This window comes from Paenibacillus sp. NPDC056579, from assembly GCF_042793215.1.
Lineage (GTDB): Bacteria > Bacillota > Bacilli > Paenibacillales > NBRC-103111 > Paenibacillus_S.
Genome location: NZ_JBHTVD010000001.1, coordinates 402,696 through 864,068, shown reverse-complemented (window position 1 = coordinate 864,068; position 461,373 = coordinate 402,696). Strand labels below are relative to the sequence as shown.

The 461,373-nt window shown below is 50.7% G+C and carries 380 protein-coding genes, 2 pseudogenes, 1 riboswitch and 1 other annotated feature (2 of these 384 running past the window's edge); of the genes and pseudogenes, 64 read left to right on the top strand and 318 right to left on the bottom strand.

Going from position 1 to position 461,373, the window contains the following annotated elements; translation table 11 throughout:
- Together ACFQ88_RS03905 and ACFQ88_RS03900 are read left to right on the top strand one after the other, a co-directional pair.
- Nucleotides 1-196: the 3' portion of a MerR family transcriptional regulator gene (locus ACFQ88_RS03905; RefSeq protein WP_379452068.1), read on the top strand. It extends 188 nt beyond the left edge of the window; only the last 196 of its 384 coding nucleotides appear in the window; its start codon lies off the left edge, out of view; the stop codon is at nt 194-196.
- Nucleotides 197-214: 18 nt separating this feature from the next.
- Nucleotides 215-976 (top strand): SDR family oxidoreductase, encoded by a 762-nt coding sequence (locus ACFQ88_RS03900; RefSeq protein ID WP_379452066.1) that lies wholly within the window; start codon nt 215-217, stop codon nt 974-976.
- A 100-nt stretch (nt 977-1,076) separates the two neighbouring features.
- Here ACFQ88_RS03900 and ACFQ88_RS03895 read toward each other — a convergent pair whose 3' ends face one another.
- Nucleotides 1,077-1,586 carry a DUF1572 family protein gene (locus ACFQ88_RS03895; RefSeq protein WP_379452064.1) on the bottom strand — a complete coding sequence of 170 codons (510 nt, stop codon included), beginning with the start codon at nt 1,584-1,586 and terminating at the stop codon, nt 1,077-1,079.
- A gap of 19 nt (nt 1,587-1,605) precedes the next feature.
- On the bottom strand, nt 1,606-2,145 hold the full coding sequence (locus ACFQ88_RS03890; RefSeq protein WP_379452062.1) for an RNA polymerase subunit sigma: 540 nt from the start codon (nt 2,143-2,145) through the stop codon (nt 1,606-1,608).
- Nucleotides 2,146-2,525: 380 nt separating this feature from the next.
- On the opposite strand from ACFQ88_RS03890, the gene ACFQ88_RS03885 reads away from it, so the two are divergent.
- Nucleotides 2,526-3,608 carry a Gfo/Idh/MocA family protein gene (locus tag ACFQ88_RS03885; RefSeq protein ID WP_379452060.1) on the top strand — a complete coding sequence of 361 codons (1,083 nt, stop codon included), beginning with the start codon at nt 2,526-2,528 and terminating at the stop codon, nt 3,606-3,608.
- Nucleotides 3,609-3,777: 169 nt separating this feature from the next.
- Here ACFQ88_RS03885 and ACFQ88_RS03880 read toward each other — a convergent pair whose 3' ends face one another.
- The 41 genes and pseudogenes from ACFQ88_RS03880 to ACFQ88_RS03680 form a co-directional block, all read right to left on the bottom strand.
- Nucleotides 3,778-4,062 (bottom strand): ankyrin repeat domain-containing protein, encoded by a 285-nt coding sequence (locus ACFQ88_RS03880; RefSeq protein WP_379452058.1) that lies wholly within the window; start codon nt 4,060-4,062, stop codon nt 3,778-3,780.
- A 21-nt stretch (nt 4,063-4,083) separates the two neighbouring features.
- The gene (locus tag ACFQ88_RS03875) at nt 4,084-4,338 is read right to left on the bottom strand and encodes a hypothetical protein (protein ID WP_379452056.1); all 255 of its coding nucleotides are present in this window, start codon (nt 4,336-4,338) and stop codon (nt 4,084-4,086) included.
- A gap of 65 nt (nt 4,339-4,403) precedes the next feature.
- A complete protein-coding gene (locus ACFQ88_RS03870; RefSeq protein ID WP_379452054.1) occupies nt 4,404-5,324 on the bottom strand; it encodes a phosphotransferase enzyme family protein in 921 nt (306 codons plus the stop codon).
- Nucleotides 5,325-5,811: 487 nt separating this feature from the next.
- Complete coding sequence (locus ACFQ88_RS03865) at nt 5,812-7,602, bottom strand: ABC transporter ATP-binding protein (protein WP_379452052.1); 1,791 nt, start codon at nt 7,600-7,602, stop codon at nt 5,812-5,814.
- 12 nt (nt 7,603-7,614) lie between these two features.
- Nucleotides 7,615-8,322 carry a helix-turn-helix transcriptional regulator gene (locus tag ACFQ88_RS03860; protein ID WP_379452050.1) on the bottom strand — a complete coding sequence of 236 codons (708 nt, stop codon included), beginning with the start codon at nt 8,320-8,322 and terminating at the stop codon, nt 7,615-7,617.
- A gap of 198 nt (nt 8,323-8,520) precedes the next feature.
- The gene (locus ACFQ88_RS03855; protein ID WP_379452048.1) at nt 8,521-9,600 is read right to left on the bottom strand and encodes an amidohydrolase family protein; all 1,080 of its coding nucleotides are present in this window, start codon (nt 9,598-9,600) and stop codon (nt 8,521-8,523) included.
- Nucleotides 9,581-9,979, bottom strand: a complete 399-nt coding sequence (locus ACFQ88_RS03850) for a Rieske (2Fe-2S) protein (RefSeq protein ID WP_239635109.1) — start codon at nt 9,977-9,979, stop codon at nt 9,581-9,583. The genes ACFQ88_RS03855 and ACFQ88_RS03850 overlap by 20 nt, the downstream gene beginning before the upstream one ends.
- 39 nt (nt 9,980-10,018) lie before the next feature.
- Nucleotides 10,019-10,762 (bottom strand): LamG domain-containing protein, encoded by a 744-nt coding sequence (locus ACFQ88_RS03845; RefSeq protein WP_379452046.1) that lies wholly within the window; start codon nt 10,760-10,762, stop codon nt 10,019-10,021.
- Between the two features lie 109 nt (nt 10,763-10,871).
- Nucleotides 10,872-12,362 (bottom strand): extracellular solute-binding protein, encoded by a 1,491-nt coding sequence (locus tag ACFQ88_RS03840; RefSeq protein ID WP_379452044.1) that lies wholly within the window; start codon nt 12,360-12,362, stop codon nt 10,872-10,874.
- 81 nt (nt 12,363-12,443) lie between these two features.
- Nucleotides 12,444-13,310 carry a carbohydrate ABC transporter permease gene (locus ACFQ88_RS03835; protein ID WP_379452042.1) on the bottom strand — a complete coding sequence of 289 codons (867 nt, stop codon included), beginning with the start codon at nt 13,308-13,310 and terminating at the stop codon, nt 12,444-12,446.
- A gap of 29 nt (nt 13,311-13,339) precedes the next feature.
- The gene (locus ACFQ88_RS03830; RefSeq protein WP_239635105.1) at nt 13,340-14,287 is read right to left on the bottom strand and encodes an ABC transporter permease; all 948 of its coding nucleotides are present in this window, start codon (nt 14,285-14,287) and stop codon (nt 13,340-13,342) included.
- 161 nt (nt 14,288-14,448) lie between these two features.
- The gene (locus tag ACFQ88_RS03825; protein ID WP_379452039.1) at nt 14,449-16,047 is read right to left on the bottom strand and encodes a response regulator; all 1,599 of its coding nucleotides are present in this window, start codon (nt 16,045-16,047) and stop codon (nt 14,449-14,451) included.
- Nucleotides 16,044-17,774: a sensor histidine kinase gene (locus ACFQ88_RS03820; protein ID WP_379452037.1), complete on the bottom strand. Its 1,731-nt coding sequence runs from the start codon at nt 17,772-17,774 to the stop codon at nt 16,044-16,046. The genes ACFQ88_RS03825 and ACFQ88_RS03820 overlap by 4 nt, the downstream gene beginning before the upstream one ends.
- A gap of 267 nt (nt 17,775-18,041) precedes the next feature.
- Nucleotides 18,042-18,893 (bottom strand): amidohydrolase family protein, encoded by an 852-nt coding sequence (locus tag ACFQ88_RS03815; RefSeq protein WP_379452035.1) that lies wholly within the window; start codon nt 18,891-18,893, stop codon nt 18,042-18,044.
- A 17-nt stretch (nt 18,894-18,910) separates the two neighbouring features.
- Nucleotides 18,911-19,813, bottom strand: a complete 903-nt coding sequence (locus ACFQ88_RS03810) for an aldo/keto reductase (protein ID WP_379452033.1) — start codon at nt 19,811-19,813, stop codon at nt 18,911-18,913.
- Between the two features lie 19 nt (nt 19,814-19,832).
- Nucleotides 19,833-22,025 carry a hypothetical protein gene (locus ACFQ88_RS03805; RefSeq protein ID WP_379452031.1) on the bottom strand — a complete coding sequence of 731 codons (2,193 nt, stop codon included), beginning with the start codon at nt 22,023-22,025 and terminating at the stop codon, nt 19,833-19,835.
- A 59-nt stretch (nt 22,026-22,084) separates the two neighbouring features.
- On the bottom strand, nt 22,085-24,076 hold the full coding sequence (locus tag ACFQ88_RS03800; RefSeq protein WP_379452029.1) for a DUF8034 domain-containing protein: 1,992 nt from the start codon (nt 24,074-24,076) through the stop codon (nt 22,085-22,087).
- The gene (locus ACFQ88_RS03795; RefSeq protein WP_379452027.1) at nt 24,073-25,959 is read right to left on the bottom strand and encodes a heparinase II/III domain-containing protein; all 1,887 of its coding nucleotides are present in this window, start codon (nt 25,957-25,959) and stop codon (nt 24,073-24,075) included. The genes ACFQ88_RS03800 and ACFQ88_RS03795 overlap by 4 nt, the downstream gene beginning before the upstream one ends.
- Before the next feature lie 69 nt (nt 25,960-26,028).
- Nucleotides 26,029-27,537, bottom strand: coding sequence for an ABC transporter substrate-binding protein (locus tag ACFQ88_RS03790; protein WP_239635097.1), 1,509 nt, complete (start codon nt 27,535-27,537; stop codon nt 26,029-26,031).
- Between the two features lie 48 nt (nt 27,538-27,585).
- On the bottom strand, nt 27,586-28,485 hold the full coding sequence (locus ACFQ88_RS03785) for a carbohydrate ABC transporter permease (protein WP_239635096.1): 900 nt from the start codon (nt 28,483-28,485) through the stop codon (nt 27,586-27,588).
- 15 nt (nt 28,486-28,500) lie between these two features.
- Nucleotides 28,501-29,502, bottom strand: a complete 1,002-nt coding sequence (locus ACFQ88_RS03780) for an ABC transporter permease (RefSeq protein ID WP_345774064.1) — start codon at nt 29,500-29,502, stop codon at nt 28,501-28,503.
- A 284-nt stretch (nt 29,503-29,786) separates the two neighbouring features.
- On the bottom strand, nt 29,787-32,123 hold the full coding sequence (locus ACFQ88_RS03775; protein ID WP_379452024.1) for a helix-turn-helix domain-containing protein: 2,337 nt from the start codon (nt 32,121-32,123) through the stop codon (nt 29,787-29,789).
- A 243-nt stretch (nt 32,124-32,366) separates the two neighbouring features.
- Nucleotides 32,367-33,668: an MFS transporter gene (locus ACFQ88_RS03770; RefSeq protein ID WP_379452016.1), complete on the bottom strand. Its 1,302-nt coding sequence runs from the start codon at nt 33,666-33,668 to the stop codon at nt 32,367-32,369.
- 111 nt (nt 33,669-33,779) lie between these two features.
- Entirely contained in the window at nt 33,780-34,934 is a 1,155-nt protein-coding gene (locus tag ACFQ88_RS03765; RefSeq protein ID WP_379452014.1) for a cysteine desulfurase family protein, read from the bottom strand.
- Nucleotides 34,904-35,569, bottom strand: a complete 666-nt coding sequence (locus tag ACFQ88_RS03760) for a metalloregulator ArsR/SmtB family transcription factor (RefSeq protein WP_379452012.1) — start codon at nt 35,567-35,569, stop codon at nt 34,904-34,906. Before ACFQ88_RS03760 ends, ACFQ88_RS03765 begins: the two co-directional genes overlap by 31 nt.
- A gap of 106 nt (nt 35,570-35,675) precedes the next feature.
- Nucleotides 35,676-36,347: an SGNH/GDSL hydrolase family protein gene (locus ACFQ88_RS03755; RefSeq protein WP_239635091.1), complete on the bottom strand. Its 672-nt coding sequence runs from the start codon at nt 36,345-36,347 to the stop codon at nt 35,676-35,678.
- Nucleotides 36,348-36,588: 241 nt separating this feature from the next.
- Nucleotides 36,589-37,044 (bottom strand): GNAT family N-acetyltransferase, encoded by a 456-nt coding sequence (locus ACFQ88_RS03750; protein ID WP_379452009.1) that lies wholly within the window; start codon nt 37,042-37,044, stop codon nt 36,589-36,591.
- A gap of 237 nt (nt 37,045-37,281) precedes the next feature.
- A complete protein-coding gene (locus tag ACFQ88_RS03745) occupies nt 37,282-38,484 on the bottom strand; it encodes a DUF6807 domain-containing protein (RefSeq protein WP_379452007.1) in 1,203 nt (400 codons plus the stop codon).
- Between the two features lie 157 nt (nt 38,485-38,641).
- Entirely contained in the window at nt 38,642-39,118 is a 477-nt protein-coding gene (locus ACFQ88_RS03740) for a VanZ family protein (RefSeq protein WP_379452005.1), read from the bottom strand.
- Nucleotides 39,119-39,129: 11 nt separating this feature from the next.
- On the bottom strand, nt 39,130-39,588 hold the full coding sequence (locus ACFQ88_RS03735; RefSeq protein WP_379452003.1) for a GNAT family N-acetyltransferase: 459 nt from the start codon (nt 39,586-39,588) through the stop codon (nt 39,130-39,132).
- 2 nt (nt 39,589-39,590) lie between these two features.
- Nucleotides 39,591-40,085: an NUDIX domain-containing protein gene (locus ACFQ88_RS03730; RefSeq protein ID WP_379452001.1), complete on the bottom strand. Its 495-nt coding sequence runs from the start codon at nt 40,083-40,085 to the stop codon at nt 39,591-39,593.
- 28 nt (nt 40,086-40,113) lie between these two features.
- On the bottom strand, nt 40,114-40,518 hold the full coding sequence (locus ACFQ88_RS03725) for a GNAT family N-acetyltransferase (protein ID WP_379451999.1): 405 nt from the start codon (nt 40,516-40,518) through the stop codon (nt 40,114-40,116).
- A 362-nt stretch (nt 40,519-40,880) separates the two neighbouring features.
- A complete protein-coding gene (locus ACFQ88_RS03720) occupies nt 40,881-41,360 on the bottom strand; it encodes a GNAT family N-acetyltransferase (protein ID WP_379453563.1) in 480 nt (159 codons plus the stop codon).
- Between the two features lie 13 nt (nt 41,361-41,373).
- The gene (locus ACFQ88_RS03715; RefSeq protein ID WP_379451997.1) at nt 41,374-42,075 is read right to left on the bottom strand and encodes a 3'-5' exonuclease; all 702 of its coding nucleotides are present in this window, start codon (nt 42,073-42,075) and stop codon (nt 41,374-41,376) included.
- A 12-nt stretch (nt 42,076-42,087) separates the two neighbouring features.
- A complete protein-coding gene (locus tag ACFQ88_RS03710) occupies nt 42,088-42,537 on the bottom strand; it encodes a GNAT family N-acetyltransferase (RefSeq protein ID WP_379451995.1) in 450 nt (149 codons plus the stop codon).
- A 47-nt stretch (nt 42,538-42,584) separates the two neighbouring features.
- Nucleotides 42,585-42,914 (bottom strand): low molecular weight protein tyrosine phosphatase family protein, encoded by a 330-nt coding sequence (locus ACFQ88_RS03705; protein ID WP_239635408.1) that lies wholly within the window; start codon nt 42,912-42,914, stop codon nt 42,585-42,587.
- A gap of 176 nt (nt 42,915-43,090) precedes the next feature.
- A complete protein-coding gene (locus ACFQ88_RS03700) occupies nt 43,091-43,336 on the bottom strand; it encodes a DUF3977 family protein (RefSeq protein ID WP_379451993.1) in 246 nt (81 codons plus the stop codon).
- A 93-nt stretch (nt 43,337-43,429) separates the two neighbouring features.
- Nucleotides 43,430-45,220 (bottom strand): annotated as a pseudogene (gene atzF, locus ACFQ88_RS03695) (allophanate hydrolase).
- On the bottom strand, nt 45,217-48,864 hold the full coding sequence (gene uca, locus ACFQ88_RS03690; protein WP_379451991.1) for an urea carboxylase: 3,648 nt from the start codon (nt 48,862-48,864) through the stop codon (nt 45,217-45,219). Before uca ends, atzF begins: the two are co-directional and overlap by 4 nt.
- Before the next feature lie 26 nt (nt 48,865-48,890).
- Nucleotides 48,891-49,541: an urea amidolyase associated protein UAAP2 gene (locus tag ACFQ88_RS03685; protein WP_379451989.1), complete on the bottom strand. Its 651-nt coding sequence runs from the start codon at nt 49,539-49,541 to the stop codon at nt 48,891-48,893.
- A gap of 54 nt (nt 49,542-49,595) precedes the next feature.
- On the bottom strand, nt 49,596-50,318 hold the full coding sequence (locus tag ACFQ88_RS03680) for an urea amidolyase associated protein UAAP1 (RefSeq protein ID WP_379451987.1): 723 nt from the start codon (nt 50,316-50,318) through the stop codon (nt 49,596-49,598).
- Nucleotides 50,319-50,421: 103 nt separating this feature from the next.
- Nucleotides 50,422-50,550, bottom strand: a riboswitch (guanidine-I (ykkC/yxkD leader).
- A 325-nt stretch (nt 50,551-50,875) separates the two neighbouring features.
- Between ACFQ88_RS03680 and ACFQ88_RS03675 the strand changes: the two genes are divergently transcribed.
- On the top strand, nt 50,876-51,967 hold the full coding sequence (locus tag ACFQ88_RS03675) for a GerAB/ArcD/ProY family transporter (RefSeq protein WP_379451985.1): 1,092 nt from the start codon (nt 50,876-50,878) through the stop codon (nt 51,965-51,967).
- Between the two features lie 174 nt (nt 51,968-52,141).
- Here the strand turns inward: ACFQ88_RS03675 and ACFQ88_RS03670 are convergent, their stop codons facing one another.
- From ACFQ88_RS03670 to infC, 5 genes are all read right to left on the bottom strand, one after another.
- Nucleotides 52,142-53,335, bottom strand: coding sequence for an MFS transporter (locus tag ACFQ88_RS03670; RefSeq protein ID WP_239635077.1), 1,194 nt, complete (start codon nt 53,333-53,335; stop codon nt 52,142-52,144).
- A gap of 247 nt (nt 53,336-53,582) precedes the next feature.
- The gene (locus ACFQ88_RS03665) at nt 53,583-53,786 is read right to left on the bottom strand and encodes a hypothetical protein (protein WP_239635076.1); all 204 of its coding nucleotides are present in this window, start codon (nt 53,784-53,786) and stop codon (nt 53,583-53,585) included.
- A gap of 227 nt (nt 53,787-54,013) precedes the next feature.
- Entirely contained in the window at nt 54,014-55,258 is a 1,245-nt protein-coding gene (locus ACFQ88_RS03660) for an MFS transporter (RefSeq protein WP_379451982.1), read from the bottom strand.
- A gap of 143 nt (nt 55,259-55,401) precedes the next feature.
- A complete protein-coding gene (locus tag ACFQ88_RS03655) occupies nt 55,402-56,112 on the bottom strand; it encodes a FadR/GntR family transcriptional regulator (RefSeq protein WP_379451980.1) in 711 nt (236 codons plus the stop codon).
- Nucleotides 56,113-56,247: 135 nt separating this feature from the next.
- Nucleotides 56,248-56,724: a translation initiation factor IF-3 gene (infC, locus tag ACFQ88_RS03650; RefSeq protein ID WP_379451978.1), complete on the bottom strand. Its 477-nt coding sequence runs from the start codon at nt 56,722-56,724 to the stop codon at nt 56,248-56,250.
- 64 nt (nt 56,725-56,788) lie between these two features.
- Here infC and ACFQ88_RS03645 point away from each other — a divergent pair, with 64 nt between their 5' ends.
- A complete protein-coding gene (locus tag ACFQ88_RS03645) occupies nt 56,789-57,103 on the top strand; it encodes a hypothetical protein (RefSeq protein ID WP_379451976.1) in 315 nt (104 codons plus the stop codon).
- 75 nt (nt 57,104-57,178) lie between these two features.
- Here ACFQ88_RS03645 and ACFQ88_RS03640 read toward each other — a convergent pair whose 3' ends face one another.
- Both ACFQ88_RS03640 and ACFQ88_RS03635 read right to left on the bottom strand, forming a co-directional pair.
- Nucleotides 57,179-57,451 carry a hypothetical protein gene (locus ACFQ88_RS03640; protein ID WP_379451974.1) on the bottom strand — a complete coding sequence of 91 codons (273 nt, stop codon included), beginning with the start codon at nt 57,449-57,451 and terminating at the stop codon, nt 57,179-57,181.
- Between the two features lie 182 nt (nt 57,452-57,633).
- On the bottom strand, nt 57,634-57,888 hold the full coding sequence (locus ACFQ88_RS03635; protein WP_239635070.1) for a DUF7667 family protein: 255 nt from the start codon (nt 57,886-57,888) through the stop codon (nt 57,634-57,636).
- A gap of 167 nt (nt 57,889-58,055) precedes the next feature.
- Between ACFQ88_RS03635 and ACFQ88_RS03630 the strand changes: the two genes are divergently transcribed.
- Complete coding sequence (locus ACFQ88_RS03630) at nt 58,056-58,745, top strand: YjgB family protein (RefSeq protein ID WP_379451972.1); 690 nt, start codon at nt 58,056-58,058, stop codon at nt 58,743-58,745.
- A 142-nt stretch (nt 58,746-58,887) separates the two neighbouring features.
- On the opposite strand, the gene ACFQ88_RS03625 is transcribed toward ACFQ88_RS03630, so the two are convergent.
- From ACFQ88_RS03625 to ACFQ88_RS03605, 5 genes are all read right to left on the bottom strand, one after another.
- Entirely contained in the window at nt 58,888-59,298 is a 411-nt protein-coding gene (locus ACFQ88_RS03625; protein ID WP_239635068.1) for a c-type cytochrome, read from the bottom strand.
- 243 nt (nt 59,299-59,541) lie between these two features.
- On the bottom strand, nt 59,542-60,009 hold the full coding sequence (locus tag ACFQ88_RS03620; RefSeq protein WP_379451969.1) for an SRPBCC family protein: 468 nt from the start codon (nt 60,007-60,009) through the stop codon (nt 59,542-59,544).
- A gap of 186 nt (nt 60,010-60,195) precedes the next feature.
- Nucleotides 60,196-60,639, bottom strand: a complete 444-nt coding sequence (locus ACFQ88_RS03615; RefSeq protein WP_239635067.1) for a Dps family protein — start codon at nt 60,637-60,639, stop codon at nt 60,196-60,198.
- Nucleotides 60,640-60,836: 197 nt separating this feature from the next.
- Nucleotides 60,837-61,796, bottom strand: coding sequence for a mannonate dehydratase (locus tag ACFQ88_RS03610; RefSeq protein WP_239635066.1), 960 nt, complete (start codon nt 61,794-61,796; stop codon nt 60,837-60,839).
- Nucleotides 61,797-61,910: 114 nt separating this feature from the next.
- Nucleotides 61,911-63,092: an MFS transporter gene (locus tag ACFQ88_RS03605; RefSeq protein WP_379451966.1), complete on the bottom strand. Its 1,182-nt coding sequence runs from the start codon at nt 63,090-63,092 to the stop codon at nt 61,911-61,913.
- Between the two features lie 275 nt (nt 63,093-63,367).
- Here ACFQ88_RS03605 and ACFQ88_RS03600 point away from each other — a divergent pair, with 275 nt between their 5' ends.
- From ACFQ88_RS03600 to ACFQ88_RS03590, 3 genes are read left to right on the top strand one after another with little or no spacing between them, the layout of a single operon-like run.
- The gene (locus ACFQ88_RS03600) at nt 63,368-64,153 is read left to right on the top strand and encodes an SDR family NAD(P)-dependent oxidoreductase (protein ID WP_379451964.1); all 786 of its coding nucleotides are present in this window, start codon (nt 63,368-63,370) and stop codon (nt 64,151-64,153) included.
- Between the two features lie 16 nt (nt 64,154-64,169).
- Nucleotides 64,170-64,928 carry an SDR family NAD(P)-dependent oxidoreductase gene (locus tag ACFQ88_RS03595; RefSeq protein ID WP_239635063.1) on the top strand — a complete coding sequence of 253 codons (759 nt, stop codon included), beginning with the start codon at nt 64,170-64,172 and terminating at the stop codon, nt 64,926-64,928.
- Nucleotides 64,929-64,959: 31 nt separating this feature from the next.
- Nucleotides 64,960-66,345, top strand: a complete 1,386-nt coding sequence (locus tag ACFQ88_RS03590) for a mandelate racemase/muconate lactonizing enzyme family protein (protein ID WP_239635062.1) — start codon at nt 64,960-64,962, stop codon at nt 66,343-66,345.
- Nucleotides 66,346-66,509: 164 nt separating this feature from the next.
- Here ACFQ88_RS03590 and ACFQ88_RS03585 read toward each other — a convergent pair whose 3' ends face one another.
- Genes ACFQ88_RS03585 through ACFQ88_RS03575 form a run of 3 tightly spaced genes read right to left on the bottom strand, consistent with a single transcriptional unit; the run spans nt 66,510 to nt 69,658 of the window.
- Nucleotides 66,510-67,820: an ABC transporter substrate-binding protein gene (locus tag ACFQ88_RS03585; RefSeq protein WP_379451961.1), complete on the bottom strand. Its 1,311-nt coding sequence runs from the start codon at nt 67,818-67,820 to the stop codon at nt 66,510-66,512.
- Nucleotides 67,821-67,853: 33 nt separating this feature from the next.
- A complete protein-coding gene (locus tag ACFQ88_RS03580; protein WP_239635060.1) occupies nt 67,854-68,693 on the bottom strand; it encodes a carbohydrate ABC transporter permease in 840 nt (279 codons plus the stop codon).
- Nucleotides 68,690-69,658 (bottom strand): carbohydrate ABC transporter permease, encoded by a 969-nt coding sequence (locus ACFQ88_RS03575; RefSeq protein WP_239635059.1) that lies wholly within the window; start codon nt 69,656-69,658, stop codon nt 68,690-68,692. Before ACFQ88_RS03575 ends, ACFQ88_RS03580 begins: the two co-directional genes overlap by 4 nt.
- Before the next feature lie 298 nt (nt 69,659-69,956).
- On the opposite strand from ACFQ88_RS03575, the gene ACFQ88_RS03570 reads away from it, so the two are divergent.
- Nucleotides 69,957-70,859 carry an RraA family protein gene (locus tag ACFQ88_RS03570; protein WP_379451958.1) on the top strand — a complete coding sequence of 301 codons (903 nt, stop codon included), beginning with the start codon at nt 69,957-69,959 and terminating at the stop codon, nt 70,857-70,859.
- Nucleotides 70,860-70,995: 136 nt separating this feature from the next.
- On the opposite strand, the gene ACFQ88_RS03565 is transcribed toward ACFQ88_RS03570, so the two are convergent.
- From ACFQ88_RS03565 to ACFQ88_RS03540, 6 genes are all read right to left on the bottom strand, one after another.
- Entirely contained in the window at nt 70,996-72,168 is a 1,173-nt protein-coding gene (locus ACFQ88_RS03565) for a helix-turn-helix domain-containing protein (protein WP_239635057.1), read from the bottom strand.
- Nucleotides 72,169-72,233: 65 nt separating this feature from the next.
- Nucleotides 72,234-72,878: a GntR family transcriptional regulator gene (locus tag ACFQ88_RS03560; RefSeq protein WP_379451955.1), complete on the bottom strand. Its 645-nt coding sequence runs from the start codon at nt 72,876-72,878 to the stop codon at nt 72,234-72,236.
- 272 nt (nt 72,879-73,150) lie between these two features.
- Nucleotides 73,151-73,795 carry a GntR family transcriptional regulator gene (locus ACFQ88_RS03555; protein ID WP_379451953.1) on the bottom strand — a complete coding sequence of 215 codons (645 nt, stop codon included), beginning with the start codon at nt 73,793-73,795 and terminating at the stop codon, nt 73,151-73,153.
- A 154-nt stretch (nt 73,796-73,949) separates the two neighbouring features.
- Nucleotides 73,950-75,374, bottom strand: coding sequence for a glycosyltransferase family 39 protein (locus ACFQ88_RS03550; protein WP_379451951.1), 1,425 nt, complete (start codon nt 75,372-75,374; stop codon nt 73,950-73,952).
- 20 nt (nt 75,375-75,394) lie between these two features.
- Nucleotides 75,395-75,757 carry an EamA family transporter gene (locus ACFQ88_RS03545; protein WP_379451949.1) on the bottom strand — a complete coding sequence of 121 codons (363 nt, stop codon included), beginning with the start codon at nt 75,755-75,757 and terminating at the stop codon, nt 75,395-75,397.
- A complete protein-coding gene (locus ACFQ88_RS03540) occupies nt 75,754-76,527 on the bottom strand; it encodes a glycosyltransferase family 2 protein (RefSeq protein ID WP_379451947.1) in 774 nt (257 codons plus the stop codon). The genes ACFQ88_RS03545 and ACFQ88_RS03540 overlap by 4 nt, the downstream gene beginning before the upstream one ends.
- Before the next feature lie 200 nt (nt 76,528-76,727).
- Here ACFQ88_RS03540 and ACFQ88_RS03535 point away from each other — a divergent pair, with 200 nt between their 5' ends.
- Nucleotides 76,728-76,895 carry a hypothetical protein gene (locus ACFQ88_RS03535; protein ID WP_239635051.1) on the top strand — a complete coding sequence of 56 codons (168 nt, stop codon included), beginning with the start codon at nt 76,728-76,730 and terminating at the stop codon, nt 76,893-76,895.
- A gap of 94 nt (nt 76,896-76,989) precedes the next feature.
- On the opposite strand, the gene ACFQ88_RS03530 is transcribed toward ACFQ88_RS03535, so the two are convergent.
- From ACFQ88_RS03530 to ACFQ88_RS03515, 4 genes are all read right to left on the bottom strand, one after another.
- Nucleotides 76,990-78,723: a hypothetical protein gene (locus ACFQ88_RS03530; RefSeq protein WP_379451945.1), complete on the bottom strand. Its 1,734-nt coding sequence runs from the start codon at nt 78,721-78,723 to the stop codon at nt 76,990-76,992.
- Nucleotides 78,724-78,747: 24 nt separating this feature from the next.
- Nucleotides 78,748-79,995, bottom strand: a complete 1,248-nt coding sequence (locus tag ACFQ88_RS03525) for an efflux RND transporter periplasmic adaptor subunit (RefSeq protein ID WP_379451943.1) — start codon at nt 79,993-79,995, stop codon at nt 78,748-78,750.
- Between the two features lie 29 nt (nt 79,996-80,024).
- Nucleotides 80,025-83,138, bottom strand: coding sequence for an efflux RND transporter permease subunit (locus tag ACFQ88_RS03520; protein WP_379451941.1), 3,114 nt, complete (start codon nt 83,136-83,138; stop codon nt 80,025-80,027).
- A gap of 90 nt (nt 83,139-83,228) precedes the next feature.
- Nucleotides 83,229-83,744, bottom strand: a complete 516-nt coding sequence (locus ACFQ88_RS03515) for a GbsR/MarR family transcriptional regulator (protein WP_239635047.1) — start codon at nt 83,742-83,744, stop codon at nt 83,229-83,231.
- A 249-nt stretch (nt 83,745-83,993) separates the two neighbouring features.
- Between ACFQ88_RS03515 and ACFQ88_RS03510 the strand changes: the two genes are divergently transcribed.
- Nucleotides 83,994-84,890, top strand: a complete 897-nt coding sequence (locus tag ACFQ88_RS03510) for a TetR/AcrR family transcriptional regulator (RefSeq protein WP_239635046.1) — start codon at nt 83,994-83,996, stop codon at nt 84,888-84,890.
- Between the two features lie 349 nt (nt 84,891-85,239).
- Here ACFQ88_RS03510 and ACFQ88_RS03505 read toward each other — a convergent pair whose 3' ends face one another.
- The 10 genes from ACFQ88_RS03505 to ACFQ88_RS03460 form a co-directional block, all read right to left on the bottom strand.
- Nucleotides 85,240-87,522 carry an S-layer homology domain-containing protein gene (locus tag ACFQ88_RS03505; protein WP_379451938.1) on the bottom strand — a complete coding sequence of 761 codons (2,283 nt, stop codon included), beginning with the start codon at nt 87,520-87,522 and terminating at the stop codon, nt 85,240-85,242.
- A 193-nt stretch (nt 87,523-87,715) separates the two neighbouring features.
- The gene (locus tag ACFQ88_RS03500) at nt 87,716-88,933 is read right to left on the bottom strand and encodes a metallophosphoesterase family protein (RefSeq protein ID WP_379451936.1); all 1,218 of its coding nucleotides are present in this window, start codon (nt 88,931-88,933) and stop codon (nt 87,716-87,718) included.
- A gap of 154 nt (nt 88,934-89,087) precedes the next feature.
- Nucleotides 89,088-90,314 (bottom strand): MFS transporter, encoded by a 1,227-nt coding sequence (locus ACFQ88_RS03495; protein WP_239635043.1) that lies wholly within the window; start codon nt 90,312-90,314, stop codon nt 89,088-89,090.
- A gap of 192 nt (nt 90,315-90,506) precedes the next feature.
- Complete coding sequence (locus ACFQ88_RS03490; RefSeq protein WP_239635042.1) at nt 90,507-90,953, bottom strand: DoxX family protein; 447 nt, start codon at nt 90,951-90,953, stop codon at nt 90,507-90,509.
- A 33-nt stretch (nt 90,954-90,986) separates the two neighbouring features.
- Nucleotides 90,987-91,580: a TetR/AcrR family transcriptional regulator gene (locus ACFQ88_RS03485; protein ID WP_379451934.1), complete on the bottom strand. Its 594-nt coding sequence runs from the start codon at nt 91,578-91,580 to the stop codon at nt 90,987-90,989.
- 139 nt (nt 91,581-91,719) lie between these two features.
- On the bottom strand, nt 91,720-92,574 hold the full coding sequence (locus tag ACFQ88_RS03480) for a hypothetical protein (protein WP_379451932.1): 855 nt from the start codon (nt 92,572-92,574) through the stop codon (nt 91,720-91,722).
- A 239-nt stretch (nt 92,575-92,813) separates the two neighbouring features.
- Complete coding sequence (locus ACFQ88_RS03475) at nt 92,814-93,068, bottom strand: HPr family phosphocarrier protein (protein ID WP_379451930.1); 255 nt, start codon at nt 93,066-93,068, stop codon at nt 92,814-92,816.
- Nucleotides 93,069-93,259: 191 nt separating this feature from the next.
- Nucleotides 93,260-94,702: a nicotinate phosphoribosyltransferase gene (locus ACFQ88_RS03470; RefSeq protein ID WP_379451928.1), complete on the bottom strand. Its 1,443-nt coding sequence runs from the start codon at nt 94,700-94,702 to the stop codon at nt 93,260-93,262.
- 70 nt (nt 94,703-94,772) lie between these two features.
- The gene (locus tag ACFQ88_RS03465) at nt 94,773-95,306 is read right to left on the bottom strand and encodes a cysteine hydrolase family protein (protein WP_379451926.1); all 534 of its coding nucleotides are present in this window, start codon (nt 95,304-95,306) and stop codon (nt 94,773-94,775) included.
- A gap of 38 nt (nt 95,307-95,344) precedes the next feature.
- Nucleotides 95,345-96,115 (bottom strand): NUDIX domain-containing protein, encoded by a 771-nt coding sequence (locus ACFQ88_RS03460; RefSeq protein ID WP_239635036.1) that lies wholly within the window; start codon nt 96,113-96,115, stop codon nt 95,345-95,347.
- Nucleotides 96,116-96,284: 169 nt separating this feature from the next.
- Here ACFQ88_RS03460 and ACFQ88_RS03455 point away from each other — a divergent pair, with 169 nt between their 5' ends.
- Nucleotides 96,285-97,151: an AraC family transcriptional regulator gene (locus tag ACFQ88_RS03455; protein ID WP_379451923.1), complete on the top strand. Its 867-nt coding sequence runs from the start codon at nt 96,285-96,287 to the stop codon at nt 97,149-97,151.
- A gap of 137 nt (nt 97,152-97,288) precedes the next feature.
- On the opposite strand, the gene ACFQ88_RS03450 is transcribed toward ACFQ88_RS03455, so the two are convergent.
- The 5 genes from ACFQ88_RS03450 to ACFQ88_RS03430 form a co-directional block, all read right to left on the bottom strand.
- Nucleotides 97,289-98,815: a glycoside hydrolase family 43 protein gene (locus tag ACFQ88_RS03450; protein ID WP_379451921.1), complete on the bottom strand. Its 1,527-nt coding sequence runs from the start codon at nt 98,813-98,815 to the stop codon at nt 97,289-97,291.
- A 14-nt stretch (nt 98,816-98,829) separates the two neighbouring features.
- On the bottom strand, nt 98,830-99,963 hold the full coding sequence (locus ACFQ88_RS03445) for a hypothetical protein (RefSeq protein ID WP_379451919.1): 1,134 nt from the start codon (nt 99,961-99,963) through the stop codon (nt 98,830-98,832).
- 24 nt (nt 99,964-99,987) lie between these two features.
- Nucleotides 99,988-101,550 (bottom strand): glycoside hydrolase family 43 protein, encoded by a 1,563-nt coding sequence (locus ACFQ88_RS03440; RefSeq protein ID WP_379451917.1) that lies wholly within the window; start codon nt 101,548-101,550, stop codon nt 99,988-99,990.
- Nucleotides 101,551-101,980: 430 nt separating this feature from the next.
- Nucleotides 101,981-103,063: a VanZ family protein gene (locus ACFQ88_RS03435; protein WP_379451915.1), complete on the bottom strand. Its 1,083-nt coding sequence runs from the start codon at nt 103,061-103,063 to the stop codon at nt 101,981-101,983.
- Nucleotides 103,064-103,240: 177 nt separating this feature from the next.
- Nucleotides 103,241-104,275: a glycoside hydrolase family protein gene (locus ACFQ88_RS03430; protein WP_379451913.1), complete on the bottom strand. Its 1,035-nt coding sequence runs from the start codon at nt 104,273-104,275 to the stop codon at nt 103,241-103,243.
- Nucleotides 104,276-104,508: 233 nt separating this feature from the next.
- Here ACFQ88_RS03430 and ACFQ88_RS03425 point away from each other — a divergent pair, with 233 nt between their 5' ends.
- Nucleotides 104,509-105,372: a helix-turn-helix transcriptional regulator gene (locus ACFQ88_RS03425; RefSeq protein ID WP_379451911.1), complete on the top strand. Its 864-nt coding sequence runs from the start codon at nt 104,509-104,511 to the stop codon at nt 105,370-105,372.
- 100 nt (nt 105,373-105,472) lie between these two features.
- Here the strand turns inward: ACFQ88_RS03425 and ACFQ88_RS03420 are convergent, their stop codons facing one another.
- The 6 genes from ACFQ88_RS03420 to ACFQ88_RS03395 all read right to left on the bottom strand — a co-directional run bounded on the left by ACFQ88_RS03420 (nt 105,473) and on the right by ACFQ88_RS03395 (nt 111,633).
- Nucleotides 105,473-106,267: an ABC transporter ATP-binding protein gene (locus ACFQ88_RS03420; protein ID WP_379451909.1), complete on the bottom strand. Its 795-nt coding sequence runs from the start codon at nt 106,265-106,267 to the stop codon at nt 105,473-105,475.
- 5 nt (nt 106,268-106,272) lie between these two features.
- Nucleotides 106,273-107,151: an ABC transporter permease gene (locus tag ACFQ88_RS03415; protein ID WP_379451907.1), complete on the bottom strand. Its 879-nt coding sequence runs from the start codon at nt 107,149-107,151 to the stop codon at nt 106,273-106,275.
- 72 nt (nt 107,152-107,223) lie between these two features.
- On the bottom strand, nt 107,224-108,270 hold the full coding sequence (locus tag ACFQ88_RS03410; RefSeq protein WP_239635027.1) for an ABC transporter substrate-binding protein: 1,047 nt from the start codon (nt 108,268-108,270) through the stop codon (nt 107,224-107,226).
- A gap of 190 nt (nt 108,271-108,460) precedes the next feature.
- Nucleotides 108,461-109,156 (bottom strand): hypothetical protein, encoded by a 696-nt coding sequence (locus ACFQ88_RS03405; protein ID WP_379451905.1) that lies wholly within the window; start codon nt 109,154-109,156, stop codon nt 108,461-108,463.
- Nucleotides 109,157-109,190: 34 nt separating this feature from the next.
- A complete protein-coding gene (locus ACFQ88_RS03400) occupies nt 109,191-109,673 on the bottom strand; it encodes a DinB family protein (protein ID WP_379451903.1) in 483 nt (160 codons plus the stop codon).
- Between the two features lie 130 nt (nt 109,674-109,803).
- On the bottom strand, nt 109,804-111,633 hold the full coding sequence (locus tag ACFQ88_RS03395; RefSeq protein WP_379451901.1) for a 2-oxoacid:acceptor oxidoreductase subunit alpha: 1,830 nt from the start codon (nt 111,631-111,633) through the stop codon (nt 109,804-109,806).
- A gap of 253 nt (nt 111,634-111,886) precedes the next feature.
- On the opposite strand from ACFQ88_RS03395, the gene ACFQ88_RS03390 reads away from it, so the two are divergent.
- Nucleotides 111,887-112,990, top strand: coding sequence for a LacI family DNA-binding transcriptional regulator (locus ACFQ88_RS03390; protein ID WP_379451899.1), 1,104 nt, complete (start codon nt 111,887-111,889; stop codon nt 112,988-112,990).
- Between the two features lie 209 nt (nt 112,991-113,199).
- Here the strand turns inward: ACFQ88_RS03390 and aac(2')-IIb are convergent, their stop codons facing one another.
- Both aac(2')-IIb and ACFQ88_RS03380 read right to left on the bottom strand, forming a co-directional pair.
- The gene (gene aac(2')-IIb / locus ACFQ88_RS03385) at nt 113,200-113,922 is read right to left on the bottom strand and encodes a kasugamycin N-acetyltransferase AAC(2')-IIb (protein WP_379451897.1); all 723 of its coding nucleotides are present in this window, start codon (nt 113,920-113,922) and stop codon (nt 113,200-113,202) included.
- Between the two features lie 49 nt (nt 113,923-113,971).
- Nucleotides 113,972-114,922 (bottom strand): helix-turn-helix transcriptional regulator, encoded by a 951-nt coding sequence (locus ACFQ88_RS03380; protein ID WP_379451895.1) that lies wholly within the window; start codon nt 114,920-114,922, stop codon nt 113,972-113,974.
- Between the two features lie 99 nt (nt 114,923-115,021).
- Between ACFQ88_RS03380 and ACFQ88_RS03375 the strand changes: the two genes are divergently transcribed.
- Nucleotides 115,022-116,233 (top strand): MFS transporter, encoded by a 1,212-nt coding sequence (locus tag ACFQ88_RS03375; RefSeq protein WP_379451893.1) that lies wholly within the window; start codon nt 115,022-115,024, stop codon nt 116,231-116,233.
- A gap of 210 nt (nt 116,234-116,443) precedes the next feature.
- Here ACFQ88_RS03375 and ACFQ88_RS03370 read toward each other — a convergent pair whose 3' ends face one another.
- From ACFQ88_RS03370 to ACFQ88_RS03300, 15 genes are all read right to left on the bottom strand, one after another.
- Nucleotides 116,444-117,325, bottom strand: coding sequence for a GNAT family N-acetyltransferase (locus ACFQ88_RS03370; protein WP_379453561.1), 882 nt, complete (start codon nt 117,323-117,325; stop codon nt 116,444-116,446).
- Nucleotides 117,326-117,391: 66 nt separating this feature from the next.
- Nucleotides 117,392-117,721 carry a hypothetical protein gene (locus ACFQ88_RS03365; protein WP_379451891.1) on the bottom strand — a complete coding sequence of 110 codons (330 nt, stop codon included), beginning with the start codon at nt 117,719-117,721 and terminating at the stop codon, nt 117,392-117,394.
- A 32-nt stretch (nt 117,722-117,753) separates the two neighbouring features.
- Nucleotides 117,754-118,089, bottom strand: a complete 336-nt coding sequence (locus ACFQ88_RS03360; RefSeq protein ID WP_379451889.1) for a hypothetical protein — start codon at nt 118,087-118,089, stop codon at nt 117,754-117,756.
- 99 nt (nt 118,090-118,188) lie between these two features.
- A complete protein-coding gene (locus ACFQ88_RS03355) occupies nt 118,189-121,095 on the bottom strand; it encodes an NHLP bacteriocin export ABC transporter permease/ATPase subunit (RefSeq protein ID WP_379451887.1) in 2,907 nt (968 codons plus the stop codon).
- Nucleotides 121,092-123,302: an NHLP family bacteriocin export ABC transporter peptidase/permease/ATPase subunit gene (locus tag ACFQ88_RS03350; RefSeq protein WP_379451885.1), complete on the bottom strand. Its 2,211-nt coding sequence runs from the start codon at nt 123,300-123,302 to the stop codon at nt 121,092-121,094. The genes ACFQ88_RS03355 and ACFQ88_RS03350 overlap by 4 nt, the downstream gene beginning before the upstream one ends.
- Before the next feature lie 22 nt (nt 123,303-123,324).
- Complete coding sequence (locus ACFQ88_RS03345; protein ID WP_379451883.1) at nt 123,325-124,182, bottom strand: HlyD family efflux transporter periplasmic adaptor subunit; 858 nt, start codon at nt 124,180-124,182, stop codon at nt 123,325-123,327.
- Nucleotides 124,179-127,046, bottom strand: a complete 2,868-nt coding sequence (locus ACFQ88_RS03340; RefSeq protein WP_379451881.1) for a cyclic nucleotide-binding domain-containing protein — start codon at nt 127,044-127,046, stop codon at nt 124,179-124,181. The genes ACFQ88_RS03345 and ACFQ88_RS03340 overlap by 4 nt, the downstream gene beginning before the upstream one ends.
- Before the next feature lie 230 nt (nt 127,047-127,276).
- Nucleotides 127,277-129,025 (bottom strand): protein kinase domain-containing protein, encoded by a 1,749-nt coding sequence (locus ACFQ88_RS03335; protein WP_379451821.1) that lies wholly within the window; start codon nt 129,023-129,025, stop codon nt 127,277-127,279.
- Between the two features lie 613 nt (nt 129,026-129,638).
- Complete coding sequence (gene metE / locus ACFQ88_RS03330) at nt 129,639-131,927, bottom strand: 5-methyltetrahydropteroyltriglutamate--homocysteine S-methyltransferase (protein ID WP_379451819.1); 2,289 nt, start codon at nt 131,925-131,927, stop codon at nt 129,639-129,641.
- Between the two features lie 229 nt (nt 131,928-132,156).
- Nucleotides 132,157-133,632 carry a protein adenylyltransferase SelO gene (locus ACFQ88_RS03325; RefSeq protein ID WP_379451817.1) on the bottom strand — a complete coding sequence of 492 codons (1,476 nt, stop codon included), beginning with the start codon at nt 133,630-133,632 and terminating at the stop codon, nt 132,157-132,159.
- Between the two features lie 99 nt (nt 133,633-133,731).
- Nucleotides 133,732-134,064 carry a hypothetical protein gene (locus ACFQ88_RS03320; protein WP_239635010.1) on the bottom strand — a complete coding sequence of 111 codons (333 nt, stop codon included), beginning with the start codon at nt 134,062-134,064 and terminating at the stop codon, nt 133,732-133,734.
- Nucleotides 134,065-134,113: 49 nt separating this feature from the next.
- Complete coding sequence (locus ACFQ88_RS03315; protein WP_275590476.1) at nt 134,114-134,626, bottom strand: nucleoside deaminase; 513 nt, start codon at nt 134,624-134,626, stop codon at nt 134,114-134,116.
- Nucleotides 134,627-134,803: 177 nt separating this feature from the next.
- Complete coding sequence (locus ACFQ88_RS03310; protein ID WP_379451814.1) at nt 134,804-136,039, bottom strand: DegT/DnrJ/EryC1/StrS family aminotransferase; 1,236 nt, start codon at nt 136,037-136,039, stop codon at nt 134,804-134,806.
- 71 nt (nt 136,040-136,110) lie between these two features.
- Nucleotides 136,111-137,304: a DegT/DnrJ/EryC1/StrS family aminotransferase gene (locus ACFQ88_RS03305; protein WP_379451812.1), complete on the bottom strand. Its 1,194-nt coding sequence runs from the start codon at nt 137,302-137,304 to the stop codon at nt 136,111-136,113.
- Nucleotides 137,305-137,309: 5 nt separating this feature from the next.
- A complete protein-coding gene (locus ACFQ88_RS03300; protein ID WP_379451800.1) occupies nt 137,310-139,040 on the bottom strand; it encodes a polysaccharide deacetylase family protein in 1,731 nt (576 codons plus the stop codon).
- A gap of 134 nt (nt 139,041-139,174) precedes the next feature.
- Here ACFQ88_RS03300 and ACFQ88_RS03295 point away from each other — a divergent pair, with 134 nt between their 5' ends.
- The gene (locus ACFQ88_RS03295) at nt 139,175-140,563 is read left to right on the top strand and encodes an extracellular solute-binding protein (protein WP_379451798.1); all 1,389 of its coding nucleotides are present in this window, start codon (nt 139,175-139,177) and stop codon (nt 140,561-140,563) included.
- A gap of 70 nt (nt 140,564-140,633) precedes the next feature.
- On the opposite strand, the gene ACFQ88_RS03290 is transcribed toward ACFQ88_RS03295, so the two are convergent.
- The 12 genes from ACFQ88_RS03290 to ACFQ88_RS03235 all read right to left on the bottom strand — a co-directional run bounded on the left by ACFQ88_RS03290 (nt 140,634) and on the right by ACFQ88_RS03235 (nt 158,377).
- Nucleotides 140,634-141,524, bottom strand: coding sequence for a carbohydrate ABC transporter permease (locus tag ACFQ88_RS03290; RefSeq protein WP_379451795.1), 891 nt, complete (start codon nt 141,522-141,524; stop codon nt 140,634-140,636).
- 17 nt (nt 141,525-141,541) lie between these two features.
- The gene (locus ACFQ88_RS03285) at nt 141,542-142,435 is read right to left on the bottom strand and encodes an ABC transporter permease (protein WP_239635403.1); all 894 of its coding nucleotides are present in this window, start codon (nt 142,433-142,435) and stop codon (nt 141,542-141,544) included.
- An 80-nt stretch (nt 142,436-142,515) separates the two neighbouring features.
- Nucleotides 142,516-144,090: a type 2 periplasmic-binding domain-containing protein gene (locus ACFQ88_RS03280; protein ID WP_379451793.1), complete on the bottom strand. Its 1,575-nt coding sequence runs from the start codon at nt 144,088-144,090 to the stop codon at nt 142,516-142,518.
- 510 nt (nt 144,091-144,600) lie between these two features.
- Entirely contained in the window at nt 144,601-146,385 is a 1,785-nt protein-coding gene (locus ACFQ88_RS03275; RefSeq protein ID WP_379451780.1) for a glycoside hydrolase family 36 protein, read from the bottom strand.
- A 202-nt stretch (nt 146,386-146,587) separates the two neighbouring features.
- Nucleotides 146,588-147,859 carry an FAD-binding protein gene (locus ACFQ88_RS03270; protein ID WP_379451778.1) on the bottom strand — a complete coding sequence of 424 codons (1,272 nt, stop codon included), beginning with the start codon at nt 147,857-147,859 and terminating at the stop codon, nt 146,588-146,590.
- A gap of 772 nt (nt 147,860-148,631) precedes the next feature.
- Nucleotides 148,632-150,170, bottom strand: a complete 1,539-nt coding sequence (gene garD / locus ACFQ88_RS03265; protein ID WP_379451745.1) for a galactarate dehydratase — start codon at nt 150,168-150,170, stop codon at nt 148,632-148,634.
- A gap of 99 nt (nt 150,171-150,269) precedes the next feature.
- Nucleotides 150,270-151,409 (bottom strand): glycoside hydrolase family 88/105 protein, encoded by a 1,140-nt coding sequence (locus ACFQ88_RS03260; RefSeq protein ID WP_379451743.1) that lies wholly within the window; start codon nt 151,407-151,409, stop codon nt 150,270-150,272.
- Nucleotides 151,410-151,457: 48 nt separating this feature from the next.
- Nucleotides 151,458-153,731: a helix-turn-helix domain-containing protein gene (locus ACFQ88_RS03255; RefSeq protein ID WP_379451741.1), complete on the bottom strand. Its 2,274-nt coding sequence runs from the start codon at nt 153,729-153,731 to the stop codon at nt 151,458-151,460.
- A 162-nt stretch (nt 153,732-153,893) separates the two neighbouring features.
- Nucleotides 153,894-155,414, bottom strand: a complete 1,521-nt coding sequence (locus ACFQ88_RS03250) for an extracellular solute-binding protein (RefSeq protein WP_239634998.1) — start codon at nt 155,412-155,414, stop codon at nt 153,894-153,896.
- A 59-nt stretch (nt 155,415-155,473) separates the two neighbouring features.
- A complete protein-coding gene (locus ACFQ88_RS03245) occupies nt 155,474-156,355 on the bottom strand; it encodes a carbohydrate ABC transporter permease (protein WP_379451738.1) in 882 nt (293 codons plus the stop codon).
- 28 nt (nt 156,356-156,383) lie between these two features.
- On the bottom strand, nt 156,384-157,313 hold the full coding sequence (locus ACFQ88_RS03240) for an ABC transporter permease (RefSeq protein ID WP_379453558.1): 930 nt from the start codon (nt 157,311-157,313) through the stop codon (nt 156,384-156,386).
- Between the two features lie 305 nt (nt 157,314-157,618).
- Nucleotides 157,619-158,377: an SDR family oxidoreductase gene (locus ACFQ88_RS03235; protein ID WP_239634995.1), complete on the bottom strand. Its 759-nt coding sequence runs from the start codon at nt 158,375-158,377 to the stop codon at nt 157,619-157,621.
- 228 nt (nt 158,378-158,605) lie between these two features.
- On the opposite strand from ACFQ88_RS03235, the gene ACFQ88_RS03230 reads away from it, so the two are divergent.
- Complete coding sequence (locus tag ACFQ88_RS03230; RefSeq protein WP_379451736.1) at nt 158,606-159,211, top strand: TetR/AcrR family transcriptional regulator; 606 nt, start codon at nt 158,606-158,608, stop codon at nt 159,209-159,211.
- A 56-nt stretch (nt 159,212-159,267) separates the two neighbouring features.
- Here ACFQ88_RS03230 and ACFQ88_RS03225 read toward each other — a convergent pair whose 3' ends face one another.
- The 19 genes from ACFQ88_RS03225 to ACFQ88_RS03135 all read right to left on the bottom strand — a co-directional run bounded on the left by ACFQ88_RS03225 (nt 159,268) and on the right by ACFQ88_RS03135 (nt 190,003).
- Entirely contained in the window at nt 159,268-161,052 is a 1,785-nt protein-coding gene (locus ACFQ88_RS03225; RefSeq protein ID WP_379451734.1) for a glycoside hydrolase family 36 protein, read from the bottom strand.
- 234 nt (nt 161,053-161,286) lie between these two features.
- The gene (locus ACFQ88_RS03220; RefSeq protein WP_379451732.1) at nt 161,287-162,390 is read right to left on the bottom strand and encodes an MBL fold metallo-hydrolase; all 1,104 of its coding nucleotides are present in this window, start codon (nt 162,388-162,390) and stop codon (nt 161,287-161,289) included.
- 92 nt (nt 162,391-162,482) lie between these two features.
- The gene (locus tag ACFQ88_RS03215) at nt 162,483-163,097 is read right to left on the bottom strand and encodes a DUF402 domain-containing protein (RefSeq protein WP_379451730.1); all 615 of its coding nucleotides are present in this window, start codon (nt 163,095-163,097) and stop codon (nt 162,483-162,485) included.
- A 322-nt stretch (nt 163,098-163,419) separates the two neighbouring features.
- Nucleotides 163,420-169,692, bottom strand: a complete 6,273-nt coding sequence (locus tag ACFQ88_RS03210; RefSeq protein WP_379451728.1) for a 5'-nucleotidase C-terminal domain-containing protein — start codon at nt 169,690-169,692, stop codon at nt 163,420-163,422.
- Between the two features lie 268 nt (nt 169,693-169,960).
- The gene (locus tag ACFQ88_RS03205) at nt 169,961-170,122 is read right to left on the bottom strand and encodes a hypothetical protein (RefSeq protein ID WP_239634987.1); all 162 of its coding nucleotides are present in this window, start codon (nt 170,120-170,122) and stop codon (nt 169,961-169,963) included.
- 80 nt (nt 170,123-170,202) lie between these two features.
- Nucleotides 170,203-171,468, bottom strand: coding sequence for a glycoside hydrolase family 28 protein (locus ACFQ88_RS03200; RefSeq protein ID WP_379451726.1), 1,266 nt, complete (start codon nt 171,466-171,468; stop codon nt 170,203-170,205).
- Between the two features lie 117 nt (nt 171,469-171,585).
- Nucleotides 171,586-171,747: a hypothetical protein gene (locus ACFQ88_RS03195; RefSeq protein WP_239634985.1), complete on the bottom strand. Its 162-nt coding sequence runs from the start codon at nt 171,745-171,747 to the stop codon at nt 171,586-171,588.
- A gap of 258 nt (nt 171,748-172,005) precedes the next feature.
- Nucleotides 172,006-172,452: a DUF6843 domain-containing protein gene (locus tag ACFQ88_RS03190; RefSeq protein ID WP_239634984.1), complete on the bottom strand. Its 447-nt coding sequence runs from the start codon at nt 172,450-172,452 to the stop codon at nt 172,006-172,008.
- Nucleotides 172,453-173,082: 630 nt separating this feature from the next.
- Complete coding sequence (locus tag ACFQ88_RS03185; protein WP_379451723.1) at nt 173,083-175,614, bottom strand: glycosyl hydrolase family 95 catalytic domain-containing protein; 2,532 nt, start codon at nt 175,612-175,614, stop codon at nt 173,083-173,085.
- Nucleotides 175,615-175,714: 100 nt separating this feature from the next.
- The gene (locus ACFQ88_RS03180; protein ID WP_379451721.1) at nt 175,715-177,220 is read right to left on the bottom strand and encodes an extracellular solute-binding protein; all 1,506 of its coding nucleotides are present in this window, start codon (nt 177,218-177,220) and stop codon (nt 175,715-175,717) included.
- Nucleotides 177,221-177,277: 57 nt separating this feature from the next.
- On the bottom strand, nt 177,278-178,156 hold the full coding sequence (locus ACFQ88_RS03175; protein WP_239634981.1) for a carbohydrate ABC transporter permease: 879 nt from the start codon (nt 178,154-178,156) through the stop codon (nt 177,278-177,280).
- A 28-nt stretch (nt 178,157-178,184) separates the two neighbouring features.
- Complete coding sequence (locus ACFQ88_RS03170) at nt 178,185-179,156, bottom strand: ABC transporter permease (RefSeq protein ID WP_379451718.1); 972 nt, start codon at nt 179,154-179,156, stop codon at nt 178,185-178,187.
- 155 nt (nt 179,157-179,311) lie between these two features.
- The gene (locus ACFQ88_RS03165; RefSeq protein WP_379451716.1) at nt 179,312-181,570 is read right to left on the bottom strand and encodes a helix-turn-helix transcriptional regulator; all 2,259 of its coding nucleotides are present in this window, start codon (nt 181,568-181,570) and stop codon (nt 179,312-179,314) included.
- A gap of 234 nt (nt 181,571-181,804) precedes the next feature.
- The gene (locus tag ACFQ88_RS03160) at nt 181,805-182,710 is read right to left on the bottom strand and encodes an acetamidase/formamidase family protein (RefSeq protein WP_379451714.1); all 906 of its coding nucleotides are present in this window, start codon (nt 182,708-182,710) and stop codon (nt 181,805-181,807) included.
- Nucleotides 182,711-182,740: 30 nt separating this feature from the next.
- Nucleotides 182,741-184,696, bottom strand: a complete 1,956-nt coding sequence (locus tag ACFQ88_RS03155) for a GTP-binding protein (protein ID WP_379453556.1) — start codon at nt 184,694-184,696, stop codon at nt 182,741-182,743.
- 57 nt (nt 184,697-184,753) lie between these two features.
- Complete coding sequence (locus tag ACFQ88_RS03150) at nt 184,754-185,728, bottom strand: aldo/keto reductase (protein ID WP_239634978.1); 975 nt, start codon at nt 185,726-185,728, stop codon at nt 184,754-184,756.
- 74 nt (nt 185,729-185,802) lie between these two features.
- Nucleotides 185,803-187,197 carry a sulfatase family protein gene (locus ACFQ88_RS03145; RefSeq protein WP_379451712.1) on the bottom strand — a complete coding sequence of 465 codons (1,395 nt, stop codon included), beginning with the start codon at nt 187,195-187,197 and terminating at the stop codon, nt 185,803-185,805.
- A 25-nt stretch (nt 187,198-187,222) separates the two neighbouring features.
- A complete protein-coding gene (locus ACFQ88_RS03140) occupies nt 187,223-188,812 on the bottom strand; it encodes an endo-alpha-N-acetylgalactosaminidase family protein (protein ID WP_379451710.1) in 1,590 nt (529 codons plus the stop codon).
- Nucleotides 188,813-188,848: 36 nt separating this feature from the next.
- Nucleotides 188,849-190,003, bottom strand: coding sequence for an alginate lyase family protein (locus ACFQ88_RS03135; RefSeq protein ID WP_379451708.1), 1,155 nt, complete (start codon nt 190,001-190,003; stop codon nt 188,849-188,851).
- 546 nt (nt 190,004-190,549) lie between these two features.
- Here ACFQ88_RS03135 and ACFQ88_RS03130 point away from each other — a divergent pair.
- Nucleotides 190,550-191,887: an esterase/lipase family protein gene (locus tag ACFQ88_RS03130; protein ID WP_379451706.1), complete on the top strand. Its 1,338-nt coding sequence runs from the start codon at nt 190,550-190,552 to the stop codon at nt 191,885-191,887.
- A gap of 1,051 nt (nt 191,888-192,938) precedes the next feature.
- On the opposite strand, the gene ACFQ88_RS03125 is transcribed toward ACFQ88_RS03130, so the two are convergent.
- Nucleotides 192,939-196,607 (bottom strand): Npt1/Npt2 family nucleotide transporter, encoded by a 3,669-nt coding sequence (locus ACFQ88_RS03125; protein WP_379451704.1) that lies wholly within the window; start codon nt 196,605-196,607, stop codon nt 192,939-192,941.
- Nucleotides 196,608-196,791: 184 nt separating this feature from the next.
- On the opposite strand from ACFQ88_RS03125, the gene ACFQ88_RS03120 reads away from it, so the two are divergent.
- Together ACFQ88_RS03120 and ACFQ88_RS03115 are read left to right on the top strand one after the other, a co-directional pair.
- Complete coding sequence (locus tag ACFQ88_RS03120; RefSeq protein WP_379451702.1) at nt 196,792-197,127, top strand: cyclic-phosphate processing receiver domain-containing protein; 336 nt, start codon at nt 196,792-196,794, stop codon at nt 197,125-197,127.
- Between the two features lie 180 nt (nt 197,128-197,307).
- The gene (locus tag ACFQ88_RS03115; protein ID WP_239634970.1) at nt 197,308-197,661 is read left to right on the top strand and encodes a YmaF family protein; all 354 of its coding nucleotides are present in this window, start codon (nt 197,308-197,310) and stop codon (nt 197,659-197,661) included.
- Between the two features lie 53 nt (nt 197,662-197,714).
- Here the strand turns inward: ACFQ88_RS03115 and ACFQ88_RS03110 are convergent, their stop codons facing one another.
- The 6 genes from ACFQ88_RS03110 to ACFQ88_RS03085 all read right to left on the bottom strand — a co-directional run bounded on the left by ACFQ88_RS03110 (nt 197,715) and on the right by ACFQ88_RS03085 (nt 204,575).
- Nucleotides 197,715-199,451: an ABC transporter ATP-binding protein gene (locus ACFQ88_RS03110; protein ID WP_379451700.1), complete on the bottom strand. Its 1,737-nt coding sequence runs from the start codon at nt 199,449-199,451 to the stop codon at nt 197,715-197,717.
- Between the two features lie 287 nt (nt 199,452-199,738).
- Nucleotides 199,739-200,677 carry an aminoglycoside phosphotransferase family protein gene (locus tag ACFQ88_RS03105; RefSeq protein WP_379451698.1) on the bottom strand — a complete coding sequence of 313 codons (939 nt, stop codon included), beginning with the start codon at nt 200,675-200,677 and terminating at the stop codon, nt 199,739-199,741.
- 10 nt (nt 200,678-200,687) lie between these two features.
- Nucleotides 200,688-201,158 carry a nucleoside deaminase gene (locus ACFQ88_RS03100; protein WP_379451696.1) on the bottom strand — a complete coding sequence of 157 codons (471 nt, stop codon included), beginning with the start codon at nt 201,156-201,158 and terminating at the stop codon, nt 200,688-200,690.
- Between the two features lie 15 nt (nt 201,159-201,173).
- Entirely contained in the window at nt 201,174-201,503 is a 330-nt protein-coding gene (locus tag ACFQ88_RS03095; protein WP_379451694.1) for a hypothetical protein, read from the bottom strand.
- Nucleotides 201,503-203,653, bottom strand: coding sequence for a PrsW family intramembrane metalloprotease (locus tag ACFQ88_RS03090; protein ID WP_379451692.1), 2,151 nt, complete (start codon nt 203,651-203,653; stop codon nt 201,503-201,505). Before ACFQ88_RS03090 ends, ACFQ88_RS03095 begins: the two co-directional genes overlap by 1 nt.
- A 214-nt stretch (nt 203,654-203,867) precedes the next feature.
- Nucleotides 203,868-204,575, bottom strand: a complete 708-nt coding sequence (locus ACFQ88_RS03085) for a class I SAM-dependent methyltransferase (protein ID WP_379451690.1) — start codon at nt 204,573-204,575, stop codon at nt 203,868-203,870.
- Nucleotides 204,576-204,823: 248 nt separating this feature from the next.
- Here ACFQ88_RS03085 and ACFQ88_RS03080 point away from each other — a divergent pair, with 248 nt between their 5' ends.
- Nucleotides 204,824-204,991: a hypothetical protein gene (locus tag ACFQ88_RS03080; protein ID WP_379451688.1), complete on the top strand. Its 168-nt coding sequence runs from the start codon at nt 204,824-204,826 to the stop codon at nt 204,989-204,991.
- A gap of 78 nt (nt 204,992-205,069) precedes the next feature.
- Here the strand turns inward: ACFQ88_RS03080 and cysI are convergent, their stop codons facing one another.
- From cysI to ACFQ88_RS03035, 9 genes are all read right to left on the bottom strand, one after another.
- Nucleotides 205,070-206,794: an assimilatory sulfite reductase (NADPH) hemoprotein subunit gene (gene cysI, locus ACFQ88_RS03075; RefSeq protein ID WP_379451686.1), complete on the bottom strand. Its 1,725-nt coding sequence runs from the start codon at nt 206,792-206,794 to the stop codon at nt 205,070-205,072.
- Between the two features lie 33 nt (nt 206,795-206,827).
- A complete protein-coding gene (locus tag ACFQ88_RS03070; protein WP_379451684.1) occupies nt 206,828-208,654 on the bottom strand; it encodes an assimilatory sulfite reductase (NADPH) flavoprotein subunit in 1,827 nt (608 codons plus the stop codon).
- Between the two features lie 569 nt (nt 208,655-209,223).
- Nucleotides 209,224-210,147: an NAD(P)/FAD-dependent oxidoreductase gene (locus tag ACFQ88_RS03065; RefSeq protein WP_379451682.1), complete on the bottom strand. Its 924-nt coding sequence runs from the start codon at nt 210,145-210,147 to the stop codon at nt 209,224-209,226.
- Nucleotides 210,148-210,410: 263 nt separating this feature from the next.
- A complete protein-coding gene (locus tag ACFQ88_RS03060; protein ID WP_379451680.1) occupies nt 210,411-211,754 on the bottom strand; it encodes an ABC transporter substrate-binding protein in 1,344 nt (447 codons plus the stop codon).
- 259 nt (nt 211,755-212,013) lie between these two features.
- The gene (locus tag ACFQ88_RS03055; RefSeq protein ID WP_239634956.1) at nt 212,014-213,561 is read right to left on the bottom strand and encodes an extracellular solute-binding protein; all 1,548 of its coding nucleotides are present in this window, start codon (nt 213,559-213,561) and stop codon (nt 212,014-212,016) included.
- Nucleotides 213,562-213,600: 39 nt separating this feature from the next.
- Nucleotides 213,601-214,743 (bottom strand): enolase C-terminal domain-like protein, encoded by a 1,143-nt coding sequence (locus tag ACFQ88_RS03050; RefSeq protein WP_379451678.1) that lies wholly within the window; start codon nt 214,741-214,743, stop codon nt 213,601-213,603.
- Between the two features lie 22 nt (nt 214,744-214,765).
- Entirely contained in the window at nt 214,766-215,647 is an 882-nt protein-coding gene (locus tag ACFQ88_RS03045; protein WP_379451676.1) for a carbohydrate ABC transporter permease, read from the bottom strand.
- 34 nt (nt 215,648-215,681) lie between these two features.
- The gene (locus ACFQ88_RS03040; RefSeq protein ID WP_379453554.1) at nt 215,682-216,605 is read right to left on the bottom strand and encodes an ABC transporter permease; all 924 of its coding nucleotides are present in this window, start codon (nt 216,603-216,605) and stop codon (nt 215,682-215,684) included.
- 308 nt (nt 216,606-216,913) lie between these two features.
- The gene (locus ACFQ88_RS03035) at nt 216,914-219,253 is read right to left on the bottom strand and encodes a helix-turn-helix domain-containing protein (protein WP_379451674.1); all 2,340 of its coding nucleotides are present in this window, start codon (nt 219,251-219,253) and stop codon (nt 216,914-216,916) included.
- Nucleotides 219,254-219,537: 284 nt separating this feature from the next.
- On the opposite strand from ACFQ88_RS03035, the gene ACFQ88_RS03030 reads away from it, so the two are divergent.
- Entirely contained in the window at nt 219,538-221,397 is a 1,860-nt protein-coding gene (locus ACFQ88_RS03030; RefSeq protein WP_379451672.1) for a stalk domain-containing protein, read from the top strand.
- Nucleotides 221,398-221,469: 72 nt separating this feature from the next.
- On the opposite strand, the gene ACFQ88_RS03025 is transcribed toward ACFQ88_RS03030, so the two are convergent.
- Together ACFQ88_RS03025 and ACFQ88_RS03020 are read right to left on the bottom strand one after the other, a co-directional pair.
- On the bottom strand, nt 221,470-223,557 hold the full coding sequence (locus tag ACFQ88_RS03025; protein ID WP_379451670.1) for an Ig-like domain-containing protein: 2,088 nt from the start codon (nt 223,555-223,557) through the stop codon (nt 221,470-221,472).
- 358 nt (nt 223,558-223,915) lie between these two features.
- Entirely contained in the window at nt 223,916-225,568 is a 1,653-nt protein-coding gene (locus ACFQ88_RS03020) for an ABC transporter substrate-binding protein (protein ID WP_379451668.1), read from the bottom strand.
- A gap of 162 nt (nt 225,569-225,730) precedes the next feature.
- On the opposite strand from ACFQ88_RS03020, the gene ACFQ88_RS03015 reads away from it, so the two are divergent.
- Entirely contained in the window at nt 225,731-226,594 is an 864-nt protein-coding gene (locus ACFQ88_RS03015; RefSeq protein WP_239634949.1) for a helix-turn-helix domain-containing protein, read from the top strand.
- 11 nt (nt 226,595-226,605) lie between these two features.
- Here ACFQ88_RS03015 and ACFQ88_RS03010 read toward each other — a convergent pair whose 3' ends face one another.
- The 7 genes and pseudogenes from ACFQ88_RS03010 to ACFQ88_RS02980 form a co-directional block, all read right to left on the bottom strand.
- The gene (locus ACFQ88_RS03010) at nt 226,606-227,940 is read right to left on the bottom strand and encodes a sulfatase family protein (RefSeq protein ID WP_379451666.1); all 1,335 of its coding nucleotides are present in this window, start codon (nt 227,938-227,940) and stop codon (nt 226,606-226,608) included.
- A 234-nt stretch (nt 227,941-228,174) separates the two neighbouring features.
- Nucleotides 228,175-228,333: a hypothetical protein gene (locus ACFQ88_RS03005; RefSeq protein WP_379451664.1), complete on the bottom strand. Its 159-nt coding sequence runs from the start codon at nt 228,331-228,333 to the stop codon at nt 228,175-228,177.
- Nucleotides 228,334-228,360: 27 nt separating this feature from the next.
- Nucleotides 228,361-228,595, bottom strand: a pseudogene (locus tag ACFQ88_RS03000) (IS1595 family transposase); the annotation flags it as partial.
- 30 nt (nt 228,596-228,625) lie between these two features.
- A complete protein-coding gene (locus ACFQ88_RS02995) occupies nt 228,626-229,036 on the bottom strand; it encodes a VOC family protein (protein WP_379451662.1) in 411 nt (136 codons plus the stop codon).
- A 212-nt stretch (nt 229,037-229,248) separates the two neighbouring features.
- Nucleotides 229,249-233,967, bottom strand: coding sequence for an S-layer homology domain-containing protein (locus ACFQ88_RS02990; RefSeq protein ID WP_379451660.1), 4,719 nt, complete (start codon nt 233,965-233,967; stop codon nt 229,249-229,251).
- 331 nt (nt 233,968-234,298) lie between these two features.
- Complete coding sequence (locus ACFQ88_RS02985; RefSeq protein WP_239634945.1) at nt 234,299-234,952, bottom strand: HAD family hydrolase; 654 nt, start codon at nt 234,950-234,952, stop codon at nt 234,299-234,301.
- A gap of 30 nt (nt 234,953-234,982) precedes the next feature.
- The gene (locus ACFQ88_RS02980; protein ID WP_239634944.1) at nt 234,983-235,309 is read right to left on the bottom strand and encodes a winged helix-turn-helix transcriptional regulator; all 327 of its coding nucleotides are present in this window, start codon (nt 235,307-235,309) and stop codon (nt 234,983-234,985) included.
- Between the two features lie 308 nt (nt 235,310-235,617).
- Between ACFQ88_RS02980 and ACFQ88_RS02975 the strand changes: the two genes are divergently transcribed.
- Nucleotides 235,618-236,355, top strand: a complete 738-nt coding sequence (locus ACFQ88_RS02975) for a TolB-like translocation protein (RefSeq protein ID WP_379451657.1) — start codon at nt 235,618-235,620, stop codon at nt 236,353-236,355.
- A gap of 80 nt (nt 236,356-236,435) precedes the next feature.
- Here the strand turns inward: ACFQ88_RS02975 and ACFQ88_RS02970 are convergent, their stop codons facing one another.
- The 15 genes from ACFQ88_RS02970 to ACFQ88_RS02900 all read right to left on the bottom strand — a co-directional run bounded on the left by ACFQ88_RS02970 (nt 236,436) and on the right by ACFQ88_RS02900 (nt 249,223).
- Nucleotides 236,436-236,843: an SRPBCC family protein gene (locus tag ACFQ88_RS02970; protein WP_379453552.1), complete on the bottom strand. Its 408-nt coding sequence runs from the start codon at nt 236,841-236,843 to the stop codon at nt 236,436-236,438.
- Nucleotides 236,844-236,902: 59 nt separating this feature from the next.
- Nucleotides 236,903-237,334 carry an SRPBCC family protein gene (locus ACFQ88_RS02965; RefSeq protein ID WP_239634942.1) on the bottom strand — a complete coding sequence of 144 codons (432 nt, stop codon included), beginning with the start codon at nt 237,332-237,334 and terminating at the stop codon, nt 236,903-236,905.
- Nucleotides 237,327-237,839, bottom strand: a complete 513-nt coding sequence (locus ACFQ88_RS02960) for a MerR family transcriptional regulator (protein ID WP_239634941.1) — start codon at nt 237,837-237,839, stop codon at nt 237,327-237,329. Before ACFQ88_RS02960 ends, ACFQ88_RS02965 begins: the two co-directional genes overlap by 8 nt.
- Nucleotides 237,840-237,945: 106 nt before the next feature.
- Nucleotides 237,946-239,628, bottom strand: coding sequence for a glutamine--tRNA ligase/YqeY domain fusion protein (locus ACFQ88_RS02955; protein ID WP_379451655.1), 1,683 nt, complete (start codon nt 239,626-239,628; stop codon nt 237,946-237,948).
- 84 nt (nt 239,629-239,712) lie between these two features.
- Nucleotides 239,713-239,970 (bottom strand) — a binding site (T-box leader).
- A 175-nt stretch (nt 239,971-240,145) separates the two neighbouring features.
- A complete protein-coding gene (locus ACFQ88_RS02950; protein WP_379453547.1) occupies nt 240,146-240,250 on the bottom strand; it encodes an AgrD family cyclic lactone autoinducer peptide in 105 nt (34 codons plus the stop codon).
- Nucleotides 240,240-240,818, bottom strand: coding sequence for an accessory gene regulator B family protein (locus ACFQ88_RS02945; protein ID WP_379451653.1), 579 nt, complete (start codon nt 240,816-240,818; stop codon nt 240,240-240,242). Before ACFQ88_RS02945 ends, ACFQ88_RS02950 begins: the two co-directional genes overlap by 11 nt.
- Complete coding sequence (locus ACFQ88_RS02940) at nt 240,815-241,354, bottom strand: hypothetical protein (RefSeq protein ID WP_239634938.1); 540 nt, start codon at nt 241,352-241,354, stop codon at nt 240,815-240,817. Before ACFQ88_RS02940 ends, ACFQ88_RS02945 begins: the two co-directional genes overlap by 4 nt.
- A gap of 62 nt (nt 241,355-241,416) precedes the next feature.
- Nucleotides 241,417-241,698: a hypothetical protein gene (locus ACFQ88_RS02935; RefSeq protein ID WP_239634937.1), complete on the bottom strand. Its 282-nt coding sequence runs from the start codon at nt 241,696-241,698 to the stop codon at nt 241,417-241,419.
- 240 nt (nt 241,699-241,938) lie between these two features.
- Complete coding sequence (locus ACFQ88_RS02930; protein ID WP_379451651.1) at nt 241,939-242,130, bottom strand: hypothetical protein; 192 nt, start codon at nt 242,128-242,130, stop codon at nt 241,939-241,941.
- Between the two features lie 12 nt (nt 242,131-242,142).
- Nucleotides 242,143-242,946, bottom strand: a complete 804-nt coding sequence (locus ACFQ88_RS02925) for a ferredoxin family protein (RefSeq protein ID WP_379451649.1) — start codon at nt 242,944-242,946, stop codon at nt 242,143-242,145.
- A gap of 20 nt (nt 242,947-242,966) precedes the next feature.
- Nucleotides 242,967-243,947 (bottom strand): ABC transporter substrate-binding protein, encoded by a 981-nt coding sequence (locus ACFQ88_RS02920; protein WP_379451647.1) that lies wholly within the window; start codon nt 243,945-243,947, stop codon nt 242,967-242,969.
- Nucleotides 243,948-244,090: 143 nt separating this feature from the next.
- Entirely contained in the window at nt 244,091-245,692 is a 1,602-nt protein-coding gene (locus ACFQ88_RS02915) for an AraC family transcriptional regulator (protein WP_379451645.1), read from the bottom strand.
- A 294-nt stretch (nt 245,693-245,986) separates the two neighbouring features.
- Nucleotides 245,987-246,886, bottom strand: a complete 900-nt coding sequence (locus ACFQ88_RS02910; RefSeq protein WP_379451643.1) for an SDR family oxidoreductase — start codon at nt 246,884-246,886, stop codon at nt 245,987-245,989.
- A gap of 79 nt (nt 246,887-246,965) precedes the next feature.
- Complete coding sequence (locus ACFQ88_RS02905; protein WP_379451641.1) at nt 246,966-248,546, bottom strand: sensor histidine kinase; 1,581 nt, start codon at nt 248,544-248,546, stop codon at nt 246,966-246,968.
- The gene (locus tag ACFQ88_RS02900; protein ID WP_379451639.1) at nt 248,543-249,223 is read right to left on the bottom strand and encodes a response regulator transcription factor; all 681 of its coding nucleotides are present in this window, start codon (nt 249,221-249,223) and stop codon (nt 248,543-248,545) included. Before ACFQ88_RS02900 ends, ACFQ88_RS02905 begins: the two co-directional genes overlap by 4 nt.
- Nucleotides 249,224-249,358: 135 nt before the next feature.
- On the opposite strand from ACFQ88_RS02900, the gene ACFQ88_RS02895 reads away from it, so the two are divergent.
- The 5 genes from ACFQ88_RS02895 (at nt 249,359) to ACFQ88_RS02875 (ending at nt 256,024) form a co-directional block, all read left to right on the top strand.
- Complete coding sequence (locus tag ACFQ88_RS02895) at nt 249,359-250,267, top strand: carbohydrate ABC transporter permease (protein ID WP_379451637.1); 909 nt, start codon at nt 249,359-249,361, stop codon at nt 250,265-250,267.
- Nucleotides 250,268-250,385: 118 nt separating this feature from the next.
- Nucleotides 250,386-251,243 carry a carbohydrate ABC transporter permease gene (locus ACFQ88_RS02890; protein ID WP_379451635.1) on the top strand — a complete coding sequence of 286 codons (858 nt, stop codon included), beginning with the start codon at nt 250,386-250,388 and terminating at the stop codon, nt 251,241-251,243.
- A gap of 25 nt (nt 251,244-251,268) precedes the next feature.
- Nucleotides 251,269-252,423 (top strand): efflux RND transporter periplasmic adaptor subunit, encoded by a 1,155-nt coding sequence (locus ACFQ88_RS02885; protein WP_379451632.1) that lies wholly within the window; start codon nt 251,269-251,271, stop codon nt 252,421-252,423.
- A gap of 30 nt (nt 252,424-252,453) precedes the next feature.
- Nucleotides 252,454-253,851 carry an ABC transporter substrate-binding protein gene (locus tag ACFQ88_RS02880; protein WP_379451630.1) on the top strand — a complete coding sequence of 466 codons (1,398 nt, stop codon included), beginning with the start codon at nt 252,454-252,456 and terminating at the stop codon, nt 253,849-253,851.
- Nucleotides 253,852-253,897: 46 nt separating this feature from the next.
- Nucleotides 253,898-256,024, top strand: a complete 2,127-nt coding sequence (locus ACFQ88_RS02875) for a hypothetical protein (protein WP_379451628.1) — start codon at nt 253,898-253,900, stop codon at nt 256,022-256,024.
- Between the two features lie 68 nt (nt 256,025-256,092).
- Here the strand turns inward: ACFQ88_RS02875 and ACFQ88_RS02870 are convergent, their stop codons facing one another.
- From ACFQ88_RS02870 to ACFQ88_RS02760, 23 genes are all read right to left on the bottom strand, one after another.
- Nucleotides 256,093-257,151, bottom strand: coding sequence for a hypothetical protein (locus ACFQ88_RS02870; RefSeq protein WP_379451626.1), 1,059 nt, complete (start codon nt 257,149-257,151; stop codon nt 256,093-256,095).
- A gap of 69 nt (nt 257,152-257,220) precedes the next feature.
- A complete protein-coding gene (locus ACFQ88_RS02865) occupies nt 257,221-257,664 on the bottom strand; it encodes a MarR family winged helix-turn-helix transcriptional regulator (RefSeq protein WP_379451624.1) in 444 nt (147 codons plus the stop codon).
- Nucleotides 257,665-257,820: 156 nt separating this feature from the next.
- The gene (locus tag ACFQ88_RS02860; RefSeq protein ID WP_379451622.1) at nt 257,821-259,209 is read right to left on the bottom strand and encodes a sulfatase family protein; all 1,389 of its coding nucleotides are present in this window, start codon (nt 259,207-259,209) and stop codon (nt 257,821-257,823) included.
- Nucleotides 259,206-260,660, bottom strand: a complete 1,455-nt coding sequence (locus ACFQ88_RS02855) for an ABC transporter substrate-binding protein (protein WP_379451620.1) — start codon at nt 260,658-260,660, stop codon at nt 259,206-259,208. The genes ACFQ88_RS02860 and ACFQ88_RS02855 overlap by 4 nt, the downstream gene beginning before the upstream one ends.
- An 82-nt stretch (nt 260,661-260,742) precedes the next feature.
- Entirely contained in the window at nt 260,743-261,558 is an 816-nt protein-coding gene (locus tag ACFQ88_RS02850; protein ID WP_239634923.1) for a carbohydrate ABC transporter permease, read from the bottom strand.
- A gap of 14 nt (nt 261,559-261,572) precedes the next feature.
- Complete coding sequence (locus tag ACFQ88_RS02845) at nt 261,573-262,502, bottom strand: carbohydrate ABC transporter permease (protein WP_239634922.1); 930 nt, start codon at nt 262,500-262,502, stop codon at nt 261,573-261,575.
- A gap of 13 nt (nt 262,503-262,515) precedes the next feature.
- The gene (locus ACFQ88_RS02840) at nt 262,516-263,520 is read right to left on the bottom strand and encodes a Gfo/Idh/MocA family protein (protein WP_379451617.1); all 1,005 of its coding nucleotides are present in this window, start codon (nt 263,518-263,520) and stop codon (nt 262,516-262,518) included.
- 36 nt (nt 263,521-263,556) lie between these two features.
- Entirely contained in the window at nt 263,557-264,945 is a 1,389-nt protein-coding gene (locus ACFQ88_RS02835) for a sulfatase family protein (protein WP_379451615.1), read from the bottom strand.
- 51 nt (nt 264,946-264,996) lie between these two features.
- Nucleotides 264,997-265,803, bottom strand: a complete 807-nt coding sequence (locus ACFQ88_RS02830) for a sugar phosphate isomerase/epimerase family protein (protein WP_379451613.1) — start codon at nt 265,801-265,803, stop codon at nt 264,997-264,999.
- A 49-nt stretch (nt 265,804-265,852) separates the two neighbouring features.
- Nucleotides 265,853-267,001 carry a Gfo/Idh/MocA family protein gene (locus ACFQ88_RS02825; protein WP_239634918.1) on the bottom strand — a complete coding sequence of 383 codons (1,149 nt, stop codon included), beginning with the start codon at nt 266,999-267,001 and terminating at the stop codon, nt 265,853-265,855.
- Between the two features lie 165 nt (nt 267,002-267,166).
- On the bottom strand, nt 267,167-268,597 hold the full coding sequence (locus tag ACFQ88_RS02820) for a sulfatase family protein (RefSeq protein ID WP_379451610.1): 1,431 nt from the start codon (nt 268,595-268,597) through the stop codon (nt 267,167-267,169).
- The gene (gene cysC / locus ACFQ88_RS02815) at nt 268,594-269,235 is read right to left on the bottom strand and encodes an adenylyl-sulfate kinase (protein WP_379451608.1); all 642 of its coding nucleotides are present in this window, start codon (nt 269,233-269,235) and stop codon (nt 268,594-268,596) included. The genes ACFQ88_RS02820 and cysC overlap by 4 nt, the downstream gene beginning before the upstream one ends.
- A 390-nt stretch (nt 269,236-269,625) precedes the next feature.
- Nucleotides 269,626-270,459 (bottom strand): carbohydrate ABC transporter permease, encoded by an 834-nt coding sequence (locus tag ACFQ88_RS02810; protein WP_239634915.1) that lies wholly within the window; start codon nt 270,457-270,459, stop codon nt 269,626-269,628.
- Nucleotides 270,456-271,322: a carbohydrate ABC transporter permease gene (locus tag ACFQ88_RS02805; protein WP_239634914.1), complete on the bottom strand. Its 867-nt coding sequence runs from the start codon at nt 271,320-271,322 to the stop codon at nt 270,456-270,458. Before ACFQ88_RS02805 ends, ACFQ88_RS02810 begins: the two co-directional genes overlap by 4 nt.
- 124 nt (nt 271,323-271,446) lie before the next feature.
- Nucleotides 271,447-272,799, bottom strand: coding sequence for an ABC transporter substrate-binding protein (locus ACFQ88_RS02800; RefSeq protein ID WP_239634913.1), 1,353 nt, complete (start codon nt 272,797-272,799; stop codon nt 271,447-271,449).
- A 143-nt stretch (nt 272,800-272,942) separates the two neighbouring features.
- Nucleotides 272,943-274,496 carry a response regulator transcription factor gene (locus ACFQ88_RS02795; protein ID WP_379451605.1) on the bottom strand — a complete coding sequence of 518 codons (1,554 nt, stop codon included), beginning with the start codon at nt 274,494-274,496 and terminating at the stop codon, nt 272,943-272,945.
- Complete coding sequence (locus ACFQ88_RS02790) at nt 274,493-276,307, bottom strand: sensor histidine kinase (RefSeq protein ID WP_379451603.1); 1,815 nt, start codon at nt 276,305-276,307, stop codon at nt 274,493-274,495. Before ACFQ88_RS02790 ends, ACFQ88_RS02795 begins: the two co-directional genes overlap by 4 nt.
- A 26-nt stretch (nt 276,308-276,333) precedes the next feature.
- A complete protein-coding gene (locus tag ACFQ88_RS02785; RefSeq protein WP_379451601.1) occupies nt 276,334-277,227 on the bottom strand; it encodes a helix-turn-helix domain-containing protein in 894 nt (297 codons plus the stop codon).
- Between the two features lie 435 nt (nt 277,228-277,662).
- Nucleotides 277,663-281,400 carry a rhamnogalacturonan lyase family protein gene (locus ACFQ88_RS02780; RefSeq protein ID WP_379451599.1) on the bottom strand — a complete coding sequence of 1,246 codons (3,738 nt, stop codon included), beginning with the start codon at nt 281,398-281,400 and terminating at the stop codon, nt 277,663-277,665.
- A 763-nt stretch (nt 281,401-282,163) separates the two neighbouring features.
- On the bottom strand, nt 282,164-282,892 hold the full coding sequence (locus tag ACFQ88_RS02775; protein ID WP_379451597.1) for an SDR family oxidoreductase: 729 nt from the start codon (nt 282,890-282,892) through the stop codon (nt 282,164-282,166).
- 97 nt (nt 282,893-282,989) lie between these two features.
- Nucleotides 282,990-284,009: a sugar phosphate isomerase/epimerase family protein gene (locus tag ACFQ88_RS02770; RefSeq protein WP_379451595.1), complete on the bottom strand. Its 1,020-nt coding sequence runs from the start codon at nt 284,007-284,009 to the stop codon at nt 282,990-282,992.
- Between the two features lie 533 nt (nt 284,010-284,542).
- On the bottom strand, nt 284,543-286,810 hold the full coding sequence (locus ACFQ88_RS02765) for a heparinase II/III domain-containing protein (protein WP_379451592.1): 2,268 nt from the start codon (nt 286,808-286,810) through the stop codon (nt 284,543-284,545).
- A gap of 98 nt (nt 286,811-286,908) precedes the next feature.
- Nucleotides 286,909-288,243 carry an ABC transporter substrate-binding protein gene (locus ACFQ88_RS02760; protein ID WP_379451590.1) on the bottom strand — a complete coding sequence of 445 codons (1,335 nt, stop codon included), beginning with the start codon at nt 288,241-288,243 and terminating at the stop codon, nt 286,909-286,911.
- Between the two features lie 388 nt (nt 288,244-288,631).
- On the opposite strand from ACFQ88_RS02760, the gene ACFQ88_RS02755 reads away from it, so the two are divergent.
- Nucleotides 288,632-289,498: a helix-turn-helix transcriptional regulator gene (locus tag ACFQ88_RS02755; RefSeq protein ID WP_239634905.1), complete on the top strand. Its 867-nt coding sequence runs from the start codon at nt 288,632-288,634 to the stop codon at nt 289,496-289,498.
- A 59-nt stretch (nt 289,499-289,557) separates the two neighbouring features.
- Here the strand turns inward: ACFQ88_RS02755 and ACFQ88_RS02750 are convergent, their stop codons facing one another.
- Both ACFQ88_RS02750 and ACFQ88_RS02745 read right to left on the bottom strand, forming a co-directional pair.
- Nucleotides 289,558-290,358, bottom strand: coding sequence for an alpha/beta hydrolase (locus ACFQ88_RS02750; RefSeq protein WP_379451588.1), 801 nt, complete (start codon nt 290,356-290,358; stop codon nt 289,558-289,560).
- A gap of 15 nt (nt 290,359-290,373) precedes the next feature.
- On the bottom strand, nt 290,374-291,153 hold the full coding sequence (locus tag ACFQ88_RS02745; RefSeq protein WP_379451586.1) for an alpha/beta hydrolase: 780 nt from the start codon (nt 291,151-291,153) through the stop codon (nt 290,374-290,376).
- A gap of 218 nt (nt 291,154-291,371) precedes the next feature.
- On the opposite strand from ACFQ88_RS02745, the gene ACFQ88_RS02740 reads away from it, so the two are divergent.
- On the top strand, nt 291,372-292,094 hold the full coding sequence (locus tag ACFQ88_RS02740) for a sulfite exporter TauE/SafE family protein (RefSeq protein WP_379451584.1): 723 nt from the start codon (nt 291,372-291,374) through the stop codon (nt 292,092-292,094).
- 122 nt (nt 292,095-292,216) lie between these two features.
- Here the strand turns inward: ACFQ88_RS02740 and ACFQ88_RS02735 are convergent, their stop codons facing one another.
- From ACFQ88_RS02735 to ACFQ88_RS02695, 9 genes are read right to left on the bottom strand one after another with little or no spacing between them, the layout of a single operon-like run.
- Complete coding sequence (locus ACFQ88_RS02735; protein WP_379451582.1) at nt 292,217-294,205, bottom strand: right-handed parallel beta-helix repeat-containing protein; 1,989 nt, start codon at nt 294,203-294,205, stop codon at nt 292,217-292,219.
- Nucleotides 294,206-294,257: 52 nt separating this feature from the next.
- On the bottom strand, nt 294,258-295,088 hold the full coding sequence (locus ACFQ88_RS02730; RefSeq protein WP_379451580.1) for a carbohydrate ABC transporter permease: 831 nt from the start codon (nt 295,086-295,088) through the stop codon (nt 294,258-294,260).
- On the bottom strand, nt 295,081-295,959 hold the full coding sequence (locus ACFQ88_RS02725) for a carbohydrate ABC transporter permease (RefSeq protein ID WP_239634899.1): 879 nt from the start codon (nt 295,957-295,959) through the stop codon (nt 295,081-295,083). The genes ACFQ88_RS02730 and ACFQ88_RS02725 overlap by 8 nt, the downstream gene beginning before the upstream one ends.
- Before the next feature lie 30 nt (nt 295,960-295,989).
- Nucleotides 295,990-297,303 (bottom strand): ABC transporter substrate-binding protein, encoded by a 1,314-nt coding sequence (locus ACFQ88_RS02720; protein ID WP_379451577.1) that lies wholly within the window; start codon nt 297,301-297,303, stop codon nt 295,990-295,992.
- A gap of 50 nt (nt 297,304-297,353) precedes the next feature.
- Nucleotides 297,354-298,943 (bottom strand): FAD-dependent oxidoreductase, encoded by a 1,590-nt coding sequence (locus ACFQ88_RS02715; protein ID WP_379451575.1) that lies wholly within the window; start codon nt 298,941-298,943, stop codon nt 297,354-297,356.
- A 17-nt stretch (nt 298,944-298,960) separates the two neighbouring features.
- Nucleotides 298,961-300,091, bottom strand: a complete 1,131-nt coding sequence (locus ACFQ88_RS02710) for a hypothetical protein (protein WP_379451573.1) — start codon at nt 300,089-300,091, stop codon at nt 298,961-298,963.
- A complete protein-coding gene (locus ACFQ88_RS02705) occupies nt 300,088-300,882 on the bottom strand; it encodes a creatininase family protein (RefSeq protein ID WP_379451571.1) in 795 nt (264 codons plus the stop codon). The genes ACFQ88_RS02710 and ACFQ88_RS02705 overlap by 4 nt, the downstream gene beginning before the upstream one ends.
- A complete protein-coding gene (locus ACFQ88_RS02700; protein WP_379451569.1) occupies nt 300,879-301,637 on the bottom strand; it encodes an SDR family NAD(P)-dependent oxidoreductase in 759 nt (252 codons plus the stop codon). The genes ACFQ88_RS02705 and ACFQ88_RS02700 overlap by 4 nt, the downstream gene beginning before the upstream one ends.
- 24 nt (nt 301,638-301,661) lie before the next feature.
- Nucleotides 301,662-303,389: an amylo-alpha-1,6-glucosidase gene (locus tag ACFQ88_RS02695; RefSeq protein ID WP_379451567.1), complete on the bottom strand. Its 1,728-nt coding sequence runs from the start codon at nt 303,387-303,389 to the stop codon at nt 301,662-301,664.
- Nucleotides 303,390-303,561: 172 nt separating this feature from the next.
- Between ACFQ88_RS02695 and ACFQ88_RS02690 the strand changes: the two genes are divergently transcribed.
- Nucleotides 303,562-304,434 (top strand): helix-turn-helix domain-containing protein, encoded by an 873-nt coding sequence (locus ACFQ88_RS02690; RefSeq protein WP_239634892.1) that lies wholly within the window; start codon nt 303,562-303,564, stop codon nt 304,432-304,434.
- 50 nt (nt 304,435-304,484) lie between these two features.
- Here the strand turns inward: ACFQ88_RS02690 and ACFQ88_RS02685 are convergent, their stop codons facing one another.
- The 9 genes from ACFQ88_RS02685 to ACFQ88_RS02645 all read right to left on the bottom strand — a co-directional run bounded on the left by ACFQ88_RS02685 (nt 304,485) and on the right by ACFQ88_RS02645 (nt 312,434).
- Nucleotides 304,485-305,285, bottom strand: coding sequence for an IclR family transcriptional regulator (locus ACFQ88_RS02685; protein ID WP_239634891.1), 801 nt, complete (start codon nt 305,283-305,285; stop codon nt 304,485-304,487).
- Nucleotides 305,286-305,299: 14 nt separating this feature from the next.
- Nucleotides 305,300-305,923, bottom strand: coding sequence for a carbohydrate-binding family 9-like protein (locus ACFQ88_RS02680; RefSeq protein WP_239634890.1), 624 nt, complete (start codon nt 305,921-305,923; stop codon nt 305,300-305,302).
- Between the two features lie 25 nt (nt 305,924-305,948).
- A complete protein-coding gene (locus ACFQ88_RS02675) occupies nt 305,949-306,335 on the bottom strand; it encodes a RidA family protein (RefSeq protein ID WP_379451564.1) in 387 nt (128 codons plus the stop codon).
- A 14-nt stretch (nt 306,336-306,349) separates the two neighbouring features.
- Nucleotides 306,350-307,165, bottom strand: a complete 816-nt coding sequence (locus ACFQ88_RS02670) for an SMP-30/gluconolactonase/LRE family protein (RefSeq protein WP_379453545.1) — start codon at nt 307,163-307,165, stop codon at nt 306,350-306,352.
- 68 nt (nt 307,166-307,233) lie between these two features.
- Entirely contained in the window at nt 307,234-308,550 is a 1,317-nt protein-coding gene (locus tag ACFQ88_RS02665; protein WP_379451562.1) for an aspartate aminotransferase family protein, read from the bottom strand.
- Nucleotides 308,547-310,031, bottom strand: a complete 1,485-nt coding sequence (locus tag ACFQ88_RS02660) for a M81 family metallopeptidase (protein ID WP_379451560.1) — start codon at nt 310,029-310,031, stop codon at nt 308,547-308,549. Before ACFQ88_RS02660 ends, ACFQ88_RS02665 begins: the two co-directional genes overlap by 4 nt.
- A gap of 241 nt (nt 310,032-310,272) precedes the next feature.
- Nucleotides 310,273-310,971 (bottom strand): NAD-dependent epimerase/dehydratase family protein, encoded by a 699-nt coding sequence (locus ACFQ88_RS02655; protein WP_379451558.1) that lies wholly within the window; start codon nt 310,969-310,971, stop codon nt 310,273-310,275.
- Between the two features lie 85 nt (nt 310,972-311,056).
- Nucleotides 311,057-311,464, bottom strand: coding sequence for a DoxX family protein (locus tag ACFQ88_RS02650; RefSeq protein ID WP_239634885.1), 408 nt, complete (start codon nt 311,462-311,464; stop codon nt 311,057-311,059).
- 118 nt (nt 311,465-311,582) lie between these two features.
- Nucleotides 311,583-312,434 (bottom strand): LysR family transcriptional regulator, encoded by an 852-nt coding sequence (locus ACFQ88_RS02645; protein ID WP_379451556.1) that lies wholly within the window; start codon nt 312,432-312,434, stop codon nt 311,583-311,585.
- A 138-nt stretch (nt 312,435-312,572) separates the two neighbouring features.
- On the opposite strand from ACFQ88_RS02645, the gene ACFQ88_RS02640 reads away from it, so the two are divergent.
- On the top strand, nt 312,573-313,079 hold the full coding sequence (locus ACFQ88_RS02640) for a GNAT family N-acetyltransferase (protein WP_379451554.1): 507 nt from the start codon (nt 312,573-312,575) through the stop codon (nt 313,077-313,079).
- Between the two features lie 84 nt (nt 313,080-313,163).
- Here ACFQ88_RS02640 and ACFQ88_RS02635 read toward each other — a convergent pair whose 3' ends face one another.
- Nucleotides 313,164-314,903: an ABC transporter ATP-binding protein gene (locus ACFQ88_RS02635; RefSeq protein WP_239634882.1), complete on the bottom strand. Its 1,740-nt coding sequence runs from the start codon at nt 314,901-314,903 to the stop codon at nt 313,164-313,166.
- Between the two features lie 17 nt (nt 314,904-314,920).
- A complete protein-coding gene (locus ACFQ88_RS02630) occupies nt 314,921-316,708 on the bottom strand; it encodes an ABC transporter ATP-binding protein (protein ID WP_239635396.1) in 1,788 nt (595 codons plus the stop codon).
- A gap of 287 nt (nt 316,709-316,995) precedes the next feature.
- Between ACFQ88_RS02630 and ACFQ88_RS02625 the strand changes: the two genes are divergently transcribed.
- The 4 genes from ACFQ88_RS02625 (at nt 316,996) to ACFQ88_RS02610 (ending at nt 320,685) form a co-directional block, all read left to right on the top strand.
- Nucleotides 316,996-317,379, top strand: coding sequence for a YhjD family protein (locus ACFQ88_RS02625; protein WP_239634881.1), 384 nt, complete (start codon nt 316,996-316,998; stop codon nt 317,377-317,379).
- Nucleotides 317,372-317,557 (top strand): hypothetical protein, encoded by a 186-nt coding sequence (locus ACFQ88_RS02620; RefSeq protein WP_239634880.1) that lies wholly within the window; start codon nt 317,372-317,374, stop codon nt 317,555-317,557. The genes ACFQ88_RS02625 and ACFQ88_RS02620 overlap by 8 nt, the downstream gene beginning before the upstream one ends.
- 678 nt (nt 317,558-318,235) lie before the next feature.
- A complete protein-coding gene (locus ACFQ88_RS02615) occupies nt 318,236-319,558 on the top strand; it encodes an ABC transporter substrate-binding protein (RefSeq protein WP_379451550.1) in 1,323 nt (440 codons plus the stop codon).
- 116 nt (nt 319,559-319,674) lie between these two features.
- Nucleotides 319,675-320,685, top strand: a complete 1,011-nt coding sequence (locus tag ACFQ88_RS02610; protein WP_379451548.1) for a LacI family DNA-binding transcriptional regulator — start codon at nt 319,675-319,677, stop codon at nt 320,683-320,685.
- 65 nt (nt 320,686-320,750) lie between these two features.
- Here ACFQ88_RS02610 and modB read toward each other — a convergent pair whose 3' ends face one another.
- Both modB and modA read right to left on the bottom strand, forming a co-directional pair.
- Nucleotides 320,751-321,422: a molybdate ABC transporter permease subunit gene (gene modB / locus ACFQ88_RS02605; RefSeq protein WP_379451546.1), complete on the bottom strand. Its 672-nt coding sequence runs from the start codon at nt 321,420-321,422 to the stop codon at nt 320,751-320,753.
- A complete protein-coding gene (gene modA / locus ACFQ88_RS02600; protein ID WP_379451544.1) occupies nt 321,419-322,270 on the bottom strand; it encodes a molybdate ABC transporter substrate-binding protein in 852 nt (283 codons plus the stop codon). Before modA ends, modB begins: the two co-directional genes overlap by 4 nt.
- A 156-nt stretch (nt 322,271-322,426) precedes the next feature.
- Between modA and ACFQ88_RS02595 the strand changes: the two genes are divergently transcribed.
- The gene (locus ACFQ88_RS02595; RefSeq protein ID WP_379451542.1) at nt 322,427-323,377 is read left to right on the top strand and encodes a substrate-binding domain-containing protein; all 951 of its coding nucleotides are present in this window, start codon (nt 322,427-322,429) and stop codon (nt 323,375-323,377) included.
- 170 nt (nt 323,378-323,547) lie between these two features.
- Here ACFQ88_RS02595 and ACFQ88_RS02590 read toward each other — a convergent pair whose 3' ends face one another.
- Nucleotides 323,548-323,955, bottom strand: coding sequence for a MarR family winged helix-turn-helix transcriptional regulator (locus ACFQ88_RS02590; RefSeq protein WP_239634874.1), 408 nt, complete (start codon nt 323,953-323,955; stop codon nt 323,548-323,550).
- Nucleotides 323,956-324,242: 287 nt separating this feature from the next.
- Between ACFQ88_RS02590 and ACFQ88_RS02585 the strand changes: the two genes are divergently transcribed.
- Nucleotides 324,243-328,436 (top strand): sulfite reductase subunit alpha, encoded by a 4,194-nt coding sequence (locus tag ACFQ88_RS02585; protein WP_379451539.1) that lies wholly within the window; start codon nt 324,243-324,245, stop codon nt 328,434-328,436.
- 87 nt (nt 328,437-328,523) lie between these two features.
- Here ACFQ88_RS02585 and ACFQ88_RS02580 read toward each other — a convergent pair whose 3' ends face one another.
- The 3 genes from ACFQ88_RS02580 to ACFQ88_RS02570 all read right to left on the bottom strand — a co-directional run bounded on the left by ACFQ88_RS02580 (nt 328,524) and on the right by ACFQ88_RS02570 (nt 330,641).
- Nucleotides 328,524-329,237: an MOSC domain-containing protein gene (locus ACFQ88_RS02580; protein ID WP_379451537.1), complete on the bottom strand. Its 714-nt coding sequence runs from the start codon at nt 329,235-329,237 to the stop codon at nt 328,524-328,526.
- Between the two features lie 100 nt (nt 329,238-329,337).
- Nucleotides 329,338-330,135, bottom strand: a complete 798-nt coding sequence (locus tag ACFQ88_RS02575; protein ID WP_239634871.1) for a DUF2935 domain-containing protein — start codon at nt 330,133-330,135, stop codon at nt 329,338-329,340.
- Between the two features lie 80 nt (nt 330,136-330,215).
- Nucleotides 330,216-330,641, bottom strand: coding sequence for an SgcJ/EcaC family oxidoreductase (locus tag ACFQ88_RS02570; protein ID WP_379451535.1), 426 nt, complete (start codon nt 330,639-330,641; stop codon nt 330,216-330,218).
- Nucleotides 330,642-330,858: 217 nt separating this feature from the next.
- On the opposite strand from ACFQ88_RS02570, the gene ACFQ88_RS02565 reads away from it, so the two are divergent.
- The gene (locus ACFQ88_RS02565; RefSeq protein WP_379451534.1) at nt 330,859-331,284 is read left to right on the top strand and encodes a MarR family transcriptional regulator; all 426 of its coding nucleotides are present in this window, start codon (nt 330,859-330,861) and stop codon (nt 331,282-331,284) included.
- A 54-nt stretch (nt 331,285-331,338) separates the two neighbouring features.
- Here the strand turns inward: ACFQ88_RS02565 and ACFQ88_RS02560 are convergent, their stop codons facing one another.
- Together ACFQ88_RS02560 and ACFQ88_RS02555 are read right to left on the bottom strand one after the other, a co-directional pair.
- Nucleotides 331,339-331,899, bottom strand: coding sequence for a 2'-5' RNA ligase family protein (locus ACFQ88_RS02560; protein WP_379451533.1), 561 nt, complete (start codon nt 331,897-331,899; stop codon nt 331,339-331,341).
- Nucleotides 331,900-331,940: 41 nt separating this feature from the next.
- Entirely contained in the window at nt 331,941-332,810 is an 870-nt protein-coding gene (locus ACFQ88_RS02555) for a phosphotransferase (RefSeq protein ID WP_379451532.1), read from the bottom strand.
- Nucleotides 332,811-333,006: 196 nt separating this feature from the next.
- On the opposite strand from ACFQ88_RS02555, the gene ACFQ88_RS02550 reads away from it, so the two are divergent.
- Nucleotides 333,007-333,957, top strand: a complete 951-nt coding sequence (locus ACFQ88_RS02550) for a coiled-coil domain-containing protein (RefSeq protein WP_379451531.1) — start codon at nt 333,007-333,009, stop codon at nt 333,955-333,957.
- A 102-nt stretch (nt 333,958-334,059) separates the two neighbouring features.
- On the opposite strand, the gene ACFQ88_RS02545 is transcribed toward ACFQ88_RS02550, so the two are convergent.
- Together ACFQ88_RS02545 and ACFQ88_RS02540 are read right to left on the bottom strand one after the other, a co-directional pair.
- Entirely contained in the window at nt 334,060-334,410 is a 351-nt protein-coding gene (locus ACFQ88_RS02545) for a VOC family protein (RefSeq protein ID WP_379451530.1), read from the bottom strand.
- A gap of 288 nt (nt 334,411-334,698) precedes the next feature.
- Nucleotides 334,699-335,418 (bottom strand): YebC/PmpR family DNA-binding transcriptional regulator, encoded by a 720-nt coding sequence (locus ACFQ88_RS02540; protein WP_239634864.1) that lies wholly within the window; start codon nt 335,416-335,418, stop codon nt 334,699-334,701.
- A 351-nt stretch (nt 335,419-335,769) separates the two neighbouring features.
- Here ACFQ88_RS02540 and ACFQ88_RS02535 point away from each other — a divergent pair, with 351 nt between their 5' ends.
- A complete protein-coding gene (locus tag ACFQ88_RS02535) occupies nt 335,770-336,525 on the top strand; it encodes an MBL fold metallo-hydrolase (protein WP_379451529.1) in 756 nt (251 codons plus the stop codon).
- Between the two features lie 74 nt (nt 336,526-336,599).
- Here ACFQ88_RS02535 and ACFQ88_RS02530 read toward each other — a convergent pair whose 3' ends face one another.
- The 12 genes from ACFQ88_RS02530 to ACFQ88_RS02475 form a co-directional block, all read right to left on the bottom strand.
- Entirely contained in the window at nt 336,600-337,226 is a 627-nt protein-coding gene (locus tag ACFQ88_RS02530; protein WP_379451528.1) for a LysE family translocator, read from the bottom strand.
- A gap of 153 nt (nt 337,227-337,379) precedes the next feature.
- Entirely contained in the window at nt 337,380-338,813 is a 1,434-nt protein-coding gene (locus tag ACFQ88_RS02525) for a S1C family serine protease (RefSeq protein WP_379451527.1), read from the bottom strand.
- Between the two features lie 222 nt (nt 338,814-339,035).
- Complete coding sequence (locus ACFQ88_RS02520; protein WP_379451526.1) at nt 339,036-339,806, bottom strand: Cof-type HAD-IIB family hydrolase; 771 nt, start codon at nt 339,804-339,806, stop codon at nt 339,036-339,038.
- Nucleotides 339,807-339,866: 60 nt separating this feature from the next.
- Nucleotides 339,867-341,045, bottom strand: a complete 1,179-nt coding sequence (locus ACFQ88_RS02515) for an ROK family transcriptional regulator (protein WP_379451525.1) — start codon at nt 341,043-341,045, stop codon at nt 339,867-339,869.
- Nucleotides 341,023-341,655: a YdcF family protein gene (locus ACFQ88_RS02510; protein WP_239634858.1), complete on the bottom strand. Its 633-nt coding sequence runs from the start codon at nt 341,653-341,655 to the stop codon at nt 341,023-341,025. Before ACFQ88_RS02510 ends, ACFQ88_RS02515 begins: the two co-directional genes overlap by 23 nt.
- Before the next feature lie 120 nt (nt 341,656-341,775).
- Complete coding sequence (locus tag ACFQ88_RS02505; protein WP_379451524.1) at nt 341,776-345,039, bottom strand: phosphodiester glycosidase family protein; 3,264 nt, start codon at nt 345,037-345,039, stop codon at nt 341,776-341,778.
- A gap of 91 nt (nt 345,040-345,130) precedes the next feature.
- Nucleotides 345,131-346,477: an ABC transporter substrate-binding protein gene (locus tag ACFQ88_RS02500; RefSeq protein ID WP_379451523.1), complete on the bottom strand. Its 1,347-nt coding sequence runs from the start codon at nt 346,475-346,477 to the stop codon at nt 345,131-345,133.
- A 51-nt stretch (nt 346,478-346,528) separates the two neighbouring features.
- Nucleotides 346,529-349,015 (bottom strand): phosphodiester glycosidase family protein, encoded by a 2,487-nt coding sequence (locus tag ACFQ88_RS02495; RefSeq protein WP_379451522.1) that lies wholly within the window; start codon nt 349,013-349,015, stop codon nt 346,529-346,531.
- Nucleotides 349,016-349,142: 127 nt separating this feature from the next.
- The gene (locus tag ACFQ88_RS02490; RefSeq protein WP_379451521.1) at nt 349,143-350,243 is read right to left on the bottom strand and encodes an SGNH/GDSL hydrolase family protein; all 1,101 of its coding nucleotides are present in this window, start codon (nt 350,241-350,243) and stop codon (nt 349,143-349,145) included.
- Between the two features lie 272 nt (nt 350,244-350,515).
- Entirely contained in the window at nt 350,516-352,828 is a 2,313-nt protein-coding gene (locus ACFQ88_RS02485; protein WP_379451520.1) for a chondroitinase-B domain-containing protein, read from the bottom strand.
- A 130-nt stretch (nt 352,829-352,958) separates the two neighbouring features.
- Nucleotides 352,959-354,794: a glycoside hydrolase family 97 protein gene (locus ACFQ88_RS02480; protein WP_379451519.1), complete on the bottom strand. Its 1,836-nt coding sequence runs from the start codon at nt 354,792-354,794 to the stop codon at nt 352,959-352,961.
- Between the two features lie 106 nt (nt 354,795-354,900).
- Nucleotides 354,901-356,289 (bottom strand): MATE family efflux transporter, encoded by a 1,389-nt coding sequence (locus ACFQ88_RS02475; protein WP_379451518.1) that lies wholly within the window; start codon nt 356,287-356,289, stop codon nt 354,901-354,903.
- A gap of 219 nt (nt 356,290-356,508) precedes the next feature.
- Here ACFQ88_RS02475 and ACFQ88_RS02470 point away from each other — a divergent pair, with 219 nt between their 5' ends.
- The gene (locus tag ACFQ88_RS02470; RefSeq protein ID WP_379451517.1) at nt 356,509-357,426 is read left to right on the top strand and encodes an aldo/keto reductase; all 918 of its coding nucleotides are present in this window, start codon (nt 356,509-356,511) and stop codon (nt 357,424-357,426) included.
- 324 nt (nt 357,427-357,750) lie between these two features.
- On the opposite strand, the gene ACFQ88_RS02465 is transcribed toward ACFQ88_RS02470, so the two are convergent.
- The 14 genes from ACFQ88_RS02465 to ACFQ88_RS02400 form a co-directional block, all read right to left on the bottom strand.
- Nucleotides 357,751-358,884 carry a glycoside hydrolase family 88 protein gene (locus ACFQ88_RS02465; protein ID WP_379451516.1) on the bottom strand — a complete coding sequence of 378 codons (1,134 nt, stop codon included), beginning with the start codon at nt 358,882-358,884 and terminating at the stop codon, nt 357,751-357,753.
- A 20-nt stretch (nt 358,885-358,904) separates the two neighbouring features.
- Entirely contained in the window at nt 358,905-360,764 is a 1,860-nt protein-coding gene (locus ACFQ88_RS02460; RefSeq protein WP_379451515.1) for a heparinase II/III family protein, read from the bottom strand.
- Between the two features lie 84 nt (nt 360,765-360,848).
- A complete protein-coding gene (locus tag ACFQ88_RS02455) occupies nt 360,849-362,465 on the bottom strand; it encodes a response regulator transcription factor (RefSeq protein WP_379451514.1) in 1,617 nt (538 codons plus the stop codon).
- The gene (locus tag ACFQ88_RS02450; RefSeq protein ID WP_345774062.1) at nt 362,458-364,293 is read right to left on the bottom strand and encodes a sensor histidine kinase; all 1,836 of its coding nucleotides are present in this window, start codon (nt 364,291-364,293) and stop codon (nt 362,458-362,460) included. Before ACFQ88_RS02450 ends, ACFQ88_RS02455 begins: the two co-directional genes overlap by 8 nt.
- 97 nt (nt 364,294-364,390) lie before the next feature.
- Nucleotides 364,391-365,761, bottom strand: coding sequence for an ABC transporter substrate-binding protein (locus ACFQ88_RS02445; RefSeq protein ID WP_239634846.1), 1,371 nt, complete (start codon nt 365,759-365,761; stop codon nt 364,391-364,393).
- A gap of 135 nt (nt 365,762-365,896) precedes the next feature.
- Nucleotides 365,897-366,730 carry a carbohydrate ABC transporter permease gene (locus ACFQ88_RS02440; RefSeq protein WP_379451513.1) on the bottom strand — a complete coding sequence of 278 codons (834 nt, stop codon included), beginning with the start codon at nt 366,728-366,730 and terminating at the stop codon, nt 365,897-365,899.
- 38 nt (nt 366,731-366,768) lie between these two features.
- Entirely contained in the window at nt 366,769-367,668 is a 900-nt protein-coding gene (locus tag ACFQ88_RS02435; RefSeq protein WP_379453542.1) for a carbohydrate ABC transporter permease, read from the bottom strand.
- A gap of 195 nt (nt 367,669-367,863) precedes the next feature.
- Nucleotides 367,864-368,544 (bottom strand): class I SAM-dependent methyltransferase, encoded by a 681-nt coding sequence (locus ACFQ88_RS02430; RefSeq protein ID WP_379451512.1) that lies wholly within the window; start codon nt 368,542-368,544, stop codon nt 367,864-367,866.
- Nucleotides 368,545-368,727: 183 nt separating this feature from the next.
- Complete coding sequence (locus ACFQ88_RS02425) at nt 368,728-370,077, bottom strand: Nramp family divalent metal transporter (RefSeq protein WP_379451511.1); 1,350 nt, start codon at nt 370,075-370,077, stop codon at nt 368,728-368,730.
- A 244-nt stretch (nt 370,078-370,321) separates the two neighbouring features.
- Nucleotides 370,322-370,585 carry a hypothetical protein gene (locus ACFQ88_RS02420; RefSeq protein ID WP_239634842.1) on the bottom strand — a complete coding sequence of 88 codons (264 nt, stop codon included), beginning with the start codon at nt 370,583-370,585 and terminating at the stop codon, nt 370,322-370,324.
- 96 nt (nt 370,586-370,681) lie between these two features.
- On the bottom strand, nt 370,682-371,989 hold the full coding sequence (locus ACFQ88_RS02415) for a DUF4129 domain-containing protein (protein ID WP_379451510.1): 1,308 nt from the start codon (nt 371,987-371,989) through the stop codon (nt 370,682-370,684).
- Entirely contained in the window at nt 371,986-373,098 is a 1,113-nt protein-coding gene (locus ACFQ88_RS02410; protein WP_379451509.1) for a DUF58 domain-containing protein, read from the bottom strand. The genes ACFQ88_RS02415 and ACFQ88_RS02410 overlap by 4 nt, the downstream gene beginning before the upstream one ends.
- On the bottom strand, nt 373,095-374,060 hold the full coding sequence (locus ACFQ88_RS02405) for an AAA family ATPase (RefSeq protein WP_379451508.1): 966 nt from the start codon (nt 374,058-374,060) through the stop codon (nt 373,095-373,097). The genes ACFQ88_RS02410 and ACFQ88_RS02405 overlap by 4 nt, the downstream gene beginning before the upstream one ends.
- 168 nt (nt 374,061-374,228) lie before the next feature.
- Nucleotides 374,229-374,720 (bottom strand): YhcN/YlaJ family sporulation lipoprotein, encoded by a 492-nt coding sequence (locus ACFQ88_RS02400; protein WP_379451507.1) that lies wholly within the window; start codon nt 374,718-374,720, stop codon nt 374,229-374,231.
- 206 nt (nt 374,721-374,926) lie between these two features.
- Between ACFQ88_RS02400 and xerS the strand changes: the two genes are divergently transcribed.
- The gene (gene xerS, locus ACFQ88_RS02395; RefSeq protein WP_379451506.1) at nt 374,927-376,060 is read left to right on the top strand and encodes a tyrosine recombinase XerS; all 1,134 of its coding nucleotides are present in this window, start codon (nt 374,927-374,929) and stop codon (nt 376,058-376,060) included.
- A 117-nt stretch (nt 376,061-376,177) separates the two neighbouring features.
- On the opposite strand, the gene mreB is transcribed toward xerS, so the two are convergent.
- Entirely contained in the window at nt 376,178-377,263 is a 1,086-nt protein-coding gene (gene mreB / locus ACFQ88_RS02390; protein ID WP_379451505.1) for a rod shape-determining protein, read from the bottom strand.
- 340 nt (nt 377,264-377,603) lie between these two features.
- Here mreB and ACFQ88_RS02385 point away from each other — a divergent pair, with 340 nt between their 5' ends.
- Both ACFQ88_RS02385 and ACFQ88_RS02380 read left to right on the top strand, forming a co-directional pair.
- Nucleotides 377,604-377,945 carry a hypothetical protein gene (locus ACFQ88_RS02385; RefSeq protein WP_239634835.1) on the top strand — a complete coding sequence of 114 codons (342 nt, stop codon included), beginning with the start codon at nt 377,604-377,606 and terminating at the stop codon, nt 377,943-377,945.
- On the top strand, nt 377,926-378,399 hold the full coding sequence (locus ACFQ88_RS02380; protein ID WP_239634834.1) for a type II toxin-antitoxin system VapC family toxin: 474 nt from the start codon (nt 377,926-377,928) through the stop codon (nt 378,397-378,399). Before ACFQ88_RS02385 ends, ACFQ88_RS02380 begins: the two co-directional genes overlap by 20 nt.
- A 109-nt stretch (nt 378,400-378,508) precedes the next feature.
- Here the strand turns inward: ACFQ88_RS02380 and ACFQ88_RS02375 are convergent, their stop codons facing one another.
- The 11 genes from ACFQ88_RS02375 to ACFQ88_RS02325 form a co-directional block, all read right to left on the bottom strand.
- Complete coding sequence (locus ACFQ88_RS02375) at nt 378,509-380,578, bottom strand: acyltransferase family protein (RefSeq protein WP_379451504.1); 2,070 nt, start codon at nt 380,576-380,578, stop codon at nt 378,509-378,511.
- 398 nt (nt 380,579-380,976) lie between these two features.
- Nucleotides 380,977-382,644: an ABC transporter substrate-binding protein gene (locus ACFQ88_RS02370; RefSeq protein WP_239635393.1), complete on the bottom strand. Its 1,668-nt coding sequence runs from the start codon at nt 382,642-382,644 to the stop codon at nt 380,977-380,979.
- A 72-nt stretch (nt 382,645-382,716) separates the two neighbouring features.
- The gene (locus ACFQ88_RS02365) at nt 382,717-383,613 is read right to left on the bottom strand and encodes a carbohydrate ABC transporter permease (RefSeq protein WP_379451503.1); all 897 of its coding nucleotides are present in this window, start codon (nt 383,611-383,613) and stop codon (nt 382,717-382,719) included.
- A gap of 24 nt (nt 383,614-383,637) precedes the next feature.
- The gene (locus ACFQ88_RS02360) at nt 383,638-384,558 is read right to left on the bottom strand and encodes an ABC transporter permease (protein ID WP_379453540.1); all 921 of its coding nucleotides are present in this window, start codon (nt 384,556-384,558) and stop codon (nt 383,638-383,640) included.
- A 293-nt stretch (nt 384,559-384,851) separates the two neighbouring features.
- Nucleotides 384,852-387,164 (bottom strand): helix-turn-helix domain-containing protein, encoded by a 2,313-nt coding sequence (locus ACFQ88_RS02355; protein WP_239634831.1) that lies wholly within the window; start codon nt 387,162-387,164, stop codon nt 384,852-384,854.
- A 295-nt stretch (nt 387,165-387,459) separates the two neighbouring features.
- On the bottom strand, nt 387,460-387,771 hold the full coding sequence (locus ACFQ88_RS02350; RefSeq protein WP_379451502.1) for a 2Fe-2S iron-sulfur cluster-binding protein: 312 nt from the start codon (nt 387,769-387,771) through the stop codon (nt 387,460-387,462).
- Nucleotides 387,772-387,789: 18 nt separating this feature from the next.
- Nucleotides 387,790-389,496 carry an FAD-binding protein gene (locus tag ACFQ88_RS02345; protein WP_379451501.1) on the bottom strand — a complete coding sequence of 569 codons (1,707 nt, stop codon included), beginning with the start codon at nt 389,494-389,496 and terminating at the stop codon, nt 387,790-387,792.
- A gap of 19 nt (nt 389,497-389,515) precedes the next feature.
- Nucleotides 389,516-390,295 carry a LamB/YcsF family protein gene (locus ACFQ88_RS02340; RefSeq protein WP_379451500.1) on the bottom strand — a complete coding sequence of 260 codons (780 nt, stop codon included), beginning with the start codon at nt 390,293-390,295 and terminating at the stop codon, nt 389,516-389,518.
- A 13-nt stretch (nt 390,296-390,308) separates the two neighbouring features.
- Entirely contained in the window at nt 390,309-391,313 is a 1,005-nt protein-coding gene (locus ACFQ88_RS02335) for a 5-oxoprolinase subunit C family protein (RefSeq protein WP_379451499.1), read from the bottom strand.
- A 4-nt stretch (nt 391,314-391,317) separates the two neighbouring features.
- Nucleotides 391,318-392,028 (bottom strand): 5-oxoprolinase subunit PxpB, encoded by a 711-nt coding sequence (pxpB, locus tag ACFQ88_RS02330; protein ID WP_239634826.1) that lies wholly within the window; start codon nt 392,026-392,028, stop codon nt 391,318-391,320.
- A gap of 318 nt (nt 392,029-392,346) precedes the next feature.
- Entirely contained in the window at nt 392,347-393,735 is a 1,389-nt protein-coding gene (locus ACFQ88_RS02325; protein WP_379451498.1) for an MFS transporter, read from the bottom strand.
- 235 nt (nt 393,736-393,970) lie between these two features.
- On the opposite strand from ACFQ88_RS02325, the gene ACFQ88_RS02320 reads away from it, so the two are divergent.
- Nucleotides 393,971-394,738: an IclR family transcriptional regulator gene (locus tag ACFQ88_RS02320; RefSeq protein ID WP_379451497.1), complete on the top strand. Its 768-nt coding sequence runs from the start codon at nt 393,971-393,973 to the stop codon at nt 394,736-394,738.
- Between the two features lie 222 nt (nt 394,739-394,960).
- Here the strand turns inward: ACFQ88_RS02320 and ACFQ88_RS02315 are convergent, their stop codons facing one another.
- A complete protein-coding gene (locus ACFQ88_RS02315) occupies nt 394,961-395,533 on the bottom strand; it encodes an FAD-dependent oxidoreductase (RefSeq protein WP_239634823.1) in 573 nt (190 codons plus the stop codon).
- Between the two features lie 177 nt (nt 395,534-395,710).
- Here ACFQ88_RS02315 and ACFQ88_RS02310 point away from each other — a divergent pair, with 177 nt between their 5' ends.
- Entirely contained in the window at nt 395,711-396,196 is a 486-nt protein-coding gene (locus ACFQ88_RS02310) for a hypothetical protein (RefSeq protein WP_239634822.1), read from the top strand.
- Nucleotides 396,197-396,431: 235 nt separating this feature from the next.
- Here the strand turns inward: ACFQ88_RS02310 and ACFQ88_RS02305 are convergent, their stop codons facing one another.
- The 8 genes from ACFQ88_RS02305 to ACFQ88_RS02270 form a co-directional block, all read right to left on the bottom strand.
- The gene (locus ACFQ88_RS02305; protein ID WP_379451496.1) at nt 396,432-397,439 is read right to left on the bottom strand and encodes a zinc-dependent alcohol dehydrogenase family protein; all 1,008 of its coding nucleotides are present in this window, start codon (nt 397,437-397,439) and stop codon (nt 396,432-396,434) included.
- A 140-nt stretch (nt 397,440-397,579) separates the two neighbouring features.
- Nucleotides 397,580-397,849, bottom strand: a complete 270-nt coding sequence (locus ACFQ88_RS02300) for a YciI family protein (protein ID WP_239634820.1) — start codon at nt 397,847-397,849, stop codon at nt 397,580-397,582.
- Between the two features lie 85 nt (nt 397,850-397,934).
- Nucleotides 397,935-398,816, bottom strand: coding sequence for a helix-turn-helix transcriptional regulator (locus tag ACFQ88_RS02295; protein ID WP_379451495.1), 882 nt, complete (start codon nt 398,814-398,816; stop codon nt 397,935-397,937).
- Nucleotides 398,817-399,104: 288 nt separating this feature from the next.
- Nucleotides 399,105-400,322, bottom strand: coding sequence for an MFS transporter (locus tag ACFQ88_RS02290; protein ID WP_239634818.1), 1,218 nt, complete (start codon nt 400,320-400,322; stop codon nt 399,105-399,107).
- Nucleotides 400,323-400,484: 162 nt separating this feature from the next.
- On the bottom strand, nt 400,485-402,335 hold the full coding sequence (locus ACFQ88_RS02285; RefSeq protein ID WP_379451494.1) for a family 8 glycosyl hydrolase: 1,851 nt from the start codon (nt 402,333-402,335) through the stop codon (nt 400,485-400,487).
- Between the two features lie 292 nt (nt 402,336-402,627).
- Nucleotides 402,628-403,821 carry an acyl-CoA dehydrogenase family protein gene (locus ACFQ88_RS02280; RefSeq protein WP_379451493.1) on the bottom strand — a complete coding sequence of 398 codons (1,194 nt, stop codon included), beginning with the start codon at nt 403,819-403,821 and terminating at the stop codon, nt 402,628-402,630.
- A 161-nt stretch (nt 403,822-403,982) separates the two neighbouring features.
- The gene (locus ACFQ88_RS02275; RefSeq protein WP_379451492.1) at nt 403,983-404,753 is read right to left on the bottom strand and encodes a metal-dependent hydrolase; all 771 of its coding nucleotides are present in this window, start codon (nt 404,751-404,753) and stop codon (nt 403,983-403,985) included.
- A gap of 166 nt (nt 404,754-404,919) precedes the next feature.
- Nucleotides 404,920-406,311, bottom strand: a complete 1,392-nt coding sequence (locus tag ACFQ88_RS02270) for an MATE family efflux transporter (protein ID WP_239634814.1) — start codon at nt 406,309-406,311, stop codon at nt 404,920-404,922.
- A gap of 245 nt (nt 406,312-406,556) precedes the next feature.
- Here ACFQ88_RS02270 and uraA point away from each other — a divergent pair, with 245 nt between their 5' ends.
- Nucleotides 406,557-407,828, top strand: a complete 1,272-nt coding sequence (gene uraA / locus ACFQ88_RS02265; protein WP_239634813.1) for a uracil permease — start codon at nt 406,557-406,559, stop codon at nt 407,826-407,828.
- 76 nt (nt 407,829-407,904) lie between these two features.
- Here the strand turns inward: uraA and ACFQ88_RS02260 are convergent, their stop codons facing one another.
- Complete coding sequence (locus tag ACFQ88_RS02260; RefSeq protein WP_379453538.1) at nt 407,905-409,188, bottom strand: MFS transporter; 1,284 nt, start codon at nt 409,186-409,188, stop codon at nt 407,905-407,907.
- Nucleotides 409,189-409,391: 203 nt separating this feature from the next.
- Nucleotides 409,392-410,630 (bottom strand): S-layer homology domain-containing protein, encoded by a 1,239-nt coding sequence (locus ACFQ88_RS02255; protein WP_379451491.1) that lies wholly within the window; start codon nt 410,628-410,630, stop codon nt 409,392-409,394.
- Between the two features lie 391 nt (nt 410,631-411,021).
- Between ACFQ88_RS02255 and ACFQ88_RS02250 the strand changes: the two genes are divergently transcribed.
- Complete coding sequence (locus ACFQ88_RS02250; protein ID WP_379451490.1) at nt 411,022-412,008, top strand: metallophosphoesterase family protein; 987 nt, start codon at nt 411,022-411,024, stop codon at nt 412,006-412,008.
- 7 nt (nt 412,009-412,015) lie between these two features.
- Here ACFQ88_RS02250 and ACFQ88_RS02245 read toward each other — a convergent pair whose 3' ends face one another.
- Together ACFQ88_RS02245 and ACFQ88_RS02240 are read right to left on the bottom strand one after the other, a co-directional pair.
- Nucleotides 412,016-412,408, bottom strand: coding sequence for a hypothetical protein (locus ACFQ88_RS02245; RefSeq protein ID WP_239634810.1), 393 nt, complete (start codon nt 412,406-412,408; stop codon nt 412,016-412,018).
- Nucleotides 412,409-412,611: 203 nt separating this feature from the next.
- The gene (locus ACFQ88_RS02240; RefSeq protein WP_379451489.1) at nt 412,612-413,427 is read right to left on the bottom strand and encodes an SDR family oxidoreductase; all 816 of its coding nucleotides are present in this window, start codon (nt 413,425-413,427) and stop codon (nt 412,612-412,614) included.
- Between the two features lie 152 nt (nt 413,428-413,579).
- Between ACFQ88_RS02240 and udk the strand changes: the two genes are divergently transcribed.
- Nucleotides 413,580-414,221, top strand: coding sequence for a uridine kinase (gene udk, locus ACFQ88_RS02235; RefSeq protein ID WP_379451488.1), 642 nt, complete (start codon nt 413,580-413,582; stop codon nt 414,219-414,221).
- Here udk and ACFQ88_RS02230 read toward each other — a convergent pair.
- The 7 genes from ACFQ88_RS02230 to ACFQ88_RS02200 form a co-directional block, all read right to left on the bottom strand.
- Complete coding sequence (locus ACFQ88_RS02230) at nt 414,157-414,456, bottom strand: hypothetical protein (RefSeq protein ID WP_239634807.1); 300 nt, start codon at nt 414,454-414,456, stop codon at nt 414,157-414,159. The two genes, udk and ACFQ88_RS02230, sit on opposite strands and share 65 nt — an antisense overlap.
- A 308-nt stretch (nt 414,457-414,764) precedes the next feature.
- Nucleotides 414,765-417,071, bottom strand: a complete 2,307-nt coding sequence (locus ACFQ88_RS02225) for a thiamine pyrophosphate-dependent enzyme (RefSeq protein ID WP_379451487.1) — start codon at nt 417,069-417,071, stop codon at nt 414,765-414,767.
- Nucleotides 417,072-417,111: 40 nt separating this feature from the next.
- The gene (locus ACFQ88_RS02220) at nt 417,112-418,119 is read right to left on the bottom strand and encodes a 2-oxoacid:acceptor oxidoreductase family protein (RefSeq protein ID WP_379451486.1); all 1,008 of its coding nucleotides are present in this window, start codon (nt 418,117-418,119) and stop codon (nt 417,112-417,114) included.
- A 104-nt stretch (nt 418,120-418,223) separates the two neighbouring features.
- Complete coding sequence (locus ACFQ88_RS02215; protein ID WP_239634804.1) at nt 418,224-418,781, bottom strand: NUDIX hydrolase; 558 nt, start codon at nt 418,779-418,781, stop codon at nt 418,224-418,226.
- Between the two features lie 199 nt (nt 418,782-418,980).
- Nucleotides 418,981-420,501, bottom strand: a complete 1,521-nt coding sequence (locus ACFQ88_RS02210; protein WP_275590474.1) for a flotillin lipid rafts scaffold protein FloT — start codon at nt 420,499-420,501, stop codon at nt 418,981-418,983.
- 13 nt (nt 420,502-420,514) lie between these two features.
- Entirely contained in the window at nt 420,515-421,048 is a 534-nt protein-coding gene (locus ACFQ88_RS02205; protein ID WP_379451485.1) for an NfeD family protein, read from the bottom strand.
- Between the two features lie 80 nt (nt 421,049-421,128).
- Nucleotides 421,129-422,004 (bottom strand): LysR family transcriptional regulator, encoded by an 876-nt coding sequence (locus ACFQ88_RS02200; protein ID WP_345774060.1) that lies wholly within the window; start codon nt 422,002-422,004, stop codon nt 421,129-421,131.
- Nucleotides 422,005-422,125: 121 nt separating this feature from the next.
- On the opposite strand from ACFQ88_RS02200, the gene ACFQ88_RS02195 reads away from it, so the two are divergent.
- Nucleotides 422,126-422,839, top strand: coding sequence for an ankyrin repeat domain-containing protein (locus tag ACFQ88_RS02195; protein ID WP_379451484.1), 714 nt, complete (start codon nt 422,126-422,128; stop codon nt 422,837-422,839).
- A 36-nt stretch (nt 422,840-422,875) separates the two neighbouring features.
- On the top strand, nt 422,876-423,337 hold the full coding sequence (locus ACFQ88_RS02190; protein WP_379451483.1) for a nucleoside deaminase: 462 nt from the start codon (nt 422,876-422,878) through the stop codon (nt 423,335-423,337).
- Here the strand turns inward: ACFQ88_RS02190 and ACFQ88_RS02185 are convergent.
- Entirely contained in the window at nt 423,334-424,251 is a 918-nt protein-coding gene (locus ACFQ88_RS02185) for a LysR family transcriptional regulator (protein WP_379451482.1), read from the bottom strand. The two genes, ACFQ88_RS02190 and ACFQ88_RS02185, sit on opposite strands and share 4 nt — an antisense overlap.
- A 123-nt stretch (nt 424,252-424,374) precedes the next feature.
- Here ACFQ88_RS02185 and tkt point away from each other — a divergent pair, with 123 nt between their 5' ends.
- A complete protein-coding gene (tkt, locus tag ACFQ88_RS02180) occupies nt 424,375-426,393 on the top strand; it encodes a transketolase (RefSeq protein ID WP_379451481.1) in 2,019 nt (672 codons plus the stop codon).
- Nucleotides 426,394-426,465: 72 nt separating this feature from the next.
- Here the strand turns inward: tkt and ACFQ88_RS02175 are convergent, their stop codons facing one another.
- Complete coding sequence (locus ACFQ88_RS02175) at nt 426,466-427,275, bottom strand: phosphodiester glycosidase family protein (protein ID WP_379451480.1); 810 nt, start codon at nt 427,273-427,275, stop codon at nt 426,466-426,468.
- 84 nt (nt 427,276-427,359) lie between these two features.
- Entirely contained in the window at nt 427,360-427,794 is a 435-nt protein-coding gene (locus ACFQ88_RS02170) for an RbsD/FucU family protein (protein WP_239634796.1), read from the bottom strand.
- Between the two features lie 152 nt (nt 427,795-427,946).
- Here ACFQ88_RS02170 and ACFQ88_RS02165 point away from each other — a divergent pair, with 152 nt between their 5' ends.
- From ACFQ88_RS02165 to ACFQ88_RS02155, 3 genes are all read left to right on the top strand, one after another.
- On the top strand, nt 427,947-429,161 hold the full coding sequence (locus ACFQ88_RS02165) for an NAD(P)/FAD-dependent oxidoreductase (protein WP_379451479.1): 1,215 nt from the start codon (nt 427,947-427,949) through the stop codon (nt 429,159-429,161).
- Nucleotides 429,162-429,257: 96 nt separating this feature from the next.
- Entirely contained in the window at nt 429,258-429,833 is a 576-nt protein-coding gene (locus ACFQ88_RS02160) for a class I SAM-dependent methyltransferase (RefSeq protein WP_379451478.1), read from the top strand.
- 96 nt (nt 429,834-429,929) lie between these two features.
- Nucleotides 429,930-430,904 carry a YpdA family putative bacillithiol disulfide reductase gene (locus tag ACFQ88_RS02155; RefSeq protein ID WP_239634793.1) on the top strand — a complete coding sequence of 325 codons (975 nt, stop codon included), beginning with the start codon at nt 429,930-429,932 and terminating at the stop codon, nt 430,902-430,904.
- 71 nt (nt 430,905-430,975) lie between these two features.
- Here the strand turns inward: ACFQ88_RS02155 and ACFQ88_RS02150 are convergent, their stop codons facing one another.
- The 5 genes from ACFQ88_RS02150 to ACFQ88_RS02130 all read right to left on the bottom strand — a co-directional run bounded on the left by ACFQ88_RS02150 (nt 430,976) and on the right by ACFQ88_RS02130 (nt 437,032).
- Complete coding sequence (locus ACFQ88_RS02150) at nt 430,976-431,704, bottom strand: phosphonate ABC transporter ATP-binding protein (protein WP_239634791.1); 729 nt, start codon at nt 431,702-431,704, stop codon at nt 430,976-430,978.
- 81 nt (nt 431,705-431,785) lie between these two features.
- Entirely contained in the window at nt 431,786-433,585 is a 1,800-nt protein-coding gene (locus ACFQ88_RS02145) for a stalk domain-containing protein (protein ID WP_379451477.1), read from the bottom strand.
- 52 nt (nt 433,586-433,637) lie between these two features.
- A complete protein-coding gene (locus tag ACFQ88_RS02140; RefSeq protein ID WP_379451476.1) occupies nt 433,638-435,419 on the bottom strand; it encodes a stalk domain-containing protein in 1,782 nt (593 codons plus the stop codon).
- Nucleotides 435,420-435,467: 48 nt separating this feature from the next.
- Nucleotides 435,468-436,610, bottom strand: a complete 1,143-nt coding sequence (locus tag ACFQ88_RS02135; protein WP_379451475.1) for a glycerate kinase — start codon at nt 436,608-436,610, stop codon at nt 435,468-435,470.
- 275 nt (nt 436,611-436,885) lie between these two features.
- Nucleotides 436,886-437,032 carry a hypothetical protein gene (locus ACFQ88_RS02130; RefSeq protein ID WP_239634785.1) on the bottom strand — a complete coding sequence of 49 codons (147 nt, stop codon included), beginning with the start codon at nt 437,030-437,032 and terminating at the stop codon, nt 436,886-436,888.
- A 180-nt stretch (nt 437,033-437,212) separates the two neighbouring features.
- Here ACFQ88_RS02130 and ACFQ88_RS02125 point away from each other — a divergent pair, with 180 nt between their 5' ends.
- From ACFQ88_RS02125 to pyrH, 4 genes are all read left to right on the top strand, one after another.
- Nucleotides 437,213-437,437: an aspartyl-phosphate phosphatase Spo0E family protein gene (locus ACFQ88_RS02125; protein ID WP_345774059.1), complete on the top strand. Its 225-nt coding sequence runs from the start codon at nt 437,213-437,215 to the stop codon at nt 437,435-437,437.
- 116 nt (nt 437,438-437,553) lie between these two features.
- Nucleotides 437,554-437,742 carry a hypothetical protein gene (locus ACFQ88_RS02120; RefSeq protein ID WP_239634784.1) on the top strand — a complete coding sequence of 63 codons (189 nt, stop codon included), beginning with the start codon at nt 437,554-437,556 and terminating at the stop codon, nt 437,740-437,742.
- 100 nt (nt 437,743-437,842) lie between these two features.
- Complete coding sequence (locus ACFQ88_RS02115; protein WP_379451474.1) at nt 437,843-439,021, top strand: M20 family metallopeptidase; 1,179 nt, start codon at nt 437,843-437,845, stop codon at nt 439,019-439,021.
- A gap of 237 nt (nt 439,022-439,258) precedes the next feature.
- The gene (gene pyrH, locus ACFQ88_RS02110; RefSeq protein ID WP_239634782.1) at nt 439,259-440,005 is read left to right on the top strand and encodes a UMP kinase; all 747 of its coding nucleotides are present in this window, start codon (nt 439,259-439,261) and stop codon (nt 440,003-440,005) included.
- Nucleotides 440,006-440,303: 298 nt separating this feature from the next.
- Here pyrH and ACFQ88_RS02105 read toward each other — a convergent pair whose 3' ends face one another.
- The 3 genes from ACFQ88_RS02105 to ACFQ88_RS02095 form a co-directional block, all read right to left on the bottom strand.
- Nucleotides 440,304-441,026, bottom strand: a complete 723-nt coding sequence (locus ACFQ88_RS02105; RefSeq protein ID WP_239635388.1) for an amino acid ABC transporter ATP-binding protein — start codon at nt 441,024-441,026, stop codon at nt 440,304-440,306.
- A complete protein-coding gene (locus ACFQ88_RS02100) occupies nt 441,019-441,699 on the bottom strand; it encodes an amino acid ABC transporter permease (RefSeq protein WP_379451473.1) in 681 nt (226 codons plus the stop codon). Before ACFQ88_RS02100 ends, ACFQ88_RS02105 begins: the two co-directional genes overlap by 8 nt.
- Before the next feature lie 94 nt (nt 441,700-441,793).
- The gene (locus ACFQ88_RS02095) at nt 441,794-442,636 is read right to left on the bottom strand and encodes a transporter substrate-binding domain-containing protein (protein WP_239634780.1); all 843 of its coding nucleotides are present in this window, start codon (nt 442,634-442,636) and stop codon (nt 441,794-441,796) included.
- A gap of 162 nt (nt 442,637-442,798) precedes the next feature.
- On the opposite strand from ACFQ88_RS02095, the gene ACFQ88_RS02090 reads away from it, so the two are divergent.
- Nucleotides 442,799-443,695 (top strand): DMT family transporter, encoded by an 897-nt coding sequence (locus ACFQ88_RS02090; protein WP_379451472.1) that lies wholly within the window; start codon nt 442,799-442,801, stop codon nt 443,693-443,695.
- An 82-nt stretch (nt 443,696-443,777) separates the two neighbouring features.
- On the opposite strand, the gene ACFQ88_RS02085 is transcribed toward ACFQ88_RS02090, so the two are convergent.
- From ACFQ88_RS02085 to ACFQ88_RS02010, 16 genes are all read right to left on the bottom strand, one after another.
- Nucleotides 443,778-444,113 (bottom strand): RNA-binding protein, encoded by a 336-nt coding sequence (locus ACFQ88_RS02085; RefSeq protein ID WP_239634778.1) that lies wholly within the window; start codon nt 444,111-444,113, stop codon nt 443,778-443,780.
- A gap of 138 nt (nt 444,114-444,251) precedes the next feature.
- Nucleotides 444,252-444,464 carry a YezD family protein gene (locus ACFQ88_RS02080; protein WP_239634777.1) on the bottom strand — a complete coding sequence of 71 codons (213 nt, stop codon included), beginning with the start codon at nt 444,462-444,464 and terminating at the stop codon, nt 444,252-444,254.
- 66 nt (nt 444,465-444,530) lie between these two features.
- Nucleotides 444,531-445,340, bottom strand: coding sequence for an alpha/beta hydrolase (locus tag ACFQ88_RS02075; protein WP_239634776.1), 810 nt, complete (start codon nt 445,338-445,340; stop codon nt 444,531-444,533).
- A 23-nt stretch (nt 445,341-445,363) separates the two neighbouring features.
- Nucleotides 445,364-446,425 (bottom strand): sulfate/molybdate ABC transporter ATP-binding protein, encoded by a 1,062-nt coding sequence (locus ACFQ88_RS02070; protein WP_239634775.1) that lies wholly within the window; start codon nt 446,423-446,425, stop codon nt 445,364-445,366.
- A gap of 6 nt (nt 446,426-446,431) precedes the next feature.
- Nucleotides 446,432-447,316, bottom strand: coding sequence for a sulfate ABC transporter permease subunit CysW (gene cysW, locus ACFQ88_RS02065; RefSeq protein WP_239634774.1), 885 nt, complete (start codon nt 447,314-447,316; stop codon nt 446,432-446,434).
- Between the two features lie 22 nt (nt 447,317-447,338).
- Entirely contained in the window at nt 447,339-448,175 is an 837-nt protein-coding gene (gene cysT, locus ACFQ88_RS02060; RefSeq protein ID WP_379451471.1) for a sulfate ABC transporter permease subunit CysT, read from the bottom strand.
- A gap of 35 nt (nt 448,176-448,210) precedes the next feature.
- Nucleotides 448,211-449,308: a sulfate ABC transporter substrate-binding protein gene (locus ACFQ88_RS02055; RefSeq protein ID WP_239634772.1), complete on the bottom strand. Its 1,098-nt coding sequence runs from the start codon at nt 449,306-449,308 to the stop codon at nt 448,211-448,213.
- Nucleotides 449,309-449,667: 359 nt separating this feature from the next.
- On the bottom strand, nt 449,668-450,975 hold the full coding sequence (locus ACFQ88_RS02050; protein ID WP_379451470.1) for a 6-phospho-beta-glucosidase: 1,308 nt from the start codon (nt 450,973-450,975) through the stop codon (nt 449,668-449,670).
- Between the two features lie 18 nt (nt 450,976-450,993).
- Complete coding sequence (locus ACFQ88_RS02045; RefSeq protein ID WP_379451469.1) at nt 450,994-451,974, bottom strand: N-acetylglucosamine kinase; 981 nt, start codon at nt 451,972-451,974, stop codon at nt 450,994-450,996.
- Nucleotides 451,975-452,002: 28 nt separating this feature from the next.
- Nucleotides 452,003-452,992: a LacI family DNA-binding transcriptional regulator gene (locus ACFQ88_RS02040; protein ID WP_379451468.1), complete on the bottom strand. Its 990-nt coding sequence runs from the start codon at nt 452,990-452,992 to the stop codon at nt 452,003-452,005.
- 24 nt (nt 452,993-453,016) lie between these two features.
- Entirely contained in the window at nt 453,017-454,369 is a 1,353-nt protein-coding gene (locus tag ACFQ88_RS02035) for an ABC transporter substrate-binding protein (RefSeq protein WP_379451467.1), read from the bottom strand.
- Between the two features lie 48 nt (nt 454,370-454,417).
- Nucleotides 454,418-455,305: a carbohydrate ABC transporter permease gene (locus tag ACFQ88_RS02030; protein WP_379451466.1), complete on the bottom strand. Its 888-nt coding sequence runs from the start codon at nt 455,303-455,305 to the stop codon at nt 454,418-454,420.
- Nucleotides 455,302-456,198: a carbohydrate ABC transporter permease gene (locus ACFQ88_RS02025; RefSeq protein WP_379451465.1), complete on the bottom strand. Its 897-nt coding sequence runs from the start codon at nt 456,196-456,198 to the stop codon at nt 455,302-455,304. Before ACFQ88_RS02025 ends, ACFQ88_RS02030 begins: the two co-directional genes overlap by 4 nt.
- 281 nt (nt 456,199-456,479) lie before the next feature.
- Complete coding sequence (locus ACFQ88_RS02020; protein WP_239634765.1) at nt 456,480-456,941, bottom strand: Fur family transcriptional regulator; 462 nt, start codon at nt 456,939-456,941, stop codon at nt 456,480-456,482.
- Between the two features lie 59 nt (nt 456,942-457,000).
- Nucleotides 457,001-458,059 carry a CobW family GTP-binding protein gene (locus ACFQ88_RS02015; RefSeq protein WP_379451464.1) on the bottom strand — a complete coding sequence of 353 codons (1,059 nt, stop codon included), beginning with the start codon at nt 458,057-458,059 and terminating at the stop codon, nt 457,001-457,003.
- A gap of 187 nt (nt 458,060-458,246) precedes the next feature.
- Nucleotides 458,247-458,597, bottom strand: a complete 351-nt coding sequence (locus ACFQ88_RS02010; RefSeq protein WP_379451463.1) for a GIY-YIG nuclease family protein — start codon at nt 458,595-458,597, stop codon at nt 458,247-458,249.
- Nucleotides 458,598-458,822: 225 nt separating this feature from the next.
- Here ACFQ88_RS02010 and ACFQ88_RS02005 point away from each other — a divergent pair, with 225 nt between their 5' ends.
- Nucleotides 458,823-460,160: an N-acyl-D-glucosamine 2-epimerase gene (locus tag ACFQ88_RS02005; protein WP_379451462.1), complete on the top strand. Its 1,338-nt coding sequence runs from the start codon at nt 458,823-458,825 to the stop codon at nt 460,158-460,160.
- A 297-nt stretch (nt 460,161-460,457) separates the two neighbouring features.
- Here the strand turns inward: ACFQ88_RS02005 and leuA are convergent, their stop codons facing one another.
- Nucleotides 460,458-461,373: the 3' portion of a 2-isopropylmalate synthase gene (gene leuA / locus ACFQ88_RS02000; RefSeq protein ID WP_379451461.1), read on the bottom strand. 764 nt of this gene lie beyond the right edge of the window; the window shows 916 of its 1,680 coding nt (coding positions 765-1,680); its start codon lies off the right edge, out of view — the gene reads right to left on this strand; its stop codon occupies nt 460,458-460,460.

The window sequence follows — 461,373 nt, the reverse complement described above, 5'->3', positions numbered from 1 at the left end:
AAGCGATATTAAGCAATACATGGATTGGATAGTAGAAGGAAATGGCACTATGGAGCTCCGGCTTGCAATGATGAATAAGCACAAGCAGGCGGTATTATATGAAATTTCCTTGATGACAGAATCTTTAAAAGGCATTGACTTCAAAATTGATCGGTATTCAAAGCATATTCAGGAAACAAAACGAATGATAAAATAATGGAAAAGAGGAATGATTATGAATCTTTCGGGAAATACAATTCTTATAACCGGCGGCAGTACTGGTATCGGGTTAGCCTTTGCAGAACGCTTTATCAAAGCTGGGAATAAAGTCATCATTTGCGGAAGACGTGAACAAGTACTTCACAATGCAAAAGAAACATTTCCCGGTCTCATTACTCGTGTGGCAAATTTAGATAATGAATCCGATCGTACAGCATTGTTTGATTGGGTAACGACTACCTATCCGGAAGTGAATGTGCTGGTTAATAATGCAGGGATTCAGCAACGTTTTAATGTATTAACAGCGGATGCAAAGAACAATTGGAGCTACTTCAATAAAGAAATAACAACCAATTTGGAAGCCCCCTTCCAGCTTTCCATGCTGTTCGCTCCATTTTTTGCAGCCAAAGAAGCAGCAGCTATCATTAATGTGACATCCGGGCTAGCTTTTACACCGTTTGCTATTGCTCCAATCTATTCAGCAACCAAAGCAGCGCTGCATTCCTTTACAATAAGTCTAAGACATCAGCTTTCGAATACATCTGTTGAAGTTATTGAAGTTGCTCCTCCGGCAGTGAATACCGATTTGGGTGGAGCCGGATTGCATACGCATGGAGAGCCTTTAGATGCCTTTGCTGATGGCATTTTTAAGGGATTGGAAGAGGGTAAGATGGAAATTGGATATGGTACCTCTGTGAACCGCTTGCGCATGTCGCGCGATGAGGTCGACGAACATGTTGAAACTATGTATAATGCCTTGAAACATATGATTGAGTAAAAAGATTGTACAACTACACTTACGCTAATATGACGCAAATACAAAAGCTAAACTCGCCGCATTGTCGGCGGGTTTTCTTTATTAAAGTGATGCAATCTCGTCAATCGTATTTCCACACTAAGGGGCCCTTCCTCATCTTTGCTATATAGTTTATTTGGCCAACGTGGTAATTGATTTCCCTTACCATCTGTATCATCAAGTTAAGCGCAGTTGTCTGATTATTCACGGCGCTGAAGGTTAGCGGCGGTTTATCAAGAAAAGGCTGCGATAATAGTATTTCAGGACAGGTTTTCAGGTATTCCAAATACGCAATAATAATATCGAAGGCTTCAGTTGCTTTTAGCAAGGCTTGCTCTTTTGAAAGGGTCAGTCCTGACTCGAACTCTTTAGCTCTGTCTCTAGTGTCAGGTATTTCGTAGAGTATGATCTCAATTCTTGCGTGAGCCGTCCCTCTAATATGAGAGATCAGATTTGCAATACTGTTGCTTTCGTTAGTTGGGGACCAACAAATATCTTCTTCCGTTAGCTGTTCAATTGCTTGAAGAAGCCATTTTTTATCAGCCTTAAATTTGCTTAGGATGCTATCGATCACAGGCATTGAGATATCCAACTAAACACACATCCTTTTTTTATTGAATGGGCTGAAATGAAACGTTCCATATCCCATCCTCATCTTTGATCATTTTAAAGCCGGACTTGTTTTCAGGTTTATTCTCAGCATCTTTGATTGACTGATACTCAATGTATCCCTCAAAATCACTTGTTTGTATGAATTTCCCTGTTTCAATATGTTTAAAGATTTTAAGAATTTGGTCCTTTGTTCCTCTATCCGAAGCGGCAAATTGTTCATGCTCTTCTTTTGTCCATTGAACATGTCCCTTTCTATCCGTGTATAGTGCATAAACCACCTCGTTTTTACCATCTAAGCTTGCTTGGACATACAACTTGGCGATACTAATTGGGTCTAGTTCTTTTAAATGCTGTTCATTTAAGTCTTGTTGAAAGTTAATATAAACCTCTTGTTCTCTGGCTGATAATCTAAACTCGTTTGATGATACGGTGTCTTGTGCCGGACTTATTGTTGCGACAGCTTGATCTTTTGCACTGCTAAAGCACCCTGTGAGTACCACAAGAATTGCAGCAATCAATAATCCGATTTTTACTTGCATTGTATTCACCTGCCATTGATATCCGTTTGTTGTCAACCTGAAGGAAGTTGGAGTTTCCAGGCTTATCTCCTCATCATTGCCAAAAAAAGCAAAATACCCGACGGTACTCCGATAGCTAACCCTACTAAAATACTTTTCCTTGTAAAACCATTCAATGATTCATTCGTGCCCGAGTCAACGACGGATCCATCCGGCACCTTCCTCCCCTTTAGATAACTCCCTTCATGGTACCACATTATGGATAAAAAAGTAATTTTTATAAACGCCCGAGATAACTCCATGACTTCAAGCAAAGTTATTATTGTATAGCTGTATTGACAATTTCCGCCGATAGATTATTCTTAGGTCAAATGGAAATAGAAGGGTGTGACTTATCGGCAATGGCACATACAGCAACATTCATCATTATCGGGGGTGCAGGCTTTCGGGCACAGTATTTTTTGCGGATTGCACAGGCACTGCCGGACAGCTTCAGAATCAGCGGATTGGTCATTAGAGACGAGGAGCAGGCCAAAGCTATGGAGCGACAGTGGAACATCCCCAGTTTCAGAACGCTTGAAGATGCCCTTGCCGTGGAGAAGCCCGATTTCGCAGTAATCTCCGTCAGCCGTGGTGCTGCTTCGGGTTATTTGCTAGATCTGGCGGACAGGGGGATACCGGCTTTGGTCGAAACACCGCCTGCTCCAGATTTGGAATCCATGCTGGAGCTGTACGATCAGCTCTCGAAGCGGGAAGCAAGAGTACAGGTCGCAGAGCAATATCAATTTCACCCGCTTCATATGTCACGGCAGGCGGCGATCAAAGCCGGGCTGCTTGGCACGGTGACTCAGGCAACGGTGTCCATATCGCAAACGTATCATGCTGTAAGCCTCATGCGAAAAATGCTCGGCATCGGGTTCGAAGACGCCGTTATCCGCGGGATGCGGTTCGAATCGCCGGTTATTGCCGGACCCGGGCGCGGCGGACCGCCGCAAGAGGAGAAAATCATAACGGAGCCCCGGGATATGGCTTGGCTTGAGTTCGGCAATAAACTTGCAATCTATGATTTCGCAAAGGATCAACATCGTTCGTGGATCCGCTCCAACCATCTCTCCGTTCGCGGCGACAGAGGAGAAATATTCGATCGCCGGTTGAGTGTTCTTGCCGACTACAAGACACCGCTTCATCTGGAGTTCAAACGGATCAACAGTGGCGAGGAAGAAAATCAAGAAGGGCATTATTTGCAAGGCTATATGGCCGGAGAACGCTGGGTTTATAGCAATCCATTCGTCCCTGCAAGGTTATATGACGATGAAATTGCGATCGCGACCTGCTTGCTGAAGATGGCCGAATATGCGTCGGGCGGACCGAGCTTTTACAGTCTGGCGGAAGCTTCGCAGGATCATTATCTTGGTCTTCTGATCGAGCAGGCGATTCGGACCGGAGAACCGGTCAAATCGCAGCGGCAGCCTTGGGCTGAATAAAGACAGGCATATGTCTCCTATTGGGACATATGCCTGTTTTGCTATAACAACAGGAATTTTCACTCCCCAGCTTAAGCTTAGTTACGCAATAAAACTAAAAACGCGGTTAACGCATTTTCAAATTCTCAACTTGTACCCTCCTGTTCACTCAGTAGTAATGATTTACCGTTCACAGCTCGCTTGCAGATTTGGCGCCTTTCCATCGCAACCACTCAACCAGATCAGCACTGGAGCTGCGTTGAGCTGCATCCAACGGGGTCAATCCATCCCAAACCGATATCCAATTCAGTTCAGCTCCTCGGTCTAGAAGGTACTCTGCGGTGTGACGCTGTCCTCCATGACAAGCACACCAAAAGGCTACGGTGATCTTGTCCGGAGGTGAAGGACCGTTTGCTCCCCAAGGGTATTGATCCGAAAGTGCGGCACCGGCGAAGTAGGCCTCGATAGCATCCATCAATCCTAGCGCCGCTGCATGTCATAGCGCGATCTGCGTTCCACGTTCTACCGCCGCACCATTAGGAAAGTGACCGGGCCAATCGGCGACCACATGCAAAAGTGTTCGAGATATTTTGCAGCTGCTGTCCTCGTTGTTACTGTTTCTTTTGACAATTCTTGCTGCAGCCAAACCCGGATTCTCAGCAAGGATTCGTCTCAATGATAGGATATCTCCAGTGTGGATAGCTTTGACAACGCTTTCTGTTAGCAAATCATTTTCGTAAACATAGTTCATAACCAGATCTCCTCTCACCTGATGCCTTTTACCCCGTTAGATAAACGTCTAGCTTAAATTCAAATTTAAGTAAGGCTCGTCGTTAACCAGCGAGAACTCCATATTTTCAGGTGCTCCAATTGTTTTTCCGTTAGTTGACTTTTGTCTAAATAGAGAGAGTGATAAGTGAATGAATACAACTGTCTATATTGAATGAAATAATTTATGTCCCTTGTAAAGCTCGTATCCGGGTTCCACCGAACGTATCCCTTCATAAATTCATCGTAACAATGCCTAGTGAAATGATCTCTTTCTTCCTTTATTACGGTTTGTGCTGTGTGATAAAGTACGATCGCAACATCATAAGCAAACCAGTGATACTCGCTGTCACCGAAATCAATAACACAGAGAGCATTTTCGCTGAGCAGCAAGTTCCCATGATGAAGATCACCATGAATCAGCCCAAAATGATCCGATGAAGCTGGGAGCTGCTTTAGCTCATTCATGTATTTGGACCATTTCTCGACTAGTAGAGGATGAAGTTGCAATGACTCTAACGCAAGTAAAGTCTTATTTTCATTCCAGGTTGGAAACGCATTGTTTGCTTTATAAGCTTTTGAAGCAGCATGAATTTGTCCCATCGCTTCGCCCCATTGTTCGAACAAACGTGCTCCCCAATTCTCTTTATCGGCAGGTCTGACATGCAATCCGTTTATCTTCTCATAACTAACGAAGTAGTAGTCATCGTTAATCTGTTGAATATAATCTTTTCCTAGTTTACGTATCGGTCTAGCAGCATGAATCCCCCTCGAGAAAAGGAAATCAAGCCATTCCATTTCAGCTAATATGCTGGATTCATTAACAACTGACTTTTCCAAAATTTTCACTATAAACTTTTCGCTACGGTCAACTTCAAATACATTGCTGCTGTATCCGCCAATAAGCTCGCAGTCCGATGGATCTAATTCCAACATAGCCAAGACTTCCTTGATTAAATCCTGTCCCATCGTCGCCCTCCTAGCAGTGCACCCATTATCGTTATAACCCGTCCCTTAACACTTTCTCAAACAATGTCCTGTAATGAGTTAATCCGAAATCCCTTTCAAGACCACCTACATTACCCCAAAACTCATCTTCGTCAAAACCTTTAAAATCTTCAATGATGAACAATGCTAGATTGTGAATACATGAGCAATTCGAAATACTTGCTTGAAGTTTTCTACACTGAACTCCCCGCTATTCTTAATATCCACCAACGCTTGATAATTGATCGTCAAGTATGCCTTTTTTTTATTTTCTTCCAAGAGAATCCCTCATTTCAGAAGTTCTTCCATTAAAAATGATTCCGCAAATTTCGTCATAAGGTTTGCAGGCTGCTTCGCCTTGTGTCATGTTACAGAGTTAACATTATCAATTGGGTTGAGTTGGAGCAGCGAGAAGGTTGCTTCCCGTTAGAACGGCTGCCGATTCATCCGGCAATTGCGTTAGAATAGTTTATTCAGCGTTTAACATCGATTGGCTGAATTGGGCCTGGTACAACTTTAAGTACAGCCCTTTTTTATTAAGCAGCTCCTTGTGTGTACCAACTTCAACAACCTTTCCTTTCTCAAGCACTATTATTTTGTCAGCTCTTAATATAGTTGACAAACGATGAGCTACTACTACCGTAGTACATTCTTTCATCAAGTTTTCAAGTGCTGCTTGTACGTGCAACTCTGAGTGGGAATCTAAATGGGACGTAGCTTCGTCCAGCAGGAGAATTTGAGGTTTTTTTAGAATCGCTCTTGCAATAGATAGACGCTGCCGCTCACCTCCTGAGAGCCTAAATCCTCTTTCTCCAACGATTGTATTATAGCCTTGAGGTAGCGATTGGATATAGTCATTGATGTTAGCCTGCTTACATGCTTCTTCAATTTCCTTAACAGTTGCATTTATCTTAGCGAACTCCACATTCTCCCTTATGGAAGCATGAAATAGATACGATTCTTGCGTTACGAATGCAATTTGCTGTCTTAAACTATCGATTGAGACGTCGCAAATGTTGTATCCATCAATCTGGATATACCCAGACGCCGGATCATTCAGGCGAGCTATCATGCCAATTAATGTTGATTTTCCAGCGCCACTAGGACCAACGATAGCAATAAACTGACCCGGATGTACCTCAAATGTTATGTTAGATAGAGAAGGTTGTTCAGGAACATATTGAAAGCTCACGTTGTTAAACTTAATTTTCCCTTTAATAAAAGGTAAGTTAGTTGAGGGTACGACTGTCACGTTCTTTTCCAAGCACAGGTCCTGATATTCAAAAATTCGTTCAAATGTGGCAAGAGAGGTGATCATATCCATTTGCAAATTTAGCAGTTGCTGCGTGGGGTTGTATAATTTGCTCAAATAAATGCTAAAAGCAATGATTGCTCCGATAGACATGGTACCCTGCATCACATTATATCCACCATATACATAGATAAGAATCGTTCCGATAGATGGTAGTGCCCCGTTAAACATACTCACCCATTTTCCGATTAAATTTATTCTTAAGTCATCATTCATTACTTGATCATTAAGGGTAGAGAATTTATCAACATGATAATGCTCTCTAGAATAAATCCGAGTTAACAGCGCACCTGATATTCCTGTTGTTTCTGCTATATGCGATAACATATCCGATCTAGCTTGTTGGCTTTCACTTAGCACTCGCTTACGAAGTTGGGCTGCTTTCCGGGTAGGGAGTATATAAAGAGGCAACGTGAGCAACGCAATAAGAGCTAAATGATGATCCATGACCATTAAAATGACAACCGAGGTAAACCATATTACCGATTGTGTGATAGCGGTTACAACACTTCTAGTGACAACCGTCTGAACCATCTGAATGTCACTCGTCAATCGTTGAATGATTTCACCTGACCTGGATTGAGTGAAGAAAGACATCGGTTGTCTCAATAAATTACTATATATGTTCATCCTTAAATCGCGCATGATCCTTTGTCCGACTATGTTTTCTAAATGATTTTGTACTACGTCCAGTCCCCCTGATAGCAAGGTAACTACTAGCACACCTCCTCCCATCAGTAGCAATAAATTTATGTTTCTATCTGGAATGGCAGTATCAATAATTGATTTCAAAAGAATGGGAGGAATCAAAGACATAATCGAACTGACAAGTGCTACAATGATAATAAATATCGTGAGATGACGGTATGGAATAAATAAAGCAAAGATTCTTCGCACAGAGGCTCGCTTTATTGTTGTAATTAGTAACCATAGCTTTGCTTTCCCCATGACTCGCCACACTTATCGCATCCGTAACAGAGAATCTTTATCTCTTATCTGCAATAACTTCAGAATAGTTATATCAAGATGACCTTCCATTACTGCTGCTTCGATGAGCGTTGAGTATTTGGCTGTATCTAGATAAGGTAAGAGTACCACCATAAGGGAGGCGCTCAATTCACCGCTTATTATTTTTGTAAATAGGATATCTTTTGATTCTGCATCTATAAAGGGTAAGAATTTCTCCAGCATGTTCCCATCAAGATTATCTAAGGAGGCTTTTTTCATTAAGTTGGTTAATTCCTCCTCATTCATATATATCGCTAGCTCGACGACATGTCGGATATCAATCCCATGTTTGGCAAAACCTTCTGATATAATCCCAAGTGTGCTAGCTTTTAATAGAGGAGCTAAGTTTACAACAGATTCTACGGACAGCTCCTTATGTTTTAACATTTCAGCAACTTTATCAGGCGTTCCTTTCAATATTAATGAAATAATTCTGTTTTCATCCCTGTAAGGTTCACCATAGTTTATAATCTGGTCCACCGTGACATTGAATACTTCTGACAGCCTTGGCAATAACGATATATCGGGAAAAGAATCACCGAGTTCCCATTTTGATACCGCTTGCCTTGTGACGTTAAGAATATCCGCTAACTGAGATTGTGTAAGATCATTTTCTTTACGAAGCTTAGAAATATAGGATCCGAATTTTCTTATATCCATCTCTCCACCTCACATGTGATGTATTAATGTAGATATAACTTACCACTAAGTGGATGGAAAAAAAAGCAAATAACAGTTGCACAATACTTGCTAAGACGATAGCGACCGACTAAACCGCAGATCCTAGAGCAACGAAAAAAGGGGTTACATCATATACAACCATGTAACACCCTTGTTTTATAAATTATCGTTCATGCATCACTTCAACTTGAACAGTTGCTTCGCGTTTTCACTAAAAATTTTCCGCTTCTTCTCTAACGGAAGCCGCTGCAAAATTTTCGTCGGATCGTCGAAATCCCAATGCGGATAGTCGCTCGAGAACAGCAGCATATGCTCGGCGTCAAACATTTCGAACATAGCGTCCAGATGCTTCGGATTGTCCGGTTCCTCGATCGGCTGCGTAGTCATAAAGCAGTGATCTCGCACATACTCGCTCGGCATGCGCTTTAGCCACGGTACGGAGGAGCGCAAAGCCTTGTAGTTTTTGTCCAGCCGCCACAGCAGCGATGGCAGCCAGCTGACGCCCCCCTCGCCGAACACCACCTTCAGTCCCGGATACTTCTCGAATACGCCTTCACAAACGAAGCTAACCAGGTGCGCCATATAGGTTTGCGGCAAACAAGTATGCCATTGCAAATAATTGGAGACATAACCGACCGCTGTTGGCGGATTGAAGATACCCGCTCCCTCTGAGCCGGGATGTATGATTAAGGGCAAGCCGTTGCGTTCACAAGCCGCATAGATCGGATGGTAAAAGCGTTGGCCGTAAGGAGAGCGGGAACCTCCAATAACGGCCACGCCGATAATGTCGGGATGAGAGCCGACCCGGTCGATTTCCCATGCCGCTGTCTCGGGATCCTGGGTGCCGATACATAAGAAGCCTTTGAACTTCGGACTGACGGACAACCATTCCGCGATCAGGTAGTCATTGTACGCCCTGCAGATCGCAGCCGTATAATCGGGATCGGCGAATGCGGATACGCCAATGATCGAATCCGAGCACAGCAGCGCGTATTCCATATGAAACGGCTCCACCAGATGCTGAAGCATATACTCCGGATCCGAGCCGACAGGCAGACCACTTGGGGGGTCGGCGTCCTTGCGCTTGTTGCCGATCGGTGACGCATAAGGCAGGCCACCTCCGCTCACACCGAATTTAGCAACATGACTTTTCCATGGCTCCTCCAAATAGGGTACGAGGTCCTTATTCGTGCGAAACTGATTGTGCACGTCGCAATCTATAACGGGAATGATTTCTTTACTCTGAGTATGACTCATGGGGATCCATCCTTTCCATCGAAGAGCTGCCGATGAGAATGCCTATCCGGCCGTCCTCTACGACTACCGTGTAGCGGCGTACGCGCACTTTTTCGCTAAACAATGACTTGCCGGTCTTCAAATCAAACTCCCAGCCGTGCCATGGACAACGCACGATCTCCTGATCGCGGCCGTAAATGAATTCGTACACCTGGGATTCGAGCGTCGTGCCGCACACCGGTCCTTTGCACAGCTCCGCCCCCTGATGCGGGCAATAATTAGGAATGGCGCAATATTCGCCCTTTACATTGTAGATCCCGATCGAACGGCCCTCTACGCTTACGATTTTGTACATGCCCTCCGGTATTTCGTCCACCGAGGCGACGGGATATATCGCCATGCTCGTTCATCTCCTCCTCATAAATCTAGCCGATGAAGCTTAGGTTGCGATTGCGGACAACTCGTCTTCGCCAAGCGCTTCGTTGAACACGGCAAGTCCTCCAAGAACCCCGGCAAAAAAATTGCCCATCTCCCCGGAACGATTCACGCCACCTACGGTAAAATCCGCCCCGTTCTCCCCTCCATCGTATAATCCCTCAAAGTAAGCGAACGGATTAAACGCGAGCCGGGCGTCCAGTTTTCCGTCTACATAGACTTTGGCAAATGCGCCGTCATAGGTGAAGGCTACAAAGCTCCACTTCTCCAAAGGAATCGGCGAAGCGCCAATAGCCGAAGTCATGCACCAAGGATACCCTGGAGTCGGCCCGCCTGTTGCAGACACATGCCCGCACACCTGATCCTTGCTGTCCCAAATTCGCAGGTTCAGAAATAGGCAGTACTGCCGCTTTTTCTCCGTCTCGTTCCACATGCCGGCGACCGCCTGACACTGGCCTTCCGGGGCTGCTTCCCGCTTGATCCAAGCTGCTATCGTCAATTTGGCTCCATGCCCCCGGAAATTCAGAGCAGGACAGTCGGAGCGCGGAATGCGAAGCCACTGCCCTCTTTCGAAGCGAAGCGACTGCGGTCCAAATACGCCTTCCGTGAACCGTTCGACGCGCCCGGCCATTTCCTCCAACTGGTACGGATACGGTCCCTTCGCCAGCAGCGCCTCTTCGCCTTGGAAATCCCAGAAGGATACCAGCGCCGGATGACCGGCAATGACGGAATGATGACAATGACTCATTTCTCTACAACTCTCCTTTTTTCGGACATGAGCTTCCCTTACCAAATAGTGAGCCGCTTCCTTCGCGTAACGCTTCATAGAAAACGGCTCACCGCTCGAAACTTCCGGCTTATTTCTTGGTGTACCAGCCGTTCATGGCGTCAATTGCGGCTTTGCCGCCCTTGGCATTGAATTCCTGAACGAATTTATCGAACTCGTCGAGGCTGCGTTTATTCATAATAAATTTCAGTGCGTTTTCTTCCATAAAATTGCGCAGCTCCGAAAATTTCGTATCGTACGCTTCCACGGACGGCGAGAATACCGTCTCCTCGCGGTTGCGCTTGAAAGGCTCCAACGGCTGATAGTAAGGCAGGAACCCTTTCGCCTCCAGCCGGGCGAAGAAGCTCGGGTCCGAATCGCCCAGGAAGTACAGCGTACGCCATGGAATCTCGTTGCTTTGCTCCGGGGTCTGTATGACCTTACCGTTCTCTACTTTGTAATCTTGTCCTTCGATCCCGTAGGTCAGCAGCTTATCTGCATCGGTTCCGTAAATATAGTTGATATATTCCGCTGCGCCTTGTTTGTTTTTGGCTTGCTTGGGAATAACCCAATAGCTGCCTCCAGCCACTGCTTCCTCAGGCACACCGGACTGGCCGTTTTTACCCGTGACCGGGGCAAGAAAACGAATCGTTCCTCCCGACTTCTTCTCCTTGATCGATCGGTCGATCGCCATCGCATCCGCCCAGTACGATATGGAGAAAGCAGCTGTGCCGTTGATCATCTTCTCCTTCTCGTCTTTATTGATGGAGAACTCCTGATCGATCAAGCCTTCGTCGTACCACTTTTTCATCGTGGCTAGAAACTCTTTGAATTCGGGCTGCACCCAGGAAAATTCCAGCTTGCCATCCTTCACAACCGTGGTGGTGCCAACTCCGAATGCGCCGGCAAAAGGCAGGAACGATTGTAGGAAGGTGCCCGGATTAGAGGCTTTGGCCGTAAGAGGGGCGATGTTCTTCTTTTCCTTGATCGTCTTCATCGCCGCATAAAACTCATCCATAGTTTTGGGTTCCTGAATACCCAGCTCCTGCATCATGTCCGACCGGCTCAAAATTCCGGCACCTACCTTTTGCGCAACCCGGTGAGGAAGCCCGTATATTTTACCTTCATAGCGGGTAGCATCCAACACTTCTTTGGAATTCATCTGCGAGACGTTCGGTATATATTTGGCGATCAATTCGTCCAGCGGTTCGAAGGCTCCTTGCTTGGCCAGCTTGAAATAATCGGACTTGCCGTTAATCCGCATCAGGTCGGGAACGTCGCCGGAAGCCAATACGATAGATACCTTTTGGGACGGATTATCCTTGGGGAGCGATTCGTATTTCACATTCAACCCGGATTTCTCTCTGATCTCTTTGGTCAGCTTATTATCATTCATATTGTCCGAGCCCTTGAATTGCTCCATGGAAGCGTGATAAGACATCATCACCTTCAAATCCTTATTTTTGCTGCCTGTCGCATCGCTGGAAGTACCGCCTGCATCCGGGCTCTGGCTGCAGCCCGCCGTCATCCCCGTCAGTAGTAAAGCCGACAAACCGATGAAAGAAGCCTTTTTCATTAACATGCTTACACTCCCCCATTTTTTGATAGCCTTTTTGTATTCGGCCAAGCATCCTGCGTCAACATATCCCAGTCAGGGTAGTGGCTAGCCCTTGACCGCACCGAGCATAACGCCTTTGACGAAATATTTTTGAATAAACGGGTACACGCACAGAATCGGAATGACCACACACAGAATCGCTGCCGCCCGAATCGTCTCCGGAGTGATGTCACGAAACACGTCGAGAACGGCTGTATCCGCCGTCTTCTCATCCGTAACCAGCTGAAGCAGGAACATCTGAAGCGGCATCCAGCGTCGCTCGGTAATATACATCATCGCCTGAAAAAAGCTGTTCCAGTAGCCGACGGCATAGAACATGGATATAGTCGCGAGCGCAGGCTTGGACAAAGGAATGTAGAGCGACCATAAAATGCGCCAGTTGGAAGCTCCGTCCATGCGCGCCGACTCTTCCAGTGTGTCAGGCAGACTGAGAAAAAAGTTGCGTACCAGTATCAAATTGAACGGAGCAAGCGCCCCAGGCAAAATTAGCGACCAGAGAGTGTTCAACAAACCGACTTCCTTGACAACCAAATAAGTAGGGATTAGACCCCCGCTAAAAAACATCGTGATGACGAACAGCAGCATGAGAACCCTTCCGTAAGGGAGATTGCGCTTGGATAGCGGGTAAGCGGCCAATACCGTTAACGCCATGCTGATCAAAGTGCCGACAACCGTAATGAACACTGAATTTGTAAAGGAATCAAAAAACTGTTTGTTCGTAAGCACATACTGATACGACATCCAAGTAAAACCCTTTGGCCACAGTAAGATTTCCTTCGCTAACACATAAGCCTCGCTGCTTAACGATTTGGCGGCGATATGAATAAACGGCAGTATCATCGAAAGAGAAATCAAGCTTAAAATAATGACGTTCACAACCGAAAATGCATTCTCGCCTCTCGAACGAATCATGGCGGCACCTCCTCCTCGTTTTGTTCCGGCTAATAGATGCCGTCTTCCCCCAATCTCCGTGCGATATAGTTCGCTACAATCAGGAGGATGCAGCCTATCACCGACTTGAACAGGCCTGCGGCTGTAGTTAGCCCGAACTGCATCGTGCCGAGGCCCACCCGGAATACATAAGTGTCAATAATATCGGCGACGGAGTACACTGTCGGGTTGTACATCGCGAGCACTTGCTCAAAGCCGACATCCAGCACATTCCCGAGACGCAGCAGCAGCAGCACGACAATAGTCGATCGAATGCCCGGCAGTGAAATATGCCAGATCTGCCGCATTCTCCCGGCCCCGTCCACCGTAGCCGCCTGAAACAGCTCTTCATTGATGCCCAGCAAGGCCGCCAGATAAATAATCGCGCCCCATCCCGCTTCCTTCCAGATGTCGGTTAGCACCAGAATCCAGCGAAACAGCTTCTCGTCGGTCATGAAAAAGATCGGCTTCACCCCAAAAGACTGTATTACCATATTGACGATTCCACTGTTCGGAGACAACAGATCGACCGTAATCCCCCCAATGACGACCCAAGAAATAAAATGAGGCAAATACGTTATTGTTTGCACCGTACGCTTGAATAGTGCAAATCTCAGCTCATTAAGCAGCAGCGCCATGATAATGGGAGCCGGAAAGCCGATGACGAGCTTCATGAGACTGATGATCAGCGTGTTGCGGACAACCTGGGGAAATTCGCTAAAAGCAAACAGCTCGCGAAAATGCTGCAGGCCGACCCAGGGACTTTTCATCACCCCCTGAATAATGTTGAAATCCTTGAATGCGATCACGACACCGTACATCGGCGCATACTTGAACACAAGCAGGAACAGCAGCGCAGGAATTAGCATTAAGTAGAAATCCCAAAACTTCAACAGCGGACGGCGTCGTTTCGCAGCGGCTTTGGACATGGCGGACGTTGGCGTAGTCGCCGCTCTCATGGCGTTCTCCTCCTTTAATCGCAATAGTGTAACCGCTCACATTTACTGTAGCATCTTTGCCAATTCCGTCGTATACCATTTCTTTGCGTTTACTCGCAACTATTTTGTCATGTTGAACCTATTGTTTCGGGAAAATGGGAAAAAGCCGGAAGCATCTCCGGCTACTTGTTCACATCGCTTGGCTTTATTCCCCAATATCTTTGAAAGTTTTTGGAAAAGTAATTGACATGCTTATACCCGACCTGCTCCGATACATCGTAAACCTTACAGCCTTTGGACAAAAGCTCCTTCGCCCGCTCCATGCGCAGCCGCAGCACGTACTCGGTGAATGACTCTCCGATAGCTTCCTTGAAGGTTCTGCTCAAATACGAATAACTGATGTACGTCTTCTCTGAAATGAGATATAAACTGAGCGCCTCTTCATGGAGATGGGCATGAATAAAACCCACGACTTCATTCATCGCGATTTGCGTGCCGCTCTGCCGCCGTTCGGCAATCGATTGGCTGATACGGGAGGACATTCGATCCAGCCATTCCGCGATCTGTTCTTTCGACAGCAGCTGATGGAACTGTTCGAAGTCTTCGAATTCCTCCTTTAACGTATCGCGCAAAGTCCAACCGTGCTTGTGAACCATTCGGGCCAACAGGCAGACGAACCTCCACAACGCTTCCTTCGAATCGGCCAGTACATGCTCTTCCGAAAATTCCGATTCCATAATGGCTGCGATCGTTTGCCTGCGTTTGGACTCGTCTCCCGTTTCAATGGACAGCTCCAGCTCTTTCTCAAGCTGCTCCATAAGCACCCATGAACGCTGCGCTGCTCCATCATTACGATAAGGGATGGCTATGCCGTTGCCGAATATAAGCCGCTCTTGCAGTGCAAGCCTGCTCTGCTTGTAGGCCTGGCTGAGCAGCAGCGGGGTCCTAACGACAGTCCCTATGCCCGCGCTGGCCGTGAGCTTCAAACAATCGTGCACCGTGCCAAGTACCGTACTTACAAGCGAGTTGACTCGATTGCAGAACGCATCTTCTTGAACATCCGCCGGGGCGGAGCACACCACCGCCGTCATACCGTCATCATCTTGCAGCACCATCCATTCCGTTCCCGGCAAGAGGTCTCTTGCAATGGTAAACAGCTGGAATTGGACCAGCGAACGGTCTCGTGGTTGAAACCGCTCATTGTCCTTCGCTATCGGATCCATATCGAGGATAAGCGGAAGGTAGATTTGCCGCTCCAGCGATAGCGCGAACTCCTGGCTGCTTTTCTCAATCTCCCGTTCGGAATAACGCCCGTTCAACCAATTTTTATAGAAAAGCTCACGCAAATGGGGAAAGTGATCCTTCCATCGCTGCTGCAGCGTTTGAAGGTTATGCTTGTCATGCAGCTCCCTCTCTCGAACGCTCCTTGCCTCAAGGACCGTGCTTACAATCTCCTCATTCTCCGCCGGCTTGAGCAGATATTTGAACACGCCATAAGCTATGCTTTCCCTCGCATATTCGAACTCATCGTATCCGGATAACAGAATTGTTTTCACGAGCGGAAATTCCGCCTTAATCCGTTTGGCTAGCTCCAACCCGCTCATCTCAGGCATATAAATATCGCTCAGAACGAGATCGATCTTATCGTTATGCATAATCATAAGCGCTTCTTGAGCGCTCTCGACTGCAGCCGCCAGTTCAAACTGATAAGCGGCCCAGTCGATCCCTTCTGCAATTCGTTCCCTTACATGAGGCTCATCCTCCACGATTAACAGCTTCATTCCCGATCCTCCTTCCGAATAGGTAATATCAGCTTCACCGTTGTTCCTTGTCCTGCGGCGCTTTCCAGAGTCAGATCCGCTTCATCGCCATAATACAGCTTGATACGGGACTTCACGTTCTGCAAGCCATAATAACGCCGGAACTGACGCGTCTCTGCATGCTGGTACGACTGGCTGTTGATCAAGGATAGCTCATGTCGCAGGTCTGTCAAAACTGGCTCCGGAATCCCCTCTCCCGTATCGCTTACTTCAACGATCAGTCTTTCTCTATCCATCTGCGATCGAATAGTAAGCTCGCTCTCCCCCCTGCTTTTATCCAAGCCATGAATGATTGCGTTTTCAACAATCGGCTGCAAGATCAGCTTCAGCATAGGAATACCCTTCGTTTCCTCAGCCAATTGGATGTGGACCGTAAAGTGGTCCTTTCGCAGCTGCTGCACACGTATATAGTACATCAGATGCTGCACGGTCTCCGACAACGGGAACGACTCTCTGCCTTTTCCAAGACTTACTCTGAAAAAGCGGGCGAGGTTTATGACCATCTCGCTAATTTCCGGCACCTGCTTCTTCAGTGCTACCGAGTAGATCGTATCCAGCGTGTTATACAAAAAGTGCGGATTGATTTGCGATTGCAGCAGAGAAAATTCGGCCTTGGCCAACCGAAGCTCCTTCTCATAATCATCCTCGATCAATTTGCGCTGGGTGGCCGCCATCCGGTTAAATCCATTCATGACGAGCCCGAATTCGTCCTTTCTCAGATGCTCGACCTGAAAAGTCAGATTGCCGCTGCCGAACTGCTTGAATGCGCCGAGAAGCTGGCGCAGCGGCTTCGCGATTCCGCTGTAAACAAGCCATGAGATCCACATCGCCAAGATAATGCTAAATGCAATGATGACAAAAGTGAACTTCTGCAGATTTCGGGACAGATGGTATACCTCCGACATCGGCTGTTCCAGCTCAATGGACCAGTAATCGCTTTCAACTTGAATGTTGAACATCGGCTTGCTGCGGACTTCCTCATTTAAAGGATTCGTTTCCAGCACACGCTCCTTGTTATAAAACAAAGTGATGTTAGTATTCTCCGATGTTTGAAGGTGCTGAATGATCGATCGAAAAGCAAGCTTGTCCACAGCCAAAATCATGACATTAGGCTCCTTATTATGACTTAGAAAATCAAGCTGCCTCACGTAATAAATCAGGTCATTGTTTAGATAGTTGGATCGGAACACTTCCGTATCCGTCGGGACATAAGTAACGAGCCCCCCTCTTGCATCGATGGTTTGTTGAAACCAGAACTCCTCTTTGACCCCGGGCCATTTGACACCGCCCTTCAGAGTCGAGACCCCGTTTCCGCTCTCCCCATGAAGAATGTACGCCTCCTTGACCGCTCCGTTCACATTGGTCAATGCCGACAGCTGCTGTTGTACCGTATGGATGCCATAAAGAAGATCCGGTCTAAGCGGGTCGTCGACGTTGCTCCAGATATCCACGATATTAGGGTTCGATGCGATCAATAGCGTTTGCTGATCCATGCTCTTGGTCATCTGTTCGATATACTCCAGCGTGGTCAATAGCGCTCCCTCGGTCCGGTCGCTAATTTGCTCGTTTAAGATGTTTCGCGAATAATAATTGGCAAATACACTAACCGCCACAAGAGGAATCAAAATCAACAGAAACGTCAAGGTCAGTTTGGTTTGAATGGAGTGAGTGCCGGGAACGCGCTTCATCAGCCGAGCCTCCTCGCGAATTTACTGCTATCTTAGATAACTTGCCTGATAACGTCAATACCCAACTCGCGAGGGAAACAAGTTTTTCTTGGTAATGCGGAAAATCGAGGCTTATTTACACATCATGCTATTAGAAAGCAGTTCTTGGCTTTTGACGTATTGAGCTAGTAACGGACAAAAGGAGCCTACTCGTAGAAGCGGCTCTTTGTCGTTTTATGGATATCTGAGGGCTCCCCCCCCTGTATCCTCGTATACTCCGAATCAGTCTTAACTATTATTTTCCTGGCATTCAGAAACCCCATAAAAGTCACAAGCGCTCCCGAAACGAATCGCATGCAATTCCCGCTCCGTAAGTCCCTCTGGAAGCACCTGTGTCAATAGCCTCACAACGTCCGCGTAGCTCCCTTTTTGCGTAGCCACAGGCCAATCGCTCCCATACATAAGCCTACTCGGCCCATATGCTTCAAGAAGATGTGTAACATAAGGGCGCAGCACTTGCGGTCTATTCCCTGCGGGTGTAATCATCCCGGAGATTTTCACCATAACATTAGGGTAGCGCGCGAGCGCAGACATATGCTGTGCCCACTGCTCGCTCAAATGCTCTTGCCCATACGGCGGGCAGGCCAAATGGTTCACTACTACATGAAGCTCCGGAACAAACCGAAGCAGCGTCAATGCATGTTCCAGCTGATGATCGCGCACAAGCAGATCAACCGTCACTTTGTCCTTGACCCAGCGTTTCAGTCGCAGCAAGGCTTCTCCACCGTAACGAGCGATTCGTTCCAGCTGATCGCCATTCAGCCTGACTCCTTTAAACATTCGGTTCACACGCAGACGCTCATAGTGGAGAATGTATTCCGCCTCCACTAAGTACGGGTCCAGCGATCCGACGACTCCCAGAATCCAAGGATGATCAATAATTAACGATAGCAGAAATTCGGTCTCGGCAATAGTCGGAGCAGCTTGAACGGCAATGCAGCCGCCAACCGATTCTTCTTTTAAAAAAGGCAGCAGGTGCTCGGGGGTGAAATCCTGATACAATATGGGATTATCCGGCTTAATCCAACCGTAATCACCGCGCGCCAGCCGCCAAAAATGAACATGACTGTCGATATACACCGGCGTCCCTTCTTTCTTTAATATAACGGCTTTCCGGCAAACAACTCCAGCACCCGGAGCAGCTCTTCATCCTTCAGCCCGCGGCCGTCACAATAGGCCGCATTTTGAGTTACGATGTCCGGGGATGCGGCTCCGGTTAATGTCACGGCGATGTCCTGACACGTCAAGCTGAACCGCATGGCAGCTTCCACAAGACCGTGCGGCTCCGGCTTCCGTAGAAAGTCCAGCAGCCCCATGCGCCGGTCGGCCTCTGCAAGGAGCTCCGGATTATTTAGTAAGAATGGAGCGGGCGTATCCGCCAGCACCCCCATATTCAACGGGCTGCCATTAATTATGGCTACACCGTATTCTCGTGCAAGCGGAAATACGAGCTCACGCGCCGTATGATCGATCAGCGTATAGCGGCAGTACGTCTGCGCCGTATCCAACAGACCGGTACGTAAATACAAAGCAAGCGTATCTGCATTGCGGCCATTCGCACCGATCGCCCGTACCTTGCCTTCCTGCTTCAACTGCTGAAAAGCAGCGAGCGTTCCTTCGCTTGCTTCCTGAAAGGTCGTCGCTTCCGTCTCATGCAGCTGAATAAGATCGATCCAGTCCGTTTGTAACCGCTGGAGGCTTTGCTCCACCGACTTGATCGTGTTGTCATATGTATACGGTTCGCCCCTCATAACCGCTTTAGTTGCAATGACCGCCTCGGACCGTCTGCCTTTGAGAGCAAGCCCAAGCCGGCGCTCGCTTTCACCGCGTCCGTATAACGGCGCGGTATCGAAAAAGGTCACGCCGGCATCCAGTGCGGCGTGCACCGTATCGACCGCGTCCTTCTCACTCGTCGCCCCGAAATCCCCCCCGAGCGGCGCCCCGCCTAGTCCCATTCGCGAGACGCGGATACCGGTTCGGCCCAATGTCGTATATTCCATCTAGATTGCTCCTCTCAGTTTAAGCTCCCGCTGCAGGCGGCTCCAACCGCAGCAGCAGCTTCACGCTGCTGCCGCCCCGGTGCGTCCATTCAGCCAGACGGTAATGGCCATTGCGATTTGGTGCAAGACCGGGATACAGCTCCAGATCCCAAGGTCGATCACCCCGTTCGACCGCGGTTTCTTGCTGAACCGGTTTTACAGAATACTCACTGCCAAGATATCGAAGCGTAACGCCATCGATCATATTGACTGCGATTTCCGACGTATCCGTGCCGTTCGTTGTCAATAGAGGTACGATCGCAGCGACGGCCGTTACTTCACCGCCTTCCGCGCTTTGTACTTCCCAGTCGATAACAACTCCTGTCTTGCTGATCCGGTAACGCTCGATCAACTTGGCGCAACTCCCACAACCTGGACGCGGCAATATGTCTGCCTGTGCACGGTGCAATACCTCCTGCGCTCCCGCTCCGGGAGGTACTCCATCCGGTGACGGGTCCGCAACCGTTACGGAGCGCGCAGTATAGATGACCTCAAAGCAAAGCTCTCCTTTATCATCAGCTAATCCACCGAACGTAGCTTCGGTCAGAGCTTTACTCTGCCCTGACACCCGGCACTCGTCAAACCGCAGCTCCGCCTCCCAAGCCAACGGCTCTGGATCAAACGGCTGTCCCCGATTGTCCACTGCATGGAAAATCTCGTGCTTACGGCGGCCGAAGTCCGCCAGACGATGCCATGTACCATGCTCATCCCGCCACTGGGGCCCGATTGCCACCGCCTGCCATGGCGGCGGCGTTATGGTTCTAGGGCGCATAAAGGCCAGAGGCACTTCACCTTGGGCTCCGGGGATCCCGGCCGACAAGGCCGTCTCTCCAGGAACGCCCGACCGATGTAGCCGTACAAGGCCAGTCGCATCCTGGCCCATCTGTGCCGCCGTGTCGATGCATAGGTGGTATCCCCCTTGCGCAGGGCTTGCCGTAGCATAGATACGATGAAATGATGGCAAGCTCAGCACATAGCTGCCGAGGTCGCAGGGCGCAGGCCGCTCCAGGATATCATCGTCCGCATGCATGTAGCAGGAAGCAGCAATTTTGCCGGCATACAGTAAATAGTTGGCGTCGAACGCATAGAGCTCGTAGCCTGCGCGGCTTCCCGGCGGAAAGCGGTTCTTCACCGGGCGCACCTCCGTCATGTCCGCCCAACGCCGGAGAGAGTCCATGGCGCGGCGTGCAGCTCGTTTAAACACGCCCGCAAGGTGCAGATCTCCCGCAGCTTTGTAGTGAACGGCTTCGCGTTCGCAAATATGGGCAAACGTCAACTCATTCCATAAGAATTGATTGCTGCGGCCGCCGCAGGATACTTCTCCTGTGACCGACTGGGTAAACAGCATGGTCAGCGCCCCGCGCCGCAGCAGCTTCTCAAGTAATAGCGCCGCCGGTCCTGCATAGCCTTCGTCCAGCAATCCCGCCAAATTGTCGCGCGCCGCCAGATCGTACGCTGCGGGGAGATTCGGATCGCGGTACAGGCCTTCTGGCGTAAACCGGGGCAGCTGTGCAGAAATATATTTATCGATAAAGCCAACTGACTCGGCAAGTCCGTCACGGATTCGCATCTGCTCGCCCAGCATCGCATACGTCGCCCAGTTGCGAACGTGCCTTAGGGGCATATTGCGCTCCACCTGCGTATAGGTATACTCGGGATCGATCGCTGCAAGCCGTTCTCTCCATTCGGCCACGCGCCCGGATGCCTGATTCCGGTCCCCGAGCAGTCGCAGCGCCTGCATCAGCATATGCGTCGTGAAGTCCTCGTGGCTGTCCGGCACGCTGCGGCACTGCAGAGCAAGCGTAGCTCTATCCATCGTCGCAAGCACCTTGTCCTCGATTTCTGCGCATCGTCCGGCTGCGAGGAGCACCGCCCCTGTCAACGCAAAGCTGGAGGTGACGAATTGCCGCTCCTTCCCGTCATACGGGTCGATTACGGCTGCAGATTCATCGATGCAGTCCGCAAATTGGCGCAACCGCGCTTCCGCAAAGTCCAGATATGCCTCCTTGGCGGACCGAGCCGTCTTCTTTACATCCAAAGCTTCGCTTGACTCAGGATCGCCACGCCTCTTGAAATAGTCGGTTACGAAGTTGACTGTCTCACCATCATGCTCCAGCGATTCCACGTATGCCCGCTCCGCTGCGGTCAGACCCTCGTATGCGCACGCTGCCATTTCGCTTACCTCCCTATCGCCTCTGACATTCATTGTTTCATGTCGTTCCGCCTCCGGATTTATCTTGTTCTGCCGTGAAGTACCTGTGCATAATCTGACTCCGACGACCATGGAGTGGCATAGGTTGGCGCATTAACGTAGCGCGACATTACCAGCTTTAACCGGATGCCGCTGCCGGGTGCAAGCTTGATTTCAACCCATTTGCTCCCAATCGGCACCGTTCCCGTTTCTTTCCCCTGCTCGTCATAGCACACCGCATGCTCCAAGCGGTGCTCCCCGAAGCAGCCGGCCTGCACGATAACCCTTCGTTCTGCCGCGAGACCGACATTCACTAGCGTCACCGTAGCGCTGTCCGCCGACAGCTCTTCTACAAGCGCACCAACCTGCTCAGGCAGGCCGGGCCTGCGTCCGTCTGCATCAAAATACCTCAGGCGAGCATGCTGCAAACCTCCATGTGAAATGTGCATCGGGGCGCCTAGTGTCAGCTGCACCAGACTCTCGAAGTAAAGCGGGCAATACTCCTGCCAGAAATGGATGCTCGACAAGTCGTCCGTGTTGTACACACCATAATGCCAGTTACGCGGATTTCCGGCTTCCGACCGCATTTTTTCCAACTGCTGCCGGATCAGGCGGTACCCTGCTTGTGTAATTTGCTCGGGATAATCCGGTGCCAGTCCCTGCATATAGCGGAACCATGGATACGTATTGCCGATAAAATGCTTCGTCTCTTTCCGTGTCACCGGATTTCGTCCGGAGACGGAAGGAACGTCGATTTCGCGGAAGTGAGGGGCAGCCTCAATCCGATTCGCCCGCAGCAGGTCTTCCTCCGACATCGACATCGTCCACAGATGGATGGCGTATTTCGGATCCGGCTGCCGATAATCCGTCCATCCTGCGTCGAAATGACGGTGCGGAACGACCCATACGCCGTTTTCCTGCTTCCCGAGCGACCAATTCAAATCGAGCTGACGGCGTGCTTCCTCGAGGTGGGCCATGTCTCCAGAGAGGAGCACAGCGTTCATCGCCGCATTCGTCAGCGGCTCAATCACCGTCATAAAGCCGTGCGGCCAACGCCAGCCGTAATAGCCGCCCCACCATTTGCCGTCCATACATTCCCCAATTTCCCCTGATAGTCCGATATTATCGGGCATAATGCCGCCATTACGCCTCGCTCGATCTTCCCATGCAGCGTAATAGGTTAACACCCAGTCGCGGAAGCGCTCCTCACCCGAGATCAGATAGGCGTGCGCAACAAGAGAGGTCGCATTAAGATTGAGCGGCACGTCGCCACGCGCCATCCGTTCATTCATCAGCCGGATGACCTCGCGATAGACGTCATCGTCGGACCACCTGCATTTTCCGCTGGCGAAATCAACGCCGGGAATATCCTCGAACGGCGCCAAATAGTCGTCCAGCACCCCCCGGTGCGTACACCAGTCCTCTTCCGTCATCGTAAATCTCGGCCCCTGACTTCCAGTGATGGGGGATCGGATCAGCTTCTTTTCTTTATCGTAATTCAACGCCTCCGGGTCGTCACCGGTATACATCCCGGCAAACCGGATGGAACGCTGCACCTGTTTGGGCAAATGCGGATCGGTCAGTCCAAGGAAATATAAATATAAATAGCCCTCGCCATGATGCATCCAATCGTAGTACCGGTCGAATTCATTATGAATTTGTCCGTACTGCGTCCACTGCCAAGTGATGGCGTCCCACATTTTCAGCGCCAGAGCATGAACTTCCTCACTGCCGCCAAGCGCATAAAGCAGGGCCAAATTCATGAACGCCTCATACGGATCGTCCGAACCGTCCATACCCGGCCAGTTATCCCGCCAAATCAGTGTCCCGTCCGGATGCGTATACCGCTGAACGAATTCGACCGCAGCATCGTTCAACGTATCCAGCAGAAGTCGCTGCATCAGCGCCCATTTAGGCGGATTCCAGCCGCTAGCAGCCTCAATCTTCGGCAGCAGCCTGGTACTATCCGATCCTGCACCATCCCCAGCGTCTACAGCCACCTTGGAGAACGCCCCATCCTTATCTGTCATCATATCCGTTCACCTCTCCCCTTCACTTCAAACTGAACCTCACACACCGTTCGGGCAGACGGCTTGATTACAGCCAATACAAGCCGGTATGCCATACGCTCCTCACCTGCAATGGACCGGTAGTGCTCCTCTGTAAACCGGCAGCGGAACCGTTCCGCATCGTATATCATCCTAACGGGGCCGATCGCTACCCATCCCGGCTCCATCAGCCGTGGAGGCATACTGCACATGAAGACGGATTCAAAGGCTTCTGCTCCGCTTGTAAAGACGCATTCATCTCGCAAGGTAAGCCGATAATCCGTCTCGGACGGCGCTTGCGGCCTCTCCCATACGAATTCACGATGCAGCCGATCAAGCACTGTACTGGCAGGATACGCCCTGGTCAGATCGATCTTGTATACGACTCTTCCATCCGTTTGCTCGTATCCGAGCGGAGAAGCGCGATACTGTTCTCCAGCCAACTGACCCGTACCTGCTATGACAGGTACGGAATGACCGTGCGAGCTGGCTGTTAACTGAGCATAGCGATAGGCCGGTTGAAAATATTGCCTAGTATACTCGCCTGCCCCTAGGTCACACAGAACGCTCTGGCCGTACACATGGATGATAAAATGTCCAAGGTCGTTATGATTATGCGGCTCATCGTTACTCCCGCCCTTGGCTGCAAAGGCGACAAGGCCACCGGTATCCTCCGACTTGCTGATAACCCAGCCATGGCCGGGAAAATAATAGTCTTCGAATGGCAGTACTCCATAGTCTCGGTTGATTTCCGAAGCTTCCGGCTCCATCCACAGCAGCATGCGGCTGGCCATCGTCCAGGAGCGGAATGCGCTCCCGTATACGGGTGCTTGATCCGGCAGTGCTGCCTCCGGAAACCGTCTGTGAAGCCGGTGGTACAGCCCCGGCTGATAATCCATTTCCGCAGGAGCATCGGAGAAATTGATCACCTGGCTGCCGGTCAGCATGCAGCTGCGCGGGAAGCAGGCGATACGGCGCAGCTTTTCTCCAGCCAACAAATCGATCTGACCGGCAGTGCGTTCAGCCATCATCTCCGCAAAATAAACGTAGTAACCGAAACCAAACTGCCAGTAAGCGGCTCCTTCCGGCGTTGCCCCTTGTGCATCGAAGCCCTGCAAGTGCTGCCGCAAAGCATGGATCGCCCGCCATAGCATGCCGGCAAGCCTCTCCGGGTCGCGGACGAGCCACATTGCCGCACAGCCGATGCAAGCTGCACAGACAGCCGGCCAATTGTTCGTCTTCAGCTCCCAATTTTGCGGCGCCGGATCGGCGAAATACACGCTCAGCAGTCGCCGCTCCACTTCCTCACGTACCCGATGGACAATCCATGGCTCCAGCTTCGGCTCCAATAAACCGACGATCTCGGCAAGCGCAAGCCCCGTCTCCCCGGCGAATAAGTCCACCGTCTCTCGCGGAGGTGCAGGCTGATCCCATATGCCGCTCGGATACTCATTATGATACAGCCCGACATGAGCCGGAATGACCCATGTATATTCGTCACAAATGGCCCAGATGATATCCTGGAGCGGAGCGATCCAGCGTTCTGCATCCTCGTCTGCAAGCGCCAGCATGGCTAACACGCAGAGCCGGCGTCGACGGTCGAAATATTTATCATCATACCGGGTTCGGTCGCCGGTTCGATGAAATAGTATAAATTCCGAATACGGCAGCAGCTCCACAGGAACGGCTGTAAACGACTCCCCCGCCTTGCGAATTTCATCCCATACGGCCTCACAACGAGGGTCCCGATTACTGCGAAGCCAATATTCCTTGTTTGCAGCCTCCGGGAACAACGGTTTCTCCTGACCAGCGGGATGTTCCAGCGCATTTTTAAGCTGACGCAACGACAATTGATCGATACCTGTCATGTTCCTCCTCCTGAACAAAGCGGATGCACACAGCGGGCGGCATTTCGCCGCCCGCTATGGCGGTCCGTGTTATTTTTTCGTTTTCTTCCACTCGTCCAATTGCCTTTGCGCCTCAGCAATCACTTTCTCCATGCCGGCTTTTTTCAGCTTATCCTGAAATTCACCGAGCTTCCCTGGATCAACGATACCGGTATTAAGACCCGGCCCGAACTCGTCTACAACCGCATTAATGTTTGCGACCTCGGCAGCTACCGGATCCGCCTTAAACTTAAAGCCCATAATAGGCGACGGCTTGGCGGATTCGTTTTCCTTCTTCGTCTTATCGAAAATATCAAGCGCTTTACCCTCGATGGGAATGCCGTTAAACACATTGCCGAACACCCAATCGGCCGCTACGTAGCCCGCGTCCTTATTGATTTTGATCGTGCCGTCGGCATTTTTCGTATAATGCTTGCCTTCGACGCCGAACGATAACAAGTTGTACAGTTCTTTATCCGTATTGACCAGATTAAGGAACATCATCGCACGCTCCGGATTTTTCGAAGTACGGCTAATCGCCTGCAGCGTTGTAATGATCGTGTTCGTTCCCGTATAGACATCGGTTATCGGAGCGTATACATGATCCAGTCCTCCCGACGATACCTTGGACTCCTGCTCCCCGCCCGGCTTCAGCACGTTATGATAGCTGACCGCCGTTTTACCGACCTTAGTGTAATCGTTGCCATTCTTCAGCGTTGCTGCATCCTGGTTAATGTAGCCTTTGGTATTCCAGGCACGCACGAGATCCAGATATTTCTTGTATTCTGGGATGTCGTACATGTTCAGAATTTTATCCGGGTTGTTCAAATTAATGACGGCAATGCCATTGATCACGCTTTCCAGATTATACATCCGCAGCATGTTGCCGAACTTCCCTTTCCGGTCCATCATAAACGGAATAACATCCTTCTCATTATCCTTCAGTTTAGCGAGCAGCGGCTCGATATCCTCTATCTTCTTCAGCTGCGACGGATCGATATTGTATTTGTCGAGATACCGTTTTTGCAGCACGAAGCCCTCTTTGTTCGTCACGGTCTGATAATTGGGAAGGCCATAGATTTTGCCATCAATTTTCGTCGCTTCCCATACAAAGTCAGGCATGCTCTTCTTAACCGTCGGCGCATATTTGTCGATCAGTTCATCAAGCGCAATGAAGGCACCCTTACTCTGATTTTGCACATAATCGAAGTTCCAGTTGGATGTCCATAAAATATCGAACTCTTCCCCGGACGCGACGCTCGTGTTCATTTTCTGATTGTAGTCGCCGGACGACACGGCATTCAGCTTAACGGTTGCATTAATTTGGGCTTTCGTAATTTTGTTAACCGCTTCCTCCACCGTCTTCAGATCGGCCGGAACCCCGGCGGTCGCAGGGTAATACCAGGACAACTGGACCGGCTTCAGTCCGCCGTCTCCATCCGCCCCCGCTTCTTTCGTTCCTGCACCCCCGGAGCCACTGCTGCACCCGGCTAACAATAAGGATGCGCTGAGACCGGCAAGTAACGTACGAGACCATGTGGTTGACGCAAATCGATTCATAGTAAAGACCCTCCCTTTAAGGATTTAAGTTAAGGCGGCTGCACCGTCTTAGCTCTTAACCGAGCCAACGGTCAGTCCGGCCACGAAAAACCGCTGAAAAAACGGGAATACGAACATCATCGGTCCTGCAGCAAGCACGGCCATCGCCATTCGGGCCGATAGACTAGGAAACTGTGACAGGTCAATTTGTACATTAACCGTATTGATGTTGTTCGTCATAAATTCGATCGTGCTCATAATCCGGTACAGCAGCAGCTGCAGAGGAACCAGATCCTGATCGTTGATGAACAGCAGTCCGAGCCACCAGTCATTCCAATAAGCGAATGCTATGAACAGGCCTACGGTCGCTAATGCAGGAGTAGATAAGGGAAGCACGATGCGAAAGAAAATGCGCCATTCGCTCGCCCCGTCCACTTTGGCCGATTCAAAGATTTCCCCCGGCAGCTTTTCCAGAAAACCCTTCATAATCAGGACATAAAACGGACTGACCAAATACGGCACGATCAGCGCCCAGATCGTATCCTTCAGATGCAAATATTGCGTGACCAATATATAAAATGGCACCAGACCTCCGCTGAACAGCATCGTGAACAGCACGTACATCGTCGTGATCCGCCGATACCGGTAATCTCTTCTCGATATCGAGTAAGCGACCATGGAGGTTATAAGCAGGCTGGCGATCAACCCGACTACCGTGACAAAGATGGTCACACCATACGCCTTCAGCAGCTGTCCGGGGCTTTGTAAGATGAGTTCGTACGCCATTAGGCTGAACTTCTCGGGGAGCAGGCGATACCCGTTCAGTACGAGCGATTTCTCCTCCGATAGCGAAATGGATATGACAAGCACCATCGGAATGACCATCCCGATCGTCAATACGCAAAAGAACAAGTTGATCAGATGCTGAGCAAGCGTTGGTTTGCTATTGGATGCAGCTGAAGCACTCATAGATTGGTTCACCTCCTACCATAGCGAGTTTTCCGAGTTGATTTTTTTTACTACATAATTCGCGGCAAGCACGAGCACAAGTCCGACAACCGATTGATACAGGCCGATAGCGGAAGACATGCCGATGTCACCGACGACACGAAGCGAGCGGTACACGTAGGTGTCAATGACATCCGTCGTCGCGTAAAGAAAGCTTGTGTCATTCGGCACGAAGAAGAACAAGCCGAAATCCGCGCGGAACATTTGCCCGACAGCGACGATAAATAAAATGATGATGAGCGGAGTAAGCAGCGGAATCGTAATGCGGCGGATCATTTGCAGTCGGGTCGCGCCATCGATCCGGGCCGCCTCGTAATAGCTCGAGTCGATGCCGATTATACCTGCATAATAAATGAGCGCAGAGAAGCCTACCGACTTCCATAAATGAACAAGAATAAGAATAAACGGCCAGTACTTTGCTTCTTGGTACCATTTTACCGGTGCCGCACCGAACTGCTGCAGCAGCTGGTTGAGATAACCGCTGCCGTTATCAAGGAATCCGAGTGTGACGTAGCTGACGACAACCCAAGATAAGAAGTAAGGCAGAAACAACGCGGTTTGATGCAGCTTCAACCATTTTTTGCTCAATTCATTCATTAGAATGGCCAGCGTTACTGCAATGACTGTTGTCAGCACAATAAAGCTGATATTGTACAAAATCGTATTGCGTGTAATACGGAAGGCGTTATCCGAAGCGAAAAAAAACGAGAAATTTTTCAGTCCGACCCACTCGCTGCCCCACAGCCCTTTGGCATAATTGAACTTTTTAAATGCGATGATCAGGCCTACCAGCGGCAAGTAAGAAAAAATAAACTTAAATAGGAGCGCAGGAACGGTCAGAATGAACAATTCGCGGTTTTTCTGAAATTGCTTCCATTCCATCCGTAATTTGAAGACAATTCCTTTCGTTGCTGTATCGCCCTTTTTTGTATGACTCTGTTCCGATGTTCCGATGTTGACGCTATTATTTTGATGCATCTTGATATCACCTCGCTTGACATAAGAGTAGGGCTGTTTACGGGTTGATTGTATTATCCCGAACTTCCCCTCCATGGGGTACTGTAACTGTTGAATATTCCTGTTTTTTACAACTGTTTAAATGATACATTCCTGTTATTTTCGCAGATTCCGTATATGAAATCCTGTCAGGACGCCAAAAACCAGAGCTTACGGAAAAATAAAAAGCCTCTTCGTCAACCCTTCTCATCTAGAGAAAAGGGTTCATGAAAAGGCCTGTATCGCTCTTGCGGACGCCGGCAGCATCATTGCAATGGATTTGCTTTTTTCAATCGGTATTCACCAGGCGTAGCGCCCGTCTTTTTCTTGAAATGCTTAAAGAAGTTACTTTCGTTCGTAAAACCAACGTTCTTCATGATCGCCACGATGCTGTCATTACCGGCACTCAGCATATCCTGCGCCTTCGTCAGCCGTACTTCGTTGATGTAATCTGCCACAGACTGCCCTTCGCTGTTACGGTAAAACCGGCCAAGGTAAGCTGCAGACATTCGCAGCGCCGATGCAATATACTGCAAGCTCAGGTTTTCATCTGCGTAATTGTTCTCCACGATCTCCTTCACAGCTTCTATCAGATACTCGTTCTTGCCCTTTGCGGCCGACTGGATCTGTTCGGTAACTTCATGCAGGAGATCGTTCATAAGACGGCGCACGTCCGCCAGCGTCTCCTGCTCCAGCATGCGATGGTTGTAAGCACGCAAATCTACAGCCACGTTCTTCAGCTTGTTGGAGCTAATTTCTCTCACCGTGTGCTGCAAAATAATAAGTAAGTGCAAAATGGCATAGTCAACATTATCCGGGCTCAACTCCGCCATATATTCGAAAATCGCATCCATACGGGTATGTACGACTGTCGACTCTCCCGATCGGATCGCTTCAACCAGCTTCTTTTCCATCTCATAAGGGATTTCATAGGCGTCGCCGCCCTGACGGAAGGCAATATGAGAAGGCGTAATTACGGACATTTTGCCAAACACCATCCGGTAAAGACTGTAAGCCAACGCCTGTTCGTAGCTCTCAGCTGTGTTCCTGATATCGTTGAACGGCTCGCTGAACGCCGCAGTTAGCGACAAGTTGTAGTAGCTATCAACTGTGCTCATCACCAAGTTGGTCAACCGGGATAGCTCCGCATAAGCCGCTTCGGCATCCCCGGGAGGAACCATGAGCAATACAGCGGCATGGTCGCTCTTCATATCTACCGGAACGTTCGGAAAATGCCCGCCATATAGCTCCCCTGCAATATTGGTGACGGCGAAGCGGCACAGCTTCTGTTCTCGTTCGCTGCGCGTCCGCCTAAAGGTCTCATAATCGTCGAGTTTTAACACTGCTACAATGAATTGTCTTCCCTCCGCCGCAGAAGCTGCAGTTGGCAAACACTCTGCGAATTCCTCCTCAGAAACGGCGGCGCTGTCGGTAATGAGGCGGCGCAGCCGATAGCTTTGCCAGATTTCATGATTCCCGGAATGATCAGCCTGCAGCTGATTCATCTTTTCCACAATCCGGTCATACACGGACGACATCATACTCAGCTCATCCTTCGGCGACAGCCCCATCTGCTCCTCATGCAATCCTTGAATTTTGCTCATCAGCCTTCCGAACGGACGATACAGCCGTACTGTCGCAAGAGACGACACCACGAAAGCAAGTATAATAAATATTCCGAGAATAATGACCATCATCGTAAACAGCTTGTTGACCTTGCCAAAAACCTTGTCATGCGGCTGAACGCTTACGACTTTCCAGTTGTTGAATTTGGAAGTCATATAGGTGACGATTTGCTTCTCGCTTCCTTCACCGATCATTAAATATCCCGATGGAGAGGATGCCGACCGGATGGCATTATAAATGCTGTCATCCCAAATTTGTCCGTTCTCGCCAGGACTGTACACCTTACCGGCTGAATCCATAATGAACAGATCGCCAAGCGAATTTTCACCTAGCTCGTTCAGCGTTCGAATATTATCGAATAGCCACTTCGCTTTAATTGACATCATCAGCACGCTGCTGCCTGGAACATAAGCATCCAAATTTTTGTACATAAAATAAGCAAACAGCTCCTGCTTGCCCGCTTCGGAGAAGCTCGGACCGATCGGCAGCAGCGTCAGCTTGGTCAGCGTTGCGGGCTGGACGATGTACGGCTTCAACAGATTGCTTGCGCTGTCAAGTTCTTTACAGGAAACCATAGCACTCAGTGCGGTCGAGTAGTAGCAGCCGTTAAACCCGTTATAGATCCAAATCGACTGGATAAAAGGATTGGAGCTGACGAAGAGATCCAGCTTATTCAGCTTATTGTACAGCTCGAACACCTCAATATCTTGATTGTTCATCAGTACCGTCATATCGCGATCGTTGAAAGCCGTCATCATCAGACTGCGAACCGTTTCATTTAAGTTATCGATGTTGTAGCTGATCTGGTTTAGTACCTTACGGCTAGCATCCTGCTGCATCTCCAGCGCCATGCTTCGGGAGAACACATACAGTACGGATGACAAAATCAACAGAAACATGATCAATACCAAAGTAATCGTTCTCAGGATGCGGATAAAATAAGTGCGGGAGCGAAACGTACCGCTCATTCGGAACATGCGCCTTTCCTCCTCCCCTTAACAGGAAACGCTTTCAAAAATAGTATACAGGAGTGAGCTTCTGCCGTAAACAGCTATGAATCCGTCCCTTTTATCTTACACATCGTGACTATCAAAATGTACAAAGGGATCAGCCCCGCTTGACTGATCCCTTGAATATAAGCTTGTTCGAGATGCTGATCCCTTTATCATGACTAGAAAAAAGGATCCTTCTTTACTACAATATGTAACGGATGTTGTCGCTCACTGTCTCTCTCTTTTGCTCCTGCGCGACCAAACGATGACCGGAATCAGAAGCAAGGAAAGGAAGCCGCCAAGCAGAGAAAGCGTGGAATAGCTAGAGCTGGCAACAACCATACCGGACAACGCACCGCCGGAAGCTCCCGACAAAGCTATTAAAACATCCACTGTTCCTTGTGTTTTAGCCCTAACACTTGGCGGTGTTGAGTCAACTATCGTAGCCGTGCCGCTAATCAAGCCGAAATTCCAGCCAAGTCCTAGAAGCGCAAGCGCAACTACGAGCAGAACCATCGAATCCCCTGGTGCACTGGCAGCCACTAAGCCCGCCAGAAGCAAGGTTACGCCGGATGCGTAAGCCATCACTGTTCGCCCATATTTATCAGCCAGAATACCGGTGATGAGGGAAGGAAGATACATCGCTGCAACATGAATCCCGATGACAATGCCGACATCCCCCAGTCCATGTCCATGATGCCTCATATGAACCGGGGTCATGGTCATTATGGCAACCATGACAATTTGGGTCAGCACCATCACCGTTGCACCTACGATCAAGCCTGATTTATAGCTTGTTGCATGTTCCCCGTTCTTTGCCTCGCTGCGCTTCTCGTTTACGAATTGCGATTCCGCAACGGCCCTTGCCACAATTAAAGGATCGGGTCTAAGCATGAACAGAAGCACCAACCCGGCTAAAATATACGCCACAGCCGCTAGAATAAACGGACCAGCCAGAGCAGGAACGCCCACCGTGATCGCTACCTTTCCCATGGCAGTAACAAGATTAGGACCGGCAACCGCACCAAAAGTTGTGAATACCATGGCTGTACTGATGGCTTTTGCACGCTGTGTAGGCAGTGCTAGATCGGTGCCGGCATAACGCGCCTGCAAATTCGTCGCGGTACCTGCCCCATAAACCAATAAGGACAAGAACAGCAGTGGCAAATGATTCAATACAGCAGCCAAGACAACACCGATGGCCCCTAGTCCGCCTGCCAAAAACCCCGTTGCCAATCCAAACCGTCGTCCATAACGCTGGGAGAGACGGCCGACCAGAAGTGCTGCGCCAGCAGAGCCTAACGTGAACAAGGCGGCAGGAACCCCGGCATAGCTGTCCGTTCCCAGCATGTCTTGCGCAAGTAATGCCCCAACGGTGATCCCTGCGGCCAGCCCTGCACCGCCAAAAATTTGTGATAGGATAACGATGACCATCGTTCTTTTGTACAGCTGCCTCTGTTTCTCGAATGATTCAACATAGGCTTGAATCCCGCCAGGATAACTTTGATTCTTTGCAATGGATTCATCCATCAATCGCACCCCCTCTTATTCTATTAATTAATTGAATAGTTTGATAGAAGTAAAAAAACTCTCCTCGCGTCTAACAAGTGGTCCGCATGGAGATGGGTATCGAAGACTCAATTACGAGGTTGAAGGAATACGCTCTGCGAACAATGCAACGACCGTCTCGATTTCTTCCCTCGTTGTGTATCGGCCTAAGCTAAATCGGATGGCTCCTAAGCCTTCATATTCGCTGATCCCCATCGCACGCAGCACGGGGGAAAGCGATGTGCTCCCCGAATGACAAGCGGATCCGGTCGAAGCAGCAATTTCCGGAAATTGATTCAAAATTTGTTGACCATTCATCCCCAAAAAACTAACGTTTAGCGTATTGGGCAAATTCAGCGTGGGGTCGCCATTGAACTGAACACGATGGCCAAAGACAGCTTGCAGCCCGTCCTTTAATGCTTCCCTTAGTACTCGTACAGCAGGATCATTGGCTTTTTCGGCTGCCAGCTCCGCCGCTTTCCCTAACGCTACGAGATATGGCACATTTTCGGTTCCCGCCCGTCTGCCCGATTCGTGTCCAGCTCCATGTACAAACGGCGAAATCTCCGTGCCGTTACGAACATATAATGCTCCTACACCCTTAGGTGCATAAAGCTTATGGCCAGCGATAGACAACAAGTCTACGCCAAGCGCATCGACATGGACGGGAATTTTGCCAAAGGACTGTGCTGCATCCGTATGTACAAGAATACCGTATCGCTTAGCGATCCTGGCAATTTCCCCGATCGGCTGGATCGTTCCTACCTCGCTATTGGCGTGCATGACGGAAATCAGGATCGTATCGTTACGGATCGCTCGCTCCACAGCTTCAGGCGATACCCGCCCCAATCCGTCAACCGGGACATAGGTAACCTCAGCGCCTAGCGTTTCCAGGAAGCTGCAAGGGTTTAAAATCGCCGGATGCTCAATCGTCGTCGTAATAATATGAGACCCGCGATGTCGTGACGCAAAATAAACTCCTTTTAAAGCATGGTTGTTGGCTTCGGTCCCTCCGCTTGTAAAGATAACCTCCCTAGTGGCAGCTCCAATAGCTGAAGCGATCCGGCTTCTGGCCATTTCAATCGTCTCTTGGAGTGACGCTGCAGCCCAATGCGAAGAGGATGGATTGCCGTAATGCTGCTGCAGAAACGGCAGCATTTCTTGAAACACTTCAGGAGCCACCGGCGTACTGGCGTTATAATCCAAATAAATCGGCTTTAATGATTCTGTGTTTGATATTCCTGCCATTCATTAACCCCTTCTTCCAAGTGGAATGCTGTAAAACCTTCCCGGCGCATTTCCTCCACCGCCTGTGCCGCATACACACAATAAGGTCCGCGGCAATAAGCTGCGATCTGAATACTTTTGGGCAGCTCTCGGAGATAATGATGAAGCTCCTCCAATGGGACGGAAATTGCTCCCGGAATGTGTTTCGCCTCAAATTCTTCAGCCGGGCGTACATCCAGCAAAATAATGCTGCCATCCTCCATTTTGGTTAACACTTCATGAAGAGAAAGTGTCTCCAAATCCTCATACTGGTTCAAAAAACTCGATTTAATGCGGGGTATGTCCGCAAGCTGAGATTCACAAAGTCTCCACATGGAAGTCAAAAATCCATTGATATCTGCGTTAGCAAGAGTGTAAATAACAAAATTGCCCTTTTTGCTAAATTTGACCAAATTGGCATCAAGCAAGATCTGAAGATGTCTGGAAACATTAGCCACCGTCATCTCCGTAGCCTGAGCCAGCTTCTCCACCGATTTTGGCCCTTGTGATAGCAGGTGCATAAGCTCTAACCGTTTATCACTGGACAAGCATTTCCCGATTCGAGCAAATTGCCGATACAAATCATCTTTAAATTCTCGTACTGGGGAATCGTTCATGCCTCTCTTCCTTTCCAATCTATTCAATGCAATAGTTGAATTATATGCAAGAAGGCATTTTATCGTCAAGCTATTTTATCAACTATTCAATTAATTAATTGATTTCTTACAAGGAATTAAGAAAGCTTAACACCTTATTCGCTATAATCTTGTGACCATTCGCATTAGGATGCAGACCATCGGGCATCGCATAACGGTTAAAATTACTATCCCATGCATAGAAATTGCTTTCATTATACAAATCAAGTACTGGGATCGAGTAACGATGCGAAGTTCGCTTAATAGCATCCGCTACCTGTTCCAGCGTAACGCCCGTCGATTTTACGCCCCAATTATTGTCTCGCGGCAGAGGTGTAAACACAGCAATAGTTTTTGTAGGGTACTTCGTGACCAGCTGGCGCAAGGTGTAGTCAACTGCACCGTAGAACGATTCGGTTGGATCGGTGTCCCCCAGATTCCCCAGCGTCATTGGTGTACCGCCATTTTCGTTCCAATCATTCGTTCCAGCGAATATCGTGATTAAATCGGCATCGTTTTCCAATGAGTCAATAACCTGATAAATTCTGCTGCGTACATTGCAATAATATCCCGTTCCGCTAATCGCATGATTATACACTGTCAACCCCGGAATGGAATCCTGGATGTACTCATGATAAAATTTTTCGGTTAGCCCGGTCACTACCGATATGCTGTCACCAAGCACCACCCAGTTTTTATTGCTCCACTTGGATGCAGGAGCTGTATTAATAAACGCTCGTTTGAGTGTTTGCCTTCTCATGCGGATCGTCCCCCTATATATAAATGATTCATTCGATGAATTTAATCCTATCTCCCTATCCTAAACTATCAGTTGAAAATTCGAGAGAGTACAGTTTTAAATATACTTGCCGCACATGACGAAGGTTTGCGTCGTAATCTCTTTCCCAGTCCATGTAACACCCCCTCTGGTAATAATAAATGGTCTAGGAAAATTTTACTAATGCTATTATTTCATAACTGCTTATACAACGATTAAAAAATTACTTGATAGTGTCATGCTCATATAGTTTGGTCGGTCGCCCCCACTCGAACATGTCCAGTCCGATTTCCCTGAATCCGTATTTCTCATAGTAACGAATATGGTCTGTCGCCAAATAAACCTTGTCATAGTTCAATTGCCCGGCTATTTTTCTTGCATGCGCCAGCAAAAATGCGCCTAGCGCCTGCCCTCGCTCATTCTCGTCGATGAACAAGGGTGCTATCCAGGGCGATATATCTTTTCGGGTTACAAATTCCTGTTCAATTAATTGATAAAATCCTATTATTTTCTCGTTTTTTAATAGCAAAAATGTAAATGGAAACACACCTGCAGAGGTTACACTTTCTTCAATGGTTGGGAGCACGACCTTTTTCACTTGCGGCCACTTTTCAATTACAAATTCAGTAAGCTCCCTTTTGCGCTGAGGACACTCAATAATCGATTTAATAACAAACATATCGTCGCCCCAATCTGTAACATTATCAATGCCCTCGTAGAAGGCAGTTCCAGATTATACCTGTACGGGTCTGCAGACAACAGTAAGTTCAGTTATAATCATTTTCACTGAAGTTTGCCGCCTGCTATGAAATGTACTCATACAAAAAAGCACCTCCGATTGTAAGTTGTAATTAACAATCGGGGTGCAGTTAATAGAGATTTCATATTACGGACGGACCACAATAAGATGCTATTGCTACAAAATCAGTTCAGCCGGCAGCTGCCGGATATATTCCTCATAGCGCTCCTTCACTTTGCCGCTAGTAACATCCCCTTGATGCAAATACAAACGATGCTTCATGCGCAGCGTGCTTCCGCCAGGCACATCCTTACCACCGCAAAAATGAAAATTCGCAGGAGTAAAGGGGCCGTAGTCACGGACAAACCATTGGGATGCATACGATTCATTCTCAGGATGGGAGAACATCGCGATCCCCGCATCCGTATCACGATAAATCGTTCCGCTATAATCAACCCACTCGGTTGATGTCCCGAAGATGCCTGCTTCTCCCCTGTTACCGTTCGCGGCGGTCAACATTCCGGTATGATGGCCGTTTATCTGCTCGTTAACACGGACGAAAGGAAACCCGCCCTCTTTCGTATCCCCGAATCGAACATCGCCGTTCACCGCGTGCAGCTCCGTGCAAAGATCCACATACCTTGCCTCACGGGGCATGTTATAAATACGCACACTGCGCGTCTCGGTTAGCAGAGGCTGACTTTGTTCGCCAACCCACTCCACTTGCGAAGTAATTTGTCCGAAGACAGGACCGCCGAACATAGCGAGAAACTTGCGATGAAGCTGCCGCCCTTCCCCGCGAAATTCGTGGTACACCTTGTGACCGTTCACATCGTCGTGTCCCCACCATATACCGTGATGATGCAGATGATCGTCCGGGGCGTCCTGAATCAGCGTTTTCCCATTGGGTCCGATCATGGGGTAATAATACGGCTTTCCTACATAAGGCGAATACAGATATCGGGTGAACAATGCGCCCTGGACACTCACAACTACCCTCGTATTTTCCTCCTGATGATCAAGATACACCCCAGGCATGTGCTTCCAAGGATTGTTGGATCTCTCGATGAGTGCCGCCTCCGGCTTCGGCTTCTTGGCAAAAGAGAAGATCAGCTCCGAATTTTCATTCCCGGCTGGCCATTCCGTCAACAATAGATAGATCGCGCGCTCTTCCCCCATCGCGTCAGGGGAGGCAGATAAGGCTGTGCGGCTTAGCTGGCAGGCAAGCTCCAGACCGGACTCGTGAACAAGTAGAAGCTCCATGTTGCCCGTCCAATCCTCCAGCCGTTGAAATACAGCTTCTTCCAGCTCCAATCTCGATACGGTGGGAAGCGGAGTTTCCGGAGCACAGCTTAGCCTTACTTTGATTCCAATACTCATGAATCTATCCCTTTCTCTATTGATTATTGAGGCTTTCCAAACGATGGAAAACTTGTCACACCCATTGTAATCTTCACCATTTTTTCATACAACTAGCGATCTTGTGGAAAAATCCTCTGATATTGTGATCGTTCCATGGCTTTGCTCTCCAACGCATCTATCGTTGATAACTCCGTCTTTGTGCTCTGTGTAAATGTTTTTTACCTAATATGACCCGGAATCCCATCCAACCAATGAAGCAGCCCATCGTGTTTAGGATAATGTCGGCAATATCAAAAAATCCAACCAAGGTGACCAACTGAAACGTTTCGATTCCGACTATGCTGAGTATACAAATGAACATAGTTCTTGAGAACGAACTGGATTTTTTTGTAACAATCGGAATCAGAAATCCCAGCGGAACGAAGACCACTGTATTTCCTATAATATTCCTATACGCAAAGGGCTCGTTTATATTTTTAAGATAGTAGGCTAGCGCTCTGAATGAAAAATCGTAATTATATATCCCTAATTCTCTGCCTGCTTTTATTCTGGCAATCGTTTCGAGTGCATCGCCAAATTTTATTACTATAAAAAGCAGCAGCATAACTACATAAACAATAAAGATCATCTTCCATAAGTTATTAGGACGCATAACATTTTTCCTCATTTAGCTGAATTTAGTGAACCTGATAACGGCTTCACGAATCGATATCCGGTTATTTGAAAGCCGAGCTTTTTGTAAAATTCATGCGCTTGCATTCGTTCGGGCTTCAGTCCGCTTGTCAAATATAGACTGCTGCATCCTTGCTCCAACGCCCATTTCTCCACATAGGCTATAAGCTGCTTTCCAATTCCTTTTCCTTGATAATCATGTCTTGCGACTAATGCCGAAATCTGCGCTGCCAACCCATCTGCCTCATAGTAATGCACGAGCCGAACGCCGATCATGCCAACGACCTGATCTTCCACACAAGCAACAAAGGAAAAATAATCGGTATTCGACTGAATCGCTTCCATTCTCTGCTTCATTTGATCAATGGAAGAGGGATAGCCCAAGTCGCCCATTAACCCCGTCAATGCTTCAATATCGGTAGAAAAATATTCGCGAACGGATGCTAACACGCTTAATCGCCTCTTTCGACTGTATTCTCAATGGTTTTGTGGTCTTCAACAAAGTCAGCTCCGTTTCGTTTCCGAGCATATTCCAGAATGGCATCGGTCATTTCGGGCATAATCTTAATTGTCTTCAGCCGACTAAGCGGCATCCATTTTACATCGGTTTGATATAGCTCGGGATGCTCGGGCATTCTCGGAATAGAGTCAGGAGTACGTTCACATTCAAATACAACAAATAACGTATGGGAAGACGGGCTGTATCCGTCGGCTCTTTGCTGCGGTTCGCATTCAAATAGAAAAGCGACCTGTCCGACATCAGCCTCGACCGCAGCTTCCTCCAAAAGCTCACGACGAACCGTTTCCTTGATAGTTTCCCCCGGTTCAGCTCCTCCTCCAGGTACAAAATAATAAGTTCCTCTTTGTTCAGACTGGTACTCAATCAGCAAAACCGAATTTTGTTCTAATATAAGAGCAGTAGGTCTTATTCTTATATGAAATGTCATAGTACCTCCCGTACGACAGAAGATTGCTTCAATTTCGCTTTCTTTTGATGACAAATGCTTTATCCGCTCTCTCAAAGCCCAGCTTCTCATAGAATCCTACGGCTTTCGGCGCTGAAGTCAGCACGTATTGGATTTCTTCTTCACCTAACTCCTCCCTAAGGATTGCAACAAGCCGTTTGCCGATTCCTAGCCCTTGAGCCATCCGGTCCACGGCAATGTCGGAAATGTAGCAGCAATATGAATAATCCGTTATCGATCTCAACACTCCTACGAGCCTCTCTCCCTGTCTAGCCGTTATCAACACGTCCGCATGATCCAGCATCCGCTGTATACGTTCCAGATCACCGACCGGTCTTCGGATACCTGAATTCCGGAATAACTCTTCCACCTCTTGTGCTGTACAATTTTCGTTGATTTTATAGATCAGTTCCATACGATACTCCTTCTATCCATTGAACGAAACTATCTTTTTTCGTTACTTTTTCCTGATTATACCATATATTAATCTTTTATTTCCTCTGTCGGTGTTTCACCCTCCTGCCTATGAATAGCGGTCAGTGGTTTTCCCAATGTTAGAGTATAGAGCGGCGACAAAAAAATACCTTAACGCGAGAGAGTATAAACAAGTGATTTGATAGAATCGCATCTTGATTGACAAAAAAAAAGAACTGCCGACGAGGCAATTCTTAAGTATTAAGATTCTGCAGTACTTGGAGATGCCAAAAGCCGGATGATTCAATAAGAGCAGAAAAAAGGACCGCTTCATGATGCTTCCCCCCGTTATGACACCCATAATCAGACTAAAGGCTTCTCCATTTGGATCGATATAATTGACTTTCCGGCATCCGTCGCTGTTATTCTTATATCAACCGGCTTAAAACCATGCTTATGATAAAATGCTAGACCCCGCGAATTCGTATTATGACAGTATAGCGTGAGTTTGTGCATACCATGGAGCTGACTTGCTTTTCTCATCATGGTGTTAAGTAAATACTCCGCCGCTCCTCTGCCTCTATATTCCGGTGCAACAATGACATTCCCAAGCCAGCAAGTCTGATCATTTCTATCATACAGATTGGCATATGCAGCAACGTTCCCCGTGCCTTCCTCGATGACCACTGTGGGCTCAAAGCGGTTAGCAAGTAAACTAATGATTTGATCGGGCGTAAGGGGGAACACGAACTTGGGACCAATATAAAACAACTCCTCAGCCGTTTGCGGAAAGCTGCAGATCGAATGTAAATCTGCATCGGATAAAGCTCTATGCGTGTAAATAAGAATCCTCTCCTCAAGTAGTTGAATCGGTATGGCTGTTGTTTTCGTTCAAATACATCGCGGGTATGATAAATCGCTTAACCCTTAATCCATCTCCGTCTATATGTAACGAAGATATCGATTTTTCCTTATATTCAATCAATATACCTAATAAAATTCTGCCAATAAGTATACAGTCGTCCAGTGCATCATGTCTCTTCAAATCGCTGGTTTGTATATGGTAATAGCGGATCAAAAAGTCGGTCGATATTACGTCCTGTACATCCCGATGCAGGTTGGCAAAAAGCACTTTCGTATCCAAAACGGTATTGATCAACGGGGGAGCACCATACGTTTCACAATATTTCTGAAGCATGGGCACATCATATTCATAACCGGCTTGCGTTACGAGAACGGCGTCCCCAATAAATTCTACAAAACGCTTATACACGTCCGGGAACTTGGGTGCATCGGCCATTTCCTGATTCGAAATGCCTGTCAGTTCTTCAATTGCTGCTGGAATAGGCTTGGACGATTGAACTAAGCTTTCGAACGGTGCAGCTGCATGAATGGTGCCGTTTTCTACTTTCACTGCGCCTATTTGAGTTATCGACTCGGTTGCAAAATCAATCCCGGTGCCTTCCAGATCGAATACGACAAAGGTACTGTTCAATAAATCACGGACTAGGACATCCTGGACAAGGTATTCATCCTTGGATAAAAAGGAAATGTTCATATGATCATCCTTTTACATCATACTCTTGATAAACCCGGTTTTCTTCCCTTTGACAAAACCTGCATTTTCGTAAAACTGATGGATTTCCTCTCTTTGAGATCCTGTAAGCAGCATTAATTTGTAGCAGTTTGCTCCTGAAGCAAGCTCCATCGCTTTTTCAATGACCATTCGGCCAAAGCCTTGCCGTCTATACTCTCCGTGGGTCACTACATTTTCAATAAGAGCGTACGGTCTTGCGTTCCTTGTTAAATTTTTGATGATCACCAGAACACATGTCGCGACAAGGGTTCCCTCGTGCTCCACTACAATTATGTTCATGCCGGGATCATTCATGATTTCTTGCCAATGCTGCAGCAGCTCCTCATCCCTTGTCAGCTCCGGATCGTTAGGCTGCAAATAGTTATAGAGCGTCAATAAGCTCTCCAGCTCGCTTTCTTGAATCAATCTGCTTTTTGTCGTCAACTTCCAATCCCTTCTTCCATCAAAAATGTAACAAGGAGATCTTATATCTACTCCGGTATGTCGATATGCTCGGAAACTCTCGATTTCAAGACTTCTATTAAATCCTCATCCATAAACTGATAATCATCCTGGATATCGAGACAGATCACGTTCTTACCAGCCAATTTGTAGGGGAATTTGTCTTGAAGTCTTCTTATGTGCTTCTTCTCCATTGCAAAAATAAGATCGGCCCAGCCTATATGCCCCTCGGTAACCTTGATTCTTGCACTATCCTCTGTCCCGGCGGACTTGACCTCGTACCCGTTATATCCTTCAAAAATCTTCTCCGCAGTTAAACTCCGCCATTTATTGCGGCTGCAAACAAATAGTAATTTAATAAGTATTCACCTGTTCCATAATTTGTTGTTACGCTTACCATCTCTTATGAACATCCACCCAATAGCGTTACTCCGTATCTCCCCACAGTCCCGCTTCCCTTCACTATACCACTCGAGCAAATTTCTGGAAACAAAAAAAGAGACTCCAAAATGAATTTGGAGCCCTCGCAATGTTCCTATTCCGTGCCCGAAATACCTAATACCACCTTCAGTTTACGACTGGATTTAAGAGTGGTCTTCATTCCTTCTTTGCTATCCCAAATAAGGACGCGTTTGCCCATCCAGATTCTTAAATAGACGGATTCGAACTTATTGGGAAAATCCATCCCTCGCCTCTCGAACTCGGTCCCGTCTTCCCGTTCATACTCGGTTCTCGCGAACCAGCGATTTCCTAATCCGATCTCGATATATTTTTTCACCATGCAGCGAGATGCAGCTCCTTTAATACCTTCGTTCCAATATTATGAAGGCATTGGAGCCCTTTTACCAGCTTTATCAATGAAAAAAGGAGCTTCTCAGGCTTCCGCCTGCCGCCAACCTCCGGAAGCCGTAATATCCTCCGCCCCTTCCGCTGCATAAGCCTCGCATACAAACCCAGGCACCTCCGAGCCGTCGGCAAGCTCGACTTTACCAATACCAAGCGGGGCCGGGATAAACGCTGCAAAACGGCCGAAGGAAGCAAGCGGCATCTCCCATACCTCCAAGCGGATCGAAGAGCCTCCCTCAGGCAGCTTGATTAGCCCTGGCTTGGCCGGTACCGTAGGCAGCTTGACGAACTGATACCGTGGAGCCGTCGACTCCTCGCGAATAAAGGTCGCGCGGCATTCAACCATCTGCTTCTCCAGCGGGAACCCGCGCATATGCAAGCCGCATACGGCTACGAGAGTCGTCGGTTCGCGGTCCGGCGCCGCACTCGCCTGGTTCAGTCCATTCGGTTCAGCATGTCCGATAGGCGTCCCCCTGTTCATAAAACGCTCAGCAGCTCCGCAAACAAGCCCTTCATTCTCCGCTAACGCGAAAAGGGTAATGCCGAACGGCAGCTGCTCCCCTGCATCTTCACCCGGTACGGCAGCTGCGCACAAATCAAGCAAATTGCAATGATTCGTATATCGTCCCATGTCCCTATTCGTTGCGACCGGATCCTGCTCTACTTGCTCTCGGGTCCATGTTCCGCCGGAGGTCGGCAGGACAAGAACAGCATCCTGAAGCAGCTTACGGGCTTCCAGCTTATACGCCTGAAGGTCGTGCATCGCTTGAAAGACCGACGCCGCGTCATATTCCGCCGATGTGGCGGACCGCAGCACACGCTCCGTTACCGGGACCGCTGCGCCGGGGTGAGCATCTAGGAAGCCGCCTAGTGCCGCCCAACGCTCCGCAATCCAAGGTCCTTCATACAAGATGGCCGCCGCCTTGGAGAACAATTCAATCTCAGCATATTCGATCGGGATACCTAGAGATTCCCACTGCGCAACAGAAGCATTCCAGGCATTTCGGTACTCGTCGGCAAAGGGACCGAAGAACGTCAATGCATGTTTCGGCAATATGATTTTGCCCGGAAGCTTCACAGCAGGTCCAGCAACCATTCTCGACCACGGATCGGAAGCCTCCAACCCTCTGGCAACGCTGTCTACGACCAGTGCATCTTCAAGGCTATGGGCAAAAACCGTCACGCAATCGAGACTTGCGCAAGCCGGAACGACACCTTTCGTCGGTCAAGCTCCAAGACTCGGCTTATATCCGACGAGCCGGTTCAGCGCCGCCGGCACCCGGCCGGAGCCGGCCGTATCGGTGCCAAGCGCGAAGGCGGCATGGCCGCGAGCGACAGCGACAGCAGAGCCGGAGCTGGAACCGCCGCTAATAAGCTCGGGGCGCAGCGCGTTGTGCGTCTCCCCATAGGGGCTTCTTGTGCCTACAAGGCCCGTGGCGAACTGGTCCAGATTCGTTTTGCCGACGGGGATCGCTCCGGCTTCGATCAGCCGTGCGACTACCGCTGCATGCTCCTCCGGGATAAAGGAATAATCAGGGCATCCTGCGGTTGTAGGCAATCCAGCCAGATCAATGTTGTCCTTGATTGCAAAAGGGATTCCCCACAATGGCGCTTTGGTCCGATCCATAGCATTCAGCCGGTCCAGATAGGGCCGAATCCACTCCATAGTAGGAGGCGTAATCCATAGGTTCATCTCCACATCTTCATTTGCACGCTGAATAATGTCGGAAATGACGGCTTCGGGTGTCGTCTCGCCATTCAAATACTGCTCTCTAAGTCGGCCTATGGACAAGGCGCCCGGCGCATCTTTCGTCTTCATTTGCTCAACACCTCTTTCTCCAGTGCAATTCCGGCTAGTAATTGACCTGCATGAACCTCGTCGCCAGGTTGGACGAAGACCGACTGAACATATCCGTCGCACGGAGCGAACTGCGGGAACTCCATCTTCATACTTTCCTCGATAATGACCGTCTCCCCCTTCTTGACCAGCTGCCCCGGTGTGACGAGAACCTTCCATACGCTTCCCGGCATGGTACAGCGGACTGCTACCGCACCTTCCGGGAGTTCCTCTTCCTCTGCAGCCTTGTCATGATCCTGTTCCGATACATATTCCGCCAAGCCGAGAGCCTTCCAGCTCTCCCGCTCCGCCTGGAACGAACGCTGCTGCTGCTCGCGGAATCGATCTGCACTTTCCTTGATGGATTCGAGGAATTGCAAATATTCTCCGAGATCGAACGTCGTTTCCGTAATGTCCGCCTCGTACCTTCCGCGTAAGAAATCTTCACGCAGCTTAAGAAGCTCATCGGCTCCTACCGGATAAAACTGGATCTGGTCAAAAAATCTCAGCAGCCAAGGCTTGCCCGGCTGAAAGCTCTCGGTGGAGCGAAGCCGATTCCACATTTGGATCGTTCGTCCGACGAATTGATAGCCGCCGGGACCTTCCATTCCATATACGCACATGTAGGCTCCGCCGATACCGACCGCATTTTCCGGCGTCCATGTACGAGCCGGATTGTATTTGGTCGTTACGAGCCGGTGACGCGGATCAATCGGCGTGGCTACCGGCGCGCCCAAGTACACATCGCCTAAGCCAAGGACGAGATAGCTTGCATCGAATACAATGGATTGCACGTCATCGATACTGTCGAGCCCGTTGATCCGGCGGATGAATTCGAGATTGCTCGGGCACCAAGGCGCGTCAGGCCGGACCGTCTGCTGATATCGCTGAATCGCGAGCTGTGTAGCGGGATCGTCCCAGGATAGCGGCAGTCGGACTATTCGCGATGGGACCCGGATCGATTCCAACGGCGGCAGCTGCCTATCGATCTCCAGCACTTTGCGGCAAGCTTCGGTTACCGTCATTTGCAGCGGATCGATATGAATTTGCAGCGAACGGATACCCGGCGTCAAATCAAGCACCGGTATGTCGCTCTTGGTTTGGATAGCTTCCATTAAGGCGTGTACTTGGAAACGCAGGAGTAAATCCAGCTCCAATCGGCCGTACTCAACCAGCAGATTTTGGTCTCCGGAGCAGCGAATGGTGATCGGGAATCGGCGATGCTCCGCTTCATAAGCTAACAAAGGATAATCCGGTGTTAGCTCCGTGTTAGATTCAAACTCATGTTTCGGCAGCGCCGATAGTTGAAGCTCCGTCCGTTTCCCTTCCCCGACGTCAGCTAAATATGCTTCCTGCACATGCCGCATCGCTTCAGCTTCCTGCAGCGTCACAAGCTGAAAGCGCACCTTGTCGCCCGGATGCAGCTGACCGAGCTTCCACAGCTCGGCAGTCGCTGTCGTGACCGGGCATACGAAGCCCCCGAGACTCGGCCCGTCCGGACCTAACAGGATCGGCATGTCGCCCGTCAAATCCAGCGTACCGATGGCGTAGGCATTGTCATGAATGTTCGATGGATGCAGCCCTGCTTCTCCACCGTCTTCTCTGGTCCACAGAGGTGCCGGACCTATAAGGCGCACTCCCGTACGGGAGCTGTTAAAATGCACTTCCCAGCTCGTTTCCGTGAGCTGGCGCAAATATTCCGGCCGCAAAAACTCCTCCGTGCAATGCGGCCCCGGGATCACGCCTATCGTCCATTCCCTCGATACGGCCGGCCGATCCGCTGCGGTTAACCCGCTGTATACCGGGTTCTTGGCCGCCATCTTGCGAATACCGAGAACATCGCCGGTGCGCAGCGCCCGTCCGCCATGCCCGCCGAAGCCGCCGAGCGTGAACGTCGACGCGCTTCCGAGAATGTGCGGCATATCAAAGCCGCCGGCAACGAGCAAGTACGCGCGCATCCCCTCCTCGGCCTCGCCGAAGCTTAATTGCTGGCCTTTCCCGGCAAAGGCCGGTTTGTACATCGCTACAGGCACATCATCCAGCGTCGCCTGCATGTCTGCTCCAGTAATACAAAACCACGTCTCCTGACGGAACCGGTAAGCTCCTCCGCGAAGCGTCAACTCGAGCCCCGGGGCGGAGTCGTCATTGCCAAGCAGCTTATTGCCGATTCGGAACGCCAGCGGGTCCATCGGTCCGCACGGCGGCACACCGACATCCCAGTGTCCCGTCCTGCCGGGATAGTCCTGTACCGTCGACTGAACTCCTCCGTCAACGACTTCCAGCGCATGCTCCGCCGGTTCAAAGCCGTTCAGCAGCTGCGTATACACATTGCCATCGAGCACATCCTTATCCTGAAGCAGCGCCTGCAAATATTGCAGGTTGGTCGTGATGCCGTACAGACGGGTTTGCTCGAGCGCTGCAGCTAGCTTGCGGATTGCATCCGCGCGGTTTGCGCCATGTACGATAATTTTGGCAAGCATAGGATCGTACAGCGAGGTTACCGTTAGACCGTCGCATACCCACGTCTCGTTGCGGGCATCGTCGCAAAATACGGCGCGGTCCAGCTGACCGGCGCTCGGCCGGAAATTGTGCAAGCAATCCTCCGCATAAATGCGGGCCTGAATGCTGTGCCCCTGAGGCTGCCGAACCAGTGACGCCAAATCGCGCAGATTATCAGCTGCTTCCCGGATCATCCATTCCACCAAATCCACCTTCAGCACTTCTTCCGTTACGCCATGCTCTACCTGGAGTCTTGTATTCACCTCCAGGAAGTAAAATTCGCAGGTTTGCGGATCGTACAAATATTCTACCGTCCCGGCGCTGCGATACCCGACCTCGGCGGCCAACCGTTTGGCGGAATCAAGCATTTCCGCTCGAACATGCGCAGGCAGTAACGGAGCCGGCGTTTCTTCGATAACCTTCTGATTGCGGCGCTGTATCGAGCAATCCCTTTCACCGAGTGCGACAACCTCGCCGAACCGGTTGCCGAATATTTGCACCTCGACATGCCGGGCTCTTGCAATATATTTTTCCAGGAATACGCCGCCGTTTTTGAAATTGGTCTCCGCCAGCCGGCGCACCGAATCAAATGCCTCCCGCAGCGCCGGTTCGTCGGCGCAAACGCGCATACCGATGCCGCCCCCGCCGGCCGTGCTTTTCAGTATGACCGGGTACCCGATCGACGCCGCTTCATTGACCGCTTCATCCAGCTCGGTTATAAGGGCGGTTCCGGGCAGCATCGGAACGCCGGCCTTCTCCGCTATTTCTCGCGCGGAATGCTTGAGCCCGAACATCTCCATCTGCTCCGGAGTCGGACCGATGAATACGATGCCCCTGTCACGGCATGTGCGGGCAAAGGAGGCATTTTCGCTCAGGAAGCCATAGCCGGGATGAATCGCTTCCGCACCTGTTTCAATCGCCTTTTGAAGTATAAGCTCTGCATTCAAATAGCTTTCCTTGACCGGCCCTTCTCCGATCGGCACCACTTCATCCGCATATTCCACATGAAGACTGTCTTGGTCGGCTTGCGTATATACCGCCACGGAGGCAATACCAAGCTTACGCAACGTCCGCTCGACCCGAACGGCTATCGCTCCTCTATTGGCAATGAGCACTTTGTTGAACATGATGACCTCTCCTCTCGGGGCGCTTGTTATTGATCCCAAATCAACAGCCGAATCGGCGTCGGGTTGTAGGCGTTGCAAGGGTTGTTTAGCTGTGGGCAATTGCTGATAAGGACCAGTGTCCGGCATAGCGATTTCAGCTCGACATAAGCACCCGGGGACGATACACCGTCTGCAAATTCAAGTCCGCCTTCCGGAGTTACCGGTACATTCATAAAAAAGTTCACATTCGGTGCGAGGTCTCGCTTCGAATAAGCTCCATCCCGTTTGGACAATTGCAGCATGAACGTATCCCGGCAATTGTGCATATGCAGCTTGTCGGGCGAATAGCGAACCGTATTGCTTTGAGCCGAGCACGAGCCTCCGAGCGTATCGTGACGCCCGCATGTATCGGCCACAATGGTAAGAAGCTCTTTGCCCGACTCCGCGCGCAACACGCTCCCCGCCGTCAAATAAATGTTGCCTTGACCGGCGATGGTCGATACGGCGCTATAGTGATCCTCCGGATGATCCGCATCGTAAAAGAGCGTATCCGCCGCCTGATTCCCTTCCAGATCGACAATCCGCAGCACTTGGCCCGGCAGCAGCTCCCTTGTCCATCCGTCTCCTGCCAGCACCGTTGTATCATAGATGGCCTCCTCCGCCTTGCGGGGACTTTCAACTCGATTAAATACAGCCATTGCAGCTCCTCCTTAACCATATTCGTTTGTGATTCGTCTCGATTTCCGAGTCAGTTACTTTCGCGGATACAGCGTGTAATACTCCCACGTATTCTCAAAGCAACGCCGGTTCTCCGGGCGGTAGTTTAAGCAAAAGTCCGATTCGTCCACAGGTGCCGACGAGCGAATATCAATTTGCACAGGCACGGACGGGTAGGCTGTTCTTGGATCCAACGGATTTGGAGTATTGGACAAAAGGATCAATGTGTCCATTTCGGTGCGCAATGTCACCGTCGATCCCTTGACGGCATGGTCAGTTACAAATCTCATATCTCCATGCTCATCGCAGTAAACCTTCGAGAACAGATTGACGACAGGCACCATGTCGCGCATACGCATTCCATTCCTGAATAACTCCACGGCAAAATTTTCTTGCCCGCTGCGAAGCCACTCATTACGAAGCTCCTGATATGTCGTCTCACCGTATTTGGCATCGGTAACCTGCCTCGTCGTGTAGCCGCTTATCGTATCGTGCCAGCCTAGCGAATCCTCGACGATACTAGCCAGGACACGGCCGTTATCGCTCATCAGCACATTGCCTCTCGTCAAATGGGCCGTATGCTGCGCCTTCAACGTATCCGGCATATTGTACCGTTCCGACGTGTCGTCAGCGTTATACAAGGCGAGCGAGACGTTCGCTCCCTTCTCCAAAGCGGTGAAACGAACCAGCTTGCCGCGACCTGCAACGGCTGACCATTTCCCGCCTGGACGAATGGTTATACTCCATAAGCTATTCATTGATTTACCCCTCCCAATGGTTGTTTTGCGGCTGTTATCCTTAACAGTGCTTAAAAAAGATAAAATAAAAAGGAGATACCAACAGACATTACGTCTGAATGATATCTCCCAGGATTTTAGCCGTCCGTGTCGCTCCCCTTGAATCCTTGTACGTTAGACTCTCAAGAAACGGTTTACCCTCGGACCAGACCTGACATGAATGACTGTCAGCGGAACCCTAGTAAACTAAATATTCAATTTATGTCACTTAATATAACATCTACTTCATTGAAATGCAACTGATTTGTTATGTTTTATAACAAAAAAATATAAATTATCGCCTGAAACGGCTTAACATGCGCTTAAATCCCCTGTTCCGGGCTATTGAAGCGCTCCTTTTCGCATAACGAATCCAAAATGGAATATGGTATCATGGATTAAAGCAGGTAACCTGACATGAGAGTTATAGTTAAAAATGAGGCTTTGGACAGGGTAACAGCGCGTTTACAGCACTTCAATTCAGGTAACACTAGGCAAAGACTGGAAGCGTGTAGAAAACGCCGGGATTGGAGGCTGCAATGATAGAAAAAGGTAAAATCTCCTCATTGCAGATGGGGATGCTAATGTTCCTTATGATCGGAGCGACGTCGACTCTTATCGTCCCTGCGATTACTGCGCAGCAGGCGGAGCGCGATATGTGGATATCGCCTATTTGGGGCTCCATTAGCGGATTTGTTGTTATCTCTGTGTCGTGGATATTGAACCGGTGGTATCCTCAATACACTGTCATTCAATACAGCATATCCATATTGGGACGTTATTTCGGCAGGCTCGGAGGCTTGCTCATCCTTTACTTCCTTATTCACGGAAATGCGCTAATAACTCGGGAGTACGGTGAATTTATCGTCAGCTCTTTCTTATTACGAACTCCCAGCATAATTATTATGACAAGTCTCATTATTGTATGTGCCATAGCGGTTCGATGCGGCCTCGAGGCCATAGCCCGTGCGACACAAATCTTTTTACCTTTTATTTTATTGATCTTTTTGGGCATCATTATCTTGCTGATTCCGGATTTGAAGCCGTACCGGATGTTTCCGATTATGGAGAACGGCATCATGCCTTCGATCATAGGCTCCGTACTGCCGCATACCTGGTTTATGGAGTTCTTTCTTATTTCGTTTCTTTACCCCTATGTATCGGATCGGAGCAAGACGCTGAAATGGGGCTTTCTATCGGTTCTGGGTATGATGGTAATGATGGTCATAACCAATATCTCAAGTCTGTTTCTGTTCGGAAACTTAACCGGCTCCTTTCACTTTCCCGTATTCGAAGCGGCATCCTACATCAGCTTTGCCAATTTCATTGAACATATGGACGCCATAGTGATGGTCATTTGGGTGCTCGGGGGCTTTGTCCAAATCTCCTTATGGTACTATGCGCTGGCACTCGGGACAGCTCAATGGCTGAACCTAAACGACTATCGTCCGCTCGTTTATCCATTAGGGCTTGTTATCATTGTGACCAGTATTTGGGTTACTCCCAACTTAAACGAGCTGATTCATTTTTTCACGATAGACTCTCCTTTTTATTCGTTAGCCATCCTTATTCTTTATCCTGTAGGATTAATGGTTATTTCCATGATCCGCCGGAAAATGAGCAATGCATGAGCTTTTGCTTTTGCTGTGACGACATGTGCTTTATACGACTACTGCTTCTCTGACTGTGATCATGCGGACATGAGATCCTTTATCTGGTTGAAAACGTACATTTTCATTGAAAAACCCCTTGTCGGCGACAAGGGGCTTGGCTGTTGAGAGAAAACGTCATCAGTGGTTACATTTTTACTTGGCCAGCGTAGTCTGCTGTCCGATGGCTCTTCGTTTCGACTCGGAGAAGACTCCGAACACTCGGCAAGCCAAATAAAAAGCGGCAGTGGAAGCGCCGGCTAACACTGCCAGCATAATAAACGAATGGCGGAAACCTAATTGAGCCGCAATAATGCCTCCGAACATGCCTCCAATAATTTTGCCCGCGCTAAGCTGGATCACGGAATTCAGCATTTGACCGGTAGCCTTCAGCTCTTTCACTACATTCCGGTTCACATATTCTGCGAGACACATATAGAACATGATATAGGTGCCTCCGTGCAATACCCAGCTTAAAATATAAGTAAACGGCGTTAGAGCAAAGCCATACAAGCACCAGCGCAAAGTGTGAATCAATCCTGAAAAAAGCAATATGTTCCGGATACCGAAACGGTCATACACCTTTTGAAAGAAAATCATAAAAGGAAACTGCGTGAACGATCCGATCGCAAGACCGATTCCGATCACTTCCAAGCTGATTCCCTGCTCCTTGCTGTAAATCGCCTGAAAAGACCACAAAAATCCCATCGTTGTCGAAAGGATCAGCGTGTAGCCGTATAGGAGGATCAGAGGCTTGCTTTTGAGCATTTCCGTCATCTTGACCTTGTTCTTGCCGCTCTGATGCCCGGCCACCTTCGGAATTCCCAAAGCGATAAGGAAGCAGACGAGCATGATAAAGGATGTAACCATAAAGATCGAATCCAGATGTCTTGCGAACAACCATCCTGCAACAATGGAAATGATGGCGTAGCCTACCGAGCCGAATGTCCGGATGGTGGAGAAACGGACGATTCCTTTCGAGGACAGCTCCAATGTAATCGCGTCGCTGAGCGGATTGATGGCGATCTGGAACAAGCTGAACAAGGCCATCGCAACCAGCAGCGGCCAGAACAGCGTCCCTGCCCACGGTACCAGCCATACCGTTAATCCGGCGAACAGCGTACAGATCGTTAGCACACGGTTTTTCGTCTTAGATCTGTCCCCCGCCAGTCCCCATAAAGGCTGTGCGATCAATCCTACAACAGCACCGATAGACGTAAGGATTCCGATTTCCGTATGACCGATCCCCTGCTCCGTAAAATATACACCGATGTAAGAAGAGAACGATCCGGTGCTCATGTAAATAAAGGCATAGAAGATAGCTAAAATAATGACATTTTTATTTTGCATAAGCTTGGCCCGTCTTTCTTTATGTACTAAGTTTTAGATTACTCTCTACATTATAATCCACCTTGTCCCAAAATGGGGAAAAACCTTTTGCTGGCATGATGCAAATGCCGGAAAGGACTCCCTGCCGTCGGGCAGTATTGCGATTTTACAATAAAAAAACCGCATAAAGCTGCAATGGCGCAGCTCTATACGGAGTAAGCAGAAGGTGTTCTACACATTAGCTTAGTATTACCCGTTGTTCCATGAGTTATACTCTATTGCGTTCGTTGTTGTAATGCTGCCGCTTGTCGTCTTCCGGCTCCCCGATAAAATCTTCCTGGATGCGATCCATCATTTCCGCGACCGCATTGCTGATCATATCCGTCGAAGCACAATCCTCCTGATCAGCCGGAGTCGTTATGCCTCCCGCCGTATTCGTCGTTTCGTTATAGATGTCCTCTGGTTTTGTCACTGTTCGCCCCTCCTTCAATGCATTATTTTCTATATTTTGCCTTGGAGAACGGATCCTTATGCAGCCTTCCGCCTATCCGCCATGAAGCGATCAAAATGCGATCTTCACAGAGCTTCTACGATTTTGTTATCTATTGGAGATGAAACAGTGAATTGTCGGATCCATATTCGCTTGCCGGATCGCGACCTGCGAACGAATTGTTGTCTGGCTCTGAACGATTAACAGGATCAGCTGTTTACAGATGAGCTGTCCATAGCGGGTGTCTTTGTCCCTGTCAGCACTTCATCGGAAGGCAGCAGGATAGCCAACAGCCCGAGCAGCGGCAGGAAGGCGCTGACTCGAATGACTGTCTCCAGGCCGGCCGAATCGGCCAAATAACCGAGCAATGCGGAGCCAATACCTCCGAGACCAAATGCAAGTCCGAAGAACAATCCTGCGATCGTACCGACTTTTCCCGGCAGCAGCTCCTGAGCGTACACTACGATAACAGAGAATCCCGACAGCAGGATGAGGCCTATACAAACGCACAAGACCATGGACCAGAATGGATTGGCAAACGGCAATGCGATGGAGAAAGGCGCCGTTCCCAAGATCGAAAACCAGATCGTATTGCGCCTGCCGAAACGATCGGCAAGTGGACCTCCCATAAAGGTTCCTGCCATACCGGCTATGAGAAGAGCGAACAAATAATATTGAGCGGTTTGAACGGTCATCTGGAATTTATCCATCAAGTAAAACGCATAGTAGCCGGTCATGCTGGCCATATAAACGAATTTGGAGAACAGCATGAAAATCAGTACACCCATCGCCACAGCGACCGCTCCGCGCGACAGCCTGCTCTCGGTTCGGACAGCTCCGGCCGTTTTGTCCCGTTTGGTTGTATGTAGGTGATTCCCATACCAGCGGGAGATGGACATTTGGACGGCAATAGCCGTTATGGCAGCAACCGAAAACCAGAGAATGCTTTTTTGCCCCAACGGTATAAAAATAAGCGCAGCCAGGACAGGAGCAATGGCCTGACCGGTATTGCCGCCTAGCTGAAACAACGATTGCGCGAAGCCTTTACGCGTACCGCCGGCCAAATGAGCTACACGTGACGATTCCGGATGTAGTACGGCCGATCCGATGCCTACCAAAACAACACATAGCAGCAGCAGCCCGTACGAGGATGCGAAAGCAAGTCCGACGATGCCGGCTAATGTAAATCCCATCCCGACGGGTAGCAGATAAGGTTTAGGACGAGAATCCGTATACCATCCAATAGCAGGCTGTATGATGGAGGCGGTCATGTTCAGAGTGAAGCCTATCCAGCCGATCTGAGCGAATGTTAAGTGCAGAGAATCGCGCAATACCGGGAACATGGCCGGAATGACGGATTGTATGGCATCATTCAACAAATGCACGATGCTGATAGCGAATAATACGGAATAAATGGTGGATGCAGGTTGACGCATTACAGCTTGATGGTTCATGATTTCTCCACTCCTATCGATAAAATACAGCATATTGATCCTATCATCTGATGTTTAAATATAAAAAACATAGATACTGTTCCTATCTGTTACAAAATCACAATAATACATCTTATCATCAGACGTTTATTCTTAAAAAAATATTATTTATCTCCCATATGCTGCTGCAGCTCCAGCTTCGTCCCGTCCAAATGCTGAATGCTGTACATTTCCGCTGCATGGGGATCACGGTCTCGTATCGCCTCATATATTTTTTCGTGCTGAAGCGAATATTGATTTTTGGGCTCCGGATCGTTCATCAGGTTTTCCAGCGCTTGCCGTATGACGTCGGTAAACGTCCGATACAAATCCATGAGAACCGCATTTTTCGTTGCAGCCACTACAGCAATGTGATAAGCGATATCCGCGTCCAGATAGTCACTCATCTTGCCGTCTGCAAGCGCGTGCTGTCTGCGATCCAGAAGCTCCCGCATCGTGCGCAAGTCATCATCGTCCCGGCGAAGCGCAGCCAATCGGGCCGCCTCAAGCTCCATCATGCGGCGAACCTCGTATACTTCCAGAATTTCCGCACGGCGCAGCCGATAGTCGAGCGGCTCTTTCATCGTCTTCTGCTCGCAGACGAAGGTGCCGTGTCCTTGCTTTTTCTCAAGCAAGCCTGCATGCACAAGCACGCGCACCGCTTCTCGAATCGTCGAGCGGCCTACTCCGAATTGATTCATAAGCTCCGGCTCCGTCGGAATTTGCATCCCTGGACCAAGCTCTCCGAGCGAAATTTTCTTCTGCAGCTGTTCGACCACATCGTCGACGATTTGCTTGCGTTTCACCGTTTGAAACGACAGCGATCCTTTATTCATCTGATCATCTCCTGTTCATTATCTTAGTACGGATTGCGAATCAGAACAATTGGAACGTATGTTCTATAACGAGTCCATGACATAGTAAAGAAGACTGCAAGAAAGCAGCCCTCCCCGCTGCAAATGTCCAAGAGCTTATAGAGGGTCGATCTGAACAGCCGCTTGCTTCCCGCTAAGCTGGATTTTCGTAAGGGGACGGCCGTCCGGAGCAAGCTCTTTGATCAGTAATTCCAGAAGCTCCTTAGCCCTTGTCCCTTCTTTCCCCTGAATCTTCACCACAAGCAAGACGCTATCTCCCGAGTTGAGAATCCGCTCGGCCTGCTGTTTTTTCGTATCGAGATCGTGGTCCTCTATATGTGGAGTCAGCCTGATTTCCTTTACCCTAGACTCCTTGTTCTCCTTCTTGCGGGCTTGTTGGGCTTCCTGCTTCGCTGCTCCCGCTCCTATCAATTTGCACGGCGGCGGACTGCTCATTAACGAAGTGCAGACCAAATCGACCTTCAGCTTCTTGGCGAGAGCCAGCGCTTCCGATGTAGCGACTACTCCCAAATCTTCCCCATGAATCCCGGTAAGCTGGACTTCGGAGGCTTTAATTTTTTCATTCATGATCATTGTGATTCCACCTGAACTTTCGTTATAATGAAACCTATATTACAGCCCAGAAGGAGATTTATCAATGAACCGTAAAGAGATAGAGGAACAAATCATACAAAACTACCGGCAGGAAGAGCAGATGATGATTCTTGTCTTCGCCCAATGGTGCATTAATAACGATCTGGATCCCGCCGCAATATATTTGCGCGCACACCCGGATCAGGCTGAGAACCCGGCATTGCAGCAAGCCATTGAATTGACGGTTTCGAAGGATGAAGCGGGCGAAATTGCGGACGAAATGATTCTGAATGTATTGTCCTTATTCGGAAATGAGGATTTAGCCTTTGTCGTTACCGAGGAAATTGCGAAAAGAAAGGCAACCGAGCGTAAGTCGTAAAGACTTGCGCTTTTTTTCCGGCTTTCAGTTTAAAGCTTTCTGTTCGCGGCTCAGTCAAAGCCTAACAAAGTTGTATTATTTTCTCAGCTTCATGTACACAAGCTTGCCCATGGTGAACAAAGCCATTCCGGCGATGAACAGCAGCACGAGCTCCCATATACCGTTTAAAGATCCGGTCGTATACCCGAAGGAAACTTGGCTTTGCAGCTGCCCAGCGGTTTCATATTGCTTGACGACATCAGGCACATAAGTCATCGTCAAATACATGCCGATCCCTATCTGAACCGCAAAATACATCACAAGAACGCAGACGCCAAAGACCGCTGCTTGAATAACCGTTCTTTTCACATCAACCCACCTCGTTTACTAGCATCCTTTCATTGGAATCCCACCCCAACGGAGCAAAAATCCCATTCATTGGTAGCATTCGCCAATTACTTGGGAAAGTCCTTTTTTATCACGTTTTTGTCAGCGCAAAAAGGCTGCTTCCGCAGCCCCTTCCTTCCAGATTCGTTTACCGAATCGGCTTTTTATCCATTTTTCAGTTGAGGCGACGAGCCTCCCTGATTCTCCAGCTTTTCGATTTGTGCGCATATTTCGTGCTGCCAATCGGTATCGTTCGTCATGGACGCCGCGAGCGAGAGGTTATACAGCCCGGCTAATTTTCGCGCATAAATGGCATTGTAATGAAGGCATGCCGACAATTCGGATTGCTCGTCTTCCGTCAGCCCTCTTGTTTTCTGTAGCGTCCAAAGCTCAGCCATTCTCCAATGTACGGATAGCAATGTAACATCCTCCTGACTTCACCGGTAATACGTATTATTATGGGCAACGCCCCTTCCGTTTAGACACGCTCGACTGGATCCTCGACAAATTGGCGGCAACCTTTTCTTCAAAAGCTTCGTCTAAAGGTTAAACAGAGATCAACAGATCAAGGAATGGAGTGAACATCATGATGGGCTTCACCAAGAAACATATTGTACTTTCCGCCTTTGCAGCTATACTTGCCTTATCTCTAACTGCATGCAGCGCTTCAGGAGAGAGTGCGGCTCCACCTAAACAGGACGCTACTCCGGCGCCGACACCTACACCGACTCCTACGCCTACGCCCAGCGCTTCGCCCACACCGGTTCCGACACCGCCGCCGACTTCCTCCACAGGGAACAACGGTGCAACTGCTCCGCCGAAAGGCCCATCGCAACAGGATGAGGCGCTCGCTTACGTGAAACAAATCATGGAGCAAGCCAAGAAGGGCAAGGTGCCGGGAAGTGATTTTGCAGCGCATACAAGCCTGATTGACGACGTGGAGAAAAGCTGGGGAAAAGCAGACACCACCGAGTCCGCAGGCAAAGGAATCTACTCAACTTACGATAAACATAAAGCGGCATTCGGCTTCAATAAAGGCAGCAAAATCTTCGATGTGCGGTCCTACGACTCCAAGCTTCACTCGTTATCGCTGTCTGAGATCAAATCGGCTCTGGGCAACCCTTCCGATACGATTCCTAACAAAACCGAAACCATCTATGTTTACAAAGCCGGCGAGCAGTTTGAACTGAAGTTTATCATCCCTGAATCCAGCGGCAAAGTAGACCATATCTCCGTCTTCAGCCCGAAGGATTCCATCAATAACATGGCAGGATAACACCTGTCCCCGCTAAAATAACTCCGCAAAGTGGAGCTTTGGCTTCGAAGTCAATCAGATACTTTGCGGGGAGCTCCGATTATAAATTCTATATACGTAAAAAAAACGACTCCATTTCTGCAATGGGGTCGTCTTCGTATTTCTATTTCTTAGCTTCAAGCCATGCAGCTACAGCTGCGATTTCTTCTTCTTTCAGTTTGCTTTTCATTCCAGGCATACCGCCGCCGCCATCGGCAATCTGTTTGGCGATTTGATCTTTATTCATTCTTGCGCCGATCTTCTGCAGGTTCTTCTTCTCGCTTCCTTTGCCATCCAGCGTATCGCCATGACAGGCGATGCAGTTTTGCTTCACGATAGCCTCGGCATTGATAGCCGTAGCTGCAGGCGTAGGCGTTGGTGTAGCCGATGGAGACGGGGATGGGGACGGAGTAGCGGTTGCAGCAGGAGTAGGATTAGGCTTGCTTGCTTCATTGGATGTTTTGGCTCCGCAGGCCGACAAGATTAGAGCAGTAGACAGAATCGCTGCCACAGCAACAGAACGAACTTTTACCATCAAGGTAACCTCCTAAAGTTAGTGTTTATGTACTTTGAATCATACGAATTTGGATTCTGCTCGCCAATTATCCCCCTCCACTCAACTATGCAATATTGACAAAAATGAGCAAAACGCCCACACTACAGATTGTAGTGTGGGCGTTTTCGGAAGTCAAGAAAAATCTGTCAAATTCGAAGTAATAGCCATCCAGATGTATTCGATATCGATCCTTGTACTCCTGCCAGACGAATCGAATCTTTTTTATCCGCGTGAGTCGACGTGAGCGTCAGGAGCCTTATCCGCAACAAGATTCAAGACGACGTTGTGCTCCAACAGAGCCTTCAGCCCGCATAACACAATCGTGAAGCCTTCCGTTGAATCTGTAGCTTGCTTTAAGACGTCATCCCCGTCATCTTCAAACCCGTTGTTGATGATTGTGACGAACGTTTCGTTCTCCCCTCTCGGAGTAAAGGTCCACTCGACAGTAGTCCCCCAATCGATGACAATTCGCTTATTCTCTTCCACTTCCAAAACATTCACATCGGCAGCAGCACCATACATTTCCCATTCCCACCGGACACGTTTACCCGCTTCCAATCTGCCGCTGCTTTTGGTGAACCAAAACTTGGTCGTAATCGCGGGATCGATAAAAGCCCGAAATACCTCTTCCACCGGTCTTCTAATCAGCATTTCTACCTTAACCATGGGATTTTGATTCAGGATTGACATCATGTATACTCCTTTCATCGTATGAGGCTTTAGACGTTTCTATTATAGAACAATCGTTCGCATAGAGCAAACGACCAAGTCTGCCTCCTCAGCTCTCCCTATACCACAACAAAAACAAACCCTCGGCTTCATAAGCCAAGGGTTCGTATGCGTTATCCTGATGGTCGTAAGCTCTTGTTGTTAAGCTTAGCCCAAGAAAGCCGACAGCATCCACGTATGCTTCTCCAACGACGAGTATATCGCTAGGAACATGTCGCCTGTTGTCTGGTCGCCTTCTTGTTCCGCCAGCTCCATGCCTTCCTTCAGCTCAGCCAGCACCTGCTCGAAATCTTTGACGGTCGCAGAAACCATGGCGTTCGCATCTTCGTTTCCAACCGCTTCCTCGATAGAAGCGATCTGCAGCGCTTGCTTCATCGTCGCAACCGGCAGACCTCTTAGTGTCAACACCCGCTCCGCCAAGTTGTCGATATGAAGGGCGGCTTCATTGTAGAGCTCTTCAAATTTCAGATGCAGCGTGAAAAATTGATTTCCTTTTACATACCAATGATAGTTATGCAATTTGATGTACAGGACAGTCCAGTTCGCGATTTGTTTGTTCAGTGCCGTTACTAATGGTTGAGTTTGAGTCATTGTCATTCACCTCTTATTTTATATTTAAACTAAATCTAAATTTGATAGACAAATCATACCATTCTCCCCTGGCAGCTGCATGAAGATTCGATGAAGATTTCATTAAGATCTGATGAATGGGCATCAAAAAAATCCGCCTCGATTCGCAGTGATAACAGCACTGCAAACCAGGTGGACTTTCCCTTCTTTCGCATTGTTTATCGATAAGCCGCTTCCATCAAACCTTTGATGTACCCTACTCCAAACAGGCGGCCCAGCGTCTCGTATCCAGGATTCTCATTGCTCTCCCCGTCCATCGTCGGCACATGATCCGGACGCGCGGGTCCGTTGAAGCCGCATTCGGCATAAGCAACCATAGCTTCGTACATATCGGTTTTGCCGTCGTCGTGAAACGTCTCTTCGAATAATTCGGCCGTGCCCCGTACATCCCGGAAATGAACGAAGAACAGCTTGTTCTGCTTCGCAAACCGGCGTATCGTTGCTGGGATGTCGTCACCCGCAGCGGCCAGCGTGCCTTGGCATAAGGTGATGCCGCTATACTCGCTTGGCACAAGATCGATGGCACGCTGCAGCGCATCGGCACTGGTAAGTATGCGGGATACGCCGCGGATAGGAGAGATCGGGGGGTCGTCTGGGTGAAGCGCAAGCTTCACCTTCGCTTCCTCCGCTACCGGTACGATGGCTTCCAGGTAATATTGTAAATTTTCCCACAGCTGCTCCTCACTGATCGGCGCATTTTCCGTAAAGGGCGCATCCTTCATCAAGGAGTGATTATAGCTTGATACAAGCGCCCCGCCCCGGGTCAGCTTCGTCGTTGACGTTCGGAACCAGTTGAATTCAGCCATAAAGTCATAGCACCAGACGGGGATGCCGACCTTGCCCATGTTGCGGATCAGCTGCTGGATGACCGCTATTTCTTCGTCGCGGCCCGGCAACCCCAGCTTAATTTTGTTGGCAGGAGGACGCGATTCAATAACTTCCACCTCAATGCCGAAGTTCTCAAATCGCTGCTTCATATGCAGAAGATTCATGAAATCCCACGGCTTATATCCATTTTCTTCCTTAGGAAGACCGGCTACTGCGTAATTAACACCCATTTGCTTCGATAACGTCCACAATCGCGACTTGTGAGTTCCCAGCATTTCCGCCAACTTCATGACGAATCTCCTCCGGTTCTGTTATTTTTTCTTATGTGGTAAAAATAACAAACGGATGAGCCGCTGTACATGTGACATTTTTACGGATATCGTTTGATTTTTTACAATGCTTTCCTATAGTGATTCGTTATCCGCTGGCTTGACCATTGCGCTCTGACCCCGGCGGCTATTGCGTTGACCAAACTTATAGGTTGCTATGATGGCGGCTGCTCCAGCCAGAGCGAGCAAGCTGCCAGCCAAATAAGTTGGCTGAGGTCCAAGCTGAACCATGGCATATCCTCCTGTTGAGCTGCCGATGATTCCCCCAAGACCGCCGAACGTAACGGCAAAGGCCGCTTGACCGGAAGCCCTAAGCTCGGCAGGCACGATACGGGACAAATATTGGATCGAGGATACGAGGAATAACGGGAACGTCAAGCTGTGCAGCAGCTGGGCGGCTATCAGAACCCCAGGGCTCTCCGCAAAGCTGTATATCATCCATCGGAGCGAATACGCGAATGCGGCAATGACTAGAATGCCTAATTCGTTCCATTTTCTCATGATTTTACTTATAAACATAAACACGGGGACCGTACTGAACGTAGCCACAAGCCAAGCCATCCCAAGCTGCGTATCCGTCGCTCCCAAACGGTGAAGATAAATAGCTAGCATACTATCGTTCATCCGGTGAGGGATTCCGACCATTAGCACAAGAAGCAGAAACCATAATAGCTTGGGTTTAACGAACAATTTCCCCAGGTTCGACAAGTTCACCGCGGACGCAGCGGACTTCGAGTTTGGCAGCAAAAGAGTAGCCGCACCCGCTACGCACACGGCCAACGCATAGATACCGCCTAGATGGTGAATCCCGATGCGGTCAATAACGATGCCCAGAAGAAGCGAAGACATTCCCACCCCTACTTCTCCCCACAGCCGTATTTGCCCGAAGCTTTTTTGGTGTTGGCTCGCATAGGCAATACACAGCGTTTCGGCCAGCGGTCCGGTTGCACTGTGAAAACAGGAAAACAGCGCATAAAAAAATAGGATGGCGAAAAACGATGTCGCCGAAAAAAATCCTAAGCTCACCGAGAAAGCGCAGATAAGCAGCACGAGCAGGATCGGCTTGACGGTTTTGTTCTTATCGCTGATAAATCCCCAGGCAGGCTGGGCTATCATGGCCACCAATGAGCCTACGGCCAGAAGATTGCCGATTTGACCGGAATCGAGGCCATTGCTTTGGAGATACGGAGGCAGAAAAAATCCCATTATGCTATAAGTGGAAAACAGAAAATACATAAACAAGCTCATTCGAACCATGATTGTCTCCCTACTCCCTTTTGCTCTATGCCTCTTCAGCACAGACTCTATTTTGGGTCATCCCCCATCTCCTGATTACAAACTACTCGTATCCCGATACCGCGCATAGGCGGCATTTTTATGATTATGTTCGTTTTTTTGGGGAGATAGAGCGGTTGCTAAAAAAATTAAACAAAATCATAAATTTACGGCATCGAATCCGTTCCAGCTTCCTCGGTATGATGAGTGTGTGCCTTAGTTTACGTTCATGACCTATTGCGAAAGGAGGAACTGCATTGAGATTGCAGCAAAAGATCGTTTTCGTTACGGATGCGGACAGCCCGACAGGATCGGCAATGATCCGCCGTTTTGCGGATGAGGGTGCTCATTTTATTTTAAACAGCCTGTCGGATGGCAGTGCCATTGCATCGGAGCTGGCTTACTGTGAATCCGTTCAAGCCAAAGCGATGGTCGTTACGGCTGACCTTTGGCGAGGCTCCGAAGTCGCTTCCGTGTTAGCTGAAGCAGAGCGGAAGATCGGAACCGTAGATGTTCTTATTCATAACAATAACAAGGTCCTGCCAGCCAGTGTCGAAGCATGCGACGAAGACACGTTTACGAATGTCATGAATTATAATGCCAAATCCGCGTTCCTGTGCACTCAAGCCGTCGGAAAGCAAATGTGCGCCAAACAAAGCGGCAAAATCGTGTATATCAGCTCCATTCATGCCGAGAAACCGACCGGCTCCTCCTTTGTGTACAGCGTTTCCCGAAGCTCACTGAAGATGCTGGCCCGGGAAGCGGCGCTCGAGCTCGGCCGTTACAACATCAATGTCAATACGATAGAGGTCGGTCCGATTGCCGGAGATAACGAAACGTTCAAGAGCGGTTTGTCTACCCTGTATGAAGATTATACGTACAAAGTGCCCCGCGCAGAATTAGGAACACCGGATGATATAGCGAACTGTGCGCTCTTCCTGGCAACGGATGAATCCCGCTTCATCAACGGTGCGGATATTCGGTTGGACGGCGGATTCGTGCTGCATTACATGAATCACAAAATGAAGAAGCCGTCAAGCTGACTCTGGAAAAGGGGTGATGACACTGAGTCTTGCAGGAAAAGTAGCGTTGGTTACAGGATCGGGAACCGGAATCGGACAAGGCACAGCGGTAGAGCTGGCCAAACGCGGTGTCAGAGTAGCGATTAACTGCAATTCCAAAGACGGCGATGCCGCTGGCCTGGAGACCATGCAGCGCATCAAGGACGTCGGCGGCGAATCTATCATCGTAAAAGCGGACGTTTCCCAAAAGCATGAAATCGATCGTATGGTCCGGGAAGCGGCAGAACATTTCGGCGGAATCGATATTCTCGTCAATAATGCAGCTCTGCAGCTTAATTATACGCTGTTTCAGCATGATGACGATACGTATGATCAAGAGATGAATATCAATTTGAAGGGCTATTGGCAGTGCATTCAAGCCGTCGTTCCTTACATGAAGGCGAAGCGGTTCGGGAGAATTATCAATATCTGCTCCGTACACGGGAAAAGACCGACCGACTTCGATACCGTCTACTCGATGACCAAGGGAGGCGTCAAAATGCTCGTCAGGGAAAGCGCCATCGAGCTTGCCCAATACGGCATAACCGTCAATTCCATTGAACCGGGTGCAATTCGGGTACGTCCAATCAGCCATTCGGAGGAAGAAGAACGCAAGCGGATAGCTCTTAAGTTCCCATTGGGCAGAACAGGAAGGCCTTATGATATCGGTAATTTGATTTGTTACATCGCCTCGGACGAGGCGGAATTTTTGTCCGGAGCTTCCATCCGTATGGATGGAGCCAGCATGCTGCTATGATGTCAAATTTTACGATACAGGAGGTTCTCTTATGATCAATCAAGAAACCTACGAAAGCACGCTAGCCCATGTCAACACGAATTCCAAGCCTTCGGAGCTTCGCATTACGGATATTCGTTTTGCGGATATTGCCGGAGCTCCCATGCATTGCAGCCTGATCAAGGTATACACCAACCAAGGCTTAGTCGGGTTCGGCGAAGTACGGGACGGAGCGGATAAATTGTACGCCCAGCAGCTCAAGAGCCGCCTTATCGGCGAAAATCCGTGCAATATCGATAAGCTGTTCCGTCGCATCAAGCAGTTCGGCGGCCATGCCCGGCAAGGCGGCGGGGTCAGCGGGATTGAGATCGCGTTGTGGGACCTTGCCGGCAAAGCTTACCACATTCCCATCTACCAGATGCTGGGAGGCAAATTCCGCGATACCATTCGGATGTATTGCGACACGGATGTCGACGGCAAAAATACCGGCCTTGCCATGGGCCAGGCGTTAAAGAAACGGATGGACAAAGGCTTTACCTTCCTAAAAATGGACCTGGGCCTCGGTATCCTTGCCAATGAGCCGGGAACGGTAAGCGCCCCTCTGGGATTTATGGAGGAAATGAGAGCTGTTTCCCGCCAATGGCATAACCGGAAACAAGCCAATTTGTCGGAGCTGGAGCTCCGCCAGCTGCGCAGCCGCTTGTATGACCTGCAAAATATCGCCCATCCGTTTACGGGCATCCACATTACGGAGAAAGGGCTTGACGTGCTTGAGCAGTATGTTGCCGATGTGCGTTCCGTTGTCGGAGACGAAGTGCCGATCGCGATTGACCATTTCGGACACATAGGCGTCGAGGATTGCATTAAGCTCGGCCGGAGAATTGATAAGTACAACCTGGCTTGGATGGAAGACATGATTCCATGGCAGTACACCGAGCAATATGTCCGGCTGGCCAACTCGGTCACTACACCGATATGTACCGGAGAAGACATTTATTTGAAAGAAAACTTCAGACCCCTGATCCAATCGGGCGGCGTATCGGTAATTCATCCCGATGTTCTAACCACCGGCGGCATCCTCGAAACGAAAAAAATTGGGGATCTGGCTCAGGAGCACGGCGTCGCCATGGCGATTCATATGGCCGAGAGCCCGATCGCCTGCCTGGCAGCGGTTCATGCTGCCGCTGCTACGGAGAACTTCCTCGCGTTGGAATTCCACTCCAACGATGTGGATTGGTGGGACGACATTATTATCAGCAAGCTGCCGAAGCCGCTGCTGCAACACGGCTTCATCGCCGTTCCGGATGCGCCTGGACTCGGCATTGAGGAGCTGAACGATGAAGTTATCGCACAGCATCTTCATCCGGATATTCCAGGACATTGGGATGAGACGGAATCGTGGAACCACTATTTTGGTAACGACAGGCTGTGGAGCTAAATGAAGAGATTATCCGAGGATGCCGGGCAATAAATAAAACAGCGGCTATTTGGCCGCTGTTTTTATTGCGTTTTTTTGCTCCGTAAGCAAAAATTAATGACTTATGAAAAAGACGCCGATGAATCGGCGTCCTTTTTACATGTATTTTCTTATCCCGCTACGCTTTACTTCTTACCGCTCACTTTGGCCGCCGTCTCTTTTCCCATCGAATCGATTTTCTTGAAAGCATCCTCCAGCGATTGCTGGCCGTACACAACGGCATCCATCTCCGCCTGGTAAGCCTGAACCCATTCCGACCAGCCCGTGGGAGCAGGATAGAACGGAAGCGCCTTCGGCAGCGATTTGTCCAACAGCTCCTTGGCGAGTACATCCTTCTTCTCCAATGTCGGCTCGAGCTCTTTGTAGATCGATTCGCTTATCGGAATGCCGCGAGTAAGCCCGAGCGTTTTGCCAGCCTCCTTGTCGGTAATGAACCATTTGACGAACTCCTTGGCCGCCTGCTTGTTTTTGGAATTGGCGCTGACACTGAGGAAAATAGTCGACTGCGCCCATCCGCCTCCCGTAGGCCCTATCGGATACGAAGCCACGCCTACTTTTCCGGGCATTAACTGCTCAAGCACGCTGACGGAGCCGACCGTCGCACCTCTCGTCATGACCGTGCCGGAAGCCATCGGATCGGCCTTCGGATCATTTTCTACAAAGGCTTTCGAAACTTCGATTGGCGGTACTATGCCATCCTTGCGTAAATCTTTATACAAGTTCTGATACCGAAACCAGACGTCCTTGTCGAGCTGGAACGTTTTCCCGTCGGTCAGCATCGGTCCTTTGCCTTGGGCAATTTGATAATACTGATAGAAGGTCCAGTCGGATGAGGAATCGGCTATCCCGTATTTATTTTTGGGCAGCTTCGCCCTAGCGTCTTTGGCGAACTTGAAATAGTCGTCCCACGTCCAGTCCTTGGCTGGGAGAGGGATTCCAGCAGCCTCCAGCTCCGCTTTGTTATAGGCAAAGCCTTGACCGTTATGGCTTAACGGGATCCCGTACAGCTTGCCGTTGATTTTTAAATAGTCAACAATTTTCGGATCGACGACCCCTTTCAAGTCAATATCGGACAAGTCCTCCAGCGTCCCTCTGCCCGCATAATCTTGAATGTAAGCTCCGTCCATTTGCAATACGTCCGTCATCGTCTTCGAAGCCGCCAAGGTCGTCAGCTTGCTCCAATACCCTTCCCATGCCAAATATTCCGGCTTAAACTTCACATTGGTATGCTGCTGCGAGTAAATATCGAGCGCCTTCAAGGTAGCCTGGTGTCGCGCGTCGGCACCCCACCACATGATGCTTAAGCTTGTCTGTCCGTTCGGATTGGTATCCGTTGGCTTCGCTCCGCTTCCGTTACACCCTGCCAGGACCAGCAATGCGCTTAGAGATACCATAGACACAGAACCTGCTTTAAAGAGCTTTCTTCGACCGTTCATACCTGTTACTCCCCTTTCAAATGGAAAGTTGATTCAGCCTTTCAGGCCTGTTGTCGCTATCCCTTCCACGAAATGCTTTTGCGCGAGGAAAAATACGATGACGGAAGGAACGATGGACAGCAGCGACATCGCAAGCAGCTGCCCCCACTGAATTTCAAACTGATCGACGAACATCCGGAGCGCCAACCCGACGGTGTATTTATCAATGGAGCTTAAATAGAGCATTTGCCCGAAGAAGTCGTCCCAGCTCCAAATGAACGTGAAGATGGCTACAGTAATCAATGAAGGCTTAAGCAGCGGAAAAATAATCCGGATAAAGATGCCGTATACGGAGGCTCCGTCCATCTTGGCCGCTTCGTCCAGCTCTCTCGGTATTCCCCGGATGAATTGTACCAGCAGGAAGATGAAGAAGGCTCCCCCGCCGAAGAAGTGCGGCAAGATTAAAGGGATATAGCTGTCTACCAAGCCGAATTTGTTATACAGAATGTATTGCGGTACCATCGTCACCTGACCCGGCAGCATCATCGTCATTAGAAGGATTGTGAACAGCAGGGAACGGAATTTGAACTGAAGCCGGGCAAAGCCGTAAGCTACGACGGAGCTGCTCAATACGGCGCCGATTACACTCCAGAACTCCATCATCAGCGTATTGGCAAAAAAATGGGTGAAGGTGTACTCGGACGAAAAGCTCCAGCCCTTGATATAATTGTCCCAGATGGGTGTTTCGGGCCAAATGCTCGGCAGCCTCATTTCCTCGTTTTTCTTCAAGGACGCTCCCACCCACCAGATGACCGGATACATCATGAGGAGCGATATGGCGGACAGCATAACGTGCTTGCTTATAGAAGCTACGCGCAGGCGGGACGTATTCATTTGGCCTTCCCCCCTTCCGATTCGTAGAATACCCAGTACCGGGAAGCAAAGAAATTGATCGCCGTCAGGACGCCGATGATAGCGAGCAGGATCCACGCCAAGGCGGACGCGTAGCCCATCTGGTAATGCTTGAACGCTTTTTCAAATAAGAACAGCGCATACACATAGGTTGAATTGACAGGACCGCCCTTCGTAATGACAAAAGCGGAGGTGAACATTTGGAAGGAGCCTATAATCCCAAGCACAAGATTGAAAAACATTACCGGGGACAGCATCGGCAGCGTGATGCGGAAAAATTGCTTCACCTTGCCTGCTCCGTCGACAGATGCAGATTCGTACAGCTCTTGAGGAATTTGCTTTAACCCTGCCAAGAAAATAACCATAGTGGAGCCGAACTGCCATGCACTCAATAAAATCAGCGTACCTAGCGATGTGTTAGGGTTCGTGATCCACCCTACTCCTTGAATGCCAAACCAGCTCAACACCTGATTGATGTAGCCGTCCAGGCCGAACATGTTTCTCCACAGCACCGATACGGCGATGCTGCCCCCAATTAGCGACGGAAAATAGATCGCAGTCCGGTAAATACTCATTCCCCTGATGCTCTGTTTTAAAACAATCGCGACCATTAGGGAACAGAACAGCTTGATCGGCACCGAGAATAACACGAAGGTGAACGTAACGGCTAACGATTTGCGGAATAGCTGATCCTTCATAAAGATGTTGGCATAATTGTCCGCTCCGATCCAGACAGGCTCATCCAGCAAGGAATATTCCGTAAACGATAAGTAGAGCGATTGGGCAATCGGCCATGCCGTGAGCAGCAGAAAACCAGCTAACCAAGGCGAAATAAACAGATACCCTGCGAGATTGGTTTCGGAAGCGTTCTTGATTCTCTTCGAGGAAAGCTGCTGACTTGTAATCGATGTCTCGTTCTTATTTGCAATAGATATCGGATCCGCCATGAACTGCCAGACCTCCTTTCATTATCTTGCATGAACATGGTGTGTAATCACCTGTGCTTATAAAAGTAACAAAAGCGCTTTCAATTGCACAGGAGAGGAATTTATGAATTTGTTTGATTTTTTTCAGAACCGAGTCGCACATGCCGGAAGCATACTTCCACCTTCTTTCGAGGTGTGAAAATATTACGAATTTGCTGAAAATATCTTAAATTCGTCGCATCGACAAACCGGGCAATGTCCTTAACAATAGACATAGGAAATCAATCCTATACCCATCGGAAAGAGTGAGGTGCTTAGCATGAAATTCGATAATCCGGAAGATATCGTTCAATTAACCCCGTTATGGACAGGGGAGCGATTCCCGAACGGCCGGCCGAAAGTATCGGACGATGTTCTTCGCCGCATGAGAAAAATTACGCTGGAAGAGGCATGGGGCCCTCTGTGGAACCGGGGATATACGAATCAGTTTGAAGGCGATTTCAAAATCATTCATCCTGAGAAAACCATGGTTGGACGCGCGGTTACCGCCGTCATGATGCCCAGACGGCCGGATTTGCACGAGACGCTCCTTACCTATGGTCATGAACAGGAAGGCCGAAAAGGCTTTTTCAATCAATGGGTAATCGATTCGCTCGGTGAAGACGACGTTGTGGTCGTTGATATGTACGACAAAATTTACCAGGGCACCTATGTAGGCGGGAATCTGTCGACGGCGATTTCTACCCGCACGAAACGAGGCGGCGCCGTAATTTGGGGCGGTATACGGGATAATCAGCAGGTTGTGCAGATTGAAAATATCAACGTCTACTTCCGCGGAAGTGATCCTACTGCGATCGGGGATTGCACGATGATCAGCATGAACGCCCCGACACGAATCGGACGTGCCGTGTGCTTGCCGGGAGATATCGTTCTCGGTACTCCTTCCGGCGTCATCTTCATCCCGCCGCATTTGGCGGAGCTTACCGTTGTGCAGGCGGAGAAATCTCAGGTTCGGGATGTGTTCGGCTTCGTTCGTTTGAAGGAAGGAGTTTATACCACCGCGCAGATCGATTCGTCGTGGACGGTAGCTCTGTGGTCGGATTTCCTGAACTGGTTCAACCAATCGGACGATGCAGCGGAGTACCGTCATTTAACGTGGGATAGAGAGCTGGAAGAAGCCCGCAAAATCGATGCGAACGGATCTAACGACGTACGTTTGTAAATGGCCGCAGGGACGCTTTTCATGCCGGGGAACAGCTTGCTCCTCGAATCCTGAAAAGCAGTCCCTTTTTTTCATCATAAAAAGAGGCTTCCATCGACATCTGCATGGCAATGACAGCCTCCTCATTAGTTCAGCATTACTGTGCTGAATCTCTATATTCGCTTGGCGACAGACCAACCTTCTTCTTGAAAATTTGGCTGAAATACCGCGAATCCTTATAGCCTACCTTTTCGGCTACCTCATAATTTTTCAGATGTGTGCATTTAAGCATCTCTTTCGCTTTCGTAATCCGAATTTCCGTCAGCTGATCGATGAACGTCTTCCCTGTGTTCATTTTGAACAGCGAGCTTAAATACGTCGGGGTCATATAGACCTTTTGTGCGACGCTGTACAATGTTGCGTTCTGGCATTCCTGCTCCATATATTGAATCGTCTTTTTAATAATATTGCGGTGGCTTTCCCCTTCGTTCTGCAGCAGAACCTCCCGTAATGCCGAGAGCTGCTCCGTCACATAGGCTTTAATCTGCCGCATCGATTTCATCTGTACAACAGCCGTGCTTTCACACGGTTTGTAAACGTTTACGTTTTCCAAATCGGTAAGGATTCTTTTCTCCAACCCCAATAAAAGTCGGATCGTCAGCTCATAGATTGATTTGCTGTCAACAGGTCCATATTGCAATATATGCGTATAAAACCGTTCGACCGCACACTCGATCTCCCCGCTAGACGGCGCATGCTTCAGAAACTCCAGCAATTCCTTTTCCTTCTCAACAGGATATTTGCCAACCGGCTGGTATCGGATCAGCTCATTATAATAAACCACTTCTCCGTCGCTTTTATAAAACTTGTCCTGCAAAGCCGCCAGAGCTTGGCGGTATGACAAATGCACGTCCGCCAGGTTCGAGCAAGGTCTGCCGACGCCAATATGCACCGGATGGGGCATCACGCCGTTCAGCTTGCTGTTGATGGATTCTATCAGTTCACGCGACACCCATGAAAATAACAATCCGAGCCGTTCCTCGCTATCTGTAAATATAACGATGCTGCCGGCACCATGCTCGTATCGCTGCAAGTAATCGCGAATTTCTTTCAAAGCCTTCCTCTTCTCCCATTCCTCGCCGCTGGACCTGGCAGGCTCGAGCAGCGCAAGAGCAGGGAAATTAAAATAAGGATTCAGCTTCAAGTAGAAGCATATTTCTTTGAAGCGCTGCTTGTAATAATTCTCCCTGGACACCAGGCTGCTTAAAAAACGCTCTCTCATCAACTCTAACATCTCGTCTTCATCGAACAACCGCTCTTTGTTCAGCAAAATCCATTTCCCCTTTTAGGACACCCGTAAGGTGCATCCGAATGGTCCCGCAGTTTCCATGAATCTTATAATAAGCCAGCGTGCGCATGCTTGATATGCTCGAGAAACAATGACTCAGCCGCGTCTATATCTCCGTTTCTTAACGAATCGATCAATGCGTTGTGAGCTTCAACCAGCTTGTCGGAGGAATGGCGCTGATTCGATATGGCCATAAAGCGCATCACCTTGGTGCTCATCCGCTCCCAAGCCTCCAGAATAGCGTGGTTCCCGCATTGCTTGTAAAAAAATCCGTGAAACTCCAGATCGATCTCCACGGTTCCCATGAGATCCTCCGTTTCAATGGCCTCTTTCATTCGTGAGACCACTTCCTCCAAATACTGAAAATTGCTGTCGTCGAGCTTCGGCATCGTTCGTCGGACGGCAAAGCCTTCCAGAATCTCTCGTAAAATATAAATGTCGTTGATTTCGTCTCTTGTAATATTGGAAACCACCGACCCTTTGTTAGCCTTGCCGATAATGAGCCCTTCCTGCTTCAATCTTTCCAGAGCCTCTCTGACAGGAGCTTGACTGATTTGGAACCGGCCGGCAATGTCCGTTACAATTAATCGCTCGCCAGGAGATAACCCCCCTTCCAGAATCTCTCTCTTGAGCCTGGTGTACACTTGAGTGCTTATCGAATGAGAAAGCAAAGGGATTGAATCGCTAGGCAATATCCATCACTTCCTTTTTATCGATTATCGATAATAAGATTTGCAGCCTTCTTAGAATAGATTATCGATAATCGATTATCTATTAATCACATTATAATGCTCCTCCCTTCATTTGGAAATAGCAAAAAACAAGAGAATTTGTCGAAGCTGATATTCGAATACGGCAAATTTGGTGAAATGACTTACTTTTACGGTAACAGTCCCGTCACTTCGTTTCCAAAGGAAAAAGACAAGGCTCATCGCAAATGATCCTTGTCCTGTCCCTAGCCTATTCAGCTCGTGTATTGTTTATAAAAATCCAAGCCGCGAATCAGCTTCTCTTCCGCTTCATCGATGTTCCCCGACTTGATAATGCCCAACAGCTCAGCGTGGGAATCCGGAATACTGTACCCGGAATGATCCTGGTTCGTTACTGAAATAAATCGCATAATTTTCGTCTTGATCCCGTCCCATATTTGCAGGAAGAGCGCGTTACCGCTTCTTTTGTAGAAATGCCCGTGGAATTTCATATCCAGTTCGACCAATAAGTAGGCGTCGTTATTGTCCACTGCGGTTCTCATCTCGATCAAGATTTGCTGCAAATAGTCGATATCGCTCTCATTCAAAGCCAGCATCGTTTGCCGCAAAGCATAGCCTTCGATCAGCTGCCGCAGCTCATAAATATCACGGATTTCGTCCTGGGTTATTTCGGAGACGACCGATCCCTTATTGGCTTTTCCCACGATAAGCCCTTCCTGCTTAAGCCGTTCCAGCGCCTCCCTCACGGGAGCTTGACTTACTTCATATTGCTTGGCAAGCTCTAGGACGATCAACCGGTGTCCGGGAGCGAGACTTCCTTTCAATATTTGCTTTTTCAAGGATAAATACACTTGCTCGCTTAACGAGGTTGCCGAAATGGCATAATTGACCGTATCCATTAAAGAGGCCTGATCCTCCCATCGGATGATGTAGTCCACCGTTCAATCGATGGTGAGTTTATCTTAAAGAGTAAACGGCATGTTCGTCAAGCGGCATAACTTAAAAAGCTGACGCCGTAGTAGAACGGCTTCAGCTGGTAGGCCGGCCAAGCGATTATTTGCTCAGCTTATAGATCGATAGACCGTTTTTGGCCTCCAGTAAAGGATAGTTCGCTAGCAAATATTGATGGAGCGTCCCGTCATCACCATAAATCGTTCCCTGCAGCGGAACAAAGTAGGCTGCGCCATGGTTCACGAAATATTGTAATTCCGCTACCGGATCGCCGGGCATCGTATTGCCCACCCTCCATCCCCTCCGGTGACTGGCATTCAATAATGACGGATCGTCGGTGCCGACAACGATCAAATCGTCAGGTTTCGTCAGCTTTTGTACCACTTCGGCTTGCTGCAGCACCTGATTCAGCTGATAATCAAGAATAGGCGCCACAATCAGGCAGCTGTGATAGGCTAACAGGAGCAACCATGCGACCGACACCAGTCTTCCGAGTATCCATTGGTTTAACATATGGAACAGCTTGGCCCCGAGCAGCGCTACGAGAGGTCCGGTGAAGATTAAGTAGTAGTTGAAGCGGATCGTAGCGACAATCGTTACGAGCTCGATGATCATGGCAATTGCCCATATGCCGATAGGATATTGCCGCTTCCAGTTCAACACGAGCAATCCGCATACGAACATGGCGACTCCATACCAGGTGAAGGTTTCGGGCAGCTGCTCGACAAAAAAACGCTGCGCCGCGTCCGTTGTTATGCTCGTCAGCAAATTCGGCAATATGTGTTTAGACGCAATTCCGCTGACGAACGGAAATTCGGCAATCGTGCTCAACCAGCGAAAATACAGGAACGGCGGCAGCAGAGCTATGACGGCGAACAACCACAGCTCCCACTTGGCGAACATGCGCCAGCGGTAAGCTGTAGCAGCCATCCACAGCATCGGGATGCCCACGAATATGGTAGGGATCTTTTGCGAGATCGCCAGCGCCGTGAACAGTCCCGCCATGATCAGCAGCCATCGCTTGCGGCTATCCCTCCATTCGGAGAACCAATAGAAGGCTCCGAGCATGAAGAAAAGCGCCGCCGACTCCGGCATGATGGCTCTTGAATACAAGATGCTGACCGGCAGCATTCCGTAAATAAGCACCGCTAGCCAGCCTATGGACGGCGAGAAATAGCTCTTCCCAATCCGATACAGAAAATACGCGGAGCCGATAAAAAAGAGGATGGGAACCGCTCTTGCCAATGCATAATGCTGACCGAAAAGCTGATACAGGATCGCGATGATCCATGTCGTGATTTGAAACTCCAGCTGAACATAATTAGGCAGCGGACCGTCATAATTCAACTGCGGGTACAAAATATGGAAGCGATGGCCGATAAAATTCAAGGCGATGGATTCGGTATCCGATTGCCTCCAGGAATCGTATTCGTAAGGCGAGTTCGTTATGTAAGGGATGCGCAGGGCTGCAATGAACATGAATACAAGAAGAGTTACAAGCCATCCGTATCTGGGTTTCCTGTCCAAGCCGCGGCTTCCTCCTGTCACTACTTGTTAATAACCAGAATTCCAATGATAATAATGGCCGTTCCGATGAGCTTGTTCCATGTAAACGTCTCCTGCAGCAAAAAGTACGACAGAAGCACCACGTTCACATAACCTAAGCTCACCATGGGATACGCATAGCTTAGTTCCGTTTGGGTGAGCACTTTAATCCATAATAGAAAGCTTGTTCCGAATAACACCAGACCGACGACAATTTCCGGAGTCTTGAGAAGTCTGAGCATATCTTCAGGGAGAGTTTGTAAGCTTAGACCGACATCCCCCAGCTTGTTCGAGCCGAGCTTCAATACAACCTGTCCCAATGAGCCGAGTACTACGGAAACCACAATCCATACTAACGTTTTCATACCGCGTGCTCTTTGTTCCACTTTTTATCGAACTTCACTTTTTTCAACAGCATGAAGTAGCCAATAATCGTTTTCCAGATTTTCATTTTGCTCTTGCTTTCTTTGAGATGGTATTCCAATATTAAAGGATACTCGCCTGCTTTCACTCCCATTTTGCTAAAACGGGCCATAATTTCCGCCATGCACTCGAACCCCGCACTCGTAATGAAAGGGCCGTCGTAAGAGCTCATCGCTTTGCTCAAAAATCCGACCCGGTAGCACCGGAAGCCGCACGAATAATCATTCACGTTGTCGATAGGGAAAAACAGCTTGAAAAACAGCTTCGCTCCGCGGCTGAACAGCTTGCGGTGCATGGCAAGCCCGAGCTCCTTGCCTCCTGCCGTGAACCTGGAAGCAATGACCATATCGAGCTGTTCATGAACAAGCTTCTTCACCAGATCGGGGATGATCGCAGGGCTGTGCGTATTGTCAGCGTCCAGCGTAATCAGTAAGTCCTCTTTATCATAATGATTCACGACATATCGGAACATCGTGTTCATCGCTTCCCCTAAGCCTCGGTTCGTCGGATGCGTAATCGACTTCAAGTCGACACAACAAGCACCGTATTCTCTGAGAATGGCCAACGTATCATCCGTGCTTCCGTCATTGATGACAAGGATATGCATAGGGTCATCCAGCTTAGATCTAAGCGATTCCAGCTTCAATAGCAAAATGGGCAGCACACTTCCCTCGTTATAGGCGGGGAGTCCAATAATAACATTACGCTCCATCTGGCACCTCTCTTTCAATCCGGATTGGATCCTTGATTATTCCCGATGTTCGCACCCTATCTCCAAGTTTATTCTCATAGTCCGCATTTCATGATTGTCCGGCGACACGTTACGCGGCTGACGGGTCCTGCACCTCCGGCCTGAATCCTTCGTTTCCTTGCGAATGATATAACCATCCCACCAATAATGAGGTCATGTATATGAGGTTTGTAACCAAAACGAGATTGGATTATTTGGAGTCGCTGCTTCAAGCTATCGGGGACGAGAGCAAGCGGAAAGAAGCGCTATATATGCTGGAATCGATAACCAGAGATATTGAGGAAAATTATGCCGAAATAGAAAGGCCCATCCGTTTGTACGAAAAGTAAACGGACGAGCCTATAATTGCATCTGTATGCACAATACAAAAAAGCCGCGGACATCCCCGCGGCCTTTCTGTTTGTATTGCGCTATAAAATTGGATTATTTTGTATATTCGGTTACAAGACGTTTCGCTTCTCCGCCCGCTGTAGTGAAGACTTCAAACACTTTGAGAGTCAACGGCGAATCGAATTGTTGGGACGTGCCTTTGAACGTAAAGTTGTTCTCTCCGGTTACAAGACGGTTAGCTCCAATGAAGGAACCTGTGCTCGTGCCGACCAATCGGCCGGAAGCATCATACAATTCGAATTGCAGCTTGGAGAAGTTTTGATCCACTTGAATGCTCGGTTCTCTCTCAATGTCCATGATGAACTTCCCTTTGTACGAGTACTCCAGAGTTTGGATGCTGAACAAGTAAGAGACATCCCAATGGGAAACATCAAATTTGAACGGATAGACGCTGAACTTCGTATTCTCTTCTTGTTTTTGCACATCTACCCGGTACGATGCGATCGTTTGTTTATAAGGAGCTGCGGTTTTGGCGTCGACGATTTTCAAGCCGAGCCCTTGTCCTGCTTCGGACAACGGGATATTAAAGGAATAATTCACTACAATACCGGAATTCGGCAAGATCGGCGTATTGGTAATCGTTTGGCGTTGACCGCTGTACTCATAACCTTCAGGATTCAGAAGGTCGGCTTGGAACTCAGGAATCGAAATAGGCTTGTCGCTTGAATTGTTAAGTTTGAATTTGGCGGTTACGATTTTGTTGCCTTCCTCTTCGTTATCGTAGGTATGCAATTCCACCAAGGATACTTGCAGGCTTGGATGAATCAAATCGCTGCGCGTATCGAAGGTCATCGCTTCACCCAACGTATACGGTGCAAGAGCTGTTGTGCCGCCGTTGACCGGAAGCAAAATGTTCAATCGGCCCACCTGATATTGAATGACCTCACCTGGAGCTGCTGCGCTAGCGCCCGCTTGAGCGAAGGATTCCTTCGTCAGCAGATTCAGACTCGCAAGCTCCGTATCTTGATCGGTTGGAATCGCAAAGTGAATATATTTCTCTTCCTTGCTATCCAGCACCAATGCTCCCTCTTCTACCCGCTTGCCTGTGAATACTTTCGCTGCCGTCTTCCCGTCGAGCGAGAATTCCGGAATCGTTTCGCGCTTGTCCGTAGGGTTATATGCAAGCAATTGTACGACATACACGGTGCCTTTGTCCGTCGATTGCTTGTCGATATTCACCGGAGTGTACTGGATCGGCGAAGTCAGGGACGGAATTGTGAACGAATCCGACCACTTTTTCACCGAAGCGGCATCCGTAATCGGCATATCGCTTCCCTGCCAGCCAAGACCGGCAACCGGGATATTAAGGATTGGGGTTTCTTTCTTCGGATAGACGTAATAATCCACGTCCGTCCAATTCACTTCCGCCAGCTGCACATCGTCTGTGCGGTCAATCACAGCCATGTAGCTCAGCTCCGAATTGGCCTTCGATTGAACGGCTTTAATATTCGATGCGCTCGGCTGGAGCGTATACTCGGTGCCGTCAGACGTTTTGACGCGAAGCTCGTATTCCGGAACGCGTACGATGCCGGTGCTATTGTTTTTCATCCGAATGACAACCCCAATCCGGGTGCCTTCAGGAACATGCTCGTTCAAAATGCTTTTTACTTCCACGTCCAAATTGTCGGTTAATTTATGCACGGCTATCGCTTCGGAAGCAACCGGTGCGACCGGTGCTGCTTCGTCCGCGAAAGCCGAATACCCTGTACTCATCAACGCTGCGGATACGACCAGGACTGCTGCTGTCTTCTTCATCTTGTTGTTCATTGTTTCTCCTCCTTAGATCAAATATTATTGCGCCGCAAGCTGTACTTTTTCCTTGTCCTTCAATTGATGCTGACCGGAAACGATCAATGGCTCGCCTTCCTTAAGCCCCGATAGAACCTCTTGATGCGTATCGCTCAGACGGCCAAGCTCTACCTTGCGCTTCTCCACCTGATCGCCTGCCATCACGAATACGAAGGTTTCCCCGCCTTCTCTGACTACACTCAAGGTAGGAATAGCAACTACCACTTGATCCTGATCCTCGGTCAGAAGCACCTGCGCCTTCATTCCCGGTCTAAGCTTGCCGTCCGCGTTAGGAGCTTCCAGCTCCAGGGAATACGACTTCGATTGAGCACTCATAACATCGGCCAAGTAATTCACTTTGCCCTTAAGCTTCTCTGTAGAGCCCGGAATGTAGAACGTGAGCTCCTGCTTGCCGCGAACCAGCGCTGCGGAGCTTTCCGTCAGCTCGGCTTTGACCTTGATCGGATCAAGCTGCTGAATTTGTGCAGCCTTGAAGCCGGCTTGAATTGTCATACCCGCCTCGACCGGCAAATCCGTCAAGATGCCGTTCGCCGTAGCCTTCACTTCCATGTTCTCCAGCGTACGGTCCGCTTCACGTACCGACAAGTTAGCCGATTGGAGTCCTTGCTCCAGCTGTGCGAGGGAATTGGTCGAATCCAGCGTCTTCAGCTTATTGCGGTTGCTATCCAAATCCATACGCAAATTGTTCACTTGCGTTTCCATTTGCTCCAGCTGAATTTTGGTCACAAGGCCTAAATCATAGTCGTTGCGCATTTTGTTGTAGTTCTTCTCCGTATCCTTCAACGACGATTCGAGCTTGGCTATGCCGACCTGCAAATCCTGCTTCGAGTTGGCCAAATCTTCACGGGCTTTCACCAGCTGCGCTTGCGTACCGGAAATCGTGATTTGGGCTCTCTCCTTGTTAAGGAGCACATCCGTCGGATCCAGACGCAAGATCACATCGCCTTTAACGACCGCATCTCCGCGCTTTTTCAATATCTCCTGAATATCGCCTGATGCTTTGGATACGACGTCGATTTGCAAGGACGAGACGACATCGGCTACTTGCTCGAGAGGCTCGGCGATTTTTCTTTTCTCTATCTTCTCTACTTTAACCGTCTTGATTTGCGGTTCGGCCGCGGTCGGAGCCGCAGGCTGCGGAGAGCACCCTGTGAACAGGGCTGCACTAAGCAGCAGCACTCCCATTGTTTTTGAATGCTTTTGGATTGAGCTTTTAAATGTCAGGTTCATTGGACGATTCTCCTTTTCCCTTGTCTTTCTTATTGCTGAAGCGTTGCAGCATTGTTTTTATTTACTTTCTTCTTTTTCGAGAACATCCGGCCGATTCTTTCCTTCATGCCTTCAATAATTTCATAAACTACAGGCACGACAACCAAGGTAAGAACGGTCGATGTGGTCAAGCCGCCGATAACAACTACGGCCAGCCCCTTGGAAATAAGCGATCCATCGGATAACCCAAGTCCCAATGGGAGCAAGGAGAACACCGTCGCTCCGGCTGTCATAATGATCGGGCGCAAACGGGTCATCCCTGCCTTGACGAGCGATTCCCTTACGGAAACCCCTTCTTCCCGAAGCTGCTGCACACGGTCGATTAACACGATGGCGTTGGTTACAACGACACCGATCAGCATCAGAAATCCGATCAAGGAAGTAATGTTAATCGATTCTCCCGCTATGAAGAGGCCTAGGAAACCGCCGATGGCCGCAAGCGGAAGGGAGAACAGAATAACGAATGGAGCACTGGCATTGCCGAACGCAATAACCATGACCAAATATACCAGACATATGGCGGCTACCATCGCTACAGCCATCTGCCCGAAGCTTTCCTGAATATCGTCGCTGACCCCTTGAGCCGCGGTTCTGACTCCGCTCGGGAGGTCGACTTCACCCAGTGCTGCTGTAACTCTGGCGCTCACGCCGCCTTTATCCTTGCTGTTAATTTTGGCGGTAATTTTAACGAATTGCTCCTGCATTTCGCGGGCGATGGACGCCGGTGCGTCAACCTGACGAATTTTTGCCACTTCATTCAAGTTCACTGTAGATCCGGTCGGCGTTTTAATTTGGAACAATCCGATTTTATCCACCGAGTTCTTGTAATCGTCAGCCAGCATGAGCTGCGTCTTGAATGTAACGTTGTCGAACTTCAGATCGCCGAAGTCCTCCTTGCCGAGCCAGACGCGAACCGTATCGAGGATTTGTGCGGAAGACAAGCCGTATAAGCGCGCTTTGTTCTGGTCGACCGTCACTTCAACCTGCATCTTCTTCTCGTTCAAGTTGTCCTCGATTTCCTCAAGCTCAGGGAACTCCTTCATCTTGGCTTTGATCAGCTCCGCACTGGCCATTAACTGATTGAGGTCATCCCCCTTCAGCAGGTAGGAAAAGTCCTCGCCCGTGCCTCCCATGGATGCTGTCAGCAAAGTTCCTTCTACTTCAGAACCTTTCGGAACCAAGTACAAAATTTTGTCCGTAAAGTCTTTCGCCGCTTGCTTGGCATCGGTATTTTGTGAGACGGCACCCATAATCATGGCTTTATAAGCTACGCGCTCACCGCTTGTATCCATTTGATCGTAACCGACCATCGTCTCATAGTAATCAAAGGTAGGCTGGCCGGCAGAATCTTTCGACTCTTTCAGCATAGCTTCAATTTCTTTCATCTTCAAATCCAACGATTCAAACGATGTTTCCCGAGGAAGCTTCACCGTAAACTGTACTTGCTTATCCGTCGCGCTCTCAGGCATGAAGGCCGCCGGCAGAAAAGGAACCGTACCTGCCAAAGAAACTACGAAAACCAGGAAGGAAATAAGCACTGTTTTCTTTGGATTATCAAGAGACCAGTTCAATACCGATCTATATTTCATTGCAAATTTGCCGACATGATCTTCGTCATGGTATTTGATTTTGTCGCTTTTCAATACCATAAGCTTAGCAAGCATCGGAATAACCGTCAACGCAACGACCAGGGAAGTCATCAACGCTACAACCAGGGTAATGGCAAACGGTCTGAAGATATCGCCCAAAATGCCGCCTACAAACGCGATAGGCAAAAATACGCCTGCTGTAGTAATCGTAGACGAGGTGATAGCCGAAGCCACTCTCGCCGTTGCCATCTTGATAACCGATTCATTGCGCTCTTGGGCGCGCTGCAGCTCGCTGTAAATATTCTCGATAACAACGATACTGTCGTCCACGACGCGTCCGACCGCTATCGTGAGTCCGCCGAGGGTCATAATGTTCAAGGTGATGTCCAACGGCGCCATAATGGCCAACGTTGTTAAAATAGATAATGGGATGGAGACCAAAACGATAATCGTCATACGAACATTTCTTAAAAAGAGCAAAATCATGATGGATGCAAGGATGGCACCGGAGATCCCTTCCTTCAACATCCCGTGGATCGATTTCTCAACATCGTTAGCGGAGTTGTAGACCGTCGTGAACTTGAGGTTCGGGAATTCCTGCTCCCACCCGGCCATCAACCGCTTCACTTCATTAGCGAATTCTACCGTATTGGCATCTTTACTTTTGTAAAGCGTAAGACCGATCGCCGGATTGCCGTTCAACCGGGTCACAAATTTGGAATCGGAGATCGCTTCGATTTTGGAAAGCTGCTTCAGAAGCACCGTCTCACCTTGCGGAGTCGAAAGCCTCATATTCTCAAGATTGTAGATCGTATTCAAATCGCTCTGGATTCGAACCATCTGCGTATTCCCGTTGAAATCCGCCATCCCTGCAGGACTGGTCAACAGTGCCGCCTGGATGCTCTGGGAAACTTGCGATGGCGTCAAGCCGTAATTGGTAATTGCATTAATGTCCAGCTTCAGCTTCAGCGTAGCTTCCTGCTGACCTACGGAATCGACATGGTCGATCCCTTTCATTGCGCTTAACGTCGGTTCAATGACGTCTTTATAAATGCGGTTCAGTTCTTCCTGGTTCATTCCGTTGTCGCCGTTAAGTGCAGCGAAAAAGACCGGGAATTCATTGCTGCCGAACTTCGAAACTTTAGGCTTCGATGCCCCTTTCGGCAGGATGACGTCCTGAATGGCGGCCTCTATATCTTTCTTGGCGTCATCCGGACTTCTTCCGTTAACGAGCTCGACGGTTATTGCCGAAAATCCGTCATTGGAGGTGGAATTGATTTTCTTCAATCCTTCTATACCGACGATCCGCTTCTCCAGCTTCTTCGTCACGTCCTCCATTACGTCTTTCGGCGGCGCAGAATAGACCGTGCTTACAAACACGACCGGCAGCGAAATGTCCGGCATGCTCTCCTGCTTCAGCGTCGAGGATGCGTAGGTTCCCGCCAGGAACAACAGGACGCTGATGATAATAATCGCAGCTGCGTTTTTCAGGGAAAAATGGGTTAACTTGTTCATCTCTCTACTCCTCCACTTTCTTTAATCACTTCGTCCTTCCCATCCTCATGATGCATTAATCACTCCCTTACGAAGTTTACAAATAACCCTTTATCGCAGGCGCATTCTTGCTTCTTGCCAATCTTGATGCAGCTGTCGAAGACTCGCCATCATCAATTGCTGTATTTCAGAAATTTCCTTGCATCTTTGTCTGAACTGCTTCAGAGAATCCCTCTCGACCGCGGTCATATCCGTCAACGAGCCTGAAGCCTCGAGAGCCGTCTGAACCACTTCGTGAGACTGCTTCAATTTATCTTGAAATGACCGGATCCAGGCCATGTTGTAGCCGTCGGATAGCGTATAGTAGTTTTTCCTGTCGCTGCTAGTAGGACGCTTGCTGCACAGATCGTTCCGCTCCATCGCGCGGATATGTACACTGATCGCCGCCTTCGTGACCCCCAGCCTTTCAGCCATTTCCTGAATGCTTAGCGGTTCCGTAGCGAACAGCAGCAGCGTGAAAATTTTCCCGACCAGAGGGCTATAGCCCTCGTGCTCCAAATTAAGCGACATGTGATTGCTGACAAGCTGCATGATGTCAGAGTAGGTTTGCGGAGGCAAATGATTCATAGCAATCTCCTTATGTACTACGTTGTTAACGTTACGAATGTTGCTAACGATCTTGATAAATTTGGATTGACCCTTACAAACTGACCAGTCATTCCACTTAGTAAATATATCGAATAAAACCGTGAATTACAAGTAAATTTTTTAATATAAAACGGTGCAAAATCATATTATGACCAGTCAGTCATATCTTGACTAAACATACCTTCGCGTATACAATCTGTGTATGACTATGAATCGGGAAGTGAGCCAATGAAAGATAAAAAATTGCAAATTGTGCAGGCGGCTATCAAGCTGTTCGCAGAACGAGACTACCATACGACCTCGATTCAGGATATAGTCAGTCTTGCCGGCGTAGCGAAAGGCTCCTTCTACTTGCACTTTCATTCCAAAGAAGAGCTGTTAATCTCGATCTACAACTATTATTTCGACTTGATCCGGGCCGGTTTTGACCAAGCGTTGTCGGATACCGCTGCCACCCCGCGCAAACGGTTGCACAAGGCCATCCTCCTGCAATTCGACTTCGTCGTTGGAAACAAGGAATTTTTATCCATGCAGCAGGTGAATGGTGCGGCGTTCATTCAGAATGCAGCCGTGAAGGAGCTTCTCCTCGATCTAGGGGCCCAGGTTCTGGAGTGGATCCAGAAACGGGTCGTCGAAGTGTACGGACCTGAAATTGAGCCTTACTCCTGCGACTGTGCGATCATGCTGCACAGCTTAATGAAGGAATACATGTTTTACTATTTCGGCTATAACGTTCCTATGGATATCCCTCAGCTAACGGAATTTATCTTGGATCGTTTGGACGATCTAGTCCAGGGTATCCTCTCCAAACGCCCTGCCCCTATCATGCCGGATATCGATGCGCTTAAGCTTCACTGCCATTGCATCAAAGAGCCGGACTGGCAAGCCTGCGCTGAGCAGCTTACCCAATGGATCCGCGGACATATCCAGGACAAGAGCGCTGCCGAAACGATGCTCCAATCGCTCAAAGCGCTCGTGGAGGAATGGAAGAAAGATAAGCCGAACGAGGTTATCGTTCAAGGCATGAACAGCTACCTGCTTACCTTGGGAAAAGGGCATAAGCAGCTTCGCGAGCAGCTTGAGAAGCTGTTCGCTTTGAAGGCGGTCGCAGCCAAAGCCGATTAGACTGATTTGAAATGGTTCTTGCAAAGATGACTTCATGTCATCTTTTTTATTTGTCCAGGCTTCTTGAAATTCATTTCTCCGCTAAACCTGCCGGCCTTGCCGGGGAAGAGCTAACTCATTCATTTGTTTACGAAGGAAGTGCCGCATCCGTTCCATAAAATACGATCCTCTGGCCGATGCACAAATATTGGTAAAATCCATGGCTCCTTAAGGAATGCTCCTTTGAATGATACCACTATGAATCCTGTATTCATGGGATTATTCCGTTTAAATTGTTTTTTCCCAAAAAAATAAGGCAGGCTCCTGTCTTTCCGACATGAACCTTGCCCGCATATGGAAATGCTTATGATTATTTTTTGTTCCTAATGTCCATCATCTTGACGATCCATACCGCCGCCTCAGCGCGAATGGAAAGCTGTTGCGGGGCAAAAGCTCCGGTGCTTCTTCCTCCCACAACGATAATTCCGTTCTTCTCGGCAGCGGATACCGCGTCCCTTGCCCACTCGGGAATATCGGCATCATCCGAGTAATCTGTGCTCGGATCTGCAGGCAGCGGCATTCCTGAAGCTTTAAATACCATTGTAGCCATTTCGGCGTGAGTGATATTCGCATCAGGACGGAACGTGCCGTCCGAGTAGCCGTTCACAATGCCAAGCTGAACCGCTTGGGAAATCGATCGCTCGGCCCATGGCTGGATGCTATCGTTATCCTGGAATACCAGCTCCGAGCCTTGCACCCCGGGCTTTAACGCATTCATTAGCATAACCACGAATTCAGCTCGGGTCACATTTCCGTCCGGACGGAAAGTAAAGTCGGGGTAGCCGTTCACGATTTGGAGCTCGAAAGCTCTTGCTATTTCCCCTTTCGCCCAATGTCCCTCGATATCGGTAAATTCTTCCGTTTCAGGTTTTTCCGTATCCGGCTGTACCGTGACCTTGCTTGAAGCGGTGAACCCTCCATCTTCCGCTGCAGCGGTAACCATGGCGGTACCCGGAGTCATCCCTGTGACCTGGCCTGACTCATTGACCCGGGCAATACCGGGATCGCTGCTGCGCCAAGCTACCTTCTGGTTGGATGCATTCACCGGAAGCACAGTTGCCGTAAGCTTGCCGACTCCGCCCTCTTTTACAGTCAGTTCGGCACGATCTATCTTAATGCTCTCTACCTCGACCGTGTCAGGAGTAGTTGATACCGTGACCTCGCATGACACAGACAGCCCGCTGTCATCCGATATGGCCGTGATAATCGCCGTTCCGGCGGAAATGGCGGTCACCTTGCCTTCACTGTCCACGGAAGCAACTCCGCTCTTGCTGCTGCTCCACGTTACTTTTCGGTTAGGCGCATTTTCAGGAGACAACGAAACCGACAAGGCATCACTTTTTCCGACCTGTAACGTCAGCTTGGGTACATTCAGAGCGATGTCACTGACTTTTACCCGCAAGGCGTATAAAGTTAATTGCGTTTTCTTCATTCCGATTGCATAGACGCTTCCATCCTCACTGACGGCCGGGACGTTAATTCCATCCGGTGTGTTGAGAACGTATCTCCACTGCAGACTGCCGTCATCCGGATTTAATGCTTGAACCATGCCGTCGGCTGTAAGGAAATGGAGCGTGCCGTTCGTGCCCTTGACGACCTGTGTTATTGCTTTGCCAAAGCCCGTTTTCCATTTCAATGTGCCATTGGAATGAAGTGCATATACGGTCGAATCCGCTGCTCCGAAATAGACCGTTGTTCCGTCATTTCCAATCACGGGTGAGGTAGGGATTCCTTTCAAGCCGTATTCCCATTGCTTCGAGCCATTGGAGTTTAGCGCATACAGCTTGCCGTCCCCCGCCCCGATATAGATCGTGCCGTCCGTACCGATAACCGGTACCGTGTTAACCATTCCCCCGGCTTTAAAGGTCCATTTGATGCTGCCATTCGGTTTGATGGCATAGAATGTCTCGCTTTCATTACCCGCATAGATCGTTCCGTCTTGACCTATCGACATGTAGGCTGTGGTGGTATGTCCTACTTTCGAAAACCATTTCTTGGTACCGTCTGCAGGATCCAGCGCATACAGCATACCATCGTTTGCAGCTGCATACACGGTTCCGTCCGTCCCGAATACGGGCTTGGAACTAACTGGTCCCAAGGATACCGACCATTTTGGCGTACCGTCCGGAAGTATGGCGATGAAATCCCCCTCATTGTATTTGGAGCTGCCCGCTCCGATGTATATCGTGCCGTCAGGCCCAACGGTCGGCGGACTTAGTAAAGGACTGGGGGGAGAGTAGTCCCATTTCTTCTTCCCATCTTGTGTACTGGCAGAAAGAACGCCTTGGAACCCTACATAAATAAAATAATTTAACCCCAAATAAACCGTACCGTCCGATCCCACGGCTGGAGCTCCTAAGGGACTGATCAGCTCTGGGTAAGGTGCGCTCCAAACCAGACTGACATTTCCTTTATTTGTAATAGAATTTATCAGCAGATCGGTTCGAATACGCGGAAAATAGTTCATATCAGGAATCGTGAGCTGCGGAGCAGCACCGGCCGAGTTGAATGCAGGAATGATAGAAAGCCCGACGATACACGAAATCATCGCAGCTCCTACCTGCTTTATCAGAGTACTCCGATTGGTTAGCATAACGGATCTCCTCTCTTACACTTCCCCTTACATAGGTACAATAAAAATACCTTCACCATATCACAGGTAAAGGTATTTCTATTGCTTCTGTTTGCTAACGTATGCAGTGAATCGTCATTCCATGCCAGGGAAGTTTGATTTTCAGAAGCTTCACGAATAGGAGTCGGACTGCCGCCCCATCTGGCTGCTGAATTTACTTCACGATCTTTTCCTGCTTCTTGTTTGCCGGAATCGGCTCAGGGGCCGTGCTTTGATCGTTAGCGGTAAGATCAATGCCGAAATCTTTGGCAAACACCATATGCGTATCGACTAGGACATTGTCCGTATTCTCATCAAGCTGGAATACCCTGGCACCGCGAAGCCGGTTGCGGTCAGCGCCTGGCAACCCATACGTGCCAAATCCTGCGCTTCCTGCATAACCAAGCAGCACGCCGTAGTAGTTGCCATGGTATGTATTGACATGATCATGCCCGCAGAAGACGCCTTTGACGTCGCCTCGCGCCAAAATGGCCGAGAACATGCCGCTGTTAATCGGACCGGGACACTCGTCTTCGTTCCGTTCGCCCACAATCTGGTGTTTGGCTACCGCTCTTGCGTGGTCTGCCTCGGACCTGCCGTCTACGCTAGCATACCACATAAAACGGTGCTCCCATAGAGGAATATGGATGAACATTAGCGAAGGCACTTTGCTGCCGTTCTTCTCCTCCAGCTTTTTGGACGTTTCATAATACCACTTCACTTGATCTAATCGGATCCAGTCCCAAGTCGGATACCCCTCGAAATTTTGATTGGCAATCGTCTCCGGCGCATACCTTCCGCTGTCCAGCAGCCATACATTGAAGGCCGGCTTCGAGCCTTTGGAAGAACGGATCAGCAAGTTGCTGTTCCCTGTCCCGGTAATACCCCGTTCCCCAGGTTCGTTCACGTTATGCTTGTACGCCATATAAAATTTCAGCATTTCTTCTTCGTCGAGGCCACCCTTAGGAGTTGAATCTTCGTCATGATTTCCGAACGTTACGGCCCATTGGATTCCACGCTGCTCCATAGGCTGGACGACATTGTTCATCGCTTGCTTCATTTCTTCAGCGGTATCGCAGCCTCCGGTGATATTATCCCCGTTCAGCACTACCAAATCCGGCTTTTCCGAATCAAGAACCTTCTCCATCAGCTCCACCGTGCGACGATCGATATTTTCGTCATCCTGAGTGTCGTTGAATTGGACGATCTTGAACTTTCCTTCTTGGTTGAATTGCAGCTTCGTATTATCGTTGGGTGCGGCATGCGCCTCTCCACCGCCCAACCATTCGACCGGCATCACCGCAGAGCCAAGTGTTAGAGCGATCGCCCCCGCTCCGCCGATCTTTATAAATTCCCTCCTGCTCACACTCTTATTTACTTCATCGTGACTCATAGTACATAATTACCTCCACTCATGTAATTATTGGGAAAAGCCCCTCCCCTCTTCAATGTAACGAAACAATGTAAAGTGAATGTAACCCCGGTCTAAAGGTTATGTAAATCAACATGAAAAAAACATAAGGAATAGGCTCCTTATGTTTTTCCTTTTAAACTGTATATCCACGAACTTCTTCATCCTTGGGCAGCATTATGGCCAAGATGCCAAGCAAAGGCAAATACGCACACATTTTCATAATGAAGGCAATACTCGTTGCGTCGGCAATCCACCCCAGCACGGCAGAACCGAGTCCCCCTAAGCCGAAGGCAAGACCGAAGAACAGGCCGGATACGAGACCGACTTTGCCTGGTAACAGCTCTTGCGCGTACACGACAATAATCGAGAACGCCGACGATAGGACGAAACCGGCGCATACGCACATGACTCCGGACCAGAACAGATTGGAGTATGGGAGCAAAATCGAGAAGGGCGCCGTTCCAAGGATGGACAGCCAGATGATGTTTCTTCTGCCGTACCTGTCGGCCAATGGCCCTCCGAAGAACGTCCCTGCCGCTGATGCTACGAGAAAGGCGAATAAAAACAGCTGAGCGTGCTCCACGGTAATTCCATAATCATTGATCAAGTAGAATGAATAAAAGCTCGTGATACTCGATATATAGACATGCTTCGAAAAGACGAGAAATACTAGAATGACAATGGCCGCTATAACTTGATTCCGGGACAAGCCTTTAACGCCCGCTTCCAATCCGGCTGTATTTCGGGCTTTACGAGGTTGAACCGGCTGACGGCTGTACCAATTCGCTACATAATATTGAATAACGATAGCCGCTACGGCTGCAAAGGTAAACCAGATGACCCCGAATTGCCCTAACGGAACGAAGATGACCGCCGTCATAATGGGACCTAGCGAGCTGCCGATGTTGCCTCCAACCTGGAATATCGACTGTGCCAGCCCCCGCTTTCCTCCTGCTGCCAAGTAAGCGACACGGGACGATTCCGGATGGAAGACGGCCGAACCTACGCCCATCGCGATTACGGACAATAAAATGACGATAAAATTCGGTGCGACCGCTAAGGTGACGATACCTACTAAAGTGAAGCAGACCCCTATCGGCAGTATGTAAGGCCTTGGCTTTACATCCGCATACATCCCGATAACAGGCTGCAGGAACGATGCGGTAATGTTCATGGCGAACGCAATGAGACCGATCTGGGTATAGGTTAGGTGCAAGGAGTCCTTCAAGATCGGAAACAACGCCGATATCGTCGACTGCATCGAATCGTTCAATAAATGTACGATGCTGATTGCGAATAAAATCGGAAAAACGGTTGATGGTATGGGTGCTGTCGTGACAGCTGTTTTCGCCACGTTCATCCTTCCTCTCTCTGTAAATGATTCTTCTGGAAGGTAAGTTACCTATCCGAAATTAGTGTATTCAGCGATTATAGCACGGCTTGAGAGCAAGTCAACACCATTTCTTATATATTTTTGTAAAGAAAATGGAAAGCGATTGCCCCTATTGGTGCAAAAAAAATCCCGCCATCGGCGGGTGGGTTTCAAAGGATACTACACAATAACGTTGCCTGCAATCCAGATTGCGCTTATGAAGACGACTTGCAAAAAGGTCCGAAAACCAAGCGGCGTAGCCGGTCTGCCGCCGAGCGGAAGCTTCTGCTTCGCCGCCCTGATGTTCGCCGGAAACATGGCTAACAGCATAATGATCAGCAAGACCGATGCAGCCTGCGATGCAGCCGGAATGACGATGGCGGCGGCTCCCGCGATCTCCAGTATTCCGGTCACGGTTACGATCCAATCCGGACGAGGAAGACTCGCCGGAACCATGCGGATCAAATCGGGACGAAGCCTCCCCCAGTGAGCGGATGCCGTTATCAGGAGCATGCACCCAACAGCGGCCCGCAAACAATGGATCCAGCTGTCGAAATAATCGAGCCCCGCCAACCCGGCAACCCGAAACAAAAGAAACGTTCCTACCAGCACAACGAAAGGCGCCATCTCTCTCCATCCTCCTCTATCGATTTAGAAATACTAGCTTCTTGGTTGAAGCAGACGAGTGATCAATTCCGTAAAATCCTCGGCTCGAAATGCGGCCGAGTCCGTTTGAATGAATCCCCTGACCCTCAGGCCCATCGAGATAAGGACGAACAAATCGGCTGTTTTGCCGGCATCGACTGTCTGCGGGATAACTCCGTGCTTCTGCCCTTCTTCAATCCACTGCCTGGAAACCTGCAGAACATGCTCGTAAAACTTGGTAATTTCCTTAACGGCAGACTCATCGCTCTTCCCAAGCAAATACATAAACACTTGATTCGTAACATTTTGCGAATCCTCTAATGCGGGCAAATTTTGGCTGATCCCGCTCATCGGTCCGGCAAACTCCTGGTTTGCATCGGCCACTCCTTGGTAAAACCGGCTGTTGGTTTCCTCCAGACTTTGCTGCAATACCATTGCCAGCAGCTCTTCCTTGCTTTTCACATAATGAAATATCGCTCCTTTGGACAATCCCGAACGTTCCATAATATCGCTGAACGTCGTTTTCTCACATCCTTTCTCCCGAATCAGCTCGATGGTTGTATTCAATAGAAGCTGCTGCGTCTGTTGACGTTTCAATTCACGTTTCATAGGGTAGCTCCTCCAATGGTTCGAATGAGTTCATTTGTCAAAGTTGGACTTTTTTCTCATTATAACAAACCGACTATCGGTTTGTAAATGGGCAAACAAAAAAACATAGGAGCCCTATGCCTGTCTGTCTAATGATCTGTTATTTTAAATGCGCTGCCAGGAAATCGACCATAACAGGCCTCAAATCGAACGCCGATGATGCCTTCGTCCCCGCTTTCTCCACGTCGTCAACAGATACATATTGCTGCACTTCGGCGATGTGCTGCAGCTGGTCGGCAAAGGATGCCGATAAGGTGATCGAATTCGTCTCGTTGGCTTGACCATGAACAATGAACATCGCAGGGATCCCAGCCGCAATGGATTCAAGTGCATGATTCTCAACTGACTGCTCCCCTTTCTCTCCGCTGTACGGGTAAGGAACCCCCGTGAAGCCCTCCCCCCACGAGAGCAAGTCGGGAATACCGTACAAATTCATGATGCACCGAACACCGAAGCCATGTTCAACAGAAGCGTCGGCTGCATCGTCAGGATGCCCGTCATAATTGGCGGTCAGCGCGGATAGCAAAGCAACATGACCTTCCGTCGAGCCGGCAATGACGCCGATTTTGCCCGGGTTGATGCCATATTCAGGAGCATGCTTTCGAGCGTATTGGACGGCCGCCTTCAGATCAAATAAATTCGTCGGCCAGCCGGGAATCGTAAGCTCTTCATTCCATACTTCGCCGCTGTAGTGAACTGCGGCGATATCTGCAACCATGACAATGTAACCGTGTGCAAGCAGCTTGTTGGCGATGCGGGCTTCCCGGTCCCACCCTCGTCTTCCCGCAGCCCAGCCTTCACCCGGGACTACGATAACGCAGGGCAATAGAGATTGATCCGCACAAGCCGGCATATAAACGTCCATCTGCTCTTTTCTGTCCGTACCAAGGTAAGGAACGCCTCTTGCAACCGTAAAGCGAACGCAATCAAAGCACTCGGTCACCATGCAGCTCATCGGCATTTCTCCTTTGCGTATCCACATTTTTAACTAATTGTAGTCATTTGTAGCGACAATGGAATTGAGAAACTTAAGGTCGACTTGTGTTTTTTTTAGGTTAACAAGCAATAAAACCTGAAAAAACAACAGAACCCCCAGCAATGCATGGGATGATCCGATTAAACAAAAAAGACCGCACCATCTGATCCCGGCGGTCCCGCACTTGTAAACTCTATTCTCTCTTAAAGCGCGAAGCGTCAATGCTTTTCCAGCAAGCTGCTCATCGCTTCAATAGCTTCTTCTTCATCGCTGCCTTTCGTTTGAATCGTAATGATCGTACCTTGACGAATCGGAAGAAGCATCATACCGAGAATGCTCTTGGCATCCAGCTGTATGTTTTCTTTCTCAAACTTAATTCTGATATCCGAGCTGAAATGGCTGGCCTTTTGGACGATTAACTGCAAATATTCCGGCTGAAAATCGGTAGCAATAGTAATTTCGTGCACCCTCATCATGATTCCTCCGATCCTCACTTATAATCGAATCCATCTGCTCCCCGCACGACGAATTTGATGTCATTATACTATAAAACTAGCGTATTAGTAAGCGTTATCAACACATTTATTTTTTATTTCTATCAAACAGAAAAAAGCCCGAAATACCAGGTGCTTGGCGGCTTCCTGGTACTTCGGCCCGCTGTGGGTCATAGGGTATGCTCGTGGATAAGATCCATCTTCAGCTGATAAGCTCTGGGGCTTAAGTTCACCGGGAAGATGGCGGGATTCAGCTTGCGCAAATATTCCGGCCAAAACTGAATTAGCTGCTTTTTATGGTGCGCCCGAATCTGCTCCAGCTCCGGCAGCTCGTATACTTGCACTCCGTTCTCGAAGATGGGAGTCAAGAGACGCTGCACCTCATAATTCTCGACATACTTGTAAATGTAAGGATGCACTTTATCGAACAGCTTCAGCTTCTCGCCACGCTGAACATCCGTCTCGTCAAACAACGCCACATAGTCGGCGATAGCCTTGCCGGTATCCCGGTTAATAATCCGGTACACTTCTTTTTTACCGGGAGTCGATACTTTCTCCGGATTGCCCGAAATTTTGATGACAGGCTCGAGCTCCCCATCCTTTTCACGGGCTACCAGCTTATACACGCCACCCAGCGCCGGCTGGTCCGCAGCGGTAATGAGCTGTGTGCCGACGCCCCAGCTGTCGATCTTCGCGCCCTGCGCCTTCAGGTTGAACATAATGTTCTCATCCAGATCGTTCGACGCTACGATGGCCACATAAGGCAAACCCGCGTCGTCCAGCATCGTTCTCGCCGTCTTGGACAAATACGCCAAATCGCCGCTGTCGAGGCGGATCGCCGCCATTTTCTTGCCTTGTCGCTCCAGCTCCTTGGCAACCTTGATGGCATGAGGCACGCCGCTGCGCAGCGTGTCATAAGTATCGACGAGCAGCGTCACCTGATCGGGCAGCGCCGCCGCATACCGCTCGAACGCTTCCTCCTCCGAATCGTTCGCCTGCACCCAAGCGTGAGCATGCGTTCCTTTGCTCGGAATGCCGAACAGCATCCCCGCTCTCATGTTCGAGGTGGCGTCGAACCCGGCGATATAAGCCGCTCTGGCTCCCCAGATGGCAGCATCCGCCTCCTGGGCTCTTCTCGTGCCGAACTCCATCAACACGTCATCCGGCGCCACCTGGCGAATTCTCGAGGCTTTGGTAGCGATCAATGTCTGGAAATTCATAAAATTGAGCAGCGCCGTCTCCAACAGCTGCGCTTCAAAAATCGTCGATTCAACACGGATCAACGGTTCATCGGGAAACACGATCGTCCCCTCTTCCACACTGTACAGCGTACCGCTGAAACGGAACTTCGCAAGCAGCTCCAGGAACGCCGGGTCATAATGCTCCTCCTGTTCCCGCAAATATGCCAGAACTTCCTCGTCAAACCGGATGCTTTTAATATAATCCACGATGCGCTGCAAGCCGGCGAACACCGCATAGCCGTTGCCGAACGGAAGCTTGCGGAAAAAGATCTCGAATACCGCCTTACGGTCAAGTGTTCCGTGAACCCAATGCGCATACATCATGTTGATCTGATATTTATCCGTATGAAGCGTCAAATTATCGTACGTCATGCTGATCCTCTCCATCTGCCAATTCCTTATTATTGTACATTGTTGCCTTGATCCGGCACATCTAAAACCATTACCGCAATACTGCGCCGAGCGTATGCTCAAAATGATTCAAAGCCCACGTATGTCCGGCTTCACTGAAGCTAGCGACCGCATCTTGATGGACGACGATCGAAAACCCTTTATTATAGGCATCCACCGCCGTATGCAGCACGCAAATGTCGGTGCAAACGCCGACCAGATGGATCTCGTCAATGCGCCGCGCGCGAAGCTGCTGCTCCAGATCGGTCCCGCAAAACGCGCTGTACCTCGTTTTATCCATCCAATAGATCTTGTTCTTGTTCGCTTCATACACGCCTTTGAGCTTGCCGTACAGCTCTCTTCCTTCCGTTCCCCTGATATTGTGCGGCGGAAACAACCGCTGTTCGGGATGATACGGATCCGATTCGTCGTGCAAATCGACGGCCATTACGACATAATCCCCGTCTCGGACGAAGCTGTCGGTCAATTCGGCTATCCGGTCCTCGATATCGATGGCAGGCTGGCCGCAAGGCAGCTTGCCGGTAACAAAATCTACCGTATAATCAATCACAACAAGAGCTTTCATATCGAACCATCCTCTTTTCAATGGGAATAGGGATCAACTCAGCTGTAAATGGACAGCTTCGGTACGTAATCGGTAAAGCAGTACAGCTGTGCGGCGCGCTGCGAATATTTATTCGACATCAAAGGCTTGCCGTCAGCGTCCTTGACTTCCTCGATAATTCCTTTCCTGCTTTGGGTCGATGTGATTTTGCGAATGAAGTTTTTCTCCTCGAAATCGGGAACTACCGTCTGAATGACCTGATACAGCTCGCTCATCGTGAACCGCTTCGGCAGAAATTCCTTGGCTATCGTTGTAGTCAGCATCTTCTCCCGGACTTTCATCAGCGCGTCCTGCAGGATGATCCGATGATCGAACGCCAGCTCCATTTCGAGCGCCTCCTGGACGGAAAATAGCCTGACATCCGCGGCATCGTCGCTCGCATGGCGTTTCTCCAAATACGTTTCGTTCACGAGCGCGAAAAATGCGTGAGAAATGATCCAGCCGCGGGGATCGCGACCCGGTGTGCTGTACACATTAAGGTATTCGATATGGACATCGTCCACGCCGGTTTCCTCGGACAGCTCGCGTCTCGCGCTTTCATAGATCGTTTCCGTCTCCTGGGAGAAGCCTCCCGGAAGTGCCCATTGTCCTGCGAACGGCCATTGCTTGCGTTGGATTAACAGGACTTGCAGTTCACGCACGGGCAGCGATTTCTTAATGCCTTGCTTCGTTTGAGCCGTAATGGTAAAAATGACGATATCCGCAGGCGCGCCATCGGGCGTTCGGTATTTACGCGGGTTGTAGCTGGATTCGTTCTCTTGGGAAGACATGGGGTTCACCTGCCGAGCTATCAATATTGTCGTTTTGATATTATCATTATGACATGTTAATTTTGTTTGTCAAGCATCTTTTTCCTCATCCGGGCAAGAAAATTCCCTGAACCTATAAAATCGTTATGTGGTAATATGAAATAAGCTCATGCTTGAGGAGGAAGCTCGATTGTCAGATATTTTCGGCCCTAAATATTTCATCGAGAATGACTCTTTCTCGATCCAATACATGTATCGCAAAGGCTTCTCGACGATGTCGACACCGCATTTTCATCCGTTTTACGAGATTTATTATTTGCTCCAGGGAGAGCGCACGTACTTCATTAACGGTAATATTTTTACCGCGCGCCGAGGCGATATGATTCTTGTAAACCCTTACGACGTTCACCGGACGACAAGCACCGACGTGCAGGAGTTCGAGCGGATTTTGGTCAACTTCTCCGAGACGTTCGCACCGATTGAAGGCTCTCCCGGCGGCTCGCCCTTTCTGCCGTTTGTTCAAGGCTCCCGCCTGCTCCGCTTTTCCATCAAGGACCAGACGATCATTGAGCAAATGATGCGGGACATGCTGGCCGAGTGCGAGCAGCAGCAGGAAGGCTACGTAGATTACGTCAAGTCGGTAATGCGGCAGCTTCTGATCAAAATATACCGGGAGAGCACAAGCAGCCGGCAGGAGCCGCTGCAATACGCCCATCCGATGCATCAGAAAATTTCCGAAATTGCCACCTATTTGAACGGACACTTTCACGAGAACGTAACGCTGGAGCAGATTGCCAAGCAATTTTACATAAGCACCTCGTACTTGAGCAGAGTGTTCAAGAAAGTAACGGGGTTTCATTTCCGCGAATATTTGCAGTTGATCCGTGTGAAGGACGCCCAGCGCCTGCTCAGGGAGACGAACGAGAAGGTGCTGATTATCGCCGAGAAAACAGGGTTCGAGCACGTTGCGCATTTCAACACGACGTTCAAGAAAGTGACCGGCATGACCCCGCTTCGATACCGCAAGCAAAATAAACAGCCGGGCAGTAGTTTGTAAAAGCAGCCCGTGACAGGGATTATGGCCGATAAGAAACATTCTCGGCAGGCTTCATGGTTTTCCCGGTCTCATCATCCCATAGAAAAAAGCCGAGCCCTGGCGTCGATCGCCTGGTTCGGCTTATGGTGTATTGCGGATCAGCACTCATAGTGAAACCAATCGAAATCGGCAGCAGCCCTGCTCCCCGTCCCGGAGCTGGTCGCATAGATGCCAACCATCGTACCGGTGAACGCCTTTTTCTCCTGCGTCCCCTCATCGCTCAAGAACTGAGCGTCCTCTATCGTCCCCACGTACTCCCATACCCGATTATCGCGGCTGTAATAGAAGCTTCGGTTCTCACGGTTTACCAGCACCTTGAAGTACAGCTCCTTGCCGGACCCTACAGGAACGACCTTCTCCTGCAAACACCTGCTTATGGATGCTCTTCTTTCGACCAGCCGGATCTTCAAGCCGTCATCGTACAGCAGACACAGCTTCACAAAGCACCGGGTATCGTAGTAGCACACAAGACCGGCCTGTTCGCCGTTCCTTTCCGGTTGAAACTCCATTTTCAAGCTAGCCATGTACCGGTGATGCCGTTCTCGCCGGACAATAACATTGCGCGAATCTATCGAATCGATATCTGCATCTCCCGTCCATAGCCGCAAATGGCCCGGCCTCTCGGTTAGCGACCATAAGCTGTCGTCAGGATTTCTGGCAAACTGCCAATGAAGCGGCAGCCGTTCGCCATTGAAGTCATCGGTGTCGATAGAAGGAAACAGCGTTTCCTCCAGCTCTGGCGCCTGTTGAACCATACTCGGCCCCTTGCCGTCATTCACCCGAAACCAGCCGTCTTCAGTCCACTGAACCGGATCAAGGCACGTTTCCCTTCCGAGCACGCAATAACTCCCGCCGATCGGCCGTCCAGCCAAGTAAACGATCCACCAATCCCCATGCTGCGTTTGCACCGGCTTGCCGTGACCGGCCCTCTGTATCGCCGCTGTCGGGTCGGATTGCGTCAGCACAGGATTGCCGGGGCAAGCTTCATAGGGACCGGTAAGCGACTTGGAACGTGCCACGGAAACACAATGACCGTACTCGGTGCCGCCTTCGGCCAGAATGATGTAGTAATAGCCGTCCTTCTTCAACAGATGAGGCCCCTCCGGCGACGCTTTGCCGGTACCCGGCCATAGAAGCAGCGGATCACCGACGGCAGCGGTCAAGTCCTCGTTCAGTCGCTGCAGCCTTGCCCCGCCCCCGCCGAACACCATATAGGCTGTTCCGTCATTATCGACGAAAAGGGAAGGATCCAGCCCCTCCTCATTGATGACCACCGGCTTAGAGTAGGGCCCCTCCGGTCTTTTGGAGGTCATCATAATATTTTGACGTCCCGATCCATGCAGGCGAAGCGTGGCGAATATATAAAACGCGCCGTTATGGTAAGAAATATCCGGAGCCCATATTCCGTAGGAATCCGGCAAGTCCGTAAGCTTAATATAACTGGAATCATTAATCGCATGGCCGATTATTTCCCAGTTCACGAGATCCCGCGAATGCGAGATGATGATGGCCGGAAAAAATTGAAACGTCGAATTCACCATGTAATAGTCATCATTGACTCTCACTATGGATGGATCGGGATGAAATCCGGGCCGGATCGGATTGGAGTACGTTCTGTTGGTCATAGGCCTTCCTCTCCTCACTTTATCCGCTGTTGAATTTGATTCAGAAAAGTCCCTGTATACGCAGTTAACGGCCGATGCTCCAGACCCGCCAGCTTGTAGCTGTATTCACGAATCAACAGCGATTGCGTCCCGGCGTTCATATCCCCCTCAACCTTACCTAGACCGATGGGAACCGGGACCGGCATGTAAGAGTAGACGGTTCCCTCTTTCACCTGTGCCACATTAGGAGCCGGCGGCGACTGGTGAATTTCTCTTGAAAATCCTCCGTCCGCACGCAGAAGCTTCCGCATATTGCTGACCGTTATGCTCAATATTTCGGCCAAATCCTGTGGTGAAATGTGCAGCTCATGACGGAAGGTACCGAGCAGATCGATCGGGTTGCGAATCCAGCACATATCGCTTGCTTCGTCCTCCCTCAAGGTTTGCTTAATCGTTTCATAGATACGATCCACATGCGGAACCGGCACGCCGAACGTAGAGTAAAAAGCATTCAGCTTAAACGTACCGGAAATGCGGATGTACCGGTTGCCTTCGCCCCATAGTCCGGTCTGCGGATCCTGGATCGAAGCAAAATAACGGGCACCGGCTTCGACGAACGCCTGCCGCTCCTTCTCTTCGAATTTGGCGATATGATGGTTTGGAGTTCCCATAAAGTCGCAGCCCCGCCAGCTGTTGCTCAGATCCACCGCTTTCAGCCATTCCACGTACGATTCCGGCGACCTCAAATAGTCCGGACGCAAATGATTGTTGTGAGGCAGGGCGTATAGCGGCTGCGAATCCAGCTTGCGAAGCGAGCCGGTGCTGTAGCCGAGAGCTCTCATCACCATGACTTCGTCCTTACGCATATTTTCGTTTTCATCATAAAAATAACCGGACGCCGGATCCTGCTTGTTTTGGAAAAAGAGTGCCAGCTTGCTCTTGACCGCAGGAGGAAGCTGCTCCAGCAAGCCCGATCGCTGCAGAATGGTTAATGCCTGTGCGGTCGATTCGATATCGGGGATAAAGTTCTCCATATCGAAGGAGCTTCTCGCGTAGTAGAATCCCCCGGAGACCGGGTCGTACTGACCCGCCAGCCAACCGTAAAATCCCGAAAACAATTCGTCCATTTCAGCTAATTGCTGTTCGATTTCCTGTTGTATCGCCGTCATATCCATTCACCCCTCAAATTAGTTTCAAAGCGGGACATATTCGAACCAGTCAAAATCCGCCGCATGGCTGCTGTGCTCCCCTTGGCTGCTGGCATACATCCCCATATAAGCACCGATAAAGCCACCCGCAACATCCGAGCTCAGAAGCGTTCCGTCCGCACTCTCCACCAATGGCAGCCACTGCTCCTGTTCCATAGCATAATAGAAGCTGTAGGCTTGTCCGATAGCCTCCACCTTGAAATACAATTTCGATGCCGTCATCGGCAGCGAGGCCAGCACGGCTTCTTCTCCTGCTTTTCGCTGAATGAGGCTGAGCTTCGATCCTTCCTCGCTCCAGCCATACTCCATCCGGTATTGATAATCGGGATTTTGCAGAAGAACCAATCCTGCAGTTTCACCTTTGCTGCTCGGGGTAAATTCCATTACCGTTCTGGCGGCAAAATCCATATGCTGCTGACGGCGTCCTACGAAGCTCGGATTCACACTGTCCGTTATTCGCTCCGGCTTCAGCTTCAGCCTCAAGTGGCCCGGGCGCTCGGACAAGGACCAGAACTCGCCTCTCGGAGTGCGGATGAAGTTCCACTGCATTCCGAGCTCCGCCGAGTCGAAATGATCGCAGGCCGGAGCCGATGCCCACCGCTTCTCCGGAAGCTCGGGACGGCGCATTTCCAGCTCCACGATTCCTTTACCGGGATTGACGACGGGCCAGCCTTTTTCCCATTCGAACGGCACCAGGAACGTCTCCCTGCCCAAATTGCGATAGTCCCCTCCATATGGTCGCGAAGCAAGGCATACCATCCACCACTCCCCGTTCGGAGTATCGACGATATCGGCATGACCGACATTGACGACCGGATAGCTTCTTCCCAAATGGCGATGGGTAAGAATCGGATTCATTTTGCAATTTTCATACGGGCCGGTGATCGTCTCGCTTCGGGCTATCGTCACCGAATGGGTGAAGCCAGTGCCGCCCTCGGCAATGATCAAGTAATACATGCCGTTGATTTTATATAAATGCGGGCCTTCCTGCGCATGAATTTGCTTCAATGCGCCGTCCCACAGACTGAATTTATCTCCAACCAGTTTGCCGTTCTCAACATCCAGCTCTTGCAGCCAAATTTCCATATGCTTCGGATACTGCTGGCCTGCCGGGGGCTGCCGATTGGCCATGACATAGGCTTTGCCGTCGTCATCGAAAAACAAGGAAGGATCGATCCCCGGTGCATCCGGAAGCCAGACCGGATCAGACCACGGTCCTGCAGGATCCTTGGCGGTAACATAAAAATTTCTCCGCGCGCCGGTAGCGCTTACGACGAACGTCGTAATCATGTAAAACGTTCCACGGTGATGCCGGATCGTGGCGGCGTATATTCCTTTGGACGTCGGCGTGCCGTCGAGATCAAGCTGCGAGGGACGATCCAGCACATGCCCGAGCTGCCGCCAGTTCACTAAATCTTTGCTGTGGAAAATAGGGACGCCCGGGAAATATTCAAAAGAGGAGGTAACTAAGTAGTAGTCCTCCTCTACTCGGCAAATGGATGGATCCGGATAAAATCCGGGCAATATCGGATTACGGAACGTGTTCATCTGAAGCTGTCTCCTTTATAGCGCAAATAATCATCAGCATGCTTGTCAAGCTGACATGCTCCCATTGTAGTTCAAGCAAATTCAAGATTCTATACGGATCAATGCTTTCTGCGCCTTATTATTTCATTTTCTTGTCATAGCTTCTACCGGTCTCGCGTGAACAAAAAAAGCATCCGGAGAAATTCCGAATGCTTGAGCGTGTCGTGAAAGCCACGAGACACGAATTTGTTTGTATACGCCAGTGGGGTATGCCCCTCCAGCCGCTATTGAAACCTGTGATTTTGAATAGAATTAGCGGTATTCTCACAGGTTTCAAAGGCGGACGTAAACTCTTCCGAGGCATACTCCCGCCTTGCTAATAAACAAATTTCGAAGATTAGGCTTTCTCGACACCCGGAAGCATCCGGAGAGAATCCGAACGCTTCTTACGTCACGATACAATATGCCGCGTGCCGCTTTTCGTTTCGTAGAACAGCCCCTTTTCCCGGTTATACAGCCGGTATGCCAGATGCCCTGCGAATAGGATGTCCACAGCCAACAAAGGGACTAAGATCATCCAGCCCAGGATGACGGAGTGAAACTGCACAGCCGCATACAATCCCAGCGCATGAATTCCGCCCAGCAGGAAATACAGCAGCCCGTAGCGGACGATCAATTCGGTTAACCGGATCCGGTCTCCCCGTCCCGCCAGCCGGATTCGCACGATATACTTGCCCAGCGTAATCCCGTTCGTCATATAAGGCAAAATAATAAAATAGGCAACCACCAGCGCGGCAAAGTAAATCGGATTCCCGAAAAAGTACAGGAAGACAGCGAATGGAATCAATGTGACCCAATCGATCTGAAAAGCGATAAACCGGCGCACATAGCCTACCCGGATCAATGACAAATCGACTTTATCGTCCAACTGATCCATACTCGGCAATACCTTGGAGAACAGCTTCATAAGCGCATACCCAAGCATACCCCCGATCGTATTCAGCATCAGATCGTCGATATCGAACAAACGGTACGGGCAGTCGTAAAATCCATAAAGCCCCGTATACTGCGTCCACTCGAAAAACAGCGATAATCCGAACGCAGCCGCGGTTGTCCACAGGAAGGAAAAGCGGAAATAATACCTGAGGAACATTCCGAGCGGGACAAGCAGCAAGACGTTAAACAATACCTGCAGCACAGCCCTTTCCTTGAACAGGACGGCATAAGTGGATGGAATATGGATATCTAGCGCCGTTTCTCTCCAAAAATCTTGGACGAATTGAAACGGAATCCACTGCGTAAACGTATTCCCGGATGCCGTGCACGTATGAGTAGTATCGGGAAGCGGCAAAATAACGAGATAATATGCGGTAATCAAATAAAGCAGCGCGGAATATACGACAAAGCCCCGAAACTTGTTCACATAACCGTACATCCGGTACTGGATAATAAGGAACGGAAGCGTAAACAGCAGTGCGGCAATAGGAAACGTCAGAAGCGCATAGCGGATGGGAAATAAGTAGGATTCAATCATTGGAAGCACCTGTCATCGATAGATTCGCTCAGTTGTAAGCTTCCCTAAGTTTACTCCGATCATCCTGACGATTGAACCGTCCCTAGGCTGGCCCTCTCCCCGACCTAAGTCTTGCAGATCATTAGGACTATAATGCAATAAATAAAAAAGCGGCCGACAAAGTCAGCCGCTTGCAGGTTATTCGCCAATCGGAATACACATATTCCATGTTTGCGTAGCTTTTTGAAAGCCTCCGGGACCGTTCGCTACCGCACAGAACAAGTGCGTCGGCTTCCCGTCCTGGAACAGCAGAAACGGTCGCTCGAGACTCCCCATAGTCTGAACCGTGCCGTCTTCCCATGTAATGGTCCTGGAATAAGCCTTCGGCGCTTCACTGAACGCCCACTCCTTACCGTCTCTGGAGAAGGCGTGAACTCCGCCGTGCTTCTCCCCGCCGATGTTGCCGTCCATATCTTTGGCTATCAATTCATAGCCTTCGTCCGTTTTCCAAATGAACGGATCTTCGATATGAAATTGCTCCGGCGAGAACAACGGATCATCCGAGCTGCGTACATAAGGACCTGTAAAATGTTCTGCATGAGCCACGCCGATAGTCATTTTGCCATGTACATTGCCTTCGTATCTTCTTGCTTTGTACACTAGCAGTGCAGAGCCGTCCGGACTAACGCACGGAGCCGGATTCGAAGTCAGGAAGCTGTCGAATTTGCCCGGGCGCGTTGGCAGCAGCGGCGAATCCGAACGTTCCCAAGGCCCGAATACGCTCTTCGACGTTGCAAGCCCGACACGCTTGTTCGCACGGCCAACGATACATCTCGGATCGTCGAGACCGACCTGTTCTCCTTCAGCAGGCTCAGGAAGCGGATGCGTCGAGCCCATGTAATATAACAAATAGGTGTCTCCGCATTTCGTAATATGCGGGTTATGCGTGCTGCGTCCGTCCCAGAACTGCGCTCCTCTGGCAGGAAGTACAACCTCTTGGAACTCGTATGGTCCTTCCGGCGTATCCGATACCGCACGCACTACTTCCGAAGCCATAATCCAGCCCGGATGCATGGGCAGCGATTGGCGCCAGCGGGAAGCGAACATATGAAAGCGGCCGTCCTCTCCTTTGACTACGGACCCGCACCACACCCAGTATCCTTCCATACGAAAACCGCCGTTCAATGGCGCCGGTTTCAGCTTTCGATGCAAATTCAAACCTGCAAGAGACATCCCTATTCTCTCCTTCTCTTCTATTATCGATGATTAAAAATAGCTATGAGACTTGTACTCTCCCCATTAAATCATATGCCTAAAGGCAGTACTAGAGAGAATTCCGATAGTTTTAAGCACAATATCAGTATTTTATTATGGCTGCAATCCTTGATTTTTCAGGATTCCCAAAGGTACAATAAGCAGGAATACGTAAAATTATACGCTTTCAAAATATCTCAGCGAGGACCGCTATGGACTGTTTAGAACTGCAAATACCGCCGCTGCCGCAATTTATGACGATCGGCCTGACCAAGCCGCCAACAGGCACCCACCATTACGAACGAAGCTTCTCATTATACGATCTGCTGATTGTAAAACAAGGCGCCTATTATATGACCGAGCAGGAGAAGGAGTATGAGCTGAAAGCAAACGATATTCTCGTGCTCGAGCCCCATCGCCGCCACTGGGGACATCAAGGAAGCAAAGAAGGTACCGAGCTGTATTACGTGCATTTCAAGCACTCCCTCCCGCTTCGTACCGTAACTGCGGACGAAATCCAATGGACGGCGGTATCGCCTTCACCGACTTACAGAGATTTAGAGCCCAGCAAACAAACCATGTACATTCCAAAGTCCGGTGCGATCGAGACGTCGGAGGTGTTCCCTTTGCTCGATCAGATGCTTCAGCTGAACAACCGCTTTTCCGTCGAAAATCAGCTGTCGCTGCAGACGCTTCTGTGCCAGTTTTTTGCACTTCTCCAGAAGCAGCTGCGGGCTCGCGTGTTTTCACCGGGCCAGAAGCTGAGCGAGCAAATCATCAACTATTTGTATGCGACCTCAGACCGGCCGTTTCGGCTTGATGACTTATCCAGACGATTTAATTTCCATATCGATTACTTGTCCAAATGCTTGAAGAAGCATACCGGAATGACGCCGCTGCAGTATGCCAACCGGATCAAGATGGAACAGGCCAAAGAGCTGCTGCACCACTCCGACCTGCCGTTAAAAGAAATCGTCACCAGGGTTGGCTTTACCGATTACAACTATTTCTTGCGCGTGTTTCGTCAGCATACCGGAATATCGCCTGCCAAATACCGTTCTGGCTATTTGCGTTAGCATTCATTGATGCATCAAGCGGCGTCGTCTCAGGTCCAAACAAAAAACGCATGTCCTGTCCATCAGGATCATGCGCTTTTCATTATGACTAACGTGCGTGTTAACCCAATACAACCCGGTCGTCCACGAATTTCTCGCCGCGGATTCGTTCGAATTCCCGCAGCAGCCGTTCGACCGTTAACGTCTTCTTCTCTACTTCCGGCACATCGAGAATAATTCTCCCTTTGTCCATCATGATCAGCCGGTTGCCGAGGCGAATGGCTTGCTCCATATTATGTGTAACCATCAGCGTGGTTAAATTCATTTCTTGAACGATTTGCTGTGTCAATCGGGTGATCAGCTCCGCACGGGACGGGTCCAGCGCAGCGGTATGCTCGTCCAGCAGCAGGATGCGCGGCTCCGTGAACGTAGCCATAAGGAGGCTTAACGCCTGCCGCTCCCCGCCAGACAGCAAGCCGACCTTCGCGTTCATGCGGCTCTCCAGATTCAAGCCAAGACGGCTCAGCTGCTCGGCGAACAGCGCCCGCTTCTTGGAGTTCACACCGAAGCCCAAGCCGCGGGTTTTGTTGCGGGCATAAGCTATCGCCATATTTTCCTGAATGGTCATCGTCGGCGCCGTACCGGCCATAGGATCCTGGAACACGCGGCCGATCCACTGGCTCCGCTTGTGCTCCGGAACGAATTGCACCTCTTTGCCTTCGATATGCACCGTTCCCGCGTCGGGAATCATGACACCGGAAATGATATTCATCAATGTCGATTTCCCGGCTCCGTTACTTCCGATCACGGTGACGAAGTCGCCTTCCTTCAGTTGCAGGTTAATGCCGGACAACGCCACTTTTTCATCCGGGGTTCCCGGGTTAAACAGCTTTGCTACCTTTTGCAGCTGCAGCATGATCGTTACTCTCCTCCCAGTTGGCTGGCTCGTTTCCGAATCAATGCCTTTTGCTTGAATTTCTTACGGATCATCGGTAATGCCAACGCGACAATAACGATTAATGCCGTCATAAGCTTCATATCAGTCGCCTCCAGGCCAACACGCAGCGCCAGCGCAACGATCAACCGGTACAGGATCGCGCCGAGAACGACCGAGAAGGTGGCCCAGATCACGGTACGGGCTCCGAACAACGCTTCGCCGATAATAACGGAAGCAAGCCCGATAACGATCATCCCTACGCCCATCGTAATTTCGGCAAACGCCGAATATTGAGCGACGAGTGCTCCGGACAGTGCAACCAGACCGTTCGATAAGCTGACGCCGGTAATGATCGTATTGTCCGTGTTGACGCCGAAGCTGCGAATCATCCGCTGGTTGTCACCCGTGGCGCGAAGCGACAAGCCCATATCCGTGTGCAGGAACCAATCGAGAAGCAGCTTCACGATAATGATGACGAACGGCATGACATAGAGTACATTAATATCCGTCATCAGCGTCGTTTCGCCGAGCAGCGGGATGTTGGATTTACCCATGATACGGAGGTTAATCGAATACAAGGCGATCATCATCAATATCCCTGCGAGCAGCGAGTTGATTTTGGCCTTCGTATGCAGCAATCCTGTGCAAGCTCCTGCAATAATTCCGCCTACAAAAGCGAACAAGGTTGCAAGCAGCGGCGACGAACCGCCTGCGATCAGGACGGATGCGATGGCTCCGCCCGTCGTGAAGCTTCCGTCAACCGTCAAATCGGGGAAGTCCAATATCCGGAATGTAATGTACACACCGAGCGCCATAATGGCGTAAATTAAACCGAGTTCCACGGAACTCCAAAAAGCGTCCATGTATGCAGCCTCCAAAAAAGAATGAAGAGCGACCTTCCCAATTAAGCGAAGGTCACTCCAAATTTCCTAATATTATTTCGCAGCAGCGTTCAACAAGTTGTTTTTGTCTTGCATTTTGCTCTTCATGGAGTCTGTAATTTCGACCCCTTGCTGCTTAGCTGAATTTTGGTTGATGATCAGGTCCAGCTTATCAGGGAATGTAACCTTCATGTCGGCTGGCTTCGCACCGTTTTTCAAAATCTCAACAGCCATTTTGCCGGCTTGATAGCCGTGATCGTAATATTTGAAGCCGTAAGTCGCGATAGCGCCTTTTTCTACAGTGTCGCGGTCTGCGGAGAAGAAAGGAATCTTCTTATCATTGGCAACTTTAATGATAGATTCTACTGCGCTGATTACCGTGTTGTCCAAAGTTGTATAGAATGCGTCCACGCGTCCAACCAGAGACTCGGCAGCCTGCTTCACTTCGGAGCTGTTGGCAACCGCTGCCTTCACCACTTTAATATTGTGCTTGGCCAGTGCCGCTTCAGCTGTTTTCAGCATGACAACCGCGTTAGGCTCGCCTTCGTTAATAACAACCCCGACGTTCTTCACCTTCGGAAAATCGGAAGCGATAAAGTCCATCAGCTTGGTGATCGATTCAGGGTTCGTATCGGCAGCACCGGAAACGTTGCCGCCCGGCTTGTCCAACGATTTAACCAGCTTCGCGCCGACAGGATCCGTAATAGCCGCGAACAATACCGGCGTATCCTTCACATTTTGCACTACCGCTTGAGCGGACGGAGTTGCAATCGCCAGCACCAAATCCTTCTTATCCGATGCAAATTTTTGAGCAATGGTTAAATTTGTCGTAGAGTCGCCTTGCGCATTTTGATAATCGACCTGCAAATTATCTTTATCTACGAAGCCCCCATCTTTCAATGCCGCAAGAAATCCTTCCCGCGTTGCGTTCAAAGACGGGTGCTCCACGATTTGGGAAATTCCGATCTTAACGACTTTCTTATCCGGTGTACCGGCAGCACCACCGCTATTGGATGCGGTTCCAGTACCTTTCGATCCACAGCCGGCCGCGAAAATCAAAGGTACGGCAACGAGCAGCGATAAAATTTTTGCTGATTTCATAAATTGACCCCTCCTGTGTATAGTGAAAAAGCTTTAAAGCGCTAATGCTATATTATTACGGTTGGCCGACCCCGTCAATGATAAAGCACCTTTTTACATTTATTTACTTTTGATCAAATCGCAGCACATATGAAATACCGTCTTTTCCTATTATTTGCATAATGAATCCATTTCATTTCTTTTTACCCATTCATCCTGGATCGGATTCCTTCTCTTCCTTATATTTCTTCAAATGAGGCAGCCTGAAGGTTCCTTGCTGGTTATCAACGGCGAGCTTGACATCATTCGGCCAAAATGTCCCCAGAATCGCAGGATCTACGCTGCCCGCAAAATACAAGGACTGCACTACTTTACCGTTGTTCACAAATAAAATGGTGTAGTCCGTCTCGTTGCTGTTCAAAAAAGAGCTTCGCGTCCAAGTATAGCCCAGCTTGCCATTAACCTCGGATGGAGATACGTAGGGGCCGAAAACAATCAACCGATCCCAGTCAAAAGGCGCTACAGAAGCCATGGAGATCGGAGCTCCGTCGGTTCCGCCGCGCAATGCCTCCTTGAACCGTTTCGCAAGCTCCGCCTGCCGGAGTGGGTTCACTGCTTGACTTTCATTCGCGGTCAGCTTGCTCACACTATATAGAACGGGAGTCAAAAAAAGCAGCAGACTGAGTCCTATGAAAGCACTTTTCATCCGTACGCTTCGAAAGCAGGAGCTGACGATGACCATCCCCCCCACCGCCAGCCCGAAAGGCAGAAGAATACCGGTAACACTAATCATACTGAACGAAGAATCGAATTCGTCGATAATCAGATTCAACATTTTATATCCATATAAATAGATTGCGGCTAATACGGCATAGATCAAGCTTGCGATGATTCGCTTTATTGTCATTTCCGTTCCTCTAAGCTTTGTAGGTATTGGCGTGCTAGTTACTGCGCAAATCGTTCAGGTAAAACGCGTAATCGCTTGAGACGCTTTTATGTCCTAGCTGTCTAAGCATCGTAGCTATGTTGCCGCGGTGGTAGGTTCCATGATTGACTACCGTCAGTACAATTTCCTGTATCGTATTGCTCATCTCTCTGCCCTTGCGGCTGCTAAATTGAATCGGCTGTGCCGGATCCGATGAATCCAGCACTATTTCGCGCGTGGTTTGATGCAGTGAAGCATACAGCACCTTCCATTCGTAAATCGACATATTGCCATCCAAGCTGGAATACGGAAATTTCGCACTTAGAACCGACCGCCAAAAATGCTCTCCGTTATAGACGTGCAGCAGTACGTCTCCGATACTCCGAAACCCTTCCGCAAATTCCGCACTCAATACGGCTTCAGGCAGCTTCTCCAAATGCTCGAGCAAGGTCTTATACGACCATATATGGAACTCATAAAACTCTACCGCAGCATTCATATGGATTCCCTTCCTTCCTATGTAGGAGATATCGATTATAAGAAAAGAGAGAGAACGGGTCTCTCTCTTGCTGTTACGTATATTTTACATGAATTGCATACATATGGAAACTACAACATCTCGGTCGCTTTCATCGTTTATGCCTCCCCTGCTTCCTTCGGTCGTTGAGCTCATCCCGTCTACCTTCGTTATAGATGCCGATACAGGCTGCTGTCAGTTCCGCCGGCATAAATACCGTTCCATCATATTTTACTATGGAATGGAGCCTGTCGTCGCTTCCGATTCCTATTCCGTAGTGAAGACGGATCAGCGAAGCTAATTGTCCCGTTGCATTATGCTCCACTACGAGTACCCGGGATGCTTGCGAGATGGAAGCAGCTAAAGCGTCCACCGGAAAAGGATGCAGCTGACGAACGACGATACGCTTCGTCTTTATGCCTAATGCCTCCATCCGGCCTCTCGCCTCGTCCATAACCCCTCTCGTCGAGCCCATGCCGATAAGGAGCAGATCCGGATTCTCGTAACCTCCATCCGAATCAATTGGATGCGTTATAGTAAAATCCTTCAGCTTCCGCATCCGCTTATCCATCATTCGCTTGCGGTTATCCGCACTTTCCGATGCTCTCCCGAACGGATCGTGTTCGACCCCGGTCACATGATGAATACCTGATTTGGTGCCTGGCAGTATCCGGGAGGAGATGCCGTCAGCGGTAAGCTCATACCTGCGAAACGATTCACCTGAGTTCGCTTCCGCATCCGCTGCTCCTAGGGGCCGCCTGTCCCCATCGGAAAGCAATTTTCCCCGGTCTATGGATATGCGGCTGAAATCCAATCTGTCTGCACATTGCTTACCCATCGCCAGCTGCAGATCCGTCAATACGATAACCGGACATTGGTACCGTTCGGCGAGGTTGAACGCTTCCACCGTATCGTAAAAGCACTCCTCGACGGTGCTTGGCGCAAGTACTATCAGCGGAATTTCCCCATGAGTCCCGTGAATCGCCGCCATAACGTCGGATTGCTCTTGCTTCGTCGGAAGCCCGGTGCTCGGACCTCCGCGCTGCGTGTCGAAAATGACTACTGGCGTTTCCGTCATGCCCGACAGACCGATTCCTTCCAGCATCAAAGAGAGGCCCGGTCCCGCCGAAGCGGTAAATGCTCGCACGCCGCCGTAATTCGCCCCTATCGCCATCGTAATAGCGGCAATTTCATCCTCCGTTTGAATCACGGTTCCGCCGAACCTTGGCACCTGCTTGATCATATACTCCATAATTTCCGTTGCCGGCGTTATGGGATAAGCCGCCATGAACCGGCAGCCTGCTGCGATCGCTCCAAGTCCGACGGCTTCATTTCCGATCATAAAAAGCTTCGGTTTACCGTCAGCGGGAGCCAGCTGCAGCTCGGGAAGCGAGCCTCCGGCCAGCCTCAATGCATAGTCGGCCCCAGCTTGTGCGGCCTGCTTGTTTTTGAGCACTACCGCTTCCCCTTTGTGAGCAAACTGCCGTTCGATAGCCTCGAAAAAAAGCTCCATCGGCAATCCTAGGAGCGCCCATGAGGCTCCCGATGCAGCCATGTTTTTGAACAATGCCGATCCGGCCTGTACCGCGATAGCGGTCATTGGAATGGGGAGCAGTCGTGCCGAGATGCCGTCGGGAAGCACAGGACCCCACTTCTCGTCCGCAATGACAATGCCCCCGGCATGGAGCTCCTGCGCATTCCGGTCAATCGTTTCCTGGTCAAGAGCGACCAGAATGTCCAGATCATCCGCTGTGGACCGCAGCGGCTTGGTGCTGATGCGGATTTTGTTATTCGCATGGCCCCCAAGTATACGAGATGAGACATGCCTATAGCTGTACAAGTAATATCCGAGCCGTGACAATGCCCGCGAAAAAACTTTATCCGTGCTCTCCATCCCTTCCCCTTGCTGGCCTCCCACTTTCCATGACAGCTGCTCTCTCATCCCATCGTCTCCCCTTTTCATTCAAGCCTCGTTTCATTTCCATTTTATGGAGAGAGATCTCAGCTGAACAGAACCGCTTTTCGATCAAACTAATCTCTTATCGGCATGTAATCAATAAAAATCATTCTATTATCAGCATCGTTGTGACCGTTTTATTTTCACTAACAAAACAACTGACACAGATGATACAATATATGTACATTCAATTAGATACAATAGTGCTACATCCTTCCATAGAAAGGTTGAAACAAACATGACATACGCCTATGAAAGAATTAAAGCGGATATTCGAAGCCGCGTGTTGAGCGGTACTTGGGGGCACGGCGTGAAGCTTCCATCCAGCCGTGACTTTGCCGCATATTATAGCTCCAGTGTCAATACCGTCGAAAAAGCCATCAAGGAACTGGTGGAAGAAGGCTTGCTGTCTCGCGACAGCCGCAGAGGTACTTATGCAGGGGAATTCATTGCCGCCGGCATGTCCAATCCCGAACGATCGGGGCTTATTGCCGCTACTGTAGTCGGTATTGAGAATCCCGTTTGGGCAAGCGCCCTAAGAGGAATGGACGACGAAGTGCATCAATACGGCTGCAGCCTGTTGTCGTCGAGCGATGATGGAAGCTTCGAGAAGCTGGAAACGACGATCAAGGGGCTTATCGCCAAACGGGTGGACGGTCTGATCATGTGCCCTATTTTGGAAAGCGGCCAGCAGCATGCCAACGCCCGGCTGCTCCGGCTTTTATCCGACAACGGCATCCATACCGTGCTCCTGGACCGATACGCTTACGATATGGACGCGCCCTATGTAACCAGCGATAACCAGATCGGCGCCTATAAGCTGACACGTCTTCTGTTGGACCACGGACACCGCAGCATCATGTTCGTCCGCAACTCCCATTTGCCCACGCTGAACGAGAGGTGGCTTGGATTCAAGCAAGCGCATATCGATACAGGTCTCGAAGCCCCTTCCGAGTTGGACGTGTTCATTCCGATGCAAATCGAAGATTTTAAACAAGGCTTCGAAGCACACCGCCCTTTTTTCGAACAAAAACTGAAACAGCTGCAATGCTCCGCTGTGTTTTGCGCCAATGATCAGACAGCCGAGGCGGTCATGATCTGTCTGGAAAAGCTCGGCTACCGTATCCCGCAGCATATATCTCTCGTTAGTTATGATACAGCCAGCTTAAACTACCGGCTTCGCTGCGATGTAACCGGCATCAATCAGCCTTTCTACGAGATGGGCCGAACAGCCGCCAAACAATTGATGGGGATGATTCGCGGCGGTCAGCATCATGGAGTCATAGGCCATCTGTGCCAGTCCACTTTACATATGGGGACTTCGATAAAACAATACAGTTGAATTACTAATTCTAGTAAAACTCCCTCTAATAATACAATAATCAAAATAATCATCATCACATGTGTTTTTCTTTATTTTTGCATCAACACAGATAATACAATACCCCACTATTTTCCATAAAAAAATACCCCCAAAAAGAGGGAGTGACAGAGAGATCGCGATCCAGAAAAAGGGGAAGGGTTCCATCAACATCCTTTTCGTCTGCAAGGTTAATAAATGGTAAAATTGCTTCCATAGAAGGATAACGCTAATTTACCGGCCACGCTTCGGGATGCATGATTATCCCAAGAAGTGCTGTATAACGGGAGGCAGCCCGCTTGCCGTACTGCCATTGCCCATCCGGCGACAACTTCTTGGGCATATCCGTTACCGCGAAACCGCTCCACGGTCTCCAGCCCTGCTTCGTGTGCCTCGGATGTGATACGGACGCTGCGGCATACCGAAACGACCGCTCCATCGAGAACAAGCGCCACACAAGGCTGCACGTAGTCGATCTCCTCTTCAAGCCATTGCAAATCGCCGAGCACATAATCCGCAATAGTCTCCCGGTTGAGACCTACCACCTGCATTGTCGGCGCAGCATAGGCAGGAATTAGAAAGCACGGTCCCATGGTGAATCGCTCCCCTTGAAGCAGGTTCATATAGTCCTCTAAATGCTTTGGTTTAGCCTCGATATCCGCCGCTATCCGTTCGTCAGAGCATAAACCTTCCAGCTGCTCGACGAGCTGCTCCGGAACATCGTGCCGAAATCGGCATAAAGCCGTCCCTTCTGTCGTCCGCCCCAAGAAAAAGCGAGGAGCCTCGGCCTCTCCGGGCCATGGCTCGTTAATCGCGCGAAGCCTCATGCTTTGGTCGTGCGTGAACAGCGCGTTCACATGAAGCTCCATCAGCTGCCGGACTGTTGGGATAAGCTCTTTCTTATTCGTATTCATGCTTTTATTCCTCCAATGTTAAAGTAACGGTTCATGTACTTATCTTAGCTTATTCGTATTTGGACATGATTTCCTTGAACAGCGTTTTCATGAATCCGATCAGCTCCGGGGGGCGCTCTACTGTCGCCTCAACACCCAAACCTATGAAGAACCGGGCGTAAAAGGCAAGATCATTCCGAGGAATGGGGCCCTCCAGCCAGCCGGTTCCGTCCTCCCGGATATGCAGCAGAGCTCCGAGCCATAATGCCGCCTCGCACATTTGAACGCCATGACGGCTCAGTTCTACGTAAAGCTCGGACGCCGACTCCTTCTCCGTCTGGAAGAACGACTCCCGGTTCCCCAGATGTACGTCCCGCAAATCCAACGGCTTCATACCTGACGTATCATAGGCCACCGAATGCATGCGGTCGCAGCGAAAAATACGAAATCCTCGGCGGAGAAAGCAGTACGCCGGGCAAAACCACAAGCCGTTATTGGCGTAAATTCCGATCGGCTGGATGCTCCGGCACGCCTCCTCCCCTTGCGACCCGTATTCGATGCGCAGCACCTTCTGTTGAACGGCCGCCTCAAGAAGAATGGACAGATAGGGAGATTCCTGCTGTCGGGTCGGCGTTACAAAATCCACGCGGTTTTTCATCTGATCAATACGATCTCTTACATCCCCGGACATATGCAAATAAAACTTATCTAATGCAGATGCGGATTCGGATTCAAAAGGCAGCGACGAATAATGCCGCAGTGCATAGACGGCAAAAAACATCGCAGCCGCCTCTTCTTCGGAAAAGGCGATAGGCGGCAGTATTCGTTCCTTCAATACCTGGTAGCCGCCATGAGGACCTACCTCCGAATATAGCGGGACGCCCAGCTCGCTTAATTCCTGCAGGTCTCTAAGCATCGTTCTTGTAGATACGCCAAACTCCTGCGCAAGCTCCTTCACCGTAAATTTCCGTTTCCGGTTTACCGTCATCATCAGTTCCAGCAGACGCTTTGATTTGGACATGCCTAAGACTCCATTATTTTTATATTCATGACAACTGTTGTCACTATTATCTACTACAATGAGGTCAAGATCAAATTTTAAAAGAAAATGGTGAATACAATGAACAAATGGATCGTTTTGTTTTTTCTGATTATGTTCGTAATCGGTACGGACACGTTTCTGATTTCCCCGCTGATCCCGACATTGCAGCAAAGCTTCGCCGTCCCTACCGAGATGGCGGGATGGATGATGGGAGCCTACACCTTGGGCTCGGCTGTGTTCGCGTTGATCGCCGGCCCCTTATCCGATGGACTGGATCGTAAAAAGGTACTGCTCTACGGACTGACCTGCTTCGCCGTTTCCACCTTCTTGTGCGGCTTCGCCGTCGATTTCTGGACGATGTGCCTCTTCCGGTTTTTGGCGGGGGTCAGCGCTGCTTTTACCGCACCGCAAGTATGGGCCGCCATTCCGACGCTGTTCCCTCCGGCCAAAATCAGCAAAGCGCTGGGCGTAGCCTACGCAGGGCTCGCCATCTCTCAAGCGCTCGGCGTGCCGATCGGAAGCTTGCTTGCTGCAGGCAGCTGGTCCCTTCCCTTCTGGACCATCGGCATCTTTTCGCTGCTGCTGGCGGGTACCGTCTTGCTCATTGTGCCCAGCATGAAACCGCAAAAGCTGCAGCAGCCGCAGCAGGAGCGGCAAGGGGCTAAGCCTTCCATATTCAAAAGGTACGCCCCTCTGATGGCAAGCGGCAAAGCTAGAGGCACCTTCCTCGCTTACTTTTTTGTACATTTAGGGAGCAGCGCGGCGTTCGCTTTTCTTGGAAAATGGATGTCGGACCGTTTCACGCTTTCGATCGATGAGACCGGCTATGTGATCATTTTCCTGGGGCTTGGTAATTTTCTCGGAAGTCTGCTCAGTCCGTATGTGATAAAAGCGCTAAACCAGATTCGGACGATGACGGCGGGGATGCTCCTAATCATTGCGGCTTATATTGCCCTTCCTTATGCATCATCGGTATTTTTAGTCAAGGGCGTTTACTTTCTCATTTTCACCATTCTCGGCATCTTGTTCCCGCTAATGGTCGGTCTCTTGAATAGCTTAAACCCAACCATTCGGGGCACGATCTCAAGTCTGGCTACATCTACCATGAACGCGGCGACGACGTGCGGGGCTTGGGCGGCAGGCATGCTGTATGCGGCTTTCTCCGGCTATTCTGCCGTGGGGATTTTTACGGGAGTCTGCCTGGCATGCTCGCTGCTTGTATTTATCACCAGCGGGGCGCTATCTCCCTCTTCGAACCAAGCTGAGTCCAAAACCGAACCTGCCGCTTAAAGTCATGTTTCGGATTAGGCATGGAGTCCAGCCAATGTAGAATTGAAGCATTTTGTTTCTTTCGTCATAATCCAGTTAATGTGAGGATTGCTTTTTGCTTCAAAATGAAAAAAACGCGCCCCGGCGCGTTTTTTTAGTTAGCGGTGAATTCACATGAAATTCAGCATAAGTACGGCTGAGCAAGAGCTCTCTTCTGCTTAACAGCCCCAGCTATAGGTCAAGAACCGCCCGCTTGTATTCTGTGACGACAGGCTGCATCGGCATAAGGAGTCTGTCCGCCACCTTCCGCATTCGCTCGTTTCTCGACAAGATCTGGATAACGAGATAAGTAGCATCGGATCTGCTCACCCTCTGTGCGGTTTGCGCTGCTAAGGCCAGACCTAACCCTTGATCGCGATAAGACTCGCGAATATATAAGGCCCGGTACAGCAGCGTATCCTTCAGCTCCCTGTCGACGATCGACCATCCGACGATTTCATCGTCTATCTTCAGCACCAGACTGCAGCTGCAATCGATGGTGCTTTCAGCGTGAAGCGGTGCGAAGTAAGCATCGAAGTCCTTTTCCTGAAGTGAATTCATGGCCATCAATTCGTCCCGCTGCAGCTCATTCCACGGAATGACCCGGCAGCGTGCAGGCAGCTTGAATCTTTGAATCCATCGGCTGTCTCGGCCAACAGAGATGTCGCATCGGTAGTAGCGGCTGTATACTTCGGGCAGCTGCCAATCGGATTTGGCCAGCACCCTCTCCAGCGCCTTGTAATTGTTTAACGCATAATACTCGATGCACGCCTGCTTCCAACGATTTCGCTCAATAGACGCCCTGAGCTCCTTCATCAGAGCTGCACCGATGCCGAGATTGCGGAAACTCCCGCCCACGAAGATGGACAGCACTCTAGCGAGCTCGTCTTTAGTAGGCGGATGAACGAGGAGAAGACCGACAGGCTGGCCCATAAAGCTGGCCCCAAGCGCTATTTTCCGCTCGCCCGAGTCACTTCCAGCTTCCGGCTTGACCAACCAATCCTTGTAGGAGCGATACGTAAATTGCCGATAGGCTTCAGCAGTTTCAGGCGATAAAGCAATAATTTCAAGCACTGTCAAGCGCCCCCTCTCCTCAAAAAAAAAGAAGCCGAAACGATCATCTCGGCTCCGCCTTCAGCATTATCTTTTCTTTGTTTTCTCAGGGTATGGAGGACCATAAAGGATAAACGCAGAGAAAGAAGTACCTCCTGCGACTTGCTCCAATTCCGATTCATCGAGCTCACGCTCTGCGTCGGATGAAGGTGCGTTGATCAGCGTCTTGGCTTGGAGTTCGCCATTCTCACCCTCAGAAATCTCGATTTCAACGCCTTCCGGCAATTCCAAGCCCGTCAACTCCTGTACCGCCCGCTTCGGATCGGCCAGAGCCAAAGCCCGAAATTGAGCATCCTCCGATGCGCGCTGCTTAAAAACCTCAAATTGCTCGTTAGCTTTCTCCAATGTCCAGCTCATTCGTTATCCCTCCATAAATGGGTGTAAATGATTTATCTTCTTTTCGGCGGAAACCCTGTCTTGACTGTCGAGTCGTACTGAATGAAGCTGGCAAAGGTTGTACCGCCTGCAACTTGCTCCAGCTCCGCTTCATCCAACTCTCGCTCTGCGCTGGAAGCCGGGTCGGTGAGCAGCGCCTTCGCCTGAAGCTCTCCGTTCGCGTCTTCCGTAATGACGATTTCGATCCCCTCCGGCAATTCGAGCCCGCCCAGCTCCTCGATCGCTTTCTTAGGATCGGCCAACGCCAACGCCCGGAATGTAGCGTCTGCCACAGCACGCTGCTTGAAAAGCTCAAATTGCTCAGTTGCTTTTTCAAAAGTCCAACTCATTAAGTCCTGCCTCCTTCATCTCATTCAACGGCTATGACCTCATTATAGGGGGAATTTCGACAAAAATCCGTACCCCATTCGGGGTATCTTTTGACGTCATTAGACAACTTGACGTGCAGCGAGCCGAGCGAACAGCCCCTCCTGCTGAAGCAGCTCCTCGTAGCTGCCCTGCTGGACGATCTTCCCTTTATCCATCACAATGATCCGATCGGCGTGGATGATGGTGCTGAGCCTGTGGGCGATGACAATTCTCGTGCTGCTCATTCCTCGCAGCATCGCAGTTATCTTTTCTTGCGATTTCTGGTCTAACGCGCTCGTCGCTTCATCCAGAAGCACGATCCTCGGCTTATGGACAATGGAGCGGGCGATCAGAATCCGCTGTCGCTGCCCACCGGACAAGCTTCCCCCGCCCTCTGAGAGCACGGTGTGCATCCCCATCGGAAGCCGTCCGATCTCCTCGTCCATCCCCACCAGCTGCGCTGCATTCCAGGCGTCGTCGACCGTATATTCGCTGCTTTGGCCGATAATGTTTTGGGCGATATCGCCGGCCCATAGACGGCCGTTCTGCAGCACCACGCCGCATTGTCTGCGCACGGAACGAAGCTCCAGCCCGCTCAAATCTTTGCCGTCGAAATATACCGCTCCCTGCTCGGGCTTTTCAAAGCCGATGATGAGTCGCAGCAAAGTGGATTTGCCGCTGCCGGAAGCGCCGACTACAGCCACATATTCACCCGGACGAATCCTTAAAGACACATGATCGAGTATCGCCGGTCCATTCCTATCATAGCGGAACGTGACCTCGCTCAGCTCAATCGCCCCTTTCAAATCGCCGGGATCATCCCGTCTCGCTTCCGTCTCCGGCAGTTCTTTCATCAAGGGCTTGATCCGTTCATAAAGCGGCTTCAGCTCAAACAGCGGAATGGATGATGCGCAAAAAGCGATGACCGAGCCGATCAACGTTGCATATGCAGCGTGAAAAGCGGCGAACGTTCCCGGATTCATCCGGATATCTGAAGCCGATATAATCCAGAACAACAGCAGACTGGATACAAGCGGATATGCGCTGTTGAGGACTGCCAGCCGGTTCCCGGTTTCCCGAAGCCGGTATACATGCGCTCGCTGTGTGCTGAACGCGCTGCTCCAGCGGTTGAAGGCGCGCTGTTCCGCCGCAGCCACACGCAGCTTGGGAATATTGGCAAGAAGCTGCACAAGCATTCCCCCGACCCGGCCTTCCTGCTCCGCCTTTCGTCTCGTATGCTCTGCCAGCTGGATGCTTAGTACCGCGAAGATAGCCGCATAGACAGCGGTCAGTACAATCGCAAGCCATGCCAGCCGGGGCTCATACCAGAACAGCAAGCCGAACTGCAGCACGGAAAAAAGGGCAACCGACATTCCGGAAACGAGCCAGCCGGAAATAAGCTGAAATATGGCGCTAACGCCTCCGATACGGCTGGCTAAATCCCCTGCATTATACTGGCGGAAGAAGCCTACAGGCATGTTCAGCAGCCTGTCCCAGGTCGCGCTGTGAAGCGAAGCCCCCCACGTCCCAAGCAGTCTCAGCCATGCCATCGACTGGGTGACCCGGAAGCCGAAGGAGGCGAACGCGATGCTCATGAGAAGCGCCATGACCTGAAACAGCTGGCCGGGCTCTGCCGCAGGAATGATTTTATCAATGATAATACCGGTTGCGGCCGGCAGGCACATCCCGAGCAAACCTACGGCAAGACCGGATGCAAGCCCCCATACCATCTCCTTCTTCGCGCGCGGGGTAAGAAGAAACCGGGCTATATCCTTGGGCAGCAGGGAGCGGTAAGGCAGCGGGCGGTACACCTCGTAGGCGAACGGTCGCAATTGGGCTGCGAGACGGTCCGTTACCATGACTGCCTTCTCCCCGGCAACGCTATGGAGCTCGTATGCATTTTCTCCTGCCGGAAGCAGCGCTGCAGGCCGCCCGTCCAAGTGAAAGCCGAGCAGCGGCCCGTTATCTTCGCGCCACCAGTCCGAACGGAGCGCAACCTTTCGGCAGCGGATGCCGGCCTCGCGGAACAGCTCCTCCGCCTTGCGGCCCGGCTCCCAGCGCTTCGGCGTTATCAGCTCGATGCCGATGTATTCGCATACCGAACGAGCGCAAAAGAGCAGCGGATCGCGATGATCCGCATGGTGCTCCAGCGCTTGGATGCCCCTCTTGTCGGCAACCGCGGAGAATCGGCTGACCGCTTCCTCCATGCTGAGCCTGTCTTGCTCCAGCCGCTTCGCCATTCTGGCCTGCTCTTCCCGCTTTGCACGATACTGCCGATGAAGTTGCTTGTTGGCAAGAAGCCGGTGGAACAGGTTCAGCGAGTCAATCAATTGACCCTGCTGCAATAAAGTCAGCGTGTCCGCCGTCAGTAGACGGCTTCCTTTGGGAGCAGCCGCCCATACGGAACGCGTCAGCGGGACGTAGACACCGGGCGGCACCGCCGGCAAGTCTATATCCTGCCATAAACCGAGCGCTCCTCCATCGGTTCGGACCCAAACCAGCCCGGCTTCCGAGGTGAACACCGCCGATTCCCAGACGACGATCTCCGTTCCAGGCTCGACTTGCTGGGCTAACAGAGGAGGCATATCGGCAACCGCAGCCGAGGTTACATTCACCAGCCACTCACCTATCAGCTCCGCCGCACCCCTTAGCCCCTTAACCTTGTCAGCAACCGCACCGTCCCCGGCGAATGGTTCGAATAGGCTTGTGCTGCTGGCAAGCACCGTATCCGGCATCACCTCGGCAATCCAACCGAAATCGCCCGCGTCCGTTTGCGGCAGATCGAACCAGATTTGTCCAGGTCCTACCGTAAGAACATACGATTTCGTACCCGCTATGGCGCCTTGGGCAAGGTTCACGGTATACAGCTCGACCGAGCCCTGTTCAACATAGTGCATCGTAAGCGACAAGTTCTGTTGCAGAATCATGGAGGTTTTGGTCCTGTAATGCCGTCGTCCTTCCGCATCCATTGTCCAACCTGGTCTCATGAAGCCTCACTCCTCTCCGATGCGTTGAACAGCTCACGGTAATATCCGTTGCCTTGGATCAGTTCCTCGTGCGTCCCTGTTTGGACGACCTTTCCTTGATCCAGCACCACAATGCGGTCGCAGTCGCGGATCGCACTGAGCCGGTGGGCAATGATAATGCAGGTACAGCCTCTCCTGCGAATATTGGCATAGATGGCCGCCTCTACCTCGGGATCCAGGGCACTGGTCGCTTCATCCAATATGAGGATGGACGGCTGTTGAGCGAGCGCTCTGGCAATTTCCAGACGCTGCGCCTGGCCGCCGCTGAAATTCCGGCCGCCCTCCTCCACCGGATGGTCGTATCCGCCGGATCTGGCGGCGATGATCTCATGTATGCAGCTGTCCTTGGCCGCTTGAACGACATCAGCATCCGTAATTGTCTGGTCCCACAGCGTAAGGTTGTCACGAACCGTTCCTTCGAACAGCCGAATATCTTGATCGACGAGTGATACGGAGTTGACCAGAACATGGCGCGGAAGCTCGGATCGCAAACAGCCGTCGAATTCCACGACACCGCTCCACGGCTCGTACAACCCCGATATGAGCTTCGACAGCGTGGATTTGCCGCTGCCCGATCCTCCGACTATAGCAATCGTTGTACCGGGAGAAACCTCCATAGCAACTTGCTCGATAAGCGGAGGATCAAGAGGACTATAGCCAAACGTCACATCCCGAATAGCCAGAGCCCCGGACAGCTTCGGCGGCAAATCCTCACGAATAATCCCCTTCGTAACGCCGGATTCGGTGGTGTGTACAGCATCGGCAGGATGCTTCAGCACATCGTCAAGCCGGGATAAGTGTCCGCGCATCTCTTGCAGCTCTCCGCCCATTGCAACCAAACTGTTCACCGGCGTGAGGAACCCGGCGGTAAAGCCGAGAAAGGCGAGCAGCATCCCGACAGTGAACGAGCCGTTCAAGACAAGTAAGCCGCCAATAACGAGAATAACAATATGATTCAGATGCTCCAGCAGCACCGGAATGGCCGATAAATACTGGTTGGATACGCCCAGCGTCTGCTCCGCTCGCGTCAGATTCGCCTGATATCCCGCCCAGCGCGCGAAAAAATCCGACTCCCTGCCGCTCGCCTTCAGCGATTCCATATTGATAAGTCCGGCGATGGAAGCACCCCATAGCTTTCCCTGATCCAGCTGCAGCTTCTGGTTGCGGTCCGTCTGCTTGCGCGATACGTACAGCAAATAAGCTACGTTTAGTCCGGCGACCAGCAAGGCGGCCATGGCGAGACGATAATCGTAGAGGAGCATAAAGGTCAAATAAAAGCCCGCAAGCAGCATGTCGATAACGGTGCCGGCTAGCTTCTCCGTAACAAATTGCGCGATGCGGTCATTCGCTTGCGCCCTGCCGGCAATTTCTCCTACAAACCGCTGGGCAAAAAAACCGACAGGCAGCCGGAGAATGTGCCAGACGAAAGTACCCGACATGCTGAGGGAAAATTTCGTCTCCAGCCTGAGCAGTGTATATTGCCTAAGCGAGGTCAGTACCAATCGGAAGATGACGGTAACGAGCATGCCCACAAGAAGAGCGCCCATCCATTCCATCCGGCCGGCCAGCATCATCCGGTCAACGAAAAGCTTCAGGAATAGCGGAACAAGCACCCCCGTGCCGGCCAAGGCGATACCTGCAGCAATCAAATAGACCATTTCCCAATGATACCCTTGCAGCCGCTGCAGCAGCGACGAGATGACCGAGAATCTGCGCCCTTCCCGGACGAAGCTCTCACCCGGCGTCATCGTCAGTACGACTCCCGTATAGGAGCTCTCGAATTCCTCATAGCTTACCGTATACGGACCGTGTGCAGGGTCGTTCAAGAATACTTTGCTGCCGGAAAAGCCCTCCACCACGAGAAAATGGTTGAAGTTCCAATGTACTATAAACGGAGGCTTTAGCAGCTTGAGGCTTTCGGGCTCCTTCTTATAGCCTTTGGCTTCCATTCCGTACTTGCGGGCGGCTTTTAATACATTGCTTGCTTTGCTCCCGTCTCTTGATACCCCGCAGTCATACCGGAGCGTCTCAATAGGAACATGGCGCCCGTAGTAAGCAAGTACAATCGCGAGCGATACCGCTCCACACTCGACCGCTTCCATCTGTAAAACCGTTGGCGTGGAAGCGCGGGTTCCTCCGCGCAGCTTGGATAATAACGATGCCTTCATTGGACTACACCTCATTGCGCGATCAGAAAATCCATTCGATCGGATGCGTTTTCCCTACTAAAAATTGAACGGAGCACAGCATTCCCGTCTTCACGGTCAGCCCCGGCTCTGCACGCTGTGCAGTCCAGCGGAGTCCGGTCGGATGAGACGGATCCTTTTGCAAAAGGACCCTGACCTCGACCATTGGACCGGACTGCATGGATGCTGCCGCCAGCTCGCGGTTTCCGGTAGTGCGTTCCATATCGTCCAGTCCCGCAGGCACCTGCGATACGGACGCAACTTCGCCGATAGCGGCTCCATTCGCATTCGCGTAATCTCCGTTCGGCCATACCCTGGCCGGTATGCCGGGCTTCAAGCTCTTGCTTTGATCCACAGGAACGTAGACGATAGCCTCGTGCTTGTCTTCCGGACCCTCCGCTTCCATGGTGAACAGAGGCTGCCCGGCTTGAATCCATTGACCTGGCTGTACGTGAACTTTGAGTATTTGACCGCTCTGCATGCTCACCACTCTGGATTTCAGGAGCATTTGCTGTGCCCGGTCCGGAGAAGCATCGGCATCCTGCCACGACGGATCGAAGATTCTCGCGACCGTATCCCCACGACGTACGGTATCGCCGGGTTTCAGCGCAATATCCGTGACTTGACCCGAAGCGGTATGAACGATAGTCGTAAATCCTTCCTGCAGCTGGAACACCCCGTTTCCGTTCAGCTTCACCGTGATTGTCCCCGTCACCGCCCATATGAAAAATGCAACAAGCAATCCTAACAATGATAATAAGGCGATCCAATGTCTGGGACGGGCGATGGTCATTAGCACATCCAATTTCTCCGGCGAAGACATTTTCTCCAGGGACGATTGACGGAAAATATTCGGATTCATTGCTTCGCCCCCTCCATTCGTCCCGTTTTCGGCGTTAATGGAACTATGTACACTTGTTTTCCGGCTTCCGTCTCGTTCAAGCCTATAAACTGATAGCTTCGGACGGCTCCGTCCCAAGAGCCGAGCTCTTTGAGGGCATCCAGTATCGGCTCGGGCTCCATCGCTGCAGCCTTTTGGGCTGTTAAAGCTATCAGACGGACGGCGTCATAAGCGGCGGCGGACAGACGGTTCGGCGCAGCCCCGTAAGCATTGCGATACCGTTCTATGAATGCCGCAGCCGGTGCTCTATTCGTAGTGGTGTCAAAGTCGGTAAATCCGTACATTTCTCCTTTATACGATGCTGCAGAATCGGTCTCCGGAGTGGATGGACCTGCAATCATCGGATACTCCGCCCCTGCTGCTTCCAACGCAGCTCCGATTTCCGATGCAGCCTCCCCGATGCTGTCATAGACGACTACAGCTTCCGTCCCCAGCAGCTTCCATCTGCTGCTTGCGGCAATGAGGCCCGATCGCGCGGGAACGCGAGTCATCCGGTCCACGATGATGCTCCCCTTAAGCTCGGCTGCTTTCTCCAGAGCTGCTGCGAACTGCTTACCCGGATTGCTGTCCTCATAGTAAATGACAGCCTTGGTGTAGCCTTGCCGATGAAGCAGCTCCGCCACCTCTTTGGCATACACTTCCGGTGCCGTTCCCAACGCAACCGATCGATTGCCGGACACCTCAGCTCCGTCCAACAGGAAGGTCGGCAATGCTTGGCTGAACGAAGCTTCCGGCTGTGATAAGGCAATGCCGATAACGGGGGCTGTTTGCCTTTCCGCCGGCCCGGCTTTTCCGTCGCCCTGGTATTCCGGCTTCAGTATTACCGATGAAGCAGAATCCGTGCTCCGCTGGAGCTGGATATCCTTCAAAGCGAGTTCAACGCCTCGTTGGATAGAGGCTGCTGCCGCTGTATCTCTTGGAAGCGCCACTGTAAAAGGCACTTCAAGTACGGCGCCGATGTCCGAGCTCATCGCCGGAACGGAGGATGCTGTCGGCCTATCTGCCCCTACCGCCATCCATTGCCAGAGTGGTACAGCGAGCAGAATGGCCAGGCAAGCGGGAATCGTTCTATGCAGCAACGTCTGGTTCCAAGACTCTTTATTGAACAACCGGTCCACCGGCAACTGCGATGCCAGTACAGCCACGACGGCCGCTTGAATAGGACTCGCTCCCGCCTCCATGGCACCTGTTCCGATACTGACCATTCCTGCGAATATTGCCGCCATCGGAGGGATGTACCGTTTTAGCAGCATGACTATGGCAAACAGCAGCAATAGCGAACCTGCAGCCGACAGATGAAGCTGCCGGGTCACCCAATCGGCGGTCAGTTGCAGCAAACCGGCTCTCTCATACATTCCGGCCATCGCTGCCAGCAGGGCAAAAACGACAAACGGCTCGTATCTCACCTCTCCGGCAGTCGTCTTGTTCAGCAGCCCGCAAGCGGTCAGCGCTAACAGCATGAACAAGCTAACCAATACGAGGCTTACGCCGAGCCAAGGCGCTATCCCCATCGCGAAGCTGCCGCCGAGCATAATGATCAGTGCCGCGGTTTCCTTGGCCGACCTTCTGCCCATAACTAACAGCTGAGCTTCCAAGATAGAAGGATCCGTTACTAAAAGCTCACTATCCCTCTGTCGAAGCGATAGCACGATATTGTATAGGAGCATGACTGCGGCCAGAGGAAGCGCGGCCAGCAGCCATTGCGCCAATCCGCCTACAGCCCCTGGAATGATCGCCAAGGCAAACCAGCATAAACTGGAGGATTGAATGAAAATAATCGATAAAGCGTCCGAACGGCACCTTGGATGTGATTGCAGCTGAAGCAATGCGAACGCATCGCTGCGCAGCTTGGAAGACGGCAGCAGCACTGCCGATAAAGCGGACATGACTCCGATTATCCATCCGGCCCGGAATCCTTTGCCCTGGATGCGCAGACAAATCCCAAGCAGCAGACGCTGCACGACACCGGTTCGATAGACGGCATGCGCGGACAGCGTAAGAGCCAATGCAGTGATGAGCGTAGAGGCTAACGATGGTGCCATACCCGCAGCGAAATTCACACCTGGCAATGAGATAGCGGCTGCAGCCATAAGTACCGCCACGATCGGAAGCGATGCCGCTTGTAAAGCCGTTAGCGCCAATCCGGTAAGCCCGATAGCAGCGAGAGCACAGATCGTATTCGATATGCCCCCCGCCAGCATTGCATAATACAGCAGCAGCCCGGAACCTAGAGAAGCTGCCAAGCCCAGTGCCCGGGACAGCGGCGAACGCAATCGCTCCGCATCAGCATAGACCTCTTCCCGATGCTCGCTTTGCTTTACTTCGTTGAATGCTGCAGCTGCAGACGTTTGCGTTCCTTCGGGCTTCGCAGATGCCGACGGCGCCTTATCGTCCTGTTTGTTATCCGAGCTCGCCTGACGATTTACTCGTGCGAGCCGTTTGGCCAGAATACCGGCAAATTGAACGGCAAGCGCGTTATGCTCGTACAAGATCCGATCGAAGGATTCCTTGATCAGCTTGAGCACTACCAGGTCGGTTTCCGCCATGGCCGAAGCCGAGCGCGGATCTCCCGTCAGCAGCGCCATCTCCCCGAAATATTCCTTTTCACCCAAAATGGCCAGAGTCGTTTCTTTGGCTCCGGAACCTAGATAAATTCTCGCTTGGCCTTGCATAATGATATACAGGGAATCCCCGAACTCGCCTTCCTCGAACAGCAAATCCCCTTTGCAGTAGCTAAGCTGGGTAAATTCCTGCAGCAGAGCGACCTTATGTACTCTGTCCAAACCTTCAAATAGCGGAATCTCCAGAAATGTCAGCTTATTCAAAGAAACGATGTCTCCTTCCAAGAACCTCATCCGCTTGATGCCGGGCAAATGAAAAAGCCGAATCGTGTCAAGCGCACTTTCCGGCTCTTTCGTTATCCTATCTCGTCCTTGCTTATGCTTCTAATTATAAGCTTGCAGCATGTCATGTACATACCCCATTTGGGGTATATAGGAGAGCTTCAGCATCGTGTTGACGGATGGTACTCTTGGCTGCGCTCGAATTGCTCGAGCTATCGGGTTCCGCTTTTTGCAGCGCTATCGCTATGGTTCAACAAGTTCAGCTTGACCGCCATAGCAACGGCTTTTACCCTGTTATTAACCCCCAGCTTATCGAAGACGTTCCGGACATGGACTTTGACCGTGCCCGGCGACATGATCAAGCGGTCTGCAATTTCTTTGTTCGACAGGCCTATGGACAAGCATTGTAAAACGTCGATTTCCCGGTTGGTCAACGAAGGTCTGCTCTCTGGCGCGGCGTCAGCCTTCTTACCGGAAGGTTCAAAGTATCCTGTCAATGTATGTACATAGCCCAACTGCGATGCCAGCATTTGCAGCAGCGATAACCGGTCTGTTGAGAAAACGCCGCTTGTGTAATGATTTTCCAAATACAGCACGCCCTGCAGGTCCCCTTGGATCGAAACGGGCAGGCCCAAAACCGATTTAGGGCGATGCATCTTCAAGTAGGCGTCATTTGCGTAAGAGAGATCATCTTTGGCATCGTTCAATATGACAGGCCCCCGATTTATCGCCACATTGCGTACGACAGCCGGACTTAAATCGCCGCATTCGTCCAGCGGGATCGAGCCTGTCCAAAGTGATGAGCTTTTGTCCAGATCGGACATCAGCACCGTATGCCACTCATCTCCTGCGCATTTGACCAAAGCGCCCTTGTGAGCACCTGACACTTTCATGATAATGAGCATAATTCGCGACATCAGCTTGAACGAATCTTTCTCTTCCGCAAATGCCTGCGACGCTCTAATGAGTGCTTCCATTTCCAAAACCTGCGCATAGCTCCCTGTCGATTCCCCTACACCTTCATCCATGCCCTGCGATCCCAGCGACATCCCATCGTTGGCAGACAAAGAAGTGAGCTTGTTAGACAGCGAAGGATGTTCACCTTGTCCCAGCTCGAAAGGATCGATTCGTCCCTTCTGCTTGTACTGTGTCAGGCACTCCTCCAAATCCTTCCTTAGCCCAGCGGCGCTCCGATACCGGCTAACTACCGATTTTTCCAGCAGCTTAAAGATAATTTGTTGAATTATTAGGGGAATTGTGCTTGAAATGCTATCGAACGGCATGGGAGCTCTGGCTACATGGGCGTGCGCCCACTCCAACGGATCCTTCGCTGCGAAAGGAAGCTTGCCGGCAAGCACCTCGTACAGCGTTATGCCCAGGGAATATAGGTCCGTTCCAGGCTCGATCGATCCGTCCAGCTGCCCGCTTCTTTCCGGTGCCATATAAGGCGGACTCCCCTCAATGAGCGGAATGCTCTTCGTCTGACGCTTTTCTTCTATTATATATATGGAATGGCCGAATCCTGTGAGGCAAACCTGCAATGTCGAGGGTACAATGACGATCGTTTCCGGCCGTATGTTCATATGGATGATGTTTTCTTTATGCAGCTTTTCTAATACATGGGTGATGTCTATAGCAATTTGAAGGAAGTCAGGCACATTAAGCGGTTTGGACAGAGCCAAATGCTTCAGAGTCAATCCGTAAAGCCATTCACTGGCCATAATTAATCGGTTGCCGTCCCTAATGAGTGCTAGAGGCTTTAAAATACCGGGAAAATCGAGACTGCCCGCCACTTCATATTCATTGATAACCTTGGCATTTTCTACAATGGCTCTCGGACCTTCTTTCACCATCTTCAAAAGTACGTCACGGCGGTCTTCCATTGACAATGCATGGCATACGGTAATGGCGGGATCTTCATATATGATCTGCTGGATGTCGTAACCGGCGGCTTTGAGCATAACAAACTCCTTTTCGCGAAGGGAAAAATAATAGATAGGTATTTCGATTTATTTTACCATAAAACAAGCTTTGAATTGTCCGTTTTACGAGAATAACTTATATCTATTGACTCAATAAATGCAGCTGGAGCCTGAACAAAAAAATGACTGAGACCTCCGGCTTACTTCATATCAGTTCAATAGGAGCGGCGTTCGTAGTGTTCATTGATTTCCGGACTCGCGGGACAAAAAAAATCCGCGATCTACTACGCGGATTTTCACACCTCATTTATTTCTTTTTGGCCTTATCGTCGAATATTTGATGGATTTTCTCTCGGCCGTACGCAAAAAGCATATCGGTGAACGCTTCGTTTACAAGATTGATCGCATCTTGGCGGAGACCGCTGTTTAATCCCGGAGGATCAAGAGGTGACAGCGACAGCTGACTTAGTCAGATCAAGCTGCTGTGGAAGGAGCTGAATCCCCCGGTAATTGACTCCATCTACGGTTCTGGTCATGACTTTGGCCTGCTCGTACAGGGTACCCCAAGATTTGTAAAATATTCACTTTTTATCGTTTTCTGTCGATGAACGAAAAAAGCCGGCGTAAAAGCGCCGGCTCATGTTGCTTTATCTTAAACGGCTGCGGTATGCTTCTCGCGGGCATTCTTGGTCGCTTCAACCATGTTGCGCAAGGAAGCAATCGTTTCTTCGAGTCCGCGGGTTTTCAGACCGCAGTCCGGATTGATCCAGAACAGCTTGGGATCCAGCACACGCAAGGCTCGCTCGATCATACCTGTCATTTCCTCCACGCTCGGAACACGCGGACTGTGAATATCGTACACGCCGAGACCGATACCCAGCCTATACGTGTTGGCTTCGAAGCTATGAATCAGCTCGCCGTGGCTTCGGGAGGTCTCGATGGAAATGACATCGGCATCCATCGCTTCGATCGAATCAATCATATCGTGAAATTCGCAATAGCACATATGCGTATGAATCTGTGTCGTCTCCTGCACTGTGCACGTAGCAACACGGAAGGCTTTGACGGCCCAAGCAAGATAACCGTCTTGTTCCTCTTCTTTCAGCGGAAGCCCTTCGCGAACCGCCGGCTCGTCGACCTGTATCATGCCGATGCCCGCTTTCTCCAGCGCCTCTACTTCTTGTCTCAGAGCGTAAGCTAACTGGTAGGCGATTTGCTCGCGCGGAATATCCTCACGGACGAATGACCAGTTCATGATCGTAATCGGTCCCGTCAGCATTCCTTTCACAGGACGGTTAGTCTTGGACTGCGCATACTTGGTTTCTTCAACCGTCAAGTCCCCGGTGAATGCCACATCGCCAAAAATAACCGGAGGCTTCACGCAGCGGGAGCCATACGACTGCACCCATCCGTTTTGTGTAAATGCAAAGCCCGCGAGCTTCTCGCCGAAAAATTCAACCATGTCCGTCCGCTCAAATTCCCCGTGCACGAGTACATCCAGACCGATCTCTTCCTGATGCCGGATCCAAATATCGATCTGCTCATGAATGAATTCGCTGTACTGCTCGTTGCTCCATTCACCCTTGCGCCATAATTGGCGGGCTTTACGTACTTCCGCCGATTGCGGGAAGCTTCCGATGGTCGTAGTCGGAAACAGCGGCAGCTGCCATTTCGCTTGTTGTGCGGCATAACGCTCGGCGAAAGGACGGGAGCGATTCGGTTGCTGAACGCTAATAGAAGCTACGGCTTCCTGTACTTCTCTCCTGTTGCGCTCCTCCGATTGCCGGAGAGCTTGCACCGCATGTTCGCTTCTCTCCAGCTCCGTTTCAACCTCCGCACTGCCCGATGCCATTGCTTTTGTTAACAGAACGATCTCGTCAAGCTTTTCCTCTGCAAAGGCAAGTGCATTCTTCAAAACGGACGAGAGCTTGGTCTCACGTTCAGTCGTTACCGGAACATGAAGCAAGCTGCACGACGATTGCACGATAAGGCGGTCTGTCGAGACAATCTCGGCCAGCTCGTCCAAGAGCGGGAGCTTTTCGCGCAGCGACGCCTTCCAAATGCCGCGTCCGTCAATAACACCCGCTCCTAATATTTTATCAGCCGGAAACCCTTGTGCTTGTAACGATTTCAGATTACCGGACAGTCCATGGACGAAATCAAGACCGATGCCTTGAACCGGAAGCGAAACGATGTCGCTGTACCGCTCAACCGATTCGAAATAGGTTTGCAGCATAATGTTCAGATTAGGCACAGCCGATGCAAACTTACTGTAAATCGTATTCAAGCGCTGTATGTCATCGTCGCTTAATTTGGTTACAATAATCGGTTCGTCAATCTGAACCCATTGCACACCTTCTGCAGCAAGCTCCTGAAGAACTTGAACATATAAGGGAAGCAGGCGGTCGAGCCAGGCATCGGTTTCCGATTTGTCGTATCCCTTGGACAGCTTCAGGAAGGTCAAAGGTCCGACAATGACCGGCTTTCCTTCTATACCGAGGTGTTGCTTGGCTTCCCGGTAGGCAGTAAGCGGCTTGTTCTCGGTAAGCACCGGCGCAGTTCCGCCCAATTCAGGCACGATATAATGATAATTGGTGTTGAACCATTTGGTCATTTCACTCGCCGCAGCATCCTTCGTTCCCCGTGCCATGCCGTAGTAGACAGACAAAGGAACGGCGCCGCCTTCGTAAGCAAACCGTTGCGGAATGATGCCGAACATAGCGGCTGTATCCAAGATATGATCATAGTAACTAAAATCATTGACCGGGATAAGATCGATCCCCTTCTCCTTCTGCTTGCGCAAATGATTCAAACGGATTTGCTGCAATTGACTATGAAGCGCCTCTTCATCAAGCTTTCCTGACCAGAACGCTTCAATAGCTTTCTTCCATTCCCGGTCGGCCCCGATCCGCGGATATCCCAATACACTGCTTTTCACCATCATGCATAGCTCCTCTACAATTTGTTACCCAAAATGTAGCACAGCTCGGTGAATGCAGTGTAATTCCTTTACAATATATCTAGTCATAGCCTGCGGCTATAAAGACTCGAAGATGCCCATGCGGAAGCCTTCTTTCTGGTATATTTTGGAGTCTGATGCTTCAAAATCATCTATCTGGAGGAAAAAAAAGAGCAACCAAAGTCGCTCTTTTAATACCCATATAGCTGCATCAGGTTCCGCAGTAAGTCCGGTAACGCCGTGACGACGGGTCTGGCAGCGAGCAGTATTCGGCTTGTTTGCCGGAGTGCTCATAGGGGCTCGATAGCGCATCAAGAAGTCTCTCCATCACGCTGTAATCTCCCTCATCCACCGCGGCGTCCAGCGCCTCTTCCACCCGGTGATTCCGTGGAATGACTGCAGGATTACTGCTTTTCAACAGCTGATGTGAAGCAGCTTCGGACTCCTGCTGCCTGCCCCGTCTCGCCTGCCACTTCTTATGCCACTCGATAAATTCCGGACTGCCGGACATCCCTGTCTCCTCAAGCTTATCGAACGTTAACGCCCGGAATGTATTGGTATAGTCGGCACGATGCTTCTGCATCATATTCAGCAGATCTTCAATCAAGGCTTCATCATCCGGCTCCTCGTTTAAGAGCCCCAGCTTCGCCCTCATTCCGGAGAGCCAATGACGCTGAAACAGCTCTGCAAAATGTGAAAGCTCCGCCTCGGCAAGCTGAATAGCCTGATCCTCGTCGGAATGCAGCAGCGGCAGCAGGGCTTCCGCCAATCTGGCAAGATTCCACGCAGCAATGCTAGGCTGATTGCCAAAGGCATAACGACCCTGAGAGTCAATGGAGCTGAATACCGTAGCCGGGTCATAAGCATCTATAAAGGCACATGGTCCATAGTCGATAGTTTCACCGCTAAGAGCCATGTTGTCCGTGTTCATGACCCCGTGAACAAAGCCTACAAGCTGCCACTTGGCAATGAGCTCGGCCTGACGCTTAGACACTTCACGGAGCAGGGCAAGATAGCGGTTTTCTCCTGTATCGGCATCCGGGAAATGCCTTTGCAACGTGTAATCCGCCAATGCCCGAAGCTCTTCGCCATTACCGGCACTGGCGGCAAACTGAAAGGTCCCGACACGGATATGACTGGCAGCCACCCGGGTCAGAATTGCGCCTTGCAGCTCGGTCTCACGGAATACAGGCTCTCCTGTCGTTACAACGGCCAGACTGCGAGTAGTTGGAATCCCGAGTGCATGCATGGCTTCGCTGATGATGTATTCACGAAGCATCGGTCCGAGTGCCGCCCGGCCATCGCCCCGTCGGGAATAGGGGGTTGGTCCCGAGCCCTTAAGCTGAATATCCACCCTGTCTCCTGAAGGGGTGATATGCTCGCCCAGTAACAAAGCGCGGCCGTCCCCGAGCATGGTGAAATAGCCGTATTGATGTCCTGCATAGGCTTGAGCGAGTGGCGATGCGCCTTCGGGAACCCTGTTGCCCGCAAGTACGGCGACGCCCTCTTTGCTTTGCAATGCTTGCGCATCCAATCCGAGGGTTGCCGCCAATGCTTCATTAAACCGGCTCAGCTTCGGCAATCTTACCGGAGTCGGATCGAGACGGGTGAACAGCGCTTCCGGCAGACGAGCATAGCTGTTGTCGAAATTCCATCCTGCCTCTATGATTTCATGATGTTCCGTCATGGTAACTCCTTTCTGGCCAAACAAAAAATAGTCACGTTATTGTTTACTTCTTCCAATGTATTATACACTTTCGAAATGCTTTTGGCTCTGATTATGTAGTCAACGATCTATTTCCAGCAGCTTACTTTTGGACCAGGGGAAAAAGCTTAAAAGCTTATCCTCGTCTCTATCCAATTGCTCATGATACATATGCATATGTGGATCAGGAAGAATTATCGGATGATCTTGCTCTTCAAATCCTAATCCTCTCAGGATTTCCTTATAGCTCTCCACATCACCGTAAGCCAATATGATATTTTCTTCATCAAATACAAAATACGTCAGCAACTCGTCCGAAGAACGAATAACGATTCGATGCCGGCTATCGTATTCAAGGAAGGTATGGAACTTTTCCATAAAATCGTGAACTTGCTTCCATTTAAGCTTCTCCATTTTGTATCTGGCCTCATCATTATTGCATCTGGATGCTCTGATTGACCTCTCAATTACTGCTGTTTTGCCAATGGGAATTGGAATATCCGCGTTGACCGTACCAATCAGACAGCATCTCCCTTTGGCGAAGCTCCAAATCCCTGTAAGGCGCGGCTTCATATGAGATTTTATCGAAACGTTCTTGAAAGTGGGGACCTGCCTTAAACTTCCTCATCGCTCCCATTTCCGGATCGTTCGCCGCCCAGACCACCCTGGCTATACTAAAAGATAGCAAAATCGTGCAAGTACACATCGGACATGGCTCGCATGTAGTGTATAATGTGAAGCCCTTCTTCAGAAACTTCAAATTGTCTATATCCAGCATGGCGGGTCCGGCGTTTCTTATGGCATCAACCTCGGCATGCGCTGTAGTATCTGATTCTGAAAACACCCGATTCCGTCCTCGGCTAACAATAATCCCATCAGAATCAACGATTACAGCTCCGATAGGGTAGGTTCCTTCCACTTTTGATTTTTCAGCTTCCATAAAGGCCTCGAGCAAGTACTTTCTATCATCCCTCATTCATCGCCCTCCTCCTTTTGCACAAATCTATTTGCATATTACTTCCACAAACGTGGAAAAAATCCCTTGTTACTTCTTCCTGAAGCTAAGCGGACTCTCGACGCAATCACTCAGAGAACATAAAAAAAGCAGCTGACGACGAATCGCCACTGCTAATTTAATTCTGAAACCACCCAATTATTTCGCATAGAAAGCGGCGACCTTGCGAATCCCTTCGATCATATCGCCGATATCCGTCTCAGTATAAAATTGATTGATAGGCAGCCGTACCGCCGTCGCCAAAATCTCTTCGGCATTGGGGCACAAGCCCCGGTCATACGTAATGCCGGTTAGCGAGAATGGAAAATGGGAGTTCGGATACGCCGTCCGATTCTGAAAAAGCGGCTGCATATAGACGACATCCGGAATATACCCTTCCATGTTAGGAATCCCTTCCGCCTCTAGAGATTTACAAAATTCCGTTCGTGTGCAGGACAGCTCGTCGAGCTTAAGTCGAAGCATATAAAACCAATACGTGCATTCGTTGCCCGGCTCTACATAATGAGCCTGAATACCCGGCAGCGTACGGATGCCGGCAGTTAGCCGATCGCCGTGGCGGCGCCGCGTCTCGCAAATGCCGCCGAGTTTTTTCAGCTGAGCTACGCCTACCGCTCCTTGAAGCTCGGTCATCCGGTAGTTCGGCGCAACGTAATGCAGATCGCGCTGCACGGTATTGCCGAATCGCTGGTAGTTTTTATCCGCGAACGCATGTGCAGCATGATAATTCGCCTCCTCGCCGGAATTGACGGTTACGATGCCGCCGTCTCCGGTGGAAATATGCTTGAAATCGTTAGTGCTGAAGCAGCCGTAATCACCGATGGTGCCGACGAAGCGCCCTTTGTACCGGGTCAAGTAGCTCTGCGCACAATCTTCGATCACTTTAAGCCGATGCTTGCGGGCGATCTCCATAATCGGATCCATGTCTGCGGGATTGCCGGCCAAATGGACAACGACGATCGCTTTCGTCCGTTCCGTAATCCGTTCTTCTATAGAACGCGGGTCCATGTTGTACGTTTGCGGATCAAGGTCGGCGAACACAGGAATAGCATTTTGATACAAAATGCCGATGACCGTCCCCTGATCCGTAATTGGGCTCGTTATGACCTCGTCTCCTACCGAGATGCCTGCAGTTCCAAGCGCTATGTGGATCGCAGCCGTTCCTGAAGATGCCGCCACACTGAAGGGCACTCCGTACATGTCATTAAAATCGCTAAGGAACTGCTTGACCTTGCCGCCAAAATGATAAAACAGCGTGTTCTGGTCCAGGGCTTCCGCCAGCTCCGCCGCTTCCTCCGGACCGAATCGTTTGCCCGTTCCAAACGGTGTCGATTTGACTTTGCTGCCGCCATGAATGGCCAACTGTTCGGTTTGCATCCTCGTTACACTCCTTCTGAAGATATGGTTGAACCGGGTGCCTATCCAGTTCTCAGCCCAGTTTGTTTGCCTCAGCTAAGGTTAGCCATTACCTTATTCACAGCCATTGCGATATCCCGCATGTCGTCCTCCTCGGCGAGGAGCACGTTCTGATGAAGCCATAGCACCTCATTGGCGCATGCTTGCTCGCACACTGGGCATTCGTAGCTGGGCTCGGCCCCTGTCAGCTTGCGAATCTCACTTAGCACGGCCGCATTGCGATGCAGCGGAACGTATCCGGCGGCTACCGGTATGCCTTCCGCCTGCAAGCGGCGGATGATCTCCTCTTTGCCGACGGAGCTCGCCACATCCGTTGTCACACGGAACATGAACAAGTGGCGCGCATGTACGGTTACCCTAGGATCGCGCCTCATCGTTGCAATCCCATCGATCTGGCCCAGAAGGTTTTCCAGCAATAGGCCGTTGCGCTCCCTAAGCTGAATCTGCTCCTGAAGCCTGGTCATTTGCCCCAGCAGTACAGCTGCCTGGAACTCGGTCATGCGGAAATTCCAGCCGATATGCTCATGCTGATACCAGGCTCCTGCCCTCACGCGGCCTACATTGGTTATGGACCAGGCCATGTCGGCAACGTCCCGGTCATTCGTCACAATCATGCCGCCCTCGCCGCTGTTTATATTTTTGCTGGACTGGAAGCTGAACGTTCCTGCCGTTCCGAGCGCACCGACGCCGACTCCGTTCCATTTCGCCCCCACCGCCTGGGCCGAATCTTCAATTACAGCCAAGCCGTGCTTGGCTGCAATGGTGTTGATCCGGTCCATATCCGCCGGGCATCCGGCGATATGAACCGCCATAATCGCCTTCGTGCGCGACGTGATCGCCGCTTCGATCCGCTCCGGATTCAGAAGCAGCGTATCCGCTTCCACATCCACGAACACGGGAATCGCACCGAACAGCAGCACGCTCGTTGCGGACGCAATGAACGTATACGGCGGCAGGATGACCTCATCCCCGGGCTGCACTCCGGCCGCCTTCAACGCCAACGTGATCGCGATGGTCCCGTTGGCCGTCGTAATAGCGTACTGTGCGTCCTGCAGCTTGGCGAACTCCGTTTCCAGAGCCTCGAGCTTAATGCGCCCGGTTCCTCCCCACTTTCCGGAGTGAAGCACCTCCAGAAGAAGACGTTCCTCGGCTTCCCCATAGATCGGCCAGCTCGGGAATGGCTTTGTCCGTACCGGCGTTCCTCCGAGAACCGCTAATTTTTTCATGACCATCACCTCACGTTATTGGTTGTCTCTTGAACGACATACTTACGGCAAGTTACTCCGTACTGCACTTCCAACGCTTCCGAATGGTTCGACTCCCTCACTGCATCCACCGGAATCCAGACAACGGTTCCTGCCTGAGCATTTTCGACGATCGGTCCGCCCTGGTCGTCCAGCCCTTTGATTACAGCCTGCCTTCGTTTCCGTGTCCATTCATTAATCTCCGCGCAGGTCCAGAATTCGAACTGCCGGCTGCGCGCTTCGCGGACCAGCTTGCGGAAGGCATCCCGTACCGCTTCCCGGTTATGGATATGAATCTGGTGGAATAGAAAATGCGCTACCCCCTCCACCTTCATTACACCTTCGAGAAAAGGAACGATAACCGAGCTGTCCGACCATGCCGCCAAATCCATATCCTGCGTCAGAAATCCGACTTCCAGCACGTCATATAGCCGATTGCGTTCATCAGCCCAGGCCATCGGATAGTAAGGATGACACGTTCCGAACAGAAATCCGACATTGCCCCGCTTGCTAGGACCGCGCGTCTGATCGACCGCGATCTGATTTTTTTCACACCAGAGGAATAGCTCTCCCCAGCCCTCAAATCGGGTGTAGTGGTTCTTGTTGGACGTGACGGAGGTCAAATTAGCCGCCCGTTTCAACCATTCCAATTGCCGGTCGAATTCGTCACCGTCCCAACGGCCCCCCTGTTCATCAAGCGCATTATAATGAAACGCAAGCTCATGGCCTGCCGCTTTTACCTGATCGTAAATGTGCGGGCTGTATCCAGGCTCGATCATGCACCACGTAGAACGGATACCCGTTTCCTGCAGGAGCTTGAGCGTGGACAGTGCGTGCTCATCCTGGTTGACGTCGCTGTCATGAGAAATAAGCGCCACCTGCTTCGTTCCTTCAGGCCATAAGCCGACGAAAGGCAGGACAACTCCGCACTCCTGTGCGATGGAAATCAAATGGCTGATCAATACGCTCCGCCACAAATCCGCTTGAGGCTCAGCAAAGTACAGAGCACCGGTGTCCGTCGCTTTCCGGTCGAACTCCCAATCCAGAGCTATCGCGTCGTCTGCTTTCAAAATCCCTTCATTGAGAACCGCAGAGCCGTCAGGTGCCGGAACCCCGTCTTCCAGAACCGGATCCATCCCCTGCTGCATGCGAACGATCGTCTGAGGAATATCTACAGCCCAACGCTCCAGATACCCGTTACCTACCTGTATGCTTTGCAGCATAGTGCCGCCAGAAGGACCCCCGGGAGTCAAGATCGTCATGTTTCCTTTTTCCGTGAGGCTTCCATTCGGTTTTTCTACAGATGAGCTTAACGACCAAGGGGATGCCTCAACAAAACGCAGCCTATAGATACCCGGAACCGGTAGCTCCCCTTCTCTCCAATGTGCATAACCGTACCGGATCGTAGACTGCCGGACGAAACCGAGCCGCTCGGCCCACACATGACCTCTCCCGTAGGATACGAGCCGTCCCCCGCGCTCCATGTACTCCCACAAACCATTTTGCTGCTCCTTGGTATGATCACCGAGTACATCAATAACCATGTCATATCGGGAAGTCTGTATGTCTCTGGCATTGGATACCCGTTCCACACGGATTCCTGCATGAGCCAAAATCTCCTCCAAATACAAGGAATAGATGTTATACCCATAACGCCAGCGTTTTTCTGCGGCTTGCAGATCAAGCAGCAGGCCGATGCGCGCGACTCTCAAATTCATCATTCCTTTCTGCAATTATCCCATGATTTGAATACGTGTATGGTACTTGCACTGTAAAAGAAAACCAGCTATGCTTAACCGTAACTGACTGCTATAAGGGAAATTATGATCTTATACGAAACGGATGCGAACCAATGAAAAGAGAAAATGAATTCCGCTATATGAAGCTTGCGAACATGCTGCGCGAACAAATTTTGTCCGGCTACATCCGGCCCGGCCAATACCTGCTGTCCGAGAACGAGCTGACCCGCCATTACGGTCTCAGCCGCTCGTCGGTTCGTAAAGCATTGGACCAGCTGTTGGATGAAGGCCTTATTGAGAAGCGCGTCGGCCAAGGGACCATCGTGCCCCATCAGCTCTCCATTCCAAAAGGCGGAACCGATACGCTGCGCATTCTCGCCTTTACTCCGTCTTATTTCGCCGATTACGCCCTGCCGACGATTCAAAAGCAGTTCCAAGCCAAGTTTCCTCACGTCGAGGTCAAAATTCTCAATCTCCCCGGCCCATCGTTTCGCGATCTCTTTGAAACGAGCCGGGAGCTCGGCTTTCAGCCGGATCTTCTGTTCGTGCCGGATAAGCACGGCTATGAGCTGATTCAGGAGCTGACAGGCTCCTTCCTGCCGTTGGAGCCTTTGGTATCGGACGCGCTTGCGGCTGTATATCCGAAGCTGCTGCGGTCATTCAGCATTCAGAATACGGTGTTGGCCGCTCCGCTTACGTTCTCGCCGGTGTATTTGACATACAATCCGCGAATGTTCGAAAGGTTCGGTGCAGATCAGCCTCATGCCGCATGGACGAAGGATGAATTCATTACGGCAGCCAAGCGGCTTACCCGAGATACCGACGGCGACGGCATTAACGATACCAGCGGGTTCTCCATTCCGACTGCGTTGAGCCGATGGCCGGCTGTCGCCCTGCGCAACGGAGTGCATTTCCGGGCAGAGCAGCTTCAGACCGACACGTTGTTGAACACCTTGAACTTCCTGCACGATATTTTGTTTCGATACCGGGTCGCCACCTTAGCCAGCCGCAGCGCGTTGAACTCCGAGGCGTTTCATTTGGAACGGACCGGCATGGTGCTTACGACAACTTTGGAAATGACGTACTGGGAACGTACCGGTCTGCCGTTCGAGCCCAAGATCGCCCCAATGCCATTCGGAACGGGCACTTCCACCATGCTGATAGCGAATGCGCTCGTGATCCCCGATACGTGCCAAGATCCTGAGCTTGCCGCCCAGTTTATCCGTGTCGCGCTGGATGCCGAGACTCAGTCCGCTTTTTGCCGCAACAGCTCCTTCCTTTCCGTTCTTCCCTCCGTGAATGAAGCCCTCCGATCTCATGAGGATCTTCAAGCTCTCGGAGTGACCGGAGAAGGGATGGACAGCAGCTATTTCACCCACGAGCTGGTGGACGACCTCGAGCTGCTGTACGAAATCGAGCGGGAAATGGATATGTTCTGGTGCGGGCTGGAGTCGGCCGCCTCATTCGCGCAAAAAATTTGCAGCAAAATAACCAATCATTGAGAAGCCCTGTAGAAGCTCTCACGGGCTTCTTTTTTTCGTAACCCGGCTGGTAAAGCTACCTTATTGCCGCTCACCCCTTGATGGCCCCTATCAGCATCCCTTTGATAAAGTATTTTTGCACGAAAGGATAGATCAAGAGAACAGGGAGTATCGCTACGGTGACCGTAGCCATCTTGATCGTCTCGGGCGGAAGCGTCTGCATCACGATAGGGTTCATCACCTGAAGCTCTTGGGAGATCGCAGGCGATTGGATCATATTCCTCAATACGACCTGGATCGGATACAGTGTCCTGTCCGACAAGTACATGATCCCGCTGAAATAAGCGTTCCAATGCGTTACACCATAAAACAGCCCCAATGTCGCGATAATAGGCATTGACAAGGGAAGAATGATCCGCAGCAGCGTCTGAAGCTCCCCGCAGCCGTCGACACAGGCCGCCTCCTCTACCTCTTGGGGCAAGTTTTCAAAGTACGTTTTCATAATCAGCAGGTTGAACGTGGAGACAAGCCCCGGAATAACTAATGACCAGATCGTGTCGAGCAGCCCCATCGATTTAACGACGATGTAAAGCGGGATCAAGCCTCCCGAAAACAGCATGGTGAAGACGATAAGCATCAAGATGACGGATCTTCCCGGGATATACTTCTTGGACAGCGGATAGGCCAGCAGCATGGTCACCGCCAAATTCAGGAAGGTTCCGAGCAAAGTAATAATAACGGTAATCTTTAGCGCCTGCGGCACGACCGGACTGGAGAAAATAACCTTGTACGCCTCCATCGTGAACGTCTCCGGCCACAGCACGAAGCCTCCGTTGCGGACAACCTCCGCCATGGGAGTCAGAGACATGATAAACACGTAGTAGATCGGGAACAGGGTCAGCAGCCCGAAGAAAGCCAGAAGGCAATAAATGGCGATGTCCGCTATACGATCGGACGGCGTTTTACTCACCTGGATAGACATAAGCTTTCTCCTCCCTTCTACCAGATTCCGGATCCGCCCAACCGTTTGGCCAGCTTATTTGCGCCTATGACCAAGATGAGTCCGACGAGTGATTTAAAAATGCCGGTAGCCGCCGCCACACTGAATTCCAGCTGCTCCAGCCCCCGCCGGAACACCCAAGTATCAATAATGTCGCCCGTCTCGTATACCCGCGAATTCAGGAAAATATAGATTTGGTCAAAGCCCGCATCCATGATGTGACCGATCCGAAGAATCAAGAGCAGGATGAATACATCCCGGATTCCCGGCAGCGTCACGTGCCACAGCTGCTTCCACCGTCCCGCACCGTCGACGACGGCCGCTTCGTACAGCTCCTGATTAATCGTAGCAAGGGCGGCCAAGTAGATGATGGCTCCGTATCCCGTATTTTTCCAAATGTCGGTCAGCACGATGATGGAACGGAAATAGTCGTTATTGGCGAGAAAGTTCACGCTCTCTCCGCCGGCTTCCCTGATGAAATAGTTGACGATCCCGGACTCCGGGGCAAGAAAAGCGAACACCAGGCCATAGACGATAATCCATGATAGAAAATAAGGTCCGTAAGTAACCGTCTGGATCACTCTCTTAAACCAGCGAACACGAATTTCGTTAAGCAGCAGAGCAAAAATCAAATCCGGCAGCATGTTGAACACAATTCTATAAAAGGAAATGAGGAGCGTGTTGCGGATCAGCTTCGGAAACTCCGGCGAAGAGAACACCTCCCGGAAATTGCTCAGACCAACCCATTCGCTGCCGAAGATGCCTTGGGATAAGTTATAATCCTGGAAGGCGATCAACAGACCGCCCATCGGAACATAATGAAAGATGAGATAGTACAGCAGCCCGGGTACCATCATCAGATAGAACCAGCGGTATTTCCAGCTTTTTAACATCCATGTCACATTTCATCGGCTCCTTGATTCGACTTGATCCGGCTGACCTGCCATGGGGTCCGGACTGAGGTCGGTGCGGTTTACTTGATGACGCCGGCCGCTCTCATCTGGTCTTCGTAGGTTTTCAGCATATCCCCGCCTCGATACTTCGTCATTAATTCTTCACGGTATTTCGGCCAGTTGGAGGCATCCTGCTCATCAAACAAAATTTTCACGTGATATTCGCGCATTTTGGTGCGGAAATCGGCAAGATTGAACCCTTGAGGCGGTGCAACGTTCGTTCCGATGGAAGGCAGCAGCTTGTATCCCTTGATCGTTTTCAAAATTGCCCGGTCGTTATCCGTCATCCGCGGATCGATGACCTCGAGGCCCAGCACCTCGGGCTCCGCCGCTACGAGAGAGCCGTATATTGCAAGAAAATTCCCTTGCGTTACGATTTCCTTATCGATCGCTTCCGGCTTTAGCGTTACTTGCTTGCCGTTCTTGGTGTAATGCTTGCCCTCCACTCCATAATGCGTAAGCAGGAAGCCTTCTTCACCGCAAAGCCAATCTACGATATCGACGATCCGTTTGATCTTCTCGGGACTTTTCTCCGCCGTAGCTTTCGAGAATAGGAAGGCATCATTCGGAAGGTTCTCCGTCCATACTCCGGCCGAGGCATAGGGATGAAACGGCACCCAGCGGGCGTTCGGGAACAGCGCCTTGGTCTTGTTCTGCAGCGAAGTCGGATTGCTGTCAAAAGCGACCGCACGCTCACCTGAAGCAATGACCCCTACTTTGCCCTGAGCCGCTTTGTCCAGATAAGCAGTTCCTTTGGATAGGAACCAGTCCGGATCGACGATCCCTTCCTTGATCATCGCTTTAATATCGTTAAGCACGCCCTCCATCCGCAGGTCGGTAGAAACGTCGGTCAGCTTATTGTTCTCCACCATGAAGGCGCCGACCAGCCCGTGCTTCAAATATTGCGGGAAGTCGGTCGAAACGGTATTACCGTTCCCTACGGTCGAGAAGCCGAACGTATCCTTTTTCGAGTTTCCATCGGGATCGTTGTTGGTAAAAGCCCTCATCGCATTCATCATTTCATCGTAATTCGCCGGTACTTTGAGGTTCAGCTTATCGAGCCAGTCTTTGCGGATATAGTAGGAACGGTACACGTTGCGGGCAAACGGGATCGGGGCGCGCTTGAAGGTGTTTTCGACAGCATAGCGCTTAAGCTCCACCTCACTAACCCACTTGAAATAGTTCGGCATGGTCTGGGGATTGATAAAAGGGGTCATGTCTGCGACGACATTATCAAGAATGTATTTCTGCGAATCGGTTCCGGTGCTGATGAACAAATCGGGGACATCACCGGATGCGACAAGCAGGTTCGTTTTGTTGGTCCGATCGGCTCCGATCGGCATGAACTGCACGTTCAAGCTCACATTGAACTTCTGTTCGATCGCTTTCTTGACGAAGTCTTTATCTCCCTGCGGCAGATTGGCGTCGTTAGCCCCGCCCGCAACGGCAAGGAACAGCTTGAGATCCAGCTTATCCTTGTATTTGCTCGGAGTATCGGCGCCAGTCGAAACGGAAGAGGGCTCGGGCGACTGGGTACATCCGCTAATGGCAGCGGATGTCATCAAAGCGGCAAGAACCAATGGACGGTACTTCATAGTTTGCCTCCCTTATCTTTTGGATGGTAACCAATTCAAACGGGAAGTAGGATCCTGTACCGTGATGCGAGGGTGTACGGAGATGGCAGGCTTAGGATCTGCACCAAGGTTGTAAAGTGGATGGACAAATCAAGCATAGTTGTACGATACCTGTATGGTTATTATTATCGTAATGAAAACGTTTTCCTTTGTCAAGTGTTTCTTCGATGCGCGTTTCCCTCAATGCTGCCTCCTCTCTTTGCAGTTGTATCGTACTTGTATCTTGCTTGTAGTGTACCTTCTCCTTGGGCAGGTCGTCAAGAGGTAACCTTACATGAAGTTAAACTTTTGCATCCTTATGTTATATTAATTGACATAAATCTGCCTAATGCTAAAGAAAAAAGCCGCGATTCACGCGGCTTCGCAGCTTCTTTCGGTAATATGTCCGGCACACACTTAATCCATTAGAAGACTCAACGTTCCCCAGCGCAGTAAGGCTCGGTCCGGCCGATTTCTGTCTGTGAGAAATAGCTAGACGTTATAGTACAGCACCTTCGCGCAATGGCCTTCCAGGCTCGGAATTTGCACCTTACTCGAAAACTCCCCGAGCTCCTCGTCCGTCCAGAAATCGTAGAGACGGTGACTTCCCGAAATCGCAAATTCGAAATCCTTTGGCTCCTCGTCAAAGTTGAAAACGCAGACGACCTGCTTATCTCCCAGGTCAATCCTCCCGATCGTATAGCCGGTGTCGTCGAAGGACGCCGCCTTCCCAGTCGGAGGCAGCAGCTTTTTCAAGACGTTGATGTTCTTCTCCGACATCTTGGGGATCAAATCGCCGCTGATGATCATGCCGCCGGAAGCCAGAATGACCGCTTTATGAAATTCAAACTCCTGGTCGGTGATGAGTGACGGCTTGTCAACCAGCTCGCCGCTGATGTTTCTCGTCTTGAAGGTCACTCTCTCAAGCACGATCACGTCCGGGTCATTGTACCATAACGTATCGTTCTGCCAGTTGCGCGGGAACTGCTCCCTTGCGTTACCGCCAACATGCTTCCAATCGCGGGCGATATCGTTAGTAATCCGGTTGCCGTGGACGAGTCCAAGCAATGGCCAGAACGGCGCGTTGCAGCCAAGCAAGAAGCTGTCATGCCCCACCTCATCGGCGATAGCTTGGATTCCGCGGCGGAACGCTTCGATGCGGGTAGCGTTCTTATCGTAACGGATTCCCGGCAGCGCTCCGTATTGCAGGAAGTCCATTTTGAAGTAGCGCCAGCCCCATTCGTCATGCATCGTTCGGACAGCATTACGCAAGTAGTTCAACGCTTCCGGATGTGTCGTATCCAGCATGTACCACTGCCTGTCCGGCGTTCTTTTCTTCTGGCCGATTCCGTTAAACGGCTTCCCCTCTTCATCCTGGATTAGCCAGTCCGGATGCTCTTCCAGCAGCTTGGCGAACGGGTCAACGATAAATGGAGAAATATAACCGGCCGCTTCCATCCCGTTAGCTCGTATACCGTCGCTGATTGTTTTGACATCGGCCCCGAGACCCGGTCTTGGTACCAAGAAGTCGCCGTCTGCCGCAGCATAGCCTCCGTCAATTTGAATCCGCTTCAGCTCCGGAATCCGCTCTTTCATGGCGCGGGCATTTTCATAAAAGCCTTCGGCCGTCATCGGCCGCAGACAATAATAGGAGCACCAGCCCGTCGGAATTTCCGGATACAGCTTGCGCGGATGATTGCGGTTCAGGTGTTCTGCCAGCTCCGTAAGAAGCTGATTATGATCAGAACCAGCGGAGAAAATGAATTGCTCCAATTCCCACGAAGCGCCGGACTCCAGTGTCAAATCCTCTGTGTCCATAATCACTTCCAGATAAGAGCCCCGGAAACGAAGCTCGCCGGAGAACCTATGGCAGGACGTAAAGCCCAGTAATTGGTGACCTTGATTCTCTGGCGACAGCAGCAGAAGGTTGTACACGGACCAGACGTTCTCGTGAAACTTTGTTCTGGGTAGCCTGAAGAAGTCCCAGTCGGTTCCATAAGCACCGATATGATATGGTGATGACAGTGTCCCGCCATACTGCGTCAGCATTTGATAGCCCTCTCCGTAGAATGGAGTGTCCGGAGAATACGGCGTTTCCCCGGAAAACAGCACGACCTCTTTGATTTTAAGCGGCCGGCCGGAGCGGTTGGTTACTCTTGTTTGCAGTACGTTGCCAGTCCATGTTTTCTCAATCGCTGCGTCATGCTCGGAAGCCGTCGTACAATCGGCAAGTCTAACGGCTTGATCGAGTTTTTTTAGTTCGTCTAATGTCAGCATTTGATTTGTATCCTCCCCGGTATTTAGAATGTAACCATTCCGCTATCTTTGATAGCGATTTCAATACGATCGGGAACAATGCTGTCCATTGTCCCCCGTTTACCTCATTGCATCGTCCTGCCTGACCCTAATGATATCGATAAACGGGGGCTTAGAAAATAATGATAATTAATGACTTTTTGTCCTATACTCAGGTTTTTCCTTATCTATCCAACAAATAGGTGTTCAAGAATGCATTGCGGAATTTTCCGTTCGGGTCGTACTGAAGAAGCAGCTGTTGAAACTCGGGGAGCTTCTCATAAAGCGACCGCAAGCGGGCAGGCGTCATGGCAAACAATTTACTCCAGTGAGGGCGGGCTTGGAAAGGCGCCAGCTGCTCTTCAATAAGTGGCAGCAAGCGCTGCACGTCTTCCCCATGCTGTTTCCATGTAAAATGGAAAGCGACCGAATCCTGCTTATAACAAGGACTCATCCAATGCTGATCTCCGGCTATCGTACGTACCTCGGATACATAAAGAAGCGGTGCAATCTGCTCCTTCAACCTGCTAATGGCCCCCAAGGCAGCATAAGCATCTTGACGCGATACGAAATATTCGCTTTGCAGCTCCTCACCGGCGCTTGGGGTGAAATCCATGCGAAAATGAGCCATCCGCTCGTACCATGGCCCCGGTATGCCCATTTGCTCGCTGCAATTTTCCGCTGTATAGCCCGGCACCGGATGGAGATTCACCGCAGCGCGTTTGGCGCCGAAAAACTCCGGTTCCGCCTGATCGGAATCACGATCTGTTACTACACTCTTCCTCCACAATTGGTTGAACGTATCTGTCTTCCAATCCGTAAACAAACTGACGCTGTAGGCACTGCCAAAAATATCGTCAAAATGATCTTCAAGCTGTGCCAGAGGCAAGCCCTCGTATACCGTCTGACTCATTTGAAAGGCCGGTATCACATTCAGTGTCAGCTTCGTAACGACGCCTAATCCGCCAAGCCCAACGACCGCTCCGTAGAAGACGTCTCCCTGCCGCTCGCGCGACAATTCAACCACGTCTCCATTCGCCTTGACGATCTCCATGGAATGGACCGCCGTTGACAGGCTCCCGTTCTTGTCCCCGGAACCGTGGGTGGCCGATGCGCATGCGCCTGCAATCGTAATGTGTGGCAGTGACGCCAAATTGTGCAGCGCATAGCCATTATCATGCAGATAATGGCACAGCTCTCCATACCGGATCCCCGCTTCCACTGTAACTCTATTGTGAGCTCGATCTAAGGCAATCACTCGATTCATCTTTTGAAGAGAGATATGGCTTCCGTCCGTATCGGCGATTCCATTGAATGAGTGACGAGTGCCCAACGTCTTCACGCGGCTGCTTCGGGCAACCTCTTCTTGTACCTGCTCCACACTCTCGGGAACGAGAAGCTCCGAGGCGCTGTAGCTGTAGTTGCCTGCCCAGTTTTTCATAGTTTCCAAGTCCATCGTCACGCTCCTTCAAGTTTCGCAAAAAAATCCTCCTATAGACTATTCGTGAAAATGCTCCGCTATCCTCCCGGTCTATGAATAAAGTGAGCAGAGTATGGAAACTTCATAGAATGTAAAAAAAGAAAAAACCTCTATCGAGGTTCATGTTGTCAAGAAACCCCGGGTAACCCAAATCTTAAGGGCTAGTTGGGGTATCTCTGCTTACAATTCTTGTTTTCCTGCGGAAACTCTACAGCGACCGAATTTGTTGCCGAAAAATTACCGCAATAAAGCGATAATATCTAAAGCTTCCCGGGAACAACAGCGGCCTCTGGAAGAGCACATGGGTACCCATCCTGTTTTTTCAGTTCCCAGAGTTTCCTAATAAGGGCAGCCTCTTTTGTATAGTAGAGTTGAATTGCTTGCGGAACGTAGTTCCGTTATTTTACCAAAAATGGAACTATTCTGAGAGTATCGGACAGCAGATCCTTTATTGCGCCAAAATACACTGTTTTCGCCTGAAAAATGAGCAAATAACGGATTCTGTGTCCGATCGTACTGCAAAAGCAGCCTATTTCCAAAGAATAGCGGATTCTCTGTCCGATAGACCTTCTCCAAGTCCATGGCAGCTTATACATAACTCCTCCCGCCATCAGCCATCCTCTATCGAGAACCTTCCTCAGAGGAATGGCCTTAAACTTTTTACTTTGGCAGAACTCACTTTATAAGCAAGGAGGCTTTTATCGCCGAATACAGATTTCTCAAGCTTTTCCACCCTAAAGCTCTCAACTTATGTTACCGGAGCCGGGTTAAACAGGCATAAGTCGTTGTGTAAGCCCCAACGGTCCGCCCACGTCTGTTTTTTCCCGCTTGCTACATCCAGAATCATGCGGAAAATGTCCCAGCCGACCTCCTCGATCGTCGCCTCCCCTGTAGCGATAGTTCCCGCGTTGATGTCGATCAAATCGTGCCACTGCTCCATCAAAGCGCTCCGCGTGGACACTTTGATGACCGGCACCACCGCTAGCCCGTAAGGAGTTCCGCGGCCGGTTGTAAACACCTGCATATTCACTCCCGCAGCCAGCTGGAGGGTACCGCACACAAAATCGCTGGCAGGCGTCGCTGCAAAGAGCAGTCCTTTTTGCGTAGCTTTTTCGCCCGGCGACAAGACGCCGGAGATAGGACTCGAGCCGGACTTTACGATGGAGCCGAGAGATTTTTCCACGATGTTTGCCAGTCCGCCCTTTTTATTGCCGGGCGTTGGATTGGCGCTGCGGTCCGCTTGCCCCTGCTGCAGGTAGCGGTCGTACCAAGCCATCTCGCGAATCAGCGCTTGGCCCACGGACTCATCTACGGCCCGCGGCGTCAACAGGTGGACGGCATCCCGCACCTCCGTTACTTCCGAGAACATGACCGTTGCGCCGGCCCGCACGAGCAAATCTGCTGCGTATCCGACAGCCGGATTCGCGGTAACTCCCGAGAAAGCGTCGCTCCCGCCGCATTGCAGCCCGACCACCAGGGCGGAGGCAGGACAGGTGACGCGCTTCCTGAGGTTTAATGCGGCAAGCCGCTCTTCCGCTTGATTCAGGATCGACTCGATCATGCTGCTGAAGCCGTAATGATCCTGCAGCGTGACGAGCTTGGACGTATCCCCGTCCGGAATGAGCCGGTCCGGGACAAGCTTCTCGCAGCCGAGCCCGACGACCAATATTTCCCCGCCGAAATTCGGATTGACGGCAATATTTTGAATCGTGCGAATCGGGATGACGGCATCCGGAGCTTGAATGGCAACGCCGCACCCGTAGTTATGGGTTAACGCGACAACGTCTTCAACATTAGGGTATTTCGGCAGCAGCTTCTCCTTAATCAGCTTGACCGCATGCTCAAGAACACCGACGACGCATTGCACGCTGGTCGTGATGCCGAGAATGTTTTTCGTGCCGACACTGCCGTCTTTGTTCAGATAGCCTTCGAAAGTATACCCGTCCAGCGGCGGCAGCGGTTCCGGTACCCGATTGGCGACCTGCAGCTCCTCCAGCCTTGGAGGCGTAGGAAGACGGACCAAGGACTCCTCGATCCAGCTTCCCTTGGAAATTGGACTCATCGCATACCCAATAACCTCACCGTAACGAACAATCGGCTCCTCTTGCTGCAAATCCGTTAAGGCAACCTTATGGCCTTGCGGGATATACTCCTTCAGCTCAAGACCGCATTCAAAAACGGATCCTTTCGGCAGTCCTCCTGCATTGACAACGATGACGACATTATCTTGTTCGCTTATTTTAATATAAAGCGGTTTCTCATTATGGTTTTGCGCCTGAATCGACATCACAAGCTCCTCCATCCATGAATGCTATAGCATTTTATTTTCCGCTGAATCGAATCCCCTATGAATGAATAACATTTCCTCACTAGCAAACATGACACTCTATTGTCCTCCGGACAACGATTCTACGGCATTGCCCTTCCGCGAAAGCAGGTTCATTTCATTATGGCACATTAATAAAGGCGCCACGCCATGCCCGTTATTATCCACTACTTGCTCCTGATAAATATAATATTCCAGGCTGCCGTCCCTCATTTGCCCGTTTTCCGGCTTCTTGCCGAGACCTGCGCTTCGGCAAATGCCTCCCAGCAGCACCATGCCCTCTTCTTCCCTTAGATAGGTCGATATCGTTCCTTCGTAGGCTCGTCGTCCATAGACGAGATACTCCTGCGGCAAATAACCCAAACGAACTCCCTTCATCATCGCGTAAGCCATCATCAATGTGCCGCTCGATTCCAAATAATTGTCCGGATGCTCCGTCCGATCGACAACTTGAAACCACATCCCCCCTGGCTGCTGGTAAGGAAGCATATTCTCGACCAGCTCCTCTAAGATTCGCTTCATCGGCTGCGTATCCGCCGGTTCTCCTTCCAGCAGCTCCAGCACGTCCACAAGCGCCATGGCGAACCATCCTACGGCTCGTCCCCATACATTGGGTGAATGGCCGGTTACTTTGTCGCACCAGAACATCTGCCGGCTTTCGTCATACGCATGGTGATACAACCGCTTTTGCTCGTTATAGATAAACCGGCGGGCGTTGGCGAATTGCTGCAACGAATCGGAGTATGTTTTGTGCTCCGCAAAGGTCTTCAAGTAATTGACGTAAAACGGCTGCCCCATATACAGTCCGTCCAGCCAAACCTGGTACGGATAATTTTGCTTGTGCCAGAAGGAGCCGCTCTGCGTTCTGGGATAAGTATCCAGCTGGCAATAGAGCAAATCCAGCATCTGCTTATACTTGGGATCTCTTTCACGCTCATACAATGGAAACAGCAGCGTAGCCATCCGGATTTGATCTATATTGTAGGTGTCGGGCTTTATATCACTTATTTTCCCATCCGAGTTGTACAGTCCGTCGATAAACGTCTTTACGAATCTATAATCGTCTTCCTCTCCGAAATGCTCGTAGCTGTCCATGTAAGCCTTCAATATACAGCCCTCGATATAATGCCACCGGTGCGAATACCATGTTGATTCCGACCTGTATTGCTTTTTCAATTTGCCTACTAATTCATATGGCACCAGGAAACACCTCCCACTATGAACTCATGCCGCGATTCACGGGATTTCTCAATTCATTTTCGAATGAAGCTCGCGGTATTGACCCGGCGTCATGCCGGCCGCCTTGCGGAACGTTCGGATAAAGCCGGTCGAGCTGTTGTAGTTGAGCCGTTCGGCGATTTCGGTAATTTTCATTTGGCTGTCCTTCAGCCAGAGCTTCGCCATGCTCATCCGGTGATTGGTCAAATAGTCGATAAACGTGACGCCGATCTCCTTCTTGAACACCCGGCTTAAATAAACCGGATGAAACTTCAGCTGCTGCGCACAGGACTCCAAGGTAATGTCCCGGTCGTACTGTTCATGTATCATCTCGACCATTTGATGGGCGATATTGATATATTGCGTATCGATGCGTCCTTGCAAAAAAGCGATCGTCGGCGGCAGCAGCACGGTTTTGAACCAGGAATTAATTTCCTCCACGGTATGCAGCTTCATAAACCGGTTGACGACCGACATCGAACCGATCAAGCCGTCGAGCGTTCCCCCTTGCTGATGGACAAGCCGGTATATTTTCGTAATCAGCTGAATCATCTGCATTTGAAAATCGTTAAACATGACTCCCTTCTCCAAAAGGGAAGACACGTAGTTGTTATAATAATCATATACCGCTGCCGAATCGCCGCTCTTGAGCGCATTGATCATATAGTCCTCCATATGATCCCATGATGCGGAGGGCTGAGCCGTACCGGGGTTCGATTCGATATCCCCATAGCTCAGCACAAGCTCATGGCCGAGGCTGATGCGGCGTTTCAATGCTTCCAGCGCTTCCGAATAGGCATCCATCGCATCCGTATAACGGTGGAACGGGCGGCTGATCCCGATGCTCACCTTGAGCTGCAGCAGCTCGTGAAGCTTATGCTTGATCCGCTCCGCCATCTCGTAAAAATAAGCGCTCATCTCCGCAGGTTCATCCGCATCCGCCGTCAGCAGAGATACCTGCGACTGGTCGAGCAGTAACGTGCCAATGATGCACCCGTCGGGAAGCAGCTCTGCGACGATGTTGTTGATGGCGAACAGCAGCAGCTCCTTATCGCTTTCCGAGTAGCGGGTCCCCTCCAGCGAATCGATCTGCAAAGCAAGCACTCCCAGAGATTTGCCCCGCTCGGCAAAGCCATACGTTTCCATTTTGAATCTAAATTCACTCTCGCTAACCTGCCCCATAAAGAGCTTAAGCAGCAAATGCTCCTTTACCTGCACTCTCTGAGCTATCAGCTGCTGCTGCATCTGCTTGCGCGTGCTGAACAAGGCTTGAAAGCGATCCTCGATGAAGGCGAACTCATCCTTCTTCTTCAGGCTTGGCGTCTCGCCCCCGAACTGCTCCATAATGCTGAACAGCCGGCGTATCGGCTTATACATCCTTCGTGTACCGTAGAAAGCGGTACCGGCAATAATAACGATGATAATAAGGCACACATTGGCCGTAATGATGGCAATTTTTTTCGATTCCTTCGTGATTTCACCGATCGATACGACCGAAACAAAGGACCAGCCGTAGTTGGCGGATACAAGATAATTGACAGCCTTTTGCTCTTCCTCAAAATAGCCCTCAGCGTTATCCCCCTTAGGCATATGCTGCAAAATGCGTTCGTGCTGCCGCCCTGTTCCGGGACTTGTCAGGAACGGCTCCCCGTCACGGTTTAGTACGAAGAGGCTTCCCCATTGATTGTTCGGCGCCAAATCGCTTTCCAGCGCATTATGCGACATATCGATGATAAGCAGCGCTTTGGGAATAGTTGTCGAAGCAACCATCGGCAGCTTGACGACAAGCCTGATCATGCCGCGGCTCGCCGTTGGTTCCGTTGTATCGTCAGGCCGGCTGTCCGAGCCTTCGGCCAGCCAAAATAAATTTTTCGATTGACGTGCATAATCTTTAAGCGCATTCTGATCGGTGAAGTCCTCCATAGAAGTGAAGCCCAGATTGCTGATCATCCATCCATGCTCCATATTGATGAGATGCGCATCCGCCACCCCCCAGATGGAATGAAGGTTGTACAAGCCTTTGGACAGATTGGCGATCGTTTGAAAATCGTCATTGGTCAGGGCATCGTCCAAGTAATCGCTTACAAGCGAGGAGTTGACGTACTGTACGGCTCCCATCTCGACGTTCTTCAGCGCCTGCTCCATGCGCATCTGATTTTGCAGCAAAATTTGCCCATTTCCTTCGTTCACCTTTTTCTCGATATCCTTGGAGGCGATATAGTAGGAGATGACCCCGATGGATGCAACCGGCAGCGCGCCGAGCAGCAGGGTGAACAAAGACAAGCGAACTAAATATTTCGGCACCGGAAACCTCTCCTCTCTGTACATGCAAGGCTTCGACGATAACCATTATACCAGAAAACTTTCTATGTCATCGTAAGGAAAAGCCGCCGGGTATACACCTCAGCAGCCTGATCCCCTCTGCGCGCGACCTCGACGCTCGTCTCCAAGTCTTGCAGGAAAGCGTTATTTCTTCTGCTTCGCGTGCTCTGCCGTAAGCTCTTCAATCACCTTGTCGCCGCCGGCCTTCTTCCACTTATCCACTTCCGCCTGCCAGCCGGCATCGTCGATTTTGCCCATGATATACTTCGTTTGAGCGTCGCGGATTAATGTGTCAAGCTCTCCGCCTTTTTCTGAGTAGGTTTTGGAGGTAAGCGTTAACGCGATATTCGGCACGGTGTTTTTCAAATTGTCGGCAACGACCTTCCAGCCCTTATCCTGCAGCTCGTTTAGTTTAAGCGGAAGCCCGGTTCCTGTTACCTCAAAGGAAGGCAAGCTGTCGCGATAAGGCTTCACTTCGAGGTTAAACAAGGACAAGTCCTTGAACTGGGCTTTGCCGTCGTCCGTTTTCGTAAAATGCTTCCCTTCCACGCCTCTCGTTAGCAGCGTCGACATTTCGGGCTCCAGCAGCTTATCGAAGAAAGCAAGGAGCTGCTTTAATTCCGCTTCGTTCTTGACGCTCGATTTCGGGAAAACGAAGAAGCCGTTATTGCCGGGCTCAGCCGGCACGCGATTGCCCGAAGCCCCCATATACTGCACAACGTCGACTACCGCATTCGGCGCGGACTTGGATACGTTCTCGAACGAAGTGGCGGCTGCGGAAGCAACGGTATTGATCCGGATGCCCACCTTCCCCGCATTCCACTTATTGTCGGCGTCCGCCGCCTGAACAACCGAGAAATCCTGATTGATCAGCTTCTCCTGATACAGCCTCCTAAGCAGCTTCATGCTATCGAAATAAGGCTTGGACATAAACTCGGGAATAAGCTTTCCATTCTCGATTCCCCACTTATTCGGCGCTCCCTGCGACACGGCAAGCCGTGTCAAGAAGGAGCTGCTGGCCGCCGCATCATTGTAGGATTTCTCCAAAAACATGCCGTAGGTATCGGCCTGGCCGTTTTTATCCGGGTCCTTTTCTGCGACCGCTTTCAAAACGTTGTACCAATCGTCGAGCGTTACCGGCGGTTTGAGTCCCAGCTCATCGAACCAGTCTTTCCGGTAAACGATGCCGGCACGGCCGATATCCCGATACAGCGGCAGTCCGTACAGCTTGCCGTCTACCTTGATATTATCATAGTGAAGAGCGTTGACCGCGGATAAATTTTTGTAATCCTTCAATAACGGTCCGATCTCCCAGAACAATCCGGATTGAATCGCGTTAAGCGTAGTGGCATTATAGGTCAGCTTGAATGCTTTGGGCATTTCGCTGGAAGCGATCATGATGTTCTTCTTATCCTCAAAAGCGGCCGCCGGAATCCATTGAATATCGATTTGGGCATTCGTATATTTCTCGATCGCAAGCTCAATCTCATTGTCCTTCTTGGGCGCTTCGCCGATCTGCGGCGTAGCAATGGTCACCTTGAGCGGCGTCGAATCCGCTTTGCCGGCTTCTCCCTGCTGTGGCGCTTTGTCCTCGGCGCAGCCCGCCAGCGCGCCTGCCGTCATTGCGAGTGAACAAGCCATAGCGATAAAGCGTCTCTTTGTCATCTTATACCCCTCCTGGATAGCTTGTCATAATCATTATATAAAAAGATGGACATGTTAGCTCATCCTTTTACCGAACCTAACAGTACGCCTTTGGCGAAATGCTTTTGCAAAAACGGGTACACCATCACAATCGGGATCGTCGCGACTACAATAGATGCCATGCGAATCGTTTGCGGCAAGTAATCCGTCGGATCCTGTTGTGTCGTCGTATCGCCGATTTGATCCTGGGACAGAAGGACGATTTGCCTGAGCACGACCTGTACAGGAAATTTCTCGGCGTCGTTAATGTACATGACCGCGTTGAAAAAGGTGTTCCAATGGCTTACGGCGTAAAAAAGTCCGAATGTCGCCATCGCCGGCATCGAGAGAGGCAGGATAATGCGGAACAAAATCCCCAGATCGTTGCAGCCGTCGATTTTCGCGGAATCCTCCAAGCCGTCTGGAATTTGCTGAAAGAAATTTTTCAGGACGATCAGGTTAAAAGCACTGATTGCCGTCGGAATCATTAACGACCAGTACGTGTTGATCAGGCCGAACGCTTTGACGACGAAATAAGTCGGAATCAGGCCGCCGCTGAACAGCATCGTTATCAAAATCATCAGCATGAGGGTACGGCGTCCGCGTAAATTCGTTCGCGCTAACGGATAAGCCGTGAATGAAGTCATGATCAGGTTAATGAACGTGCCGAGCGCAGTAACGTAGATCGAGATGAGTATGCTCCGCAGCATCGTATCGGTAGAAAAAATATACTTGTATGCACCCAACGTAAACTGTGACGGGAACAAGAGCAGTCCGCCTTTCACCACCTCCTCGGGTGTGGCGAAGGAGACCATGACGATGTAAATAAATGGAATGATTGTGATCACTGAGATGAGCGTCAGCAGCGAATAATTGATGGTATGGAACAGCCGGTTGCCCCAGCTGCGGTCTTCCTGTGGCATAACGTCCCGCCTCCCGTGGTTAATTTGGTTAATATACGCCTTCTTCACCGAATTTTTTGGCCAGCCAGTTGGCCCCGAGTACAAGCACCAGTCCTACCAGCGACTTAAACATGCCTACCGCAGCGCTGTAGCTGTACTGTGCTTGCGTCAAGCCCTTCAGGTAGACATAGGTGTCGAACACTTCCCCTACCTCGCGGTTCATCGAGTTCAGCATGAGGAATATATGCTCGAAGCCCGTGTCGAGGAAGCTTCCGAGGCGCAAAATAAACAAGATGACAATGGTGCTTCTTATAGCCGGAAGAGTAATATGCCACAGCTGGCGCCATCTTCCCGCACCGTCCATCCGTGACGCTTCATAGAGCTGAAGATCCACTCCGGAAAGCGCTGCCAAAAATATGATCGTTCCCCAGCCGGCTTCTTTCCAGATCGATTGGCTTATGATCATCGTCCGGAACCAATCCTCGCTCAGCAGGAACGGAATTTTTTCCATGCCCAGCCTCGCGATCATTTCGTTCACAATCCCGCCTTCGGTTGTAAACAAAATATAAAAGATCCCTACCGCCACCACCCAGGAAACGAAATGGGGCAAGTACAGCAGCGTTTGGGCAAACCGTTTGAACGCTTCCTTACGTACTTCATTGAGCATTAATGCAAGCACGATCGGAAGCGGAAAGAAAAAGACTAAATTGTAAACCGCAAGAATGATCGTGTTCCGAAACAGCATCCAAAATTGCGGCTCGGAGAAAAAACGCTCGAAATGCTTCAATCCTACCCAAGGACTCCCGGCAAAGCCCAAATGCGGCTTGTAATCCTGGAAAGCCATTACCAGTCCCCACATAGGGACATACTTAAAAATGATAAAATAGAGGATTCCCGGAAATAAGATGAGATACAACCATCGGTCTCTGATCAGATCCCGGAAAACCAAGGATCGTTTCAAGCTGAATCTATCCGTCATGTGCAGCCGGGCCTCATATTGCTCCTTCATCCGCTTTCCTCCTGACAAAGTGGTTTTGCTTGTGCTTGTGCGGCCTTCACACTCACATCTTAGTTGCCGCCGTTGCGACAAGCAATAGTATCGATCAAACCATTTGTTTGCAGGTGAAAAGCCTGCAACGGCGCGGGATTTCAAGCGCAGCCACGCTGGAATTATCATCTTTTGCAGCTGCATCGTACTGATACAACTTGGGTGATCTCAGACATTGTGCACGCAAAAAAACGCCAGTCCCATTAGACTGACGTTTCATTCTATCTGTATTTATTTTAATAAGCTGTCCAGCCTGCATCGGCCGTTACTACGGTTCCGTTAACAAAGCTTGCCTCGTCCGAAGCTAAGAACAGCGCAACCTTGGCAATTTCCTCCGGATCCCCGGCACGAGGATTCAATTGCATCCCCGCCATCGCTCTTTCCATTCCAAAAGAATTGGGCGCATTAATCGACGTGCTAATATTCGTATTGACGCCTCCCGGCGCGATGGCATTACAGCGGATACCCAGGTTTGCATATTGGAATCCGACGTTTTTGGTAAAACCAACTACCGCATGCTTAGAAGCCGTATACGCAGCGCCTGCACGCGAACCGTTCAATCCTCCCGCGGAAGCGATGTTTACGATTACGCCGCTTTTCTTATCGATGAAAATCGGCAGCACTTTCCGTGTCGTTCTCATAGGACCGGTAGTATTAATGGCAATGACTCTATCCCACAGCTCGTCCGTCAAATCTGCCGCAGGAACAAAGTTGTCCATAATTCCGGCGTTATTGACCAATATATCTACGGTTCCGAAAGCTTCGACCGTCTTATCGATTAATTGCTGGACATCTTCTTCTTTAGCTACGTTCGCCGCAACCGCGATGGCTTTACCGCCATTAGCTTCAATGCCGGATACGACCGGTTGTGCGGTCTCCATCCGCAAATCCGAAACCACCACATGGGCTCCCTCTGCTGCAAAAAGCTCTGCAATAGCTTTCCCCATACCTGAAGCAGCACCCGTAATGACAGCAACTTTTCCTGATAGTCTCATGCGAAGTTCCTCCATTTTTTCTTATTATGGGATACCATTCTGGATTGCATACAACAAAATTAGTTTATAAAATTCAACAAATGTTGAATAAAGAACATCTGTTACATCAAGTATAATAAAAGAAGCAGCGGAGTTTCAATCAGCAAAAAATTGTCCATTGTATGTTACCGTACAAAACGACGCCGTTTGTTCGATAATCTTTTAAACTTGTTAAAGGAATGAATGATAATGTCTGAAAAAAACAATAAACTCGACCGACGTATTATGCGAAGCAGAAAAGCTCTGAGAGAAGCCATGCTGACACTGATGTCGCAAAAGCCTCTAGCCGCCATTTCCATTACGGAAATTGTCGAGCTCGCGGATTACAATCGCGGTACGTTTTATTCCAACTATGACAATAAAGAAGCGCTGCTGGACGACATTTTTGCGGAGCTGATCGACCAGCTTCTTCAGTCGTTCCGCGCTCCATATCAGCAGGTCGAGATGTTCAGCATTCAAGATCTGCCTGCCAGCTCCGTCATGATCTTTGAGCACTTTTACCAGCATGCTTCCGTCTATACCGTATTGGCCAAAAGCGAGGTGCTTCCCCAGCTGAGAGAAAAGATGTTTATTGCATTGAAGCACATAACGCAAGAAGAGCTCATCTACCCGGAGCATGAGATTGACCGGGAGCTTCATGCCATCTATTCGATCCATGCCCTGCTCGGGCTAGTCTTTTACTGGGTTGAAAGCGGCTTTCAGCACTCCACGTCCTATATGCAGGAGCAGCTGGTCAAAATCATCAATTGGCGTCCGACCGTTGCAAAAACGGTGATGAAAGGCTCCGACGGCTGATGCGCTGTAACCGGTGCTGTAAATAAAAAAAGCCACGCAATGTGGCTTTTCTCCCTCTAAACAAAATAGTACAGCACCTTCGCGCAATGGCCGTCAAGGCTCGGCACATGGACCTTATCTGTCACCTCTCCGAGCTCCTCGTCCGTCCAGAAATCGTAAAGACGGTAGCTTCCCGGAATCGCAAATTCGAAATCCTTCGGCTCCTCGTCAAAGTTGAATACGCAGACGACCTGCTTATCTCCCAGATCAATCCTCCCGATCGTATAGCCGGTGTCGTCGAAGGACGCCGCTTTCCCGGTCGGAGGCAGCAGCTTTTTCAAGACGTTGATGTTCTTCTCCGACATCTTTGGGATCAAGTCGCCGCTGATGATCATGCCGCCGGAAGCCAGAATGACCGCTTTATGGAATTCAAACTCCTGGTCGGTAATGATAGACGGCTTGTCAACCAGCTCGCCGCTGATATTCCGGGTTTTGAAGGTCACTCTCTCAAGCACGACAACATCAGGATCGTTGTACCATAACGTATCGTTCTGCCAGTTGCGCGGGAACTGCTCCCTTGCGTTACCACCGACGTGTTTCCAGTCCCGTGCGATATCGTTCGTAATCCGATTGCCGTGGACAAGTCCAAGCAAAGGCCAGAACGGCGCGTTGCAGCCAAGCAAGAAGCTGTCATGCCCGACCTCATCGGCGATAGCTTGGATTCCGCGGCGGAACGCTTCGATACGAGTAGCGTTCTTATCGTAACGGATTCCCGGCAGCGCTCCGTATTGCAGGAAGTCCATTTTAAAGTAGCGCCAGCCCCATTCGTCATGCATCGTTCGGACCACGGTCCGCAAATAATTCACCGCTCCCGGATGCGTCGTATCGAGCATATACCACTGCTTGTCCGGAGTTTTCTTTTTCTGGCCGATCCCGTTATACGGATTTCCCTCTTCATCCATCACCAGCCACTCCGGATGCTCCTTCCGCAGGTTCGATTCAGGCTGAACGATAAAGGGAGACAAATAACCGGCAGCTTCCATCCCGTTCGCACGAATGCCGTCGCTGATCGTTTTCACATCCGCTCCGAGACCCGGTCTCGGGATTAAGAAGTCTCCGTTATAGGCCGCATAGCCGCCGTCGATCTGAATCCGCTTCAGCTCGGGAATCCGCTCTTTCATTGCACGGGCATTTTCATAAAAGCCTTCCGCCGTCATCGGCCGCAGACAATAATAGGAGCACCAGCCCGTCGGAATTTCCGGATACAGCTTCCGTGGATGGTTACGGTTCAAGTGGCCCGCCAGCTCCAGAAGCAGCTCGTTATGATCCGGGCCGGAGGAGAACATGAATGATTCCAAATCCCACGATGCACCGGGCTCCAGCGTCAAATCCTCGGTGTCCATGATAACTTCGATGTAAGAGCCGCGGAAGCGAATTTCACCGGAAAACCGGTGGCAGGAAGTAAATGCCAGCAGCTGGTGACCCTGATTTTCAGGCGACAGCAAGAGAAGGTTGTACACGGACCAGACGTTCTCGTGAAACTTTGTTCTCGGCAGCCGGAAGAAATCCCAATCCGTCCCGTAGGCACCGATATGATATGGCTCAGAGAGCGTCCCGCTATACTGCGTCAGCATTTGATAGCCTTCTCCGTAGAATGGAGTGTCCGGAGAATACGAGGTTTCCCCGGAGAACAGCACGACCTCTTTGATTCTGAGCGGCCGTCCGGAGCGGTTGGTTACCGTCGATTTTACCACATTGTCGTCCCATGCTTTCTCAACGAACACCTCTTGCTCAGAGGCGGTCGTACAATCGGCAAGTCTCACTGCATGATCGAGTTTCTTTAGTGCGTCCAATGTCAGCATACAAGTCCTCCTATACTATAGCGGCTATATGTAGCTGACCGAATTATAGCATTCACCCCCAAAATATACAGGTGCTGAGATCTATAAAATATGGCATCATGTCTTCTCTTTTTAAGCCGCTGTTCAAAAAAACAAAAACCTGTCTCAAAAAAAAGCGCAGGTTTTTGCGATTCATATGGAATATTGCGATTTTCAAGCGATAATCCTGTTTTTCACCATGCGTTATCCGCATCACTAAACATGGTGTCTCCACCACGCCGCAGCAGGAATTTCAGACGTTCCAAGCATGACCGCTTGTCCGATGCGCGGAGTTGCTACAACCACATTATGCTGTTCGGCTGCACGAAGCACTCGTTCTACAGGATCGGTCCAGTCGTGAAGGGCTAGCGTGAACGCTCCCCAATGAATAGGAATCATCACCTTTCCGCCAATTTCCCTATGCGCTTGAACCGTCTCCTCCGGCATCATATGAATCAATGGCCATCGCTTATCATACTGCCCGCACTCCATCAGCGTCACATCGAACGGTCCGTACTTGTTCCCGATTTGCTTGAAATGGTCACCATAACCGCTGTCTCCGCTAAAATACAGTTTCGTACCGCCGCTGTCGATAACCCAAGAACACCATAGTGTCTGATATCGATCGGTCATACTGCGTCCGGAGAAATGCCGTGCCGGTGTACAAGCCAGCTTCAAGCCCTCGAAGTCAAATTCATCCCACCAATCGGCAGAAGTAATGCGCTCCCTGTCTACTCCCCACCGCTCGAGATGTGCTTCAACACCCAGCGGGACAAAAAACCTGCGTACTTTATTCTTCAGCTTCTTGATGGTCCCATAGTCCAGATGATCATAATGATCATGCGACAAGATTACCGCGTCGATGGGCGGCAAATCGTCGATGCTTATCGGAAGCTCCCCGCCATACCGCTTGCCTCCGAGCATGGGAACAGGTGACGGAGACGGGCCCAGCATCGGGTCCAGCAGCAGGTTCAAGCCATTCACTTGGAGGAATAACGCCGAATGTCCGAACCATACGAGCCGCGCTTGACTGCTGGATTCCAGAAGCTGCTGAGGCTCCCAACGGTCCATTGGTATTCCATTCAACGGTTTCCGGTTCGAGCCGCCCTTGATCATTTCAGTCATGATCTTCGACATCTCTTTGAAGCTCATCTCCATCGGAGTGGGCAGCGGATAGATGAACTTGCCTCCCACATAATTGTCGGATCCGTCAATCGCACTCCGAGCGTCCCCTTTTGCCTGTGCACCTAACGGAGGATAATACTTCAGAACGAGGATTACCAATACAACGACTGCTGCTAGTAGAAATAAATAGCCCATGATGATTTCAAATCCTCATTTCTTGTAGGTAGTAAATGATTGCTCTGTCTTATTCTATCACAAAAAATGAAGAGGATCGTAATTTGACCTCCTTACAAGGTTTGGTGCAATTGGTCCCAGCCCGCAGGAATACTAGGAATCTTCCAATCTGCTGTAGGCCGCCAGTTCTCCCAAGCATCAAAAAAAGCTGCCGGCCCCTCTTTCACCCATTGGAGGGCCCGAACTCCTTCAGAACGAATGGCCTGTGCTTTATCTGGAGAAATGATTCCGGCAGCAACCGAGTTATTAAAATCGGCTTCATCCTTCCACTTCCACTCCGATCGTTCCTTATCCAGGGTGATGTCCAGCAAATAGTCCGTCGTATCGAATCCAACCTTGGTTCTGCACAAGGGCTCTTGAAGATTAATGTACCAGCTGAAATGGGCGGCGCTATCCCTAAAAGCATAAATGGCATAAGCAGCGTTCGCAGGGATCAGCATCAGCACTTCTGAATTCCCCCATGTGCCATCCCGAAGCTCCGGTAATGGCTCCGACGATACTTTGAGAGGATTTCTGGTTGATTTGATAGGATAGTCTATTCCCCAATAAAGCGCAATTAACTCAGGTGTATCCTCTACGACCGTAGTAGTAGTCACTCGATAAATTTGGTCCTTCCATACACGCCGCAGTATAGTGTGATCGCCAGGATGAAAACGAGATTGCTCCATGGTTATCCCTCCCATCTTGATACGACCATCATATCGAACAATGATTTCACTTAATAGTCTATTTTTGTTATTTATGGTGTCTATTTGTTATATTCATCCTTACAATGAGAAAAACGTCTATCGACGTCCTTTCACAGAGGAGCGACCGCGTTAAGAGGTTGTTTTTATCGCCAAATAGAATTTTTACATCCGATGATCTCGGAATCTTATTAATTCTATTGTGGTAAAAAAAGGCCGCCGGCCAGGAACCGCTCCCTGGAAGGTTCATATTGAAACCTTTCAACCTAAGAGAGCATTCCCTGTTACCGGCAGCCTTCAACCATTACTTATTAATAAACTCCACATACTGCAGCAATCGCTTCAGCATTACAGCTGCTTCCGCTCTTGTAGCAAATGACGCAGGCTCGAACTTGTTCATCGAGTTGCCCTCGATGATGCCCACAGCCGCGTTTCTTGCGACAGCGTCCATCGCCCAATCGCTGATCTGACTGCTGTCAGCGAATTTGGCGGCCGCATTCAGCTTCTCGATGCCCCCGCCTTTGCCTGCTGCCGTCATCGCTCTGCTAATCATCAGAGCCATTTGCTCGCGTGTAATTTTGGCATTCGGACGGAAGGTGCCGTCCTCAAAGCCCGCCATCAAGCCCGCTTTTACGGCTGCGCCCAAGACGCCGGCGAACCAATCTGTGCCGTCCGAATCACGTACGGCCGCTGCGGCCGAACGGTCTTCCTTCAAGCCGAGTGCGCGCACGAGAAGCGCTGCAAATTCCGCACGGGTAATATCGCTGTCCGGAGCAAACTTCGTTTCGGACTGCCCGTTCACCACCAGCTTGGAGGCCAGCAGCTCAACATCCTTTTGGGACCAGTGGCCCTTCAAGTCTGCGAACGTTTTTTCAAGCTTTACAACCGTATAAATACTGTTCGAGCTGCGCTTAATTGCAGCGATCGTCTTTCCGTCAGCTTGTTCAAACAAAGCAGGAACGAAGGTCAGTAAGCCGGTCGCCGGGTCGTATACGACAGCTGTTGCTTGGCCGCCTGCCGAATCATGGACTGTCACGGTCCTGGTTACGTAAGTTGTCCCAAAGTTATTCACTTCGATCGTTTTTCCGTTCGCTTCCGCAGTAATCTTGAAGCTGACGGCATCCGCCAGCAGCGTCAGACCGGACTTCGAAGCGGCTTCCTTGACTTTTTGCGCTTCTGCTTCCGCCAATTTCTCAATCGTAACGCTGATGGTAACATCGGCGGCTCCGACTCCAAGCTCAGCAGCCAACGCTTCGGCTTGAATTACGCGAATCGGCAATTCGTAAGAGTTCTCATTCGTCTTGATTTCGATAACCATATCGTGGGATGCTGCCACTCCCTCGATGATGGCATTGGCAGGGAAGTCGACCTGTGCCCCGTCTTTAACGTCAGGAAGGGAAATGACCAGCTTCTTGCCCGTTTGACTGCCGGCGGCTTCTTTAAGTGCCTGAACCAAAGACTCCGCTTTGATAGCCAGCTTAGTGATGACTCTTCCATCTTCCGTAGTTTCGGTTTTCAGGTCGGCAGGGTCTATGGTAAAGCCAGCTGGATTCTCCGGAAGCGGCGGTGTAACTACTGCCCCCGAGCTGCCCCCCCTGTCGTTGCGATATTCAACAACAACCGGCTCCGCGACTTCTTTAATACGTCCTTCCTCTACATAGTTCAACGGCGTTGTAAAGCTGCGTACAAAGTTCACGGTTGTTTCAAGATCCTCCGGACCCGTAACCGGATTTTTGCCGCGCTTGCCGATTTCAATGTTTTTCGAGTTCGTCGACGTCTGCATGTAATTGTTGACTACAACCGTATACGTCTTCGCTTTGTCGACTTTCGATCCGTCCGGCAGCAGCATATCTACCACCTTACGGTTGTTGCTAGCATCTCTGTACCAAGTGTACTTGAATCCGGATACATGGAAATCAGGTCCGTAGTTCGAGCCCGAGCCCAGTTGAGCGTTAAGGATCGCCTCCAAGTCGGCGCCTGTTACTTCCACTTTCACAAGCACGTTGTTAAACGGCTGGATGCTGAACAGCTCGCCCCAAGTGATCTCGCCGGCATCCAGAATCTCACGGACACCGCCTCCGTTCATAAAGGCAAAATCCGCATTCATCTCGGCCTTCATTCCATCCGCGATCATGTTGCCGAGAGCTTTGTCTCCATTGACCCCAATGCCCATGCCCGGGTAGTCTTTACTCATCGCAACCTGGGAATTTCCTATAACACGATTCAAGAATGGAGCGGCAAGCGTATTGTACTTCTCGATGATGCCATTTACAGTCGGATCTGCAATTAACTGTAAATTATTTACAATTTCAACTTTCTTCGATACGATATCCCCGGTTGTACGGTTGATCTCCATATCAACATCAGCGAACGCTTTGCTGTACTCCCAAGCCTGAACGATCAGCTTACCGTCAACTTCGCCATTGACGCGCAGGTGATTGTGACCTGCGAAGATAACGTCCACTTCGTCGTCAACCGCCTTGGCCAGCTCAGCTGCATCTCCCGTTGCACTGTCACCGGCATCCACGGCAGGAACGTGAGCCAGCACGATAATCGACTTCACGCCTTGCTGCTTCAGTTCTGCAACTGCATCGTTAACCGCGTCAGCCGCATTCGTAAACTCGATATCCTGAATGCCGGCAGGAATAACGATAGAAGGTGTTTCTTCCGTAATAACGCCGACAAAACCGACTTTTACTCCTTCGACTTCTTTAATAATGTAAGGCGGCAGCACATGCTGTCCGTTGCTTTTGTAAACCACGTTAGCCACTGTCAGGGGGAAGTTTTGCCCGTCGTACCCCGCCGTTCCTTTCGGGTGGGTTCCACCGTTTAGGAGTCGGAGCATTTCCTGGGTACCCTCGTCGAACTCGTGGTTACCAGGTACGCCAACGTCGAAGCCCATCGCTTCCATAATTTCTACGGTCGGCTCGTCTTGGAACAAGGCAGAGATCGGCGGGCTTCCTCCAACCATATCACCGCCATGAATGATGAATGTGTTCGGATTGGCAGCTTCACGCTGCTTCATGGCTCCCGCCATGTAATCCATACCGCCTACGAAGGTGGTTGCCGATATGATGCCGTCTCCATCCAAATCATCGTTCAGCGATTTCTCCGAATACTTGTCGTTAATTTTGCCGTGCAAGTCGTTAACGCTGAGCAATTGCAATTTGATGTTTTCTGTAGGCTCCGGCTTGCTTGCAAGATGTACCTGGAGAAGCAGCGGATCGTGGTCGCTTACTCGTCCCTGAGCCGTATCGAAATCCGCGTTCATATGAACGATATCGAGCTTGGCATGATCTGCGAGCCTTTTATTCACAAGGATGTGGTCAAGCGTTTGCGAGTTGCCCTGGTATACGTAAGAGTATCTTTCATTTACAGGCAAGCTGTCTACCATGTTGGTCAATTCGCTGCCTTTTACTATCTCAAGTGTCTTAGAGAACTGGAAGTCGTTTAAGTCGCCAAGCATGACCACGTTAGCATGAGGGTTTTGCTGCATGACGCTTTTCACAAAGCCGTTCACCACGGTTGCAATCTGGTGACGCTGCACCTCGCTGCCCAGCGTGGCGGGCATTGGCTGTACGGCTCCATAAGGAGCCAGGTCTCCACCCTTGGAGTTAAAATGGTTGTTAATGACAACGACACGTTCGCCTTGGAAATCGAACTCAGCAGCCAACGGCTTGCGGGAGCTCACGAACGCCGAGTTGGTCGGATCGATGCGGCCTGGATTGTAGGACAGTCCGTCCGCTCCATAGCTGACAGCCGTTGTCGCATCGCCTTTCCCGCTTGCTTTCGGTACAAGCGAGACGCGGGCCGGGTTGTACAAATACCCTACGCGAATATTGCCTCCCGGAGAGCCTCCGTCTTTATTGTTTTCCGGAGCGATATCCGTGAATGAATAAGCAGGTCCGCCTTTGGCAGCGATAGCCTGAATCAACGCTTCGTACGATTCCTTCGCATCGGTAACGCCATTGTTGCCGCTGCTGCTGTTCGTTTCTTCATCGCCGTTGTTATCTTGAACTTCAATCAGACCGATAATATCCGGTGTTTTCAGCTTCGAGACGATGGCTTCTGCAATGTTGTTTTTCTTGGCTGTTTGAGCCGGGTTATTCCAAAAATTCTCGATGTTAAAGCCGGCGATCGTCAGCTCGTTCTCTTTAAAATCGATAGAAGACGTTTCTTGAGCAATACTGCTCTTAGTAATCTCAGGCAGGGTTCCGGTCGGCAGCACTTTATAGTTGCTGAAATCATAGCCGAGTACCCCAATAACATTTCCGTTAAATTTGTCTCCGGTTTTTACCGTCAATTTCTTCTTGATCAAGATGCGCTCCGGATTCAAATCTTGTCCTGTCAAAATGACACCGCCGTTAGGAGTCGTTTCACTTGTTGGCTCCCCGACCACTACAGGAATTTCGTAGTCATACGGTCCGACCACAGTCGGTTGATTCAATTGGACTCGCATCGACTCCAAGCTCTCATAGAAATCAAGAGCGTCTTCCGCCGGATCAAACAGCTGCATGCCATCGTTGTCAATAATGCTCAACGGCTGAATCCGGTCCACACCGATTACAATCGGCGCCGGAACGGTTTGTGTACCGATTTTCGTCACCGTTGCATTCGTGAGCGCCGTTGTCGTCAAATCCTTTGCATCGGCATAACCGTCTTCCTTGATTTCGGAAACCATGCCGTCCACCGATACATCATCGCCTGCAGCGACGCTCGTAGAAGAAATAACTACAATAGCTTCGGAGGTACTGGCGTCTTGATCTTGATCGGACTCCGTCGCTTGCATATAGAACCGTTTCGTGCCGTTCACGGATTCCGTATGAGTTACAACACCGCGAACGCCCGTTACCAAGTGGCCTTTCCATGGAGATTGATGGGCGGTACCTTGGATCTCATTGATTTGTTTGCCGTTGTACGTTTTTTGTATAACGTAATCAAACGTCTGTACAGGGCTCACTTCCGAGCCGTTAACAACGATCGCTTTCACCGTGGTATCCGCATTGATGAGAATAGGTGCACTTTGCTGGAACTCGGTACTGGAAGCGGTCGGCGTCGTACCGTCGATCGTGTAATAGACTTTCGCCCCCGTGGTAGGGGTAGACAAATATACGGCAGTTCCCGCCGCTACAATACCCGGCTGTACGCTTGGTGTGACTGAGAAGCTGGACTCGACGATATCTGAGTACGAGCGGGTAACCAGCTTGAAGCTGTTGAAGGAGTAGGTTAATACTCCGACGATTTGATCATAGTGCTTGCCGGGTTCAACCCAATCGGACTTGATCATTAAGGAGCCGAAAGCATCATCCACTACATATTCGCTAAAACCGGCGCTTGTGCCCAACGTAATGTTTTGAACTTTTACAAGCTTTCCTTCATTTGCCTCGGCGAAGCCTCTGGAGTCGATCGTGAGCGGAGCAGGCGCACCGGCATTCATTTGCACCACTTGCACACCGCTGTCGGCAGCTTCCACTTGGGCAAGACCGAAGTAATCCGCCAGACTGCCGGATACGCTGATTTTGTCGCCGATGTTCGCTGAAGTGTTAGTGACGCGGACGACAATTCCGGCACCGGAATCCTGGACATACAGATTGTATTTGCCGCCGCTCAGCTCTTTATACGTGACGATCCCATCAAATAATGCGTTAGAGCCGACAGTCATCGAACGAACGGCAGCAATATCCGTTTTGGCTGCAATCGTATAAGCAAATTCGCTGATCGCACTGATCAAAGAATTTTTCTGCGCATATGCTTTAATGGTTGTACTCGCCGTAATGGGGATTGGCGTCGAATATTTAACATTTTGGATAAGCGCGTAACCGTTCCCGTCATAGACGCTATAATAAACGCTGGCGCCAACGGTTGCCGTCTGAAGTGAGACCTCCGTGCCCACCGGAACCGCTCCTGCCGCAGGGTTCGCCGTTACGCCGGCTACCGCTGGAGCTGTAAATCCATCCATAGTATGAGTGCCAAGATTACTGAAGGTATCTATCGGGAACGCGACCCATTCCAAAGAAGGATTAAAACTATCTTCAGGTTGGTTATCTCCGGTAACGACAGAGCTTTTCCGAACCAATGTCTTATCTACAGTCTCAACCCCTGAATCCGCCCACTTGGTCCCAGGGTCAAAGCCTAATTGGCCAATGGTATCAATAACGACGCCGTTCTTCTTGAGAAGGAGTGTGTCGTCGCCGTTGAAATTTGTTACACTGCTCTCTGCATTCTTCTTGGCTTTCAGCGCTGCGCCTGAGGAGCTGTTAACTATGACGAATACATCTCCACTGGCTATCGCCGTTCCGGCAGTAAAGTTAAGCGTGTTGGTCGCCGTTGAGGCCCCGTTGGAATACAGCTCAACCGTATAATTGGATAAGTCAATCTCATGATCGGTACCGTTAAAAATTTCAACCGCCTTATTGTTGCTAGAGCCCTCGACATATTCCGTGAAGAACAAATCGCTTGCATTCGCCGCATGAGCCGTCGGACCCGGAATTAGCGGAAGCATTCCGCCAAACGCCAGCGCAGAAGCAAAACAGACATTAGTCAACCGCTTCAGTTTGTTCCATTTCCCTGATAGCACTTTGGAAATCCTCCCCACGTTTTTTCTGCTGCCGTATGTACGGTTAAAGCCCTCTAATCCCCCTTATAGTAAAAGTAACGGACAGCCTCTTAAAGACTAGCATCTAAATGTAAACTGGTATGTAAGATAGATATAAAAGTATTGTAAATTTGTGTTTAACAGGAATATATTGGGAATGAAATAATGAACCCTCCTTGAGGAGCGCGAAAAAAGGAGCCAAGCGGCTTGCGCCTGCTTAGCTCCTTTACAATCCTCATAGATTTATTCATCAGGCATGGTACTTACCTGCCGGTGCATCCAGTACCCACTCCAGCATTTCAATTTTACCCCTGATTTCTTTTATTTCCTGTTCATCGCGGGTGGAATCCAATCTTTGCGCCATTTGCTCCAGTTGTATTATCATTCGTTTAATTTGATCGACTGATCTCATGCTACAATCCCCCACAGCGTTCTTTAGATCCGATTGTAACATATTCCTTCATGGTGCTGCGAATCAAGCGGATTCAGCAGCTATTGCTGCATTCCCGTGACATCTACGAGGACCATCTCAGGCCGAAGATCCGGCTGCATGGTCTTAAGCGTTACCTGCTTAAGAGTAATACCCTTTACATGCCGCAAAAACATCCCGTACGCCGGAGCAGTACCGAACATGTAATATTCCGGATAAGCCGTCTCCAGCTCCGGAATGGCGTGATAATCGATCTCCTCCGTCGTCCCTCCGGGAAAGGTAATGTCGACATTGTCGAAGACGATGTTCTCTACCGGGTGGCCCGGGATACCGGATATGCACACGGCGCTTTTTCGATCAGGCAGCTCCTTTACGTTGGCTTTGATGTTCCGGAATACGATATTGCGCAGAACCCCCGCCGATTTACTCTGCTGACCTTCCATATAGGTTCTCAGTCGGCTCCCGAGACGAAGAAAGATAGGTCCGCTCACCTGCTCCATGGTTATATCGCTCAGCTCGACATGCTCCAGAGGGGCGCCATCCACGGTCAACAGCTTGATACCGCATCCGTTAGTATCATAAATGTAGCAGTCAGCAACGGTAACATGGCGGAATCCGCCCAACGACTCCGTTCCGAACTTGATGCCTGCCCAGTTGCTTCTGAGCTTACAATGGCGAATTGCAATATATTCACAGGAAGCCACTGTTGTGCTTTTGAGCACAATCGCATCGTCCCCGGTATCGATGTCACAATCGTGAATACGGACATGGGAGCAGCTGTCGATGTCGATGCCGTCATTATTGGAATTGACCCGGCTGCGGATAGTTACACCTGTAATGTCCACCTCGCTGCATTCGTGATAATGAGAAACCCATGCAGCGGAATCTTTTAATGTGACACCTTGCATTTCGATCCCATGACAGCGGACAAATCGAACAAGAAAAGGCCTCACTCCCGTGTAGCCGCGATCCTTGCGGAAGTACTCTCCTTGCCCGTCTATAGTCCCTTCCCCCGTAATGGAAATCCGTTCCGCTTCCTCTGCATAAATCAGGCTGATCCCTCTCTTTTGTCCTACACCGTCAATAAAGCAGCCGATATCGTCACGATAATCGGCAATATCGATGCTTCCAACCAGCACAGCACCCGCATCCAGATGAAGCCGTATCCCGCTTCGCAATACAATCGTTCCGATCCGATAAATTCCCGCAGGAACAAGAACGACCCCTCCGGACCGTCCAGCTTCATCAATAGCCGCCTGAATCGCGAGCGTATCGTTCGTTTGCCCGTCTGCTGCCGCACCAAAGCTTGTTACGTTAAACGTGTTCAACTTGAATGACCCCCCGCTCTTAGAAACTTGTAATTGCCCGAATTATATCATTCCTGCACGTAATATATAGGTGTTAATATCGATTGTTTATGGCATCATGTCTTAACTTTTTCCCGTCTATTCTTTTTGGATATTCGAAATCTTCCATTCCTTATTTTTCATATCCAATGTGACAATGATATCTTCGTTCTGATCACGATTGCCGTTATCCAAAGAATGAAACCCGTCATTATATTGAAAGCTTACCTTCACTACCGCATGATTCCGATTCACTTGCATCGACTTGACTTCTCTATTAATTAATGTGCCAATGTAGAGATTTTCCTCCGAAAACACTTTAAAAGCAGGGGAATTGGTTTCAGCCAATCTTAATAATGGCAGCTTACTCTCTGTTTGCATTGCCGTGAACAACGAATCGATAACCTTCGTAATATCCGTATCCTCACTTTGTCTGGAACACCCGGAAGCCGCTAGTATAAGGATAAGAAGAAACAGGAGATGCTTACCTTTCATAGTTCGTGTTAGATTCAATCCTGCCTACTCTCCCCATGCACGAAAATGTTCCCCGCACTTCGTGCGCGTTATTTTCAAGTAATTATACCTAATGGTCACTCCCCCTGATTCCGTAGCACCATTTCCCCCAACATAAACACAGCTTGTATCGATGGCCGTTCTCCTCCCGTCGGCGGTAACATAGTAATACTGATCGGTAACCGTTCCATATTCCATATCCGGCTTGGAGGTGTCATAGGTTCCATCGCTGCGAATAGGAATGACATCATATTTTCCTTCTTTGGCAAGCAAAGGAGCTCCCTGCACATTGTAGGTCACCTGGATCTTTCCCTCGAATCCCTCGGGAATCAAATAAATATCATTAGTGGCCGACGTATTGACGGACATGATCCCAACAACGATCAGACCAACTGTAATGATTACGAAAACCGCAAGGAAGCTCCATAGGAGTAGCTTTAGATATTTTGACAAAATAGGTATCACCTTTTCAAATCATTTTTATCGTAAATATTGAGTTTAGTAGAGTATCAATCAATATCGATATCACTTAGCGGGATTACAACCCACTTGAATAGCACCACTGTAAAAGCAATCATAATAAAGAACCAAATCATGTGGATTTTGTTTAACCAGCCTGCTTCCATGTAGTGCTTGAATGAACGATAGAGAACAATATAAACCGGCAGAATGGAAGCCGTTAGTGCTAAGAAATAAATCGGTCCGTTATACCAATACTGTGTCAGATATTCGTAACCGAACCCTATTAATGCAACCCATACGGTAACTAAGGACATCCAAAACAATGTATATTTCATCAAGGATGACTTGGTAGGAACAGATAAATTCCAACCGCACTCTTTACAATGCCCTACTTCTATACAGCTTCTGCATAAGTATCGGCGACAATTAGGACATCGACGTACGGAGTCCGTTTGTTTATGTGTAGAGCAAATCATGAGACCTCCCGACTTTTTTGCAAATTTCTGTCATTTCATTAGACGCATGGCGCCAGCCAGATGTTCCGTTATCCAAAACAAAAAGCCGCTAATTTCAGCGGCATTAGTCAAATTATCTTGTTATCACCTGATATTATTGCATTCCCTATTGTGTTCTCGTAATCGTATAGACGGTACCCGGACTAGTTTCAAAAGCAAGCATAGAGCCTTGAAGCGTGATTGCCTCCCGCTCCTCTTGCACTACGGAGATTCCCGTATCGCCCCATGGATTACGGAATCTGCAAGTGCCGCCAAGCGTGGACACGATGCGGATCGAATCGATCACCCCTTGACGAATCGCCGATGTCACCCTGAAGCCGCCCTGGCACCAGAGAGAGAATTCCGCGTCCCAATCCTTCGGACACGCAGGGAACACGTTGATGACGGACTCTTTGCCCGGACCGCCAGGCTGGCTCTGACAGACGGCATACTGCAATCCGCTCGCTACGTTGCCCAACCGCTGCGCGCTGATCGCATTGACTCCTTCCCGGACGGTCAACCGGTTATCGTAAAACTTGATTCGCCCGGTGTCCTGATAATAGCAATATTCCCGGTCTGCGTTAATGCACTCCAGCTGCGCCAGCACCGCTTGCTTAAAGCCTTCGGCATGGCCCATGCCCGCCAGCATGGACGCAACGGACGACATCTCCGTCGCCGCCCTGCCCCAATCTCCTCCCAGCTGGGTTTCCTGAAAAGCAAGGGTTGCGGCCCCGGTCTCAAACCAGTCCGGTTGATCATAGGCCGTCTCCAAGGAACACAGATGAAAATACCGCATCGGCTCCGTCGCAAAATCTCTTCTCTCGTCCAGCACCTTGCCGATAGCTCCTACCCAAATCGCAGGCTCGTTCTCCCCAGTCTTGAATACGGCTTCGGGATGATCGCTTTTGGGAATGGGAGCCAAATTGCGGTAAAACTCCTCCCATACCGGGATCATATCGGCGTCCACGCCAAGAAGGTCCGCCGCCTTGAGCAGCACGGGCATAATCCCGTACAGCGAAGACATCACCTGGATCGTATCTTTGCCGCCGATATATTTTTCCCCGCTGATGGTGTTGTACATATGGTATTTGCCGTCGTCTTCCTTCCGCATAGACGGATAATTGCGCAAAAACTCCGCCGCCCCTTTGATCATCGGATAAGCCCGGTCTCTCAGCCATTCCACGTCCCGGGTGAATTCATAATAATTCCAATAATGATAAGCGATGCCCGCAATATTGCCGAACATATGGGATGTAGAACCAAAGGGCCCCCAGCTCTTGTCCGTGTACACCAGCTCACCGTCGATCCACTGCTCATGCCCCTTCCAATTCCAGCGGCTTTCGTGCGGGTGCTTCTTGTGGGCGTATCGTTTGAACTTCTCCGAGCGTTCCTCCCAAGGCTTTTGCAGCAGGTACAGCTCTCTCATCTCCGCTGCGATATCCTCCGGCAGCTCGTCTACTCCGTTAAACCATACCGTCTCCGGGATGTAGATCCCCTTACTCCCCCACTGCTGCTCCGCCGCTCGGGCACAGGAATCGTACATCCCCGAGTACATGCTGAAATAAGGCTGCATGAGCTCATAATGACCCGTCGCGAGAATCGCGTTGTAGTACAGCCTCAGGTTGCTCCACCACTGCATAGCGCCCCAATGGCGGAGATCGCCGCGCGGACTTAGCAGCATGCCGCCGAAATTCGGCGCATAGTTTCCTCTGCGGGAGTTCGACGCCATCAGATACACATAATAGGTATAATGCTTTTCCACCAATTCGGCGCTGCCGTCTTCGCTGCTTAACCGGATGTAAGACTTGGTCCAGAATTCGTTCCACCAGGATCTGTGCTCCTGCAGCATCTGCTCGTAGCCTGCAGCACGTGCGGCTTCCAGCTGTTTCACCGCTGCAGCCGTAATGTCCTCGTTCCTATCAAAAGTCGCTGCGCTGGCGACCAGAATCTCAAAGCCGCCCGATGCCGGACTGACGCACAAGCGCATTTCCGTTTCATTCGGCTGTCCCAGCACCCTGCTTGCCCGGAAATCGCATACAGGCTCGCGGCCGCCTGCCTCGTCATTCATCCGGATGACGCCATCCCGGTCGGAGATGCCCACCGCAACAACGGATGAGCAGTAATAATCGCCTTCTGTGAATTCCTGCTTCAGCAGCATCATGCCGTTCCTCATGCTAAGTGTGGAAACGGCCAAATGGCTCTTCGTCTGAACTTCCGCCGGGCGAAGCATTTTCAGCTTAATGTTAATTCCTTGCGGCTTGTCTCTCTCATCCGCCACCTTAATGGCGAACACATCGCTGTGATCGTACGCAAAAGCCTCCAGCCTCACACCGTTTCCCTGAATCGTGGCAAGTGCATCATATAAGCTCAAATGCTGGCGGATCGTACCGTCCTGGAACACGTCCTCGCCATAATCGACGAAATCGATATCCACAAAGCCGCATGCATAGCCGTAATCCATGTGTCTTTGATTGAAGCTGTTCGTGGAGCGGTCGTTAGCATATACGTCCACCCGATTGACCTGAAATTTGACGGCGGAAGGCGATGTCCACAGCAGACTTCCCATAACGCCATTGCCGATGGGCAGTCCGCCCTCGCTTCGTTTGACATTGTGGCTGTAATGCAAATCTCCGTGCGATACAAGCTCTTTGTAGTCCATCCTGAATCACGCTCCCATATATATTATCCATCGCTTTCCATAAGAGCGGACCAGAACCTTCGTCCTGATCCGCCCCTACTTCTATGCTGCATGTAGAAGATTATTTTTTATTTTTGCTATACAGCTCGGTATATTCCTTAATGACATCATTGCCGCCAAGCTGCTTCCAACGGTCGATCTCCTTGTTGTAGCCGGATTCATCGATCACACCCATGATGAATTTGATTTTGGCGTCATCGATTATTTTTTTGTTGGTCGACAGCTTTTTCTTGCCGTCATCGCTCAAGATGAGTCCGAAGGTGGCGTCCGCAACCCCATACTGCTTGATTTCCTTCAATGCGGACTCGGCTTCCTTCGCGAGCGTCGTGCCGTTGTTTATGAGATCCAGACGCATAGCCAAATGGACTACGGGCACCACTTCTTTGTTGTATTTCGTGTCGTCCAAAATTTTGGTCACGCCGTTCTCTTCTTTGTAATGAACTCCATCGACGCCGAGCATGACGGTTTTGATTAATTTGTCGTCCGCCATTTTGTCAAAGAAGCTGAGAATCTTCCTCAGGTCGGCTTCGGTTTTCACGCTGGATTTCGGGAACATATACATGCCGTTGTAGCCGCTGCTAGTATGGACGCGCTTCTGTCCGGTCGTCGAGACCAATGCCGGGATGATGTGGACATCGGCTCCAGGCAGCGTTTTGCCCAGATAGGAGAAGGAGTCGCCACGGTAATTCTCGGCAATATTGCCCCGAATGCCGATTTTCCCCTTGCTCCAGTCGTCCGACACATTCGCGCTAGGCACTGTGGCGAAATCCTGATTCAATATTTTCTCGTCGTACAGCTTTTTCATAAATTTCAAATAATCCATATATTCTTTGGTCATGAAATCGGGAACCATCTGGTTGTTCGCATAGCCCCAGCCGTTCGGAGCGCCGAACAGAAGCGGGAACGTGTACGTGCCAAGATCCTTGTTCTCGGTAATGCCCCACGTGTTTTGCTTCCCGTCCTTATCCGGATCGTTATACGTAAACGCCTTAAGCACCTGATAGTATTCGTCCACAGTTTTTGGCGGCTCCTTGATGCCCACATTATCGAGCCAGTCCTTACGGAAATACAGCACAATTCTTTCCGGGTACCGTCCGCGGTAGAGCCCGTATATTTTCCCGTTGATCCGGGTATTGTTCAGCGTATTCTTATCCAGCTTGCTCAGATTGGGATAGTCTTTCAGGAAAGGCTCCACGTCCCAGAAAAATCCGTTTTGTGCGGCGCTGACAATAACCGTATCCTGCGGATTGACAACAAGCATCGCTTGAGGCAAATCTCCCGAGGCCATCGTCACGTTTAATTTATCCGTGTAGTTGGAATTCAGCACCCACGTAATGTCCAATTTGGTGTTGGTTACCTGCTCGATATGCTTGACCACGGGATTATCCGCCGTCGGCGGCTCCGCACTCTCGTACTGGCTCATCATTTTAATGGTCTTCGGGCCAGAATCCGACGGGTTCGTAGCTGTTGGCGTCGGCGAATTGCTGCTGCAAGCCGTCAAGGCTGAGATGAAAACCGTGAACAATGCTAGCGATGCTGCCGACTTGTTCAACCTGCCTCTTTTCATAAAATCAACCCTCCATTTTATTTGTACTGTATGATGAGCTCTCTAATGAGCTGACACCTATTCTTTAACCGACCCGAGCAGCACGCCTTTGGCAAAATGCTTTTGCAGGAAAGGATACACAATCAGAATCGGAAGCGTAGACACGACGATCACACTCATCTGAATCGTCTTGCCCGGAGGAATCGCGCCTTCGAAGGAATTGGCCGAATCGCCGATCCCCGTTTGCGACAAAATGACGATGGTGCGCAGCCACACCTGAATCGGAAATTTGGCGGAGTCGTTAATATACAGCAGTGCATTGAAGAACGTATTCCAATGGCCGACCGCATAAAAGAGCGTCAGCGTAGCCAGAGCGGGCATCGATAACGGAATGACGATACGAAACAGCGTTTGCAGGTCGTTGCAGCCGTCGATCCGGGCCGAATCCTCCAGCTCATCCGGCAGCTGCATGAAAAAGTTTTTCAATATAATCAAGTAAAATGCGCTGATCGCACTTGGAAATAACAGTGCGCCATACGAATTCAAGAGCCCGAGACTCTTGATCACCAGGTAGGTCGGAATCATCCCGCCGCTGAACAGCATGGAGAAGATGACCATCAGCATAACCGGACGTCGGAAGCGAAGGCGCTTCGCAGCCAGCGGGAAAGCCATCAAGGAAGTGAGCACGATATTGAGGGCCGTACCTGCGATCGTAATAAAGATCGTCACTAGCAGCGAGCGCGGGATGATGTTCGTGCTGAATATATAGCGATACGCTTCTAGCGAGAATTGCTCCGGAATGAGAATGAAGTTTTTTTGCAGCGCCTCCGCCGGCGACGCGAACGAACCGGTCACGTTAAGCAGGAACGGAATAACCGTAACGAAAGCCATAAGGAACAATAGGACATAATTGAGGACGTCGAATAACAGTCCGCCCCAGGAACGTTGAGCATGCATTGCCTTCTCTCCTTTCCCCTGTTTCCGGTTAGTAAATCCCTTCCTCGCCGAACCTCTTCGCCAACCGGTTCGTAATTAATACGAGCAGCAGCCCGACGACCGATTTGAACATGCCTACCGCCGCACTGAAGCTGAACTGGCCGCCTTGAATCCCAACGGTGTATACATACGTGTCGAATACTTCGCCGACCTCGCGGTTCAGCGCATTCAGCATAAGGAAGATTTGCTCGAACCCGGTATCCAGGAACGATCCCAAACGCAAAATCAGCAGGATGACGATAGTGCTTCGAATCGAAGGCAGCGTAATATGATACAGCTGCTGCAGACGGTTCGCCCCGTCCATCCTGGCCGCCTCGTACAATTGCGGATTGACGCCGGCCAGCGCCGCCATAAAGATGATCGTTCCCCAGCCGGTTTCCTTCCAGATCACTTCCAATGTCACCATCGTCCGGAACCAGGCCGCACTGTCAAGAAAATGGATTTTGTCAAAGCCGAACGTTTGAATCAGCTCATTTACAATGCCGTCTTTGATCGTGAAGAAAATATAAAAGAAAGAGACGACGATAACCCACGATAAAAAGTGCGGAACGTAGATGAGCGAAACGACGATTTTTTTAAACCACTCGTGTCTTAGTTCGTTAAGCATAAGCGCCACGATGATCGGCAGCGGGAAAAAGAAGAATATGTTGTACACGGCCAAAACAACCGTATTGCGAAGCAGCATCCAGAAATCTGGGCCAGTAAATAAATACTTGAAGTGGTAAAAGCCGACCCACTCGCTTTTCATAATCCCGAGGAACGGCATATAATTTTGAAACGCAATGACTAGCCCCCACATAGGTAAATAGCGGAAAACAAGAAAATACAGCACGCCCGGAAGCAGCATAAGGTAAAGCCAGCGGTCTCTGATCAGCTCTTTTACGAATCGGTCCATTTTCCCGTTGGTCCTTACACTCGCTGAAACAGGCTTATCCCGGGCCTCATTTGCAAGCGTATTCATTTTCATATCCCCCTTCTGTCCGGTCTCCTTCCGTAACATACCAAGACCGATCCCCGATAGTAAATAATCCGTTCCGCACTACTCTAAAGATCACCATTTTCGGCTGAACTATCGATAATCCTTAGTGCAGTCGTGCAGGGATTATCGGCTCTCCATCAGCGTTTGGCCGCAAGTTCCCTATACTGCTTGGGCGTCATCCCTTCCAGCTTACGAAAGGAACGAATAAAATTTTGCGAGTTGCTGAACCGGAGCTTCTCCGCGATATCCTGCACAAGGTCATCGGTTTCGACGAGGAGCTTCTTGGAAATGGTCAGTCGGTGGTGGGATAAATAATCGCTGAAGCTGCTGCCCGTCTCCCTCTTGAACATTTGGCCCAAATAGTTCGGGTTGTAATGCAGGCGGGATGCGCAGCCTTCCAGCGTCAGATCCGAATCGTACTCGTCGTGGATCATTTGAATGAGCATTTTCGTAATATTTCTTTGCTGTGTCTCGCTGCGCGTCATCATTTCTTCGATGATCGGCTCTACAATCTGACGGTATAACCACTCTTCCGTCTCTTGAGCGGACGTCTGCAGCAATTGATCCAGCTGGTTAAAGATCGGCTTGTCTTTCAGCAGCTTGAGGAACCTTTCCTCGGAGTGATGGGAAATTTTGATCAAATCGATAATCAGCAGAAAAGTAAACATCGTGCCATTCCGGTAATCGTGCTGGCCCGAGAAAATTTCCATGATAAAAGCATGGAGGCATTGCCTGGACTGGTTCAAGTCGCCGAATTTGGCGGCTTCGGTTAATTCCTTCACGAGGTGCGTCGGGTATTTCGCCTTCGCCGTTTCGGCCGCATCGGCTTCAGCAGCGAAGAGTATCGCCTCCCGCCCATAGGTTATCCGCGACTTGAGCGCATCCGCCGCTTCATGGAATGCATCCCCGGCCTGTACCGATTTGGTGAAGGGCAGACTGATGCCGATGCTGATTTGCAGACGCAAATATTGCTTGATCGCCTGTTGAATGGAGCGCGACAGCAAGTACATGTCTTCGCGCAGCGCCTCTTCGCTGCGATGGTTCACTCCTATCAGAATGACGGCCATATTATGAATAATGACAGGGTCCAGCACCAAGTCTTCGTCGGCGACCTCTGCCCCCATGTTTTTCACGGCAAACAGCAGCAGGTCTTTATCGGCCTCTTTATACACCGTTCCTTCCAGCGTATCGATTTGGATGACCAGGACGCCGAACTGGCTCCATGGAGCGGGATGGCCCCATTTCTTATCGATCTCGTGCTGCTTGACCTCCCCTTGGAACAGCTTGAAGGCAAAAAAATCGTTCAGCTGCTGCGACTGAATGCTGAGCTGCCCTTGCAGCTTGCGGCTATCTTGAAAAAACAGCTGCAGCCTGCTGTTCATGAAGTCCAGCTCATTGCTTTGCTGCACCGTTTTCTCGTTGGAATGCAAGGCCACAAGCTGATACAGCCGCTTAATCGGCGAATACAGTCTTTTCGATCCGAATAATGAAAACACAAAAAACACGCTAATCACAAGAAACCCGGTAACAAAAATAAACAAACCGATAAACCGGGAATCTCGCCTTGCCTCCAAAGTGGATACGATGGATACATAGGTCCACTTGTATTTGGCGGATTGCATGTAAATGATCGAATAATCGGTTTTCCCCAGCTTGGTGAGGAACGTGCCCTTCGGGGATTGCTGTATTCTTGAATGAATCTGGTCAATCAACGCGTCGACATCCGCTTGTACCAGCTTATACTGAGTCAAGCCGCGGATCATCTGGCCGTTCGCGTCGATCAGCGTCATTTCCCCCAATTCCTTACTGGCCATCAGCTCTTGATTGATATCGTGGCTCGACACCTTCGTTCGAATCATGCCTGTGAATTGCTGAAATGTCGGAAAAGGAACCTTCAATATGTATTGAAAATAATCGGCATTCAGCTTCGTCCATGTCGAGCCGGTGACGGATTGCCTCAGCCCCTCTATTTCTTCACCGTTATACGCCTCGGTCAGCGCGACAACCCCGCCGTTGCGAAGCACCCAGCCCTTGTCCAAATTAATGACTTCGATGTTATTAATAATGGAATCGTGCAGGTATAGGGAGCTGATCTCGAGCACCATGCTCCTGACCTTCAAATAATTGTCGTAGCTAATTCCGGTTAAATCGTCCTCCAAAATAGCGGTGAAGCTCGGCGATAAAGATAATTGAACGATAGCCGCTTCAATGGACTGCAGTGAATTTTCCAATTGGAGCTGCGTTTGGGTCAACAGCTGTGTGTTAACGGTTTGGATCTTCTCGTTCAGCGCTCCGGATGTTTTCCAATAAGCGATATACCCGAGGAAGGATACGGAAATGATGACCAATGCAATGTTGAAGGCCAATAATTTTACGAAGTAGCTCTTCTTCGTCATGATCATTCTCCTGTCTGGTGAAAATGATGAATCCGGAACCGCATTGTAAGCGCATCCAATTATAGATTCGGGAAAAGTTAGGCTGCCTAACTATTAAGGCAAACCGGTTCTGGGAATAGCCGTCATCGACAATGGTGTATCTTAACCCAATCAATGACGGCAACCAGACTGCCCCAGCTCCAATGTCCGAAGCATCCTGCTTCTGGATACGGCCTTGGAGCTACAGCCCCGGAACTACAGCATAGACAAGACTGCTTTCGGCATTTTACAGACGACACTGTATGCCGGATTGAACACATTGGCCACTTCATACTCGACCGCTTGGCCCAAGAGAAGACTCGCTTCCGTATCGCTTAAGCCATAATTGTCGCGAAGCAGCGAGAGCATCTCTGTCGTCGCATGCTGAAGCGCCTGGTCCAACGGCCGGGCATTGCCGATGCAAAACCAGTGCGTACCCGACTCCCCTCTAGGCCATCGGATGGTTTTCCCTTTATGCAGCTTGACGGAAAAACGGACATCCAAGCTGATTTCCACTCCGGTTCCCGCGATTTCCCCATCCCCTTGAAGGGCATGACCATCGCCCAGGTGGAAAAGCGCTCCCTCCGCAAATACCGGAAAATAGGCGGAAACACCGGCTGTAAATCCTTTATAATCCATATTTCCGCCATGCTCGCCGCTAGTCGCCGTAGAAATGGCCTGGCCTCTCGAAGGGGCAACCCCGAAGCAACCGAGAAATGGACGCAAAGGCAATTTCAAGTTCGCTAATCCGGGGCTCGGCTGCTCCAAAGCGGCGACACCTTGACCGACGTCCACGGCCCACCGCACGATTTCCGACGGCGGCAGCGCCGTGCCGGGGTCAACGACATGGGGAGCCAATACATTGGAGGTCCAGCCCCACTCCCGGTTAGGCGTCATCGACTCGAGCCGAACCTCCAGCGTATCTCCGGGCATCGCACCTTCCACATAAAAGGGACCGGTCATCGGATTCCCCCGTAGCGCGGCACTTTCCCCTCTTTGATCCCAGCCTCTGGCATCGACGGTAGTCGTAATCACCGTATCTCCATCGCTAATATGGAGTACGGGCTGATGCCCGCCTATCGTATTGAAGTAACCATTTGGATTAAATTGATGTACAGCCATGGGTTCCTCCTGCCTTTCTGCCCTCAAGGTTTATAATAGATGCATCTTCGCCTCCGCCTCATCCCATGCTACCGTATAGCCATGTCCCTTGGCGCAAAAAATCGACGAGGAGGTGTACAGCGGGTCCGCATCCTTCCTGTAGCCCTTCCGCTCAATCACTTCTTGTTCGTTGTGACAGAGATCGTAGCCGCCGAAGACGAGCTGGATGCTGCCTCTGCCGTGCGTGAAGGAAGCAAGCTCCGTGCTGTAATTCATAAAAGTAGCTACCGGAACTTGCCCCGTTATGACCGCATGGGTGTCTGTCGTTTGAGGCGGCTCGAAGCGTCCGCTAGCTTTTTGAATGTCGGATAACACCCTGCCCATATCGTCTAGCTCCACTTTGATTTTAAAGTGATAGTAAGGCTCGAGAAGCACGTTGCGCGCTTTCTCCAATCCTTGTCTTAACGCGCGGAAGGTGGCTTCGCGAAAATCTCCGCCGTGCGTATGCTCATTATGCGCTGCGCCCGTCAGCAACGTCACCTTGATATCGGTAACCGGCATCCCCGTCAAGATCCCGTGGTGATCCCGCTCAAAGAGGTGTGTACGGATCAGATTCTGATGGCCAATGGTTAAATCGTTGGCATGGCAGGCATTCATAAACTCCATCCCGCTGCCGCGCTCTCCCGGCTCCAGCCGCAGGTGCACCTCCGCATAATGCTTCAGCGGCTCGAAGTGCCCGTAGCCGTTCACGGCAGATTGAATCGTCTCTTTATATAATATTTCCGGATTGCCGAAAGAGACGTCCAGCCGGAACCGATCTCTAACAATCTGCTCCAGCACTTCAAGCTGAATAACGCCCATCACGTGGATATGAATTTCCTGCAGGCTTTCCTCCCAGACGACGTTCAGCGACGGGTCCTCGGCATCCAAAATCCGAAACGCCTTCAGCACCTCCTTAACGTTCAGCTGGTTATCGAAGATAACCTTGGACTTCAACGTCGGCACCATCTCATAGACCAACCGGTCTGAAAACAAGCCTAGCCCTTGCCCCGCTTCAGCCGCAGTGAGTCCCGTTACCGCGAACAGGTCGCCCGCAGTCACTTGTTCGACCGGCTGCGACTTGTTGCCGTTAACTATGAGAAGCCGGGTAACCTTCTCGCATAGCTGAACTTCATTGGCCGGATAGCACAATTCATCACGGACCTTAAGCGTCCCGCTTAACGCCTTAATGAAGGTCATTCGCACCCCGTTGCTGTCATGTCGAATTTTATAAATGCGCCCGCCGAACGGTGCCTGTTCGTCATAGTCCACTGTCGTTGCTGTATGCAGCTGGTCCAGAAATTCGCTAACCCCGACATCCTGCAACGCGGAGCCGCTTGCACACGGAAAGAGCCGGCGGCTTCGAATCATAGCCTGTAGCGAGCTCAGCCAATATGCATGATCTCTCGTCCCCGCAATGAATTGATCCAGCAAATGCTCGTCCCGCTCCGCCATGCTTTCCATCAAAGCTTCCCCGACGACTCCATCTTTCAGGCTCCCGGTTAACGGGCATACATCCGCCGTCAAATGAAGGCGAATGTCCTCGATGACCCGGTCTGCGTCCGCCCCGGTCCGGTCCGTTTTATTGATGAAAAAGAATGTCGGTACGTTATGCTTATGAAGGAGCTGCCATACTGTTTCCGTATGTCCCTGGATTCCCTCCACTGCGCTAATGATGAGAATGGCATAGTCCATCACCCGGACGGCCCGTTCCATCTCCGGAGAGAAGTCGACGTGTCCGGGCGTATCGATCAAATAATAGGTCGTGCCCTTATACGACATGACGGCTTGATCTGCGAAGATGGTAATACCTCTTGCCTTTTCTATTGTATGGGCGTCGAGGTAAGCATCCTTGTGATCGACTCTGCCTCTCTCCCGAATACTATTTGTATAATACAGCAGCTGTTCGGCGAACGTGGTTTTACCTGCATCCACATGGGCGAACATGCCTATCGTAATTTTGCTCATCATGTCACCTGTATTCCCAAATGGCAAGGGCACCCGCGGGTGCCCTTGCGCTCAGTCTTATTTTCTGCGGGGTCCGCTTCCAAACGGCGGAGAATAAATAAATTCCTCACTCGCTTCATCGAGCGCGTTCAGAACATCTCCGCTAAGCTCCAGGCTCGCCGCCTTCAGATTCTCGTCGATCTGCGATTCACGGGTCGCTCCGGCGATGACCGTGCTTACCGCAGGTTGATGCATCAGCCAAGCGAGCGAAAGCGCCGTAGCCGATGTTCCGATCTCGGCCGCGATGTTGGCTACACGCTCGCCCAATGCCATTCTGGCGGTGTCCATCCGCGACGCGAAGTTAGGGTTCTTGTCCAATTGGGACCCGCTTGGTACGGCTCCGCCCGAATATTTGCCCGTCAGAATTCCTCCGGCCAGAGGGAAGTAAGGAATGACTCCTATGCCTTGATCTTTGCAGAAGGGAATCAGCTCCCGCTCCACTCCGCGGTCCGCCAACGAATAGCCCGGTTGAACGGATACATATTTGATCAATCGTTGATTTTCGCTAACGGCCAGAGACTTCATCATTTGCCAGGCCGAATAATTCGAAGCGCCGACATATCTCACTTTACCGGAAGTGACCAGGTCGTCCAACGCACGGAGCGTCTCGTCCAGCGGCGTCTTCGGATCGAAGGCGTGGATTTGATACAAGTCGATGTAATCGGTCCGCAGACGGCGCAAGCTTCCTTCGAGCTCCTGCATAAGATGCTGACGCGAGGAGCCTCTGGAGTTCGGACCGTCTCCGCGCTTCATGCCTGCTTTGGTTGCGAGGATCACCTCATGCCGCCGACCCTCGAACGCTTCTCCGATGATCTCCTCCGACTTCGTACCTGTATAAATATTGGCGGTGTCAATGAACGTAATGCCGTTGTCTGCAGCATGGTGAAGTACACGTATCGATGTATCCTTGTCCGCCCGTCCGCCGAATGCATTCGTACCCAAACCAAGCACCGAAACTTCCAACCCGCTTGTCCCCAAATTCCGATATCGCATACATGACTCCTCCAATACGGTAATTTTACCTATAGTATAACATGGAATTGCGCGGTTCCGTCACTCTTTAACGGCTACATCTCTATTTCCTCAGGCAGCACTTTCCTCTGCCCCGATGGCTTGGAAAGCATCGGAACGATCACCGGCGCCTCTTCGCCCGCTTCGATCATCCGCTGGATCAGGCGCTCCCGCAGTCTTGCACGCACTGCCTCGTGGGACTGGAATTCGACCAGATTGGTCAATTCATAAGGATCCGCTTCCAGGTCGTACAGAAATTGTTCTACGTACTCGGAGGAACCCGAGTCTTTAATCGGGTGGCGCTCTGGGGCATGCACCCCGTATTTCCAGCGCTGTGTCCGGAGCGCTCTGGCGACCTGCGATTCGCTGATCTGTACGAATACATCCTGAGGCCACGGGGATTGGGAATCAGCATCCCCCTTCCGGCGGTTCACCTGCTGCAGCAGCGAACGCCCCTGCATCTGCTCCGGTACGTCAATGCCGGCGGCATCCAGCAGCGTCGGCGGCAGATCGATCAGGCTGACCAGCTCGCGTACGCGGCCTCTTCCGTCAAAGCCAGGGCCGGAGAAGACCAATGGCACCCGGATCGAGCTTTCGTGACAGGAGCGTTTATACTCATTGTTGCGAGTTTTGAAATGGCAGCCATGATCCGAGGTAAACGCAATAACGGTATTGTCCAGCAAATCGAGACTCTTGAGCGCGTCTATCAATCGGCCAAGCGCTTCATCCAACCGCTTCACCATGCCATAGTAGCCGTCCAGGTGCTGATGCGCTGTACCTCCGAGCGCCGCCAAATCGGGCGGTACGTACTGTCCGCCGGCATACTTGCCCTTATAAACGTCCGGAGAAGGGTAATCGTCGCGATGATTTTGATGGTGCGGCTCCAGGTAAGAGAGGAACAGATAGAACGGCTTCTCTTCCGGACGCCCTTCCGCGATATAGCGGATCGCCGCATCTGTCAGCGCATCGACCCGATAGCCGGGAAGCTTAACAGGCTCGTTATCCGCGTTATACAGCAGCGTGCGATAAGCATCGGACGTATGCTCCAGGGAATCGGCGGCCAGCCAGTAGCGGTATCCTCCCCTTCGCTCCTCAGGCACCGGCTCCGTACGCGTGTTGGCCAAATGCCACTTCCCGATATAGGCGGTATCGTAGCCCGCATCATGAAAGGAATGCGCGATAGTTCTTGACCCTTCCGGCAGCGGAATGCCGTTGGTGAAGCAGCCTGAAGCCGTTGCGTACACCCCCGTCTGCAGACAGGAACGGGCGGGGCCGCAAACCGGTTGGCAGGTAAAAGCGAGCGGTACCTGCATCCCGTTCCATGCCATACGATCCAAGTTCGGCGTTAGACCTAGCGGGTTGCCATTGTAGCCTGTCGTATCCCAGCGCTGCTGGTCGGTAAAGAACATAATCACATTAGGTCGCGATTCCGGTTTCTGCACATTGCCCATAGGTCGTCTCCGTTTCTCATTTTTATCATTGTAACGCTGTCCCCGACGGTACGATGGATACAGCCTGTCCTTTGCCAAGCGTTAGAGTAAGCCCGCTTTGACCGACAGCTTGCCCCTTCACCATAGGTGTCAAGCCGTACAATTCAATTGAATAAATATCCACCTGTTCCACCTGCTTCCAGTCTCCAGGCATCGTCCACTCCCGGCTCTCATACCCGTTCCTGCTAAAAGCAAGGATCTCTTTATGCTTCTTCTCGTTCCATAGAGCGGGAACGAATAGATCATGCCCGTCTCTCAGAATGACATCTCCTTGGCGGATTAAGGCAATGTCGTTGTCAATCGAGCTTGTGACGCCTTCCGAGAATGTGACTACTCCGTCAATATCAGACAGCCGCTCAAGCCGGTTCAAGTAATACCAGACCAGCGTCTTACGGCAAAATTCATCCACAAACCCTTCCAGCCGTTCCGGGTCCGTCTTCATCGTCTTCTGTCCCAGCATCGATACTCCGAATCGCGGATCGCCGCCTTCGCCGCCAATGCACAGTGCGGCCGGGACCTTCATCGGATCGAGCTGGCCGAAATGCCACGCCATCGGTTGGAGCCCGAGAAGCGGATCCACTCGATATTTCTTGTCGAATTCCGAGGTGACGTCAACTCCTTGCTCCCGCCAATAACGGAAAATCTTCTTCTGCGTCTCCGTCTCCTCTTCAACGCTGATGTTATGATAAGGACTGATCGTCTCATGCTCCAGACGGGGAATATATTGATGGAACGCATCGATATGGATCGTCCCCGCCTTTTTCAAAGGCAGCATCTGTAGGAGCTGATCGATGCGGATTTGCATGAAGCCCGCATTCCATTCCCGCGTGAAGCTGATAGGATAGCCCCATAAGTATGATTTCAAGCTGCCATCCGCATTGCGTGCAATCAGGTCCTGTTCGATATAAGTGTCCCACATGGGACTGCTCTTATTAATATCGAGCATATTGATATGCAGGCTGACGGTCGTGTTATAGGCAAACGCCTCGTTCATCAGCCATTTGAGACTTTCCAGTGCAGAAGCATCCTGCGGACGCTTCAGCTTCGGATTAACGATATCCCACGCAGGATATCCGGTATCGTGGCCGCCGTACTGCCAGCCGGACAGGTAGACGATTTTGGGAATGCCGCGCGTCAGCGTATCCGTTTTTTTAATCAATTCGAGACTTTGCTCGAACGTACTGAAGACGGTGCCGTCGTTCGAGCAAACGCTGATCTTCATCGTCAGAGTCTGGTGATAGGCATGGTTGAACGGCCGCTCCGGCTCGGGAATGACCATGAAGCGGACGCTGTCCGTCCATGTGTCCCCACTTGGAGCTGTGACAGTTACCGTGACAGTGGCGTTACCGCCCGTACGAGTGCCGGCCCGGACATAGGCGCCTACACCCATTTTAGTCACCGTTGACAGCACTTCTGTATCGCTGCATGAATAGGCCGTCTTATATCCCAGGAAGTTCGCTTCCTTTCCGTCGCTCATTGTCCCGCTCAAAAAGATCCATGCCGGCTCATCCAAACGAAGTGCAGACTTAGTCGCCGTTAACCGGATGGACTGCAATTGCGCCTTGCTGTCTTCCATATTCATTGACTCCTTATATGTCTATATTTGCAGTAATCATCCAAAAGCAGGATACAGCAATTGAATTCGGCTCTGAGCCGTGTTGATGCTGGGTAAACGATCGATGATTCGCTCATACTCTTGTTCATCATAAGCTAAGGCACCTCGCCTTAACAGCTTCATGACCGTATTCATATCCATCGGCTGGATTTGCGGATATGGAAATGCTCCGGGCTCGGTATAGAAAGGCGCTATATAGTCCAAGGCTGCGCGGATTCCCCGGCCGTCGGCCGTCTTGTAATTGTATAAATCTATGCCGAAGGATGCAGCGATAGCTGCCAGATCAAGCCATCCGTCCAGGTTCATGGTCGAATACCCGAGCGCCTTCGTTCGTGCGAGCTCCAGAGGCTGACGTCCATCCGGTTCGATCTGCGATGCAACTCGCAAGATAGCGCTTTCGGTTATTACCCGCTTCGCTATGTCCTTCTCGCCTGTGAACAAGCTGAACACCGCAACCTGTACATCGTAATGCGTGCCGTGATTATTGGCTTGGCTAGCTTCGTCCTGCCCATGATCGCTTTGAAGCAGCCAGTCAAGGTATTGCGTGAACCATGCGATCAGTGTCGACTGATCCTCCGCTGTCCAGGCAGCCGATCCCTCCAACAGCCCTATCGCATTGACAACCTTTAACAGCTCCCTGGTTTCAATGATCCCGATGCCTCTTCCATCACAGATTCCCCGGATACCCTGCCCGTAGTTCAGATGAGGATTCATCCTGGTTTCCTCGTCCATAAACCACGTTCTTAGCAGCTGAGCGGCTTTCTCGGCGAAAGCTTCTTCCCCCGAGTAGAAATAAGCTAAAGCCAGCGTATCCACATGGCTGCTCATATTCCCTATTGCGGAACGGTCCAGCTTGGTCCGCTCGGGATTGACTTCGCCATCCCTCCGAATATACGGCAGCCCATCGGCTGTGTGCGGATTCGGCCACCAATACGGCGCAATGCTCATGTAATCGCGCTTATCTCCGCTCGGAGGCGTAAGAGCTTTATGCACGACGGAGAACGGACCGGCATTCAAGGCATCCGCAGCCTGAGACTTCAGCTTTTGCCAAGCGCCGAGAACCTTTTCATCCTGATTGTGAATCCGTTTCTTGACTTCCAGCAGCAGTGCCGGATCAAGAATAAAAACCTTCGGGGAACGCGTCTGATCCATATAGAGCTACCTCCTCGTCCTAATTCATTGCTACGCAATATTTTATTTTAGAACACATCTGCAAAAAAGGAATGCCTTATGTAAAGAAATATTTGCACTTTTCTAACAACTTTCTCTAATAACAATCTATTGAAGCCCATATAGCCTTTATCAATGAACCATAACGACTAGGCACCACCTATGGCAGCTCAGCATAAAATGACATTCCCTAAGGCATTCAGCATAAACGCTCCCTGCCCCAAACCGAGCAAATGCAAACCAATTGGGAGGATGGTGTTACGATGAATCAGTTTGTCCTTTGGATTCTTATTGTTTTTCTCTTCTTAATCGGCTGCATGTATGACGACAAAAAAGCGTAAACGTTTACGATCATCGCAAAGCCGCACTACATAGGTTTTAGTAAAAAGCTACTAGCACGATATTGAGCTCCATCAGCTTTCCGACATCGCCTTCAGCATATAATTTCCGCTGCAGTCTTCTAAGTTGACGAAATCCTTCTATATATAACATTGGATCTGCAAAATACAAGCTATTAGGAGGAAAGCGATGACGCAACGACCGATTGTCTTGATTCATGGCTACTCGGACACGGGAGAGGCTTTTCAAACCTGGGTGAACCGACTATGTGAAAAAGGCCGCGATCCTCAGTCCCTTCATGTGTGTTCCTATGAATCGCTGACCAACGAGGTAACCATTCCGGATATTGCGGAAGGGTTCGACCGGGCGCTTCGTGAGGAAATAGGCTTGAAGGAGGACGAAGTCTTCGATGCTATCGTCCATTCGACCGGGATGCTGGTTATCCGCTCCTGGCTCACCGTCTATGCCAAACGGCGCGATCGCCTCAAGCATTTGATCGCGCTCGCGCCCGCCACTTTCGGCTCTCCTTTGGCACACAAAGGTCGCAGCTGGTTGGGCGGTATATTCAAAGGGCGCAAGGAGCTTGGCCCTGATTTTCTGGAAGCAGGAGACCGGATTCTCGAAGGGCTGGAGCTGGGAAGCCGTTTCACCTGGGATTTAACGGATCAAGATTTGTTCGGCGCCAAGCCTTATTACGGGCCGGATGGGGATACGCCGTACATCTTTACCTTTTGCGGATCGGAGCCTTACGGTGGGTTGCGCAGTATAGTCAACGAAGACGGCACGGACGGGACGGTAAGGTGGGCCGGCTGCGCCTTGAACGCGCGGAAGATTACATTGGATTTAACCCGCAATACAGACGATAGCAATCGGATAACGTTCTCTAATTGGCACAAGGATCACCATGTTGACATCCCCCTGATCCCGGTTGAAGGTTTAAACCATGGAACGATCGTCAAACAGCCGACCGACGCACTGGTGCAAATGGTGCATAGCGCCCTCGATGTCAATAGCAAGACGGATTTGGACGATTGGTATAAGGATAATGCTTGCCATATGAAAAAAATTCTTACTCCCTGGCAGCAGTTCGTTATGCGCGTGACCGATGAGCGCGGGGATCCGATACCGGATTACTTCATCCAGCTTGAAGGGGTGCGTCAAGACGGGGGCTCGGATGCGATGGAGCACTTCGATGTGAATGTCCATGTGTTCAGCGGCGATTCGAGCTTGCGGAATTTTCATATCAATCTGAAGGATCTGCAGCCCGAGAGCCTGCAATGCCTCACTATGAACATTATAGCCTCTTCCGGCTCCAACTTCGTAGCCTACCATGGCTTTACCGACGGAACGTATGACGCGGATGGCGTGTGGCATGCCGCCCTGGACCTCACCAGCCTACTTGGAGATTGCAAAGTGAAGTTTTTTTATCCTTTTACAACCACCTTCGTTGAACTGCGGCTTAACCGCGAACCGCTACCTCTGCAGGGGAGCAACAAGGTATGCTGGTTTCTTAAGCCGGGCACATAACTTAAAGCTCTATCATCATGGATGCGATAAAAATAGCCTGTAAGCTGCATCGCGATTTTTCGCAATACATGTTTACGGGCTATCAGCATATTTTTAATTCCATCTAATCCGTTATCCATTCCAGCCTTTTGCGATGACCGGATCCTTTTTTGAATGAAAATACCTGTCCAACAACCCCAATTCCTTCTTGCGCTTGAGAGTGAGCTTAACACCTTCGATCAATAGCTGCGATCTTAATTCGTCACGACGATTTAACGTGTGAAGCCTCTTAATGAACTGCTCGTCCACACAAACCACTCCCCGGGTTAGTATATGTAATACGGACAGGAATGCTGTCATATTCCCAGTATAGCTTGTCTTGATCAAAAAGTTTGTCATATTGTAGCACGGGGAGCGACACATGTATTGTCGATATATAGCGCTGAGCGGCGATGAGACAACCTCTATCGAGGTATACAGAGACGAGCGGCCTTAAAGAATCACCAACTAGAATTTTTCAATCCGATTCCTTCAGAATCTTATACATTCTATGGTGGCGAGAAACTCGTCTATCGGCGTTTTCCCAGGATGCCCGGCAGCATCTTTTAGTAATGACTAGGTTAATTTACCGTACCGGCAAAATGAAAACCGCCTTATCCCTAAGACGGTTTGAGATTAATACAAGTGCTGGAATAGTCTTCTTGCTCCAGTATTCAATGATACAATGGTGGGGAACAAGCTGCTCATACACTTGGCGGCGGTCTATCCGGTCTATCGGACAGAGAATCCGTTATACTTTGGATCTATGCTTCTTTTGCAGACCGATCGGACAGAGAAACCGCTATTTGCTAATTTTTCAACCGAAAATAGAGTATTTGGGCGAAATAAAGGATCTCACGTCCGATCCTCATGTAAATAGTACCATGTTCGGTTAAATAACGGATCTACGGTCCGAAAGTAGTACAGCACTGCTCTTCTTCCAGAGTTTTATCAATAAAAATCTGAAAGGATATGCTTCGTCAACAAGCCGAGCGGCCTCCTCCTGAGGGTATGACCGCTTTTTCCGCACGCGCTAACGGCTTATGTCTTCGTGAATCATGCCTTTGACTCGGTCCGCCAGCACCTGCATCATGCTGCGCAGCACATCGATGTTTTGAAAGCAAAAGGAGAAGACTTGATCGCGCTGCAGCTGAAGCAGCACTGTATGCTCTACGGCTGTACAATCGGCCGAACGCAGGCCGCTATCGATGATCGCCATCTCTCCGAAGTATTCCCCCTCGCCCAAATTGGCGAAGGTTTCACCGCCTCGATGGACGCGGACGTTTCCTTCAATGATGCCGAACAGCGCATCTCCGAACTCATCCACCCTGCAGATGGCTTCCCCCGCCTCGTATTCCACCTCATCGACCATCTGGGCTAGTCGGATGTAGTCATCCTGAGCCAAATGGGAGAACAGCTCGATTTTTTGCAAGATCAAGACTCTGCGCAGCAGCTTGTTGTTCGCAGCCGTGTCTGCCGTTGAAGTATGAACGCTCTCCACGGAAGCAGCAGCCTCGGATTGCGACGACGGGCTTGGAACCGTCTCTACGGATTCATGCTCTGAATCCGCCTCAAGCCGCTGCGCGCTGCGCTCCAGCATGGATCGCAGACGGCGGGATAACAATTTCATCATTTCCATTGCGATCCCGGTCCGGTCAAACATCAGCTCGTAAAAGGCAGCGGAATCAAGTCTCCACAGCTGCAGATCCGTTGCGGCCCGAACCGTGGCCGTCCGTGCTTTTTGCGTAAGCAGCGCAGTCTGTCCCAAGCAAGCCCCGGCTTGCAGCACGCTTACTTGCTCGCGGTTACGGTATACCCCCGCTTGACCGCTCTCGATAATGTATAAGGAATCTCCCGGATCCCGTAATTGAAATACCATTCCACCAGCCGGTACATATACAGGCTTCAGCAGCGCGGCAATTTGAAACAAATCCCTATCCTTCAAGCCCTGGAATAGGGATATGTTCTTCAACCACCGGACCCGGTTCATCTGAACGTCCGGCTCTTCCATACCCGAGCTGCCATCCGTGCTGAATCCGAGCTTCATCCCTTCCTTGTTCCCAAGCCGGTTCTGTGGACCGGTTTCGTATCGGATCATGCGCCGCAGCCATTCATCCCCATGCTCGTAGAGCCAACCCAGCTCGTCCTCCCCGGATATCCCCTGCATTCGGCCGCCTTGTATCGTTCTCGGGGAGGTCATAAGCTTGATCACCTCCAGCCTGAGATGCCCTTGCAGCAGCTGATCCATCACTTCCGCGGCATTCGCCTGCTGTCTCGCATCTCCCTCCGACCAGCCGATATATACCGCTTGGACCGTCTTGGCATCATAGATAAGCCCTAATAATCCGAAGATTCGCTCTGTCATAGACGAGCGGAGCTGAGCTATCGCCTCGGAGACAGCCGCCGCTTTCCCGTCGGCTCCCGTTACCGCTGCACCATGCTCGGCAAATTGCGCGTACAACCGGATTTCATCGAGGATCAGCTCCTCTAGAAGCTTCTCATTCACCTGCCGTATGCCCGGGCGAAGATTTCTTAGCGCTTCCGCCAGCTTGTCCCTCATTTCGTAATCAGACAGAGTATATTGTGCGAGCAGCGCGTCGAACGCCTCTTGCGTTCCGATCCTCTCGAATACTTTGGGCAGATGCAGCCAATCCTTGCCCGTTTGCTGAAAGCAAGGTGTCAGCAGCCCTATGATCAGCTTTTCGTCATAAGCAGCCAGCGCCTCGATAGCATGACGTCTTGTCTGGCTATCCCGCAGCATGAGCGCGATCTGTGGAACCAGTTCAGGCACGCGTAACGAAGCGGCTGATTCCAGGGCGGACCTGCGAACTGGAGGTGACGTATCCTGCAGCATCGGTATGAGCGGCTTGTAGAAGCTCTGGATACCGATCCTCCCGAACAGAACGGCCATGGCCTGGCGCTCCTCATCGACCCCGCTTTCCATCAGCTGCTTCAGAGTCCCCACCGCCCGGAACATCCCCTCGATACCGTAAAATTTGATCAAGCCCGCAATCGCCCCCGCTTGGATCTCTACTTCCTCCGCTTCAAGACGGGCTGTGATTGTCTCCAAATCGTCGTCCTGGGAATACGCAGCCAGCGCAAGCAAAGCTTGGGCTTGGATCTTCGGATGGCCGGAATCGAGTAGCTCTCTCAGCTCCTTATCCAATCCGGCAGGTACCTTTTGCTCTATATAGGCAATCGTCTCAATGCATACTTCAGGATAAGGACTCTTCAGCAGAGCCGGGATATAAGGCGTCAAATCAAAGGAATCCAAGCCGCGCAATATTTTCAAGGCATACAGAATCTGCTGCTTGTCCGAGCCGCTTAAAGCGGAACTCAGGATGTCCCGGCTAGCCGGATCCATGAAATCAAGCTCCGTTTCCTGCAAATCCGTGCCTCTTGTTTCGAGCGATGACAGCAACGTTTGCAAATACGCCTTTTTCACCTGAATCGCCGCCGCAACGCAGCACACAAGCAGCCCAAGAATCAGGTAGCTGAACTGTCCTGCAGTCAGCAGCGGAGATAAGATCATAAGGCTGATGCCTGCCGCCCCTTTGGCGCCATTGCGTACAACGCCGTCAAGGAAGCTTTTGGCCTTATTCCGCCACGACGGAGCTATAGGAAACATGATCAATTGGCTAACGGAGGAGTGAATCGTATCACCCAGCACTTTATCGCTTCCTTTAACAATAACGGCCAAAGCCAGCACCGGCATCAGGAGTACGCCCAGGCTGCCCGCAAACAACGCAACCGGAAATACGAGAATCGCCGTCATCACCCCAAAGCGGGTTAACAACGTGCCCGAAATAAATAGCTGAAAGAATAAAGCCAACAACCCGGAATAACCGTAAAAGCTTCCCATGAATCCGGCCAAAGCTTCATTTTGCAGCGTATTTCTCAATATGACTTTGAACTGGTAATCAATAAACGTAAGCGAGAGCACGAGAGCGGCGGACATGACAGCAACATATTTCAAGTGCGGTACATTATGAAACAGGCCGCCCTTTGGTTCCTCCTGCTTCTGTCGCTCCTTGACCGGTTTCTTGGAGCCTGCTGGAGCTGAAGCAAAGGTTTCCTTAGGATCCGCACCCAATTTGATCAGTCTGTATACAGCTAACAGCGCAAGCATCTGCAAAGCGGCATAGAAATAGATCAGGTTGGCCGTCCCGACCACGGGCACGACAAGCTTCAGCCCGAAGCCGCTAATGATGCCCCCGACGAGGCCTCCGCTGCCGACCAAGCCAATCATCCGTTTTACCTTCCGTTGGTCCATCACAGCAGTTGCGAACTGCCAGAAAACAACAATCATTAGAAAGTTGAACACATCATAACCGATGTAAATGACCGGTAAGACCCAATCATAGCCAAGCCCCACACCCATTCTGGACACGAGGACAAGCAGGGAAATAACCGGAATGAGCACCTGGATCAACCGGTCCAGACGAAACCTGCCGCTGAATTTCTGAAACAAAACGCCGATCACAATCAGCGAAACCGACTGAGGCAAATACATGACGGACAGCTCGGACGCATCGAAGCGGGACAGAAACAGTGCATCGGCCGATGTCCTGCCTACCGTGGAAGCAGAGACTACGCAAAATAAATAACCGAACAGCCATAATGCCTTCGTATATTCCTCCTTATCGTCCGCATATCTCTGAAACGCCTTGATCATGGCTTTGCCTTTAAATCGATTTAGCATGTGACAGTACTCTCCTCGCCTAAAATGACCTAATCCCGAATCGATCATGCAACCCAATCATTGTACTACAAACTTAGTTCTTTGGAACTAACCTTTAGCATATTTTAATGCCCAATCACACTCGCAGCATCCTGCATATAGTAAGGGCGACAATAACGACGGAGAAGCTTAAGGGGGATAGGTTATGATCAACGTATTTCTGGATGACTTGCGACCAAGACCCAAAGGGTATAAGCTAGCCAGATCCGCTAGAGAATGCATCCGATACGTCAAAGACGGCAATATCAATGTCCTGTCGCTGGATTACAATCTTGGCACCGATAAGCCGACCGGGTACCGCGTTGTAAAGTACATGATTGAGAAAGGAACGTATCCCAGGAAGATCATTCTCCATACAGCCACTTACTCGGGAAGGGTACGGATGTACAAAGCTTTAGAAAAGCATAAGCCCGAAAGCGTTACCTTAGTGGTGAAGCCGAGGCGCCAATCTCATAAATCACGACTATTAAGGGGCCGTTAGGCTCCATTTTTATTGTTCTCAATAATTGTTAATAACCAGATCCAGCTGATCCGGAGCAACCGGGTATTCTCCCATATTGCCCTACTCTACAAACAATTGATCAAGCTGCCTAACGCGCTCCTCGAATCGCGAAAATATAATACCATGATTCAACTAAACTTAAAGGAGGCCTACGCTCATATGAGCAGAAAAATATTGGCACGCAAAAAAAGATGGACACCGACACAAACCCATGTGCATGAATTCCAAGGCAGTACACAATTAGCCGAAGAAGGCGCAGACAGACATAATCATCGGTTTGCAGGCGTTACAGGGCAAGTGATCCGGGTTGGAAGAAGCCACATCCATGAGATCGATCTATCCCATACCGATTTCTTAAATCATTTCCATGACCTCAAAAAAATTAGAACCGGACTTGCCATTCCTGTTGGAAACGGCAAGCATGTCCACTTTGTAACTGGTATGACCACATTGAATGACGGTCACAGACACCGGTTCAAATTTGCTACTTTAATCCAAAAACCGCTTGTTTGAGTATTTGCAAGCACCTCAAAAAAGCCACCGGTTCATGCCGGTGGCTTTTGGAATTACATTTTCAGCTGCATGCTATATAAATGGGAATACGTACCGTTTAAAGCATATAGCTCTTCATGCGTTCCTTGTTCATCGATTCCGTGATCCGTCAGAACTATAATTCGCTGCGCATTCCTCACGGTTGACAGACGATGGGCTATTACGAGCGTAGTGCGGTTATCGGTTAATTTCTCCAGCGAATCCTGAATGGCCTTCTCGCTTTCATTATCCAATGCGCTAGTCGCTTCATCGAAGATGAGAATCGGCGGATCCTTCAAGAATACGCGCGCGATGCTGAGTCTTTGTTTTTGCCCTCCGGACAGCTTGACGCCGCGTTGACCGATGTCCGTGTCATAGCCATCCGGCAGCTCCATGATGAATTGATGCGCATTCGCCTGCTTGGCTGCCTCGATGATTTCCTCCCTGCTTGCCCCCGCTTTGCCGTACCGGATATTGTCGAGCACGGTTCCGGCGAACAAATACACATCCTGCTGTACGATGCCTATATGTTGCCTCAAAGAGCGCAGGCTGATCTGCCGGATATCGAGGCCGTCAAGCATTATGGTCCCCTGGCATACCTCGTAAAACCGGGGGATCAAGGAGCAAAGCGTTGTTTTGCCGCTGCCTGATGGCCCTACCAAGGCTGCATATTCTCCCGCGCGGATATCAAGAGATACGTTATTCAGTACATTGCCATAGTCTTGTTTATACTTGAAGCTTACATTTTGGAACTGTACCCGCCCCTGCACATGAGCAAGCTCAACGGCATCCTCTGCATCCTGAATATCCGGCTCTATCTCCAAAATATCCATAAACCGGTCGAAGCCGGTAATCCCTTCCTGATACAGCCTGGCGAAATTCACCAGTCTCTGTATAGGCTCGATCAAAAGAGCGATGCATAGGAAAAAGGTCAGCAAATCCGCAAGCTGCAACGATGCATCCACAATGGCGGCTCCCCCAAAGATGATGACGGCGATTGTAATCAGGTGGGTAAATGCACTCATGCCCTCCGCGAAGAGCGCCTCGCTTTTGTAGCCTTCTCTTCTGCTTTGGACAAAACGGTCGTTTTCGTATTCGAATTTCTCTTTTTCCAGCTGCTCATTGGTAAAGGATTTCACGACGCGGATACCTGCCAGGGTATCTTCCACCTGTGCATTGATATCGCCGATCCGATCCTTGCTTTTTCTCAAAGCAGCGTTCATTTTCTTATTGAAATAGAACGCATAGGCGGCCATGACCGGCAAAAAGAGAAAGACGATCAAGGTCAGCTTCACATCGATATAGATTAATATGGCGAATACGCCGATAAATTTGAGCATGGCAATGACGAGGTCCTCGGGACCGTGATGATATAATTCGGCAAGCGACAAAATATCGTTGGTCGTCCGGGTCATAAGCTGCCCTGTTTTCTGTTCATCATAAAAGCTGAACGAGAGCTTCTGGTAATGATCGAACAGCTCCCTCCTCATATCGCTCTCCATCATGGCCCCCATCATATGACCCTTATAGGAAATGAACATGTCACAGAACGTATGAACGGCTACTAAAGCCAGCATAAAGGCTCCGATCCCGTAAATTTGGTACAGCGCATCGGGATTGTTACCATCCAGCATATGGTTGGTGATGTATCTCACACATAAGGGAAGGAGCAAAGTGATGGCAGAAACGATAACCGCACATGCCATATCAGCAACAAGTAACTTAATATAAGGCCGATAGTAGGACAAAAATTTTTGGGTTCTAGCATTCAATAGCTTCTCCTCCATTGGGCTGGAGGGTTAAAGTATAGTCGCCCTCCAATGAATATGAGGTTGAGATTTCCGTGAATTTTTCATAATCAACACCCGTTTCTGTTATTTGTTGTTATGCAGAATCCTTAAAGCATCCTGCAATATGGTTCCATTATATCCGGCACGTTTCGCGGATTGGCAGTACGATTCTTTTATAATTAAAAATTATTATCGCTTCGCAGAAGAACATCAGACTAATGCAAACAAGGACAGTCCGGAGACTGCCCCATTGGATGGAAGGTGCGATGTTACAGGTGATTCAGCTCTTTTTGCAAGCTGTTAAGTGTAGCCGCTCGCTCATCGGCATTCTGCTTATCGAACATCAGCTGCTCCATAAATTCCCATATATCTTCCAGCAAACGTTTATATTTGTAAAACTGCAAAGCTTCGGTGCAAAGCTCAAAGCCGGGATGAACATTCCGATATATATCGAGAAACGCATCATAATACGGCTGATCCGTCAAAAACATGAAATCCGCTTCAACGGGAGCCAGCTTCAATCCTTCCCAGTCGATCAGCATTAGCTGTTGTCCGGACTGCATCATGTTCCAATTATGAATATCAGTGTGGCATAGCGCCATGCTGCAGGTTCGTCCCTTCAAATAGCCGGACAGACTGTCGAGAGTATCCATAAGAGCATTCATCGGTGGCCTGTAAGGCTCTACGGTTATACTTACATCGTCGGGCAATTCGGCATACTCTTCGTTCAATGCAAGTCTTAACTGATGCAGGAACGGTACGGTGAAATCCTCACGTAATGCATCTGTTGGGACGGGGATTTCGTCTCCATAGCGATGAAGCTCGGCTATGATTTCTGAGAGCTGGATCACTTGCTGTTTGGACAAAGACGTCTCGCCTATAGTTGCCCCGTCGATATATTCATAGAGCAAATATACGCCCTCATCGTCTTCAACCTTATACTCGCCTTGCTGTGTTATCACCGGAACAGGGATTTTATACTTCAAACGGCTATGCTGATGCAGCCAAACCGTAATCGGCACGTAATCATCAATGTGTTGCGTCCATTTAGAGGTGGACGCTCTGCTTTGTTCATACATCTTCAGGAAATACGTATGGCTGTTGTCATACACTCTGAACGCAAGAGCAGCCCAACCTCCCTGCATAGGCTTTAAACCGGTAATATCCAGATCATAGTGTGTCTTCAAAATTTCGGGCAGATTGTTCATATTGTAGTCCTCATACTTTGCTTCTGTACGCAGCCCAAGCCTTAAACGGCTCCAGCTTGCGTGAAGAATGGATTTGATGGAAGCTTAGAGTCCTCTCTTCCGGCGGTCGCCCCATCTCGGCAAAAAAGCTGCTAAGCGGATCCGTGAAGCCGGCGCCTGCAGCCGCCTCCTCTTTGCTGCATGCAAAATAAACAGCCCGCGGTTTGGCCCAATAGATAGCTCCCATGCACATCGGACACGGCTCACCGCTGGCATACAGCTCACAATCGGATAAATCGATGGTGCCCAGCCGTTTGCATGCATCCCGGATAGCCAGCAGCTCTGCATGGGCACTTGGATCGATTGTTGCGTGCACACAGTTGACACCCGTCCCTACGATTACCTCGCCGCGAACTACGATCGCCGCAAACGGTTCTTCCTTAACGGCATTGTCCTCCGCCATCCGGATGACATGCTCTATCCAATGATCGGTGGTACTCAACGCTTCATCCCTCCATTACCCGATATAGACAATTGCCCCGTCCCGCTGCAGCGCTTTGGGCAGCTCGGTCAGCAATAATTCGATCCGCATCGTCAGCTTTTCCATTCTCTCTCCGCCCGGCTGATCCATGGCCCATTCCTTGAGCCGATTCAGCTCGTCGAGCACATCCGGCAAGTCTTCCTTCATGATTTCAATCCCTGTCGAAAACACAGGTACCCACTTTAAACCTAATGCTTCCGCCGCCGGCTCCCAGCATTCCGCGAAGAATGCCTCCGCCGCAACGGGCACGTGAAACTGCCGTTCTAGCTCATCGGCAGGTTCAGGTATAAATGCGCTGATTGACATTACGGTTTCCCCCCAAATAAGACGTTAAAGGTATAATCCGGGAATTCGTTTCTAAGTTGATTCAAGCTGTTCTCAACGGCGGCTCGGAGCTCCGGGGTATCCCCGTCGAGCCGGAACACGAAGTCTTTGATCGACTTAATCTCCTCCAAATCGGGCACTTCGGCAGACCCGTTAGGCGTCGGGCGGGTGGAGGCCGCTTTTTCCAGCATATTCTGAATCCGCACCCGAGTCTTCTTCCATATTTGCTTGTCGGCAAACTCTTGCGGCGTCTGAGCGGGCTGTCCCGTTCGCGGATTAATGCGGTCCAGTCCTTTGGCGGTCTTGTCTTCGTAGAAAATACGATTGTCCAGGTCAATCTCATCGAACTCACCCAGCGGGTTTCCCCTATGATCGACTATTTCGACCTCGTTGAACGATTTACCTGCCACGGTAGCCTTCTCGTCGTCCCCTTTATCTCCCTTTTCATCGTCTTGCTTATTGTTGTGATTCGGTTCGTCCGCAGGCTTGTCGGCATCCATGCCATCATGCCTCGGCGGTTTATTGGGTATATCCGCATCAGGCTTCCGAGAGCCCAGCTTGTCGAGGAGCTTGCGGACGTAATCCCGGCCTTTCTTCCCTGCCCAACGAAGCGCTCTGCCGAATGGAATGCGGCTTAGAACAATGCCTGTCGCTACGGCCAGCGCATTCTCCGGCGTCAGCAGCTTTCGAGGGTCACGGATATAATCGGCAATCGTATGCCCGCTGCCAGCTATCCCTCCTACGGTCAAAGCAAAGCCGAGAGCCGGCCAGAACCCGACAAACAGCAGGGATAACGCCAGCGCACCGAGCATAATGGCGCCCTGCTCATACCAATCCAGCCGATCCCACCATCTTTGCAGGGAATCGAACATACAGGCGAAGCACGATGTACTATCTCCGCCCATGTAATAATCCATCAAACCTGCGAAGAGACCGGCAACAAGCAATATCGCCGCTATCCCGGCAAGTGTGCGGTACAATACCATCATCCGTTCCCGGATACGATCATCCCTGCCCCTTGCTTCCTCATTGCCATAAAGCAATTGAAAGCCAAGCTCACGCCGTTTCCGGTAAAAGCCGATCCAAGAAGGAAATTGGCCCCGGTCGCGCAGTAAGGCGTATGCGGTGTTCCAGAGCTCCGTCAACGGATTGATTATCGTCTCGCCCGGTAAAGACGGAAGTCGATCCCGAATCCGGTTCAGCGAACGGTAATCGGCGAATATCGCCGCCACCAGCATGAGGAGAAAGGCCGGCTGCGTCAAATAACCGTCACCTGTCCATCCATGGATGGTGAACACCCAATCCGGCAGCTTGTGCTGGCCGTTATATGCGGCGTGATCCAGGATGGACCATAGCAGCATGAGTGCCGGGAATGCATAGATCCACCGCTTCATTCTTATCCGCAGCCGATAGGCGGCGCCGCAGGCAAGTGCGATCATCGCGGTATGTACGGGATGTCCAACGGTCATCAAGGTCGGCAGCAGACTTTCCTCAAACCGGCCGGGAAACAGTGAGAATACGTCCCAATGAATCGTTTCACCGCCAAGCAGCGTCGTGCTGTATCCAAATGTTCTTCCAATGATGCCGGAATTCAGCCATCGCCGCGAAAGCTCCTCCATCAGCTGAAAGCCGACCCCGGTAGCTGCGCCGATCAACGTATAATCGCCCAAGCTAAGGGCGGACGCTCTCCGGGAGAACAGCAGGTAGACGGCAAGCGGAAGGAGCTTCCATACCTCCTCAAAGATCGGGGTAAGGACCGCAACCGACCACGTATCGGATGTTTTGCCCCCGAATACCGCATGGAAGCCGCTCAGCGTTAGCGTTGTGATCGGAGTGACAAGATATACGCCTGCAAGGACGAATAGAACGATCGGTTTCCATCGCAGCGTTTTGCTTCTGCACAGAAACCAGAACTGCAGCAGCACGTACAGCGACCATAAGTATTGAACGAGCATCGTTCGTGATTCTCTGAAGAAGATCAAGCTTAAAACAAATACGATCAGTGATAACCAAACCAGAATCGCATACGCCACCCGGATGTACGGATATTTGGCCAGCCATGCCTGGCAAAGCCGGTATATGGCCTCGAACCAATCCCTAATGCTTGTGCGTATGCCCCACAGTGTATTCAAACTGCAGCCTCCTTTTACAGCTAACCCGCGCAGCATGCTTGGCTACGGCAGCGGGAGCTGTTCTAGTCGGAACCCATTGGTTCATATGGGCACTTAAAGGTGTATTTACCCCATATTTTGGCATCCGTAACATATTCTTCGCATATCGAATTTGTTTTTCGTACCCTTTGTTCTAATCGCTTATAGCAGATCGCCTCTGGTATTGTTTATTTCCTTATTCGCTCTGCAAATTGCTCCAGTGAATCAGGGCAACATCATGGATCATCCCATTTTTCCGCTGAATAGGGAATGTATCGTACCGGTGGCGGATATTGAGCTCATCCAGAATGCCGGATAAAACCTCTGCACGTTCTTTATCCACCCATTCTCCATTGTCCACTGCATGAAGAGGTCCGGCAAAAGGCCGCCCGATCGACTGAATAAGAAACACATGACGGCGCGCCGTTTGATGCATTTTCAGCAAGCTGGATTTCATGTCCCGGATCCGGTAGAAGGCATTCGCGCCAAATACAATATCGGCCGTAACCTCAGGCGCCTCCTCCCACTTGGCTATCAGCGCCTTGGGCAGCGGCTTATCTCCTTGGTCCCAGCTGCTGCACAGCACCTCATACATGGCGGCTGACGGTTCAATGAGCGTCACTTCCCGGACATGCGGACCGAGCAATCGGGTGAAGCCTCCCGTACCCGGACCTATTTCCAGCAGATGATCATCCGGCTGCAGGTGCTGAAACACCTTATCCATTATGGGCTGTGTATATGGCGCTAACGGATTTCGCTCATCGTAGGCCGCTGCGTTCTCGCGCCAGTATTTTTCCTCCTCCAGATCGCTGCCGACGCGAAGATCCGCCCCCGACGCCTGCTCCCAGGCTTGTATCCAAAATTGGGACGGAGACTTCCGGACTGTTTGTGATGCATTGCTCATATCATGACTCCCTTTTATAAAATGTTCATTCTGAAACTATATGCGTAGAATCGATAGTTCAGATGCGTTCTCCTATGGTATTTTATCACAAATCCTGCTCTCCCCTTGTTGTTACACATGCTTGCATTTCATTCTGAACATTTCGGCAGGGGCATGGCAACTAACTATACGACTCGGTAGGTACAAACATACTATACAAAATAATGAATGTGCCGTAAAAACACGCGTCTAGGAATGGGGAGGGTCGCATGAAAATTGATATCGGCTGCGGTCTTAACAAGCATCCGGGCTTCTGGGGAATAGACCGCAGGCCATTGCATCGCATTCGCCGCTATATGGTGACAGCATATCGTAATGAGCTGGATGAAATAAGTTATTCCGGGGAAGTCCGCTCCAATGCTATTCGCTATTTTTAATTGAAAAATAGTGTATTTTTGCAAAAAACGAAGTGAATCCCCAGGGGAGCCACTTCGTTTGTAATCAAGCTTGATGGATTATGAATGAAAATCTTGACCGGAGCGAACTTCTTTGACATACCCGGCACGGATAGTGAAATCGCCAAAATGCTCGCCCTCATGCCGTTCTTTGGCATATTGGGTAATGATCGGCTGCAGCGACTCCAAAATTTCCGTTTCGCCGATGTTTTCTTTGTAAAGCTTATTCAGACGGTCTCCGGCGAAGCCGCCTCCCAAGTACATATTGTACTTGCCCGGTGCTTTACCGATGAACGCAAGCTCTGCCAGCATCGGACGCGCGCAGCCATTCGGGCAGCCCGTCATCCGAATCACGATATCGTCCTCGCGCAAACCGGCCTCATTGAGCATAGGCTCGATTTTTTGCAGCAATTCCGGAAGGTAGCGCTCCGCCTCGGCCATCGCCATTCCACAGGTCGGCAAAGCTACACAGGCCATGGAATTTCTTTGCAAGGCCGTATGCTGCACTCCATCGGAGAGGCCGTATTCCTTAATTAAATCTTCAATCTTTTTCTTCTTCTGGCTGCTTACATTGCCGATAATCAGGTTCTGGTTCGGAGTCAGGCGGAAGTCACCGGTATGAATCTTGGCAATTTCTCTAAGACCGGTCATCAGCAAATAGTCACCTTCATCCATAACGCGGCCATTTTGGATGAACAACGTGAAATGCCATTTTCCGTTGCTTCCCTTAACCCAGCCATAACGGTCTCCGTTATGTTCAAATGTATACGGACGCGCCGCTTCCAGCTTCCAGCCGAGACGGCTGCTCAATTCTTCAATGAACCAATCGATACCGCGGTCATCAATCGTATATTTAAAGCGTGCGTGCTTACGGACGGAGCGGTCGCCGTAGTCTCTCTGGATCGTAACGGTTTTCTCCGCAACGTCAACGACTTGCTCCGGTGTGCAGAAGCCGATCACCTGTGCCACTTGAGGATAGGTCAGCGGGTCTCCATGGGTCATCCCCATTCCTCCGCCTACCGTAACGTTGAAGCCAACCAGACGTCCGTCTTCAATAATTGCAATGTATCCCAAGTCTTGGGAGAATACATCGACGTCGTTGGACGGCGGTACAGCCATACCGATTTTGAATTTACGCGGCAAATACACTTTACCGTAAATTGGCTCTTGTTCTACGTCGTTATCTTGGCTATCAACGATCTTCTCACCGTCGAGCCAAATTTCATGATACGCTCTAGTCCGAGGATCGAGATGATTGCTGATTCTGCGCGCCCACTCGTATACTTCGGAATGAACCTCCGATTGATATGGATTCGGGTTGCACATGACGTTACGGTTAACGTCGCCGCAAGCCGCCAATGTGCTCAGCAAGGCGTCGTTCACTTCGCGGATCGTCTTCTTCATGTTCCATTTCAATACGCCATGCAATTGGAACGATTGACGGGTAGTCAAGCGGATCGTGCCGTTCGCATAGTTTTGCGCGATGCGGTCCATCATCAGCCATTGATCCGATGTAACGACTCCGCCCGCCGCGCGTACGCGAAGCATGAATTGATAAGCAGGCTCCAGCTTCTGCTTATGACGCTCGTTGCGCAAATCCCGGTCGTCCTGCATGTAGCTGCCGTGAAATTTCATCAAGCGGTTATCGTCTTCCGGGATAGAGGCCGTGAGGACGTCTTCCAACGTCTCTGCAAGGCTGCCCCGTAGGTAATTCGTTCTGCGTTTGATCTCTTCTACGTCACTGTGCGGAGCACTGTTCGGTGACAGTAAGTTATTATCTGACATGCTGCTTTCTCCTCTTTTCTTCAGGAATCGTGCTTAGTAAACATCCCGCTGGTACCGTTTTTGCTGCTGCATGCGGCTCAAATATTCCGCCGCTTCGTCCGGACTGAAGCCGCCCTCTTGTTCGAGGATGGTCAGCAGCGTTGCATGTACGTCGTGCGCCATCTTCTTCTCGTCGCCGCAGACGTATACATTCGCGCCTTCTTGCAGCCATTGGTACAGCTCCTTGCTCTTCTCGAGCATTCTATGCTGAACGTATACTTTCTTGTCCGTATCCCGGGAGAAGGCAACATCCATACGTGTCAATACTCCCGCTTTCATCCAGCGCTGCCATTCGATTTGATACAGGAAATCGGTGGTGAAGTGCTGGTCTCCGTAGAACAGCCATGTCTTGCCTTCCGCTCCGGTCTCTTCCCGCTCAGCCAAGAAGGCTCTGAACGGCGCTACGCCCGTACCCGGTCCGATCATAATGATAGGCGTATCCTGACTTTCCGGAAGCTTGAAGTTCGGGTTGTTTTGAATGAATACCGGCAGCTTGTCGCCCAATTGTACCCTTTCGGCAAGCTGAACGGAGCAGACGCCGTATCTCTCGCGTCCATGCGACTCGTACCGCACGGCGCGAACCGTAATGTGCACCTCTTCCGGAGACGCCTTGGAGCTGCTCGAGATCGAGTACAAGCGAGCCGGCATTTTTCTCAGGATGGAGACGAATTCTGCCGCCGACACTCCCTTAAAAGAGTGGTCCTGAACCAAATCCAGAAGATCCCGTTCTTTAATATAGGCTTTCAGCCCCTGCTCATGTCCTGGTTCTACAAGCTCTTTGAGCGAGCTGCTCGAAGAAAGCTTGGCTGCTTGCTCCAGCAATGGTTTGGTCAAAACGGAAATTTCATAATGACGCAGCAATGCCTCTTGTACGGACAGTTTATCGCCATTTTTATTAATTGTAACCTGTTCCTCCGGCTTCCACCCCATTGCGGCGATAAGCTCGCTTACAAGACGAGGGTCATTTTCCGGAATGATACCGAGGCAATCCCCCGGCTCATACTGAAGGTTGGAACCTTCGAGGGATAGCTCAACGTGGCGGGTCTCACGATCGGAACCGCGGCCGTTCAAATTTAAATTCTCAAGAACCTCGGCTTGGAATGGATTCGTTCTCGAATATTCCGATGCCGTGTCGCTCGCTGCAGCAGCGCCTGCATTGCTTGCCGGACTCGATACAGTCCCCGAAGTCTCACTGAGAGAGCCCAATACACTCTCCATCCATTCGGCAGCGGCCTCATCGAAATCAACGTCACAGTCTACGCGCTGCGCAATCCGTGTTCCGCCGAGCTCTTCCAAGCGCTGGTCGAAATCCTTGCCCGTCTTACAGAAAAATTCATAGGACGTGTCGCCCAATGCCAGGACGGAGAAACGTAAGCCATCCAGCTTCGGCGCCCGTTTGCTGTGAAGGAACTCATAGAAAGGAAGCGCGTTATCCGGAGGATCTCCTTCGCCATGCGTGCTCACGCAAATAAGCAGGTTTTGCACTTTTTTCAAGCCGTTCGTTTTGAAGTCGCTCATTGAGGAGAGCGATACTTGAAACCCGCGTTCCTCGAGCTTTTTCGACATCTTCTTTGCCAAGCCTTGGCTCTTGCCGGTCTGTGATCCGAAGAGCACGGTTACTTCCTTGGAGACGGAAGGTGTGCTAGCCGCTGCGACGGCTGCGGGTGCTCCGGCTGGTGCTGCCGCGGCTGCAGCGCCTTGAAGCGCCGTTAAGTATCCGCTTAACCAAATGCGTTGCGATTCCGTTAAAGTAGGCAGAAGACGATTGAGCAGCTCTGCCTGCTCCTGACTAAAAGGACTGTTCGTTACTTGAAGTTCCAACAATATCCACCCCAGTAGTAATATTTAATTCCCAGTAAACTTATCTTCTTAATCTTTAGATATATTGAACCTAACACAGCAAGCCAAACAGGTCAATTAGAATGACCTTATAAGATTCATAAGTAATCCTGATAAATGCATTTACAAATTCCGAAAAGGTATGATTTTGATAATTAGCACACTTAAATCATCGTTTTTCCCGGCATTTTCCGGCTAATACCCGGATCCTTCGGCAGTTTTCTGAAGATTTCCCTCTTTGCAATAGGTCAGGGCCAAAGTACATTTTTTCGACACAATCTTTTGTCCAAAATTTGAACAGGCAATATGCCTGAAAATGCTCAATACTATGCGGCTCTTGTCAATTTAACGCTTTCACATTATTAATTCTAGCGAAGCACTTGGAATTCCTTCTCTTCTATTCGACAAAAAAAAGAGAAGCCTGAGGATTCAAGCTTCCATTTCATGTAACAATTTGGCGGAAAAACAGTAGTTTTTGGAATAGAATTGCTGCGGCCAGGCCAACTTATGAGATATATCCATTTTTGGCCTTCAAGACTCTGCACTAATCATTATATCGCTTTGTCATCGCTGTACCAGGCTTCTGAAATCAAGTCATGATTGATTCCCATTCCAGTTAATGACCCTAATGATGCGGCGTTTACCACCTGATACAGCTCCGATGCCGCATCACCTGCGCTATAGACGCCGGGTACGTTCGTTTTGCCCAAGCCGTCGACCACTACCATTCCTGAATCCGCCACTTTGCAGCCCAGCGCCTTCGGCAAGTCTGAGCCTGCAGCAAGCTTCGGAGCGAAGAAGATTCCCGTGCACGGCACTGCCGTACCGTCCTCCAATACAACCTGCTGTACCATGCCGTCAACCGATTCGATCTGCTTGATCGGTGAATCGAGCACTGGCACGCCATGCTGCTTCAGCTCCTCGCGTTGTTCATCCGTCAACTCATCAGGACCATTCGTGCAGACGGTATACCGGTCGGTCCAGCCGGACAGCATTTTCGCCAGATGCAGAGCCTTCGCTCCTTTGACGATGACTACGAGCGGCCGGTCTCTAAGCTCCCATCCATCGCAGTACGGGCAGACAAAGGCGCTTTTGCCGTACACGTCAGACAATCCGTTTATTTCTACCGGCAGGTCCTTCATTCCTGAGGCAAAAAGCACTTTTTTGCACCGGTACTCCTCTCCCCGGCCGGTCTGTATCAGAAAGTTACCATCGGAGCCGGTGACGGATACAGCGGTATCCTCTACAAACTGGACGCCAGGATATGCGGATATCTGTTCCTTCGCAATTCGCCGAAGCTCACCCGGCTGAATGCCGTCCCGGGTAAGAAACCCATGAGACTCGCGGGTAACCCGATTGCGCGGACGCCCTTCATCAATGACAATCACGCTTTTTCTAGCCCTAACCAGCACCAATGCTGCACTCAAGCCGGCAGGCCCGCCGCCGATAATTCCTACATCAACTAATGGATTCATAATAACCACCCTTCTGGATCTGTAATATCCATAATAAGTTACAAGAAACTGAGCTTTCTTGTTTGCTGCATGTTGAGCACTTACTTTTTTGGAAAACTCATGAGCGATCCCAGCTTTTATAAATGCCGCCCATTCCCTCATCCTCATAAACTACATTATAGATACTTAATGTCTGTAATGCAAGCGAAATGTACTTTCCCATTACCGCATAAGAAACTGCAAAAAGCAACAAACCGCCGGGTAACCCGACGGTTTGTTATCCATCATTGACTCTTCTTGGCTTCGACCTGCTTCGCCATTGCTTCTTCCGCTTCGCGAAGCGCAGTATTGATATCGATCTTGTTGATTATAAGCTTGTTGATCGTACCCTCAACGATTTTTTTCAACTCGTTCAGGTTGGCGCCTACAAGTCCTTGGGAACGAGCCGGTGGAACGGCCGCAGGCTTCATCGTTGTAACGGCTGCCATGTTCTTGCCTTTCAGCTTAGGCATCTCGGAGCCCAGAATCTTATCCAAATCTTTGATCGTCCTAACGGACGGCATATTCGCTTTCGACTTCGCTTCCGCGATCTGTCTCTCGTCCGACAGCAAGTATTCAACAACTTTGAAGGTCATATCCGGATTTTGATTCGTCTTCGTGATGTACCAGTAAGCGCTGGAGCCAGTGACCATCCCGGACGTATTAGGCGCTTCCTTGAATGTCGGCATGGTAACCATATCCCAGTTCATCTCATCCGGAAGACCGCTGTACGCGCCGAATTGGGTGACGGTCAATGCAACCTTCTGCGTAGCGCCGAACGCAGCCGCTTCCGTAGTTTGCGAAGTTCCTTCCGCTCTCATATTGTTAGGAATCTCATAGAATCGGGAAATGTTAAGGAACAGCTCCTTCCATTTCTCCGGATTGTACATTTTATCGGCTTTCGGATCGAGATAGGGAACCGACAGCTGATTATCGCGAAGCACGACGCCGTAGAACGAGCTGAACCCGCGATAAATTTCGCCGCCTTCGTTACGTGTCATCTTCTTCGCCAAGTCATATGTATCATCCCAAGTCATGCCGTCCTTAGGGTAAGGCACACCGAATTTATCGAAGATGGATTTGTTGTAAAACATAACCTGCGTTCCGCCATAAGGCATCGGCAGACCGATGAGGCTGCCTTCCGGCGTCGTCGTCTTAATCGCATCCAGCAAGCCCGGCTCGAACCTCCCAAGATCATATCCGTGCTTCTTGGCAAGCGGCGCCATATCCATGTGCAAATTCAGGTTGATCAGGTAGTTATCGACATCCGATAGTACGCCGAACACCAGATCCGGATAGGTTCCTGCAGCGATAAGCTCGGGTATCGTGGTTCCTTGACCGCGCGCAATATAGTTTAATGTAACATTGGGAAACTTCTTCCGAATGTCATCGCCATAGCTTTTGTCGAAGTCCTCCAGGCTCATGCCCAAACCGGAAGCTACCGTCAACGTGACCGGTTTCGTCATATCTACGACGGGCTGTACAGCCGTTTCCTTTGTAGCGCTTTCATTCCCTTTGCTGCTGCATGCCGCCAGCATCGTTACGGCAAGCAAGGCCGACATTACCGGCGCAATCTGTTTCATCCTCATGTTCAAGTCCCCCATTTTGTTTGTAAACCCTTACACTTTTTATCATATCTCCGATTAATTAGGGGTGTCTATGCTGAAAACTCAGTAATATTTGTTGAAAAATAAGATATTCTTGTTCACCTGCCAAAAAAATATCAATTCTGGGATGCGCGAACTGGAGAATTACTTCTCCGGGATTTCAGTAAAGAAAAACAAACCGTATGAACTGCTCCAAGCAGTCAAACAGTTTGCTTTGTTCATCCTAGTCTGCCTGCACCTCTTATTTGGCAGATTTGCGTTTTTGATATTCTGCGTTTATTTCCTCCGTAATTTTTTGATAGTTGGCATCCTTTTTCAGCGTCTCAACGTATTTATCCCATTCCTCCATCGGAATTTTCCCGATAATAACCTGTGTCTTCATATCGGCAATTTTCTTGGTATAATCCGCGCCCATCTTGAGATCCGTCTCTGAGACCAACCCGATCGCCGGATCGCCAACGGATATTTTCGAACGCTCCTCCGCGATTTTCATATTACGCTGGTAAATCTCTTTAGGCATGCCCGCTGCATATTGCCATAGGTCTACGACAGGCGTACTGAACATTTTTCCCCACGAGCCGGTTCCTACGCTATCCGCCACCGCTTTGTCGTTAGCTATCTTCAAGCCGTCGGCTACTGAATAATGGACATCTTTTATTCCGTATAGAGTCAAATCCAGACCTTCGCCGCCGGAGCCATAGTTGATGAAGCTCAATATCGCCTTCATCTTGGCTTCCGGTACGGATTTGGGTATCGCCAATACGCCGTTCATCCCGGAGCCTTGAGAGACGTACTGCTTCCCTCCCGCTTTAGGCGCCAAGGATACCAATGGGGTCCACTCTACCTTCGGATCCTTCTTCCATTGATCCATGGTGTATCGGAACAGCGCTTCCGGCGTTTCCGCAGTAACTCCAGCTCGGCCGCTTGTGGCGAGCTCCCAGTATTGGGTTTCTTTCAGCACCGGGAAGTCTTGAGGGATTAACCCTTCCTGGTACAGCTTGCGCTGGAAGGCAATCGATTCTTTGACCTCCGGCTCGAGGTTCATATTGACGAGCTTGCCGTCTTTCTCTTTCCATCGGCCAACCGTCCCGGTGAACACCTCTTCGATCATTTGCGCGCTGCGCATCGTGAACCCGACGGTATCCTTTTTCCCGTCCGGCGCGTTCTCCTTAAACGCTTTCATCACAGTATACAGCTCATCCATCGTCGTTGGCATCTTCAGTCCGAGCTTATCCAGCCAATCCTTGCGGATTGAGAAGAATCCGCCCCCGTCCAACGGCCTTCCTGCAGGCACGGCGAAGCTTTTACCGTCAATTTTGGTATTGTTCCAAATCTTGGGATCCAGAGCCATGAGGTTAGGATAGTCCTTGACATAAGGCGTCAAATCCCAAAACGCTCCCTGTTTCACCATTTGGCGGAACAGCGGGGTCGTTATACTTGGAATTTTGATTAAATCGGCAATATCCCCTGCTGCCAGCGCCACATTGACCCGGTCCGAATAATCTCCTCCCGGCACCCATTGAACGGTCAGCTTCGTATTGGTTTTCTTCTCGAATTCCTTCAGTACCGGATTTTCCGGAGAAGGCGGCTGGGCGATAGTATAGTCCACCATGATCTTGATTTCCGTTGGCTTGCCGGAGGGGGGTGCAGCCTCCTTCGGAGTCGTTCCCTCACTTGGCGGAGAGCTGGTGGACGATGTGCAGGCGGTTGTAAAGGCAGACAGCAGCATAGCGGAAGAAACGGCCAGTATAGCGGGCTTACGGGACCATCGATGCTCACGAATGTTCATAAGGAATCATCTCTCCTCGAATATTAGTAGGCTGGGAGACTATACACTCCATCCGTTGTCACGGACCTGATTATCGTAGTAGCTTTTGTCGACGTGCAATCCGAAGCCCGGAGCTTGCGGAACGGATATTTTACCGTCACTAATCGAGTAGCCGGACGTATCGATTCCGGGAACCTGAGCTTCATCCCACTCTACGAACAGGAAGCCTTTGATTGCCTGATAGGCGTGGGCTGATGCATAATTGCCATAGAAACCGCCGTAGTTATGCGGTGCCGCCTTGACTCCGCTTCGTGCCAGCCGTTCGGCGAGCTTTAACCAGTTAATAATTCCGTAGTCCTTCAGATCATACTGAATGGCATCGATCAATCCTTGCTCCGCCCACTCCACGATCGGCTTCGCCGCCAAGCCTTCGCCGTCGGTAATGAGCACGTTCAGCTGCTGCTCGGCCATCCATTCCTTCAGATTGCGGTACAACCGGTCATCCTCATGGAATGCTTCCTCAATCCACAGCAGATTGGACTGCGCCGTTTCTTTCAACACATGCTTGGTCAAGTTCAGGTTATATCCATTATTGGCATCGATGGAAATATTGCATGCCGGCCCCACGGCTTCCCGGATACCGTTGACTATGGCGATGTCCCTTCTAGTTCCCTCCATCAAGTCCATATGCATCGCCCCGCGTCCCACTTTAATTTTGAAGCCGCGGAAGCCTTCATTATACCCCTGCATGGCCTCGTCCTGAAGCAGCCGAACCGCTTCGGCATCCGTGGCAAGATGGAGATCATCGAAGTACAAGGAGGTGTCGTAGCAGGGAACCAGCAAAGGAGACGTCGTCTTTGTTCCGCTCAGCAGCTCGTATACCGGCTGGTTTCTTACTTGTCCGAGCCAATCCAGCAGCGGGAACTGAATCGCCTGGAACCGGTCGTCGATCCATTGCTTCTCGGAGAAGATGTCGCCGACTCGGCTGCCGACCAAAGCCGCTGCATTCTCTTTGGATATTCTCGACCAGCCGTAGCCGGTAATGCCGCCTATCGTAATGCTCAGCATTGGGAAGCTGACTTCTTTGCCGTGTACCCCGAGTCTTGCATTGCATCCGGCCAATCGTCTGCGTTCGCCTTTCATCACCACTTGCTCTATTTTTTCAATTCGCCAACTTGCATCCAGTTCGTTAAAGTTTTTCATCGTAACAGCTCCTCATATTGTATTATCCTTTGACGGATCCGAGCATGACGCCTTTCGTAAAATGCTTTTGCAGGAACGGGTACACTATCAGGATGGGAAGCGTAGAGATGACCACAGCAGCCATCTTGATCGTCTGTGTAGGCAGCTGCTTATCGGAAGCCATCTCTACTGCGGACGCCCCTCCCACCGCCGTATCCGAATCGATCAGCATGTTGCGCAATACGATTTGCAGCGGCACCTTGGTAAAATCGTTAATGTACAAGACTGCGCTAAAGAACGTATTCCAGTAAGCCACCGCGTAAAACAATCCGAACGCTGCCAGCGATGCGGCTGATAGCGGAAGAATGATCCGAAAAAAGATCGTAAGCTCGTTACAGCCGTCAATCATGGCCGCTTCCTCCAGCTCGATCGGAATACTGTCGAAGAAGCTTTTCATCAAGATGACATACCAGCCGCTCGTCAGGACCGGAATGATCAGCGACCATACGCTGTTAATGAGCCCCAAATCCCGGACCAGCAAATAAACGGGGATGATACCGGGATTGAACAGGATGGTGAACATGACCATGAACAGCATGATGTTTCTGCCACGCAGTCTTTTGCGGGAAAGACCGAAGGAAAACGCCGATGTGATCATCAGGCTGAGTAAGGTTCCCACCGTGGCCAGAAAGGCGCTGACTCCGGTAGCCCTAATAAAAGCCGAGGTCGAGAGCAAATACTCGTAAGCTCCTGTGCTCCATCGGCTCGGCAGCAGCACAAAGCCGTTCTTATCGGCGAATTCGCCGGGCTCTGTGAAGGAAACGACAAACACATAGTACAAAGGAAATAAGGTAACGAGGGCAACGATAATCAGCAGCACGATATTGGTGATATTAAAAATCCGGTCTCCCAGACTTTCTCTCATGCGATTCATCCTCCTTTACACTCGACGCCCCTCCTTAATAGACGCCTTCTTCGCCAAACCGCTTGGCTGTCCAGTTGGCCCATACGACCAGCACAAGTCCAATGACGGACTTAAACAGCCCGACAGCCGTCGTATAGCTGAACTGCCCCTGCTGGATCCCGTTCCGGTACACATACGTTTCGAACACGTCTGCAACGTTCGCTACTGCTCCGTTAGACATCAAAAACACCTGTTCGAAGCCGACATCCATAATGTGCCCCAGCCGCAAAATCAACAAAATAATGATGACATTCCGTATTCCCGGAAGCGTAATATGCCATATTTGCCTTGCACGGCTCGCCCCGTCGATCTTGGCCGCTTCATACAGCTGGGAGTCGATTCCCGTGATCGCAGCGAGGAAAATGATCGTACCCCACCCGGTATCCTTCCATATGTTCTGCCCGGTAAGAAGTGCCCAGAAATAGTTCTCACTGGTTAAAAAAGCAATCTTGGCGTATCCAATCCGCTCGAGGAGCAGGTTGATGATGCCGTTGGATTGGGACAGAAGCAAAAACGTAATCCCTGCAATAATGACCCAGGACAGAAAATGAGGTAAATACACGATAGATTGTATAGTTCGCTTGAATAACTTGTTGCCTACCTCATTCATGCTTAAGGCTAGCAGGATAGGCAGCGGGAAAAAGAAGACTAAGCTCAGTAGGCTGATCATCATCGTATTGCGGAACAAGACGTAAAAGCTCGGGTTCGTAAAAAATCGGACGAAATGCTCCATTCCGACCCAGGCGCTTTTCCACACTCCCAAATAAGGAGAGTAGTCCTGAAAGGCAATGATAATGCCCCACATCGGATAATACTTAAAAATAAGGAAGTACAGGATTCCGGGTAAAACCAGCAAGTATAAATACTTATCGCGTCTCAGATCGGACCAAAGCATCAGCTTGCTCTTCTTCTTCACCATTGTGTAAGACCTAAGCTTGGTTTCATGTGCCGACATTTGCTTTTTCACCCCGCTTCTATGATGTGCTTAAAATCCAATTCTGCTTGCCGCATGCTCGTTGGCCTTTGACATCTCCCTCCTTCCCGAGACACATGCTCCAATGATGGCAAAGCCGATACGCTCAATGTAAAGCGCTTCCAAGCAAACTGCAATAATAATAAATTTTCGCTATGTCCGCGAAAAATTTCCGGTTATCGTCTTTTTTTTCCGTCTGCAGATCAAGGCAAAAAAATCCTTCCAAACAGCGGTTGGAAGGATTGTATGGTTGGTTATAAAGCTGCGGTATCCCGCTCCCGATGCTTTTCACGGTATTGTCTCGGCGTGATTCCTTCGCTTTTCTTGAACAACCGGATCAGATGGGATGCCTGGTATTGCAGCAACTCCGCCATATCGTTAATTTTCATATCCGTATGCACCAGCAGCTCCTTACATTTTTCTATCCGAAGCCGGATGATGTAATCGATAAAATTCACTCCGTTAATTTGTCTGAATACTTTACTCAGCTTGGACGGGCTCATGTTCAGCTGTTCTGCATACTTATCCAGCGACACGTCGCTCAGAAGCTCGTCTTGAATTTGCATCAGCAGATGGTCCATCAGCTCCCGCATCTGGTTGTCGTAAGCGACGGACAGCGTTTTGATAAAAGGCCGGATCAGCTTAAATTGAAACCATTCCACGATTTGCTCCGCTTCCGTTAAATGCATTAATTCCTCATAAAGATGCGTACCCTCGTATAATGTGTACAGGTTTACGTCATGCCTCAGAATGGTATCGTGAATCGATCCGAGCAGCTTCATCATTCCTTGATGCACCATGAATTCCGTACTGTCGCTGCTTTGCAGCTCCTGCATGAATTTTCGGATGAGCGTTACCGCCTCCTCTTCCAGACCCAAGCTTACCGCGTGCACGATCTCCCTTTCCAAGTCCGTCGGGAAGCGCTTATAATGGGTCGGCTCCACCCGGATTTGATTCATATCCAGCAATTGATTGGACGTATGAAGATCCCGGAAACGCAATGCCTTTCTCGTCTGGTCGAGCACATGGGGCATCTCCGTTATCGAATCGGATATTTTTCCGGTTACGATAGTGACTCGAAGCCGCAGCACGTTGTTCACCGCAGCAATATAATCGTGGGAGAGCTTATTGAGCAAAGCTTTGATCTCGTCATTCGAAAGCTTTGGATCGACTGCAAAAAAGGCTCCAACCGACATATCCTGAAAATGGATGACATGGACTTTGTTCAATTCAACCGGGCATAGCTCCATGAGAATATTCGACGCGGCAAAGGTGATCAGCTGATCGTCCCGATCCGTGCATTTCCCTCCCATTTCCGATAACCCATGCAATTGGGCGGCCATTACGGCAAACTTTTGCCCCTCTACATCCCAATCCAGCTGCTTCAGCTTATCGAATAGCTCTCTGGCCGTATGATTACTCAGGCTATGGTGAAGAAACTGCAGCAAAAAGCTCTCGCGAAGCGCCGGAATCGATTGCTTGACCCGGTTAGAAAGCGTTTTCCATTCTTCCAAGTACTGTTTCCATTGATTCTCAATGAAGGATATTTCATCCTTCCCCTCGTTCTTCCCGTCTTTGGGTACCTCGAACAGATGTTTAATGCGAATAATAGGTGCATACATCGTATTGGATGCAAACCATGACAGCAGCAAGCCGATGGTTAACGCAATCACGCTGATCCACAGGATGAGCATGGATAAATCCGTGACCGGAGCGGTGACCTGGGACAGAGGCGTTGCGGAGACGACGGTCCATTTGCTGCCCAGCTTAGCGATTTTGCCAAACGATACGGAGTAGGTTGTGCCTCCCCATTCGTACTTGAACATGCTTTCCGAAGCATTCTCGGTACTGATTTTCTCTTTTAAAGCCTGCTCCAGACTGAGACGGTCCTGGTTCCTTGCAACAGGGTTGGGAGCGGTTACATAATCTCCATGTTCGTTAAATAAGAAAGAGACCCCTTCACCGGCAACAAGCTTATGTACCATCGTATCCAATGTTTGCTGATTCAAATAAATGATGACGGCGCCAAAGGAACCGTACAATTGTCCTCCGGGCAGCTTAATAATGATCGCTTTATGATTGGAATCCGGGGAGTTGATCTTTCTCAAGCTATAGTTCCAATAAATGGTCTGTTCCTTCTCCAACAAATGGTCCAACAGCTTAATGTCTTCTTCCGAGCGGATGGTTTGGAACCCTATCTCGTCGCTAATCAATTTACCCGAATCTCGTATATACAAATTAACGCTGCTGATAAGTGAATTGGATTCCGTCATCAATGAGAACGATTTCATAATTTCGTTTGTTTTAGAGAAGTCTTGGACAAAATCGAGCTGCTTTAACGTTTCGTCGAAGCTCCCGTCAAATGCCAGCCGAACGACGGAATGCTCCAAATTCGCGAGGTAATCATTCAATTGTTGAATCGACATGTTTAACTGGTTTTGATGAGATCTATTCATTTCGGCTTCGATTCGGCTTGTTCCGAACGTGTACAGCAGCATACCTGCCAAGGCTATCGGGATACTGGTTATCAACAGGACCAAACCTAAGTTTTTCCAAAAGAGAATGCCTCTGCTTTTTACAAAAGGCGTGCTCATCTGTCCACCCCATCCCCTCCGTACTTGCTTCAATTATGACTCGATTCCCGATTTGCGTCAACACGATGTTTATTAATTAACTTATAAGTTAACATGAAATAGTATCCTTTTGTACTCGGAAAGTACTCTTTTGGATAATATAGTTTCTCGGCTTAAGCTGTCATACTTGATTGTGCATTTCAAAAAACACCGTAGATTCGGGAGGATGATGATGTAACGGAAGGATCGGCATGCCACTAGGGCAATTACAAGGAAAAGAGATATCAAGGAGGAAACCACAAACCATGTACATTTTGCGCAAAAACATACGTAATGCTGTGCTGAGCACGGTACTGGCAGGAGCGCTTGCCGCACCCGGACTCGCGGGCGCATTCGGCGAGACTTCGACCGGTGTGCAAATCAAGGAATTCAGCCTGCTGGATACGGCTTCCGATATTGTCGGTGCAGCGGATTTCACGCCGGAGGGCAATAAGGACGGCCACTTCAAGCTAACGCTCAGTCTAGCGCAGAATACGGTAATAAAATCCGTAGTTCTGCGGTCTACGGATGCCTACGGGGATGATAATGATCAAGGAGTATGGAGAACAAACCGCGCTACTACTGGCTGGCTGCTTGGGATGGTGCGGAACAAACCGGTCACAAGCACAAACGGAGCGACCACGTATGAGAACGAAATTATCAATCCAGGTTTTCAAAAAGAGGTAAATGCACCTGTAGGCGAGTTCACCGGAGAGCTTGCATTTGATCTATACGCCAGCAATAACGGGACGATCAAGGAAACGCAATATTATGTGTTGGAAATCGAGACGCCGCAGGGCACGGTTACTTCCAAGCCGATCAAATATAAGCATGGACTGCCAGTGCCGACTCCTACGCCGAAACCTGGATCAGGGCAGCCTACTCCGACTCCTACTCCTAATCCGGGATCAGGGCAGCCCGCTCCGACTCCTACGCCTAATCCAGGATCAGGGCAACCCGCTCCGACTCCTACGCCTAACCCGGGCTCGGGACAACCTGCTCCGACTCCTGCTCCACCGCCGCCTGTACCTGCGGAAGGTCCGATGATTCATGTATTTTTCAAGGGGCAGGAGCTTATGTTTGACGATGCCAAACCGATTCTTAAGGACGGATCGACGCTGGTCCCTTTCCGCAAATTGTTCGAAGCCCTTGGCTTTGCCGTCAAATGGGTCGATACAGGAACGGTTCAGCAAGCGATCGGCACTAAGGATGGCCTCAATATTGAGCTGACCATTAGTAGTACGACTGCAAAAGTAAACGGCAATAATGTCCCGCTGGATATACCAGCCCAGATTATTAATGGAAGCACCTTGGTTCCATTGCGTTTTGTAGCCGAGAATAGCGGATACGAGGTCTCATATTCCAGTAACGGCAGCACGGCGACGATTCAGATTGATGAAGGCGAGGTTGTGTCCGAGCCCGATGATCCGGCTCCAAACCCGACTCCCGAACCGGCTAAAGAGGAAATAGAGCCTTATGTAGTAAAAGGCTATATCCGCGACGCAAAAGGCAATCCTGTGCCCGGAGTTACGGTTTATGCGGATAACACCCTGCTCTACAACAGCAACGTCCTGGGGGTAACCGACGAGTCGGGGCATTACCGGATTGAGCTGCCGCAGGTAGCCACCTCCTGGCGGATGGGAGCCGATCTGGTGAAGTCGTTTAACGGCAAAAACTACAAGTTCCGGCTAACCGCCGATGTCGATCAGCCGCTCGCAGGCAGCGCCGGAGCCGTCAAGGATTTTACATGGACCAAATTCGACGGGCAAATTTATATTTATCCTTACTTGACCTATGATACCTCCTTGCCTGAGTTCCTTATCGGCGATGTAGAGATAACGCTCACCCCTGTGGGTCCATTACTCGACGGCAACAGCGGCAAAACGATAACCAAACGTGTTGGCCCTGTCCTAGGCGGTCTTGGTATCGATGAAATACCGATCGGTAAGTACAAGGCTACGGCCAGATGGCTGCCGGAAGGTCATGCGCCTATTCCGATGCAGATAAGAATCAATTATATCGGAAAATATGCCGAATCGGCGGAGGTCGAATTTTCGGAGCCAAGAAGTGCCTCCACGAACCATTATTTAAGCGAGCTGGAAATCAGAATTCCAGAGAATAAATAGGATCGTAAAAGCAAGACCTTTACCAGGCAATCCGGTAAAGGTCTTTTTTGTCTCCTCAAATCTGCTTATCCGTTATTTCTTGATCATGAGCATTCTGACGATAGCGGAAGCGGCTTCTGCACGCGTAGACAACGTCTGCGGCGCGAATTTACTCTCAGGCAGACCTCCGACAATAATAATACCCGTTTGTTCTGCCGTATTCGCAGCTTTTTTCGCCCAGTCCGGAATATCGGCTTGATCTGTGAAGCCGCTCTGCTGTCCTTCCTCCGTTTCCAAGCCGGAGGCGCGGATCACCATCGAAATCATTTCCGCACGAGTGATTTTCGCATCCGGACGGAACGTACCGTCATCGTATCCGCTAATAATGCCAAGCTGCACTGCTTGAGCCACCGGCTGCTGCGCCCAGTCTCCGATGCTGTTTTTATCCGTGAAGGCAAGCTCGGTCGATGCCGCACCTGGTTGAATTCCATTCATCAGCATAACGGTAAATTCGGCTCGGGTAACATCCCCGTCCGGACGGAACGTTTCATCCGGATAGCCGCTCACGATGCCCTGTGTCATCGCTAACATAATTTCCGTATTCGCCTTATGACCGGATACATCCGTCAAGTTATTCACTACCGTTACTTCGCAGCTGTTGGTGAATCCGCCGTCAGCGGTCCGCACGGTTATAGTCGCCGTACCTTTCGATTTGCCCGTAATGCCGCCGTTGCTGTCCACTTCGGCAACTTGAGGATTGCTGCTGCTCCAGCTCACGCTCTGATTCGTCGCATCAGGAGGAGCAACCATTGCGGTCACCTGTCTGTTCTCGCCCACTCTTAGCGTGACGGCTTCATCGCTGATATAGACGAAAGCTGCGTTAATAGCACCGCCGCCGCCGATATTGCCCACTATGTCCTTTGTAGTTTCATTCAAAGATTCGTTCAATTTCCTTGCAAGCTCCAAGGCTTCCTGCCGTTCAGACACGACTTGCTGAAGGTTAATCAAGTCCATTTCAGCATTTGGGGTAGACTGGATGATGTTCGGGTCATAAATCAGCTTTCCGTTCCCAAGATTAGTCTGAATGATTTTCAAATCCGGCACCTCGATGACTGTCACTAAGCTTACTGCCGTAAATCCCCCGTCCTCGGTCTTTGCAGATATCTTCGCCGAGCCTGCAGCTTTGCCCGTCACATTGCCTTTGGAATCTACTTCGGCAACATCAGGATTATCGCTGCTCCATGCTACATTGCGATTCGTCGCGGAGGAAGGAACCACCGTTGCCGTCAATGCTCCTCGCTCTCCTTTTTTTAAAATCATGGCCGGTTTATCCAGCTTGACACTGTTCACAGCCACTTTACTGAGGTCTGCAACCTTGTGGATATTAAATTTTTGCAGATAAGTGTATTCCGTACCTAAGCTTGCAATAGGGGTATTAAGGTCCAGACGGAACAAATCCGCTTCCTTCAAAGGCACCTTTGTTTTGGCAATAACATTGACATTCCCGGGCTGCAGATTGTCCGGTAAGTTATATTTATCGATGATTGCCGATATCGTGTAAACATAAACCGAGCTCTTATCTTTATTCGTTTGCTTATCTACATAAGTAATCGGACCAATGCGGTTCATTGTATCGTTGACTTCAAACGTCTTTGTGCCGTCAGGACCGTACCGGGTTATTTGATAATAAGACTCCATATTCGAATTATCGTTCCACTTTAACGTTACCGTAGCATCGTCATTCGGTGTAGCCGTGAGATCGGATGGATCCGCCGGCTGTAAGATCTTGTATGGTCCGATCGTTTTCTCGGAATAACTCTTTGCCCCGATGAGAGGCGAATAATAGGCGCTGACTCGAAACTTGGCCGAGATGAGCTGCGGATCGATAGGCAGCCTAAAAAAGTCCATCATGTAACCCTTCGGACTATATGTCGGAAGGTTAATCCACGTTGCGCCGTTATCGGTGGAATATTCGTACTTGACATACTCCACGGATGTCATAAAACCTTTGTCGCTTTCAAATACAGGTATGTACTCGTTACCGGCGATCAAATACGAACCCGCGTCAAAGATGTAGAACCGGGTGATAGAGGCTGCAAGGGCTTGAGATGCCGGCCAAACTACACTTAGCGACAGCAAAAGGGCCATAAAAAGAATAGCGGTCTTTCTAAAGATTCTCACAGAACTTCCCTCCATATGAGATAATTCATTCGGACATACCGACAGCCAATAGCAACCGCACCGTACAGACTTTCCCCACCTTCCTTTTGGCTTACCACACTCCTCCTTCATGAATTCGGCGATATCCGCCGCAGAGCTTCCGCTGCCTCGCCACTATGTAAACCCCGTTGGAGATATCTGATATTGCTGAATTACCGTACCAAAAGAACACGACTCAAGCTTTATCATATTCGTTATTATCCTTAAAGTAATGATTCGTAAGATATAAAAGTCTTATTGGGCAGGCGCAAATTTAGTCGAAGTATGCAAATTTAAAAGCCCAGACGCTTTGTATGCGCCGGGCTTCCTATGTGCTCCGCTATTTTTTCACAGACCTGCTGTCATAAGCCTCCTGATACAATTGAATGTAGCGCTTCACATTCATGCCGTCCAAGGTTTTCAGATAGGCATCCCAATCTTTAGTCAGATCGGCATCTCCCGTTACAAACCTCGCGATCATTTCCATCACGTAATCGCCGATGATTTTCTGCAGGTCCGCAATTTCCGCCGATTGATCGCTGTTGAAAAACAACGGCGGAACCACCTGCTCCTGCTTCTGACGATAGGGCTCATATTTGGACTTGGTTTCGTTATATAACAAAATCTCCTGATTCGGCTTCTCCGGATCCATCGCCTCGCCTAAGCGCAGCGTGTTGGACCGGTAAGATGGGCCTGTTTGCGCCCAATGTATATTTTGAACCTGGCCGAAGCTGGCAAGACGCTTCCATATGGCCGGTTTATTATCGATGCCGAGCTCCGCCTTCTCCGCCCAGCGCCATTCCTGATCCATTCTGCCGAAGACGGAATTTAACGTCATCTCCCGATTGTACATTGCATCGGCCCAGCGGAAGGCAGCAGCCGGATTTTTGGCTTTATTCGTAATGACGAAGGTGCCGCCGGATATCCCCCACGGGTCGCTTGATGCTAGCTGTACCCCTTTCGGCCCTTTCAATGGAGGAACGGCAACGTACTCCAGCCATCTGCCGCTTGAACCGAAAAACTGGGTAAATACCCCCATATTTTGAGCAGGTGCCGCTCCCAATATCGGAACGTCCGGATTTTCTCCGAGCTGTTTCAGCTGCTTGTCGTCCTGCGAGAACGTTTGAGGATCCAGCAGCTTATTAGTGTACAGCTTGTGTAAATATTGCAGCCCCTCTTTCCACTCCGCTTTGTTGAAGGCAACATCGATTTTGCCATTTTGAAGCAGAAGATGATTGGAATTGTTGTAAATAAAAGCGTTCATCAGGAACAGATCAATCTGAGAGCCACCAATGATAGATCCCGCCAGAGGGATTTCATCCGCTTTTCCGTTTCCGTTCGGATCCTTCTCTTTAAACGCTTTCAACACTTCATACAACTCATCCGTCGTCGTCGGAAGCTTAAGACCGAGCTTATCCAGCCAAGGCTTATAAATCCACATCTTGTTAGGAACGGAACAGTGGTAGCACTGATTGACCTGAGGCAAGCTGTAAATATTACCGTCCGGTGCACTGATCAACCCTTTGATGTAGTCGTTCTCCTGGAACATTTTTTTCGTTTCCACACCATACTGGTCGATATACTTGTTGAGCGGGAGAAACACGCCTTGACTTCCGTAAATCAACTGCTGCGCCGGGCTGACGCCGAAGCCCATAATAACGTCGGGATAATCGCCGCTGGCCAGCACCAGATTCAGCTTGTCCTGCGCCGATTTCTCAGGGACAACCTCCCATTCGACCTTAATATTCGTCTTCTCCTCCAGCCATTTGCTGAACCGGTTCGCAGCGAAATCCTCGACAAGCGGGTTCGCTTTTACCATAACCTTGAGTGTGGCGGGTTTCTCGGTAATGGGGAACACTCCGGCATCACTGACCTGCCCCTCCGCCGGTTGATTTTCTTGTGAACTGCCGCCTGGGCTGGACGAGGTACATCCGCTGAGCAGCACGAAGACAGTAACTAGATAGGCATTTACCTTAATCCACTTATTGATCATCTTCCGACCCTCCTGTTTGTATGACACCTCATGTCAAAAACAGATATTGCACATCATCACAAGCTTTTGCCGGATATCCCAATCAGAAAAACAATGATTTGTATTGACAAGGAAATAGCGGATCGTTAGTATGATTTTGACGAGCATGGAGGTAGATGAATCATGTCAAAAAAGAGCAATTCAGCCAATACATTAGATGGATTAGAGGCATTGATGAAGGAAGTGATGGTGCAGCCCTATATATTCCGGATCATGACAAGCTACAATGTTACGCTTAGTATCAATTCGAATTGGATTATTCCGGAACGGGTGCTGGACGATATCCATATGCTGTATGTTGTTTCGGGGGCCGGCGCTTATGTAGTGGAGGACCAGACCATTGAGCTGACCCAAAATCATCTGCTGTTCCTAATGAATGACATCCGGCACCATGCGTTCCGCAAGATGGATTCCTCGTTCAGAATCATCCCGATCCGGTTCAGATACTATGCTCCTAATGAAGAAGTCCTTATAAAATCACAGGTCAAGCCGTTTCATTTTTGCTTTACTCCCCGGAATGCCGTTCATTTTCAGAGCCTGTTTGAATCGATCCATCGTTATCATCAATATCCGCCGTCCTTAGCCAAGGATACGCTTTGCCATGCCGCCATATCCAAAACGCTGGCTGAAATTTATTGCGAATACCATACGTTAGTTAACGGACAGCTTATGCATCCCGGAATTTGGAAGCTCAAGGAGTATTTGAACGACCACCCGACGGAACGATTCACCCTTCAGCAGCTGTCGAAAGTTGCCGGCTTGTCCCCAAGCTATTGCTCCAAAATGTTTCACGAAGCGGTAGGAATGCCTCTAAAGGAATATCAGCTGATGAAAATGATGGAATATGCCGAGTATTTGCTGAAGCATTCCAATCAGTCGGTCAAAGAAATTTCGGGCATTATCGGCTATCCCGACCCCTATTCATTTTCCAAGCAATTCAAAAAGTACAGAGGCTACTCCCCGTCATCCGTGCAAAGCATTAACTAATGTGAACACCATTATTGCAGCAATGGATCACCTGCCGACCTTCTCCAATTCAACAGCTCATGAACCAGCCGCTGCTTTATTTGGTCATAATCCGGCTGATCCGAGAGATCCTTCGTCTCCCAAGGATCCTGAAGCAGGTCAAACAATTGCAGCTTCTCCCCCTTATGTACTCCTTGATCGGGATGATATTGAATGAGCTTCCAGCGGTTATCCTTGATCGTGCGCTGAATGTCCTTATAGGCGGAGCCTACCGTCGTTCTGATCTCCTTGCTATTTCCTGACATATGGGGCAGCAGAGACATCCCTTCTACAGTAGCTGGAATCGGCGTTTTCGTCAGATCGCATAACGTCGGAAAAATATCGATTTGATACGTCAAGCCGGTGACGGCTATCCCCTCTGGGATTCCGCAGCCCTTCATAATAAGCGGGATACGTATGCTATGGTCGTACATGTTTTGTTTGCCCATAAGCCCGTGCTGCCCTACCGCCAGCCCATGATCGGCAGTATAGACGATGATTGTATTGTCCATCAAGCCGCGTTCATGAAGCGTCTGAAGCACTCTTCCTATTCCATCGTCCATGTGGGAGATCATTGCATAATAATCGGCTATATGCCGCTGTACAGCTTCCGGCGTTCTTGGATATGCTTCCAAATCCTCATCACGAATCTTCATTTCTCCATTATCAAAGGGGTGCTCCGGCATAAAATTAGGCGGCAGCGGGATGTCTTCATCCCGGTACATGCTTCGGAATTCTTCAGGAGCAGTCCTTGGGTCGTGCGGCGCAGTGTAGGCTAAATACAGCATAAAAGGATTGTCTTGATCATAAGCTTCCAGGAAGCTTACCGCCGCATCGGTAAATACATCCGTTGAATGTGAATGGCTGTCCAAATAATAAGCGTTCTCCTTGGAGTAGGTGCCGCTAGCGTCGAAATCATGCAACGGCACATGGTAGTGACCACTCATTCCTCCCCAAAATATCCGGCTTCCCCCAGCGAAGCTGCGGTTAAATGAAGCCCGGTCGTTATGCCATTTGCCGACAGCATAGGTATGGTAGCCAACGCTGCGCAGCGTTTCCGGAAGCAGTGCCAGCTGAGGCGCAATAGTATTGCCTTCTACGCATCGGAACACGGATACCCCGCTGTGCACGCAAGCACGTGACGGTACACACACCGCACCATTCCAGCCGCCCATAATATGGGTTCCCGCGAATCGTACCCCGCCTGCAGCCAACGCATCCAAATGAGGAGTATGGACGGTCGAATCGCCGGCGCAATGAATCGCATCATGGCGATGGTCATCAGATATAATAAATAGTACATTCGGTTGCTTCTTTTGTTTGTTCATGGACGTTTACTCCCTCTTTCCCTCGACGGTTGCGGATTTCTTAACCCCATACTAAACAATAACCGGTTATCAGCCAATGTCAGAAACAGTGAATGCATGTCATTATGCTTGAAGGTTTTTTATCATGGCTATGTTTCCTGTTGTTTTTTACCCCAAAAGAAAACCGCCCTTTGAAAAGGCGGTTAATTTAACTATCGTTCTCCGTTTCTTCAACGAATTCCGAAGCATTGTTCCTTAATTTTTCTCTAATATAACAAGTGAATATACCATTGGCAGCGATCCACCACCTGCACTCTGAGATACAACCTTCCATCCCTCTTGAAGAAGTTGATTTAACTCACTTAAGTTATTCTTTTTATCGGAATAATAATAAACTACGATTGCCTTTTGCATGATACACCTCCCGAACAATCATACGTATTATTCCATTAACCTGCCCATTAGTTCGGCTAGAAGAAGCCGCCGTTTGTCGAAGTTTATTGTTTGTCTCGATTTCAGTAAACAGCCACGAGGCGGCCAACATATTATTTTTATTCGACGTTGTGTTCTCATATTCCTTGCTGTCCAGATAACGGAACCAAGCCAAATAATGTTGCAGATACTTCGTTGCAACGCCGTGAAAGCGGTCCTTCCATTTTTTAAGCCGGCTATGGTAAATAAGCAGACCGCTTCCGGCCTGCCAAACTTAAGATTCTCTAATTCCTAACACCTCCAAATAATGCCGGTTGTACATAATGCCCAAGATGTTCCCGAACGGGTCGACTACAGACGCAGTGACGAATCCAACGCCGCGCTCTGTCGGCGCCTCATATGGCTTGGCTCCCAAGGACAGCAGCCTCTCGTACGTTGCTGCCAAGTCGTCAACGTGCCAATAGACAACGGCACCCCCCGGGCTTGCGGCTGAACCGGCTGGAGCGTATCGGCTATCGATCAGGCCCAGCTCGTGCTGGTAATCACCGATGCGGAACTCGGCATATCCCGGACGTTCGAAGTACGGCTCGATGCCTAATAGCTCGGCGTACCATTTTTTTGCCGCCGCATGATCCTCCGCCCAAAAGCTGATTGTGGAAAGCCCTCGTAATGTGTTTGTACTCATCGTTCATTTCCCTCCTGGAATGATGGTTTTTTTCGATAAATAACGTCTTTTTAATTTGTTTCTTGTCGTTTCTATTGTCATTGTATATGGAGAATACTGACAGCTGCATGTCAGTGATTCAGCAGCGCGAATTATTTTTCTCATTACTATATTTAGACAAAAAAAGTACCTCTCCTCGCTCACAGCGAAAAGAAGTACTTCTCCCTAGCCCTTTAATTCATCATTTCAGCAAATTGCAGAAAGCGTTTGATCATAACAGCCGCTTCTGCACGGGTTGCGTTGGCTGTCGGAACGAAGGTGCGATCCGTCATGCCGTTAATAATGCCTGCATTTACGGATTTGGCAACCGATTCCTTAGCCCAGCTGCTGATAGCTTGCTGGTCATTGAATTTGTCCAATGCTTTGGCATCAGCTGCTGCGGTTTTGTTCGCAAGCTTCATAGCCCTTGTTACCATGACGGCCATCTGCTCGCGGGTAATGTTGGCTCCAGGCTGGAACGTGCCGTCCTCGAAGCCGTCAACCAAGCCTGCTTTGGCAGCCGCTCCGACTACACCGGCATACCAATCCGCTGCTTTCACATCGGAGAATTTGGCAGCGCTGCTGTCGGAAAGACCCAATCCGCGGACGAGGATTGCTGCAAATTCAGCACGGGTAATCCGATTGTCCGGCGTGAAGCTCGTATCGGTCATTCCTTTAACCACAAGCTTCGATGCCAGAAGCTCTACATCGGCCTTGGACCAATGGCTGCTCAGGTCCGCAAAGGTTTTGTTCGATTCAACGACCGTGTAAATACTGTTGCCGGGACGCTTAATCGATACTTGTGTCGAGCTGCCTGTTCCTGTAAAGAGAGCCGGTACAAAGCTGAACTCTCCTGTGGAAGGATTGTACAGTACTGCTGTTGCATTCTTTGAATCTATCGCTTTGCCGATATTCATCGTTCTTGTAACGTAGTTGAGGCCAAAATCAGTTACATCGGCCGATTTGCCGTTACCTTCTATCGTAACCCGAAAATCTGTAGCACCGGCGAGCAGCGTCAATCCGGCTTGTTTTGCTGTTGAGGTAATGGTTCCAAGCGTGCTGTCGGCAACTTTGCCCATCGTAATGGTAATTTTCAGATCCTTCATTTCGACGCCAAGCGATTTGGCAAGTGCAGCGAAATCAATCGCTTTGATTGGCAAATCATAGGTTACATCGCCATATTTTACGGAAACGCTCAAAGCAGGAAGCTTTGCCAAAGCATCAGCTAACTGCTGTGCAGGCAGCTGGAATGCGGCTGTTGCGGCATCTCCGCTCTTGGCTTCGATAATGATTTTTTGATTGGATGCGCTATTGCTTGTCAAAGCTTCGATAGCTTTGGAAATCGCCGCTGCATCCAATGTTACTTTTGCTATATTCCTGCCGTCGCTCCCCTTCTCAATGACGGGCTCAACATTCAGGAATTGTGCACCGTCATTCGCCGGTTGAACGGTTGGCGTCGTTACTGCAGCACCGCCGCCTCCGCCGCCGCTTCTATTGCGGCCCGGTTGATTTGGTGTAGCGGATACTTCACTCGAGATAACACTCTCACCCTTAGCATTGACAGCAGTCACAACGTAGTAGTATTTCACGCCATTCGTCAAGCCGGTGTTCGTGTACACATTCGTTGTTACATTGGAGGCAATCGCCGTATAGGCTCCGCCTGAAGTCGTGCTGCGCTTCACATTGTAATAGGTCGCACCGGTTACAGTGTTCCACGACAATGTGATTTGTCCGTTCCCAGGAGTTGCTGCAAGCCCTGATGGCGCTAAAATGTCTGGATCCGTGCCAGGGTTTGTTCCTGGGTCTGTGCCTGGGTTCGTCCCAGGATCTGTTCCCGGGTTCGTCCCTGGATCTGTACCTGGGTTTGTCCCTGGGTCTGTGCCCGGGTTCGTCCCTGGATCTGTTCCCGGATTCGTCCCTGGGTCTGTGCCTGATCCTGCCAATGTAGTTGCATTGACCGTCAATTCACCATAAGGAGAATAGACAGAGCCGTATACAGACTGGCTTACCGCTCTAACCTTGAAGGTGTAATCGGTCTTTGGAGTAAGATTGGTAACCGAGTAGCTATACACGTCGGAAGTCACGGTTGTTAATTTGGTATTGCCGTTATACAAGTCGTAACCTGCAACCGGCATATTTGTAGTAGCTCCGGCCCAGTTAAGTCCAATGCTTGTATCCGTTTTTTCCGTTGCTTGTAAAGACGAATTTCCTGTAAAGGCAATAGGTCCGAAAGCTTTCACTTCGTTGACGTTAATATCGCCGTCGACTTCATCCACCGTCAATTTGATGAAACGTGCGTTGACAGGTGCGCCAAGTTTGATGCTCTCGGCAATTTGGGTGATGCTTGGATTGCCATACTTGCCTTGAGCTACTCGGTCATCGGTAAGGATTTTGATCCACTTGCTGCTTTCCGGATTCGTAAATGCCTCAGCATCCGTAGCATAATAGAACGAAACTTTTTTCAGTTTATTCTGGAAGCTGTAGTATTCCAGTACATTGACCGGAGATACAGCTCCAATATCAACCATCATCCAGGAGGTAGTGGAGCCTTTGATCGCAACCCAACGTGAGCTTTCCTCGTTGTCCAGAGCCTTTTGCGCTCCATAGCTGCTCGTATCGTCGTTCCATACTCTCGGGTACTGAACCTCTTTATTGAACAACAGGTTATCGGAAGGGAATTGTTGCCCCGTAGTAGTAACCTGCACTTCGGCAGCTGCTGTAGAAGGTGCGCCTCTTCGTATGGAGTACACTTTCACTTTATATGATGTGCCGGGAGACAGATCCTTGATCGTATAGCTGGTGTTCGTGCTGTATTTATCCGCTATGACTCTCTCAAGTGCGTCGGTAACCAGCGAAACCCGGTAGCTTTCGGCGTCTGCAACGGGTTCCCAATTGACTGTGATTGATTTATCCGTTATGCCGGATGCCGTAGCCGATGCAGGTGGATTCGGAATGATAGGATCTCCGGTAGTTTGAAGTGGCTTGACTTCACTTTTTGGAGATTTCATCCATTTGCGCGAATAAGTATCGGTTGTTACGGTCGCCACTGACAAATTATACGTTGCTCCTGGATCCAAATTCGTCAGTCTATACGTATTCGACGCTGATTCCGCCAAAGGATTACTATTATCGTATATAATGAATTTATCGGCAGGTACTTGATCCCAAGAAAGCGTTGCTTCTGAACCGCCGTTGTAAGTTAATTTTACATTTTGCGGAGTTAGTGGCGCATTGTACACTTCCAGCTCCGTCAAACGTGGCGGCCCTGTCATAGTGAAGGTAGGATTACTTCCGCTATTGGTACTGTTAGACCCGGCACCATTTTCAAAATAAAACTTAACATACCGGGAAGTATAGGTCTTCCCAAGATCGATTAAGTACTCTTTGTCAGCCGAATCATTTCCGCTGTTGTTGTCTGGGTTAAAATAAATATTTTCATTTTCCTTTATTGGTGTAAATGAAATGCCTGGTATCTCTGCCTCTGTGTGATCATTCACATCATCGGACAACGATACATTTACATACTTTAATCTTTCTGTTTTTGCAAACAACTTAATTTGATTAAAGCTCATAGGCTTGCCCAGATCGATAACAACATTTCCCTTTTTCGAGCTATCGGTACCGATCCAGCTCAAATCGCCCAGAGAGGAGAAATTGTTCTGAGGCACATTCAAATTCGTATATTTAACGGGATCCTTTTGTACGCCGTCAGTAAGCCTTTCCGCCTTTGCGTTAGCTAATTGGAATAAATTGGCTTTTTGTGTATCACCAACATTATAAGCCTTCTTGTTGTAGGCAAGATTCACAGGCGAAGCCACTGCAGATGATTTATACAGCGTCATATCGGCAAGATAAATTTTGGCGTCCTTGACATTAGGGTTCGACTTGTCCGCTTTACGGTAAATCCCCCATTTCGGACGGTTCAGCATCTTTTCGACGGCAGAATATGGTCCTTCAAACGTCTGGTTGTTATATTTGATCTCGGGACGTCTCCACATATCAAGAATCCGGTCCGGATCATTGTATTCTCTCAGCACTTCCCCGGTTAAAGCGTCCTTCATGACCATGGTAACCCAACCGGATTCGGAATTAAGGATTTTCACCGTAATATCGAGCCATCTGTCCTTAACGGAATCGAGAGGAATCGAAGACAATACTTCTTGACCCGCATCCGTACCGATATCGGCATAACGGAATTCAAGATTTTGTTTGGCGGACGAAGAGATCGTAAACGTCAGAATCGGATTCCCGTCCTCAGAGCTTTTGAAGTTCGGATAGTTGACGGAATCATGCGGAGGCAGCTCATTGCCGACTTCTCCGTAAGAATTATAAGCCTTGTATTGGAAAATATGAAAAAATCCGTCCGGCTTCGTAATTTCCTTATCGATTTTCAGCTTCCAGTTGAACGCAGTAATTTCATTTTCCAAGCCAATCCAATTTGTGCTTTCTTCGGCCGGTCTAATCTCGATTCTTTGCCTGTCGTCGTTCCCGCCTTCAAATTTGCCTGTGGCAGCGTTGTAGGACGTACCATGCAAATAGCAGGTGTAGCAGTCGTTACCGTTAACTTCTACTTTAAACACGTTCTTGCCTAATGCAGAGTCGTACATGTTCGCGACATGTCTTTCGACTTCAGCCCCTAGGATTTGTCTTGCCGTCTTAGTAGCGCCTTCCACCGGATTGTCTGTGCCGAACGCTTGGCCAAACACATCATAAGGCGATCTGTCCTGCTGTGCGTTGATAGTAACCGAGTTACCGCTTCCATAATTTTTGATAAAATCCTCATCCACTATCGGTGCAGATGAACCGGATGGTGCCGCCGATACGACAGGAATATTCATAAGACCCGTACTCGAAACGAAGAATAACGTTAATACAACTGACGTCGCTTTTTTTACACGTTTCAGCAGACTCAATGCAGATGGCTCCTTTCAGTTTAAGCTTGTGCTAGTCCATTTGTTATAGCGACATAGACCCAAGACCTGCAGAGCAGGTCTATGTATGCCCTTTCATCAGTAAGCATATCCATTTGCACTCGATTAGTCTTTACCTGCCCTCCTCGCAATAGATAGAATAACTGCCTGAATATGGGTATCGCTTACATAAAGTCTATTGTATTGCACTTATCTGCTGCTGTGGATGTGAAAAATTACGATTTTTGTTGTCTTTTTTATTGTTTGCACGATACTAGGCATGCACCTTGCACGATACTAAGGTAACGCACACCAATGAAATAACAATCGCAAGTTAACCTAGAAATGCCGTCAGCTCGCTGAGATGATGAATCGCCCCTGCGGGAACTACCCCTCGGCTGCTCATTTCCGCCAGCTTTCCCCGATATGCTACGAACTTAACACCCGCATCCTGAGCCGCTTTGCCGTCGATCCATGAATCGCCAACGGACAACCATTCCTCAGGAGCTATTTGCTTATATCTGCTTAGAATCGTGTAAACGCCGCAGGGGGATGGCTTCATAAACTCCATCTGTTCCCTGGCTACGATATAATCAAAATATTTATCCAGACTATGATACTGCAGCGCCGCCAAAGCCGCCACGTAAGAATTGTTTGTCAGAATGACCATAGCAAGCTGGGTATGCAGCCGCTGAAGCAAGTCTCTCGCACCAGGCTCAAGCTCTGCATCTTTCATGCCAAGAAGCTCATGCTTCGTGAAGATGCCCCATATTTCTTTCTGCAGCTGTCCGTTCCAAAGTCCTGAACTTTGGACATGGGTCATTAATGAAGATGAAGTATGCTCATGTGCCGGAAAATCCTCAGGCAACAGCTTGCTCGCAACCAGATAATTGAAGGTTTCCAGCTTCATTGCAGGGAAATCAATGTTCGATTTGAGGAGCGTATTGTCCATATCGAATACAATCCCTTTTATTTGAAACGGTGTCATTGAGACACTCCTCACGTCATATATTTTCAGTTACCCTTCCCCATCGCGCTCCAAGTGCTGTCTACCCCAATCGGATAGCTGCTGCAATACGGGATACAGTGTTGTCCCATAGTCGGTTATCGAATACTCGACCAGAACCGGTTTGGCCGGGATAATTTTACGGTGAACAATACCATGAGCTTCCAGCTCCCGCAAATGCTGAACAAGCATTTTTCTGGTAATGAACGGCACGGCCCTCTCTAGCTCGCGAAACCGACGAGGTCTGCGGCAAAGCTGATGGATAATCAAGGGCTTCCATTTGGCACCGATCACCTCGAGCGCAGCGTCGACCAAGCAGCGGTATTCCGTTTTTCCCATAGGTACCCCCCTTGTTACAAAAAAGTGCCCTCTTTTTACAATTATGCCATTTTGTTATAGTTCAGTATATCACACGAAATGATGGTGAATGAGAGTAAAGGAAGGGGACGACGGCCATTCGAAACGTTCAATGTTTATTAGTAGTCACTCTGGCCTCACTATGGATCATTGCAACAGGCTGCGGAACCGGCAACGACCTGCCCCCAGATGGGCTCTCAGCTTCTTCTGGCGCAAAACAGCAGCCGTCTCCTGCGCCAACAAGCAATTCAAAAGCCGAAGAGCCTAGAATACTCGTCAACGGTTCAGCAGTGAAAAGGAAGATCGATAACTTCACCTTCACCTCCGATCGAAAGACGATGCTGTTTGAGGAAGTGAAGGGCAAATCATTCGCTATATATGAAACTACGTTCAATGATGTGGCGGGGCAATGGAGCGAACCTGTAGCTCCCTCCTTCAGCAGCACCTCTGTAAGTGAAGGCACACCTTCTTTCAATAAAGACGCAAGAAAAGTATACTTCCACTCGTTCCGCGCAGCAGCCGGTCAAGCAGCTCCGTCCTCCTCATTGAATCTGTGGGTCTCCGAGCGGACCGATAAGGGCTGGGATGTCCCCAAACAACTAGACATTCCTAAGCTGAAAGCCGACGATTTCTACTACTATCCGTCCGTCAGTGACAACGGTACGGTCTACTTTACCTCCTTTCGTGCCGACAGTAATGGGAAGGACGATATATACCGCTCCCGGCTCGTTAACGGATCGTACGGGGAACCGGAGCATCTCGGACCGGTGATCAATACGAGCGACATCGACGGCTATCCGCATATATCCGGCGACGAGAGCATCTTATTGTTCGGCAGAAGCAACGACCTGTACGTCAGTTATCAGCGTGACGGCCAATGGACCGAAGCGAAGGCGCTTGGCTTGAACCAGTACGGCATTCGCAAGCTTCGCTCCCCGGTTTTAAGCAAAGATCACAAGGAGCTCTATTTTGTAGGAGAAAAAGACGGTACAGCCCATATTTATCAAACGAGCTTTCCGCGTCCTTGATTCGTTGGAATCTCCTTCCCGTTAAATGCATCCACAAAAAAAAGCAGCCCACGTATAGCAGGCCGCTTATAGTTAAGTATTCAATCTTTCACAGTCTCGCCGGTCAATAGATTGCTAAGCCGGTCCATGTTTTGCTCATTGCCTTCCACACAATACATTTTGGCTTGTTCGAACTCGGCTGCGTCTTTAAAAAGCTGACGGAATGTGACTTTGGTACGCCCGTCCAAGTCTTCAAAGGCGGCCGTGACCCGAAATTCGTGTCCCGACAAATGGTCGAACACGATCCGCTCCAACGGCACAATCTCGACAAACTGGCTATGATTAGGGTAATCCGTACCATCGGGTCCGTGCATGACGAACCTCCAAGCCCCGCCGGGCTTCAAGTCGAACTCATGAAACGTATTGGTAAAGCCCTTCGGCCCCCACCAGCGAGCTAACAGCTCAGGGCTTGTCCATGCATGAAACACCTGCTCCCGCGGCGCATCCATAACACGTGTGGTTATGATTTCATTGGCACCTATGCTTGAAGTCAAGGGCATTACCTCCTTTAGAGCGATTTGCCCAACGCATCCAGCATTAAGCCAGTACCATGCTCACGTACTTCAGGCGTATCATGTCCGTCGAAGAAAGCGCCCTGCTCGGTGAAAATCAATTTGGTTCCCCCATCGGCAGGAAGGATCTCTACCGTCGTGATGGAAACCGACATCCGCGTATCACCCGAATCCAGGGTGTACGTATACACAATGCGCTGCTCCGGAACAATCTCCTGGTAGAACGCATCGAAAGTAAAAATCGGTCCTTCCGGCGGACCGCCGCTGCTCGTTTCGCGTCCTCCAACCCGGAAATCGAAGATGTCGGGCTTGGAGAACCATTTTGCTTTGGCGACCGGATCGGCCCATGCGTGATATACCTGCGCCGGCGAAGCGGGATAGGTCCGCTCGACGACGAAGGTGGCGTGCTTGACGAATCGTTCAGTCATGATTGTTGTCCTCCTTAGGCTTGGTTACTTTATGTTCCTCGGATAGATAATCTCCCAGCAGATCCAGATGGTGTTCCCAGCTCATTCTCCGCTCGACAACGAGCTTCTCATGGCCCGATTTCATGGCCAGCAGCAAGCTGGTGAAGTCTTCAACGGTCAACGGAGTCTTCCACTGCATCAGCTTGGATACGTGCTCGAGCTGCTCCAAAACCTTTTGCTGCAGCTTGATCTGCTCCTGGATTCGCTCCATCTGCATCGTCACAATCTCAAGAGGGCTATATTGCCCTCCGTCCAACACAGACTTGACTTCATCAAGGGATAAGCCCAGCTCCTTGAGCGATACTATCTGCTGCAGACGCGACAGGTCGGATTCATTGTAGAGCCTGTGGCCGGACTCTGTCTGGTCGGACGGCGAGAATAAGCCGATTTGATCGTAAAATCTCAGCGTTCGCACGGTGAGTCCCGTCAGCTTGGCGAGCTCCCCGACCTTCCATTGTCGATCCATAATCAACTCCTCCGTTGGCGCTAGCGTTTCCCGGTAAGACCACTATAAAACATGACGTTACGTAAGGTGCAAGCGAAAATTCTAAAATCTCTTCGTTCTCACGCAATCAAGCTTTTTTATTCCATGTATCCTTCAAAGGTACCATCCGGTTGAATACAAGCCGGCCGCCCACGGTCAGCTTCTTATCTACACCAAAATAACCATGACGGAAAAATTGAAGCTTTTCCTCCGCCTGCGCACCTTGAACGTAGGGCTCCAGCAAGCTGTCTTTCATAATTACAAGCGATTCGGGATGGATTACTTCCGTCCAGTTTCCGTCGTCCTCGTTAGGAAGCTCCTGTCCGCGCAGCAATTGATCATAGAGATAGACATCGGCGTTAACCGCATGGGCAGCCGAAACCCAATGGATCGTTCCCTTCACCTTACGCCCGGCAAAGCCGGTACCGCTCTTCGTCTGCGGGTCATAGGTGCAGCGAAGCTCCGTAATCTCGCCAGTATCGAGGTCCTTGACAACTTCCTCGCATCGGATGAAGTAAGCACCCTTCAGTCTGACCTCCGTATTCGGACTCAGCCTGTGAAACCCTTTGGGCGGCTGCTCCATAAAATCCTCCCGCTCGATATAGATCGTTCGGGCGAACGGAACCTCGCGCTTTCCCAGAGCCTCGTTCTCGCTGTTATTCTCGATCTGCAGCTGCTCTACGGCATCTTCAGGGTAGTTCGTAATGACAACCTTCAACGGCTGCAGAACCGCCATGACACTGATCGTACGAGCTTTCAGATCCTGACGGAGGCAATGATCCAGCAAGGAAATATCGACCGTGCTTTGGGTCCGGATACTGCCGATTTCCTCTATGAAGCTGCGAATACTCTCCGGCGTAAAGCCTCTTCTCCTTAAGCCGCGGAGCGTCGGGAGCCTCGGATCGTCCCAGCCGTCGACATACCCTTCTTGCACCAGCCGCCTCAGAAACCGTTTGCTCGTAACAGCCCCGGTGATGTTCAGCCGCCCGAACTCCCTTTGCCGCGGAGGCTCAGGTATGTCAAGCTCCTTGAGAACCCATTCGTACAAAGGCCGATGGTCCTTGAATTCGATGGAGCATAAGGAGTAGGTGATGCCTTCAATCGCATCTTGAATAGGATGGGCAAAATCGTACATCGGATAAATGCACCAGTCGGTTCCCGTACGGTAATGCTCGGCATGAAGAATCCGGTAAATGACGGGATCGCGAAGGTTCAGATTCGGGGAGCTCATATCGATTTTAGCCCGAACGACTTTGGATGACGCCGGGAACGCCCCCTGCTTCATTAGCTCCAACAGCTCCAGATTCTCCTCTACGGTCCGATCCCTGTAAGGGCTGTTTCTGCCGGGCTCCGTTAAGGTCCCTCTATAGCTTGAGACCTCCTCCGGCGTCAAGTCACATACATAGGCCTTCCCTTTCTTAATCAAGGTGACAGCCGCGCTATAAATTTCATCCGAATAATCCGAGCCAAAGTAAATATGGCTGCCCGGATCGTAGCCGAGCCATCGGATGTCGTCGATAATTGCGTTCACATACTCCCAGTCCTCTTTCAACGGATTCGTATCGTCAAAGCGCAGATGAAACGTTCCGTTAAACTTGCGGGCTATCATGTAATTGGTATGGATGGCATAGGCGCTGCCGATATGAAGATAGCCGTTAGGCTCGGGCGGAAATCGTGTACACATCGTTCTGCCCAAAGGCTCGGCCTCAAGCTCCTCGGTTATGGTCCTGTACAAAAAATGCTCGGTTCCGCGATCCTTCTCATGTTCCATGGCTTGATCCTCCTAATGAACGTAGTAAGCGGTATTTAGCTTTTGACCAAAAAAAAATTTCACCTCCAAGACCATCTCTCATGTCTCGGGGACGAAATTCTCGCGGTACCACCCCAGGTTCATTAATATGTCGCCATATTAACCTCAGCAAGTACGGCATAAGCTTCTATGCGATACTTCGGCTCTGTAACGGGAGCTCCCGTCATGCCATCCCGCGGATCGTTCCGTTCCGGCACACTGCTCCGAGGCTTGGTTCAGGGAAGTGCCCATGACTCCTTTTCAGCATCCGGAGCTCTCTGTACAAGGACCTGTTTCCCTTACTCTTCTCATCATCGCTTTTATCCTATTGCCATTATAATAACAAAGGATTCCCTATCGTGTAAACTTTAACCATAACCCTGCCTGTGGAATAATCCCGAAGGATACAAAAAAAGACGACAACTGAGAAACTCAGAAGTCATCTTTTATGAAATGAAAGTCCGTGATCCATCTTGTTCATGGATAAAAGCAGTAAGCCCTATTTTTTTAATTCTTGCGGTACTTCCGGTCGATGCCACTCGAAGCTGAAAGATGTAGGTACTGTAAAGAAAGCAACTCCAACTAATGCAGTGTTAAGAATCATGGCTAGTACTCTCTTCATGGGTAATTCCTCCCTCTAATCCCGCAATTTTTTGAAATAAGCTAGTAAATGAAAACGCTTGTACTATTATAATAGATGATAAGAGAGAATTTTGTAAAATGAAATTTGCCGAAATAAGCAGTAAACTGATAGATTTTATTAAAATTTTATGTTTTCGACTTACTTTGCGAATCACATCGATTCCGCTTGGTGCTTTTAGAGCAAATAAGATAAAGGAGATGATGTCGAAAACTAAGCCTAAATACATATAGGGGTAATGAATATGAACTAGAGAGACAAATACGACGATCGTAAAAATACAGCAGGACAGCGAAGAATTCAGGTGTGCTCCGCCCGTAAAGTACCGAAGTGCCGTGAAGACAAGGAACACGACCACGAAGCGGTCGAAATTCCCTGTAAAGACGCACACGAGCATGGAGATCAACAGGGCAATAAGCGTATTCAGCGTAATGATTAAGGAATAAGTAAGCAGTTCTTTTGATGCGGCCTTGTCATTATGTTTTCTAATAAACTCAGCAATGCGAGCTGCTGCCGCATCAATAGGATTCATTTTTTACCTACCCCAATCGTATTCGTATATTTTTTATCGATTGACTTTTTGTTCTTTCTCCACGCAACCAGCAAGATCGTGACGAGAAGCGCCGATATGGTAAAAAAGATGATAGGGTGCACAATGCTGTGCGTTGCGGTGTAAATGGATAGCCTGCTTACTTCAATGGCGCAAACCACTAGCACCAGCAGGATACCGAATAAAATATTGATAGGCTTCAACACTTTTCTGCCGTACATGCTGCTTTCTACAAACATGAAGCCGAATTTTCTTTTGTAAAAGAAATACGTCAGCGACAGAAGAAACACCGTGACACCGAGCTGAATCGTGGACATGAGCATCAGCGATCCTCTTATTCTAATATAGGTCGTCAGCCCTGCAACCTGCAAGATGGAAGCGATCATAAATTCAGACAAAAATCCGACCGCCGTGAAAATAATCGCTATTAGAAACGAGTAAGAGATCGGCATTGCAAAAACTACCGAACAGGTAATGATCAAAAACAAGGGCAAAAAGATGATGGTTGTTGCTTTCATATCCGCAATTTCAGATAAATAGAATTGAATGATTCCCATCAACGTAGTAATGAGGATAATTTTTACCGGATTTCTTCCATACAAGAGGCGAAATATCGAAAATGTAAAGAGGCCCGTTGCACCATACTCCAAGATGTACAACAAAATTCGACTGACTGCGGGCATAGAACACCATACTTTCTAGTTAGTAATTTTTCACTTATAGACTTACCATAAAACAGATAAGTTGGGTAGTGCTTTGTGTTGGTTTTCATTCTCTTTTCTTTGAACGACTTTTTCTTATTTTCTCTTTCTACTGCCCCTTCTGTAGCCCCCAATGTAATCCCCAGCCATTCATGCTGCATTAACGCTATGTAATCCTCCCGCTAGTTCTGCTAGTAAACCAACCATAATCTAATGTTTACTACTATTAAATATAATTCAAATTTGTAAAATTTCAATACATGTTTGCTTACCATATCTATCAAAAAGCTGGACTTGTACATGAAAAAAGGCCGCAGCCTGATCTATCAGGAGCAGCCTTCCCCAATTATTGAAAAATGTCGAATCCTTCTTCTGCCCATTGTGGGCTCCCGGCAGCGAGACTACAGACCTCCACTCTTGTCCCAGCTTACCAATTCGTACTGTTTGGCTTCGCCCGGTCCATGCCCGCAGCCTCCGGTTAAGACAACGGTATGTGAGATCCGTACATGGGCAACATACTGTCCTTGCACCATACGGTCAGGAGAATGGTAATTCAAAGCTACGACTGCCGATTGGTCATCCTTGTTCTCCATCAGGATTACTTTCTAATAACGGTCCCATGCCCAGCCCTGCTCCATGAAAGCGGCACGCTCCGCCACCTGCTCGAAGGCGCTTAGTCCGCTCCACCCCCGGTAATGGCGGGATAGCTGCCGCACATCGCCTTTGCGCAAGAGCAGCGCATCCAGCAGCTCCGGTTTTAACTGGGCCCAATACCTGCCGTCCGGCAATTCGAGTAAAGTAGGCGCATGACGATGCCCGCCAAAATGGCTGGTGCGCCATACTCTAACGTTTGCGTCCTCAACGTCTGTGTAACGCTGCTCGATCTCCTTGTACATGGGATATCCGAACTTGCCGCAGCATACATCGTGACTGCCGTGAGTGCAGACGAACAAATCTCGTACACCGTCGGTGTGAACCTCATACTCTTCGAATGAGACTGCCGACCGGTCTTCAAGCAGCGATTCCGCCAAACCGTTCACAGCTTGCTCCGGAACGATATACTCCTTTTTGCAAAATCTCGCGAACGGGGAGCCGGCTTTGCGATAGCTTATGACTCTTCTCCATCCACGCGGTGAGGCCAGCATGTCGGAGGCGAAGGATAAAAATCGGAATTTCCTCCCCCGCTCGGCCGCTTGCTGCAATAGATCATTCAGCCCGTTCGGAAAATGGACGGATTGCTCGACCTGGTGATGCCATGGAAGCGGTACTTCTACCAGCAAATAGGTATGATGTCCGGGTGCTGAGCCGATCGGGTCCTCGTTATAATTTGCCGATACTTGTGCGCAGTATTGCTTGGGGATCGACGCAGAATCGATATTCCCCTCTGCCGTTTCGGATCTTGGCGACATGTCGTAGAACCTCCCTGCCGTTATTGAATCAGCTTCTTCACAGCGTCATCCAGCATCTTCTCGTTAGCGATCGGACCGAAGCCCTGGAACCATAAATCGTAGTCGACTTTATAGACATGACCGTTCTTTACCGCATTCAGCTGCTTCCATAGGCTAAGCTTCTCGATCTCCGTTACTTTATCCTCGTTCTCAACCAGCAGGAATATATGATCAGGGTTGATTTCCGGCAGCTTTTCGATAGCCAAAGCGTCATACGATTTGGATGAATCCGGAATCAGCGGCGGCGGCGTAAGCGCGAGATCGCTGTACAATACTTCGAAGAGCGACGGACTGTAATATCGAAGGTCCTTATCCGTTACGCGGAGAAACATGACGGTCTGATTGCCGATTTTCTGCTTCACCCGCTCCCTTCCCTGCTTCACGCGCTCGTCGTACTTGGCGATGGCCTGCTTCGCTTGTGCCTCTTTGTCCAGCATGCGGGCAAAGGCCAGGAACGTTTCTCTCATTTTCCGGTTCCCTTTATCGTCTTTAACCGGCTCTATAGCGATGGTTGGCGCAATTTTGGTCAGCTGATCATAGACCTTGTCATGGTTTTGGTTGGCTGCGATCAAATCCGGCTCAAGAGCCAGCACCGACTCTAGATTGACTTGCGGAATTTGCCATCCGATGTTTTTCGTCGCAGTCAGTTTGTCCTCGAGGTACCAGGAAAACTTGCTGCTGTTCGGTCCCGAGCTTGGAGCCGCTACAGGCTTCAAGTCCATAGACAGCAAGAAGTCCGTAAGCCACGGATGCAGGGATACGATTTTGGAAGGCTCACCTTTGATCACCGTTTCACCTAACAGATGCTTGACGTTACGCTCTGCGGAAGCCATGGCCGGCTCCGGAGCTTTCTGCTGATCGGCAGGTGCACCCTGTTTGCCTGCACATCCCGCCGTAAACCCTATGACACACGCCAACAGTAAAGCAGGTGCGATCCATCTTGTTCGTTTTTTTCTGTACATGCCATTCCCCCACTTAATTCTAGTTGATATTCATTCTCAATTAGATTATAGGAGAGGGGCATGTATCTTTCAATGTACATAATCTTGTAAATGTATGGATAAAATCTTACTTTACACTGCCCTCCCGCCCCTGATGCCTGGAGCTATTGCGAAGCTCCTTTCAACAAGTGGCTTACGGCAATATCGATGGACAAGCTGTGCTGAATCGGAGCATGCCCGTTCAACCAGCTCGACACCTCGTATACATTGCCTCTGCGGACTGCAGATAGCCGGTTCCACGCATCGCTTTCCCGCAGCTCCTTCACTTGTGCTCCGGTTAGATTGGAGTTCGTTGTCGCAAGGAAAATATGATCCGGTTCAAACCGCCGAAGCTGCTCCGGAGTTACGCACGTATAATGATCCTGCAGCGTAATGCCTTGCGGCGGCAGCAGCCGCAGCTCTCGGTACAATACTTCTCCAAGCTGTCTTCTCCCTCCGTATACTCTGAGCTCGTTGGAAGACGCAATCAGCACCATGACGGTCTCGTTACGCTTCCATCCCTGTGCCAGACGTCTTCTGGCCAGAGACGCTTTTTGTTCAAAATGCCTAATCCATTGAACATATTGCGCTTTTCGGCCAAACATCGCCGATAATTCAAACAGCAGGCTCCTCCAATCATCCTTAAGCTTAATATTGACCGTCGGGGCTATGTTTTGTAAGGAAGCCAGACTTGTCCATAGACCATCGAAAGAGAGAATCATTCTTGGATTGGCGCTAACCAGCGTATCCGGATCGTGCTGAAATTCTTCTCCGATGAGCCGCGTCCCCCTAAGCTTATCGGCAATGTAGGGAAGCAGACCTTCCGTATGGTCGTTTCCAGCGTAAGGAAGCGTAGCGAAGGGCTGCATGTCCAATGCCAGCAAGTAATCGTTCACATGGGGAGAAAGCGTAATGATATTTTCCTTGGCGCTTATTTTTCTATATTCAGACGGTGTAATACCAACATTTTTTTTGAACGTGCGGCTGAAATACAGCGGGTCGCGGTAACCAACCTGTTGGGCTACTTCCTCCATGCGCACAGACTGCAGCAAGCGTGATTTCGCATGATTCATCCGCAGCTGCGTCAAATAGTCGATGGGCTTAACGCCAACATATTTCTTGAAAATTCCCGAGAAGTTGCTCCAGCTGATGCCGTAGGACTCGGCCAACGATTGCAGCGATAAATCCGCATTCATATAGTATTCATCCAGATAAGATACCAGCTGTTGTATCGCTTCACGCATCCCGCCTTGGGCTTGCTTTCTTTTTTGCGCCTCGGTGGCCAAGGTGAACAGCAGCTGCTGAAATACAATAGTCTGCTTCCAGTGGCCCATTGCACCCCGTTCCAAACCAGTTATTTCCAGCTGTTCTATCAATGGGAGGACCGCTTGCCCGAACGGCAATCCCCTTAGTAAATGATTATCGAATAATAGGGCATTGGGTTCCTCCAACACGTTCCCTTTCTTGTCCGGTCTCGCCTCACCATAGGAAAAGGACAGGAGAACAATATCCGACGGTTCCGAAGAGGACACTCTGGCTTCCGCGAGCTCCCCCGGCGCTAGAAGCGCATATTGGCCTGACTCTAACCGATGCCATTCCCCATCGACACACAGCTCCAATTGCCCGCCTGTAACAAAAAGCAAAGCATGCCGCTTCATTAGCCTGCGCTGAAAGCTCCACCCCGGCCGGCACTGTTTGCTGAACAAATAATCCAACGTAAACCACATATGCTGCATACGCTCAATATTGGAGGTTCTGACAAACGTGTTGATCGTGAACTCCTCCTCTTCACTTTCATTAATGCAATGAGAACAATTCTCATTATTCTTGATCTATTGTAGCGTACAGATCCTTGCTTGAGAAGGGTGTGGCACGAATTTCAGTATGAGCCGCTATGGTTCATGGAACCATAGCCAAGTGCAGCAATCATTATTGCACGACAAAAAAGGACCCGCGCCTCGTCTATGTTTCCAAGCAAGTGCTAAGCCCCTCATTATTCAACCATTACTGGAACTATTTGCTCATACAACAATCGATCCTCCGTTAACGAAAACAACCTGGCCCGATATATAAGAGGCATCATCGGAAGCCAGAAGAACGTAAGCGGGTGCCAATTCAAACGGCTGCCCAGGCCGTCCCAGCGGAACTTCCGTTCCGAAGGTGGTCACTTGCTCCGCAGTAAATGCCGACGGGATGAGCGGAGTCCAAGTCGGTCCCGGGGCCACTGCGTTAACCCGGATTCCCTGATCGGCAAGCGAGAGGGATAACGATCGTGTAAAGGAGACGATGGCACCTTTCGTTGCCGTGTAATCGATCATAAACCTAGCTCCTGAAAAAGCCGTATCCGAGGTCGTATTAATGATGGAGCTTCCGGGCCTCAAATGCGGCAAAGCGGCTTTCGTCATATCAAAGAAGGAAATAATGTTTGTGTGGAACGTATTGAGCAGCTGCTCTCTCGTAATATCCATAATGCTATGCTGATGAAACTGGACGCCATGATTATTCACCAGGATGTCAAGCCGGCCATACGTGCGTATCGCAGTATCTACAACCAGCCGGCAGCCCTCCTCCGCTCTTAAATCAACAGGGATCAGAACACAATGGCGGCCAAGGCTGTTAATCATTTGTCTGGTTTCAGCCGCGTCCTGGTGCTCATCCAGATAGGCGATGGCCAGATCGGCACCTTCCTTTGCAAAGGCAATCGCTACAGCACGTCCGATCCCGCTATCTCCTCCTGTAATAATCGCGATTTTATTCCTTAACCTCCCGCTGCCTGTGTAGGACGGATTATCGGATATCGGACGCGGATTCATTACATATTCAAACCCCGGTTGTCTATCTTGATGCTGCGGCGGAAAGACGATAGGGACATACGTACATTGCTGTTTCCAACCCAGATACGGGTACTGCAAGTAAGGCATGATGATTCCCCTCCCGACGGCATGTTCATAACCCATTGTATTCTTCAGAATATAAGAAATGCCTAATCCGGTATCATCATCATTCTGTCCGCAACGAAAAACTGAATTCCACACCTTCCTCCGTGTTGCGGACTGCGAACTGCCCGCCATGCAGCTGCATAATTTGCCGGACAATCGCAAGTCCGATACCAGTACCGCCGGAATCCCGCTCTCTCGACTTCTCTACTCTGTAAAAATGGTCCCATAGATGGGCCAGCTCCTCTTCCGGGATCCTCTCGCCTTCGTTCCAGACGATGGTCCGAATCTCCTTCGAGTCTTGTTCCATCTTTATCCCAAGTCTGCCTCCGTCGCGGGTATGCCGCAGCGCGTTACTCAAAAGGTTGGTGATGACCTGTTCGATGCGGAACCGGTCGGCATGGACAGCGACCGGCAGAAGCTCCAGCTCGATGGTTTTCCCCCCGCTGCCGGCGTACTCCTGTAGATTGCCCGCGATATAATGTACCGCTTCGTCAAGCCGGAATTCGTCCAGCTGGAGCCGGTATTGGCCCGTTTCCATCTGGCTCAGGTCCAGCATATCGTTCACGATGCCGGCCATCCGTGATGTCTCCTGCCGGATAATGGCAGCGTAGCGGTCGCGCTTTTTGCCGTCGTCTACATTGTCCTGCAGCGCTTCGGCATAGCCGCCGATCAGACTTATCGGTGTCTTCAGCTCGTGCGACACTCCGGCAACGAATTCGCGGCGTAGGCGGTCCAGCCGTTTTTCCTGCTCGATGTCTTCCTGCAGCTTCACGTTCGCCTTCTGCAGATCGGACAGCGCCTTATCCAGGTTCTCGGAGAGGAAGTTCAGCGTATCGGATAAGCTGCCGATTTCATCGTTACGGCGAATGCCGCTTTTTTGCCGGAAATCAAGCTTGGCCATCCTCTGAGCCGTCTTATTTAAAGCCCGGAGCGGCCTGGTGATCATTCTGGAATATAGCAGCACCAAGAGCAGCGCTCCGGCCGCGGCCAGCAAATAAAAGTAAGAGTAAAATCCCTGGAAGGCATTGACCGCATCACCAACCGGCTGCAGGGACGAAACTCCGATCATGACCGTTCCCTGACCGTTTTTTACCTGTAGAGGGGCTACAACTACGAACACGCGGTTGTTCGGCCCTGCAGACAGCGATACGTCGGTGAAGAAAGTTGCTTTCTGGTAATGCTTAAGGACCTTGTCCATCTCCCCTGGTTTCTTGAACCATTGCTGCACGCCGGTCAGAAGCTTGTCCCGCTCGGCATCCGGAAACGCCGGGATGGACGGCAGAGTGTCCGGTTTAATATCCATTGGCAAGCGGTAGCGGATGAGTAGCTGTTTATCTCTGCCGCCGATGCCTTTACCCGCAGAGATCATGACTTCATTATTTGTGATCGTCATAACAGCGGTCACCGCATAATATTGCTCTTCCAGCTCGGCAAAATAGTTCGGCACCGTATTACGGCCAGGATTCTCCGACAAAAAACGGTTCCGGCTCTGCTCGAAATCCCTAAGAAAGCTGTTCGTCTTGTCGCGGACATAATAAGGCTCGAAGAAGGCAAGCTGGAGAAACATCATCACGGTGAGACAGCCAATGAACACCAGGCTTGTAGCGGCAAACAGCTTGAAGGAGATTCCCCGCCACTTCATGTCCGCACCCTGAGCACGTAGCCGTTGCCCCTCACGGTGTGAATGAGTCCGGCATAAGGCCCCATTTTCTGGCGCAGCCGCTTGATGACGGCATCTACGTTGCGGGTATCCCCGTCATATTCGTACCCCCATACTCCATTCAGCAGTGCTTCGCGGGTTTGTACGAAGCTGCGGTTTTTGTACAAGTACAGCAGCAGCTCAAATTCCTTCGGCGTCACGTCCGCATGCTGACCGTCAACCAGCAGCTCGTATGACTTTTCCCGGATTTCAAGCCCTTCCACCCGATGGACAACCGCCGACTCCGCTTCTATGTAATTTCCGCCACGCTTCAATAACGCTTTCACCTTTGCCACCAAAACCTTGGGGCTGAACGGCTTCGTCACATAGTCATCGGCGCCAAGCTCATAGCCGTAAAGCTTGTCGGATTCCTGGGATTTTGCCGTTACGATAACGATTACCGTATCCGAGGTTTTGCGAAGAAATTGGCAAACTCCGAAACCGTCCAGGTAAGGCATCATAATATCCAATACGACGGCGTCGGCTGGTGATTGGGCAAATTTGTCTAACGCCTCCGCCCCATTCTTGGCTTCCACAACACAGAAACCTTCGCTTTTCATGTAGTCTGCGATCAATTCCCGCATCAGCGGCTCGTCCTCAACCACCATAACGGTTTTCATCCTAAGCTTCCCTCCTGCAACTTATTTCTTCCCCCATTAAAGCAAAAAAGCTCCGTCTTGTCACATAAGAATCACAAACCGCTGATACACTGACTACCGAAAGCAAGGAAAAATCAGACAGAAAGGATCGTGTATATGGCCCGTCAAGCGAGTCGGAGCAACTGGGCGTTATTCCGGCGTATATCCGGCCCCGATCGGGACGGACCGGCTGCGCTGCTCTTTTTGGCGCCCAGTCTCATTGGGTTTGCTCTATTTTATCTCATTCCGTTTATCGGAGGGATTTATTATTCGCTGATGGACAGCCCTGTGGACGGCACGTTCGTAGGAGCGGACAACTATAAGGAGGTGTGGAACAGCACCTCGTTCCGCAAGGCGGCCGTCAATACGTTCTCCTTCACCGGTATCGGCGTGCCGCTTCTCCTTTTGGTCTCTCTATCCATCGCCGTATTGCTGAACCGCAGCCTTCCGCTCCGCAGATGGTTCCGAACCGCCTTCGTGCTGCCTCTCGTGGTCCCGGTAGCCTCGGTCGTATTGTTCTGGCAGGTCGTCTTCGATACCCACGGCTGGCTGAACGGCATGCTCGCCGGCTCGGGCCGCGACCCGGTCAATTGGATGGAAAGCGGCGAGGCACAGGCTGTCATCATCCTGATGTACATATGGAAAAATGCAGGCTATAACGTCGTACTGCTGCTCGCCGGACTCCAAACGATTCCGCAGGATTACTATGAATCGGCAAGCATGGACGGTGCGGGCAAAGTCAGGCAGTTTTTCGGCATCACCCTGCGGTATTTGATCCCGACTTTGTTCTTCGTCACGATCATGTCCGTCGTCGGCTCGTTCAAGGTGTTCAGGGAGACGTACCTGATGGCAGGCGAATACCCCCACGACAGCATTTATATGCTTCAGCACTACATGAACAACATGTTCCTGTCGCTGGATTACCAGAAGCTGACTTCAGCCGCCTATATTATGGCTGCGGGAATCGTCGCCGTAGTTGTCCTGCTGTTTCAAGTTGACAAGCGGTTCCGGCAATCTATCGAATGACGGCGGGATGGAAAAACTCAAGCCTTTGCTTTCGATGCAGTTTTTCCTCACGGAAAAACTCAAACCTTTGCTTTCGATGCAGTTTTTCCTCACGGAAAAACTCTTAGGAGATGATCCCATGCTACACGCAGCAAACAAAAGCTTGCTGACGGCTGCGATGCTCATCGTAGCACTGTTGATGCTCGCGCCACTGGTTATAACGGTAACCAACTCGTTTATGTCCGAGAACGAGATCGCAGTCAATTACGATGCGATTGGGGACGATGCTGCAGCCGGTGAATACGCCAATTTGAAGTGGATTCCCGATCTCGTTACGCTGGAGCAGTTCCAACTCGTATTGCTGGATAAGCCGCAATTTTTATCCATGTTCTGGAATTCCGTCATGTTAACGGTTCCCATCGTGGCAGGACAGACCATTGTGGCGTCCATGGCAGCTTTCGCCTTTGCCAAGCTGCGTTTTCCCGGCAGAGACGGCTTGTTTTTTCTCTACATCATTACCATGCTGCTGCCGTTCCAGGTGACCCTGGTTCCCAATTTTATCGCCATGGATGCGCTCGGACTTCTGAATACGTATCCGGCCATTATCCTTCCCGGCATCTTCTCGGCATTCGGCGTTTTCCTGCTGCGGCAGTTTATGTCCCATATCCCCTGGGCTTACGTGGAAGCGGCCAAGGTCGACGGTGCCGGGTATGTAACGATTTTTATGCGCGTAATGATCCCCATGACCATGCCCGGTATCGCAGCCATGCAAATTCTTGTCTTCGTCGACAACTGGAATATGGTGGAGCAGCCGTTGCTGTTTTTGCAGGATGCGCTGATGCAGCCTTTATCGGTTTATCTTTCGCGAATTAACGAAGGGGACCGGGGTGTCGCGTTTGCTGCGGCTTCGCTCTATATGACTCCCATCGTATTTCTGTATTTGCATGGAGAGAACGAGCTGATTCAAGGCATTCAATTATCGGGGATCAAAGGCTAACTACCATCAATGAGGAGGCATACCCATGATAGGGATTGCGGAAGAAGAACTCCGTGCCAGGCGCAAACGGACGATCCGTCGTGCGGCGGGGATTTTTACGGGATGCTTGCTCCTGCTCACCTTTTTCTCGAATACATACCGGCAAATGATCCTTCCGAAGGTGTCTGTCGAAAAGCCCCAGATCAGCCAGCTTTCCTATGATATCGAAGGGTCGGGCTCGATTCGTCCGAAACGCAACGTCTCGCTGTACGATTCATCCGGCTGGGTCGTGAAAGAAGTACTGGTCAAAGAAGGCGACGCCGTGACCAAAGGACAGCCGCTCATCGTGCTGGATCCCTCCACCGCCGAGAAAAATAGGGCCGACGAGCAGGATCGGCTGGCCAAGCAGCAGCTGGAGCTGGAGAAATTGCAGGATTCATTGAAGCTGAACGGAATGGGAGGTGAAGCATCCAAACTGGAGGAGATCAAACGGCAAATCGCAGCGCTGAAGCTGGATATGTCGATCCAAGCACGCAAAATCGAGAGCATTCGCAAAGATATTGCCGATAAAAGCACCCTTACGGCGCCATTCGACGGGCTGATCGACGACCTGCAGGCCGATGTCGGTCTCACCTCATCTCAAGGCAAAGCCGTCGTCGTACTATCCGACCTGTCCCAGGGGTGGGAGCTTGAAACGAAAGTGGATGCGGATTCCGCCAACCGCCTGATCACCGGCGAAACCATTGACGTGAAGATTAAAGAGACCGTCCCCCGCTTCGTGAAAGGGAAGGTGACCGAGATTGACCAAGCCGACTCGGGAGGCAGCTCAAACCAGAGCCAGAGCCAGAGTCAAAATCAGAACAGCACCTCCAGTATGAAGCTGGTTACGGTAGCTATCTCCGACCCCAAGCTTATCGGCGGCGAGCAGGCGGAATTCCAGGTAAGCCGGAAGGTCGGAACGCCCAAACCCTTGGTGCCCAAGTCGGCTATTAAGACAGATTCCCAGGGCGAATACATTTATACCGTTGAAGAAACGAAGCGCCCGCTCGGCAACGAATTCCGTGTTCGCAAAAAATATGTTCATACCGAGGATTCGGATGAAACGAACGCGATTTTGAACGGGATGATTTCACCCGACGAGAAGATTGTTACCGAAACGAGCGAGCCGATTAGTGACGGCGATCAGGTTCGGCTAAGCTAAGAATCCATGGGATAAAGGAGATTGGAAACTATGAAAAACCACCGCTTTACTACCGTATTTTTATCGTCCGTGCTGCTCTCTATGCCATTGAGCGCGTGCAGCAGCAATTCCAAGCCTGCAGACACTAACAGCTCTCCGTCAGCGAACAACGGCAAAACGACCGTAACGGTATCCGTTCTGAAAAAAGATCCTTTCCTTCAGGAAGCGGAGCGGCTGTTCGAGGAGGCGAACCCGAATATCGATATCGATATTCGCTCCTATGTAGCGACCCCAGAGGGCGGCGGAGAAAAGAGGATGGTTATGAGAAGCCCCGAGGGCGACAAGAACAGCGAGGCCGATCTGGAAAAGTACCGGACCGGCGTCAATGCCGAGCTGATGTCCGGCAAAGGAACCGATCTGATTGCGTTAGAAAACCTCCCTTACGCCAAATATGCGGACAAAAAGCTGCTCGCGAATCTGGACGATCTCATCCAAAAAGATAGCGGGTTCCGCGCCTCCGATTATTATACGGGCGTATTCACCTCTATGAAGCTCGATGGAAAAACCTTTGCAATTCCCGTCCATTTCAAAATGAACATGACGCTGGGCAATACGCCGTTACTGGCGGAGAAAGGAATCGCCGTCGACGATTCCAAGTGGACCTGGAAGGAGATGCTGGATTTGGGCCGGCAAGCCGTTCAAACCGGCGGTAACGCCACGGCGGTTTGGACCGGCAAACCCAAGACAGATCTTATCTCGGATATCGTAATGAGCCAATACGGCAAGCTTGTAACAGGTAAAAAAGCGGCATTCGATGCGCCGGAATTTATAAGCCTGCTGGAGCAGGTCGGCGACATGTATGACAAGGGGCAAATCCTGGAGACAGCCGACATGGCGAATGTGGGTAAGGATGTGTTCAAATCGATGAGCGTCCCGATGCCCATGCAGCTGCTCTTCATGCCGCAAATGATGTACGAAGGGAAAGGAACCATCTATGCCACTCCTTCGCTTGGCGGCAAAAAAGGCGGAATTACCATTACCTCTGATCTTATGTTCGGCATCAACGAGAAATCTAAGAATAAGGCGGAGGCATGGAAATTCCTGCAATTTCTTTTGTCGGAAAACATCCAGTCCAAGCCCGGTATGATGGGCTTTGCCGTTCACAAGGCTTCCCTGGAAAAACAGCTCAGGCAGTCCGTCGAGCAGCTCGCAAGCGGAAGGATCAAGCTGCAGGGTCCCAATGGGGCTACCCCGTCGGCCGCAATTGACGAGAAGCAATTTCAATCGATCCTGCAGCTCGTGGAGAAAGCGGACCAATATGCTGCGGGAGACCCTAACGTATTGAAAATCGTAAAAGAAGAAACCCAAGCGTTCTTCAATAAATCGAAAACGGCAAAAGCTGCCGCCGGCTTGATCCAGAACCGGGTTACAACTTATTTGAACGAATAGCTTGAGCCCCGTACAGCCGGGAGAGAACAATAAGGTGGAGATGCCAGTGAAACGGATATTATGGACCAAGCTTGGTCTATCGGCAATGTTGGCATTGGCGGTAACTGCATCCTGCTTACCGCCAATGATTGGATCGGCGGCGGATCAGCCGGAGCTGTCCTCCGATTCGGAGAGAGGCACAACCCGAATCGTGCTAGGAGCGGAGCAGGTGCTTGAGGTCGGCAATACGAGGCTGTTCCGGCACGAGACCTCGTCGGTAATCTCGTTCGAGGTCACCATTCGCAACGGCAGCAGCGTGGATTTGCCGTTGGACGATTATTATTTTGCCGTTAAGACCCGCTCCAGCGTCTTGAGCTTTAAGGTGCTGCCGGAGGATGCGCAACGTAAGCTCGTTCCTGCAGGAGCCAGCGGGACTTATCGATTTTATGGAACCGTAGCCAACGGTCTTAATGCTGACGGTCTTCTTATAGAAGTCGGCAGATGGGATTTCAACTCGGCCTCCCTTTCCGTCCTTCTCGGTTCGGTGGCACTATCCGACGCTGCCCCTGCACCGGGAGGAAATGTGGTTGATGTGAATGCGAATAACGGAACGCTTCAAGGCACTATCGCCAGCACGGCTTCACGAAGCATGGGAAAAAATAAGGAGATCACATGGACCGTAACCTTCCGCAACGCTCAAGCCGCTCCGGCTGCTCTGCCGGATTGGAGCTTCTGGCTGCAGTCTTCCGAGGATCAGGTCTACTCCATGACGCCTGACCGTAAGACGGAAGGTCTGATCATAGAGCCGGGAACGGACATGAGCTTTACCTTGATTGCTACATTGCCTGCCGAGACCGACACCGATTCTTCCCCTGCCGGCTTGGTCATCACGCGAACGCTTGCGGAAGCCAATAATCAGGCCAAAGTGTATGTCCCCGCCTCGTACGTGCCCATTCCGGCAGACACGGGGGGAGCCGAGCCCGGGGCATCACGGACCTTCATCGCAGCGGAAGGCACCTTCACCGCTTCGTTGGAATCCTTGCAGCGCTGGCCTTGGGATCATCGCGATTTGGTTACCGCTGCTGTTACGCTCGTTAACGTCTCAGACGCAGCAGTACCCGTTCCCAAGCTGAACGGAACATTCAGGGCGGATAATACGCAGGAATGGACGGCGCAGGTCGTACCCACCGATACGATCCGGCTGCTTCAGCCCGGACAATCAACCCGTTTATACATGCAGGCCAATCTGGATCCTAAGGAAATCGTGCAAGCCTGGGATATCCTCCTCCAGGAAGCCGTCGATGTGAACGGCAAGCCTCAAAACATTCATCGTACCGAATGGAGCAAGCAAACGGCCGCACCAGTGAAAGAAGTAGCCGCCGGGCAGTCCACCGAGATGAACGGGCTCGGAGGAAAATGGGCTTACTCGGCTTCAGCGCCGACCGTTTACGAAAGCACCAACGGGCAATTGGTGACGGTCCGTGTGGATGCCGTTAACCTCGACAAACGGTATAACCCGTTGGATAAATGGGTGACGCAATTGGTGACGGCGGAAGGAGCCGTATATCCTGCCGAGGTGGAAGTAACCGAGCAAAGGGTTATCCCCCAAGGAAAAGCATCTCTCACCGCTTGGACCGTATTGCCTAAAGGCGCGGATATCCAAGGCCTTAAGCTCATGCTTGGGCTGGCCGTTACCGGCAGCAAGCTGTCCGGCATGACGGATAAGCCCGATTCTTTCCTCCAGGCAGCCGAATATTTGTTGCCGGAAAAAAGCGCTTCGCAGCCCGTTAAGGACGGCGAATTGAATTTCTATCCTTTTACGCTGACCATCAAAGACAAAAACAAACCGTATTGGAACTATAACGAGAAAAGAGCCGTATTCGAGGTCAACTATTCCTTCGACTACACGCTGCTGAAGGATTTGAGTATCGTATCGGAGATGAATAAACGGCGCGTGATCGTCGAGCTGCTCGACGGCGCCGGAGAGAAAATCCATGAGGAGGCCTACGCTCTGGAGCCTGAGGACGCCGGGACGAAAGGATGGGACATCGGCTCGGGGACCGAGAAATGGACGGCGGACAGCAAAGAGCTGTCCATCAATACGACCCAATATACCGTCAACGTGTATGAAGAGTTTTTGCCGGGTTATAAGCGATTGATTAGCAGTACCACATCGGATTGGATGTCCAGATAAACCATCACAGCCCTTTGTCACCGGTCGTGGCAGAGGGCTGTATTATATTTTGCCTCAGAGGTGTAACCCTATTTAGACGATCGAACCACCGATAACAGATGCTCGGACAGTCTCTGCCGGTTTCCTTGGATTAGCTCAATTATGGCAATATTCTGCTTCGCTTTCTTAGTAATATCCTCAATCGTGTACGCTTGCAACCGCTCGGCAAACCTCACGAATGCCTCCTCCCCCTTATCGGATACACCTTCAAGCAATTGCATACAATCGGCGAAACCGCGCCAAAGAGGCCACACGCATTCTCTAGAGTATCCCATGGATACCATAGACTGTATGCCCTGAACGTGGTACTCGCGTTTCACCAGCTGCACCCCGGGACATAGATCAGCAGCCGAGGTATAGAGCTCCTCCAGCAGCCGGTTCCATTCTCTAATCTCTTCTTCCCTCATTAAGTCCGCTCCCAGACAAGTCAATACCATCTCGCTGATTTCCGGCATGCCGCATAACGCGCTCGTTTGCGTAATCTCCATCAAGCCTTTGCGCGCAGCGCTGGGAGGTCGCAGATCAACGGAATCCAGCAGACCGACGGTCGGGCCTACTACCGATCTCACGAAGTCGAATCCTTGATGATCGTCTTTATTCTCCCGGCAATATTCCGGATCGAGCCACAGCTCTGCACGCGCTTTCATTTCTGAAATGAGGCGCTCCACCGCACTCTCAACCCATTGAGCGTCACTCAGCAGTTCGTAGGTTCGCTGCTGGGGGATGGAGAATCGGCCTTCTCTCTCCCACAAAATATGGGCCCGGTTCAGAGAAACGATAACCGGCAGACGCATGGACTCAGGCTCCGACAAATGTCCCCAGAAATAATGCGCCATCTCAACCGTAATTCCCGCCGCCTGAAAGATACTGTGCGTATCCAGTCGCGGATCATGAATCCTTTCATTGGCCGAGCCGTGCCAATTGATATCAATGTCCGAATGAGGCAACTGCGTGTCCGGATTCCAGATCGAGCCGGTCAGAATAAATCCGTCCATTCCGGGATGAAGCGCGATCCATTCCTGAACCAGCTTCTCGACGATTCGTGCCCGCTCTTCCGGTAGCGGTCCTGTGTTGATGACGGCAGCCATACAGCATCTCTCCTTCAACTCGAGATCATAATTAGAACTCTAATCATTATACAAGCATAAACATGATTGTTACTCAGGTTCATGCTTTACTTGCTTGATATGATCCGACAGCTTGCCCAGCAGCGCGCTTAACTGCTGCTTCTCTTCCTCTGTAAAACACGATAGAGGATCAAACTCATTCGCAGATTGAAAAACCGGCTGCAAGGACGACAGCTTATGCTCCCCTTCTTCCGTAATCGCAATCTGGACCATCTTTTTGTTAAGCGGATCCTTGCTTCGTTTCACCCAGCCCTGCCGCTCCATGTTGTTGATGATGACGGTTGCTGTCGGACGGTCGCAGTAAAGAAACTCGGCAATTTGAGATGGGTTCAGAGCCGGCTTCGAAACCAGCTTGCGAAGGACGAACTGCTGTTTTAACGTAATTTGATGCGGAACCAGCTGCTTTTGCAAATACCGCTGCCAAGTGAGGAAGATGACTCCTATTCGTGACATTACAGGAGGATTGTTCGGCATGCTGTATGACTCTCCCTATAATTAGAATTCTAATCATAGTTTACATTACGAATCGCTGCAGAACAAGATAGGAGACCCCTATTTTTCAAAAAATAAAAGGAGCCGGTCCACACAACCGCTCCATACATTAGCACTGGCATAGGCAAGATTGCCTACTTACACAATGGCATTGTGGAGCAGCTGATTTCGCATCCACTCGTTTTGCACCAGGCCGTCGCCTTCCGCCTCCAAGGTTTCATACAACCAAATCCGATACTGCTTCACAAGCTCCTTGCAGCTTGGGTCGTCTATCCGGTTCAGCAGCTCATACGGATCCTGCTCCATGTCGTACAGCTCATCGATATCCGTCGTGTTCCAAATGTATTTCCACCGCTTCGTACGCAGCATGCGCTGGGTATACAGTCCGAACTGCTGTCCGTTATAAGTGGTTACGATGTGCGGTCTCCAGTCCGCGACCTCCTCCTCCGCCAGAAGCGGTGCAAACGAGCGGCCCGCGAAAAACGAAGGAATGGCAGCACCCGTCAGCTCCAGGAGGGTTGGAGGCAAATCCAGCATATTGCTTATAAAGGAATTACACCGAGCGCCTTGCGGGACTAGAGGTGGATATTTTACGATCAACGGAACCTTGACGACATCGTCATATAAAATATAGTGCTTATCCATCATCCCGTGGGAACCGCACATATCCCCATGATCGGCCGTAAAGATAACGAGCGTATTCTCCGCCTCACCCGATTCGTCCAGCGCACGAAGTACACGTCCGATGGCATCGTCGGTTTGGCTGATCATGCCGTAATACCGGGCTACGATAGGCGCCCAATCCTGCCATGTGAAAGCATCCACCTGCCAGCTGTGCAGCTGCTGCCTTTGGATATAGGGCTTATTCGCAAAGGTCTCGCGGAACCCTCCCCATTCAGGGATTTCCTCAGCCGAATACATGGAAGCGAACGGCTCGGACGGCCGGCAAGGAAGATGCGGCTCGCTGAAGTTCAGTTGAATGTACCATGGGTCGCCTTTCGCCGTCAGCTCCTTAATGAAGCCGGAAGCCTGGTCAGCGAGCCAATGGGTTTGAGAGTCCTCCAGCGGAATCGGATTGCTCTCCCCGACATAACCTGCGCGAAACCGGACATCGGGATACTTCCGTTCGGTCATTTCCGTATAGGAAGCCAGCCCAACGAAGAAATCATAGCCGTATTCCAACGGACTATGCTGAGGATGAACATCCCATTTGCCAAGCATAACATTACGATACGACAACTTGCCCAGCTCCCGTGGCCAAGCATATTCCTTCGGTTCCAGCGCCGGGACAGGCAGACCGTTCTTGAAATTCCACAGCGCCCCGAAGGCTTCCGGTCTCCGTCCGTTAACGAATGCTTGCCTTGCCGGACAGCAAGTCGGGATCGGGGTATAAGCATGCTCGAACCACATCCCTTCCGATGCCAGCCGATCGATATTCGGCGTCTTCACCGGGTAGGCACCGCTGTACCCAATACAATCGTACCGAAGCTGGTCCAGCATAATCAGCAAAATATGAGGCTGCTTCATGGAGCTTTGATCCCGTAGTTATTTTCTTTGGTCCACTGGTTATCGCTCATCTTCTTCTTGACTCCATCCACCATCGTTTTCTTTAACTCCGCCAAATATTTGTCCTGCGTGCTCGAGCCCTCCAAATACAGCTGACCGAGCTTCTGATTAAGCTCCGTGACGTTCTTGTCAACCTCTCCGGCATAAATGTTGAGCTGCATTCGTTCGCCGACGAACTGGAAGCCCTTCAATTTATCCGGCAGCGCCGCATTTTCTGTAACCGGCGTACGATACAGGTTTTCCGCCAGCAGACCTTGGACCTTAGGGGACGTAGTATAGGCAAGAAAATCGACCGCAGCCTCCATTTTTTCAGGTGCAATGGTTTTCGGTATGGCCATATTTCCCGCAGGCACGCCGCCGATCTCCATGAGCTTGCCCAGCGCGTCGGGGTGATTGTCTTTCGTTAAGTAAGGCAGCGGGAAGGCCGCCATTTCGAATTTGCGTGCCGTCGTTTCGAATAGAGGCTTGCTCTGCCCGGATGTCCGCATGACCATGGCCGCTTTGCCGCGAAGGAACAAATCGCCCGCCGTCTCGAAATCAAGGCCGTTGTAGCCTTTCGGCCAATATTTGCTCCAGTTCTTGACGATGGCAAATACATCCTTGTACGGCGATTTCTCGATATCGATGATTCCTTGATCGACGCCTCTCGCATATTCGTTTACTTCGATAAAGCCGCTCTTGTCGATATCCAGCTTGCTGTATGAGCCGGCCACCAGCTCCTCCGTCAAGATCCGGATCGTCCAGTTGTAATTGTAATCCCCCGGCTTGGAGTTAGGGAACGCGAACGGAACGACGTTGATTTTAAGCAGCTTCTCCTGCGCATCGAGGAACTCATTCCATGTCTGCGGCACCTTCGTGATGCCGGCCTGGGCAAACAAATCCTTGTTGTACAAAATACGGACGGAATTGACGTAGTTCGGAACGCTCGCGTACGTTTTGTCGTCCCCGATCAGCTGCTGCAATATCGTTGGCGGGAACTGCTTCTCCCATGGCTGATCCCCGGAATAGGCCGTTTTCTGCTTATAGTAAGGAGTCAGGTCGACGAGCAGCCCTTTTTTCAAATCCTCCTGATCCCAGATGTAGCGGGTTGTAAAAAGATCCGGCGCTGTCTTGCCGATCAGCTGGGTCGTCACCCAAGTACGGTGCTGCTCCACACCGGCAAAATGCTGCAGCTGCAGGTTGACCTTGACACCAGGGTGCGAATCGTTATAAGTCTGGGCAATGCTCTCCCATGATTTGCGTTCCGCTTCATCCCCATCGCTTTCCAGCATGACCATTACGCTCAGCTCGATCGTTTTTCCATCGCTTTTCGCAGAGCCGCCCGCCGGCGTATCGGCATTGCATGCACTAAGCGCCAGTATGCCGGAAGTCACGGCCGCAAGCGGAACCGTCCAACGTGTAAGGACCTTCATGTACGTCACCTCACTTGATCTTATCGCTATTGAAGCCCTCTTCCCTGCTTCCTCCTCTGTCATATAACCACGATCTCCTGTTCTACCCTTTGACCGCACCTGACGTAATTCCCGAAACGAATGATTTCGTTGCAAAAATAAACAGCAGCAGTAGAGGGACGGAGGATATGACATAGCCTGCAAACTGCAGCCCCTGCACCTGATCCAAGGGACCGTGCACGCTTCCGAGCGCAAGGATGATCGGCTTCACCTTGTCGCCCGAGGTTACGACCAAAGGCCAGACGTAATTGTTCCAGCCAAGCAGCGCATTGATAACGGCTACCGTCGAGATGACGGGAAGGGACAGCGGTACCGCTATTTGCCAATAAATACGCACATCGCCGGCCCCTTCGATCTCCGCCGCTTCGAGCAAGCTGTTCGACAGCCCTTCGAAAAAGGTCCGGATCAGCATCGTCGCCATCGCGGAAGCGCCGGCCATCGGCCCGAATATTTGCGCCCAATACGTATTGATCAAGCCGAGATCCCGGAACAAAATGAACTGAGGAATCAGAATGAGAAACGAAGGAACCATCATCAGCATAATGATCAAATAGTAAGCGATCCCTTTGCCGATAAAAGAAAACCGCGCGAATGCATATCCCGCCAGCGTGGAATTGACAAGCACACAGATGATAATACCCGCAGTGATCAAAATGGAATTCCATAAATAAGGTCCCAGCTGAAGGAACGCCTGGACATAATTGTTCAGGTGCAGCGGAAGAGCCGGAGACCAAAATTGATGAATGACCTGATCACGGTATTTAAGCGAAGTAATGATCAGCATATAAAAGGGAACCAGCGTCAGCAAAAGCAGCAGCGTCATAACGGAATAGTTCGTCACCGTACCCAGTCTTCTCATTGTGGTCCCCCCTCTTAATCCGCCCGATCCGCAGGCTTGATAAACCGGTTTGCCGCAAGAGTAACTGCAAGCAGCAGCACAAATACGACGACGCCTATGGCCGAAGCGTAGCCGAGCTCGTTGTATTCGAAGCCTTTTTTATACAAATACAGCGCGGGCGTCAAGGTGGAAAAGCCGGGACCGCCGTTGGTCAGCACCAGCACGTTCTCGAAGCTTTGGAACTGTTGGATAAAGGCAAGAATAAGAACGAGACGAACCTGGCTGCGAATCAGAGGAAGCTCGATATACCGGAGCCGCTGCAGGCCGCTCATCCCGTCCATCTCTCCGACTTCTACCAGCTCCCGGGGGATTGCTACCAATCCTGCCAAATAAATCAGAAAAAAAATGCCGGACACCCAAGGAAAGTTAATAAAGACGATGGACCCTAACGCCGTATCGCTCTCTCCCAGCCAGGCATGAATCAGCTGCCCCAGACCGATGGCCTCGAGCAGCCGGTCCAATAACCCGTCACCGACATAGATCCACTTCCACAATAGAAAAACAATGATATGAGGCACGACCATCGGCAGGACGAACATAAATTTGAACAAGGAGCTTACCTTCTCCCGTTTCATCCGATATACACCGATGGCGGCCAGCAGAGGAAACGTCAATTGAATGAGCAGGAAGCTGCCTGTGAACAACGCGATGTTCTTCATCGAAGCATAAAATGTCTTATCGTGAAACAACGCGATGAAATTGTCCATCCCAATAAAACGGTTTACGTTCGCGCCGTTCCATTCATAGAACGATTGGAGGAAGGCGTGGACGAACGGCGTATATTTGAACAGCCCTATCGATACCAAAATGGGCGCGAGAAACAAATACGCTTTGATATGCTTCCAGACCCGTCTTTTCCGGATATCTCCGCCGGAACGGATATCCAAGGGCATTCGGTTTGCCAATTCGTCCATCCCCCTATCTTATGGCAGGAACCTCGACGACATTCCCGCCGGATTGATGCGAGCGGATTGCCGCTTCGATAATTTCCTGGGCTGCCAGCGCCTCGGCTCCGGAGCCTTCGATCTGTTCAGGCGCTACCTGCTGCTTCAGCTGATCGATAAACCGGTTGATCCGGTTGCCGAACGTATCGTTGAAGCCCTGCATTCCCCTCATAATCGAGTTTTGCATAACGAGCTTTTCACTGCTTTGACGAGGATAATAGGTAATGCTCTCATACACATTCTCGATGACGAAGCGGCCTTCCGTCCCTGCGGCTTCGCACCATTCAATCGGGTGCAGCATCGACATGTCGTAGCTTCCGGTCAAATGGCCTACCGCTCCATTGGCAAATTCCATATTGACGCTGGCCGTCGACCACGTCTTGCGTCCCGGGGCTTTGCACATGAATGACTGAACCCGCTTCACGTCGCCGAAAAAATACCGCATCACATCGATAGAGTGAGGATGCAGCGCCCGCATATGGAACCATTCGGTAAAATCCGCCTTATTATCGATGGTCAGCCGCATGTTGATGAACAAGGGAGCTCCCAGCATGCTGCGATCGATCCATTCTCTGCCCTTCGATGCGGCGGGAGTGAACCGGTGATTCAAATTGCAGCCGAATCGCACTCCCCGCTCCTTCGCCGCTTGCACCATGGTTCTGGCTTCCTCGATCGAGTTGGAAATAGGCTTCTCGACGAGCACATCCTTGCCCGCTTCGATGGCGGCCATCACCGGGTCGAAGTGATGGCTGCCTTTTTCCTCCCCTCCCGTAGCTACGCAGACCATGTCGATCTCTTCGCTATCGAGCAAATGCCTGAGATCGGTATAAGCTTTTACCCCGTGAGTCATCGCCGCACTCTTGGCCCGATCCTCCATGATATCGCATACCGCGACAAGCTCGGTATCCGGGCGCTGATTGTAATAACGGCAATGAATATTGCCTATGTTGTTCACGCCGACTACGGCAGTTCGTATCATTGCGCGGGCCTCCTAACGGTATCGCGTTATCGTTCCCTATTTGCTCGATTTGGCCTGAAGCGACCTGGCTGTGAGGGAACTGCCGATATGCAGCGTATCGTACGCTTGCTGGGAGGATGTGAACGGAGCATCCCCTTTGCCATGCCACCCCAAGTTCGTATAGATCGGGTTCGTACGCCCCGTCTCCTCTTCGCGACGTTGAATATGCGATTCCATCCTGGCCGTCAGCAGCTCGACGATCTCCGGTTCCTGCTCGGCGATATTGTGGTTTTCCTCCGGATCCTCAATCAGATTGTACAGCTCCACCTCCGGCTTGAAGTGAAAATCCGGCTCCAGCGCGCGGATCAGCTTCCAATGCGGAGTACGCCAGCCGTGCTTGCGCATCCAAGTGCATTCCGTAAGATAGAGCTCGCTTACGCGACGTTCCGGCTTCCCGTCAATGGAGGGCAGCAGGCTCTGTCCGTCCGCTTCCAGAGGCTCCTCTATGTCGAGCAGCTCCAAAATAGTCGGCATAATGTCATGGATGACCGTGACGTCAGACACCCGTTTGCCGGAGGGCAGCCTGCCGGGGAACTTGAATATAAGCGGCACAACCAGAGTGCAATCATACAGCCCATGATGATCGAAGTAGCAATCGTGCTCATACAAGGTTTCCCCATGGTCGGATGTGACGACGATCAACGTCTCCTCCGTCAAGCCCAGCGATTCCACTGCCTGGAAGATGCTCTGAATGCTCGCGTCCATGTAAGCAACGGCTCCATCGTATTGCGCGCTTACATATTTGTGATCCGTCACCCCATCCGGAATCCACGACTTCAAGAAGTCGGCGAACGGCTTGAACTGATAAACCGACTCCATGGATTGGTTCGACGGGTCGCGCTCATCGCCGCCGTAAAAAATACGCTCGAAGGGCTTCGGCGGCAAGTAAGGCGAGTGAGGGTCCATATGCCTCAGAAACAGGAAGAACGGCTTATCCTCCTGCGCCAATCGGTGCAGCTCGGGAATGGCTACCGCGTTCAAGTTTTCCGCTTTTGGACATCTTCCGGTTTCATCAGGCGCCCATGCTTCATAGTCCAAATACGTTTCAAACCCGCGTGACGACGGATTTCCGGTAAACCCTACGCAAGTCGTGTTATAGCCTTGATCGCCGAGAATCTCGGCCAGCGTCGGGGCACCTACCTGCCCTTTATGACGCAGCGCCACCACGTTCGTGCCAAAGCAGTCTTTGCCGGTGAGCATCGCTGCATAGGCGGGTGTCGTCGGAATACTCGGGCTGAAATGCTGCTCGAACAATACCCCTTCACGGGCAAATTGATCCAGGTGAGGTGTCGTTAATTTATTGTAGCCGTAAGAGCTCATATGATCTCTTCGCAGGCTGTCGATGCCCAATATGATCAAGTTAGGCTTCTTGGCGGATGCAGACATTGCTATTCACGCTCCTTGTCGTGTCCATTAGGAATCGGGTTTCTTCGGGGACTACCTGGCCCCGAGCTGCTTCAAGCATGCGTTCAAATATCCGTACGTTTCTGCGGCGATAATAGACACCTGCGCCAGCGAATGCTCCGGCTTCGCACCGATCACTTCCAGTACGACAGGCCCGTCGTACGCATTATCGACCATCGCTTTGCAGTAGGCGAACAGGTTAATATCTCCGCGTCCGCAAGCCTGCAGCTCGATCGGCCCCGGCCCTTGCTCGCGTCCTTTGCAATCCCGGATATGGACGTGCTTCACGCGACTGATGACGGCCGGCAGCGCATCCTCCGGATTTTCGTTAGCCCGGTAAATATGGCTCGGATCCATGTCGATGCCGAACGCCGAAGAAGTCACTTCCGACATGGCTCTTAATGTCGTCGGAGTGTCATGAATCGCCTGGCCGATATGAGCCTTGACGCATAGCGTGACGCCTAAGGCCGCTGCTTTCTCCGACATGCGCTGCAGCTGGTCGATCGAGTGCTGCACGTCCTCTTCTACACCGGTTTTGCCGCCCGGTCCGATATTGACGATGGGAATGCCGATCTCCGCTGCCGCTTCGAAGGCTGTTAAGAGACGCTCTTCGTCCTTGACGCTGCCGAACTCCATCGACAGGAAGCTGATGCCGTTATCTTGAACAATCGACCGAAGCTCCGCCGCTTGGGACTTCCAACGGGCAAGATCCAGATGCTCGCACATGCCCTGAATCGCCGATATCTCTAAGCCGTCATACCCGCTAAGCGCAATATGCCGGGCTGCATCGGCAAAATCGAATTCCTTGAACAGTACCGAGTTCACACCAAGCTTAATCATTATGGATTACACTCCCTTATTTTTTTATTATGTTAGAAGCAGCCGGCTCTTACTTCATCGCCAACGGATCGCCGTGGAATGCCGGCAGCGGATGAGGTCTTACTACCGCCCCGCCTTGTTCGTATGATTCAATGACGGCATATGTGTACTCCAGAACGGCCAGCGCATCTCTGCCTGACGCCCGTATATGCTCCCGCGGAACCCCGTTCGTAATATCCTCGAGGAAGGCATGCAGCCGGTTGTTGAAGGTCGAGTTGAACTCCGTAACACCGGATGAAGTGACCTCTGGCTGAGGATGGGCTCCAATAACCGGTACGCCCTTTTGAGCCCGCCAATAGGAGACTTTTTCCACGCAGTTTTCGATGCAGAACGTTCCTTTGGTCCCGCCGACCTCCATGCTCCACCAGCCGCCCAGACCATAAGTGGCGTCGCCTCTTTGGCTGAGCAGATAACCGGAGGCACCGCTCGCGAATTTCACGTGGATGCTGTTGATCGAAACCGTAATATCCCCGGCGCTCTTGCGGAATCCCGCCTGGTTGGAGAACGTCTGGATATGCGTGATATCGCCGCAATAATATCTCATTACGCTAAATGGATGCGTTAAGAACGCTTTCATATGAAAATAAGGCTGGCCTTTATCCTTCGGAGACTTCGGGGCCGAATACATCTCTTCTCCGCCGTTGAAGCCCATCTTCGCCAGACAGTAGACCGTCTCCCCTATATCTCCGGAGTCCATATACTGCCTTGCCCGTTCCGCCGGCTGGGAGAAGTAATGATTCAGGTTGCAGCCGAGCGTCACCTTCTTCTCCGCTGCGAAGCGGACCAGCTCTCTTCCTTCGTGAATATCGTTTGCAAGCGGCTTCTCGATCAATACATGCTTCCCTGCGGCTATGGCCTGCATCGCCGGCTCGAAATGCCAGCTTCCGTTATCTATCCCGCCGGTCGTCACATCGACGATATCCAGCTCCGGCTCCTGCTGCAGCATGTCCTCCAGCCGGTAGTAGGCTCTGACACCATACTTTTCAGCCGCCTTATCGGCTCTTTCCTTCACGACATCACATACTGCGACCACTTGCCCCAGCGGATCCGATGCGTAGCATTCCGCATGTCGCATGCCGATCCCGTTCATTCCGACAATCCCGATTTTCAAAGCCATTCGTTTGCGTCCCTCCGCCTGCTCCGAATGCAACGGCTGCAAGCTGGGACTGCACCACCTTTCGATTTGAATGTACGAAGCCTTGCCTTGTGAGCCGTGAACCACGATGCTGTACCTATCATAATCCGCCTGGAAAATGATAACATTGCCGATTGCGACAACCTTAGGGTCGATTGAGTCAAATCCCGGGCGGAACAACGATCTACTCTATAAACTGTGACCCGTGTGGGAGTGATCCAGCGCGTCATAGCGTTCCCTGTGGGGATTTTGGATCCAGCTTTCCCACGTTAAGCCTACGGTGCCAAGAATCGATTCGATTCGCCGGCGAAACGGCAGCTGACTATCCTGGATCTGCTTCAACATCGGATCCGGTCTGCCGGCCAGCTTGCGGGCAATCCATTGGTTCAGCTTGTATTCCAGCTCCTCCGCCGTCTCAGGCTCTGAATCGGCCAAATTCACCAGCTCCTCCGGATCCTCGAGCAAATCGTACAATTCCGTAACCGGACGCTGAAAAATGCCCGGGTCATAATAGCGGATCAGCTTATAGCGCTCGGTCCGGATGGCTCTCGCTGCCTGCCACGCGCATTCGCTCAAGAACACTTCCTCCATCGTCCCGCTGCTCTCTCCTCTGATGGAGGGCCAAAGACTGTGTCCGTCAATCCCCTCCGGCACTCTAAGCGCCGATAGATCCAGCCCGGACGGAGCGGATTGTGCCGCCGCTTCCAAAAGGGTCGGCAGCAGGTCCGCATGCTGGACGAAGCCTTGCACACGCACGGCTTCCGGAATATGCCCCGGCCATCTCAGGATGACCGGCACATGGACCGTCGGCTCATATAACCCGCAATGATCCCAATAGATGTCATGCTCGGTCAAGCTCTCCCCGTGATCGCCGAACAGTACGAGCAGCGTGTCTTCTTTGATCCCAAGCTGCTCGAGGGTTTCGTCCAGCTCCCGCAGCATATCGTCCAGATAACGGATCTCGGCATCGTACAGCGCGTTCATATACTCCGCATCCGTAATTGGCCCGAGCAGCTTGTAATGATGATGCTTGAAGAACGGGTACGCCGGGTGCTCATAAGCCCGTGACATACCGGACCCGCCGTCTTTGTAGGGGTCCCTGTTCTTATCATAAAAAGGCTCAATGTAGGACTCCGGCGGCAAATAAGGCGTATGCGCATCCCAGTAATGGAGAAACAAGAAGAAATCGTCGTCCTTATGCTCCCTGATCCAGGGCAGCGCCAAATCGTTGACGGTGCGTCCGTCAATCCACCGCTTTTTCCCCGAGCTGTTCAGATAGCATTGGTAGCCTCGGGCGAACCATTCCTTCAGATTGTATAAATTATCTACCGCGCAAGTCTTGAAGCCTGCGGCTTTCAGCTTGGAGGGCAGCCATTCCACCGATTTAGGCAAGTACGAGAGATCTGAGCCGTGCGAAACGACGCCGGTCGTCAAGCCGATTTTTCCTGTAAAAATAGCGGTATGCGCCACCTCGGTAGGAATATCTGCTGCGTACGCACGCTCCATAAGTACGCCTTCCGAAGCGATCCTGTCTATGTGCGGACTGGTCGGCTTGGTATACCCGTAACAGCCGAGGCGATCCGCACGCAATGTATCCAGCGAAATCATGATGATTTTCATCCGGCGGCACCCTCCTGCCAACGATTTCTTTCTTGACTCAAGCTCTCCTTCATCGGAGTCATCAACGGCTGCGGCTGCTGTTCCAGCTTCTCTTCAAGCTTCTCGGCTGCTCCCCATCGCTTGCATCTAAGCCAATCCATGATCAGGGCAGCATTCGCCTCAACCGGCTGATGCTGCGTATCGATGATAAGGTCCGCTTGCTCCGGTTCCTCGTACACATCGGATATGCCTGTGAATTGTTGAATTTCGTTGCGTCTTGCCTTCGCATACAGCCCCTTCACGTCCCGGGCTTCGCATTGCTCAAGAGAACATTTCACATATATTTCCACGTATTCTTTGACATGCTCGCGCAAATACTCGCGCATCTCCCTATAAGGCGTGATGGCGGATACGAGGACGTCAATCCCGTTGCGGGACAACAAATTCGCTACAAACGCGATACGCCGTATGTTCTCCATCCTGTCTTCCCGACTGAAGCCCAACCCGCTGCCTATCGTCGTGCGGATGACGTCCCCGTCCAGCATCTCGACCTTGCGTCCGGCATTCGTGAGCCTTTCGTGCAGCTGATTTGCCGTAGTTGTTTTTCCCGCGCCCGAAAGGCCCGTAAACCAAAGTACACTACCGCTGGAGCTTTCCATGTACTTTCCTCCTAAGAGTTTTGCGTAAGCAAAACTTTCTTCGTAAGCATAGCTTGAGTTTTGTGTACAAAACTGAGCTTGTTGTGAAACTAAAGGAAATCGAAATTTGATTGTATACTCCAGTGGGGTATACCTCTCCAGCCGCTGTTGAAACCTATGAATCTGATTAGAATTAGCGGTATTTTCACAGGTTTCAAAGGCGGACGTAAACTCCTCCGAGGTATATCCCCACCTACCTATTACAAACATTTCGAAAATACAAGGTTTCTCAACAACCTGAGTTTTCGTAAGAAAACTTTCTTCTTGCCCTTATTGTACTTCGCGCTCCAAGCGGCTTCATTGTGCATTGCGCCATTCGCATGGTCGATGCGGACGAAAAGGGACGGCAGCCTATCCTTTGACAGAGCCTGCGGTCATCCCTGCGACAATTTTTTTATTGAAGAAGAGGAATAAAATTAACGGCGGTATCGAGATCAGCACCACATCGGCGAACAGCAAATTCCATGAAGTTATGTACATGCTCATAAAATTATAGAGAGTGAGCTGCACGGTAGCGTTCTCGGAGCCCGGCAAAAAATAGAGCGGATTGACGAAATCATTAAACACGCTGACCGATTGAATGATGACAATCGTAGAAGTAACCGGCTTTAACAGCGGAAAAATAATATGAGTAAACAGCTTGAACCCGCCGCACCCGTCGATAAACGCGCTTTCGTCAATATCCCGCGGTATCGTCGCCGTGAACGCTTTGTACAGGATGGCGCAAAAAGGGAAATGCAGTGCGATTTCAACCAAGGTGAGCCCCGGAAGCGTCTTGAACAGCCCGATGGAGTTCAATACCCAGATCGTCGGGACGACGGCAGGCGGAATCATCAGCCCGGCCAACACGAGAAAGTTTAAGGTGGCTGCCCCCCTGCCCTTCTCTCTCCGCTGCAGCACGAACCCCGCCAAAGAGCTGACCAGCACCAGCCCCGCAATCGACAAGACAGTCAGGAGCGTGCTGTTGTAAAATGCGCGAACCAGCATATGATCCGCTGCCGCCAGCACCGCTTGGTAGTTTTCAATGATATGGAACGAATCCGGCCAAGCCATATTCATATCGGCCGCTTTGGTAGGAGATTTAAAGGAATTGATGATAACGAAATAGAACGGCACCCAGAAGATGACGGTAGACAACACCAGCAAAATAGCGCTGACCAGTGTTTTTTGCACGATCCGGTTCACAGGTCCACCTCTCTTCGGTTCAAGAACATGTATAGCGGAAACGCAAGGACCGAAATGGCGATGAACAAAATGACATTGCCTGCCGTCGCAAGTCCGTAAAAGCCCGCCTGATACTGCTTATAAATAATCGAGGCAATAAGGTCGGACGCGAAGCCCGGCCCGCCCTTCGTCATCGCCCAGATCAAGTCAAACGTGCGCAAGCCGCCAATGAAGGCCAAAATAATGACGGAATTCATAGCAGGCCTGCTGAGCGGCAGCGTGATATGCCAAAAGGCGCGGAAGGCGTTCCCGCCGTCTATTTTCAACGCCTCGTAATAATGCTGCGGAATGGACATAATGCCGGCAATATAGATGACCGTCGCAATACCGACGCCCTTCCATACGTCAACCAGCGCGACCGATATCAGCGCGAGCTTGGTATTGCCCAGCCAGTCCGGACCGTTAATGCCAAAGGCGGCAAGAGCGGTGTTGATAACCCCTTGCGTCGGGTGCATCATCGTGCTGAAGGCGATTCCGACGGCAATCGTACTTAACAAGGTCGGGAAAAATACCATCGACCGGAAATAGTCCTTAAACCAAATGGACGAAGTCAGAAGCGTAGCGAGCAGCAGTGCGAGGATCACCTTGAGCGCGCACGTGACGACAGCAAAGATCAGCGTATTTTTGAAGCCTATTTTCAGCGAAGACTCTTCGAAGAACATGACGTAGTTGTCCAAGCCTATAAACTGCCATTTGGTCAGCGTCCACCGGGTCAGACTGAAAAATAGCGACATGATCGTCGGAAGCAGATAAAACACGAAGTAAATAATACCTGCTGGAAGCAAGAACAAGTACGAATACATTTTCTTTTGACTCAGTGTCATCAGGTTCCCTCCCTCTTATCTACGGATGGAATCGGCCCTGCAGGACACCTGCAGGGCCGGCATAGCTTCATCGGTTCATCGGAAGCAGTGCATCAGGAGCTGCCAGAACTGACTGGGGCAGCTGTTACCAGCCCGGCAAATTGAGCTGCTGCGCCTGCTTCCGAACATCTTTATCGTAGTCGGCGGCTCCGTCCGCAGCCGATTTCTGTCCTGTTCCTACCTCGATCAAGATACTCTCCAGATTCGGCCCTTTGACCGGAGAGATGAATTCCAGCGCAGGGAGCGTCTTACCGTTATCGAAGTATGTCTGCATATCCTTGACCGCTTGGAACGCGTCGTCCGGCACCTGAATCCCTTTGACGACATAAGGGCCGTTCGCTTTACTCTTGGACATATAGGCTTTCTGCCCTTCCGGGGAGATGAGGAACTCGACGAACTTTTTGGCCGCATCAATGTTCTTGCTTTTCTTATTAATATAGTAAGAGCTCGGCATCCATACGGTGAAGCCGTTCAAGCTGGCGTTGTCGCTCGGAATCGGGAATACACCGATATCCTTGACTTTATCGGGATAGTTTTGTGCCAGGGCGTCGATTGCGCTGGTCAGCATCGGGTATTGGACGCCGGTGCCTTCGGCAAGCATTTTTAAGCCCGTATCGTAAGTGGTAGCGAGGAAGTCCTTATTGTAATACCCCTTCTTGAACACCTCGGAGGTCATCTCAAAGCCGCGAAGCGCCGCGGGAGTCGTGGCATACTTGGCTTTATTCTCCGTATAATCCTTGGCGAACGTCGGTACTTGCGACTGTACATTGTATTGATTGGCAAGAACGAACAGCTGGGAGGTCCAAGTGGTTTTATACGAGCCGATAACGGCCGTTTTCCCCGCTGCCTTGATCTTGTCGCTGTTCGCTATGAACTCGGCCCATGTTTTCGGAACGGTCAGGCCGAGCTCTGCATATACTTTCTTGTTGTACAAAATGCCGCCGACATTGGAGGAGCCTCCCGGCACACCGAACACTTTCCCGTTGGAGGTCACGGTCTCCTTATAAGAATCGAGCAAATTAGCCATGTAGGGCTCCTTCGACAAGTCGACGAAGTTCTCTTCAGGGTTCAGCGCCTGAAGCAGCGAGCCGGAATTGTAGTACAAAATATCCGCCATCTCACCTGTTGCGAGGCGCGTCTTCACCAGGTTGTCCCCTTCGGTGCCGTCCGGCTTAATATCAAACTTGATTTTGATATTCAGCTTTTTCTCCGCCTCCGCCGCCACCGCCTGGGTTGCGGGATACGGGGTCCCTGTTGAGCCGATCAGAAGCGTGAGCGTAGTCGGCTCTCCTGATTTGGCCCCTCCGGATGAAGCTGCACCTCCGTTCGGAGCTTGCCCGGTACCGCCTGTCGGTTGACTTGTCGAGCTGCACCCTGCTGCCAGCATTGAAACAAGAGCAGCATAAGTAATAACCGTTAACATTGAGGATCGTTTCATTTGTGTTCCTCCTTTTTTACCGGCTCGTTCGCCTTTGACCCTTTTGTTATCACGTGGTTTGGCTTTGCTGTATCTGTATTGTAAAGGGGTTTCAACGCACGTGAATACATGTGAATTGTACGGATTCACGGGGGGAATTTTTCCTATTGGTCGGAGGAATGCTCTTTGGCGTACATTATGGGGGTTTGACCTACGAATTTCTTGAACAAGGTGCTGAAATGCTTCGTGTCTTCATAGCCGACCAGCTGGCTGACCACCTGCAGCCGATCGATGCCACCGCTCAGCAGCTCCTTCGCCTTTTGAATACGGTAAGCGGCAATATAGTCGGAGAAGGTTGTGCCGGTCTGGCTCTTGAACATGCGGGACATATAACCCATGCTGATATGATGATCGACTGCGAATTGCTGAAGCGAGATGTTCTCCTGATAATGCGCATGAATGTACTGAAGCAGTAAAGGCACAAGCTCCTTCGGATTCCTGTCGCAGCTGTCCCTTCCGAAATACAGGTCAAGCAGCTTCTCCTTCAGCCAGACGGTCAGCTCGTCATAACCCGCACATTCGTTCAAATGCTTCAAATCCTCCTGCAAATCGTTAAGGCTCACGACCCCGCTGCTTGTGGACAGCAGCCGATACTTTAGCGAGAACAGCATATCCTGGACGAACAGCCTCAGCTGCCGTTTCGTCACCTGTTTTTGGCACAGATCTGCATTAATGAGCTCGAGGGTTCGTTGTCCCTTTTGAAGCTCGCCTTTCTTGTAGTGAACCTCCATAATCCGCACCTTGTCCCAGATGCTTGAGAGATCCGCATCTTCCCGCTTTTTCCCTAATGTTACATAAGTCGATATTCCGAAGACCGTCTGCTCCTCCACACACTTCTTCAGCTGAAGATATACTCCGCGAAGCGGCTGATTTTCTTTCTTTAGCGCAAGCCCTGTTTGTACACAGAACGGATGCCCCGTACATAGTCCCTTCATTCCATTGGCTATGCGCGATACAGCGTGCTGTATCCTGTCTTCTTCAGCGGAGGAGCTCACGGGAATCAGCAAAACCGTGTGCCGTTTATCCAGCTCGACACCATGAATCTTAACGGCAGGCGGGACGACGTCTGCTAGCTCCCGTTTGTACCTATCCGCATCGAAGCCCCCTCCGTAGTCTTTGTCTTCCCGACTTGATACCTGCTGTCCCCCCTTATCCAGGGTTAGCAGCAGCAGGACATACCGTTGACGATTGACTTCCCGTTCAATGGCCGATTCCGCGCCTCCGGTCTCCTCAGCTAACAGCAATCGGGCAATACTGCCGTGAAACCAGACCTCCCTCCGTCTGTTCTCCTCCTCTATAACCGCAATCGCTTTGTCCACCGCTTGATACAATGCCTCTTTCTTCACGGGCTTCAGCAAATAATCGCCGACACCGTACCGCATGCTCTGGCGGGCGTATTCAAATTCATCGTGAACGCTCAGGATCATACATTTGATCGTCGAGTCCAACCTCGTCAGCTGCTCGATCAGCTCCAGTCCGTCGATCCCGGGCATGTTAATATCCGTCAGCACCAAATCCGGACGGGTACTTTCCGCTGCAGCCAATGCATCATCTCCATTGTCAAAAGCAATAATACGGTGCGCCGGCTCATAACTGGAGAGCAGCTGCACAAGCTCCGCCAATGCCCATCGTTCGTCCTCCACTACAAAAATATTCATAAAGCAGCCTCCCTGGCTTTATGGCTTTCCTTGAGGTCGGTCCGGTACGGCAGCGTCAAGGAGACGGAGGTTCCTTTTCCCGATGAACTGGTTAGGTGCAGCCCGTACTCCTTGCCGTAAAAGAGCTGAATTCGTTGGCGAATGTTCAACAAGCCGATACCATGGGCTTCGCCCTTATAAGGATTCAGCGCATTGGACATTAGGAAAGCCCGCTGCAGCTCAGCCATCGTCTTCTCCGGAATCCCCTCCCCGTTATCGTGAACGGTAAGAGTGAGCACACCCTTGGATTCCGCCGCATGGAGCGTAATGCAGCCTCCCGATTTCACCTTGCGCAGCCCGTGGTTAAACGCGTTCTCCACCAATGGCTGTACGGTTAGCTTCAAAACTGACGCCTGGAGCAAATGCTCAGGAATATCGCATTGCAGCTGGATCCGGTTCCCGAACCGGTGCTGCTGAATCGTAAAATAGTTGCGTATATGGTCGATTTCCTCCTGCAGCGTTACCGGCTGATGGATATTTTTCATACTGTATTGGAACAAGCCGGCAAGCGACTCGGATATATCGGCTACCTCCTCAATGCCTCTTAGGCGGCTGATCGATTTCATGATGTTTAGGGTGTTGTATAAAAAGTGAGGGTTCGTTTGCGCATGCAGGGCCGACAGCTGTGCGTTCTTCTCCGCCAGCTTCGACTCGTATGCTTCATGGATTAACCGGGAGATGCTGTCCAGCATATGGTTATACATCCGGCTCAGCTTCCCGAGCTCGTTGCGTCCGGCGTACTCCATTCTATGGCTGAAATCGCCCAGCTCGACTCTGGACATATTCCGCATCAGTTTGTTTAAGGGCAATGTGATGTGATGGGATAGCACATAGGAAACCGCTGCAATAAGCAGCATAGTGAGGACGCCTACTAGCAGGACGATATCTTGAATCCGCTTTTGTTTAAGCAGCAGTACATCCTTCGGGATGAGAATCACGGTATGCCACCCGGTATAGCCGGATTTTACGGCCGTATACAAAAAGTCGGTTTGCTTCCAGCGCAGCTCGCCTTTGGAGGCAGTCCGGTCGAACTCAAACCGCTGCTCGCCGCCTGTGCTGCCGCTGCTTCCGTTCTCATAGATGATTCTGCCTTCGTCGTTCACAATCAGCACATGCATTGAGTGCTCCAGCTCATTGGCATTGGTATTGGCCAGCACCATCTTGAAAGCGTTGACATTGATGTGAATATTCACAAAGCCTATGATCGTCTGGGTGGGGATTTTCGTAATTTTGCGGACGAACGACACCGCCTTCTCCCTATGCTGATCGTCCTCGTCAACCGGCATAATAACAAAGGCATTGCTGTTAAGCGTGCTTTTGAATTGCTGCAGCTGATCCAGTGTCAATAGCATTCTCGGCCTCGGGTCAACCAGCTTCGAGTATTGATATAGGTGGCTATCCAACGAATAGATGGATATGCTCTGCACGTAAGGCTTCGGATAGGAGAAATTGAACAGGATCGGATTGAGCTTGTAGCCTACGACCTCTTTTTTGATTGGATCCGACTCCTTGTAGAAGTCGAACAGGATACTCTGAATGGAAGGATCGATAGAGATCGCAAGCGATAGCTCTTCGACGTTTTGCATGTACAGATCTATCATTTCGGAAAATTGCTTGGAAATAATGTTCGATAAAGAGAACGTTTGCGCTTTGCTGTCGTTCGTGTTTTTGTAATAAAAGATGCAGCAGGTGATTCCTACGATGAACAAGGAGACGACGGAGAACGAAATGAACATTTTCGTCTTCAGCATCCGGTCATTCCAATGACGCATACGCATAGGACTCCCCCCGGTTTCTCTCAGGTCGATTCCCGGTATTTGCCGGGCGAACAGCCCACCTCACGGTGAAACAAGCGGCTGAAAAACGCCGGGTCCTCGTATCCGACACGCCCAGCAACCGTGATCACCTTCTCGTCCGTCTCAAGCAGCAGGTGCTTTGCCCGTTCGATACGAATGCGGTGAATCATATCGACGACAGTCATCCCGAGCGATTCCTTGAAAATCCGGTTCAATTGCCGGGAGCTTATACTATACAGCTCACACAGGTCCGGAATGCTGATCTTTTTATCGTAATTGCGCTCCAAATAACCGCAAATGCGCCGGACAAGCAGCTGCTTCGCGCTGCTGCGAACATGCTCTCTGCCGCTCTGGCCCTCGGCCTGCCGGTAAGCACGGGACAGCAAGATGAGCAGCTCCACCATCTGGAGCCGAATGAGCGGTTCATAGCCCGGCTGCTGGTTCTCAAATTCATGAATGATCGTCTCCAGCAAAAACTGGGTGCGCGTCGCATCATGCCCGTTTAAGTTCAGGCAGCGATGAAAGCGCTCTTTTTTATCCAGAAAAGGATGCACGTAATAATAGTCCATCGACTGGGTAACGCCTAAATCCTGCAACCAATTGCCCTGGATCAGATCCGACATGAACAGGCAGTTGATGATTTCGATCTCTTTGCCAGGATTAATGCTGTATGTATGCACCTCGCCCGGATTGATGATGAATACGTCCCCCGAACGGATGTCGTAGAAATTACCCTCGAATACATGCTGCGCCTCTCCCCGCACAACATAGACCAGCTCGACAAAGTCGTGGCCGTGCAGCAGCGGAACATGATCATGGTCGTGAAAAAAACGCCGAATCCAGAATGGAAACGACTGCTCTTTAATAAATTGGCTGCTGTGCAACTGTCTTTCCATGGGAAAACCTCCTTCAAGTCTTACAAAGTAAACCTTCCTTCGAAAGCATCAGTCACGTTGTTCTTGCGGAAACAGACTTCATGGGCTCTCCCCATTGTATGCAGCCCTTATATTCATCATACGGCAACCGCTGCCGTGCATCATGGTCGATTCAGACATAATTATAGCCTATTTGTACGCAAAAAAGCAGGGATTTTGTCGTTCTCCTCCTTGGTTTGAAAATGAGAAAAACTCCTATCGGAGTACTTCGAGGATGTGCGACCTTAAAGTTTTGCTTTAGCAAAACTCGCTTCGTAAGCGAGGTGTTTTTATCGCCAAAAGAAAAGATCTTCGATACGCTTTACCGAACTTAAACTTTCCTATGTGGTAAAAAAGAAGCTTAGCCAAAAGCGATCAAGCATTTGCTTTTGGTCTAAGCTCCTTCTAGTCAGGTTTTTACGGGGATACCTTGACCTTGACGGCCTCCGAGCGGGATACGCCCGATTCGTTGCTCAGCTCCGCGATGTACTCGTACGTTCCGGCGCTGCGGCCTTGAATTTTCGTTACCGCCGCTTGGGCTGCGGGGGTAGCGCTCTTAAGAGTCTGAGTATCGATAAGCACATTGTTCTCGTACAGCTTATAGGTGGTCGCATTCGTCCCCCACCACATATTCATTTGAATGTCGTAGCTGCCGTCGCCGTCCCAATTGTTATGGGACAGCACCGCTTTGCCCGGATTGGATTGGGTTACCTGTACGGAAATCGGATCGCATGGGGTCGTACCCTGCCGATTGATCAGCTCGCATGTATAGCGGTAGGTTCCGTTCGGCTTGCCTGTGATCGTGCTCGTAACGGCTTGGGCATTCGGCGTTTGATCGGAAAGCGTCTTGATTTCAATCAGACGGTCATTCTCGTAAAGCTTGTAAATAGTTCCGTTATTTCCCCACCATACGTTCATCGTAATCTTGTAGCTGCCGTCCAAAATACCCGTATCATGCCCGTTATCGCTGGACAGGACGCCTTTGGCGGGAGCTCCTGCTGCAGGGCCGTCAGGAATAACGATCGTAACGGCTGCACTTCCAACAATCCCGGATCCATCGGTGGCTGCCGCTTTCACTTGAACCGTTCCCGGCGCAACAGCTCGCAGCACGCCGTTCGCATCAATGGATGCAATCGTCGAAGGTGTACCGTCCTGCGATTGTACGCTCCACGCTACCGACTTATTCTCAGCGGCTGCAGGCAATACTTGCGCCCGGAGCTGGAGGCTGCGGCCTGCTTCGACTTCATAGGCCGGCGCCGTTACGGAAATGGCCGCCACCTTCAACGGAATGCGCTGAATCGATGGAACAGGCGGCTCCGGCATACCTTCACCCAGATAGAAGCTCGGGTGCGGAGGCTGATTATACGCGACGTTTTGCCAAGCGACGGCTAATCGGTACTCCGGATCATCCATTAGGGTGTACAATCGATGAGAGGTCACATCGGTCGTCGTGTAAATCCGCAGCGCGCTGCTGTCTTCCGTACGCCAGACCGCTTCCTCCCTCCAGTCTCCGAACAAATCGGCCTGAAGAGAAGGATTGCCCTTGGTCGTATTATTCGAATTCGTACCGGTGGCCATCAACACATTTACGGACTTATTGACGGTATAATCCCATTTATCGATTTTGCCGACGCCGATCGGATCGCTCCATTTGTGATCCAGCAGCTCGCGCAGCAAGTCCCCGTCCCACCAGATGCCATAATTGATCGACGGCACGGAGGTGCTGATTTTCTGACCGGTTGTAGTGTACACGCCGCCGGACTCTCCGGAAGTCCACATCTCCTCCCCTAGATAACGGGGGTCGATGTCGGCGGACATGCCTCTGCCTACATCGTAATTCGTAGGAACGCCCCATATCAGCTTGCCGGTCTTCGCATCGCGGAACTCGATACCCGCAGGATTCGGATATTCCTCGTGGACGCCGAAATACTCCATCCCCGGGCGGCTCGGATCCAAATCGCCTAGATGCATCGCATCCCCGTGTCCCAGCCCGGTCGAATACAAGACCGTTCCGTTGTCGTCAATGGCCATAGCGCCGTAAGTGATTTCATCCTTGCCGTCTTGATCTACGTCCGCAACGGACAGATTATGATTGCCCTGCCCGGTGTAGGAAGAGTTGCCCGGATCGTTCGTATCGAACTTCCACAGCTTGGTCAGCTTGCCGTCGCGCCAGTTGTAAGCAACCAGCACGGTGCGTGTGTAATAGCCTCTTGCCATGACGAGGCTCGGCCGTTCTCCATCCAGATAGGCAACGGCTGCCAGGAAGCGGTCCACCCGGTTCCCATAATTGTCCCCCCAGTTGGAGACATTGCCTCTCGGCGGATCGTAATCTGTTGTGAACAATGCCTGCCCGGTCTGGCCGTTAAAAATAGTCAAATATTCCGGACCGCTCAAAATATACCCGCTGGAATTGCGGTAATCCGCGCTCGCATTCCCTATCACTTGACCCGTGCCGTCAACGGTGCCGTCAGCCGTCTTGAAAGCGACCTCGGCTTTGCCGTCTCCGTCCAAATCATATACCATGAACTGCGTATAATGGGCCCCGGCGCGGATATTGCGTCCAAGATCGATTCGCCATAGTTTGGTCCCGTCCAGCTTGTAAGCATCCAAGTACACGTTGCCGGTATAACCGGACTGGGAATTATCCTTGGAATTGGAAGGATCCCATTTCACTACCAGCTCGAGCTTTCCGTCGCCGTCAAGATCGCCAACGCTTGCGTCGTTGGCCCGATAGGTGTATGCCTCTCCGGCAGGAGTGACGCCGTCAGCCGGCTTGTGGAGCGGGACATCCATATAATTTTGGCCCCATACCTGAAAGGTCTCGCCGTATGGATCTTCCGTTCCATTACGGATAGCACGGACTTCGTAGGCGGAGTCTGCCGTTCCATCGGCATCCAAATAATTCGTGCTTCCGGTAATCGGCTCCTGGTTAATCCTTTGGCCATTCCGGTACAGATTGAAGGCAATATCCTTGGCATCGGTTCCGAAAAGCCTCCACCCCGCGTAGACGCCGCCGTCAACCTTGACGGCAACCGGACTGCGGTCTAGCGTCTCCATCTGACGTGTCAGCTTCGTCATGGCCGGTACGGCAAGAATCTCCGACGGTCCGGACATTCCGCCCAAGCTGACTGCTTTTACCTGATAATAGTAAGGTACCGTCGTAAATACGTCCTGATCCGTATACCCTGCCGCTGATACCGTCCCCACTTCGGTAAACGGTCCCTCGGGGGTTAGGGAACGAAGTACCCGATATTGCAGCGCGGAAGGCACAGAATTCCATCGAAGCGTCAAACTCGTTTTCGTGGAATCCGTTATGTTTAGGCCTGTCGGTGCAGCAGGTACCGGAACAGAGGTATCGCGAACCGTTACGGTCACAGGGGCGCTGGCAGCGGATTCGATATTTTGCAGCATCATCTGTGTGACCTTGTATTGATAGGTCCCGCCAAGTTGAACCGTTGTATCCGTATAAGCCGGCTCAACAGTAGTCCCCAATTGGGTAAAGTCCGTACCGCCATCTGTTTGTCTATAAATGTTGTAGCTAGACGCGCCATAAACGGCATCCCATACGAGCCCCACCGAAGGATTCGGCGCATACGTTACGGAGGTTACGGTTAGTCCGGTCGGCGCCTTCTGTGGTGTGATTTCAATCGCATTGACCCGGCCGTCCTTGCTAAACTGGAAGGTCATTTGTCCGTCGTTTAGCTGGATCGTCTTGGTCAGCTCGGCATAATTGCCGGTGGACGAGGTCAAGGTGCCGTAGGAGACACCCTCGATCTTCACCTCGGTTTTGTTAGAGGCGATATCATCCCCTGCGATGACGTGAACGGAATATTCCCCATTGGGCAAGTCGACCATGAAAGCAAAATCGGATGCAAGTACAAAATCACGCAGCAGCGGATCCGAGGTGCCCCGATCCCGGTTATTCACCGTCTTGTCCAACCCGTAGCCCCGTGCCGCACTGTAAATCATGGTGTTGGAAACCCGGGTATAGCCCGCCGCCACCGGACTTGTATCCGATCCGAAGTCGAATTTCGATCCGGAAGGCGCCGCTGCGGCTTCCGCTTGTCCCGAACCGGACGCTCCGGACCCGAGGATCAGGCTGACAGAGAGTACGGCAGCCATCCATGCGGATAAGCCTCTTTTAAAGTTGTACAAACATTCTCCTCCATTCATAAGGGTGCTAATGATGTCCACTCCTGATAGCGCTTTCAGCATAGCATATCAACTGAAGCCTAATCTTTACGCAAGTTTGCGGAGTTCATTTCCAAACTTTCATTTTTTTGTCTTACTTAGGATGGAGCAGACGGCTAGTCCGAGATTATAACAAGAAAAAAAGCCCGCTATTCGCGGGCTTGAGCTTGTGAGAGACTGATGATGATGTTGGGGGGACGCATCGGGACACAGCAAAGTTGAGCATTGTCGAATAACTTGTGGACCGTGGATCCGTTATTTCACCCAAAATGGCGCTTTATCTATGGTGATCGGACTTGAGATCCTTTATTGGGCCAAATTACACTATTTTCGCTTGAAAAATTAGCAAATAACGGACTCACTGTCCGATCGCTCTGTAAAAGAAGCAGAATTTCAAGGAATAGCGGATCCTGTGTCCGATAGCCCGCTTGCAAATTTATGGGCAGCTTATTCCTCCCCTTTCAGCAGTATCTCCTGTGGAGAGGAACCCATGATCTTGAAGATTCTGCAGGTCCCCCCGGTGAGGTACCCTCCGCTCGCTGTTGTTTTCAGAAAATCTAAACTTATCGCTTATTATAAGTTTTTCTGAAAACAAAGGCAGTCGCTTGCGCTCTTCCGGAAGAAGCCCCCATGCATCCTTTCCATAATCATTCGGGTAAATGGGTTACTCTACAAACAAAAGCCCGCTCTTCGCGGGCTGTGCTTGAAACTGCCATTGTCTACCAATTCATCGATCCCAAGAAGTAACCGTAATATTATCGATATGAACGGCTCGCGGGCGGGTTAATAAAAACAGAATAATGTCCGCTATATCGCCCGGTTTCAGCATCGTATCGCGGCTTTCCTGCGACACCGGCTCTAGTTTGTGGCTCCATATGTTAGTATCGACAGCGCCCGGACTGATGGACGAGACGCGAACTCCCGAACGGCGGCTGGCCGAGATCATCGATTCCGTCAATGCCCTTGCGCCGTATTTGGAAGCGGAATAAATGCTGTCCCCGCCGCCAGCTTGAAAAGCGGCCGTCGACAAGATGTTGATAATATAGCCGGAATTTCTTTCATTCATCCGCAGCAGCGCCTCTCGGCTCATTAGAAACGTCCCGGTCAGATTCGTTTCCATGATTCGCTGCCATTGCTTCAGCTCAATTTCTTGCAGCAGCTGCTTTCCAGGCATGCTTACGCCGGCCGCATTTATCAATATATCGATTTGCCCATACATGGATACCGTCTGCTCTATGGCTTGTTTGACGGAAGCCTCGTCCCTGACATCGGTTGCTATTCCGGTAATGTTCTTCCTCACATCGGCCTCGATGGAATCGATCGACTTCCTCAGATTGCCCTCGTCTCTCGCCAGCGAGATGACATAGGCTCCATGCTTGCTCAGCATTTTGGCGGCTGCCAGACCTATTCCGGAGCTTGCTCCGGTAACTACAGCTACCTTTCCGGTAAAATCCACCTGCACGCACCTCGTTTAAGTTAGTCCGCTTACCGCATAGCGGTATTGGCATCGAAAGTTCCCTCTTAGTTCAATCACTTGCCATTTGCTCCTCCGTTTAGGACGACTTCGTTTTCGTACGCTCCGATGCAGCTCTTATTTGGTTAAGAAAATCGGCAACCTGTCCGAATGGCGGCTCGTTCAAATCTTTGGGATGATTCGCGTCCCCGTTCACCCACAAGGTCTCCAACGGAATGCAGCCCCGGTAGCTGCTGTAACGAATTCGGGTAAACAGCTCATCCAGATCGATAAGAGCATCGGTGTTCGCCCCGGCCGGTTTTCGCTTCACCTGGAAGTTGACGGTATAAGGAAGGACTGCTTCGATATCGTCATACCAGGCGTAGTCAAGACCCGTTCGATCACGGAAGTTTCTGAAAAATCCGGTATCGTTGATCAGCCCCAGATTAGGATGATCCGCCCATTGCAAAATTCGGATCACTTGATCGGCTGTGCACACCATATCTCCGTGATTTTGCATGCCGACGACAACCCCTTTGCTCGCCCCGTACTCCGCGCATTGCTGAAGTGCAGGAACGATCCTTTCGCGGGCTATCTTTTCCCAGCCATGAGCTTCGATATCCTGCGGTACAGCTCCGTTAAACACTCTCATGACTGGAGCTCCCATCTCAGCCGCTACATCGATCCAATATTTGACTCGTTTCACATCCAGCTCACGTCTCTCTTGGCTCGGATCGGCAAAATCGTTCTTTACTCCTGTTCCGCTGACGGCGATTCCCAATTCCTCGCACAGCTTTCTGATATTGGCGGCATACTCAAAGATCTCACGGTCTGATTTGGTCGGCATCGAAGCATTGTCATACCCGGGAATGTAGTACGACGTTACATCCACGGCATCGAATCCCGCGTCTTTTGCAAACCGGATCACTTGCATCGTGTCGATCGGAGGCGCTCCGTCCGTGCTGCCGTTCATCCAAGAGTTCAGATTATGGCTGAAGCTGTAGAAGTTAAGGCCGAGCTTATAATCCCCGGTATAATAAGACCCTCTTGGATGATCCGCCAAATAGCGGCTGGTTGGAACCGGTTCGTATACTTGAACATTCTCTTGCCCGTTACTCATAATAACAACTCCTTCTCCAAAATAAATTCAATGGTTACGTACTGGATGTATGGATGAAAAACCAGGATGTTAGTGTGTCTGCACAAGTTTGAATTCATTATTGCATTAATTTATTGTATTAACGTTAATACATTGTTCTGTAATTTTATGTTAAGTGAGAAAGGTTTCTATGTCAACCATTTTCTTGCATCATCAATTTCATTTGTTTGCGGAATAATTTCACATGAGAAAAACTCCTATCGTAGCATTTCAGGGATGAACAACCTTAAAGCTTTGCTCTAGCAAAACTCGCTTCGTAAGCAAGGTAGTTTTTATCGCCAATTGGAAATCTCCGATACGCTTTATCGCTTTACCGAACTTTATCTTTCCATTTGCGGTTATAAAAAACGAGACTGCAATGATTCATGCAGCCTCGTCCCGAATCAAATGGATCTAGCGATTGAACTCTTGTCGGAAAGCGAAGGCTCTCCTTCGAGCTAAGGTCGGGCTTGGCAGAGCATGACGAACACGGACGAAAGATCGCGCATGACGCATCATCCCGGACGTCTTGCCGGCATCGCGGTAATTTGGCGAATCGCGATGAGACCTTTCTCATCCAACAGCAGCTCCGCATTGCCGGTGGTCGTTATTGCAGCCGGCATGACCGGCGGACGAAGCTCCGCTCGAATATAGGGCTGTCCCTGTATCGATACGGACAACACCTGCTCACTTAGCTTGATGCAAGCCGTTGCTCGCGACATCGATGAGAACAGCGGCCGGCCATCTCTGCGCAGGAAGCTGCCATAGCTGATGAAGCATCTCTCGATATCGGATCCGTCACTCGCGTCGGAATCGGCCGGACGCGTCAGCGCAACCAGATAAGCGTCCGTCTCCCAGCCATCACAGGTCCGAATGCAATTTCGATGCATAATTCGCCCGTCGGCACGCAGGTTTAGATGCACGTCCGTTCGTTTTCCTCCGCCTTCGATCCGTACACGGATTACTTCATCGCCTTCTGTGACTGTGACATCCGGTGCCTTGCGGTCAGGATCAACCGGAGCGATCGCTGTAATGAATTTGGTATCCAATCCCGACTGCACCGTTTCATAAGATAAATACTTCACTTTCGTATCCGGAGCATGATCGGCCAATCCCTCTTTTTCCTTTACCTTCAGCTCGCTCGGGAATAAATGCTGCACCGTAACTTCCGCCTCGCCATTTTGAATGCGTAGGTGTCCGTTCGACAGCGGTATCGCTTCCCCCTCATAATGCAGCAGCCATTGCAAAGTACCCGGCTCATGAGTCCGAATATCGTCAATGATTAACATGACGTCTTCCACCCACAGAAAATGGCGGTAATTCCGTGAAAAATGGAGCGAGGTCGGCCCTGTCGCATCGGCATACACATAGCGCAGGCCTTCGTGATCCACCAGGTGGTATACTTGCCCGGGCTCCTTCACCCCTCGCGCTATATCTTGTACCGGCTGTCCTTTGCCGTTATACAGCACTACGTTGTGAGCTACACTCTGCATGTAATAGCCTTGATATTCCGGACGGCCATACGAGCAGTTCCCGGAATCGATCAGCAGCGGCTTCCCATGATGGTACAGCACAAAGGAGCCTGCATCGGCGTGGGCATGATTCCAGGTGAAGCCCGACTTGACTGCCAGAAGCGTACTGTCTTTCTTCCAGCCGTCACGCATCACCGCCCAACCGATCTCGGGATAAATCACCGAAGCATGGTCGCATGACGGTGCTTCAGCCTTCCCCGTCCAAATCCGGTCATAATATATGATGTCATAGAAACCGACCGGCGATTTCCATTCCTGGACATACCAGCGCAAACGCGCATCGCCCCATCCATTCGCCATCAGCAGCTTCACTGCTTGTGCGCCTCCATTATGAATGTGGCCGTCACCGAAATTGACGGTCAGCGGCCTTTCGGATGCCGGATAAGTGGTATGCAGGAAGAAATCCCCCGCCTTCTCCAGCATCGGAATATCCGAGAAACCGGTATACCCGCGTGTTTCTTGCAAAGCAAGACGAAATACCAAGTATTCGTACAATCCGTAATTGGCATAGTTGACGCTTTCGTAGAACGCGCCTTCTTCATCGTAGTTCGGGCTTTTGCCGCCAAGTACGCTCCCTTTGTACAGGAAATACTCAGGGAAGATGCGGACGATTTCCTCCAGCCAGCCCTCCGCCTCTTTTTCCTCTTTCAGCACCGCCAGTACGCCTACACCGGCCAACGCGATCATAACCGCCCACCAATTGTGTCCCATCGAATCAAGCGTATGAATTCGGGTTTCGGCAAACACCCAATCCCTAAGCGTTGGCAGAACGCCCAGTCCGAGTAACGCTCCGCGCACAAGCCTGCGTTCTTCGTCACTCAGAATGTCATAGATGCAGTCGTAGCCTACAGCAAAACCGTGACAGAAGCGCGATGTATTCAGCTCGGAATGCCACGGCGGATCATTTCGGAGCAACCCCTTCCCGAACCATTTGTTATAGCCGCTATAGTGAAGCAAAGCGCTCTTCAGCTTTTCGCCGTAACGAAGATCCCCCGTCACTTGGAATACAAGGCCGAGCACGGTTCCCATTCTGGCCACCTGCTCGCTTGGAGGGCCGTAACGGCCATGCTGGGAATCCTCCCCGTCTGCGTAGGCTTCATCGACAAAAGTCTCCTTGAGCAGCTCGTCCGCCTGAGTGACGAAGCCGGTCCACTCCCGTTGAAGCGCTTCATCATGCCGCAACCGTTTAACAAAGGTGCCCACCCATGAACGATCGAAATATAAGTACGGATGCTGCTTACCATGCTCCATGTTCTTGCTTCCCCCTGTCCTATCCCTTTACAAATTCGAGTAAAGCTAAAAAGCAGCCCGCCTCAACCGGTTGACTGCTTCCCATCTATTGAATGCAATTACTTTTTCTTGGCCAATTCCTGTTCAATGGCCTTATCCGCATCCTCCTGGGTTTCCCTAAGGATCGTGTTGATGTCCTTCGCGCCTGTCGCCAGATTCGTGACGACCGCGTTGACTTTCCCCGCCACGATGACATGATACGGATTCGGAGGAGCCATTTTGGCAGGCTTGATTTTTAAGGCGCCTTGAATGTTCTTATCTTTTGTCAAAGGCAGGTCGGCAAGGAAATCTTTCCTGATGGATTCGTCGGCCAGAACGGTCAAACGACTGGAGCGATTCAAAATCTTTTGCACCTCCGGCGTAGTAAACAGCTGAATCGCGTCGAAGGCGGCTTCCTTGTTCTTGGAAGTTTTGGAAATGACCATCATCTGTGCGCCTGGATCAATCGTGACCCCCGGCTTATCCTTGAAGGCCGGAGCTCCGACCAGGTCGAAATTCAGCTGCGTTCCTGCTTTCTGAATGAAGCCGAGCGTATCCGGGATCCAGTTCAAATACATCGCCGTTTGCTGATCCTTCACGAAGCTATCCTGATTCGGCGGCATCTTGCCGTCGACGACCATCCCGGGAATTTGATAAAATTCGTGCACCCTCTCCAACACGGATTTGAACGCATCATTGTTGATGAGCGCTTTATTGGTGGCCGCATCGACCAGAGACATCGATCTTACCCGTGCGATAAACTCCGGATTCGGCGGAAGGCTGCCACGAAATTGCACGCCGCCGTCGTTGTACGTCATTTTTTTCACCAGATCGACGTATTCCTCCCACGTTATTCCGTCCTTTGGATACGGTACCCCGCGCTTATCGAACAAATCCTTGTTATAAAACAGCGCCATCTGGTTCAGCGCGAAAGGAATACCGTAAATTTCCCCCTTGGGTCCCAGCTCTTTAATCCAATCGATATTGGGGCTCGAAAATTTGGCCAAGTCCATTTTGCTGGACTTCACAAAGGAACTAAGATCCGAAGGAATATCCAAATCCTGAAGCACGGAAAATCTGGAGTTCGCGCTGTACACAATGTCCGGAGTCTGACCAGCCGCCACCAGCTTGGTGATATCGTCTCTTACGATCTTCAGCGTAATGTGCGGATATTTCTCCTTCAACGGCTTGATCATAATCTGATCGAATTCTTCATCCGTCATATTCAGAAAATACGGAGCCATGGTAAGCTCGACGGGAGTCTGCGGTTTGTTCTCCGCCGTTTGCTTGGCCGGTTCCGATTCCGGTGCCGTGGCGCTCGGGCTGCTGCAGCCGGACACCATCCCCATAAGCAGAGATGCGGCAACAAGATATGCCGGAGTTTGCTTGAACCGGAAAGTGCTGGATTTGGTCATAAGATTACCCCTTCAATATGATATTGTTGATCTTTCCATTCTCTTTTTCATCTGCGAGTTTTTCATGCTTCATTTGAAGATGTTGAATCATGGAAGACAATCGGCTTGAGGTCAAGTCATGATGGGGGCACTGCTTGCTGCATCAAACGGGTCGAATAGAGCTCACTCCAATGCAGGAAATATTGGTAATCCCGGGCATTTGCATAACCATTGTAAGCCCTTACATGATTATAACAAAGCATCTCCAACAACCAATGTCTTTTCTTTGTTCTAAAATGTTGTTGTATTGCGGTTCCTTTACTTATATAATCCAAGCATCAACCACATTCTGGGGATGGGTCCTGGTGCATCGAACCATTATTGTTCATGTTAAGGAGAGAATGCGTATATGAAGCTGATCGAGATGGTAGACTTTATTGGACGCGGCCCGTTTATTCTGAACTATAAGCATGAACGGATAGGCTCCGTCTACGATATGTTTCATTCTCATCAAGGAATTGAGCTGCTTTTCGTCCACGAGGGCACAGGCCATATCGTCCTGGATCAAAAAATTTATGCGATATCGCCTAACACGCTGATCCTGTTCCAGCCATACCAGCTGCATCGGGTGTATATGGATCCCGGCGCCGGCAAGTACATAAGAAGCGTGCTTAATTTGGATCCCGTGTTCCTGGATACCCGTCTGAAGCCATTCCCGGAGCTGCGAGCCTATTTCCGGCATTTATGGAAAGAGCATGTAATTCAGCAAATCTTTCCTCAAGAGGACCGGATGGAGCTGACCCTCCTGTATCAACGGTTTCATGCCCGGCTTAGACAGGCACCGCAGGAAACCCGATATGAAGAATTCGTCATCTTCATCATCTCGTTGCTCAATTACTTGAGAGATACTACTACCAGCGCAGTCAGCAGCCAGATCCGCACCGATCATCATACCGAAAAGGTGATGGAATGGGTGGAAGCTCATTTCAAGAAAAGGTTTTCGCTGGACGAGCTTGCCGCTGAGCTGCATTTATCGCCGTACTACATCTCTCATCTATTCAAGGAAATGACAGGCTTCTCCATCATGGATTATGTAATAGCGAGACGGCTCCGCGAAGCCTGTTTGCTTCTCGGAACAACCGATATGCCCGTCAACAGCATTTGCTATGAGATCGGTCTCGACAGTACCTCCTATTTCTCGCAATGGTTCAAGAAACATATCGGCATCTCTCCCAAAGCGTTCCGGAACGAAGTGGACGATAAGTTCAAAGTGTGACAGTGACATAAAAAAAAAGCCTTGCAGAGCGCTGCAGGCTTTATTTTTTGGGGATCGTATTATACGCCAATGAATCGGGACGGCTCCTTGCGAAGCCCGGCATATTCCAGGAAACGGACGATTTCCATATCCCAGAACTCCCATGTATGCCCGAGTCCTTCAACCTCATGATACAGATAGTCGTACGGATTCCCTTCCAACGAGGTGAAAAAATCGCGCACCAGCTCGTTCAAATCGAGCCAGGGATCGAGACTCCCGCACGCGTGGTATACTCTCGGCAGCACAGCTGAGTTGACCAGCGCTTCGCGTCCAAGATGCTTCAAGTCATTATCCGTATTCTTGATGCTGCCATCCCCGAACAAAAGAATCCGGTCCCGTGCCCGCTGGGACCCGTCATTGTCAAAGGCGATATCCGACTTGTCACCCGCCGAGAAGGCTCCGATCGCCGCATACTGCTCAGGACGCGCAAGTCCTACTCTCAAGCAGCCGTAACCGCCGTTCGAATAGCCGGATATGTAATTGTCCTCTCTAGCGGATGATAACTGAGGAAGCAGATGGCAAACCACCTTCGGCAGCTCATCCGCGACATATGTGAAAAACCTTCCTCCATGAACCATGTCGGTATAACAGGAATGATGCACTCCCGGTACTACTACGGCAATGCCGTATTCCAAGGCATACCTCTCTATGCGGCTCATCCTTAGCCATGCCGTTTCATCGCCATGACCTCCATGGAGAAGCCATAGCACCTTCATCTTCCCGTCCCCCGCATACGGACGCTTTTCCTGAGGCAGGATGACGTTGACGGTCATTTCCATCCCCAACGTCTCCGAGAACATATGCATCTCTATCAATGCCATAGGTGATTCCTCCTCTCACTCGACACGGGCATCGCGCACCGGCAGCCAGTCGAGAACGCGTTCGATGCACAGATCCCAGTATTTCCACCGGTGATCTCCCGGCCCCTCCTCGTAGGTGAGCGGAAGTCCCAGCCCGGCGGCATGCTCCTTGAAACGTACGTTGGCATCGTACAGAAAATCCTCCGTACCGCACCACGCATACAGCTGCGGACAGCTTTGCCCGGACTTGGCAATGGCGGTTGCAGCCGCAAAGAGATCGTTCCTGCCGCCTTCGAGCTGCTCTCTACTCCCGAATACATCGCCTGCAAGCTTAGGGCCGATCCGGTCCCAAACATCAACGGCATCCAACGCCCCGGAGAAGGACGCTGCGGCTGCATACTTGTCAGGAGCAAGCAGCCCCGCCTTCATCGCCCCGTAGCCGCCCATGGACAGTCCGGCAATGAACCGGTCCTCCCTTGCGCCGGAAAGCGGAAACATTCTTTCGCTGATCGCTGGCAGCTCCTCGGTCAAGAAGGAGAAATAATCGCGGCCTCTCGCCATATCCGTATACCATCCAAGATGTCCGGCAGGCATAATCACCGCCAGCGGGAGCTGTTCCACGTACCTCTCGATACTGGTACGCCGCATCCATGCCGTATGATCGTCGCTCATGCCGTGCAGCAAATACAGCGTCTGGTAAGGACCCGAATCACTCACTTTGCGTGATCCTCCGGAATGGTATTGAGGCAGCAGCACCTCCATCGGTACGGGCATCCGCAGTGTTTCGGAATGATAATGTACATGAAGCCAAGCCATGTTCAAAGCCTCCTCCAATCGAACCGTATCGTAATGATTGAACCTTGTAAGTATTCGGGATCCTCATAATGTATTCCTCTTGCAGAACCCGGATTATCTCTATTGTCCCTTTCCACTTTACGCATACCCTGATACAATAATTCGGGTGAATGCGCTGTTTGCCATATGTTCTATGCTTGCTGTTTAATGAGCTTATAGGGAGTGGAGTGTTTTTTGTCGTGGAATATGTATTGGTTCTATTGGTCGGGCTTGCGGCAGGCGCTATAAGCGGAGTCATTGGTACCGGCTCATCCATTATGCTATTGCCGGTTCTCGTCCTAGTATTCGGTCCCAAGCAAGCAGTGCCTATTATGGCGGTAGCTGCCGTCATGGCCAATATTTCGAGAATTATCGCCTGGTGGAGCGAAGTGAACTGGCGGGCCTTTGCCGCTTACTCGCTGCCGGGCGTGCCTGCTGCCGCCATTGGCGCGCGAACCCTGTTGGTACTGCCGGTAAGGATGATCGATATAGCGCTCGGAATGTTTTTCCTGCTGATGATCCCCGTCAGACATTGGCTTGATGCAAAGCATTATCGAATACGCTTATGGCAGCTTTCCGTCGCTGGAGCCATCATTGGCTTCTTGACCGGCCTGGTCCTGTCAACCGGACCTCTTAGCGTGCCCGCTTTTACTTCCTATGGACTGGTAAAAGGCGCATTTCTTGCTACAGAAGCGGCCAGCTCGCTCGCACTGTACGTCAGTAAAGTTGTAACATTCCAGGAGTCCGGGGCTCTGCCTGTCGAGATGATTATTCAAGGGCTCATCGTCGGTGCCTCTTTGATGGCCGGTACATTTCTTGCCAAGTCGGTTGTCAAGCGAATGAATACGTCCACGCACCGGTATGTGCTGGATATTTTATTGCTGTGTTCCGGAATCTCCATGCTGGTGGCGGCGTTCCACTGATTTGCCATCTTCCGCTGCAGCACATCTGATAATTCAACGATACGTTTACGCTGCACGCCTGCATAAAACAAAGGCTGCCGATCCTCATCGGCAGCCTTGAACTTTGTTTATCCCTATGCGAACTATGACCAATCACCAACCATGCCCGTTATCGCCCAGCTGCCGTCGGCTCGCCCCATTAACGAGACCGAGCTCCCGGCTGCAGCTGTTCCGATGGATGATTTTACGCCGGCAGGCGTAATAATGGAGCCGCCGGAAGAGGCTGCCAGACTAAGCCGGAATGGCGAATCCACATAAAATTGAAACGCCACGGAAGCTTTTGCAGCCGGCAGGGTTAGGACGATATCCCCGGATGCGCCGGTGTTAGTGATTTGGAAGCCGGTGTAATCAAAGGATAGGGAGCCCGATGCCGTAAACGCTCGAACCTTCACAGGCCGATTTTCCGCATACAGGTCTTCCGTTGAAGGATCTATAGAGTATAAGCTCTGGCCCCCGCCCAGTACGGAGCAATTAAAATATTGGACGTTGCGAATCAGCTCCGTCTTGTTCTTTCTCAATGTGAATCCGCGCTTCATCAGAGGCGCAGAGCGTAAATCCACCGATTCGCAATCTACATAGACCGCATTTCCTATCGACGTTCTTACTTGCTGCGGCACCGTGGTAAGTATGAACGAAGAACCGTTGCTGTACGGATCGTCCGGTTGATTCACCGTGTTGCAGTTGATGGCACGGCATCGGATATAGGATCGCTTCGCGCTGTCCGCGGAGAAGGATAAGTCCGAGAACCCCGAATACTGCTCGTTTTCCGCAATACAATCGATCAGCTTAATCTCCCCGGGTACGGCTTTTGCACCGTCTCCCCCATAGTTCATAGAGAAGCCGTATGAGTTTGCTTTCGTTTTGCAGCGGTCAAACATAATATCGATACTTTCACTTAGAGCTGTCGGCTTCAGCAGCGTTACCAGAAATCCGCGTCCCGTATTTCCCTCCGCTACGCATTGAACGAACCGGATATGTTTCAACAGATCCAGCTGGCTGTTCGGTTCAATATCCACCCCGCTCTGCGGCGCAGTTCCTTTGGTATTCGTGAACCGGCAGCTTTCCACCAGCAGACCGTCAACCGATATAACGGACAACCCTTGCCTGCGGTTATTGTTCGCTTTGCAATTCCGAAGCACAATATTTTTGCAGGACAGGACGGTCGATTCGAAATAGCCTACATAAAACCCGTCGCCACCGCTATCGTTAGCGTTAACGTTCTCGATCACCACATTCTCCGAGCCGCTGATATCGAAGATATGCGCCTGCTCTCCTGACGTGTAGGCCGCCTTATTCATGCGAAAGGTCGCCCCGTTCCCGTTGATGTACACATCCTTTACGGTCTTGATACGGATTAACCGTTCATAGGCAGGACCGACGCGGCTTAAGGTGTCCACCGCTTGAATAATCGTACCCGGCTCCAGCTCGATCGCAATTTGGCCCGGAATAAAAAGCTGTCCAGTCAAATAGTACCCTGCCCGCTGCTTCGGAATGAACAGCTTACGCCCGGTAGCGGCATTTAATGCCGCCTGCAGAGCCTGCGTGTCGTTCGTTACGCCGTCCGCTTTCGTCCCGAACCAGGAAGCAATCAGCGTATCCTCATAGATCCTCTTAAACCGGCATCCATTGGTTGACACCGCCACGGTCCCTGTATTATCGGGCGTCGTACTATCGTTCGGATCATAACGGAAAAATCCCTCTTGCCCTTCGTTCGTCACGTAGTACATGATCGTGGAATCCGGCTCGGTCTCGGCCCGCAGCTCCTCCAGCTTTACCGCCAAGCACAAATGCTCGTCAAGCAATGCCGCTAGTTCTTTCGGCTTTACTTTTTTGCTCTGGTCATATACGGATTGGGTGACGGTCATTTCATTGGCATAGGCGGTGGCCGATCCCGCCCCTTTCCATAACCCTGCGGTGATAGCGGCTGCTCCTCCCATTCCTAACACCGCCAGCAGCTTTCTGCGGCTAATCAGCGCATCCTGCTTATGTTGCCGTCCTGCTGCACTCTCTTCTTCAACCTTCTGGATCACAGCTTCAACCGATTCGTTTTCTTTATTGGATTGTACAGACATAACGGAGATCGCTCCTTTATCTCATTTGTCATCCGAAAAACTACAACCTGGATCAGCCTTTCAGCCCCGTAGATGCAATGCCTTGAACGAAATATTTTTGCGCGAACAGGAATACAACCAGCACAGGAACAATGGTGATGACCGCACCTGCCATTATCAGTGTCATCCGGTTTTGAACCTCATTTTTTAGAAACAGCAGCCCGAGAGGCAGGGTGAACATTTGCTTATCCTGCAAATAAATCAACGGCTCCAGCGTGTTATTCCAAGCGCTAATGAACGTGAAGACAGCAAGAGCCGACAAAGCCGGTTTAGCGAGCGGGAGGTAAATGCGAATGAAAATGGTCCAGGGATTCGCCCCATCCACCCATGCCGCATCGTAGAGCTCCCTCGGCAGCGTCTTAAAAAACTGGTGCAGCAGGAAGATCCCGAAGGCCCCTCCCAAAAAGCTTCTGAGTATAAGCGGGTAGAATGTATCCAATGCCCCGACAGACTTCCAAATGAAATATGTCGGAATCATCGTAATCTGGGAAGGCAGCATCATCGTCCCGAGCATCGCCATAAAAATCAAGTTGCGGCCGCGGAATTGGAAGAATGCAAGGCCATAAGCGACAACTGCGCAGGAGAGCACCGTTCCGATCAGATCAAGCAAGGTCACAAAAATACTGTTCAACGTAAATTGCAAGAAGTGAACCTCAATCCAAACCTGCTTGTAATTATTCCAAACGAAGGGGTCCGGAATCAGCTTAGGCGGCAAAGTCAGCTCCGAGCCCGGAGCAGTTAAGGAGGTCGACAGCATATACAGGAACGGGACGAGCATGATGACGGAACCCAGTGCCAGAATGACATAGGCGGCGGCATGCAAGCCGATGGACGGCTTATTCATAATGCACCCACCTCTTCTCTGCAAACTTTTGAATCATCGTGATGCACAGAATTATCAGGAACAGTCCCCAGGCCATCGCAGATGCGCTGCCCATTTTGAAATTCAAGAACGAATCGCGGTAAATCAGGATGTTGGGCACCATATTCCGGTCGGCAACCGAGATGACATCCCCTAGCATGACCAGGAACACGTCGAACGCATGAAACGCGGAAATCGTGGAAAGGATCATAACCATATACACCATGGGGGACACGAGAGGAACCGTTATTTTAGTAAATAAGGTCCAGCCCGATGCCCCGTCCATACGAGCTGCCTCCATCATTTCTTGCGAAATGTTCTGCATGCCGGCCAATATTAGAACCATGGAATACCCTGCACCCTTCCATATATTTACCAGGGCGATGGACCCAATAACGAGCCACCAGTTCCCGCTCCGGATCCAGTCCACAGGCTGGAGACCCATGGTCTGCAGAATCCAGTTAAGCAGACCGTACTCATTGTTGTAAATCCAGAGCCAGATCATGCCGCCCGCGACCCAAGGGGTAATAACGGGAAGGAAGAATACCATTCGGAATAACGATTTTCCCCGAATTTGCAGGTTGAGCAGATAAGCCAGAACAAGCGCAGCCAATGTTTGCAGAGGCACGAACAAAACCGCGAAATATCCGACATTGCGCAGCGAGAGCCAGAACACTTTCTGGTGCAGGAATTGAGTCCAGTTGCGCAATCCGATCCACTGCGGCGGGTTGAATAGATCCCACTTCGTAAAAGTCAGGTAGAAGGAGAATACGAATGGGAACAAGAAGAATACGAGCAGCTGCAGGACAAACGGTAAGGTAAACGCGAACCCCCACCAGCCTTGTTTGCGCATGGAAACACCCCTTCTCATCACTAATTCGGCTTACTTGTTGTCGTCGAGCACCTGCTGCACCTTTTGCTGTATTTCCTTCACTCCGTCTTCCGGAGTTCGCTTGCCGTCCATAATATCGTTCAGAATAGGCCCGGCCGCCGCTCTCCATTCATTCCACGACGGATTCTCGTCCAGTGTGCCTCCCGCTTCTTCGATGCCTTTCGTAAATGCCTTTTTGTTCGCCGGCTTGGAGGTTGATTTCTCCAGCTGTTCCAGCGCCGTCTTCTTCACAGGCAAGCTCGTTCCGCTTTCCGAAAGCAAGGTCTGTCCTTCGTCGCTCAAATAGTACTTAAGGAACGTCCAGCCCGCCTCCTTAACCTCCGGCTTCGATTTGGAGTACATCACCCATTGGTTAACTACCATAGGAACAAACCGTTTGCCGTCCATGCCGATCGGAATTTTGACCGTATCCCAGTCCAGATCGGGTTTGTTCTTATTGAGCGATACTTGGGTAGCATATTGGAAAAAGGTCATAGCCACCTTGCCGTTCTCGAAAAATTTGCCCGTATTGGCCGCTTCCCGGGTAGGGCTGATCTTCAGCTTGTTAATGGTATCCGCCCATGCCGTAAGTCCTTGAATCGATTTGGGATCTGCAAAGGTCGCTTTGGTCAGCGTCGGGTCCAACGCGGAGCCGCCGTATGCCCGCATCCACGGGAGCCAGCCAAGCGTAATATTGTTGCCCGCCTGGAAGCCGTAAATATCCGCTTTCCCGTCGCCGTTCGTATCCTTGGTCAGCTTCTTGGCGGCTTCGATCATATCGTTATAGGTCCAGTTGTCCGTAGGCAGCGGTACATTGTTTTCCGTGAATATCTGTTTATTAAAGGCTAGTGCTCCTGGGTTAATTCCGTGGGGAATGCCATAGATTTTGCCGTCGAGCTTGGCGGAGGTAAGAGCACTTACGTAGTCTTCCGTCTTCAAATCCCGTTTGATGTAAGGCTCCAAATTTTCAGCGACACCGCGTTTTCCGTAGCCTAGAATAACCGCATTTTCTTGCAGCCACAGATCAGGCGGATTATTTCCCGCAATGCGGGTGACGATTTTGGTCACGAAATCAGCCCAAGGCGTCTCCTCAATTTCCAGCTTAATGTTCGGATATTTGGCTTGAAAGTTGTCAATCAGCTTCTTGCTTGTAATGTCATACCCGCCAGGCAAGCCGATCTTCAGAGTGACGGGATTGGATGATGGCGTAGTCCCCGGTGCTGTCGTGCTGTTCGCACCTGGCCCGCTCTCTGTCGATGTTCCGGTAGAACAAGCCGTTAGGGAAAAAGCCATGATGAGTCCGACAACTGCCGTCTTTTTGTTCATGAGAATAACCTCCCGTTAACCATAAAGTGATTGCACTTTTTTAGCGGCTGTTACGATTTGACTGCATCAAGTATTTGACCGTCCTGCAGCAATCGGCTGCGCAAGAGCCGGTAGTCCAGATCCTGCAATGCGCACTGGTGCTCTAGAGCTAAGGCGGCGGCCGTTGCGGCGGATTGCCCGAGAATCATGAACACGGGCTCCATTCGGATAGATCCATAGGCAATATGCGTTGACGACAGGCACACGGGGACGAGCAGATTCGTACACTGTTCTCCCTTAGGGATAATAGCGCGGTAAGAGATCGGATACGGACCGTTCGGACTGATTTCGACATTCCCCTCGTTAATGCACCGTCCGTCGAGAACCAGCCGTCTGCAGTTATGGGAATCCATAGTGTACGCAGCCAAGCCTATAGAATCCTCCTCGACTCGGTAGTGGCGGCAATGCTGCTCCGTCATGACCACCTCAGCTATCATTCGTCTCGCTTCACGGATATACAGCTGGTGCGGCCATCCGCCGGTTGCCCGGAATTCATCGGCGGGCAGTCCCCATTCCCGGACCTCCGCTCGGACCGATGCGGGGACACTCTCGTCATTCGCCAGGAAATACAGCATTCCCATGTTGTAATGCACATGCTCTTGAAAAAGCTGCTCGCGGCGTGCATAATCGGCCTCCGGCCAGTCATAGTTCCTGCCGATATAATCGGTCGAAACCCCGCCCCAATTATTTAAATCGCTCTTGAAGCTCGGCATCTCCTTATTAAGCCTTAACGCGTCCCAAACTCCATTACGGATATACCGCGCCAGCAATGCAAATTCATCGCGGTTATAGTTGGGCGGTTCGGGATAAGGAAGCTGATTGTCCTTGTTGCGGCTCAAGCATATGCGGAAGTTATAGGCTTGCACCGAGCTGTCGCCTTGGCCTTGTACTCCCGGCGCGGCATCGGTAACCCCAGGCAGCAGCCCGCTGTCGATTTTGCCTTCTTTTACATAGGGGTCCACCCAGGCCATAAAGTTATGTTTGGGGTGACCGAAATGAATTCCGTTCAAAATCTCTTGATACACCGAATTCGATTCTCTTCCCACATGATACGAAACGCCCGCCTGCGCAAGCAGATCGCCTTCATAGGAAGCATCAATGAACATCGGTGCCGAAAATGTATTTCCGTTCTCCATGGTCAGCTTCCGTATACGTCCCGAGTGCATCTCTACGGATTCCAAATGCTGCTCATAGTATACCGGTATCCCGGCTTGCTCCAACCACTCCACATAGATGCGCTCCGCCACATGCGGCTCGAAAGCCCACGCTCTTCCGTCAGGCTCCTTACTGTCGTAATATTGACCAAGCGCACGGTAGAATTCGCTCGATATGCCGCCAATTGCCGCTGCCTCTCCCACATCCGTACGTCCGAGCCCGCTTGCCGTCATGCCTCCTATATGCTGGCTGAATTCGGCGATCACGGCTTTTAAGCCCATGCGGCTTGCTTGCACGGCTGCTGCAATTCCGGCCGGTGTGCCGCCGTAAATACACAGATCCGCTTCGACATGCAGTGCGGAGGTTGAATCCTTGCTGGAAGGCTTGTAGTAGTACAACTTGGAAAAGCTGCCCATGCCCATTCGGCATCCCTCTTTCTTTGCCATTAGTTTAGTGTGCCCTGCTATAATTGAGCTTTTGCAGCTGCTGCAGGAGAGTAGCGGATTGTGCTGAGCTCGGGAGTTGCCAGCTTTTTGCCGAGATGCAGCGATTCCATGCTCATATTGATCATTCCGGTGGTGAGAAAAGTCCGTTCCGCACAAACCGTTGATTGTCCTGCTATGACCATCTGCTCGATTCGTCTCGTCAGCTCGGCGAAATGGCGATAAGGACGTCCCGGCTCGCTGCTGCAGCGTGAGGCTGTAATTTCCCCGTCCCCTCCGCGGAAGGCATACACCCACTCTTTTACAAAACGCTGCAGCTGGAGAACGTAACCCTTCACACCGTCGCGATATTCCACCATGAACAGCGTGGGGATGTCGACATGGTCTCTCGGATGGCCTGGAATTTCCTCACTGGTCATTTGTAACGCTTGGAGCATCAAATCCTCAGGAACCTTACCTTGATCCATCGCAGCCCAGACGGAACGCCCCTCCAAAGCCTGAACGGAAACGATCCCCTGCTCGCCGCCCTCTCTTTGCTCGGCAAGTGACTGCAGCACTTCCATCCCATGAAAGCCATAAGATTCGAGACCAAGCCAGCTGATTACGAAAATCTCCTGTACCTTATTTAACTTGCCGGTTGGGTAGTCCGGCACTTGAGGCGTAAGAGGTATAGAGGATCCGCCTAGAAACGGCAATCCTCTCTTCTTCAGCTCACCGTAAATCCACTGTGCGTCATCCATTCGATAAGACAAATGCTTGTCGTTGAATATAGGCACTGCCAACCCTAGTTTATCCATCGCCTTGAAAGCTTCTTCAAAGAAACGGCGTCGCGGATACAGCTTCTGACGCTTCTCATTCCACGGATAGTCCCCATGCTCACCGATCAAAAGGATCCCGTCGATCGAACTGCCGTTTCGCTCGATGGCAATAGCTTCTTCGATCGTTGTGCAGACGGCAACGCCATGTGCCTGTGCTTCAGCCAACCCCATATCGTTAGCTGGAACCTGATCCAGGTACAAGGACGCTACGTCGATTTGCGGATGATACCCGAATTGGCCCAGCAGCCTGCCAAGGATTACTTCTGCATGGGAATCGGAACGGTATTCGGTTACGATTGCAGCCACTTGTTTGCGTCGTGCCGGTCCGCTCATCCTTCGACTTCCATCCTTTCATTCATCCAATTAACCACTTGTTCGAGCCAGCTTGCCGTCGATTGTATAATGGATTGCAAGCATTCAGCACCCTTTACGGCATCGGCATGAGTGTAACCATCCGTATACCCGTCCGCTCCCGTCAGCTGTCCATGCTTTCCTACAAAGGAGCCTGCTGGCCCCGCGTTAATCCATGAACGCTGCGGATGCAACGGTTGTGCTGCCCGATCGGGGGCTTCGATCCAATCCGGTTCAAGGGCTGCGACGAGCGAAGCTTCGAATCCTCCCGCATGACCCGGGACCATCCCCATATCCTGGGCGTTCTGCTCGTTAAGAGCCGTTCTCGATAGGCTCCAATAAGAGGAAGACGCAGTCCAGATGTCATGCTTCACGGCCAAATCCTGTGCGGCCTGATGCATTAATGGCTCGTTGCCCCCGTGAGCGTTCAGAAAGATGATTTTCCGGAAGCCTCCTCTCACCAAGCTTTCGCCGATATCATTCAACATCGCAAGATAGGTAGACGAGGTGAACGATAATGTACCGCCGAAGGCCAAATGGTGCTGCGAGCATCCTATAGTCAGCGTTGGTGCCAGCAGCAGCTTCATAGTGCTCGACGCCTTCCTGCAGGCTTCCAGCGCAATATGATTGCCAATGATACTGTCGGTAAACACCGGAAGATAGGGACCGTGCTGTTCGGTAGCGGCAAGCGGGACAACCACGGCATAGCCTTCCGCTGCATGGCGATTTAATACTTCCCGGGTCTTACGGTGGAACAAGAAGCCGTCGTTCATAGCGAGAACCCCCCGTCTACAGCTACCAAAGCTCCGGTAACATACGAAGCACCGTCGGACAGCAGAAAGGCTGCCAGCTCCGATACTTCCTCCGGTGTCCCCGACCGTCCAAGCGGCGTCTGCTCGGCTACCGCTTCGCGAAAGGAAAGCGGCATGGCGGCAAGCGCCTCCTGCGTCTTAATGTCGCCCGGCAGCAGCACATTGGCTCGGATCCCTTTGTCTGCGTAATCGGAAGCAATGACGCGAGTCATTTGATTGACGCCCGCTTTGGCTGCGCCATACGCCAGACAGGCCGGTTTTACCATCTGACTTAAGACGGACGATGTGTTGAGGATAGCACCGCCACCAGTCTCAATCATGAGCGGGAGCGAATATTTATTCATCAGAAAGGTGCTGGTCAGCGTGCCGAGTATCACCTGGTTCCATTCCTCTAAGGATAGCTCCAGTGCCGGTTTATAGATTTGGGTATAGGCGTTGTGGTACAATCCGTCCAATCGCCCCCAACGATCCTGAATTGCTTGCATCCCCAACTGGATTTGGGATTCGTCTCGTGCGTCCAGCTGCAAATACATAACTTGCTCTTGCCATACTTTCTCATCCAGCACTTTGCCAAGCTTCAGAGCAGCGCCCTCCGGATCAGCCAGATCGCTTGCAATGACAACGGCTCCCCGTTCTGCAAACAGTTTAACCGCCGACAATCCGAGCTTGCCTAACGATCCTGTAATATGAATTACTTTATTGTGCAGCTGCAACATTGTCATCCTCCCATGAAGGCAGTTTTAACCTTGATCGGTCTCCATCAACAAGCAGGCGGTCAGCGAGGCGGACCAGTGAAAATCGCGAACCACATCCATTTTCCGTCTGATGTCATAGATCCCTGACGTAGGACCTTTTCTATCGCAGGCTGGAGGCGGAATTTGACCGGAAGAATCGTAATATTCGAAGATAACGCCGAACTGCTCGTAATTGCTTTGGACCATTTCGATTGTCGTGGCGGCCAGCTCGTTCGCCTCTTCCACTCTACCCTGCTTAATCAATCCCATGTACACAAGATAATTCATATTGATCCATACCGGCCCTCTCCACATGTCCGTTCCATAGGTCGGTTCCGATAGGGCTGTTGTCGGGACAGGGTACTTCGTCAGAAAATGCCGCGGATCCCGCAAATGGCTGATTAACCGCTCCGTCCGCTCTTGCGGCAGCGGCTTAAGCAGCAGCGGCAGCAACCCGCTCACCGCTCTCACCCGAGAGCTGCTGCCGTCCATCTCTCTATCAAAATAGAAGCCTTCATGTTCGTCCCAGAGCAGCAACTGGATCTGTTCATTCAGATAGGAAGCCTTCTTCCTCCAATACTCCGCTTTCTCTTCTTCCCCGAGCACATCAGCTATTAATGAGATACATTCAGCCTCGTGAGCGGCGAATACGGAGAAATCGACTGCGTCCAGCGTGGCGGCGCGATCAAACCTTGGGGAATTATCCATTCCGGATTCTCCGGAGCGGCACAGCGGATTGCCTTCGATCATCCACTCCAACAGCCCGTTGCCATTCCGGTCTCTATTCGTCAAGTCCCAGGTAAGATACCGTTCCAGGACAGGAAGCGCATATTGCAGGTGAGCGAGGCGCTTAGTGTGAAGGTAATTTTCCCATACGCCCCAGGCAAGCAGCGGAGGCTGAGTTATGCTCGAGCACGTACCGTCAACTCTGGTCATATGAGGGATCATTCCGCTCTCCAGCTGTGTATCCAGTACGGATTTTAGAAAATCCCAGGATAACAGAGGATCCAGCTTATTCATGGCTATCGTATGAAATACGGAATCCCACAGCCACATAGCTTGATGGGGAACGCGGTCCGGAGTCGACCATCGCTGTTGAATAACGCCCTCGGGAGAGAGCGTATTCACTTTCATAACGCTGAAGCATTTGTTTAGCAGCTGCTGTTTCGTTGAATCGGCAATTGTAGGAACATTCCGGTAAAACCGCAGCCTATCTTCCGCTGTCTTCGCAGCATCCAGCTCCAACCCTTCCAATGCCCGCTTTGATGCCTCTTCGACCTGCCGTCCGAAAGCCAGCGACCAACGTTCCTTATCCCGAACAAGCACCACCGCATCCTGCCCGTTCTTCGATTTTGTAATAATAAGATTGTCTTCCCGCCACGATTCACCGCCATCGCTCTGCTCGAAGCTTAATTGTATAAGGACTGCCGATGGTGCAGTTCCTATGAGCGTATGCCAGCTGGAATACACAGCCAGTAAGCTTCCTTCCTCCAATTCGGTCAGGAGCACGTCTCCCGTGCAAATCCTTACGTTACCAGACTGAGGAACTTCAAACGACAGCAATCTCCGCTGGGGTGTATGGAATAACAAGCTGTACCCCGTCGCTCCTAGTGAAGCTACGAATCCGGAGCTCGAATCCGTCGGTCCGTCATAACCGGAGAAGGCGAATAATGCCCCTTCCTTCCAAATATCAGGTAAATGTGATTGAACATGCAATGGCGTCAAGCTCGTCAACGGACTCTCTCCCCTTATGAATTGCTTTTATTGATATCATTATGCGCAATTCGGAGCACGTCTTCTATAGAACAATCTGCGCTTTCGTTGCATGATTTTGCTCTTTTCTCGTTACGGCTGCAGCAAGCTATGGTATACTAATCTTCAAAAGAACCTTAAGGCGGGTGGCTGCATGGATGCTGTGAAGAAGATCGAGCCTTTCGAAGGTAAGCGCTTCCCATTGAGGATGACGGAAGTCGTAAGCTGCTCTCATCTGGTCAGACCGCATTGGCACGAGCACCTTGAATTCATTCATCTTGTCGATGGTGAAGCTCAGCTGCATATTGACAACCGAACGTTTGTCATCTGCGCACCGGCCATTATTTTTGTTAACAGCTGCAAAATACATTCGATGCACTCCTTGCATGGGACAAGCAGTACGATCCACGGCATGATATTCGACATGTCTTTATTGGCAAGCTCTTTCGACCTATCCGAGACGCAGCATGTATATTCCCGTTTCCTTCATTCCGCTCCGATCCTGGAGCCTTTCGTGCCCTCACATCCGCTTTGGAACGAGCTTCACGCCCATTTTGTTTCCGCATTCAGCGAATACACGAATCAAGATATCGGCAGCGAGCACCTTATTATATCTTCCCTGTTCCGGATAATGATTCCTCTTCTACGAAGCTTTCAGCAAGAACAGTGCCTATCCAAAGACGTAAGCAAGCATTCCGCTCAATATCTGCGTTTGAAGCCGGCTCTCGACTACATAGAGTCCAACTATGCTGAAAAAATATATACCGACACCCTAGGGTCCCTTGTGAATATGAGCCCCTTCCATTTCACGCGTTTTTTCAAAAAGGTCACGGGTGTAACTCCGACGAACTACATCAATCGATACAGGGTCGATATGGCTAAGCGTCTGCTGATCCAGCAAGACTTGTCGATTACGCAAATTGCAGATTTAACCGGGTTTTGTAATGTCAATTATTTTGATAAGGTGTTTAAGGAAATGAATGGCTTTACTCCGCTTGAGCTTAGAAAGCAATTCACCGACAGCTAAACGGTCCGCCAAGGTCAGGAGAGAGACTGGGACCGCTGCTTTTAGCTCTCTCACGTCCTCATCGATTCATCAGGCTGGTAAAAGTGAACCCAGCTCAGCTTCTTCGCGCCTTGAACAACCAGCTCCGTCATCTGGTTCCAAGTCTCTTCCTTCCATCGCGTTAGTGGAATGGAAATGCTCATTGCGGCAATCATTTCTTGATTGGCATTGACTATGGGAGCAGCTGCGCAGCGAACGCCTTGAACCGCTTCCCCGTTGCTGAATGAAACGCCGGTTCGACGAATTTCATCCAGCTGCTTCTTCAGCACATCCCACTCGGAAATGGTTGTATCGGTAAGAAGCCCCAGCTCCTCCTCCTCCTGATACAGCTCTGCCAATTTTTCGTCGCTCAATGAGCTTAAGAACAGCTTCCCCATAGCCGTTGTATGTAGCGGAAGCTGCATCCCTAAGTGGGATACGAAGCGTACCGGGTGCGTGCTTTGTCTCTCCGCAATGTACAATATATTTCGCCCGCTCCGGATCGACAAATACACCGCTTCATTCACTTCTGCAACGATTTGTTGAGCGACATACTGGAACTCGGCAGTCAAGTTGGTATGCTGGGCATATTTCGCTCCGATCTGAAAAATTTTGTAGCCAAGGCGAAACATTTTGCCATGCTCATCCTTCTCCAAATAGCCTCTGTGAACCAGATTTTGCAGTATTTTGAACAAGCTGCTTGTCGGAAGCTCCAATCGACGGGAAATGTCCATTAAGCTTAGCTCCCTGACATCGGCTTCGGCAAACAATTCAAAGATGTCCAGAACACGATCGGCCGATTTGACCGTTGGATTCGTTTTGTCCGTTGTCATCCCTTTTCCTTCCTTTATACAAATAGTAAAGTACCGAACCTTTCGGCTGCATGGAACGAAGGATTATAAGTCGGAGACCAGGCAGAGTAGTGTCTTACTCCCGAAACCTCCTGATCAATCCGGTAAAAGTTGATCCTCCAGCTATCCCCTTCTGCAGGTACGGAAGCAAATTGATCCAAGGGCATCACGATCTGATAGTGAAAGGCTCCATTATCGTCCCGGGTCACCGAAGTCTGCAAGCCCTCCATGTCCCACGAAGTATCCACCTCTAACCGTCCGCCTGGTTTCGTGAAGTTATGGTTAGTCACGATGGCATCGAATATGACATTGTTCGGACTGAGCTCGATTTCCATATATCGGGTTCCATTTCCCGTTTCGTCTATGAAAATTTCCACGACATCCTGCTCGTAAAGCGGTTCATCCCTCTCGGTATAAGAAGAAATCACGAAATCGTCTTGACATTCGAATCGAAAATACAAGGCGATGCTATCCCGGCAGCACTGTACGACAGTACGGAGAGCCGCTCGTTCTCCTGTCGGGGAGTCTGCCAGCTCCACCTTCGGCAATGACTCCCAATTAGCAGAATCCAGTCCTGATTGTACCCGCTCGCAGCGGTATGTATAGCTTGATGTCGTCATGTCAGTATCATCCTTATCGTTTTGTTTATCCTTTGGGTAAAATGGCGATAGCGTCAATCTCTACCAATATATCATAATTTAAATCGCAGTATACGGCTGTCCTTGCCGGAAATGGATAAGAGAAATAAGTTCTGTACACCTGATTGAATTCATCGTAGAGCGCTCTTTCTTTCAAATATACGTTCACTTTGACTATATCCTGCAGCGAAGCGCCCGCCTCTTGCAAAATACGCTCAATGTTAGCCAGCGTCTGTATTGTTTGCGCTTGTAAATCCGGACCCACCACCCGGCCGGTATCAGGGTCCAACCCTCCTTGACCGGAAACGAATAGGAAGCCTCCCGCCGCTATGGCGGAAGAAAACGGCATTGTACTTGCCTCTTGCGTCGCAACAGGTTGTTTACTTTGATGCATCTGGAGTCACTCCTTCATTTTATCTTGTTTCCATTATCTTGTTTCCACAAAGCCCAGCAGCGCCCCGGAATATCCGTGCGGAAGCTTTCAATCGCTCCCGTATCGGCAACGGTAACATAGCATGTGCATCCATCAGCGCCTCCGAATGTGACGTTCGTGCATAATTTGCCGGTCAAGGCAACCTCCCTGACCAATAGGCCATCCGGAGACAGAACGGCAATCGTTCCCTTTCCATACCTGGTGACGTAAAGATTTCCGGTCATATCACAGCGCATCCCGTCTAAGCCATAATCGGCAAACTCGTAGAACAGCCGCTTGTTGCTTATTTCATCCCGTTCAGACAAATCGTACTTCCATATCCTCCGTTGAACCGTTTCGTTCACATACAATGTCCGCTCGTCACTGCTCACTTCAATGCCGTTCGTCGTTCCCATCCCGGCTTCAAGCAGCACACACCGGCCATTCCGGTCGATTCTCCACAGCTGCCCGTCTCCCTGCTTCCAATTCGGGTCGCTTGCAAACCAGGTTTCCTTCCACGTTACAGCCAGGTCATTCGGTTGATTCATCGTAGGTTCATGGACGAATACCGATACTTCCTTCGTGGTCATATCCGCTTTCAGAATACGGTGACCCGTATAATCGGCTATATACATAGTGCCGGACCTGCTGAAGCGAATGGCATTCCCGGTAGCCCCTTCCGGCAGCTGGAGGAACAGGCTTCCCTCTCCGTCCGGTGTGACTTTGCCGATCGTATGCTTGGTTGAGAAGTTCACGGCATACAGATTTCCCATTGCATCACAGGCTGGACCTTCAATACCGGTTGTGAACATGTGAGGAGCCGTTAATCTGCTGCTGACAAAGAACAAGCTCGTTCACCTCTTTTCCCGCACGTCAAACGTTATTGCCCTATTCGCTTCATAACCTTCTCCACGGCAACGAGCGTCTCTTTCACTTCGTCCTCGCCGTGAGCCGTGGATACATACCAAAGCCCGTTGGGTCGAACCAGAATTCCCTCTTTCAGCATTTCTTCGGCGAATCGAGCATACAAACCGGTATCGCGCTGATTGAACGTATCGAAGTCCGCGACTTCCGGCCGATCAATAAACATGAGGTGGAACACGGGACCCAGCTGGTTAATAACCGCCGGGATTCCTTGTCGTTTGAAGAGCGAGCGCATTTCCTTGGCCAGCAAGCTTGCAGTATTCTCCATGTGAACAAATGCCTGCCCATTTCCCTTCGCCAGCTCCTCGATGACTGCGATACCAGCGGCCGTAGACAGACCGTTTCCGTTTAAAGTCCCGAGATGCATAACCTTACCACTTGCAATAAGACGCATAATGTCTTGTTTGCCGGCAACGGCACTTAATGGAATCCCGCCCCCCAAAGCCTTACCGATAGTCACCAGATCCGGCGTAATGCCGAATCGTCCGTGAGCGCCGCCTAATCCTAACCGGAAGCCGGTTATGACTTCATCCCATATCAGCACAATGCCGAACCGGGCCGTCAGCTCCCTCATTCGCTCCATATACCCCGTCCTCGGCGCAATGCAGCCGGAATTGCACATCACTGGCTCGGTGATGACCGCTGCAATTTCATGATGATGCTTCGTTAACGTTTCCTCCAGCGCAATGGGATCGTTCCACGGGATGAGAAGGATGTCTTGCAAGCTATTCCTGCTTTGACCTCCGGTTCCAGGTGCAATGTCCGTATTGTCGTCTCCCAAGCCCCCTGAAGCGATAAAATCCGGACTTGGAAATGAAGTGAAAATCGCATCCGACCAGCCATGATAATGACCGCTGAATCGGACGATTTTGGATTTGCCTGTATAAGCGCGTGCCAGACGAAGCGCCAGCATCACCGCTTCCGTGCCCGATCCGCTGAAAGCAACCTGGTCCGCACATGGCAGTACTTCCGTAAGCCGCCGTGCGAGCTCAATCTCTCCTTCATGCTGCATGCCGTACGTGCTCCCCCGCTGCAGAGCTTGGTTCATACGTTCATTGAACGCAGGATGGGCATGCCCTAGGATTAACGGTCCATAGGCCAGCATATAATCGATATACTCATTCTGATCGACATCACGAAGTCTAGCTCCATAAGCCTGCTGGACATAAAGGGGAGTCGGCTTCATCGATGCTCGAAGACTGCTTGCCACTCCCCCCGCCAAATAAGTCTCGGCTTCCTGTAATTTTGCTGCAGATTGTTCGTATCGTGTCACTGGGCATGCTCCTTTTCTAAGGACATGAATGGATGGATCGGTAGATGCAAATTTCGATAAACAAGATGATCGAGCGAGACGGTGCAGCATCCGGGCGTATCCACCGGAATGACTTGTTTGGCGACCGGTCCGTACGCACTAATCCATGCGATAGCGGATTTTACTACAATGATGTGAAAGGATGCCGGGTCCAATCCGAGGGACGCCGCATGACCGATATCCCAAGGCGGAACTCGCTGTTCCGTCAAAATGATCGTTACTTCCCCTGCTTCGATGACAGCTGTCGTGCCCATATTGGCTGCCTGCCCCTTCATGTATGGCCCTCGATGCGTGTACCGGCCGTCGGAAAGCAGCCGTACCCTTCCCTCGACAGGAACGGGTTCTCCATGAAGACGATCGCTTTTCCCGCCGACCTTGCATTTCATCCTAGCTCCTACGCCGACTCGGACCGCAGCCGCAACCGCTTCAGGATCCCGAAGCATAATGAGACTTGGTTTGGGGAACTTCAGCAGCGCGGGCAGTATATGCGTGCCGTCCGCCGGAGCTCCTCCTCCGACATTATCGGATCCCTCAACCAGAATGACAGGCCCTTCCTTGGCATCTAGTGCTTCCTTCATCGCCTGTTCCAACGAGAGCTGCTTCGTCACAAATTCATCACGGAGTGACCATGCAAGCTGAGCCAGACTATCGGCATAGCTTATTGCCAATTGTTCATTCCGATTGGTTGTCACAACAAAGGCCATCCCTGCACAAGGGACGTCGCTATACGGAAACCCGCCGCATACGGTTACATTGAGCACTTCAGGATCGTTTTCGATCTCAAAGGCCGTCTCCATGATCCTCTTCATGACGCCTTCTGTAGTGATCATCGTTTGCGGAACAACCAGCATGTTCGGCCGTGCGATAGCGATGGTCGGATGAATCTCTCCTCGAATGTGACATATCAGCAGATCGACCGCTTCCATTCCGCGTTCATAAGCATCGATATGAGGATAGGTATCGTATCCTACCAGCAGGTTGCATAATTCGGGCATTTGCGCTCCCAAATTGGCATGCAGATCTACCGTCACCGCGACGGGCATTTCCCGGCCGACAACAGAACGGATAGTCTCCAGCAAGGCCACTTCCATATCGGAGTGCTGCTCGGATACCATCGCTCCATGCAGGATGACAACCAATCCATCGAGCCCTGTCTTTACAGAGGCTGCTATCTGTTCCATCAGGCGCTGTGCCGCCTCTGCCGACACGATTCCGCTTGGAGTTGCCGACGCATAAATCCCGGGCTCAAGCAGAACGCTCCGTTGATCCGCAGCCTCGATAACGCCTCCCATGGTTGTGCGGGTATGCCGGAATGCTTCCAGAAAAGCCTCTTTCCCTACGGTGAAACCATCGAGAAAGTCCTCCCATTGCGTTAATCCAGGTGCGAATGTATTCGTTTCATGATAGACGCCTACTACACCAATGCGCAGCTGAGCTGACAAGAGTACGGGTCACCTGCCTTGTTCCATATATTGGGTTTGAGAGATTATGGAAACAGTGTAGCACGAGTCAATATTTTATATCAAGAAAATAATTTTACATTTAGAAATTTTTATTGTGGTCCAGGCAAAAAAAAGCGCCTGACTTGTTGTCAGAACGCTTTTCACTATGCTGCCGCCCGGCTTCCTTTCGTTCCGTACCGGCTGCGAGCACTTGTTGAGTTTTCCGCACCTAGATCGGTCACTATCGTTCAGCCAGGATTTTAATATCCTTGCTGTATAAAATGGATTTCTCATACCCTTTAGTAACCGTATGAATCATCGCTATCCCTAGCTCTTTTAACGTTATCACCCCTTGCGGAACAAGAAGCTTCACAATCGGATACAGCCAGGACAGAGCATAATAATACCCGTGAGTATGCTTCAATCCTTTTGTCGGATGGATGTAACCCGGCCGGAACATATAAGTTTTTTTGAACGGCAGCTGCAGCAGCTCGTTCTCCGTCTTTCCTTTCACCCTTGCCCACATGCTTCTCCCCTTCTCCGAGCTGTCGGTCCCGCTCCCGGAAACATAACAAAATACCATGCCGGGATTCAGCTTGCATAACATGCCTGCTGCATGCAGGGTCAGCTCATAGGTCATCCGGTAATATTCTTCTTCTTTCATCCCAACAGAAGAAACACCGAGGCAAAAATAACAGGCATCGTGGCCTGCCAGCTGCGATTCGATCGGGGATAAATCGAAAAAATCGGCATGGATAATCTCCCTCAATTTGCCATGGACGATTCCGCACGGCTTACGGTTTATAACTAACACTTGTTCAATATCCGGATGCATCAAGCATTCATGCACCACGCCCTCCCCTACCATTCCCGTAGCTCCGGTGACTATCACTTTGGTCTTGCCGCCTGAGTCCCCGTTTCTCGCTTGCGTAATGTCCATACATGCCCTCCATCTTCGGATTTACCGTAAGAAGACCGCCCGGTTACCCGAGCAGTCCTCTGCTTATCTTAGCTATGTACTTTCTTCATCTGTCCAGCTCTCTGCTTTGTATAGGAAAGAGGCTGCGCACTCTTCCGTCCCTTAACCATATGCCGCCCCAAGCCAATATGGCGATATAAACCGGAAACAACACATGAGTAAACAACGGTGCATCCATACGTACGTGCGTAGCAATGACTCCGCCGAAATAGCCGGTTAGCAGCAGAGCTCCTAAGAACGATGTACGAGGGATCGCATACAAAATAGTCGATATAAGCCCCAAAATTCCAATAACCGCAATATGATGCTCCGCAAATCCAAGTACCAACGTACCTTCTACTACCGGTGCCGGTTTGACCAGCTTCATGATACTATCAAACAGCATAAACAAAATGACAATTCCGCTCATGATACGTGACGTCCAGAGAGTTCCTTTGGAAATGTTAGCTTTCATCGATTAGCCACCTTTTCGTGAATTTGGTTGATTTCATCTTAACACATACAAAGGAGCCGAATTTCTTTCAGATTGCTTTTTTCGCAAATAGTGCGCTGTCCATCTAAATGAAATCTTACTATACGCCTAACAATTGCAATCCCAGCTTTACGCTGATATGATCACGCTGCTCCGTCAAGTAGTGAGCATAATATGCAGTGACCGGCGCCTTGTATTCACATGGCAGCTCGACCAGCTCCTCCTTATCCAAGTAGGGCTGTGCCACGGACCGCGGTAAAAACCCGAACCCCGCCCCCTTTAAGAGCATCGTAAGCAGGATCATGGAATGATCCGTTTGTAAGGGCGGAACATATCCCGCGCCAACCATTTGGGCAAACCATTCCTGGAACGCCGCCCCCCATTCAATATGACAATACTCCGGGGAATAAAAATCGGCCCTGCTGACGATCGAACCTCTTGGCTTGGCCGAAACAAGAACATATTCATCCTCAAACAGACATTGTGCCGAGACTTTCGGGTGGGACGGAGCGTCATTGCGAATCGCAACATGAACCAGGCCATCCAGCAAAAGATCTCTAATCATATAGCTTGAATCAATATAGCTTAGAAACTTGACCGCTACCTTCGGACGGTTCCTCCGGAACGAGAGGATTTGCTCCAAATAACGAAAATGCCAGACAGCTCCCGGTCCGCTCAAAATGATATAGTGCTCCAGCTCCTCCGATAACGTCACTTTGCTTTCTTCAAACAGCCTCAGCATCCTCTCTGCGTATGGAAGAAACGCTGTTCCAGCCGGAGTCAAGCTTACATTCCGGTTGTCGCGAAGCAGCAAAACCTTGCCTATCTCACTCTCCAGCCCTTTAATTCTGGCAGTTACAGCGGATTGGGAAATATGCAAATGCTCCGAGGCTTTTGTAAAATTACGGTACTTGCACACGGCCAAATAAGCTTCCAAATGAGATAAATCCACTTTGCACACCTCAATGATTCGATTTATTAATTATTAGCATTTGTAAAATTCGTTATACAAATAGTACATTTTTCGATACGATTTCACTATAGCGGAAAAATTGTGATTATTAACAACCCAGCTGGAGGAGATGAAAAAATGTCAGACAATCTCTCAATAAAACAAATCCATTCCATTAGCCCTCACAGAAACGAGCTTACAGAGCTTCTGATCGAGGTGGTACAAGATGGGGCTTCGATCGGGTTTCTGCCTCCGTTATCAGTCGCGGATGCAGAGCATTACTGGGATCACGTAGTAAATCCTGATGTCGTACTATTTGTCGCAGCGATAAATCAACGGGTCGTTGGGAGCGTTCAGCTTCATCTGTGTACGAAACCGAACGGAACTCATCGGGCCGAAATCGCCAAATTGATGACCCGCCCTTCGTTTCGCCGCAACGGTATCGGTCGATTGCTTATGCAGGCCGCTGAGGAGCGGGGCAAGCAGGAGAACAGGTCGCTGCTGGTTCTGGATACAAGAGAGGGGGATCCTTCCAATCGCCTGTATACATCGCTAGGATATGAACAAGCCGGCCGAATCCCTTGTTATGCACAATCTGCTGACGGCAGCCTCGATGCAACGGTTATCTATTATAAAATCATATGATAATGTTCATATAAACCTGGGCACCTCTAAGCGCAAAAAATCCGGGTCATCCACTTCATGTGAATGTCCGGATCTCCAATCCTGCTACGCTTCCATCGTTGATTCGGTATATGCATCGCTCATCGTCGATACAAGCCTGCGGTATACATCTCCTTTGGCCATCAATTCGTAATGCGTCCCTTGCTCGACCACTTTGCCGGACTGAATGACCATTATCAGATCGGCGTTGCGGATTGTCGACAGCCTGTGGGCGATGATTAACGTCGTCTTCCCTGCTCGCAGCTCATCGAGATTTTTTTGCAGCTTCTGCTCCGTTTCCATATCCAGCGCCGATGTCGCTTCGTCCAAAATGAGAATTTCCGGGTCGCCCATAACCGCTCTGGCTATGGCTACCCGCTGCCTCTGGCCGCCGGATAACGTATAACCGCGTTCACCGACTATCGTATCGTACCCCTGATCCAGCGACATGATAAAATCGTGAATTTGCGCAGCGCGGCAAGCCTCGATCATTTGACTCTCGGTAATCCCTTCCCGCCCAAGCAGCAAATTGTTGCGGACCGTATCCGGCAGCATAAACGGCTCCTGGAATACGACGGCCACTTTGCCCATCCAATCAGCCATTTGTATATCGGAGAGCGGAATGCCGTTGACGCGGATCGAACCGCCGCTAGGCTCGAAGAACCTTAACAAAAGCTGGGTAACGGTAGATTTGCCGCCTCCGCTGGAACCGACAATGGCAATTTTCTCCCCGAAAGGAAACGCTAAATTCATCTTGTCCAGAATGATCCGGTCCGTTCCCGGATAGCTGAAGGTGACCTCATCGAATTCCAGGCTGCGAATCTTGGACTGCATCGGCACGGTGCCGTCATTCATTTTCTCTTGATCGAAAATCCCTTTGACGCGGTCGACAAAGGCCAGCTTTCCGGACATGTTCATAACAAAATCGAATACTGTCTGAAAATTGGTAAATAACTGGTTCGAATATTGATATACGATGACGAACAACCCGATCGAGACATCTCCTTTGATTACCGAATAACCGCCGAAGATGAGCACGCTCATCCTTCCGATCCATTGGACGCTGTTGCTCAAGAGAAGCTGGGTATTCGACAGCTTGCCGTTCTGCATGACCTTATCGAAGAAAAGATTAAAGGAGCCGCGGAACAGCTTCTCTTCCCACGTCATCCGGTTATAGGCGATAACTTCCCGCGTCGAGGAGATGCCTTCCTCAATTTTGGTAAGCAAATCGCCGCGCTTCTCCTGCATTTCCTTTGTTTGCTGCCTCATGATCGGGGCGTAATAGCGGCCGATTCCGATATACAATGCGCTGAACACAGCAACAATAGCCAGTACAATCGGGCTGTTCCAGCCGATGATGATCATGAGAAGCGCCGTACCCGCAACCTGTTGAAGGCCACGGGGCAATTCTTCGGCGACGAATGTAGATACGTTCTGCAGGTCGCTTGTAAAATACTGCACCCATTTGGCCGTCCTGCTGTCTTGAATCGAGCTGACCGGGGTCCGCTGGATGACAGACATCAAGCTGCTGCCGATTTGTTTATGAAGCACAAGCCCGTTCATTCTTGTCAAATATCTGCCCCACCATGTCAGCACATAAGAGGATGTATAGGTAAAAGTGAAGTACAGCAGCACCCAGCTCAGCTTGTCGTAATGCTTGCCGACGAGTACATCGTCGATCAAAAACTTTTGCGAGCCCTGCGCCATAATTTGCGCGGACTGCGAGAGGACCAGCACCAGCATGCTGAGCAGAATGCCCCAGCGCGCCTTGACCGCATAGCCCCATATCCATCGGATTGTCTCCATCTGCCTATTCCTTCCTTCTATCCGTGAGCGATACGGTCCGTTTCCAATTCATACAGCCAGCCGCGGCCTGCAATGAGCTCGTCATAGCTGCCGACCTCCGCCACCTTTCCGTCCTTCAATACAACGATCCGGTCATAATCGCGAACGGTAGATAGACGATGGGCAACCGTTATGGTCGTACGTCCATTCATTAGATGCTCAAGAGCGTTCAGCACCTCGCGTTCGCTGACGTTGTCGAGTGCGGAGGTAGCCTCATCCAGCAGGACGATACGCGGATTTTTGATGAACATCCGTGCTATTGCGATGCGCTGGCGCTGCCCCCCTGACAGCTTCACGCCGCGTTCCCCAACATTGGTATCGTATCCGTTCGGCAGCGCCGTAATGAAGTCGTGCGCGTTCGCCGCTTTGGCTGCTTCATGCACCTCGGCTTCCGTAGCTTCGGGATTGCCGAAGCGGATATTTTCCATAATGGTCGTACCGAACAGGTACGTCTCCTGAAACACAATGCCGATCCCATCCCTCAGCTGATCCAGCGACATCTCCTTCAGCGGTACGCCGTCGAGACGTATTTCTCCCGCGTTGGGGTCATAAAACCGGTCTATCAGCTTTAACAATGTAGACTTGCCGTTGCCGCTGGTGCCGACAAAAGCAACTCGTTCACCCGCTTGAATCTCCAGCGTAAAGTTGGTCAAAATCTGCCGGTCGTTATAGCCGAACCGGACACCGCGGAAGCTGACATTTCCGTGAATGCGCGGCAATACTTTGGGCTGCGCAGCCTCCTTCACATCCGGCTCGAGACCCATGAAATCCTTCAGCTTCTCCCCTTGGTGCAGCAGCAAGCTTTGATCCATAAAAATAGAGACCAGCTGCGACGATTGACGGCTCAGCATTTGGTAATACATTGTGAACGCAACGAACTCGCCGACGGTCAGCGAGCCTATCCGGTTCAAGTACGCTCCGTACACGAACATGACCATCATCCCGGCAAACGAAGACAGCTGACGGGCCAGTGCCCGCAGTCCGCGGTACACAAACTGCATCTTCTGGCTCTCGTTGTAGCTCTCGTGCTTTTGCTGAAACCGTTCGAGGTCCCACGATTCGCTCCGGTACGCCCGCATTTCCGTTATGCCGGTAATGCTCTCGTAGATTTTACGGTTCCAATCCGTTCTGCGGTCTCTGGCGATTTTGCCCCAAAAGGACGTTTTTTTCGTCAGAAACGGCCCGACCAAGTAATACAGCAAAAAACAGGGCAGCGTGGCGAGCGTAAGCGCCGCATTCATGTGCAGCACGAAGCCTAAAGCAACGAACAGCAGCAGCGCATTATTGATGAGACTTGGAAAATGCCGCTGGTAAATGCTCTGCACCGCCTGCACATCGCTGTTCAGCAGCGACAGCGTCTCTCCTACCGCGTGGCTCTCGTAATACGAGAAGCTGAGCCGGCGCAGCTGCTTGATACAGTCGAATTGGAGATCGCGCGAAGCTTTCTCCCGAATGAGCCGCGACAGCAGGTTGTTGGCAGCCATTGCGGCGAACATACATAATAGGATCAGCACCAGACCGCCTATAATCAGCTTGAATTTCTCAGCGTTGCCTGCCATGACAATATCGTCAATGATGTGCTGCAGTACCCGGAAAATACTCATTTGTGAAAGCGATATCAACAATCCGCACACAATAAACAGAAGCATTTGCCATTTGTACGGCTTGAGATAAGTCAGGAGCCACATATAAATTTTAAAATAATACATTCCGTTTTTATCCGGGTCCCGTTCAAATTCCATTCTTCGCATTCGTGCTCTCGGCACTTGTTCCAAGCAGCTCATCCCTTCCGTATTTACGTAAGCAAGATTATCCATCAAATATCAGAATATCACAGTAAGGATCGCCGTTGAAATGGATGATGTTATTTCAATACATGGATTAAATTGCCATGTCGAAAACCGCCTAGTTCCCGAACTCGGCATTTCGGGCTCGCGCACAGACACTCCGTTTGTGCAAATCATATAGATTCAATCGCCTTATAATCTGCTTCCTTTTTGCATATTGAATAAAGAACGTGCGTTCGCATATAATAAGTGTTGAGGTGATTCCCATGAACGCAACCGAGAAAGAAATGAATTTGATCAGCGACTACATCCTGCTGCCCATCGTCATATCGATTGTGAACAAGAACCGGCTGGAGATGGAGACATCCACCGCAATGCTGAGAAACTTGTACGCTTCGGCGGCCGAAATCGTGATGAACCGGATGCGTGAGGACTTGAATGCCGTCAGGCTGCAGCTTAAAGAGCTTAACATTTGCGTGATCGATTCCGTAGAAACCCGGGATCACGACAGCGTGCATTATCCGTATCTATTGCGCGGGCAGAGCGGGCGATTTACAATAAGAAAAGAAGCGGTGAAAGCGGAGGTCGGCCGACGGCTAAGCCGTTACATCACCGAAGTGATCAAACCGGAGGTTGTTGTCCATGATTGAAAAGTACATTTTAAGAGACGAGCCGGATAAAACGATGTTCGTCTTCGCCAAGAATGGCAAATACTACGGCCACATTGTGAAGAACAAGACGGAGAAAGCACCGGCCAAATTCGTCTTTGAAACGGAGTCGTATGAATCCGTCGAGGCGCTTAAGGCAGCCTATCCGCAGCAGGAATAGTCTGCCCCTGCTGCTTGGGGATGCGGGCATAATTACTTCAACTCACCGGCACCAGCCTCGCTTGAAATTCGTCTACGTAGCGCTAAATCTCTTCATTACGCTTCACAATAATCCGCTTCTCTTCATACTTATCGGTAATTTCCATAAGTGTGCGAATCGCTTGCTTATCGTAACCATGATTCCATTCGAAGAGGATTTGATAATGGACCCCCTCTACAATCCAGCTGTTTCCGGCTAGTGTTTCCTGCAGTATGGCGTCCCGAACCTCCCTTGATAAAGGGTTATTTATGTCTATTTCTAATATACATAGAAACGACCGAATTCCTGCTTACTTAACTTTTCCGGACAAATTTGGGGCCGGCGAGCAAGATTTCACTATAAACAAAATTTCCATCTTGCAAACGATTACATTTCACATTATACTCATTTCATTAGCTGTAGGTCAACTTAGATTGCATCTCGGTACGTCACCTCCGCTATTTTCAGGCTATCAGCTGATTAAGAAACCTATTCGACAGGAGATCGGCGTCTATAAATGAAATCGATTTCAGTCTATATGGAGGTGATGACGACCCCCTGCCATTTTGCATACAGCCATTGTAAGCACTATCCTTCCCTTGCTTTGAATCGTATCGAAGCTTTTAACCATGGTTCATATTTAAAAGGAGGTCGTATTCGTTGTATACAAAAAAACTCATAGTATTGACCGCACTGCTTGCCGTTGTCTTGTCAGGCTGCAGCCGGACAGCACCCGCCAACAATCCCGAAGCCGAGGCTCAAGCCCCTGTCAATACCGAGCCCGCCGAGCTCGTCGTGTACTATCCGTTCCCACAGGACTGGGACCAGGACAAATTCACCAAAACCTTCAGCGAGCCCCTCACCAAAAAGCATCCTCATCTTACGGTAAAATACATAGTCGGAGGCTCCAAAGGCACCTCGATTCCTGAGCTTATTACAGCGGGACAACAAATTGACATCGTAGCGTCTTCCATAGGCGTAACTCCCGCCAATCTTCTCGATGCCGGACTGCAATACGATATTACACCGCTCATAAAAAAGTTCAAATATGATCTTGCCAAGATCGATCCCTCCATGGTCGATTTGGCCAAACAGATGGCCGACGGAGGCCTGTACGGACTCCCTGTTCTCGTCCCTCCCGCCACTATTTATTACAACAAAGATTTGTTCGACCGGTTCGGAATTCCTTATCCTAGCAACAGCATGACATGGGACGATCTCATTGATCTGAACAAAAAGCTGACCCGCCAGGACAACGGAACGCAATACTTTGGATTCGGCACCTCCTACAACCATTATTTGCTGTTAAATCAATGGTCCATCCCGCTGGTGGACAAGAAAACGAAAACGGCCACATTTACTTCCGACGACAGATGGAAACCGTTCGCCGACAACTTCCTTCGTCTGTACAGCCCATCTGCTTATGCCTCGCTGCAAGGAAATCAAATGTCGGAGCCGTACGAACGCAACCAATTTTTCAAAGATCGCACCTTTGCGATGTTCCTGGCCCATACAGCGCTGGAGCCGGCTGAACGGCTAGAGGGGATGAATTGGGATCTCGCACCCTACCCTGTATTCAAAGATAAACCCGAGCTTGGCCCTCAAGCGTACCCGACCTACTTCTATATAACGACTACATCCGAGCATAAGGATCAAGCCTTCCAGGCGCTCACCTTCTGGACCTCGGACGAGTTTCAGCAGGACAATGCCAAGAAAGGCTACTTTGTCCCGATCTCCAGCAATCCGGAAGTCATGAAGGCTTTCGGTCAAGAGAATCCGCTCTATAAAGGTAAAAACGTGATGGCACTTCGGCCGAAAAAATACGCCCCCGCCGGGGATGTAACCAAATATGACAACGCCGCCAGCCGTGTGCCGGACTTGAAGAGCGTCATCCAAGGCAAAAAAGATATCAATACGGTGCTGCGCGAAGCGACCGAATCGGTGAACAAAACGATTGAGCAGCAGGAGGCCGCCAGCAAGTAATGCTAAGCGATTTCAGGCTGGTACGCTTGGTGTATCAGCTTGAAATCGATTTCGTAATAGAGTATATTTTTAACAACGATAAAAGTGCCTATTAACTACGGATAAGGTTGATGAAGATGGATATTAAAATCGTCGATGTAGCGGCTAAAGCGGGAGTCTCCTCCGCGACCGTCTCGCGTGTGCTCAATAACAGCAGCAGCGTTACGGCAGCGACCAAAGAAAAAGTCATGAAGATCATTCACGAGCTCGGCTACCAGCCGAATGCCGCAGCCAAAAATTTGCGTTCCCAGAAAACGATGGCCATCGGAGTCATCGTACCCGAAATAAACAACTCCTACTACGCCGAAGTTATCAAAGGGATTGAGAATAAGGCTTACGCCATGAAATATAAGGTCATTATTTGCGATACGGGCAACAACAAGGAGAAAGAGCTGGAATTTATCAATCTGCTCATGGATAAAACGGTCGACAGCATGATTCTCGTCACCCCGCTCCAATCCGACGAAGAAATTTGCCGTCTTGCCGATCTGAACTATTCTGTCGGTATCGTCGGCCGGTACATTGAGCACCCTACCATCCCCTGCGTGTTCACGGATAATGTGAAATTTTCGAGAGATGTCGTCAATCATCTGGTCGAACAGGGTCATCGGGAGATCGCCTTTTTGAGCGGTTATGCGGATGCGATCGACAGCTATGACCGGCTCGAGGGCTATTTGAAGGCGCTTCGGGAGCACCATATCCCTTTTCGTCCGGAATGGGTCGAGAACGGCAATTTTAGCGAACAGGGCGGCTACAAAGCAATGAAACGGCTCTTCGAGAAAAAGGTTCCGTTCACCGCCATCTATTCCGCCAACGACGAAATGGCTCTCGGCGTGTATCAAGCCTGCGCAGAGCTCGGCATTCAAATCCCTGAGCAGCTCGCTATTGTCGGAGTCGACAACAATCGCGTCAGCCGCTATATTACTCCGAAGCTAAGCACCGTAGCCCAGCCGAAATTCAAGATGGGCAGCATCCTTGTCGAGAAAATCATCCATCAGCTGGAGCATACGGAAATCACCCCTGACCGAGTTGTCGTGCTTGACTCCGAACTTATAATCCGCGATTCTTCCTCAGCGGCACGAAAGTAAATACTTCCTCATAAAAAAACAAACAGCACATTGTGCTGTTTGTTTTTTGCGTTATGAAATCCGCATCAGCTTCTACGCCCGGTCAGCAGCAGCATGATGAACGAGATAACAATGATCGATCCCGTCCAAGCCCATGCCATGGCAGTATCACCTGCATCCACAGCAACGTAAATGGCGGTGGGGATCGTTTGGGTTTTGCCCGGAATATTCCCCGCAATCATCAGTGTCGCTCCGAATTCGCCAAGTCCGCGGGCAAAGCCCAGAATATAAGCGGAAACGAGCGAGCGGTACGTCAATGGAAGCGTTATATATAAGAACACCTGCCATTCGCTTGCTCCGATCGAGCGGCTTGCCGCCTCCAAATCTTTATCTACGGAGGAGAAGCCCACTTTCATCGTCTGGTAAACAAGCGGAAAGGCAACGACGATGGAAGCGATGACGGCAGACCACCAGGAAAAGATGACAGGAGCTGCAAACAGCCATTCGATGAATTGCCCGAACCAGCTCTTACGGCCAAGGATAACCAGCAGTAAAAAGCCGATGACCGTCGGGGGAAGCACAAGCGGCAGCATGAACGCCGTTTCCAGAAGCGTCTTTCCTTTAAACGATCGCCGTGACATCCACCAGGCTGCAGCTATTCCGAGCAGTACGACCACCACGCTGGATAACAAGGCGACTTGCACCGACAGCCGGATCGGCGTCCAAAATTGCTGCCAATCTATTGATGCCGCAATCATTGAATAACGGAAAAGCCGTACTTAACGAAGATATCCAGCGATTGCTTGGCTTGCAAATAGTTGTAGAAGGCTTCCGCTTCTTTACTATGCTTCGTTGCCTTAACTATTCCGATAGGATATTCCACCGCGGTATAGGTTTTCGGATCGACGGCGAAGGCGACTTTGACCTTTTGCGACGTCATCGCGTCGGTTTTATACACAAAGCCAGCTTCCGCATTGCCTGTTTCTACGTATTGCAGCACTTGTCTGACATCCTTCGCTTGAACCATCTTGGATTGCAGCGTTTCCCACAGCTTCGCGTTGGTTAGCGCTTCTTTCGCATAGCTTCCGGCAGGAACGCTTTCCGGAATCCCGATCGCTACATGCTTCACATCCGCTTTGCTTAGATCCGATACGTTCGCTACGGCGGTCTTCCCATCGGCATTGACTACAGCCACGAGCTCGTTTGTCAGCAATTTTTTCTGCTGCTTGGCATCGATCAGCTGCTTCTCGACAAGCGTACTCATGTTCTTGGCAGCCGCCGAGAGGAATAGGTCCGCCGGCGCCCCCTGCTCGATTTGCTGCTGCAGCGCCCCGGAAGCACCGAAGTTAAAGTTCAATTTAATAGACGGATTTTTCGTCTCAAAATCCTTTTGAATTTCTTTAAGCGCATCTGTCATACTTGCTGCGGCCGAGATGGTCAGTTCTACCGTTTCAGCCGGTTTCTGAGCCGCTGCATTGGTACTCGGTGCTTGTGCCCCAGTTCCGCCGTCCGCTGCCGGTTTGGTTCCCGATCCGCACCCAGTAACTACTAGTGTCATGGCTAGCAATGCAGACAAAATCATATTACTTTTACTCATTCGAAGCATGATTACCCCTCCACCATTCTATTTAATACTATTTAGATATAAATAAGAATCATTATACATAGTTTTCATGGCTAGAGTAACCCTGTCCATAAACTTTTCATGACAAATTATGTTACAATGAAGCATAACGAACAACATGTAACAAGGAGGCATCCGATGGCCAGCGATATGTCCTATACGACCGAAGAAATCGCCAAGCTGCTGAAAATATCCAAGCTGACTGTCTATGACCTGATCAAAAAAGGCGAGCTGCCCTCCTATCGGGTCGGCAAGCAGATGCGGGTTGACGCTGCAGACCTGGAAGCCTACAAGCAGCGCGCCAAAACAGCGGCGATTGCCGAGCGCCCCGCTCCGGCCGGTCATTCCTTCCATTCCGCTGCACCCGCAGCCTTCAACGGACCGCGCAGTATCGTCATAACTGGCCACGACATCGGGCTGGATATATTGGCTAAGCATATGGAGAAGCATATCCCCGGCATCCGTCCGCTGCGTTCATTCGTCGGCTCTATGGACAGCCTGATTTCCATGTACCGCGGAGAATCCGACATTGTCAGCACGCATTTGCTCGATGGGGATACCGGTGACTACAATATTCCTTACATTCGGCGGATTCTCGTCGGATCTTCCTATATCGTCGTCAACCTGCTTTCCCGAAATGCGGGGATGTATGTCAAACAGGGCAACCCGTTCAATCTCGAGCACTGGTCCGACTTAAGCCGTCCTGGACTTCGCTTCGTCAATCGGGAGAAAGGCTCCGGCGCCCGTGTACTGCTCGATGAGCAGCTGCGGCTTCACCGGATCAAGCCTGATCAGCTGATCGGCTACGAGAATGAACAAACGAATCATCTCGGTGTCGCTTCCAAAGTATCGTCCGGCGAAGCGGATGTCGGCATCGGTATTGAGAAAGCGGCTGCGCTTGTGGGACAAGTCGATTTTATCCCATTAATCCAGGAGCGTTACGATCTCGTCATCCTGAAGAATGAGCACACTCAAACTTGGCTGCCCTCCCTGCTGCACATCACGCGGTCCGAGGAGTTTAAGAAGGAGCTGCTGACCATCCCCGGGTACGATCTGTCACTCACAGGAGAAATCCTGTATGAAACTTGAAATTTGAACACCAAGCGGTAACGAATGAAGATGTTATGAATCTGCACTAAATCATTCTTCATTTTCATGTAACATAATATAACATATGATAAAAAAGGCCCCCTTTCCGATGAAGGAGGCCTTCTCCGCGTGCCGCTGCTTACGAATTGTTTGCCTTTCGTTCGATCCTCCTACCGCTCCTCCGGATCGTGAAATTCAAGCAGCCCAGCACGTTTTAATTCGTCCCGATGGATTTCTGACAGCTCCTCCAAGACTTCCATACCGCTATCGGTCAGGCCGATATAAATGCTTCGCTTATCCGACTGGTTAGGAAACCGCCAGACCAAGCCCAGCTCCTCGCAGCGTTGAATCAGCTCCACGCAGGCATGAGGGGAAATTTGCAGCCGCTCGGCCAGCTCTTTGGGAGTGGCATAATTCCTCTCGGGAAACCCCATAATGGAGAGCATAAGCTGGTGATACTGCGGAGTCAGCCCCTTGCTTCTGGCCGCTTCCTCGCTGAAGCGAATAAATTTGCGGATCCGGTATCGAAATAGAGCAAGCTGCTCGTAGACATGCTTCGGCAATCGTTCTTCGTTCATAGCCGGCTCCTTTGGTAGTCCCTTTTCTTTACAGTGTATTGCATTTCAGACAGGAGAACAATGAAAATCAGAAAAACTAACGATAATTATATGTTATATTAAGTTACATAAATCACAGTTTTTCATATATTAATCAAAATTTATCATCATTAATGTCATAATACATGACATTAGATATTGACTTTGATCGTACTGCGATATATATTGTGCATATCCCTCTGTAATAATTTCTAACTTGACATATTGCTTTGCCCTAAGATTGATTAAGCAAGAGGTTGGTGAATTGCATGACATCCACAAAAATTAAGAGTGTATGTCCCTACTGCGGCGTCGGCTGCGGTATTGTTATGGAAGTGTCCGGAAACCGTGTAGTAAAAGTGACGGGCGATAAAGAGCACCCGGCCAATTTTGGCAGGCTGTGCACGAAAGGAAATACATGCGCCCAACCGATCAACGATTCAGGCCGGATGGAGTATGCTTATCAACGTCCGCAGCGAGGAGCCGATCCGGTCCCGCTCGTCATGGACAACGCGATACATGAAACCGCACAACGGCTTCGGTCCATTCTCGATAAGCACGGACCTGACGCCCTCTCCTTCTATGTGTCGGGGCAAATGTCACTGGAAGCGCAGTACTTGATCAATAAGCTGGCCAAGGGCTATGTCCGCACCAGCCATATCGAATCCAATTCCCGTTTGTGTATGGCCAGCGCAGGAAGCGGCTATAAGCTTTCGTTAGGTGCTGACGGTCCACCCGGTTCTTATCAGGATATGGATCGGACCGATCTGTTTTTCGTCATCGGAGCCAATATGGCGGATTGCCATCCCATTTTGTTCCTGCGGGTCATGGATCGGATCAAAGCCGGGGCCAAGCTGATCGTTGTCGATCCGAGACGCAACACAACGGCAGATAAAGCGCATCTATATATGCAAATCAAGCCGGGTACCGATCTGGCGCTTCTTAACGGTCTTCTCCATTTGCTTGTCAAAAACGGTCATACGGATCCCTCCTTCATTGCCGAATTCACTTCAGGCTGGGAAGCGATGCCGGATTTTCTTGAGGACTACTCTCCTGACAAAGTTTCTGAGATCACCGGGATTCCCGAAGCCCAGATTCGATTGGCAGCTGAGTGGATCGGCGAGTCGCCCGAATGGATGACCTGTTGGACGATGGGCCTCAATCAGAGCACGCACGGCACTTGGCATACGAACGCCATATGCAATCTGCACTTGGCTACCGGAGCGATATGCCGTCCTGGAAGCGGCCCCTTCTCCTTAACAGGCCAGCCTAACGCCATGGGAGGCCGGGAGATGGGCTACATGGGCCCGGGCTTACCCGGACAGCGTTCCACGCTTGTCGAAGCCGACCGGCTTTTCATAGAAGATATGTGGGGCCTGCCCAAAGGAACTCTAAGGACGGAAGCAGGTACAGGTACCCTATCCATGTTCCAGAGCATGCAAGCCGGCGACATCAAAGCATGCTGGATTATTTGCACCAACCCCGTCGCCTCCGTGTCTAACCGTGACAACGTCATTGCCGGGTTGCAGGCAGCCGAGCTCGTCATCACTCAAGATGCTTATTTCGATACGGAAACCAACCGGTACGCGGACATCATGCTTCCCGGCGCACTGTGGTCAGAAGCCGAAGGAGTAATGATCAATTCCGAACGAAATATGACCCTGATGCAAAAAGCGGTTGATCCGCCGGGTGAAGCATTGGCTGACTGGCAGATTATTGCCCGCGTTGCCTGTGAGATGGGCTATGCCGAAGCCTTTACGTATCAGACTGCCGCCGAGGTATTTGAAGAAATCCGACAGGCTTGGAATCCCAAGACCGGCTACGACCTTCGCGGCGCTTCCTATGAGCGGTTGAAAGAAGCTCCTCTCCAGTGGCCTTGTGCACCGGAAACTAGCGGTGACCGCAATCCTATCCGTTATTTGAATAACGGAGGAAGCCAACAGCTGCTGGAGCATGCCGACGGCAGCCGTCCGCGCATCGTTTTCCCGACGGAAAGCGGAAAAGGTGTCTTCTGGGCGAGGCCGTATTTACCTCCTGCCGAGATGCCGGATTCTGAGTACCCGTTCGTCCTCAATACCGGACGGCTGCAGCATCAATGGCACACCATGACGAAGACCGGGAAAATCGCGACGTTAAACAAGCTGAATCCCGGCCCGTTCATCGAAATTCATCCCGAAGACGCAGCAGCTCTCGGAATTAACGAGCGAGATTCGGTCAAAGTAGCATCCCGCCGCGGATCGGCGGTACTCCCTGCGGTCATCACCGATCGAGTCCTTCCCGGCAGCTGCTTCGCCCCGTTTCACTGGAACGATGTATTCGGCGAACAGCTTGCCATTAACGCGGTTACAAGCGACGCCATCGACCCGATATCGTTTCAGCCTGAATTTAAGTTTAGTGCCGTATCGCTCATTCGTACCGCCGATACACCCGTGCCTGAGAAGACGGAGGTTCCCGCCGATAACCTCTCTGTCCACCCGGATGCAGAGGATGCAAGCTCAATAAATAAGGAGGAAGTCTACATGGCCAAAGTCGATACGATTGCCAATATGCTCGGTATTGAACCATCGCCCGTCATGACATTAGACCGTCACGAGAAGCTATATCTTTCCGGATTTATTACCAGCCTGCGTACGGAAGAATCAAAATCGGCTTCCGGGGTCCCTGTACTTCCGGTCACCGCTCCGCTTGAATCATCCAAGAGATTTTGGCTTGACGGCATGCTCGCAGGGTTGTTCTCCCGCACTCATACTCCTGCCGCAGAAGCTCTCGCAGCACAGGCAGCTGTTACTACGCCACAAGCAACGATGGAGTCCGTAACGGTAGCGCCGAACGCGGTCTCGTCTACGGCCGCGCAGGAGCTAAGCACCGGTAAGCCGCGTATTACCATTGTTTGGGCGTCCCAAACGGGCAATGCGGAAGGTGCAGCTATCGACTGTGCTAGACGTTTGCAGGACTCCGGCTATGACGTTCATCTGGTCAATATGAATACCGCTTCCCTAGCGTTATTAGCTTCGGAGCGTCATGTGTTGTTCATCACAAGCACCTTCGGAGCAGGTGATCCGCCTGATAATGGCGCAGCCTTCTGGCAGGCTTTGCAGGAGGAACAAGCCGCTCGTTTACCTGAGCTTCGGTATGCTGTGCTGGGACTCGGCGACTCCAGCTACGACTTGTTTTGCGGTTTCGGCCGCAATCTCGACGCCCGTCTGGAACAGCTCGGCGCCACACGGCTATCCCATCGTGTGGACTGCGATACCGAATTTCAACAATCGTATGAAGCGTGGGTTCATGCCATTGACAAGGCACTGGATGAAAGTGTGAACGGGACCGTATCGAAACCAGCCGTCACCTACGACCGCAAAAACCCGCTGCACACCCGACTGACAACCAATCGGCTTCTGAACAAAGACGGCTCTGAGAAAGAAACCCGCCAGTATGTTTTCGATTTGAAAAACACCGGACTGCAGTATGAAGCCGGAGATGCTCTCGGTGTCTGGCCGACCAACAGTCCGCAGCTCGTCGATCAAATGCTCGAAGCCCTTAAGCTGGAGCCGACCGTTCTCGTAAAAGTAAAAGATCGTGAAATCGCGCTAGGCGAAGCGCTGCTTCAGCATTTCGAAATAGCCCGTATCACCCCGGGCATGCTGAAGTTCGTCCAAGAGCACTCCAAGAGCGAGCAGCTGAAGACCCTGCTGCTGCCCGAAAACAAATCGGAGCTAAAGCAATGGTTATGGGGGCGGCAGCTCATCGATCTGCTGCAGCAATTCCCGGTGACGGTCAGTGCGGACGATTTTACCGGGGCTCTCAAGCCGTTGCAGCCAAGACTGTACTCGATTTCCTCCAGCTCCAAAGTCAATCCCGACGAGGTTCATATTACGGTTTCTACCGTACGCTATTCATGCAACGGGAACGCAAGGAACGGGGTTTGCTCCGTCTTTCTCGCCGACCGGGTTGCATCCGATACCAAGGTGCCGATCTTTATTCAAAAGGTCGAGCACTTCCGAACTCCAGCCGATCCGGATACTCCGATGATTATGGTCGGCGCCGGAACGGGAATCGGTCCTTTTCGGGCGTTTCTGCAAGAGCGGCGAGCCGTCGGCGCCAAAGGACATAATTGGCTCATCTTCGGCGAACAGCGCTCCGAATTCGATTTTTATTTCAAGGAGGAGCTGGAAGGCTTACAAAATGACGGTGTGTTGCACCGTTTGGATACCGCATTTTCCCGGGATCAATCCGAGAAAATCTATGTCCAGCATCGCATGCTGGAGCACGGATCACAGCTGTGGGCTTGGCTTTCAGCCGGAGCGCACTTTTATGTTTGCGGCGACGCCGAGCATATGGCCAAAGACGTGGATGCCGCTTTAAAGCAAATTATCCGGCAGCATGGCGGTATGAGTGAATCCGAGGCGAATGCTTATGTGAAAGAAATGATCGGCTCCCATAGATACTCCAAGGATGTCTATTGATAGTTCTTCGGTCTATCGGCGAAACGCAAAAAGCCCTCCGTTCCCATTGGGATCGAGGGCTTTAATGCTGTTATCATCATATCCGGTTCACAAAAGATATACCTTTTCGCCGACTTGGATCGGTCCGCCTTTTACAACGGAAGCATACACGCCAAATTGAAGATTCATCTCTTCATTCACTTTTCTCAAGAGAGTGCTATCTCGTTCAAGTGTGTCCGGATCAATAGTAATCATGGCACAACGCTCGCAGTAGGAGTCAACCTGCAGCTCCGAATCCCCGACACGCAGCCGCTTTCCAATCCACTCGCTTTCATCCTTTCCGTCCCCCTCCAGCGTGACTACGAGGTTTGCACGGAAACGGCGTGGATTCAATGGTTGATTCCATATCGCTTCCAGCTTATGTAAGGATGTGTCGGTAACAATCAAAATGCTGGCCGAATCGACAGACATCAATTCCGGACTTTCCAGATTTGGCGCCCGATATTCTGTCATGGAAATCGTTTTCCGGGTATACCGCTGTATTTCCTCTAACAATTGTCCATTCCACGCAAAGGTTCGGCCGTCCGGCGATTTCACAAGAACCTGGTCCTCGACTAAAGATGCTTGATAGCCTAACATTTGCGGAATCGTTCTGGCCGTAACATAGCTTTCCCAGCCTACTTTGGCAGGATCGAAAAATGCGCCAAACCGGTCTCCATATAAACCATAAGCTTCTATCGTACACTTCTCCAGTCGCTCACCAGCGAATGATTTGACAGGATAGCGAACGATTTCGCTGATTTCACCTATAATGACAGACACGCGAGACTCTCCTTCCGCTAAAGGAACAATATCCCTTATTATAGTCCGCTCTGTCTTGGGTGTACAGCAATCGTGCCTATCGCATTTATCTCACCAGAAACTATCTTCGCACCCTCGTCAAGCTTGCTTCAAACATATCGATAATAAACAGGAATCGTTCCGCTTCGCGAAACACATGATCGGCAAGCAAAGGATGAATAATACTTTTGATGCGGCAGGCATCGATTAATTCCTTTGCCGTCTTTTTGAAGTCACGGAGCGCAACGACCGAGACCTTATTTTCATCCAAAAATTGGTCCAACAATGGCACCGTTTGGGATTGAGGGCGCATACCGCTTAAATCGATCGCTTGGAATAGCAGCTGGTCGAAATCATGGCTGAAGTTACGCGCTTGTTCAACCAATTGCCGCTCCGACGGGTCAAGCAGATGCCCGATGAATTTAGCATGATCCGCCATGATTCTTAGAAAAAATACGTTCTCGTCGATAATCGCATCCGGAAGCGGCTCCAGCGTCCCTGTATTTAATTCATCCAGCCGGTTTCTGAAATAATTGGCTTCCCGGCTAACATGATCAACCAACAAAGGGAAGTTGTTGCCGCCTGGCAGCTGACAGGAGATGATGAGACCGAGCACCTTTCGTTTAAACGCCCAAATATGCGCCGCAGCATTCCGGACTTCGGCATTGAACCGTCTGATTTGCTCAGGATCCGTCGTGTCGGAAAAGGAATGAGCTCGTACTTCGATATTCTCGAATATTTTGTAAAATTGGTTGGCTTCCTGAATTAATTGGGTGTCTTCACAACGAAACCCGAGCTTGAGAAATAAAGAATGCTCTTTCATAATGCGTGACCAGAACCTGATCTCATCCAATGAACGTCTGACGAATTCATTTGACAATGAGGGCACTCTCCTCGCAAATTATATTTTCTGATGTCATATATATAGAGGTTCGAGGAGAGTTATGCCAACTTATGCAATTATCGTTTGCCGCCGGGGATATCCTGAATGCGGCAGTTATGGAAAGCGGTAATTTTCCACTCCCCGTTCTGTCTTACAACTACGTTCGTATTAATGGATTCCCTCTCATTATGATCTTGGGAAGGTTCAGCGAGCCGTACTTCTCCAATCGCGTGAACAATGGCAACATCAGGCGAGATGAAGCGAGGCTCAATCGAAGAAGCAGCGCTGGATACCATGGTAGAGCCTTTTAACATTTTGTCAAACAGCCACTGGTGAACTTCGGCAATTTGCTTGCTTCCTTTCAAATGCTGACCGGTAAATGTCACGTAATCCGCATCTTCCATGAAGCATTCGCCATAAGCTCTCCCATCTCCCCTATTCCAGGATTCGCCCAGCTTATTGAACAATAGTTGAATTGCTTTCAAATCCTCTTGAGCTGCCATTTCACATCAACCTTTCCATTGTAATTTCGTTTAGGTGACTCCTATGCAATGTGATATACTGTGTGACATAAGAAAGCTTAATTAACAAGTTATCTTAATTAAATAATTATCTTAATAAATTAAGATATATTTATCATAATCTGGGGGTCTCTATATGTCAAGCGATCATTCTTCCCTGACTTCTTCCGAGCTTGCTTCTTTGCAGCAGGCCTTACTCATGGAATTACGTCAAACCAGCACCAGCGCCATTATGCTTCACCAGGTCATCTCCGAAACATTGGGCTTGAATGTCACCGATCACAAATGTCTTGACTTCATTCTTCGCACCGGACCGGTCACAGCCGGCCAGCTTGCAGATTTAACCGGCTTGACAACGGGGGCCGTTACCAATGTCATTGACCGGTTAGAGCAAGCGGGATATGTCATCAGAGATAAAGATCCGAACGATCGCCGCCGCGTAGTAGTCAAACCTGTGACGGGCGGCTCCGACCATCTCTCTCCCCTATTCCAGTCCATTGCACACTCCACGACCCAGCTGATATCGCAATACAATGCGGAAGAGATCCAGCTGATCCTTGGATTCTTAAGAAAATGCAATGAGATGTCGTTACAGGAGATGAACAAACTGAAGCAGAACCCATAATAAAAAGCAGCGCGGAAAGGATCATCAAAACTCCTTTGACCGCGCTGCTCTGTTTCATTTGCTGTTCCGATTCATTCCGTTTTCTTTTAGCAGAATATCTTCGAAGGGCACATATCTATAATTTGCTTCCAGCTGGTACACCCTCAGATTAGTAACCGTGAATGCAGGGTATGGGGACAGCGCTTTGCCCGCTTCGGATTTCATGGCAGCAAGCTCCGATTGTGTCATTCCCCAGTGAGTTTGGCCTAGTGTCATGTGCGGTACATATCGATCCAGTTCGAAATATTGCTCAAGCTGCTCTTTGGACGGCGATACCGCATGAACTAATTGCCTGTGAAGCTCCAATATGCGGCTGGAATGGACGCCCAAAAAGACAACCTCATCGCCGAATGATAATGGTGCAGTTATTGCCAATTCAAACGGGGAAATTGCTTGGCACACTTCCTTACACCTGCCGAGCCAGCCCATGTCCCAGGTCAGTCCGCCTTGAGCTTTGACGGTAATATGCGGCTCTACCATGTCAGGAAGGCGATTGCTGGACCACCGCTGTTGAAATGAGACTACTTGCTTCAGATAAGGCTCCGGAGGCACAATGCCAACGAAAAACTCAGACATTTAGGACCCCTCCCGACTATACTCTATATCAAAATTTCCCTCTACACATCATGTAGCCGGACCTCACGTTTCCAATGATCCCAGGCGTTCAAGTAATCGTTCAAATCTTGAGGATGCACTCTCGAACAAATACCGATTCGGCAATAAAGCTGAAAGGTCACTTCCTGGATAAGCCTTGATCTGTCGATTGTTGTCCGATTCAGCATGTCGAATGCAGCGAACAAGGTTGACCGGTTCAAATCGTCCGGAGAGGAACAAAAAGCATAAGTAAAATCGTACGTTATAGGGCCCAGTATTGGAGACGGATCGATTACACCTGCAAGCTCGCCTTGCTGAAACACAAAATTATGGATCCCCGTATCTCCGTGCAACAAATATTTTGTTTTTACATCGGACAGGTTTCCTATCCATGCTTTGACCGATTCGTGATCCTCTGCTGGCAATAGACTGCCGATGGCCCTCTCTGCATAGTGCAAGCTCCGCTGGTTAAATTCTTGCCACGATTCCCGGGGAGTCTCCAATCTCCCCCACTGTTTCGACTGCTCATGTTTTTCATAGTGGTTTAGGAGATCATGTACCAGCCGTGTAAGCCAAGTTACTTTAGCGCCCCGATTCGCATGCGTGGTGCCGGCAATGTACGTATATACGATATATTGCTTATCAGGATCGATATAAATCAGCTTAGGCAGCAGAGGACTAGATAAGTAAGCTTGATGCAGCTGCTCTACATAGGAAATACTTTGCGGATGGTCTATTTTTAATACATATTTGGGTTTCTCGTTCTCCGCCAGCGTAAATACGCGGCCGTCCGTAGTTCCTGTTAATCTATTGTTAATTGTAACGGTACGCTCGACAACGCCTTGTTCAACGAGAAATTGTACTATAGTATGAATATCCAATAATTCTGTCACCCAAAGCCCCCCTCACCACACATTGCCACGACTCCATTATATATGCCAATTTTTCACATAGGTAGGGAGCATTTCTATATATTCAACTATCCGCCGCTGTCATTGGGACATGTCGCCTAAATTGTTTTCCTTTTTACCCAGACAATCTTACCCCTCCGCTACTACACTATTAACATATTACAAGGAGGTGTTATTATTGGCAGTCAAATCGTCACGCGCATTGCTTCGCCGAACACTTCGTGAAGAGCAAACTCAGACGAAGACAGGGCGAGAATTAGTACAGCAGCAAAAGGAAAGCACGCAGGAGCTTGCAAAAGTGAGCAGCGGCATTGAACAGATTATGGAGCAAGTACAAGCAGGTCAAAGCCAAAATCCCCAGGTCCTCGATCAGATCGTACAAACACGCAATGCGCTAGTTACCGGAGTCGAGCAAATCAGAGAGCAAATTCAAGCGATGCAGCCGCCTTCGCCGGGAGCTCTCCAGCAAATCGTGCAGTCACAAGCTCAGCTAGTTAACCAGACTGCCGGGATTAGCGATCAAGTTCAACTGAATCATCAGCAATCCGTACAAATTCTCGCTCAAATGGCCCAATACCAAGTTGAACATCTTAAAGAGAACGTCCGCATCAGGGAGGAAATTCAGACAAATCATCAGCAAAGCCAGCTCGTTCTTGGTCAAATCAGTCAAGTCCAGGCTGCAGAAGTAAGCGCGACGGAACAAATCGGAGCAACCATTCAGGAGAATCACCAGCAATCTCAGCTCGTTCTTGGCCAGCTCAACTTATCCCAAGCTGCAATAGTCGGGGCGACGGAACAAATCGGGGCAGCCATTCAGGAGAATCATCAGCAAACTCAGCTCGTTCTTGGCCAAATTAGTCAGTCTCAAGCCGCACTAACCGATACAACGGGAGAAATCGGGCAAAGAATTCAGGAGAATCACGAGCAAACTCAGCTCGTTCTTAACCAGATCAGCCAGCTCCAAACTTCGTTAATCGGGGTCACCGATCAAATTAGGGAACAAATGCAAATGAACAACGAGCAGACTCAACAAACCTTCGCGCTGGTCATCCAAATGATGCAGCAGCATTTATCGGTGCTATCCCAAATCGAGCAGAATACTTCGACTCAAGAAGGCCAACAAGGCTAACCCATTTCATTCTCTACAGCATTGTGATTACGGAGAGCAGTCCGCCTGCCGCCTGCTCTCCCGGCTCTTTCCACGGTACCGCTCTCTGACATCTTCATATTGTTATACATGAGCAAGAATATTGATCAGCTTACCGAAAGGGTCGCGGACAAAGAAACGACGAACACCCCAAGGCTCCTCCGTCAGCTCGTACTCAATCGGAAATCCCGCTTGCTTCACCCGCTCTAATGCAGCATCGACATCGTCCACTTCAATCGACAGATCCGGTATATGGGCATTGGACCCGCCTTGGCTCGCAATACTGATTTGGATGCTCATCTCATCCGTGGAGCCGTAAGTCGTTATCCATCCATGATCCATCAGTATATCGAGGCCCAGCACATCATGATAAAAGCTTTGGGCAGCCAACACATCCTGCGTCGCAATATTGGCGACAATTCGTTTGACCTTCATTCCCAGACTCTCCTCCTCATCAGTTATTTTGATTTAATATTCTCGTTCACGCACGAAATTCCTTCCAATCGATTCCAATCTTCTGGAGATACGCGTCACAATTAGACTAAACTCGGTTAAACTGTTGTCAAAAAAGAAAGGCGACCGATTTTACATACTGTCCATTTCTTTGATCCCTTTTGAGAAAGCATGGCGTCAACAGCCTTTCCGTTCACGATCAGCTTCATTGTAGACGGATTGACCAATGATGAAACAAAAAAAACCGCTTGCGCGGTTTTTCCATGAAGATTAATCTTCGAACTCAACATTATGGTATACTTGCTGAACGTCTTCCAAATCCTCTAACACATCAATCATTTTCTCAAATTGCGCCTGCGCGTCGCCCGGAATCGTCAAGTACGTTTGCGGCAGCATCGTCAGCTCGGCAACAGAGAATTCCGTAATGCCGGCATTCTTGAATGCTTCTTGGACGCTGTGGAATTGTTCAGGAGCGGCATACACCATAACTCCGTCTTCTTCCTCACTGATGTCGCGTACATCCACATCGGCTTCCAGCAGCAGCTCGAACACTTCATCCGTCGTTTTGCCTTCAATCCCGAATACAGCCGTAGCATCAAACATGTATGATACCGATCCGCTCACTCCCATGCTTCCGCCGTTCTTGGTGAATGCCGCACGAACTTCCGATGCGGTCCGGTTCACGTTGTTCGTCAAAGCATCTACGATAACCATGGAGCCGTTAGGTCCGAAGCCTTCGTAACGCAGCTCGTCGTAATTTTCGTCCCCTCCGCCCTTCGCTTTCTCGATGGCGCGGTCAATGATCGCTTTCGGAACGTTGTACGTTTTGGCGCGTTCGAGGACCACCTTCAAAGCCCGATTGGATTCAGGATCCGGCTCCCCCCGCTTGGCCGCTACATAAATTTCGCGTCCGAATTTGGCATATATACGACTCGTGTTTGCGTCTTTAGAAGCTTTCTTTTCTTTAATATTGTTCCACTTACGTCCCATTCTGTTCCCGCTCTCTTTCGACATGGAATTTATATCATCGGTCATTATACCCTTTTCTATTATATAACCTAAAAGGCGCTTGAACAAGCTGTGTCCGTAAGCTCCGAAACGTCTTCCCGAACAAAATCTGCCACAAGCACGACAGTTTTGTTTCCTTGAACCGTCTTCAACATCAGTTGGCGAAGCATCCAAGGAGAAAGATGATCTATCCCACGAATTAACTATTGACAAATAACCTTATTTATGGTATTATAAAATATTTATCATTTACACACATCTAAACTTTCGATACAATACAAAAGAATGACCCCGGCCGGGCATTTACTATCATGACAAGGAGTGTGAACCCCTATGCTTATCGCTCAAGGAATTGCCATGCTCTCTATATCCGCTCCTGTAATGGGCCGTATGGACACCGTACATCCGGTTTTACTATGGGATGATCATGACGTAGTGCTCGTCGATACGGGATATCCGGGACAGAAGCAGCAGCTGTTTTCTGAAGCGAAAAGCTGCGGCGTTCCTCTGGAACGTTTGACACGAATTATCATCACACACCAGGACATCGATCATATCGGCAGCTTACAGGACTTAGTTGAGAGCTCCGCCACCCCTATCCATGTATCGGCTCATCTGCTGGAGAAGCCTTATATCCAAGGGGATCGACGGCTTCTTCGCTTTACGGACGAAGCTATAGCGGCAGTCGATAGGATGCCTGAGCAGGTACCGGAGTCGTTTAGAAAAGGACTAAAAGCTCTGATGCTTAATACGCCAAAGGCACCGGTGAACGATGTGATTGCGGGCGGTCAGCGCCTCCCATGGTGCGGCGGCGGCGTTGTCATTGACACACCGGGTCACACGCCTGGGCATGTGAGTATATATCATTCACCATCACGTACCTTGATCGCAGGGGACGCGCTCGTAGTGCGCGACGGATCTTTACACGGAGCCGATCCTGAAACGACCTTCGATCCCGCTACCGCTCACGCTTCCCTAAGCAAGCTTCTGGCATTCGATATAGACACGATCGTTTGCTACCATGGGGGCATCTACAGGGATAAGGTTATGGCGCGATTAGAAGAGTTGGTCGCAAACGGGTACAGATAACAGAACAACTTACAACAAAACGGCTGCCGCACGGCAGCCGTTCTCTCGTTCAATAATGCCGCTCGTCCAAACACTCAACGGCTTTGCATAGCTACTTTCAATCCGAGCCCGATATAAATGGTCCCGATTATTTTGCCGCTCCAACGCCCAAGCCAAGAAACCCGCTTCACCACCCGGCTCAACGGCCGGATGCTCATTGCAATACATATCGTATATACCGTTCCCAGCAGCACGAAGATCAAGCCGAGAATTAAAAATTGGAACACCGACGCCCCCCGCTCCGGATGAACGAATTGCGGCAAAAATGCCAAAAAGAATAACGCCGTCTTCGGATTCAGCAGCTCCGTCAACACCGCTTGACTTAGCGATTGTAAAGGCGATAGAGCTTGAACCTTAGGCAGCTGCGGGTCAACGGATTTCTCCATCCACGCTCGGATTCCCAAGTAAATCAGATACGCAGCTCCGGCAAATTTCACTGCCTGAAAAGCCCAAGCGGATGTCATCAATATCGCCGAAAGTCCGACCGCGGCAAAAATCGTATGAATCATATCGCCTAATCCTATGCCGAACGCAGCCATAATCCCTGCTTTTCGTCCCCCTTGAACCGTTCGCGTCGCCGTTAGCAGTACGGCAGGTCCGGGTATGAGAAAGATGCCGATAAGTACCGCCAAAAATGCGCCAAGCGTTGCCATGTCAATCATGATGTATCCCCTTTTGTCAAAATGGTTTCCGATTCCTTGCAAAAACGAATATTCGTAAGGAAATTGTACTGATTACCCATTTTTTTGTCAATTTGGTAAGGGATCGCAGCAGTATGGTAAAACAAAAAAGGCCGCCACACGGCAGCCTTTTTGTTATTTTTTCTCTGTGGCATTGCGGTCTCCGACAGTCACTGTGAATTCCTGCTGTTTTCCGTCACGAATGACGGTCAGCTTCACTTTGTCACCGACCTTGGAGGCTTGAATTTTCTTCGTTAAATCCTCCGGTTTGGATAGCTCGGTGCCATTAACGGCAATAATAGTATCGTATGGTCTCAAACCGGCTTCAAAACCCGGTGTTTTAGGCTGTACATCGGCAACATAAGCGCCTTTGGTGTTTGGCAGATTCAAATCCTTCGCCAAATCTTCCGTTACCTCCTGAACGCCGACACCGATATAAGGAGACGGTTCTTTAGGAATACTCACATTGTTTTTCAAGTTCTCAAGAACCGAGCTGATCGTGCTGGTTGGAATAGCAAAACCAATTCCTTGTGCATCGGCGCTTACAGCTGTATTGATACCTATGACCTCACCATTCATATTCAGAAGCGGTCCGCCGGAATTACCGGGATTGATGGCTGTATCCGTCTGGAACAAATGCTTGTAGTTGCGGGTTCCTTTCGAATCCGGAATGCTGATCGGACGCTCCTTGGCGCTAATGACTCCCGATGTAACGGTGTAATCGAAATCGTATGGATTTCCGATGGCAACAACCCAGTCGCCTACCTGAACATCGTCGGAATTACCTATCGGCAATGTCGGGAATGGCTGGTCTCCTTCAATTTTGAGCACAGCCAGGTCCAGATCATAGCTGTTGCCTAATAATGTGGCTTTATACGGCTCGTCATGTCCTTGTACATACACATTAATTTCATCCGCGCCGTCAACGACGTGTTCATTGGTCAAAATGTATCCGGTCGACTGGAAAATAAACCCGCTTCCCGATCCGCTCGGCTGAAGCTCTTCGCTTTGGTTTTGCTGCGATTGGCCTTGGCTGCCGTCATAGCCGAAAAACTGCCGCAGGAACGGGTCTTCAAGCATTGAATTGCCTTGCTTGCTCGCCTTCACCTTCGTCTCGATTTTGACAACCGCCGGGCTTGCTTCCTTCGCAATGGACGCAATGCTTCCGTTCGTTATAGTGTTGTACGAGGCGGTCTGTGCACCGCCTGCTCCGGCGGATGACGAAGAAGATTGCGCGACTTGGGATGTGCCGTTCACGGTGAACAAGTTGTATTTATCCGCCGCGAACATCAAGCTCCCTACTACAACAGCTCCGGCCAAAAAGGCGGCAAACATGCTTTTCAGGGAACTTCGTTTCGGTGCTGCGTACATCTCATGCTCTTGCTGATTGGAATCCAATGTGACAAGTCCGGAATATTTGAAAAACGAGCTGCTTCGTTTCGGCTTCGTCACTTCCACATTCTCCGCATTTTCGCTGCTTATGCTGTCCTGATCTTGATCCAACGGCGGGTTATACTGGTTCTCCGATTGATGAAGCTTATCATTATCTTGACGATTGTAGTTATCCATAATAGAAAGCCCTCCTGATAAAAGTTAGTCACTTGCGGTATTTGCTGTGGCTTATGACTCTATCATGAGGCCCGAACCTTAAATAGACTTTAAAATAGGCTAAAAGGAAGCTAAAAGATCATAGAGGAATGGAATCCCGCAAAGCGGAGCTATGAAAAAAAAGAAAACAAGCCAACTTCACATTATCCCATGTGAAATTGGCCTGTTTTTTCTATTCATATTCTAAATGGAGCTTGCAAGCTCCATTTCAACATCCAAACCGAACACATACCGCTGTATCGCTTTGGCCACGCCATCCCGCTCGTTGGTGTCGGTGAATGCATCTGCGACCCGCTTCAGCTGCTCATCCGCATTGCCCATGGCGACACCTAGACCCGCGGCGCGGATAAGGCGGTAATCGTTCATGTTGTCTCCGACGGCGATAACCTGGTCCATCCCGATCCCCAGCCTATCGCATACTTTCCGGACGCCGGATTCTTTGGAAATGCCTTGCGGAGAAATCTCCATATTAACCGGAGCCGAACGGGTTATCTCCAAAGTACCCCAGCTATCGACGATATCGCGAAGCCTTTGAATGGTATCAAGATCGTCATGACGGATGCCGAATTTCATCCAATCCCGATCGAACATGGCTTCCGACCAGTTTCGCTTGCTGGTCAAGCTCTCAACGCTATAGCCCCAATAATGAGCGTTCCATTCCTCTGCAAGCGAATGTAGCTCACGTATAAGCTCACGATGAATGTTCACTCTCTCCCATAGCGAATCAGGATTGCCCCATATTTCCGCACCATTCACTAGGACCATCGGAGATTGCAGCCCCAGCTGCTCCCAATAGGATTGCGTCGTCTGAGTCCCGCGACCGGTGGCGAAGATGACCGTAACTCCTGCCTCTTCCGCTCGGCGGATCCAGGTTTGTGTCTCGTGAGTAATGACTTTCTCCTCGGTCAAAGTCGTTCCGTCGAGGTCTAGAGCCAACAACCGGTATCGCGACATGGTAACATTTTCTTCCTCTCCCGGTCTCCTGCCTTCAATAACAGCAAAAAGACGCTAAACTTATAATGATAAGCTTTCCAAAGGAACATCAAAAAAGTGGTTTACAACAAGCCCTCCGGCCGAAGTGGATTCGTTAGGCGTTTGCGGCAAATGAATCAGCTTAACCCCACGGCACGACTCCGGTATAGTCGAATAAATGCGCTTCTCCAGCAGAGGAAGCAGCCGATGTCCGAGAACATCGATCATCTTGCCCGTTATGAGCACATGGTCCGGGTTGAAGAACGTGATCACGTTGCTGATAGCCGTCCCGATAGCAAGCTCGATTTTGGCGAGTAACGCCACGGCAGTTGGATCATTAGCCTCCAATTGCTCGTCGAACTGCTCGGGTGTCCGCCCCGCATGCCGTCTTAGTCCGCTTACCGAGGCAAAGGAAGTCAAGCAGCCTCTGGCACCGCAATGACATACCGGCGAATCCTCAGCTGCGAAAGCTTTGTAATGACCGAATTCTCCCGCTACATGCGTGGCACCGGTACACAGCTGATTATTCAGTACGAGAGCTCCTCCGACCCCGTAATCCAGCTTGATCGTCACATTATTAGCGGAGTCGGCCAGCCTGCCGTTCAAATTTTCTACAAGAGAGAGCAGGTTGGCATCATTTTCAAGATAGATCGGGAGGTTATAACGGCTCTCCAGCCGTTCCTTCAAAGGGTAGTTTCTCCAGCGCAAGCCTGGGGAATAGATGACGACGCCCTGTTTGGAATCGACCAGTCCCTGGATACTGCAGCCGATCCCCTTTAGCTGCTCGGGCTTTGGAACATGCTTCAACAGCTGATCGACGACTTGCGTTACGTATTCGAGCGGAGTGTCTACATTGGTATATTCGTTGACCTGCTCTGTCACTTCATGAATGATGCTGTGCTGAAAATCAATCAGCGCGCCCCGGACATACTTGACCGCCAATTCAATGCCAATCGCATACATTCCTCCCGTCTTCACGAGCAGAGGGATGGGCTTGCGCCCGCTGCTGCCGCCGACAGGCTCGGTCTCGAGCAAATAATCCTCCTCCAGCAGCCGATTGACAATATTCGTAATCGTCTGCTGCGTCAGGCCCGTCTTGTCGGCTAATTCAACCCTCGAGATCGGGCCTTCTGTATAAATGAGCCTCAGCACCTTTTGCTGATTGATCGATTTGAGTAATTTATTGCTGGTTGTTCGTTCAGGCTTCACGGGATGCAGCACCTTTCTTGCTCCCCATCGTCTGGGGCGAATTCATATGGATTGCTTGCTCCAGCCACGGGAGGGTCAAGCGGAAAGCTCGTATCTCCTGAAACGTCAGTTTCCACTGCAGCTTCACGATGCTGTTCCAATTACGGCTTGCATACAGGGACGCCGGGATTTGCAATGACTTCATTATATACCCCATGCGCCGCAAATGAAAAGAATTGGAAATAAGGACACAGCTGTCCAGCCCGTGTTCCTGTAGCAGCGCTTTACAGTTCACCATATTGTGCACCGTATTGCGGGATTGGGTCTCCAAGAGGAGGCAATCATCATCCATTCCCTGCTTCAGAAGGTATTCCCTCATTATGTCCGCTTCCGTAATTTCCGATTTCACAGCCCCGCCGGACAAGATCATATAGCGGTACCGATTCTCGCGAAACAGCCGCATCGCTATATCCAGCCTTTCCTGCAAAAGAGGATGAATGCGGTTGCCGTCGCAGCGATAGCCGAGCACAATTAAAGCGTCCGCATCCCTCTTTCTTCTTTGGCTTGTATGCATCCAGACGAAGTACAACAACGGAACTGCCGCTGCCGTACATCCCAAGCCAAGTAACAACATTTCCCACATGCTGATATTCCTTTCTGCAAAAAGTAACGATCTGTTAATCAATCAATTTGATTAATTATATTGTACGACATTCAGCGTCATACTTCAATCGAAACCATTCGCAGATTGACGTATAGTTCGCTACAATGCTGAGGTTTCTTCTTCCCCGTTCCCTTCGTTCAATTTGACCTCAAATACTACTGGTGCAGACCGGTTGCCGCTAGTATCCTCGGCCCAAATACTGACTTCATATTTCCCATGCTTCAACCAAGCCGATTTCATCTCCCGGATTCCAGGAGGCAAAAACTGCGAATCCGCTTCGCCCTCCTTGCCTCCTTCTTTCCCGTTCCGCAAAATAACTATCCGCGTGCCGGCATAATCGTTATCCGTTGGCGGTGTAAAAGAAGCTTGAATTTCGTGTCCGTGACCGCTGACTCGGATTTGCGAAGGTGACACCGGAGGCACAGGATCTCCAGCCGTTGTAACTGTTATTGCACCGCTTCGTACCGTGTTGCCGGATGGATCGAAGGCTTCTATCTCAAAGGCATACCGGGTATTGGCTGCAAGGCTGTCTACTGCAGCCGTGTAAACGGATGAGGTGACGGATGAAACGGATACGCCGTCCTGGAATATACGGTATCCGTGCACGGCTGCATTGTCCGCAGCCTCTCTCCAGCTCAGCTTCACGGAATGATAAGTAATGTCCGTAACGGTCAATCCCGCTCCGCCTCCCCATCTCGGCGGTTCGGTATCCGGAGCCTTCACCCGGAACGACCATCCAGCGGATGGAATGGCATAAGTACCTGCGCGATCGGCTGCGTCCACGCGTACCACATGCTCTCCTTCGGTCAGATCGTTCCGCAGAACCGCACGAATCGTACCTAGAGCTTCGTCATACTGATGATCTACAGCTACGCCGTCAACGGTGAAGTGGATCGATCCCGGATCGACTCCGGTACCAGCATCGGTTATCCCGATAGCAATCTCAGGTCTAAGCCCCTGCACTTCCGAGTCCGGTGCCGGAGTAGAGACACCGAACACAGGTCCTGTCACATCTTCACCCAAATCCATGTACTCGGCCCGCAAATTGTCCAGATAGACGGCGCCGCTGTTTTTATTCGTTTCATCTGTCTCATTCACAAGCACATAACGAACCTTCAACGGAAAGATCGTGTTCTCGGGAACATCCGCGGTCACATATTTCCATCCGGTCCAATCCAGTCCTCCGGGCTGGGTGAAATTGAAAACGCGGCTCGTCCCCATGCCGTCTGTGACGCCCAAACGAAGCCAATGTCGGTTGGAGTCGCCGTATACCCACATCCCGATCCGGTAAGGCTTGCCTTCCACTTCGCGTCCTATCTCTCCCGCATCGTTCAGCAGATTGACATAAGCGTTAGAGCTGCCCGATTTTCCTGTAAAATCATAGGTCAGCTTCACGGCTTTGGTTCCGTAGCGGACCGGATTCGGCCGGGCAACGGCGGTGATGGTAACGGAGCCGGCGACGGCATTCGATTCCTTCGTCTGCATGTTCCCGGTTCCTTCGAATGGCTCCAGCAGCAGCGGCGGCTTGCCGACCTGAACGAAAGCCTCTGCCTTGACTCCGTTATAGGAGGCTGTCACCTTGCCATCGGCCGTTCCGTTCACGGACTGCAGAGTCCCGTTGGCATCAATGGAGCCGATAGCTCCTTCAGCGGACCAGCCGATCCGATCCGGCGAAATCCAAATCGGTCGCCCCTGCGAATCGGCTGCCGCTGCGGTAAAACGTACCGCTGCGCCCGGTTCGATCACCGCCGGATTCGGCGATAGCGTCAAGCGGTCTGCACGATCTACAACGGTGATGTCGATTAGTTTGACCGCATTTCCGCTTTGTACCGTCAAAACGCCGGAAGCAGGGCTCATGGATGCGGTAAACGCTCCCGGACCATCAAAAGCTCCAATGCTGCCCTGAGCTGACCATTGGACTTCTTCGGGCTTGACGGGTACACCGTTAAAGTATTCGTCCTGCCCTTTCAACTCGAACGACAAGCGGCTGCCTGCCGCAACCTGAACCGGGCTGTCCGGCGATACAACCAGACGGCTTAATGCGGTTACCGGTGCCGTCGACAAGACGGCGATGCCATTGCCGACCTCGCGGTCATGACCGTCGGACGGACGATTGAGCAGACTCGGATGCTCGTCTCCCGGCTGCCTCACGTAGTACGTGGTTGACCCTCCGCCGTCAATGTTAATCGCGTTCTCCATGCCGAGACTTTGCAAATAATACGCGCCCTCCGCCATCGTAATGCCATCGGAGTGACCCGGCTGACGGCCGTCTACGGTCAAGATATACAGCTTGCCTTGTTTCGAAGCAACCATCGTGCGCGGATGCCTGTCGCTCGTATTCGGATCCGCCGGGTCGAGAACCGTCGGAGACACCTCGCCGTTTCTTATCAGAACATACCCGAGCGTCGAGTTGCCTGATATTACCTGCTCCGCATCACCAAAACCCTTACTGAAGGCGATGTCGAGCCGAAGTCTCGTCCCTGCGAACAGCTTCTGCCTTATCCAATCCGCCTTGGAGCCGGTTGCCGACAAAACGAACGTGCCCGGCTCGATAGCCGTGTCCGCCGATTCGGCAACTGTCACGACCGTTGCGCTAACCGGCTGGCCGGGGATGAGCTTATAGGCCGGATCATCGGCGCGAACGACGACCTCCACACCGCCTTGCGGTGTCCGTGTTGAGCTTCCGAACCGCCAATTGTACAAGAAAGCATGATTCGTATGCGTTGCGACACGAGTTCTGTTAATCATGGTTAAGGTTAACGATTCGCCGTTGTCTTTGGTCAGCTTCGAGGTCATCGTCACATTATCTTCGATCTTTACGGTATGATCTTTCATAATGGCCATCGCTACTTTGCTGGTCGAAGGTGAGCTGACCAGCTCGCCGTTCGATATCATCAATCCGGACGGAACCCCGAGCGAACTGAAGAAATCCCCGTTCGTTCCCGCCACAGGGCGCCCGCCTTTGCTCTCCAGCTGACGGAGCATCTCATTCACCGTCCCGAGCTCGGACACTTCCCCATGGGATGAAACCGCCTCGACTTTCACGTAAGGATTCGACGGATCGATCTCCAGCAGATGAACGGATTCCTTCAGCCCGTTGCCTGTCAACGTACGGCTCGTATGTACTACGCCCGGAGAGACGGGATATTGCCTCTCCTCTATCGTTTGCCATGACACCTTCGCCGAATTGGTCGTTGTAGCTGTAGCTGCTGTAGCTGCTGTAGCTGTTGCCGCTGACGTCGGCGCCTCCTCGGCACGAACAAAGTAAGGCTGTCCAGCCTGCTCAAGGACAGGCAAAATCAGCAGCTGGATCGCAAGCAACGCCGTAATGGCTTTTCTCCAAGATATGCCGACATATTGCATAAGCCCTCACTCAGTCCTCTCTTATTTCCGAACGCGAGATGATCGGGAGGCAGCAGTGTTGAACAATGCCTGCCCGTTTGCTTATCCTTACTTATTTTCGCGCCTGCTCGGCCTGCATATAGTTGGCGGCCTTTTCATTCGCCTCTCGCAGTATTGTATTGATGTCCTTCTTGTCAAATAACATGCCGTTCAAGCCTTCCCGTAAAAACTTATAATTCTCGTTGTCATACTCGGAGTTAACGGGCGCGGGCGCCGGTTTTACCTTGAAAATCCCTTCCAGATTTTTGCCTTTATAAATATCCGTATTCGATGCGAACTGCTTTTTGAGCTCCGGATTGTTTAAGATGGTCAAATTGTTGCCGCGATTCATTTCCTGCTGCGATTCTTCACTGATCATCGTCAGAATGACGCGGTAAGCCGCTTCCTTGTTTTTGCTTGTCGGCGGAACAATGAACGATTGAAACTCAATTTCCCTGCCGATCCCCGGCCGATCGTCAAACACTGGATGACCGGCTACATCCCAGTTGAAGCCTTCTTTGCCCCCTTCAGTGAGCTGGGGAAGACGGCTGGTGATGGCGGCAAGCCAAGAAGGGAACATGGCAAGCTTTTGATCTTTTATGAAATAATCGACGCCATATTGAAATTTATTCTTCGGATCGATATATCCGGGAATTTCATACATCTGCTTGAGCAAACCGAATGTTTTCTTATATCCTTCAGAATCGAAGATCGGCTGTCCTTTGTCATTCACGGTGCCCAAGGAATAGCCTCTGGAAAAAGTGCGCTCCGTGCCCGGATCGAAGCCCAAATATTGCACTCCGTTTTCTTCCCGGGTCAGCCTTTTAGACAGCTCAATGATCTCCTCCCACTTCATGCCGTCCTTCGGATAAGGGACTCCGAATCGATCGAAAATATCTTTGTTGTAAATAAGCACTCCATAGTTCAGCGTGTAAGGAATTCCGTACAGCTCCCCTTTTTTCCCATACGATTTGATGGCACTGATGGCTTGCGGTTCAAATTTGCTGAGATCGACTTGATACTTTTTGACGAATTCGTTCATATCGCTGACTACGCCAAGGGGGAGCAGATCGTTCATATAAAAATGCGTCGTAGCAATCAGATCCGGCACCTCGCCGGCAGCGATCATATCGGTTAGCTTTACTCCTTTTATGAGCTCGATGTTAATATTCGGATGCTTTTTCTTGACCGTACCGAACAGGGCGTCCACATCTTTAGGCGTATTGATCGCTGCACTATGGGAGTAGAGCTTCACGGTAACCGGTTCGGTGATAACAAGCTCCTCCGCCTTGGCCGGGGCTTCCGTGCCTGCGGTGTTTCCTTTTGCCGGCGTTTGCGCCGAATTCGAGCAGCCGGCTGCAGCTATCGCAGTGGATAATGAGAGCAGCAGAGCCATAGAAAGACGACTTCTGGTTATCATGGGTTTTCTCACCTTTTTATATTGATTTTGGTTGAACTGTACGAGCGGTGGCTAACCTACGACCGTAAAATGCCAGGAGCATGCAGGCACCGCAGCATTTCGCTCCATATCGGAAGCCTCGACGGTGACCTGGTAAGGCCCGGGCTCTAGGTCCGTATCAAGCAAGCATTCGATTCTCCCTGTGCCGGGAAAGTAGCGGTGGCGTATATGCCTGTCATTGAGCCAAACCCGAATGGACGAAGGATCTACCCCGCTGCCCGGATCGGTCGCGTGAACTTGAAGCAGCGGCCGCTTGCTCGTGACTTCTGCATTCTCGGCAGGCTGCATTTGATCGAACGTCGGCCCCTCGACATCCTCATTGAAATCCGTATATTCCGCCCTGAAATGATCCAAATAGATAACACCTGACGGCTTGGCTCCCGGTGTCCCAACTAATATAAGCGAATGAACCCGTAACGGTGAGCCTTGGGAAGGATCGACTTCTGCGCAAACGTATTTCCAGCCTTTCCAATTCAGTCCGGCCGGTCCGGTTATCGGTAACGAATGCAGGTTCCCTTCGGAATCTTCAACAACGAGCTTGATGCCGTTGCCGCTTCGGTCCCCGTTCACCCATAAGCCGAACCGGATCGGATTCCCATCGAGCAACCGCCCGGAGAATCCTTGCTCGTTAAGCATCGAAATACGGATATGAGAGTTCTCCGTTCCACTGACGAATTCGTAGGTAAGCCTGCCGGAAAACGTCCCGAAACGAACCGGCAAAGGCCTCGCGACTTTGCTCAGATTAACGGCGCCGGGCACAGTACCCGTTTCGTGGACTCGGATTCCATCCAATGTTTCAAAATCGGCGATCATCCGGTGCGGTCTGCCGACCTGAACGTAGGAACGGGCACGCAGTCCTCCCCAAACGGCAGTGACTGTACCGCGAGCTTCGGTGGTAACGGCTTGCAATACGCCGGAAGCATTCATCTCGCCAATGCTCTCGTCCGAGGTCCAAGATACGAGTTCATTAGGCACTATAATCGGATGACCATAATCGTCGTAAGCACGAATGTACAGTTGACAACTCCCGCCAGGCTCTACAGCAGCCTTGGAAGGAGCAATATCGATCCGGGCTAATGCATCGATTACCTGTACTTGGACGGACCGGGTCACAGCTCCGTGACGGACGATCACTTGCCCGCTTGCGGCCTTAGGTCCGGCAGTGAAACAGCCTTCATCGTCGATTGTGCCGATGGATTCTTCAGCAGACCAATGCAGGTCCGCTGCATGAATCCTGACCGCATTGAGATGCCGGTCATGGCCCTTGACACCGAAGGCGATACGGCCTCCGGCGATGATTCGCACCGGATCGGGAGTCACGATCAGCTCCGATAGCTCGCGAGCTGGCGCGCTTGAGATAACAGCCAGCGCATTGCCAATTTTTCTCTCGAAGCCGTCGGACGGCCGATTGATCAGCTCCGCCCGTTGTTCTCCCGGGATTCTCAAGTAACAGGTTGTAGAGCCGCCTCCGTCCAGATTGATCGCCTGCTCCATACCGAGCTGCTGCAAATAAACCGCTTGCTCGGCCAAAGTCATCCCGTCCGAATGTCCGGGGCTCCTGCCGTCGACCGCAAACAAATACAGCTTGCCGCCTTTCGTTCCCAGAAAGGTTCTAGGGTGCCGGTCACTGTTCAGCCTTACGTCCGGGTCCCATACAGATGATGGAATGATGCCATCCTGTAGAAGCTCCATGCCCAGTGTGGAATTGCCCGATAACACGTGCACGGCGTTGTTGAAATCTTTATTGTAATTCATGCGAAGTGTAACGGTCTGGCCGATCTGCATATGTCTGCGGCAATGCTCCGCTGCAGAGCCCGCAGCCGAAATAACCCAGCTTCCGGGAGCGATTTCCGCTTCGCCGCATTGTTCTGCAATGGCTTGAACGATTCCCATAACGGGAATACCGGGCTTTAGCGTTAGCTGCCGCTCTGCCGTAGCAACCGTAATTTCCAGACGGCCGGCCGTTCCCGCTCTTTTGTTAGTCGAGCCGTAACGCCACGTATATACGGCAGTCATATCCGCTTGTTTAGGCGAAATGGCGCGGTTCACCATGCCAACCGGTGTCATGTATCCGTTTTCACAGCACAGTTCGGCGCTCATCGTAATTCCGCTCTCCAGCCTTACACTGCCGTCACGCATAACGGCCATTGCGACCTTGATCGTTTCGGGAGAAGTGATGATTTCACCGTCAATCATTTGCAGCCCGGAAGGAACGCCCGCATAGCTGAAGAAATCGCCGTTAATCCCTGCGATGACCCTTTTCCCCTCCTGCTCCAACTCCGCCATCAAGTTTCCTGCCGTCTCCAATCGATGGACCTTGTGTGAGGAAGAGACCGGCTCCAGCCTGACGTACTCATGAGCCGGGTCAAGCTCTATCATGTGCACGGACTGTAACAGCTGCTCTCCTAAGAGCCTCTGCCTGAAATGCCTCACGCCGGGGGACACCTGGAATTCGGCTTCATCGACGATTCGCCACCCGTTATTGAGATGAGTTTGCATCATTGTATCCGGTTGAATGGTATCATTCCACCCTTCTACGATTAAATATTTAATTATAAATCAAATTGATTAATTATTATTTTACGATATCGCTTTCCTTTCTACAATCCTAAATCGCAACTTTATTTTACGGTTCGCCTATTATTTTACGGATTGCCGGAAGCAAGCCTTTAGCCATACGGGTAAAGCCCAAATCATTCGGGTGAACGCCGTCAACCGTGCACTCGTCATACCGTTTGCCCAGCAGGCGGGAGCCATCGACAAAAGCAATCCGTTCATCGCCTTCGCGCTTCAGCTTGCCTACGACTTCTTTTGCAAATACCAAACGCTTCTTCCTCTCCGCAGTAACGGATCGATCCAGCAGCTCTTTGGCGTATGGAATACGGGAAACGACGAGAATCGGCACTTCACGTTGAGCGGACCGATATTGCCGGATAAACGGCTCCAGCGTTTGCATATAAAGCTCTGTGCTGCAGTTCGCTTCATAATCGACGACGAAGCAATCGACGCGCGAAATGGTGCCGATGACGGCTGCCAGCTCGGCTTCTCCCTTTCCGTTGCCCGAAAAGCCCAGATTAATGACCTCTCTTGCCAGCGCTTTGCCTATTTGCTGCGGGTAGGCCAATCCCGGACGGCCGGCGCAGCCGCCTTGAGTAATCGACGTGCCGTAAAAGACGATTCTCCCCCGGCTTCGATACGTTTCATCCGCTTCGATGGCGGCGCCTGCAGCAACACCGACGGCAACCTCCGATACGCTTTGGTACAGCGGAAAATTGAGAGTGACCGTACGCAGCTTGTCCGGTTTGCTCCCGCTAAACAGGATGCACTCATAGCCGGATTCATGCAGCTTCATGCGAGATGTTCCGACATATCGTTCCTTCCCCGGCTCCCCGATATAGGCATCGAAGCCGTTTTGCCCGGTTGCAGGCATATGGTCCATCGAAGCAGTACCGCCTAGCCGGACGCGAACAGCCACCCGCTCTGCATCGGTTCGGAAGCGAATTTGCCCGCCTGCGGTGCAATTGGCCAACCGGTCGACAGCGGATGGCAGAGCTTCCTTCGGATTAAGCGGCAGTCTGCGGTATATTCCTTCTTCGGCAAGCCAAGGAAAACCATATACCTGGAACGGCGGCGTAAGCGGAGAATACCACTCCCATTCACCCTGCAAAGAATGGATACGCATATTAGGATCGAGCTGTTGAGGCTGTACATTGGAACTCCAAGACATGGGTTTCACCCTCCTGACGTTTGGATCGGCACCCGCTCAATTTACTTTTGCGACCGTATGCCGATGATTCCTTATCTTACATGATTCCGGTAAAGTTGAACATAGTGGTAAAAGACCTTAAGGAATTAAATTAATCAATTTGATTTATTTATAGTATAGGTTTGCATTGTTAATCGAATGTTTCCTTGATGTGAAGTTTTGGTAAAGATCCCCAAACAAAAAAAACAGCCGCCTGAGACGTTGTCTTGGCAGCCGCATATGGTTTGCACTTTTTAAAGTAAAGCTTCACCTTGTACAGAATACATCTGAACCTGACGAATCCGATTCGCATTGCCCACTCTATTGGCTCGTCCTACAATCCGAACATAGCAGGCGAATACTGCTTGAACGGGATACGGCTTCAGCTCATCGCTGTCGCTTACCACAGAGCTGATGGGTGTCCAATCGAACCCATTGTCCGATGCTTCAATGTCTGCCGAATATCCGCAGGCTTCGCCGTTCAAAAAAGCGATCGCGACAGATCCGACTTCCACCGATCGCCCGAGATCATAGCGTATCCACTGCCCATCCCCATAAGAGGCCCAGTAGGTATCCGGTTCTTCCTGAAGCGTATAGGCCGGAATTTTTCCGTGGGATCTGCCTTCCGGAGGAATCGTCATTTCCTTATCAAAGCTGCTTGCCGTTACTTTGAACAGCTCGAACGCTGCCATCCTGGTAACATCGTCGTCAAATGAAGATACCGATTCATTAGGATCCGTTAACACAACGAGCCCTTGCTCGTAGCACTGCAATGCTTTTCCCAGAAGCTCCGCTATGGACTTCGCTTGCAGGAATAGTACATTCCCGTAGCGTACAGGAGCATGGTCGATACCCTTCTCTTCCCCGTTAGAGACAACCGTGCACCTGCCTTCGCTTAGAACGCAGGTCGACGCACCTCGGCGAATTCGAATTTCCTCAACGGCTGCTCCCGCCATCGTCGTTACGGTGGCAAAGCCCAGTCTCTCGGCTACCGCCTGTACGGGAAGCAGTATCTCTCCATTAAACTCCAAAGGACAGAGATCCCGGCGGCGGACATCCAGTTTGGTCCGCATGGAGCGGATGAACATATCACTGCTTCCGGCACATAGTACAGCTGTGTTTCTATCCGTATTCCACGGAACACGTTCTACCGTCGCAAATTGATCTCTAGCTTGGAATAACGGTTCTCCCGCTCTTCGTTTCTGCTTGGTCCACTCTGGCCCCGCATCATCCTCTGTCAATGGCCCTTGTGCAGAAAGTCCTCTCCCGTCTAGCGGCTCTTGTATTCCGTTGTTCGACCTTTGCAGTTCAATGGCTTCGAAGGTGAAGCCTTCGGGCATTCCGGACGATGGCTGTGAATCAATCCGGTTGTTAACATAATCATTCGGGGCAAAAGAAATATTCATAACTGACGCATCCTGCTGCGCTGCCGTGTATACCCGGCCTTTTTCCTTCACAATGACATTGTCCGCGATCCGGTTGCTCTCCGGCAGCAGAACACGCTGCTTGGACGGCCATGCCGTTTTATAACCGATACCGATGTCCAGGTCAACTCCGTCGTTATGAATCAGCACGTTATCGGCAATTGTATTGTTCTTGGACCAGTTGTATACGGGAACCCGTCCCAGAGGCGTACCGGCACGTAAGGTCGGCTGCCATTGATCCGTCAAGTAATCGTCGATGTACTCCCCTGACATAACGCTGATCCCGAAGCCTTGAAGCCCGGTCAAATAATTGCCCTTAACGATATTGTCTTCTCCCGTAATGCGAATTCCCTTAGTTCCGCCCACCTGGCCGCCGATAAAATAATTGCCTTCCACAACCGTATTATGACCGCTCCTGATCACTAATCCGCCTATCGACTCCTTGAACGTGTTGTTTCTGACCGTATCGTGGTTGGACTTCAAGGAGATGACCTCTTCGCATTCGCCGTCGGCTCGCTCGAACAGGTTATTCTCGATGAGGACATGCTCCCCTCCTGCGCTCCCGAGCTCGCCGTCGCTGCCGATCCCCATCACTTGAATAATTTCAAGCCCGTTGATTCCGTATGCCGGAATGTCTACGAAATAATTACCGTCAATAAGGTTATGACTCGAATATTTCATATTGCGCAGCAGCTGCCCGGCATAATATTTGCCTTTGAAGTAGCAGTGATTCACTCTATGATGGGAGCCGTCGATGGTGACCCAGAAATATTTTTTCTCCGGATTCGCCGGATGATAATCTATGATGGCCGTTTCGCTCAGTCTGCAATGAGAGGACTCTTTAAGAAATCGGATGACCGTGTCGCTTCCGTTCCGTCCGGGCTGCACTCCGTCTTTGAAAAATAACCCTTCAACGACTACATATTCCCCGGCAAAAGTGAGTGCGGACGCGCCGGTCAGCACCGCTTCCCCCGGAGCTTCCGCCTTGATCGTAATAGGCTGATCAGGCGTGCCGCTTGTCTTCAGCTCCAGCTCTACGTCCGTCCAAATCCCGTTCTTCATGACAATGACGTCTCCTGGCAGCGCTTTCTCAACGGCTTGCCGAAGCTCCTCATTCGTTCCTGCTTTTATCAGTCTGCTCATGGACCTTCTCCTTTAGTTTTCATCGCCAAATACAGCTCTGTATCCATCCGATGACATCGGAATTATATAAAATCTATTATGGCAGGAAAAAACGGTCCTGGCGCCGCCAGGACCCTTTTTAGCTAAGCTGTTAATTCACAGCTTTGACAATTCGGAGGACGGCTCCTCCGTTAACCCTCAATGGAAGATGCAGCGTATCTCCTGCGGTAACCGATTCCGAGCGGACGGTAATTTCCGTCGAATGCTTGAAACGGTAATGATCCAGCTGCCCGAATACTTCCTCATAAATCTCAGCCGTGTACGCTTCGCCCGGATCGAGGAAGTCAAGCCGGATATGGGCAGTCCGGCCTCCTGCTGCGCAGATCGTCCCGACATGCCAGTCCTCCCCGCTCCTTCTCGCCATCGAGACATAACGTCCCGGATAGCCTTCCAGCAGAACGGTTTGATCCCAAGCTGCCGGCACCTGCTTCAGGAACGGCTGTCCTGCGCTCTCTTGGTAAGCCTCTACGGAGTCGGCAAAATTTTGCACAGCGGATTCGAACAGTACCGCCAATGCCAGCTGGTGGCAGTGCCCGGTCCGGGTCAATCTCGAGAAGGTGACCGGCGTGTAGTCCATCGCCCCGACCACGTTGCGCGTAAAAGGAACCGTACAGTTGTGCACGGCATTAGGGCCCTCGTTCAAATCGTTCTTCCAGTATTCCGCACCAAGAATTCCTTCTCTGGTCAACACATGCGGCCATCGGCGCTGTTCACCGGATGGCTTCGTGGAGCCATGGTAGTTAATCATCAACCGATATTCCATCGCCACCCGTGCGATCATATCATATACCTGGATTCTTGACTGGGAATCGCTGTCGAAGAAATCAACCTTCACGCCTTTAACGCCCCATTCGGCCCATAGCGCGAACTTCCGCCGGCACTCTTGTTCCTCCTGAATCCGGTTATAATGCGTCCATACCCAGATGCCGACACCTTTGCCTTCCGCGTAGCGGATCAGCTCCGGCACGTTCGTCGTGCTCTCCTCACGGTCCCAGCCTCCGTCCACAAGCGAGTACTCCCAGCTCATGTCAGCGGCAAAATCGACGAACTTCACCTGCTTGTCATGATCCCGGCACGATTGCGAATCGGAGTGCCACGACCACGCGGAACGGCCGGGACGGATCCAGGACATGTCCTCGATTTCCGAAGCGGGATTGAGGTTGAACACCAAAGTAGATTCAACGATGGTCGCCAGGCTGTCGCCGATGATCGCCGTTCTCCAAGGCGTAGCGAGCGGTCCGTCCGTCACGTTCGGGGTTGGCTGATCAGGTGCAAAAGCCAGATCGAGCGTGCGAGGCTTCTCACGGTTAACCTTTAGATGAGACGCGCAGTAATGGCCGTACACGGCCGCTTCCGTCAACAGCATCCAGCCGTCGTTGCCTACCTGGAACAGCATAGGAAAGGCATAATCCTCTTCATCCATCAGCTCGATCATGCTCAAATCGTACGTCCGCTCGTAGCATTCCATGAACTTTTGAGCCCATACATTGACCAGCGTCTCTTGCGGAAGCGCAAAACCGGTCGGCTCCTCCTTGATCGTCAGCACGCCTTCGGCAGGCAGCACATAACGGAATGCGATGCCGTCGTTGTATGCGCGGCATACCAGCTGCAGCACGTCCCCGTCTTTTTGAAAAACGAGTGTCATTTCGTTGGCATGATTGACGTATTGTGATGTTTTCCCGTGCGGAAGCGAGTAAGTCTCATCAATTACCGCAGCGGATTTTTCCATAAATTGCAGCCGATCTGTAAACCGCTGCCTGTCCGTAACGATGCCCAGCGGCGAGGCGGCGACAATCGCTTTGCCCTCTTTGCTTACGCTATATTGCAGCATGCCGGATTCATTCAACTCGACGCTGAACTGAATTACGGCATCCGGAGAGCTTAACACCCAGCTTTGCTTCGTTAGTACTCCAACCGCTTGATTCATACAGAACACTCCCCTTATTGTTATTTGACTGTCGTCGGACAGTAACCAAATTCGGGACAAGCTTCATTCGTTACCATCCTATTCCAAATCCACCTAGTTCTCAATGCTACAAACTCATATGTTTGTGTCCGAAACTAAGGTTATCGGCTGCCGCCTCCGGCAGACGGCCTCTTCTCCTCCAACGGATGGCGACCAGGATGCCCCGAACCGTCTCGTCTGCAATCATTGCCATATAGATACCGATAATGCCCCATCCTAGTGCGATACCGAACAAATAAGAGCAGGCGGCAGCCACCAGCCACATGGACAGCATATTGGTCAAAGCGGTAAACCGGGTATCTCCAATCCCGTTCAATGAGAAGGAAAATGCCTGATTCACCATCTTTAGAGGCTGCAGCACCACGTTGATAAAGAATAACGGCATCGCTATCCGAATAATTTCGGCGTCAGAAGTAAACCAGCCTATAGCCGTTCTTCCTACGCTAAGCAGGAGCAGCGACGTCGTCAGGACGAAGAGCAACCCCGCCCAGAGCGCCGAATAAGCGCTGCGGTAACACGGCTCAAAGTTTCGGGCGCCGTACAAATGGCCGACTCGAATTTGTGAAGCCATGGCTACGGACATGCCGACCAGCCACGGAAGCGACTGAATCGTGTTCATATAAGTAAACGAAGCTAATGTTGCTGCGCCCATGGAGGCGACGATGGCGAAAATAATCGCTTGCGTATAGTTCCAGGATGCGGCGTTAAAGGTCATCGGCCAGCCGATTCGCCATACTTCCTTGGCCAGCGGCTTGTCAAACCCTTTCCAATCGCTCTTGACAAAGCCTGGCTTGAACGACTTGTACATCACGATGAGAGCGAGGATTAGCGCAACCGTCCGGCTGATAACCGTAGACAAAGCAACACCGAAGATGCCCAGCTGAGGAATCCCGAACTCCCCATAGATGAATAAGTAATTCAATACCAGATGGATCGCATTCATTCCCATGACGATGAGCATCGGTCCCCGCGTATTTCCCGTATTGCGTATAATGGACGACGCAGCCGCATAGAGCGAAATGACGATCGTATTCGATCCGACGATGCTCAAGTACGTAACGGCCAGCGGAAGCACCTCTTCAGGAGCCTGCATAAAGCCCAACAGCCACTCCGCGCTGAAAAACATCGCTACGCTGAGCAGCGCTCCGACAACAATATTAGCCTTGATAGTGATAGCAGCCGTACGCCTTGCCTGCTCCACATTCCCGGAGCCGAGCTTTTGTGCGATCAGAATGCCTGCGCCGGAATTAACCATCGTAAACATGACGCTTGTTGCGTTCAAGATTTGATTCGACAGTCCGACCGCGGATGACGCATAATCGGAGATGTGGGTTACCATCAACGTATCGACAGTTCCCATGAGAAACTGTAAAAACATTTCAATGGCAATCGGCCACGACAAATACCATAAGGAAAGCTCCTTTTTGGCTGCCGGCAGCTCACTTCGGTTTTTCATTTTTTTCCCCGCTTACCTTTCCTCGCTGTTTAAAATGTCTTGCAATAAACCACTACAGTATAAAAGATGGCCGATCCGAATGGATATAGTCAATATTCACTTGTTTATATCCGATATTCCGTTTTTCATTAACGCTTTAACGCACGGATATAAAATTCAGGTATAATGGGGATGAATTAGTATCCTGCTTTATACTGAACCCATTAAGGAGTGAGACCCGTGCTATACCGCAAATTTGGAAGTACAGGCTGGAACGTATCGTCCATTGGACTCGGAACTTGGAATATCGGCAATCAATGGGGCGATATCGATGAAGCGACAGCCTACTCTACCATCCGCACGTCCATCGACCATGGAGTGAACCTGTTCGATACGGCGGAATCGTACGGCATTCCGAATGGACTCTCCGAGCAGAGGCTCGGCAGAGCGCTTGGCGGAGACCGGCATAAGTCGTATATCGTATCGAAAATCGGCAACTTCGGCAAGCGGACCGGACAAGGCGTCCCGCTGACAACCCCCGATATGATCCGGTTGTGCGCCCATGCTTCCCTGCACCGGTTAAGAACCGACTGGGTCGATGTGATGCTGTGCCATATCGGAGATATTCAAGATCCGTCCGTATTCCTCGAAGGCTTCGACCTATTGAAGCAGAACGGCGAAATCCGTGAATACGGCATTTCCACCAATAACCTGGAAGTGCTCAAACGGTTTAACGTGAACGGCACTTGCCGGGTAGTGGAAGCGGACTACTCGCTGTTAAACCGGCAGCCGGAGGATGAATTCCTCCCGTATTGCGAAGCCAACGGTATTGCGGTTCTTGTCAGAGGCCCTCTGGCAATGGGACTTCTGTCCGGCAATTATACGGCGGAGTCGGTGTTTAACGACAGCGTCCGCAGCGGGTGGAATCAAGACGGCGCCGGCCGGAAGCAATTTGAAGAACGCATCGGCAAGCTCGAAGCCGTTCGCCAAGTATTGGAGGATGGTGAAGACATGGCGACGGCGGCGCTTCGCTTTGTCATATCCCGCCCTTCCGTCGTAGCGATCCCCGGAGCCAAATCTCCGGAGCAGGCAGCCAAAAATGCCCAGGCGGGGAGCGCGGTATTCACCGGCGAACAGCTGGAACGCTTTAGGAAATAATCTTACAAGCCGACGATATTCCGTTGGCTTAAGCTAGTCTCGAAGCCCTTACAACTTACAAAAGCTGTATGGGTACCCATTGGGATACCCTCCTCCTGACGCTGTTATTTTCAGAAAATCAATACTTTTATCGCATTCTGGCGGTAATGCAACAACCCCATATTACTTGACCGTATCTTGCGTCACAATGGACTAATCAGAAGTGGGTACGGAGTAATGTAGTATTTTGAGATAATCCGTTTTCTGCAGCACAACAGCAAAAAAGCCATCTCCAGCAGCAAGTCTGCTTGAAGATGGCTTTTTATCATCACCATTTCGTAATTTTTACCAAAAACGCTCCGTATGACCCTTCAACCGGCTTAAGCCTTCTACAAAATAGTAATCACCGTAAATCAGCGGCACATCCATATTTTTTTGCTCCGGATAATGGCTTGTTCCGTGAAGAATGAGCCCTTCCTCCTGCTCGTTATCCCACGCTCCGTAGTTCGTGTATAACGAATGCAGGATGGCTTCTCCGGCATTCCGGTAGCCATCGGCTTCCAACGCATCTACTTCGTCTGCGATGAGAAGCAACCCGCACGCGGCGCAAGCGCCGGCCGATGAATCCCGATACGGCGTGACCTCGGGAGGAATGCGGAAATCCCAATGCGGGACATGATCCTCCGGCAGCTGCGAAATAAAGAAATGAGCCGCTTGCTTCGCGGCGTGCAAATAGCGCACTTCACGGGTATGATGGTAGCTCAGCGCCATCCCGTAGATCGCCCAAGCGGTGCCTCGCGACCAACCGGACTCGGGCGCATAGCCTTGACCGCCTAGAGCTTCGATGCGTTCTCCCGTCGTTTCATCGAAACGAACGATGTGATAGACGGAGCCGTCCGGGCGGATGAAATGCTTCAATACCGTATCGGCGTGCTCCATCGCCAGATGCTTATATCTCGGGTCTCCGGTTACTTCGGTGGCCCAGTACAGAAGCGGAAGGTTCATCATGCAATCGATGATGGCCCAGCCGGCGTTGTTCTCGCCTTCCCGCCAAGGGTTCCAGGCGCGGATGAAGTTGCCTTTGACATTGAAGCGGCCGCACAGCAGATTTGCGGCAAGCAGCGCGCGGCGCTTGGAGTCTTCCGACTGCAGCAGCTTGTATTGCGCAACGCTGGTCAACGTCCACATAAAACCGATATCGTGATCCAGCTTGTAGTAATCGGCGATCACTTGATCCAGCTGGCTCTCGCATTGCTCCGCTATCGCTTTGAAATGCTCGTCCTTCGTATCGCGGTACAAGAGCCATAGCAGCCCCGGCCAAAAGCCCGCCGTCCACCAATAAGCCGGCTCCAGTTTATAAGTTCCGTCCACGCTGGCATGCGGGAATCCCGCTCCGATCCTCCGGCTTGTCCGGTTTACCTTGGCTACGGTTTGCTGCCAGGCTTCCTCAACCCAGCCGCTTGTATTTAAAGCAGTCATTGCATCTATTCCCCCTTAAATTATGACTCGAACTGAAACTGCACCACGGCGCTGCACTGCTGCGAAGGATGACGAAGCTTCATTTCTATCGCATACACATCTTTCATGACGCCATAGTGGTCAGCATATTCGAGCTTATGAATGTGCGGCTCCAGCACGTCCGGGTCGTATGAAACGATGAGCCGCTGCTCCTTCCCGGGAATCGTCAGCTTGCCGTCCGCCATTACCGGCTCCAGTACGGTAACAAATCGTTCCGTTATCTCATCAGGCGTTCTGGTGAACTCAAACGTATCCGTCAACGTAAGGACCGGCTTCTCCGTTCTTTCCCATGCAAAGCCGCGTTTCAACAGCTTAACCTGAGCATCGGCGCCGTATGCCGCGGACAGCTCCATTTCAAAATGTATGGTATCGCCATCTGAATAGCAGCTTACCTCCCGAGCGCGATATTCCGCTCCGGCTTGCTGCAGCCGGCCGTTAATTACGGGCACGGAATGACCTTGTGCCCCGTTGCATAGATAAGAGTACCGCTCCGCACCGAAATATTCCTTCGTATACATGCCGCATCCGAGATCGGCTAGGAACGTCTCCCCTTCATAATGCAGGATGAAGTGGCCGACATCGTTGTGGTTGTGCGGCTCCGCATTATGCCCGCCTTTTGCCGCAAAGCAGTACATTCCGATCTCATCGGCATGCCTTGATATCAGCCATTGCGAATCTTCAAGGAAGTAGGTGGCCGGTCCCCAAGGCGCTCCGTTCGCCGCCTTATCCTCCTGAAACCACAGCAAGTTGCGGAAGGCCGTACCCCAGCGGTTGCAATGATCCTCCGTATAGCTTGTCCGCAGCGCGAATTCCGGCAGTTCCACATCGGGATACATCCGATTCAAGTAATGGGTCAGTCCCATATGAATGTGCGATTCCGGTTGGGAATCCGAGAAGTTGACCACCGATGTTCCGCATAGAAAACACTTTTGCTGGAACAGCGCAATTTGATGAATTTTTTCGTCTGAAAACAGGCTCAGAGCGCCTCCCGTTTTGACCTTCAGCAAATCGGCGAAAAATACAAAAAATCCGAAGCCGTAATACCAGTATCCGTATCCTTCCGTAGTCGCCCCATCGCTCTTGAATCCGGACAAATAATGATTCATGGCTTGCAGCACTCGCTCCAGGATGATCGACAAATCATCCTGGTCCTTGATCAAGTGAAGCGCAGCCGCACCGATTGAGCCCGCGCATACCGCAGCCCAATTGTGACTCGCCGTTTCCCAGTGAAACGGGCCCTGATGGATGAACGGCCAAAAAATACGCCGGTACACCTCATGTCTGATCCGGTTGCGAAGCAATAACGGCAGGCGGTGCTCCGTCAACCGCAAAATCTCGCTCAAGGCGAATCCGGTTTCCGCTGAAAACAAGTCGATGGCGCCGGCATTGCCTGCAATAGCCTCGCTCGGCTTTTGCACGGAATACTCCGTTTCGACCGTAGACTCCGTCGTCGTGTTCACATGCGCAGGCAAGCTCCACGTGTATTCGTTGCATATGGACCACAGCGTCTCTTCCAGCGCCGACTGATAATCTTCCCGCTCCGGCTCCAACAAGGACATGATGGCGAATGTGTTCAGCCGTTTTCTCATTTCGAAATAAACCCGCTCGTATTCCAATCTCGTACCGCGGTCTTTGAAAATGCGGAACAACGAATACGAAAGTGCGGGTGCGGTCTGATCCAGAAGCAGCGCCGCTTCGGCACGGATTTCGTCTATCATAGGCCGATAGGCTTCCGCTTGTCTTACATGCTCCCACCAAGATTCCTGCTCGCAAGACGGAAACAGCAGCTTGTCGACGGGCATCGACTGCTGCAGCAATTGCTTGATTTCGTCGCTTTTCATAGCGCAGCGTCCTCCATGGATAGATAATGGTTATTATCTTAATCCTAGCTCATCGCCACGCCGAACGATAGGACTATTTTTACATTAAAGCGAAGTTTTTTGACCTCTGTATTCCAGCGGCGTGACCCCTACCGATGCTTTGAATATTTTTATGAAATAGCTCTGATTGTCATAGCCGAGCATTTCGCAAATTTTCCCTACAGGGTGGTTCGTTTGGTCGAGCAGCTCTTTGGCCCGGTTCATCTTCATCCGCGTGACGTACTCGATGAACGTTTCCCCGGTTTCTTTCTTGAACAAACGGCTGAAATAGCTGCTGTTCAAAAACAAATGGTCCGCGACCTCCTCCAGACTGATGCGCTTGTCCAAATGAAGCGATACGTAATGGCAGGCTTCCACGACTTCCGTCCGCTTGCCCCGTTCTCCAATTTCCCCGGCCAGCGCGATGACCGACTGCAAATGCTCTACAAGCCAGTGCTCCAGCTCAAAGAGGGAGTCGATTTCGAGAATCTCCTTATGCAGCACGTCTACCGCATACGTCGAGCGGAAATATTGCAGCGACTGAAGCTTCAGCTTCAGATCGAGCAGCAGCTTCAGCACCCAATCCTTAACCTTCTCCGGCTCAAAGCTGTGCTCTTTCAAAAACGCCATCCAATGTCTGACCGTAGAGACAATCGGCCCGGTCTGCTTCTCCAGCATCAATTCCCTAAGCTCCGTGCTGGCTTGGTCATACCAGGAGAATAGATCGATGTCGCCGTGCTTCAACGACTGCTTTTTCACAATGGAGCCTTCGTCCATGTAAAACCGCTGCAGGCCGCTCGCCAGCAGTCCGTTCAAAGTCCCCTTGATTTCCTCCGGATTGCGGCACCGTTCCCCGATGATAAAGGACATCGAGATTTTCAAATATTTGTTCAGCGCGGCTTGAATCTGCTTCATCCGCTCCACGGCGGCATCATACGGGTTGATTTTCAACGACGGCTGATACGGGAACAAGAAGAACGACTCCTTCGTTCCATAGGCAAAATGAACGGCCGGCGAGCCGTCTCTTGAGCTCACTTCACCGATTATGTTATCTACGGCAAAGCGCAATATATCGTCCGACACAAAGCGCTGCTTCGCCGTGCGGTATTCGTCAATCAACCCGAGAATCGGCAGACACTCCATGCCTTCGAGAGACAGCTGAAACGACTTCGCTTCGGCAAGCCAGTCCCCCGCGTCCATGATCGGCTGCTGCAGCGTTCTGCGAATGAATTTTTCTTTCAGCAGCTCTTTATTCCGGTCTACGATGTGCTGCAGCTGATGCTGATGCGTCTGTACCCGCTCATCCTGATCCAGACTGGCCTTGAACTGCTGAAGCAGCTTCTCCAGGTCTTTCGGGTCCAGCGTATCCTTCAGCACATAGTCCTGCACATTCAGCTTGACCGCTTGCTGGGCGTAATGAAATTCGTTATGGCACGACAGAATTGCAACGCGCAAGCTTGCCTTTTGCTCCTTCAGCTTGGCTATCAGCTCCAAGCCATTCATTCTGGGCATCCCGATATCCGTAATAAGAATGTCGGGCATTGCTTTCTCCGCCTGTTCCAAGGCGATGGCTCCGTTCTCGTAGCACCCTTGAAGCTCCAGCCCGTATTCATTCCATGGAATGGTCTCCGAGAGAAACTCGAGAACGGGATAATCGTCGTCGACCAGCATTACTTTATACATGAGAAGATGTCACCTCCAAACTAGGAATGAACATCGTAATGCGCGTGCCCTTACCCTGTTCACTGTCAATTTGCATAACAAACGCCTCGCCGTGAGTCATGCGCATCCGTTCATTGACATTCGTTAATCCCATACTGGAAAATCCCCGATGTTTCTCATGCTCCGCTTCCTCCGGAGCTGCCTTTTCCGTGCCGGGTTCGACCTTCCTGCGCAGACGATTCAAGGCTGACTCGTCCATGCCCACTCCATTGTCCTCCACAGCGACGATCAGCATGTGCCCTTCCACCCAGGCTTCCACAAGAATCGTCCCTGCCGATTGGCTAAGCCCGTGAATGAGCGCGTTTTCGATCAGAGGCTGCAAGAAAAACCTAGGCACTTTCTCCAGCAGCGCATCGGAAGATATCTCGGTCTTAAGCTGCACCTTCTCCTTCTGCCTCATATTCATCAGCTTCGTATAATCCATGACGATCTCAATTTCCTCATGGAGCGGAATAATGCTTTTATCCTGATTGATCGTCATCCTCAGCAGCTTCGACAGCGAGCCGATCATTTCGGCGCTCTCCTTGTCTCCGCGAAACATGACTTTCATGCGGATGGAGTTCAGCACATTAAACAAGAAGTGCGGATTGATCTGCGCCTGCAGCATATCGAGCTCCGCCTTTCGCTTACGCGCCTGGGTATCGGAAATTTCCGCTATCATCTCCTTGATCCGGTCGAGCATTTGGTCGAAGGAAAAGCCGAGCCGTCCGATCTCGTCTTCGCCGCGGATGTGGGAGCGGACCTCGAGATTGCCCTTTTGTACCTTCATCGCCACCTTGCCCAAACCGACCAGCGGCTTGGTAAACGTGCGCAGCAAATAGACAAGCAGCAGCAAGAATACGATAAAAGAGACGATCTGGAACGTAAACACTTTATTGAAGATGGAATCGATCTTATAAATCGCCTTCTTGTAAGGCGTCAGCGACACGATCTTCCATCCGGTAAACAGCTCTTTTTGCGTGAGCAGATAATCTTCGTTATCGATTTGTACGATGTCGGACGCCATATCCTTCCGGCTTCCATCCAGCTCGATAGGAAACCGTTGTCCAATCTTGGTCACGTCATTATCCGAAATGATAGTATTCGAGGCGTCGACAATCTTGAATTCTTGATTTTCGGCCAGCCGCTCGAAGTTTTGATTCATCTGATTTTCCATTATCGTCACGAAGACATAACCGAAAATAATCGAGCCTTCTCCGCGGAGCGTCCTGACTACCGACAGCTGATATGGATGGCTGTCCTTCAAGGAGGAGAATACGGTTGGCGAAGCGCCGACCCACAACGAGTTAAATCCGTATAAGTTTTTCAGCTGGGAAAACCACGGTTCTTTGGTTAAATTGATGGGATTATAGTCATATACCGAATAATTGGAGTAATAAGTGCCGTTGGACAGCAGAATCGTCACATAGCTTTTTTCTCCGCCGATAGTAATATTATCAATTTGTTTAAGTATTTTATTCCGGTCGTTGAACTCGTCATACTCCGCAGTAGGTCCCGTATAAGGCGCACCGAACACATTGCGCTTCATAATGGAGTTCAAGTCGGAATCCATCTGGATCGAGTTGGCGATATTAAGCATGTATTTCAGCGTATTGCTGACGTAGTTGTTGACGAGCAGCAGCGATTCCTGCGAGTTCGATACCGCCTGTTCCTTCACGGCATCCCGGGTCAAGTAGTTGTACATCAAGAGCGTGATGCAGGCAGGGATCAATATGCATGTTATGGCCGCCGTCATCAGCTTGAAGCGGAACGACCGGGAAGCTATCCATTGGCGTTTCCGTTTGAACAAACCTTATCACCTCGCTGTATTCGCAAATGGACAAGCCCCATACCGCAGCAAAAGAAGGGGTAGGCTTGGCCTTCCCCTCCTTGCATTAGTATAACCCTTATTTTTTGTTCGTTGCAATGATGCTGTTGACGCGGTCTTGAGATGCTTTCACCGTCGTATCGAGATCTTGCTTGCCCAGGATCAGCTTCTCGAACTCTTCGTTCACCGCTTTGTATACTTCGGCTTGGTAAGAAACCGGAGGAACAATAGCGGAGGATTTCGAATTAGCAAGAACGCTCACCAGAGAAGCTTTGTCGACTTTCTCAGGGTTTTTCGTGCCGGCCAAGATCGTATCGATGATTTTGCCCAGATCTTCTTGTTTCACTTTGTTCCAGGCTGGAATGTTCTTGCCTTGAACAAGCTGTCCGTCCGTTGTCAACCAGCGAATGAACTTGTAAGCTTCGTCTTTATTCTTGGAAGCAGCCGCTACGGAAATATAGTCAGTAGTTACTGTTGCATAACCGCCTTGCTCGGAAGCATTGTTTTTAGGGAATGGAGCAACCGTTACGTCAAAGTTCAACGGAACTTGATCCGTACCGCCAAGCTCGGTGTTCATCCAGCTGCCTGTCACGATCATAGCCGCTTTTTGGTTAAAGAATTGGGTACGGTAGTTCAGCTTCTGAGAAAGCATGTCCGCGTAAGGTGTTGCGGATTTGTCTTCTTTTTCCATTTTCACGCGCATTTCAAGCGATTTCTTGAACAACGGGCTGTCCATGTTCGAGCTGCCGTCCGCTTTGATAAACTCCGGATTTTCCGGCTGGTTGGACATCGCCAGCTTCACGTAGTCGAGCCAGCCGCCGTTTTGCGGTCCATGGAAGTACGTTCCGTATACCCGGTTCGCGCCTTCGCCTTTGCTGAGCTTTTTGGCGTAGTCCATGAATTCGTCCCATGTCCAATCCTTCGGTACCGGCAATCCTGCCGCGTCGAGCATGGTTTTGTTCAGCAGAACGTACCAAGGGTTGAACTTGCCCGGCAGCGCATAGTACTTGCCGTTCAGCTTCGTGTCTACTTTGTACTCTTCATTGACTTTGTAGCCGTCCTTAGCGATGTAATCGTCGATCGGAGCGACCATGCCGAGAGCAACGCGTTGTGCGTAGCTTGCCGCATCACTGAACATCAGAACGTCCATTGCTTCGCCCGATGCAGCCGCAAGGTCAAGTTTTTTCAAAGCTTCTTGCGTGTCGCCTTTTTCACTCAGTCCGATTACATTGATCTTGACTCCCGGATTTTTCTCTTCATACGCGGCAATCGTTTTTTTCCAAGCATAGTTGCCTTCTGTCCCGAATGTATAGAAGCGAAGCTCAGTCGTACCTCCAGCAGCCGCTCCACCTTGGCCAGCATCCTTCTGATCTCCGGCACCGCCGCAGCCTGCAAGCACACCTAATGCCACTACGCTGGTTAAAATACCGGCTCCTACTTTTTTGTTCATTTACATAACCCTCCTTGTTTGGACCTGAACTTATGTGTTGTATCTTGTGTTCTTTGAAATTGTATCAATTTACTATCTTTCATCCATGCGCGTAAATTGACTTTTTTACAATTATTTTGACTTATCCTGTACTTATTATCCTTTAACCCCGCCCATGGCTATACCTTCAATAACACTTTTTTGACCAATGATGAAAATAATCAGCAGCGGCAGGATCGCAGATACCGCGGCAGCCATGATCAAAGAATAGAATTCGCCGGACAGCGAGGTAAATTTCTGCATAGCCAATTGGATTGTGAAGAGCTTGTCCGTCCGCAGGAAGATCAGCGCGTTCGTATAGTCGTTCCAAGTCCAGATAAAACGTAGAATCGCGTACGTTGCAACCGCAGGACGAACCAGCGGCATCGCAATGGACCAGAAAATTCTCCAGTGACCCGCTCCGTCAATTTTGGCGGATTCGATGAACTCGTTGTGAAGCCCCATGAAAAACTGCCGCAGCATAAAGGTACCGAGGACACTAAAGCTGCCAATGATGATGAGCCCGATATGATTGTCGAACAATCCGATATACCGGTACAGAATAAACTGAGGAACAAGGATCGCTTGAGACGGAACCATATACGTTGTCAAGACGATCAAGAACAGCCATTTGCTTGCCGCAAACTGCACTTTGGAGAATCCGTAGGCCGCAAGTGCAGATACCGTAACGGAAAGCACTGTAGTCACAACGGTAATTTTGATGGAGTTCCAATAGTATAAGTAAAAAGGATAATCGCCGAACCAGACTTCCTTGTAGTTGGCAATCGCATTCCATTGCTTCGGAATCCAGTCGATTGGAAAGTTAAATACATCGGCTTCCATTTTGAAGGATGCGGAAAGCATCCAGAAGAACGGCATCAGGAACATTAGACTGACTGCAAACATGATGACCGTAATGATTAATTTACGGAGGCTTAATTGCTCCTTCATGTTGTACCCACCTCATTTTCTTTCATATGACTTGACTCTTAATAGTTAACCCATTTTTTCTGACCGATCCATTGCAGTCCAGTGATGACCAATACACACAAGAACAACACAGCCGCCATGGAGGATGCATAACCGATTTTCAAGTTCGTAAATGCCGTGTCGTACAAATACCATACGATCATGCTGGTGGACTGAATAGGTCCGCCTTGCGTCAGAACGGCAATCAAGTCAAAAACTTTGAAAGTTGCAATGATACCGGTGATCAACAGGAAGAATGTCGTTGGCGACAGCAAAGGCAGTGTAATGCTGCGGAATTGCACCCATTTGGAGGCGCCGTCGATATCCGCTGCTTCATACAAATCTTTAGGAATCGATTGCAGACCCGCAATATAAACGATCAAGTTAAAGCCGATGGAAATCCAGACCGAAATCATCATAACGGAGATCAAGGCATAGTTCGGGTCGGCGATCCACTTCGGCGGATCGGAAATGCCGATCGACATCAGAAACTGGTTGACCGGACCGGCCGAAGGATGAAACAATACTTGCCATACGATCGCTACAGCCACGACGCTGGAGATGTAAGGCATGAAGTAGGCAACCTTGAAGTAGCCTTTCAAATACACGTTTTTATCAATAATAATGGCAAGAACTAAGGATATAATTAAGTAAATGGGCACGGTTAGCAAGAACACCGCGTTATTGCGGAATGATTTCAAAAATGTCGCATCCGTGATCAATTTTTGGAAGTTATCCAATCCTACCCAGTTGAAGCCTTTAAAGCCTACAATAAAATTCCAGTCCGCGAAGCTCAGAACGAAAGTGGCGATGATGGGAATTAAGACAAGAACCGTAACCCCGATCAGCATGGGACTTACAAACAAGAAGCCCGCTAAGGTTTCCTTCCGCTGTAGCCCGCCGTTCCGCTTTTTCGATATGCGCTTCTCTGCCGCAGCAGCCGATGTGTTAGAATTCACGATGCTTCACCTCTACTTCTATAATGTTGAGTTTATTATAAGCAATGGCAATGCAAGATATTTAACGGTATTTTGATTACATTGTCGACGATTTTGACTTTTTGTCGAAACGGACAGCAAAAAGCCTGGCGCAGAAACGCCAGACTTTATTGCTTCCTATTCCGATTTCTTTGCATAAAAAACGGCAAAATCCTGGTACTTATATACGCAGTCGGACTCCTGAAAACCGGCTTCCTGAAGCCAGCGGAGCTGGTCCCAGGCCTTCGCGTTAATGTCGAGCTTCCGCCGCTCGATCGATGCGTCCGCAGCCTCCGTCGAAATTCCGTTGGTGCGTATCCATTGCACCCACATCTGTTTGTAGAGCTGATCCACGGCGTGAGTCTCCCCCATCACTTGATCGGCGTTAATGAACAAGCCGCCGTCTTCGAGCAAGCCGTAGATTCTGTGAAACAGCGTCTGCTTAGCCTCGTGAGTGAGATGATGGATCGATAAGGATGAGACAATGAGGTCAAACTTGTGCTCGAACGGATACTCCGTATAATCCGCGACTATGTATTCGATTTCCTCCACGGCCGCGAACCGCTGCTTGGCGATATCGAGCATCTTGTCTCCCAAATCGATCAAGGTCAGCTTGCATGCAGGGTACTTGGTCCGCATTCCTTCCGCCAGCAGACCGGTCCCTGCGCCTAAATCAAGGATTCGCGGCGAGGGCTTATCCGTCTGCGCCCATCGTACTGCGGTGCCGTAAAAATCGTCGAAGCACGGAATCAGCAGCCGCCTCTGCTCATCATACTTATGCGCCACCTCATTAAATTGGCGGATCACCTTCTCGTTCATGTCCATCCCTCATTTCTTCATTGTTACTATTTATAGTATACAGCGACTGTTATAATGTAAAATATATAAATTCAATTTATTTTATAGGAAATAACTATAATATAATGCTGCAAAAAACAGGCCAGGATCTTCCCTCCCGTTTAGGAGTCCGATTCCTGACCTGATCGTGAACAAGCTAATGATTTATTCGAAAAAGGTTTGGTACAGCAAATATACGTTCAAGATGGCGATGACTCCTGCGACCACCCAGGACAGCCATTTCAACCAGCCTTTGTTGGCGAACTCACCCATTTTCTTCTTATCGCTCGTAAAAAATACTAATGGAATAACGGCAAAGGACAGCTGCAGCGATAAAATGACCTGGCTCAAAATAAGCAGCTTCGCCATTCCGCTCTCCCCGGCAATGGCTGTTACAATAACCGCCGGAATGATGGCGATCATCCGCGTAATCAGCCGGCGCAGCCAACCGGGCAGCCGGATGTTCAGGAAGCCCTCCATGACGATCTGGCCTGCCAGCGTTCCGGTCAGAGTAGAATTTTGCCCCGATGCGAGCAGCGCTACGCCGAACAGAATACTTCCTAACGTCGTACCGAGAAGCGGCGTCAGCATTTGATAAGCATCCCCGATTTCCGCAATATCGGTCATTCCTGCCCTGTGGAACGTAGCGGCGGACAAAATAAGAATGGCCGCGTTGATGAACAAGGCGAAAAATAACGCAATGGACGAATCCCAGGTCGCATATTTGATGGCTTGACGTTTCCCGTCCCGAGTTTGATCGAATTGCCGTGTTTGCACAATAGAGGAATGCAAATACAGGTTATGCGGCATGACCGTTGCGCCGAGAATCCCAATAGCGATGTACAGCATCGTCGGATTGATGAACAGCTCCGTGGTCGGTACGAAGCCTCGGGCAATGCCGCCGATATCCGGCTTCGACAAGATCATTTCGGTTAAGAAGCAGCCGCCGATCGTTACAATAAGCACGATGACCAGCGATTCGATGAACCGGAAGCCTTTATTTTGCAGCAGCAAAACTAACAGAACATCCACGGCGGTTATCATGACCCCGTACAGTAACGGGATGCCGAATAGCAGGTTCAGGGCTATGGCCGATCCGATCACTTCCGCAAGATCACAAGCCGCTATCGCCAGCTCGCACAGGATCCACAATGTAAATGCAACCGGCTTGGAATAATGATCCCGGCATGCTTGAGCCAAGTCTCTGCCTGTGACGATCCCGAGCTTGCCGGCCAGCGATTGCAGCAGCATCGCCATCAGGTTCGATAACAGGATGACCGACAGCAAGGAATATCCGAACATCGATCCTCCTGCGATATCCGTCGCCCAGTTTCCCGGGTCCATGTACCCGACGGCTACCAGGTAGCCCGGTCCGGCGAACGCAAGAAATTTTTTGATCCAGCTTCCGGTCTTAGGAATTTTGAGAGAACGGTATACTTCAGGAAGCGTCGTCTGCTTCCTTGACAATCTCCATCCTTCGTCCGCCGTTTGGTTGATTTGGCTGTTTTCCAACATAAGTTATCACCTCTTACAGTCTTAATAATATGGACATCTATGCATTAGGTTAAATTTGTTTGCCTCGTGCAACTTTTCGGGTAAAAAAAACCAATTGCGTAATTAAATTATATGCTGATTAAAGCAAAAGTTCCTATGTATGTGATTGTACTCGGCAAAATATTTTTGTCAAGGGAAACATTTGTAGGCTGTTCCAACAAAAAAAACTGCCGACACCCGGTCGACAGTTCCCTTTTGAAACAGCTTATTTCTGAAGTGTGTTTTTCGCGGCGTTGACGAGGAAATCGTACCATTCGTCGCTTTCCTCAAGCACATCCTCGACTTCCAGAATCTCATCCTCACTGCCCGATTCATTCAGGAAGAATAAGCCGTAGCTCCATTCTTTCCCGTTCTTGCTGTGCAATGTGATTTCGTAAGGCAGCTTATGATCCTTAAATTCAAAAGCCACTTTTCCGATGTAGCCGTCTTCCTTGCTGTATGACATGGATGCATCCATTACCTTAATCAACCTGCTCACCCTTCCTGTAACCTGTACGCTTCAAAAATTATAATGGAAATCGCTCCCCTATTTCAACCGATTCGACTCTTGGCGGCGGCAGGATGCTTACTGCTTCTTCTCCATTGCCCGTTTCAGAGCAAGAACCTCCTGATCGGAAACGGCATCCTTATCACCATAGCGGACGGAATCATACATGGCGACCAGCTTATCCGTCTCATCGGGAGGAAGCTTGTGCCAAGCCTCTATCTCCCGGCCGGTTTCACGTGGGGTCAAATACCGTTTAATGCGGTATCCCTGATGGATCGATTGACGCAGCCAGCTGCGGTACAAAAAACGGATGCGATCCCGGTTCGTGGCCATATCCTCCCACTTCTCCGGCCGCGAACCGCCGAACCATCGTCTCCAGCGGGAGAACAGCTGGCTGCCGAGCTGATCCCAATCCATCAGACTCTCGACATCGTCCTCATACCCGGTCCGGCTTGCCCGCATATCGTTCGAGCGGAGCTTGCCTGCGAGCCAGGTAAAGAAAAGCCGCGCCCAGCCGGGAATCTTGATCGCGATCCTGTACAGCAAATACAGGACCGCAGCAATAATAACCGCCGCCGTAATATAGTAAAATATCTTCTCCAGCACCTCGAGCCAAACCGGCGGCGCCTCGCTAACCCCCAAATTAGGCGGCGTAGGCTGCGGCTTTTGCTCGGGAACCATAGCCGGCGGCTTGTCGGAGGAAGCGAACAGCGCACGCAGCAGGGCGGCCAGCTGCTCCTTCAGCCACCCCATCGCCTGCTGCAGCATCCGAAATGCTACGATGAGTGCGATCAGCAGCAAAACAAGCCCGATCAGCAGGCGATTTTTCCATTTCATTTCCGATGCAATGACCGGTTCTTTATCCCCTGGCAGCGATTCCTGTTTCATGTTGGATTCATTCGTCACAAACAGGGTCACTGCTAGCGATACGAGTCCGCCCCCAGTCAATAACGGCATGAAAGGTTCAAATTCAGGCATGAAATGCAAGATAACCGATGCGAAAAAATATAAAATCATACCGAGGAGGAAAAAGCTTGCCGGAAATAGCATATACCAGGGAACCTCCGTCAGCTTGATCCCTCTGTAGACCGCTATGCAGGCTATTGGGATGGACACCAGCGCGATAAGGTCGGTGCCGAACAGCAGGTAGGTATAGCCACCGCCCAAGCAAGCGATGAGAAATAACAGCTGGAATAGCCTTGTTATCCGGATCCATGTGGCGGCAGCAAACCCGGCGGCATAACATACCGGAAGCGTAGCAAGCCATATCCAGCGAACGTTCTCCGGCAGCACATAGACGGATAACACGAGCAGCAGAGGCAGAAACAGCAGCAGCTCGGCGCAGCCTTTAAGGACCGCTGCACCCATACGGGAGAGGAAGCTCATGCGCTCTCACCCGCCTGTTCATCCGGGCGCATTCGCTTCTCTAGCTGCAGGATGTCCACGGAGTTGCCTTGATAACGGAGCTGCTCGATCGGCGTCTTCATTTTCTCGCCGATATAAGAAGTAATAATCAGAATATCGCGATTGGAGAATCCGCTCGCTACTTCCTCCTCGAGCAATGTATCGAACGGAATGCTGCGGGCGACGACAACCTTCGCCATCGTCTCCAGAATAAAGGTCATCTGCTCCGAACCGCTGCCAGGGTGAACGCGTACCGCTTCCTTCGGAGCATCGACGGTATAGGCGTTCGTGCCGAAGCCTGTTTCCATCCCCTGATCTATAGCTTGCTGGGCAATAGCGGCGGCATAAGACAATCCTCGCTCGTACAGCTCTTCATCGTTGACCTGGTTCCACATCTTCTCATGATCTTCCACATTCAAATAAATCATAAGCCGGTGATCCGCCGTATAATCTCGCTGATGCACCTGGAGCTTGCCCATCCGGGCCGTCGCTTTCCAGTTCACCCCGTTCAAGGGATCGCCGTAGCGGTATTCCCGTACGCCTGTGATCATGAACGGATCGTCTACGATCCAGCGGCGCACGGAGAAGTCCCCCTGCCAGCTGTGCGACGGCAGCGCGATTTCCTCGAGGGGCGCGAGCTTCGGGTACACCAGCAGCTCGGCATCCAGCTCGAGCTTGAGCGTATTTTTGTACATCCCGAGCAGATCGCCGTGAGTAAGCGCTGCCGTATTCAAGCGGTAGCAGCCTCTTTTGCGGCACACCATCCTGTGACGTCTTGTCACCTGCGTGTAGGGCATCAGACTGAACAAGCTCTTATGATTCTGGAACATGGCCCCGTTGTTGATGTCCAGGTTCGACTGGCTGTAGAATACCAAATTCGCATGGATCAGCGATTCGAGCCTCAGCCAGGGGACCGGCAGTAAATTCCGGTTCGCGATCCGCTCCACCATCTCGGCCTCCTCCCCTTCGAAGCAGGCTTTCATGCTGAAATACCGATGATAAGTAAGCCCTTTGTCGCCGAAGAAGCGGAACAAGATTACCTGCAGCACCAAAACAATTAAGGTAATGAATAACAACCAATGAATGCTCATTCCTGCTTCACCAACTCGGATTCAGCCGGTACGGTAACCTCCTGCAGGATGGAATCGACAATCGACTCAGCCGCAAGATGCCGCGAGCGGAACGAGCCTTTGACCATTATGCGGTGCGCAAGCACGGGCCCCGCCATCGCTTTGACGTCATCCGGCGTTGCGAAATCTCTGCCTTGAAGCAGCGCCTGCACTTGAACCGCTTTCAATAATGCCTGACTGCCGCGGGGGCTGACGCCTGTCGCCACTTCGCTGTGATATCTCGTTTTTTCCACGATCTGCAGCATATACCTCAACAGCTCGTCGCTAACTGTCACCTGGGAATAATGACGCTGTGCCGCGATGATCTCGTCCGTTCCCGCTACGATCACAATCGCTTCGAGCGGGTTGGCATCCTTAAACCGTTTCATGATGTCCAGTCCTTCTTCGGTTGTAGGATACCCCATTCTCACCTTGAATAGAAACCGGTCCAGCTGCGCCTCGGGTAACGGAAACGTCCCCTGGTTTTCCACCGGGTTCTGGGTTGCAATAACCAGGAAAGGCTGCTCCAGCCCCCTCGTCTCGCCGTCAATGCTGATCTGCCTTTCTTCCATACATTCCAACAGGCTCGATTGCGTGCGCGGCGTGGCCCGGTTGATCTCGTCGGCCAACAAAATATTCGTAAACAGAGGCCCGGGGCGGAACTCGAATTCCGATAGCTTTTGATTGAAATAATTGATTCCGCTCAAATCCGAAGGCAGCAAATCGGGAGTAAATTGAATCCGTTTGAAGCTGCAATTCAAAGATTTCGCCACTGCTTTGGCGAGCAGCGTTTTTCCCGTGCCGGGCACGTCTTCGAGCAGAATATGACCGGAAGCTATGAGGGCAATAAGCAGCTTGTCGATAACGTCTTCCTTTCCAACGATGACCTTGCTCACATTAGCTCGAATCGTTTGCGCCAACGATTGAATTTCGCTCAACTGCATTCGCCGCAACCTCTCTTTCGTTCGTAAGATGTCCTCAATAATAATGGTATCAAACTAAACTTTACCATAAGGAAGCTCGAAAAATCTACGAAGAGATTGCAGCAAAAAAAGCCCTGAAGCAATGAATCCGCCTCGCGGCTTCTCATCACTCAGGGCTTCGGACCATCGTTATCGCGGATTCGGGAATACCCGTTTTACCATTTCCGTGAACTCCGCAAAAAAGCCGGAAACCGGTCTGCCGGCGGCAACATCGGCAGCATAATTGTTCACCCGTTGAACGAAGTCGGGGTTCGTAGATACATACACGTTATGAACGTTGCCATCCGTCGATTTTACTTGTTGGGCGATTTGACCTTCCATATCTCTCGTCAGCTGTCCAGTGCCGTCTTTTAGCACGGCAGCCACATAAGCATTGTTCTGTGTAACCAGAACGTTCGCGGACTTGACTCCGGGAAGCTGAACGATTTTGTCCGCCGCCTGTCTGGCCACTTGAATCCGATTGTCTTGAATCGCAGCCGGCGTTGGACTCGCAGCCTGCTGACGTACGGATTGATTTGGAGCGGGCTGCGCCGCTTGGTTCCGTGTGCACGCCGTTAATGAGCCTGCGAGCAGGAAGGCCGAAATCGTGCATACAACCATTTTGGAAGTGTGATTGGACATGAAGTTTGTCCCCCTTTCTTTAATTTAATTCTTAGTATGCTTTGTTCAATTGCTTCTCATGCATCCTCCATCTTTCCATCCTTTTACGGGTAGACGGACTTGCACACTACAATTCACCGCCGCGCTGTACTATACTAAGAATCAGATAGCTTTTCCTCACTTGCCGTTTCTTTCCTGCGAACAATACAATAGCGAGGTGACTCTTCTTGAACATACTGAAAGTGAAGGACCGTCAAGAGCTGGACAAAAAAATTCCGTCCATGCCTTGGTATGTCGAAAAATTCATCAATTATAAACTGCCCGACCTGTCTCCCTCGTCCTTGCTGGAATATGTTAGGGATTATGAAACCTTCTTATCCTGGCTGCTGGCCGAAGGGTTGGCCGAAGGTCAAACGATAAAGGATGTGCCTATCGAATCGCTGGAGAAGCTGCATATGGAGAGCATCGATAATTTCCGCATGTTTTTGTCCACGCGCAAGGAAAATGCCAACAGCAAGACAACGATATCCCGCAAGCTCTCGTCTCTTCGCTCGCTGTTCCACTACTTAAGCCAGATCGCCGAGGATGAGCAGTTCTATCCGCTGCTGAAGCGCAATGTGATGGCTAAGGTCGAGATCAAACGGACTCATAAACCGAAGGACACTGCGGCGAAGCTTGAAGGAAAGCTGCTGCAGGAGGACGAAATCCGCGAATTCCTGGATTATGTATATAACGGCTATGAGCAAGATATCGCGAACAACAAGCAGGCGATGTATTCGTACGAGCTGAATAAAGTGCGCGACGGCTGTATCATCAGCCTCATTCTAAACTCGGGGCTTCGTGTCTCCGAGGTGGTGAATCTCAATGTCGACGATATCGATATGAAGAAGAAGCTGACCCATGTGTACCGCAAAGGTAAAAATGACGACTCCTTCAAGACGCCCGTCTACTTCCGTCAGGAGGCGTTCGACGACCTCGCAGCGTATTTGGATCTGCGGCAAACCAGGTACAAAGCGCCCAAGCGAGAAAAGGCTCTCTTCCTTGCCATAGCGAACGGAAAAAAAGAAGGCGAGCGGATGACCAAGCGCGCGATGCAGGAAATGGTAATCAAGTATGCCAAGCGGTTCGGCAAGCCGTTCCTGTCCGTACATAAGCTGCGCCATTCTTTCGCAACCGACTATTATTTGCGGAATGACCTGTACAAGACGCAGGAGCAGCTCGGGCATGCTTCGCCGGAAACGACGCAGATTTATGCCCATTTGACCGATAAAACGATGGCGGAAGCTATCGACAACCGGAAAGAGCAGGAATCCGACAGCAAGAACGCCCCTGCATCGGCATCGCGTTATGCGACCAGGTAACCACGGTTAAGCTGCTCGTATTTAAAGCAACAGAAAAAACCGCAGGCTTCTGCTAGAGCCTGCGGTTTCCTTATGGAACGATGCTTCAAGGTCATCGTATGTACGGTTTGTTTGCAATTAATCTCCCGCCGCTTGCTTAACGGCTTCATTCTCATGAAGCGGATCCGGCTGGAACCCTTTGCTGCCGCTTTTGGAGGAACGGGTGCGGTCCAATTTACGGATATCATAATCGAGCATTTTCCCTGCTCCCAATGCGGTACACTCCAGCGGCTGATCCGCCAAATAAATCGGAATGTGCGTATCCGACTGCAGCCTCGTGTTAAGCCCTTTCAACAAAGAGCCGCCTCCGCATAAAATAATGCCTTGCTCCATAACATCCCCCGCAAGCTCAGGCGGGCACTCCTCCAAGGTCGCTCGAATGGTGTCCACCAGCGTGCCGATGAAGCTATCCAGCAATCTATAGATTTCTTGCGATGATATCGTAATCGTCTTGGGAAGTCCTTCGACCAGGTCTCTTCCCCGTATATCCAATTGCACGTCGGGATCCGGCTTTACCACCGTACCGAGCTTGATTTTGATGTCTTCCGCAGTCCGTTCGCCGATATCCAGGCTGTACGTTTTTTTGACATACTCGATAATGTCCCGATCGATCGACATGCCCCCCCTGCGGATCGTTCTGCTGGAAACGATGCCTCCGAGAGACAGGATGGCTACCTGCGAGGTTCCGCCGCCGATGTTCAATATCATATTGCCGAGCGGCTGGTCGACCGGCAGCCCCGCACCCAATGCCGCAGCCAGCGGCTCTTCTACCGTGATGGCTTTATTGGACCCTTTTTGAAACACCGTTTCTTCAACGGCCCGCTTCTGCACGCTCGTAATCCCGCATGGAATCGAAATGAACACCCTGGAGCGCCGCATCCAAGAGCGGCCCTGAATTTTTCGCATAAAATGCTGCAGCATCGCCGTCGACCAATTGTAGTTGGAAATGACGCCATCCTGCAGCGGATAAATGATTTCAAGATTGCCCGGTGCCCGTCCGATCATGGCTTGCGCCTCCGAGCCAATGGCAAGAACTTCCCCTGTATCCTGCTTCACGGCAATAACGGATGGCTCCTGAAGAACAATCCCTTTCCCTCGCTGATAAATAATCGTATTGGACGTGCCTAAATCGATCCCAAATTGCAGCTCACTAAACATATACATCCTCCGTCTCAATCGTTTTGTCGAAGCGCAGGACTTTTTATATTCTTTGCTTATTCTCGCGCCCGTAGTTGGTGAATTGTGCTGTACACAGCGTAAGCTTGCTGCACAGACTTGTCCTGTCCCCTTATGCTCCGAGATTTTATACTCTTCGTCCCCCCTGCCCAACTTGCGGGGGCATTTGTGAAGAAAAAAGAACTGGAAAATCCGTACATTTTCTATCCCGAATGAAAGTCGTTTTGCAAAAAGCGGACCCCATGAAACTGTCGACTTCCCACGAATCATGTAAGATGGCGACGAATGATACAGATGCCGTAACCAATTACAACGGAGGTGCAAGTCCATGGGCAATTCCACAAGACTGCTGCAGCGCCGGCTGGAACAATGGAAAACTGCGGCAACCCAGTTTATTGCAGGACCCGAGGAAGAAGAAGATAACAGAACCGTCGTGCTTGAGCCCGCTATATTTGAACAATGCCAGCAAGAGGCGGATGCGCAGCAAATCAGCGTAAACGAATGGGTCCATTACATACTGGAACAGCATGTTGCCGCCAAGAGCGCCGACCTGCTGGTTCCTATATCGAGAGAACAGCTGGAGCGCAATCCTTTGCTTTATTTGGACGCTTTAGCCGAACGCAACATTAATTTATACGGAGAACCGAAGTATGAATATGAACAATCTTGATGAAACGAATCTCCAGCAGGCTGTATATCTGGACCAGTCGGCCTTAATGGCATTTATGAACCCGCAGGATCCCTATTATGCAAAAGCGCGGACGATGTTTCTCGATTTGGACGATTTGGACCGCAAGCTCATTACGACGAACTATGTTATTTTCGATACGCATCAATGGCTGAGAAACAAATTCGGATTTCAGCAGGCGCAATTTTTCCTGGAAACGATGGAGCAAGCCGTACAAAAAGGGACGTTAACCTTAATTTCCGGTTGTTCGGAATTCGAGCAGGAATCCAAGCGGCTGCTTGTCGATTGCCCCGATCTTCAGCTTTCGCTGACGGAAGCGATCACTGCCGTCGTTATGATTACATACCAAATCAAACGTATTTTCACCTTCAATCCTAGCTATTCCTTTCTTCCTAAGCTGGACTCCAGCATCAAAGTCATGCCGAGCGTATGGTAAACATCCGAGCGAGCCTGTCCCGTTTCTTCATGAAACCGGGCAGGCTTTTCAACTATTTATCGAGCAAAATAATAGGCCTCCCGCTTCATACGAAGGAGAGGCCCTGTATTTATAATTTGGATTCCGCAAGCGCGGAAACGATCAGTGAAGCGTACAGCTCCGATCCTTCAGGCCCCAGATGAACTCCGTCCTGGGCGAAGATCGATGCTTTGCCTTCGCTCGCTGCGTACCAGTCCACCAGCTTGACTTTCGGATTGTTCTCGGCAGCGGATGCCAATATCGTATTGACTTCGTTCTCCCATTTTCGCGGAACTCTTGTATTAACAAGAACGATCTGCTCGGGATCCCCTAGCGATTCAAGGAGAGAATTAAGCTGCTTCTCGGTGAAGGGTCCGTTGGAGCCCAGCTCAAGAATGACCCGCTTGCCGAGCTTTCCTTCCTCTTTTAACTGTTTCACCACATCCGCCGCTTGAAGCAGCTGCCGGCCGATCTTGCCGTCGATGACGATTCCCGGCAGCTGCTTCTCCAAATGAGTGGCTGCACCCAAAATAACCGAATCCCCAATCACCGTTATGCCGTCTCCGACTTTCGGTTTGGCTTCAGGCGTAACGCCGGCTGTTATCTCCACTCCGGCTTCCTTGGAAGGATCCGTCGTCGCCGCAACCGAGCCTTTCTGCTCCACGGTTGCCGGTAGAGAGTCCGCAGCATGCCCGTCCGACTGATCAGACGGCTTGCCTGTTCCTTCCGCGGGCGTATCCTCCAATTGCTCGGATATTCCGCCGTCATTGTTAGGTCCGGCAGAGATCGGCTGGCTCGGCGGATCGATAGCTATCGGCTCCGGCTTGACAGGTCCGACGGCTGCTATCGCTTCTTCTTTATCGCTCGGCTGTTGAGCCTTATCCCCGTCCGACGGTCCCGACGGAGCTTCTATGCCGGGGGGCGTTGAGCTCGCCGTCGCATCCGTTACCCGGTCTACCATACCAACGCAGAGAAATCCGATAAGAAAAAGTACGCACGCTGCAGGAGTCCAGCGTGCCGCAGGCGGCCGCTGCCGGCTTCGTCTGCTTTCCCCTGCTTGCGTCCGGCTTCGCCTCCATACCCCGCGCCGGATCGGCTCCTCCACAAACCGCCATGACAAGGCGGCAATCAGAACCGTCACTCCCATTTGCAATATCATCTTCAGTATGGAAACCTGCCCGTGATCCATAACGGGACTGGTGAGCACGATGACGGGATAATGCCATAAATAAATGCCGTACGATCTTACTCCGATCCACTTCAAAGGCTTGATGCTCAGCATTTTCCCCAGATAGGTTGCTGGATGAGCGATGACCGCTACTACGACGGCAGCTGCAAGCGACAACAGGACTAATCCTCCGTTATACAGAAATCCGTCGTACTCGTCGGTATTCCATACCATGAAGCCTATCGCTGCCAGCGCAAGAATCCCCAGCGTATCCAGCGTTATCCGGAAGGGAGCGTCCGTTGGGGCCGTCAGCCTCCGGCTGGGCCAGACCATGGCCAGAACCGCGCCGATCAGCAGCCCGAAGGCTCTCGTATCGGTTCCGTAGTACACGCGGCTCGGGTCCGTCCCGGGCTCATACAGCCACATCATCGCGACAGCCGATACCGCTGCGCCGATCAGGGTAAGCACGAGCAGCTGAATCCGTCGCGGCGTAAACTTCAGGCCCAGGAGCAGCAGAAGCGGCCACAGCAAGTAGAACTGCTCCTCCACCGCCAAGGACCATAAATGTCCTAAAGGAGACGGCGGCCCGAAGCTCTCGAAATACGAGACTTGACGGAAAATTAACCACCAGTTGCTGACATACAGCAAGCCGGCCACCACTTCCGCCTGAAGCCCCGCTACCCGCGGTTTGTCGAACAGCAAAATCCATGCGCTGACCAGCACAAGCATGAGCAGCAGCGCTGGGAGCAGCCTTCGTGCCCTCCTGACCCAAAACGATCTTAAATCCAGCTTTCCGGTCTGCTTCCATTGGGAGATTAGTATATCGGTTATGAGATATCCCGACAATACGAAAAACACACCGACGCCTAGAAGCCCTCCAGGCGCCCATTCCATATTCAGATGGTACACGATGACGGCAAGCACAGCCAATGCGCGCAAGCCGTCCAGTCCGGCCATATAGCGGCTGCTGCCGCCTTGTACAGGCTTAGGCATCGGGGCTTCCTCCCTTACGGAAGCTTAAGCCTGTGCCGTCCCATCGGCCGCCATTCTCTCTTCTCCTCGTCTTGCTGCCTGTATCCTCCATCATAGCGATTCGGCTCATCTGTCTTCTGTCCTTTCATTAACTTAAGGTGTCAATGTTCTACGTTGATACCTTAACTATAACCAATCGCGAAATGGAAATCGTTACGAAAGGATTACAGGTTCATTTCTCGTACAAATGCGCAAAACCATTAACTGGAATCGCCTCCTGCGGCTATCTTATTATGGATTTATTCCGGATTCAACGGGAACTTTTGTCGAAATCTGTTGAGTTGACGAGCATGCCGAAATACTGCGAAAAAAAGCACCCTCCACATCCATTAACGGTGTGAAGGGCGCTTAAGAAGCCGTTATTTTTTCTTTTGCTTGGCGTCATACGCCGATTGGTAAATTTCGAGATAACGCTTCAGATTCATGTTGTCGAGATTTTTCACATATGCGTCCCAGTTCTTATCGATATCCGAGTCGCCTGTTATAAACCGAGCCATCATCTCTTTGACATGATCGAGAATCGTTTTCTCCAGATCGGCCAGCTCCGACGCCTGGTCCGCCGTGAAGAAGACCGGAGGCATTACTTTATCGATCTTCATTTGGTACGGCTCCATCTTCTGCTTCGTTTCGTTGTACAGAATGACTTCCAGCGGTTGATCCGGATTCGCAACTTCACCGAGACGGAAATCGTTGGAGCGGTAGTTCGGACCGGTTTGGCCCCAGTTCACGTTTTGTACGCCGCCCCATGGAGTCAGCTGCTTCCAGATCGCCGGCTTGCCGTTAATACCGATCTCGCCTTTTTCCGCATAGCGCCATTCGGTTCCTTCACGTCCGGCATACCATCTCAAAGTCGTATCCGGCGAATTGTATAAGAAATCGGCGAGGCGGAACGCCACTTCAGGATTTTTCGCATTTTTCGTAATAACATACTGCCCGTTGCCGACCACATACGGATGATATGCAGCAGTTTGGAAGCCGTTCGGACCTTTCAGAGGAGGTACGGCGACATAAGTCAGCCATCTGCCGGTGCTTCCGCCCAGAGTTGTCAACGAACCCATATTATGGCCGTTCGAAGCTCCGAGAATAACCGTATCCGGATTTTCGCCCAGCGTTTTCAGCTGGTTGTTATCCTGCGTCAATGCCTGCGGGTCAATCAAGCCTTCGGCATACAGCTTGCGCAAATATTTCAAGCCTTCCTTCCATTCCGGCTTGTTGTACGGAACGGTTACTTTGCCGTTGTCCAAGTACAGCTTCTTATCTCCGTGATCATAAATAAACGCATTCATGATGAACGAATCGAGCATTTGAGTCGAGAACAAGTGGCTGCTGCCGGCTTGAATCGAACCGGACAATGGAATTTCATCCGCCTTGCCGTTGCCGTTCGGATCCTTCGTTTTGAACGCTTTCAGCACTTCGTAGAACTCGTCGGTGGTCGTAGGCATTTTCAGTCCGAGCTTGTCGAGCCACGGTTTATGAATCCACATTCTTTGCTGATACATACAGTGGTAGCATTCGTTAACCTGCGGCAGCGCGTAAATTTTGCCGTCCGGCGCGGTGATCAGATCCTTGTAGAACGGGTTGACGTCGAACATTTTTTTCATTTCAACCCCGTACTTGTCGATCAGATCGTTCAATGGAAGGAATACGCCTTGGCTGCCGTAAATCATCATCTGCGTCGGGGATACGCCGAAGCCCATAATGACGTCCGGATAGTCGCCGCTCGACAGAACCAGATTCAGCTTCTCGGTAGCCGACTTTTCAGGAGCTACCTCCCATTCAATGTGAACGTTCGTTTTTTGCTCCAGCCATTTGGTGAACTCGTTCGTGGCGAAGTCTTCAACCGATGCGCTGCCTTTGACAAGGATTTTAATCGTTGTCTTCTCATTCGTTATCGGGAGCTGCCCGGCAGGCGTTACGGCTACGCTCGGCGTTTTTCCGGTATCTTTGCCGGCAGGTGCGTCGGCTCCGGAGCATGCGCTTAATACAATTCCGAAGCATAACAGGATCGAGAGCATGACTAGCGTCATTTTTTTCAAACAAACCCCTCCTAGACGGTTTCTTTACCACAATAGAATTTATTAGATTCCGAGGTCACGCTCTTACCCTTTCAAAGACCCGATCATAACGCCCTTAACAAAATACTTCTGAACAAACGGATACACAACGAGAAGCGGAACCGTAGCTACCACGATCAACGAATATTTTAACAGCTCCCGGAGTCCTTCCCGTTTCGCTTGCTCCGCTACGTCCATCAGCATGTTCAAATCCACATCGTTCTGCACCAAAATATCTCTGAGCACGAGCTGCAGCGGGTACAGATTCTGATTCTTCAAATATATAAGCGCATTGAAATAAGAGTTCCAGTGGCCGACGGCATAAAACAGCGTGATTACGGCAATAATCGGACCGGACAACGGAAGCACGATTTTCCAAATAAACTGAAAGTCCGTACAGCCGTCCAGCTGAGACGCTTCCAGCAGCTCATCGGGAATCGTTGTCTGGAAATAGGTGCGCGTAATGATCATGTTCCATACCCCGAGCGCGCCCGGAAGCAGCATCGACCAAGTCGTATTCAGCAGCCCCAGATCTTTGACCACGAGATAAGTCGGGATCAGCCCTCCGGAGAACATCATGGTGAACACGAACAGGAACATGAACACATTTTTTCCGTAAAAATCTTTCCTCGACAACGGATACGCAGCCAAAATGGTCATGACGACGTTAATCGCCGTTCCTGCGACCGTATAGAAGATGGAGTTCATAAACCCGCTCCATATCAGCTTGTGCTTGAAGACGGCACTGTACCCATCGAGCGTAGGATCGATCGGCCACAGCCATACCGCACCTGAAATGACAGCTTCCGAGCTGCTTATTGAAGCGCTTACAATGTAGATGAGAGGATACATTATGGTAATCAGAAACAAGGATAAGACCGTGTAATTAATGATCGTAAACATCTTGTCGCTTCGGTTTTCCTGAATATTCGAATGTTCCACTGGTTTCTCCTTTCCGGCCCCTGGTCACCACAAGCTGGCCTGCTTCGTTTTCTGGGCGATTTTATTAACGATGATAAGCAAGATCAGGTTGATTACCGATTTGAACAAGCCGATAGCGGAAGAATAAGAATAATTCAGCGCCTGCGACGCCAAACCGACCTTATATACATAAGTATCGATGACTTCCGACGTCCGCAAATTGAGCGGGTTTTGCATCAGGAGCACTTTCTCGAAGCCGACATCCAGCATATGTCCCGTATTCATAATCAACATAATGATGGCAATAGGCATAATACCCGGAATGTCGATGTGCCACATCCGCTGAACCTTCGTAGCCCCATCCACGACCGCCGCTTCATGGAGCGACGGATCGATCCCCGACAACGCGGCCAAATAGATGATACAGCCGAAGCCAACGCTCTGCCAAATGCCGGACCATACATAAATGGACTTGAAGTATTCGGGTACCCCCATGAAGTTGATCGTATCCAGGCCGATAAACCTCAGTATCGTATTGACGATCCCGTTGCGCGGATCCAGCATTTCCAGAATGATGCCGACCATAACGACGACGGATATGAAATGCGGCGCATAGGTGATCATTTGTACCGATTGCTTAAAAAATTTGTGTCTTACGTAGTTCAAACTGAGCGCCAGTATAATAGGAAAAGGAAACCCGGCGATCAAGCTGTACACGCTCAAAACAATGGTATTGCTCATCAATCTCCAAAACTCGTACGAATTAAAAAACCGGATGAAATGCTTGAACCCGACCCACTCGCTTCCGAGTACACCCTTCGTGACGATAAAGTTTTTGAAAGCAATCTGAGCGCCGTACATCGGTACATACTTGAATATAAGAATATAAATAAGCGGCAATGCTATGAGTGCGTACAGCCTCCATCCTTTGCGAATTTTGGAAAACGGCGATTTGCTTCTCGTCATTACGCTGGCTTTTGATTGTACTCCTGTTGTTTGTTTTAGCGCTTCCAATTGCTCACCTCCTTCTTCTCATTCATCCCCTTTAAGAACTGTGATATGGGTAGCGGCGGTTGCGCTATGGATCACTTGCTTGCAGGGTATACACAGACCGTACCATAGAATCAACGGCTGCCCTGCTATCAAGATAGCTTGGTAGCCGTTGAATGTATATAGGATAGCTTAACGGTCGATGTGCATCTGTTCAGAATGCCGATGTGCAATCGTTCAGCTCATATTCAAATGTTAAGAATGCGCTTTCATGATGGATGAGAACCGCGAAATGCCGTCGTGCTAACGCCGTTCAACCGCTTGAAGGCGCGGCAAAACGTATTGGATGAGCTGTAGCCCACGCGAAGCGCGATCTCATAAACCGGCAAATCGGTGCGTACGAGCAGCTCCTTCGCCTGCGTCATCCGCAAATCCTCCAGGTAGTCGGAGAAATTAACGCCCGTCTGCTCTTTGAAAAACTGTGATAAATACCCTTTGGATATGCCAAGCTGATCCGCCACGGAATCGAGACTCAGATCCGCGTATGCGAAGCCTTCATGCAGGCGGGTTACGATGCTTTCCAGCAGCTGTACATTCTGGCTCTTCTTATGATCGTTAACAAAGCTGCACACTTGCCTGTACACGTTGGTGAGCGAAGCAAAGTTTTTCTTCAGCCCTTCGTAGCTCGCCGCTTCCGCAGGAAGCTGCTTCATCCGCTCCATTACGCTCCATTCGTCCATTTGCACCTGAGGCAGCAGCTTCACGACCGTGCCCAGCATCTCGTTCATAAAAAGCTGCAGCATCGGTACCGACAGCCGTCGCTCTTCGAAGTTGATCTGATACAGCTCCTGCAGCAGCGTCTCCACCGCTTCCCATTCCCCCGCTTTAGCCAGGTTGCTGAGCCGCATTTCCAAATCCGACGGGTAAAAATAGCCGCTCTGCTCTTGCGGCAGCTCGTTATAGCTCATGACGCCTATCTGATTTCGCCAAGTTAAATATTCGAGCGTTTGCCTTGCCTCCTCATAGGATCGGGAGACATTGAGCAGCTCGTCGTACATGTTTCCCGCAGCCAGACATATCGCGACATGAACCTGCTGCTGGATCAGTTCGAGCACATGAGGAAGCATTTCATTCAAGTAAGACACGTTGGTCTCCGTCTTGCTCGAAGCAAACGCAAATAAGAGGGCGAATTGGTCCTCGGCCACATCGTGCCAATAAATATTCCCTTGGAACTCGCGGCGAAGGATGTCCTTGATCTTGACCCGCTTTACATCCAGCTCTTCAAGCAGACTGCGGTCAAAGCCGCTCTCATAGCCGCGCAGCTGAAGAATGGCAACGGCGAAGCAATTGCCCTGCGCTTCGATTCCGACGTGCTGCAGCAGCACGGGCGTATCTTTGGTGGACAGGAAATCGCCCTTCAACAGCCTCTCGAACAAGGCGGCTTGCAGAAACGGCGCCTGCTTCTTCATCTTGTCCTGCAGCTCGCGGTTGTTATCGATGAGCTTGGCTACGGAATCCCGTATAAATCGGTACGCATCGGGCTCCGAATAGGCATCTCCGTCCATTCGATCGATGATGGTATCCATAATCGTGCTGAGAGGCCGGCTGTTCCGGTACGCGAGCAAATAAGCGATCAGAAGTCCCAGCGCCAGAAACACAAACGCCATGGTAAACGTAATTTTCTTAATATACAGCACTTTCTTCAACACGATGGATGCCGGTTGAGCTACGAGATAGGTCCAGCCGTTATAGGAGGAATTCGTGTACGTCACCATCATTTGCTGGTTGTCTATGGTTTCGAGCATATTCCCCTGCTTGCCAAGCAGCTTGCTGCGGTCGATCCAGCTCGTCGGCGCATTGGAGGCCGTGGAAGTTAGGATTTGGCCCGTATCGTCAATAATATACGCCCAGCCTTCTCCGGACGGCTTTAATCCGCCCAGCAGCTTCTGGATTTCCCGGTTATCGACGGTGATGACCACCGCGCCTTGCGGATAGCCAGGATAACCGAGCGAATGAATGTAGGTCATCAGTGAGTAAGCGGTTCCATTTATCGTCACACTTTGGACGGGAAGCACGTCCCGCTGATGATAATCGCCTACCATCATCTGCTTCCATTTATCAAGCTCCATCTGCCCGTAGCGAAAGTTGTTATAAAACTCGGGCAGCTTATACGTACTGTTCTCGGTGAACACGAGCTCGCTGTTTTTATATACAATAAAAAAATTGAATATAAAATTATTCGTTAAACTGTAGTTGTTGAGACTTTTGCGCGTATCGAGTATGCGGTTGATGTTGGAGCCTTGAAACGGTTCGGTAATGTGCTGGAACTGCATAATTCTCGTATCGCCCACAAGCTGCATGGCAATGGATGAGATTTCAGCCAGCCTCCGGTCGAGAATATCCCTGCTCTGCTGAAGCATGCTTATGTTGCCGGCAGTTACTTCCTTCTCCATCTCCTGAAGCGTTTGATTGTATATGACCCAACCGACAAGAAGCGGGAGCAGCAAAAACAGCAGGTTGGGCACCAACAGCCGCAGAAACACCTTATGTCCGCCCGCCTTGCCCCGTTTTATTTTCCACATCTCGCTTCCCCCCCGACGTGATTTGACTCCATTGTAAAGTACTTTGAGGAGACAGACAACGAAAGAATTAGTCGAAATTTGTCTATGAAGTCTACCCAATGAGACTACGGGGACTTCCAATCCCTTCCGATTCCGGCTGGTGCCCGTTGATAGGATAACCCGCTTATTTTAATCTCAAAGGGGGCAATCCGCGCAAAGCTCAAAAAAATACAGCGACAGCACAGGACGAAGAGCGTCCTAGACCGCCGCTGATTTATGAGTTCAATCTATTGCATGACAGCCGGTTTACTGCCGGTTATTCCAGCGCGGTGATCAGATCTTTAATCCAAGGGAGACCTGTCAATGGCTCGATATGAACATGGGAGTCGGGAACAGCCCGAATGCTGCACAGGTAACCGGCTTTTCCATCCACAACGGCCATGCACTCTTTACATGCATTCGCCGATCTGCAGGAGTACCTTACGGAGAACGATGTATCCTTATGCTCACGAATCCAGAAGATGGCATCCAGCAGACTCATGCCTTCTTGATAAGGCACCTCATAATCCACCATGGTTCTGCCGGTTTCGGAGTCGCCGCGGACCACGTGTAATGTTACGTTAGACATTGTTGTATCCCCCTTTACTCAGACGTTTGCCGCACGAGGCAGTGGAATTTCCTTCATCGTCCATTGACCTTCGGACTCGAGCCGGAATGTGGTGCTAACCGCAGTGTCATAAGCATGATCATAATCAAGACGAACATGAGCGCCGCGCGTCTCCCGTCTCGCCAAAGCTCCGATAATTATCGATTCGCTCAATTTCAGCATATGGAGCAGCTCTATTTTCTCCACCAAGGTCAGTGCATAATAGGTTTGTCGGGCCAAGGCAGTTCCTTCCACGCGTGCACTGAGCTCATGCAGCTTGTCCAGCGCTTCGCGCAAGCTCGTCTCCGTACGTAAAGGCCCTGCCCCTTCCCACATCAGCTCTTGCAGCTCGCGCTTTACGGAGAGCATAGAAACCTCATCCTTATCCACTTCACGAGGATGCCACAGCTGTTCCAGCCGTCGAAGCTCCTGTTCCAGCTCAGCCTGCAGACGGCCCGACGGCTCCTGACGACGCTCGGCCTTCACTGCGGATTCCGCAGCAATTCGGCCCGTTACTAACGCTTCCGTAATCGCATTACCCGACAACCGGTTCGCTCCATGCATGCCGTAGATCAGCTCGCCGCAGGCATATAAGCGAGGCACAGTCGTTTCCATCGTACGGTTGACGCGAATTCCGCCCATCGTAAAGTGCGCCATCGGCGCTACCTCGACCATGTCTTTGGTCAAATCGACGCCCTGGTTCTTCAATATTTGAATGACCGGTCCGAACGCTTCCTTCAATTGCTCCTCCGGCACCATGCGAAAATCGAGATAGGCGCCTCCGTGCGGAGTCCCTCTTCCGGCCTCAACCTCTTTAAAAATAGCGAAGGTAGTCTGATCTCGCGCTGCCGTATACTTGCCTGCAACTTCGCTATTGTATTTATCCATAAATTCTTCGTGATTGCCGTTTAACAGCCGCCCGCCTAATTTGTAACGGAAAGGATCCCACATGATCGGGTCGATACCGACCAGCGGCGGATACAGATGGGCTATCGGGAAAAATTGCACCATTTCCATATCCCGCAGCTCGGCTCCGGTTTCGGCCGCCAACATGAATCCGTCGCCCGTCATATTCGCAGATGCGCTGTTTCTTTCATAAATCTCCGTCAGTCCGCCGGTCGCCAGGATGACGGCATTGGCCGCAATCATTACGGGCTGAAAGGTCTCCATAGCAAAACCAACAGCCCCCACTACAGTACCGTCTTCTATAACCAGCTTCGTGATCATGATATTTTTTAAACGTTCGATGGACTCGTCCTTCCAAATCGCTTTTCTAAGCCCTGCCGAGGTGGCGCCTCCGGTGTTCAATATATCCACATAGACACAGCGGCGCCGTGAATGACCCGGGGCGACGACTTGAGAATGCTTCCCGTCCGGTGTTCTGGCCCATTTGACCCCGTAGCCTTCCACTTCCTTAATGAGCTCGGGACCGCGGTCCACTATGGTCCGTACGATTTCCGGATCCGCCATCCCGCGGCTGCCCTTCATTGTATCTTCAAAATGAATATCTGCATTATCTTCTTCCGCTTCACCCAACGCTACCGCCACGGTCATTTGTGCCAGGATGGTGGCGCCTCCGCGGCCGACCAAGCTTTTATCGACCAAAACAACCTTGGCTCCTTCGTTTGCAGCCGCTTTGGCGGCCATCATCCCTGCGGCCCCAGAGCCAATTACCAAGACATCCGTCTGTATATGCAAAGGATTCATCATCATGCTCCTATCTGTGTCAGGATTTGCTGGAGATCGTTTGTCCGATCGGTTGAACGGTAATGCCTGCCTTCTGCAATGCTTCATGAATCATTCGGGCAAACTCAAGGGCATGCACACCGTCGCCGTGAATACAAATGGTATCCGCTTGAATGTGGACATCTGCATTTTGCCGAGAAAGAACCTTGCCTTCCTGGACCATACGGATCACTTGATTCACCGCTTCCGAATCATCCGTTATCATTGCATCCGGCTGTCTTCTAGGAGTTAAGGATCCGTTCGACTGGTACGTCCGATCGGAGAATACTTCGCTCGCCGTACGCAGACCGGCCTTCTCCCCCGCTTTGATTAGCTCGCTGTTAGCAAGACCTAATAAGATCAGCGCGGGATCAACCTTGTAGACAGCTTCGGCAATGGCTTCAGCCAGGCTCGGATTCACCGCCGCCATATTGTATAGTTCGCCATGAGCCTTCACATGCTGCATCGTACCGCCCTCGGACCGGACAAATCCATATAACGCGCCGATTTGGTATACGACGATGTCGTAAGCCTCTTGAGGGGAAATATCCATCTTTCTGCGGCCAAAGCCGATCAAATCCTGTAATCCCGGATGAGCACCGATCGCAACTCCGTTCTCCAGAGCCAGCTTGACCGTCTTTCTCATCGTTCCCGCATCCCCAGCATGAAACCCGCAGGCGATATTCGCCGATGTGACAAAAGATAAAATTTCCGTATCTCTGCCAAGACTATATACTCCGAAGCTTTCGCCCATATCACAATTCAGATCGACATATCTCATGAAAAATGCCTCCTTATAAGAAATACATTTGAATGCTCTTTCTCAAATTGATCAAATTCCATTCCGTTAGCAAATAAGCCTCCTGAGCCTCATGGAGATCCGCCAGTTTAAACCGCACGCCGCTCCCGATCTGCGCTTGCGCCAATAGAGGCAGGTCCGCCGTAATGACCTGAGCCACCTTAGGGTAGCCGCCCGTCGTCTGTCTGTCGGCCATCAATACAATCGGATTCCCGTCCGGCGGCACCTGGATCGTTCCGAACGTCACCGGCTCAGACAGCATCTCCTTCCGCTCAAGCATGGCAAGCGGCTGCCCCGCCAGCCGGTACCCCATCCGGTCCGACTGCGGCTGCACTTTAAACTCCGACGACAGCAAGGCTTCGATACAGTCCGAATCGAACAAATCGTATTGCGCTCCGGGGATTACCCGAATTTCCGGGTTCGGCTTATAGGCCGGCATGATCTCATAAGATATTCGCCACTTTACCGAATGAAATGCCGTCTCGCCAGCCTCGGACTCAAGGCGTCTCAGCATCTTCCTTCCCAGCGCCGTTACAGGCTTCAGCTGAAGCAAATCCCCTTCCTTGAGCGCCCTGCCTTCGAAGCCCCCGAAGCCCGCACGAAGGTAGGTGGAGTAGCTATTCATATGCTTCGGGACATCCATGCCCCCCGATACAGCTAGATAGCCTCTGCAGCCTTCACGGGAGGAGCCGAATTCTAGCGTCGTCCCTGCTTTTATATAAACCGGCCTCCACATAGGCACCGGCATACCGTCCGCTTTGGCGGAAAAATCGGATCCGCAGACCGCAATCAATGCAGCTGCTTCAAAATACAGTGACGGACCAATGATCGTCATCTCGAGTGAGGCTGCCTGCTCATCATTCCCTACTAACAAATTGGCTGTCCTGTGAGCAAAGCTATCCATCACGCCGCTTACGATGACACCATACTTTTGATAACCATACCTTCCGGCATCCTGCACCGTTGTCAGCAAGCCTGGCTTGCGAACATGAATTGTCATCGATTCATTCCCCCCACCGGTCATATTGTTCACGTGTGATAGGGTAAAATCGTATCAGGTTACCTGCCTCCAGCAAGGTAGGAGGCTGCCTATCGGGTAAAAACAGCGATAATGGCGTACGTCCGATCAGCTGCCAGCCGCCCGGCGTCTGGATCGGATAAATGCCCGTCTGCTCTCCCGCAATTCCAACGGTCCCCGGCGGAATCGCTAACCTTGGCGACTCCTTCCGTGGAGCTGCAATCCGCTTATCCATTCCCCCAAGATAAGGAAAGCCCGGAGCGAACCCCAGCATATACACTAAATACTGCCCTCCGGAATGAATTCGGATCACTTCATCCGTGCTGAGCCCGTTGATCTCCGCGACATGCACCAAATCCACGCCGAACTCGCCGCCATAGCAGACAGGTATGTCAACAACCTTTGGTTCAGGCACCGTACCTTCATTCAGCCGCTCCAATATGGTTATTAATTGATTTCTCACGAGGTCATATGGATACTGAATCTCTCCCGCAGGTGATTCCTTGCTGTTGTTGACAAAAAGCAGCAAGGGATCATACACAATCGTTACTGAAGTAAACGCAGGAATAAATTCAATCAGTCCGTTAAAAGGATGTTGCGTCAAATAATCCGAAAGCACTCTGACCTTGGTGTGAGTCTCCACATCCACCTGATCGCCGAGCTTTACCGTGATGGCACAATCCCCTAACGGAGACATTTCAACATAACGAATACTATCATCTCCTTTTCATACTTGACTTCTTCGGGAAGAACAAGTATCAGAGCTCCTATTCAACTATAACTCCCTATAGTGTAATTGAAAAATAGGCTAGCCCCAAGGAGGCCCTAGCAAGATGGATATCCATGCTCACTATAGACAAATTCTCGGGGCTAAGTAACGAATATCAACGTAAGGCGTTTATTAATTCCGTATTTCGGAATTAAAATACCGTATTTCGAAACTTAATATATACGATCATTATAGTAGGTGTTGATAAAAAATCAAGAGGATTATCCGTCTCTGCATGAAAAGACGTTATGATGCAATCGTCTCGTTTTCCACATCTTTTCCGATCGGTTCCCACTTAATCAGCAATGTCGCCAGCAAACCCAGCACAGGGACAATAGCCAGCAGCAACAGCGTATTGTATAACCCGGCTACAGCCAGTACGACAGGGAAAAGGAAAAATCCCAGGATACTGCCGACCCGCGTAATTCCTTGACCAAACCCAGCCCCAAGTCCTCTAAGCTCTGTCGGATAAGAAAGTGTCGCCATGGTCATCCCTTGCGAACCTGGCCCAAAGGCATGTCCAAAGATAAAGGCGGCTAACAGAACAGCCGAGATTCCAACGTAGGAGTTCCCAGCCGTACCCATCAGGAGCAAACCGATAGCTGCAATAACATAACCAACAATAGATAGCTTGCGAACGCCCCATCGGGTATTCAAGGAAGAGCCGAGAAATCCTCCGAGCGCCCCGAACAAGTTGAAAACAATCGTGCCCGTAATGGCATAAATGACCCCTTGGCCGAAAAGAATCGTGGAAATGGTCGGGATATAAAAACCAACAGCGAAATATTCCATACTTTGCGTAAAGGTAATCACCGAAGCCAAAATGGTTCTAAGCTTGTATTTGCCTTTGAAAATTTCCATGTAGGACAGCTTTGCACTGCTCTTTGAATTCGTTTCCTCTTTGGCAGCGGGACTGACGCGAACTTCGACGTTGTACGTTTTACGAATAACCTTAGCGCCTTCTTCCAGCGACAAATGATGAGCCGCCCACAAAGGACTTTCATTCATATAGAAATAACGTAAGAATAAAACGATGAGTGCAAATACGCCCCCAAGGCCGACGGACCATCTCCAGATGTATTCATGCTGATTCAAAAAATAAAACGGCAGTGCAATTAATCCCGTAACAGAGGCAGCGCTAAACCACAGAGGGCACCATAGCGTCACGTTTGCCCCTTTTTTCTTCATATTGCTGAACTCCGCGATGAAGCTTAAAGCAACCGGAATGTCGAGTCCGACCCCTATGCCCATTAATAGCCGGAAGAAGACCAGCGTCCCGAAGTTGGGTGAGAGCGCTGCGCCGAAGGCAGCAAACACCATAAGAAACAAGTCGATCAAGAACATTTTGTTACGGCCGAATTTATCGGTGTAATAGCCTCCGAATACCGCTCCCAATAAAGAACCGACAGCCATAATGGCCGTCAAGCTTCCTAGCTCGACTGCCGTCAAACCAAACTGCTGCTGCAGCTGAGCCGTCCCGATCCCGATACTCGTGAAATCATAGGCATCGACAAACACGCCTGCCAGCGCCAACAAAATAATTTTAAATCCCGGCTTACTTACCGGATTGGAGTTGATGAAATCGACGATGTCACGTCTGCTCCTTACTTCCAAAACTTGAGCCTGCCCATTCATTATTGTTTGACTCCTTCCTCTTCCCTCAATTTAAATTCCGTTTTTCGGAATCGTAATTCCGTTTTTCAATAACCTAGATATACGATCATTATAGTCGGTATTTATTGAAAATCAAGAGAAATTTCGACGGTTTTTTCACAAACCTTTGCAGACAATGGAGTTCATTGGTCTTTTTAGTGTATACTTGATTTGCGAAATACGCCGTAATCAGGGCTTCAGGAGGAACATTTGTAAAGTGCAGAACAAAAATAAAACGGTAGTCAGATCCATGGATCTTCTTAATCTTTTCTTGAACCATGGCAAATTGAGCATCAACGAGATGGTACAGCTCTCAGGCATTCCCAAAACATCCGTCCATCGAATGATCGGCTCGCTTGAAGAAATGGGCTTTCTTCACAAGGACAAGGATGGAATCTATTCCCTCGGGCTGTTGTTTCTGCAATTTGGCAACTTGGTCGCCGAACGGCTGGATATCCGTCATATCGCATTCCCTGTGATGGAGAAGCTTCGTGACGATATCGAACATGCTGTCCATCTCGTTCTCAGGGATGGTCAAGAATCCATATACATTGAAAAATTGGATACGAATCATCCGGTCAGACTTTTTACCAAAATCGGAAAAAAGGCTCCTCTGTATGCCGGTGCCTCTTCTAGGACCATTCTCGCCTTCTTGCCGGATGAGGAACGGGAGGCTTACTTGAATGAGGTTGAATTGAAGCCGATCGGTTCGGGAACGATTGCCGGCAAAGAAGAGCTGCGTGCTTCTCTAGAGCTGACCAGAAAACGCGGGTACAGCTTCAGCCAGTCGGAGCTTGAGAACTATACCGCGGAATTAAGCGCTCCCATCTTCGATCATTCCGGTCAAATTATCGCTGCCCTCAGTACCGCAGGACTGGAAGTGCAATTCGGCGAAGAACAGCTGCCCGAGTATATCCGAAAGGTAAGACAAGCAGCCGATGAAATTTCTAGAAAGCTTGGTTGTACCGCTCCGCTACAAAGATAGCTATTCGAACAGACTGATCCTATCTTTTTATCATTATGACAAATAGAAGAAGAAGCAAAACCCTCTTCATCCAATCCGGATTAAGAGGGTTGATTTTTTTTCCAATCTGCAGATGAACATATCGCTAAAGAGATTTGGCAGCAATCGCTGCATACTTTACGGACATTAAAAAAGGGACTGTCCCTGTTGGAACAATCCCTTTTGGTAAGATCCCGAACGCGATCAGGATTCCTTCTTCATCACATCATGATCGACATAGCGGGCGCCGTTCAATTCGCTAATGACATTGATGGCCACCTTGGCGCCATCTCCCGCGGTAATAATGGTATGTACGCTCACGCCTGCCGCTGTACCCGCCGCCCAGATGCCTTCTACCGATGTCTTGCCTTCCGGAGAAGCATCGATAACCGTCTTAATTCTCGGTTCGGTGCCGTCTTTGGTTTGCAGACCGATATGCTGGGCCAGGTCCGTCAATACCCCTGTAGCCAAAATGACGTGCTTGCCTTCGTACTGGCTGCCGGATTCGGTTACGATCTGGAACCCCTCGCCTGCCTTCGTAACATTCTGAACTTTACCCTGAGCCAGCTCCGCACCGAATTTAGCGGCTTGCTTCTGGCCGATCTCGACCAGATCAGGTCCGGTAATTTCCATGACGCCGTAATGATTTTCCACCCATGCTCGTTTGGTCATGCTTTGATCGCTATCGATCAACAACGTCTTCTTCCCTGCTTTGGCAGTGAATAAAGCTGCACTGGCTCCTGCCGGACCAGCTCCAATAATAACTACGTCATACATTCTCGGTCTCTCCTTTCGAATGGTCATACGGTTGGAAGGTAAATCAGCTTGTCAGCTACTTCTCATGCTACACAACTTGGAAAAGAAAGTCAAAGCTCCTCCGCCTTCTTTTCATTGCTGCGATAATATGCTAAATTAAGGACAATCTACCACTTTATCTATAGAGGAGACCGATTCATGAGCCGCAATCAATGGGACCATCTGGCCGACGGGATTACCGAGGAACAGCTCGAACAATGGCAAAGCTCGATCCGTGACGGAGGCTACTCCGCGTTTCATATGCTGCTTGAAGGATACAAAAAGCGTCTCAAGACAATGAGAGACGAGGAAGTGCCAAGCTTTCGCTCTTGGCTTGACAAAGCCGCCCGCCTATTTCCCGAGCCCGGCCTGTTCAGTCCTTCCTGGATTCATATTTGGGAGGAATTACAGCAGATGACGGAGATCAAGCAGAGAATTTTGCAAACGGTTCCTGTTCGCGAAAGAGATGGCGAATGGCAGCTCATTCTGGACAATCCGCTTACGATCCAAGAGGTCGTATGCCACCCGGGACTCACCTTCGATGAAGCGGCTTACTTATACTGTTATTTCCGCCCGGGTCTCCAAAGAAACGAGTATATCCGACTGCAAAAAATTCAGCATGTTCTAACCGATGCAGGCTCCTGATGACAGGAGTCTTTTTTTGGGGACTGAAAAACCTTAGCACCCGTCCAACTCGGCAGGACCCAAGCTGGAATTGTCGAATCGATTGCGATTTTATCGAGACGTGCGCTTCCCCGGGAAATGAACGAGTAGCGTGGGAAATGGACGCTTAACGCGGGCAGACCTTTCCCTAGCTGCTCTCAAGTGCAGACGGTGAATGAACCGCGGCTGCCCGTTTGCGGCGCAATCCTGAACCACATCATCGATGCGGCCGCCCGCTTATCAGCAAAATCTTGCCTCTAGATTCCCTGCCCGGCTCCGATCCGCTTCGTATCGCCTCTTTTGCCTCCTCCAGCTTAAAATACGATCCGGCTGCAGCCATTCGCAGCTTGCCATGCTCTATCAGCTTCATCAGCTCGTTGAACGTTTCGTGCCACTGCTGCACACTCACGCGTTCCACCCAATGACGAAGCCAGAACAGGCTTGGCTGGACGCCGGTCTCTTTGGCAATCCGTATCCAATCGGGAGCGATGCCCGACAGCAGCCCGATACTTAGCACGGTCCCGCCTGGACGTATGCATCTCGCCAACTGAGCTGAGTCATCGCCGCCTATGCTATCGATCCCCGCATGGGCTCCACGGCCGTCCGTCCACTCCATCACTGCCTGAGCCACCGGGACGGCCGTTGCGTTAACGACATGTGCCGCTCCCAAGGAGAGCAGTTCGGCCGTGTGCCTGTCATTTCTCGTTACGGCGATGAGCTTGTATTCCAGCAGCTGGGCAAGCTGGGCGAAGATCCGGCCGATCGCGGATCCGCCGGCATTGACGATCAGCGTGTCTCTCCGCTGAAGTCCCAGCCTGTCCCGGCAGATCAACCATGCCGTCATCGGGTTGATATACAGCTGCGCCGCCGCGTCGTCCGGAATCAAGTCCGGTACGGGAACCGCCCAATCCGCGTTCATGCGGACGATTTCCTGCCACGTGCCCTCTCCGCGCAGAGCAAGGACTCGTTTGCCCAGCAGTGCTGTAGAAACCCCAGCCCCTACCTCAATAACTTCGCCGACCCCTTCATATCCGGGGATCGCTGGAAGAGCAATACGGTGAGAATATGCACCTCGTATCGGGATTAGATCGGACGGATTGATCGGTCGCGCCGTCATCTTGACCAGCAGCTCGCCTGAAGCCGGAGGCGTCACACGCTTGGACTTCAGCTCGAGAACCTCCAGCGGATCTCCGAACCGTGCGTATTCGAAATAGGAAGCGTTCAAAATATCCGTTCTCCTGTTCTTATGTATTGATCCAATCGAACATACAGAAGCCGACTTTCCCTTGTCGGGAAAAATCGGCTGGACTAGATTCAGCTATTCATTTACATCATTAATTGTTAATGAAGTTAATTTTATAATAACTACTTGTCGGCGATGACAATATCCCACTCATGAATTTCAAAGCCTCTCGCCTTATGAATCACATAAGGATCCTGATTGACGAACGCTTGAACCTCCTCGAGCGTATTCGCCCGATAAATAACCAAGCCCCCGGCCCCGTCCGTAAATCTTCCGTTGGCAAAAATGTGGCCCTGGCTGCGTACAGCCGCCAAATAATCGAGATGCTCGGAGCGGTAGGTCTGGCTTTTCTCTTCATCCAGCATCGGTAAAAATACGGCAAAATGCTTCATTCGAACGCATCCTCTCCTGACTCGTCAATTCGCCTCCTATTTTACCATACTTTAAACAAACCCGACAGCTTGTCATACGCAAGCTTCACTGCCCTGCTGCCGCATGCTCATTAGATAGCGAAATATCCGTCGCCATCATGCGATAGGATGCATCCTTGCGGAACTGCGAAGGTGACATTCCCTTCTTCTGGTGAAACAGCCTGGAGAAGTACGAGGTCGTCCATCCGAGCTTTTCGCTGATTTCCGAAACGGTCAGATCGGTATCCTGCAAATATTCCATTGCTTTTTCAAGACGAAGCTCCTGCAAATATTGCATAGGGCTCATTCCGATGTGATCATTGCAAATTTTAATTATATAGTGAGGATGAAACCCGAAATGACTCGCAATGTCAACGAGAGACAGTCTCTCTGACAAATGGTTGGAAATATATGCGGCGATGGGGAAATTGGAGTGAGCTCCGGTTCTCGCCCGCTGAGTGTCCTTGGGCTGCTCGAATTCCATTCGACTGCCCTGCAGAAGCGACAGCAGAGTCCCTTTGAACCCGGAATCGATACGATACAACGTTAATGGCTCCGGCGTTTTACTGTATTCGACGGACAACTGAAACCATTGCTTCAAATCAGCCCAATCGTCGCTGCCGCAGCAGCCATGTGCAGGATACGACTGCAGAGCATGCTCCAGTCCCTCGTCGCACAGCTTGAATTTGAATGTCATCATTGTCGCTGCATCGGTAAAATCTAACGTATGCCGGGAATGCGGAGGCAGAAGATAAAAATATTTGCTGATAACCGGATAATGGCGATCGTTCACTATTAGTTTGCCGGAGCCCCTATGTACAACAATAAGTTGATGGTAATCTCCAGTCTGATGAGTCGGTATCGCTTCCTGCTCCTGATAATCGTTGCGGGCAACCTTCAACATCGTCAATTGGGCATCTCTCAGCAATCGCTTCTTTTCCATGGTCATATCTCACGTCTCCTCCCGCCCAACTTCGGGGCATGTTCCATAGTCTAGTGCGGCTGTTACGACGATATTCACCATTCTTGAAAGCTCTTTCAAATTCATTGATCCCGCAATCAAAACTTGGAAAAAACAGTATATCAGTGATGCAAAATGGATATTTCAAAACCTATCTCCATCTTAAGCATGTTGGCTCCCGTTGAAAATTGGCTAAATTATTATGACCATATGTTTTTTTATGGTTTAACATAAAAAAAGACAGCTTCCTTGTCAGGAAACTGTCCCTTCGTGAGCTTAGGTTACGGTAACGTTTCGTTTCCGCGCCTGAGCGGCACTTAATTTCATCTCCGCCCGGCTCCAGATGATTGCCAGAATAGTCGCCGCGACGCCCAAAGCTCCGGCGAAATAAAACCCGCTCTTCAAGCCTCCCCATTCGTTGATCCACCCGGCAACAAACGGACCTGCAAACATGCCGACGGCATATACCGCCTGATAAAACCCCATCGCCGTCGCTTGCTTTTCCCGGTCGATTTTGTCAATCGCGAGCGTCAGCAGCAGCGGGAAGCAGATTCCTTGGAAAAAGCCGTTGCATACTTGCGTTACAACAAGCACAGTTAGGCTGTCCGCCAATGAAATGGCCGTCGTACACAGAGCGCTGAGAATGAAGCCAATAATGACCAAAGTCCAGGAACCGTAACGGGGTGCCAGGAATCTGCCCGATATATAGTTGCTTACCGCATGGGGAAGCATGAACGCGAATACAAGGAGCGTCAGGCCCAATTCGTCGGCTCCCAGTGCCATAGCGTGGGACGGTGTAAAGCCGAACATCGTTATGAAAAGGATGCTGTGAGCCAGTATGGACAACGTGGATACCTTCAGCAGAAGAGGCTCTTTCATGACCCGATACAGGTTGCTCCATTGAATCGGTTCCCTTGAAATCCCTTCCTTCGGCTCGTGGATACCGAGACTGATGATGAGACCTGCAGCGCCGATGACGCTGCCGACCCAGAATGTCGACGTCCAGCCCCACTCCTTGACCAAATAGCCGCTGACGCCCATCCCGACCAATTGACCGGAAGCCGTAAGCAGGCTGATGAGACTCATCGCCCGGGTCGCTTGGTCCCGGCTGAAATAGCTTGCATAGAGCACGGTAAAGGCAGCCCATGTCGACGCACCGATTCCGGATACGATCCGTCCTGCCAGCGCCCAGCCCAAATGTCCGTCCATGGCGAAGCAAATACAGCTCAATGTCGTAGAGAGCATGCCGAGCATGATAAAAGGCTTGCGGACTTTCATCCTGTCCGAAGCTATCCCGAGAGGCAGGCGCAATAGGATCTGGACAAAGCCGTAGCTTCCAAGCACTAAACCGGCAAAGCTGTAAGTCGCTCCGAGATGATCCAGATATGGCGACAAAATGGGGACATATGTATAGAGAGATGCCCAGAAAAATAACGTAACAAGAATAAAAACAAAGTGATGTCTCCGGGTTGGCGTTGAATCCGTTACCTGCATGGCTGCCTCTCCTCTATCCGTTGATGTGGTTCGCTATACAAAATATAGTCCTCGTACGGAACCTTGTAAACCCATTTTTCGATGCAGGATGCAACAAAAACGGCTCCTGCGGCATGACAAAAACGGCCTTCTGCAAGAGAAGGCCGTTTTCGCCGTTACTGCTTATGGAGTTGTGACCTTGACGTCGTCAATATGAAGGACGCCCGTTCCTGTGGAATGAGTAATCGCTTCGAACGCGTCGATTCCCGTCACAGCCGTCCGGAAGCCGACATTGGACAGAACCGAGGTACCGTTCACATAGACATTGGCTTTGTCCGTTGCCGAGTCCGCCTCGATTTTAATCGTCGTCCAGCCGTTGGCGGTATAGTTCGCAATGTTAGTGCTCGAGCCGTCTGCATTCCGGTAGCGTAACGTTCCGTCCGAACCGGATTGGATCGTAACCGCAGTGGTTGAGCCCTGCTTCAAATGAACGTACAGATTGTTGGCTGCAGCCGGCAGCATGACTTTGTACTCAACGGTCACCTGACCTGCCTGGGAAGTAAAGCTTTTATTGGCTTTAATCGAATTGGTCGTATCCGTATCGTTCAGCTTGATGCTCTTATTCGTGGAGCTCGGCACATTCACTACGGTAGCGTTGCCGCTTGTCGTATAGCCTGCAGGCGCCGCTCCCGTTGTCTCGGAGTTGAAGCTGTCGTCAACAAGTGTAACCGATGTTGGCGGTGTTGATGCCGATACCGGCGACCACCAGTTACCGGATACCGTGATCATAACGAGCAGACGAATGCTGTTGTCGAAGTAAGACAGACTTGAGGTCGACGTTCCGGCCATTTTCGTCCAGAGGCTGTTCAACCACGTCTGATTGCTTGAATTGATCATAGCGCTGACGGCAAAAGGAGCAACAAAGGCCATCGTATTGTCCGTTTCACCGGTAATAACCGTACCGTTCAGGTTGTAGCCCGATTTAATGTTGTTCGGATTGCTGGAGGTCGATGTTTTGACCCAGTTGTTAAGCGTGGTCAGCTGTCCGACAGCGCGATTGTCACCGGTTAGCAAATAATCGACCGGAATCCGCCATGGCGTACGAGCCGAGTTGTAGTAATACTTGCCGTCGTTCGGGCCTTCCAGGAAGCCTGCGGCAGCCGGATCGTAATTCGACGAGCCCTTGACCGCGAAGTCCGGCATCAATCCGGTGTTCGGGCTTTTATTGTTGTACAAATAATTGATAATATTGTAGGCCTTATCCGTTACATTGGCCCAGTTCGCGTTGCCGCTGGCCGACTGGTACGCTTTCAGATGGCTCATCATGAAGTCGGACAACCGCGTGCTCTTGCCATAGGTAGCATCGCTGTTCGCCGCCCAGTCACCGAGCTTTAAGATCCATTCGCTGGAGTTGACATCCTTGCTCATGATTGCGCCGATGACGTTGTTCGCTTGAGCCAAATAGTTGATCGATCCGCTGCTGCCCCATTGCTTATCCGCGAGCAGCAAAGCGTAGGCGATATCCATGTCGCCGTCCGTCGCCGAATCGTTACCTCCGTCGGGATTATCGACGATATTCCCGCTGCTGTCCTTGATCTGCTGCCATGCCATCAGATTGCTGTTATTCACGCTGCCGTGAGCGCGATAAAAACGGTACAAGCCGTCGAAATACGTCTTGGCGTTAGTATCGTAGCCTGCCATAAGCACCGTTGCGAGCATCCCGTATCCGTGCCCTTCCGAGCAGGATACGGCGTTGGCAGGTTCCGAATATCCCTCCAGATTATAGAACACATAATATTGGTCCGTAGCTTTCGGATTTTGCTTCAAGTATCTTGCCTTCCACTCGTCGTAAATTCGCTTCACGTCGTTATCCAGCTGGGTTTGGGTTACATTATTCGGCTTGATGGTGCCGGAGGTGTAAGTGGTATGCTGCGGGAACGGTCTTAATTCCCCGGCTGCCGAGGCGGTGAATGCCTGAAACGGCAATATTGTGCTGATCATAAGTACTGCTGCAAACCATCGTCCTTTTCTCATCAAATCAGCTCCTTTGAGATGGATATGCCGCACAGCGGCAATAAGTAAACGCTTTCATAAACTTCGAAGCCACTATCCCTCCTTTACTGGTCACTTCGGGCGGCGCCAACCGGATTGGCAATACGTTGACGCTGTGCCCGATAGTCAAAGTATACGAACAAATCCATTTTTTAACAATGCAGGAAACTAAGAAACATTTGTTTAAAACTCACTTTTTTTCCATAATAAGGGCTTACTTAAAGCTGTAATCTATGCTGATTTATTTAGTTAATGAGATAAATGATTAATCACATTAACTAGATTCCTGCTCGGCTATTGCTCTCAATGCCGCATTTTTGATAACGACATCGTCCATCGGAGGATTATGCAAGCCGGCCCGGACATCCCTGTACATTCTCTCCAGCGGCAATGCCCGTGACAAGCTTGCTCCGCCCACAATCCGCATCGCTTTATCCACGACTTGTATTGCATGGTTCGTAGCCACATGCTTCACTATGCCGCACTCAGTCTTGAGCGCGCTGCGCGCTTCAGGCTGCTCGTCCCAGCGGGCGGCTACGGAATACAGCAAATGCCTAGCCGTTGTCAGCTCGACCTCCATCGAACCAATGAGCTGCTGAACGTTCGGAAGATCGGAGATCGGTCCGGGCAAGCTGTTAGGGCGGTACTGTTTCGCATACCGGACGGCAAAATCCTTCGCTGCCCAAGCGATCCCCAGGTAGCAAGCCGGGATAAACAGCATCCAGCCGCCTCCGTCATTTTGCTTCGGGTACTTCCGCTCCGTCTCCGCTGCTTGCGACACGAATGCATGATCAGGAACGAATACACGGTCCAATACCAGATCATGGCTTCCGGTCGATCGCATCCCTAATGTATTCCAGGTTTCTTCTATAGTAATTCCAGGAGAACGCGTTACCAGAAACTCTCCGTTCCGCTCCTCATCGGCAATTGCGGCCGATACGATAAAATGCTCAAGAATCGGACTGAGCGTGCTGTAGGTTTTTCTCCCGGTTAACAACCAACCGCCGTCCACCTTCTCTGCGACGGTCTGCGGCTTGCCCCCTCTGCTCGGGCTCCCGGTCGCCCGTTCGCTTGCAAAGCTGTTTATCATAGCCCCCTTGGTCACAACCTCCGAGCAGAACCATTCGAACAGCGATTCCGGCCATGGTCTCGCTATACGGTAATGCAGCATATGCCCCATATGCCATCCGACGGAGAGCGCCGAGGAGCCGTCTCCCCGGGCCAATCGTTCTTGTACGAGAGCAAGCTCGTACAATCCGATCTCGTCACCTCCGTACTCTTTCGGAACTGCAAGCTTCAGAAAGCCCGACTTCTTCATCTCTTCAAAATTTTCGAAGGGAAACGAGCCGTCTGCATCGTGCGCCGCGGCTCTGGATGCGAACCCTTCCGCCAATCGGTCAGCCAGCGCCGCCAGCTCTGCTTCTTTTTCGTTCCGTATAAAATAATCCAATGTCCGTCGTTCCGTCATTTGCATTATCCCCTCTTACCGTAATAGGCAGGCATTACGAATCGCGTGCACTTGTTACTTTTTCCACCATTCCAAGGAAAATCCTGCAATAACGGCTTATCCATTGCATTAAGGTAAAAAAAGAGACTACGGACATCGAATCCGTACTCTCTGTTCTCGTTCTATACGCTGCTCCACACGGCCTTCACTTGCTCCCACCAGCTGTAGGTGACGAGCCCCATCGGCACGACGAATGCATTCCACAACATCACGAACGCCAAGGTGATACAAACGCTCTCCACGAGGAAGCCGCTGAATTTCCCAGTGCTCATTAGCGGGACCGCCAGCTTCCATTTCAATGGCGGAAGCGGATGGATCCCCTGCTTGGTGAGCATATCGCAAAGCAGGTGCAGCGTGTACGATAAGGTTCCGGCAATCCACAGGGTGACCCCTAGCCTGATCGATGCGTAATAAAGCAGGCCTCCCCACATCACAACGCCGTATAAGGAATGAGTCAGGCCGCGATGCGGCAGCAGAGCGCATACCATGATCAAGGCACCGGCCGTTCCCCACCAAGGCCCCGCTTCCGCCCCGACGTACAGCAGCAGCCCTCCGAGCAATATCATCAGGATTTGCCGAAACAGCCTCTGATTCACAAGACACATTATGATCAGCAGCGCTCCGGCTCCATAGCTGTAAGGTGTATAAAAGGATTGCAAATAGCAATAGGCAATAAATCCGATTCCCGCCGCCGCAAAAAACAGCTTGATGAAGTTGAGCAGCTTCTTCGGCATCGTTTTTTGCATCAGCAGGCTGTTAGGCTCATCGATATCGGGCAGCAGCGAGCTGATTACCGCAATGGCGGCCGAAGCCAGTGTTATTCCTTGCCCCATGAATTGCATAACGGATAACGTCACGCCCGTGCTTACGATTAAATGGGTTTTTCCTGTCATTCCACGACTGTCTCCTCTTCCTCCCGCAAAGGCATCGCAGCTTGGGACAACTGCCGCGAAGCGATTGCTATATTGTACCATAATTCGCCGAAAAATGCGAACGTGTGTGCGTTTAAAAAAAGAAGCCCTCTTGAAGAGAGCTTCTTTTGTCTTTTGCAGCAAGCTATTATTTTGCAGGCTGGGCTTGCTTGCTGCCGATCATTTTGGCTTGGCGCCAATTTCCCCACACATAATACCAGACGGATAAAATGATTCCGACGGTAAATCCGATGGGGAAGCTCCACCAAATAGCATCGAGTCCGTATTCGGCGCTCAGCCAATAGGAGATCGGGATCCGAATACACCATAATGCAAGGAAGGTCGTTATGAGCGGCACCATAACGGCTCCCGTCGCCCGCACGACACCGGATACGACGAACGTGATGCCGAACAAAATGAATGCCCACAGTGTAATCAGATTGATACGCATACCGATTTCGATCGCCGCGTCGTCCTGAAGAAATAATCCCAGCGCTTCCCGGTTGAACAAATAAATGATGCCTACTAGAACACCTGTCATAAAGAAGTTGATCAATATGCCCATAATGGTCGTTTTATGAACGCGATCCCATTTGCCTGCGCCCACATTTTGAGCGGCCAGCGTCGATACGGCTCCGCCGATCGCCATAGCCGGCATTTGCACATAGCTCGACAGCTGCATAGCTGCACCGAACGCCGCTGTGGCAACCGATCCGTAGCTGTTTACGAGATTAATGACCGCAATGGCGCTTGTCGACACGATCAGCATCTGCAGACCCATCGGGACGCCCTTTTTTACAAGGGAAGCGATGATCTCCCGGTCAAACCGGACATACGGCAAATCTTCGCGGGTAATCCGCAAAAAATATTGTTTCCGGTACAAAAACACAACAAGACAGGCCAAGCTTACGAATTGAGCGACGACGGTCGCTACCGCTGAACCCGAAATACCGAGAGCGGGAACCGGACCCAGTCCGAAAATAAACAATGGATTCAGTACAATATCGAGGAACGTCGAGATCAGCAAGAAATAAAACGGCGTCTTCGCATCTCCCGCCCCGCGCATAATCATCATGATAAAGTTATAACCGTACATAAATGGCAATCCTATGAAAATAATACGTAAATAAGATATCGCATAATCCATAGCGTCGTGCGGCGTGTTCATTCCCTTAAGAATCATCGGTGAGAATATAAGGCCGATGACCGTAATGACAAGCGACAGCAATAAAAAGAACAATGCGCTCGTACCTACAACGCGCTTAGCCTGGGTCTCGTCCTGGGCTCCGATGCTTTGCCCTATTAGTATCGTCGATGCCATCCCGATCCCGAATACGAGGCTTAACAGGAAAAACATAATGTTGTTCGCGTTGGAGGTCGCGGCGAAGGCGCTCTCGCCCAAGTAATTGCCGACCCAAATGGCATTGATTGTACCGTTGAGTGACTGCAGAACGTTACCCATTAATAGAGGTAATGCAAACACAATGAGCTTCTTGCCGATAGGTCCTTCCGTTAATGATGCATCCATCTGATAAGCCATGTACCCACTCCCCGCAGCAAAAGGCAGCCGCAAGCTGCCCTCAACTTGTTTTAACGTTAAAATATTTAGTCGTAAAATTAATTATAATCAAGCGGATCGTAAACGTAAAGTCCAACCCGTTCTCCAACTGTCACAGACATCTTTTTACAAAATGTTAAAAAAATCGATTCCAAACGACATGGACTTTTGGTACTATTATGAAGGTGTTTTTACAGAACTATCTCATCTTATTAAGGAGTGTTTTCATGTCGCAACGCGAAATTCAGGTCAACGAACGGCCGCCTCTGCTGCAAAGCATCCCGTTAAGCTTGCAGCATTTGTTCGCCATGTTCGGTTCGACCGTACTGGTGCCCGTCCTGTTCAAGGTAGACCCGGCAACCATCCTGTTATTGAACGGAATCGGTACCCTGCTGTATCTGATTTTATGCCGGGGTCAAATCCCTGCATTCCTCGGTTCCAGCTTCGCCTTCATCTCTCCCGTCTTTGTCGTGCTGGCCAGCCAGTCCTATGAGTCGGCGCTTGGAGGCTTCATTGTCACCGGGGCGATCTTCATTCTGGTCTCGCTGCTGATCAAATATGTTGGGACGGGATGGCTCGATGTTGTGTTTCCTCCCGCCGCGATGGGCGCCATAGTCGCCGTAATCGGTCTGGAGCTCGTTCCGGTAGCTGCCGAAATGGCGGGTTACATCAAGCCTGCAGCCGTGGATGCGGCCAAATGGAGCTTTGACGGCAAAGCGATTCTGATCTCTACCGTTACTCTTCTGGTTACCGTGATCGGCAATGTTATGTTCCGCGGCTTTCTCAAAATTATTCCTATCCTGATCGGCATCGTGTGCGGATATATCGTAGCGTTCGTCCTAGGTTACGTTAATTTCGAGGCTGTAGCCCAGGCGCCCGTATTCTCGCTTCCTACTTATTACAAGCCTAACTTCAGTCCTTCGGCGATCGCCATCATCGCTCCTGCAGCTCTTGTCGTTATCGCCGAGCATATCGGCCACCTGATTGTAACGAGCAACATCGTCGGCAAAGATTTGTCCAAGGACCCGGGACTATTCCGCTCCTTGCTCGGCAACGGGATATCCACCGTTATTTCCGGCTTTGCCGGTTCGACTCCCAACACGACTTATGGGGAAAATATCGGTGTCTTGGCGCTCACTCGCGTCTATTCCGTCTGGGTCATCGGCGGAGCCGCCGTGTTCGCGATTATCCTATCGTTCTTCGGTAAGCTGGCTGCGTTGATCACCACGATCCCGGCTCCGGTTATGGGCGGCGTTTCCCTGCTGCTGTTCGGTGTCATCGCTTCCTCCGGCATCAGGATGCTGGTGGAGACGAAGGTGGACTATTCGAAAGCGACGAACTTGATTTTGACTACCGTCGTTCTTGTTATCGGAATTAGCGGCGCAGCCGTCACTATCGGCAACTTTTCCTTGAAAGGAATGGCTCTTGCCACGGTTATCGCCATCCTGCTCAGCTTGTTCTTCAAGCTGATTGAGACATTGAAGCTGTCCAACGAATAGCCTTCTTGGATGAACGAATAAAGACATGCATCCGCAGATCTCTTATGTCTGTGAATGCATGTCTTTTTTTGTCCGCCTACACTTTCTTGATCATAAACGAGGAAGCGAAGGCGAATAAGCTGACGATAAATCCATATAAAAACATATTTTCGAAGCCTGCGTAAAAATCGGTCGTTTTGGCCAAAAACGCCCCCATAATCGTGACCCCGATTGCTGTCCCGATATTGCGTGAGAACAGCTGCAGCGAGGTAGATACCCCCTTCTCGTGCGGCTTGACCAGCTGCTGCGATCCGATAACCGAGACGGTTGCAATGAGGCCGAAAGCGAGCCCTTGCACGACCATCGCTCCGAACACGTACCAGAATCCCGTGCCTTCCTTCATGAACAGCAAGGTGACTCCGGACAAGACTAGGAATATGTTCCCGACTACAAGCAGTCGGCCATAGCCCCATTTCAATATCCATTTGCCCGCAGGAACAGCCATCGCCATCCAGCCGAACGAAGTCCCTAGCAAAGCAACACCGCTAATAAACAAGGAGTATCCCTCCTGTTGGAGAAACAACGGCACGTAGCTCGATGCCCCGAATAGCGATACGCAAGCCAGGAAGGAATTGACGATCATCCAGGCGATAGGCGGGTTTTTCAGTAACGACAGCGGTACGATAGGCGATTCATGACGCTTCTCATAGGCAATGAAGATACCGATCACGATGACGCCAAGCAGGGCGTACACATAAATGCTGCTCTCCACAATGGTGGTTAGCAGAAGCAGGCTGACTCCGATCGCGAACAGCACCGCACCGAAATAGTCGACCTTCGACCGCTTCGGCTCGTACACTTCCTTATATGCCCATAACAGACATACCGACACGATGCAGATCGGGATATTAATAAAAAAGATCCAGCGCCAGCTGGCATATTCGACGAACGCAGCGCCCAGCATAGGCGCGAGGATGGCGGACAATCCCCACATCGCGGTGAAAAACGCTTGAATCTTCCCTCTCTGCTCCACCTTGAACAAATCTCCGGCAATGATCGCGGGAAACGGCATCATGACGCCGGCCCCAATCCCTTGAACCGCCCGGAATAAGACGAGCTGCAGCATGGAATTGGAAAATCCGCACAAGACCGATCCGATCAGGAACAGAATGATCCCTACGGCAAAGATCGTCTTTCTGCCGAACATATCGGATATCCGGCCTGCGACAGGAGAGATGACCGTGGACATAATCATATACGAAGCGAAGCTCCAGGCATACAGCTCGAAACCTCCCAGCTCCTTCGTTATAATCGGCATTGTCGTATTAGCGATTGTCGTATCCATGGAAGCGACCAAGTTCGCCAGCACGATGCTGATCATAACGGGCAGCTTGCTCGACGCCGATGTACGCACCGCAGCAGGTGCACCCGTTGACACAGTTGACTCCTCCCCATCTGTAAATATATGTAATTCACTTCGTGAAATATAAACTCAGATTACCATATTCCCGTTAGGTTGCGCAAAATGAAATTACGAAGCAAAAACGCCCGTCCCCTCACAGGAACAAGCGTTGTATGCGGTGATTATCCGTTTTTCTCCAAAATGGAGAAGACGATGGTTTCCCCGTCAGCCTCAACATGAATTTCCACGGAGAAATTGCCTACCTGAACCGTCTGCGTTTCCACCGCCTCCTTCAGGACAACCTGGTTGTACACATTCAGGAATATATTATCGAAGGTAAGGGCGTCATAGGAGAACAAGTAATTGGTGAACGTCTTGATCGCTTCCTTGTTCCGCGCGAGCATGCCTTCCTGGACATGAACCGTAACCCCATACGTCTTGTATTCCGGCTCCAGCCATAAGGAGGCCTCCTCATAATGCTGTGATACGGTAGATTTGCTCAAATCTTTGGCTTTCGTCTCCGCATCCTTATACAGCTTCAGCGTCGTTTCCTCCAGATCGTAGTTCGTCCCTCTCAGCTTAGCCGCTTCCTGCAGCACATCATATGCCTTAAGCATTTTCTGATCAGGGAAGATCAGCTTTTTGTAGCTTCCGTCCTTCGTCGGAACGATTTTCTCAAGCCCGTCTTCCGCCTTCTTCACGTTGATCCGCTTATCCCTATGTACAATCCGTTCCAGAATCGTCAGCGACTCCGCTCTGGTTACGTCCCGGCCGATACCGAAATAGCCGTTCGGGTAGCCTTCCATAATCCCTTTCGTGAAAGCTTCGGCGACGAATTTTTGCTCACGGGCTTTGGCGCTCTGCAAATCTCCGATGCCTGCTGCGGTTGCCATGCTGTACTGCTCATTCTCCAAATATTCCGTTTCCTTAGCCGTATAGTATATGATTTCGGCTACTTGCTCCCGCTTCAGCTTCGCTTTGAAATCGGGAAACTGGGTTTTGCTGATGAAATTCAAATCGCTTGCCAAATCGATGTAAGGCTTCGCCCAATAGCCTACTGTACTAGGCTTGAAATCGAACGTCCGGTAGTCCTGCTGCAAAATGTTTTTGTTCATCGCGCTTAACGACTGCACGAAATCGGTCGTCCATTTGCGTTCTCCGTTCGGATACATTTGGGTATACGACATCAGCAGCATTTTGACGAATTGATCCGCCGTCACCGGCTCGTCCGGTCGGAACGTCCCATCCGGAAAACCGTCCAAGATCCCCTCATTAACCAGACGCATAATGGCGCTCTCCGCCCAATGTCCTTTCACATCCGAAAATTTGGGCTTTTCTGCCGACTGACCGAAAGCGGTTCCCGATATCCCGAAGCATAACACCATGGATAATGAAATCAAGCCAAACTTCTTCATGACCATAATACCCTCTCTTCTCTTTGTTCCGTGTCGTTTTTTGTTAATTTATGTACTAACAGACCATTCTAAGAATAAGGGCAATAGAGTGAAAATGGTATTCACCTTCAATCCTAAAAAATACATGTTTCAACATGGCACGAACGCTAGTTCGAAAGTCTTTATGTCCGTGAATAAAGTCACAAAAACAGCATAAATGCATGAATTGCCGAAGAAAAATCGAAGTATCCGCAGTAAGGATGAGTCAAAACAACTAGAAACGTGAGACTTTATTCCTTTTATTGCTTATTCACGAAAGCTCCATACTCCGATGACCTTGGTCAAACATTTGTTGGTTACTCTGTAGTTGAAACGGGTAATAGCAACAGATTGAATTTTGCAGCCGGAGGTAGCCGTTATGAAATCCTGGACATTATCTATTGCTCTATCCTTAAGCATGCTGCTGCACGGCCAACCGCTCACAGCGGCACAGCCTGCAGCCAAGCCTCTCCTTTCCTTCCATGTCCTGAGCGATATTCACTTCCAAGCTTGGGACAAGCGGTCGCAGGTTAAGCTCCAGGCCGCACTGAATGATCTTAACACGATAAGCCCTGATGCGGACGCATTAATATTTAACGGCGATTTAACGAACGGACGACAGTCAGATTACGATAAGCTGAATGAGCTGTTAATGCGAACAGCTCATCCCGAGGCCGTATATTCAACGATAGGCAATCACGAGTTTTATCAGGCGTGGTATGACGCCAAGGGAAGCTGGAATGAAGCAGGTTTTCCCAATGGGGAAACGGAGCAGGCTTCTATAGGCAGGTTTTTGCAATTCACCAAGGAATCGAGTATTTATTATGAGAAAGAAATCGGGGGGTATCCGTTCTTGTTTCTCGGTTCCGAGCAGTACAGGCAATCGGATGCCGGAAATTCGGAGGATGCTTACTTATCCGACAGTCAGCTGGAATGGCTGAAGCAATCATTGAAAAAGCACGGGGCGAGCCGCAAGCCGATCTTCGTCTTCTTGCATCAGCCGCTTCCCGATACAGTAGCGGGTTCGTCCTGCTGCGTGAACAACCGGTCTGTTATCCAGCACCAGCAGCTAAAGAAAATCCTGTCGGCCTACCCACAGGTCATTTTTTTCACGGGGCATACGCACTGGGAGCTGAAGCATCCCGATACGCTGGTACAGGATCGCTTCGTAATGGTGAATTCTTCTTCTGTCGAGCAGCCGTGGACGGTTGGAGAGGATGGCGGGGAAAGGATGCTGTCTCCGGAAGCCAGCGAAGGCTTGCATGTGGAAGTGTATGACGGAAAAGTAATTATTCAGGGACGCGATTTCCACAGTCAACGCTGGATTCCCGAAGCTCAATATATCATAAGAATGAATACAAAGTAACGAACGGTTATATGACTGCGCTTAGGCCGCCGTATTTGGAGATAGCCAGCAGCAAATCATGGTGAATCGGCAAAATAAACTGTACCGCCCCAAGCGTGAAGATCCCGCTGCGGTTATGGACGGTAGCGCTGCGGACATAGATCTTGTAGTGCTGCATGCCGGCCGACATATTCATCAGCTCGCTGCCTTGACTTTTCCGGTTATGAAAAGCGATGCTTTTCAAGGATGAGGTGTCGAAAGGCACCACGCTGATAATGTCCTCCAGCTTCAAATGGTAATTGGCATGAGGCTTCTGGTAGACTACCTCCTTTGTGGAGACGGTGATACCGAAGTCTCTTTTCTTGTGCGACAGCTTTAAATCGCCTTCGATCGATTTGATCTGGATAAAGTTCTCATTCATAAGAAATCCTCCTTCTTCTGTGTTCCGTGACTTTAACGGCGGGACGGAAGCTCTGGATTCTTGTCTCCTTCGAAGCTTTCAACCAGCATACCACAATCCGGGGATGTACGCACGTTCTTTCCTAATGAGAAAAAGCCTGAAGCATAATTATTTTGCGGATGCTTCAGGCTAAATGGGGCTGCATAGCGGGAGTTGCCGTTACATTATAGCAGCGATTCCACTCCGTCAATATACATCTCGGTCCCGGAAATATGACTGGACGCATTCGAGGCCAGGAAAGCGATGAGATCGCCTACTTGCTCCGGCTGACCCGGACCGTGCTCCAGAGGCTGGCTGCCTTGCGGGTACTGAACCGGAATTTTTATTTTGTTCAGCTCGGGCGTCGGATGCGTGCTCTCACTGATGTGAGTTTGAATGGACCCCGGGCAAATCGCATTGACGCGGATTTTGTAACGGGCCAATTCCAACGCAGCCATTTTGGCAAATGCTACTTGCCCAGCCTTGGACGTGCTGTAAGCAGCCATGCCGAAGTTGGAGAACACCCGGTTCCCGTTAATCGAACTGGTGACAATGATGCTGCCGCCCTCATTTTTCATATAAGGAATTGCGTATTTCACGGTCAGAAACGTTCCCTTGAGGTTGGTGGACAGCGTATGGTCCCAGTCCTCCGGCTTCATGTCCTCGATTGGCGTCTGAACGCCGTTGATGCCTGCATTGGCAAACACAATATCGATCTTACCCCATTGCTTGCCTACCTTTTCTATGGCTTCGCGTACTCTCTCAGGGTCGGAGACGTCCACATCGGCCATAATGGCTTCCGTTTGCAACGATTCGATCTCTGCCTTCACCTGCTCGGTCCGGCTATCCTTCAAATCTAGAAGGCCGATCTTCGCCCCCTGCGCTGCCAACGCGAGTGCCGCGGCTCGTCCGATCCCCGAACCGGCCCCGGTAACGACGGCAATTTTATCCTTGAGCTCCGGATAAGCAGCCTTCGGTTTTTGTAACGTTTGTAAGCTCATGATGCACCTCAATTCTTGTTGGATGTGGGCTTGAAGTCCACGATTATTTTGCCATGTTTCGCAACAATTATGAGGCGCTCGAAACCGCAAACCGTTTGTGCTACAATACTTGATATTGTTAAAAAGTACACGTTCGGAGGGGTTATCGTTTCATGCTAATTATAGGTATCGCCGGTGGGACAGGGTCAGGCAAGACAACCGTCGCCCGCTCCGTAATAGAGAAGCTTGGCAGCGAACAAGTCACCTTTATTTCCCAGGATGATTATTATATGAACCAGAATCATTTGGAGTTTTCCGAGCGGGAGGCGATCAATTACGATCATCCACTGGCTTTTGACAATGAGCTTCTGCTGGAGCATTTGAAGAGCTTGAAAAGCGGAAATCCAGTCAGCGCGCCGATCTATGACTTCTCCACTTATACCCGTTCCCTTGATACGGTGGGGCTGCAGCCTAATCCTATCGTTATATTGGAAGGGTTGCACGTACTGTCCGACGAGCCGATCCGCTGCATTCTCGACATCAAAGTATTTGTGGATACGGACCCCGATGTTCGAATCCTTAGAAGAGCGCTGCGTGACATGCAGGAACGCGGCCGTACGATCGAATCGGTCTATGAGCAATATTTGACTACCGTCAAGCCAATGCACGAAGCATTCATCGAGCCATCCAAAAAATACGCCGACATCATTATCCCCGAAGGCGGACATAACGAAGTCGGCATTAACCTGCTTACGGTTCTGACGGAGAAGTACTTACACGAGCCTTCTGCGTCTCTGCATCCCATAAAAGGATAAGCTGAGGGTCATTCTTCAGCTTGACATTGCACAGCTTGAGCTGATTTTCGGAGAGCTCCAGCAGCTCCCATTCGTCAACAGGCTGGCCCTTGGATTCGAGAAAAGGAATATAGCTTGTCGCGGCGTCATCCTCGAAATCCCAAAATTTCGTTCCGTAGTAAGGCAGCCGGTATACATTGATTAGATTGCATGTATACAACTGCGAGGTTTGTTTATGCTTTAATACAAAAGGCATTGGGCCTGCCTCCTTTACTTCGGATCATAGTGGAAAAAAGACACGATCTCCATCGGAGATGGTGTCTTTTTTGTGCAGAGCTTCGCTTCACTTTTTGAGGCATGTTTCCCCGAGGCTACCCGAAAAGTAATCGGAATCCGCTCCAGAGCTTCGCTTCACTTTTTGGGGATGTTTTTCCTGGGGCTCCCCGAAAAGTAATCGGAATCCGCTCCAGAGCTTCGCTTCACTTTTTGGGGATATTTTTCCCGGGGCTCCCCGAAAAGTAATAGGATTATGCTACGAAGCTTCGCTTCACTTTTTGGGGATGTTTAAAGGTACGGGCTCTCGTGCTTCGCTTTCAGCATGTTCCAGCGGCGCTCTACTTCCGCCTCGAACATTTTGTACGATTCCTCGTACTCCGGTTTCACCATGTGCTTCGTTTTGCCCATCGTTTTGAGCCAATCCGACAACGGAACCTTCTTGTTCTTGTCCTCCGGATTGTACGTAATGTTCGTGACTCCGTGCTCGATCTCATAGAGCGGGAAGAAGCAGGAATCTACCGCCGCGCCAACAATGTTGGAGCCCTGCTCATCCTCGGACAGCCAGTTCAGCGGGCATGCGATCAAAATTTTGCCGTATACCATTCCCTCGTTCTGAGCATACCATTGAGCTTTGGCCGCTTTGCGGACCAAATCCTGAGGGAATGCTTCCGAACCGGTGAAAACATACGGGATATGGGTCGCAGCCATAATTTGAGCCGTATCTTTATGGTGGAACACTTTGCCGCCCTGCTTCGAGCCGACATTCGACGTGGACGTTCTATGTCCCATCGGTGTCGAGTACGACAACTGAGCGCCGGTGTTCATATAGCCTTCGTTATCATATTCAAGAATGATCATTTTATGATTGCGCAGTGCGGCTCCGATTGCCGGTCCCATCCCGATATCCATACCGCCGTCACCGGTGATCATGACGAAAGTAAAGTCATCCTTCAGGTTCAGCTCATCGAGCTCGCCCCGTTTTTTCCGCTCCCAGAACATTTCCACCACACCGGACAGCGTCGCCGCACCGTTTTGGAACAAGTTGTGGATGTAGGTCGCTTTGTGCGCCGAATATGGATAACCCGTGGTAACAACCATGGCGCAGCCCGTGTGGAACAAGGCTACGATATCGCCTTCGATCCCTTTGAAGAACAGCTCGAGACCCGAGAAAATACCGCAGCCCGGACAGGCGCCGTGCCCCGGAGCGATCCGCTTTGGCTTCTTGGTCAAGGAACGGAGCGGCGGAATCCGCACATTCAGCTTGCCGCTGGCTTCATCCGGCGTTACCGTAATAAGACCGGTTTTCAAATCCTCATATTTCATCGGATTCAGCACGCGCTTCGGCGCTTTTGCAGGGTCGCCCGGCGTGTGTCCGTAATAATCGAACGGTACTTCGACCTTGCCCTTATCCAGAGCTTCGATCGCGAACTTGAACATATTATGGCCGTCCTCGGCATAAAAGTCTTTGCCGCCAAGCCCGTAAATACGGCTGATCACCATCGTATCGCGGTTGCCGTGAGTGAACAGAGCCGCCTTGATCTCATTCACCATGTTACCGCCGTGTCCGCCGTAGGAATCAGCTCGGTCGCCCACTGTCAAAGCCTTTACGTTCTTGAGAGCTTCGGCGATAGCCTTTTGCGGGAACGGACGGATCATGTTAGGCGCGATCGAACCTGCTTTGATGCCTTGAGCGCGCAGCTGGTCGACAACGTCCTTGATGATCTCCGACGCGGAGTTCATCAGGAATACGGCTACCTCGGCGTCCTCCATCCGGTACAAGTCCAGAATCGGGTAGTCCCGGCCGGTCAGCTCGGCATACTCTTCCCGGATACGGTCGTAAACGCGTTCGGCATTGTACATTGCAACCGACTGCTGGTAGCAGTTGTTAATGTAGTCCGGCTCGTTCATGTACGGGCCTACGGTAATCGGATGTTCCCGGTCCAGCGTATCGGCGAATCCCGTCGGCGGCTTCTCCCCGATGAAAGCGTGCACATCTTCACGTTTTGCGAACGTTTGGACGCGGCGCTTTTGGTGAGAAGTGAAGTAGCCGTCGGATGCTACCAAGACAGGCAGGCGAACCTCAGGGTCCTCCGCTAATTTGAGCGCCATAATGTTCATATCGTAAACGGCTTGCGGGTCGCGGCACATCAGGATCGGCCAGCCTGTATTCAATGCGTAATACAAGTCGGAATGATCGCCGTGAATATCGAGCGGCCCCGAAACCGAACGGCACACCAGGTTCATGACCATCGGAAACCGTGTTCCCGATTGAACAGGCATCTGCTCCAGCATATACAGGTAACCGTTGGCGCTCGTAGCATTGAACACGCGTCCACCTGCAGTAGAAGCGCCATAGCATACGCCTGCGGAGCCGTGTTCTCCGTCCGCCGGAATCAGCTTGATATCGTGCTGGCCGTTAGCCTTCATTAAATCGAGAAATTGGGCGACCTCCGTCGAAGGAGAAATGGGAAAATAACCCATAATATGATAATTGATCTGGTGCGCTGCATAAGCAGCCATCTCATTACCGGATTCGTATACAATACGCTGCTCTACTTTTCCTTGAGAAATTTCTTTATTAATCTCAATGGCCAACTGGAATTCCACCTTTCAGGTTAGCTTATGGATAGCATGCTTATTTGGCAGCCAGATCAAATCGATGAGGCACGCGGTGCTCTTCGGCATAGCCGTCCGTTTCACGCAGCGACGACAGCGCCTCGGTCGGGCAAGCCTGTACACACTTCAGGCAGCCTTTGCAGTATTGATAATCGATCCCTTGCAAAAACATTTGCGGACGTCCTTTTTTGTCGGCCTGTTCGTCCCATACGAAGCAAAAGTCCGGACAGACCGTATCACAGGCGGCGCAATGAATACATTTGTCTTCCTCGAAGTTGGGCATCATGCCGGCCCTGGAAATGCTCAAATCTTTTAATATACTGTTGCCCGGGTTAGTGATGACACCACCCATAGGCTGGGTTTCGAAACCGAGAACCGGAGTATCCTGACGGATGAAATCGGGCATTTGCTCCCCTTCCGGCAAAGCGAACGTCTGGAATTGAACTTCGTTGTAACCTCTTTCAAAAGTGTTGAGTGCAGGTTGGACGGCTTGAGGATACTTCTTCTCCAGCGATTTGCGGATGACATTCTTCATCGTGTCAGGGTTCAAAAATGGACAGAGCCGGAACAAAGCGCCTAGCATGGCCATGTTAACCCGGTTTTTCTCTTCGATTGCGATACCGATGGCATCGATGACAGCGATCGTGCCGCCTCGCATTTTCAGCTTTTCCTTCAACTCCTCGGGAGTTTTCGTGGAATTGACCAGCACCAGGCTGTCCTCGTAAATCCCGCTGACGACGTTGACCGTTTTTGACAAAGATTCATGAAATACGCCAACCACATGAGGTCTCTCTACGGGAGACGTATCGCGGATATTCGTGTTGATATCGCAAAATCGAATATGCGCTTTTACGGCGGAGCCTTTTTTCTCCGAACCGTAAGAAGAGAAGCTAACCCCGTTTAATCCTGCACCTACTACACCGGCTTCTGCAAGCATTTTGCCGGCCAAATTCGCTCCAAGTCCCCCTATGGACTCAAGACGGATTTCAAAAAAGCCCAGCTCGTTCGTTTTCGGTAACGTAACCATTGCATGACTCCTTTCGAGAATAGACTGCAGCAAGAGTATCTAAATATTATTTATATTCGGAATAGATCGACAAATTCCTTTTTTACCAAAAACTTTTTTCTCCGCTACACCCGAAATATTCCATATCCGTTAAGATGAACAAGCGGCTCCCGGTCAGGAAGCAATCCGTCCGACTTGCCGTTCAGTGCCACATCTACGAGCCATTGGGTGAAGCTCGCGACCTTCATCGACTTCATTTCCTCCAATGTGAAAAAACCGGCAGCGTCCACTTCCACTTCATCCGGTTTCGGTTCTCCATCGACATAATCCATTTCAAAGGCGATGTAAATGTTATGAATCTGTCTTGGTTGATCGCGCAATGCGACAATACCCTTCACTCGCGTATGGACACCCGTTTCTTCGAGCACCTCGCGGACGATAGTCTCCTCGATCGGCTCCAACTGCTCGATATAGCCGCCGGGATTCGTCCAATTCCCTTTGCCGGGCTCCTGGGCTCTGCGAACGAGCAGCACCTTGTCATCCTTCACTACAAGAGCTCCGACGCCGATGCTGTAGTTGCCCCAGTGAACCGCATCGCAGCTCGTACAGGCCCGTCGTTCCGCTCCTCCGATTTCCCGGGTTTCCATTGGATGACCGCATGCTGCGCAAAAATTGACTGTCATATGGTTTCCATCTCCCTGCTCCTAGTGTCAGCTCGCGTTCCAACTCCTGACAGTTGGAATCCATTCTACTATAGCTCGTTTACTTTGTTTGTTCAATGAAAAAAGCGCCAATAATTGCGCAGTCCATGCGTAGAAAAAAAGACGACCCGGGCGTCTTCTTGCGAAGAACCCGGGTCGATGCTTAAGGGATCAAACTTAATTACGATGCAGTTTCTGTCGAACCTGCGGATGCGGGAGCAATCTCGGCCGCTTTAGGCGCTGCCGCCGGACTTTGACCGCGCTGGGTCAGCCCCTTCACGAGCTTCTCGAGATCGATGCCGCTTACGCTTTTGAGCATTTCCGGCGCCGTAGCCATGAGCGAAGTGACGTAGTTGCTCACGCGGGCGGCTCCTTCGCCGTGTCCCGTATCGACCACCGTCAGCTTGTCGATGCCTTTGATCGGCTCCGCCACTTTGCCGGCGAGCTCCGGCAGCATCTTCACGATGATGTCGAGCACCGCGGCCTCGCCGAACTTCTCGAACGCCTCGGCAAGCTTCTGCTTCGCTTCGGCCTCGGCCAAACCGCGCAGGCGGATAACCTCCGCATCGGCCGTACCCTTGGCCCGCTCCGCATCCGCCACAGCCAAGCCCTCGAGCCGCTTCTGCTCGGCATTCGCCTTCGCCTCCGCCTCGATGCGGTACTGCAGCGCGTCGGCTTCGCGCAGACGCTTCGCTTTATCCGCCTCGGCCGCTTGCTCGACGGCGTAACGGTCCGCGTCCGCCTTCTTCTTCACCTCGGCGTCGTATTGCTTCTCGCGGCGAAGAATTTCCTTCGCCTCAAGGTCGATTTCGCGCTCTTTGCGAACGAGCTCGACTTTCATCTGCTCCTCGACCACGCTTTGCTTCGCGCGGGCCTCATGAATATTGTACGCTTGGTCGGCTTCCGCGCGCGCCGTATCCTGCTCGCGCTTGAAGCTAGCGACCTTCAGCTCCTTCTCCTTCGACGCTTCGGCGATATTCGTGTCCCGAAGCAGCTCGGCCTTCTGCCCTTCCTCCTCGGCGCGGGCTTTCTGGATCCTCGCATCCCGGACCGCCTCCGCTTCGGCAATCTCCGCATCGCGCTTCACCGCTGCGATTCGCGGCTTACCTAACGCATCCAGGTAACCGTGCTTGTCGCGCAAATCCTTAATCGTGAAGGATACGATCTGCAACCCCATCTTCTTCAAATCCTTCGCAGCAACGCCCTGCACTTCCTGAGCGAATTTATCGCGGTTGCGGTAAACCTCCTCCACCGTCATGGAGCCCAGAATCGCGCGAAGATGCCCTTCCAGCACCTCCTGCGCCTCTCCCTTCAAGGCTTCCGTCGGCTTGCCCATGAACTGCTCAGCCGCGGTCGCTACGTCCTCCACGCTGCCGCCGATCTTGATGATCGCCACGCCGTCAGCCATGACGGGCACGCCCTGCTCCGTATAGACCTCCGGAGTGGAAACGTCCAGCTTATGGGATAGCAGAGAAAGAAACTGGGACTGCTGGAATATCGGAATAATAAATGCGCCTCCGCCGCGGACGATCTTGATTTTTCTCCCGGAATCGTCCGTCATGACGTTTTTCGCGCCGAGGAACGATCCTGTTACGATCATTGCTTCGTCAGGGCTTACCGTTTTGTACCGCGCCCAGAATGCGAGTCCGAAAACGAGTATGACCCCTACTATCACGGCTGGAATAACTAAAGATTCTGGCATGAACATCTCTCCTCTACTCCAATTTATCTAAACGGGCTACGAACAGCGTATCGTCCTTCACTTCGACGACAACGACCCTCGCGCCGGTTTGGATTTCGTCTCCCTCATAGCTTGCGGCAATCTGATTCGTGTTGCCTGCTCCCGCGCGCAACATGACTTCTCCATAGCCGACGGAAGGTACGGTTACCGTAACCTCCGCGATCTTGCCCGCCATATCGTGGATGGAGAACGCTACCGAATTTTCACTGTTTTGCATCGGCTTCACGTACAGGAAATAAATGAGGACCGACATCAGTAAGGCGCATACGACAGAGCTGAACAGAACGGCTATCGCACTCCAGGCCGTATACTTCGACAACAAAATGCCTGCTCCGCCCCATACGGTAATGCCGCTGAACAGAACCATCGGCTGCAGCGCGTGCATGTGCTCGCCTGACAAAAAGTCAAACATGCCGTCCAGCACATTGCCTAAAATATCGCCTAAAACGACGGTTACGAGAGCCAGCAGCACGCCGGTGATGAGCAACCCCCAATACAATTGCAGCATGGGCACCCTCCTGACTAATTTAGTTAGCTTCGTAAAGTAATACGCCAAATCCGAGGAAAAGTTTCAAAACTTTTCCTGAATTATCCGTCCTTCCATAACTCCAGGAACCGGCTGGCGGATGGAGACAAGTGGTGCTCCTTCAGCCATATAAACCCCGATGATGCCGTCCAGGCGGAATCCGCAAGCTCATGGACCTTCACTTTATACCCCCGGTGCTTCTGCAAGACGACCTCAGGTACTATCGCCGCCCCGAAGCCGGCCTCCACCAGCTCCATCAACAGGGCGATATCCGAGCACTCGCATACGATGTTCGCCTCCATGTGCTCTCTAGACAGCCGCTCCACAATCATGTGATGGAGACCCAGGCCGTCTGTGCTCGGGATGATGAGCGGGAAATCGCCCATCTGCTCGTATGTAGCCTGCCGTCCGTCCAGGGCCGATAACGGAGAGGTGAGAAAGTACAACGGCTCGGTTTTGATGTGATAATAGGCGAATTCATCCAACTGGAGCGGAAAGCGGATCAGGGCAAGCTCAATCGCCCGTTCCCGGATCAGCCTGCAAAGATGCGCCGATTCGTTCTGCTGAATTTTGTAGGTAATATCCGGGTATTGGGATTGAAATTGGAGCAGATGCCGCGAAAACGCCTCGGCTGATAGCGTGTTGACGCCGATCGTCAGCTTGCCGCGCATGCCGAGTCCGGTCTGCCTTACTTCCATCTGCGTTTGCTCCATCGACTTGGTAATATGAAGCGCATGCCTGTACAAGGTCGAGCCTGCCTCCGTCAGCTCCAGACCGCGGCCGTGGCGGATGACTAGCGGAACTCCCAGCTCCTCCTCCATCTGTTTCAACTGTTGGCTTAGCGGCGGTTGAGCCATGTGCAGCTTCTTGGCGGCGGCGGAGATTTGCTTCTCCTCCGCAATTGCAATAAAGTAACGCAGTTGCCGAATATCCAGCATTTGAACCTCCATGATCTCCTATATGGATTACATATACTTTTCTAATTTTAATGATATTTTCCGTATATTAAGATCCATGGTAGCATAGAAACAAGCACTTCGAAAGGGTGGTGTACGCTCTATGTGGATACCCATCACGTTATTGTCCATTGCCATTACACTTACGGGCTGCTCAATAGATGCAACACAGCCCGTCCAAACCGGAAAGGAGTCGGTTCAACCGATGGAAACCGAAATGAACAAGAACGCCCAATTGATTGAGGCCGCGGAAAAAGGAGATAATGCAGCAGTAGAACGGCTGCTTGCATCGGGAGCCGATATTAACGCTACGGACGGCAGAGGCAGAACGGCTGCAATGGCCGCCACGCACGGGAACAAGCCGGAAACCTTGCGGCTGCTCATTGCCAAGGGCGCCGATCTGAATATCCGAGACCAGCGCAGCGATAATCCGCTCTTGTACGCCGGTGCGGAAGGATTGCTGGACATCGTCAAAATCGCCGTAGAGGCCAAGGCGGATACGAAGCTCACGAATCGTTACGGCGGAGTCGCCATCATTCCCGCTTCGGAAAGAGGTCACGTCGAGGTAGTCAAGGAGCTGCTGGAGCATTCGGATATTAATGTGAATCATATCAACAATCTCGGATGGACCGCACTGATCGAGGCGATCGTATTAAGCAATGGCGGAGAAAAACATCAGCAAATCGTTCGCCTGCTTATTGAACATGGCGCTGACGTAAACATACCGGATAAGGACGGCATTACCCCATTGCAGCATGCGAGATCGCGCGGCTATAAAGAAATTGAAGCTATGCTGGTTCAAGCAGGAGCCAAATAAAATACGCGCATCGATCAACAGGAGGGATACGACACCATGAAACCCAATGAGTTTATGCGTCAAGCGATCGAGCTCGCTTATAACAATACGAAGCAGCATGGCGGCAAGCCGTTCGGAGCCGTCATCGTCAAGGACGGCGAAATTATCGCTACCGGAGTCAACGATGTATTGGCTACGCACGATGTAACTGCGCATGCGGAAATTCAGGCGATCCGCGAAGCATGCAATAAGCTGCAAAGCCCGCAGCTTACCGGCTGCGAGGTGTATGCCAGCGGCCAGCCGTGCCCGATGTGTCTCGCGGCCATCCATTGGACCGGAGCTAAGGCGGTCTATTATGCCTATACCGAAGAAGATGCGGCAGCCATCGGAATGAGCACCAAGCATGTGTATCAGCAGCTATCGCTCCCTCTAGAGCGGCAAGCTCTGCCTATTCAACGGATGGAGCCGGATACGGCGCAGAACCCGATGGAGCTCTGGAAGCAGACGAACCGGCGTTAACCGAACGGTTTGCCGTTCTTTCTGCCCGGCTCGACATGCAAATATTGCTGTAAAAACATGGTGGCGGCTGACGAAAGCCGCCTATTTTTCAATAGGGCGATGCCTATTTTACGCTGCGGAATGGGTTCCGTCAGCTTGACCTCGGCCAGCTTGCCGGTTGCAAGCTCCGTCTGCACAAACTGCCGGGTAACGAACGATATGCCGAGTCCCGCCTTGGCGAACTCGATCAGCAGGTCGACGCTGGCCAGCTCAATCTCCGGTTCGATAGCGACGCCCTGCGACAGGGCGAAATCCTGGATAAAACGCCGGGAGCTGCTGTTTTTGGAAAACAGAATCAACGGATTCGCCGAAAGCTCCGACAGCGGGATCGGCTGCTGCGTCAAATGAAAATATCTCGGACCCGCCACGAAGCAATCCTGTACCTCGATCGTCTCCAATATGGTTAGCGAGCTGTCTGCCACCGGCAGCCTGACGATGCCGAATTCAATCCGCCCCTCCTTGATGTTCTGTATAATTTCCGGAGTCGTCCCGTGTACCAAGTCCAGCCGAATGTGCGGATAGTCGTTGCAAAACCGGCCGAGCGAAGGCAGCAAGTAATGCTTGCACAACGAATCGCTGCTCCCGAGCCGCAGTTCTCCGCGCAATAAGTTATTGATGTCCGCCAGCTGTCTTTCCGCCGATTCGATCACTTGAAAAGCAAGCTCGATCTGTGAATACAGCAGCTGCCCCTCCTCCGACAATCTCATCCCTTTGGGTCCCCGATGAAACAGATGAACGGAGAGCTCGCTCTCCAGCTGCTTGATCGCATGGCTGACACTGGGCTGCGTAATGAACAAACGCTCCGCGGCTCGTGAGACGTTCTGCTCCTTGGCTGTCCAATAAAAAGCGCGATACAATTCCAGATTGGCAATCATGGTATTATTCCCTTCTATATCTGCTATGTATAATATCGATTTCATATATACCTCATCGTCCTATTATAATCTAGAAAGTGAATCGATACTAACCTTTCGAATTCGAGGAGGAATAGAAATCCAATGACATTGCTAAACACTACCATCCAGCAAAAAGCGGTCAATACGATCCGTACGCTGGCTATCGATGCTATCGACAAGGCAAACTCAGGCCATCCCGGCATGCCAATGGGCTCGGCTCCAATGGCCTATGAGCTGTGGTCCCGGTTTATGAAGCATAATCCGAGCAACCCGAAATGGATTAACCGCGACCGGTTCGTATTGTCTGCCGGACACGGCTCCATGCTTCTGTACAGCCTGCTTCATTTGTTCGGTTACGACCTTCCGTTAGAAGAATTGAAGCAGTTCCGTCAGTGGGGAAGCCTTACTCCGGGCCATCCGGAATATGGCCATACGGCGGGCGTAGACGCAACAACAGGACCATTGGGACAAGGTGTCGCCATGGCAGTAGGTATGGCTCTTGCCGAGGCGCATATGGCTGCTACCTACAATCGCGACAGCTTCAACGTCATGGATCATTACACCTATGCGATTTGCGGCGACGGGGACATGATGGAAGGCATCAGCGGCGAAGCGGCTTCTTTGGCCGGCCATCTGCAGCTCGGCAAGCTGATCGTTCTCTACGATTCGAACGACATCTCGTTGGACGGCGATTTGAGCATGTCGTTCTCCGAAAATGTACAGCAGCGCTATGAGAGCTACCGCTGGCACGTTCAATTAGTGAAGGACGGCAACGATCTGGAAGCCATCCATAAGGCGATTGCCGCAGCTCAGGCAGACCCTCGTCCGTCTCTGATCGAAGTTAAAACCGTGATCGGCTACGGCAGTCCGAACAAGAGCGGCAAAGCAGGCGAGCACGGATCTCACGGCGCTCCTCTTGGCAAAGAGGAAACGCGCCTGACTAAGCAAGCCTACGGCTGGCCGGAAGATAAGGATTTCTATATTCCGGAGGACGTTCAGGCTCACTTTGCACAATTCACACGCGAAGGCGAAGCCCATGAAGCTGCTTGGCAAGCCAAGTTCGAGCAGTACCGCCAGTCGTATCCCGAGCTTGCGAAGCAGTTCGAAACAGCAGTAAGCGGCCAATTGCCGGAAGGCTGGGACTCCGAGGTTCCTGTCTACTCCACTGACGATAAAGCTATAGCTACACGCGCTGCATCGGAGCTCGCTCTCAATGCGCTCGCAAAGAAAGTGCCTCATTTGCTGGGTGGTTCGGCGGACCTGGAAACATCGAACAAGACGAATATCAAAATCTCAGGCCGTCTGACAAGAAACGACTACAGCCAGCGCAACATTTTCTTCGGCGTTCGCGAATTCGCCATGGGAGCTGCATTGAACGGGATGGCTCTTCACCAGGGCGTCCGCGCTTTCGGAGCTACGTTCTTCGTATTCTCGGACTACCTGCGTCCTGCCATTCGCCTTGCTGCGATTATGAAGCTGCCGGTGATCTACGTATTTACGCATGACAGCATAGCAGTCGGCGAAGACGGACCGACTCACGAGCCGATCGAGCAGCTGCCTGCGCTGCGCAGCATCCCTGGCATCACCGTGCTGCGTCCAGCCGACGCCAACGAAACCGGCTTTGCTTGGAAACACGCGGTGCAAAATCAATCCGGCCCAGTCGCTTTGGTCCTTACTCGTCAAGCGCTGCCGAATCTGGCAGGCACATCCACGTTGGGAGCCGAAGGGCTGACTCGCGGAGCGTATGTATTGTCCGACGCAGCGAACGGCAAGCCGCAAGCGCAGCTGATCGCCAGCGGTTCCGAAGTGCAGCTGGCGGTTGAGGCACAGAAGCAGCTCGCCGAGCAAGGTGTGCATGTGCGCGTCATCAGCATGCCGAGCTGGGAGCTGTTCAACCAGCAGCCGCAAGCGTACAAGGATTCCGTGCTGCTTCCGGACGTGGAAGCGCGTCTTGCCATCGAGATGGCTTCGCCGCAAGGCTGGCATCAATATGTCGGCAAGCAAGGCGATGTGATGGGCATCGACCGTTTCGGAGCTTCCGCGCCTGCTTCCAAGGTTATTAACGAATACGGCTTCACTGTCGACAACGTAGTAAGCCGCGTCAAAGCATTGCTGGCATAATCCGGCTCTGCCTTAGCCAATAAAATAACAAAGCCGCCGAAAGCGATTGAGAATCGCTTTCGGCGGCTTGCTTTATTTTTGCTTCAACGCCATCATTTGGTATACTTCACGCGAATCGCCCTTTAACACCTTCTGGGCGCTGTTCATTTGGCTGGAGCCGTCACCATCGAGAAACACGCCGTCCACCAACCTGCCGTTGCCAATTTTCTCCACTATCGCCGTCCGGAACTGCTCCACCGTACACGGCTTGTCCGTAACGACCATCCATACGTTTTGCCGGTCGTCGTAAACCACGCCGGAGCGCAATCTCGGCTCGTCAAATGCGGGCATATCCTCAGCCCTTGCCTGCTGAATCCAACGGGCTCCATTATGCAAAGACATGCTTACCCCGCCCTGTGCCCAATAACGCTGCCGGTCCGTTACTTTGATTTCATGGGCGTCCTGGACGACCTGCACGGAAAATCGCCTCGTAATCTCATCCCAGACCAGCGTCCCTTTCGGGTAATCGATATTGTACCATCCGGAACCGTAGTCCTCCGGCTGTCCTATCAAAGGCTTGTCGTTAATGACAGCAATGCTGAGCAGGTAACCTTCCCAGAAAAAACCGCCGTTAATGCCATAATCGGGCGTGCGGGAAACATTCGTCGCAATAGGCTTCAATGAGATATTTTGCGGTACGGTCTGCAAGGCAAACAGCCTGACTCCATTCGCGGCAACCGTTTCCTGGTAGGTATAATGCCTTGGGTGAAAGAACGGCGAGGTCGGCTGTACGGCTGTGAACAGCACCGCCAACAAATTGCCGAATAAAAAAGCGGCCAGAAGCATCGGTATTTGCGACCTTGTCGGCCAGCCGAACATTCCTCGCAGCGCACGAACAACCATCCAAGGCTCCCCCATTTACACCGTTTTTCATAGAATCATATATTCTATTACTCTCATTCTATGAAAATAGATTCCGATTTATGATCACCCTTCTTTAACGACGCCTTTTTTCAAAATGATATTGGCGTACAATGCTTTCTCGCCTGTCGCTACAACCGCATACGCTTCCTTCGCACGTTCATAGAAAGCGAACCGCTCCACCGTCTTCAGCTCCGATGCTTGCGGATCGTGCTTTTGCACCAAAGCCTTATACTCGTCCCATATTACCGGAACCGTCGGGTCACCGGGAACGACCTCCATGAGCGCAACGGAATGATCCGCATAAGTATCCAACGGGAAAAAGGTCAGAATCGCATCCAGCAAGCCGGGAATCGCGTGACCGTCGCAGCGTACCAGTCTTTGCGCGTGACTCGCTGCGGGGAAATTGCCGTCGGCCAGCACCAGCTCGTCCCCATGTCCCATTTCCATCAATATTTTCAACAATTCAGGCGAAAGCACCGAAGGAATTCCTTTTAACATATCCAATCTTCCTCTCTGATTAAGAAATGATTCCCATTAATCCTATACAAGTCGATAAGAGATTGTCAACGGCTGCTTCAACCATAAATCATAGTATAAAAAATCAATGCCGTGAAAGCCTATTAGAATCATATGAATAAAGGAGTTCATGCATGGATTTAGCAGTCGGCAAGCTGTTATGGCCGGACATTTCGCCACCCCCGCCGGTATCTCCCCCACTGACCGAAGATACATCCTGCGACGTGTTGATCATCGGCGGCGGGATTGCGGGTGCGTTGTGCGCATACTATTTAGCTAAGCTAGACATCGATACGGTCATCGTCGAGAAGCGCACCATCGCGAGCGGCAGCACAGCGGCCAATGCAGGTCATCTTCAATTCGCCAACGACAAATCGCTGACATCCTGCATCCATTCGTTCGGCGAGAAAGACGGCGTCCGATTCTATCAACTATGCCGTCAGGCGCTGGATGAGCTGGAGAGCATATGCTCCGTGCTCGGCATTGAGGCAGAATTTCGCAGAAGATGTAATCTGTACGCGGCATCGGAACCGAAGGATGTCGAAGCGTTAAAACAGGAATTCCATACGCTGCGGACCTATGGATTTTCCGTGCAATATTGGGAAGCCGAGCAAATAGCGCGGCATTATTCTTTTCATAGACCGGGCGCGATCTTCAGCAGCGGCGATGCCGAAATTAATCCTTACCGGCTGACTTCCGAATTAATATCGGTTTTGAAAAGATCAGGTGTGCGGGTTTATGAGCATACGGAGGTCGTTTCGCACAAAACCGGTACGCCACCGTTGGTCTTCACAACGAGAGAGCGCCGAACCATTACGGCCGCCAGAGCCGTTGTAGCTTCGGGCTATGAAGCTTTACAGGTTAAGCGTCACCCCAATGCGGTCATGGAAAGTACCTATGCTATCGCTACCGAGCCTCTTTCAGACTTTCCCGGGTGGTACGAGCAGAGCTTGATCTGGGAAACGGCCCGTCCTTATTTATATTTACGAACGACGCCGGATCGGCGCATTATTGCTGGCGGGCTGGATGAAAATACGAAGATTCCGGAGGAACGCGACGCCCTGCTTCCTTCAAAAAGCAAACGATTGCTTGAAGAAATTAGCAGGATGTTCCCCGCCTTGACCGGACTGCGAGCAGACTACTATTGGTCGGCACCCTATGCAACGACCCACGACGGATTGCCGCTAATCGGAGAACGCGAGGATTTGCCCCATTGTTATTTTGCTCTGGGTTATGGGGGCAATGGGACTGTATACAGCACCATCGCCGCTCAAATCATTAGCGGTATCATTGCCAGAGGAGCTCATCCCGATGCGGACTTGTTCCGCTTGGACCGCCCTGCCCGATAGCCGACTCATTATTAAGCGAATTTTCAGGTTATCTTCATATTTAGCAGCCAAGCTTAGGCTATGATAGAAGCAGGTAAAAAGGAGGAGATTTGAAGAATGAGTGCCAACCTGTCTACCTCAGCAATGGAAAAAGTAAAGTTTCTTTACAAATTTATTCGTACTCCTAGAACGATTGGCAGCGTAACACCCAGCTCCCGCTATTTGACCCATAAAATGATCGACGCCGTCCCATGGAGCAGCATTCACTGCGTGGCGGAGTTAGGCTGCGGTACAGGCGTAATGACCAAAGCCATTCATCGCAAAATGATGCCGGACACGACGGTCCTGCTTTTCGAGAAAGATTCGCATCTGCGGAAGCAGCTGGCGCTGCAGTTTCCCGAGTCGAATACATACGCCGATGCGAAACATCTGTGCTCGGCTGTAAGGGAAGCAGGCTTTGAGCATGTCGATTGTGTCATCAGCGGACTTCCCTTCGCCAATTTTCCTCAACCGGTCCGCGATGCTTTAATGGATCAAGTCCGTCGCGCTTTACGGCCTGGAGGCTACTTCATTGCATTCCAATATTCGCTGCAAATGAAAAAACAGTTTGCAAGCCTATTCCATATTGAATCCATCCGCTTTGAAATGCGGAATGTGCCTCCCGCTTTCGTATACGTCTGCAGAAAAAGATGACGGATCGGTGGCATCCTTCTCTCTGATCGGTTACTATAAAAAGAGAAGCGTGTTTAGTTCTCTAGCCATAGTAATCATAAGCGAGGTGCAATTAGTTTGGAACAAGTCATTATTATAGGAGCCGGTCCATGCGGCTTGTCGGCGGCGCTGGAGCTGCAAAAGCTTGGGATCGAGCCCCTTATTATAGAAAAGCATTGTCTAGTACATTCCATCAGTCTGTATCCGACGTATATGACGTTTTTCAGTACGCCGGAGCTGCTCGAAATCGGCGGCATTCCTTTTACGTCGCCGAATGACAAGCCTACCCGGCTGGAAGCCATGAACTATTACCGGAATGCGGCGCTGCGGAACAACGTTCGCGTTCAGTCGTATACCGAGGTCACTTCCATTCGCAAAACGGATGCAGGCCACTTCGACCTGAGCTTGACCGATCGTTTCGGCAAGCAAGCTTCCGCGCAAGCACGTTATGTGATAGTGGCGACAGGCTACTTCGACCATCCGAACCTGCTGGGCATTCCCGGCGAGGATTTGTCCAAAGTAACTCACTACTACAGAGAAGCTCATCCTTACAGCTGCACGAAAGTGGCGGTGATCGGCGGCAACAATTCGGCGATAGACGCCGCCATGGACCTGCTTCGCGTCGGAGCCGACGTTACCGTTGTGTACCGTGGCGATGCTTATTCCCCTAACATAAAACCGTGGGTGCTGCCTCTCTTCGAAAGTATGGTCAACAAAGGACGGATTCGGATGATGTTTCGTTCCCAAGTGGTTCGCGTCGATGAAAGATCCATTACCGTAGTGGAAGATGGAGAGGAGCAGGTGCTCGATAACGACTTTGTACTGGCTCTCACCGGATTTCGGCCGGACCGCGGCATGCTGACCGAAGCTGGCGCTGAGCTCGACGAATCACAGACCCTACCGGTCTATAACCCGGAGACAATGGAAACGACCGTACCACGGTTATTCATAGCCGGCGTGGCCGCTTCCGGAAGCAATGCGAACGAAGTATTCATTGAAACCGGACGGCTTCATGGCGGATTGATTGCAAAGCATATTGTCTCCTCTCTCTAGTCCGCCATCCCCATGACATGATAAAAAGGACATCCCGACATAAGAAATCGGGATGTCCTTTTGCTTGAAGCTTAAAAAATTAGATCTTTTTCCCTTTGCGTAAGCCTTCTGCCTGCAATGTCTACGACCAGCCTGCCGCCGGACAGCCCCCAAATACGCGAGCCGTATTTCTCGGCCAGCTCCAGTTGATGCAGACTGCAAAATACGATGACCTTATCCTTGCGGCAAATTTCCTTCAAATCATCCAGCACTTTGCTCGCCGCCTCCGGATCGAGACCGGATACCGGCTCATCGGCGTAGATAACCTTGGCTCCGCGGATCAGCGCTTTGGCGATCGCCACGCGCTGCCTCTCGCCCCCGCTCAATTTCTCCGCAGGCTCGTGAGCCTTGTCCAGCAGCCCGACTTTATCCAGGTAATCCATCGCGGTCATATGGTCGTCGTTGGAAGTCGTTCCCGAGAGAATTCTCCACCACGCCTTATGGAAAAACAAGCCGCTTAATACGTTTTTCAATGCGGACTTTTTCAAATTCAGATTCGGCTTCTCCTCCAGATAAGCCCAGTCTTTACGCAGCTTCCACTGCTCCAGCCCGCGAACCTGGGAAATGTCGTTGCCGTTATAAATATATTGGCCTTCGTCCCACTTCTCCTTCAAAGCCAAGCAGCGAAAAAACGTCGTCTTCCCGCTGCCGCTGGCTCCAACCAAGGCGATAAGCTCGCCCTCGTCGGCCTGGAAGCTGATTTTGGATAAAATCTCTTGCCCTGGCGGAAATGATTTCGATAAATTGCGTACAATGATCATCGGATCGTTGCTCCTTTGCCTGCCGTAGTCCGAATGCGCTGCCTATATTATACCGTACCCGGGCCGATTTAGAAAAACGGTTTATTTCTCGTCTATCGGATAGAAAATCACATCTACCGGGAAAGCGGAGCCCGCGGCAGGAGAAAATTCAATATCCAGTGAAGGCTCGGTGCCATCGGTTCTGCCCAGGATCACATACCCTGTATAGTCCATCATAGCCCCGGACGGTGGAGTCTGCACGATCCTGCCGTTGACCTCGAAAGGTCCTTTAAATACGCCTCCGCGCGGAAGAAGCAGTACAGACATCGCTCTCGGACGATCGATATGAATCTTGTATACCACCCCGTAGTTTCCGAGGTTCAACGAATCTTTCTTCATAAAGAAGTCGTTACCCGTTACGAATTTGTCGGTTGTACCGTCGCCGATCGCAAGGCTGGAAGGCTTGTCGAACGACTTGGCGTCCACATTCCATATCACATCCGAGCCGTTAAACGTCCCCCGGACGTTCCCGGTGTAATCCAATTGAGGATACATCCCGATGGAGTCGATTCCCGCCCCGGCGTCCATAGCCACGAAGGAGAAGTACACCTCGCCGTCGGTTTCCACATCATAAATGACATTCATCCCTTGGCCGGGGAAAAACTCCGGATTTTTCTTGTAGTACACCGTTTCATGCGGTCCTACGACAATCGTCTCAGGCTTGTCCCCTCTATCCTGCAAAAACTCGATGGTCGCTTCGTTACCAATCAAGTTGGCGTAAATAGAAGGATATACCTCGCCTTTACGGGTTGTCGTAATTTTCACGGACTTGTCCGGGCTCGGATTACGCACCACGATGGCAAACTGCACCTTTTCATTTGTCCCGTTCACATGATCCGCATACAATCTCGCTTTCCCGTTGACCCGTTCCTGGTACAAAAACCCTTTTTCCGTGAACGTTTCCGGGCTGTCGCTTACGATAAGCGGACGGTCAGCTAACAGCTTAGCCTCGTTAGGAAGCTGCGGGATTCCGCGCAAGTAGCTGCGCAGCGTCTGCTCCTCTTCCTTCACATAGGTCCCTACCGGCTCATGATACACTTTGTACTCGAACGGATCGAGATATGGCTCGTTCACGATTTCGACATTGCGGGAGAATGTATCGCTGACCGTCCCTTTGCTGTCCGTAACCTGCAGCGATATTTTAAACAACCCCGGTTCGAAAATCGCCTCCGCGTTGCCGGTCCAGTTCACGCTTGTTATCGCATCGCCATCCGGATCGTAGCTAATATTCGAATACCGGATCGGTTCGCCCAGCCGGTACTTCTCCTTGTCTACCGTAAACCGGGCTACCGGCTTCGTGTTCGGCATCGTATCGTTATGGAATACTCCGCTCTGAGGCATTTTGATATATTGAAGCTCGACTCGCTTCAGCTCTTTGTTCACGACCGCCTTGAAGCCTACATACCGGTTCAGCCAATCCATCGATACATACAACCGATCGTGAACCAGCCATGCGGCCTTATCGAAATCCTCCTCCGCTCCGTTGACGCGCAATTGCTTGGGTGACAGCTGGAATTCGGCGAAGCCCGAAGGTGTCGTTACCATCACGCTCTTGTTAGCTTCCTGCCATTGCACGGTGAGCCCGAGCAAGGACGGAAGCACCGCAGCCGGCAGGTAAGCCTGTCCTTTCGACTCCAGAACGGGTACGTCAAGTTTCACTGAGTTGCCGTTGATATAAGCGTCATTCTTATCGAAATACAACAGTGCCGACAAGCTTTCCGGAACGGAGACGGCTTGAGCCGCTGCGGGAGCGGCCGTTTCTGCCGAAGCAGCAGGCAGTGCGGCTGCGGCGGTTAATGACAATGCAGTCCATATCAGACACAATTTTTTGGCGAAAACCATGATAATGACAAACTCCTTTATTAAGCATGAATATAGTAGTGCAATTTCTTAATTACTTCTTGGTTAGCGGATACAGCACGAGATCGACCGGAAGCTGCGTTGTTCCTGCCGGCAAAATCTCAATGCTGACGTCTTCTTCCTTGACACCCGTTCTGTACAGGATCACGGCTTCATGGGAAGTCATACCGCTTGCAGGCAGCGAAATGAACTGTCCGTTGACTCGGACCGCTCCTTGGAAATATCCGTCGCGCGGATGCAGCGCTATAGCCGTATTCTTGCCGGCATACAATCGGATACTGTAATGCATTCCGGCGTTTCCGGCTGCAGAAGCTTCCTGCTTTAATACAGAGTCAGCGCCTTTAATGACCGGCTCTACCGTCTCGTCGCCGATCCCCGCCTTCGTCGGGCTCACCAGTGCCCGCGAATCTACCGTCCAAGCTATTTCCGACACCGGATAGGTGCCGTTTTGCCCGGGTTGTTGATTCGTGAAGCGATACGATCCGAGCTTGTAAGCCGGCTCATCCGGCTTCATCATGCCGTACGAAACAAGCACTTCTCCGTCGGTCTCTATGTCGTACATCCCCTGGAAGCTCTGTCCCGAGGCCGCTTGAGGGCTTACTTTATAATAAACGGTTGATTTCGGCGGAACGGTTAGCACATCTTCGACCGGATCCGATCCAAGGAAATCTTCAGCGATTTTATCTCCGCGTACGCTGTTATAGATCGACGGCACTTGCTCGGATTTCCTCGTCGTCGTAACTTTGACTTCCTTCTCCTGCTGATTTTGGATCACAATCGCGAACTGAACCGCACTTCCGGTCCCGTTAGTGAACTGAGGGAACAGCCTTGCCTTGCCCTTCACCTTCTCCTGATACAAGAACCCTAATTCCTTAACCGGTTCCGAGCTTCTGCCGAAGAGGAGCGGCCGTTCCGTCTGCTGGCGCACAATGACCGGCACCTTGCGGTCCTTGCCGACCGTTTGCTCGAGCCATTCCGACTCGGCTGGGAACACCTTGCCGGCCGGGCCGTAGTAGTAAGGGTATTGCTCCTGGCTCAAATAGGGCTCATCCACGATTGTCACAGTCCGGGTGAACGGAGCGCTCACATTTCCGTTGCCATCCTTAACCTTCAGCGTCACCGGATAAGTGCCCGGCTTATAGAAGGCATTCTCATTGCCGGTCCATTCGTAAACCGGCAGCCCCTCCGCATCGGGATCGTAGCTCAGATCGACATATTCCACCTTCTCTCCAAGCCGGTATTCCGGCTTGCCGAAAGCAAACAACGCGACCGGACGGGAATTCGGCTGAGCATCGTCTTTTACGAGCAAAGATTCTCTATATGTAGCCCCCGGAGTTCCGATATAACGAATCTCGATACTTTTCTTGTCAGGGGATAGTTCATAATCCATGTCAATGTATTGCGCCAGCCAAGACAAGGATACTAACAGCCGGTCATTGCGGATGACGGCCGCCGAATCGAAGGAAACCGGAGTCCCGTTCACCTTAATCGCGTTCTGCGAGGATTGAAACTCGATAAAAGCTTTGGAGGTGATCAGCTGTACGGTTTGCGTATCCTTCACCCAAGACAGGTCCAGCTTTAACGTATCTGCAAGCCACCGGACCGGGATGTAAAATTGATCATTAATCAACGAGGCGGGCTCGTCCACCTCGGCTTGCTGTCCGTTCACATACACCTCGGACTGGTCTGCAAATAACTGAAGATGCTGATGGGTAACCGAAACGGCACCGGCGGCCGACGGCATGATCAAGCTTGCCGCTGCAACGGTGCTTATCAAAGTGCGCGCTTTCAACGAAGATGCAATGAAACGAAGCATAACTGAATAACTCCTTTGTGGCTTAATAATAATTAATACTATAAATAATTAACGTAATAAAACAGGACGAGCGAACAATCGGACGATTCGTTCCGCAGCATCTGCGGCCAATCGCGGAGCCTCTCCCATGGCCTGCTCCAATGTCATCGGTTTATCAACCATGCTGAATACACTCAGGACACCGCTATCGTACAAGACCTCGATTCCTTTGCCGATAGAGCCTGCGATTAAGACGCAAGGGACACCGTACTGACGGGCGGTGCGGGCAACGCCGTAAGGAGTTTTCCCCCGCTCGGTCTGAAAGTCACACTGGCCTTCTCCCGAGATGACAAGATCCGCGCCCTGTACGTGTTTTGCGAGCTGTGCCGCCTCGATCACGATGTCGACGCCAGGCTTCAGTTCTGCACGCAGGAAGGCGACCGATCCGCCGCCCATGCCTCCGGCTGCTCCCGCTCCGGGCAAATTCAGGATGTCGGCGCCGGCGTCTCTTAGGACCACGGCTGCGAACCGTTCCAAATTCATATCGAGCTGACGGACCATGTCCGGCGTCGCGCCTTTTTGCGGGCCGAACACAGCGCTCGCCCCTTGCGGTCCGCACAGCGGGTTATTGACATCGCAGGCGACGGTAAACCGGCTCTCGCTGATTCTCGGATCGAGCTGCGACACATCTATCGACGCCAGATCAGCCAACGCGCCTCCGCCTAAACCAATGGCGCCGCCTTCGCTATCCAGCAGTCTGGCGCCCAACGCCTGCGCCATCCCTGCTCCGCCGTCATTGGTAGCGCTGCCGCCCAGTCCGATGATGAATGTCCTGCAGCCTTTGTCGAGGGCATGACGAATAAGCTCCCCTGTTCCATACGTTGAAGCGAGCAGAGGGTTTCTATTAATTGGCTCTATTAAAGTCAATCCCGACGCTTCTGCCGCTTCAATGACGGCTGTCGCGCCGTCTCCCAATATCCCGTATACAGCTTCAACAGGTGAGCCCAAAGGCCCTTGCACCTGCACAGTATGTAATGAACCGCCGGTCGCGTCGACGAGGCTCTGCACGGTTCCTTCTCCTCCGTCCGCCATGGGGACCTTCACGATCTCCGCGTCGGGGAGCGCGCGGCGGATTCCGAGCTCCATCGCTTCACAGGCTTCTTTTGCCGACAGGCTTCCTTTATATGAGTCCGGAGCCAAAACAATTTTCATGGCTGTAAATCCCCTCTCTTGCCATATTGTGCTTGTCATATAATGAAATACTACCATGTTCCCATGCTGTGCGCCATACCGCGCGGTAATTACGGCAATCGACAACGAAACGCGCTGTTGTTTGACAATCGGATTGCGTCAGATGCGGTCGTAAAAAAACACCTCCGCTAAGCTGTGCTTTGGCTTCAAAGTCGATTCAGATCTACTGAAGTAAGTCCCAAAATGTAAAAAAACTGCCGAACCTGTAAAAGGTTACGGCAGCATATTGTCGGAGCTTATTGCGGATTCGTTTCCTTAGGAATTTCGTTCAAGCTTGCCGGCAGCTCGGCGGCATTCTCCGCTTGTACCAGCGCTTCTTCCTCCGTAAACTTATTTTCCCTGTAATTGGGATTATTTTTCGTATCGGCTTTTTTGTTATCCATAACTACGTCACCCCTTCCGTATCACAGGAAATAGCATGCCTTTTTTTACATTTTTTATGTGTTAATCTGTCATAAAACTTTAACATACTGGTCGACAGCGTTTTACATCTTTCATAAAAGGTTTGTATTATAATTGCACGATGTGAGGAAAATATTGTTATCGAATGGAGTCGTAAAAAAATGGATGAGTCAAACCTGAGTCAGCATATGGAGGAGATGCAGAAGCGTTTGTACATGCTTTTCGAGGAAACCGGCAGTTTGGTCGATCCGCAGGTTGTAGAATTAAGTCAACAAATAGACCATTTGGTAGTCAAGCTGCAGCGTAGGCGAATGAAGCACAGAAGGACAAGCCTTCTTAAAAATAGAGCCTCTTTTTCGAATTCGCACTTGAAAAACATGACATGATGTGTTAAATTGAAATCAAGCAATATCAAGGTTTTTTGCTGACATGGTTCTCTACACACAGTTGAAATCCTCTAGCTTGATGCAGCACAATTGATCATGTAAAGGAGCGATATCATATGACTCACGAAGCTCAAAATCAGCAAGAAAAAAAGATTTCCGTTGAATTGACCTTGAACGAAGCGCTTGCTTTAACCGGTGTCCGTTTTCCTCAGAATCATCAATTGGAAGTCGACGCCATGACCAAGATCAAGCGTTCGCTGGAAGACCAATTGCTGCTTGATCCTAAACGCAGAACCATTCAATAAGAATAATTGGAATACAGGCCTCTACTCGCTCATGATTGGGCAGCAGAGGTCTTTTTGTATATAATGAAAGGACTATACCTTCGATAAAGGAGTCCTCCTAATGAAACCTGTTATTGCCGCCGCCATCGACGAGCATTCCGCCAGCTTCATCCAAATATCCCGCACGATCGGTGAAAATCCGGAACTGGGCCATGAGGAGTGGCAATCGTCCCGTCTGCTTATGGATGAGCTGCGCCGGCACGGCTTTCAAATCCAAAACCCCGTGCTCGGTTTGCCGACCGCTTTTATCGGGACATACGACAGCGGCAAGCCAGGCCCTACGGCTGCCTTCTTATGTGAATACGACGCGCTGCCGGAGCTAGGACATGCATGCGGTCACCATATTATTGGAACGATGGGTGTTGCCGCTGCGGTCGGCTTGAAATCGGTCATCGAGCAAACCGGGGGTACGATCCGGGTATACGGTACGCCTGCAGAGGAAACGAAGGGTGCCAAGGTGCCGATGTCTGCGGAAGGATTGTTCGATGACGTTGATTTTGCCCTTATGGCCCATCCTTATCACACATATGAAAAATCAGGCGAGTCGCTGGCTATGGATGCCATCCAGTTCGAATACTTCGGCAAAGCGGCACACGCTGCGGCAAGCCCTTATGAGGGCGTCAATGCTCTGGATGCCGTCCTCCTGCTGTTCCAATCGATCAATGCGCTGAGACAGCAGGTGCAAAGCCACGTACGCATCCACGGCATTATTACCGAAGGAGGCAAAGCCGCCAATATTATTCCGGATTATGCGGCCGCCCAATTTTATGTCCGCTCCGCCAACCGGCCTTATACGGACGAAGTCGTGCAAAAGGTGCTCCGCTGTGCAGAAGGTGCCGCGCTGCAAACCGGATGTACGCTGAAAACATCAAATTACGAATTCTCCTACGATGAGCTGATAACGAACCAAACGCTCTCCGGCCTGTTTACTAACAATTTGCTCGCTATGGGAGTCCGTGAGGACGAGATCCAATACGGCAAAGATCACGGCTCCGTCGATTTGGGCAACGTATCCAGACATTGTCCGACCATCCATCCGTACATTAAAGTCATTGACGAGAAACACCTTCTGCATACGAAGGAGTTCCGCGATTTGGCGATGAAGGACCGCGCTTTTGAGGGAATGATTTTGGGAGCGAAGGTATTGGCCAACACCGCTTATGACGTCATCGCCAACCCGGAGGTATTGAAGGCCGTTCGAGACGAGTTCGAGCAAAGCATCCGTTCTTCGGCTAACTGACGACTGAGAAGGACAACTCTGGAAAGAAAAGGTTGAAAAGCCGCGCAAATTCGGCTATCTTAATACTAATCAGTAACTATTGGGGAGGCGGTTCCATGATCAGCATTCGCAGGATAGGCGACAATCTGGGACCTATTTCCTTTTTGATATTGGATAAGAACTAAGGCACATCGTGCTTTAGTTCTTTTTTTTCGCCTTGCAAGTCGGTTTACCACTTAACCTTACGGAGGGATTCCTATGGCCAGGTACAAACGGATATTGATCAAATTGAGCGGCGGTGCAGTCGCAGGTGATAGCCAGTTCGGCTTTAATCCCGGACGGCTCGAGCATATTGCCAAAGAGATAATGACGGTGCTGGATATGGGGATCGAGGTATCGATCGTCATTGGGGGCGGCAATATTTTCCGCGGCAATATGGCGGAGGATTGGGGGATCGAGCGTGCGGAAGCCGACAATATCGGCACTTTGGCTACGGTTATCAACAGCCTGATGCTAAGAGGCGTGCTTAAGCACAAGACAGGCAAGGAGGTTCGCGTCATGTCCTCCATCCCCGTAAACGCCGTTGCCGAGCCTTATATCCGGTTGCGGGCGATTCATCACCTGGAAAAAGGCTATATCGTCATTTTCGCAGGAGGAAACGGACAGCCGTATGTGACGACCGACTATCCTTCGGTCCAGCGGGCGCTGGAGGTCAATTGCGATGCGATTCTCGTTGCGAAGCAAGGTGTCGACGGCGTATTGGACAGCGATCCCCGGAAAAACCCGAAGGCGAAGCCGTACGCCTCCCTCCCCTACGACGAAGTGCTAAGGCAAAATTTGACCGTGATGGACCAGTCGGCCTTCATTCTCGCACGCGATTTCAAGCTGCCGGTCTTTGTCTTTAACTTCGATAAGGCCGGTTCGATGAAAGCAATTTGCGAAGGCAAGGACGAAGGCACCGCTATCTATTACGGCGCTCCGATCGTTTTCCGCCAACCATCCTGAATTTACTCCACCCGCTGCTACAAAACAAAAAAAAACCTTGCCAAGGCAAGGTTCAGGCTTTGGAGAAACCCGTTTTTCCCTAAAATGCTAAAGGGGGGATAGGTGGGGTGCCTCCTGGAGGAGCGTAAGCGACCGCCTTTGTTTTCAGAAAATTACCGCCAGAATGCGATGAAATAAAAATATTTTCTGAAAACAACAGCGGACGGATGGAGGTACCCCACCGGGGTTCCCTTGCAGCTTTATCAGTTCTAATGGTTTCTCGATAAGCTCAGCCAGCCAAGGCAAGGTTTTTTCACGACTACAGGACTTTCCCCAAAAACTCTTTCGTTCTTGGATGCTGCGGATTGGCGAAAATGTCGGCGGGATTGCCCTGCTCGACGATTTTGCCGCCATCCATAAAGACCAGGCGGCTTCCGACCTCTCTCGCGAAGCCCATCTCATGGGTTACGACCACCATGGTCATTCCATCTGAAGCGAGACGCTTCATGACATCCAGCACTTCCCCTACCATCTCCGGATCGAGTGCCGACGTAGGCTCGTCGAACAACAGCATATCCGGCGACATGGCCAACGCGCGGGCTATAGCGATACGCTGCTTTTGCCCGCCGGACAGCTGGTTCGGATATCGATCGGCTTTATCGAACAAGCCGATTCTGCGAAGCAGCTCGAAGGCGATTTCGTTAGCATCGTTCTCACTCAGCTTTTTCAGCTTGCGCGGCGCCAGCGTAATATTTTCCAGAACGGTCAAATGCGGGAACAGATTGAATTGCTGGAATACCATCCCCATTTTTTGCCGGAGCTGATTGATATCCGATTTTCCGTTAAGCAAGGAGACACCCTCGAACACAACATCTCCGCCGGTCGGCTGCTCCAGCAAATTCAGGCAGCGAAGAAACGTACTTTTGCCTGAGCCGCTCGGGCCGATTACTACAACGACTTCCCCCTTGGAAATATCGATATCGATACCGTTCAATACGACGTTGCTTCCGAATGATTTATGAAGTCCGGTTACTTTAATCAGAGGTCCTCATCCTCCTTTCTGCAATACCGAGAACTTTGGATAACGTGAAGGTGATGACAAAATAAATGATCGCGACGACGATCAGCGGCTCGAACGCGCGGAACGAATTGCCTCGTACCGTATCCGCGTTATACATCAGCTCGCTGATTCCGATAACCGACACAATGGACGATTCCTTGATGATGACAATGAACTCATTGCCAAGGGCCGGAAGCACATTGCGGATCGCCTGCGGCAAAATAATGTGGCGCATCGCCATACTATGCGGCATTCCGAGTGAACGGGCGGCTTCCATCTGCCCTTTGTCTATCGCTTGAATGCCGGCGCGGAATGTCTCGGCGACGTAAGCGGCGCTGTTGACGGATAACGCGATGACTCCGGCCATAAATTCCGGAAAGGCCGTTCCCAGTGCCGGAACATCGGGAAATTGGATGCCGAGCTTAGGCAGCCCATAGTAAAACAAAAACAGCTGGACCAGCAGCGGAGTCCCGCGTATGAACTCGATGTAGGCGGTTGCGAACATTTTGAGCGGTGCAATACGGGACAACCGCATCAATGCCAAGATCACTCCCAGGACGACACCAAGGATGACCGTAAATAAGGAAAGCAGCAGCGTAATTTTGGCGCCGTTCAAGAAAAACATATAGTACTTGGGCAAAAACGAAAAATCCACCGGGTCACCTCCTCCTTCTTGTTAGTACAAGCTACCAAACCTAACAAAAACCCGCCGGAGATCCGCACAGGTTTTTGTTAGCGTGCTTGTCGTATTATTCCACCATATCGTTAGCTTCAATTACGAATTTATCGATTACTTTGTCGTTAATCAGCTTGTCCAACGATTTGTTCATTGCTTCAACCAGCTCAGGGCTGCCTTTCTTCACGGCAATCGCAGAGCCGCTGTCTTCTGTCGACAACTGGATGTCGGAGACGGTCAAATCCGGATTTTTGGACAAGTAAGCCGTAGCTACAGGCAGCTCGACAACAAGAGCTTCCGTTTTCTTGTTTTTCAAATCAAGCATCAGATCGGAAATTTTGCCCAATGCTTTCATCTCGGATTGCGGCATTTGCTTCGTTACGATTTGTTCTTGAGTGGCGCCCTTTTGCGCGCCGACGCGCTTGCCTTTCAGGTCGTCAATCGTTTTGTATTTCTCTTTGTCTTCCGTTCTAACAACAGCCTTTTGTACCGCGGTGTAATAAATTTTCGTAAAATCAACGCTTGCTTGACGCTCAGGCGTAGGAGTCATGCCGGAAATAATGAAGTCGATATTTCCCGCTTCCAATGCAGCCAGCAGTCCGTCGAATTTCATATCTTTAATTTCGAGAGTCACGCCGAGATCTTTCGCAATCGCTTTGGCGATCTCGATATCGAAGCCTACGATTTCATCTTTCTTGTTGATTTCTTTGTGAAACTCGTAAGGAGGATAGTCCGCGCTCGTTCCGACGACAATTTTTCCTGCTTTTTTAATTTGATCCAGCTTGGTTTCCTTCTGCGTTCCCGTTTGGCCCGAGTTTCCGTTAGCCGCTGTTTCGGCCGCCGGCTTTTGACCGCACGCCGACAAAACTAGTACTAGACTTATCAGCATGAGAATAATAGCTTTTGATTTAAACATTGGTCAATTCTCCTTTCTAAATAACTTCAACATTATATAATACAAGCCCCTGTTTGACAACCGCTTCCGACCTATGAAATATTAGTGAATTCCTCTAGTATTATTGCGTTTCTATTAGTATAATGGATAGGTTTGAAAGCTGCTATAATCGGAGGAATACCAATGTATACCAATAAAAAAAGCCCTGTCCCGCTTTGGATAATATTTACATCGGGCATCATAGCCATTTCCTTCTCATCGATACTCGTCAAGCTGTCCTCGGCTCCGGTATCCGTCTCCGGCATGTACCGTTTGCTGTTTACTTGCCTTATGATGGCTCCAATAATGTGGAAGTATATTCCAGAAATAAAAGATTTGTCTTCCCGCGATTGGTTTATGCTGACTGGCTCGGGTATCGCTCTCGGACTGCATTTCCTGCTATGGATGGCATCGCTTCGCTTCACTTCCGTAGCCAGCTCTACCGTGCTGCTTACACTGGAACCCATCTTCGTCTTGGCCGGCGCATACTTCGTGTACCGGGAAAAAACAACGCTGGCCGCCGTAGCAGGGATCGTTCTGGCCGTATCCGGGGCGATGCTGGTCGGATGGAAAGATATGTCCGTCTCCGGCGATGCTTTGAAGGGAGACCTGCTATCGCTGCTCGGAACAGCCGCTGTTGCCATACACATGCTGCTGGGACAAAAGCTGAGCAAGCATATTTCCTCGCTCCTGTACAGCTTCGTCGTCTTCTTCGTCGCTGCGTGCTGCTTTGCCGTGTACAATGTCTTTCAAGGCTATACCTTCACCGCTTATCCGCCCAAGGAGTGGATTCTGTTCATACTGTTGGCGCTCATTCCGACGGTTTTCGGCCACATCTTGTTCAACTGGGCTTTGAAGTTCGTCAATGCCGCCTCGGTTTCGACAGCCGTGCTGGGAGAGCCTGTCGGGGCTTCCTTGCTCGCCTGGATGATGCTCGGGGAATCAATCCAGCCGGTGCAGATTGGAGCCTGCCTGCTGCTTCTGATCGGAGTATGGGTGTTTCTGAGGAACAACCGGGTTCATTATGCAACGCAGCAATAGATAGAGCACCGGCCATAAAAAAGAAATCAGCCCTCACACGGATAATGTGTACCGCGTTGAGGGCTGATCTTTTGCATACTCCTTATTCGGATATAAGCCGTTGGGATAGAAATACCGATTCCGGTAAATGAATAAAATCATACAGCTGTTTGGTTACACCGCCTTTGCCGAAGCGGAGAAGGCTGCCTGTACGCTCCCTGCCGCCTTTCTCATTGATTAAGTGCAGGAAAGAAACCGTTGCTTTGCGGCGCTGCAGCACATCCTTATACCCTGAATCATACAGCCATTGATCAATGGTGTTATAAATGCCGCGATTCAAACCGAACATTTGAAAGCAGTACGTCACAAACTGAATGTCCGGCAAATGGACCAAATCCGTTTCGGTTAATTCATTCCAGGTGCTTGCATTGGCAATCATTCTCATCAGCTCCTTAGGCAGTGATGGTTGCTTCTAGACAAAAAAGGAGACTCCGCTCTTCTCTCTCGCATCCGGTCTGAACGCCGAACACAGATTCAAAGGGCCGGAGTCTCCGGTATACCGGTGGACCTGGGGCTGCTAGCCTTTACGTCGGCTGCCTTGCGACTTGCTTTCCACAACATTTTGTTCCCGCAGAGCCGCCTCGGATTCAAACCGTTTGCGCTCCGTTCGCTCAATTTGGACGATTCTGCCGTCATGCACAACGATTTGTACCGTCCCGTACTCCAACCCGTTGACCGAATTCACGATACGTTTGCTCCAAACGTCATCCACTTCCAAAGGCTTTGCCATCCTAATCCCTCCGTTTATAAATATTATTCCCATCTGTTTTATCGGATTATATACATAAAAATAGTGCTAAATCGTCCAGTCATACCAGTCGCTTTTGCGTTTTTCGAGAGATAACAGCCAATGCTTCGTGGCATTCATGAGCTGAACATAGGCTTGACCGGAAGAATACGTATGATCCGCTTGGAAAATCACTTCCTTGTCACACTGGCCCTGCGATCTCATCCAAAACAGCTTTTGATATAAAAAGCAATAATCAACCGGGATTACCTCATCATTCGTTCCGTGGATCAGCAGCACATCCCCGCCAAACTTCCGCGTCTGATCAAACGGCTGATGCTGCGTCAGCGAATCGAAAAATTCCGGCTTGAACGAATATCCCATATAATCGGACGAACCGAGCTGAACTGCGTCTTCATAGACCTTCTTTCCGGTAATTTTGATAATATCGTTAAACGGATGAGCAACGGCGGACCATAGCACCAGAGATTTGACTCGTTTGTCCTTGGCTGCCGTCAGAACGGACACCGCGCCGCCCAGACTATGTCCGAGCAAAATGACGCGGGTAGGATCAACGCAATCGATCTTCAATGCATAATCGATAACCGAACGAGTCTGATCGATCATGGCATCCAGTCCATTAGCTCCGTAATCTCCTTCGCTCTCGCCGCATCCAGCATAATCAAACCGCAGCACCATATAGCCCTGTTCGCTGAAATCGCGGGCTGCCTTCACAAACAACCGGTCCACGCCGATTCGGCTGCCGATAAACCCATGAGCGATGATAATAATCGGATTCTTGGAGCAGGTGGTTGCAGGATAGTGAAGAGTTGCCGCCAACTCTGCTTGTTCGCTCTGTATTCGAATATGATGTTCCATGACAACTCTTCCTCTCGATTCGATTAGATGTGTACCGGAAGCGGGTCGACCTTCAGACCGTTCTCTACCGTTTGATTCTCTTGATCGTTGAATATATAAACGCGATGTATAAGGACGTGTACCGGGTCTCCGGATTTTAGTGTTTCCAATTCCAGTGACCGGTAAGCAAACAATGTTTGACCATTCACTTCCACCTCGATTTGCCAGTTGGTGCCGCGGAAATAACTGTTCTTGACCGTTCCTATCTCGGATGCCGAAGGAAACGAAATTTCCGATGCGAAGCCGATTTCGACGAATTCGGGGCGTATGATCGCTTTGGCGTCTTTCAAATCCGCCTTCTCGAAGCCTTTGAAGCCGGAAATGCCGTGAAGGCTGTTCGATTCGCCGATAAATCCGGCTACGAAAGGCGTCTCAGGCTTTTGGTAAATATCGATCGGCGAGCCCTGCTGCTCCAGCCGGCCCTGATGGATGATCATGATCTGATCGGCAACCTCTACTGCTTCCTCCTGGTCATGAGTGACGAAGATCGTCGTGATCCCGACCCGGTTGATCATGTCCTTCAGCCAAGTGCGAAGCTCCTTGCGCACTTTGGCGTCAATCGCAGCGAACGGCTCATCGAGCAGCAGCAGCTGCGGTTCGGGAGCTATCGCCCGGGCGAAGGCGACCCGCTGCCGCTGGCCTCCGGACAGCTGGTGCGGGAGCCTTTTTTCCAACCCTTTAAGGCCTGTAAGCTCCACCAGCTCGCTCACCCGGTCCTTGATCTCCTGCTTGCTGCGCTTCTGCACCTGGAGACCAAACGCAATATTATCAAAAACGCTCATGTGACGGAACAAGGCATAGTTTTGAAAAACAAAGCCGATGCCCCGCTCCTGCGGCGGCAGGTTATTGACGACTTTGCCATGAAACAAAATGTCACCGGAGTCCGGCTCCTCAAGCCCTGCGAGCATTCGAAGAATCGTCGTCTTTCCTCCTCCGCTCGGTCCGAGTAAACCGATCAGCTTTCCCTTCTCAATCTCGAAGCTGACGTCTTTGGTAGCTTGAAAGCTGCCAAAGCTTTTCATCAAGTGTTTGGCTACAATATGCATGCTCTCTTACTCCCCTCCCTGATGCTTGGCTGCGTTAAACTTCCATTCGACAATCGACTTCACCGCTAAAGTAACGACAGCGAGCAGCACTAGCAGGGAAGCCATGGCGAACGATCCGGCAAAATTGTATTCGTTGTACAAAATTTGAATATGCAGCGGCATCGTATTCGTAGATCCCCGGATATGGCCCGAGACGACGGATACCGCTCCAAACTCGCCCATCGCTCTGGCGTTGCAGAGGATGATACCGTACAACAGGCCCCACTTGATATTGGGCAGCGTCACTTTCCAGAAGATGCGCCAGCCCTTGGCGCCCAGCGTGACGGCCGCTTCTTCCTCTTGTACGCCCTGAGACTGCATTAAAGGAATCAGCTCGCGTGCAACGAATGGAAACGTGACGAACACAGTTGCGAGCACGATGCCCGGGAGGGCGAACAGGATCTTGATATCGTGCTCTGCGAGCCAAGGTCCGAACCAGCCTCTGGCTCCAAACAGCAGCACGTAGATAAGGCCCGCAATGACAGGAGAGACGGCGAACGGCAAATCGATCAGCGTGATCAGCAAGTTTTTCCCTTTGAATCTGAACTTCGTAATGGCCCATGCCGCAGCCAAACCGAACAGCAGGTTGAGCGGCACCGCTATCGCTGCTGTCATCAAGGTGAGCTTAATCGCCGACAACGCGTCCGGATCCGATAACGCGGCAGTGTATACCTCACTTCCCTTGCGGAACGCTTCAACAAATACCGATACTAAAGGAAGCACGAGCAGAAATCCGAGAAACAATAATGCAATTGCAATCAAAATCCATTTTACGACCGCCGGTTCGGTAATGTGCCGAGGTCTGTCCGTCGATACCGAACCTGTTTTTACGGTTGCCACATAACCGGCCATGGTGGGTCCTCCTAAGGGTTGATTATACGCTTGTGTTCAATCGGTTGGCCCGCCACTGAATGAAGTTGATGACAAGCAGCATAAGGAACGAGATGACCAGCATGACGAGAGCGATAGCCGTTGCTCCTGTGTAGTCGTACTGCTCCAACTTGGTCATAATGAGCAGCGGCGCGATCTCGGTCTTCATCGGCATGTTGCCGGAGATGAAGACGACCGATCCATACTCCCCGACCGCTCTCGCAAAGGCGAGGGTAAACCCGGTCAGAAGAGCCGGCAGCAGCTCCGGAAAAATAACCTTCGTAAACGTCCTCCATCTTCTTGCGCCGAGGCTGACCGCCGCTTCCTCCAGTTCCTTCTCCAGCTCCTCGATCACAGGCTGAAGTGTCCGAACAACGAAGGGAATTCCGATGAAGGTCAGAGCCAGCGCAATCCCAATCGGAGTAAATGCGACCTTGATGCCAAGCGGCTCAAGAAGACTGCCAATCCATCCGTTCTGCGAGTAGATGGTCGTCAGTGCGATCCCCGCCACCGCCGTCGGGAGGGCGAACGGGAGATCCACCAACGCGTCAATGAACCTTTTGCCGGGGAACGAATACCGTACCAGCACCCACGCTACAATAAAGCCGAACACCGTATTCACCAGCGCCGCCCCGATGGCGGTTCCGAAGCTGATTTTATAAGAAGCTACTACCCGCGGGTCCGTAATGACGTGCCAAAACTGCTCCCACGACAATCCCGATGTTTTAATAAAAATAGCAGATAAAGGAAACAGGACGATCAAGCTGAGATACAGCACCGTAAAGCCCATCGACAATCCGAACCCCGGTAAAATACTGCGTGCTTTCCAACCTTTTGCCATGGATTTCTCTCCTCTGACTTTTAAGCTACTTGAACTTACGGCTTATAGATTTGATCGAATACGCCGCCGTCGTTAAAGTGCGTCTTCTGCGTCTTGGTCCATCCTCCGAACGGCGCGTCGTCAATGGTAAACAGGTTGACTTTGCTGAACTGGGATTCGAACTTCTTCGCTACCGCTTCCAGGCGCGGACGGTAATAATTTTTGGCGGCAATCGTTTGGCCTTCTTCCGTATACAAGTATTCCAGATAAGCTTGCGCTACTTCACGGGTCCCTTTTTTATCCGCTACTTTATCTACGATAGCAACCGGAGGCTCCGCCAATACACTGATGGATGGAGTGACGATCTCGTATTTATCTTTACCGAACTCGTTAATAGACAAGTAGGCTTCATTCTCCCAAGCGATCAGCACGTCGCCGATTCCGCGCTGTACGAAGGTTGTCGTAGAATCGCGTGCGCCGGAATCGAGAACAGGCACGTTTTTGAACAGCTGCTGAACGAATTCTTTGGCTTTGGCCTCATCCTTGTTGTATTTCTGATACGCATAGCCCCAAGCCGCTACATAGTTCCAACGGGCTCCGCCGGACGTCTTAGGGTTAGGTGTAATGACCTGGACACCCGGCTTGATCAAATCGTCCCAATCCTTGATTCCCTTCGGATTGCCTTTCTTAACGAGGAAGACGATCGTGGAGGTGTACGGCGAGCTGTTGTTCGCCAGCTTCTTCTGCCAGTCCTTCTGAATCAAGCCCGCTTCCTGGATCGCATCGATATCGTAAGCGAGCGCCAATGTTACGACGTCCGCTTCCAATCCGTCGATGACCGACCGGCCTTGTTTGCCGGAGCCGCCATGGGACTGTTTAAAGGTTACGGTTTGACCTGTTTTGTTCTTCCAATAGGTTGCAAACGATTTATTGAAATCCTGGTACAGCTCGCGGGTAGGATCGTAGGAAACGTTCAATAGTTCTACAGGCTTGGCGGCTGCAGCCGATTTGTTGTCGGAAGCGCCTGCAGGCGATGCATTATTCGCTGCGGGTGATGAGGAACCTCCTCCGCATGCGGTAAGACCGAGCAAGGATAAGCTGACAAGACTGACGACGGACCACTTTTTCCAATTCAACACGTTGGATGTAAACATATTTCTTTCTCCCCTCTTCTAACCACCATTAGGTAGAAACCATATGTAATCTGTTGAGCAAGGTCAGGACGATTGCCTAATCCAGAATGCTATCTCCGGTGGTCCGGTCGATTAAACATTTATTCCGATGCGATTACTATGATTTATAGTCAGTATATTAGCATCGCTGGTGATTTGTGTCAATTGATTTTTTCACAGAAAAAAGTCGCGTTAATCGCGACTTTGGGTTGGTTGGGAAACCAATGACTATGAAATGCGGCAGGGGGATCCCGATATGGGACCTTCCTCTGTCCGCATTCGGTTCCTGAACACGGTACTATTCTGGTATCAGGCTGGAGTCTAGTCGTTCCTCTGGGGAACTAGGCTCGGGAGAAAAAGGCCGGTAAATACCGTTTGTGCGCTTCCAGCAAATCGTCCAGCATCAATTTGGCCACTCGCACCGACGGTACAAGCGGATGATGAACGAGCGCCTGCAGCGCCAGCTCGCGGCTGCCTTGAACGGCGGCATCGATCGCCAGCCGCTCATACGTTTTGACGGCGGCAGTCAAGCCTTTGACCGATTCCGGTACTTTCGTTACCGCAACCGGCAGCGGACCGCTTCTTGTCACGACGCAGTTGACTTCAATAACCGAATCCTCGGGCAGGAAATCGAGTGTCGTGCCGTTAACGACGTTTAAGGTTTGTATGTCCCGCTTATCGTTATACAACGATTCCATGAGATTAACCGTCGCTTCCGAATAATACGCGCCGCCGCGCTTTTCCAGCTGCTTCGGCTTTTCCTGCAGATCGGGGCTCTGGTACAGCTCGAATAGCTCCGCTTCCACCTTCTGAACGATTTCCGCACGGGTCCCCCCGTGCGCTTTGGATACGAGCTGCTCATCCAGCATAGCGTCGGTCATGTAAAAATATTTCAAATAATACGACGGAAGCGCTCCCAGCGATACGAGGAAATCCGGATCCCATTCGCTCGGCGGGACGTTGCCGGCTGAATATTCCTCCCTCCGCGCCAGCAGCTCCGGCAGCTTGTCAACGCCTGCGATTTCCACGCGCGTCACCCAGTGCAGATGGTTCAAGCCGACAAACTCTGTGTAAATGTGTTCTGCAGGCGTATTGTATAGATTCATCAGCCATTTGTGCAGCCCGATGGGAGCATTGCATAAGCCAATGCTTTTTACGTTGGAATATTTGTGTATGGCCTCGGTCACCATACCCGCAGGGTTCGTGAAATTCAGCAGCCAGGCGTCAGGGCTCAGCTCCTCGATATCCCGGCACAGCTCCAGAAGGACGGGAATCGTCCGCAGCGCCTTCATCATCCCCCCGGGACCCGTCGTTTCCTGCCCGATGACGCCATACCGGTTCGGAATGTGCTCATCCCATTTGCGAGCCCCCAGCTGCCCTACCCGCATTTGCGTAGTCACGAAATCCGCTTGATCGATGGCCCGCCTGCGATCCAAAGTCATATGGACCTCCATGGGCAAACCCGACTTCCGAACCATCCGTTTGGCCAAATTGCCCACGATGTCGAGCTTGTGCCGTCCTTCCTCGATATCAACGAGCCACAGCTCCTTCACAGGCATTTTCGCAAAGCGGGTAATGATCCCCTCCATGAGCTCTGGCGTATAGGACGAGCCTCCGCCGATTACCGCTACTTTCAATGAGTCTTTCATTGAGCGAACCTCCTACGTTCATGAGTGAACATCATGATAATCCGTCACTTGACTCAACCGTTCGTACACAGACCGGTTGAGAGGCGTTCCTTCCGCCTCCATAGCCATCCACAACGCGCCTACGACCGGCTCAGTACGCAGCTTGAGCAGCGATGCATTGGGAGCCAAACCGCGAACCGCGGCACGGATGCAGTCGGTGATATACGGTCCTTCTCCTTTGGTAACGACGCTTCCGGCAAGCACGATATCGAACGTCTCCTCACGCATGTTCAGCCGTTCAATAACGGCACAAGCCGATTTGCCGAGCTCCTCGCCTTGTCTGCGCAAAATAGCGAGCGAAACCTCGTCGCCTTGGCCCGCCGCTTGAAAAATCAGCTTGGTCACATCGACCGGTACGGACTTCCCGTTATCCAAATAGTCGTTGAACATTTTCAGCACGGAGTCATATCCCAAATACTCAAGCAGCAGCCCGGTTAGCAGCGTCGGGCGTTCCCGGCCGTCCCACGCTCGAATGACCGAGCGAAACGCCTCAACGGCAAGCGTCCATCCGCCGCCGAAGTCGCCGAATTGATAATCGAAGCCGCCGCATTGGTAGTCCTCTCCCTGCCGGTTCCGCCCCGCGCTGTTCGTACCGCTGCCGCAAATCAACACGACGCCGTAAGGCCTCGAAGTGCCTGCCCGCATCGCGATCATCGTATCGCATACGATATCGTATTTTGCAAATCCAAGTTCTCCGATCATGGGACGAAGTATTGAGAAATCGACAGGCCGGTCCGCTCCGGCCAGCCCGAAGCATGCGGATTCGATTCCGCCCGGATCGAGTCCGGCTTGATGGAGCGCGAGCCGGACGGACTCGCCGATATTCGCTCTGGCCTCGTCGTAATTGATTTGATGATTCCCGTTGCCGCTATGCCCTTTGCCAACAATTTCGCCCAGTTCGTTCGTTATCATGGCGTACGTCTTGCTGCCGCCGGCATCTACACCCAAATAATGTTTCATCGCCATCCGCTCCTGAATCGTTCATCTTTTACACTCGTCCCGTAGAGCCCCGGATAATAAGCTCCGGTTCAAGCTGTATGGTAACGCTGCGCTTGCCCGTGCCTTCAATCCATTTGAGCAGCAGGTCCACTCCCTGCGCTCCCATTTTTTCCGCAGGCTGGCGAACCGTCGTCAAGCCCGGCTGAAATTCGGACGTAAACGGATGATTGTCGTATCCGACCAACGATACGTCGCCGGGGATCCGGATGCCTTCGTTCTTGAAGGCATCCATGACGCCGAACGCCATGTAATCATCGGCCGCAAATACCGCCGTCGGGAGCGTTTCCGCCTGAATCCAGCCGCTCGCAATTTGATAGCCCGACGTAATGCTGAAGTCCCCTTGCTCGATGGCGAAAGGAGTCAGTCCGGCTTCCTGCATTGCCTGCAAGAAGCCGCGCTCCCGCTCCACGCTGCTCAGGAAAGGCTCCGGTCCCTTGATATGGGCGATGCGCCGGTGCCCGAGCTCGATCAAATGCTTCGTCGCTTCATAGCCTCCCTTGAAGTTATCGACAAGGACGGATGAGACGGAAGCATGCTTGTGTTGGTTGTCGAGCATGACGAACGGGATTTTCTTTTTCTTCAGCTCCGTAACGTACGGGTCCTCCTCTAACGGGGACAGCACAATGACGCCGTCCACCCGGTCCTCCTGAAACAAGTCGCTGAAGATGGAATCCGCACCGTCCGTCGATACGGAAAGCGCCAGGAAGTACCCTTTTTCCGCCAGTCGGTCGTTTACTTCCTTGACCACCGCATCAAGGAACATATCCTGCAGCGTCGTAATCGACAGACCTATGATGCCTGTTTTCCCCCGGGCCAAGCTCCGGGCGGCCGCATTCGGGCGGTAATCGAGCTCCTTCATTGCGGCGAGCACCTTTTCCCGGTTTTTCTCGCGCACCGAACCTGCATTGTTGATGACTCTCGATACGGTAACGACGGACAAGCCGCTTTTTTTGGCAACATCGTAGATGCTAACTTTCATGAAGTAACAGCTCCTGTTCCAACTTTATTGTTTATTGGTACGCTGAATCAGCTTCGACAGCTTATCCTGGATGCCGGGCAGCACCTCTTCGACTTTCTTTTCCCCGTTCTCCACGGATGCCAATTCGTTAATGAACAGCTCGTTAATTTGCGAGTAGCCGGAAATCAGATGGTTATACGATTCGAAGCCGTATTTGAACGCCCCTTCGTACACTTCCTTGATTTGCTTCGGATCGATGCCCTCGAAGTTCGAATAGTATTTCTCCGCCGCTTTCTGGTTGACCGGAGGGTTGCCGCCGCTCAGCTCGATCGACTTTTCCTGCACCTCGGTCGATATCAAATATTTGATCCATTCATACGCTTCCTTCGGATGCTTGGAATCCTTCAGCACGAACAGCGGATCGACGTAGAGAACGCTGCGGACTTTTTTATTCGGCCCTTGAGGCACAGCCGCTACACCGACCTTGAAGCTGAAATCTTTGGCCGACGCCAGGCTCCACGATCCGACTACTGACATCCCGATCTTGCCGGACAGGAACGGATCGCCGAATTGGCCGGATACCGATTTGGAAAATGCGGGAGTCGGAGAAACCTTCTTATCCCAAATTAGCCCGTAAATCGTCTTGTACGCCTGAACGACCTCCGGTTTGGTCAGGTTGACGGCCGTTGGCTTGCCTCCGTTCGTCCATGTATCCTCCGAGTATACATTGCCATTGAAATATTGCGGCCGCTGATCGCGCTCTCCCCAGCCGAAATCGACGCCGTACTGCGCTTTGCTCAAGTCCTTGGAATCGACGGTCATTTTCGCCGCATAGTCGACCATTTTCTCAAACGTCCAGCTTTTGTCCTCATAGTTTGTCGGCGGATAGGCAAGTCCTGCTTTGTCGAACAAATCTTTGTTGTAAAGCATTACGGTAACATAGCTGTTCAGCGGGATGCCGTACGTTTTGCCGTCGACCTTGTATATATTCATTACATCCTCCGGAATGCTGTAGTCGGAGGCTTTGAAATTGTCGCTCTTCATGATTTCGGTCAAATCGGCCAAAATTCCTTTGTTGTAATACTCCATAAAGCCGCCGTATCCCCAATGCGAGGTGACGTCCGGGGCATTCTTGGCCGCGATAGACGATTGCAGCTTCGAGTCGAACTGCTCATAAGGCGCTTTCGTCACTTTCACCTTGATGTTCGGATGCTTTTTCTCGAAATCCGGAATGAGCTTCTCGACAAACGTCCTGTCGGGCGAGTCTATCGTATAATGAGTAATCGTAACGGTACCGTCCGACTTGGCGTCATTCGCTCCCGAACACGCCGTTAATACTAGAGCCAATCCGATCATCAGACTCAATGCCGCTTTCGCCCGCTTGTTCATTCGTTTCATAATGGCTTCCCCCTAATATTCAGATGGATTCTCATGCAATCCCTAGAGCTACTTAATCCCGGTAGTCACTATCCCCTCTACAAACCGTTTCTGCGCAACGGCAAACAACGCGATGATCGGCAGCACCGACAAGATCGACGCGGCCATTAACAAATTCCATGGAGCAATGCGGAACTTGGACGACAGCATGGCGGCCATGCCTATCGGAAGCGTGAAGTTCTCCTGCGAATCCAAATATAGCACCGGAGCAAGCAAATCGTTCCATGACCAAATGAACGTAAATATCGATACGGTAGCCAATACGGAGCCGGATAAAGGAAGCGTAATGTTCCAATACAAGCGGATCTCCGAGCAGCCGTCCATTCGTCCCGCGTCGAACAATTCGTTAGGCAGGGAGAGGAAAAACTGCCTCAGTAAAAACACCATGTAAGCCGAGCCGAAAAAGGACGGAACAATCAGCGGCAGCAGCGAATCGTGCAGCCCGATTTTATAAAACAAAATAAATTGCGGGATCATGACCGCCGGATAAGGCAGCATCAAGGTGCTCATCAGCAGCATGAAGATGAACCCTTTCATCTTCGCGCTATACCGTGCAAATCCAAATGCGACGAAGCTGGAGCTGAGCACCGTGCCGATAACGGCAAGCAGAGCGACGATAAGGCTGTTCGCGTACTGACGGCCGAACTTGAGGTCGCTGTTCCTAAACAGCTCCGCGAAGTTGTCGAATGCGAACGTTTGCGGAATCCATGTAGGAGGAAACATCAGCATTTCCTTCGGGCTTTTGAGTGAGGTCGATATCATGAACCAAACGGGAGAGAGCATGGCCGCCGTTAATCCCAGCAGTACGACAAAGCAGATAATCCGTACAGGATCCGAGCGGAATGTGCCGGTGCGGCCCGCAGTATGTCTCGTACGTGCAACAGACGATTCGTTCATCGTTCCCGGCCCCCTTCGTAGTAAACGTATCTCTGTGACGTTTTAAATATTAGGAACGTGACGAGCATAACACCGACCAGCAGCAGCCATGCCATGGCGGAGGCGTAGCCGTATCGGAAATTTTTGAAAGCGCTGACGTAAATGTTATATACATAAAACCAGGTCGAGTAGCTTGGACCTCCCTGTGTGATGGTGTAGGCTTGCGTAAATACCTGGAACGACTCAATCACTCCGATAATGAGCTGGAATAAAAATACCGGTGAAATCATCGGCAGCGTAACCCGCCAAAACGAGGTCCAGCGATTGGCACCGTCAAGCTTCGCCGCTTCCAGCAAGCTTACAGGCACGCCCTGCAGTCCAGCCAAGAAGATCAGCATCCCTGCTCCCATGCCCCAGAACGACATGATGATTAGAGCCCATATGGCATAGCTGGCATCCAGCAGCCATAGAATCGGCTCGACGCCGAACAGAGACAAAATATAGTTGAAGAGTCCGGCTTGAGGATTGAACACCCAAAACCATAACAAAGACATGGCGACGCCCGAGATCATGCTCGGAAAATATAACGCAGTACGGAAAAAGCCTTGCAGCGGAATTCTCTGGTTGATCAGAAGAGCAAATGCGAGGGAAAGCAGCAGCGTCAACGGAACGCTGATGAGCGTATACTTCAACGTAACATAAATCGAGTTCCAGAACTGTTCATCGTTCCACAGCTCCGAGTAGTTCCCCAAACCTATAAATTCGGGATCGTGAATGATATCATAGTCCATAAAGCTGTAAGCAAGCGAAGCCGCCACCGGGTACAGTGTAAACACGAGGAAGCCGATAATCCAGGGTGATATGAAGAAATAAAATGTCCTGGCTTCCCTTCTCATGGCCTTGCTTAATTTCAATTCCAACCACCTCCATATCGCTATTAAAAAGTTAAAGCGCTTAAACTTTTGATTTAAAAAAAGAGCTTATACTCTTTGTCTGCAGACGATCTCCAGCAGTAAAGTTAAAGCACTTTAATTTATGTGAAAAGTATATTACAAAAATATCCAACTGACAACAGCGACTTATGTCGAATGGCTTCCACTTTTGTCGAACGAATAAGCCGGATACAGGCAGCGAAACCTAAAGTTTAGGCAAAAAAGCCTCCGGACTCCCCATGGAATCCGAAGGCTCCTTCCCGTCATTGCGGCGACGCCGATTGAGCTGCGCATTCGTCGCAATAGCCGAATATTTCGAAGCGATGATTTACAACCTGAAATCCGTCCGGCAAATTCAGAGCATGCTTCATCGGGCAAAACTCGAACGGGACGGTTTTCTCGCATTGGATACAGATCATATGATGATGATGGTGCGATTGGCAGCGGGCACGGAATTTGACGCCCTCATTCAAATAAAACTGCTCCAGCACCCCCATCTCGCTTAACAAACGAAGATTGCGGTATACCGTGTCAAAGCTGACGCCGGGATACTTTTGCCGCATCGATTCATAGACATCCTTAGGCGACAAATAGCCGTCGGCCTCGGCGAACAACGTAGCCAGGCTTTTACGTTGATCCGTAATTCTCCAGCCCTTGTTGGACATGGCGCGGACCATTTCCTGCACCGTTTCCTGTATAGTATGATCATGCTCGTGTTTTGCCATTTTTTATCCCTCGATTTATCGCATACTTATGATAATAATGCCCCAAATCAGGTATGGAGTCAATCTTTTTGCTCTAATGCAGCCAGTTCGGAAGCGAGGCGCTCCTTGGAAAAATGCTCGCCGATAAACACGGCTACGTTAGGCACCTGCTCCTTCGGCGCAATCTTGACAAAATCCATTTCGCGGTACGCGTATTGGAACAAGAACGGGCTCGCCGTATCGGTAAAGCGCAAGATCCCTTTCGCACGATACACTTCCTGTGGAAGCCGCCCGACCAGAGCCTCGAACTGCTCGCTGTCTATCGGACCGTCAAAATAATGCGTGTACACCATGACATGATCGTGAGAATGGTGGCTGGCCGTATGGTCGTGAGAACGGTGTCCACGATGCTCACCGGCTTCATGATCATGGGAATGGGATGGATCATTACAGCATTCTCCATGCTCGTGATGCGTATGGCCGCATGATGCGCCCGTGCCTGCAGAGGCCGCGCTAACTGCCCCTTGCTGACTCTCCAACTTCTCCAGCAGCGACAAATCCACCTGGCAACGGATGGTGGCGGTCATTGGCGCAACCGCGTTCAGCTCACGGATCGCGTGCTCAATTCTAGGCAGCTGTACCGGGCTGACCAAGTCGATTTTGTTCACAATGAGCTGGGTTGCGCAGCGGATCTGATCCTGCATCAGCCGGAACGTCTTGCCTTTGCCATGCTCCAGATGGCTCAGCAGCTGCGCTGCGTCTACCACGGTAATGACCGATTTCAGCTCCAGCTCCGTCAATAACGAAGCGTCAGTTACTCCCTCAAGAATCTCTATCGGATTGGCTGCGCCCGTGCACTCGACGAAGATGACGTCGGGGTCGTTGTCGCGTATCAAATCGCGCAGCTCCAGCCCCAGATCGCCGCGGATCGTACAGCAGATGCAGCCGCTTAGCATTTCCGTCATCGGAACGTCGTCTTCCACCAGCATACCGTCCAGATTGACATCTCCCAGCTCGTTCATGAGAACAGCCGGCCTTTTGCCCATTTGTTTATAATAATCGATCGCTTGCGACAGCAAGGTCGTTTTCCCGCTGCCCAAAAATCCGGATAAAATATGTACGGGTACCGCTTTGGCCATGGACTTCTCTCTCCTCTAACATCTGACAATTCAACACCTATGTAGAAAATTGTAGTCCTAGCCGCTCCTAATGTCAAATTATAAGTAATAATTACTATTAAACCGGTCGAGCAGACAACAAAAAAAAGCAATTGATCTGCGATGCTGCCGATCAATTGCCCGCAAATACATGGTGTATAAGCCTCGACTATGCATTATTGTGATAGCCGCGGTCCCCGAAGGGCTGAAGCTCATGTATCCACTTCTCCTCCAGCTTGGCCAGCGCCTCCTTCGCGTTGAAATAAGGGCTGTCCTCCATCTTCAACGGCTCCAGCAATTCAAAAGTAAAGCTTTCCTCTCCGTACTGCTTCCATTCCTCCTGCAGCCGTTTGTTCGGGTGCGAGCCGAGATTCAGCATAAACTTTTTGCCGTTGATCGTGTTGATGTTCTTGGTGCTGTCGATGAGTATTTTCTCGTTGCGGGTATTTTTGATCTGATACACTCCCGCTACCGTCTTCTTCTCCATATATTGCTGTACCAATTCTTTTCTGCGATTCACGATACCTTCCCCTTTCGTTGTCTTAATAACAAACGTTTTATAAATACGTCTATAATATATTAGTTATTATCAATCATCATCTATTAAAAGTCAATCGTTATATATGTTTTGTATGCCGAACAAAATCATCATTCACTATCGCAAGCTTTATATTGCTGCACAGGAGCGGTATGATGGAAAGAAACACCTAACCCGCACGATTTTTTCCCGAAAGGCGGTGCAAAGATGAATAGACAATGGCTTGGCCCCTCCATTCAGATCGACCCGTCTTTTCCCTATTATTTAAACCGGTCCGACCAAAGCATTGCCGATGAGCTCTGGCTTGCGGGCTATAGAGTCATCCATTTTTTCGTTACGAATGAAACGAAGGTGAACGGCCGGCTGCTGGACACGCTGCGTTCCACTGGGTTTGGCGTGTGGGCTACCGTACTGGGCAACGGAACCTATACGACCGAGCATTTGTCGGGCGATTGGCCGGACTGGCAAATGACGCTGCTCAAACCGGTTAACGACGGCTACTATCGTCTTAGTCCGTTCAGCTATCGCTATGTCGAATGGAAAAAACACGCGCTGGCCGAGCTGGTACGAAATTATCCGTTCGACGGGCTGGAGGTTGCCGAGCCCTATTTTCCGGAGTGGAACGGGCTGTCTAGCGGCGTGTACGGCGATGTAGGACCTTATGCCCGAGCGGCCTTCAAGCAGCAGTGCGGATCGGATATACCGGATTTCAAGCATTCCTCCTCGCCTCTGTATTATAAGAAAAATCCGATTTTGTACCGTCAGTGGATCGAGTTCAGGGTCACCGCCGTCAACCGGTTTCTTTATGAGCTCATCAACGGAAAAGGCGGCGTAAGAGAAGCAAGGCCCGATATCCGCATTGCCACGTGGTCGCTCGGAGTGGACGCCGGCCCCGATTCGGTTGATAAGGTGCGCGAATACCAAGGTATCGATGCACCGTCGATGATTTCGTTCGTCCGCCCGGACGTTCATTTCATCCAGACGCATTGGCCGGATTGGATGCGCTGGAAGCTTCCTGCCGACTACGCAAGCCGCTATGAGCCTTTTGCCGCCAAAATCCGCGCGCTTCATCCTGCCCTGCCGCTAGGCCTGCAAACCGACATCGGGTCGCTGAAGCCCATGCGCCGATCGAGAGGCTGGCTGGAGCAATTCGCAAATACATCGGATAAGCTTGGATATGCCACCTGGACGGCCTATGAATATCACCTTGGCAAGTATATGTACGACGAAAAACCGCGTCCCATGAACGCGGTAAGGAAAAGCCGGGAAGCCGTGCTGATTCAGTTTCAGAAGAGGATCGATACGGCTTCCGGCAGCGATGTCACGAATTATGAGATTCTATGCGACAGCAAGCCCGTTCCAAGCACTCATCCGGAATCGGCCGAAACCGACGGAAGCAATGTCCTGCTGCGAAGCCGTCATTTTCCGGATCGTCCATTCCAGATATCCATCACGGGAGTATCGGATACGCCGCAGCTGTGGCTGTTTCCCCAGAAGCGCGGCAATGAAGTGCCGGCTCCGTGTATTGTCCGAGTGGATGATTGACTGTTCGGAAGCAGCCAAATAGGATGGCAGCAGCCAGACTGTTAATCCTTGAATGCGGGAAGTAGACCTCACCCTTATAAATGAGAAACCCTCTACCGAGGCCTTTCAAAGATGAGCGACCGCGTTCAGAGGTAGGTTTTATCGCCAAATAGAATTTTTCGTCCGATGATCTCGAAATCTTATAAATTCTATTGTGGTAACAAAAAGGAGCAGCTTGAGTACTCAAGCTGCTCCTCTTTTTGCAGTTCTGTCCAATAACAAGACTTGATTCATGTTCATGCCTTACATGTTGCTACTCTACTTTGTTCCGTTTGCGGTATTATTGCTCATCTGATTTACAGCACTAAACAGAGCTTTTACAGATGAGGTCATGATATCCACATCAATGCCGCAACCCCAGTATACGATGCCGTTCGGAGCCGTGATACCGATATAAGAGACAGCTTGTGATTTAGAGCCTGTTTCCAGAGCATGCTCCTTATAGAACAAATCGGAATAATCTATACCAAGATGGGTTTGGAGTGCATTGCTGATTGCATCCAGTCTCCCGTTTCCTGTGCCCGCAAGCTCCTTGACTTCATTGCCGGAACGTATTGTGACGATGGTTTGAAAATCTTCATTGTCCGTAAAGCGATACTTGACAAACTCGATTGGAGTATTTAAATTCACATATTCTTTCAAGAAAATATCGTAAATTTCTTCCGGCATCAGTTCCTTTTGCTGCTGATCCGACACGTTCTTAACGCAGTATCCGAAGCTTTCACGCATTTTCGCCGGGAGATCAAGACCGTACTTTTGCTGTAGAATGTACCCAATCCCGCCTTTGCCGGACTGGCTGTTAATGCGGATAATATCGCCTTCATACTCTCTGCCGATATCCTTCGGGTCAATCAGCAGATAAGGGACCGACCAATTTCTAGGCTTCTGCTCGTCGCGCCATTTCATTCCTTTAGCAATCGCATCCTGATGCGAACCGGAGAATGCGGTGAATACCAGCTCGCCGCCGTAAGGATGTCTTTCGCTTACTCTCATTTTGGTCAGTCGCTCATAAACGGAGATGATTGCAGGGATGTTATTAAAATTCAGCTGCGGGTCTACTCCGTGCGAATACATATTAAGAGCCAACGTGACAATGTCCACGTTCCCCGTTCTTTCTCCATTTCCGAACAAGGTGCCTTCGACGCGTTGAGCTCCGGCCAGTACCCCCAGCTCC

Excerpts from the sequence above, each read along its gene's own strand:
- ACFQ88_RS03900 (WP_379452066.1), top strand. The coding sequence starts at position 215 with ATGAATCTTTCGGGAAATACAATTCTTATAACCGGCGGCAGTACTGGT.
- ACFQ88_RS03890 (WP_379452062.1), bottom strand. The coding sequence starts at position 2,145 with ATGCAAGTAAAAATCGGATTATTGATTGCTGCAATTCTTGTGGTACTC.
- ACFQ88_RS03885 (WP_379452060.1), top strand. The coding sequence starts at position 2,526 with ATGGCACATACAGCAACATTCATCATTATCGGGGGTGCAGGCTTTCGG.
- ACFQ88_RS03880 (WP_379452058.1), bottom strand. The coding sequence starts at position 4,062 with ATGGATGCTATCGAGGCCTACTTCGCCGGTGCCGCACTTTCGGATCAA.
- ACFQ88_RS03875 (WP_379452056.1), bottom strand. The coding sequence starts at position 4,338 with ATGAACTATGTTTACGAAAATGATTTGCTAACAGAAAGCGTTGTCAAA.
- ACFQ88_RS03870 (WP_379452054.1), bottom strand. The coding sequence starts at position 5,324 with ATGGGACAGGATTTAATCAAGGAAGTCTTGGCTATGTTGGAATTAGAT.
- ACFQ88_RS03865 (WP_379452052.1), bottom strand. The coding sequence starts at position 7,602 with ATGGGGAAAGCAAAGCTATGGTTACTAATTACAACAATAAAGCGAGCC.
- ACFQ88_RS03860 (WP_379452050.1), bottom strand. The coding sequence starts at position 8,322 with ATGGATATAAGAAAATTCGGATCCTATATTTCTAAGCTTCGTAAAGAA.
- ACFQ88_RS03855 (WP_379452048.1), bottom strand. The coding sequence starts at position 9,600 with ATGAGTCATACTCAGAGTAAAGAAATCATTCCCGTTATAGATTGCGAC.
- ACFQ88_RS03850 (WP_239635109.1), bottom strand. The coding sequence starts at position 9,979 with ATGGCGATATATCCCGTCGCCTCGGTGGACGAAATACCGGAGGGCATG.
- ACFQ88_RS03845 (WP_379452046.1), bottom strand. The coding sequence starts at position 10,762 with ATGAGTCATTGTCATCATTCCGTCATTGCCGGTCATCCGGCGCTGGTA.
- ACFQ88_RS03840 (WP_379452044.1), bottom strand. The coding sequence starts at position 12,362 with ATGTTAATGAAAAAGGCTTCTTTCATCGGTTTGTCGGCTTTACTACTG.
- ACFQ88_RS03835 (WP_379452042.1), bottom strand. The coding sequence starts at position 13,310 with ATGATTCGTTCGAGAGGCGAGAATGCATTTTCGGTTGTGAACGTCATT.
- ACFQ88_RS03830 (WP_239635105.1), bottom strand. The coding sequence starts at position 14,287 with ATGAGAGCGGCGACTACGCCAACGTCCGCCATGTCCAAAGCCGCTGCG.
- ACFQ88_RS03825 (WP_379452039.1), bottom strand. The coding sequence starts at position 16,047 with ATGAAGCTGTTAATCGTGGAGGATGAGCCTCATGTAAGGGAACGAATT.
- ACFQ88_RS03820 (WP_379452037.1), bottom strand. The coding sequence starts at position 17,774 with ATGAAGCGCGTTCCCGGCACTCACTCCATTCAAACCAAACTGACCTTG.
- ACFQ88_RS03810 (WP_379452033.1), bottom strand. The coding sequence starts at position 19,813 with ATGGAATATACGACATTGGGCCGAACCGGTATCCGCGTCTCGCGAATG.
- ACFQ88_RS03805 (WP_379452031.1), bottom strand. The coding sequence starts at position 22,025 with ATGGCAGCGTGCGCATACGAGGGTCTGACCGCAGCGGAGCGGGCATAC.
- ACFQ88_RS03800 (WP_379452029.1), bottom strand. The coding sequence starts at position 24,076 with ATGATGACAGATAAGGATGGGGCGTTCTCCAAGGTGGCTGTAGACGCT.
- ACFQ88_RS03795 (WP_379452027.1), bottom strand. The coding sequence starts at position 25,959 with ATGACAGGTATCGATCAATTGTCGTTGCGTCAGCTTAAAAATGCGCTG.
- ACFQ88_RS03790 (WP_239635097.1), bottom strand. The coding sequence starts at position 27,537 with ATGAATCGATTTGCGTCAACCACATGGTCTCGTACGTTACTTGCCGGT.
- ACFQ88_RS03785 (WP_239635096.1), bottom strand. The coding sequence starts at position 28,485 with ATGAGTGCTTCAGCTGCATCCAATAGCAAACCAACGCTTGCTCAGCAT.
- ACFQ88_RS03780 (WP_345774064.1), bottom strand. The coding sequence starts at position 29,502 with ATGCATCAAAATAATAGCGTCAACATCGGAACATCGGAACAGAGTCAT.
- ACFQ88_RS03775 (WP_379452024.1), bottom strand. The coding sequence starts at position 32,123 with ATGTTCCGAATGAGCGGTACGTTTCGCTCCCGCACTTATTTTATCCGC.
- ACFQ88_RS03770 (WP_379452016.1), bottom strand. The coding sequence starts at position 33,668 with ATGGATGAATCCATTGCAAAGAATCAAAGTTATCCTGGCGGGATTCAA.
- ACFQ88_RS03765 (WP_379452014.1), bottom strand. The coding sequence starts at position 34,934 with ATGGCAGGAATATCAAACACAGAATCATTAAAGCCGATTTATTTGGAT.
- ACFQ88_RS03760 (WP_379452012.1), bottom strand. The coding sequence starts at position 35,569 with ATGAACGATTCCCCAGTACGAGAATTTAAAGATGATTTGTATCGGCAA.
- ACFQ88_RS03755 (WP_239635091.1), bottom strand. The coding sequence starts at position 36,347 with ATGAGAAGGCAAACACTCAAACGAGCGTTTATTAATACAGCTCCTGCA.
- ACFQ88_RS03750 (WP_379452009.1), bottom strand. The coding sequence starts at position 37,044 with ATGTTTGTTATTAAATCGATTATTGAGTGTCCTCAGCGCAAAAGGGAG.
- ACFQ88_RS03745 (WP_379452007.1), bottom strand. The coding sequence starts at position 38,484 with ATGAGTATTGGAATCAAAGTAAGGCTAAGCTGTGCTCCGGAAACTCCG.
- ACFQ88_RS03740 (WP_379452005.1), bottom strand. The coding sequence starts at position 39,118 with ATGCGTCCTAATAACTTATGGAAGATGATCTTTATTGTTTATGTAGTT.
- ACFQ88_RS03730 (WP_379452001.1), bottom strand. The coding sequence starts at position 40,085 with ATGACATTTCATATAAGAATAAGACCTACTGCTCTTATATTAGAACAA.
- ACFQ88_RS03725 (WP_379451999.1), bottom strand. The coding sequence starts at position 40,518 with ATGGAACTGATCTATAAAATCAACGAAAATTGTACAGCACAAGAGGTG.
- ACFQ88_RS03715 (WP_379451997.1), bottom strand. The coding sequence starts at position 42,075 with ATGAACATTTCCTTTTTATCCAAGGATGAATACCTTGTCCAGGATGTC.
- ACFQ88_RS03700 (WP_379451993.1), bottom strand. The coding sequence starts at position 43,336 with ATGGTGAAAAAATATATCGAGATCGGATTAGGAAATCGCTGGTTCGCG.
- uca (WP_379451991.1), bottom strand. The coding sequence starts at position 48,864 with ATGTTCAACAAAGTGCTCATTGCCAATAGAGGAGCGATAGCCGTTCGG.
- ACFQ88_RS03685 (WP_379451989.1), bottom strand. The coding sequence starts at position 49,541 with ATGGCTGTATTTAATCGAGTTGAAAGTCCCCGCAAGGCGGAGGAGGCC.
- ACFQ88_RS03680 (WP_379451987.1), bottom strand. The coding sequence starts at position 50,318 with ATGAATAGCTTATGGAGTATAACCATTCGTCCAGGCGGGAAATGGTCA.
- ACFQ88_RS03675 (WP_379451985.1), top strand. The coding sequence starts at position 50,876 with ATGATAGAAAAAGGTAAAATCTCCTCATTGCAGATGGGGATGCTAATG.
- ACFQ88_RS03670 (WP_239635077.1), bottom strand. The coding sequence starts at position 53,335 with ATGCAAAATAAAAATGTCATTATTTTAGCTATCTTCTATGCCTTTATT.
- ACFQ88_RS03660 (WP_379451982.1), bottom strand. The coding sequence starts at position 55,258 with ATGAACCATCAAGCTGTAATGCGTCAACCTGCATCCACCATTTATTCC.
- ACFQ88_RS03655 (WP_379451980.1), bottom strand. The coding sequence starts at position 56,112 with ATGAATAAAGGATCGCTGTCGTTTCAAACGGTGAAACGCAAGCAAATC.
- infC (WP_379451978.1), bottom strand. The coding sequence starts at position 56,724 with ATGATCATGAATGAAAAAATTAAAGCCTCCGAAGTCCAGCTTACCGGG.
- ACFQ88_RS03645 (WP_379451976.1), top strand. The coding sequence starts at position 56,789 with ATGAACCGTAAAGAGATAGAGGAACAAATCATACAAAACTACCGGCAG.
- ACFQ88_RS03630 (WP_379451972.1), top strand. The coding sequence starts at position 58,056 with ATGATGGGCTTCACCAAGAAACATATTGTACTTTCCGCCTTTGCAGCT.
- ACFQ88_RS03625 (WP_239635068.1), bottom strand. The coding sequence starts at position 59,298 with ATGGTAAAAGTTCGTTCTGTTGCTGTGGCAGCGATTCTGTCTACTGCT.
- ACFQ88_RS03620 (WP_379451969.1), bottom strand. The coding sequence starts at position 60,009 with ATGTCAATCCTGAATCAAAATCCCATGGTTAAGGTAGAAATGCTGATT.
- ACFQ88_RS03615 (WP_239635067.1), bottom strand. The coding sequence starts at position 60,639 with ATGACTCAAACTCAACCATTAGTAACGGCACTGAACAAACAAATCGCG.
- ACFQ88_RS03610 (WP_239635066.1), bottom strand. The coding sequence starts at position 61,796 with ATGAAGTTGGCGGAAATGCTGGGAACTCACAAGTCGCGATTGTGGACG.
- ACFQ88_RS03605 (WP_379451966.1), bottom strand. The coding sequence starts at position 63,092 with ATGGTTCGAATGAGCTTGTTTATGTATTTTCTGTTTTCCACTTATAGC.
- ACFQ88_RS03595 (WP_239635063.1), top strand. The coding sequence starts at position 64,170 with ATGACACTGAGTCTTGCAGGAAAAGTAGCGTTGGTTACAGGATCGGGA.
- ACFQ88_RS03590 (WP_239635062.1), top strand. The coding sequence starts at position 64,960 with ATGATCAATCAAGAAACCTACGAAAGCACGCTAGCCCATGTCAACACG.
- ACFQ88_RS03585 (WP_379451961.1), bottom strand. The coding sequence starts at position 67,820 with ATGAACGGTCGAAGAAAGCTCTTTAAAGCAGGTTCTGTGTCTATGGTA.
- ACFQ88_RS03580 (WP_239635060.1), bottom strand. The coding sequence starts at position 68,693 with ATGAATACGTCCCGCCTGCGCGTAGCTTCTATAAGCAAGCACGTTATG.
- ACFQ88_RS03575 (WP_239635059.1), bottom strand. The coding sequence starts at position 69,658 with ATGGCGGATCCGATATCTATTGCAAATAAGAACGAGACATCGATTACA.
- ACFQ88_RS03570 (WP_379451958.1), top strand. The coding sequence starts at position 69,957 with ATGAAATTCGATAATCCGGAAGATATCGTTCAATTAACCCCGTTATGG.
- ACFQ88_RS03555 (WP_379451953.1), bottom strand. The coding sequence starts at position 73,795 with ATGGATACGGTCAATTATGCCATTTCGGCAACCTCGTTAAGCGAGCAA.
- ACFQ88_RS03545 (WP_379451949.1), bottom strand. The coding sequence starts at position 75,757 with ATGAAAACGTTAGTATGGATTGTGGTTTCCGTAGTACTCGGCTCATTG.
- ACFQ88_RS03540 (WP_379451947.1), bottom strand. The coding sequence starts at position 76,527 with ATGGAGCGTAATGTTATTATTGGACTCCCCGCCTATAACGAGGGAAGT.
- ACFQ88_RS03535 (WP_239635051.1), top strand. The coding sequence starts at position 76,728 with ATGAGGTTTGTAACCAAAACGAGATTGGATTATTTGGAGTCGCTGCTT.
- ACFQ88_RS03530 (WP_379451945.1), bottom strand. The coding sequence starts at position 78,723 with ATGAACAACAAGATGAAGAAGACAGCAGCAGTCCTGGTCGTATCCGCA.
- ACFQ88_RS03525 (WP_379451943.1), bottom strand. The coding sequence starts at position 79,995 with ATGAACCTGACATTTAAAAGCTCAATCCAAAAGCATTCAAAAACAATG.
- ACFQ88_RS03520 (WP_379451941.1), bottom strand. The coding sequence starts at position 83,138 with ATGAACAAGTTAACCCATTTTTCCCTGAAAAACGCAGCTGCGATTATT.
- ACFQ88_RS03515 (WP_239635047.1), bottom strand. The coding sequence starts at position 83,744 with ATGAATCATTTGCCTCCGCAAACCTACTCTGACATCATGCAGCTTGTC.
- ACFQ88_RS03510 (WP_239635046.1), top strand. The coding sequence starts at position 83,994 with ATGAAAGATAAAAAATTGCAAATTGTGCAGGCGGCTATCAAGCTGTTC.
- ACFQ88_RS03505 (WP_379451938.1), bottom strand. The coding sequence starts at position 87,522 with ATGCTAACCAATCGGAGTACTCTGATAAAGCAGGTAGGAGCTGCGATG.
- ACFQ88_RS03500 (WP_379451936.1), bottom strand. The coding sequence starts at position 88,933 with ATGAGTCACGATGAAGTAAATAAGAGTGTGAGCAGGAGGGAATTTATA.
- ACFQ88_RS03495 (WP_239635043.1), bottom strand. The coding sequence starts at position 90,314 with ATGAACGTGGCGAAAACAGCTGTCACGACAGCACCCATACCATCAACC.
- ACFQ88_RS03490 (WP_239635042.1), bottom strand. The coding sequence starts at position 90,953 with ATGGCGCCTTTCGTTGTGCTGGTAGGAACGTTTCTTTTGTTTCGGGTT.
- ACFQ88_RS03485 (WP_379451934.1), bottom strand. The coding sequence starts at position 91,580 with ATGAAACGTGAATTGAAACGTCAACAGACGCAGCAGCTTCTATTGAAT.
- ACFQ88_RS03480 (WP_379451932.1), bottom strand. The coding sequence starts at position 92,574 with ATGAGCTGCATGGTGACCGAGTGCTTTGATTGCGTTCGCTTTACGGTT.
- ACFQ88_RS03475 (WP_379451930.1), bottom strand. The coding sequence starts at position 93,068 with ATGAGGGTGCACGAAATTACTATTGCTACCGATTTTCAGCCGGAATAT.
- ACFQ88_RS03470 (WP_379451928.1), bottom strand. The coding sequence starts at position 94,702 with ATGACGTACGATAATTTGACGCTTCATACGGATAAATATCAGATCAAC.
- ACFQ88_RS03465 (WP_379451926.1), bottom strand. The coding sequence starts at position 95,306 with ATGAAAGCTCTTGTTGTGATTGATTATACGGTAGATTTTGTTACCGGC.
- ACFQ88_RS03460 (WP_239635036.1), bottom strand. The coding sequence starts at position 96,115 with ATGTCTTCCCAAGAGAACGAATCCAGCTACAACCCGCGTAAATACCGA.
- ACFQ88_RS03450 (WP_379451921.1), bottom strand. The coding sequence starts at position 98,815 with ATGACCAACAGAACGTACTCCAATCCGATCCGGCCCGGATTTCATCCC.
- ACFQ88_RS03445 (WP_379451919.1), bottom strand. The coding sequence starts at position 99,963 with ATGACGGCGATACAACAGGAAATCGAACAGCAATTAGCTGAAATGGAC.
- ACFQ88_RS03440 (WP_379451917.1), bottom strand. The coding sequence starts at position 101,550 with ATGAACACGTTCCGTAATCCGATATTGCCCGGATTTTATCCGGATCCA.
- ACFQ88_RS03435 (WP_379451915.1), bottom strand. The coding sequence starts at position 103,063 with ATGATTGAATCCTACTTATTTCCCATCCGCTATGCGCTTCTGACGTTT.
- ACFQ88_RS03430 (WP_379451913.1), bottom strand. The coding sequence starts at position 104,275 with ATGTCTCTTGCAGGTTTGAATTTGCATCGAAAGCTGAAACCGGCGCCA.
- ACFQ88_RS03425 (WP_379451911.1), top strand. The coding sequence starts at position 104,509 with ATGGACTGTTTAGAACTGCAAATACCGCCGCTGCCGCAATTTATGACG.
- ACFQ88_RS03420 (WP_379451909.1), bottom strand. The coding sequence starts at position 106,267 with ATGCTGCAGCTGCAAAAGGTAGCAAAGCTGTTTAACCCGGGAACCCCG.
- ACFQ88_RS03415 (WP_379451907.1), bottom strand. The coding sequence starts at position 107,151 with ATGGACGCTTTTTGGAGTTCCGTGGAACTCGGTTTAATTTACGCCATT.
- ACFQ88_RS03410 (WP_239635027.1), bottom strand. The coding sequence starts at position 108,270 with ATGAAATCAGCAAAAATTTTATCGCTGCTCGTTGCCGTACCTTTGATT.
- ACFQ88_RS03405 (WP_379451905.1), bottom strand. The coding sequence starts at position 109,156 with ATGACAATAAAGCGAATCATCGCAAGCTTGATCTATGCCGTATTAGCC.
- ACFQ88_RS03400 (WP_379451903.1), bottom strand. The coding sequence starts at position 109,673 with ATGAATGCTGCGGTAGAGTTTTATGAGTTCCATATATGGTCGTATAAG.
- ACFQ88_RS03395 (WP_379451901.1), bottom strand. The coding sequence starts at position 111,633 with ATGAGAGAGCAGCTGTCATGGAAAGTGGGAGGCCAGCAAGGGGAAGGG.
- ACFQ88_RS03390 (WP_379451899.1), top strand. The coding sequence starts at position 111,887 with ATGACATACGCCTATGAAAGAATTAAAGCGGATATTCGAAGCCGCGTG.
- ACFQ88_RS03380 (WP_379451895.1), bottom strand. The coding sequence starts at position 114,922 with ATGTCCAAATCAAAGCGTCTGCTGGAACTGATGATGACGGTAAACCGG.
- ACFQ88_RS03375 (WP_379451893.1), top strand. The coding sequence starts at position 115,022 with ATGAACAAATGGATCGTTTTGTTTTTTCTGATTATGTTCGTAATCGGT.
- ACFQ88_RS03365 (WP_379451891.1), bottom strand. The coding sequence starts at position 117,721 with ATGAGCTGGACATTGGAGAAAGCTAACGAGCAATTTGAGGTTTTTAAG.
- ACFQ88_RS03360 (WP_379451889.1), bottom strand. The coding sequence starts at position 118,089 with ATGAGTTGGACTTTTGAAAAAGCAACTGAGCAATTTGAGCTTTTCAAG.
- ACFQ88_RS03355 (WP_379451887.1), bottom strand. The coding sequence starts at position 121,095 with ATGAGACCAGGTTGGACAATGGATGCGGAAGGACGACGGCATTACAGG.
- ACFQ88_RS03350 (WP_379451885.1), bottom strand. The coding sequence starts at position 123,302 with ATGAAGGCATCGTTATTATCCAAGCTGCGCGGAGGAACCCGCGCTTCC.
- ACFQ88_RS03345 (WP_379451883.1), bottom strand. The coding sequence starts at position 124,182 with ATGAATCCGAATATTTTCCGTCAATCGTCCCTGGAGAAAATGTCTTCG.
- ACFQ88_RS03335 (WP_379451821.1), bottom strand. The coding sequence starts at position 129,025 with ATGCTCAAAGCCGCCGGTTACGACATCCAGCAGATCATATATGAAGAT.
- metE (WP_379451819.1), bottom strand. The coding sequence starts at position 131,927 with ATGGTGAAAAGCAGTGTATTGGGATATCCGCGGATCGGGGCCGACCGG.
- ACFQ88_RS03325 (WP_379451817.1), bottom strand. The coding sequence starts at position 133,632 with ATGACGGAACATCATGAAATCATAGAGGCAGGATGGAATTTCGACAAC.
- ACFQ88_RS03320 (WP_239635010.1), bottom strand. The coding sequence starts at position 134,064 with ATGGAGAAGCTTAAATGGAAGCAAGTTCACGATTTTATGGAAAAGTTC.
- ACFQ88_RS03315 (WP_275590476.1), bottom strand. The coding sequence starts at position 134,626 with ATGAGGGATGATAGAAAGTACTTGCTCGAGGCCTTTATGGAAGCTGAA.
- ACFQ88_RS03310 (WP_379451814.1), bottom strand. The coding sequence starts at position 136,039 with ATGCAAACCGAACAGTTGGCCATTCATGGCGGCAGCAAAGTCAAATCG.
- ACFQ88_RS03305 (WP_379451812.1), bottom strand. The coding sequence starts at position 137,304 with ATGAAAAAATTAGCGGTTCTCGGAGGAACGCCGGTACGGACAAAGCCA.
- ACFQ88_RS03300 (WP_379451800.1), bottom strand. The coding sequence starts at position 139,040 with ATGAATTTGAGAGTCGCGCGCATCGGCCTGCTGCTTGATCTGCAAGCC.
- ACFQ88_RS03295 (WP_379451798.1), top strand. The coding sequence starts at position 139,175 with ATGAAAAGAGAAAATGAATTCCGCTATATGAAGCTTGCGAACATGCTG.
- ACFQ88_RS03290 (WP_379451795.1), bottom strand. The coding sequence starts at position 141,524 with ATGTCTATCCAGGTGAGTAAAACGCCGTCCGATCGTATAGCGGACATC.
- ACFQ88_RS03285 (WP_239635403.1), bottom strand. The coding sequence starts at position 142,435 with ATGTTAAAAAGCTGGAAATACCGCTGGTTCTATCTGATGATGGTACCC.
- ACFQ88_RS03280 (WP_379451793.1), bottom strand. The coding sequence starts at position 144,090 with ATGAAGTACCGTCCATTGGTTCTTGCCGCTTTGATGACATCCGCTGCC.
- ACFQ88_RS03275 (WP_379451780.1), bottom strand. The coding sequence starts at position 146,385 with ATGCTGACATTAGACGAACTAAAAAAACTCGATCAAGCCGTTAGACTT.
- ACFQ88_RS03270 (WP_379451778.1), bottom strand. The coding sequence starts at position 147,859 with ATGGACTTGGAAACTATGAAAAACTGGGCAGGCAACTACAGCTACAGC.
- garD (WP_379451745.1), bottom strand. The coding sequence starts at position 150,170 with ATGTCGATTCAGGCGCAAAACCATAATGAGAAACCGCTTTATATTAAA.
- ACFQ88_RS03250 (WP_239634998.1), bottom strand. The coding sequence starts at position 155,414 with ATGACAAAGAGACGCTTTATCGCTATGGCTTGTTCACTCGCAATGACG.
- ACFQ88_RS03245 (WP_379451738.1), bottom strand. The coding sequence starts at position 156,355 with ATGCCACAGGAAGACCGCAGCTGGGGCAACCGGCTGTTCCATACCATC.
- ACFQ88_RS03240 (WP_379453558.1), bottom strand. The coding sequence starts at position 157,313 with ATGACGGATAGATTCAGCTTGAAACGATCCTTGGTTTTCCGGGATCTG.
- ACFQ88_RS03235 (WP_239634995.1), bottom strand. The coding sequence starts at position 158,377 with ATGAGACTATCAGGAAAAGTTGCTGTCATTACGGGTGCTGCTTCAGGT.
- ACFQ88_RS03230 (WP_379451736.1), top strand. The coding sequence starts at position 158,606 with ATGTCTGAAAAAAACAATAAACTCGACCGACGTATTATGCGAAGCAGA.
- ACFQ88_RS03225 (WP_379451734.1), bottom strand. The coding sequence starts at position 161,052 with ATGCTGACATTGGACGCACTAAAGAAACTCGATCATGCAGTGAGACTT.
- ACFQ88_RS03220 (WP_379451732.1), bottom strand. The coding sequence starts at position 162,390 with ATGGGCTATTTATTTCTACTAGCAGCAGTCGTTGTATTGGTAATCCTC.
- ACFQ88_RS03215 (WP_379451730.1), bottom strand. The coding sequence starts at position 163,097 with ATGGAGCAATCTCGTTTTCATCCTGGCGATCACACTATACTGCGGCGT.
- ACFQ88_RS03205 (WP_239634987.1), bottom strand. The coding sequence starts at position 170,122 with ATGAGATCAGTCGATCAAATTAAACGAATGATAATACAACTGGAGCAA.
- ACFQ88_RS03195 (WP_239634985.1), bottom strand. The coding sequence starts at position 171,747 with ATGCAAGTGAATCGGAATCATGCGGTAGTGAAGGTAAGCTTTCAATAT.
- ACFQ88_RS03185 (WP_379451723.1), bottom strand. The coding sequence starts at position 175,614 with ATGGACTACAAAGAGCTTGTATCGCACGGAGATTTGCATTACAGCCAC.
- ACFQ88_RS03180 (WP_379451721.1), bottom strand. The coding sequence starts at position 177,220 with ATGAAAAGAGGCAGGTTGAACAAGTCGGCAGCATCGCTAGCATTGTTC.
- ACFQ88_RS03175 (WP_239634981.1), bottom strand. The coding sequence starts at position 178,156 with ATGCATGCTCAACGTTCCTGGGGCGGACTGTTATTCGACGTCCTCAAT.
- ACFQ88_RS03170 (WP_379451718.1), bottom strand. The coding sequence starts at position 179,156 with ATGAATACGCTTGCAAATGAGGCCCGGGATAAGCCTGTTTCAGCGAGT.
- ACFQ88_RS03165 (WP_379451716.1), bottom strand. The coding sequence starts at position 181,570 with ATGACGAAGAAGAGCTACTTCGTAAAATTATTGGCCTTCAACATTGCA.
- ACFQ88_RS03160 (WP_379451714.1), bottom strand. The coding sequence starts at position 182,710 with ATGGCTGTACATCAATTTAATCCAAATGGTTACTTCAATACGATAGGC.
- ACFQ88_RS03155 (WP_379453556.1), bottom strand. The coding sequence starts at position 184,696 with ATGAGCAAAATTACGATAGGCATGTTCGCCCATGTGGATGCAGGTAAA.
- ACFQ88_RS03150 (WP_239634978.1), bottom strand. The coding sequence starts at position 185,728 with ATGCGATATCGGAATTTGGGGACAAGCGGGTTGGAAGTTTCGGTGCTT.
- ACFQ88_RS03145 (WP_379451712.1), bottom strand. The coding sequence starts at position 187,197 with ATGGGCAATGTGCAGAAACCGGAATCGCGACCTAATGTGATTATGTTC.
- ACFQ88_RS03140 (WP_379451710.1), bottom strand. The coding sequence starts at position 188,812 with ATGGAAGACAGCAAGGCGCAATTGCAGTCCATCCGGTTAACGGCGACT.
- ACFQ88_RS03135 (WP_379451708.1), bottom strand. The coding sequence starts at position 190,003 with ATGGATCAGACGCGTTCCCCGAAGGTTTTTATTCTTGATCCGGCACTG.
- ACFQ88_RS03130 (WP_379451706.1), top strand. The coding sequence starts at position 190,550 with ATGACGCAACGACCGATTGTCTTGATTCATGGCTACTCGGACACGGGA.
- ACFQ88_RS03125 (WP_379451704.1), bottom strand. The coding sequence starts at position 196,607 with ATGCTAAATCGATTTAAAGGCAAAGCCATGATCAAGGCGTTTCAGAGA.
- ACFQ88_RS03120 (WP_379451702.1), top strand. The coding sequence starts at position 196,792 with ATGATCAACGTATTTCTGGATGACTTGCGACCAAGACCCAAAGGGTAT.
- ACFQ88_RS03115 (WP_239634970.1), top strand. The coding sequence starts at position 197,308 with ATGAGCAGAAAAATATTGGCACGCAAAAAAAGATGGACACCGACACAA.
- ACFQ88_RS03105 (WP_379451698.1), bottom strand. The coding sequence starts at position 200,677 with ATGAACAATCTGCCCGAAATTTTGAAGACACACTATGATCTGGATATT.
- ACFQ88_RS03095 (WP_379451694.1), bottom strand. The coding sequence starts at position 201,503 with ATGTCAATCAGCGCATTTATACCTGAACCTGCCGATGAGCTAGAACGG.
- ACFQ88_RS03085 (WP_379451690.1), bottom strand. The coding sequence starts at position 204,575 with ATGAGCAATGCATCACAAACAGTCCGGAAGTCTCCGTCCCAATTTTGG.
- ACFQ88_RS03080 (WP_379451688.1), top strand. The coding sequence starts at position 204,824 with ATGAAAATTGATATCGGCTGCGGTCTTAACAAGCATCCGGGCTTCTGG.
- cysI (WP_379451686.1), bottom strand. The coding sequence starts at position 206,794 with ATGTCAGATAATAACTTACTGTCACCGAACAGTGCTCCGCACAGTGAC.
- ACFQ88_RS03065 (WP_379451682.1), bottom strand. The coding sequence starts at position 210,147 with ATGAATCCATTAGTTGATGTAGGAATTATCGGCGGCGGGCCTGCCGGC.
- ACFQ88_RS03060 (WP_379451680.1), bottom strand. The coding sequence starts at position 211,754 with ATGAGGATGAAACAGATTGCGCCGGTAATGTCGGCCTTGCTTGCCGTA.
- ACFQ88_RS03055 (WP_239634956.1), bottom strand. The coding sequence starts at position 213,561 with ATGAACATTCGTGAGCATCGATGGTCCCGTAAGCCCGCTATACTGGCC.
- ACFQ88_RS03050 (WP_379451678.1), bottom strand. The coding sequence starts at position 214,743 with ATGAAAAACTTTAACGAACTGGATGCAAGTTGGCGAATTGAAAAAATA.
- ACFQ88_RS03045 (WP_379451676.1), bottom strand. The coding sequence starts at position 215,647 with ATGAGAGAAAGTCTGGGAGACCGGATTTTTAATATCACCAATATCGTG.
- ACFQ88_RS03040 (WP_379453554.1), bottom strand. The coding sequence starts at position 216,605 with ATGGTGAAGAAGAAGAGCAAGCTGATGCTTTGGTCCGATCTGAGACGC.
- ACFQ88_RS03035 (WP_379451674.1), bottom strand. The coding sequence starts at position 219,253 with ATGAGCACGCCTTTTGTAAAAAGCAGAGGCATTCTCTTTTGGAAAAAC.
- ACFQ88_RS03030 (WP_379451672.1), top strand. The coding sequence starts at position 219,538 with ATGTACATTTTGCGCAAAAACATACGTAATGCTGTGCTGAGCACGGTA.
- ACFQ88_RS03020 (WP_379451668.1), bottom strand. The coding sequence starts at position 225,568 with ATGATCAATAAGTGGATTAAGGTAAATGCCTATCTAGTTACTGTCTTC.
- ACFQ88_RS03015 (WP_239634949.1), top strand. The coding sequence starts at position 225,731 with ATGTCAAAAAAGAGCAATTCAGCCAATACATTAGATGGATTAGAGGCA.
- ACFQ88_RS03010 (WP_379451666.1), bottom strand. The coding sequence starts at position 227,940 with ATGAACAAACAAAAGAAGCAACCGAATGTACTATTTATTATATCTGAT.
- ACFQ88_RS03005 (WP_379451664.1), bottom strand. The coding sequence starts at position 228,333 with ATGCAAAAGGCAATCGTAGTTTATTATTATTCCGATAAAAAGAATAAC.
- ACFQ88_RS02995 (WP_379451662.1), bottom strand. The coding sequence starts at position 229,036 with ATGAGTACAAACACATTACGAGGGCTTTCCACAATCAGCTTTTGGGCG.
- ACFQ88_RS02985 (WP_239634945.1), bottom strand. The coding sequence starts at position 234,952 with ATGACACCGTTTCAAATAAAAGGGATTGTATTCGATATGGACAATACG.
- ACFQ88_RS02980 (WP_239634944.1), bottom strand. The coding sequence starts at position 235,309 with ATGGGAAAAACGGAATACCGCTGCTTGGTCGACGCTGCGCTCGAGGTG.
- ACFQ88_RS02970 (WP_379453552.1), bottom strand. The coding sequence starts at position 236,843 with ATGGATGCGCCGCGGGAGCAGGTGTTTCATGCATGGACAAGCCCTGAG.
- ACFQ88_RS02965 (WP_239634942.1), bottom strand. The coding sequence starts at position 237,334 with ATGACTGAACGATTCGTCAAGCACGCCACCTTCGTCGTCGAGCGGACC.
- ACFQ88_RS02960 (WP_239634941.1), bottom strand. The coding sequence starts at position 237,839 with ATGGATCGACAATGGAAGGTCGGGGAGCTCGCCAAGCTGACGGGACTC.
- ACFQ88_RS02955 (WP_379451655.1), bottom strand. The coding sequence starts at position 239,628 with ATGGAACATGAGAAGGATCGCGGAACCGAGCATTTTTTGTACAGGACC.
- ACFQ88_RS02950 (WP_379453547.1), bottom strand. The coding sequence starts at position 240,250 with ATGATTCTTAACACTGCATTAGTTGGAGTTGCTTTCTTTACAGTACCT.
- ACFQ88_RS02945 (WP_379451653.1), bottom strand. The coding sequence starts at position 240,818 with ATGAATCCTATTGATGCGGCAGCAGCTCGCATTGCTGAGTTTATTAGA.
- ACFQ88_RS02940 (WP_239634938.1), bottom strand. The coding sequence starts at position 241,354 with ATGAAAGCAACAACCATCATCTTTTTGCCCTTGTTTTTGATCATTACC.
- ACFQ88_RS02935 (WP_239634937.1), bottom strand. The coding sequence starts at position 241,698 with ATGCAGCATGAATGGCTGGGGATTACATTGGGGGCTACAGAAGGGGCA.
- ACFQ88_RS02930 (WP_379451651.1), bottom strand. The coding sequence starts at position 242,130 with ATGGAGAACAAGGATGACCAATCGGCAGTCGTAGCTTTGAATTACCAT.
- ACFQ88_RS02925 (WP_379451649.1), bottom strand. The coding sequence starts at position 242,946 with ATGTCGCCAAGATCCGAAACGGCAGAGGGGAATATCGATTCTGCGTCG.
- ACFQ88_RS02920 (WP_379451647.1), bottom strand. The coding sequence starts at position 243,947 with ATGTACAGAAAAAAACGAACAAGATGGATCGCACCTGCTTTACTGTTG.
- ACFQ88_RS02915 (WP_379451645.1), bottom strand. The coding sequence starts at position 245,692 with ATGTGGTTTACGTTGGATTATTTGTTCAGCAAACAGTGCCGGCCGGGG.
- ACFQ88_RS02910 (WP_379451643.1), bottom strand. The coding sequence starts at position 246,886 with ATGCCTTACTTGCAGTACCCGTATCTGGGTTGGAAACAGCAATGTACG.
- ACFQ88_RS02905 (WP_379451641.1), bottom strand. The coding sequence starts at position 248,546 with ATGAAGTGGCGGGGAATCTCCTTCAAGCTGTTTGCCGCTACAAGCCTG.
- ACFQ88_RS02900 (WP_379451639.1), bottom strand. The coding sequence starts at position 249,223 with ATGAAAACCGTTATGGTGGTTGAGGACGAGCCGCTGATGCGGGAATTG.
- ACFQ88_RS02895 (WP_379451637.1), top strand. The coding sequence starts at position 249,359 with ATGGCCCGTCAAGCGAGTCGGAGCAACTGGGCGTTATTCCGGCGTATA.
- ACFQ88_RS02890 (WP_379451635.1), top strand. The coding sequence starts at position 250,386 with ATGCTACACGCAGCAAACAAAAGCTTGCTGACGGCTGCGATGCTCATC.
- ACFQ88_RS02885 (WP_379451632.1), top strand. The coding sequence starts at position 251,269 with ATGATAGGGATTGCGGAAGAAGAACTCCGTGCCAGGCGCAAACGGACG.
- ACFQ88_RS02880 (WP_379451630.1), top strand. The coding sequence starts at position 252,454 with ATGAAAAACCACCGCTTTACTACCGTATTTTTATCGTCCGTGCTGCTC.
- ACFQ88_RS02870 (WP_379451626.1), bottom strand. The coding sequence starts at position 257,151 with ATGGCTGCCGTCATCAACACAGGACCGCTACCGGAAGAGCGGGCACGA.
- ACFQ88_RS02865 (WP_379451624.1), bottom strand. The coding sequence starts at position 257,664 with ATGCCGAACAATCCTCCTGTAATGTCACGAATAGGAGTCATCTTCCTC.
- ACFQ88_RS02860 (WP_379451622.1), bottom strand. The coding sequence starts at position 259,209 with ATGAAGCAGCCTCATATTTTGCTGATTATGCTGGACCAGCTTCGGTAC.
- ACFQ88_RS02855 (WP_379451620.1), bottom strand. The coding sequence starts at position 260,660 with ATGAAGGTCCTTACACGTTGGACGGTTCCGCTTGCGGCCGTGACTTCC.
- ACFQ88_RS02850 (WP_239634923.1), bottom strand. The coding sequence starts at position 261,558 with ATGAGAAGACTGGGTACGGTGACGAACTATTCCGTTATGACGCTGCTG.
- ACFQ88_RS02840 (WP_379451617.1), bottom strand. The coding sequence starts at position 263,520 with ATGATACGAACTGCCGTAGTCGGCGTGAACAACATAGGCAATATTCAT.
- ACFQ88_RS02835 (WP_379451615.1), bottom strand. The coding sequence starts at position 264,945 with ATGTCTGCATCCGCCAAGAAGCCTAACTTGATCATATTGGGCATCGAC.
- ACFQ88_RS02830 (WP_379451613.1), bottom strand. The coding sequence starts at position 265,803 with ATGATTAAGCTTGGTGTGAACTCGGTACTGTTCAAGGAATTCGATTTT.
- ACFQ88_RS02820 (WP_379451610.1), bottom strand. The coding sequence starts at position 268,597 with ATGAAAATCATCATGATTTCGCTGGATACATTGCGTGCGGATCGCCTC.
- cysC (WP_379451608.1), bottom strand. The coding sequence starts at position 269,235 with ATGGAAAGCTCCAGCGGTAGTGTACTTTGGTTTACGGGCCTTTCGGGC.
- ACFQ88_RS02805 (WP_239634914.1), bottom strand. The coding sequence starts at position 271,322 with ATGACACTGAGTCAAAAGAAAATGTATTCGTACTTGTTCTTGCTTCCA.
- ACFQ88_RS02800 (WP_239634913.1), bottom strand. The coding sequence starts at position 272,799 with ATGAAACGATCCTCAATGTTAACGGTTATTACTTATGCTGCTCTTGTT.
- ACFQ88_RS02795 (WP_379451605.1), bottom strand. The coding sequence starts at position 274,496 with ATGAATATTTTTGTAGTGGAGGACGAACGATGGGCATTGGCGGAGCTT.
- ACFQ88_RS02790 (WP_379451603.1), bottom strand. The coding sequence starts at position 276,307 with ATGCGTCATTGGAATGACCGGATGCTGAAGACGAAAATGTTCATTTCG.
- ACFQ88_RS02785 (WP_379451601.1), bottom strand. The coding sequence starts at position 277,227 with ATGGAAAGACAGTTGCACAGCAGCCAATTTATTAAAGAGCAGTCGTTT.
- ACFQ88_RS02770 (WP_379451595.1), bottom strand. The coding sequence starts at position 284,009 with ATGAGTAACGGGCAAGAGAATGTTCAAGTATACGAACCGGTTCCAACC.
- ACFQ88_RS02765 (WP_379451592.1), bottom strand. The coding sequence starts at position 286,810 with ATGGAGCATGGTAAGCAGCATCCGTACTTATATTTCGATCGTTCATGG.
- ACFQ88_RS02760 (WP_379451590.1), bottom strand. The coding sequence starts at position 288,243 with ATGACCAAATCCAGCACTTTCCGGTTCAAGCAAACTCCGGCATATCTT.
- ACFQ88_RS02755 (WP_239634905.1), top strand. The coding sequence starts at position 288,632 with ATGAAGCTGATCGAGATGGTAGACTTTATTGGACGCGGCCCGTTTATT.
- ACFQ88_RS02750 (WP_379451588.1), bottom strand. The coding sequence starts at position 290,358 with ATGGCATTGATAGAGATGCATATGTTCTCGGAGACGTTGGGGATGGAA.
- ACFQ88_RS02745 (WP_379451586.1), bottom strand. The coding sequence starts at position 291,153 with ATGGCTTGGCTTCATGTACATTATCATTCCGAAACACTGCGGATGCCC.
- ACFQ88_RS02735 (WP_379451582.1), bottom strand. The coding sequence starts at position 294,205 with ATGTCTGTACAATCCAATAAAGAAAACGAATCGGTTGAAGCTGTGATC.
- ACFQ88_RS02730 (WP_379451580.1), bottom strand. The coding sequence starts at position 295,088 with ATGAATAAGCCGTCCATCGGCTTGCATGCCGCCGCCTATGTCATTCTG.
- ACFQ88_RS02725 (WP_239634899.1), bottom strand. The coding sequence starts at position 295,959 with ATGCGCAAACAAGGCTGGTGGGGGTTCGCGTTTACCTTACCGTTTGTC.
- ACFQ88_RS02720 (WP_379451577.1), bottom strand. The coding sequence starts at position 297,303 with ATGAACAAAAAGACGGCAGTTGTCGGACTCATCATGGCTTTTTCCCTA.
- ACFQ88_RS02715 (WP_379451575.1), bottom strand. The coding sequence starts at position 298,943 with ATGGCAAAGAAAGAGGGATGCCGAATGGGCATGGGCAGCTTTTCCAAG.
- ACFQ88_RS02710 (WP_379451573.1), bottom strand. The coding sequence starts at position 300,091 with ATGAGCGGACCGGCACGACGCAAACAAGTGGCTGCAATCGTAACCGAA.
- ACFQ88_RS02705 (WP_379451571.1), bottom strand. The coding sequence starts at position 300,882 with ATGAACGACGGCTTCTTGTTCCACCGTAAGACCCGGGAAGTATTAAAT.
- ACFQ88_RS02700 (WP_379451569.1), bottom strand. The coding sequence starts at position 301,637 with ATGTTGCAGCTGCACAATAAAGTAATTCATATTACAGGATCGTTAGGC.
- ACFQ88_RS02690 (WP_239634892.1), top strand. The coding sequence starts at position 303,562 with ATGGATGCTGTGAAGAAGATCGAGCCTTTCGAAGGTAAGCGCTTCCCA.
- ACFQ88_RS02685 (WP_239634891.1), bottom strand. The coding sequence starts at position 305,285 with ATGACAACGGACAAAACGAATCCAACGGTCAAATCGGCCGATCGTGTT.
- ACFQ88_RS02680 (WP_239634890.1), bottom strand. The coding sequence starts at position 305,923 with ATGACGACATCAAGCTATACATACCGCTGCGAGCGGGTACAATCAGGA.
- ACFQ88_RS02675 (WP_379451564.1), bottom strand. The coding sequence starts at position 306,335 with ATGCATCAAAGTAAACAACCTGTTGCGACGCAAGAGGCAAGTACAATG.
- ACFQ88_RS02670 (WP_379453545.1), bottom strand. The coding sequence starts at position 307,165 with ATGTTCACAACCGGTATTGAAGGTCCAGCCTGTGATGCAATGGGAAAT.
- ACFQ88_RS02655 (WP_379451558.1), bottom strand. The coding sequence starts at position 310,971 with ATGGACATTACGCAAGCGAGAAACGGGGACTCAGGCGGCAAGACCAAA.
- ACFQ88_RS02650 (WP_239634885.1), bottom strand. The coding sequence starts at position 311,464 with ATGAAAGCTAACATTTCCAAAGGAACTCTCTGGACGTCACGTATCATG.
- ACFQ88_RS02640 (WP_379451554.1), top strand. The coding sequence starts at position 312,573 with ATGTCAGACAATCTCTCAATAAAACAAATCCATTCCATTAGCCCTCAC.
- ACFQ88_RS02635 (WP_239634882.1), bottom strand. The coding sequence starts at position 314,903 with ATGGAGACAATCCGATGGATATGGGGCTATGCGGTCAAGGCGCGCTGG.
- ACFQ88_RS02625 (WP_239634881.1), top strand. The coding sequence starts at position 316,996 with ATGAACGCAACCGAGAAAGAAATGAATTTGATCAGCGACTACATCCTG.
- ACFQ88_RS02620 (WP_239634880.1), top strand. The coding sequence starts at position 317,372 with ATGATTGAAAAGTACATTTTAAGAGACGAGCCGGATAAAACGATGTTC.
- ACFQ88_RS02610 (WP_379451548.1), top strand. The coding sequence starts at position 319,675 with ATGGATATTAAAATCGTCGATGTAGCGGCTAAAGCGGGAGTCTCCTCC.
- modB (WP_379451546.1), bottom strand. The coding sequence starts at position 321,422 with ATGATTGCGGCATCAATAGATTGGCAGCAATTTTGGACGCCGATCCGG.
- modA (WP_379451544.1), bottom strand. The coding sequence starts at position 322,270 with ATGCTTCGAATGAGTAAAAGTAATATGATTTTGTCTGCATTGCTAGCC.
- ACFQ88_RS02595 (WP_379451542.1), top strand. The coding sequence starts at position 322,427 with ATGGCCAGCGATATGTCCTATACGACCGAAGAAATCGCCAAGCTGCTG.
- ACFQ88_RS02590 (WP_239634874.1), bottom strand. The coding sequence starts at position 323,955 with ATGAACGAAGAACGATTGCCGAAGCATGTCTACGAGCAGCTTGCTCTA.
- ACFQ88_RS02585 (WP_379451539.1), top strand. The coding sequence starts at position 324,243 with ATGACATCCACAAAAATTAAGAGTGTATGTCCCTACTGCGGCGTCGGC.
- ACFQ88_RS02570 (WP_379451535.1), bottom strand. The coding sequence starts at position 330,641 with ATGGCAGCTCAAGAGGATTTGAAAGCAATTCAACTATTGTTCAATAAG.
- ACFQ88_RS02565 (WP_379451534.1), top strand. The coding sequence starts at position 330,859 with ATGGAATTACGTCAAACCAGCACCAGCGCCATTATGCTTCACCAGGTC.
- ACFQ88_RS02560 (WP_379451533.1), bottom strand. The coding sequence starts at position 331,899 with ATGTCTGAGTTTTTCGTTGGCATTGTGCCTCCGGAGCCTTATCTGAAG.
- ACFQ88_RS02545 (WP_379451530.1), bottom strand. The coding sequence starts at position 334,410 with ATGAAGGTCAAACGAATTGTCGCCAATATTGCGACGCAGGATGTGTTG.
- ACFQ88_RS02540 (WP_239634864.1), bottom strand. The coding sequence starts at position 335,418 with ATGGGACGTAAGTGGAACAATATTAAAGAAAAGAAAGCTTCTAAAGAC.
- ACFQ88_RS02535 (WP_379451529.1), top strand. The coding sequence starts at position 335,770 with ATGCTTATCGCTCAAGGAATTGCCATGCTCTCTATATCCGCTCCTGTA.
- ACFQ88_RS02530 (WP_379451528.1), bottom strand. The coding sequence starts at position 337,226 with ATGATTGACATGGCAACGCTTGGCGCATTTTTGGCGGTACTTATCGGC.
- ACFQ88_RS02525 (WP_379451527.1), bottom strand. The coding sequence starts at position 338,813 with ATGGATAACTACAATCGTCAAGATAATGATAAGCTTCATCAATCGGAG.
- ACFQ88_RS02520 (WP_379451526.1), bottom strand. The coding sequence starts at position 339,806 with ATGTCGCGATACCGGTTGTTGGCTCTAGACCTCGACGGAACGACTTTG.
- ACFQ88_RS02510 (WP_239634858.1), bottom strand. The coding sequence starts at position 341,655 with ATGTGGGAAATGTTGTTACTTGGCTTGGGATGTACGGCAGCGGCAGTT.
- ACFQ88_RS02505 (WP_379451524.1), bottom strand. The coding sequence starts at position 345,039 with ATGCAATATGTCGGCATATCTTGGAGAAAAGCCATTACGGCGTTGCTT.
- ACFQ88_RS02500 (WP_379451523.1), bottom strand. The coding sequence starts at position 346,477 with ATGATAACCAGAAGTCGTCTTTCTATGGCTCTGCTGCTCTCATTATCC.
- ACFQ88_RS02495 (WP_379451522.1), bottom strand. The coding sequence starts at position 349,015 with ATGCAAACTCATCTCAATAACGGGTGGCGAATCGTCGATGAAGCCGAA.
- ACFQ88_RS02490 (WP_379451521.1), bottom strand. The coding sequence starts at position 350,243 with ATGTCTTGGAGTTCCAATGTACAGCCTCAACAGCTCGATCCTAATATG.
- ACFQ88_RS02485 (WP_379451520.1), bottom strand. The coding sequence starts at position 352,828 with ATGAGCAGACTGATAAAAGCAGGAACGAATGAGGAGCTTCGGCAAGCC.
- ACFQ88_RS02480 (WP_379451519.1), bottom strand. The coding sequence starts at position 354,794 with ATGAATCAAGCGGTTGGAGTACTAACGAAGCAAAGCTGGGTGTTAAGC.
- ACFQ88_RS02475 (WP_379451518.1), bottom strand. The coding sequence starts at position 356,289 with ATGAAAAACCGAAGTGAGCTGCCGGCAGCCAAAAAGGAGCTTTCCTTA.
- ACFQ88_RS02465 (WP_379451516.1), bottom strand. The coding sequence starts at position 358,884 with ATGACTGCTTTAAATACAAGCGGCTGGGTTGAGGAAGCCTGGCAGCAA.
- ACFQ88_RS02460 (WP_379451515.1), bottom strand. The coding sequence starts at position 360,764 with ATGAAAAGCGACGAAATCAAGCAATTGCTGCAGCAGTCGATGCCCGTC.
- ACFQ88_RS02455 (WP_379451514.1), bottom strand. The coding sequence starts at position 362,465 with ATGTATAAAGTAATGCTGGTCGACGACGATTATCCCGTTCTCGAGTTT.
- ACFQ88_RS02445 (WP_239634846.1), bottom strand. The coding sequence starts at position 365,761 with ATGAACAAAAAAGTAGGAGCCGGTATTTTAACCAGCGTAGTGGCATTA.
- ACFQ88_RS02440 (WP_379451513.1), bottom strand. The coding sequence starts at position 366,730 with ATGAAGGAGCAATTAAGCCTCCGTAAATTAATCATTACGGTCATCATG.
- ACFQ88_RS02430 (WP_379451512.1), bottom strand. The coding sequence starts at position 368,544 with ATGAACGAGAAGGTGATCCGCCAATTTAATGAGGTGGCGCATAAGTAT.
- ACFQ88_RS02425 (WP_379451511.1), bottom strand. The coding sequence starts at position 370,077 with ATGTTGGAAAACAGCCAAATCAACCAAACGGCGGACGAAGGATGGAGA.
- ACFQ88_RS02415 (WP_379451510.1), bottom strand. The coding sequence starts at position 371,989 with ATGAGCTTCCTCTCCCGTATGGGTGCAGCGGTCCTTAAAGGCTGCGCC.
- ACFQ88_RS02410 (WP_379451509.1), bottom strand. The coding sequence starts at position 373,098 with ATGAGCATTCATTGGTTGTTATTCATTACCTTAATTGTTTTGGTGCTG.
- ACFQ88_RS02405 (WP_379451508.1), bottom strand. The coding sequence starts at position 374,060 with ATGCAGTTGAGCGAAATTCAATCGTTGGCGCAAACGATTCGAGCTAAT.
- ACFQ88_RS02400 (WP_379451507.1), bottom strand. The coding sequence starts at position 374,720 with ATGTCCAATCACACTTCCAAAATGGTTGTATGCACGATTTCGGCCTTC.
- mreB (WP_379451505.1), bottom strand. The coding sequence starts at position 377,263 with ATGTATATGTTTAGTGAGCTGCAATTTGGGATCGATTTAGGCACGTCC.
- ACFQ88_RS02385 (WP_239634835.1), top strand. The coding sequence starts at position 377,604 with ATGGGCAATTCCACAAGACTGCTGCAGCGCCGGCTGGAACAATGGAAA.
- ACFQ88_RS02380 (WP_239634834.1), top strand. The coding sequence starts at position 377,926 with ATGAATATGAACAATCTTGATGAAACGAATCTCCAGCAGGCTGTATAT.
- ACFQ88_RS02375 (WP_379451504.1), bottom strand. The coding sequence starts at position 380,578 with ATGCCTAAGCCTGTACAAGGCGGCAGCAGCCGCTATATGGCCGGACTG.
- ACFQ88_RS02370 (WP_239635393.1), bottom strand. The coding sequence starts at position 382,644 with ATGACGCTAGTCATGCTCTCGATCCTGTTATGCTTCGGAATTGTATTA.
- ACFQ88_RS02360 (WP_379453540.1), bottom strand. The coding sequence starts at position 384,558 with ATGACGAGAAGCAAATCGCCGTTTTCCAAAATTCGCAAAGGATGGAGG.
- ACFQ88_RS02355 (WP_239634831.1), bottom strand. The coding sequence starts at position 387,164 with ATGTGGAAAATAAAACGGGGCAAGGCGGGCGGACATAAGGTGTTTCTG.
- ACFQ88_RS02350 (WP_379451502.1), bottom strand. The coding sequence starts at position 387,771 with ATGTCTAACGTAACATTACACGTGGTCCGCGGCGACTCCGAAACCGGC.
- ACFQ88_RS02345 (WP_379451501.1), bottom strand. The coding sequence starts at position 389,496 with ATGAATCCTTTGCATATACAGACGGATGTCTTGGTAATTGGCTCTGGG.
- ACFQ88_RS02340 (WP_379451500.1), bottom strand. The coding sequence starts at position 390,295 with ATGAGATATGTCGATCTGAATTGTGATATGGGCGAAAGCTTCGGAGTA.
- ACFQ88_RS02335 (WP_379451499.1), bottom strand. The coding sequence starts at position 391,313 with ATGACAATTCATGTTCGCAAGCCAGGCTTGCTGACAACGGTGCAGGAT.
- pxpB (WP_239634826.1), bottom strand. The coding sequence starts at position 392,028 with ATGTCTCCGTTAGGGGATTGTGCCATCACGGTAAAGCTCGGCGATCAG.
- ACFQ88_RS02325 (WP_379451498.1), bottom strand. The coding sequence starts at position 393,735 with ATGAATGGGCAGGCTCAAGTTTTGGAAGTAAGGAGCAGACGTGACATC.
- ACFQ88_RS02315 (WP_239634823.1), bottom strand. The coding sequence starts at position 395,533 with ATGTATGACGTAGTTATTATTGGAGCTGGTCCGGCAGGAGCCAGTGCA.
- ACFQ88_RS02310 (WP_239634822.1), top strand. The coding sequence starts at position 395,711 with ATGAGCCGCAATCAATGGGACCATCTGGCCGACGGGATTACCGAGGAA.
- ACFQ88_RS02300 (WP_239634820.1), bottom strand. The coding sequence starts at position 397,849 with ATGAAGCATTTTGCCGTATTTTTACCGATGCTGGATGAAGAGAAAAGC.
- ACFQ88_RS02295 (WP_379451495.1), bottom strand. The coding sequence starts at position 398,816 with ATGACCATGGAAAAGAAGCGATTGCTGAGAGATGCCCAATTGACGATG.
- ACFQ88_RS02290 (WP_239634818.1), bottom strand. The coding sequence starts at position 400,322 with ATGCAGGTAACGGATTCAACGCCAACCCGGAGACATCACTTTGTTTTT.
- ACFQ88_RS02285 (WP_379451494.1), bottom strand. The coding sequence starts at position 402,335 with ATGAGAAAAGGACGATGGTTTGCAGCAGTACTTATGATCAGCACAATA.
- ACFQ88_RS02280 (WP_379451493.1), bottom strand. The coding sequence starts at position 403,821 with ATGACGGAACGACGGACATTGGATTATTTTATACGGAACGAAAAAGAA.
- ACFQ88_RS02275 (WP_379451492.1), bottom strand. The coding sequence starts at position 404,753 with ATGACAGGAAAAACCCATTTAATCGTAAGCACGGGCGTGACGTTATCC.
- ACFQ88_RS02270 (WP_239634814.1), bottom strand. The coding sequence starts at position 406,311 with ATGGCTTATCAGATGGATGCATCATTAACGGAAGGACCTATCGGCAAG.
- uraA (WP_239634813.1), top strand. The coding sequence starts at position 406,557 with ATGTCGCAACGCGAAATTCAGGTCAACGAACGGCCGCCTCTGCTGCAA.
- ACFQ88_RS02260 (WP_379453538.1), bottom strand. The coding sequence starts at position 409,188 with ATGATCAGCATCGTGCTGGCGAACTTGGTCGCTTCCATGGATACGACA.
- ACFQ88_RS02255 (WP_379451491.1), bottom strand. The coding sequence starts at position 410,630 with ATGGTCATGAAGAAGTTTGGCTTGATTTCATTATCCATGGTGTTATGC.
- ACFQ88_RS02250 (WP_379451490.1), top strand. The coding sequence starts at position 411,022 with ATGAAATCCTGGACATTATCTATTGCTCTATCCTTAAGCATGCTGCTG.
- ACFQ88_RS02245 (WP_239634810.1), bottom strand. The coding sequence starts at position 412,408 with ATGAATGAGAACTTTATCCAGATCAAATCGATCGAAGGCGATTTAAAG.
- ACFQ88_RS02240 (WP_379451489.1), bottom strand. The coding sequence starts at position 413,427 with ATGAGCTTACAAACGTTACAAAAACCGAAGGCTGCTTATCCGGAGCTC.
- udk (WP_379451488.1), top strand. The coding sequence starts at position 413,580 with ATGCTAATTATAGGTATCGCCGGTGGGACAGGGTCAGGCAAGACAACC.
- ACFQ88_RS02230 (WP_239634807.1), bottom strand. The coding sequence starts at position 414,456 with ATGCCTTTTGTATTAAAGCATAAACAAACCTCGCAGTTGTATACATGC.
- ACFQ88_RS02220 (WP_379451486.1), bottom strand. The coding sequence starts at position 418,119 with ATGGTTACGTTACCGAAAACGAACGAGCTGGGCTTTTTTGAAATCCGT.
- ACFQ88_RS02215 (WP_239634804.1), bottom strand. The coding sequence starts at position 418,781 with ATGACAGTCAATTTTTGCGCAGCATGCGGTCATCCAATGGAAACCCGG.
- ACFQ88_RS02210 (WP_275590474.1), bottom strand. The coding sequence starts at position 420,501 with ATGCCAGAATCTTTAGTTATTCCAGCCGTGATAGTAGGGGTCATACTC.
- ACFQ88_RS02205 (WP_379451485.1), bottom strand. The coding sequence starts at position 421,048 with ATGCTGCAATTGTATTGGGGGTTGCTCATCACCGGCGTGCTGCTGGCT.
- ACFQ88_RS02200 (WP_345774060.1), bottom strand. The coding sequence starts at position 422,004 with ATGCTGGATATTCGGCAACTGCGTTACTTTATTGCAATTGCGGAGGAG.
- ACFQ88_RS02195 (WP_379451484.1), top strand. The coding sequence starts at position 422,126 with ATGTGGATACCCATCACGTTATTGTCCATTGCCATTACACTTACGGGC.
- ACFQ88_RS02190 (WP_379451483.1), top strand. The coding sequence starts at position 422,876 with ATGAAACCCAATGAGTTTATGCGTCAAGCGATCGAGCTCGCTTATAAC.
- ACFQ88_RS02185 (WP_379451482.1), bottom strand. The coding sequence starts at position 424,251 with ATGATTGCCAATCTGGAATTGTATCGCGCTTTTTATTGGACAGCCAAG.
- tkt (WP_379451481.1), top strand. The coding sequence starts at position 424,375 with ATGACATTGCTAAACACTACCATCCAGCAAAAAGCGGTCAATACGATC.
- ACFQ88_RS02175 (WP_379451480.1), bottom strand. The coding sequence starts at position 427,275 with ATGGTTGTTCGTGCGCTGCGAGGAATGTTCGGCTGGCCGACAAGGTCG.
- ACFQ88_RS02170 (WP_239634796.1), bottom strand. The coding sequence starts at position 427,794 with ATGTTAAAAGGAATTCCTTCGGTGCTTTCGCCTGAATTGTTGAAAATA.
- ACFQ88_RS02165 (WP_379451479.1), top strand. The coding sequence starts at position 427,947 with ATGGATTTAGCAGTCGGCAAGCTGTTATGGCCGGACATTTCGCCACCC.
- ACFQ88_RS02160 (WP_379451478.1), top strand. The coding sequence starts at position 429,258 with ATGAGTGCCAACCTGTCTACCTCAGCAATGGAAAAAGTAAAGTTTCTT.
- ACFQ88_RS02150 (WP_239634791.1), bottom strand. The coding sequence starts at position 431,704 with ATGATCATTGTACGCAATTTATCGAAATCATTTCCGCCAGGGCAAGAG.
- ACFQ88_RS02145 (WP_379451477.1), bottom strand. The coding sequence starts at position 433,585 with ATGGTTTTCGCCAAAAAATTGTGTCTGATATGGACTGCATTGTCATTA.
- ACFQ88_RS02140 (WP_379451476.1), bottom strand. The coding sequence starts at position 435,419 with ATGCTTCGTTTCATTGCATCTTCGTTGAAAGCGCGCACTTTGATAAGC.
- ACFQ88_RS02135 (WP_379451475.1), bottom strand. The coding sequence starts at position 436,610 with ATGAAAATTGTTTTGGCTCCGGACTCATATAAAGGAAGCCTGTCGGCA.
- ACFQ88_RS02130 (WP_239634785.1), bottom strand. The coding sequence starts at position 437,032 with ATGGATAACAAAAAAGCCGATACGAAAAATAATCCCAATTACAGGGAA.
- ACFQ88_RS02125 (WP_345774059.1), top strand. The coding sequence starts at position 437,213 with ATGGATGAGTCAAACCTGAGTCAGCATATGGAGGAGATGCAGAAGCGT.
- ACFQ88_RS02120 (WP_239634784.1), top strand. The coding sequence starts at position 437,554 with ATGACTCACGAAGCTCAAAATCAGCAAGAAAAAAAGATTTCCGTTGAA.
- ACFQ88_RS02115 (WP_379451474.1), top strand. The coding sequence starts at position 437,843 with ATGAAACCTGTTATTGCCGCCGCCATCGACGAGCATTCCGCCAGCTTC.
- pyrH (WP_239634782.1), top strand. The coding sequence starts at position 439,259 with ATGGCCAGGTACAAACGGATATTGATCAAATTGAGCGGCGGTGCAGTC.
- ACFQ88_RS02095 (WP_239634780.1), bottom strand. The coding sequence starts at position 442,636 with ATGTTTAAATCAAAAGCTATTATTCTCATGCTGATAAGTCTAGTACTA.
- ACFQ88_RS02090 (WP_379451472.1), top strand. The coding sequence starts at position 442,799 with ATGTATACCAATAAAAAAAGCCCTGTCCCGCTTTGGATAATATTTACA.
- ACFQ88_RS02085 (WP_239634778.1), bottom strand. The coding sequence starts at position 444,113 with ATGATTGCCAATGCAAGCACCTGGAATGAATTAACCGAAACGGATTTG.
- ACFQ88_RS02080 (WP_239634777.1), bottom strand. The coding sequence starts at position 444,464 with ATGGCAAAGCCTTTGGAAGTGGATGACGTTTGGAGCAAACGTATCGTG.
- ACFQ88_RS02075 (WP_239634776.1), bottom strand. The coding sequence starts at position 445,340 with ATGGAACATCATATTCGAATACAGAGCGAACAAGCAGAGTTGGCGGCA.
- ACFQ88_RS02070 (WP_239634775.1), bottom strand. The coding sequence starts at position 446,425 with ATGCATATTGTAGCCAAACACTTGATGAAAAGCTTTGGCAGCTTTCAA.
- cysW (WP_239634774.1), bottom strand. The coding sequence starts at position 447,316 with ATGGCCGGTTATGTGGCAACCGTAAAAACAGGTTCGGTATCGACGGAC.
- cysT (WP_379451471.1), bottom strand. The coding sequence starts at position 448,175 with ATGGCAAAAGGTTGGAAAGCACGCAGTATTTTACCGGGGTTCGGATTG.
- ACFQ88_RS02055 (WP_239634772.1), bottom strand. The coding sequence starts at position 449,308 with ATGTTTACATCCAACGTGTTGAATTGGAAAAAGTGGTCCGTCGTCAGT.
- ACFQ88_RS02050 (WP_379451470.1), bottom strand. The coding sequence starts at position 450,975 with ATGAAAGACTCATTGAAAGTAGCGGTAATCGGCGGAGGCTCGTCCTAT.
- ACFQ88_RS02045 (WP_379451469.1), bottom strand. The coding sequence starts at position 451,974 with ATGAAACATTATTTGGGTGTAGATGCCGGCGGCAGCAAGACGTACGCC.
- ACFQ88_RS02040 (WP_379451468.1), bottom strand. The coding sequence starts at position 452,992 with ATGAAAGTTAGCATCTACGATGTTGCCAAAAAAAGCGGCTTGTCCGTC.
- ACFQ88_RS02035 (WP_379451467.1), bottom strand. The coding sequence starts at position 454,369 with ATGAAACGAATGAACAAGCGGGCGAAAGCGGCATTGAGTCTGATGATC.
- ACFQ88_RS02030 (WP_379451466.1), bottom strand. The coding sequence starts at position 455,305 with ATGAACGAATCGTCTGTTGCACGTACGAGACATACTGCGGGCCGCACC.
- ACFQ88_RS02020 (WP_239634765.1), bottom strand. The coding sequence starts at position 456,941 with ATGGCAAAACACGAGCATGATCATACTATACAGGAAACGGTGCAGGAA.
- ACFQ88_RS02015 (WP_379451464.1), bottom strand. The coding sequence starts at position 458,059 with ATGGCCAAAGCGGTACCCGTACATATTTTATCCGGATTTTTGGGCAGC.
- ACFQ88_RS02005 (WP_379451462.1), top strand. The coding sequence starts at position 458,823 with ATGAATAGACAATGGCTTGGCCCCTCCATTCAGATCGACCCGTCTTTT.